403 protein-coding genes and 30 pseudogenes are annotated in these 437,504 nt (G+C 55.5%); 198 read left to right on the top strand and 235 right to left on the bottom strand.

Features of this window, described 5'->3' with window-relative positions; all coding sequences use genetic code 11:
* Window positions 1–376: 376 nt before the first annotated feature.
* From traI to RMR16_RS25375, 20 genes and pseudogenes are all read left to right on the top strand, one after another.
* Window positions 377–1,021: an acyl-homoserine-lactone synthase TraI gene (traI, locus tag RMR16_RS25470; RefSeq protein WP_320200755.1), complete on the top strand. Its 645-nt coding sequence runs from the start codon at window positions 377–379 to the stop codon at window positions 1,019–1,021.
* On the top strand, window positions 1,018–2,001 hold the full coding sequence (trbB, locus tag RMR16_RS25465; protein ID WP_320200754.1) for a P-type conjugative transfer ATPase TrbB: 984 nt from the start codon (window positions 1,018–1,020) through the stop codon (window positions 1,999–2,001). Before traI ends, trbB begins: the two co-directional genes overlap by 4 nt.
* Window positions 1,991–2,395 carry a conjugal transfer pilin TrbC gene (gene trbC / locus RMR16_RS25460; RefSeq protein ID WP_320200753.1) on the top strand — a complete coding sequence of 135 codons (405 nt, stop codon included), beginning with the start codon at window positions 1,991–1,993 and terminating at the stop codon, window positions 2,393–2,395. The genes trbB and trbC overlap by 11 nt, the downstream gene beginning before the upstream one ends.
* On the top strand, window positions 2,388–2,687 hold the full coding sequence (locus RMR16_RS25455; RefSeq protein ID WP_320200752.1) for a conjugal transfer protein TrbD: 300 nt from the start codon (window positions 2,388–2,390) through the stop codon (window positions 2,685–2,687). The genes trbC and RMR16_RS25455 overlap by 8 nt, the downstream gene beginning before the upstream one ends.
* 3 nt (window positions 2,688–2,690) lie before the next feature.
* The gene (locus tag RMR16_RS25450; RefSeq protein ID WP_320200751.1) at window positions 2,691–5,159 is read left to right on the top strand and encodes a conjugal transfer protein TrbE; all 2,469 of its coding nucleotides are present in this window, start codon (window positions 2,691–2,693) and stop codon (window positions 5,157–5,159) included.
* Entirely contained in the window at window positions 5,131–5,940 is an 810-nt protein-coding gene (gene trbJ, locus RMR16_RS25445; protein ID WP_320200750.1) for a P-type conjugative transfer protein TrbJ, read from the top strand. The genes RMR16_RS25450 and trbJ overlap by 29 nt, the downstream gene beginning before the upstream one ends.
* Window positions 5,937–6,164: an entry exclusion protein TrbK gene (gene trbK / locus RMR16_RS25440; RefSeq protein ID WP_320200749.1), complete on the top strand. Its 228-nt coding sequence runs from the start codon at window positions 5,937–5,939 to the stop codon at window positions 6,162–6,164. Before trbJ ends, trbK begins: the two co-directional genes overlap by 4 nt.
* Window positions 6,158–7,348 (top strand): P-type conjugative transfer protein TrbL, encoded by a 1,191-nt coding sequence (gene trbL, locus RMR16_RS25435; RefSeq protein ID WP_320200748.1) that lies wholly within the window; start codon window positions 6,158–6,160, stop codon window positions 7,346–7,348. The genes trbK and trbL overlap by 7 nt, the downstream gene beginning before the upstream one ends.
* 17 nt (window positions 7,349–7,365) lie before the next feature.
* On the top strand, window positions 7,366–8,043 hold the full coding sequence (locus tag RMR16_RS25430; RefSeq protein WP_320200747.1) for a conjugal transfer protein TrbF: 678 nt from the start codon (window positions 7,366–7,368) through the stop codon (window positions 8,041–8,043).
* A gap of 17 nt (window positions 8,044–8,060) precedes the next feature.
* Entirely contained in the window at window positions 8,061–8,912 is an 852-nt protein-coding gene (trbG, locus tag RMR16_RS25425) for a P-type conjugative transfer protein TrbG (protein WP_320200799.1), read from the top strand.
* Window positions 8,912–9,388: a conjugal transfer protein TrbH gene (gene trbH / locus RMR16_RS25420; RefSeq protein WP_320200746.1), complete on the top strand. Its 477-nt coding sequence runs from the start codon at window positions 8,912–8,914 to the stop codon at window positions 9,386–9,388. Before trbG ends, trbH (RMR16_RS25420) begins: the two co-directional genes overlap by 1 nt.
* Before the next feature lie 11 nt (window positions 9,389–9,399).
* Window positions 9,400–10,734: an IncP-type conjugal transfer protein TrbI gene (gene trbI, locus RMR16_RS25415; protein WP_320200745.1), complete on the top strand. Its 1,335-nt coding sequence runs from the start codon at window positions 9,400–9,402 to the stop codon at window positions 10,732–10,734.
* Between the two features lie 135 nt (window positions 10,735–10,869).
* Window positions 10,870–12,090, top strand: a pseudogene (locus RMR16_RS25410) (IS3 family transposase).
* A gap of 491 nt (window positions 12,091–12,581) precedes the next feature.
* Window positions 12,582–14,042, top strand: a complete 1,461-nt coding sequence (locus RMR16_RS25405) for an aldehyde dehydrogenase family protein (RefSeq protein WP_320200744.1) — start codon at window positions 12,582–12,584, stop codon at window positions 14,040–14,042.
* Between the two features lie 23 nt (window positions 14,043–14,065).
* Window positions 14,066–15,199 carry an ABC transporter substrate-binding protein gene (locus tag RMR16_RS25400; protein WP_320200743.1) on the top strand — a complete coding sequence of 378 codons (1,134 nt, stop codon included), beginning with the start codon at window positions 14,066–14,068 and terminating at the stop codon, window positions 15,197–15,199.
* A gap of 60 nt (window positions 15,200–15,259) precedes the next feature.
* Window positions 15,260–16,129, top strand: coding sequence for an ABC transporter permease (locus tag RMR16_RS25395; RefSeq protein WP_320200742.1), 870 nt, complete (start codon window positions 15,260–15,262; stop codon window positions 16,127–16,129).
* 10 nt (window positions 16,130–16,139) lie between these two features.
* Window positions 16,140–16,937 carry an ABC transporter permease gene (locus tag RMR16_RS25390; protein WP_320200741.1) on the top strand — a complete coding sequence of 266 codons (798 nt, stop codon included), beginning with the start codon at window positions 16,140–16,142 and terminating at the stop codon, window positions 16,935–16,937.
* Window positions 16,937–18,019, top strand: coding sequence for an ABC transporter ATP-binding protein (locus RMR16_RS25385; RefSeq protein ID WP_320200740.1), 1,083 nt, complete (start codon window positions 16,937–16,939; stop codon window positions 18,017–18,019). Before RMR16_RS25390 ends, RMR16_RS25385 begins: the two co-directional genes overlap by 1 nt.
* A gap of 36 nt (window positions 18,020–18,055) precedes the next feature.
* Window positions 18,056–19,084 (top strand): trans-3-hydroxy-L-proline dehydratase, encoded by a 1,029-nt coding sequence (locus RMR16_RS25380; protein ID WP_320200739.1) that lies wholly within the window; start codon window positions 18,056–18,058, stop codon window positions 19,082–19,084.
* A gap of 64 nt (window positions 19,085–19,148) precedes the next feature.
* On the top strand, window positions 19,149–19,334 hold the full coding sequence (locus tag RMR16_RS25375) for a tautomerase family protein (RefSeq protein ID WP_320200738.1): 186 nt from the start codon (window positions 19,149–19,151) through the stop codon (window positions 19,332–19,334).
* Between the two features lie 114 nt (window positions 19,335–19,448).
* On the opposite strand, the gene RMR16_RS25370 is transcribed toward RMR16_RS25375, so the two are convergent.
* Window positions 19,449–20,267: a response regulator transcription factor gene (locus tag RMR16_RS25370; protein ID WP_320200737.1), complete on the bottom strand. Its 819-nt coding sequence runs from the start codon at window positions 20,265–20,267 to the stop codon at window positions 19,449–19,451.
* Between the two features lie 311 nt (window positions 20,268–20,578).
* Between RMR16_RS25370 and RMR16_RS25365 the strand changes: the two genes are divergently transcribed.
* Window positions 20,579–22,210, top strand: coding sequence for a choline dehydrogenase (locus RMR16_RS25365; protein WP_320200736.1), 1,632 nt, complete (start codon window positions 20,579–20,581; stop codon window positions 22,208–22,210).
* Window positions 22,211–22,323: 113 nt separating this feature from the next.
* Here RMR16_RS25365 and panB read toward each other — a convergent pair whose 3' ends face one another.
* From panB to RMR16_RS25350, 3 genes are all read right to left on the bottom strand, one after another.
* Window positions 22,324–23,142, bottom strand: coding sequence for a 3-methyl-2-oxobutanoate hydroxymethyltransferase (panB, locus tag RMR16_RS25360; protein WP_320200735.1), 819 nt, complete (start codon window positions 23,140–23,142; stop codon window positions 22,324–22,326).
* Window positions 23,139–24,002 (bottom strand): pantoate--beta-alanine ligase, encoded by an 864-nt coding sequence (gene panC / locus RMR16_RS25355; RefSeq protein WP_320200734.1) that lies wholly within the window; start codon window positions 24,000–24,002, stop codon window positions 23,139–23,141. Before panC ends, panB begins: the two co-directional genes overlap by 4 nt.
* A gap of 383 nt (window positions 24,003–24,385) precedes the next feature.
* Window positions 24,386–24,979: a demethoxyubiquinone hydroxylase family protein gene (locus RMR16_RS25350; RefSeq protein WP_320200733.1), complete on the bottom strand. Its 594-nt coding sequence runs from the start codon at window positions 24,977–24,979 to the stop codon at window positions 24,386–24,388.
* A 1,207-nt stretch (window positions 24,980–26,186) separates the two neighbouring features.
* Here RMR16_RS25350 and RMR16_RS25345 point away from each other — a divergent pair.
* The 5 genes from RMR16_RS25345 (at window position 26,187) to RMR16_RS25325 (ending at window position 30,806) form a co-directional block, all read left to right on the top strand.
* Entirely contained in the window at window positions 26,187–26,936 is a 750-nt protein-coding gene (locus RMR16_RS25345) for a sulfite exporter TauE/SafE family protein (protein ID WP_320200732.1), read from the top strand.
* Between the two features lie 50 nt (window positions 26,937–26,986).
* A complete protein-coding gene (locus tag RMR16_RS25340; RefSeq protein ID WP_320200731.1) occupies window positions 26,987–27,601 on the top strand; it encodes a LysE/ArgO family amino acid transporter in 615 nt (204 codons plus the stop codon).
* Between the two features lie 231 nt (window positions 27,602–27,832).
* Window positions 27,833–28,765: a hypothetical protein gene (locus RMR16_RS25335; protein WP_320200730.1), complete on the top strand. Its 933-nt coding sequence runs from the start codon at window positions 27,833–27,835 to the stop codon at window positions 28,763–28,765.
* A gap of 545 nt (window positions 28,766–29,310) precedes the next feature.
* Complete coding sequence (pmtA, locus tag RMR16_RS25330; RefSeq protein WP_320200729.1) at window positions 29,311–29,904, top strand: phospholipid N-methyltransferase PmtA; 594 nt, start codon at window positions 29,311–29,313, stop codon at window positions 29,902–29,904.
* A 224-nt stretch (window positions 29,905–30,128) separates the two neighbouring features.
* Window positions 30,129–30,806 carry an alpha/beta fold hydrolase gene (locus RMR16_RS25325; protein ID WP_320200728.1) on the top strand — a complete coding sequence of 226 codons (678 nt, stop codon included), beginning with the start codon at window positions 30,129–30,131 and terminating at the stop codon, window positions 30,804–30,806.
* Between the two features lie 749 nt (window positions 30,807–31,555).
* Here RMR16_RS25325 and RMR16_RS25320 read toward each other — a convergent pair.
* Complete coding sequence (locus RMR16_RS25320) at window positions 31,556–32,578, bottom strand: helix-turn-helix domain-containing protein (RefSeq protein ID WP_320200727.1); 1,023 nt, start codon at window positions 32,576–32,578, stop codon at window positions 31,556–31,558.
* 292 nt (window positions 32,579–32,870) lie between these two features.
* On the opposite strand from RMR16_RS25320, the gene RMR16_RS25315 reads away from it, so the two are divergent.
* Both RMR16_RS25315 and RMR16_RS25310 read left to right on the top strand, forming a co-directional pair.
* A complete protein-coding gene (locus tag RMR16_RS25315; RefSeq protein WP_320200726.1) occupies window positions 32,871–36,056 on the top strand; it encodes a cadherin-like beta sandwich domain-containing protein in 3,186 nt (1,061 codons plus the stop codon).
* A gap of 878 nt (window positions 36,057–36,934) precedes the next feature.
* Entirely contained in the window at window positions 36,935–38,776 is a 1,842-nt protein-coding gene (locus tag RMR16_RS25310; protein WP_272548435.1) for a tyrosine-type recombinase/integrase, read from the top strand.
* Here the strand turns inward: RMR16_RS25310 and mobH are convergent.
* Complete coding sequence (mobH, locus tag RMR16_RS25305; RefSeq protein WP_320200725.1) at window positions 38,773–40,656, bottom strand: MobH family relaxase; 1,884 nt, start codon at window positions 40,654–40,656, stop codon at window positions 38,773–38,775. The genes RMR16_RS25310 and mobH overlap by 4 nt on opposite strands.
* Window positions 40,657–40,896: 240 nt before the next feature.
* On the opposite strand from mobH, the gene RMR16_RS25300 reads away from it, so the two are divergent.
* From RMR16_RS25300 to RMR16_RS25290, 3 genes are read left to right on the top strand one after another with little or no spacing between them, the layout of a single operon-like run.
* Window positions 40,897–41,145 carry a FitA-like ribbon-helix-helix domain-containing protein gene (locus RMR16_RS25300; RefSeq protein WP_272548433.1) on the top strand — a complete coding sequence of 83 codons (249 nt, stop codon included), beginning with the start codon at window positions 40,897–40,899 and terminating at the stop codon, window positions 41,143–41,145.
* Entirely contained in the window at window positions 41,142–41,561 is a 420-nt protein-coding gene (locus RMR16_RS25295; protein WP_284425027.1) for a type II toxin-antitoxin system VapC family toxin, read from the top strand. Before RMR16_RS25300 ends, RMR16_RS25295 begins: the two co-directional genes overlap by 4 nt.
* A 27-nt stretch (window positions 41,562–41,588) precedes the next feature.
* Window positions 41,589–41,951 (top strand): DUF3742 family protein, encoded by a 363-nt coding sequence (locus tag RMR16_RS25290; RefSeq protein WP_320200724.1) that lies wholly within the window; start codon window positions 41,589–41,591, stop codon window positions 41,949–41,951.
* 12 nt (window positions 41,952–41,963) lie between these two features.
* On the opposite strand, the gene RMR16_RS25285 is transcribed toward RMR16_RS25290, so the two are convergent.
* The 26 genes from RMR16_RS25285 to RMR16_RS25160 all read right to left on the bottom strand — a co-directional run bounded on the left by RMR16_RS25285 (window position 41,964) and on the right by RMR16_RS25160 (window position 70,670).
* Window positions 41,964–43,481 carry a conjugal transfer protein TraG N-terminal domain-containing protein gene (locus RMR16_RS25285; protein ID WP_320200723.1) on the bottom strand — a complete coding sequence of 506 codons (1,518 nt, stop codon included), beginning with the start codon at window positions 43,479–43,481 and terminating at the stop codon, window positions 41,964–41,966.
* Between the two features lie 18 nt (window positions 43,482–43,499).
* Window positions 43,500–43,850 carry a hypothetical protein gene (locus RMR16_RS25280; RefSeq protein ID WP_272548429.1) on the bottom strand — a complete coding sequence of 117 codons (351 nt, stop codon included), beginning with the start codon at window positions 43,848–43,850 and terminating at the stop codon, window positions 43,500–43,502.
* Window positions 43,847–45,256 (bottom strand): integrating conjugative element protein, encoded by a 1,410-nt coding sequence (locus tag RMR16_RS25275; RefSeq protein ID WP_413786020.1) that lies wholly within the window; start codon window positions 45,254–45,256, stop codon window positions 43,847–43,849. The genes RMR16_RS25280 and RMR16_RS25275 overlap by 4 nt, the downstream gene beginning before the upstream one ends.
* Complete coding sequence (locus RMR16_RS25270) at window positions 45,253–46,206, bottom strand: TIGR03756 family integrating conjugative element protein (RefSeq protein WP_320200722.1); 954 nt, start codon at window positions 46,204–46,206, stop codon at window positions 45,253–45,255. Before RMR16_RS25270 ends, RMR16_RS25275 begins: the two co-directional genes overlap by 4 nt.
* Entirely contained in the window at window positions 46,203–46,655 is a 453-nt protein-coding gene (locus tag RMR16_RS25265) for a TIGR03757 family integrating conjugative element protein (protein ID WP_320200721.1), read from the bottom strand. Before RMR16_RS25265 ends, RMR16_RS25270 begins: the two co-directional genes overlap by 4 nt.
* A gap of 44 nt (window positions 46,656–46,699) precedes the next feature.
* A complete protein-coding gene (locus RMR16_RS25260) occupies window positions 46,700–47,434 on the bottom strand; it encodes a DsbA family protein (protein WP_320200720.1) in 735 nt (244 codons plus the stop codon).
* Between the two features lie 121 nt (window positions 47,435–47,555).
* Window positions 47,556–48,422 (bottom strand): AP2/ERF family transcription factor, encoded by an 867-nt coding sequence (locus RMR16_RS25255; protein ID WP_320200719.1) that lies wholly within the window; start codon window positions 48,420–48,422, stop codon window positions 47,556–47,558.
* A 28-nt stretch (window positions 48,423–48,450) separates the two neighbouring features.
* Complete coding sequence (locus RMR16_RS25250; RefSeq protein WP_320200718.1) at window positions 48,451–49,449, bottom strand: Bug family tripartite tricarboxylate transporter substrate binding protein; 999 nt, start codon at window positions 49,447–49,449, stop codon at window positions 48,451–48,453.
* A 321-nt stretch (window positions 49,450–49,770) separates the two neighbouring features.
* The gene (locus tag RMR16_RS25245; RefSeq protein WP_320200717.1) at window positions 49,771–50,040 is read right to left on the bottom strand and encodes a hypothetical protein; all 270 of its coding nucleotides are present in this window, start codon (window positions 50,038–50,040) and stop codon (window positions 49,771–49,773) included.
* Between the two features lie 4 nt (window positions 50,041–50,044).
* Entirely contained in the window at window positions 50,045–54,700 is a 4,656-nt protein-coding gene (locus RMR16_RS25240) for an RHS repeat-associated core domain-containing protein (RefSeq protein WP_320200716.1), read from the bottom strand.
* A gap of 21 nt (window positions 54,701–54,721) precedes the next feature.
* The gene (locus RMR16_RS25235) at window positions 54,722–55,912 is read right to left on the bottom strand and encodes a hypothetical protein (RefSeq protein ID WP_320200715.1); all 1,191 of its coding nucleotides are present in this window, start codon (window positions 55,910–55,912) and stop codon (window positions 54,722–54,724) included.
* A gap of 9 nt (window positions 55,913–55,921) precedes the next feature.
* Window positions 55,922–57,049, bottom strand: a complete 1,128-nt coding sequence (locus RMR16_RS25230) for a DUF2169 family type VI secretion system accessory protein (RefSeq protein ID WP_320200714.1) — start codon at window positions 57,047–57,049, stop codon at window positions 55,922–55,924.
* Window positions 57,046–58,275: a hypothetical protein gene (locus RMR16_RS25225; protein ID WP_432355454.1), complete on the bottom strand. Its 1,230-nt coding sequence runs from the start codon at window positions 58,273–58,275 to the stop codon at window positions 57,046–57,048. The genes RMR16_RS25230 and RMR16_RS25225 overlap by 4 nt, the downstream gene beginning before the upstream one ends.
* 216 nt (window positions 58,276–58,491) lie before the next feature.
* Window positions 58,492–58,752 (bottom strand): hypothetical protein, encoded by a 261-nt coding sequence (locus RMR16_RS25220; protein ID WP_284406841.1) that lies wholly within the window; start codon window positions 58,750–58,752, stop codon window positions 58,492–58,494.
* 235 nt (window positions 58,753–58,987) lie between these two features.
* Window positions 58,988–61,321 (bottom strand): type VI secretion system Vgr family protein, encoded by a 2,334-nt coding sequence (locus RMR16_RS25215; protein ID WP_320200712.1) that lies wholly within the window; start codon window positions 61,319–61,321, stop codon window positions 58,988–58,990.
* A gap of 244 nt (window positions 61,322–61,565) precedes the next feature.
* On the bottom strand, window positions 61,566–64,445 hold the full coding sequence (locus RMR16_RS25210; RefSeq protein WP_320200711.1) for a conjugative transfer ATPase: 2,880 nt from the start codon (window positions 64,443–64,445) through the stop codon (window positions 61,566–61,568).
* Window positions 64,445–64,879 carry a TIGR03751 family conjugal transfer lipoprotein gene (locus RMR16_RS25205; RefSeq protein ID WP_320200710.1) on the bottom strand — a complete coding sequence of 145 codons (435 nt, stop codon included), beginning with the start codon at window positions 64,877–64,879 and terminating at the stop codon, window positions 64,445–64,447. The genes RMR16_RS25210 and RMR16_RS25205 overlap by 1 nt, the downstream gene beginning before the upstream one ends.
* Window positions 64,860–66,311 carry a TIGR03752 family integrating conjugative element protein gene (locus RMR16_RS25200; protein WP_320200709.1) on the bottom strand — a complete coding sequence of 484 codons (1,452 nt, stop codon included), beginning with the start codon at window positions 66,309–66,311 and terminating at the stop codon, window positions 64,860–64,862. Before RMR16_RS25200 ends, RMR16_RS25205 begins: the two co-directional genes overlap by 20 nt.
* A complete protein-coding gene (locus tag RMR16_RS25195) occupies window positions 66,301–67,209 on the bottom strand; it encodes a TIGR03749 family integrating conjugative element protein (RefSeq protein ID WP_320200708.1) in 909 nt (302 codons plus the stop codon). The genes RMR16_RS25200 and RMR16_RS25195 overlap by 11 nt, the downstream gene beginning before the upstream one ends.
* Window positions 67,206–67,898 (bottom strand): PFL_4703 family integrating conjugative element protein, encoded by a 693-nt coding sequence (locus RMR16_RS25190; RefSeq protein WP_272548409.1) that lies wholly within the window; start codon window positions 67,896–67,898, stop codon window positions 67,206–67,208. The genes RMR16_RS25195 and RMR16_RS25190 overlap by 4 nt, the downstream gene beginning before the upstream one ends.
* Window positions 67,895–68,290 (bottom strand): TIGR03750 family conjugal transfer protein, encoded by a 396-nt coding sequence (locus RMR16_RS25185; RefSeq protein WP_413786019.1) that lies wholly within the window; start codon window positions 68,288–68,290, stop codon window positions 67,895–67,897. Before RMR16_RS25185 ends, RMR16_RS25190 begins: the two co-directional genes overlap by 4 nt.
* Window positions 68,291–68,300: 10 nt before the next feature.
* Window positions 68,301–68,675 (bottom strand): TIGR03745 family integrating conjugative element membrane protein, encoded by a 375-nt coding sequence (locus RMR16_RS25180; protein WP_320200706.1) that lies wholly within the window; start codon window positions 68,673–68,675, stop codon window positions 68,301–68,303.
* A 17-nt stretch (window positions 68,676–68,692) separates the two neighbouring features.
* Window positions 68,693–68,926, bottom strand: a complete 234-nt coding sequence (locus RMR16_RS25175) for a TIGR03758 family integrating conjugative element protein (protein WP_320200705.1) — start codon at window positions 68,924–68,926, stop codon at window positions 68,693–68,695.
* The gene (locus tag RMR16_RS25170; protein WP_320200704.1) at window positions 68,923–69,285 is read right to left on the bottom strand and encodes an RAQPRD family integrative conjugative element protein; all 363 of its coding nucleotides are present in this window, start codon (window positions 69,283–69,285) and stop codon (window positions 68,923–68,925) included. The genes RMR16_RS25175 and RMR16_RS25170 overlap by 4 nt, the downstream gene beginning before the upstream one ends.
* Before the next feature lie 417 nt (window positions 69,286–69,702).
* Entirely contained in the window at window positions 69,703–70,071 is a 369-nt protein-coding gene (locus RMR16_RS25165; RefSeq protein WP_320200703.1) for a hypothetical protein, read from the bottom strand.
* On the bottom strand, window positions 70,068–70,670 hold the full coding sequence (locus tag RMR16_RS25160; RefSeq protein WP_320200702.1) for a transglycosylase SLT domain-containing protein: 603 nt from the start codon (window positions 70,668–70,670) through the stop codon (window positions 70,068–70,070). The genes RMR16_RS25165 and RMR16_RS25160 overlap by 4 nt, the downstream gene beginning before the upstream one ends.
* A 58-nt stretch (window positions 70,671–70,728) precedes the next feature.
* Here RMR16_RS25160 and tnpA point away from each other — a divergent pair, with 58 nt between their 5' ends.
* The 4 genes and pseudogenes from tnpA (at window position 70,729) to RMR16_RS25140 (ending at window position 71,649) form a co-directional block, all read left to right on the top strand.
* Complete coding sequence (tnpA, locus tag RMR16_RS25155) at window positions 70,729–71,151, top strand: IS66-like element accessory protein TnpA (protein ID WP_320200701.1); 423 nt, start codon at window positions 70,729–70,731, stop codon at window positions 71,149–71,151.
* Window positions 71,132–71,245, top strand: a pseudogene (tnpB, locus tag RMR16_RS25150) (IS66 family insertion sequence element accessory protein TnpB); the annotation flags it as partial. The gene tnpA and the pseudogene tnpB, both read left to right, overlap by 20 nt.
* A 59-nt stretch (window positions 71,246–71,304) precedes the next feature.
* Window positions 71,305–71,550 (top strand): annotated as a pseudogene (locus tag RMR16_RS25145) (IS66 family transposase zinc-finger binding domain-containing protein); the annotation flags it as partial.
* A 12-nt stretch (window positions 71,551–71,562) separates the two neighbouring features.
* Window positions 71,563–71,649, top strand: a complete 87-nt coding sequence (locus tag RMR16_RS25140) for a hypothetical protein (protein WP_432355562.1) — start codon at window positions 71,563–71,565, stop codon at window positions 71,647–71,649.
* Window positions 71,650–71,696: 47 nt separating this feature from the next.
* Here RMR16_RS25140 and RMR16_RS25135 read toward each other — a convergent pair whose 3' ends face one another.
* The 3 genes and pseudogenes from RMR16_RS25135 to RMR16_RS25125 all read right to left on the bottom strand — a co-directional run.
* The gene (locus tag RMR16_RS25135) at window positions 71,697–72,026 is read right to left on the bottom strand and encodes a hypothetical protein (RefSeq protein WP_320200700.1); all 330 of its coding nucleotides are present in this window, start codon (window positions 72,024–72,026) and stop codon (window positions 71,697–71,699) included.
* A gap of 466 nt (window positions 72,027–72,492) precedes the next feature.
* The gene (locus tag RMR16_RS25130; RefSeq protein ID WP_320200699.1) at window positions 72,493–72,978 is read right to left on the bottom strand and encodes a hypothetical protein; all 486 of its coding nucleotides are present in this window, start codon (window positions 72,976–72,978) and stop codon (window positions 72,493–72,495) included.
* Window positions 72,965–73,741, bottom strand: a pseudogene (locus RMR16_RS25125) (RHS repeat-associated core domain-containing protein); the annotation flags it as partial. The gene RMR16_RS25130 and the pseudogene RMR16_RS25125, both read right to left, overlap by 14 nt.
* 251 nt (window positions 73,742–73,992) lie before the next feature.
* Between RMR16_RS25125 and RMR16_RS25120 the strand changes: the two are divergent.
* A complete protein-coding gene (locus tag RMR16_RS25120) occupies window positions 73,993–74,271 on the top strand; it encodes a PAAR-like domain-containing protein (protein WP_320200697.1) in 279 nt (92 codons plus the stop codon).
* A gap of 71 nt (window positions 74,272–74,342) precedes the next feature.
* Here RMR16_RS25120 and RMR16_RS25115 read toward each other — a convergent pair whose 3' ends face one another.
* The 6 genes from RMR16_RS25115 to RMR16_RS25090 form a co-directional block, all read right to left on the bottom strand.
* The gene (locus tag RMR16_RS25115; RefSeq protein ID WP_320200696.1) at window positions 74,343–74,822 is read right to left on the bottom strand and encodes a GNAT family N-acetyltransferase; all 480 of its coding nucleotides are present in this window, start codon (window positions 74,820–74,822) and stop codon (window positions 74,343–74,345) included.
* Between the two features lie 103 nt (window positions 74,823–74,925).
* On the bottom strand, window positions 74,926–75,684 hold the full coding sequence (locus RMR16_RS25110) for an amino acid ABC transporter ATP-binding protein (RefSeq protein WP_432355446.1): 759 nt from the start codon (window positions 75,682–75,684) through the stop codon (window positions 74,926–74,928).
* Window positions 75,681–76,334: an amino acid ABC transporter permease gene (locus tag RMR16_RS25105; protein ID WP_320200695.1), complete on the bottom strand. Its 654-nt coding sequence runs from the start codon at window positions 76,332–76,334 to the stop codon at window positions 75,681–75,683. Before RMR16_RS25105 ends, RMR16_RS25110 begins: the two co-directional genes overlap by 4 nt.
* A gap of 7 nt (window positions 76,335–76,341) precedes the next feature.
* On the bottom strand, window positions 76,342–76,989 hold the full coding sequence (locus RMR16_RS25100; protein ID WP_413786018.1) for an amino acid ABC transporter permease: 648 nt from the start codon (window positions 76,987–76,989) through the stop codon (window positions 76,342–76,344).
* A gap of 65 nt (window positions 76,990–77,054) precedes the next feature.
* On the bottom strand, window positions 77,055–77,828 hold the full coding sequence (locus RMR16_RS25095) for an ABC transporter substrate-binding protein (protein ID WP_320200694.1): 774 nt from the start codon (window positions 77,826–77,828) through the stop codon (window positions 77,055–77,057).
* A gap of 332 nt (window positions 77,829–78,160) precedes the next feature.
* Window positions 78,161–79,087 (bottom strand): LysR family transcriptional regulator, encoded by a 927-nt coding sequence (locus RMR16_RS25090; RefSeq protein ID WP_432355442.1) that lies wholly within the window; start codon window positions 79,085–79,087, stop codon window positions 78,161–78,163.
* A gap of 168 nt (window positions 79,088–79,255) precedes the next feature.
* On the opposite strand from RMR16_RS25090, the gene RMR16_RS25085 reads away from it, so the two are divergent.
* The 4 genes from RMR16_RS25085 (at window position 79,256) to RMR16_RS25070 (ending at window position 83,223) form a co-directional block, all read left to right on the top strand.
* Window positions 79,256–80,353 carry a class II histone deacetylase gene (locus tag RMR16_RS25085; RefSeq protein ID WP_320200692.1) on the top strand — a complete coding sequence of 366 codons (1,098 nt, stop codon included), beginning with the start codon at window positions 79,256–79,258 and terminating at the stop codon, window positions 80,351–80,353.
* 153 nt (window positions 80,354–80,506) lie between these two features.
* Window positions 80,507–81,724 (top strand): pyridoxal-phosphate-dependent aminotransferase family protein, encoded by a 1,218-nt coding sequence (locus tag RMR16_RS25080; RefSeq protein WP_320200691.1) that lies wholly within the window; start codon window positions 80,507–80,509, stop codon window positions 81,722–81,724.
* Between the two features lie 138 nt (window positions 81,725–81,862).
* Complete coding sequence (locus RMR16_RS25075) at window positions 81,863–82,705, top strand: fumarylacetoacetate hydrolase family protein (protein ID WP_320200690.1); 843 nt, start codon at window positions 81,863–81,865, stop codon at window positions 82,703–82,705.
* A 107-nt stretch (window positions 82,706–82,812) separates the two neighbouring features.
* Complete coding sequence (locus tag RMR16_RS25070; RefSeq protein ID WP_320200689.1) at window positions 82,813–83,223, top strand: hypothetical protein; 411 nt, start codon at window positions 82,813–82,815, stop codon at window positions 83,221–83,223.
* Window positions 83,224–83,706: 483 nt separating this feature from the next.
* On the opposite strand, the gene RMR16_RS25065 is transcribed toward RMR16_RS25070, so the two are convergent.
* A complete protein-coding gene (locus RMR16_RS25065; RefSeq protein ID WP_320200688.1) occupies window positions 83,707–84,687 on the bottom strand; it encodes a type VI immunity family protein in 981 nt (326 codons plus the stop codon).
* Window positions 84,688–84,689: 2 nt separating this feature from the next.
* A complete protein-coding gene (locus RMR16_RS25060) occupies window positions 84,690–85,646 on the bottom strand; it encodes a hypothetical protein (RefSeq protein WP_432355439.1) in 957 nt (318 codons plus the stop codon).
* Between the two features lie 613 nt (window positions 85,647–86,259).
* Between RMR16_RS25060 and RMR16_RS25055 the strand changes: the two genes are divergently transcribed.
* From RMR16_RS25055 to RMR16_RS25045, 3 genes are all read left to right on the top strand, one after another.
* The gene (locus tag RMR16_RS25055) at window positions 86,260–86,520 is read left to right on the top strand and encodes a hypothetical protein (protein ID WP_320200687.1); all 261 of its coding nucleotides are present in this window, start codon (window positions 86,260–86,262) and stop codon (window positions 86,518–86,520) included.
* A gap of 201 nt (window positions 86,521–86,721) precedes the next feature.
* On the top strand, window positions 86,722–87,678 hold the full coding sequence (locus RMR16_RS25050) for a DUF3829 domain-containing protein (protein WP_320200686.1): 957 nt from the start codon (window positions 86,722–86,724) through the stop codon (window positions 87,676–87,678).
* 152 nt (window positions 87,679–87,830) lie between these two features.
* Entirely contained in the window at window positions 87,831–88,871 is a 1,041-nt protein-coding gene (locus tag RMR16_RS25045) for a hypothetical protein (protein WP_320200685.1), read from the top strand.
* 1,756 nt (window positions 88,872–90,627) lie between these two features.
* Here the strand turns inward: RMR16_RS25045 and RMR16_RS25040 are convergent.
* From RMR16_RS25040 to RMR16_RS25000, 9 genes are all read right to left on the bottom strand, one after another.
* On the bottom strand, window positions 90,628–90,909 hold the full coding sequence (locus tag RMR16_RS25040) for a DUF3144 domain-containing protein (RefSeq protein WP_320200684.1): 282 nt from the start codon (window positions 90,907–90,909) through the stop codon (window positions 90,628–90,630).
* Window positions 90,910–91,046: 137 nt separating this feature from the next.
* The gene (locus RMR16_RS25035) at window positions 91,047–91,922 is read right to left on the bottom strand and encodes an SMI1/KNR4 family protein (protein ID WP_320200683.1); all 876 of its coding nucleotides are present in this window, start codon (window positions 91,920–91,922) and stop codon (window positions 91,047–91,049) included.
* 100 nt (window positions 91,923–92,022) lie between these two features.
* Complete coding sequence (locus tag RMR16_RS25030) at window positions 92,023–92,724, bottom strand: hypothetical protein (RefSeq protein ID WP_320200682.1); 702 nt, start codon at window positions 92,722–92,724, stop codon at window positions 92,023–92,025.
* Window positions 92,725–92,786: 62 nt separating this feature from the next.
* Window positions 92,787–93,167, bottom strand: a complete 381-nt coding sequence (locus RMR16_RS25025; protein WP_320200681.1) for a hypothetical protein — start codon at window positions 93,165–93,167, stop codon at window positions 92,787–92,789.
* Window positions 93,168–93,216: 49 nt separating this feature from the next.
* Window positions 93,217–93,702 (bottom strand): hypothetical protein, encoded by a 486-nt coding sequence (locus RMR16_RS25020; protein ID WP_320200680.1) that lies wholly within the window; start codon window positions 93,700–93,702, stop codon window positions 93,217–93,219.
* A gap of 1 nt (window position 93,703) precedes the next feature.
* A complete protein-coding gene (locus RMR16_RS25015; RefSeq protein WP_320200679.1) occupies window positions 93,704–95,293 on the bottom strand; it encodes a hypothetical protein in 1,590 nt (529 codons plus the stop codon).
* The gene (locus RMR16_RS25010) at window positions 95,286–96,509 is read right to left on the bottom strand and encodes a hypothetical protein (protein WP_320200678.1); all 1,224 of its coding nucleotides are present in this window, start codon (window positions 96,507–96,509) and stop codon (window positions 95,286–95,288) included. The genes RMR16_RS25015 and RMR16_RS25010 overlap by 8 nt, the downstream gene beginning before the upstream one ends.
* Window positions 96,510–96,610: 101 nt before the next feature.
* Window positions 96,611–97,117, bottom strand: a complete 507-nt coding sequence (locus RMR16_RS25005; protein ID WP_320200677.1) for an ABZJ_00895 family protein — start codon at window positions 97,115–97,117, stop codon at window positions 96,611–96,613.
* A 381-nt stretch (window positions 97,118–97,498) separates the two neighbouring features.
* Window positions 97,499–97,999, bottom strand: coding sequence for a hypothetical protein (locus RMR16_RS25000; protein WP_320200676.1), 501 nt, complete (start codon window positions 97,997–97,999; stop codon window positions 97,499–97,501).
* Window positions 98,000–98,942: 943 nt separating this feature from the next.
* Between RMR16_RS25000 and RMR16_RS24995 the strand changes: the two genes are divergently transcribed.
* Window positions 98,943–99,320, top strand: coding sequence for a hypothetical protein (locus RMR16_RS24995; protein ID WP_320200675.1), 378 nt, complete (start codon window positions 98,943–98,945; stop codon window positions 99,318–99,320).
* 512 nt (window positions 99,321–99,832) lie between these two features.
* On the opposite strand, the pseudogene RMR16_RS24990 reads toward RMR16_RS24995, so the two are convergent.
* Window positions 99,833–100,612 (bottom strand): annotated as a pseudogene (locus tag RMR16_RS24990) (NAD(P)/FAD-dependent oxidoreductase); the annotation flags it as partial.
* Window positions 100,613–100,655: 43 nt separating this feature from the next.
* Entirely contained in the window at window positions 100,656–101,141 is a 486-nt protein-coding gene (locus tag RMR16_RS24985) for a hypothetical protein (protein WP_320200674.1), read from the bottom strand.
* Window positions 101,142–101,569: 428 nt separating this feature from the next.
* Here RMR16_RS24985 and RMR16_RS24980 point away from each other — a divergent pair, with 428 nt between their 5' ends.
* Window positions 101,570–102,517 carry a LysR family transcriptional regulator gene (locus tag RMR16_RS24980; RefSeq protein WP_432355433.1) on the top strand — a complete coding sequence of 316 codons (948 nt, stop codon included), beginning with the start codon at window positions 101,570–101,572 and terminating at the stop codon, window positions 102,515–102,517.
* 652 nt (window positions 102,518–103,169) lie between these two features.
* Here RMR16_RS24980 and RMR16_RS24975 read toward each other — a convergent pair.
* The 6 genes from RMR16_RS24975 to RMR16_RS24950 all read right to left on the bottom strand — a co-directional run bounded on the left by RMR16_RS24975 (window position 103,170) and on the right by RMR16_RS24950 (window position 112,120).
* Window positions 103,170–105,254, bottom strand: a complete 2,085-nt coding sequence (locus tag RMR16_RS24975; RefSeq protein ID WP_320200672.1) for a methyl-accepting chemotaxis protein — start codon at window positions 105,252–105,254, stop codon at window positions 103,170–103,172.
* Between the two features lie 599 nt (window positions 105,255–105,853).
* Complete coding sequence (locus RMR16_RS24970) at window positions 105,854–107,581, bottom strand: acetyl/propionyl/methylcrotonyl-CoA carboxylase subunit alpha (protein ID WP_320200671.1); 1,728 nt, start codon at window positions 107,579–107,581, stop codon at window positions 105,854–105,856.
* The gene (locus tag RMR16_RS24965) at window positions 107,578–109,197 is read right to left on the bottom strand and encodes a 5-oxoprolinase/urea amidolyase family protein (RefSeq protein WP_320200670.1); all 1,620 of its coding nucleotides are present in this window, start codon (window positions 109,195–109,197) and stop codon (window positions 107,578–107,580) included. The genes RMR16_RS24970 and RMR16_RS24965 overlap by 4 nt, the downstream gene beginning before the upstream one ends.
* A gap of 7 nt (window positions 109,198–109,204) precedes the next feature.
* Window positions 109,205–110,011 (bottom strand): putative hydro-lyase, encoded by an 807-nt coding sequence (locus RMR16_RS24960; RefSeq protein WP_320200669.1) that lies wholly within the window; start codon window positions 110,009–110,011, stop codon window positions 109,205–109,207.
* Between the two features lie 12 nt (window positions 110,012–110,023).
* A complete protein-coding gene (locus RMR16_RS24955) occupies window positions 110,024–110,791 on the bottom strand; it encodes a LamB/YcsF family protein (protein WP_320200668.1) in 768 nt (255 codons plus the stop codon).
* 72 nt (window positions 110,792–110,863) lie between these two features.
* Entirely contained in the window at window positions 110,864–112,120 is a 1,257-nt protein-coding gene (locus tag RMR16_RS24950; protein WP_320200667.1) for an NRAMP family divalent metal transporter, read from the bottom strand.
* 263 nt (window positions 112,121–112,383) lie between these two features.
* Between RMR16_RS24950 and RMR16_RS24945 the strand changes: the two genes are divergently transcribed.
* Window positions 112,384–113,040 carry a GntR family transcriptional regulator gene (locus RMR16_RS24945; RefSeq protein WP_320200666.1) on the top strand — a complete coding sequence of 219 codons (657 nt, stop codon included), beginning with the start codon at window positions 112,384–112,386 and terminating at the stop codon, window positions 113,038–113,040.
* 220 nt (window positions 113,041–113,260) lie between these two features.
* On the opposite strand, the gene RMR16_RS24940 is transcribed toward RMR16_RS24945, so the two are convergent.
* Both RMR16_RS24940 and RMR16_RS24935 read right to left on the bottom strand, forming a co-directional pair.
* Window positions 113,261–113,860, bottom strand: a complete 600-nt coding sequence (locus RMR16_RS24940; RefSeq protein WP_320200665.1) for an imm11 family protein — start codon at window positions 113,858–113,860, stop codon at window positions 113,261–113,263.
* Window positions 113,861–113,865: 5 nt separating this feature from the next.
* Window positions 113,866–114,534 (bottom strand): DUF2625 family protein, encoded by a 669-nt coding sequence (locus RMR16_RS24935; RefSeq protein WP_320200664.1) that lies wholly within the window; start codon window positions 114,532–114,534, stop codon window positions 113,866–113,868.
* A gap of 284 nt (window positions 114,535–114,818) precedes the next feature.
* Between RMR16_RS24935 and RMR16_RS24930 the strand changes: the two genes are divergently transcribed.
* Window positions 114,819–115,076, top strand: coding sequence for an SMI1/KNR4 family protein (locus RMR16_RS24930; RefSeq protein ID WP_413786017.1), 258 nt, complete (start codon window positions 114,819–114,821; stop codon window positions 115,074–115,076).
* A gap of 568 nt (window positions 115,077–115,644) precedes the next feature.
* A complete protein-coding gene (locus RMR16_RS24925) occupies window positions 115,645–116,166 on the top strand; it encodes a hypothetical protein (protein ID WP_320200663.1) in 522 nt (173 codons plus the stop codon).
* A gap of 119 nt (window positions 116,167–116,285) precedes the next feature.
* Here the strand turns inward: RMR16_RS24925 and RMR16_RS24920 are convergent, their stop codons facing one another.
* Both RMR16_RS24920 and RMR16_RS24915 read right to left on the bottom strand, forming a co-directional pair.
* The gene (locus RMR16_RS24920) at window positions 116,286–117,002 is read right to left on the bottom strand and encodes a hypothetical protein (RefSeq protein ID WP_320200662.1); all 717 of its coding nucleotides are present in this window, start codon (window positions 117,000–117,002) and stop codon (window positions 116,286–116,288) included.
* Window positions 117,003–117,099: 97 nt separating this feature from the next.
* Window positions 117,100–117,348 carry a helix-turn-helix transcriptional regulator gene (locus tag RMR16_RS24915; protein ID WP_320200795.1) on the bottom strand — a complete coding sequence of 83 codons (249 nt, stop codon included), beginning with the start codon at window positions 117,346–117,348 and terminating at the stop codon, window positions 117,100–117,102.
* Window positions 117,349–117,713: 365 nt separating this feature from the next.
* Between RMR16_RS24915 and RMR16_RS24910 the strand changes: the two genes are divergently transcribed.
* The 3 genes from RMR16_RS24910 to RMR16_RS24900 all read left to right on the top strand — a co-directional run bounded on the left by RMR16_RS24910 (window position 117,714) and on the right by RMR16_RS24900 (window position 120,144).
* Window positions 117,714–118,241 (top strand): hypothetical protein, encoded by a 528-nt coding sequence (locus RMR16_RS24910; protein WP_432355427.1) that lies wholly within the window; start codon window positions 117,714–117,716, stop codon window positions 118,239–118,241.
* 612 nt (window positions 118,242–118,853) lie between these two features.
* Window positions 118,854–119,525: a transcriptional regulator gene (locus tag RMR16_RS24905; protein ID WP_320200660.1), complete on the top strand. Its 672-nt coding sequence runs from the start codon at window positions 118,854–118,856 to the stop codon at window positions 119,523–119,525.
* A 115-nt stretch (window positions 119,526–119,640) separates the two neighbouring features.
* The gene (locus tag RMR16_RS24900) at window positions 119,641–120,144 is read left to right on the top strand and encodes a hypothetical protein (RefSeq protein WP_320200659.1); all 504 of its coding nucleotides are present in this window, start codon (window positions 119,641–119,643) and stop codon (window positions 120,142–120,144) included.
* Between the two features lie 383 nt (window positions 120,145–120,527).
* Here RMR16_RS24900 and RMR16_RS24895 read toward each other — a convergent pair whose 3' ends face one another.
* Together RMR16_RS24895 and RMR16_RS24890 are read right to left on the bottom strand one after the other, a co-directional pair.
* Window positions 120,528–121,442, bottom strand: a complete 915-nt coding sequence (locus tag RMR16_RS24895) for a hypothetical protein (protein WP_320200658.1) — start codon at window positions 121,440–121,442, stop codon at window positions 120,528–120,530.
* 340 nt (window positions 121,443–121,782) lie between these two features.
* Window positions 121,783–123,447, bottom strand: a complete 1,665-nt coding sequence (locus tag RMR16_RS24890) for a tetratricopeptide repeat protein (protein WP_320200657.1) — start codon at window positions 123,445–123,447, stop codon at window positions 121,783–121,785.
* A gap of 266 nt (window positions 123,448–123,713) precedes the next feature.
* Here RMR16_RS24890 and RMR16_RS24885 point away from each other — a divergent pair, with 266 nt between their 5' ends.
* Entirely contained in the window at window positions 123,714–123,992 is a 279-nt protein-coding gene (locus RMR16_RS24885) for a hypothetical protein (protein WP_320200656.1), read from the top strand.
* A gap of 218 nt (window positions 123,993–124,210) precedes the next feature.
* Here the strand turns inward: RMR16_RS24885 and RMR16_RS24880 are convergent, their stop codons facing one another.
* From RMR16_RS24880 to RMR16_RS24860, 5 genes are all read right to left on the bottom strand, one after another.
* Entirely contained in the window at window positions 124,211–124,450 is a 240-nt protein-coding gene (locus RMR16_RS24880; protein WP_320200655.1) for a hypothetical protein, read from the bottom strand.
* Between the two features lie 19 nt (window positions 124,451–124,469).
* On the bottom strand, window positions 124,470–124,694 hold the full coding sequence (locus tag RMR16_RS24875; protein WP_320200654.1) for a hypothetical protein: 225 nt from the start codon (window positions 124,692–124,694) through the stop codon (window positions 124,470–124,472).
* Window positions 124,695–124,842: 148 nt separating this feature from the next.
* Entirely contained in the window at window positions 124,843–125,292 is a 450-nt protein-coding gene (locus RMR16_RS24870) for a hypothetical protein (protein WP_320200653.1), read from the bottom strand.
* Window positions 125,293–125,343: 51 nt separating this feature from the next.
* Window positions 125,344–126,417 carry a DUF3829 domain-containing protein gene (locus RMR16_RS24865; RefSeq protein ID WP_320200652.1) on the bottom strand — a complete coding sequence of 358 codons (1,074 nt, stop codon included), beginning with the start codon at window positions 126,415–126,417 and terminating at the stop codon, window positions 125,344–125,346.
* A 310-nt stretch (window positions 126,418–126,727) separates the two neighbouring features.
* Window positions 126,728–127,231 carry a hypothetical protein gene (locus RMR16_RS24860; RefSeq protein ID WP_320200651.1) on the bottom strand — a complete coding sequence of 168 codons (504 nt, stop codon included), beginning with the start codon at window positions 127,229–127,231 and terminating at the stop codon, window positions 126,728–126,730.
* Window positions 127,232–127,702: 471 nt separating this feature from the next.
* On the opposite strand from RMR16_RS24860, the gene RMR16_RS24855 reads away from it, so the two are divergent.
* The 3 genes from RMR16_RS24855 to RMR16_RS24845 all read left to right on the top strand — a co-directional run bounded on the left by RMR16_RS24855 (window position 127,703) and on the right by RMR16_RS24845 (window position 129,836).
* Entirely contained in the window at window positions 127,703–128,029 is a 327-nt protein-coding gene (locus tag RMR16_RS24855) for a winged helix-turn-helix transcriptional regulator (protein WP_320200650.1), read from the top strand.
* 241 nt (window positions 128,030–128,270) lie between these two features.
* Entirely contained in the window at window positions 128,271–128,897 is a 627-nt protein-coding gene (locus RMR16_RS24850; RefSeq protein WP_320200649.1) for a LysE family translocator, read from the top strand.
* Window positions 128,898–129,425: 528 nt separating this feature from the next.
* Window positions 129,426–129,836 carry a hypothetical protein gene (locus RMR16_RS24845; protein WP_320200648.1) on the top strand — a complete coding sequence of 137 codons (411 nt, stop codon included), beginning with the start codon at window positions 129,426–129,428 and terminating at the stop codon, window positions 129,834–129,836.
* A 46-nt stretch (window positions 129,837–129,882) separates the two neighbouring features.
* Here the strand turns inward: RMR16_RS24845 and RMR16_RS24840 are convergent, their stop codons facing one another.
* From RMR16_RS24840 to RMR16_RS24780, 13 genes are all read right to left on the bottom strand, one after another.
* Entirely contained in the window at window positions 129,883–130,524 is a 642-nt protein-coding gene (locus tag RMR16_RS24840; protein ID WP_320200647.1) for a hypothetical protein, read from the bottom strand.
* 143 nt (window positions 130,525–130,667) lie between these two features.
* Window positions 130,668–131,087: a pseudoazurin gene (locus RMR16_RS24835; RefSeq protein WP_320200646.1), complete on the bottom strand. Its 420-nt coding sequence runs from the start codon at window positions 131,085–131,087 to the stop codon at window positions 130,668–130,670.
* A gap of 14 nt (window positions 131,088–131,101) precedes the next feature.
* Window positions 131,102–131,923, bottom strand: coding sequence for an ABC transporter ATP-binding protein (locus RMR16_RS24830; protein ID WP_320200645.1), 822 nt, complete (start codon window positions 131,921–131,923; stop codon window positions 131,102–131,104).
* Entirely contained in the window at window positions 131,920–132,972 is a 1,053-nt protein-coding gene (locus RMR16_RS24825) for a FecCD family ABC transporter permease (RefSeq protein ID WP_320200644.1), read from the bottom strand. The genes RMR16_RS24830 and RMR16_RS24825 overlap by 4 nt, the downstream gene beginning before the upstream one ends.
* Before the next feature lie 69 nt (window positions 132,973–133,041).
* Window positions 133,042–134,151 carry an ABC transporter substrate-binding protein gene (locus tag RMR16_RS24820; RefSeq protein WP_432355559.1) on the bottom strand — a complete coding sequence of 370 codons (1,110 nt, stop codon included), beginning with the start codon at window positions 134,149–134,151 and terminating at the stop codon, window positions 133,042–133,044.
* A 113-nt stretch (window positions 134,152–134,264) separates the two neighbouring features.
* A complete protein-coding gene (locus tag RMR16_RS24815; RefSeq protein ID WP_320200642.1) occupies window positions 134,265–135,791 on the bottom strand; it encodes a hypothetical protein in 1,527 nt (508 codons plus the stop codon).
* Between the two features lie 86 nt (window positions 135,792–135,877).
* Window positions 135,878–136,453 (bottom strand): 5' nucleotidase, NT5C type, encoded by a 576-nt coding sequence (locus tag RMR16_RS24810; RefSeq protein WP_320200641.1) that lies wholly within the window; start codon window positions 136,451–136,453, stop codon window positions 135,878–135,880.
* Between the two features lie 309 nt (window positions 136,454–136,762).
* The gene (locus RMR16_RS24805) at window positions 136,763–137,131 is read right to left on the bottom strand and encodes a hypothetical protein (protein WP_320200640.1); all 369 of its coding nucleotides are present in this window, start codon (window positions 137,129–137,131) and stop codon (window positions 136,763–136,765) included.
* A gap of 551 nt (window positions 137,132–137,682) precedes the next feature.
* Window positions 137,683–137,982 (bottom strand): hypothetical protein, encoded by a 300-nt coding sequence (locus RMR16_RS24800; protein WP_320200639.1) that lies wholly within the window; start codon window positions 137,980–137,982, stop codon window positions 137,683–137,685.
* A 446-nt stretch (window positions 137,983–138,428) separates the two neighbouring features.
* Window positions 138,429–138,860: an SUKH-3 domain-containing protein gene (locus RMR16_RS24795; protein WP_320200638.1), complete on the bottom strand. Its 432-nt coding sequence runs from the start codon at window positions 138,858–138,860 to the stop codon at window positions 138,429–138,431.
* 282 nt (window positions 138,861–139,142) lie between these two features.
* Window positions 139,143–140,102: a hypothetical protein gene (locus tag RMR16_RS24790; RefSeq protein ID WP_320200637.1), complete on the bottom strand. Its 960-nt coding sequence runs from the start codon at window positions 140,100–140,102 to the stop codon at window positions 139,143–139,145.
* Window positions 140,103–140,157: 55 nt separating this feature from the next.
* The gene (locus tag RMR16_RS24785; protein ID WP_320200636.1) at window positions 140,158–140,550 is read right to left on the bottom strand and encodes a hypothetical protein; all 393 of its coding nucleotides are present in this window, start codon (window positions 140,548–140,550) and stop codon (window positions 140,158–140,160) included.
* Between the two features lie 261 nt (window positions 140,551–140,811).
* A complete protein-coding gene (locus tag RMR16_RS24780) occupies window positions 140,812–142,845 on the bottom strand; it encodes a hypothetical protein (protein WP_320200635.1) in 2,034 nt (677 codons plus the stop codon).
* 763 nt (window positions 142,846–143,608) lie between these two features.
* Here RMR16_RS24780 and RMR16_RS24775 point away from each other — a divergent pair.
* Both RMR16_RS24775 and traR (RMR16_RS24770) read left to right on the top strand, forming a co-directional pair.
* On the top strand, window positions 143,609–143,959 hold the full coding sequence (locus RMR16_RS24775; RefSeq protein ID WP_432355418.1) for a DUF6678 family protein: 351 nt from the start codon (window positions 143,609–143,611) through the stop codon (window positions 143,957–143,959).
* 230 nt (window positions 143,960–144,189) lie between these two features.
* Window positions 144,190–144,894 carry an autoinducer-binding transcriptional regulator TraR gene (gene traR, locus RMR16_RS24770; protein ID WP_320200633.1) on the top strand — a complete coding sequence of 235 codons (705 nt, stop codon included), beginning with the start codon at window positions 144,190–144,192 and terminating at the stop codon, window positions 144,892–144,894.
* A gap of 3 nt (window positions 144,895–144,897) precedes the next feature.
* Here the strand turns inward: traR (RMR16_RS24770) and RMR16_RS24765 are convergent, their stop codons facing one another.
* From RMR16_RS24765 to RMR16_RS24730, 8 genes are all read right to left on the bottom strand, one after another.
* A complete protein-coding gene (locus RMR16_RS24765; protein ID WP_320200794.1) occupies window positions 144,898–145,206 on the bottom strand; it encodes a transcriptional repressor TraM in 309 nt (102 codons plus the stop codon).
* Window positions 145,207–145,235: 29 nt separating this feature from the next.
* Complete coding sequence (locus RMR16_RS24760; protein WP_320200632.1) at window positions 145,236–145,538, bottom strand: hypothetical protein; 303 nt, start codon at window positions 145,536–145,538, stop codon at window positions 145,236–145,238.
* 2 nt (window positions 145,539–145,540) lie between these two features.
* Complete coding sequence (gene pepT, locus RMR16_RS24755; RefSeq protein ID WP_320200631.1) at window positions 145,541–146,800, bottom strand: peptidase T; 1,260 nt, start codon at window positions 146,798–146,800, stop codon at window positions 145,541–145,543.
* Between the two features lie 71 nt (window positions 146,801–146,871).
* Window positions 146,872–148,107: a CapA family protein gene (locus RMR16_RS24750; protein WP_320200630.1), complete on the bottom strand. Its 1,236-nt coding sequence runs from the start codon at window positions 148,105–148,107 to the stop codon at window positions 146,872–146,874.
* Window positions 148,108–148,192: 85 nt separating this feature from the next.
* On the bottom strand, window positions 148,193–149,863 hold the full coding sequence (locus RMR16_RS24745; protein WP_320200629.1) for an ABC transporter ATP-binding protein: 1,671 nt from the start codon (window positions 149,861–149,863) through the stop codon (window positions 148,193–148,195).
* Window positions 149,860–150,747 carry an ABC transporter permease gene (locus RMR16_RS24740; RefSeq protein WP_320200628.1) on the bottom strand — a complete coding sequence of 296 codons (888 nt, stop codon included), beginning with the start codon at window positions 150,745–150,747 and terminating at the stop codon, window positions 149,860–149,862. The genes RMR16_RS24745 and RMR16_RS24740 overlap by 4 nt, the downstream gene beginning before the upstream one ends.
* A gap of 12 nt (window positions 150,748–150,759) precedes the next feature.
* Window positions 150,760–151,737, bottom strand: a complete 978-nt coding sequence (locus RMR16_RS24735; RefSeq protein WP_320200627.1) for an ABC transporter permease — start codon at window positions 151,735–151,737, stop codon at window positions 150,760–150,762.
* Between the two features lie 4 nt (window positions 151,738–151,741).
* Window positions 151,742–153,328: an ABC transporter substrate-binding protein gene (locus RMR16_RS24730; RefSeq protein ID WP_413786016.1), complete on the bottom strand. Its 1,587-nt coding sequence runs from the start codon at window positions 153,326–153,328 to the stop codon at window positions 151,742–151,744.
* Window positions 153,329–154,069: 741 nt separating this feature from the next.
* Between RMR16_RS24730 and RMR16_RS24725 the strand changes: the two genes are divergently transcribed.
* The 3 genes from RMR16_RS24725 (at window position 154,070) to RMR16_RS24715 (ending at window position 155,563) form a co-directional block, all read left to right on the top strand.
* Window positions 154,070–154,270, top strand: coding sequence for a helix-turn-helix transcriptional regulator (locus RMR16_RS24725; RefSeq protein WP_432355413.1), 201 nt, complete (start codon window positions 154,070–154,072; stop codon window positions 154,268–154,270).
* A 100-nt stretch (window positions 154,271–154,370) separates the two neighbouring features.
* Window positions 154,371–154,886, top strand: coding sequence for a hypothetical protein (locus RMR16_RS24720; protein ID WP_320200626.1), 516 nt, complete (start codon window positions 154,371–154,373; stop codon window positions 154,884–154,886).
* Between the two features lie 284 nt (window positions 154,887–155,170).
* The gene (locus RMR16_RS24715) at window positions 155,171–155,563 is read left to right on the top strand and encodes a DUF2750 domain-containing protein (RefSeq protein WP_320200625.1); all 393 of its coding nucleotides are present in this window, start codon (window positions 155,171–155,173) and stop codon (window positions 155,561–155,563) included.
* A 194-nt stretch (window positions 155,564–155,757) separates the two neighbouring features.
* Here RMR16_RS24715 and RMR16_RS24710 read toward each other — a convergent pair whose 3' ends face one another.
* Entirely contained in the window at window positions 155,758–156,195 is a 438-nt protein-coding gene (locus RMR16_RS24710; protein ID WP_320200624.1) for a hypothetical protein, read from the bottom strand.
* 197 nt (window positions 156,196–156,392) lie between these two features.
* Between RMR16_RS24710 and RMR16_RS24705 the strand changes: the two genes are divergently transcribed.
* Window positions 156,393–156,986, top strand: a complete 594-nt coding sequence (locus tag RMR16_RS24705) for a hypothetical protein (RefSeq protein ID WP_320200623.1) — start codon at window positions 156,393–156,395, stop codon at window positions 156,984–156,986.
* Window positions 156,987–158,235: 1,249 nt separating this feature from the next.
* Here the strand turns inward: RMR16_RS24705 and RMR16_RS24700 are convergent.
* The gene (locus RMR16_RS24700; protein WP_320200622.1) at window positions 158,236–158,547 is read right to left on the bottom strand and encodes a DUF4265 domain-containing protein; all 312 of its coding nucleotides are present in this window, start codon (window positions 158,545–158,547) and stop codon (window positions 158,236–158,238) included.
* A 669-nt stretch (window positions 158,548–159,216) separates the two neighbouring features.
* Here RMR16_RS24700 and RMR16_RS24695 point away from each other — a divergent pair.
* Together RMR16_RS24695 and RMR16_RS24690 are read left to right on the top strand one after the other, a co-directional pair.
* On the top strand, window positions 159,217–159,516 hold the full coding sequence (locus RMR16_RS24695) for an Imm32 family immunity protein (RefSeq protein ID WP_320200621.1): 300 nt from the start codon (window positions 159,217–159,219) through the stop codon (window positions 159,514–159,516).
* A gap of 315 nt (window positions 159,517–159,831) precedes the next feature.
* Window positions 159,832–160,464, top strand: coding sequence for a hypothetical protein (locus RMR16_RS24690; RefSeq protein WP_320200620.1), 633 nt, complete (start codon window positions 159,832–159,834; stop codon window positions 160,462–160,464).
* A 132-nt stretch (window positions 160,465–160,596) separates the two neighbouring features.
* Here the strand turns inward: RMR16_RS24690 and RMR16_RS24685 are convergent, their stop codons facing one another.
* The 11 genes and pseudogenes from RMR16_RS24685 to RMR16_RS24635 all read right to left on the bottom strand — a co-directional run bounded on the left by RMR16_RS24685 (window position 160,597) and on the right by RMR16_RS24635 (window position 169,993).
* Window positions 160,597–160,959, bottom strand: a complete 363-nt coding sequence (locus RMR16_RS24685) for an immunity protein Imm33 domain-containing protein (RefSeq protein WP_320200619.1) — start codon at window positions 160,957–160,959, stop codon at window positions 160,597–160,599.
* 220 nt (window positions 160,960–161,179) lie between these two features.
* Complete coding sequence (gene tenpIN / locus RMR16_RS24680) at window positions 161,180–161,590, bottom strand: type III toxin-antitoxin system TenpIN family toxin (RefSeq protein ID WP_320200618.1); 411 nt, start codon at window positions 161,588–161,590, stop codon at window positions 161,180–161,182.
* Between the two features lie 731 nt (window positions 161,591–162,321).
* Complete coding sequence (locus RMR16_RS24675) at window positions 162,322–163,311, bottom strand: beta-ketoacyl-ACP synthase III (protein WP_320200617.1); 990 nt, start codon at window positions 163,309–163,311, stop codon at window positions 162,322–162,324.
* The gene (locus tag RMR16_RS24670) at window positions 163,308–164,573 is read right to left on the bottom strand and encodes an adenosylmethionine--8-amino-7-oxononanoate transaminase (protein WP_320200616.1); all 1,266 of its coding nucleotides are present in this window, start codon (window positions 164,571–164,573) and stop codon (window positions 163,308–163,310) included. The genes RMR16_RS24675 and RMR16_RS24670 overlap by 4 nt, the downstream gene beginning before the upstream one ends.
* The gene (bioD, locus tag RMR16_RS24665) at window positions 164,570–165,205 is read right to left on the bottom strand and encodes a dethiobiotin synthase (protein WP_320200615.1); all 636 of its coding nucleotides are present in this window, start codon (window positions 165,203–165,205) and stop codon (window positions 164,570–164,572) included. The genes RMR16_RS24670 and bioD overlap by 4 nt, the downstream gene beginning before the upstream one ends.
* A complete protein-coding gene (locus tag RMR16_RS24660) occupies window positions 165,202–166,347 on the bottom strand; it encodes an 8-amino-7-oxononanoate synthase (protein ID WP_320200614.1) in 1,146 nt (381 codons plus the stop codon). Before RMR16_RS24660 ends, bioD begins: the two co-directional genes overlap by 4 nt.
* Entirely contained in the window at window positions 166,344–167,279 is a 936-nt protein-coding gene (gene bioB / locus RMR16_RS24655) for a biotin synthase BioB (RefSeq protein ID WP_320200791.1), read from the bottom strand. The genes RMR16_RS24660 and bioB overlap by 4 nt, the downstream gene beginning before the upstream one ends.
* Window positions 167,280–167,541: 262 nt before the next feature.
* Window positions 167,542–168,195, bottom strand: coding sequence for a GntR family transcriptional regulator (locus RMR16_RS24650; RefSeq protein ID WP_320200613.1), 654 nt, complete (start codon window positions 168,193–168,195; stop codon window positions 167,542–167,544).
* Window positions 168,196–168,313: 118 nt separating this feature from the next.
* Window positions 168,314–169,021 (bottom strand): annotated as a pseudogene (locus RMR16_RS24645) (IS5 family transposase).
* Window positions 169,022–169,140: 119 nt separating this feature from the next.
* Window positions 169,141–169,452 carry an immunity 53 family protein gene (locus RMR16_RS24640; protein ID WP_320200612.1) on the bottom strand — a complete coding sequence of 104 codons (312 nt, stop codon included), beginning with the start codon at window positions 169,450–169,452 and terminating at the stop codon, window positions 169,141–169,143.
* A gap of 154 nt (window positions 169,453–169,606) precedes the next feature.
* Window positions 169,607–169,993: a hypothetical protein gene (locus tag RMR16_RS24635; RefSeq protein ID WP_320200611.1), complete on the bottom strand. Its 387-nt coding sequence runs from the start codon at window positions 169,991–169,993 to the stop codon at window positions 169,607–169,609.
* 133 nt (window positions 169,994–170,126) lie between these two features.
* Between RMR16_RS24635 and RMR16_RS24630 the strand changes: the two genes are divergently transcribed.
* On the top strand, window positions 170,127–170,882 hold the full coding sequence (locus RMR16_RS24630; RefSeq protein ID WP_320200610.1) for a hypothetical protein: 756 nt from the start codon (window positions 170,127–170,129) through the stop codon (window positions 170,880–170,882).
* Window positions 170,883–171,166: 284 nt separating this feature from the next.
* On the opposite strand, the gene RMR16_RS24625 is transcribed toward RMR16_RS24630, so the two are convergent.
* The 14 genes and pseudogenes from RMR16_RS24625 to RMR16_RS24560 all read right to left on the bottom strand — a co-directional run bounded on the left by RMR16_RS24625 (window position 171,167) and on the right by RMR16_RS24560 (window position 185,688).
* A complete protein-coding gene (locus RMR16_RS24625) occupies window positions 171,167–171,796 on the bottom strand; it encodes a suppressor of fused domain protein (RefSeq protein WP_320200609.1) in 630 nt (209 codons plus the stop codon).
* A 55-nt stretch (window positions 171,797–171,851) separates the two neighbouring features.
* Window positions 171,852–172,105: pseudogene (locus RMR16_RS24620) on the bottom strand (GntR family transcriptional regulator); the annotation flags it as partial.
* Between the two features lie 44 nt (window positions 172,106–172,149).
* On the bottom strand, window positions 172,150–173,571 hold the full coding sequence (locus tag RMR16_RS24615) for a hypothetical protein (RefSeq protein ID WP_320200608.1): 1,422 nt from the start codon (window positions 173,569–173,571) through the stop codon (window positions 172,150–172,152).
* 87 nt (window positions 173,572–173,658) lie between these two features.
* A complete protein-coding gene (locus tag RMR16_RS24610; protein WP_320200607.1) occupies window positions 173,659–174,975 on the bottom strand; it encodes a type II toxin-antitoxin system HipA family toxin in 1,317 nt (438 codons plus the stop codon).
* The gene (locus tag RMR16_RS24605; RefSeq protein WP_320200606.1) at window positions 174,965–175,303 is read right to left on the bottom strand and encodes a helix-turn-helix transcriptional regulator; all 339 of its coding nucleotides are present in this window, start codon (window positions 175,301–175,303) and stop codon (window positions 174,965–174,967) included. Before RMR16_RS24605 ends, RMR16_RS24610 begins: the two co-directional genes overlap by 11 nt.
* A 223-nt stretch (window positions 175,304–175,526) precedes the next feature.
* On the bottom strand, window positions 175,527–176,033 hold the full coding sequence (locus tag RMR16_RS24600; protein WP_320200790.1) for a GNAT family N-acetyltransferase: 507 nt from the start codon (window positions 176,031–176,033) through the stop codon (window positions 175,527–175,529).
* A 119-nt stretch (window positions 176,034–176,152) separates the two neighbouring features.
* On the bottom strand, window positions 176,153–177,559 hold the full coding sequence (locus RMR16_RS24595; RefSeq protein ID WP_320200605.1) for a hypothetical protein: 1,407 nt from the start codon (window positions 177,557–177,559) through the stop codon (window positions 176,153–176,155).
* A 23-nt stretch (window positions 177,560–177,582) separates the two neighbouring features.
* Entirely contained in the window at window positions 177,583–178,638 is a 1,056-nt protein-coding gene (locus RMR16_RS24590) for a class I SAM-dependent methyltransferase (protein WP_320200604.1), read from the bottom strand.
* 230 nt (window positions 178,639–178,868) lie between these two features.
* Window positions 178,869–179,606 (bottom strand): LuxR family transcriptional regulator, encoded by a 738-nt coding sequence (locus RMR16_RS24585; RefSeq protein ID WP_320200603.1) that lies wholly within the window; start codon window positions 179,604–179,606, stop codon window positions 178,869–178,871.
* Between the two features lie 132 nt (window positions 179,607–179,738).
* Window positions 179,739–180,371, bottom strand: coding sequence for a TraH family protein (locus tag RMR16_RS24580; RefSeq protein WP_320200602.1), 633 nt, complete (start codon window positions 180,369–180,371; stop codon window positions 179,739–179,741).
* A 13-nt stretch (window positions 180,372–180,384) separates the two neighbouring features.
* Window positions 180,385–181,548 carry a conjugal transfer protein TraB gene (locus RMR16_RS24575; RefSeq protein WP_320200789.1) on the bottom strand — a complete coding sequence of 388 codons (1,164 nt, stop codon included), beginning with the start codon at window positions 181,546–181,548 and terminating at the stop codon, window positions 180,385–180,387.
* 16 nt (window positions 181,549–181,564) lie between these two features.
* Window positions 181,565–182,092 carry a conjugative transfer signal peptidase TraF gene (gene traF, locus RMR16_RS24570; protein WP_320200601.1) on the bottom strand — a complete coding sequence of 176 codons (528 nt, stop codon included), beginning with the start codon at window positions 182,090–182,092 and terminating at the stop codon, window positions 181,565–181,567.
* Window positions 182,089–185,391: a Ti-type conjugative transfer relaxase TraA gene (traA, locus tag RMR16_RS24565; RefSeq protein WP_432355401.1), complete on the bottom strand. Its 3,303-nt coding sequence runs from the start codon at window positions 185,389–185,391 to the stop codon at window positions 182,089–182,091. Before traA (RMR16_RS24565) ends, traF (RMR16_RS24570) begins: the two co-directional genes overlap by 4 nt.
* 3 nt (window positions 185,392–185,394) lie before the next feature.
* On the bottom strand, window positions 185,395–185,688 hold the full coding sequence (locus RMR16_RS24560; protein WP_432355399.1) for a hypothetical protein: 294 nt from the start codon (window positions 185,686–185,688) through the stop codon (window positions 185,395–185,397).
* Between RMR16_RS24560 and traC the strand changes: the two genes are divergently transcribed.
* From traC to RMR16_RS24530, 6 genes are all read left to right on the top strand, one after another.
* Window positions 185,673–185,969, top strand: a complete 297-nt coding sequence (gene traC, locus RMR16_RS24555; protein WP_320202132.1) for a conjugal transfer protein TraC — start codon at window positions 185,673–185,675, stop codon at window positions 185,967–185,969. The two genes, RMR16_RS24560 and traC, sit on opposite strands and share 16 nt — an antisense overlap.
* Window positions 185,970–185,973: 4 nt before the next feature.
* Entirely contained in the window at window positions 185,974–186,189 is a 216-nt protein-coding gene (gene traD, locus RMR16_RS24550; protein ID WP_320202131.1) for a type IV conjugative transfer system coupling protein TraD, read from the top strand.
* Window positions 186,176–188,098 (top strand): Ti-type conjugative transfer system protein TraG, encoded by a 1,923-nt coding sequence (gene traG, locus RMR16_RS24545; RefSeq protein ID WP_320202130.1) that lies wholly within the window; start codon window positions 186,176–186,178, stop codon window positions 188,096–188,098. Before traD ends, traG begins: the two co-directional genes overlap by 14 nt.
* Window positions 188,095–188,607, top strand: coding sequence for a thermonuclease family protein (locus RMR16_RS24540; protein WP_320202129.1), 513 nt, complete (start codon window positions 188,095–188,097; stop codon window positions 188,605–188,607). The genes traG and RMR16_RS24540 overlap by 4 nt, the downstream gene beginning before the upstream one ends.
* A gap of 221 nt (window positions 188,608–188,828) precedes the next feature.
* Window positions 188,829–189,086: a WGR domain-containing protein gene (locus tag RMR16_RS24535; RefSeq protein ID WP_320202128.1), complete on the top strand. Its 258-nt coding sequence runs from the start codon at window positions 188,829–188,831 to the stop codon at window positions 189,084–189,086.
* Window positions 189,087–189,224: 138 nt separating this feature from the next.
* Window positions 189,225–189,503 carry an HU family DNA-binding protein gene (locus tag RMR16_RS24530; RefSeq protein WP_320202127.1) on the top strand — a complete coding sequence of 93 codons (279 nt, stop codon included), beginning with the start codon at window positions 189,225–189,227 and terminating at the stop codon, window positions 189,501–189,503.
* Between the two features lie 40 nt (window positions 189,504–189,543).
* On the opposite strand, the gene RMR16_RS24525 is transcribed toward RMR16_RS24530, so the two are convergent.
* Together RMR16_RS24525 and RMR16_RS24520 are read right to left on the bottom strand one after the other, a co-directional pair.
* Window positions 189,544–189,708: a hypothetical protein gene (locus RMR16_RS24525; RefSeq protein ID WP_320202126.1), complete on the bottom strand. Its 165-nt coding sequence runs from the start codon at window positions 189,706–189,708 to the stop codon at window positions 189,544–189,546.
* A gap of 299 nt (window positions 189,709–190,007) precedes the next feature.
* The gene (locus RMR16_RS24520) at window positions 190,008–190,325 is read right to left on the bottom strand and encodes a DUF736 domain-containing protein (RefSeq protein ID WP_320202125.1); all 318 of its coding nucleotides are present in this window, start codon (window positions 190,323–190,325) and stop codon (window positions 190,008–190,010) included.
* Window positions 190,326–190,499: 174 nt separating this feature from the next.
* Between RMR16_RS24520 and RMR16_RS24515 the strand changes: the two genes are divergently transcribed.
* Window positions 190,500–190,745, top strand: a complete 246-nt coding sequence (locus RMR16_RS24515) for a hypothetical protein (RefSeq protein ID WP_320202124.1) — start codon at window positions 190,500–190,502, stop codon at window positions 190,743–190,745.
* Window positions 190,746–191,370: 625 nt separating this feature from the next.
* Window positions 191,371–192,108 (top strand): hypothetical protein, encoded by a 738-nt coding sequence (locus RMR16_RS24510; RefSeq protein ID WP_432355395.1) that lies wholly within the window; start codon window positions 191,371–191,373, stop codon window positions 192,106–192,108.
* A gap of 88 nt (window positions 192,109–192,196) precedes the next feature.
* Here RMR16_RS24510 and RMR16_RS24505 read toward each other — a convergent pair whose 3' ends face one another.
* The 5 genes from RMR16_RS24505 to RMR16_RS24485 form a co-directional block, all read right to left on the bottom strand.
* Window positions 192,197–193,123 (bottom strand): ArdC family protein, encoded by a 927-nt coding sequence (locus RMR16_RS24505; RefSeq protein WP_320202122.1) that lies wholly within the window; start codon window positions 193,121–193,123, stop codon window positions 192,197–192,199.
* A 312-nt stretch (window positions 193,124–193,435) separates the two neighbouring features.
* Window positions 193,436–194,035: a hypothetical protein gene (locus tag RMR16_RS24500; protein ID WP_320202121.1), complete on the bottom strand. Its 600-nt coding sequence runs from the start codon at window positions 194,033–194,035 to the stop codon at window positions 193,436–193,438.
* A gap of 459 nt (window positions 194,036–194,494) precedes the next feature.
* On the bottom strand, window positions 194,495–194,764 hold the full coding sequence (locus RMR16_RS24495) for a hypothetical protein (RefSeq protein ID WP_320202120.1): 270 nt from the start codon (window positions 194,762–194,764) through the stop codon (window positions 194,495–194,497).
* The gene (locus tag RMR16_RS24490; RefSeq protein WP_320202119.1) at window positions 194,761–195,231 is read right to left on the bottom strand and encodes a hypothetical protein; all 471 of its coding nucleotides are present in this window, start codon (window positions 195,229–195,231) and stop codon (window positions 194,761–194,763) included. The genes RMR16_RS24495 and RMR16_RS24490 overlap by 4 nt, the downstream gene beginning before the upstream one ends.
* Before the next feature lie 100 nt (window positions 195,232–195,331).
* Window positions 195,332–197,134, bottom strand: coding sequence for a ParB N-terminal domain-containing protein (locus RMR16_RS24485; protein WP_320202118.1), 1,803 nt, complete (start codon window positions 197,132–197,134; stop codon window positions 195,332–195,334).
* Window positions 197,135–197,526: 392 nt separating this feature from the next.
* Here RMR16_RS24485 and RMR16_RS24480 point away from each other — a divergent pair, with 392 nt between their 5' ends.
* Both RMR16_RS24480 and RMR16_RS24475 read left to right on the top strand, forming a co-directional pair.
* Window positions 197,527–198,468: a hypothetical protein gene (locus tag RMR16_RS24480; RefSeq protein ID WP_320202117.1), complete on the top strand. Its 942-nt coding sequence runs from the start codon at window positions 197,527–197,529 to the stop codon at window positions 198,466–198,468.
* A gap of 9 nt (window positions 198,469–198,477) precedes the next feature.
* Complete coding sequence (locus RMR16_RS24475) at window positions 198,478–200,049, top strand: trypsin-like serine peptidase (RefSeq protein ID WP_320202116.1); 1,572 nt, start codon at window positions 198,478–198,480, stop codon at window positions 200,047–200,049.
* Between the two features lie 14 nt (window positions 200,050–200,063).
* On the opposite strand, the gene RMR16_RS24470 is transcribed toward RMR16_RS24475, so the two are convergent.
* The 5 genes from RMR16_RS24470 to RMR16_RS24450 form a co-directional block, all read right to left on the bottom strand.
* Entirely contained in the window at window positions 200,064–205,160 is a 5,097-nt protein-coding gene (locus RMR16_RS24470) for a DEAD/DEAH box helicase family protein (protein ID WP_320202115.1), read from the bottom strand.
* A gap of 106 nt (window positions 205,161–205,266) precedes the next feature.
* Window positions 205,267–205,665: a DUF3085 domain-containing protein gene (locus tag RMR16_RS24465; protein WP_320202114.1), complete on the bottom strand. Its 399-nt coding sequence runs from the start codon at window positions 205,663–205,665 to the stop codon at window positions 205,267–205,269.
* Between the two features lie 11 nt (window positions 205,666–205,676).
* On the bottom strand, window positions 205,677–206,276 hold the full coding sequence (locus tag RMR16_RS24460) for a DUF1419 domain-containing protein (protein WP_320202113.1): 600 nt from the start codon (window positions 206,274–206,276) through the stop codon (window positions 205,677–205,679).
* Window positions 206,277–206,417: 141 nt separating this feature from the next.
* On the bottom strand, window positions 206,418–207,380 hold the full coding sequence (locus RMR16_RS24455; RefSeq protein ID WP_320202112.1) for a DUF3991 and toprim domain-containing protein: 963 nt from the start codon (window positions 207,378–207,380) through the stop codon (window positions 206,418–206,420).
* Window positions 207,381–207,591: 211 nt separating this feature from the next.
* Window positions 207,592–207,774 carry a hypothetical protein gene (locus RMR16_RS24450; RefSeq protein ID WP_320202111.1) on the bottom strand — a complete coding sequence of 61 codons (183 nt, stop codon included), beginning with the start codon at window positions 207,772–207,774 and terminating at the stop codon, window positions 207,592–207,594.
* A 611-nt stretch (window positions 207,775–208,385) separates the two neighbouring features.
* Here RMR16_RS24450 and RMR16_RS24445 point away from each other — a divergent pair.
* From RMR16_RS24445 to RMR16_RS24435, 3 genes are all read left to right on the top strand, one after another.
* Entirely contained in the window at window positions 208,386–208,982 is a 597-nt protein-coding gene (locus tag RMR16_RS24445; RefSeq protein ID WP_320202110.1) for a hypothetical protein, read from the top strand.
* 172 nt (window positions 208,983–209,154) lie between these two features.
* Complete coding sequence (locus RMR16_RS24440; protein WP_320202109.1) at window positions 209,155–209,508, top strand: helix-turn-helix transcriptional regulator; 354 nt, start codon at window positions 209,155–209,157, stop codon at window positions 209,506–209,508.
* A 3-nt stretch (window positions 209,509–209,511) separates the two neighbouring features.
* Complete coding sequence (locus RMR16_RS24435; RefSeq protein WP_320202108.1) at window positions 209,512–210,834, top strand: type II toxin-antitoxin system HipA family toxin; 1,323 nt, start codon at window positions 209,512–209,514, stop codon at window positions 210,832–210,834.
* Between the two features lie 142 nt (window positions 210,835–210,976).
* Here RMR16_RS24435 and RMR16_RS24430 read toward each other — a convergent pair whose 3' ends face one another.
* The 4 genes from RMR16_RS24430 to RMR16_RS24415 form a co-directional block, all read right to left on the bottom strand.
* The gene (locus tag RMR16_RS24430; RefSeq protein ID WP_320202107.1) at window positions 210,977–211,390 is read right to left on the bottom strand and encodes a hypothetical protein; all 414 of its coding nucleotides are present in this window, start codon (window positions 211,388–211,390) and stop codon (window positions 210,977–210,979) included.
* 142 nt (window positions 211,391–211,532) lie between these two features.
* Window positions 211,533–214,787, bottom strand: coding sequence for an error-prone DNA polymerase (locus RMR16_RS24425; protein ID WP_320202106.1), 3,255 nt, complete (start codon window positions 214,785–214,787; stop codon window positions 211,533–211,535).
* Window positions 214,784–216,295 (bottom strand): Y-family DNA polymerase, encoded by a 1,512-nt coding sequence (locus RMR16_RS24420; RefSeq protein ID WP_320202105.1) that lies wholly within the window; start codon window positions 216,293–216,295, stop codon window positions 214,784–214,786. The genes RMR16_RS24425 and RMR16_RS24420 overlap by 4 nt, the downstream gene beginning before the upstream one ends.
* Window positions 216,216–216,983, bottom strand: a complete 768-nt coding sequence (locus RMR16_RS24415) for an ImuA family protein (protein ID WP_320202104.1) — start codon at window positions 216,981–216,983, stop codon at window positions 216,216–216,218. The genes RMR16_RS24420 and RMR16_RS24415 overlap by 80 nt, the downstream gene beginning before the upstream one ends.
* A 271-nt stretch (window positions 216,984–217,254) precedes the next feature.
* Between RMR16_RS24415 and ligD the strand changes: the two genes are divergently transcribed.
* The 7 genes from ligD to RMR16_RS24380 all read left to right on the top strand — a co-directional run bounded on the left by ligD (window position 217,255) and on the right by RMR16_RS24380 (window position 225,007).
* Complete coding sequence (gene ligD, locus RMR16_RS24410; RefSeq protein WP_320202103.1) at window positions 217,255–218,307, top strand: non-homologous end-joining DNA ligase; 1,053 nt, start codon at window positions 217,255–217,257, stop codon at window positions 218,305–218,307.
* 609 nt (window positions 218,308–218,916) lie between these two features.
* A complete protein-coding gene (locus RMR16_RS24405; protein WP_320202102.1) occupies window positions 218,917–220,071 on the top strand; it encodes a hypothetical protein in 1,155 nt (384 codons plus the stop codon).
* Window positions 220,072–220,334: 263 nt separating this feature from the next.
* The gene (locus RMR16_RS24400; RefSeq protein WP_320202101.1) at window positions 220,335–221,201 is read left to right on the top strand and encodes a hypothetical protein; all 867 of its coding nucleotides are present in this window, start codon (window positions 220,335–220,337) and stop codon (window positions 221,199–221,201) included.
* 11 nt (window positions 221,202–221,212) lie between these two features.
* Window positions 221,213–221,845: a DUF2272 domain-containing protein gene (locus RMR16_RS24395; protein WP_320202100.1), complete on the top strand. Its 633-nt coding sequence runs from the start codon at window positions 221,213–221,215 to the stop codon at window positions 221,843–221,845.
* A gap of 458 nt (window positions 221,846–222,303) precedes the next feature.
* Window positions 222,304–223,131 (top strand): S1/P1 nuclease, encoded by an 828-nt coding sequence (locus tag RMR16_RS24390; RefSeq protein ID WP_320202099.1) that lies wholly within the window; start codon window positions 222,304–222,306, stop codon window positions 223,129–223,131.
* Window positions 223,132–223,140: 9 nt separating this feature from the next.
* A complete protein-coding gene (locus tag RMR16_RS24385; RefSeq protein ID WP_320202098.1) occupies window positions 223,141–224,298 on the top strand; it encodes a hypothetical protein in 1,158 nt (385 codons plus the stop codon).
* 193 nt (window positions 224,299–224,491) lie between these two features.
* Window positions 224,492–225,007, top strand: coding sequence for a hypothetical protein (locus RMR16_RS24380; RefSeq protein WP_320202097.1), 516 nt, complete (start codon window positions 224,492–224,494; stop codon window positions 225,005–225,007).
* A gap of 230 nt (window positions 225,008–225,237) precedes the next feature.
* Here the strand turns inward: RMR16_RS24380 and RMR16_RS24375 are convergent, their stop codons facing one another.
* Window positions 225,238–228,210, bottom strand: a complete 2,973-nt coding sequence (locus RMR16_RS24375; protein WP_320202251.1) for a Tn3 family transposase — start codon at window positions 228,208–228,210, stop codon at window positions 225,238–225,240.
* 280 nt (window positions 228,211–228,490) lie between these two features.
* On the opposite strand from RMR16_RS24375, the gene RMR16_RS24370 reads away from it, so the two are divergent.
* Window positions 228,491–228,928 (top strand): hypothetical protein, encoded by a 438-nt coding sequence (locus RMR16_RS24370; protein ID WP_320201859.1) that lies wholly within the window; start codon window positions 228,491–228,493, stop codon window positions 228,926–228,928.
* A 154-nt stretch (window positions 228,929–229,082) separates the two neighbouring features.
* On the opposite strand, the gene RMR16_RS24365 is transcribed toward RMR16_RS24370, so the two are convergent.
* From RMR16_RS24365 to RMR16_RS24355, 3 genes are read right to left on the bottom strand one after another with little or no spacing between them, the layout of a single operon-like run.
* Entirely contained in the window at window positions 229,083–230,393 is a 1,311-nt protein-coding gene (locus RMR16_RS24365) for an HlyD family type I secretion periplasmic adaptor subunit (protein WP_432355552.1), read from the bottom strand.
* Window positions 230,390–232,105 carry a type I secretion system permease/ATPase gene (locus RMR16_RS24360; RefSeq protein WP_320201857.1) on the bottom strand — a complete coding sequence of 572 codons (1,716 nt, stop codon included), beginning with the start codon at window positions 232,103–232,105 and terminating at the stop codon, window positions 230,390–230,392. The genes RMR16_RS24365 and RMR16_RS24360 overlap by 4 nt, the downstream gene beginning before the upstream one ends.
* Window positions 232,106–232,115: 10 nt before the next feature.
* Window positions 232,116–236,531: a calcium-binding protein gene (locus RMR16_RS24355; protein ID WP_432355550.1), complete on the bottom strand. Its 4,416-nt coding sequence runs from the start codon at window positions 236,529–236,531 to the stop codon at window positions 232,116–232,118.
* A gap of 252 nt (window positions 236,532–236,783) precedes the next feature.
* On the opposite strand from RMR16_RS24355, the gene RMR16_RS24350 reads away from it, so the two are divergent.
* On the top strand, window positions 236,784–237,251 hold the full coding sequence (locus RMR16_RS24350) for a hypothetical protein (protein WP_320201855.1): 468 nt from the start codon (window positions 236,784–236,786) through the stop codon (window positions 237,249–237,251).
* A 395-nt stretch (window positions 237,252–237,646) separates the two neighbouring features.
* Here RMR16_RS24350 and RMR16_RS24345 read toward each other — a convergent pair whose 3' ends face one another.
* From RMR16_RS24345 to RMR16_RS24335, 3 genes and pseudogenes are all read right to left on the bottom strand, one after another.
* Window positions 237,647–238,066 (bottom strand): type II toxin-antitoxin system VapC family toxin, encoded by a 420-nt coding sequence (locus tag RMR16_RS24345; RefSeq protein ID WP_320201854.1) that lies wholly within the window; start codon window positions 238,064–238,066, stop codon window positions 237,647–237,649.
* Window positions 238,063–238,317: a FitA-like ribbon-helix-helix domain-containing protein gene (locus tag RMR16_RS24340; RefSeq protein ID WP_077122470.1), complete on the bottom strand. Its 255-nt coding sequence runs from the start codon at window positions 238,315–238,317 to the stop codon at window positions 238,063–238,065. The genes RMR16_RS24345 and RMR16_RS24340 overlap by 4 nt, the downstream gene beginning before the upstream one ends.
* A 317-nt stretch (window positions 238,318–238,634) precedes the next feature.
* A pseudogene (locus RMR16_RS24335) lies at window positions 238,635–241,652 on the bottom strand (beta strand repeat-containing protein); the annotation flags it as partial.
* A 751-nt stretch (window positions 241,653–242,403) separates the two neighbouring features.
* Here RMR16_RS24335 and RMR16_RS24330 point away from each other — a divergent pair.
* The gene (locus tag RMR16_RS24330; RefSeq protein ID WP_413786047.1) at window positions 242,404–242,619 is read left to right on the top strand and encodes a DUF3800 domain-containing protein; all 216 of its coding nucleotides are present in this window, start codon (window positions 242,404–242,406) and stop codon (window positions 242,617–242,619) included.
* Here RMR16_RS24330 and RMR16_RS24325 read toward each other — a convergent pair.
* Window positions 242,616–243,527, bottom strand: a complete 912-nt coding sequence (locus tag RMR16_RS24325; protein WP_320201852.1) for an NADP-dependent oxidoreductase — start codon at window positions 243,525–243,527, stop codon at window positions 242,616–242,618. The genes RMR16_RS24330 and RMR16_RS24325 overlap by 4 nt on opposite strands.
* A 119-nt stretch (window positions 243,528–243,646) precedes the next feature.
* Window positions 243,647–244,393, bottom strand: coding sequence for a glucose 1-dehydrogenase (locus RMR16_RS24320; RefSeq protein ID WP_320201851.1), 747 nt, complete (start codon window positions 244,391–244,393; stop codon window positions 243,647–243,649).
* A gap of 118 nt (window positions 244,394–244,511) precedes the next feature.
* Here RMR16_RS24320 and RMR16_RS24315 point away from each other — a divergent pair, with 118 nt between their 5' ends.
* Complete coding sequence (locus tag RMR16_RS24315) at window positions 244,512–244,871, top strand: ArsR/SmtB family transcription factor (protein WP_280776595.1); 360 nt, start codon at window positions 244,512–244,514, stop codon at window positions 244,869–244,871.
* Window positions 244,872–244,968: 97 nt separating this feature from the next.
* Here the strand turns inward: RMR16_RS24315 and RMR16_RS24310 are convergent, their stop codons facing one another.
* On the bottom strand, window positions 244,969–245,373 hold the full coding sequence (locus RMR16_RS24310; RefSeq protein ID WP_413786049.1) for a winged helix-turn-helix transcriptional regulator: 405 nt from the start codon (window positions 245,371–245,373) through the stop codon (window positions 244,969–244,971).
* A gap of 149 nt (window positions 245,374–245,522) precedes the next feature.
* Here RMR16_RS24310 and RMR16_RS24305 point away from each other — a divergent pair, with 149 nt between their 5' ends.
* Together RMR16_RS24305 and RMR16_RS24300 are read left to right on the top strand one after the other, a co-directional pair.
* Window positions 245,523–245,930 carry a DoxX family protein gene (locus tag RMR16_RS24305; RefSeq protein WP_320201849.1) on the top strand — a complete coding sequence of 136 codons (408 nt, stop codon included), beginning with the start codon at window positions 245,523–245,525 and terminating at the stop codon, window positions 245,928–245,930.
* A gap of 133 nt (window positions 245,931–246,063) precedes the next feature.
* Window positions 246,064–246,804, top strand: coding sequence for an SDR family NAD(P)-dependent oxidoreductase (locus RMR16_RS24300; protein ID WP_320201848.1), 741 nt, complete (start codon window positions 246,064–246,066; stop codon window positions 246,802–246,804).
* Window positions 246,805–247,242: 438 nt separating this feature from the next.
* Here RMR16_RS24300 and RMR16_RS24295 read toward each other — a convergent pair whose 3' ends face one another.
* Window positions 247,243–247,524, bottom strand: a complete 282-nt coding sequence (locus RMR16_RS24295) for a DUF427 domain-containing protein (protein ID WP_103587914.1) — start codon at window positions 247,522–247,524, stop codon at window positions 247,243–247,245.
* Window positions 247,525–247,961: 437 nt separating this feature from the next.
* On the opposite strand from RMR16_RS24295, the gene RMR16_RS24290 reads away from it, so the two are divergent.
* The gene (locus RMR16_RS24290) at window positions 247,962–248,807 is read left to right on the top strand and encodes a type IV toxin-antitoxin system AbiEi family antitoxin domain-containing protein (RefSeq protein WP_103587937.1); all 846 of its coding nucleotides are present in this window, start codon (window positions 247,962–247,964) and stop codon (window positions 248,805–248,807) included.
* On the top strand, window positions 248,797–249,714 hold the full coding sequence (locus RMR16_RS24285; protein WP_320201847.1) for a nucleotidyl transferase AbiEii/AbiGii toxin family protein: 918 nt from the start codon (window positions 248,797–248,799) through the stop codon (window positions 249,712–249,714). The genes RMR16_RS24290 and RMR16_RS24285 overlap by 11 nt, the downstream gene beginning before the upstream one ends.
* A 214-nt stretch (window positions 249,715–249,928) precedes the next feature.
* On the opposite strand, the pseudogene RMR16_RS24280 reads toward RMR16_RS24285, so the two are convergent.
* The 5 genes and pseudogenes from RMR16_RS24280 to RMR16_RS24260 form a co-directional block, all read right to left on the bottom strand.
* Window positions 249,929–250,249, bottom strand: a pseudogene (locus RMR16_RS24280) (myo-inosose-2 dehydratase); the annotation flags it as partial.
* A 22-nt stretch (window positions 250,250–250,271) separates the two neighbouring features.
* On the bottom strand, window positions 250,272–251,243 hold the full coding sequence (locus RMR16_RS24275; RefSeq protein ID WP_320201846.1) for an SDR family NAD(P)-dependent oxidoreductase: 972 nt from the start codon (window positions 251,241–251,243) through the stop codon (window positions 250,272–250,274).
* 222 nt (window positions 251,244–251,465) lie between these two features.
* Window positions 251,466–251,852 carry a GFA family protein gene (locus tag RMR16_RS24270; protein ID WP_320201845.1) on the bottom strand — a complete coding sequence of 129 codons (387 nt, stop codon included), beginning with the start codon at window positions 251,850–251,852 and terminating at the stop codon, window positions 251,466–251,468.
* 53 nt (window positions 251,853–251,905) lie between these two features.
* On the bottom strand, window positions 251,906–252,070 hold the full coding sequence (locus tag RMR16_RS24265; RefSeq protein ID WP_320201844.1) for a hypothetical protein: 165 nt from the start codon (window positions 252,068–252,070) through the stop codon (window positions 251,906–251,908).
* A 144-nt stretch (window positions 252,071–252,214) separates the two neighbouring features.
* Window positions 252,215–252,859 carry a TetR/AcrR family transcriptional regulator gene (locus RMR16_RS24260; RefSeq protein WP_320201843.1) on the bottom strand — a complete coding sequence of 215 codons (645 nt, stop codon included), beginning with the start codon at window positions 252,857–252,859 and terminating at the stop codon, window positions 252,215–252,217.
* A 119-nt stretch (window positions 252,860–252,978) separates the two neighbouring features.
* Between RMR16_RS24260 and RMR16_RS24255 the strand changes: the two genes are divergently transcribed.
* On the top strand, window positions 252,979–253,854 hold the full coding sequence (locus RMR16_RS24255) for an SDR family oxidoreductase (RefSeq protein ID WP_320201842.1): 876 nt from the start codon (window positions 252,979–252,981) through the stop codon (window positions 253,852–253,854).
* Between the two features lie 90 nt (window positions 253,855–253,944).
* Window positions 253,945–254,679, top strand: coding sequence for an NADPH-dependent F420 reductase (locus RMR16_RS24250; RefSeq protein ID WP_432355542.1), 735 nt, complete (start codon window positions 253,945–253,947; stop codon window positions 254,677–254,679).
* A 350-nt stretch (window positions 254,680–255,029) separates the two neighbouring features.
* On the opposite strand, the gene RMR16_RS24245 is transcribed toward RMR16_RS24250, so the two are convergent.
* The 5 genes from RMR16_RS24245 to RMR16_RS24225 form a co-directional block, all read right to left on the bottom strand.
* A complete protein-coding gene (locus RMR16_RS24245) occupies window positions 255,030–256,193 on the bottom strand; it encodes a mandelate racemase/muconate lactonizing enzyme family protein (RefSeq protein ID WP_320201840.1) in 1,164 nt (387 codons plus the stop codon).
* A 307-nt stretch (window positions 256,194–256,500) separates the two neighbouring features.
* Entirely contained in the window at window positions 256,501–257,589 is a 1,089-nt protein-coding gene (locus RMR16_RS24240) for a tartrate dehydrogenase (RefSeq protein WP_320201839.1), read from the bottom strand.
* Window positions 257,590–257,601: 12 nt separating this feature from the next.
* Window positions 257,602–259,107, bottom strand: coding sequence for a tripartite tricarboxylate transporter permease (locus tag RMR16_RS24235; RefSeq protein WP_320201861.1), 1,506 nt, complete (start codon window positions 259,105–259,107; stop codon window positions 257,602–257,604).
* A 6-nt stretch (window positions 259,108–259,113) separates the two neighbouring features.
* Entirely contained in the window at window positions 259,114–259,566 is a 453-nt protein-coding gene (locus RMR16_RS24230) for a tripartite tricarboxylate transporter TctB family protein (RefSeq protein WP_320201838.1), read from the bottom strand.
* Between the two features lie 51 nt (window positions 259,567–259,617).
* Window positions 259,618–260,583 (bottom strand): tripartite tricarboxylate transporter substrate-binding protein, encoded by a 966-nt coding sequence (locus tag RMR16_RS24225; RefSeq protein ID WP_320201837.1) that lies wholly within the window; start codon window positions 260,581–260,583, stop codon window positions 259,618–259,620.
* A 125-nt stretch (window positions 260,584–260,708) separates the two neighbouring features.
* On the opposite strand from RMR16_RS24225, the gene RMR16_RS24220 reads away from it, so the two are divergent.
* Both RMR16_RS24220 and RMR16_RS24215 read left to right on the top strand, forming a co-directional pair.
* Window positions 260,709–261,620, top strand: coding sequence for a LysR substrate-binding domain-containing protein (locus tag RMR16_RS24220; RefSeq protein ID WP_320201836.1), 912 nt, complete (start codon window positions 260,709–260,711; stop codon window positions 261,618–261,620).
* Between the two features lie 281 nt (window positions 261,621–261,901).
* The gene (locus RMR16_RS24215) at window positions 261,902–262,942 is read left to right on the top strand and encodes an alpha/beta hydrolase fold domain-containing protein (RefSeq protein WP_432355539.1); all 1,041 of its coding nucleotides are present in this window, start codon (window positions 261,902–261,904) and stop codon (window positions 262,940–262,942) included.
* Window positions 262,943–263,174: 232 nt separating this feature from the next.
* On the opposite strand, the gene RMR16_RS24210 is transcribed toward RMR16_RS24215, so the two are convergent.
* The gene (locus RMR16_RS24210; protein WP_320201834.1) at window positions 263,175–263,753 is read right to left on the bottom strand and encodes a TetR/AcrR family transcriptional regulator; all 579 of its coding nucleotides are present in this window, start codon (window positions 263,751–263,753) and stop codon (window positions 263,175–263,177) included.
* Between the two features lie 128 nt (window positions 263,754–263,881).
* On the opposite strand from RMR16_RS24210, the gene RMR16_RS24205 reads away from it, so the two are divergent.
* The 5 genes from RMR16_RS24205 to RMR16_RS24185 all read left to right on the top strand — a co-directional run bounded on the left by RMR16_RS24205 (window position 263,882) and on the right by RMR16_RS24185 (window position 268,565).
* Complete coding sequence (locus tag RMR16_RS24205) at window positions 263,882–265,204, top strand: NtaA/DmoA family FMN-dependent monooxygenase (RefSeq protein WP_320201833.1); 1,323 nt, start codon at window positions 263,882–263,884, stop codon at window positions 265,202–265,204.
* 35 nt (window positions 265,205–265,239) lie between these two features.
* A complete protein-coding gene (locus RMR16_RS24200) occupies window positions 265,240–265,980 on the top strand; it encodes an NADPH-dependent F420 reductase (RefSeq protein ID WP_320201832.1) in 741 nt (246 codons plus the stop codon).
* A 69-nt stretch (window positions 265,981–266,049) separates the two neighbouring features.
* Complete coding sequence (locus tag RMR16_RS24195; RefSeq protein WP_432355536.1) at window positions 266,050–266,796, top strand: NADPH-dependent F420 reductase; 747 nt, start codon at window positions 266,050–266,052, stop codon at window positions 266,794–266,796.
* A gap of 89 nt (window positions 266,797–266,885) precedes the next feature.
* Window positions 266,886–267,635 carry an SDR family NAD(P)-dependent oxidoreductase gene (locus RMR16_RS24190; RefSeq protein ID WP_320201831.1) on the top strand — a complete coding sequence of 250 codons (750 nt, stop codon included), beginning with the start codon at window positions 266,886–266,888 and terminating at the stop codon, window positions 267,633–267,635.
* Window positions 267,636–267,779: 144 nt separating this feature from the next.
* Window positions 267,780–268,565, top strand: coding sequence for an NADPH-dependent F420 reductase (locus tag RMR16_RS24185; RefSeq protein ID WP_320201830.1), 786 nt, complete (start codon window positions 267,780–267,782; stop codon window positions 268,563–268,565).
* A gap of 26 nt (window positions 268,566–268,591) precedes the next feature.
* On the opposite strand, the gene RMR16_RS24180 is transcribed toward RMR16_RS24185, so the two are convergent.
* Window positions 268,592–269,467 carry an AraC family transcriptional regulator gene (locus tag RMR16_RS24180; RefSeq protein ID WP_320201829.1) on the bottom strand — a complete coding sequence of 292 codons (876 nt, stop codon included), beginning with the start codon at window positions 269,465–269,467 and terminating at the stop codon, window positions 268,592–268,594.
* Between the two features lie 48 nt (window positions 269,468–269,515).
* Here RMR16_RS24180 and RMR16_RS24175 point away from each other — a divergent pair, with 48 nt between their 5' ends.
* Window positions 269,516–270,517, top strand: a complete 1,002-nt coding sequence (locus RMR16_RS24175) for an amidohydrolase family protein (protein ID WP_320201828.1) — start codon at window positions 269,516–269,518, stop codon at window positions 270,515–270,517.
* A gap of 253 nt (window positions 270,518–270,770) precedes the next feature.
* Here RMR16_RS24175 and RMR16_RS24170 read toward each other — a convergent pair.
* The 9 genes and pseudogenes from RMR16_RS24170 to iolG all read right to left on the bottom strand — a co-directional run.
* Window positions 270,771–270,935 (bottom strand): annotated as a pseudogene (locus tag RMR16_RS24170) (DUF159 family protein); the annotation flags it as partial.
* 41 nt (window positions 270,936–270,976) lie between these two features.
* On the bottom strand, window positions 270,977–271,642 hold the full coding sequence (locus RMR16_RS24165) for an SOS response-associated peptidase family protein (RefSeq protein WP_320201827.1): 666 nt from the start codon (window positions 271,640–271,642) through the stop codon (window positions 270,977–270,979).
* A gap of 10 nt (window positions 271,643–271,652) precedes the next feature.
* Window positions 271,653–272,334 (bottom strand): annotated as a pseudogene (locus RMR16_RS24160) (hypothetical protein).
* 187 nt (window positions 272,335–272,521) lie between these two features.
* Window positions 272,522–273,319 carry a TIM barrel protein gene (locus RMR16_RS24155; RefSeq protein WP_320201826.1) on the bottom strand — a complete coding sequence of 266 codons (798 nt, stop codon included), beginning with the start codon at window positions 273,317–273,319 and terminating at the stop codon, window positions 272,522–272,524.
* A gap of 33 nt (window positions 273,320–273,352) precedes the next feature.
* Window positions 273,353–274,471 carry a Gfo/Idh/MocA family protein gene (locus tag RMR16_RS24150; protein WP_320201825.1) on the bottom strand — a complete coding sequence of 373 codons (1,119 nt, stop codon included), beginning with the start codon at window positions 274,469–274,471 and terminating at the stop codon, window positions 273,353–273,355.
* Window positions 274,472–274,481: 10 nt separating this feature from the next.
* On the bottom strand, window positions 274,482–275,261 hold the full coding sequence (locus tag RMR16_RS24145) for an ATP-binding cassette domain-containing protein (RefSeq protein WP_320201824.1): 780 nt from the start codon (window positions 275,259–275,261) through the stop codon (window positions 274,482–274,484).
* A gap of 2 nt (window positions 275,262–275,263) precedes the next feature.
* Entirely contained in the window at window positions 275,264–276,370 is a 1,107-nt protein-coding gene (locus RMR16_RS24140; protein ID WP_320201823.1) for an ABC transporter permease, read from the bottom strand.
* Window positions 276,371–276,431: 61 nt separating this feature from the next.
* Window positions 276,432–277,355: a sugar ABC transporter substrate-binding protein gene (locus RMR16_RS24135; protein WP_320201822.1), complete on the bottom strand. Its 924-nt coding sequence runs from the start codon at window positions 277,353–277,355 to the stop codon at window positions 276,432–276,434.
* A 130-nt stretch (window positions 277,356–277,485) separates the two neighbouring features.
* Window positions 277,486–278,478 (bottom strand): inositol 2-dehydrogenase, encoded by a 993-nt coding sequence (iolG, locus tag RMR16_RS24130; protein WP_320201821.1) that lies wholly within the window; start codon window positions 278,476–278,478, stop codon window positions 277,486–277,488.
* Window positions 278,479–278,539: 61 nt separating this feature from the next.
* On the opposite strand from iolG, the gene RMR16_RS24125 reads away from it, so the two are divergent.
* Entirely contained in the window at window positions 278,540–279,664 is a 1,125-nt protein-coding gene (locus tag RMR16_RS24125; protein WP_432355531.1) for a LacI family DNA-binding transcriptional regulator, read from the top strand.
* A 245-nt stretch (window positions 279,665–279,909) separates the two neighbouring features.
* On the opposite strand, the pseudogene RMR16_RS24120 reads toward RMR16_RS24125, so the two are convergent.
* Window positions 279,910–280,119: pseudogene (locus tag RMR16_RS24120) on the bottom strand (aldo/keto reductase); the annotation flags it as partial.
* 406 nt (window positions 280,120–280,525) lie between these two features.
* Here RMR16_RS24120 and RMR16_RS24115 point away from each other — a divergent pair.
* The gene (locus tag RMR16_RS24115; protein WP_320201818.1) at window positions 280,526–281,233 is read left to right on the top strand and encodes an SOS response-associated peptidase family protein; all 708 of its coding nucleotides are present in this window, start codon (window positions 280,526–280,528) and stop codon (window positions 281,231–281,233) included.
* A 62-nt stretch (window positions 281,234–281,295) separates the two neighbouring features.
* Here the strand turns inward: RMR16_RS24115 and RMR16_RS24110 are convergent, their stop codons facing one another.
* Window positions 281,296–281,613: a hypothetical protein gene (locus tag RMR16_RS24110; protein ID WP_320201817.1), complete on the bottom strand. Its 318-nt coding sequence runs from the start codon at window positions 281,611–281,613 to the stop codon at window positions 281,296–281,298.
* 404 nt (window positions 281,614–282,017) lie between these two features.
* Here RMR16_RS24110 and RMR16_RS24105 point away from each other — a divergent pair, with 404 nt between their 5' ends.
* Entirely contained in the window at window positions 282,018–284,576 is a 2,559-nt protein-coding gene (locus RMR16_RS24105) for an excinuclease ABC subunit UvrA (protein WP_320201816.1), read from the top strand.
* A gap of 130 nt (window positions 284,577–284,706) precedes the next feature.
* Here RMR16_RS24105 and RMR16_RS24100 read toward each other — a convergent pair whose 3' ends face one another.
* From RMR16_RS24100 to RMR16_RS24085, 4 genes and pseudogenes are all read right to left on the bottom strand, one after another.
* Window positions 284,707–285,012: a putative quinol monooxygenase gene (locus RMR16_RS24100; protein WP_112389548.1), complete on the bottom strand. Its 306-nt coding sequence runs from the start codon at window positions 285,010–285,012 to the stop codon at window positions 284,707–284,709.
* 766 nt (window positions 285,013–285,778) lie between these two features.
* A pseudogene (locus tag RMR16_RS24095) lies at window positions 285,779–286,012 on the bottom strand (endonuclease/exonuclease/phosphatase family protein); the annotation flags it as partial.
* Complete coding sequence (locus RMR16_RS24090) at window positions 286,009–286,188, bottom strand: hypothetical protein (protein WP_320201815.1); 180 nt, start codon at window positions 286,186–286,188, stop codon at window positions 286,009–286,011. The gene RMR16_RS24090 and the pseudogene RMR16_RS24095, both read right to left, overlap by 4 nt.
* A 314-nt stretch (window positions 286,189–286,502) precedes the next feature.
* Window positions 286,503–287,444 carry an NmrA family NAD(P)-binding protein gene (locus RMR16_RS24085; RefSeq protein WP_320201814.1) on the bottom strand — a complete coding sequence of 314 codons (942 nt, stop codon included), beginning with the start codon at window positions 287,442–287,444 and terminating at the stop codon, window positions 286,503–286,505.
* Between the two features lie 74 nt (window positions 287,445–287,518).
* Here RMR16_RS24085 and RMR16_RS24080 point away from each other — a divergent pair, with 74 nt between their 5' ends.
* Window positions 287,519–288,322, top strand: coding sequence for an AraC family transcriptional regulator (locus tag RMR16_RS24080; RefSeq protein WP_320201813.1), 804 nt, complete (start codon window positions 287,519–287,521; stop codon window positions 288,320–288,322).
* A 655-nt stretch (window positions 288,323–288,977) separates the two neighbouring features.
* The gene (locus RMR16_RS24075; protein ID WP_320201812.1) at window positions 288,978–289,121 is read left to right on the top strand and encodes a hypothetical protein; all 144 of its coding nucleotides are present in this window, start codon (window positions 288,978–288,980) and stop codon (window positions 289,119–289,121) included.
* Here the strand turns inward: RMR16_RS24075 and RMR16_RS24070 are convergent.
* Window positions 289,111–290,034 carry a LysR family transcriptional regulator gene (locus RMR16_RS24070; RefSeq protein ID WP_320201811.1) on the bottom strand — a complete coding sequence of 308 codons (924 nt, stop codon included), beginning with the start codon at window positions 290,032–290,034 and terminating at the stop codon, window positions 289,111–289,113. The genes RMR16_RS24075 and RMR16_RS24070 overlap by 11 nt on opposite strands.
* 124 nt (window positions 290,035–290,158) lie before the next feature.
* Between RMR16_RS24070 and RMR16_RS24065 the strand changes: the two genes are divergently transcribed.
* The 3 genes and pseudogenes from RMR16_RS24065 to RMR16_RS24055 all read left to right on the top strand — a co-directional run.
* On the top strand, window positions 290,159–291,094 hold the full coding sequence (locus RMR16_RS24065; protein WP_320201810.1) for an alpha/beta hydrolase: 936 nt from the start codon (window positions 290,159–290,161) through the stop codon (window positions 291,092–291,094).
* Between the two features lie 167 nt (window positions 291,095–291,261).
* Window positions 291,262–291,539 (top strand): annotated as a pseudogene (locus RMR16_RS24060) (mobile mystery protein B); the annotation flags it as partial.
* A pseudogene (locus tag RMR16_RS24055) lies at window positions 291,515–291,607 on the top strand (DUF5131 family protein); the annotation flags it as partial. The pseudogenes RMR16_RS24060 and RMR16_RS24055, both read left to right, overlap by 25 nt.
* A gap of 494 nt (window positions 291,608–292,101) precedes the next feature.
* Here RMR16_RS24055 and RMR16_RS24050 read toward each other — a convergent pair.
* The gene (locus tag RMR16_RS24050) at window positions 292,102–295,074 is read right to left on the bottom strand and encodes a Tn3 family transposase (protein WP_320202251.1); all 2,973 of its coding nucleotides are present in this window, start codon (window positions 295,072–295,074) and stop codon (window positions 292,102–292,104) included.
* A gap of 169 nt (window positions 295,075–295,243) precedes the next feature.
* A pseudogene (locus RMR16_RS24045) lies at window positions 295,244–295,510 on the bottom strand (type I restriction-modification system subunit M N-terminal domain-containing protein); the annotation flags it as partial.
* A gap of 754 nt (window positions 295,511–296,264) precedes the next feature.
* Here RMR16_RS24045 and RMR16_RS24040 point away from each other — a divergent pair.
* The 3 genes from RMR16_RS24040 to RMR16_RS24030 are packed head-to-tail and all read left to right on the top strand — an operon-like array spanning window position 296,265 to window position 299,330.
* A complete protein-coding gene (locus tag RMR16_RS24040) occupies window positions 296,265–297,839 on the top strand; it encodes an SIR2 family NAD-dependent protein deacylase (protein WP_320202169.1) in 1,575 nt (524 codons plus the stop codon).
* Window positions 297,836–298,795, top strand: a complete 960-nt coding sequence (locus RMR16_RS24035; protein ID WP_413786059.1) for a beta-ribofuranosylaminobenzene 5'-phosphate synthase family protein — start codon at window positions 297,836–297,838, stop codon at window positions 298,793–298,795. Before RMR16_RS24040 ends, RMR16_RS24035 begins: the two co-directional genes overlap by 4 nt.
* A 4-nt stretch (window positions 298,796–298,799) precedes the next feature.
* Entirely contained in the window at window positions 298,800–299,330 is a 531-nt protein-coding gene (locus RMR16_RS24030) for a hypothetical protein (RefSeq protein WP_320202170.1), read from the top strand.
* A gap of 189 nt (window positions 299,331–299,519) precedes the next feature.
* Here RMR16_RS24030 and RMR16_RS24025 read toward each other — a convergent pair whose 3' ends face one another.
* Window positions 299,520–300,113 carry a recombinase family protein gene (locus RMR16_RS24025; protein ID WP_320202171.1) on the bottom strand — a complete coding sequence of 198 codons (594 nt, stop codon included), beginning with the start codon at window positions 300,111–300,113 and terminating at the stop codon, window positions 299,520–299,522.
* A gap of 163 nt (window positions 300,114–300,276) precedes the next feature.
* On the opposite strand from RMR16_RS24025, the gene RMR16_RS24020 reads away from it, so the two are divergent.
* On the top strand, window positions 300,277–303,252 hold the full coding sequence (locus RMR16_RS24020) for a Tn3 family transposase (RefSeq protein ID WP_320202172.1): 2,976 nt from the start codon (window positions 300,277–300,279) through the stop codon (window positions 303,250–303,252).
* A 9-nt stretch (window positions 303,253–303,261) separates the two neighbouring features.
* Here RMR16_RS24020 and RMR16_RS24015 read toward each other — a convergent pair whose 3' ends face one another.
* The 3 genes from RMR16_RS24015 to RMR16_RS24005 all read right to left on the bottom strand — a co-directional run bounded on the left by RMR16_RS24015 (window position 303,262) and on the right by RMR16_RS24005 (window position 305,908).
* Window positions 303,262–304,251 (bottom strand): glycerophosphodiester phosphodiesterase family protein, encoded by a 990-nt coding sequence (locus RMR16_RS24015; RefSeq protein WP_320202173.1) that lies wholly within the window; start codon window positions 304,249–304,251, stop codon window positions 303,262–303,264.
* Window positions 304,252–304,330: 79 nt separating this feature from the next.
* On the bottom strand, window positions 304,331–304,648 hold the full coding sequence (locus tag RMR16_RS24010) for a substrate-binding domain-containing protein (RefSeq protein WP_432355523.1): 318 nt from the start codon (window positions 304,646–304,648) through the stop codon (window positions 304,331–304,333).
* A 450-nt stretch (window positions 304,649–305,098) separates the two neighbouring features.
* Window positions 305,099–305,908: a sugar phosphate isomerase/epimerase family protein gene (locus RMR16_RS24005; RefSeq protein ID WP_320202174.1), complete on the bottom strand. Its 810-nt coding sequence runs from the start codon at window positions 305,906–305,908 to the stop codon at window positions 305,099–305,101.
* A gap of 209 nt (window positions 305,909–306,117) precedes the next feature.
* Here RMR16_RS24005 and RMR16_RS24000 point away from each other — a divergent pair, with 209 nt between their 5' ends.
* The 14 genes from RMR16_RS24000 to traR (RMR16_RS23935) all read left to right on the top strand — a co-directional run bounded on the left by RMR16_RS24000 (window position 306,118) and on the right by traR (RMR16_RS23935) (window position 317,665).
* Entirely contained in the window at window positions 306,118–306,918 is an 801-nt protein-coding gene (locus RMR16_RS24000; protein WP_320202175.1) for an IclR family transcriptional regulator, read from the top strand.
* 182 nt (window positions 306,919–307,100) lie between these two features.
* Window positions 307,101–307,700 (top strand): nuclear transport factor 2 family protein, encoded by a 600-nt coding sequence (locus tag RMR16_RS23995; protein WP_320202176.1) that lies wholly within the window; start codon window positions 307,101–307,103, stop codon window positions 307,698–307,700.
* Between the two features lie 19 nt (window positions 307,701–307,719).
* Entirely contained in the window at window positions 307,720–308,583 is an 864-nt protein-coding gene (locus RMR16_RS23990; protein ID WP_320202177.1) for an intradiol ring-cleavage dioxygenase, read from the top strand.
* On the top strand, window positions 308,580–309,644 hold the full coding sequence (locus tag RMR16_RS23985; RefSeq protein ID WP_320202178.1) for a maleylacetate reductase: 1,065 nt from the start codon (window positions 308,580–308,582) through the stop codon (window positions 309,642–309,644). Before RMR16_RS23990 ends, RMR16_RS23985 begins: the two co-directional genes overlap by 4 nt.
* A 95-nt stretch (window positions 309,645–309,739) precedes the next feature.
* Window positions 309,740–310,408, top strand: coding sequence for an amino acid ABC transporter permease (locus tag RMR16_RS23980; RefSeq protein ID WP_320202179.1), 669 nt, complete (start codon window positions 309,740–309,742; stop codon window positions 310,406–310,408).
* A gap of 7 nt (window positions 310,409–310,415) precedes the next feature.
* Window positions 310,416–311,057 (top strand): amino acid ABC transporter permease, encoded by a 642-nt coding sequence (locus RMR16_RS23975; protein ID WP_320202180.1) that lies wholly within the window; start codon window positions 310,416–310,418, stop codon window positions 311,055–311,057.
* A gap of 46 nt (window positions 311,058–311,103) precedes the next feature.
* Entirely contained in the window at window positions 311,104–311,958 is an 855-nt protein-coding gene (locus tag RMR16_RS23970; RefSeq protein ID WP_320202181.1) for a transporter substrate-binding domain-containing protein, read from the top strand.
* A 55-nt stretch (window positions 311,959–312,013) separates the two neighbouring features.
* A complete protein-coding gene (locus tag RMR16_RS23965) occupies window positions 312,014–312,760 on the top strand; it encodes an amino acid ABC transporter ATP-binding protein (protein WP_320202182.1) in 747 nt (248 codons plus the stop codon).
* Window positions 312,761–312,807: 47 nt separating this feature from the next.
* Window positions 312,808–313,179 (top strand): hypothetical protein, encoded by a 372-nt coding sequence (locus RMR16_RS23960; RefSeq protein ID WP_320202183.1) that lies wholly within the window; start codon window positions 312,808–312,810, stop codon window positions 313,177–313,179.
* A gap of 103 nt (window positions 313,180–313,282) precedes the next feature.
* Window positions 313,283–314,023 carry an SDR family NAD(P)-dependent oxidoreductase gene (locus RMR16_RS23955; RefSeq protein WP_320202184.1) on the top strand — a complete coding sequence of 247 codons (741 nt, stop codon included), beginning with the start codon at window positions 313,283–313,285 and terminating at the stop codon, window positions 314,021–314,023.
* Window positions 314,024–314,356: 333 nt separating this feature from the next.
* The gene (locus tag RMR16_RS23950) at window positions 314,357–315,016 is read left to right on the top strand and encodes an HAD hydrolase-like protein (protein ID WP_320202185.1); all 660 of its coding nucleotides are present in this window, start codon (window positions 314,357–314,359) and stop codon (window positions 315,014–315,016) included.
* A 454-nt stretch (window positions 315,017–315,470) separates the two neighbouring features.
* Window positions 315,471–316,076: a TetR/AcrR family transcriptional regulator gene (locus RMR16_RS23945; RefSeq protein WP_320202186.1), complete on the top strand. Its 606-nt coding sequence runs from the start codon at window positions 315,471–315,473 to the stop codon at window positions 316,074–316,076.
* Window positions 316,077–316,087: 11 nt separating this feature from the next.
* A complete protein-coding gene (locus RMR16_RS23940; protein WP_320202187.1) occupies window positions 316,088–316,729 on the top strand; it encodes an NADPH-dependent F420 reductase in 642 nt (213 codons plus the stop codon).
* 231 nt (window positions 316,730–316,960) lie between these two features.
* The gene (gene traR, locus RMR16_RS23935) at window positions 316,961–317,665 is read left to right on the top strand and encodes an autoinducer-binding transcriptional regulator TraR (RefSeq protein WP_320202188.1); all 705 of its coding nucleotides are present in this window, start codon (window positions 316,961–316,963) and stop codon (window positions 317,663–317,665) included.
* A 7-nt stretch (window positions 317,666–317,672) separates the two neighbouring features.
* Here the strand turns inward: traR (RMR16_RS23935) and RMR16_RS23930 are convergent, their stop codons facing one another.
* The 5 genes and pseudogenes from RMR16_RS23930 to traA (RMR16_RS23910) form a co-directional block, all read right to left on the bottom strand.
* Entirely contained in the window at window positions 317,673–317,981 is a 309-nt protein-coding gene (locus RMR16_RS23930; protein ID WP_320202189.1) for a transcriptional repressor TraM, read from the bottom strand.
* A 312-nt stretch (window positions 317,982–318,293) separates the two neighbouring features.
* A complete protein-coding gene (locus RMR16_RS23925) occupies window positions 318,294–318,920 on the bottom strand; it encodes a TraH family protein (protein WP_320202190.1) in 627 nt (208 codons plus the stop codon).
* 12 nt (window positions 318,921–318,932) lie between these two features.
* Window positions 318,933–320,228 (bottom strand): conjugal transfer protein TraB, encoded by a 1,296-nt coding sequence (locus RMR16_RS23920; RefSeq protein WP_320202191.1) that lies wholly within the window; start codon window positions 320,226–320,228, stop codon window positions 318,933–318,935.
* Window positions 320,149–320,631 (bottom strand): conjugative transfer signal peptidase TraF, encoded by a 483-nt coding sequence (traF, locus tag RMR16_RS23915; RefSeq protein ID WP_413786060.1) that lies wholly within the window; start codon window positions 320,629–320,631, stop codon window positions 320,149–320,151. The genes RMR16_RS23920 and traF (RMR16_RS23915) overlap by 80 nt, the downstream gene beginning before the upstream one ends.
* 44 nt (window positions 320,632–320,675) lie before the next feature.
* Window positions 320,676–323,027 (bottom strand): annotated as a pseudogene (traA, locus tag RMR16_RS23910) (Ti-type conjugative transfer relaxase TraA); the annotation flags it as partial.
* A 157-nt stretch (window positions 323,028–323,184) separates the two neighbouring features.
* Here traA (RMR16_RS23910) and RMR16_RS23905 point away from each other — a divergent pair.
* From RMR16_RS23905 to RMR16_RS23875, 7 genes and pseudogenes are all read left to right on the top strand, one after another.
* On the top strand, window positions 323,185–323,778 hold the full coding sequence (locus tag RMR16_RS23905) for a hypothetical protein (RefSeq protein WP_320202193.1): 594 nt from the start codon (window positions 323,185–323,187) through the stop codon (window positions 323,776–323,778).
* 540 nt (window positions 323,779–324,318) lie between these two features.
* A complete protein-coding gene (locus RMR16_RS23900) occupies window positions 324,319–324,861 on the top strand; it encodes a Mu transposase C-terminal domain-containing protein (protein WP_320202194.1) in 543 nt (180 codons plus the stop codon).
* A pseudogene (locus RMR16_RS23895) lies at window positions 324,809–325,689 on the top strand (TniB family NTP-binding protein). Before RMR16_RS23900 ends, RMR16_RS23895 begins: the two are co-directional and overlap by 53 nt.
* The gene (locus RMR16_RS23890) at window positions 325,686–326,549 is read left to right on the top strand and encodes a TniQ family protein (RefSeq protein ID WP_320202195.1); all 864 of its coding nucleotides are present in this window, start codon (window positions 325,686–325,688) and stop codon (window positions 326,547–326,549) included. Before RMR16_RS23895 ends, RMR16_RS23890 begins: the two are co-directional and overlap by 4 nt.
* Before the next feature lie 681 nt (window positions 326,550–327,230).
* Window positions 327,231–328,778, top strand: a complete 1,548-nt coding sequence (locus RMR16_RS23885; RefSeq protein ID WP_432355514.1) for a methyl-accepting chemotaxis protein — start codon at window positions 327,231–327,233, stop codon at window positions 328,776–328,778.
* Window positions 328,779–329,005: 227 nt separating this feature from the next.
* Window positions 329,006–329,272 (top strand): type II toxin-antitoxin system ParD family antitoxin, encoded by a 267-nt coding sequence (locus RMR16_RS23880; RefSeq protein WP_320202244.1) that lies wholly within the window; start codon window positions 329,006–329,008, stop codon window positions 329,270–329,272.
* A complete protein-coding gene (locus tag RMR16_RS23875; RefSeq protein WP_320202245.1) occupies window positions 329,269–329,565 on the top strand; it encodes a type II toxin-antitoxin system RelE/ParE family toxin in 297 nt (98 codons plus the stop codon). Before RMR16_RS23880 ends, RMR16_RS23875 begins: the two co-directional genes overlap by 4 nt.
* A gap of 285 nt (window positions 329,566–329,850) precedes the next feature.
* On the opposite strand, the gene RMR16_RS23870 is transcribed toward RMR16_RS23875, so the two are convergent.
* Window positions 329,851–330,570 carry a Crp/Fnr family transcriptional regulator gene (locus tag RMR16_RS23870; protein ID WP_320202246.1) on the bottom strand — a complete coding sequence of 240 codons (720 nt, stop codon included), beginning with the start codon at window positions 330,568–330,570 and terminating at the stop codon, window positions 329,851–329,853.
* A 101-nt stretch (window positions 330,571–330,671) separates the two neighbouring features.
* Between RMR16_RS23870 and RMR16_RS23865 the strand changes: the two genes are divergently transcribed.
* From RMR16_RS23865 to RMR16_RS23850, 4 genes are all read left to right on the top strand, one after another.
* On the top strand, window positions 330,672–330,908 hold the full coding sequence (locus tag RMR16_RS23865; RefSeq protein ID WP_320202247.1) for a DUF6894 family protein: 237 nt from the start codon (window positions 330,672–330,674) through the stop codon (window positions 330,906–330,908).
* A 396-nt stretch (window positions 330,909–331,304) separates the two neighbouring features.
* Window positions 331,305–332,447 (top strand): Fic family protein, encoded by a 1,143-nt coding sequence (locus tag RMR16_RS23860; protein WP_320202248.1) that lies wholly within the window; start codon window positions 331,305–331,307, stop codon window positions 332,445–332,447.
* A 160-nt stretch (window positions 332,448–332,607) separates the two neighbouring features.
* A complete protein-coding gene (locus RMR16_RS23855; RefSeq protein WP_432355510.1) occupies window positions 332,608–334,923 on the top strand; it encodes a hypothetical protein in 2,316 nt (771 codons plus the stop codon).
* 308 nt (window positions 334,924–335,231) lie between these two features.
* Window positions 335,232–335,681, top strand: coding sequence for a hypothetical protein (locus RMR16_RS23850; protein WP_320202051.1), 450 nt, complete (start codon window positions 335,232–335,234; stop codon window positions 335,679–335,681).
* A gap of 428 nt (window positions 335,682–336,109) precedes the next feature.
* On the opposite strand, the gene RMR16_RS23845 is transcribed toward RMR16_RS23850, so the two are convergent.
* The gene (locus RMR16_RS23845; RefSeq protein WP_320202050.1) at window positions 336,110–336,979 is read right to left on the bottom strand and encodes a LysR family transcriptional regulator; all 870 of its coding nucleotides are present in this window, start codon (window positions 336,977–336,979) and stop codon (window positions 336,110–336,112) included.
* A 96-nt stretch (window positions 336,980–337,075) separates the two neighbouring features.
* Between RMR16_RS23845 and RMR16_RS23840 the strand changes: the two genes are divergently transcribed.
* From RMR16_RS23840 to RMR16_RS23830, 3 genes are all read left to right on the top strand, one after another.
* Window positions 337,076–338,173 carry an alkene reductase gene (locus tag RMR16_RS23840; protein WP_320202049.1) on the top strand — a complete coding sequence of 366 codons (1,098 nt, stop codon included), beginning with the start codon at window positions 337,076–337,078 and terminating at the stop codon, window positions 338,171–338,173.
* Complete coding sequence (locus RMR16_RS23835; protein ID WP_320202048.1) at window positions 338,170–339,123, top strand: SDR family oxidoreductase; 954 nt, start codon at window positions 338,170–338,172, stop codon at window positions 339,121–339,123. Before RMR16_RS23840 ends, RMR16_RS23835 begins: the two co-directional genes overlap by 4 nt.
* Window positions 339,124–339,234: 111 nt before the next feature.
* Window positions 339,235–340,212: an NADP-dependent oxidoreductase gene (locus RMR16_RS23830; protein ID WP_320202047.1), complete on the top strand. Its 978-nt coding sequence runs from the start codon at window positions 339,235–339,237 to the stop codon at window positions 340,210–340,212.
* A 578-nt stretch (window positions 340,213–340,790) separates the two neighbouring features.
* Here RMR16_RS23830 and RMR16_RS23825 read toward each other — a convergent pair.
* Window positions 340,791–341,675 carry a LysR family transcriptional regulator gene (locus RMR16_RS23825; protein ID WP_320202046.1) on the bottom strand — a complete coding sequence of 295 codons (885 nt, stop codon included), beginning with the start codon at window positions 341,673–341,675 and terminating at the stop codon, window positions 340,791–340,793.
* A 117-nt stretch (window positions 341,676–341,792) separates the two neighbouring features.
* Between RMR16_RS23825 and RMR16_RS23820 the strand changes: the two genes are divergently transcribed.
* Entirely contained in the window at window positions 341,793–342,254 is a 462-nt protein-coding gene (locus tag RMR16_RS23820; RefSeq protein WP_320202045.1) for a VOC family protein, read from the top strand.
* A gap of 85 nt (window positions 342,255–342,339) precedes the next feature.
* Window positions 342,340–343,176: an oxidoreductase gene (locus tag RMR16_RS23815; RefSeq protein ID WP_320202044.1), complete on the top strand. Its 837-nt coding sequence runs from the start codon at window positions 342,340–342,342 to the stop codon at window positions 343,174–343,176.
* A 111-nt stretch (window positions 343,177–343,287) separates the two neighbouring features.
* On the opposite strand, the pseudogene RMR16_RS23810 reads toward RMR16_RS23815, so the two are convergent.
* The 7 genes and pseudogenes from RMR16_RS23810 to RMR16_RS23780 form a co-directional block, all read right to left on the bottom strand.
* Window positions 343,288–343,579 (bottom strand): annotated as a pseudogene (locus tag RMR16_RS23810) (type II toxin-antitoxin system RelE/ParE family toxin).
* Entirely contained in the window at window positions 343,576–343,884 is a 309-nt protein-coding gene (locus RMR16_RS23805) for a type II toxin-antitoxin system RelB/DinJ family antitoxin (protein WP_320202053.1), read from the bottom strand. Before RMR16_RS23805 ends, RMR16_RS23810 begins: the two are co-directional and overlap by 4 nt.
* Before the next feature lie 194 nt (window positions 343,885–344,078).
* Window positions 344,079–344,366 (bottom strand): annotated as a pseudogene (locus RMR16_RS23800) (transposase domain-containing protein); the annotation flags it as partial.
* A 36-nt stretch (window positions 344,367–344,402) separates the two neighbouring features.
* Window positions 344,403–346,577 carry a putative bifunctional diguanylate cyclase/phosphodiesterase gene (locus tag RMR16_RS23795; RefSeq protein WP_320202043.1) on the bottom strand — a complete coding sequence of 725 codons (2,175 nt, stop codon included), beginning with the start codon at window positions 346,575–346,577 and terminating at the stop codon, window positions 344,403–344,405.
* A gap of 1,152 nt (window positions 346,578–347,729) precedes the next feature.
* Window positions 347,730–349,052, bottom strand: a complete 1,323-nt coding sequence (gene trbI, locus RMR16_RS23790; protein ID WP_320202042.1) for an IncP-type conjugal transfer protein TrbI — start codon at window positions 349,050–349,052, stop codon at window positions 347,730–347,732.
* A gap of 11 nt (window positions 349,053–349,063) precedes the next feature.
* On the bottom strand, window positions 349,064–349,504 hold the full coding sequence (gene trbH / locus RMR16_RS23785; protein ID WP_320202041.1) for a conjugal transfer protein TrbH: 441 nt from the start codon (window positions 349,502–349,504) through the stop codon (window positions 349,064–349,066).
* 92 nt (window positions 349,505–349,596) lie between these two features.
* Window positions 349,597–349,890 (bottom strand): annotated as a pseudogene (locus tag RMR16_RS23780) (alcohol dehydrogenase catalytic domain-containing protein); the annotation flags it as partial.
* A gap of 143 nt (window positions 349,891–350,033) precedes the next feature.
* Here RMR16_RS23780 and RMR16_RS23775 point away from each other — a divergent pair.
* A complete protein-coding gene (locus RMR16_RS23775) occupies window positions 350,034–351,002 on the top strand; it encodes an AraC family transcriptional regulator (protein WP_320202040.1) in 969 nt (322 codons plus the stop codon).
* A gap of 21 nt (window positions 351,003–351,023) precedes the next feature.
* Here the strand turns inward: RMR16_RS23775 and RMR16_RS23770 are convergent.
* Window positions 351,024–351,428 (bottom strand): annotated as a pseudogene (locus RMR16_RS23770) (pyruvate carboxylase); the annotation flags it as partial.
* Between the two features lie 177 nt (window positions 351,429–351,605).
* Entirely contained in the window at window positions 351,606–352,565 is a 960-nt protein-coding gene (locus tag RMR16_RS23765) for an AraC family transcriptional regulator (protein WP_320202039.1), read from the bottom strand.
* A gap of 188 nt (window positions 352,566–352,753) precedes the next feature.
* On the opposite strand from RMR16_RS23765, the gene RMR16_RS23760 reads away from it, so the two are divergent.
* The 3 genes from RMR16_RS23760 (at window position 352,754) to RMR16_RS23750 (ending at window position 356,081) form a co-directional block, all read left to right on the top strand.
* A complete protein-coding gene (locus RMR16_RS23760; protein WP_320202038.1) occupies window positions 352,754–353,497 on the top strand; it encodes an SDR family oxidoreductase in 744 nt (247 codons plus the stop codon).
* Window positions 353,498–353,634: 137 nt separating this feature from the next.
* The gene (locus tag RMR16_RS23755) at window positions 353,635–354,720 is read left to right on the top strand and encodes an alpha/beta hydrolase (RefSeq protein WP_320202037.1); all 1,086 of its coding nucleotides are present in this window, start codon (window positions 353,635–353,637) and stop codon (window positions 354,718–354,720) included.
* A gap of 86 nt (window positions 354,721–354,806) precedes the next feature.
* Window positions 354,807–356,081, top strand: coding sequence for an MFS transporter (locus RMR16_RS23750; RefSeq protein WP_320202036.1), 1,275 nt, complete (start codon window positions 354,807–354,809; stop codon window positions 356,079–356,081).
* Window positions 356,082–356,145: 64 nt separating this feature from the next.
* On the opposite strand, the gene RMR16_RS23745 is transcribed toward RMR16_RS23750, so the two are convergent.
* Complete coding sequence (locus tag RMR16_RS23745; RefSeq protein WP_320202035.1) at window positions 356,146–356,898, bottom strand: AraC family transcriptional regulator; 753 nt, start codon at window positions 356,896–356,898, stop codon at window positions 356,146–356,148.
* A 19-nt stretch (window positions 356,899–356,917) separates the two neighbouring features.
* Window positions 356,918–357,058 (bottom strand): hypothetical protein, encoded by a 141-nt coding sequence (locus tag RMR16_RS23740; RefSeq protein ID WP_413786054.1) that lies wholly within the window; start codon window positions 357,056–357,058, stop codon window positions 356,918–356,920.
* Between the two features lie 136 nt (window positions 357,059–357,194).
* Between RMR16_RS23740 and RMR16_RS23735 the strand changes: the two genes are divergently transcribed.
* The 3 genes from RMR16_RS23735 to RMR16_RS23725 all read left to right on the top strand — a co-directional run bounded on the left by RMR16_RS23735 (window position 357,195) and on the right by RMR16_RS23725 (window position 359,347).
* Window positions 357,195–358,190: a zinc-dependent alcohol dehydrogenase family protein gene (locus tag RMR16_RS23735; protein WP_320202034.1), complete on the top strand. Its 996-nt coding sequence runs from the start codon at window positions 357,195–357,197 to the stop codon at window positions 358,188–358,190.
* Between the two features lie 30 nt (window positions 358,191–358,220).
* The gene (locus tag RMR16_RS23730) at window positions 358,221–358,514 is read left to right on the top strand and encodes a DUF1330 domain-containing protein (protein ID WP_320202033.1); all 294 of its coding nucleotides are present in this window, start codon (window positions 358,221–358,223) and stop codon (window positions 358,512–358,514) included.
* A gap of 83 nt (window positions 358,515–358,597) precedes the next feature.
* Window positions 358,598–359,347: an NADPH-dependent F420 reductase gene (locus RMR16_RS23725; protein ID WP_320202032.1), complete on the top strand. Its 750-nt coding sequence runs from the start codon at window positions 358,598–358,600 to the stop codon at window positions 359,345–359,347.
* A gap of 309 nt (window positions 359,348–359,656) precedes the next feature.
* On the opposite strand, the gene RMR16_RS23720 is transcribed toward RMR16_RS23725, so the two are convergent.
* Window positions 359,657–360,505, bottom strand: coding sequence for an NAD(P)H-binding protein (locus RMR16_RS23720; RefSeq protein WP_320202031.1), 849 nt, complete (start codon window positions 360,503–360,505; stop codon window positions 359,657–359,659).
* A gap of 84 nt (window positions 360,506–360,589) precedes the next feature.
* On the opposite strand from RMR16_RS23720, the gene RMR16_RS23715 reads away from it, so the two are divergent.
* Window positions 360,590–360,970, top strand: coding sequence for a winged helix-turn-helix transcriptional regulator (locus tag RMR16_RS23715; protein WP_320202030.1), 381 nt, complete (start codon window positions 360,590–360,592; stop codon window positions 360,968–360,970).
* 258 nt (window positions 360,971–361,228) lie between these two features.
* Window positions 361,229–362,120 (top strand): annotated as a pseudogene (gene istB / locus RMR16_RS23710) (IS21-like element helper ATPase IstB).
* Between the two features lie 109 nt (window positions 362,121–362,229).
* Here istB and RMR16_RS23705 read toward each other — a convergent pair.
* On the bottom strand, window positions 362,230–362,610 hold the full coding sequence (locus tag RMR16_RS23705) for a winged helix-turn-helix transcriptional regulator (RefSeq protein WP_320202029.1): 381 nt from the start codon (window positions 362,608–362,610) through the stop codon (window positions 362,230–362,232).
* Window positions 362,611–362,763: 153 nt separating this feature from the next.
* Between RMR16_RS23705 and RMR16_RS23700 the strand changes: the two genes are divergently transcribed.
* The 4 genes from RMR16_RS23700 to RMR16_RS23685 all read left to right on the top strand — a co-directional run bounded on the left by RMR16_RS23700 (window position 362,764) and on the right by RMR16_RS23685 (window position 364,741).
* Window positions 362,764–363,180: a DoxX family protein gene (locus tag RMR16_RS23700; RefSeq protein WP_320202028.1), complete on the top strand. Its 417-nt coding sequence runs from the start codon at window positions 362,764–362,766 to the stop codon at window positions 363,178–363,180.
* Window positions 363,181–363,182: 2 nt separating this feature from the next.
* A complete protein-coding gene (locus RMR16_RS23695) occupies window positions 363,183–363,926 on the top strand; it encodes an SDR family NAD(P)-dependent oxidoreductase (RefSeq protein WP_320202027.1) in 744 nt (247 codons plus the stop codon).
* A 66-nt stretch (window positions 363,927–363,992) separates the two neighbouring features.
* Window positions 363,993–364,385, top strand: coding sequence for a VOC family protein (locus RMR16_RS23690; RefSeq protein ID WP_320202026.1), 393 nt, complete (start codon window positions 363,993–363,995; stop codon window positions 364,383–364,385).
* Window positions 364,386–364,441: 56 nt separating this feature from the next.
* A complete protein-coding gene (locus RMR16_RS23685; protein WP_320202052.1) occupies window positions 364,442–364,741 on the top strand; it encodes an ArsR/SmtB family transcription factor in 300 nt (99 codons plus the stop codon).
* A 127-nt stretch (window positions 364,742–364,868) separates the two neighbouring features.
* Here RMR16_RS23685 and RMR16_RS23680 read toward each other — a convergent pair.
* The 4 genes and pseudogenes from RMR16_RS23680 to RMR16_RS23665 form a co-directional block, all read right to left on the bottom strand.
* Window positions 364,869–365,126, bottom strand: a pseudogene (locus RMR16_RS23680) (MFS transporter); the annotation flags it as partial.
* A 270-nt stretch (window positions 365,127–365,396) separates the two neighbouring features.
* A pseudogene (locus tag RMR16_RS23675) lies at window positions 365,397–365,833 on the bottom strand (GFA family protein).
* A gap of 226 nt (window positions 365,834–366,059) precedes the next feature.
* Window positions 366,060–366,668, bottom strand: coding sequence for a class I SAM-dependent DNA methyltransferase (locus RMR16_RS23670; protein WP_320202025.1), 609 nt, complete (start codon window positions 366,666–366,668; stop codon window positions 366,060–366,062).
* Window positions 366,669–366,849: 181 nt separating this feature from the next.
* Window positions 366,850–368,967: a bifunctional diguanylate cyclase/phosphodiesterase gene (locus tag RMR16_RS23665; RefSeq protein ID WP_320202024.1), complete on the bottom strand. Its 2,118-nt coding sequence runs from the start codon at window positions 368,965–368,967 to the stop codon at window positions 366,850–366,852.
* 189 nt (window positions 368,968–369,156) lie between these two features.
* Between RMR16_RS23665 and RMR16_RS23660 the strand changes: the two genes are divergently transcribed.
* The 5 genes and pseudogenes from RMR16_RS23660 to RMR16_RS23640 all read left to right on the top strand — a co-directional run bounded on the left by RMR16_RS23660 (window position 369,157) and on the right by RMR16_RS23640 (window position 372,009).
* Window positions 369,157–369,849, top strand: a complete 693-nt coding sequence (locus RMR16_RS23660; protein WP_320202023.1) for a hypothetical protein — start codon at window positions 369,157–369,159, stop codon at window positions 369,847–369,849.
* A gap of 2 nt (window positions 369,850–369,851) precedes the next feature.
* Window positions 369,852–370,193: pseudogene (locus RMR16_RS23655) on the top strand (iron chelate uptake ABC transporter family permease subunit); the annotation flags it as partial.
* A 115-nt stretch (window positions 370,194–370,308) separates the two neighbouring features.
* Window positions 370,309–370,426 (top strand): annotated as a pseudogene (locus RMR16_RS23650) (helix-turn-helix domain-containing protein); the annotation flags it as partial.
* A 318-nt stretch (window positions 370,427–370,744) separates the two neighbouring features.
* A pseudogene (locus tag RMR16_RS23645) lies at window positions 370,745–371,149 on the top strand (TniB family NTP-binding protein); the annotation flags it as partial.
* Window positions 371,150–371,616: 467 nt separating this feature from the next.
* Window positions 371,617–372,009 carry a hypothetical protein gene (locus RMR16_RS23640; protein ID WP_320202022.1) on the top strand — a complete coding sequence of 131 codons (393 nt, stop codon included), beginning with the start codon at window positions 371,617–371,619 and terminating at the stop codon, window positions 372,007–372,009.
* 872 nt (window positions 372,010–372,881) lie between these two features.
* Here the strand turns inward: RMR16_RS23640 and RMR16_RS23635 are convergent.
* Both RMR16_RS23635 and RMR16_RS23630 read right to left on the bottom strand, forming a co-directional pair.
* Window positions 372,882–373,673 carry a COG4705 family protein gene (locus RMR16_RS23635; protein WP_320202021.1) on the bottom strand — a complete coding sequence of 264 codons (792 nt, stop codon included), beginning with the start codon at window positions 373,671–373,673 and terminating at the stop codon, window positions 372,882–372,884.
* Between the two features lie 27 nt (window positions 373,674–373,700).
* Window positions 373,701–373,961, bottom strand: a complete 261-nt coding sequence (locus tag RMR16_RS23630) for a hypothetical protein (RefSeq protein WP_320202020.1) — start codon at window positions 373,959–373,961, stop codon at window positions 373,701–373,703.
* A 234-nt stretch (window positions 373,962–374,195) separates the two neighbouring features.
* Here RMR16_RS23630 and RMR16_RS23625 point away from each other — a divergent pair, with 234 nt between their 5' ends.
* From RMR16_RS23625 to RMR16_RS23610, 4 genes are all read left to right on the top strand, one after another.
* The gene (locus RMR16_RS23625) at window positions 374,196–374,591 is read left to right on the top strand and encodes a hypothetical protein (RefSeq protein WP_320202019.1); all 396 of its coding nucleotides are present in this window, start codon (window positions 374,196–374,198) and stop codon (window positions 374,589–374,591) included.
* Between the two features lie 159 nt (window positions 374,592–374,750).
* Complete coding sequence (locus tag RMR16_RS23620) at window positions 374,751–375,428, top strand: winged helix-turn-helix domain-containing protein (RefSeq protein WP_112500370.1); 678 nt, start codon at window positions 374,751–374,753, stop codon at window positions 375,426–375,428.
* A gap of 130 nt (window positions 375,429–375,558) precedes the next feature.
* Window positions 375,559–376,788: a sensor histidine kinase gene (locus tag RMR16_RS23615; protein ID WP_432355497.1), complete on the top strand. Its 1,230-nt coding sequence runs from the start codon at window positions 375,559–375,561 to the stop codon at window positions 376,786–376,788.
* A 71-nt stretch (window positions 376,789–376,859) separates the two neighbouring features.
* Window positions 376,860–377,417: a dual specificity protein phosphatase family protein gene (locus RMR16_RS23610; RefSeq protein WP_320202017.1), complete on the top strand. Its 558-nt coding sequence runs from the start codon at window positions 376,860–376,862 to the stop codon at window positions 377,415–377,417.
* A gap of 81 nt (window positions 377,418–377,498) precedes the next feature.
* On the opposite strand, the gene RMR16_RS23605 is transcribed toward RMR16_RS23610, so the two are convergent.
* From RMR16_RS23605 to RMR16_RS23590, 4 genes are all read right to left on the bottom strand, one after another.
* Window positions 377,499–377,867 (bottom strand): PepSY domain-containing protein, encoded by a 369-nt coding sequence (locus tag RMR16_RS23605; RefSeq protein ID WP_320202016.1) that lies wholly within the window; start codon window positions 377,865–377,867, stop codon window positions 377,499–377,501.
* 100 nt (window positions 377,868–377,967) lie between these two features.
* Window positions 377,968–378,720 (bottom strand): phosphatase PAP2 family protein, encoded by a 753-nt coding sequence (locus RMR16_RS23600; RefSeq protein ID WP_320202015.1) that lies wholly within the window; start codon window positions 378,718–378,720, stop codon window positions 377,968–377,970.
* A 97-nt stretch (window positions 378,721–378,817) separates the two neighbouring features.
* Window positions 378,818–379,201 (bottom strand): diacylglycerol kinase, encoded by a 384-nt coding sequence (locus RMR16_RS23595; protein ID WP_112500367.1) that lies wholly within the window; start codon window positions 379,199–379,201, stop codon window positions 378,818–378,820.
* Window positions 379,198–380,853 (bottom strand): phosphoethanolamine transferase, encoded by a 1,656-nt coding sequence (locus tag RMR16_RS23590; RefSeq protein WP_320202014.1) that lies wholly within the window; start codon window positions 380,851–380,853, stop codon window positions 379,198–379,200. Before RMR16_RS23590 ends, RMR16_RS23595 begins: the two co-directional genes overlap by 4 nt.
* Window positions 380,854–381,041: 188 nt before the next feature.
* Here RMR16_RS23590 and RMR16_RS23585 point away from each other — a divergent pair, with 188 nt between their 5' ends.
* From RMR16_RS23585 to RMR16_RS23575, 3 genes are all read left to right on the top strand, one after another.
* Window positions 381,042–381,626, top strand: coding sequence for an ABC transporter ATP-binding protein (locus tag RMR16_RS23585; protein ID WP_320202013.1), 585 nt, complete (start codon window positions 381,042–381,044; stop codon window positions 381,624–381,626).
* Window positions 381,623–382,426 carry an ABC transporter permease gene (locus tag RMR16_RS23580; RefSeq protein ID WP_320202012.1) on the top strand — a complete coding sequence of 268 codons (804 nt, stop codon included), beginning with the start codon at window positions 381,623–381,625 and terminating at the stop codon, window positions 382,424–382,426. Before RMR16_RS23585 ends, RMR16_RS23580 begins: the two co-directional genes overlap by 4 nt.
* A 431-nt stretch (window positions 382,427–382,857) precedes the next feature.
* Window positions 382,858–384,690 (top strand): methyl-accepting chemotaxis protein, encoded by a 1,833-nt coding sequence (locus RMR16_RS23575; protein ID WP_432355493.1) that lies wholly within the window; start codon window positions 382,858–382,860, stop codon window positions 384,688–384,690.
* A 178-nt stretch (window positions 384,691–384,868) separates the two neighbouring features.
* Here RMR16_RS23575 and RMR16_RS23570 read toward each other — a convergent pair whose 3' ends face one another.
* The 3 genes from RMR16_RS23570 to RMR16_RS23560 form a co-directional block, all read right to left on the bottom strand.
* Window positions 384,869–385,162, bottom strand: coding sequence for a type II toxin-antitoxin system mRNA interferase toxin, RelE/StbE family (locus tag RMR16_RS23570; RefSeq protein ID WP_042618630.1), 294 nt, complete (start codon window positions 385,160–385,162; stop codon window positions 384,869–384,871).
* Complete coding sequence (locus RMR16_RS23565) at window positions 385,159–385,467, bottom strand: type II toxin-antitoxin system RelB/DinJ family antitoxin (RefSeq protein ID WP_042618631.1); 309 nt, start codon at window positions 385,465–385,467, stop codon at window positions 385,159–385,161. Before RMR16_RS23565 ends, RMR16_RS23570 begins: the two co-directional genes overlap by 4 nt.
* Window positions 385,468–385,538: 71 nt before the next feature.
* Complete coding sequence (locus RMR16_RS23560; RefSeq protein ID WP_042618632.1) at window positions 385,539–385,940, bottom strand: DUF2513 domain-containing protein; 402 nt, start codon at window positions 385,938–385,940, stop codon at window positions 385,539–385,541.
* A 247-nt stretch (window positions 385,941–386,187) separates the two neighbouring features.
* Between RMR16_RS23560 and RMR16_RS23555 the strand changes: the two genes are divergently transcribed.
* Window positions 386,188–388,446, top strand: a complete 2,259-nt coding sequence (locus RMR16_RS23555; RefSeq protein WP_432355490.1) for a hypothetical protein — start codon at window positions 386,188–386,190, stop codon at window positions 388,444–388,446.
* A gap of 252 nt (window positions 388,447–388,698) precedes the next feature.
* On the top strand, window positions 388,699–389,175 hold the full coding sequence (locus RMR16_RS23550) for a VOC family protein (RefSeq protein ID WP_042618634.1): 477 nt from the start codon (window positions 388,699–388,701) through the stop codon (window positions 389,173–389,175).
* A 313-nt stretch (window positions 389,176–389,488) separates the two neighbouring features.
* Here RMR16_RS23550 and RMR16_RS23545 read toward each other — a convergent pair whose 3' ends face one another.
* Both RMR16_RS23545 and RMR16_RS23540 read right to left on the bottom strand, forming a co-directional pair.
* Window positions 389,489–390,340 (bottom strand): NAD(P)H-binding protein, encoded by an 852-nt coding sequence (locus tag RMR16_RS23545; RefSeq protein WP_233137990.1) that lies wholly within the window; start codon window positions 390,338–390,340, stop codon window positions 389,489–389,491.
* The gene (locus RMR16_RS23540; protein ID WP_233137989.1) at window positions 390,337–390,780 is read right to left on the bottom strand and encodes a nuclear transport factor 2 family protein; all 444 of its coding nucleotides are present in this window, start codon (window positions 390,778–390,780) and stop codon (window positions 390,337–390,339) included. The genes RMR16_RS23545 and RMR16_RS23540 overlap by 4 nt, the downstream gene beginning before the upstream one ends.
* Between RMR16_RS23540 and RMR16_RS23535 the strand changes: the two genes are divergently transcribed.
* On the top strand, window positions 390,772–391,452 hold the full coding sequence (locus RMR16_RS23535) for a TetR/AcrR family transcriptional regulator (protein ID WP_320200788.1): 681 nt from the start codon (window positions 390,772–390,774) through the stop codon (window positions 391,450–391,452). The genes RMR16_RS23540 and RMR16_RS23535 overlap by 9 nt on opposite strands.
* Before the next feature lie 53 nt (window positions 391,453–391,505).
* On the opposite strand, the gene RMR16_RS23530 is transcribed toward RMR16_RS23535, so the two are convergent.
* A complete protein-coding gene (locus tag RMR16_RS23530) occupies window positions 391,506–393,560 on the bottom strand; it encodes a pyridoxamine 5'-phosphate oxidase family protein (protein WP_320200787.1) in 2,055 nt (684 codons plus the stop codon).
* 53 nt (window positions 393,561–393,613) lie between these two features.
* Window positions 393,614–394,225, bottom strand: coding sequence for a glutathione S-transferase family protein (locus tag RMR16_RS23525; RefSeq protein ID WP_320200786.1), 612 nt, complete (start codon window positions 394,223–394,225; stop codon window positions 393,614–393,616).
* A gap of 120 nt (window positions 394,226–394,345) precedes the next feature.
* Here RMR16_RS23525 and RMR16_RS23520 point away from each other — a divergent pair, with 120 nt between their 5' ends.
* Window positions 394,346–395,239: a LysR family transcriptional regulator gene (locus RMR16_RS23520; protein WP_320200785.1), complete on the top strand. Its 894-nt coding sequence runs from the start codon at window positions 394,346–394,348 to the stop codon at window positions 395,237–395,239.
* A 50-nt stretch (window positions 395,240–395,289) separates the two neighbouring features.
* Here RMR16_RS23520 and RMR16_RS23515 read toward each other — a convergent pair whose 3' ends face one another.
* Together RMR16_RS23515 and RMR16_RS23510 are read right to left on the bottom strand one after the other, a co-directional pair.
* Window positions 395,290–396,081, bottom strand: a complete 792-nt coding sequence (locus tag RMR16_RS23515) for an aldolase (RefSeq protein ID WP_320200784.1) — start codon at window positions 396,079–396,081, stop codon at window positions 395,290–395,292.
* Between the two features lie 21 nt (window positions 396,082–396,102).
* A complete protein-coding gene (locus RMR16_RS23510) occupies window positions 396,103–396,804 on the bottom strand; it encodes a haloacid dehalogenase type II (RefSeq protein WP_320200783.1) in 702 nt (233 codons plus the stop codon).
* Between the two features lie 84 nt (window positions 396,805–396,888).
* Here RMR16_RS23510 and RMR16_RS23505 point away from each other — a divergent pair, with 84 nt between their 5' ends.
* From RMR16_RS23505 to RMR16_RS23495, 3 genes are all read left to right on the top strand, one after another.
* Window positions 396,889–397,764, top strand: coding sequence for a LysR family transcriptional regulator (locus tag RMR16_RS23505; protein WP_320200782.1), 876 nt, complete (start codon window positions 396,889–396,891; stop codon window positions 397,762–397,764).
* A 272-nt stretch (window positions 397,765–398,036) separates the two neighbouring features.
* The gene (locus RMR16_RS23500; RefSeq protein ID WP_233125027.1) at window positions 398,037–398,501 is read left to right on the top strand and encodes a DUF1348 family protein; all 465 of its coding nucleotides are present in this window, start codon (window positions 398,037–398,039) and stop codon (window positions 398,499–398,501) included.
* 2 nt (window positions 398,502–398,503) lie between these two features.
* Window positions 398,504–399,070 carry a TetR/AcrR family transcriptional regulator gene (locus tag RMR16_RS23495; protein WP_233137250.1) on the top strand — a complete coding sequence of 189 codons (567 nt, stop codon included), beginning with the start codon at window positions 398,504–398,506 and terminating at the stop codon, window positions 399,068–399,070.
* A 27-nt stretch (window positions 399,071–399,097) separates the two neighbouring features.
* On the opposite strand, the gene RMR16_RS23490 is transcribed toward RMR16_RS23495, so the two are convergent.
* The gene (locus RMR16_RS23490; protein WP_320200781.1) at window positions 399,098–399,739 is read right to left on the bottom strand and encodes a TetR/AcrR family transcriptional regulator; all 642 of its coding nucleotides are present in this window, start codon (window positions 399,737–399,739) and stop codon (window positions 399,098–399,100) included.
* Window positions 399,740–399,799: 60 nt separating this feature from the next.
* Between RMR16_RS23490 and RMR16_RS23485 the strand changes: the two genes are divergently transcribed.
* The 4 genes from RMR16_RS23485 (at window position 399,800) to RMR16_RS23470 (ending at window position 403,194) form a co-directional block, all read left to right on the top strand.
* Window positions 399,800–400,852 (top strand): NAD(P)-dependent oxidoreductase, encoded by a 1,053-nt coding sequence (locus RMR16_RS23485; RefSeq protein WP_320200780.1) that lies wholly within the window; start codon window positions 399,800–399,802, stop codon window positions 400,850–400,852.
* A 13-nt stretch (window positions 400,853–400,865) separates the two neighbouring features.
* Window positions 400,866–401,876, top strand: a complete 1,011-nt coding sequence (locus RMR16_RS23480; RefSeq protein WP_320200779.1) for an alpha/beta fold hydrolase — start codon at window positions 400,866–400,868, stop codon at window positions 401,874–401,876.
* 21 nt (window positions 401,877–401,897) lie between these two features.
* Window positions 401,898–402,911, top strand: coding sequence for an ankyrin repeat domain-containing protein (locus tag RMR16_RS23475; protein ID WP_320200778.1), 1,014 nt, complete (start codon window positions 401,898–401,900; stop codon window positions 402,909–402,911).
* A gap of 112 nt (window positions 402,912–403,023) precedes the next feature.
* Window positions 403,024–403,194, top strand: coding sequence for a hypothetical protein (locus tag RMR16_RS23470; RefSeq protein WP_320200777.1), 171 nt, complete (start codon window positions 403,024–403,026; stop codon window positions 403,192–403,194).
* Window positions 403,195–403,694: 500 nt separating this feature from the next.
* On the opposite strand, the gene RMR16_RS23465 is transcribed toward RMR16_RS23470, so the two are convergent.
* The 4 genes from RMR16_RS23465 to RMR16_RS23450 form a co-directional block, all read right to left on the bottom strand.
* The gene (locus tag RMR16_RS23465; protein WP_320200776.1) at window positions 403,695–403,847 is read right to left on the bottom strand and encodes an SDR family NAD(P)-dependent oxidoreductase; all 153 of its coding nucleotides are present in this window, start codon (window positions 403,845–403,847) and stop codon (window positions 403,695–403,697) included.
* 11 nt (window positions 403,848–403,858) lie between these two features.
* Window positions 403,859–404,890: an LLM class flavin-dependent oxidoreductase gene (locus RMR16_RS23460; protein ID WP_320200775.1), complete on the bottom strand. Its 1,032-nt coding sequence runs from the start codon at window positions 404,888–404,890 to the stop codon at window positions 403,859–403,861.
* Window positions 404,890–406,074 (bottom strand): alpha/beta fold hydrolase, encoded by a 1,185-nt coding sequence (locus RMR16_RS23455; protein ID WP_320200774.1) that lies wholly within the window; start codon window positions 406,072–406,074, stop codon window positions 404,890–404,892. The genes RMR16_RS23460 and RMR16_RS23455 overlap by 1 nt, the downstream gene beginning before the upstream one ends.
* Before the next feature lie 98 nt (window positions 406,075–406,172).
* Window positions 406,173–407,378, bottom strand: a complete 1,206-nt coding sequence (locus tag RMR16_RS23450) for an MFS transporter (protein WP_320200773.1) — start codon at window positions 407,376–407,378, stop codon at window positions 406,173–406,175.
* A 70-nt stretch (window positions 407,379–407,448) separates the two neighbouring features.
* Here RMR16_RS23450 and RMR16_RS23445 point away from each other — a divergent pair, with 70 nt between their 5' ends.
* The 3 genes from RMR16_RS23445 (at window position 407,449) to RMR16_RS23435 (ending at window position 411,228) form a co-directional block, all read left to right on the top strand.
* A complete protein-coding gene (locus RMR16_RS23445; protein WP_320200772.1) occupies window positions 407,449–408,411 on the top strand; it encodes an AraC family transcriptional regulator in 963 nt (320 codons plus the stop codon).
* A gap of 1,072 nt (window positions 408,412–409,483) precedes the next feature.
* Complete coding sequence (locus RMR16_RS23440; protein ID WP_320200771.1) at window positions 409,484–410,623, top strand: hypothetical protein; 1,140 nt, start codon at window positions 409,484–409,486, stop codon at window positions 410,621–410,623.
* A 353-nt stretch (window positions 410,624–410,976) separates the two neighbouring features.
* On the top strand, window positions 410,977–411,228 hold the full coding sequence (locus tag RMR16_RS23435) for a hypothetical protein (protein WP_113221677.1): 252 nt from the start codon (window positions 410,977–410,979) through the stop codon (window positions 411,226–411,228).
* Between the two features lie 224 nt (window positions 411,229–411,452).
* On the opposite strand, the gene RMR16_RS23430 is transcribed toward RMR16_RS23435, so the two are convergent.
* Window positions 411,453–412,169, bottom strand: a complete 717-nt coding sequence (locus RMR16_RS23430; protein WP_320200770.1) for a hypothetical protein — start codon at window positions 412,167–412,169, stop codon at window positions 411,453–411,455.
* Between the two features lie 174 nt (window positions 412,170–412,343).
* Between RMR16_RS23430 and RMR16_RS23425 the strand changes: the two genes are divergently transcribed.
* Entirely contained in the window at window positions 412,344–412,646 is a 303-nt protein-coding gene (locus tag RMR16_RS23425) for a hypothetical protein (protein WP_113221675.1), read from the top strand.
* Window positions 412,643–413,539 (top strand): TIR domain-containing protein, encoded by an 897-nt coding sequence (locus tag RMR16_RS23420; RefSeq protein WP_113221674.1) that lies wholly within the window; start codon window positions 412,643–412,645, stop codon window positions 413,537–413,539. The genes RMR16_RS23425 and RMR16_RS23420 overlap by 4 nt, the downstream gene beginning before the upstream one ends.
* A 116-nt stretch (window positions 413,540–413,655) precedes the next feature.
* Here RMR16_RS23420 and RMR16_RS23415 read toward each other — a convergent pair whose 3' ends face one another.
* Complete coding sequence (locus tag RMR16_RS23415; protein WP_320200769.1) at window positions 413,656–414,309, bottom strand: hypothetical protein; 654 nt, start codon at window positions 414,307–414,309, stop codon at window positions 413,656–413,658.
* 313 nt (window positions 414,310–414,622) lie between these two features.
* Between RMR16_RS23415 and RMR16_RS23410 the strand changes: the two genes are divergently transcribed.
* From RMR16_RS23410 to RMR16_RS23375, 8 genes and pseudogenes are all read left to right on the top strand, one after another.
* Window positions 414,623–415,405, top strand: a complete 783-nt coding sequence (locus tag RMR16_RS23410) for a hypothetical protein (RefSeq protein ID WP_320200768.1) — start codon at window positions 414,623–414,625, stop codon at window positions 415,403–415,405.
* Entirely contained in the window at window positions 415,398–416,360 is a 963-nt protein-coding gene (locus RMR16_RS23405; protein WP_162739377.1) for a hypothetical protein, read from the top strand. Before RMR16_RS23410 ends, RMR16_RS23405 begins: the two co-directional genes overlap by 8 nt.
* 83 nt (window positions 416,361–416,443) lie before the next feature.
* Entirely contained in the window at window positions 416,444–417,973 is a 1,530-nt protein-coding gene (locus RMR16_RS23400) for an LA2681 family HEPN domain-containing protein (protein ID WP_113221671.1), read from the top strand.
* A gap of 307 nt (window positions 417,974–418,280) precedes the next feature.
* Window positions 418,281–418,820 (top strand): Pycsar system effector family protein, encoded by a 540-nt coding sequence (locus RMR16_RS23395; RefSeq protein ID WP_113221670.1) that lies wholly within the window; start codon window positions 418,281–418,283, stop codon window positions 418,818–418,820.
* Between the two features lies 1 nt (window position 418,821).
* Complete coding sequence (locus RMR16_RS23390) at window positions 418,822–419,526, top strand: adenylate/guanylate cyclase domain-containing protein (RefSeq protein WP_113221669.1); 705 nt, start codon at window positions 418,822–418,824, stop codon at window positions 419,524–419,526.
* 560 nt (window positions 419,527–420,086) lie between these two features.
* A pseudogene (locus RMR16_RS23385) lies at window positions 420,087–420,248 on the top strand (DUF4158 domain-containing protein); the annotation flags it as partial.
* 400 nt (window positions 420,249–420,648) lie between these two features.
* Complete coding sequence (locus RMR16_RS23380) at window positions 420,649–422,883, top strand: ComEC/Rec2 family competence protein (RefSeq protein WP_320200767.1); 2,235 nt, start codon at window positions 420,649–420,651, stop codon at window positions 422,881–422,883.
* 326 nt (window positions 422,884–423,209) lie between these two features.
* Window positions 423,210–423,857 carry a Shedu anti-phage system protein SduA domain-containing protein gene (locus RMR16_RS23375; RefSeq protein ID WP_113221666.1) on the top strand — a complete coding sequence of 216 codons (648 nt, stop codon included), beginning with the start codon at window positions 423,210–423,212 and terminating at the stop codon, window positions 423,855–423,857.
* A 155-nt stretch (window positions 423,858–424,012) separates the two neighbouring features.
* On the opposite strand, the gene RMR16_RS23370 is transcribed toward RMR16_RS23375, so the two are convergent.
* Window positions 424,013–425,179 (bottom strand): RHE_PE00001 family protein, encoded by a 1,167-nt coding sequence (locus RMR16_RS23370; RefSeq protein WP_320200766.1) that lies wholly within the window; start codon window positions 425,177–425,179, stop codon window positions 424,013–424,015.
* A gap of 188 nt (window positions 425,180–425,367) precedes the next feature.
* On the opposite strand from RMR16_RS23370, the gene RMR16_RS23365 reads away from it, so the two are divergent.
* The gene (locus RMR16_RS23365) at window positions 425,368–426,516 is read left to right on the top strand and encodes a site-specific integrase (protein ID WP_320200765.1); all 1,149 of its coding nucleotides are present in this window, start codon (window positions 425,368–425,370) and stop codon (window positions 426,514–426,516) included.
* 76 nt (window positions 426,517–426,592) lie between these two features.
* On the opposite strand, the pseudogene RMR16_RS23360 reads toward RMR16_RS23365, so the two are convergent.
* Window positions 426,593–427,005 (bottom strand): annotated as a pseudogene (locus tag RMR16_RS23360) (type II toxin-antitoxin system VapC family toxin).
* Window positions 427,002–427,250: a type II toxin-antitoxin system VapB family antitoxin gene (locus RMR16_RS23355; protein WP_320200764.1), complete on the bottom strand. Its 249-nt coding sequence runs from the start codon at window positions 427,248–427,250 to the stop codon at window positions 427,002–427,004. The pseudogene RMR16_RS23360 and the gene RMR16_RS23355 overlap by 4 nt, the downstream one beginning before the upstream one ends.
* 300 nt (window positions 427,251–427,550) lie before the next feature.
* Here RMR16_RS23355 and RMR16_RS23350 point away from each other — a divergent pair, with 300 nt between their 5' ends.
* Both RMR16_RS23350 and RMR16_RS23345 read left to right on the top strand, forming a co-directional pair.
* A complete protein-coding gene (locus RMR16_RS23350) occupies window positions 427,551–428,588 on the top strand; it encodes an alginate lyase family protein (protein ID WP_320200763.1) in 1,038 nt (345 codons plus the stop codon).
* A 127-nt stretch (window positions 428,589–428,715) separates the two neighbouring features.
* Window positions 428,716–428,949 (top strand): type II toxin-antitoxin system VapB family antitoxin, encoded by a 234-nt coding sequence (locus RMR16_RS23345; protein ID WP_320200762.1) that lies wholly within the window; start codon window positions 428,716–428,718, stop codon window positions 428,947–428,949.
* Between the two features lie 1,101 nt (window positions 428,950–430,050).
* Here the strand turns inward: RMR16_RS23345 and RMR16_RS23340 are convergent.
* Window positions 430,051–430,872 (bottom strand): DUF1206 domain-containing protein, encoded by an 822-nt coding sequence (locus tag RMR16_RS23340; protein ID WP_320200761.1) that lies wholly within the window; start codon window positions 430,870–430,872, stop codon window positions 430,051–430,053.
* A 785-nt stretch (window positions 430,873–431,657) separates the two neighbouring features.
* Entirely contained in the window at window positions 431,658–432,107 is a 450-nt protein-coding gene (locus RMR16_RS23335; protein ID WP_320200760.1) for an Rrf2 family transcriptional regulator, read from the bottom strand.
* Window positions 432,108–432,240: 133 nt separating this feature from the next.
* Between RMR16_RS23335 and RMR16_RS23330 the strand changes: the two genes are divergently transcribed.
* Together RMR16_RS23330 and RMR16_RS23325 are read left to right on the top strand one after the other, a co-directional pair.
* Entirely contained in the window at window positions 432,241–433,164 is a 924-nt protein-coding gene (locus RMR16_RS23330) for an NAD(P)/FAD-dependent oxidoreductase (protein ID WP_320200759.1), read from the top strand.
* The gene (locus RMR16_RS23325) at window positions 433,157–433,822 is read left to right on the top strand and encodes a class I SAM-dependent methyltransferase (protein WP_320200758.1); all 666 of its coding nucleotides are present in this window, start codon (window positions 433,157–433,159) and stop codon (window positions 433,820–433,822) included. The genes RMR16_RS23330 and RMR16_RS23325 overlap by 8 nt, the downstream gene beginning before the upstream one ends.
* 64 nt (window positions 433,823–433,886) lie before the next feature.
* Here the strand turns inward: RMR16_RS23325 and repC are convergent, their stop codons facing one another.
* From repC to repA, 3 genes are all read right to left on the bottom strand, one after another.
* Window positions 433,887–435,125, bottom strand: a complete 1,239-nt coding sequence (gene repC / locus RMR16_RS23320; RefSeq protein ID WP_320200757.1) for a plasmid replication protein RepC — start codon at window positions 435,123–435,125, stop codon at window positions 433,887–433,889.
* A gap of 151 nt (window positions 435,126–435,276) precedes the next feature.
* On the bottom strand, window positions 435,277–436,299 hold the full coding sequence (gene repB, locus RMR16_RS23315; protein WP_320200756.1) for a plasmid partitioning protein RepB: 1,023 nt from the start codon (window positions 436,297–436,299) through the stop codon (window positions 435,277–435,279).
* Complete coding sequence (repA, locus tag RMR16_RS23310) at window positions 436,296–437,504, bottom strand: plasmid partitioning protein RepA (RefSeq protein ID WP_320200800.1); 1,209 nt, start codon at window positions 437,502–437,504, stop codon at window positions 436,296–436,298. Before repA ends, repB begins: the two co-directional genes overlap by 4 nt.

The following is a 437,504-nucleotide window of genomic DNA, read 5'->3' as shown; positions in this document are numbered from 1 at the left end:
TCCAAAACCCATTTTCTGCCATCGGCGATATTTTACGCGAAACGAAAAAAGTTCCGCCATTCCCAGTTAGCTCCGATTCTGAGTCTTGAGCAAGGGCTTTTAGGTTAACCAAACGTTAACAACGAAAACGGGATGATTGTGGAACACGCTATATTTCCTTTTATAATCAGCTATGTAGAACAGGTATCGGCTCTTTTTGGGTATCACGCGCCTGCAAATTTGCACATCTTTTCACTGGGTAGAGATCGTTTCCCACGGCGCCCGGCGTTCAAATCGACGATACAAAGACAAGAATCGCTCGCTGCAAATCTGCACATAGGCAATTACGACCTAAGATGATCTTTCTCACGCATGTCCACATCATGCGGAGATCGAAATGCAGATTTTGGCCGTTCACCCCGATCAATACTTCGAGTGCTCAAATCTTCTGACACAGATGTATATCTTGCGCGCTGCGGTCTTCCGCGAACGTCTGAGTTGGGATGTCAAGATCACTGAGGCAGGAGAACAGGACGAATACGACGATCTCGAACCGACCTACCTACTTGCGGTTACTGATGACGAGAGGGTCGTCGGCTGCGCCCGTCTTCTGCCGGCAATTGGCCCAACCATGCTGGAGCGGACATTCCCTCAACTGCTGGCATCCGGTTCACTCACCGCGTCTGCCAGCGTGGTAGAGAGCTCACGCTTTTGCGTAGATACGTCATTGCCCGCAAGAAGGGGAAAGGAAGGGAGCCAGCTCCATCTCGCGACGCTCACCATGTTCGCCGGGATTATCGAGTGGTCGATGGCAAACGGCTACGACGAGATTGTCACGGCAACGGACCTGCGTTTTGAACGAATCCTGAACCGGGCCGGATGGCCGATGAAACGGCTTGGCGATCCCGTGGCTATCGGTAATACCGTGGCGGTCGCTGGAACGTTGCCAGCCGATCGGGAGAGTTTCGAACGCGTTTGCCCGCAGAGCTACCGCTCCATCGCCGGTGAAGGTCACAACTATGAGATCCGGAGCGCCTCGTGACCCAGTTCCGCTCCCATTCCCGCTCCCATCCCCGCCTAGTCCGCAAACTTCAGGACGCGCTTGGCGACCAACTGTGCACCGCCCTCGATGACGCAACCGTCGTCGAGATCATGCTCAATCCGGACGGCAGGCTGTTCATCGAACGGCTGGGGCACGGCGTGGCACCGGCTGGCGCAATGCTCACTGCCGCAGCCGAAGTTGTCATCGGCAGTGTTGCGCATGCACTTAAGTCTGAGGCCGACGACGAGCGGCCGATCATCTCTGGCGAACTGCCGATCGGCGGACACCGCTTCGAGGGCCTGTTGCCTCCGATCGTACAAGGTCCGGCATTCACCATCCGCCGGCGTGCCTCGCGTCTCATCCCGCTCACCGACTACGTGGAGTTCAAGGTGATGACGGAGGCACAGGCGTCGGCCATTCGCAGCGCCATCGATGCACGGATGAACATTGTCATTTCAGGGGGAACGGGATCGGGGAAGACCACTCTCGCCAATGCCATTATCGCCGAGGTCGTGGCGGGGGCCCCGGATGATCGAATGGTCATCCTCGAAGACACCGCCGAAATCCAGTGCGCGGCCGAAAACGCTGTTTTGCTCCACACCAGCGACACCATCGACATGGCTCGTCTGCTCAAGAGCACGATGCGCCTGCGTCCCGACCGCATCATCGTCGGCGAGGTCCGCGATGGCGCGGCACTGACGCTGCTCAAGGCCTGGAACACCGGCCATCCCGGCGGCGTCACCACGATCCATTCCAACACGGCGATGTCAGCATTACGCCGACTGGAGCAACTGACGGCGGAAGCCAGCCAGCAGCCGATGCAGGAGGTCATCGGCGAGGCCGTCGATCTGGTCGTCTCTATTGAGCGAACGGGAAAGGGGAGGCGGGTCCGTGAGGTGATCCACCTCGAAGGATACCGCAACGGCCGCTACCAGACCGAACATTACGCCCAGATCGATGAGGACAGCCATGTCGCGTAGAACCAATATTTTACTCACCTGCGCGGCGCTAGTCGCCGTCTCAGTCGGTCTTGCAGAACCGGCGCTGGCCTCATCGGGCGGCGGCGGTCTTCCCTGGGAATCGCCACTGCAACAGATCCAGCAATCAATCACCGGACCTGTCGCCGGGTTTATTGCGTTGGCCGCCGTCGCCATTGCCGGCGCCATGCTGATCTTCGGCGGCGAGCTGAATGATTTCGCGCGACGGCTTTGCTATGTCGCGCTGGTGGGCGGCGTACTCCTCGGAGCCACCCAGATCGTCGCTCTTTTCGGCGCCACCGGCGCATCGATCGGCGAGGCTCATGCACAGGCCGAGCAAAACACTCCCGAACCGACGATGACGCCGGCCACTGTGGGGGAGGGCGCTCATGGCTGACGCCGGTTCCTCTCTTGCACGCTCGCGGGTACACAGGGCGCTATCGCGCCCGAACCTGTTGATGGGCGCCGACCGCGAGCTCGTGCTGCTGACGGCGCTGGCCGCCATCATCCTGATCTTCGTTGTCCTGACCTGGTACGCGGCCCTGTTCGGCGTCGTGATCTGGCTGGTAGCCGTCGCGGCGCTGCGCATGATGGCCAAATCCGATCCGCTGATGCGCCGGGTCTATCTTCGCCACATCTCCTACAAGACGTCGTATCGCGCGACGTCGTCGCCGTGGCGCAAGTTCTAAGAGATGGTAGCGCTCAAATCATTCCGCCATTCCGGACCATCGTTGGCCGATCTCGTGCCTTATGCCGGTCTCGTCGATAACGGTGTCATCCTGCTGAAGGACGGCTCGCTGATGGCCGGCTGGTATTTCGCGGGGCCGGATAGCGAGAGCTCGACCGACGCCGAGCGCAACGAGGTGTCGCGTCAGATCAACGCCATCTTGTCGCGGCTGGGCTCCGGATGGATGATCCAGGTCGAGGCCATCAGGGTGCCGACCGGCGATTATCCGACTGAGGCTGAATCCCACTTTCCCGATCCCGTCACGCGCGCCATCGATGATGAACGTCGAGCGCACTTTCAGAAGGAGAAGGGGCATTTCGAGAGCCGGCACGCTCTGATCTTGACCTGGCGACCACCGGAGCCGCGGCGCTCCGGGTTGACCCGGTATATCTATTCGGATGCCGCAAGCCGTTCCGCCTCCTATGCCGACAAGGCGCTTGAGAGTTTTCTGACCTCGATCCGTGAGGTCGAACAGTATCTCGCCAATGTCGTGTCGATCCGGCGGATGATGACGCGAGAGACGTCAGAACGGGGCGGCTTCCGTGTGGCCCGATACGACGAACTGTTCCAGTTCATCCGTTTCTGCGTCACCGGAGAGAACCACCCTGTGCGCCTGCCAGACATCCCGATGTATCTCGACTGGCTGGTGACGGCCGAATTGCAGCATGGCTTGAGCCCAATGGTCGAGAACCGCTTTCTCGGTGTGGTGGCGATCGACGGCCTGCCGGCAGAAAGCTGGCCCGGCATTCTCAACACGCTCGACCGCATGCCGCTCACCTATCGCTGGTCGTCCCGCTTCGTCTTCCTCGACGCCGAGGAAGCACGGGCACGGCTCGAAAGGACCCGTAAGAAATGGCAGCAGAAGGTGCGGCCGTTCTTCGACCAGCTGTTCCAGACACAATCACGCTCGGTCGACCAGGACGCCATGCTGATGGTGGCGGAAACTGAAGACGCTATTGCCGAAGCCTCCTCGCAGCTCGTCGGTTATGGCTATTACACACCAGTCATCGTGATCTTTGAAGAAGACCCGAGCCGCCTCCAGGAAAAATGCGAGGCGATCCGCCGCCTGATCCAGGCCGAAGGTTTTGGCGCACGCATCGAGACGTTGAATGCCACGGACGCTTTCCTCGGCAGCCTGCCCGGGGTTTCTTACGCCAATATCCGCGAGCCGCTGATCAACACCCGCAATCTTGCCGACCTCATTCCGCTCAACTCCGTCTGGTCGGGCAGTCCAATAGCACCTTGCCCCTTCTACCCGCCGGCCTCGCCACCATTGATGCAGGTGGCCTCCGGATCGACGCCGTTCCGGCTGAACCTGCATGTCGATGATGTCGGACACACGCTGATCTTCGGGCCAACCGGCTCTGGCAAGTCGACGCTGCTGGCGCTGATCGCCGCGCAGTTCCGGCGTTACGCAGACGCCCAGGTGTTCGCCTTCGACAAGGGCGGCTCGATGCTGCCACTGACGCTGGGCCTCGATGGCGATCATTACCAGATCGGCGGCGATATCGGCCCGTCGACAATTGGTGAGATAAAAGCACCCGCATTCTGCCCGCTCGCCGAACTGTCGACCGACGGCGACCGCGCCTGGTCCTCCGAGTGGATCGAGATGCTGGTGGCGCTGCAAGGTGTGACCATCACCCCGGACTATCGCAACGCCATCTCCAGGCAGTTGTCGCTGATGGCGGAATCCCGTGGCCGATCGCTGTCGGACTTCGTATCCGGCGTGCAGATGCGCGAGATCAAGGACGCGCTGCATCATTACACCGTCGACGGCCCGATGGGCCAGTTGCTCGACGCCGAGCAGGACGGCCTGGCGCTCGGCGCGTTCCAGTGCTTTGAGATCGAGGAGCTGATGAACATGGGCGAGCGCAATCTCGTCCCCGTTCTCACCTACCTGTTTCGGCGCATCGAGAAACGCCTGACCGGCGCGCCTAGCCTGATCATTCTCGACGAGGCCTGGTTGATGCTCGGCCATCCGGTGTTTCGGGACAAGATCCGCGAATGGCTGAAGGTGCTGCGAAAGGCCAATTGTGCTGTCGTGCTCGCCACCCAGTCGATCTCCGACGCGGAGCGGTCCGGGATCATCGACGTGCTGAAGGAGAGCTGCCCGACAAAGATTTGCCTGCCGAACGGCGCGGCGCGCGAACCGGGCACGCGCGAGTTCTATGAGCGCATCGGCTTCAACGAACGGCAGATCGAAATCGTCGCAACCGCCATTCCCAAGCGTGAATATTACGTCGTCTCACCAGAGGGTCGGCGGCTGTTCAACATGGCGCTTGGTCCAGTGGCGCTTTCGTTCGTCGGTGCGACGGGCAAGGAAGATCTGAAGCAAATTCGCAGCCTGCATTCCAAACATGGGGCCGCGTGGCCTTGTCCTTGGCTCCAGCAAAGGGGGATAGCCCATGCCGAAACACTTTTCCCAACCTCTTGAGACCTATCGTGCGGTGGTCATCGTGGTGACCGGCCTCGCAATCGCAACGCCAATCCAGGTCCAGGCTGGTAGCGTGACAGGTCAGGCGACCGAATGGACACAGCTTGCCAACAATGCCGAACTGATCTCGCTGGTCGGCAAGTCGGCCGAACAGGTCAACAACCAGATTACCCAGATCTCGCAGCTTGCCGAGCAGATCCAGAACCAGATCAACATCTACAACAACATGCTGCAGAACACCGCGCAATTGCCAGACCACATCTGGGGTCAGGTCGAAAGCGACCTCAAGAACCTGCAAAACGTTGTCGCGCAGGGGCAGGGGGTCGCGTTCTCAATGGGCAACATCGACGACGTGCTCAAGCAGCGTTTCCAGAGCTTTGCCGAAATGAAGAGCAACCTGCCCGACGGGGCAGGCTTCTCGTCCACCTATCAGAACTGGTCCGACACCAACCGCGGCACGATCGCCGGTTCCCTGAAGGCTGCAAACCTGACGTCCGACCAGTTCTCAAGCGAGGAAAGCACGATGTCGTCGCTGCGATCGATGTCGGAATCGGCCGACGGGCAGATGAAGGCGTTGCAGGTCGGACATCAGATCGCCGCCCAGCAGGTCGCGCAGATGCAAAAGCTGCGCGGCCTCGTCTCCCAACAGATGACGATGATGGGCACATGGTTCCAGTCAGAGCAGGCACAAAAGGATCTCGCCCAGGCGCGCCGGGAACAGTTCTTCAGCGGAAGCGAACATGACATCCGCGGCGGGCAAACGATGGAGCCCCGCTGGTGAGCCCGCGCCTTGTCATCATCCTTGCTGTCGTGGCGATCATCGCGTCAGGCGTCGGCATCGTTAGGTGGATCGTCCTGCCGGGACCGACCCCCATGTCCGGAGCGGAAGAAGCATCGCCAGAGGCCGAATCCGACACCGACCGCCGTGCTCACCGGGGAAAGCTCTTTGGCGGCAACGCCGAGCACGACATTCGCGGCGGCCAGGAGATGAAGCCGAGATGGTGATCGTTCCCCGTTTCCGGAAGCTCGACCTTGCCTTTGTTACGATCGGCCTCGCCCTCATCGCGAGCACGCCGGCTCTGGCGCAGCAGGGTCAAGTGCTGACGACCCTGGAAAACTCCGTCGTCGCGGCCACCAAGGGCTGGGAGACGACGGTCATGGATGCGGCCCGGTCATTGTTCTGGATCCTCGCCGGCATCGAGGTCGGCATCGCCGCTGTATGGTTGGCGATCAATGCTGCTTCGCTCGACAGCTGGTTTGCCGAGCTTGTCAAGCGCATCATGTTCATCGGGCTGTTCGCCTTCATTCTCAATGAGGGGCCGGCCTTTGCCAAGGCGGCCGTCGACAGCCTCTATCAGATCGGAGCTGGCGGCGGCTCGGCCTCCCCCGCCAACATTTTCGACGCCGGTATTCGTGTCGCGACCAAGATGTCCGAACAGGCGAAATTTGGCCTCTTCGAAGATAATTCCCTGGCGATCGCCGCCGTCTTCGCCATGGTCGTGGTCGTCGTCTGCTTCTCGCTCGTTGCGGCCATCTTCGTCTCGGTCATGGTGGAGATGTATGTCGGCTTGCTCGCCGGCATGATCATGCTCGGCTTGGGCGGTACGTCCTATACCAAGGACTTCGCGATCAAATATCTGGTCTACGCCTTCTCCGTCGGCATGAAGCTGATGGCGCTGGTGATGATCGCCAAGATCGGCTCCGACATCCTGCTGGGCCTGGCGGAGGCACCGACAGCCACCTCCGAGCAGTTCATCACGACACTGGCGATCGCCGGCATCTCTGTCGTGGTCTTCGTTATGGCCATGTATGTGCCGCCAATCCTGCAAGGCGTGGTCCAGGGTGCGTCCGTTTCCGGTGGCATGGAATCCATCCGCCATGGGGGCCAGGCCGCATCTTTTGCGGCGGGCGCCGGCTTTCTGGCTACCGCAGCAGCCAGCAGAGGTTTTCAGGCTGCAAGTGCGGCAAGGGCAGGGGGAGCATCCCTTGGCAGTGCCGCCATGCGCGGCATGGAGTCAGGCATCGGTGGTCCGGCAGGTGCCGTCGGTTCGGCCGCCAAGGACAAGGCGGTCGGGTCACCCGGTGCCTATGCCGGATCTCTGCTCGGGCTCGCCAATGCCAAACTCGACCAGCAGCAGGGTCGTACCGCATCGCCGCCTCCACCGCCGCCCCTAAACGAGACCAAATAACTGGAGGCCGATCAGCCATGGCCGGACACAATCCGCTCGATAACCCCGACATTGCCAATCCGTATATCGCCGCCCGCAACGAATGGAACGAGCGCTATGGATCCTATGTCAGATCCGCCGCCGCGTGGCGCATCGTCGGCATCGCCGGCATGACCATGGCTGTGATCGGCTTTGGCTACGCGCTGTACCAGAGCACACAGGTCAAGCTCGTTCCCTATATCGTCGAAGTCGACAAGCTGGGTACCGCCGTTAATGCCGGCTTTCCGCAGCAGATTGAATACGCCGATCCGCGTGTGGTGCGCGCTACGCTTGGCAGTTTCGTCTCGAATTTTCGAAGTGTCACGCCGGATGCGGTCGTGCAGAAGCAATACATCGACAAAACCTATGGGCTGCTGAGGACTTCGGATCCCGCAACCGAGAAGGTCAATGCCTGGTTTCGCTCCAACTCACCGTTCGAGAAAGCCAAGAACTCGACGGTGGCCATCGAGGTAAACAACATCGTCGCGCTGTCGAACCAGAGCTACCAGGTGGACTGGACCGAATTCGAGCGCGACCGGCGCGGCAAGGAAACCGCCGTCCGCCGCTTCCGCGGCATTGCAACCGTGACCCTGACGCCGCCGCAGGACGAGGGCGTCATCCGCTTGAACCCCATCGGTCTCTATCTCCGCGACTTCGACTGGACAGCACAGCTTTGAAAGGCATGGCCCCGAACATGATCATCCCGCGCACAAGAACACGGGCCACGCTGACGGGCGCTCTCGCCTCGGCACTGTTAGCGTCTTCAGTGGTCGCTCCTCTGCATGCATATGCCGCCGATGGCGTCACAGCCAACGAAGCAAAGGGCATGGGTATCTCCACCCAGTGGCGCGGGTCTCGCGGCTTGGTGACCAAGGGTGCCGACGGAAAGGTGATCTTCCTTTATGGCGAGGTGCAGCCCTCCGTCGTCTGCTCGCCGCTGCAGGTTTGCGATATCGAACTGCAAGGCGGCGAGGTGGTCCGCGACGTTCTGGTCGGCGACACGGTGCGCTGGAAGGTCGAACCGGCGACCTCAGGTGCTGCCGGCGGTCAGGCCATCCATCTGATCGTCAAACCATCGGAGCCTGGTCTTTTGACCTCAATGGTAGTGACGACGTCCAGGCGGACCTATCACATTCAGCTCAAGTCGCATCCGACCCAGTATATGGCACGTGTCGGCTTTGAATATCCGGAGGACGTTTCGACAAAGCTTGCCGACATCAACGCGAGGCTGGAAGCGAGCACCATTCCGGGTGCAGGCGTCCCCGCCGAGCAGCTGAACTTTTCCTATTCGGTCTCGGGCAACGCCGGCTGGCGGCCGACGCGGGTCTATTCCGATGGGCTCAAGACCTACATTCAGTTTCCACGCTCGATCTCCGGTCAGGACGCGCCGGTTTTGTTCGTCACGTCAGGCGGGCAGAACCGGATCGTCAACTACCGGATGAGGGGCAACATGATGGTCGTCGATTACCATGTCGATCGCGCAGTGCTCGTGTCGGGGGTCGGCTGGAAACAGGAAAAGATCACCATCAAGCGGGGAGGGCGGTAATGAACATCCCTCTCTCCCATTCGCGCGCCTTACGACCTCTCCGCAACTTTGCCGCAGCCTGCGCCCTAGCCGCCCTTCTTTCCGGATGCCAGTCGACCGGAACAGAAGGGCTCGTTTCCAGCAGCGCGCCACCGGAAATCTCCGGTCCCGCCGCCAGCGCAATCGCCGGCGATATGGTGAGCCGCCTTGCCGAACAGCTCGGGCCGGGGAAGGCGACCGTTGCGCTCAAGACTGATACCTCGCCCTTCGGCCAGGCGTTGGAGGCGGCGCTGAAGGGATGGGGATATGCCGTCATCACCGACCAGAAGACGGATAGCGGCGCGACGGTGATCCCGCTCGCCTATGTGATCTTGGCTGTCGATGGTCAGGTGCTGGCCCGTCTATCGACAAACAGCGTCGAGCTCGGCCGCGCTTATTCCGTGACGGCAAACGGCGCGATGCCAGCGAGTGCCTTGTCGCTCATGCGGCGCGGGTGAGGGAGGATCATATGGTGCAATCTCTCAATCTCGGCGGTGCCCCAAACAGCCAGGCCCCCAACACTATCCGGCGGATTAACCGCCTGCCTATTGCCGTCATTGTCGTCTTGACGGTCACGTTTCTTGGCGTCATCTTTTATGGGCTCGCCTCGCGCGGATTGTATTTAGGCAAGGACAGCGGCGCGGAGACAAGTTCGGGAAGCCCCGCCTCGACGTTCGCCGACCAGATCAAACGCGGCGTCACCGATGGTATTATCGGCGAGCCGCAGCAGCAGACCATCTTCCAGCCGACGCCCGTCGAGACGAAACAAGTCGACGAAAAAGCCAGCAATCCCTTCACACCACAGCCAAGCCAACGCGAGGTGCAGCAGCGCGGTCAGGACCTCGAAGCGGAAGCGGTCTGGCGGGCTCGTCTTCAGCGAGGACAACAGGAACAGCTTCTGCGTGAGCAGCAGCGCCAGCGGATGGCCCGCCTGCAGGCGAACAACGCTGCCTATGATGCGCCGCTTGCCATAGACCGTGGCAAATTGGATGGGCGTGCTGAAACACATGATGCCACCGCAGACGCAGCAGCAAGAGCCGCAACGACTTCGACAAATACTGGAAGCACGCCTGATCTCTATGCCGCCGCGCTGCGTGCCGGGCTCGGTGGTCAGAACGTTGATCCCAATGCGCAAGGCGCCAAGGAGGACTTCTTCAATGCCGACTTGAAAGAGCTTGGCTACCTGCCGAACCGTGTCGTGCCCCAACAATCGCCCTTCGAGCTGAAGCGCGGCTCCGTCATTCCGGCGACACTGATCACCGGAATCAATTCCGATCTACCGGGCCGGATCACCGCCCAGGTGAGCCAGAGCGTTTATGATTCAGCAACGGGACATCGTCTCCTGATCCCACAGGGGACAAAGCTGTTTGGTCGTTATGACAGCAAGGTATCGTTCGGCCAGAGCCGCGTGCTAGTCGTCTGGACGGACATCATCTTCCCAAATGGTTCTACGCTGCAAATCGGCGGTATGGCCGGGACGGACGCGCAGGGTTATAGCGGTTTCCGCGACAAGGTCGATCGGAAGTGGCTTCAGACTTTCGGTTCGGCGATTCTGATCGGGGTGATCGGCACTGGCATCGACATGGCTGTTCCGCAGAGTTCGACGCTGGCAACGCAGGATACGGCTTCGGATGCGGCGAGGCGGAATTTTGCAGAGACGTTCGGGCGCGTCGCGGACCGGACCATTCAGAGAAACATGGATGTGCAGCCCACTCTTGAAATCCGTCCAGGTTACAAATTCAACGTGCTTGTAGATCAAGACATTGTTTTTCCAGGTGTCTACAAAGGAAGTTCACTGCCATAAGGTCGTGTTGATGGTTATAGCACAGAGATGATTGAAGCCCTTATCACTAACTTGCGCAGGGGATAGGTGTAATCGCCCCATAAATATCCGGACAGGATTTCCCACTTGATAAGTGTGCGAGGTAATGTGTCCGTTATAACCAGTCACAATCCAAAGATAGAAGTCCTGTCCGGGTCGGAGCGCCGTCATCGCTGGTCGACGGCAGAGAAGCTTGCTATCATCCAGAAGACCTGTGAGCCGGACGCCACGGTGAGCATTGTGGCTCGTCGCTATGGCATTCAGCCGAACCAGTTGTTTACCTAACGTAAGCTTGCCACCCAAGGGGCTCTGACAGTAACTGAGGCCCAGGAAGATGTCGTTCCGGCATCCGAATATCATGCCCTTCAGAGCCAGATCAAAGAACTGCAGCGCTTGTTCGGCAAGAAAACAATGGAAGGCGAGATTTTCAAAGAGGCGCTTGAGATCGCCACAGGCCAAAAGAAACACCTATTGCGCTCGCTGTCGTTGCCGAAGGGAAGTCCCCGATGACGGCCGTGTGCAAGACCTTCGGTATTGCCCGGTCAAACATGGCTGAGCGAGTGAAACAGCCTCCTTCCAAGGTCCGTGGTCGGCCACCGCTCGCGGATGATGATCTCATTGCTGAAATCAAAGCGATCATCTCCAAGGTGCCGACCTACGGATATCGCCGGGTTCACGCGCATTCTTACGCCGTAAAGCCCGCAACACAAGCCGCCCATGGCCGAACGCTAAACGCGTCTATTGGGAGATGAAGTTGCATGGCCTACTTCTCCAACGCCACACAGTGCCATTGATAGTCGTCGCCATGACGGCCTTGTTGCCGTGGAGTACTCGAACTTGCGCTGATGTTCTGACGACTTTGAAATTGGCTGCGACAACACAGAGAAAGTCGGCGTTACCTTTGCTCTTCACTGCTGTGATCGTGACGCCATCGCCCGTGTCGCAACCACCCAAGGCATCCAGAGCAAAGACGTTCAGGAGCTTGTCATCACCGATGTCGAGAAACGCTTCGGTCGCATCAACACCATTCCCAAGCCGATTGAATGGCTCACCGACAACGGCTCGTGCTTCATTGCAAAGGACACGAAATCGGTGCTGATGGACATCGGAATGGAGCCTTGCACGACGCCGGTCCGCAGCCCTCAGTCCAACGGAGTGGCAGAAGCCTTTATCAAAACATTCAAGCGCGACTATGTCTGGGTCAATTCCATCCCGGACGCCAAAAACGGTCACCGCCCAACTGCCATTGTGGTTCGAGCATTACAACACGCTTCACCCTCACGAGGCCTTGGGATCTCGATCTCCGCACGAGTTCTAAACAGTCGAACAGAAATCTAATCCTGCCTGGTTTTTATGGAGCAACTCCATAGTAAAAACGCGGCTCCATTCTAAGAACTTGGTCTTTCGCGGGGTTTTAGCGTTTAAGTCTAACTACAGGGTTGACCTAACCGGCGTCTCCTCACTCCTTATCGCGACGAGCGCTAACTAAGTCTTGAAAGCAACTCGGCGGGGCGTCCGATTTTCAGTTCCCTCGTGCCCTTAGGCGCTTAAGCGGAAGCCACTCGTAAACTCTGTTTTCATCTAACCCTTCAGATCCACAGCGCAAAGCCAAAAGCTCATCCACGTTCACGAGATGCTGGTGGTGTGCCTTTCCTTGTCTCACGAAATGGCTCGCCATTCCATATATCCAACGGGGTATACTTGTCATTCTTCGACTGTCTTATCCTACAGCAATACTGGGGAAATTTGATGCTTCAACAGCATTGTTACACGGCAGCTCATATCCAAAAACCATAACACTATTTTTGTAAGGTAACAGGTTCTGAACAATGGCAAGTCTTAGAAAATACGGTTTGTGGATTGAAGGCAAATGGGTTCAGCCCACGAGCGGCAGCACATTGGAAAGACAATCGCCTGCCACATCTGATCCCGTTGCTGTTTTCTCGCTTGGTGGACCGTCCGAGATTGAGGAGGCCGCCGCTGTCGCTCACTCCACATTCCTAAGAGGCGCGTGGCGAGATATTGGAGGAGGTGCTCGTGCAAAACTATTGACTAAGTGGGCTGATTTGATTGAGACCAACAAGGCTCGGCTTGCACGCATTGAGGCCGAAGAAGCCGGAAAGGTGATGTCATCAACTCTTGGGGAAATAGAGTGGGCAATTGAGCTTACCCGGTACGCCGCATCGCTTGCTTGGAACCTGCCAGGCCGGATGATCAGCCATGAAGGCCCGGACAAAATTGGCCTCGTAACATATGAGCCACACGCGGTCGTTGCTATGATAGTGCCGTGGAATTTCCCGATGGTGACTTTGTTTCAGAAGTTACCGTACGCTCTTGCTGCTGGCTGTTCCGTGGTCGTTAAGCCTTCAGAGCTCACATCTGGAACTGCTCTTGAGTGTGCGGTACTTGCTCAGCAGGCAGGCATTCCTGATGGAGTCATCAATGTGGTGCCCGCAATCGGTGAAGTTGTGGGTGACGCTATTTGCGACAGCCCTTTCATCGACATGGTTTCGTTCACAGGTTCAACGCGGGTTGGCAGCCTTCTGGCTTCCCGAGCATCTTCCAAAATAAAAAAGGTCACGCTTGAACTGGGTGGAAAAGGCGCAAATATTGTATTTGCTGACGCCGATTTAGAAGCTGCACTCGATGGAGCGTTGACGGGCTTTACAGCCAATCAAGGTGAAGAGTGCTGCTGCGGAAGCAGACTTTTCCTGGAAGCTCCAATCTACGAAGAATTTGTTGAGCGCCTAGCAGCAAAGGCTGCAAATTTAAAGATCGGCTCATATCAAGACCCTGATGCAGATGTCGGTGCCATGATCCACAAGGCGCATTTTGACAGAGTGATGGCCTACATATCTCGGGCGAAAGCTGATGGAGCGAAAGTTTTAGTCGGAGGCAAAGCGCCGACAGACGAAACCTTGAAGGGTGGTTTTTTCGTTGAGCCGACGATCCTACAGGGATGCACGCCCGAAATGGCAATCTCTCGTGAGGAGGTCTTCGGCCCTGTTGTCTGCGTTTACTCGTTTAAATCAGAAGACGAAGTCATCGAACTTGCAAATGACACACAATATGGTCTGGCAAACGGTGTTTGGACGAACGACCTTTTCCGGGCATTTTCCGTTTCAAGTCGGCTAAAGAGCGGGACTGTATACGTAAACGCATACCTTGAAACGCTACCGCAGCTGCCTTTTGGAGGCGTTAAAGAAAGCGGCCAAGGGCGCGAAAACGGTATCGAAGGAATTCTCGAGTTTATGGAGACCAAGGCTACTTACATAAAACTCAAATCATAGAAACACAAAAAAAGGGGAACACAATGTCTGTAAAAACAACAAAAAATGCTTTGCAGATCTCACGCCGTAATTTGCTGGGAGGCGTGGCAGCTGCGGCCGCCGGGGTGGTATCACTTCGGCTATTTTCTTACCCAGCATATGCAGCAGGCGAACTCAATATTTTAGCTTGGGAGGGCTATGATCTCAACACTGAGCTCGCTGACTGGCGAAAAGCCAATGGCGTCACTGCTCAATCGAGCTCGATGACCTCGCAAGATGATGTCCATACGCCTTTTCTAGCCGGAAACCCACCTGGCATCGACCTTGCCGAATATAATCATGCCTATTCGGACCTCTACATCCGAGAACTAAAGATCGTGAGACCAATCGACCGGTCGAAGGTGCCCAACTACAACTCAGAAAACCTGTTCGACGCTTTCTACGATAAGCCGACATGGTTTTCCGAAGGAAAGCTGTGGGGTGCACCGTATATTTGGGGCATGAACTCGATCGTTTACAATCCCAAACGCATGAAAAAACCAACCGCCTATACGGACCTGCTGACGCCGGAGCTTAAGGGGCGTATAGCAATTTGGGATGAACCGAACGTAATGTGGCCGATCGCTGCTCGCGTTTCGGGGCTTGGAGAGAAGTATCCAAAACTATCCCGTGACGAGGTTCAAACAGCATTTTCAGAATTGGGAAAATATCGAGAGCAAGCTCGATTGATAGCGATCAATATGGGGGAACTTATCAATTTCCTGGTTTCCGGAGAAATTGATGCTGTTGTGTGCGCAGATCCTGCGATCATAGTTCAAGCCCAACAACAAGGTGTCGAATTGGAGATCGCCTATCCCAAAGAAGGAGCTGTGCTTTGGGTTGATGCTTGGTTTCTCCCGATTTCTTGTGACAACGTTGAGACTGCGCAAGCGTATATAAATCAGGCGCTCGATCCGCAGATCCAGGCAAAAGTGGCAATGGCAATAAACCAGGCTCCTGTGTCGCGCAAAGCGACTGAATACCTTGATGATAAATCGAGAGCCCGTTTCAATTTTGGTGAGATTGACACGCTGTTGGCCGCAGGCCTGCCAGGAATTCCTCCAGCTACGGGCGACAATCAGACAGCAAGCTACGGTGATTGGCTCCAGGCTTGGCAGTCTTTCAAAGCTGGAAACTAAAATCGGTGCGATGAACCACCGGATCCAGTGTCCGGTGAGCTCGCGCTTAGGGATGTCACAATGAAATCACAGCGTTTTCTCGGCTGGCTTTTGTCAATGCCTGCCTTAACCTACATGGTCATATTATTTTTTCTGCCCGCCGGCTTTCTTCTGGTTTACAGCTTTTGGACAAGCACTGGCTTTCGCATCGTACCTTCTTTCTCGATGGTCAACTACGTCAGTTCGATATCGTCGAAATTGTTCATCGATGTGACTTTAAACGCCATTTTTATCGGGCTGGTGACTGCAATAGTGTCGGTCGCACTTTCAGTTCCTGTTGCTTATTATCTCACCTACGTTGCTCGATCGAAAGCTGTTTATTATGCCATACTCCTAACCTGGTTCTCGAGTTATCTCGTCAGAATATATGCGTGGAGGACGCTTCTTGGGACCAACGGCCTCATAAATACTTTGTTGGTGCAGATCGGGATCATAGACACACCGATTTCCGTCTTGTTGTTCAGCCGGTTGGCGGTTGGCATTGCGCTCGTTCATATTTACCTGCCGTTTTGCGTCCTTCTTGTGGTTTCGTCGTTCAGCGAAATAAAGAAAGAGCTTCTTGAGGCTGCACGGGACCTTGGAACAGGTGCGAGCGGTGCCTTTTGGAAAGTCATTGCACCCAATGCCGCGAATGGTCTGCTAGGCGCTTTCACGCTCACCTTTCTCTTGGCGTCGGGAGACTATGTTACCCCGCAAATGTTGGGTGGCACAACTGGCCAGACGACTGGTCTCTTGATTGCAGATTATTTTCGAAGAAGCGGCAACTGGCCACTTGGAGCTGCGCAAGCCTTCATCATGTTCGCAATATCGGTCGCGGTCTATGTCATCCTGTTGTTTGTCGGCCGGCTGACCGGGCTGGTTCCTAAGACAGTCACAAGTGTGAGGGGCTAGGAGAGTTGCCATGATTTTACGCGCAGTCGTTTACGCTGTTTTGGCGTTCCTTTTAATACCAATTGCCATCATCATCTTGTTCAGCTTTCACAGTTCACCAGCTCTATCTTTTCCGTTCGAAGGCTTTAGCCTGCGTTGGTATTCTGAACTTTTTGGGAATGCGCAGCTGTTGTCGGCGGTCGGAAGAAGTCTGACGGTAGCAGTCGCGACCGCCGTTGTTACCCTCGTCGTCGGAGCATTCGCGTCATTGGCTTGGCTCCGGCTATCGCGCAGGGGCAAAATTGTTCTTGAGTTCATTTGCATTGTTCCGATTGCTATGCCGGCCTTGTTTCTCGGCGTTGCACTGCTGGTTGGTTTTGCCCAGATACGTCTCCCACTTTCGATGATCACGGTCACATTGGGTCACGTCGTGCTCGCTCTTCCAATGCTGATGGTGGCCATGAGAGCCCGTCTTGCGCTGTTCGATCCCTCATTGGAAGACGCTGCACGCGACCTTGGCGCGGGAACGATCACTACATTTTTGAGGGTCACACTCCCATTGGCAATGCCTACTTTGATCGCAAGCACAATTTTGGCATTCGCCATGTCGTTTGATGAATTCGTCGTCACGTCCTTTGTCGCAGGTACCGAGACAACACTGCCACTTTTCATTTGGTCAATGATGCGAAGGACTGTGACGCCCTTGATCAACGCTGTTTCCACTCTCGCGCTCGTGTTTTCAGTGCTTTTGATGGTGTTGGCGGGAGTGATTACACATCTAAGGCGCGCAAAAGCCATTTCAGATGCGACAGACGGGAGACAGTTCTAGTGACAAGCAATATCGTTGAAATTCGTGACGTACACAAAAATTACGGCACATACACCGCTCTCGAAAATGTCAATTTATCTATCCGGCGAGGCGAGATTGTTACGCTTCTCGGGCCAAGTGGATGTGGCAAGAGCACACTTATGCGAATGGTTGCTGGATTTGAAGATCCAAGTAAGGGTGAAATTTTCATCGCAGGAAATTCGACGAACAGCGTTCCTCCAAACAAACGCCCCGTAAACATCGTTTTTCAGCGTTACGCGCTTTTCCCGCATCTCGACGTTTTTGATAATATTGCATTCGGCTTGAGGGTGAAGGGCTTGTCTGCAACTGACGTCAAAGAGCGGGTTCGCCGTATCATATCTGTAGTCCAGCTTGAACCCTTCATGCATCGTTACATTCACGGGCTAAGTGGCGGACAGTGCCAAAGAGTGGCACTTGCGCGAGCACTTGTGAACGAACCCGAAGTGTTGCTGCTTGACGAACCACTGGCTGCACTTGATCTGAAAATCCGCCAACATATGCTTTCTGAGATGAAGCGCATTCACGAAGCCACCGGGGCTGCGTTTCTGTACGTCACTCATGATCAAGACGAGGCACTGTTCCTCTCAGACCGGATTGTTCTGATGGAAAAGGGCAAGGTCTTGCAGATCGATAATCCTCAAGGAATGTATCGACGTCCACAATCACTTTTTGCCGCCAAATTCCTGGGCGAGACAAATCTGATCAGAGCGACGATCACTGAAAACACCGCTACTGGATATAAGCTCTTATCGTCTGATGGCATCGCGCTGTTCTCGCCCCAAAAAGGCACGTTGCGCGTGGGCCAACCGGTTACGATATCTATTCGTCCTGAGTCCATTTCGTTGGAGATGGAAGCGCTGTCTTCTGCCGATAGCAAGCAAACAGCAACAGCAAGATGTCTAGGCGCCACATTCATGGGCAGCCGAACCTTTCTTGATGTAGAAATCGGCTCCGGAACAATGTTGCGAATTCAAAGACCTGGTGGAGCTGATATCCCAACTGCCGGTTCAAATATTCCAATCTACTGGCGGTCTGAAGACATCGTTGTGCTTACCGATTAACGAACGCCCCTATATCGACAGCAGAGGAGAACACCCATGCGTTCAAGCAAGATAATCCACGTCGTCACGTGCCACGCGGAAGGCGAGGTTGGTGACGTCATCGTTGGTGGCGTATCCCCCCCCCCAGGAGATACCGTTTGGGAACAGGCAAGATGGATCGAAGACGACGGAACCCTTCGGAACTTCGTTCTAAACGAACCGAGAGGCGGTGTGTTTCGCCATGTTAATCTGCTGGTTCCTCCCAAGAACCCGTCGGCACAAATGGGGTGGATAATCATGGAGCCGGCTGACATTCCACCCATGTCTGGTTCGAATTCCATTTGTGTCGCGACCGTCTTGCTGGATACGGGCATCATCCCCATGCAAGAGCCGATAACCCGTTTGGTTCTGGAGCCACCGGGCGGCCTCATCGAAGTTGAGGCTGAGTGCAGGAATGGCAAAGCTGAGCGCATTCACGTTAGAAATGTAGCATCTTTTGCAGATAAGCTCAGTGTACCTTTGGAGATCGAGGGTTTCAAAACCATCTTTGTAGACACTGCATATGGCGGCGACAGTTTCGTGTTTGTCGACGCGGCGTCGCTTGGGATGCGCCTTGAACCGGAGTATGCGCGCGATCTTGCCGTCTTGGGTATGAAAATCACGAGAGCGGCAAACGAACAACTTGGGTTCCAGCATCCCACTCAAGACTGGAGCCACATCTCATTCTGCCAGTTTACAAATCCGGTTTACATGGAAGATGGTGTCATGAAGGGTAAGAATGCGGTCGCTATTCGCCCGGGAAAGATCGATCGATCTCCAACGGGTACAGGTTGCTCGGCAAGGATGGCGGTACTTCATGCGAAGGGCCAACTAAAGGTCGGAGAGAAATTTGTTGGAATTTCTCTCATAGACACTGAATTTCATTGCTCTATCGACAGCGAGGTCGATGTTGGCGGCAAAAGCGGTATCAGACCTGTCATCTCAGGTCGAGCTTGGGTCAGTGGAACTTCGCAATTGATGCTCGACCCAAGTGATCCCTTTCCTACTGGATACAAGCTATCCGATACATGGCCAATGGATCTCTAAAAATTGTCGAGGCGCGGTTTTAGATGCCGCGCCTTTTCGTATTTTCAACGTCGGGAGTACCCGCATGCCAATCGTAAAAATTGAACTTTTCTCTGGAAGAGATGAGAGCCTGAAGGCTGAAATTGCCGTAAAAATTGCTGCGCTTCTTGAAGAGAAGCTGAAGATATCGCAGAAGGACACAACAGTTATTTTTACTGACGTGCCGCGGGGCGACTGGTTTGTCGCGGGGCAATCAAACGCTCGCGAATAGAGAGCTGCAAGCCATGCCAATCGAGATGTGAGCCCGAAGCGACTTAAGGGCGACAGCGGCATTCGCGCACTGGCGGTCCTGCGGATACGTCATTCTGACGAAGTATCAACAGGGCTACTTGGTGTCTATGACATGCGAACAGAACATCAGAAACATTTCAGCCTGACTCGTAATCCGCAGCTTATCATATATATTTCTTCTATGAACCTTTGCTGTTCCCTCTGCGATATCGAGGTTGTGAGCCACCGAAAGCGTTGAATGTCCCCTTAATAAGAGGCTTACAATTGTTTGTTCTCGAGGTGACAGTTTTTCCTTAGCGAACGTTACAAAAGCCTTTTCCAGAGTAGACTCGGATTTGGGAAGATCTGGTTTGAGGAATTTCTCCGACTCTCCTCTCCAGTGTTCTACAGAAGTCTCTAATATCACAGGTTCAAGTAGCTTCAGATTTTCAAACTCGATCGAGTCGAATGCCTGCATCCCGTTTCTACGCATAAGTGAAATCACAAGATAAACATTATCTATCGGCTGAGCCATGTACACTATCTCTTCCGCAAGAGATCCGGCATCTTCTGAAACACAAGGGTGAAAATCCGACGAATTATAGAATTCGCTGGAAAAATAATTGTCCGGAGCAAGCTCAGAGAGCCTGTAGAGGCCTGGTAAAACTTTGGCGCAGCAAGCTGTGTACACAGCATCCAGAAGGTATGTCCCAGAAAGAAATTTATCAATAATCGCCTGAGAGACAAAGTCCTGAAGATTTCCATCGAGAAATATCGGAGGCCTATTGGACGAGAAAAGGGTTACTGTAAAAATTTCAAACGGCGCAATCGTTTGAAGTGAGCTGATGAGGGCTGACGGGAACATCGCCGTTCGCCTGGAACTATATAGATGCTTTGCAAACGCTATTCCGTGTTTTGCATCAAGTCTTTCCATTCCAGCTCCTGTTTCCCAAGATCACCTAATACCAGCACTCAAATATGGTCCAAGCGTATCACGTCGGCAAGTTTCATTCCTGTTCAGGCGCAACGCGCTCAATATGCCAAATGGGGTATACGGGATCACCGTCGATTGTCGTTATTAGGTCAAAGCTTAGCTCACGAAGCGGCCTTTGTCTGTCAGATTTTCAAACCGAGAATCTAGAGACGATTGTCTGGCAGAAGGGCACAGGGCGTTTTTCCATCCTCCCTTTTCGGGCTTGGCTCAGATCCCAAGTTCCGCTCAGACAAGTCATAAGAAGTGGGAACATGAATAGAAAGAAATACGATTACATTGTCATCGGATCGGGTGCTGCTGGTTCGATAGTTGCTAAGCGCCTTGGAGAAGAGCGTGAGAGCCGGATTTTAGTCCTGGAAGCTGGGCCATCAGACAATTCCATTTTCATACGTATGCCCGCCGCACTCTCTTACCCATTGACCGATAAGAAAAGGATATGGTCTTTCGAAACAGGTCCTGAACCAGAGTTAGGTCCTCGACACCTCACGCATGTCCGAGGCAAGATGTTTGGCGGGTCGGGCTCATTGAATGGTATGGTGTATGTGCGGGGCAATCCTAGAGATTATGATCGCTGGGCTTCGGACTACCAACTGCCGGATTGGAGCTTCGCCCATTGCCTTCCATACTTCAAGCGGTTGGAGACCTTTGACGGCGGTGCCAGCGAATACCGCGGCGGCAACGGTCCGATAGCAATCACGACTATGAAAGCTGAACTTGAGCCATTTCAAGCGTTTCTTGAGGCCGGCAAGCAAGCGGGTCATGCTCTTAATGACGACTATAATGGATATCGTCAGGAAGGCGTGCACGCCTATCAGGCAAACATCGATCACGGCGTTCGCGCGAGCGGTGGCCGTCAATACCTTCGTCCAGCGATGCGAAAAGGTAATGTCAAAGTGGAACTGAGCGCCCTCGTTCAGAAGATTATTTTTGATGGAAAGCGTGCTGTTGGCGTCCGATACGTACAGAATGGAGAAACGGTCAACGTTTTCGCAGAAAAAGAGGTTATCGTTTGTGGTGGAGCTTTCAACTCACCGCAAATACTTCTGCTATCTGGGATTGGGCCTGCCCGGGAATTGGCGGCCGTAGGTATCAACACGATTGTGGATTTGCCTGGCGTTGGAAAAGGCGTTCAAGATCATATTGCAGTGTCAGTGAAGTATCGGGCTTCGCGCCGGGGCGTCTCTCCCGGAGTAGACATGAGCAAGCTTAAGATGGCGGCCGTTGGTGCGCAGTGGTTATTTTTGAAGTCTGGTTTGGGTGCGACCAATCTTTGGGAAACTGGTTCATTTTTCAAAAGTAGCGACAGTGCGGAGTACGCGAATATCCAGCACGAGTTTCTTCCTGTTCTCGGTGAACTGTCACATGGGAGCGTTTCTGTCGAGGACGGCTTCGTTTATCAAACCTGCCTAGCGCTGCCTCGTAGTCGCGGCGAAGTGACCCTAAACTCTGCGGATCCAGTTGCACATCCTAAAATTGTTCTGAACTATCTTGCCGATCGAGATGATCAGAAAGACCTCATGGATGGAATACGCCATACAGACGAGATTGTGAACCAGCCGGCTTGGAACAAGCTCAGAGGCGCATCGATTGATCCGGGGCTCTACAAAATGCCAGATGCTGAGCTTTTAGCCTGGCTTAGGCTCAATGCGAACACTCAGTATCATCCATGCTCGAGTTGCCGTATGGGGGTCGACGATCTTGCAGTTGTCGACACTGACGGCCGGGTTTACGGAACAGAAGGCCTGCGCGTCGTTGATGCGTCCATCATGCCGCGAATTGTCAATGCCAACCTGCATTGCCCGACAATGATGGTCGCTGAAAAGATTTCGGATTCCTTGAGAGGCCGTCCTGCATTGGCACCGCAACACGTAGCGTTCGCCTGACACTCACATCAATATCTGATAGGCCGGTCTCGCCAAACACTCTCCGAGTGGACCGACCTATCGATATGTTGGCAAGAAGTTGAGCGTGCCGACCTTAGCATGGCAACACGCCATCAATCTTTCGGTTCATAGGTGTGCTCTAGGCCAGGAAAACTTCGATCTAAAACCGACGCCGCGTACTCGGCGATGGCCTTATCAACAGCATCCCCAATTGTTCCGAATTTTTTGACAAAACGCGGAACTTTGGGGTTGAATCCAAGCATATCTTCAAGAACAAGGATCTGCCCATCGCAGTGGCTTGATGCTCCAATTCCAATTGTAGGAGTTTTGAGCATGTTTGTGATCGCCCTTGCCAGAGGTTCAACAATCCCCTCAAGAACAATCGCAAATGCTCCGGAGTTTTCTATCGTGACTGCGTCTTGTTTAATGACTTCCCATGTTGAGCGGTCCCGCCCCTGTGTCTTGAAACCGCCCGTGCCCATCACAGATTGAGGCGTCAATCCAATGTGACCCATAACGGGCACTCCTCGAGATGTAAGGAACTCAACTGTGGGTGCCATAGCTGCTCCACCTTCAAGTTTCACCGCCGAGCATCCAGTCTGCGACAACACTCGGGACGCGCTGCGGTATGCATCCTGGGGGCTTGCTTCGTAAGAACCAAAAGGAAGATCAACGACGACAAGCGCTCGTTTTGACGCTCGCATAACACTTTGAGCGTGAAAGATCATAAGATCGAGCGTCGCACCCAGCGTCGTTTCCATTCCATGTTCAACCATAGCCAGGCTGTCGCCAACGAGAATGATATCCGCGTGCGGGTCGACGAACCGAGCAGTCAGTGCACTGTAGGCGGTTAATGAGACTATTGGTTGAACACCCTTTTTACCGCGGATATCTGGAACGGTAATGCGTCGGCTATGGGATTGGGCGCTCATTGCAAGGTTCCATCATTCGCTTCAACAACGATTTGGTCGATTAGCGAAACTTCGCCAAACTTCACAGCGATCAAGGCAACAACTGGATCGTGGCCAATCTTTGTAACAGCCTGAAGCGTTTTCACGTCACAAATATCAACAGATTGAACGACTGCGTTCGGAACGTTTTGAATCATCGTCTCGATTGCGTTTCGAATGATGCTAGTATCCCGCTCGCCGTTCGAGATCATAAGCTCGGCTAAGCGAAGCGCGTTCGGAACCACGATTGCAGACGATCTATCATCTGTCGTGAGTTTCACATTACGCGTTGAGCACGCAAGACCATCGTCGTCGCGGACAGTGGGAACTCCAACGACGTCGACCCGCGACGATAGATCGTTGACCATACGTCTGATGACTGCGAGTTGCTGGAAATCTTTCTCTCCGAAAAAAGCAACATCAGGCTCGACGATGTTGAACAGTTTGGTAACGACCGTTGCAACACCTTTGAAATGGCCTGGCCTGAGAACGCCGATCAGAATATTTGATAGCGGCTCAACGTCAACGATCGTGCCCATCGGCGCAGGATAGATTTCAGTAACCGATGGAGCAAAAACGATATCAACGCCGTGCTTTTCGCATAAGGCGATATCGCTTGGAAGATCACGAGGATAGGTGTCCAGATCTTCATTTTGGCCGAACTGAGTGGGGTTGACGAAGATACTCACAACAACGGAGCCACGTCTCTTTGCTTGTTTGACCAGCTCCATGTGACCCCGATGGAGACCACCCATCGTCGGCACGAGGCCAATCTTATTCGCTTTTCGCCGCATTGCATCTAGCACGAGGCGGAGTTCGGTTATTGTCTCTATGACTAACAAATGACGTCCTCAGTTCTATTAATTCGCACGACGCTGGAGCCAGTTATACGAGCGTGCATATTTCAGAAATCATGCGGATGTGAGCGTCTCCGCTCATGGGACCGATTTGGCGAGGCCGCCATCGATAGGCGACAGATGTCGCATTTTCATCAGTCCATGAAGGTTCGATCCATGCCATTTCCAGCGACCGCTCAGGGGCATCAGTTATTGTAACATGGAGGCTGGAACATCGCTGGAAACCTCCTTTTAAATCGACGGTTAGCAAATTCAGGAGAAAGCCGGCCAATTTTGACACGCCGATAGCGCTTTACAAATACGATGACATTCTCCGGTCGGCGACCCTTTGGAATTTCAGCGAAATTACAACAGCGCAACAATCTGTTCTACGCTGCATTGCTACGCGCGATCTCAGCACGCATCCAGCTTGAATCTCCCCACGTTGAAAGCCAGATCATAAGGTTTGTAAGACCGGAGATAAGGGGTAGAAACAATGAATGTGCTTGTCCTTTCTCCCGCTGATTTTCCGCCTCCCTAAGATGCGCCAATTCCTGATCTTGAATCGACTTTATCAAAGTGTGAAGCTCAGGATCACGATGTATGAGGAAAGTCAGTTGATCTTCCAAATGCCTATGGACAGTGCTTTCGACGGCCTCAGTGCAAATCCAAACCATGTTGCGCCCACATAGGGCCGTCAAAAGACCGAGAACATAACCACCAACGCTCCAAAAAGTCATAACGCGGCAGGGCCGAGCATTCCTTACAGGCATCGCCTGAAGAAAAAGGCGACAATGATCAATCTCGTCATCCCGCATTTTCTCGAGATCTGCGACGATCTCTGGAAAAAGGCGACGGGCCACGAAAATCTGCGCAGTATAGATGCGTATTGCACCAAACTCGCCAGCGTGATTGACCTTCAGAATTCGTTTGATGGTGATGGCAGAGGTGCGGGCATCTGCATGTCTCTTCTCATTGATCATTGCGTACGATGCTCATGGCTGTTGCAGGGCAACAAAAACGCCCTCCTGTCGCCGTTAAGGTTCGAAAGAAAGGCATGGATCTGGTGTGGAATTGAGCAGCAACATCACGGTATCCTGTCATTTTACTAAACTTCTAAACAACGCGCTTTCCAGTCCCGTGTAACGTGGGGGATGTTTCGAAAAAGCCACCTGTCACTAGCGTTCGCGTTATGACCTCCGAACTTGATCGCATTAAATGCATCCGAGCAAAATTCCCTGTTTCATCCCGTGTGGCCAACAGACAAGCTACCTAAGACATTATCGCATTTGGTGATCGAGACCTGAACATCTCGCCGTTCCGCGAACGCAATTCCTAAGCAATTACAGAGACACATGATCTTCACTATCTAGCCGATGTCCGCTCCAATACGGCTACGAACTATACATACTTTGATTATTGACGCTACTTATTTTGTAGCTTATTGCGGTGTGGATATTTTGAATGGCGCTACAGAACCTCCCACATAGGGCATCTACTGAATTGTGATCTTCGTCTGCTAGCACAGGTAGAGTGGCGCACAACCTAATGGGACCTAAAAAATGGATGGGTTGAACAATAACGTGGCTGAAGAGACGACGCATGATATTTACAGATCGCCAGTAAAATTGGCTGTTATGTCAATCATAATAATAGCATTTGGAGCCGTCCTCGGGTCTATCGCGATCGGTCAGTATGTCCAACGCACCAGAATCCCACTGGATCACACTTTCTACTGGATATTGGGGCTGGCCGCGTTTGCAATGCTCCTCTTTGCGGTCCGGGTTCTGCCAATGTGGCTTGCATTACGTCATCCAGCAATAACCATTTCAAGTGCTGGAATTCAATTTCGCAATAAACCTCTTTTGCTCTGGTACGAAATAAAACAGAATGATTGGAATAGCTTACACGTGGGGTTTCTCACAGCGGGAGCTACGTTGATCGTTAAGGCACCGCACATCAGCGTCAAATGTGAAGCACTTACACTCGCATGCAAATCAGATCAATATTTTGAGTTTTGCGAACGAGCCAAAGCGCAGCAGAGACCCGTACCGACTAAAGTTCAGAGGTAAGGCCCAAGAACCGGAAGCCGCCCAGAAATCGAAGTGCTTTTGATTACTGTTTCGCCTGACAAATAGAGTTGAAGGCGATGATAGGCTCGAGCCTCCAATCGAAAACCGAGAAGAGTTCATGGATCACATATATCTTGTTGTCATTCTCGGCGCAGTCGCAGCGGGGCTTGTGCAAGGCATATCGGGCTTCGCATTTGGCCTGGTTGCAATGTCATTTTGGGCCTGGGTTCTTGACCCACGCCTGGCGGCCACTCTCGCAGTATTTGGCGCACTTTTTGGTCAAATACTCGCAGTTGTAACTACGCGCCGCGGCTTCGACTTAAAGCTCTTAATCCCATTCATCCTTGGCGGACTGGCTGGAATACCCATCGGCGTTAAAATTTTGCCCCATCTCGATATTGACGCCTTCCGCGCGATTTTGGGCGGCCTTCTCGTCCTTTGGTGTCCGGCGATGCTGCTAGCAACGCGACTACCGAAACTTGAGTTTGGTGGAAGGTTTGGCGATGGCGTTGCTGGATTAGCCGGAGGCATTATGGGAGGCATTGGTGGCTTCACAGGCACTCTGCCGACATTGTGGTGTATTATCCGGGGTTTTCCTAAAGATATGCAAAGAGGCATTATTCAGAATTTCAATCTGTCGATGCTTCTTGTGACGATGGGGACATATCTCGCCACTGGTATTGTTACGTCTGAAATGTTGCCTTTCTTCGCTGTCGTCGCAACAGCGATGATTGTGCCCACGCTGCTGGGCGCCAAGCTATATGTCGGCATGACCGAAGCGCAATTCAGGCAAGTTGTTCTTGGCCTGCTCACGCTATCGGGCATTGCGTTGTTGGCATCAGCAATTCCGAATCTCGTTTGGGCTTAGATTGAAATCCACAGGCGCAATCACCTCCGGCACGAACAGAGAGAACCGTTATGAGCATCCCATTTATAGAGGGCCTCGGACTCGCGTTGGGATTGCTGATAGCTCTTGGCCCCAAAGACACTTACGTCATAAAAAATAGCATTCGCGCCGGAAACGCCTTGGCGCTTGTCCTGATATGTTCAATTTCCGACATTCTTTTGATACTTCTGGGTGTGTGGGGCCTTGGCGCGCTGATTACGGAAAACCCGTTGCTTTTGTTGGTAACGATGACGGGAAGCATTGCGTATTTGGTATTTTTCGGCTGCCAAGCTCTGATGGGAGCGATAAAGGGAGTAGAAATTGTTGCAGAACAGCCGCACTTCAATGCTGCACGCTCTGCGGTAATCAAAGGCGCTCTTTTTCACTCGCTACTGACGCCATATGCTTGGCTGGATACTGTTTTCGTCATTGGCACCATTAGCACGACGAAAGAAGGCATCGTTAAAGCAGCATTTGCAGGTGGTGCAATGTCCGCGTCATTTTTCTGGTTCTCCTTCCTTACCATAGGCTCCAGACTGGCCGCGCCGCTATTTAGAAATAAACAAATGTGGCGTGGCCTTGACGCAATTGTCGCGGTGTCAATGTTCTTGTTAGCCACGAAGCTGGCGGCGGGCATTCTATGGTAGTTTTTCCATGGCAAGAGCAGGTTAGGGTTACACTCGGGATCGGGGGGCAGAGTTTCTGATAGAGTATGCCAGTTGATAATTCGCAGCCCGACGACAACCCATGACCCGTCCACTCGCTCGGCAAATCATTGACGAAGACTCGGGAAGAGCGACTAGCAGTAAGGGATAACGTGTTCGGGAGTGGTGAACTTAGCGCGGCGGCGCGTACCCAGCCCTTGATTGGAGTTAGAAGTGAATGCAAACTCAGAAGTGAGCAAACTAACTAAGCTTGCTAAAAAAGACTGTCTGAATTGGAATGTTGACCCGCTCAACATCAAGCTGCACCTAAACCAGCCTAAGGAAAAATTAGAGCAGTATGCTGATGGACAAGCGGATTTTTCGTTGGTGGCGCTCAAGACAAATAGCTTACTAGTATGGCACTTCGCTCGTTATCGTGCCTCGTTGCTGAGCGGAGCGCGGGATATTGAGAATCTGGTCTTCGCAAGTAAATACGCTGTCTGGTCTTTCTTAATGGACGAGCCTCCTGCGACTGTAGGGCGGGCAGGACCTTTCCTTATGGATCAAGCGGCATTTTTATTAGGCTTGCAAATAATTTGTGGTTGGAAGCGAAGGGCGCTCGCTGTGGGTGATGCCTTGGTCAAAGGATTGGACACTCCATTGCTGGACTTGCGCAACAACGAACGCCACAACGCTGGTTCTCTCTATCCGCATTTTTGGTTTCTCATCCAGATGTTTCGTGCAGGGAAAGGCGAGCCATTCATCGACCTGACGCCATACTCACACCCTGAGAGGATGGCACCATACGATCAGGTGCTGACAGACTGGAAAACCACAGACCTGTCCAAGGTCAAACGGTGGGTGGAGGATATGGCTGAACATCACATTCAGTCGACAGATGACTCTGATCCAGATGCCCTCAATGAATTTGACAACCCAAAGTTCAAGCTCTTTCCCTACGAAATACTCGCATTCTTGCGCATTCGCGAATGGGCAGGCTTGTCCAATCCGCTCGAATTTGACCACCCGCTAATGAATCAGTCTTTGGCCTATAAGCCTCTCCTGGCTGAATTGCCGCTTCCTGATCCGGAAACACCGCTGCTTGACCGCGTGCTGGTGCGCTACCAAAGGGACTGGCCCGACCTGCGCATTCCCGACGGGCTGTGAACGTCGCAGTTGCTTTGAGTCTTCCCTCACAGCCCGACCGAAAACCGCAATGCCCATCGCACAACCCACCCCATCTTGGCGTTGTGCGAAAACGTGCCCCGCCCTCGACTTCGGCGCGGTGGTACTCGCCAGGCACATCGGCTGGAATTGCTTGCCTTAGGCGCGGCCCGCCAGTTCCTCGTCTAACAAATTGCCCGCTACCTGGAGCGGCCGCACTCCGCCGTTCTACAAAATAAGCGCAATTTTCGATGCGCCCTGACGGCTTATCCAAGAGTGATGGCGCACTGATAATAGGAATATCGCAAACTTGCTGACCGCCCAAACTCCATGCGCACTTTCCCGTTGTCTTAAAGGCGTGTTTCGTCGCCGCGAAGCTACCTTGTCGGTGTCGATTTATCAAACCAACGGCCTCGCAAGCCCACTACCAGAGGCACTTTCTACAGCGAATGGATAACGGCGTTCGATTAGGCTAGCTTTTCCAAGATGTTCTAGCTACATAAACCGTAGCGATAGGTATTGTGTTATTCAAAAGGAGGGGGGCCCAGATGGGACTGAGCTTGAAAGAGCGCTTCGGCAGACGATTTGAAGAAGAGCTTCGTTTTTTCAAAGGCATGGTGGACCAGCCCAAAAAGGTCGGTGCGATCGTACCAACGTCGGGCGTTACATCCCGCCGGATGGCTAGCATCATCGATCCCCAATCGGGCTTGCCCGTTCTGGAACTCGGGCCGGGCACTGGTTGCATCACCAAGGCGATCCTGGAGCGCGGCGTGAGGCCAGAAGCCGTAACGGCGATCGAATATTCCACGGACTTCTACCACCAACTTCTATGCAGCTATCCGGGCGTGAATTTCATTAATGGTGACGCTTTCGATCTAAATGTGACGCTAGGGGAACAAAAACATCAGATGTTTGACTGCGTCATCTCCGCAGTGCCAATGCTAAATTTTCCGATGGCTTCTCGCATCAACCTTTTGGACAATCTGCTGAACAGAATTCCAGCCGGACGGCCAGTTATTCAGATTTCCTACGGCCCTGTTTCGCCAATTGTTGCGCAGCCACACCTTTATAAAATTCGTCATTTTGACTTTGTTCTGCGCAACATCCCACCCGCACAGCTTTGGACCTACACACGCTACTGATTCAACTCCAAGATATTGAACGTCCTTCGCACCCTTTTCACCGAGCCCCTGCGAAGGATTCCTTCCCGAATCCTTCTTGCCCGATCGGACTCAAACGTTGCTTAAAGCGATTACTCTGCGTTAAATCTAGCCGCACATTAGTGTAATTACGAGGATTACGAAGGGGATGTTCCCACAATGCATTTGCACACGAACGATAGTGGCGTCGAGGCTAATCATCCGAGATGAAAATTTTTATTCTACCAGGGCTGGATGGAACTGGACTACTGCTATCGGAGCTAGAGAACCTTCTCTCAAAGGAAAATACCGTGTCAGTCATCCGGTATCCGTCAAACCTCTACCGATACGATGATCTCCAAATTTGGGTTAAAAACACACTCCCCGACGATGATTTTGTCATCGTCGCGGAATCCTTCTCCGGTCCACTCGCAATCGTGCTCGCATCGCAGAAACCGAAGGGTTTGAGAGGTATCGTATTTGTTGCGACTTTTGCGAGATCGCCTGTGCCTGTGCCTTTATGTTTCGCCCATATAGTCAAGATCGCACCAATCAGGTCCAAGTTTCTATTTTGGCTGGTACAACCGCTCTTTCTGGGGAAGTGGTCAGGTGAAGCCTTCGCAAAGAGTTTCAGACGTGCGTTGAACCGCATTCCCTCCGCCACCATTGCGGGGCGCCTTAGAGAGGTTCTAATGGTCGACACCCGTGAGCAACTTAGAAAGTTGTCTCTTCCTATGATTTATCTCCGGGCAACGGAGGATCGACTGGTGCCGTCGAAAATGTCGGCAGATTTCGATCTGGCTCCAGAGGCCATTTTTACGATCGAAGGGCCGCACTTTCTCCTGCAGTCGAGAGCGGAGCAAGCAGCCGAGTGCATATTGAAATTCACAGCCTCTCTGAAGTGATTGTCTTGCCTCGACAAAATAGTCAAATTTCACAGCCGTCCTGGTGTAGGTTCCGATAAACGAGACGTTGAGCAACGGGAACAAGCACTACGCAACAAGGAATTAAATCCGAGGTTCCAGCGCAACGTGCTACCTCACTCCATCCAATTAGATGGTCACGGTTGCAGCTATTTCATCGTGACCGAGCAAGTGACGCGCAAACCACTCCGCTCCTCGAATTATTTCGTTGGTGGCGAGCAATTTTGCCCTCGTATCGTCATATTGCGTGACTTCATTTAGTTGGGCGCGCGTTGAGCAAAGTGAGTAGAAGGTCACTGATTTTCACATTGAATACGCGGTTCTGAAAAAGGGTACCAGCGCGTTTCGTGTAGTTCGACCACACACGGGAATTCTAAAAGAGCTGCTTGATGAAAAAGGTGAGGGAACTGTCTGCTCACTTCAGACCCAACAAGGAAGTACATCAGCATCTAGAGTTGAGGGTTTTACATGACGGCTACCCATACGAAGATGTCATCAATATGGATGATGCGATCGGAAAAACTGCAGAATTTCATTTGAGCTTGCACTTTTCGGGCACCCCCAAGCGATTAACTACTTAAAAGCAGAACGTCCCGGGATCTGCGATTGAAGGGATTTGGCGAATAGCCGCGTCAGATATTTGCTCAGTTATTTTAACCGTTTATCGTATTCGACAGAAGACGCTTGGAGTACTTATTGCTTTACAGCATGTCGGATAAATTCATGCTGTATCATGTCCTGAATGGTTTTCTCTGTGCGCGGAACAAGGTTTCTGAAGGCAATTCGCCATAACGCTTTCTGTAGTATCGCGCGAAATCTCCTAGATTGGTGAAGTAAATAGACGCTATTGCTGAGAGAGAGGCCCCAGGCCGAGCAGCCAAAAGATTATCTCGAACTGCTTGCAGTCGTCGCTCAGTAACCCACTGCATCGGACTGTGACCCATCAGACTGCGGAACGTGTACTGCAGGTTTCTAGCAGAAAGACCGCTCAATCGCTCCAAATCCGTGAGCGTGATCTTTGTGGTTAGATTGGCATCGATGTATTCGCAGATCCTTGCTATCCTCACTTGAGACGCTGTTACCGGCTTTCGTTCGACACTAAAGAACATGTGCGGGACCAACAACATAATCGTAGATCGCAATATCATGTCAGAAAGTCCGGATTTTTCTATTCGGTCCGCATCAGAATCCATGGCATTGAGCAACGTCATGTAATGTTCAAAAACTCTTTGAAACTGGACTTCTCCAAAACTTAAATCAAGCGGACGAAACGTCTCCAGATTTAGTCCGCGGTTTCTATCGGAATGTTCGCCCAACATTACATCTGCCATTCTGCCAAGCCTTTCGGGGTCTATGTCTACCCCGGCGACGGATCTTAATCCACTTTCGCCGCTTGTCGTGCCTGGTGGGAGATAAACGGCATTGCGTCCTTCACCCCATTCAATTGATTTTCGATCCCTGGTCGCTATCGATTGGCCGTGCACTGGAAGTAGAACAATTCCGTAAGGCGAATCCGACGATGAGAAACGCATTGGCGTACTTGCGCTAGAAACAATACGAAGTCTCTCGGAAACAACCGCTGAGAACGAGAACTGAAAAGTGTCGCCACTTTTCGTGGGCCAGTATTCGATTTTGGTTGCACTGTCTCCTGTCAGACGTCCGGAAAGTCTGGCTGCATCATCAAATCGGACGGCACGTCGTTGCGCAAATGGGAGCTCTGGGAACTGACTTGCCTGTGCTTTTCTCACAACCATAAAATGAAAACTCTTCGCGCGTTAAGCGTAGTCAGCCCGGCTAAGGAACTGCATTCTCCTCAACCAGATAGTTATCGATTGTGTTCAGGTCAATTACAAGCGTGTCCCTATGTCACATAAGTGAAACAACAACAGATGAAACACGGCTTTGTGCGCAAGCTCGATATTGTTCTGCGCTTTCTCGGTTGCAGCCGAACGAACAACTCAGCCAATTTCAATGCACATGGGGATTTTCGGAATTGTTCAAATGGACGATTCGCAAGACGGGGTGCCTTTCAGGGGTAGGTAAAACATGGCGTTAGTAGTATCGTTTCTCTCAATTGCCGTTTTGGCCACATTGGTGGGAGGGTTGTTTCGGCGCATATCCACCGCGAAAGCAGCTTTGGCTCCGGTAGCGCAAAACTTCCTGGTCGGCGATTCTCAGGTTATCCTCAGCCATTTTTTGCTCCGTAGAGTGTTTACTTTCACCATTCTAAATTTCGTCTTTGCTATGACAACGGCGTGCGTCATCGGCTTTGCTTCGTCGGTTTCTGCGGCAACGATCAGCAACATAACCCCGAACTCTGGAACGACACTCGGGGGAGACTCTGTCACTATAACTGGGTCGGGCTTTACCGGTGCAACCGGAGTAAAAATCGGAAACGTTGCGGCAAGCAGTTTTAATGTGACCGATGACACGACAATCACGGCAGTTACACCTGAGACAATTTCGGGAACGCATGACGTTGTGGTGTCCGCGAGCAATGGCGACGTCACATTGATCGATGGCTTTACAGCGGATCCGTTGTCGTCACTTCCACTGATCAGTGGTGGTGTGACCCCAGATACCGGCCCCACCACGGGCGGTACGGTAGTCACGATCGTCGGATATGGCTTTAGCGAAGCGACTGGCGTGAATTTTGGAACCGTTCCGGCCAGTTTCACAATTGTTAGTGATCAGACGATCAGAGCGGTGTCGCCTGTTGTTCAGAGCACTGGCAAGGTTGACGTAGAAGTCACCTCTGCATTTAGCTCTACTGCGGTCGAGGAAGGGTTCGATTATGTGACGCCTTTATCGACCAATGCAGACCTTAATGGGCTGTCGTTATCGTCCGGGGCGCTCTCCCCAGCCTTTGCCCCTGGAACTACAAGCTACGCTGCAACAGTCGCAAACGGCACGTCGTCCATCACCTTCACGCCGATCGCGGCGGATGGCAACGCCACTGTCACCGTCAATGGCCAACCTGCGACGACGCCTGTCAGCCTGAATGTTGGTCCCAACACGATCTCAGTTGTTGTCACCGCAGAGGATGGCATCACCACAAATACCTATACTGTGAACATCACACGCCAGGCCCCGGCATCTACGGTTTCCGACTTGAGCGGGCTGTCGTTGTCGTCTGGCACGCTTTCACCGGCCTTTGCCTCTGGAACCACGAGCTACACTGCAACAGTTGCCAACGGCACGTCGTCAATCGCCGTCACGCCGATCGCGGCAGATGGCAACGCCACTGTCACCGTCAATGGCCAACCTGCGACAACGCCTGTCAGCCTGAATGTTGGTCCCAACACGATCTCAGTTGTTGTCATCGCAGAGGATGGCATCACCACAAATACCTATACTGTGAACATCACACGCCAGGCCCCAGTGGCAGTGGTGGTCAGTTTTTCTCCTCCTGCAGGAGCTCTTCCCGCAGCAACGGTAAATGTTGCGTATAGCCAGACAGTTACCGGATCCGGCGGAACTTCGCCCTATAACTACACGATCACAGCAGGTGCGCTTCCTTCGAACTTTAATCTTGATCCTTCAAGTGGATCGATCACAGGAACACCCGTGGCAGCAGGAATTTTCAGTTTCACGGTCACAGCGACCGACGCCGCTCTTCCAGCCAATACAGGTGACGTTTCCTATTCATTGACGGTTAATCCGGAAACTGCGCCAAGCTTCGTCTTCACTCCTTCGGCCGGGAACCTTCCAGACGCCATGGCTGGCGAAACTTACACCCAAGCTTTCAGCGCAGCAGGTGGGGCTGGACCGCTTTCCTACGCAGTCGTTGGAACACTTCCCAACGGCCTTTCGTTAAGTTCGGCGGGTGTCCTTTCTGGTACATTGGCGGATAACAGTGAGGGTACTTTCAGCTTCAGTATCAAGGTCACCGACGCAAACAATGCAACGGCGACAGGAAGCTATACGCTGTTGGTCAAAGAGCGTGGCGTTACGGTTGTAGACCAGACCATTGTGGTACCCGCGGGCTCATCCCCCCCCGATGTCCGTCTCGACAAAAATGCTACGGGTGGCCCCTTCGATAGTGCCAATCTGGTTTCGGTCCAGCCCGCCAATGCCGGAACAGCGACAATAACAATGGGTGATTACGCTCAAGTCGGCCCCGTCTCGCCAGTCGGCTGGTACCTGAAGTTTACGCCAGCATCAGGTTATTCCGGCACTGTTATCGTTACCTTCAGCCTTTCCAGTGGGATCGGGAGCAGCACGGGAACAGTGACTTACAGCCTTGGTTATGATCCGGCAGAGGTAGCAACGGACATTCATAATATGGTCCAAGGTTTCGTGAAAACGCGACAAAACATGATTGCATCGACGATCAGCGTCCCGGGGCTTTTGGAGCGCCGGAAGATGTCAGCTTCAAACGACCCGATCACGGCAAGAATGATGCCTTCCGAACAGGGGATGACACTCGGTTTTTCTACAAGCTTGGCACAGCTGCAGTCATCTCGCGACGGAGCGGCTACATCGCCCTTTAATATCTGGATCGATGGAAAATTCCTGATGCACAAGCGCGAGAGAGACGGTGAAGGCACCGGGAAATGGGGCAGCTTTGGATTGATGTCAGCCGGCACCGATTACCTGATCAACGAAAGAGCACTGATTGGTTTTAGCGTGCACTATGATAGAATGACAGACCCGACCAACGAGGACGCAGAGTTAACAGGAAACGGCTGGCTCGCAGGTCCATATGCGTCGGTGGAAATCGGCAAGGGTGTTTTTTGGGACACAAGCCTGCTTTATGGTGCCTCGGCTAATGATATCGATACAGAGTTTTGGGATGGATCATTCGACACAACGCGCTGGATGGCAGACACCTCCATCAAAGGTCAATGGTACATCGATGAGGTCACGACGTTGACGCCAAAGCTGAGAGCGGTCTATTTTACTGAAACAGTGGATACTTACTCTGTAACAAATGGCGCAGGTGATGAACTCACAATCGATGGGTTTTCATCGGAGCAGTTTCGCGTCAGCCTTGGAGCAGAAATCTCTCGTCAGTTCACTCTTGAAAATGAAGCAGTACTTGTTCCCAAACTGGGGATCACCGGAGGTTTTTCCGGCCTCGACGGGTCTGGAGCTTTCGGATCGCTCACGGCTGGCCTTAGTCTGGAAACCATGGACCAGTGGAGCATAGACCTTTCGCTTCTGTTCAATATTGAAGGCGAAGGGGAGAAATCAGCTGGTGCCAAGGCAGGGGTCAGCAAACGGTTTTAGAAGTAAACAGCAAACTTCAGCGACAAAACCGTTTCCTATCGCTGCACGGGGTGGCGTGCTATCGAGTCACCGCGTGCTTGGTCTCCAGACAAAATTCAACTGTCCAAGGATTAATGCGAGACAGCTTCTGCAATACTAACTTGGTCTAGGAGGCTTTGTTGTATCGGTTCATATACCTCGTGATTGCTGGTTTGCATTTATCCACAGCAGGGATTGGGACAAGAGAATATATGTACCTGGGATTTCCCGACGGGTATCTGACGCGATTTGAACGCGTGACAAGTGACGTTCGGCTAGGTGCCATACTGGTAAATATTACGTTCGGAATAATGTTCATAGCACTAGGGATTAAGAATACGAACCAGCGTAACGTGGCGAGCGCCTTCATACTCGGCGCAGTGTCGGTGTTTTGTGCGGTCCTTCCCAGTGTCTTGTTTACATATTGTCCAGAGATAGGCAGTTGCTCATTAATCTATGAAGCAGTTACGGGCTCGCCGATTGAGGAGGGGGCTGCTTATTAGCAAGTACGCCATTATCTACGGATTCCTTCTGGAATCGGCGATTCCGCGTTGCGGCTAGAGCGTCACGATTTTTGTATAGATCGCCGGCGTTGACTTCACCAGAATCGGAGTGTGAGTCTCTTTTCCCGCTCCAATTTATGATCTACAGACTTCCACTGACGTCTGTAAGTCGTTGAAAACAGGGGCTTTTGCCCCTTTTTTCATTCCAGTGACGTCCATTGAATTCCGCCTGCATCCAGGACTTTTAAGTCCATTTTTAAGTCCATCAATACGGACGCGGCGCAGACCGGATTGTTGCTGGAGGAGCGAGGCCAAAGAGACAAGCATGTAGCCCTGACGCGAAGCTCAGGAGATAGCATGGCACTCTCGGATATGGCCGTCCGCAACGCAAAGCCGAACGGCAAACCCTACACACTCAGCGATATCGACGGGCTTTGCCTCGCAGTCTCTCCGACCGGGGGCAAGGCATGGCACTACCGTTACTACTGGGTCGGCAAGCAAAAACGCATGTCGCTCGGAACCTACCCGGAAGTGGGGCTGCGAGAAGCCCGTGCATTGCGCGACGGAGCCCGTGCTCTGCTGGCCAAGGGGATCAATCCCCGCTCGGATCGAAAGCAAAAGCGGCAGGCCGTGCGCCTGGCGGACGAGAACACCTTCAAGGCTGTCTTCGACAAGTGGGTCATCCACCGTTCTCTGAGCCTCAAGGAAGGCCGTCAAACGACGCTCTCGCAGATCAAACGGGTTTTCGACAACGATGTTTTGCCCACCCTCGGAAAAACGCCCATCTACGAAATCCAGCGGCCTGACCTTTTGGAGGTCGTTGCCAAGATCGAGCGGCGCAAGGCCCTGAGCGTCGCCGAGAAAGTGCGCACATGGCTGCGCCAGTTGTTTCGCTACGCCCTGATCGTCGTGCCCGGACTGCAACAGAACCCGGCGTTCGATCTGGATGTCGTGGCCATGCCGCAGCCTCCGGTTCGCCATAACCCGTTCCTGCGCATGGCCGAGTTGCCCGCGATGCTGCAGCGTCTGCGCAGATACCACGGCAAACTGCAAACCCAGCTCGGACTGCGATTGCTGATGCTGACCGGGGTGCGGACGGGGGAGTTGCGCTTGGCGACCCCGGACCAGTTTCACCTCGATCAGGGCCTGTGGATCATCCCACCCGAGGTCGTGAAGCAATTGCAGTTGGAGATGCGCAAGGAGGGCAAGCGTCCCGCCGACATTCCCCCTTACATCGTGCCGTTGTCCGTCCAAGCCATGGAGATCGTCCGGCACATGCTGGCGAAGTTCAAGCCCGCGCAAAAGTACCTGTTCTGCCACTACAGCGACCTGAAAAAACGCATCAGCGAAAACACGCTGAATGCCGCACTCAAGCGCATGGGCTACACCGATCAACTGACCGGCCACGGTATCCGGGGAACCATGTCCACCGCACTGCACGAAATCGGTTACCCGAAGGTCTGGATCGATGCCCAGCTTTCCCACACCGACCCGGATCAGGTGAGCGCCGCCTACAACCATGCGGAATATGTGGAGCAACGTCGGCACATGATGCAGGACTGGGCGGACCGGCTCGATCTGTTCGAGCAGCATCAGGTCGAAGCGGGCAGCATGCGCCTGACCCTGCATCTGGAGGGCGTCCCGGAAGTTCTGCATGAACACTCGCACCACGATGCGCGCGGGGTGATCGCACCAACGCCGGTACGGCTGGTGAGCAGTACGCCTCAGACTGCGCCAACGGTGCCGGACACGGTGCGCCGCTTGTCGGCCATCGCGGGCCCGAGGGAGCAGTCCGTGTTGTCCGACGCCCAGCGCCAGCGCAACGAGATGGTGGACATCTTCAATGCGCCGAATGTCCTGTCCGCTGCGGAGTTCGCCAAAATGGCGGGCAAGTCCCGCCGCTGGATCAGCTACGAAATCAGCAACAAGAAGATCCTCGCGTTGAGCATGGGGAACCTGGGCCAGCGGGTTCCCGACTGGCATTTCGACCCACTCAAACACAGGCTCATCCAGGCGGTTCTCAAGCATGCCGGTGATGCCGACCCCTGGGAGATTTACCGGGTGCTTTCACAGCCGCACGACCTGTTGGATGGGCTGGCCCCCGTTCAGGCCGTGACACCGCAAAACTTCCATGAAGCCGTCATGGCCGTGTGCTTCACTTTGAAGGAGAAAGCGCCCAACGCGCAATGGTCGGCTTAGGTGACGGACTTTCCCGCCAATTCCTTCCGGGCGCTGCCATCCGGCGCCGCTTCGCTCACGGGATTGGACAGATAGGGGTTGTCGGGCGGCACGTCCTCGAATAACCGCTTCGGGTCCGTCAGCAGGTAGCCATGCAAGCGCCGGGACTTGCGTGGCCCCGTGACTTCGCAAGTCCAGATGTTCAGGCCGCTGTCCTGCTTGCGATGGAGCTGCAGTTTCTCGAAGCGTTTTTGCACCCACAGCCAATCGGCCACCTGGTCCTGCTTGGCCAGGACTGCGACGTGCGGGTGCTCCTGCGCATAGCGCTGGAAAACGCCCGGGCTGACAAGGTAAGCGGTCCCAGCGACCGTGTGCACCAAGGCCTTGGCATCATTGATGATGAGCGTGCGTCGCTCGATGTGCCGACGCAGCCAGCCCATGAAGTCCTCGCCCGATGGTGCCTGTACGGCTGTTCCTGTGCTGCGTGACGGCTCGGGGCTGCTGTCCGTGGGCGGGTTCCTTGGGGTCGGTTGCGACAGTGCTTTCGCCGCCTCGGTTGCAACGGGTTCGACTGTCGGGGTTTCCATCAAGGCCAGCAGCGCATCCACGCCGTCGCCTGGGGTTGGCAGCACAGGCGGGACTTTCGTCAGGGATGACGCTGCAGCGACTGACGGCGATGGGCCGGAGCCGGGAACTGTGTGCGAGTTTTCCGGTTCTGTGGTTGGCGTTTCCTGGCACGCTGCCGGTTCGTCCAGCACCACCTCTACCGAGCCCGCGAACGGCGCAGGTCGTTCGTGACCCTCCCAGATCAGCGCCGGCGCAAGCCGCAGGAGCGTGAAGGCATGAGACCACCCCGCGTCGCTGGTCACCGTCGCTTTCCAGATGGCTTTGCCATCCGGGGTGGGCTGCAGCATGCCGTGGTCCTGGAGGACGTTGAAGACGGCGGTGTTGTTGGCCGGAATGCCATCGATGCCCTGTGACAGCAAGTGCGCGCGCAGCTTGTCCGACACGGTTTTGCTGACGAGCCATAACGCCTCCTGCGTCAGCCACCCGTCCGAAGCCTGGGGCTGGTTCAGCCGGAGTTCTTCCTTGAGCAGGTAACGCAGGCCGTCCAGTAGCTTGCGCTGCAGGGCGTGTTTGGGTGCGGCCATCGCCTTGCCAGGATCGCCGCCCAGTTCCTGGGCGACCGAAGCGCGATCGGCTTGCGTCACGATTTCCCCCAGCACACCGGCATGCTCGTACTGGCCCGCCAGCACATACAGCAGCGCGGCCCAGAGGGTCGGATATCCGCTGAGCCAGTCAAGGATTTCGCGGTCCAGCAGCTGGCGATAGAGCAGGCCCGCCGCCGCGGTGTGCAGTCGGTATTCCCGGTCCTTGCGATACCGGAAGCGGTAGGGTTTGCGCAACGGACCATGCCAGGGATGCCAGGCGCTGCCGTCCGCATGCTCGACGTCCAGATCGACGGCGATCTTGCCGATGTCATGCAGCAGGGCCGCGTAGGCGGTGGCGGCCGTCCAGGCTTCGGCCTGTGCTGCCTGGTCCTCGGGTGTCGCACCCGCTGGCATCAGGTGCGACTGCCGCAGCTTGAGCGCGTAGGCGACGATCTCCAAGCCATGATCGAGCATGCCGCCGGGGTACGCGTGGTGATGGCTTTCCGACGCGGGGAACTGCTGGACCAGCTCGGCATAGCGCTCCAGGGGGGCTTGATACAGCGTGGTGAACTGCTTGCGTGAGAGCGAAGTGCGCTGCCAGATGTGTTCCAGCAGCTTTTGCCGGCGCGGGGTGGCGAGCAGCGACGCGGCGGGCTCGGGGCGGGTCAGCCCTTTTCCTTTTGGCGCAGCGTCCTGGTGCGGGGCCTGTGCGGGTGGCGGAGGGCGTTTTCGTTGAAACAGCGCGAACATGCGATCCCTTGAGTTCGGGGCGGGATGGGCCTTTTCCTTTTGCAGGTAGGGCCATTCCCCTTCGGCCCCATTCCCTTGCCTTTTGCCCTCATCCTTTTGGTATATCGCGTCGTCCCGTGCAAATCTTTGAAGAAAGCGGCGTGCAGTCAACCCACGAATTGGTCTCGAACACGTCAGCCGGTTGCGTTCATTTCAATCAACGACTAAATTGCAGTCATTGACTAACGAGGTGATGCAATGATGACAACGATGACCATTCGGAACATTGATGAGCAGCTCAAGGGACGGCTCCGTATCCAGGCCGCCATCCATGGCCGCTCCATGGAGGAAGAAGCCCGGGACATCCTGCGTGCCGCTCTGTCCAAGGAGCCGGAACGCGCGCCCTCGCTGGTGCAGGCCATCAGGGCACGTGTGGAGGGTCTCGGAGGTGTGGAAATAGAATTGCCAGCACGTGAAGCCATCCGCGTGCCGCCAGAGTTCGGCGCATGATCGTTCTCGATACCAACGTCCTGTCGGAGACTCTGCGAGCGGCTCCGGAAGATGTGCCTATGGCCTGGCTCGACCGGCAGCGCCGCTCTGCACTCTTCACGACCACCATATCGCGTGCAGAACTACTCTATGGTGTGCATGTATTGCCGGATGGGCAACGAAAGACGGCTTTGTTGGAGGCCGTCAAAGGAATTTTCGTCACGGACATGGCTGGGCAGATCCTCGGCTTCGACGACGATGCCGCTGATGCCTATGCGGAAATCTCCGCATCACGCAAGGCGGCAGGAAAGCCTATCAGCCAGTTTGACGCCATGATCGCGGCAATCACAAAATCGCGGGGAGCCAGTTTGGCGACACGCAACGTCAAGGACTTCCTGGACTGTGGCATCCAGGTGATCAATCCGTGGGGAAGCTGACGGTTCGGACGGCGAAGGAGGATGACCATGACCACGCAGTCACACACTTTTGGATGGACCTACCGGCTGGGCAGAGGTGCGTCTCATGCCTGGCGCAGCTATGCCCGCAAAGAGCATGGGGCAGCAATATGGTTGGTTGAACATGGCATTCCAGCCGGTGGCACCAGGGCGGTGGTTTGGATGCTGAGGTTACTGACGGTTGGCGGCATCGCCTACCTATCCTTCTGGCTCGCTTTGCTGCTTGGATGCCTCGTTGCGGTTGCTTGGAGTGCCGGAAGCTCTGACGACGAACAAAAAGCGCCAGAACTGCGCGATGGTATTTTTGGGTTCGGCCTCTATCATCGGGATGGATCACGAATTGATCCTTACGATCCAGACGATGATGGTTAGGCGCTTCCTCGTCTACAAGACCGTTTTCACCAAGGTATCGCCTGTTTTGCTCCCTGCTGCCTGTGCGTCTTTGGCTCCTGTCGCCAGGTACTGTGCCATACCACCGACGCGAACGCCCGCCCAAGTCAAAGCGGTGATCCAAACCCCCGGCAGCACGACGAACATCGTCGCCATCACGAAGTTCAGCAGCATGTCGCCGAACGCATTGTCCAGGCCCATCGCGAGATTGAAGTTCGTCATCGGGCGGTTCCACCCCCAGCCCCAGCCATAGAGTGCATCCAGGATCGTGCTGTCGATCCACCGTGCCAGCTGGAACCAGAAATCCACGAAGTACAGCGCGAAGAACACGCAACTGCTCGTCATCAGCACCTTGAGATCGTAGGTGCCGATCACCAGCACCATCGGGAGGCAGATCACCAGCGCCATCTTGAGCAGCGACAACACCATGGGCAGGGCCTGACGCAGCACATCCATCGCCGGGAAGAAGCCCGGCGCACCCAGGGCGACCCCCACGTGGCCCGCCCCGCGCGCCAGATCGTTGAAGAACGTCTTGTCGATCTGCCCGCCATAGTCCGTGTACACCTCCCCCTGGTTCAGCTTCTGCTGGCGCGGTGCCGCAATCGCCCGGATCACCGAATCGTCCAGTTCGCTGCGCGACACGAACCCCGCATAGTTGGCCAGCCGCGTGAGCAGGCTCGGGCTCACCTGAGCCAGGAGCCGCGCCCGCAGACCCGTCTCACTATCCGACCACCACTGGCGGCACGTCGGGTAGCCCCCGCCGCTGGCGACTTCGGCCAGGCCCGCATCCCGCTCGGCCTCATAGGGCCATCCCTCGCGCGGCGTGCGTGAACGGTAGCGGTCGTAATACCCCGCCGTGTCCACGAAGAACCGCGAACCGATCCAGGTCACCTCGTTGCCCTGCGCCTCGTCCAGATCGGGCCGCTGCATGAACAACCGCGCCCGGGCCGGCCCGTAGCAGTCCTTCGAGAAATCCGCCACCTCCTGGGCCAACACCGGATCATCGATGCGCGTGGCATCCACTTCCATCCGCATCTGCCGCAAATCCGTGCCGCAGGGAATCGCCGCCACCGCCGCGCCCGTCACCGCCTTGCTCATCGAATGCAGGAAGAACCACCACACCGGCACCTTCGCCGACTGGTCGTTCAGCGTCGTGAACGACTGGCTCCAGCCCGTCTGCGCGGGCGTGGGCACCGTCGTCTGGCACTGGGTGGAGCGCGACGCGTCGAAGCGGATCGTGGACAGATCCACATCGATGAACGGGATGCCACCGAACAGCACCACCACGATCGCCACGAACACCCGGTTCTCGATCCGCAGGGCGCTCAACACCCCCTTGTTGCCCTCGTCGGCCCCTTCGGAGCGTGCCTTGAGCCACTCCTGGATCACGATGGTCAGGAACGGGATCGCGAACACGCCGCTGGCGACCAGCACGTTCCAGATTCCGTTGTGGACCAGCCAGCCCACCAGCGTCAGGTAATACTCCAGATAGTCCGTCGTGTAGAGCGTCATTGGCCGATCCCTCCGGTGTCAGCGTGCCTGCAGCAGCAGGCTGCATTCCAGTGCCACCAGCGCCATGGCGGCGGCGATTTCGGCACGCAGGAACCGCTGGTGCGCGTTTCCGTCCGGCTCGCGTGCGCACAGACGCCTGCGCATCCACACCCATCCCCAGCCGGTCACCGCATACAGCGCCAGCCGCCATGCGAAAAACCACACCGCCTGCTCCTTGAGCCAGCGATCCCATTGGACGATGCTGCCGAGCATCCGGATGCCCACCAGATTGGCGACGACGGCGACCGCGATCACTGCCGCCGCCCACAGCAGCGCCACTGCGGCCCGCCGACCCGGCAGCCAGCGCAGTCGCAGCCAGGCGGGCATCATGGCGTGCCCCCACGCGGGGGTGGCTGTTGCAGTTGATCGAGCCGGTTGCGCGTTGGGTCGCCCTGATAGATGCCGCGCGATCCCGCCGCACGTGTGCTGTGCCGCTGGATAATGGCCATGGGCGCGTTGTTGGCGAGCTCGCGGCGCAACTCCAGTTCCGTCTTGAGATTGCGGATCTCGCGGTCCAAAAGGTCGCTGTCCTGGCCTACCGCCTGCTGGGCCAGTTCGTTGGCGGCCACGTTGGGCTCCATCCGCCCGGTCAGCAACGTGCGCTGGAGCAGCAACGCCTTCTCCAGCACGCTCGCCAAGGCCACTTCGGAGGCCAGTCGCCGGGCCAGAACGTCCTGGTCCGGTTCGTCGCGCAGCGCCTCGATCACCCCCCGCGTCATGGGCAGCGAGCCGCTGCTCGCGGCCTGCAGGTTCTCGAAGCTCGTCGGCTGGCGACCGGCAACCAAGTCCTGCAGCACCTGCAGCTTGGTGTCGTATTCCTCCTGAATGAGGGGCGTCAGGCCGACGCCGGGCACGGTCTGGGTCTTGGTGCAACTGTCGCAAGTGCGCTGTTCCTGCTCGCCCAGCACCCGCGTGGCCCATTCGACGGCCGCTTGCGGGGACGACCAGGTCTCGCAGGCCAGCCGGTTGCCACACCCGGCGGCATCGATGGGCGAGGTGTCCTCGACCCCGCGCCCGTTCACCAGGTTGTAGCCCGCGCGCGTCACGTCCGCGACCACCCGGATCGGAGCCTGGCCGGCACCGCCGGCATTGCGCCCGCCCACCCACGGCACGCCGTCCTTGCCCCGATGGCGTTCCGCCTCGTCGATGGCCGAAACCGCATCGGTGCTCGCCACGGCCTTCTTGAGGGCCATGCCTTCGGCCAGCTGGCCCCAGCCCAACTGGCCGCCCGCCATGTCCGCCATCCGGTTCGCGATCCCGCGGCACGTTGCCTTCGAGCGGTCGAAATCCAGCCGTGCCTGCAGCACCCCGTTGGTCAGCAGGTTGTACAGGCCCGGATCGGCGCGCTGGATGATCAGCGCCGGCAGCGACGCCACCGCGCTGCTGGCGTTCTGGATCACCGACGACATGATGGTCTGGAACCCGTTGGTGACCCCATTGAGCTGGTTCTGGATCGTGGTCGCGATGTTCATGTCGCCGCAAATGAGATTGCTGTTCCAGCCGACCCCCACACCGATCGAGCGCATCTGGGCGGCACTGGTCATGGACACGGCGCGCCCCCCGCCGATGCTGTAGAGCACATCGTCCCCGATCACGCTGCCCTGGCGCTGCAGGCCGTACTCGCCAGCCCTGTCGCTGGTCTGATCGGCGCTCTGGGCGTCCGCGCCGACATGGAGAGATGCCACCGCCATCGCCGTGACCAGGGCGAACGTGCGCGTCGAATGAGAAACCGTCATGGCCGCAAGCCTCCACCGTTGAAATCCACGCTGCCCAGGAACACCTGGCCCCGCCGCTGGCAGCAGCTGTAGGGGCGCCACAGCGCCCAGGCGTAGTCGCCACGCGGGGCCTGCACCCGGGTATTCGAGTGAGGGAACACCGCACAGGTGGGCGACAGGACAGGGGTCAGTTCCTGCCACTTGCCCGTGGAGGCATTCCCTTCGATGAGCTCACCGGCAGGCCAGTAGCCGGCGCGCGGCGTGGAGAGCATCGGCTGATAGACATGCGGCTGTCCGCGCCGCGTGACGACATCGCCGGCCCGCTGGGCCACCACGGCTCCGCTCTTGTGGTCATCCGTCTGGTGCAGGAAACCGCCCCGCGGATAGACCGCACCCCATAGATTGAGGGTGGTGCGAGCGCCGATCTCCCGCATGCCGGGGATCAGTGCTTCGGGATAGACCGCTTCGGGCACGTTGTAGCGCCAGGCCACGGTATCGAGCGTGCTGATCAGGTACGGCATGAAGGCCGTGCCCGCGCCCTCGCAGCTAACACCGGAGGCGCTGGCAAAGCGGCCGAACAGCGATCCGACCGGATGGCCGATCACATCGGCGTTCTTGAATCTGGAGAGATTGTTCTCGTTGCTCTGATTGGTCGTGCCGTCGCCGCCCGCGACTGCGGTGGGATTGGGCATGCCCATCGCACGCACCTCGAACCACGGGTTCTCGCCCGTGTTGGCATAGCTCGACACGACGGCATCCGGCACGTAGTGACGGACCTTCACCGAGGTGCGCACCGAGCAGCCCGACTTCGAGCAGCGCAGCCAGTAGCAGATGCCCACCACCCGGTACTCCAGGCAATCCGGTGACAGGGCGGACGAGGCGATGGTGGCGGTGTCCAGTGCCAAGGCGGTCGAAGCCATGCCCAGGAGGGCAGCAGCGATCCCGGCGCGCCATGGAGGTCGGTGTTTCATGGGTGGGCCTTTCGGTAGGCCGCGATGCGGGCGGACGCCTTCGCCACATCGGGCTCGCCATAGACGACGTAGCGCCGGTCCACGACCACGGCGGGCAGGGTGGTGATCCCCAGGCTCCAGGCATCGGCCACGCCCTGGTAGGCCGCTGCCAGTTCCCGCTGCAGGGACGCGCCACCTCGGTCCAGACGTTCCCGCGCAACCGCCTGCGCGCGTTGTGGATCGGCCGGCAGTTGGGCGCCGATGCGGGATTCGATCTGGCTGGCCGCATCAAGGTGGACAACGGCCACCTCCGGGGAAACGCCGATCAAAGGGATCGACTGCAGCGTGAAGACCTTCACCTCTGCGGCCTGGGCGAAGGTCGATGCGAACGCGCTGGCCAGAGCGATGGCCGCCGTGAGCAACGGAGCTCCCCGCAGGTTTGAACTTGGCCGAACAAAAACACTGGGCATGGTGAACTCCCGCACAACGGACGCCTGGGATGGCACCGTGCAGTTCACTCCGAATCGGCGGCGGGGTCAGCCAACAATCGGGAGTCCGAGGCAACCGGATTGCCGCTGCCGATCAAATCCAGGGCCGACAGCAGCGCGTCGCCCTCGACCTGTCCCTGCAGCAGCAAAGACTGCCCGCTGAGGGTGTCGGTCACCCGCACGGTCGGGGTGGCGACCACGCCCTCGCGCGCCCCTGCAGCCGCTTGCGCCTGAACGGCGGCGCGGCCCCGGCCGCTGTCCAGGCAGGCCTGAACGTCAGGCGTGGTGCCGGGATAGCGCAGGCCGTCCTCCAGACCCTGGCCGCCGCCACGGGTGTTGCGGTAAATCCAGGCCACGGCGTCCCAATAGCCGCTGTGGCCGTGGGCCTGTCCCACGCATTCCGCCAGCGCGGCCAGGTTCGATGTCGCCGGTTCGTGTGTCGGCAAAGGAAGATGGTGCCATTGAAGGCGGGTGTCGGGATGCCGGTCGATCCAGTCCTTCAGCGCCGGATAGTAGGTCTTGCAAAACGGGCATTCGAGATCCGCATAAAGGGTGAGCGCGAACCGCGCCTGCATGGGCCCATGCACCCAGGGGCTGCCGCTCTTCTCCAGCGGGGCGTCACTGTTCGCGTCTTCCGCAACCCGGCGCTCGTCTGAGCCGCCACGGTGAAGCCCGATGTAGAGCGTCAAGGATGCGAGCAGCGTCCCGACCAGAAGGGCGAGGGCAGGGCGCCGATAGCGAGCAAGGCGGGGGTGCGGCATGGTGCGTTCCGATCTTCCCGGCGCGGAGATCGCGCCCAGGAGAGCAGTCAAACACACCCGCTGCCCGCCGTGGACCAACAAAGCGGACTGCCTTGCGTCCCGATTGGCGGCCCCTGCGCTATCAGGTCCGGCTGGGTGGCGGGGGAGGGTTCAACACCCATTCCCGGCGTTGCTCCAGGGCAAGACGCCTGGCTTCTTCCTCGCCATGGCGTCCCACGGAAAAGCACTTGCGCCGAACCTTGCCGTCGGACGTCGAATACTCCGCGACCCAGTATTCGCCGGTCCACACTCCGCCGCGGCGCATCGTCCGCGTCCACCGATAGCGGTACACGCGGCGTTCGGGGGAATGTGTTGCCGGCAACCGCTCACTGCGGTCCTTGCGAAGGCGGGGAATGGCCGAACGATCCATGTCGGGGAGTTCATGACCTCGGCGGGGCTCACCGTCAGGATGGCGAACCATCCACCCATCCACGGTTTGGAGCATCTGGTGCCGTGCCTCGATCGCCAGCTCCCTGGCGCGCTCCTCGCCGAACTTCTTGACTGCAAAGGATCGGCGCTGTGATTTGCCGTTGGCCAGATACACCGTGGCCGACCAGCGAACCCCTCCAGGCTCAACACTCCGAGAGACGCCTGGTACTCCGGAGGTGTTGTTCTTGCGGACGATGGCGCTGAACTCTCGCCTGCTCAAGGGGCGGATGGTCCGCAGCAATTCATCGCGGTACGCAAGTGCTGCCGCCTTGGCGTCTTCCACGCCGCCGTGATCGGCGACCGCGAACTCGCCCTGAAAGCGCCGGCCCTGTCGCACCAGCATGACTGACCAGCGCACCAGCACACCCTTGTAGAACCTGGGCGTGAGGGCATAGACCTTTGGGTAAGCAGCTTGCGTCATGGGTGAGAAATCGCAGGAATCGCATGCGCTGACCCGCACGCGCGTCTTGGAGGATGGATGTTCTTCGACGGCGCTGGACAGGGCATCGCCGTGAACCATCCCAGGCCCACTGCGTGAACGCGGCACGTCACTCGCTGGCGATCCGCAGCGACTGGATCGTGCGTGACCAGAGGTCGTGATCGGCCTGCAGCACGTCGCGCACTTGCAGCGGCGACAGGGAGGCATGCACCATGCCCAGTCCCTTGAGCCGCTCGGCCACTTCCGGCAACGCGATGACGCGATGGATCTCCTGGTTGAGCAGGGCGCGGCGGCTGGCCTCCAGCCCGCGCGGTGCGAACGCGCCATACCAGTTGGTCACCTCGAACCCCTTGAGCGTTTCCGAAACGCTGGGGAGGTCCGGCAGCAGCTCCGAACGGGTCTTCTCGGTCACGGCGACGAGTCGCACCTTGCCCGCCTGGGCGTGGGGCAGCAGCAGCGAGGCCCCGCCTGCATACAGCTGGCATTCGTCCTGAACCAATGCCGCCACGGCAGGGCCACCGCCTTTGTAAGGCACATGAACGATGTCCAGACCGGCGGTCTTCGCCAGCAGCGCGACGGTGAGGTGGTTGTGGGTGCCAATGCCCCCGGTCGAATAGTTGACCTTGCCCGGATTGGCGCGGATGTAGGCCAGCAGTTCCGGGAAGGTGCGCACCGGCACGCTGGCCGAGACGGCCACCGCATTGATCGCATACGCCAGCAAGGCCACCGTGTCGAAATCGTTCATGGGATCGAACGACAGGTTCTTGTAGATGCTGCCGTTCATCGCATGCGTAGACATGGCACCGATTTCGAGGGTGTAGCCATCGGCGGGTGAGCGGGCGACCAGGGCCGCTCCCACATTACCGCCAGCGCCGGGCACATTCTCTACGACCAGGGCCTGCCCGCTGGCGGGAAACATGTGTTTGGAAAGCAGGCGCGCCAGAATATCGGTGGAGCCACCGGCCGGAAACGGGGAAATCAAACGAACCGGCTTGTTTGGGAATTCTTCCTTCGCGGTGGCTGCGAAGGGTAATCCGGTATTTGCAAGACAGAGCGCCAGCGCAACGCGGCGCGAAATGGCATGTGGCCTCGGAAAATTTCTCTCCATATCACCTCCCTAATTTTATTGAGAAAATCCCAATCAAATTTTAAAGGAGTGTGTTTTTGGAGAGTGTCAAAGATTCCGAAAAATTGTTGCAATTTGTGCGAAATTGCTTATTTGAGCCGCCCCAATACAGAAAGTATTCCTCGGATTCACGCGAGAAAGTGAGTCGATGACTGCTGGGCCGGCAAGCGCAAAGAAGCCCGCGGATAGCTTTGCCAATTTAAGCGGGCGCGATAGCTTGGAGCTTGGCCGCAGGTTGGTGTAGGAGGCCCGAGCTTGCAATTAAAAATTTTGGCGTTGCACTTCACTGTTCAATCCGCTCTCTTATTTCAAATCGGAAATAAATATCCATAAGCTGTTCTCAATTTCATTATGGCAGGACAGCCCAAAATCATTGACATTACTATCAAATTTAATGAGAACTCTTGGCCCGTTTGGATGTTTTGGCATTTTTGATTGATTTTCTAGTTTAACAATGCTGCCCATTTCTCCTATTAGTTTCCAATAATTATCCTGGGTTTTAACTTTATGTGGTGGATTAATTTCTCCTAGAAATTTTTTTAATGTCACTCGGTCATTTAAGGCAAAATTCATGAATTTACTCCTTGTTCGTCGGATATGTGGGGGTATGTGTCCCGTCCGGGTGCTGGCGATCCCAATGCGGCGCGTGCGTACCATTATGATCGGTCGGCTCCCACACGTCACCACCTTTGTCTTTCCAGCCTTTGCACTTACATTTTGGCCAATACTTATAATGACCACTTCCCGGTCCAGGCTTAAATTTCCCTCCGGTATTGTCTGGAGTAGGCCTTCCGGGTGCGGGGTATTTGCTGCCAGCTAACCCCAGATAGTCAATCCATTCAATTGGGTTGGGTGCATATGTATATATATTTACTCCACCCCTTAATCCAATTGGATCTTGGCTCACGAACCTGCCCACGGTCGGATCGTAATACCGGAAGCGGTTGTAATGCAGCCCGGTTTCCTCATCGAACTGCTGGCCCTGGAAGCGGAAGGGTTGCTCAATGTGCGGCGGTGCGGACGAACGGGCGCTGGCACCCTCGCTCCAGTCCATTCCCGGCCCGTTCCCCATGCGGCGGCGGGTGGGGCCGTCATCGGTCCCCGTTCTCGCCACGGGTCGCAGCGTGGCTTCCCCCCACACCTTGTAATCCGCCGCCCAGGCGATATGCCCTTGGGCATCCGTCAACTCCAGCGGTGCGCCGATCTGGTCGCACTGATACCAGTAGGTCTGCCGGTCGTCCTGCGTCCCTTGCACCGTCGCCAGCGGCACGAAGCTGTCGGGCTCGTACACGAACAGCGCCCCGTTGCCGCCCCGTTCCTTGAGCACCATCAGGTCACCGTCCCAAAGGAAGTGCGTGGTGCCGAAGGAGTCCGCCTTGGTCACCCGCCGCCCCAGCGCGTCATAGGCATATCGCGTGGTCTGAGTCACGCCATGGCGCGTGGTGCTGGCCTCCACCAGCTGATGATCGGCATTCCAGCGCAGTGCCGTCACGCTCGCGTTGCCGCCCTGTCGGTTGCCCCGCGTGCGCTTCGTCACATTGCCGTGCAAGTCGTACTCGAAGTGCAGGTCTTGATAGAAGCGCAGGCGGTTATCACCCACGACGCCCAGGCCGGCCCTGGCTTCGCTGCTGTTGTGCCGCCCGACCTGCGCCTCATTGCCATCCAGCAGATTGCCCGCCGGATCGAAGGCGAACAGCTCGCGCGGCTGGTGGCTGCCGGCACCCGGCAGGGCGGCCAGGATGCGGCCCGTGGGGTCGTAACGGAAGTCCTGGCGCCCGCGCAGGGTGTCGCCCCGCGCCACCAGTTGGCCCGTCAGATCGTAGGCATAGACCCGCTCCAGCACCGTCCCCGCCCGGCTGTTTTGCACATTGCCGCTGGGGCGGTGGCCGGCGCGGTGGTGGATCAGCCGGCCCGCAGGGTCGTACTCGTAGCGGCTGGAGACCGCCCCCTGGCTGCGCTCGACCTCGCGGTGCAAGGAATCGCGTTCCATGTCCGCGATGACCTGGTGCGCGCCTTCCTGTCCGGGCAGCGCGATGTTGATCTGGTGCAGATGGCCGGAGCCATAGAACAGCCAGTTCAGCGTGCGCCCATCGGGCAGCAGGGTCTGCGTGCGGTTGCCTAGCGGGTCGTATTGGTGGCGCAAGCTGCGCTGCATGTCCTGCCGGCCAATGGCTGGGGTGCGCCCCAGCCGCGCTGGCAGACCGGGACCGCCCTGGCCGATGAGCGTCTGCGTCTCGCTCAGGAGTTGTCCCACGGGGTCGTAGGCGAAGGCCAAGTGGACCGCGCCATTGTTCGCCTGCGTGAGTCGCCCGAGCGCGTCGTAGCGATAGATCGTTTCATCGACCGCCGCTGTGCCATCCGAGCCCGCCGATCGCTTGGCCAGCAGGCGGCCCAGCGCATCGCGCTCGAAGTGCGTCACCTTGCCCGGCCCGGCATCGGTTCCGCCGGCTTCGATCAGGTGGGTCAGTTCGCTCGCCGCGTTGTACACGTAGCGCTGCCAGCGGCCGTCGAATCCGATCTCGTCGGTGAGCTGGTCGCGCAGGTTGTAGCGGAAGGTGGTCTGTGCGCGGTTCTCGTTGTTCAAGGCGATCAGCCGGCCGGCGCGGTCGTAGTGGTAGGCGAGGGTGCGGCCGGCGGCGTCGGTGCGGGTCAGGGGCCGGCCCGCGCCGTCGTAGGTGTAGCGGGTGATGGCCCCCAGCGGATCGGCATAGGCCAGCAAGTGGCCTTCGCCGTTCCACTCGTATCGGTGGATCGCGGTCACGGGGGCGGCCCCCACGCCCGTGCCGGGCGCTGCCGCCTGGGCGGCCACGGGCTCCACCACGCGCACCAGCCGCCCCGCGCTGTCGTACTGGTAGTAGGTGCTGTGCCCCAGCGCGTCCGTGCGCAGCACCGGCAGGCCCCGCGCCTCGTAGCCGAAGCGTGTCGTGCGGCCCGAGCAATCGGTGTAGGCCACCAGATTGCCCGCCTCGTCCCAGCGCAGCACCTTCTTGCCGCCCTGGGCATCGGTCACCTCGACCGGCCGGCCCAGGTCGTCGTACCGATAGGCCGTGGTCTGCCCTAGCGGGTCGGTCATCCGCACCAGATTGCCCTGCGCGTCGTAGGTGCGCCGCCACTCGAAGCCCATGGCATCGCGCAGCGTGGTCACCCGGTCCATCGCGTCGTATTCCAGCGCCGTGGACTGCCCCAGCGCATTGACGAGTTGCACCACGTTGCCCCGTGCGTCGTGGCGCAGCGTGGTGCGCCGGCCCAGCGGGTCGGTGCTGCCCCGGGGCGTTCCGGTGGCATCGAACGGCGTTTCCTCCCTCAACTCCTCGGGCGTGCCCTCGGCGGTGACGGTGGCCACGATGTTGAAGCGCGCATCCCAGTGGTAGGCCGTCACGCGGCCCAGGCCGTCGGTGTGGCGGGTGATGCGTTCGTGGGGCAGGTAGGCGAAGCGGTCGTCGTCCTGGCCGGGGATGGGGGCATCGGCGCACCAGGAACGCAGCACGCGGCCGTGCGGGCCTTCCGCGTCGTACTGGGCGAAGTAGCGGTGGCCGCTGGCCTTGCGGTAGCCCACCAGCACGCCGGAGCGCCAGGCATATTGCCGGTACGGCTGGGTGCCGTGCTGCGTGGCGACCAACTGGCCCTGCGCGTCGTAGTCGTAGGACGCCAGCAACTGGCTGCCGGTGTGGCCCGGCACCTGCAACTCCACCGTGGACAGGCGCGCGCCGCGCAGGGGATCGTCGGGGGACGGTGCCCCGCTGGCCGGCGTCCAGGTCAGGCGCAACTGCCGCCCCGCCGAATCGGACAGGCCGACCAGGCGCGGCAGCGCGAAGGGCGAAGAGAACGCCCCTGCTCTGGCGGCACTGCCGCCACCATCAACCATGGCCTGCTCGCGGGCCTGCCGCGCGCTCCAAGTCAGCACCTCGCCCGGAGCGAGTTCGCTGTCACCCGCCACCCAGTGCAGCGCCACCGCATTGCCGTTCGCATCCTGCAGCCGGGCCAGGGGCAAGCGCCACTGCTCGGGGGCCTGCTGGCGGTAGTGGTGCTCCAGTCCGCCCTTGTGCGCGATGACCCACAGGCCCTCTTGCGGATGGCGCACGGTGAACTTCTCGTAAGGATCGAACCACTCGCCGCCCACGGCGACTTGGGGCAACTGCACATGGCGGCCCGCCTCGTCCAGCAACACCATGCCGTCGGCCGACAGGCGCAGCTCCTGCGCCATCGGATGGCTCCAGCCGCGGCCCCAGGGGCCGTCCTCGGCGAGACCCGAGCGGTAGCGCCGCCGCCAGACCAGGGCCAGCTCGGGGGAGGGGCCGGGCAGGGTGAAGTCGGTCTCGTCCATGAGCTTCTGGCCGCTGGACAGGATGACCGGCCCGCCCGTGGCGCAAAACTCGCACGGCCCCTTGCCGTTGGGATCCTGGCGGTTGCTGTGTTCCTTGGTCTCGTGCGTGTCGTTCTTGCCCTGGCTCTTGGTGCTGGTCTTGAACTTCTTGCCCGCCAGGGCGGCCAGCAGCTCGAGGCCCCCGTGCAGCAGCCATTTGGCAAACTGCTTGCGCGCCGCCTCCTTCTGCGGCTCGGTCATATGGGAACTCCAGGTGTCCATCATGGCCTTGAGTTCCTGCGCGGCGGCGACGCCCGCCTCGCCCATCGCGAGCGCCCGGTCAGCCACCACGGCGCCCCCCATCACCTGCCCGATCACGGGAATGCCCTGGGCCGCAGATGCCGCCATCGACAGGGCCAGTCCGGTGTAGGTGGACGGGTCCTGCAGCAACTCCATGGCCTGTTCGATCTCCTCCTTGGCGGCGTCCGTGAAGTGAGCCGCGGTCATGCCGCCCAGCACGTCGGTGGTGTTGTGAATCAATTGCTGGGTCTCGGGCGCCAGCTGGCTCAGGATGGAATTGGTGAGGGTGATCACGCCGTTGACCACCATCTCGCCGCCTTCGTGCACCACGGATTTGACGTAGGTGACGTGCTCGTTCACCCGGTCACGGACATTGGTGAACCAGCCCACGATGGTGCTGGCGGGATCGTGCTGGCCCTGGTCCATCGCGCCGTAGCGGTTGGACATGTCGGTGCCGTGTTCATGAATGGTGCCCAGCGGGATCTGGATGGCTTTGCTGTTGTTGCGGTGCCAGGCGGTGCCCTGCTTGCCGCTGGGCTTGAGCTTGACGTAGGTCCAAGGATCGAACGTCCAGCCGTCGGCCACTTGCGTGATCGCGCCTTCGCCGCCGCTGAAGATGTGCGTGCCCATGGTGTTTCCCTCCCTTGGCCGTCAGCCGTTTTTTTCGTTCTGGAGAAAGCGCGCGGAATAGGTCGTCGCCACCGCGGCTGTGTCATGGCCGTGCGCCGGGGGGCGCCGGTGTGGAGCTGCCACGGTGCCGATGGTGCGTTCCAGCGCGACGGCGGCAGCGGCGGTGCCTTCGTCCAGCGCCCACGACAGGATGGAGTTGGGCGGTCGTGCATCGTGGCGCAGGCGCTGTGCGGCAAGGGCCCAATGCACCGGGCCCGTGGCGGCACCGACCTGGCCGATCACGGCGGCGGGCTCCCAGTCGATGGGGTCCCACCCTTGCCCCATCCGGGCCCGGGTGGGAATCTGTGCCATCGCCCGCCAGGTGGACCCATCGAAATCCGAGACGGTGTAGCCCACGTTGTCTGCTTGCCAGCGCGCATGGGCCAGGGCAGAGCGCAGGGCGTGCTGTAGGGCCTCGGGCTCCGGGGCCTGCTGGGGAAGTCGATGCGCGGTGGCATTCGTTGCCAGCGCGGGCGGGTGCAGCACCAGCCCGCGGCCGGTGGCGTCCCGCGTGTCCGGAGCGGCCTGCAGCCAGAGGGCAGCGGCGGCTTCGCTGGCGATGCAGCCATCGGCATGGCGGTCCGTGAGCAACGCACTGCGGGCATGGGCCGCTTGCAGGGTCGCGGTATCGAGCAGGCTGTCCACGGCCATCAGCAGCGCCGTGCCGCATGCCGGATCGCAAGGGCCGAGGGCCTGCAGTGCGGCAAAACCTGCCGTGTGCCCGCCGCGAACGAAGCGGCACTGCACGGCACCGAGCGTTGCGCTGGCCGCAGGGCCGGCCCAACGCCCGAGTTCGGCCAGGGCCTGCTGCCAAAGATCGGTGCCTTCGCTGTCGCTCATGCGCTCGGGCAGGGCCAGCGCCATGCGGGCGGGAGCGGCCCACTCCGCATCGTGTCCCGGCTGTGCCATCGAAGACACCACGTCGGCCAAGGCGGCACCGAGCAGCCGGGCGAGGCGGGATATGCCCACTGCGCCCGATGTGATCTCCGGGCACGGTGCGGTCGTGATGGCATGCGGGCCGACGCCGGGGTGCGCTGCCTTCTGGAACCGTTTTTGCAGGCCCACCCAGGACGCGGCGGACTGCCAGGCACTGGTGCCGGCCGAGGTGACGGCTCCAGCGTGTGCGATGTGCCAAACGCCAGGCGCGGCGGCTGCGGTCGAAAGAGGTGGCATCTCGATGGATCAGGGCAAGGGGGATGGGTTGCGGGGGGCGCGGGCATGGGCCGCGACGTGCGCCAGGCCGATCCGCTCCAGTGCGGGCGGCACGATCACGGCGCGCCACAGCAGCGAGGCGCGCTGCGTTGCGGTGTCCACCAGCAGCGTGTCCCAACGCAGTTCCTGGGGCGGGAGCAACGTGCCGCCTGCGGTCTCTGCCTGCACAGTCAGGGCCAGTTGCGGCCACGTGAAATACAACGGGCCCGCTTCCGACATGCCATGCAGGGCTAGGGTGTGGCCCGGTCGCGGCACCTCGCGCAACTGCAGGGCATCGGGCGCAGCGTTGTGATGGCGCGGATCGAAGTCCTCGGGCAGTTCGGGCGCGCGGGTCGCTTGCCAGGTGTCGCCGAAGGTGCCCTGCAAGTCGCGGCGCGGGACGTGGTGGGGCGGTACATGGCCGAGGGCGATGGGTTCGAGGGTGTCGTCCCAGGCGGTGATGGCACGGTCCAGCGGTTCGATCCACGGCAGCGGTGCGCCTTTGGCAGCTGAGGCGCTGCGGTAGTAGCCCATCCCCTCCAGGTTGGGCTCGAAGGCATGCACCTGGCCGGTCTGCGGGTCTTTCTCCTGCCCGCCGAACGCAAAGGGGCGCAGGAGCGGGATGCGCAATGCGGTGGCCTCTCCCGAGGCCCGCAGCCTGCCGATCAATCCAAGTTCGGGCAGCCAGGTGCGTGGAGCGAACGCGCGCAGTTCGATCAGGCGCCGCGATCCACTGGTGCCGAGGTAGTCCACTGCGGCATCGATCCATGGTCGCGGGCAGCCGTCCGGCGCAACGGCCCAGCCATTCACGATCAGGTCGAAGCAGGGCTTGGGCGGCACGTACTCGGTCTCCAGGCAGGTCCAGAGTTCATGCTGGCGTGCTGCGATGGCAGCAGCCTGGGCCGCTTCCAGGGGCAGGCTGCCGAGCGTCTGGCGCATGCCCTCCCGAGAAATGGCGGCCTGGTCCTTTGCTGCCGCAAGTTGGGGCGGCAGGCCCGCCGCCTCAGCCAGTTGCCACGTTCCCTTGACGATCAGCAAAGCCGCGTTGCGCCGCTCGGCGTCCTGGTGCGGAAAGACCTGCGTGCGAAACGGCGTGTGGTTGAGGACCGAGCAGGTCATGGCGGTGGCGGATCGGCCTGCAGGCTGGCCACTAACTGCACGGTTTCCACCGCGGCCATCTGGCGGGCGGCGAGGTCTTCGTGGGACAGCGTAAACGGACGGTCGGTGACCGCGGCATGCTCAACGTAGAGCCAGCTGCGCAGCGCATGCCCGACGTCGAAGGCGTGCGTCAGGCGATGGGTCTGCGTGATCGGCTGGCCTGAGCGGATGCGGATGGCATCGAGCGCCCAGAGTCGATCCTTGAGTGCAGGATCTGTCCATCGGGTGATTTGGTCCGGCTCCAGCCCGGTACAGCCGTTGGCCGCGAACACCGTGCAGGCGAGGGCGCGCAAGGCGCGCTGGCGCTCGTCGGAGGTGCCCTGGGTGTTCACCAGCTCGCCCGGTACGTGGCCGAACACCAGCCGCAGCACGTCGCGCTCGCCCGGCTCCACGGGCCGCTCCTGCCGTTCGATGAAATCGAGTACCGGCAGCAGCCCTTCGATGCGTCCCGCAATGGCCGCGACCCGCAGCGCCGTGTCGTTGGGCACCCGGAGCCCTTGCAGGACGGCACCCAGCGCCGGTTCGGGTTCGCGCGCGGCCCACAGCGCCAGCGCGGCGTCGGCCGCGGCGGCCCAGCCGATGGGGTGCGATTGCTCGGTGGGGCCGTCTGCGGCGGTGATGCGCTCGATGTAGCGGCGCAGTTCCGGCTGCAGCCGGTGCCCGCCCATCACGCCCAGGGCCTGCAGCGTGGTGATCTGCCGGGCAAGGTCCTGGCCCTGCAGCACGGCTTTCCAGCGCTCTTCGGCTCGGGGCGGCACCTGTCCCATGCGCGCACAGGCCAAGAGGCAGGCGTCCTGGTCCGCTCCGCGCACCACTGCCGCATGGACCGCGGCGATGTGCTCCGGCAATGCGAGCCGCCCCGCCAGTTCCACGCCGCACGCAAGCAGTTGTGCGTCGTCCGACGCCAGAAGGTGGCCGCAGGTGTCCGGGGCGGCATAGAACCACAGGGCCTCCCGAACGGAGACGGGTTGCGCTGCATGCAGGCGGGCGATGAGGTCCAGGCGCGTCGCCACATCGGTTTGATGCTGCTCTGCCAGCGCAACGCGCACGAACGCGGCACCTGCGATTTCCTCGGGCTGGACCTTGCCGTCGAGAATCGCCGCCGCGTCCAAGCAGGCAGTGCCGTAGTAGCGGCCGACGGCGATGAGCGCGTCCAGGCGCTGATCGACGGCCTTCAGGGCGCGCAACGTGTGCCCACCGCGCAACATGCCCGGGCGCCGGCCGTAGGCTCGGACGGCGATCCCCATCTGCCGGTTCAGCATGCCGGGCAATGGCGGCGGTGTGGAAGGTCGAATGCGAGGAATCATGGGCCGGAAAGGAAGGGCGGTAGCGGTACTGCCACGCGATGACGGTCTGCCTCGCACCGCGAACGCAGTGGCGGCCACGACGCGGCGCAGAAAAGGTCAGTTCAACTCGATGGAGCCGCCCTCGACGCGATGGGTTTCGACCGCCGCCGATGTGATCTGGTGGCCCCGGATTTCGACCGATCCATCCTGCGAGAACTGCATGCGCGCATCGGCGCAGCGCAGCAGCACGCTGCTGACCGCGCTCAACTCGAGCTGGGTCACTTCCAGCGACAGCGCCCCGGTTGCCCGGTCGAATTGCCAGGGCGCAGCGGCAGGCGCGCCAGGGCAGGGCCAGGCCGCGACGATCAGCGCTGGCAAGGGCGCGTCTCCCGGTACCGTCGATTGAAGGTCCGCAGGCAGGGCCGCGAGTACGTATTGGCCTTCGATCACCCCTGGCATCTGGGATGCCAGTGCCGCACGATGTTCCTGCCCTCGGTACTGCAGGGTCACGGTCCCATCTGTCTCCTGTCGCAGGACTTGCGCTGGCAGGAAGGACCATGCGGAATCTGTGGGCGAGGCGACCAAGGATGAGGCATTTCGGAGCATGCGGGGATCAGTTTTCATGGATGCCCCCGGAAAGGGTGGTCACGTCGCTGGAGCCGATGAGGCGGATGCTGTTGCCGTTGGCGGTGATGGTGCCGTCGGCCTGGAGGGTGATCGAACTGGCACCGACTTTCAGCGTGATCGTCTCCGCATCCATGGTGATGCTGGAGCCGCCACCACCGCCACCTTCTCCACCGCCCGAGGAGGACGGTGCGGTCACGTTCTTGGTCAGGCCCGCGCCACCGCCCCCACTGGCATCTCCGCCGCCACCCCCTACGTTGAGGCTGTACTTGGTGCCCACTACCGTGCTTTGGTTGGTGCCCACCTTGACGTCCTGGTCGCTGCCCACCGTTGTGCTTTGGTTCTTGCCCACGATGGTGGCCATGATCGCGCCGACGTTCAGGTTATAGACCACGCCCACGTTTTCCATGCGGCCAATGCCCACGTTCTGCATGGAGGCGATGCCGATGGTTTCGGTCTTGAACTTGCCGACCTTGATCGACCAGTTGTTGCCGATCTTGTCCTTCTCATTGCGACCGATGGTCTTCGTCCGGTTCTTGCCGATGCTCACCGTTTCGTCGATACCGACATCCTCGCGGCGGTTGTCCCCGATGCTGATCCGCTCGTCGTGGTCCACCCGCTCGGTGCGGTTGTTGTGGACCGTGATGTCCTCATTCCGGTCCACTGTTTCCGTCCGGTCGCGGTGGATGACGTTGGTCTCGTCCCGGTCGATGGTCTTGCGGCGGTCCTGACCCACCCAGTGGTCTTCATCGTTCTCGACCTCGACGAGTTGGTCCTTCTGCGCATGCAGCCAAAGCTGCTCGGCCCCGGCCTTGTCCTCGAAGCGGATGGCGTTGGCATCGCCTGCGCCGTTCTTCAATCCGTCCCCGAACGCCCCACCCTTGCTGGATTTGGTCTTGATGCCCGACTGCGTGGCGTTGGCCGGCAGCGCCCACGGCGGCATGTTGTCGGCGTTGTAAACGCAGCCGGTGATGATGGGATAGTCCGGATCACCATTCAAAAAATCCACCACGACTTCTTGGTTGATCCGGGGAATGAAGACGGCCCCGAACCCGGAGCCTGCCCAACTGCTCGATACCCGCACCCAGCAACTGGAGTTCTCGTTCATCGCCCCGATGCGGTCCCAGTGGAACTGCACCTTCACGCGCCCGTACTGGTCGGGCCAGATCTCCTCGCCCGGGGGGCCGACGACCACGGCCGTCTGCGGGCCGGTGGTGCGCGGCTTGCGCGTGGTGCGCTCGGGCGTGTACGGCAGGCTGGTAGGCTGGGCCTGCAAGGTGAACTTCTGGAACGAGCCTTCTTCCTGCGGTGTGCCCTTGGGGCCGGGCGCGGCGGCGCTGACCTGGGGGTTTTCCTTGAAGTGGTATTCGATGCCGGTCAGCAGGTACTGCTGGTTCTGGTCTTCCCGCGGGTAGTTCTCCAGCGTGAAGGTGTAGCCGGGAGCCAGCGCCCGGTGGCGCGACTGGCCTTTGACGGTGCTTTGGCCGGTGAGGCTCGATTGCAGGCGCACGCGGGCATAGGCTTCGCCGTCGCCGAACTCGGTGTAGCCGCCCGGCCATTCGTAGATTTCGTGGCTGTCGTGCGCGTGGCCCGGCGGGGTCTGGCGCATGTTGGACAGGTCGGCACGGGGCTTCTGGAAGTCGTAGTCGTCGTTGTAGTGCCGCCCGGAGTGGATGGCCTGGTGCAGTTCCCAGGCATGGATGTTTTCCTTGTCAGCGACGGCGGCCTTCTCCGGGGGATAGAACGGGATGACCGCCGCCCCCGGCAGTGGGCTGTGTGAGGCGACGATGTCGTCGGCGAGGATCAGGGTGTGCTGGCCCGCGGCATGCTCGAAGTAGTAATACGCCCCTTCGTGCTCCAGCAACCGGGACACGAAGTCGCAATCGCTCTCGCCGTATTGCACGCAGTAGTCCCAGCTGCGGTAGCTGCGGGTGAGCTTCTTTTGCAGGGGGTAGCCGTATTTGCCCAGGACCTCTTCGACGATCTCCGGCGCGGTCTTGTTCTGGAATATTTTGAAATCGGTCTTGCGGGTGGCCAGCCACAGCCAGGGCTGCAAGCGCAGCCGGTAGGAATAGGAGCGGTGGTCTTCGCCCTGCATGCCGAAGCGGGTGACGATGCCGTCCAGGTAGCGCCGGCCGCCGCCTTGCGTTTCCACCACGACCGTGGCGTTCTTGCCCAGCAGCGCCTTCGGGTCGATGCTTTTGCTGTCACTCAACAAATCCAGGTCGAGGCAGAACAACTGGCTGATGGCTTCCTTGCCCTGCAACTGCCGGAACTGCAGTTGCTCTCCCAGGGGCGTTTGGATCGTGACTCGGCGGGTCATGTTTGGCAGGCCTGTGTATCGGGCCGTTACATTGAAATGGCCGCGATCATATCCCGACAGACGGAATATCGAGCCATTTCCCCCTTGCGCCAGACCTGTCTAAATGCGTCGAAGCGTAACTATTCCGCCAGTTTGATGCGTATTGTCACAATTGACCCGAGGTCGGTGGTCGATCGGGCGGGACGTTGAGTGCGGCGGTGCGCCTTGTCGGGGCGCTCTGCATGGGCTCTGCCATCCGCCAGTTTCAGTCCAGCGCATCGAACGCCAAAGGTTCGATTCCGCGCGCGCGGTCGATCTTCTCAGCCACTTTGAAGGCGGCCTCCAGTTCGCTGATACCGAACTCCTGCATCAGTTGGAAGCGTTCGGCTTTTTCCTCCGGCTCGGTCATCGCCAAGGCAAGGTACAGGCTGGGCGGCACGGCACGGAAGAGCAGTTCCATGGACTTTGACAGGATCACGCCCTCGGTGAACTTGCCCGCCTCCTTGCGTGCCGACAGCATCAGGGCCTTCTGGGAGGCGTTCAACTCCCGAAACCGTGCGATCTTCTCCACCTCGTCGGGCGGCATGGACAGGCAGATCCACCACTCGATCATGTTGAGCATCGGTTCCGCCGCCTTGGGCAGATCGTCCAGGTTTTGCGTCGCCAGCCAGTACCAGGCGCCGAGCTTGCGCCACATCTTGGTGATCTTCACCACATAGGGTGCCAGCAGCGGGTTCTTGGTGATGACGTGTCCCTCGTCGGTCACGTTGATGATCGGCCGGCCCAGGAACTGGTCGCGCTCGGCAATGTTGTTCACCGTGTTGATGAGCGAGATGTAGGCGATCGACAGCTGAGCGTTGTAGCCTTCGCGGGCGAAGGTGGCGAGGTCCACGATGGTGATGTCGGCCTCGGGCCACGGCGTGCCTGGCCGGTCGAACATTTCGCCATCCACGCCCTGACAGAACATGTCCATGGCATCGGCCATTTCGAGCAATCGCGTGCGTCGGCTTTCCGGCAAGGTGCTGTCACGGCTGCGCTCTCGCAGCGCATCGCGCACGTCGCGCGTCAGTACGTTGCGCCGCTCACTGGTACAGCGCTGCGCCGCATCCAGAATGCATTGGCGGATCAGGCTGCGGTCGGCGCGCGTCATGCGGGCCTCCTCCTTGTCCTCGCCCCCCGTGATCATCAGGCGGGCGGTGATCTCCAGTTCGCCCAGGACGTCGCGTTGTTCGTCGTGATCCGCGGCATGGCCCCGTTCTTCCCTGTCCTCGTCCAGTGCATCGGCGTCCAGGGTCTGCACCTGGCTGGGTGTATCGACCAGGCGCCAGGCATCGGCAAACGGAGCCAGGCTCACGCCCGAGCCCGGAGACAGCTTGACGCGATGCACCGTCAACCCGAGCCGCTTGGAAAAGTCGCCGAACAGGCCGAAGCTGTTGCCCGCTTCCACGATGAACAGCCGTGGCCGGTAGATCGCGGTGACCTGGTTGAGGATGTTGTTCAGCGTGGCGCTCTTGCCCGAGCCGGTCGGGCCGAACAGGAACAGGTGGGCGTTCATCTGCCGATCAAGGCGGTTCAGCGGGTCGAACGTCACGGTCCCGCCGCCGCGATTGAAGAAGGTGATGCCGGGGTGGCCCGTCCCCTGGCTGCGGCCCCACACGGGTGCCAGGTTCGCCGCATGCTGTGCGAACATCAGTTGCGTGTACCACTGACGCTGATCCTTGGCCGGGTCATAGACGCACGGCAGCCAGCGCAGATAGCTATTGAGCGGTGCCACCTCGTCCTCTTCGCGCACCGGCTGCAGGCCCGCGTTGAGCAGCACGTTGCCCAGGTGCACGCCGCGCGCGTCCAGCTCGACCACATCGTGTCCCCGAAGGTAAAACGCCATGGAGGCCCGGTAGAGCTTGTGCGAACTGCCGATCAGGCCGCGCGCCTGCCGCACGTCCTTGAGCGTCTGCTCCGACGCCAGCGTCTCGCCGACCGCCTTGCGGGCGATCTGGTTGAGATGGGATTCCAGAATGTCCTGCGGCGTCACGACCAGCGTGAGGCACATCACGGTGTCCTCGGGCATCTGGTCCATCAGCGCGTTGATGGCATCGCCGCCCTTGCGGGTCTCCCCGGTGACGTGGCCCGTGGCGGGCGGCAGGCGAAGCCGGTCCAGCACGATGGTCCGGTGCGGCATTGCGTCGAAATACCAAAGACCGTTGTCGGCATCCGATCGCGGCTGGCCGAAGAAGAGGCGTTGCGCGAAATCCGTGCCGCTCGCCATCTCGATCTCGCCGGGATCGGTGGATTCGGGATAGGCCGCAAGGCGGTAAAAGCGCTCGCGGTCCTCGGCGCTCGGACCCAACAAGGGCGGGCAAGGGTTGAACCAGCGCAGCAGCCATGCGTGGATGTCTGCAGCGGCCAGGCGGCGCGATTGCACGCCGGCATTGGCCAGGCCACCGACCAATCGCTCGCAGATCACGTTCAGCGCCTGCTCCGGTGACTGGCCCCTGCGGGCCGCGGTCTGGTGGACACGCCGATAGGCGACGAGGCGCACGCGGCGGGTCTGACCGCGCCAGGGCAGGCGCGTGACCGTGTGGTCCTCGAACAAGCCGCCCGGCTTGGCCACCGCCCGCAGATGATGGGCCAGGAACCGCAGGTAGAACGCGCTGAAGGCGGTCCCTTGCGCACGCGGCTGCACGTAGTTCTCCAACGTCTGCAGGTAGTGGTGCCAGTCCGCCTCGTCCTGCACGTAGAACTGCACCACCCACGGCGATTCATCGAGTTCATCGAAACTGTCCTGAAGCGCGTTTTCTACGGCATCGCGCGCCTGCATCAGCCAGTCGGCCTCGCGGCCTTCCGTGCCGATCGGCTGCAGCTCGAAGAACGCGGCCACCGAGGTGCCATCCTCCAGCAGCATGCATTGGGAGTCGGGCAGGTACTCGGCCCAGGGCAGCATGTCGGCAAACGATGGGGTCACGTCGTAGAGCGCCTGCTCGTCGGCGACCGTCGCAGGGCGCGTTGCCGCGCCGCGCGGCTTGCCCGGCCCGGCGATGCCTTGCGCCGCCAACGCAGCAACGTGGCGCTCCCAGGCATCGGGCGGCGGCGCGTCCGCGCCAGCGTCGGGTGCAGCGTTGCAGTGGCGCTGGAAGGGCCACCGCATCAGTAGTCCTCGGTCCGTTCTCCGGGCATCGCGTACTGCACCCGCTGGTACAGCGGGAACACGGTGGTGTAGCCCGGAATCGGCACGGGATCGGTGCCCGCCAGATGGGGGAACACGTACATCGCCAGGTCGGGATTGGGCAGGCGGTGGAACTGCCGATCGATCTCGTTGCGCGCCGTGCGGGTGTAACTCGCCTGGCTCGCGGGCGCTGCCTTCACGTCCGCCTCGGTGAGCGGGCGGCGCAGCGACTGCCGGGCGTCGAGCAACTGCCCGGCCTGTCGGCCTGCGCCCGCGCTGCCGCCGGTTTCCGCGTTCCAGACGTCGAGCATGGTCTGGTCGTCGTGGGGAAGGAGTTTTTCCTTGCTGGTCGAGCAGCCCGCCAGCGCGAGGGCGGCGAGCAGCGCCGCCATGCCGTTAATCCAGGTCCTGCGCATGCAAGGCTCCTCCGAGGCGATGATCGACCTTGCGGCCCTTCGGGTCGTAGTCGATGGTGAGGGGTTGTTCGAGGTGCACGGCCACCTTCGCGCCGGGCCGGACATAGACGGCGGCGAAAGCCTGGCCGTAGAGCTTGTTCACCCACTGCGACATGTCCTGCACGCCGCCGGCGAGGATGCGGCCCATCGCCTCGTTGCCGGAGATGCCGACCGTGCCCAGCGAGCCGTTGTTGTTGGCGACGACCGCGACACTGCCATTGTCGGATTTGATCAAGGAGGCGACACCGGCCCCCGCTGCGGTGATGAGCGATTGCGTCCCCAGATACTGCTGTGCATTGCTGCGCCGTTCGCCGCTGACGCAGGGGATGCCGTAGGGATCGCTGATCCAGCCCAGGCCTTCCCGCGCCCCATTGCTGTCGGCGTTGCCATTCCCTTCACCCGTGCCGCTCTGCTGCCCATTGCCCGACCCGCGCCCGCGATCCTGCGGCACGGTGCGGATGGTGCCATCGGCGAAGACGAAGGTGACCGAGCGGATCTGGCCGCGCACGCATGAAAGGGTCCAATCGCCGGAGGCCGTGCCGCTCACCACGGCCCCTGCGACGTCGGGAATGTCGATGCCGTTGGCCGTCAGGTTGTCCGGCCCGATCAGCACCTTGAAGGGATACGGGTCGTTGACGGTGCCATCCACCGGCACACGCCCGATCAACGCGGTCATCGCGATGGAGCCCATCAGGGTGGCGTTGGTCGGCACGGTATAGACCGGCTTCGCGGTGGAGACTTCTGGCGCCCGTCCGCTAACGTTCGTGGTGTTATCGGCGGAGGCCCCGTTTGCCTTGTCCATCCCGAACCGGGTAGGGAAACTGAAATTTTGATCGGACACGCCGCTCTTTTTGTCGCGGCGCGCATCGTCGGGCTCGATCCAGCGCATGCCTTGCGCGCCGGGGGCGCCTTTGGCATCCGGCTCCAGTCCGAGACCGACCGGCAGGTCGGCATCGCCGCTTTTTCCGGCCAGCCCCTCGATCTGGCGCTGCACCTCCTGCAGCAGGCCTTGCGCCCGCTGGCGCTCGCCCGCGACCTGATCGCGGTCGGTGCGCAACTGGTTGCGCTCGGCGTCCAGCGCGCTCTGGATGCGCCGGTCGATCGCGCCCTCGCGCTGGCGCAGCCGCTCGTTCTCGGCCTGCTGGGTCTTGTTGTCCGCCAGGGCACCCTGCAGTTCGGTGCGCAGTTGCTTGACCTGGCCGACCAGGGTCGCCACGGTGTCGCGCGGCGTGTCGGCATCGACACCCAGGGCCTTGGCCTCCTCGGCGGTCAGCCGGGTGCCGGGCGGGCGGGGCGACGACGCGCTGCCGCCGGAGAACAGCTGGATGCCCGCGAACACCAGCACCAGCGCCAGCGGGACCATCAACCACTTGAGCAGGCCATTACTTTTCATGGGAGGCTCCCTGCGGGCGCTGGGCCGGTTTCGGGAGGTTGGCGGCGGCATCGATCCGGCCGATGGCGGGCAGCAGCGATTGCGCAAGGCCATGCCCCTTCGTCACCAGATAGACGACCGAGGTGTCGTCCGGCTGGCCGGCAGGCCCCAGTGTCCCGTGCTGAAAGGTGGCCGTCACGAAGTCGCCCACCAAGTCCCGTGGGTCCAGGCTGAACGTGCGCGGGGAGCCATTGCTCAGTTGCACCGCCGTGACCCACAGGTCATCGAGCCGCCAGGCCGCCAGGGCCCGCGCCCGCACCGGGACGGTCGGCAAGAGGGTCTCCAGCGCCAGGTGGCGCGGGAGGTTCACGCGCGTGATACCGCTCAAGGGCTCGACGGTGCGCAAGGGGGCATAGAGATTCTGCGCGGCGTACCGGGTCAGAACGACGGGGATCGGCGTCTCGCGCGGCGTGCGGGGCGATGATCCCGGCCCTTCGCCGGCATCCTCGATGGTTGCCGCGGGTTTTGCATCGCCGTAGCGCACGGCGGCGGCATCGGCCTCGACGATGCGGACCGGCTCCAAGGCCGGCTGGCCAACCCCGGCCGTTTCGGCGGCGACATCCAGCAGGATGAGTGCGCCGGTATCGGCGTCCTGCAATTGCAGCCGGGTGGGTTCGATCGGTTCGCTGGCACGCAGATAGATCGCGCCGCCCGCGCTTTGCACCCGCAACCGTCCTTCCAGCGATGCCGGCACGCCCACGCGGATATTGCGGTCGATGAAGACGACACGCTCCTGATCGACATGCAGCGGCACCGCCAGGGGAAGCCGCTCCCAGCGCATGATTTCCAGCGCCTGCGCCGGGGTGGCCAGGTAGGCTGCGGACAGCAGCAGACCGATGGACCAACGGGTGTGTCTCATGGTGTCTCTCCCAAGGCGCCACCGAGCACGCCCGAGGGCCGGCCAGGGGCGGGCGCAGGTTCGGGCGTAGCGATGCGTTGTGGCGGTGTGCTGTAGCAATCCAGCGCGAGCCCGAACGGGTTGCGTTCGGGATCGATGTCCGAGCGCGCGACCTTGAGCGGGTAGCGCACCAGCGCGCGCTTGACCTGTTCCGCCCCGAAATACTCGTCGGCGGTCACATCCAGCGTGACGAGCCAGTCCCGTTCGGACACGGTTTTGACGCGCAACGCGGGATCGCTGCCATAGCCGCGCCCCGGAATCTCGTAGATGCCGCGCACGCGCTGGCGCAACTCGCCCGCCGCGCGGCGCAGTTCGTAGTCGTGCAAAAGGAAGTCCTGGCAGGCGGGCGTGAGGTAGGGCGACAGCGCACGGATGTTGCGCGCATAGTCTTCGTCGCCATTGGTCGGCCAGCGCTGGAGCTGCTGCCAGATGTAGAACGTGAACGCGTACACGCTCTCCGGTGGAACCTCCCACCATTTGCGGGTGCTGCCCGACCGGAGGTCCGGTGGCACATGGATGGTCAGGTTGCGCGGCGAGCTCCACCAGCCCGCGCCCATCACCAAGGCGATGAGCAGCAGCGCGCCAGCGCCCAGGCGCAGGGTCTGGATGTGCGCGCGCAGTTGCGTGATTTCGTTCTTGAACCGGCTCACGTCGTGGTCCTCCGGGTGCACCACCAGCCCGAGCGGATCACCAGGCCATCTCCCCCGAACAGCCAGGCCAGCTTCGGCTGGTGGCGTGCGATCCACCACTGCATCTGCCGGTACAGCCAGGTATCGGGCCGACCGCGCTTGTGACGACGCAGGACACCGCCGCCGACGAACACGCCGACCGCGATGCCCAGCACGATGGCAGTGGGCACGACGGCGATCGAGGCAGCGAGGATGGCCAGCGGCACCCCCATCGCAAACCCCGCCGCCCCCGACAGTCCGGCGCAGACCCATAGCTCGTCCGCCGTGAGGCCCCGGACCACCACAGGATGGCGGTTGAGCCGGTGCGGAAGGAATGCGACCGTGCCATCGTGCCGGATATCGTGCTCGGCCATGCCCATGCCCTCACAGAATCCCGGTGGCCTTGGTGAGCAGCCAGATGCCGACCACTAAAAGCACCGCACCGACCGCCACGCTCAATCCGAACTGGCCCCAGGTCTTGCGGCCGTTGTGGATCTCGGCGTAGGTGCCGTAGGCGTGGTAGCAGACACCGATGAACATGGAGGCGACGACGAGCAGCGCCACCAGCATCACGATGTCGTAGGCGTAGTTGCGCAGCGTTTCCATGATGCCGCTGCCCGCGCCGCGGGTAGGGTCCTCCAGCGTGGGCAACCCCTGGGCCTGCGCGAGTGAGGACAGCAGCAGCGCGGGAATACTGGCCCGCGCCGAAAGGCGCACGGACCAGCGGAGGAAGGAGCGATGGGAGGGGACCGGATGCATGGTGTCCTGCCTTTGCGTCAAGAGAGAAGGAAGAAAGTCAGCACGAGGTACATCGCGACGAAACGCATCGCGACACCGAGGAACTGACGCTGGGAAATTCGTTGCTCCGACCAACCGACATAGGCCGTGCGCAATGCCCACACGCCCCACAGCAGCAGGATGGCGAACACGGCCCCGACCAGCAGGCCGAGGGATGCGGAGGCGTCGAAGCCGCCATTGGCCTGGAATGCGGACAGTTGCAGGGCCGTCATCGCTCGCGCTCCTGCCCGGCGTCCTGGCGATAGTCGCCGGAGAGGGTGGCCGGGTCGCGCGGCTGGGCCCGCTGCGGACTGAGGTAATCGCGGATGCCGGCGCGCACGTGCTGCAGATCGGCGTTCAGGCGCGGGTAGTCGAAGTGGTATCGGGCAGGAACGCCGGGCGCGGCGGTGGAGGATTGCCCGACGAGGCGATCGATCAAGTCCAACTGGCGAACGATGGCGGCGAGGCGATCACGCTCGATCTCCGCGTCATCGGTTGCGGCGGCTTGGTGTGCCGCAGGCAGAAGGCTGACGAACAGGACCGCAGCGAAAGTGGGTCGCCATGCCAGTGTCGATCTGTGGGTTCGATCCATCGTGCCATCCCGTCTGATGCGAATGACTGGATGCTGCGGCGTGGCGGGCGAAAAGTCCGCGATCTATCGGAATTTTGGGACCACCACTTTGTTGAGCGACTATTCCTAAGGGCCGTTACCTCCTCGCATGACGCATTTGAAATGTGCTTGTTGAGGGATGGTTAAAAGCCACGGCTTAGAGCGGCTAACAAACCTCTCGACGAACCGCAAGCAGATGATGGAGCAGGCGAGCTTGTGTAAGGCCATACACGATGACGCTGCTCAGCCGTGCGAGTTCCCAGTTTTGTTAGCGACTCTTAAGGGGCAAGCCCATCGACATCGACCTGTGTCGGCATACGAATAAAGCCTGACAGGTTCCGTGCGGCGTTTCGTCCATCAAGTATCCTTCTCATTGAGATCAACAGCGCATGCGTGACGCTACGAACTGCCGCCTGTACTGCAGAAGCCAAGCCCAACCTTTCCGAATGCGATGGGCCTTGCCAGTTTGATCACTATTCCAACAACATGGTCCTGCTCGCGCCGCTTACCCTGGCTTAGGAAGCGAACAAGAGCAGGCATTCGGCGGAACAGTCCGGCGAGACTGGCTGCCATGAGGGAGGCGACATGACGAGATGGAAACGCGAGTTCGAGCAACACCCGTTCAAGCAAGTGTGGGCTGCCCGTGTCGGCGAACACGGCGCGAAACGCGCGGCCCGATTCGAGCGCCAGCAGGTAGGTGGCAGTGCTGTCCTTGCCACCCGAAACGTTGACCAGATGCTGGATGCGGGAGCCGTGGCGGCGGATCATCGGGGCGTCCTTTCCTGCCATCGCGCGCCGTGGTGCCAGCCCGCCAGGTCCGCTTGGGCTCGGGAGGGACCCAGGACGCGCGCCAGGTGCTTGCCGACGCTTCGGCGGTAGCGGGCGGCAGGCGCACCACCGGCCGGGCGGTGATAGCGACCCATCGCCATCAACCAGTCCTCGCCGGGGTCGTATTGCTCGCGCAGGATCTCGGCGGCGATCGCCAGATTGCGGTAGGGGTCGAGCAGATCGCAGGGCCGGTCGTAACGGTGCTTCTGGTAGCCGAGGTTGATCTGCCCCAGGCCCGCGTCCACGCGCGTGGACGGCACCTCACGCAGCGCCCTTTGAAGACCGGCGCAGGCGTCGCCGCGATTGTCGAACCGCCGGGCGTCGCCCGCCACGTTCAGGGTCCAGGGCCAGGGCACCACCCGTCCGCCGCGTTGCCACCCGCTTTCCTGCAACGCGACCGCGTACAGGACCGCGGAGGGAATGTCGGCGCGCCGGGCGGCGATCTGGTAGGCGGGAGGCGGCATCTCCTGCGCCTGCGCCGCAGCGCTGGCAGTCCCCCAGTTGGCGAGCAGGATCGCCATGGCAGCGAGCCGGTTCATTGGCGCTGCCATTGCTCTCAGGCATGAGGTGTCCACTAAAATAGGTGGACACCAAATCATGGATGAAGATGCTCCTAAACTGCAGGTGCGGCTTGTTGGTCGCGACGGCCGCCGTCGATATGACCTTGCTTCGCGTGATCGGCTCGTCGCAGCGTGTTTAGAACCTGGCGTTTCGGTCTCTCGACTTGCGCGGGAACACGGCGTGAATGCCAATCTCGTTCGCAAGTGGATAAAGAAGGCAATGGAGGAGCGTCCTCTGCTTTCGGTCTCGGCATTCGTTCCGGTTCAGATTGCTCCAGATATGCCTCCGACTTCTGGCGGCGATTTACTGACGAAGAGCGTGCCGTTGGGCAAGCCGTGTCAGGCGTCCAAGGTGAGTGCGCTCCTGCCAAACGGGATCAGCCTGACCGTTGAGTATGACGATGAGAATGGGTTGGCCGCAATCATAGGAGCGTTGGGTCATGTTCAGACTGGGCGCTGATCTGAAGGTCTACCTGCATCGGGAGCCGATCGACTTCAGGGCTGGCATCAACAGCCTTGCGGTCCTGGTCCAGGAGACGATGGCGCTGGACCCGTTTGCCCCTGCGGTGTTTGCCTTCTGCAATCGTCGGCGTGACCGGGTGACCGTAACGACGGCCTCGTCATCGATCTTCCGGATACAGGTCTGCCGGGGGTCGATAGCGCGGCGGGAAAGAAGCGTGGCCGCAGACCCTTGCCGGAAGACCTGCCGCGCGAGCGCGTCGAATACGATCTACCCGACGATCAAAAGACTTGCCCTTGCTGCGACAGTCAAATGCATCGCATGGGCGAGGCCGTTACCGAGCAGCTCCATATCGAGGTCAAAGCAAAGGTCCTGCAGAATGTTCGGTTCAAGTACGCCTGGCTGCGCCACGTGCTCACTGAGTTGCCTCAGCGCGAAAAAGCCGACGACATCGGCGACCTGCTGCCGTTCAACTTCTCCAAGACCTCCGCTGCCTGACAGACCCGGATATCGCTTCGCAAAAGTGGCTGGTTTAGAGATGCAGCCTACGTCAATGTGCATAGAAAATCGCGCTTACCGAAAACCACCGTGGGCCAGGCGGGCACCCGGTCGCGCACGCCGGTGAACCAGCCCACGATGGTGCTGGCGGGATCGTGCTGGCCCTGGTCCATCGCGCCGTAGCGGTTGGACATGTCGGTGCCGTGTTCCTTGATGGTGCCCAGCGGGATCTGGATGGCCTGGCTGTTGTTGCGGTGCCAGGCGGTGCCCTGCTTGCCACTGGTCTTGAGCTTGACGGGCGTGGCCGGATCGAACGTCCAGCCATTGGCCACCTGCGTGATCGCGCCTTCGCCGCCGCTGAAGATGTGCGTGCCCATGGACTGGAAGGTGGAGGGAAATGAAAAGGTGGTGGTAGGGAAAACAGCAGAAAGGCGGGTGAGGGTGTTTTAAGGCCGTTGCCTTAGTGGAATATGCCTTGAATGCTATCGATCTAGGAGCGAAAGCAGATTGACGGAATCACGCACACCGAAGAAAAGGGTGGAAAAGACCGGATGCCCTAGTGCTGATTGGCTTGGTTGCTATTGAATAAATAGCAGATGACGATGCCGTGACGTGTCGCATTTGCAATGCTCAAGGAACCTCTCAAAACCCCACCTCCGGTCGATTGATTTTCTATATAAATCAACGAGTTATGGTGTGAAAAAAATGGAATTTTTTGGAGGGGTGAGAGGTTTCCTGCTGCGTATTCAAGTCGCTGGAATATGCGCTGATTATATTGATGCACTACTCAAATTAGGAATTCGAGAGGTTCCCTTATGGGGAGTACTCTAGTTACATAATAATTCAGATTATATTTCTTACTATTATTGAGTGCTCTTCTGTTGAAATTGTCGATCCCCATCCGCTCCCCTTTGGTAGCAAATCTAAAGTGGTCGCATCAATTATGTTCTTCTCTGCAAGATCCGTGACACTCAATAATTTTAAGAGAAAAAATAGAGATTCTCTGTGATCGCTTGTGTAAAGGGAGCAAAGTCCAATTTCTGTTGAGTAATCAATCGCTTGGCTTGCAATACCGTTTAGTTTTTTATCTATTCCTTTGAAATCCTCGGGAACTGGATCGCCTCTGCCATTAATTGGCAGAGTTGCTCCCATGTTTTCCCATTCTAGTAAATTGTCTTTGATTAAAATTGATAACTGATGAAGGACTAAAATTTCAATGTCTTTATTGATATTGCCTTGTTTGCTGAAGAAGTGGTGAACAATTAGCCCCCCCAATGCTTGCATTGAGCGGATGGTTAAGGATTTTAAAAATTTTTCATTCAATAACATATTTTACTCCAAAGGCTTTTAGTAGTTCGCTGCACACATCGCAGGGGCATTTAGGTTTTCCATGCTTGCCACTGACACTTCCTTTGCCTCTAACATCTACCACTGTAATTACTGCGCCTTCAAGACTACGCCCTTTATTTCTTGCTCTTGCAATTGCATTAACTTCGGCGCACTCTCCGCTATAAGGATTCTGAGGTATATTCTTTAATTTATTCGACACTTCATCATTTGCTTGACCGCCTTGATTTCTCCCGGCTGTTATAGTGCCGTCTTTATGGCGAATCACTGCGACTGTATTTGGTCTTGATGATGCGGGAAGATTTTGAGCTCTATTGGCAAGGCTCCCGGCAGTTGCTGCTAGGCCTAGCGGATCAATCCATGCGGATGGATTATTGGAATAAATAAAGAGATTCTCGCCACCATTTAATCCAATAGGGTCTTGGCTAGCAAACCTTCCAATAGTCGGGTCGTAATACCGGAAGCGGTTGTAATGCAGCCCGGTTTCCTCATCGAACTGCTGCCCCTGAAATCGGAAGGGCTGCTCAATGGGCGGCGGCACGAATGAACGGCCGCTGGCACTATCGCCCTCATGCCGTCTTGGCCCATGTCCGATACGGCGCCGGTCGGGCGCGTCATCGGTCCCCGTCCTCGCCACCGCTCGCAGCGTGGCTTCTCCCCACACCTTGTAATCCGCCGCCCAGGCAATGCGCCCTTGGGCATCCGTCAACTCCAGCGGCGCGCCGATCTGGTCGCACTGATACCAGTAGGTGTGCCGGTTTTCTTCGGTGCCTTGGATGCTGGCCAGCGGCACAAAGCTGGCTGACTCATACACGAACAGGCTTTCCCTGCCGCCCCGTTGGCTGTGCACCATCAAATCCCCATCCCACAGGAAATGCGTAGTCCCGAAAGAGTCCGCCTTGGACAAGGATATTGCTCGTTTCGACGGCAAGCGGTGGGAGCGGATCGACCATCCGGACAATCCACCCATTCGGTAATCGAACAATTCTCAGTACCATGGCCAATGAAACCGCGACCGCCAAAGACGCACGGTTCGTGCTGGTGAACCTGGTGCCGGACGTGTGTCTGACACCCAGCAAGAAGGGCTATCCCGTTCCCTATGTGATTACCCACCAGATGGACCAGAGCGAGCAGTGTTCGCCCAATGTCTTCTTTCGTGGCAAGCCTGCCTATCTACATAATGAGAGTTATGTGGACAATGTGCGTGGAGATGGGCCAGGTGGAGGTAAAGGTGTCGTCAGTGATACCCATATGCAAAATCAGCCACAACATTGACAAGAACGCCAGCGTCTAGTCGCCACTCCTGCCTCGGTCCTGAAGAGCAACCGATGATGCGCACGTGGCGTTCATCCTGTCGCCAACGCCGCCAAGGCATTTCCTGCGAGTCGGTACCGAACCCACTCCTGCTGCCGCTCGGCGCCGATCGCCTCGTAGGCGAGAATTGCCGGCTTGTTCCAGTCTTGGACCGACCACTCGAAACGTCCGCATCCTTCTTCGACGGCTATCTGAGCCAACCGCCTTAGCAAGGCCTTGCCAGCTCCAACGCCCCTCGCAGCGGGTGCTACATATAGGTCCTCTAAGTATAGACCTTTGCGGGCCTGCCACGTAGAGAAATTATAGAACCAGATTGCCATACCGATGGGATTGGTACCCTGCTCGCAAATGAGTGCTCGGGTCACAGATCCTAAGCCAAAAATTGCATCTTCGAGGCTTTCTAAAGTGGCTGTGACTTCACGCTCCGCCCGCTCGTAGGCCGCTAGTTGCTCAATGAAATGGAGCAATGTTGCAGTATCCTCACGTCGAGCTACGCGTATATTGAGTTCCATCTGTACACCTTTCAGTTAGAATGAAGCGAAATGCAACAAACTTGCAGACTGACTGCAGGATGCTGAAAACGGTCGCTAGAGTTCTTTAGCTCAAGCAGATCGGTCAGCCGTTGAGATACTTTCGCAGGAAGCTGCGAGTGCGTTCATGTTTCGGCGCGCTGAATAATTGATTTGGAGAACCGTCTTCCACAACTATCCCGCCGTCCATGAACAAAACCCTATCGGCCACTTCGGCCGCGAACTTCATCTCATGCGTGACGATGAGCATCGTCATATGCTCGGCAGCCAGCTGTTTCATAACCATGTTTACTTCGTCAACAAGTTCTGGATCCAGTGCGGACGTTGCTTCGTCAAAGAGCATGACTTTAGGCCGCATGGCCAGAGCACGAGCGATTGCCACGCGCTGCTTTTGACCGCCGGAGAGCTGAGAGGGATAGCAATCACTTTTTGTCTGGAGCCCGACCTTGGCAAGCAAATCAAGCCCCAGCATCCGTGCTTGGTTTTCGCTCAAGCCCTTCAAAATACGCGGTGCGATCGTGACGTTTTTCAGAACTGTCATGTGTGGAAATAGGTTGAAATGCTGAAAGACCATTCCCATTTCTTGCCGCAAGGAATTCAGATGCCTTTCGAAAGCCCGGCCTGGCATTGGCTGGTTGACCAATCTGCCGTCCAGCCAGATTTTGCCATCGTTGACGGTTTCCAACATATTGAGGGATCTAAGCAGTGTGCTTTTTCCCGAACCTGAAGGGCCAATCAGAGCAATGATCTGTCCTTTGCGGACCGTCAGATCAATACCCTTAAGCACCTCAAGTGCACCAAAAGATTTTCTTATCCCTTGCACATCGAGCATGATCTCCGTCATCGTTGAAGCTCCAACTTACGTTCCAGCTGACGGAGGGTGAGCTCCAGAACCATATTGAGGGCGTAGTAAATAGCCCCCACCGCGAAATAGAATTCAAAGGGTTTGTATGTGGCGCTAATCCCTTGTTGAGCGGCATGAACCAGTTCGGTTATCCCAAGTATCGATACGAGGGATACGTCTTTGATCATTGCGAGAAGATTATTGGCGACTTGATTGAGCGAGTCTCGCAGCGCTTGTGGCACAATGACGTAGAGCAGCGTTTCAAACTTGCTAAAACCAAGTGATCGGGCGCCCTCCGTCTGCCCTTTGTCGATGGTCAGAATGGCTGTTTTGAAGACATCAGCATTGTATGCCGCAAAATGCAAACCGATCCCGATTATCCCTGTCCAAATGGCCGGGATACGAACACCGATCTGGCTCAGGCCGTAGTAGATAAGGAACAGTTGAAGCAGAAGGGGTGTGCCCATTAACGGCCAGTGTAAGGCCCTGACAGCAAGCCGCAGGCTTGTTGGCCCATAAAGGATACCGACCGCGAAGAAAACACCCGCGACGACCGAGATGATCGCGGAAGTAAGGAATATGCTGATCGTGACAAGTGCGCCATGCGCTAATTCTGGTAGATAGTCAGACAAGACGGCTAGTTCGAACATCGGGGCCTCAATTGAGTGAGAGACGCTGGTCAAGCTTTTCAACAGACCACGAAATCAAAAAAACGATGAGCATGTACATAGAGGCCGCAAGGGCAAAGACCTCGAAAGGCTTAAACGTGGATCCAATGAAGCGCTGAGATGTATATGTTAATTCAACAACGGATATTGCTGATACGATCGATGTCGTCTTCACGAGCATTATTGCATTGACGCCGATCGATCTTATCATTAGTCGGGCGCCTTGCGGTATCAACACGTACCACATCGTCTGGGATCGACTGAAGCCGATGGAGCGGGCCGCTTCGTTTTGACCGCGATCCACCGCAAGGATCGCCCCCCGCATCGCTTCCGACATATAGGCACCAAGGTTCAGGCTCAGCCCAGTCACGGCCGCAAGGAAGGGACTGAGGTCAGCACCAATCTGTGCGGCTCCGAAATAGATGATGAAGAGCTGCACGAGGCAGGGCGTACCCCGAAATATACTGACATATGTCCGTGCGGCCAATCGCAGAGTGATTGATGTCGATAGTCGACACATGGTCGCGATCGACCCAATCATAAGCGATATGAAGAAGGAGAGGGTAGCTAGCCCCACCGTAACGCACGCAGCATCTATGAAGTAGGGCGCTATTCGCCCCATGAGCATGTAGTCCATCGGTCACCTGCAATCGGGTATCGGGGCGAATGGCTTTTCGGCGATAGAAGGAAAAGAAGGGAGACTTAGCGGATATCCTCACCGATCCATTTCATAGAAATCTTCGCGTAGGTCCCGTCCGCCATCATATCATCTAGCGCCTTTTGAATGGCTTTGGATAGCGCAGGATTACCCTTTCGAATTGCGATTCCGATCTCGTCGGGAACCCCACTGTTGGCTACTTTGACTTCGTGAAGAGGCAGCTTTCGCTCTTTGATCACAACAACAGGAGCAATTCTGTCGGTGACGAAAGCGTCAATGCGTCCGGCATTGATTTCGAGTAGCAACTCGGGAAGGCCCTTGTAGGTCGTGATAGAGACGCCTTTCAGGGATTTTACCCACTCCGCGCCTGTCTCGCCGAGAATGACACCGACCAGCTTGCCCTTAAGGTCGTCAGGGTTTTGAATGGCAGAGCCCTCCGGCACGAATATTCCTGGTCCGGCGTGATAATAGGGGCCGACAAAATCGATCGTTTTCTTTCGTTCGGCGGTTATAGACATCGAACCGACGATCGCGTCAAACTTCCCCGCAAGAAGACCGGCGATAATGCCATCCCATGCCGTCGTGACGATTTCAACCTGTACACCTATGCGCTTTGCTATCTCTGAGCCGATCTCGACGTCAAAGCCGACGACCTCGTTGTGTTCATTGACAAAGCCAAATGGCGGATATTGCCCACTCATAGCGACACGCAGTTGGCCCGACTGTTTGATCGTATCGAGATCCTCCGCATGGAGGGTGGTTGCCGCAAGCACGAACGTTAGCAGCGAGAAGGCAATTTTACGAAGAAAAATGTCCATATATTTCACTCCCGGTTGATTAGTGAAACTTGCATGGTCAACGTTGCCGTTACGGGCGAGGCTTGCTCACTTGAGTTGATCGGCTCGCTCACTCTGCACTACGTGCCAAACGGTTCTCATTATTGGTCCCCTCCCTATTTAGCAGCGAGTGGCACCACATCACGAACCATTAGCGATATAAAATGTAAAATTTATGCAAGATGCTCTAAAATATGTACTTGCGCCACATTTCCCGTGCTCGCGTGGACGCGGAGATGTCGAGCCATCTCACTGGCGGAACGCCAACCTGTTTTGATGAATGGCAATAGATCGATAGGACCAAAATTGCGCGATCAAAAGCGTGGCCGCGGATAAAGTAAATCAGAAGAATGTTCCGGCAGCGAAACGGCGAATCCAGCCGGTCCGAGACCTTCAAAATATTCGTAAAGCGTGAGGATGAAGTCTCTCACGTGACGCGGCTTTCGATTGCCGTATGGGTCCGCGACAAGCAATGTCGGCTGTTGAAGCTTGTCTGAAATCGGCACCCTGCGGATGTCGGGTGTATCAGGGCTCGCCTTTGTTGGACGTATATTCAGGATCGACGTGCCATGCCCATGCGCCACTGAGGATCTTACGGTTTCATAGGATCGGGTCCTGAGCGCAATTTGTGGTCGCGTCGCGATGAGATCGAACAGTGCCAGCAGATAGGCTCGTGTTTCCGGAAGATCCAGTAAGACAAATGGCTTCTTTGCGATTTCCTTCATAGAGATTGAGCCGATCTCTACAAAAGGATCGTTCCAATGTAGCAATGCATGGGCAGGGAATTTACAGATCGGGGTGATCTCGCTCCCGAATTCTTCGCCAATGTCATAAGTAATTATCATGTCCACCTCGCTGGCTGAGAGCCAACTGCGAAGTTCAACCTGATCTCCTTCCTTTAAAATGATTTCTGTATGCCCATGTTCTTCGATGTATTGCTTGAGCACGGGGGGAATGATCAAGGCACCAAAAGGAGAAAAGCATCCAATCCGGATAACATCGGTCTCCTTTTCTGCAAACCCGTTGATTGACCGTTCGAATTCTTCACCGGCCGCGAGAAACCGTTGAGCTGAAATCATAAATTTTCGGCCTGCCGGGGTCAGTGTCATGCCGTGGCCTTTGCGCCGATGAAAAAGGCGAGTGGAGGCCGTGTCCTCCGCGACATCGATCGCCGCAAGAACCGAAGACTGCGAAATGGACAATACCTTGCACGCGGCTGCGATGCTTTCTTCGCGCGCCACAGCGCGAAGGTATTCTATTTGCCGATATGTCAAGCGCAAAAGGTTTGTCCATTCTATAGATGTTTATGCCCATAATATGCATTTTATAGCATAGCGCTGCGTACCTATGCTGGCAAGATATTACAACAGGTTGGCGGTCGGGCGACCGGCTCATGAGGAACGCATCCGATGGAACAGACTGCATTCATTTGGGACGAGAAGTGTTTCTGGCATTTCGGTGGCAATTATGCTTTGCTTGCGCCCGTCGGTGGACTTGTGCAGCCCTTGGTTGCGGGCGGTCTGCCCGAGGCGCCTGAGACGAAGCGACGCTTGAAAAATCTCATGGATGTGAGTGGTCTTTCAACGGAACTGCACATGAAAGGAGGCTCGCCCGCCACAAGGGAAGATTTGCTTCGTGTCCACCCTATTGGTTATCTGGAAGAGTTCAAACGCCTTTCAGACGCAGGCGGAGGCGAACTGGGACTACGGACGCCGTTCGGTCCAGGAGCATATGATATTGCAGCTTTGTCGGCGGGGCTTGTGATGGAGGCTGTCACAGGCGTTCTGACGGGCAAATTCAGGAACGCTTACGCATTGTCGCGCCCGCCCGGGCACCATTGCCTCCCCGATTGGCCGAACGGGTTTTGTCTCCTTGCGAATATCCCTATTGCCGTTGAAGCCGCTATCTCGGCCAAACTGGTGGAGCGGGTCGCAATTATCGACTGGGATGTTCACCACGGGAACGGAACGGAAGCGATCTATTACGATCGAGCGGATGTCCTGACGATCTCGGTTCATCAGGATCGGTGCTATCCGCACGATACAGGCTTCATCGAAGCTCGGGGTATCAATCAGGGCTTCGATGCAAACATGAACATACCCCTTCCTCCGGGGTGCGGGCATAACACATATCTCGAGGTCATGGATCGGCTGATCATCCCGAAGCTGAAACGTTTCTCGCCGGATCTCGTGATCGTTGCGAGTGGATATGATGCGTCAGGATTTGATCCGTTGTCGCGCATGATGTGCTCCGTAGAAACATATCGGCAACTCACCGAGCGCTTGATGGATTTCACAGGTGAGCGGCTTGTTGCTGCGCACGAAGGAGGCTACTCGGAACTCTATGTGCCATTCTGCGCCCATGCAATGATACAGACCATGGCGAAATCAGGCATCAATGCTGGTGACCCTCTGCTTGCGAGGATCAACGCCCAGCAACCAGACGTACGGATGGAGAAATTCTATTCCAGCATCATAACGGATATGGTGGATCTGCTGTTACCCTAACGCTGGCCTCAAATCTTCTTACGTTGCCGGGAAAGTCCATCAGATGAATTCCCAGGTACAAATTATATATTTTATGTATGTGATTTTTTGAGGCAGCCTATCTCCTGGATACCGCGCAAGCGGGTGTTAATTTGTAGCGCGGGGTAAATCAGCATGTTGCTCAACCAGGGACGAACCATACTTTCAATTCCCGGACCGTCAGTAATTCCTGATCGGGTCCTGTTAGCTGCGCACCGGGCCTCCCCCAACATATACGAAGGAGAGCTCGTCGATCTAGTCGACGGCATTCATCAGGACTTGAAGCATCTCGCGCAAACGACCGGCGATGTGGCGATTTATCCAACCAACGGGCATGGTGCATGGGAAGCCGCCTTGAGAAATACATTGGTTCCCGGCGACAAGATTGTCGTGATGGCCAACGGCTTTTTTGCAAAGAGATGGGGTGCCATTGCCGAAGCTGTTGGTTTGGAGGTGCTTTACATCACCCAGAGTATGGACGAGTGGGCCGATCCGCAGCGTCTTGCAGACGTCCTCTCCGAAGAAAAAAATAGATCCGTTAAGGCGGTCTTGATTGTTCATGCCGAGACATCGTCATCGGTGTGCAACGACGTTGCTGCGTTGCGCGCGGCGATTGACCGTTCCGGGCACGACGCGCTTTTCATGGTCGATTGCATCGCATCTCTGGGCTGCGACCGGTTCGAGATGGATAAGTGGAAAGTCGATGTCGCAATCTCGGCTTCCCAGAAAGGCCTGATGACGCCGATCGGCCTTTCTTTCGTGTTCTTCAACGGCAAAGCCTACGCATCGGGAAGGCGCGCTAATCCTGGACCTTTTTGGAACTGGGAGAAACGAGCGAGGTCCGACGGTTTTTACGACAGATTTCACGGGACGGCGTCGGCCCACCACCTTTTCTCTCTTCGGGAAGCACTGAACATGATCGTGCGCGAGGAAGGGATTGAAGCGGTGTGGAGGCGGCATAAAGTACTCGCCGAGGCGGTTTGGGCCGCGCTGGACGCATGGTCCGAAGGCGGAGATCTCCGTATGAATGTGTCCAACCCAGCCAGGCGTGCCACCGGCGTAACAACAGTGAACACGGCACCAGGTGTAGGCGCCAAGATACGTCGTTGGTGTGAAGCGGAGGCTGGCGTTACTCTTGGCAACTCTCTCGGCTTTCCAGCGGAGGAAGTGGGTGATCACTTTCGCATAGGCCATATGGGCCATCTAAATCTGCATATGATTCTGGGCGTACTAAGCTGCATGGAAGCGGCGATGGTTGCTCAAGGCATATCGCACGGGGACGGTGCCATCAATGCTGCTGCAAACGCTGTTGCCGACAATCTTCGCGCATTAAACACGATCCCTGTCTGCTGAACTCTGGGCTGACGGGCATATCGATGGCGCTGAAGCATTCATTCTTCAAGCCTTAGCAACCGGCCCCCCTATGGCGATTCCACGCATTCTTGCGAAGTAACTTCTTCTTGAAAAACATCCTAAATTTGGAACAAGAGCATGAAATATGTGTCGTTTGAATACTCTGACGGTGGCCGATCCTATGGCACCGTTGAAGGTGACTGCATCCTCGATGCAGGAACGCGATTGATGGAAAAATATCCGGAACTTCGCAGCGTGTTATCGGCTGGAGTTCTTCCTGAACTGAAGGGTGTCGGACCGGCATTGGATTTCAGCAGTGTAAAACTACTCCCCCCGATTCCGAGCCCAGATAAGATCCTCTGCATTGGCCTCAATTACCTCGACCACATTGAGGAGGTGGGAGCCGCGACACCCAAATATCCATCTGTATTCACCCGCTATCCCTCTTCCCTCGTTGGACACGGTACGCCGCTGGTCAGACCAGCGGCGAGTAAGGACTTTGATTTCGAAGGAGAGCTTGCCGTAGTTATCGGCAAGAAGGGGCGCCACATATCGAAAGCTGACGCTTTTGATCACGTTGCCGGCTACACCTGTTTCAATGACGCATCGCTTCGCGACTTCCAGGTGCACACAACTCAGTTCTGGCCCGGTAAGAACTTTCAATGCTCAGGTTCAATGGGGCCATGGCTCGTAACTTGCGACGAAGTCGGCAGCATCACCACTCAGATTTTGACAACGCGCATAAGTGGAAATGTCGAGCAAAGCGCGAGGATAGACAGCCTGACTTTCGGCATTGACGCTCTGATCGCTTACGTCTCCTCAGTTATCGAGCTGCTCCCTGGAGACGTTATCGCGACTGGTACACCGGGAGGCGTAGGCGGCTTCCGAAATCCCCCGCTGCATCTCGTTCCTGGCATGGAGGTCGAAATCGAGATAACGGGTGTGGGAACGTTAACAAACGGCATCGTCGATGAAATCTGATTGGGTGGCGATGTCGCTTTGTGTGGCAAATAATTGGCTTCGGTCTAAGAGGACAGCGAGGTCTCCACACGAAAACGGAATGACATTCACATGCGAGGTAGAAAATCTTGGGACAAGCATTAAGTCGCATTGAGGTTCTCGTCAGTGACTTGCCCGCTGCGATTTCTATAATGCAAGGCAAGTTTGCGTTCCTGGCCTCTGCGGTCGACGTGACGAAACAGGACGGGTTCCATGTGGAGTTCGTCACTGTTTCCAAAGGGTCAGATAGGCTCACACTTGTAAGACCAATTGCGGGTATTCTCAAACGGTTGCTTGACGAGAAAGGTGAAGGGACGACCTACAAACTAACATACGAAACCACAGGCCCAGAGAGTGTTGATGTCGAGGTCCTGAATGTTGGTGCATGGAGTTACGATATGCGCCATGATTTGTCCGTGGTCAGCGAGTCGCTGCGGGACGTGATTACAAAATTTTCTTCCGATTTGACAAACAGAAACCGAGCCCTGAGCAATTCCTGAATTGTATCGCCGTGCAATCAAATCTCGAACTCCAGTTGCTTGCCAATCACTGGAATGGTTTTTCGATTTTTACTGCCGTGTTGAGACGAAACCGATCAATCGAGAGGACTTCGTGTGGTCCATCTAGCGTGGCGGTGCCCGTGGCGATGAAAGCTGCTATTGCGGCAAAGCACAGATTGAAGCCGATGTCCGGAAAGCATATCCCAATTACGGAATGATAATCGCTCTATGAATGGAGCGGGTAAGCCATCCCAAAGTGATGCGAAGGCTCATCTGGAGGACGGCGGACAAAGTGATAGTGAACGTACACCCACCTGCTTCAAAAGCTCTCCTTCACTCTCCACGATACGGCGGTGAAAGTCAGGCAAAATTTTGATAAAAATAACTGGCATTGACATGGAAAAACCTGTGTGCTTGCTTCGATGCCGGATGGGGGGAATTAATGACCGTCACCGACCTACTCACCATTGACCGGCGATGCGATCAATCTATCCCCGGCTTCCAGTCGAAGCGGTTGAGCCAACGTTCCGCTCGTTCTTCGTCCCTGCTAAAAACGTAGTTCAAGATGCTGTTCATTTGCCTGTTGCGGTTTAGCAGCAACGGCTGAGTCAGGTTTGCCACTTCGCGTAGCGGCCCCAAGTCCAACGCCAACTCATTGCGGTCACCCAAAGGAGGCGCTTCACCAGCGACCAACATAGTGCCGTGGGACAGTGACTCCACTTCCACAGCATCAGACAAAACCGAACGCATGGCTTGGGCACCGCCAATTTTGGTGGTCATTTCTTGACCCAGCAGGGTGACCCAATTGACGTTGGGTAGTTCGTGGCGACAGTAGTACTCGAAGTCGTTCATCATTGGATGAATGGCGAAATAGCGAAGTGCCTTATCACCCATCCAGGCATGAATATCGCTGTCACCCGCCCGATGAAAGTACTTAAAGCTGTAGCCGCACATGCCGTGCTGAAAGGGTGCCAAGCCTGCAATCGTTTTAATAAATTCCAAGATCTTTGGGCGACCTACCCTCTCTAGCTCATGCATGGGTACTTCAAAGTAAGCGGCACAGACGTCGGTTTTGGCAAAAGAAGTATCAGTGGCGCTGCGTCCGATGATGCGTATACCGAATTCTCCAAAATACTGAAATGGGCCTTCGTCATCCAGCTTTGCCAATACCAGCTCTTGATCGCTGCGTGAGTACGCAGAAAAACAATTCAGTAGCCTAGAAAGCTGCTTAGGGGTGTAGTCAGTCCATTCATTGCGCACTTTGGCATCGAGTACCAAGGGGCTCATGTACTTTGAAAACTCTTCCACCATTTGACGGAACACTGCCACCATGTCTTCCATCCGCTGCGCGTACATGAAACTCAAGGTCAAGCCCGTGGTGGCGTAGTAGCAACCGTCTTCGTCTTCGATGCGCAAATCTTTGAGGATGGCTTCCGAGATAAAGCTGTTTGTGTCTTTGGTCATGGTCAACGTTTACCTTTCCTAGTTTTTTCTGGGCGGCGTGATTTATCAGATTTTTTGGACTCTCCGCCACCTCCTCCTCCTACACCGGGACAGTCTGAGGCGGTGTATTTTTTAACTTTGGTCTTTCCCTTGGACATACCTGCGTTGTCCATAGCTTCACCTACCTTTTCGTACTTATTTTCCTGCCCTATTCCCCAGCGCCCCACACTTTCCCCCTTAGACGGCGGCCCCAAAGTGCCATCCTCTGTGCGGTAGGTCGGATTGCCCTTCTCGCAAACAAATTTGTACTCAAACAGCTCTTCAATTTTGCCGTCTTCATTCATGATGCTGCCGTTAGGGTAGGTGTGTTCTGCATGCCGGGGCACGTTGTCGGCGTCTTTGACTGCATCGTCTGCGTTGAGCACTTCCTGCATGGCCTTGCTGTGGGCATCGCGTGCTTCGTCAGCCATTTTCTCGAAAGCCTCTTCTGCCTTGGCTTCACCCATGGCCTCGGTCGCGGCTTCAAGTCCACCAAACCCGCGTCCACCTCCGCCATCTTTTCGATAACGTTTGTAGCCTTGATGGGCATTGCGTGTGTTTCGTGCGCGGTGAGAGGCGTTGATCTCGGCGCGTCGGGCTTGATCTGCGCGCGTTGTGGCCTTGGCGGTATTGTCGGCTCGCCGTTTGGTGATGTCGTCGGTACGATCGATCTTGCCGTCTTTGAGCTTGTAGCCTTTTTCGTCACCGTGAGTGGGCTTTTTCCCTTTCTTATTGTCAGCGTCGTTTTGCTTTTTCTTCTTCTGCTCCATGCAGTCGTGCCGGTCCGTACCGATCTCGGGGCAGGTTTTCAGACTGCCGTCGTCTTTCTTGTTGCTGACTTCACTTTGGCACTCGCAAATCCAGTCTTGAATTTGTTTTTGCAAAGCGGCCAGATCGGCCTGCTTGAGCCCCGCCATGTTCACCGTGTTGCGGTGGTTCATCCACATCTTGTCGATCAGGCGGCAAGCGGGGCTGCCTTCTAGAAAGACGTCGAACGAGTGGGTGATGAAGTCGGCCTCCGCCAGGTGGGTTGGCGCGATTAACAGGCTGGACCCGGATCATGAACATGAAACCTTTTGCGCCAGATGGAGAAAATCCTCTCATGCAAGGTATGTACGGCATTTGCCGCAGTTACATCAAGCAACTGGGCCTGCCGGTGTGGATCGTGCGTTTTCGAAGCGACGACCGACAATCGTGCCGACCTGCTCTTCATTGCAGAGCGGGATAGGTAGTTGCAACAGGTGTCTGCGCGAAACCGGACCACAGCCCATGTTTGTGGCTCAACCCTGCCGCGTTCCCCTGTCCGTCATAGGTCTTGGGTGCCAATATCAGCAAATCCGCACTCGCAATACGACGATAGTACGTTGAACCGTCCATAGGCACTTGAATTGAATGGACTGCTACACTATCAGTAGCTATCATTCAACACAAAAGCGGCCAAACCACCGCATCACCACCAGTTATTCAGGTTCCGAAAAAAAGCCCGATATCTGGTACTACGACGAAGCATCACAGATTACCTAGAACCAATCTGTGAAGGTAAGACAAGGCAAAATGGCATTGATGGATAAGATACTGGTTATGGCTCTGGTTGTCGGTTCAAGCACGTTACCTGCCAACGCTCAACTCGCAGGCGGCAACCAAACATGCGGTGAATATCTTAAGACACCCGTTGGGATTAACGGAACGCCCAAATTTAATGATGTCAGTCTAGATAAGCAAACTGCCGAAAATGATGCGAAGCTCAAGAAAATTTGCGAGGCAAATCCAGAGATGAATGCGCTACAAGCGGCACGCAGAGCGCTTTCTGAGTGATCGAGAGATCATTTTACGGATCAACCCATTGGCAATCAATCCGCACTCCATCAATTCATGAAGGGGGTCCGTCTTTGTCAAAATGGAAGCGAGCAGTTTCACATAGAAGTACTGAGGAAGACCGATCCCATTTTATACCAGTTCTTTCGACACTGAACTCACCTGCATGCATCTTGCAGTTGGGATATCTCGGAAAACCAGATGGCACTGTCGAAAATTATGAAAATCAGGAACGATTCGATGAAGTTTACAATGAGACTGCTATGGGGCGTACTGCTCTCTTTCATGCTGAGCTTTCAGGCTCTGGCCCAAACCGACAATGACGGTAGCGATGAGGCCGCAATCAACAAGATGAACGCATATGTGGGCCTGATGAATCGAGCCATCAGAGCTTCTGATTCTCTTGAGAGATACGATAGTTGGGTTGATATGAAGAAAGGCCCAACGGGTAAAGAGCGCGTTATATACGGCCTCTATGCGCCTTATGATGTCAGAGAAGAAATTGCCGCGGCAAAGGAGGCGATCGCGTCAGACCCGAAAATGCCGACACTGGATGCTGCTATGCAGCACTTCATAGAAACCTATGAAAATCTCGCTCCGGTTCTCGATAAGGCTAGCAAATATTATGATCGTTCAGACTACAAGTCGGACAAGATGCAGGGTGGCAAGGACTTCCACGTAAAAATCGCCGAATACGCTCCGTTGTTCGGTGAGGCCCGTAAAGAAGCAGACAGACTTCTGACGGAGGAGAAGAAGGTTATGGACCAGGCACTCCTTGACGCGATTGAAAAATCGGAAGGCAAAAAAGCGCTTTGGCATGTCCGTAATGTGATGATCAAAGCCCAATCCGTCGTTGACATTCTACCGGATGCCGACAAGCCCGTCATCGATATGCAAAAGTTTGACACCGTTCTCAAGGACTACGCTGGAGCAGTGCGGCAAATGGATGATTACGCATCCGAACACCCAAACTCTTTCCACGTCTTTGAATCCAGCCCCGGATCGCTTCTTAGTAAACTGAGAGATTTTCAGGAAAAGCTTCAGAAGACTAAAGGCGACGCCAGAAAGGGTGGTGGCGACGACCTCCAATGGATTGTTCAGGAATACAACATGATGGTTACGACTTCGGAATCCGCAACAGAATTTGCAAATGATTGATCGCAATCTGGCGTCTGTCATCGACGTTTAGAATTTGACTGCCCGGCCAGCAACCAAGATTGGCCGGGCGAGTATTATCGGAAGCGGCAAACATACATGTGACAAAACCCCAGATTTGTTCGAGCAGAGACAAGCGCTCCCTTGGCATGTAATTGGCACTCCTGACCGCTTTGCGCCTGTATGCGAACTTCACAAGCAGTGCTTTTCGTCTGCACCTTCATATTGACGGATCTAGTATGGCAAAACGAGCTATCAACAGCACGCGACGAGTACAGTCGTTATTGAAATCACTGAGAAAAGACCTTGGCAGTTGGAATTCCGATCCACTCATGATTGAGCTTCATTTTGATGAGCCAAATAATGATTTGGAAAAATACGCAAGTGGCTCGCAAGAGTACGTCCCTGTAATTAATAGGGTAGACAGCCACCTGACATGGCATCTGACCTTGTATCAAGCGGCAGCATTGAACTCAGGTGAGTATGACTCGCGCCAATTGGCGCTTGCTTCAAAACACGCGCAATGGCGCATTTTGATGGAAGAGCCGCCAGCGCGAATTGGACGTGCTAAACCATTGCTAGAAGACAATGCTGCTTCTTTTTTTGCGTTACAAGTCATCTGTGGTTGGAAACGGCGAGCGCTCGCTGTGGGCGATGCTTTGATTGAGGGGCTTGACACGCGGCTGCTCGATTTGCGTAAAAACGACAGGCACAATTCAGGTTCTCTTTTTCCCCATTTTTGGTTTCTCATCCAGATATTTCGCGCTGGGAAAGGCGAGCCCTTCATCGATCTCGCGCCATATTCGCACCCTCAGACCATGGCACCCTATGATCAGGTGCTGGCGGACTGGAAAACCACCGACATTTCCAAGGTCAAACAGTGGGTGGAGGATATGGCAGAGCATCATGTCCAGCAGACGCACGATTCTGACCCGGATGGAAAGTCAGAGTTTGATTTTGATCGGGCAAAACTCTTTCCCTACGAAATCCTCGCATTCCTGCGCATTCGCGAATGGGCGGGTTTGTCCAATCCGACCGAATTCGACCATCCTCTGATGAAGCAGCCTTTGGCCTATATGCCGCCTCTGGCTGAATTGCCGCTTCCCGATCCGGAAACGCCGCTGCTTGACCGCGTGCTGGTGCGCTACCGTGAGAAATGGCCCGACCTAAGCATTACTGACGAGGAGTCGCTGTAAGCCCTTTATGGCTGCATCCGAGCGCCAAGTGAGAGATGGAAAGAAAATCTAACAGCTTCCGGAACGTTATTATTGGTGAGGTAAGCTAAGTTGGTGGAGAAAAACTTTGTCAATTTCCTACGTCGTGCGTCGATGGCAATTTTGGTTTTAGTTGTTGTCCTCTCATCGTCTATTTTCCTCGCCTACTCCATAACTTACACCACGACCTTAATCGAAACAGTATCGCAGATGGAGTTGTTGAGTTGGATTTTCATCATGTTTTTATTGTCCATATCACTTCGATTTCTTGATTTATTTCAAATTTTTCTTACAGCTATATTATTATTCCCCTCGTATTTAGTGTGCTATTTTTTGGTGGCATGTTCGATATTTCGAGATTGTATCTAATAATGGCGATTTGCCACAGCGCGATGACTTCAATGCGTCTGAGTTCTAATGCTGACGGACGTTTTCATCGATTCAGACTTTGGCGAACACAAACCACGAAAAAGGAAACAGAGTGACATCTATCGACATTTGGCTAATCATGGTACCGATCGTGATGTGTATGATAATTTCGCTGCTCGCATCGCTCGGAATCATCCGGAAAAAATATTACTGGTTGGTGATACTTTTTGCGATCATAGCGTCTGTATCTTTGCTGCTCACCGCGTAGTTCGCAACCTTGGTCGACAACCCAAGACCTCAGGAACAGTTGCGTCAACTTTGGTATAGCTCATCTTGCTGTCAAAACGCCACGGAATTGCAATGCGATCATTTATGATGACAATGGCGCTTTTCCTGTCAGGTTGTGACGCTGGCCTTTCGGCCTGCGAAGAGGCCATAAAAGCACAATTATCCAACCCAATGACCTACCGAATGATCGGCGTAGCAGAGGAGGAAAGCCAGAGCCCAGGAATGATATACTACGTCATTACCTATTCGGCACTTAAGAACGATCGGCACTTAATCCAAGGGAAAGTACACTGCTCGTATCAGCCCGACATTGGTGAGGCCGTCCCAAATACGATCAGTTTGACGCAAACGACCCAATGATGGCTAACCATCTCGGCCAGAAAAACGCAGAGGAACGCGGTCGTAAATTATCCCAGCGCGATCAAGGCAGAGTGTTCAAAGTTTTCGCGAGAGGCGCCACATGAGGGCCAGGGGGACAAGAAACATCCCGATGAAACCCGCAAACATGGCAGCCCATGCCCACCGATCACGCCATTCTATGAAGACAGCGACACCATTGTCTTCCCACCAAGGATCAAGGACGATGATAAAGAAACCCAAGACATAAGAAATCACGAGAGAATAAAAAACTATTCTGATCAGCTTGAAATCCTCTTGCACAATGGGACCGGGAAAAATTCGGAAATGTTTCCTAATTGACTGGAAGTCATTGATTCTTGCTCTGCCAGTAAAAATACGCGGGCTGTTTTTTTATATTGATCGAATTTCAAATGAACTCGACATCAGTCCGGTCAGCGGAGGGAAGCAGGGACAAATAAGCTGTACCCATGGCGACATCCGATTGCGCCTCATCGGTGATGTCGATTATCCATCCTAATACAATCATTGGAACAGTCCGCTCTTAATTTCAGACGTGGCCGGCCTCTCTCTAACCCTGGAATAGTGATCGTCAAATCTGTCTACGTTTGCTGATTAATTTCGGAACAATGGCAACCCATACGGACCGTTATCGACCAAATATGTATGCTTGAGAAAGCTCCTTTTTATAAAAACACCGAATCCTGAACAATAGCTCGTAATGTCACTTTCTAAGAAGCTCATCCTCGCCAGCGAGGTGATCATCAATGGCCTGCTCAAGCATTTCCGCAAACTGGTTTGTAAAAAACTTGATTGCATTGTGTTTCTCGGAGCCCATCTGCCGCTTGTCTTTACTCTTTAGCGCGATCTCATAGGCCGTGTAACGCGCTGCGGCAAAAAGAAGCGATCCAGAAGATAGAGCAGGGGATGATTGCAACGCTTGCTCATTCACAAGCGTAATTACCGCGTTCACCCTATTGAAAAATTCATCATCAATGCTCGCCATCAACGCCCTCGATATATGCTTTTCATACGAAGATTCTCTAACTCGATTGTATCAACAATAGCTACGGTTCGGCTCACTCTCAGCATCGTCCGAATGCCTTATAAGTACAAACCGCGATCGGCCTATTAGCCGAAAATTCAATCACTAGCTTGATTTCCGGCATCGATGATAAATTCGTCTACAGCTTTTTTTGCAACAATCAGGGTGCATTGAAATGTCTGTTGATAAGCGCGAATTGCTTGGAGCTTCGTGTTGGGATCCAACGCCTTTGAACGCCAGTCAGACCCGACCGCCGTTTTAGTGTTGATGGGTGCGAACTGAGATAATTCCCAGCGCGGAACGACAGGAAAAGGTTTAGGGGAGGGCGCTGGGAATTGAGCGGTGTGGAAATCCAGTTCCGACTGGGAAATCAAAGCGGGAACGGTTTGTGTGTGACCGTTTTTACCGTAACGGACCTCATGTGGCGATATCCGACGTTGACAGAACCCCCTCAAAAAGCCGCTTTTTTGTTCATCCATAAATCGGCTCACGGAATAGACGTCAGCTGAAATGATCTCCGAGATTTCATCTGGAAAATCATCAGAGAGGTGGCTTAGATCAGCAAATGTCTCAAGGTAGCGAATACACACAAAATCGTTGAACGATCGATAGTCGATTTGACTGCTTTCGTTGTACTGCCAAATCAGCGCAACGCCAGTTTGTCCGTCCTCCAAGGTCATCAGGCAGTAAATATCCCCCGCGCCAGATTGAGCGAAGGGAAGAAATGCTTTGCCATGTTGCGCTGCTGGATTAAGCCAAGTGGCTATCTCGTTCCTGCTTGTGGCAGCATCAATCCACTCATAGTCGTACCAGCTAAGAAAGGGCACCACGCGGTCAAGGCTTCGATCGCGCCAAAGTGAATACCAGCCTGGGAAATAATTGGTGTTTCCTGAGAAAATAAGGGAGCGAAGAAGTGGCGGCAACGCTATGCCGGTCTCAGTCGATAAATCTTCGAACTCTGAAATCAGATGCATTCCGGAAGTTCTCTTTGCGTTTGATCGTTACGTATATCGATTTAAACCTCCAAAAAACCTTTGGTTTCACAGCTAGTGCTGACGTGAACCATCGAATGGATCATTCGCAATTTTCAAGGTTTTGCTTGATGGAAATCTCTGTAATTTTCACGCCTCCTTCCACGAGTTTTTTCATATCAGAATCTTTCGCATCCAGGGCTTTGACGTAACTTTTGATTTGTCGCGCCATTGCGGTTGCCGTTAATCGACAAGCAATAGTGTGATCGTAATTTCTTGCTATCGCTTCTAGCAAGGTTTCCACTTCTTCAAGTCCGACGCGATCACGAGCCAGATATAAGGATTTCGATCCCTCACGCATAGTTTCCAATTGATGTCGAATCGAAACCTTCTTATCAACGTTTTGCTCGGCTCCGCTTGCATTTCTCGCCATTATTTTTCCGAGCGTGATCTGTTGCTTGTATTGATTGCAAACTTCAGAAACAGCAACGTCGTTTTCGGTAGCCAAATCGTCTATGGATTGCTCTTCTCCCTGGAGGTGTACAATCCCATCTCGCCCCCTATTTTCGTGGTAATCCGCTTCCAAATTTGAAGGCAAATCACCGTAGATTCCGTCAATTCCAGCTTTGAAAAACTGTTCGGAGTCTGGGGGGAGGAGACCCTTACTCGTGCAGTAGGCAACGAGGCCCAAATCATTGCGCTTTTCGAGATACGATGGATCGGAAGTAGGTTGCGCAATGGTGGAGGAGGCACCGGAACCAACAAGGAGACTCGAAACAAGCGGAAGTACGAACAGCTTTGACATGTTTTACCTTTATAGTTTTTTTGGAAATCACGGGCATCCCACGCCCGAACGGGGCGAACGTCTCAATTGGCAGAAAACGACTTGGCGTTTTCGTCGAAAGACTTGCAGTGCTCTTCCAGCGTCTGGTTCATGCCATCAGCAAGTTGTTCTACCGACATCTCACTGGCGCTGTCTAAGTAGTAGTAGATGCCCTGACGACCCTTGCTCTCAACGATTGAAACTAGGGTTCGATCGCCAGGCTCTGTCATCGTCGCCAGAAACTGCTCGTACTGCTTAGCGGCCCACTGCGACGGGAAACCTTTTTCTATGCAATATTCGATAATGCCAAGTTGATTTCGCATTTGAAGATAGAATGCGTCCTGTGAAGCATCAGCATGTACCTCTGCCAATCCGCAATTCGAAAAAAGTATAAGCGCAAGGGTGGTTTTGATATTGTTCTTCATCAAGTAATCCTTAAGTGTCCTAGGTGGCGTGCGACAGATACACAACGTGTCACAACGGACGATCACGGGTATTGTGAGGTAAGTAGATGGCTATCGCCCAGAACAACGCTCCAACAATAGACCCATGAGCTGTGAACAGAGCCAAGCCTGCGAATAATGAGGCGGGTGAATAAACGCCGATGCCGCCAGATACTAGAATTAGGAGCCCGCTGGATAAACCAAGTCCGCCGCTACCAGCCGTCACTGCTCCAAAACCGGTCATTTTAAAACGCCGAGCAAAAAGGAATGCCGGCACGCCCAGAACAAAAGCAAAAGAGTAACTAAAAAGGGCAGAAGCAAGTCCTGCTGTCGATCCCAGCGCAACTGCCTGAATGCCGCCGGTGACTAATGGTGCAATGATGAATCCGATGATCGCCCTTTTAAAAGATGGCGTTTGGACGGTCGGCTTAGCATTCATTGAACGGATCTCAGTTTGATCAAAAGCGTGAAATGGATGAGCGACCAGCAGAGGTCGTGCTATGGCAGGTTCGCGCAAACTATTTCTGGTTTAGAACACTTCGTTTCATAAGGTTGATCCCGATCTTGTATTGATCGCAAACCTCTTGCAGACCAACGCCCTTGGCGGCTGCATAGTCATTTACGAACTGCTCATAACCCTGAAGAAAGACGATACCCTCGCGTCCCTTTTGCTCATGGACATCGCCATCAGATGTATGAACGGGATCCCGAAATGTCTGTTGAACGATCATTCTGAAATAACGTTCAGCATCAGGAATCAGGAGGCCTTGGCCGCTGCAAAACGCAACGATACCTAGATCATTGCGCCGTTCCAGATAGGTGGAATTTCTGTCTCTATCATTAACGCTGAGTGAAACATTCAAGAGATCTATGATGGCTTTTGGTTCAGACTCAACCGTCTCCAGAATTTTGGAGAATGTCACAGGTTTTTGAGGTTCTGCCCATATTCTAATGTTGTTTGGTTCCTCGATGTATCGGGTCAGCGCACTGCCCGCTGCGGCGGCGAAATCTGTTGGCAACAGTGACTTGCTGAATTGCGAAAATGTCGCGTTTACTGCCATTTCAGCGACCTCTGTCGACGTTCCCTGATGAGTAGCGAAATAGTCGATGGCGCGGCGCGTGAGAGAGTTGTCTTGAAACTCCACACTGAAGCCGCTCAAGGTAAGCTGTGCAAGTAAGACAGAAACTGCACTGTCCATATCTTCCAGCGCGCCGTCAGGGTCAACGTGGGTTTCCTCCCATTGGGGGGTCAGGAATGACTTGATCCAAGCTTGTGTCAACCCAGCCATATCGAAAGCAACGCTAATCTTTCCGACATCTGGAATATCGATATGGTTCTCATTCAACCGAAAACGACCGGTGGGAAAATGCCAACTTCCAGAAAAGTTCTCGCTACTCCTGATCTCCGTCAATCCAAGTGCAATCAATAATCTTTCTGTTTCCGGGCGCTCGGTAGCCATGGAGTAAAGCAGATCGTTTTTCAGATACCCACTGAAGTTGAGACCCGCGGTCCCATCCATCCGTGTCAGATTGAACTCCAACCGATCAAAGGAGAACATATCGACCTGACCATCTTTGATCAAAACCGGTCCGGTCTGAAATCCTTCACAGAACATAAAATCGTCCGGCATCAACGCTCCAGACTTTTTGGGAACGTTGCAATTCAAGAGAATAACGTCATTTGTGACGATGGTCGTTAACGGGTCACGCAAGTCCAGATTAGGTAGCTGGATCCTGCCAATCGTATATCCACCAGTATCTGCCACTTTCACAGATTCAAGAGTAACGTCTCCAAGCGCGATAGTTTCGGCTGGCCCAGACTTTAAAGCAACTCGGTGTAGAAACACATCGATGCCGCTGCTATCCTGCCGGGGGACAGCGGTCGCGTCCGATGTAATGATAGACATACCAAGCGGCTCAACCACGGAATTGACCAGACTGACGATTTCAGTGGCATCCAGAGCTTTTGCTGGTAATGGCAAAACCCAAGCAAGCCCCAAAACCAAAAACATGAGGCGTTGCGAATTGCGCGTAACAAACTCTGGTCTTGCAGCTTTAGATACGCCGTTCGACGTTGGATCCAAAGGTATGCAAACCCGCTCATTCATTAGCCTTGACCTCAACTGCCAACAGTTCAATCAAAGTCTTAGGTTCTGACATTGCCGACGCGACAGCCATGAACGGGACAGTGTTAGTCGGCTTCGCTGCGACAATGAGGCTTTCTGGATCGTCAAGATAATCTCTGGCGGCGGCTTTGACACTCGTCGCAAATTCCGCACCGAGCCAAGGTTCAAATTGTGCGATTTGAGCCTCCATTGTAAACTTGAGGGCCTCGTTGAATTCGCTGACCGATGTGCCCCGTTCCTTGGCGAAGAACTCAACTAACTTCTCTGTCAGACCATCGTCTTCATAGCGAATGAAACTACTATTCAGGCTGACTTTTCCGGCCATGTCGAGTATTGCCTTCTCAATGCCAACAGCTGGATCGTGACCCTGCTCAACACCGTCACCCTTCGCTTTGACCAAAGCTGCGGTCTCATCCGCGAGAGCATAAATAGTTTCAAGTGTATAACCTGAGATGTCAAAGCCAAAATCAAGCGTGCCGATATCGTCAATCGTCAGGCGGCTTTCATCCAGCTTCATTCTTCCGTCGGCAAGCGTCCAACTTCCACTACTTGCGAAACCTGCCTTGACCTCCTCCAGACCAGCAGCCTTCAGGCTGGCATTGGTCATCGCGTCAGCTTTCGGGGCTTCTACAAAATTCACATAGATACCCTCAACTGCCGCCTCAAATCCCAGACCGGCACTGTCAGGCAACAGTGAAATCTCATAACCCATGCTCTCGATGGAAGCGAACTCCTTGTCGTAGTTTATAATCTTAACAGGGCCAGTTTCCACCGATCGGCAAAACGATAAAGTATCTACGGTTTGGCCCTTTGGAAGAGCAGCAATCTGGCAATTTCTAATCGATATGCCTTCTGCGACTACTTTGGTCCTTCCATCGACACGGGTAATATCCGGCACATCAATGCGGCCAATCATATATCCACCATCTTCTCTTTGCTCGACGTCTTGGAGAGTAATATTGCCCAATTCAACTTTTTGTCCCGGATATTCTACGGCAGCAGATGCGAGACCCTTCAGATGAATATCATCGCCGTCAACTTCGATTGAGCCCGCAGTAAAGGTAAGGCCATTCTGCGCAGTGTTCGCATTAACCTTCGCCAATAGATCCTGTCCGTCTAGAGCATAGGCTGCGCCACCCGTGTAAGCCACGATGGAGATGGCAAACAAAGCCGTTGATGTAAGGGATGCATATGACATTCGACTAATCCTGTTTGTGGTGGCAGTGTTTAGGAGTGGCATTGCACTGCTGCCTATAGTTGCATAGTAGGCGGTGGGAGGAATGTAACCTGCCATTGTGTTTATTTGTTTTTTCGAGCGGATTTCTCGGCTTGGTTTGCAAGAAATTTTCGTGCTGACTTGGCGCCGAGTGAGAAGCCGAAACGGGCAATAAGAAGATCAAGGACTAGCACAAAAACGCCGACTCCAACGATGAGCCAGACGTCACCGAACACGTCGCTGGGTATTGCCATATCTAAGAGGCTAAAACCGTTCAACGATGCAATAGCCGCCATAATGCCGACCGCAGTGATAGTAAGAGCTAGATTTACCACTAAAAACCAAACGGCTAACCGCCAGGACAAGGCATTACTCGGCATTTTACCATAATGTTTGAAGTATGCGTCACCGGTCACCATGGAAGACCCCATCACAGCAATAATGCTCGTGACGTGGCCAGGTATAGAGACGTCCGAAACCAAACTGGCAAGGAAATCGGCCACAACATACAAAACTGTAAAACCAAGCAACCACAATGCAAAAATGCTGATGAGCTTTTTTTCTGTTAGGGGAGCTGAAGTTTCGATCATGTCAATTCGTCCTGTTTGTTCTCTGGGTTTCGCAGACATCAGCCGGTTCAGCTAGGCCATTTGGCGAAAGCTACCTTGCGCCGACGTTTGGGGCTTGTTGTAACGGCGTCCAGTCTGGACAAAGGCGTTGCTCAACACCGTCGCTAAATGAACGAACAGTGCACCGTTCACACAACCCCTGAAAGGCATTTTGCAGTCACTATGTTTCGCGGAAATACGCTACTGTTTTGGTAGCGTCAATTACAAAATGGATTTTCAAAAGGGGTTTCCTGCGTTTTTTTCAACGAGCAGCCATCAGAAATCTTCAAAGTAAATCCGCTCATCGGCGGATGACCGTAAAGTCGAGGCTGATCTATTGTCAGGACGGTTGGTCAGTCGTCGCTATGACAGCGTCTTTTTCAGGCCTTTGGTAGAGATATCGGCGCTCGGGATATCGCAACTCATGCCTGTCCATGGAAGAATGACATCGCCTTTGAGACCGCCCCACTTCCCTTGAAAGACAGTATTGTTTTTACTGAGATTTATAACGAGCTTGCCTTGGCCATACCTGTCACTCCAAAGGAGAGACCGTCTTGTGCCGTTTGGCTTACCTTGCTCTGTAAGGCTGCCAGCAACTTCAGCATTTTTTTCGTAGAACGTGTAGTGTCCTGTAATGCGACCAAGCATATCGAATTGGAGAGTTGTTTCCACATACGAGGCTATGCCGCTGGAATAAAGCTGGCCGCAATATCGAATTTCCGTCGAACTGCCACCCGCCACGCTGCCAGCCAACATCGAATAGATAAACAATCCGAAAGTGCCGGACATTGCTAAATGGTTACGCTCAGGAGTCGAAGCATGTCGGCTTCTTCCTCTGGAACGACGAATAAAAAAAGCAATCATTGATAACAATTCTGCACCTGTGGCTGATGAAATCGACGTCGATACTCTGATGGTCAGATATAGTCCAATCTCGCCAATTAGCTACTTCTTTTGTAGCATTAACCACAGCCAAACAAAGGCGGTTCAGTTCAAGAGATGGCTGCACAGTTCAATTCCCATTGAGGCAGTTGTTCAAGTTCTCTGGTGAGAAATGGGTGTGCCCAATAGAGGAGTAGTGATGGCTACTTTATCAAGCTGGACGGAACCTTCATCAGTCGCTCATGGTCTTCCAAACCGAGTTGGTGTGGGCTCCCGACGCATAGGCAGTTCGCAGAAAAAGCAACACTATCGGACATATATTTACGTGATCGAACATAAAACTCAACAGAGTGACTTGACTATTTTTTGTTGAACAATACTGAATTATTGTCAGGCAATAATATTGATCTTTCGTTTGAGATTGTCGCTCGGATTATGGCGGATCGGGCAATTCTGGATGAATTCAGGCGCTGAAATCTCCAAGAGGGAATTCAAGCCTGGATACGATGTTCTAAACTAATCTGACGCAGCAGAGACTTTGATGAAAGAACGCATCGCCATCGAAATCTTAGCCACCATCACGGAAATGATCTTTGCTGGCGATAATCGTAGACTGGGCGACTTGAGGCCAAGTCCCGGCGGTCTTTGTCATATATCACGGAATAATCACATTGCCTTTTCCAGGCTCCGAATTTCATCGTCCTTGAACGATCCATTCGTTCTTCTCCGCCTGTTAAAACGAGTTTTCTACGACAAACCCACCCTTAAATCCTTTTTGCCGTCAGACTTTACGATCGAGCAATTTCGTAAGAACCGATGGACAATTGAAGCCCGGCGATCTTTTCCTCTCATGTTGGGACTAGCTCGACACGGCTGGGTCAGTTTGCGAATGCACGCTCTTTAATCAAGTCAAGAGGCAGCGATTTTGACAGACAATTTTAGCCGGGTTGAGATTCTTGTTAGTAGCCTACAGTCGGCTATCAACGTCGTGACAAAAGAACATGACTTTGTTGCATCGAAGGTCCAGTCCTGCGAGACGACAGGGTTTAACATCAAGTTCGTACTTTTATCCAAAGGAGATCAGCGATTAATGCTGGTCCAGCCGATTTCAGGCATTCTTAAACATCTTCTTGAAGAAAAAGGCGAGGGAACTTCTTACCGGCTTAGTTGTTTTGAAAGCGCGACAGAAAAATCCGATTTTGAGATTATTTCGGGCGGAATGTCGAATTCCGACGCTTGGGATCAACCACGCTTTATGGAGAGAGCCCTATCCAGAGCGCTATCAAGCCTGGATTTTAGCTGAGCGAATATCACGGTAAAGATGGTCCATCTACCGCTCAAAAGTCGCGGCTTTGTAATCTTTGTCTAAAAAGATGGTTCAAAAAAATGACTCTAGTTGGTTCCGTTTAGATGGAAATGCATCCAGGGCAGATTTTATCGTTTGGATGTTCGCGAGCGCGTTGTGTCGATGATGGGCGGCAGCCAGTCGCGACGGGCACCTTTGTGTCAACGAAAGCGCTGCGATCAAAATTCTGTGGCGTCGCGCGGTGACTGGCACGCCTGCACCGCTGCGGCAAAACCGTCCGTCTGGAAGCGACAAGCTTTCGGCCTATCTAACTTTTCTGATCGCTGAGGTCGAGCACAAGCATGGGATTACCATACCGGAAATAGGTCTTCAAAGACAGAAGCATCTAGTTGCTGCGCTTGCCGCCCTACCGCCCCGATGTCCATCCTTTTGTGGATGGCTCCCTGCGAGGCAAGTGTACAATCGGTTCCGGTGGCCTTGAAGTCCGTATTCGAGACGAACTTGCTCCATTAGAATCGCTGTGGTGAGAAAGCGGAAATGTCTATTGAAGGCTGCCTGTCTGTCAGCAAATCGGCAACGAGCCTTGCTGTTCCTGTGGACTGGGTGAGGCCAAGATGTCCGTGGCCGAACGCGTAGACTACGTTTTTCGTCGAACGTGCGTGCCCGATGGCTGGCAGACTGTCTGGAAGTGACGGCCGAAATCCCATCCACTGGGTTCCACCTTCGCGCTTTAGTCCGGGAAGAAACGCGCAAGCCTTTTCGAGCATAACGTCGCACCGGCGAAAATCAGGGGGTAGGTCAAGTCCGCCGAATTCGACAGATCCTCCGACCCTGATGCCGGTTGAGAGCAGAGTCACAACGAAGCCGTGGCCACTGAAAGTCACCTGTGTACGTAGATCGAATGCATCCAGTGGAAGAGTGGTGTTGTAGCCCCGCTCGGTCTCGAGTGGAATGGTTTCGCCTAGCGTTCGGGCTATGCGGTGCGAGAATGCTCCTGCGGCAAGAACGACTTTTGAAGCATGGCGCGTGCGGCCGTCCATCGTTGCGATTTCGACATCATGTTCGTTGGACTTGATGCCAGCGGCTTCTGCTCTCTCGATCGTTCCGCCCATAGAGCGGAAGTGGTTGGCGAGTGCCAAGGTATACAGTTTCGGGTCTGCAATAGAATACCAGCCCGGCGTGAACGTACCGCGTCTGAACTGCGGCGCAATTCCGGGTTGGATCGATGCCATGCCGTCGGCATCCAGATGACTGAATTCGATGCAGTGCTTATGGCGTGCTGCCCAACCTACTTTCCAAATTATGGAATGCACGGACGAAGGGTCCAAGTTCTCATAATTGGCCCCGACTATCTGACGAGGACCTCGCAACTGCGTTCATCGGGTCGAAACTAGCGGGCTGTGGTTGCCAGTCAGGGCAGGGAGCGTTGAACGAGCGTACATCTTCACTGAAAGACCTTGACGGTATTCTGTTGAGAAACAGCTTAACAGTTTCAACAACATCAAAGGAGGGACCACCTGCCAACACACCTTGTCGCACAACCTTGAATTCGACGCCTGCCACATCTGATGCCGACGTTAACCTGTAGCAAGTACCTTCACCTTTATCATCAAAAAGGTCCTTGAGAATTCCGCTTATCGGCTTCACAAGAGCGAGCCGAGCGTTTCCTTTAACGATCATGGCGAATTCTATATGGAAATCTCGCTCAACCAAGGTCTGAATTTCATTTACGATGAGTCCAGGTTTATCTTTAAGCAGTGAAACCGCTGCGGCTAGGTCGTTGACCAGAACCTCGGTGCGACTTTGAAAAGCTTTCAACTCGATTTACCCCCGGTCTTTCAAAAATATTGGCTTTCAAGAAGCACGATTTGTGACCCTCGCACACAGCGTGTCATAGAAACAAATTTTTTGTATTTATAGAAATGCATAGAAATATTTTATGTTATGGGTGCCAGACATCTCCTTACGGATTACCATGGAGGCCTGTTTTCAAATGTTTTCATAAGGCTCTTTGAATGCAAACGTGATTTTCCTTCGCACCTTGACATCACCGACATTGCGGGCGTCAATTGCTGACGAGTTTGTGACGTCCGTGACCGGCAGACGTTGGATAAGACATGGTAGACGCGCGACCGCGATTATGGTGGCCGCATAATTGAGGCAAACACTTACTCGGAAAAACATTGGAATTGTTTAGAGAAACCGAGCCAACTGTTCATCTTGGGACATTTTCTATTAGCTAAAGAGTGATCCGTAAAATAAACGTGTTACAAGAAGAGTGTAGTGGCATTGTGATCGACTTCAAAGGGCTAGAGGCTATTTACTGGACCATTAAGCTTGGGAGCATAACTGCTGCTGCCGAGAAGCTGAATACTACTCAGCCGGCCATGTCAGCGAGAGTGATACAAGTCGAAGCCGAGTTTGGTACCAAGCTTTTCGACCGTTCAAATAGAACCGTTATTCCGACAAGCGTAGGCCGCGACGTTGCGGCATATGCTGAGCGCATGCTGCAGATGCGTTCTGAAATGCTCTACAGCGTAGCCGATAAATTTCGTATTTCCGGGAATTTTCGCCTTGGCTTGGGTGAAACAATTGCACACACCTGGCTACCAGAGCTTGTCGACAAGATCAGCGACCACTATCCTAAATTGACGTTGGAAATCGACGTTGACACAGCCGCATACTTGAGAGAGCGTTTGCTGCATCAAAAACTGGATTTGGCATTCTTTATAGGGTCAACCGATAGCCAATCCGTCATCAAGCGTTCACTTTGTGACTTCTCTATTCGGTTCTTCGTTAGCCCTGGGCTCGCTGAGTCTTCCGGAAAGAATGTTTTCGATTATTTTTCAACATACCCAGTCATGACATATGCACGCATGACACAGCCTTACGCCAGCGTTTCGGCACTGCTATCTGATCCACTTTTTATATCGCCGACCTTGCATGCCAGTTCTTCGATAGCAGTTGTAATAAAAATGGCGATAGCAGGTATGGGGATAGCAGCAATTCCACGTGATCTGGTGCTCGACAAACTGGCAGACGGAAGCCTTGTTGAGCTTGATACTCCGTTCTCACTCCCAGCGCTTTCATTCAATGCATTTTGGCGTTCGGGGCCAGATGATCATCTTCCACGAAAAATCTTTGAGCTTGCATCAAGTGTGGTGGAAACAAGTGTCGCTTCACAGCATTTCTAATGTTGAAGCATCGAGGCTGCCTCGTCGTCCGCAATCCCGCTGCGCGCGAAAGAACGCACGGCGTTAAACCGCAAAATCAGTTGGCCATAGTCCCAATACCAACCTATGATTTATCGACAAAGTTGTTGCTCGCTCTGAAGACTCCTTCTCACGTCGGCATAGGCTCTTTCTTCTTCAAGATGGCAAACATCCTTCGGATGATCTTAAGTCGTCAACCTCAAAAGAGAGTTCGTTTAACTCTTGATCGTAATCTGACCAGAGTTTCCCGAAATCGCGTCCATGTCATACGGCCAGTAGACGGGGCAGGGCATGTCAAACTTTCCGACGACGCTTTGCAGGGTGTCTGCGTGGCATAGCGCACCCGCTTGCCGCATAGCGGCCAACACCACAACGGCAAACTCCCGGGTCGACGAAAAACTGATGGACACCACCATTCGCCATTTGTGTAATAAAAAGTTCGAGCAGCAATAGTTGTCTGTAGGTTTTTAACCAGGATTCAATCTTGCCACGAGCCTTGTCCCAACTGCTGACGGATACGTTGCCGTAGAAGCAAAGTGAGCCTCCGCTTGCCTGCCATATGCGGGTTAAACTTTTAGTTAAATCCCTATCTAAACGACGGCGCCGCGTTACTCCAACGGACGCCGTCGGTATATCATGCTGCTCTCGATTTAAGGTGAGGCTCTTCGTTTTCCAACTTGAATTGAGACAGCAACTCGTTGAGCGCCGAAGCTTCTGAAGCCAGACCATGGCTTGCAGCAGTCTGCTCTTCCACCATCGCCGCGTTCTGTTGTGTGCCTTGGTCGATGGTATTGATCGCGGTATTGATCTCTTGAAGTCCTGTTGATTGCTCGCGCGAGGCAAGAACGATAGCAGTGATGTGCGTATTGATTTCCTGCACCTCGTCGATGATCGTCTCCAGCGCCCTGCCAGCATCACCAACCAAAGTCACTCCAGCTCCCACTTGGGATGTAGAAGCGCTAATGAGCGTCTTAATTTCTTTTGCTGCGCTTGCCGATCGCTGTGCCAGTTCGCGAACCTCCTGCGCCACAACGGCAAATCCCTTGCCTGCCTCACCGGCGCGAGCGGCTTCGACGCCGGCATTAAGAGCAAGAAGATTAGTCTGAAATGCGATTTCGTCGATAACACCGATGATTTTGGATATCGCCGATGAGGAGTGTTCTATGCCTTGCATTGCCTTGACGGCATCTCCAACGACGACGCCAGATTTTTCAGCGTTGTTTCGAGCTCTATCCACCAGTTTCCCGACCTCTTCCGCACGCTTCGCTGAATCTTTGACGGTCGTCGTAATCTCCTCCAAGGCAGCAGCTGTTTGTTCCACAGATGCTGCCTGTTGTTCTGTCCGTTTTGCAAGGTCGTCGGCGGATTGGCGAATCTCACTCGCGCCCGCATCTATAGCTCGCGCGTTGTGCCCGACATTCGTGAGCGCTGAGTTGAGTTTGGAAATCGAAGTGTTGAAGTCTGCACGAAGGCGATCGACGCGAGCGACAAAGGGCGTATGGATTCGGTACTGAAGATCGCCATCCGACAGGTGGGAAAGTCCTTTGGCAAGAGCATCAACTGCGAACTGTATATCAGCGCTGTCCTTCGCAGTTTGTTTCTCACGCTCGTCCCTTTCTTGCTCAGATAAGTTTCGAGATTTTACAGCGTCATCCTCAAGACGAGATCGCTCAAGCGCGTTGGTGCGGAACACTGCTACAGCGGCGGACATCAACCCGATTTGATCTGATCGCTTTTGACCGGGAATTTGAGCATCGAGATTACCTGCCGCAAGCTGGTCCATCGCGTATGTCATCTGGGTCACCGGTCTGACGATCAAGCTATTCAAAAGAAAGGCAAGGAATGCAATCATGCCGGCAACCGCCAATACAGTCGCAACAATCGCGGCGATGCGGAATGAAGAAATTGAAGCATATGCCGCGTCACTATCTATGACGAAACCCAAATACCATTGAACTGAAGGGAGGCCGGCCATAGGAACAAAACTGGTGATTTTGTCTACGCCGTTCAGTTTAACTTCCGTAATTTTTTGATCGATAGCCGGCGTCCCCTCCGGAAAGAGATCGGTGATGGTCTTTGTGACCATAGCTTCATCAGGGTGAATAAGGATTTTACCATCTTTATTGACGAGGAATGCGTAGCCGTTTGGCCCGACATTGATCGATTTAATCATCTCGACCATGGTGTCTGGTGCAAAGTCGCTTGCCATGACTCCAGTGATACTTCCATCCCTCGAAATCGGGACGGCAACTGTGATATTGAGCTTTCCGGTCGTCACGTTCTTATAGGGCTCGGTCAGAACAGCGTTGTTTGCTTGCACGGCGGCCAAATACCAAGGTCGCTTACGAGGATCATAGCCATCTGGAAGTTTTTTCTTCGGCCACTGAACAAAGCCACCATCGGCAGAAAATCCCATGTAACTCGAGAGAAACTGACGTGTGAGGACGTCGTTCTGCATCAACTTGAGATTTGTATCCAGGTCTGGAGAAAGCTCAGCTGATTTTGCGATTGTTTCCGTAAGGACAACACGACCGTTCAGCCAGTTGGTGAGGCTCTGGGTAGCCTGCTGCCCCACTGTTTGGATACGTTCTTCTACGGTGGTCGTTGTATGTTGATATTGCAGACTGTCGATGTATGCGGAGAAAAGGCCGAAGGCCAAAACTACAACGCAAGATGCTGCGAGCACGATCTTAGTCATCATGTTGGATTTGGGGGTCATTTGGCTACCTAGAAGATGGAGAAAGCGTGCGATACGAGCACTAAAAGTTACGCAGGAGCAATCACGCGGGCGTCATGCCCACGGCATAGAACTTCCAACCAGTTTACAAAATAGATAATGCATTCAGATACTTGAGAAACTATTAAAATTGTAGCAGTTATGTTCTATAATTTTCCTAAGTTCGCTTTCGTTGGAGATCACGATGACTTTACGTTTCGATAGACTTCCTGAAGATTTTAGGGCCGGGAAATGTACTGAATTGTGAGCGATCTGCCATGCTGATCAGCAATATAACCAATCGCGGATGGTGGAACCCGACAGTATCCCTTATTACGCTTTGAAGATGTATTTCGAGCACAGACCTCAGATAACTTTTCAAGGATCATTGGGAATACCCTGAGCGAGGCCGTCGGCTTCAGGTTGACATCTCGCAGTCTAATGTCAACCTGCGAGATGTACCCAAACTTCAGCATTGTAATAAGCCCATACAAACGGGGTGACGAGCGCGAGGACCGTGTCTGTCTACCACGCAAACAACAGAGCCTTCAAACGCATGTCGAGTTCAATACAAGCTGACGTCGTCCTGTTTTACACGACACCTAGCTGTCGAAAACAATCACCACATCGCCCGCCTGAAGGTAATCACCTTCCTTGACGCGCAGGCGGATTGTGCCGGATTTGGGGGCGGTGACCTGAGTTTCCATTTTCATGGCTTCCATGACGGCGACCAGATCACCCTCCGATACCGTGTCACCGTCCTTGACTTTGAAGGATTGCAGTGTGCCAGAAACAGGTGCCAAAATACCGTCCACCGGTGGCTTGGTCGAAGCTGCCGGGGAAGCGGAAACCGTCCCGGCACCGCTAAAACCGGCCAACAGCAGGTGCGGCAGGCCGACGGATACGCGCTTGCCATCGATCTCCAGCCATGTGCGGGTGATGGAGGCGTCATCGGCTGGTGCGGGCCGCTCCATCGCATCGGGCATGTCGGCAAAATCGGTCTCGATCCAGCGGGTGTGAACCTTGAAACCATCGGTACCGATGAAGTCTTCGGTGTCGATTGCGGCGCGATGGAACGGCAGGACAGTGGCGATGCCTTCGATGCGGAATTCTTTCAGCGCACGGCGGGCACGGCGTAACACCTGATCACGATCCACGCCCGTAACGATGAGCTTTGCCATCAGCGAGTCGAAAACGCCAGGAATAGTGGAGCCGGACACAACGCCGCTATCCAAACGGATGCCGGGGCCGGATGGCGGATCGAAAAGCGTGATTGCGCCGGGCGTCGGCAGAAAGCCGCGACCTGGATCTTCGGCATTGATGCGGAATTCCATGGAGTGGCCGCGCGGCTCCGGCGTTTCCAGAATGCGCAGCGGCTGGCCTTCCGCAACGCGGAACTGCTCGATCACGAGATCGATACCCGTCGTCTCTTCGGTAACGGGGTGTTCCACCTGAAGGCGCGTGTTGACTTCAAGGAAGGAAATCGTGCCGTCGACACCTAAGAGAAACTCCACCGTACCCGCACCGGAGTAACCCGCCGCCGCACAGATTGCCTTGGCGGAATCATGGATTTTTTGACGTTGTTCAGGCGTCAGGAAAGGGGCTGGCGCTTCTTCGATGAGTTTCTGGTTTCGACGCTGCAACGAGCAGTCACGGGTGCCAAGGACAACGACATTGCCGTGCTTGTCTGCGATGACCTGCGCTTCGATGTGGCGCGGGCGATCTAGAAAACGTTCGAGAAAACATTCGCCACGTCCAAAAGCGGCTGTGGCTTCACGCACGGCGGATTCGTAGAGATCAGCAATCTCTTCCATTTTCCACGCAACCTTGATGCCACGCCCGCCACCGCCATGCGCCGCCTTGATGGCGACCGGCAGGCCGTGTTGTTCGGCAAAGGCAATGACCTCAGCCGATGTGGAAACCGGACCATCGCTGCCGGCAACAAGAGGCGCGCCGACGCTGGTAGCGATGCGCCGCGCTTCGACCTTGTCACCCAAGACCTTGATGACATCAGGATCAGGGCCGATCCAGATCAGTCCCGCATCGATAACGGCCTGCGCAAATTCGGCGCGCTCCGACAGGAAGCCATAACCGGGGTGAACCGCGTCTGCACCGGAACGCTTGGCAATGGCAATCAGCTTGTCGATATCGAGATAGGTTTCCGCAGGACGCACACCCTCCAGCCCATAGGCCTCATCGGCCAGACGCACGAAAAGCGCATCCTGATCCGGATCGGCATAGACGGCCACGGACCCGATATCATAGTCACGGCAGGCACGGATGATACGCACCGCGATCTCGCCGCGATTGGCGATCAGCACTTTCTTCATGGTTTATCTCCCGAAAATTCTGTGTTCTTGACCGCCGGAATCTCAGTGAAAGGCCCAAGCGGGCGAAACTGGATTTTGGCGTTGATCGGTATCTGGCCCGCAAGGTCAAGGTGATATTCCGCAACCGCGCCGATGACGGGGTACCCGCCCGTTAGCGGGTGATCTGCGAGAAACAGCACCGGTTGACCGCTGTGCGGTATCTGGATTGCGCCGGTCGCCGTGCCTTCGCTCGGCAGTTCTGCACTGTCCTTGCGTTCCACCGGCACCTCGCCCGCAAGCCGAATGCCGACGCGGCTGGACTGTGGCGTGACCTGCCAGAGCTGGCTCGTCAGCGTCTCAAGACCCTTTTGCGTGAACCAGTCCGTGCGCGGACCATAGACGATATCAAGCGTGACAACCTCCCCTGCCTTTGGCAGACCGAAGGCCGGAACCTCGTCGATGGAGACGCTGGAAAGACCGTTTTTCTCGTTGCGCAGATCGACCACCGAACCAGCAACGACATTCTCCGGCCCAACCACGGCCAGCGTATCGGTTGCAGCGCTGCCCAAAACCGGCGCAACGTCGAAACCGCCACGCACAGCGAGATAACAGCGCATGCCAGCGGAGGGATTGCCAAATGTCACGACATCACCGGGCTCCAGAGAGATCGGCGCGTAGGGGTTTGCCTCGAAGCTATATGCTTCGGACTTGATGGTGATAACGCAAGATGCGCCTGCCACTCCGATTACGGCTCGACTAGAACTCTTGAAGGAAAAGCCGCCCAGCGTGAGTTCCAGGCATGGGGTATTGGCCGGGTTGCCGACGATGCGGTTTGCGGTGTTGAAAGCCGAACGATCGAGAGCGCCGGATGCGGAAACGCCCTGCCCCGTTTGCCCGTATCGGCCAAGGTCTTGAAAAACGGCGGGCATAGGTGCTGCCAGCACTTCGAAATGAGCGGCATCTTTGTTTGTCACGGCCTTGGGGGCGGCAGGTTTTACTGCGGGCACATCGATACTGCGTTCCGACTTGTCCATATCAAAGAAGCGAACGCGATAACCGGGCTGGAACAGTGCGCCCGGGTCCCGTTCGATATCCCACATTTTCAAAGGCGTGGTGCCGAGGATTTGCCAGCCGCCGGGGCTGTTTTGCGGGTAGACGCCGCTGAAAGCACCGGCAAGCGCAACAGAGCCGATGGGAATGCGCGTACGCGGGCTTTGGCGCCGCGGGACATGCAGCGCCGGATCACCGCCCACCAGATAACCGAAGCCGGGGGCAAAACCACAAAAGGCGACGGTAAACTCACTGTCCGTATGACGACGAATGACCTCTTCGACACTCAGTCCTGTTAGTTCGGCAACGTCGGCCAGATCCTCACCATCATAACGAACCGGAATTTCCACCAGCTTGTCGGATGGCGCGATCTTGGCAGACAAATCGCGCGTGGCGATTTCAGCTGCCAGAGCCTCTGCCGTGATGCTTTCCGGGCGAAAACGGATCATCAGCGTGCGAGCCGCCGGAACCGTCTCCTCGATACCGTCGATAGGGTCGGCTTCGAGCGATGCGAAGAGTGCAAGCGTCTGATCGAGATCGGCGAGTTCAACCAAAATGGTCGTGAGGCTGACGGGTAAGAAGCGCATCTTGTCCTCACGCATGATAGGCAGAATCGGGAATGTCAGTGATGAACATATGGCCGGGAGAATGGGTGATCGCAAAGGGCACGCCCGATGCCATAACGGCCGCCTGCGGCGTCACTCCACAGGCCCAGAACACCGGTACTTCGCCGGGTTCAATCCGCACCGGATCACCGAAATCGGGTTTCGCGAGGTCGGCAATGCCGATTTCTGTCGGCGAACCCACGTGAACGGGCGACCCATGAACGGCGGGAAAGCGACCGGAAATCGTCGCCGCATCCGCTACCCTTGAGGCGGGGATGGGACGCATTGAAACGACCATATTGCCCTTCAACCGACCTGCCGGACGACAGGGCTGGTTGGTCAGATACATCGGCACATTGCACTTGTCCGTCATATGACGGATTTCGATGCCCGCTTCCACCATCGGTGTCTCGAAGGTGAAGCTGCAGCCGATAAGGAAGGCGACGAGATCATCGCGCTCCGCCCATGCGCTGGTCGCATCCGCGGTTTCCTCGACCAGCTTTCCATCCCGCCAGATGCGGTAGAGCGGCAGATCGGTGCGAAGATCGGCACCGGGGGCAAGCAAGGTGGTCGGCACGCCGGGATCGGACACATCGAGCACCGGGCAAGGCTTCGGGTTACGCTGCGCATAAAGCAGGAAATCGAAGGCCCAGTCACGCGGCAGCACAATCATATTGGCCTGCGTAAAACCGGGCGCGATGCCGGATGTCGGTGCGACAAGACCATTACGATAATCGTCACGCGCCTTGCGGGCGGCTGTCGCATCCGTGTGGTTCAAAAAGGATGTCGGGATCATCGTGAGCGCTCCTTAATTGCTGGAGACGAAAGAACGGATGTCGATGCCTTCGGCTTCGAACCGCTGACGGATCTGATGTGCGATGGCAACGGCGCCGGGGCTATCGCCATGCACGCAGATGGACTGCGCTTCGATCTTGACGATGCTGCCATCGATGGCTTCCAGCGTGCCTTCGCGGGCAAGCTGGACCATGCGGGCGGCGATTTTTTCCGCATCATGCAGCACGGCACCGGCCTCGCGACGGGATACGAGCTGACCTTGTGGGGTGTAGGCACGGTCCGCGAAGGCTTCCGCAACGACCGCAAGACCGGATTTGCGGGCCAGATCAAGGATCAGCGCATTGGCAAGGCCCATCAAGACGAGCGAGGCATCGACGGCCTTGATGCCATCGATCACCGCTTGGCCCTGCTTGGCGTCATTGGCGATGCGGTTGTAAAGCGCGCCATGCGGCTTGACGTAACGCACGGCCGTGCCAGCCGCGGCTGCAATGCCTTGCAGCGCACCGATCTGGTAGATGACATCGGCGATCAGTTCTTCCGACGTGACATCCATGTCGCGCCGACCAAAGCCGACGCGGTCTGGATAGGAGACATGGGCTCCAACGACGACACCGTTTTCAGCAGCAGCTTTGACCGTGCGGTAGATACCCGCCGGATCACCCGCATGGAAACCGCAGGCAATGTTGGCGCTGGAAACGACCGACAACATCGCGCTGTCATCTCCCATGCTCCATGCGCCGTAGCTTTCGCCAAGATCGCTGTTGAGGTCTATTTTGGCCATAAGATTCATCCTGATTTCTAAATGTTGCGGCCAGACCGAGGTACGGCCGCAAATGATATCGAGGGGAATTGATCAGAGGCTAAGGAGTGCGAAAATCGGTCCGACTGATCTATATGCCATGTACCATGTGAGGACGCAGGTGAGGGCACCGAGAGCCAGCAACCAGCGTGGATAGTGGTAACCATTCATCAGGTCGGAACGCTTCCACGCTGCAAACAGAAGGATGGACAAACCGATGGGCAGGACGAGACCGTTCAGACCACCGACGAAGACGAGCATGGCCGCAGGCGGTGTCGTGATGAGGATGTAGGCAATCAGCGAAATACCGATGAATACAACCGTTGAAAGGTTACGCTGGCGTTCGCTCATATCCGGCTTGAAGGCGGTAAGGAACGACACAGACGTGTAGGCAGCTCCGATGATGCTCGTCATGGCAGACGCCAGGAACACGGCACCGAACAAGCGATATCCGATATCACCAGATGCAGCGCGGAATGCTTGGCCCGCCGGATTTGCTCCCTTACCGGAGAGGTCGATGACAACACCTGATGCCACAACGCCAAGAATTGCTAAAAACAGAATGTAGCGAAGGACACCGGTAATCGCGATGCCGCTCAAGGCTGCGCGGTTGACGGCACCGATGTTTTCAACGCCGACCGTGCCCTTGTCCAGGAGGCGGTGTGCACCGGCGTAGGTGATGTAACCGCCGACCGTGCCGCCGACAATTGTCGTAATCGTAACAAAATCAATTGTATCTGGAAGGAAGGTTTGACGGAATGCCTCGGCCACAGGGGGCCCGGAAACAAATACCGCATAAAGGATAAGGGCGAGTTTGACGAAAGCTGCAACGTAAACGACGCGGTCCATAGCAACACCAGCGCGGCGCGACAGGAAGATGCCGATCGCTACCAGCGCGGCAATTGCTCCACCGATTTTTGGATCAAGGTCGATCATCGCGTTCAAGCCAAGGCCTGCACCGCCGATGTTTCCAATATTAAAAAACAACCCTCCGATGATAACAAGTATGGCAAGTAGGTAGCCGGAACCCGGGATGGCGGCATTGGCAATGGCCGGTGCGCGCATTCGGGTCACTGTTATAATGCGCCAGACGTTCGCCTGAACCACAAAATCAATAAGGATGGAAATAACAATGGCAAAAGCGAAGGCAGCGCCAAGCTTGACCGTGAAGTTCGCAGTCTGCGTTATAAAGCCGGGTCCGACCGCCGACATTGACATCAAAAACATGGCGGAAAGCAAAGCGTATCGTTGGTTCTTTTTTCGTTGTGACGCTGTACCCAAAGCATCGCCGGAGAGATCTTTCTGCTCCATGGAATAATCTTCCTCTTTTTTTTGCTATCCGCCCCTCGCGGATATTGCAAAACGAAGTCTTGCCACGAAGGCCGAAAAAGTCAATATTGTTCAACAACTTTTAAATAAGTCCCTACAAGAAATCTTTATATGCGTTTTTCGTTGAACAATAATATAGGGATCACTTGGCGATGGCGTCGTGAAATAGCAGATTGCACCAGCGACAAAGTAAACCTGATACGACCTTCACAAAATCAATCAATTGAACCAAAGAGAAAAACGCCATGGGCGAAAACGCAGAGTCACTCTCTCTCGCTGACCGGCTGGCGAAGCACATCCGTGAACTCCTGATCTCTGGTGAGCTATCACCCGGCCAGCACTTGTCCGAAACCGCATTCAGCGAGCGTTTTGAGGTTTCGCGCAACTCGCTCCGTGAGACCTTTCGGCTCTTAACCAAGGATGGACTATTAAAGCATGAAACGAACAGGGGGGTCACTGTCGCCGTACCAACGATCGCATCCATAATCGATATCTATCGCGTGCGTCGTCTGGTGGAATGTGGCGCATTACGCCAAGCCTGGCATCAGCATCAGTCGATAAAGAAGATGCGTGAGGCCGTAGAAATCGCACAAGCCCACCGTGCTGATGAAGACTGGCTAAAAGTGGGCAGCGCAAACATGCAGTTTCATAGTGCTGTGGTAGACCTTGCCGACAGTAGGCGAGTGAGCGAGTTTTACGAACGTGTATCCGCAGAGCTACGTCTTGGCTTTGGGTTGCTTGAAAACAGAGCCCAGCTACACGCACCGTTCGTTGATATGAATTACAGCATTTTGTTGCTGAGTGAGGGTGGAAAGGCAAAAGAGGCCGCCGACGAGATGGATCATTACCTGAACCTCTCAGAGAGGACAGTCCTCAAAGCATTGGAACGGGTCACAGATTAGTGCCGCCGAGTTCGATTGACGGCTGTTTCAATGAGAGATCGCAAGTTATAAAGTGGCCCTTATCACTCAACCAAAGACCCGCTGCGTAAGCAAATGGTGACTGCTAACAATACGAGCTACAGCGCTTAGACAGAACTCCAATGCATGAGAGCCTGCTTTTAAGGTTTTCACTCGCCATAAACCCGCCGGAAACAGGCACGGGAGAGGGGAGATCCCAGTGCTATTCACTGACACTGACGGGAGTAAATAAAGCTCCATGATTAGATTTGTACAGGCGTTCAGCGTTAGCTTTGAACTTTGCGCTGACAACTAGAGTGCCCAATGAATTATTAAGTCTAAAAAAATCATGCCCATTTACGGGCGATCTAAGTAGATGCAATTCTCTAATATGCTTGAAAATATTATTTTTTTTTGGATTTTTCCTTACTTGGTCATCATCGTATTTTTGCCCCTTGGTTTTCTCGTAATCAATTGCATCGATTGTTACCAGGGCGTTTGTTATTGTGTAATCCATTCTTTTATCGCCAACCGATGCACTGACGAATTGGATTTGATCATCGATATTCCGCATCAATTTCGAGAGGTCTTTTGTTGACACATGGAGTGCGTTAATACCGCCAAAGCTCAATGATTGTTTTTTCCCTTCACGTGCAATCGGTACATAGACAGGTGTTGGACCCTCATATGATTTGCCAACTTCAAATTCCCAGCCCCAAAATTCCATTTCTGCAGACTCGGCAATCCCAAGATACCATTGATCAGGAATTTCCATATTTTGGTGGACGGTAAAATACTCTTGGAATTGTTTTCTCGCTTCCACAGCCACTACACCTTTATCTCGAAACCGTTGAGTTCTACCCTCAAGCGAAGGTGTTCGTCGGCGTTAACTTCACGCACTGAAACACTTGCTCGTCGTCCCTCATCGTTCCAAGGAAACGGATAAGTGGCGAGTACCTGGTCCATCGCTGGCTTGCCGCTGAGTTCGATTTCCAGATTCTGCGTGTTTTTCCCATACAGCATCGTCAGGTCACCGCCTAAACACCATGCTGCAAAGTCTGAGTAGCCGACATCCAGACAACTCCACTGAGCTTCATCCGACGGCAAATGGAAAATGTCGCCGATATTGCATTTGCTGAAGAAACCTCCGTTAATTGCAAACAGTCCACCGTAAACGTCATCAGCGATCAGCAGAATCCCTGTAAGTTCACGATTGGCGGCAACGCTAGCGGCACGATTGGCTAGAAGAAGCGATCGCGAAGTACCAGACCCCCAAAGCCTAATCAAACCGCCAGCCACAGAGATCCCACCCGTCTCGAACACGATAGCTCCGAGAATAGAGCGTGTCGTGATGCCAAGACGCAGGAGGGTCATGCCCGCCAGACTTTGATCCGGCGGTAGGAACACACTGGAATTGGCGCTCGGCTGTCCAGCCCACTCAAGCAGCATGGTCAACCCGGGATCATCTACATCAATTAGATCTTCTAATTTAGCCATTCCTGCCGATAGCTTCCTGATAGGCACGCACCCGATACCATCGGCCGTATAGGGTTTTACTTAGATTCACAGCCCGTGGATTAAACGCGATCAGCACGACCGTCAGTGGGCCGCACCGTGAATCATCCTTTTACGTCAGTGGAAATTACACGATCGCTATCATATTCGTAGCATCAAGGCTATAAAAAAGCTGACATCAGCTTTTCGAAGCCGACCTTAGGCCTCTAAAGTCGAGGCGCAAACCGGTCTATCCCTAAAAGGAAAAAATAGGAGCGAACGACAAAGTGGCCTTTCCAGTTGATGAGACCCAAATTGCTGCTGCCGAGGGAGAAATTGGGTATTTACTTCCATTACAGCTCAGAGCCCGTCTGCTTCGCTCGAACGGAGGACTTGTGCAATCTGGCGAAGCTGGTTGGTGGCTGTTTCCAGTCTTCGACCCGACAGATCGAAAGCGTATCGGTCGGACAGCAAACCACATTGCGCGTGAGACAGCATCGTGGCGCCTTATGGAAGTTCCCTACCGAGGCCATCGCTATTGCTGAAAATGGCACCGGAGACGCCCTGTTTTTCAGAATTGGTTCACAACTGATCGAGCTGTGGCACCATGAGACATGTGAGGCTGAAGTCGTAGAGATCGAGTGGGACTAGTCGTGTGACGTGATCGGGTGTCATGGTCGTGATTTCTTCCACAGGCTTACAAACCAGTGCCGCGGTTACAACCGCTGGCGCAGTGCCAGAAACCCTTTTATCGTCAATACGAGTTTGTTAAGTAGGAGAAAGCATGACACTGAAGCAATTCCTTGACCTTGGCTTTATGTGGTCTGCAGGAATGATAGTGGCGTATTACTGGCTTGGTCGAAGTGAACTCAGTTTCTTGGAGAACGCGCGAAAGCTAGGAAGGAAAATTCCGATCGTAGGTGCGGCAGTCGGTCTATTTGTTTTCGTTTGTTCCGAATTTATTTTGACGTCCGCTTTTGATAGATAGCACAGCCATCCACTGAGACCCTTCCTGATGGAAAAGAGTTATTTTTTCAGCATCAGCATCAGCATCAGCATCGCAAATAGCCCTCCTTGTTTAAAAAACGCTTTTCGCTGAGGAACATTTGCAAAATGGACACTGAAAGATTCATAAACACGCTTGAGGAAACCTGGGCCGTGGAAAAAAGAAAGGGCCAACAAAACACGCCAAGCATTCTTGGATACAGCTTATTCAATATCGCTGACTTGCCAGAAAAGTATCTCGAGTTTTTAAGTGTATGTCAAAAGGTCCAAAGCCCGTCCGACAACGCATGGTTCCTGATGCTTGAGGATTTCGCTAGAGAAACCGATACCTGTTTTCGATGGAATGAATTTGAAATGCTGAGCCAAGAAGCCGCTCTTGACCTGCGCGATAGCGAGCGTATTAGAATGTTTTGGAACCAACACCTACCGATTTTGATGTCTGTGAAGGACGGGTACTCATTTATTGCGTTGAAGATATCTAAGGACTTTGATTATCATATAGTGGTTGGACGTGAGCCAGATTTCGAAGACACTTACGATCTTTGTCATTCAATAGAAAATTTCTTTTCCATATTTTCGGGCCACATTAAGGGACAGGATATAAATCCGCTGCTTGAGCCTATGATTTAAATAATGTGACGAGAGGGCAGTTCTTGTCGCCAGTTTCATCATTCTGGCGTCATCCAGCCCGCCTCAACAAAACTCGCGTCGAGAAAACCCAAGCGGCCGGAGGCTGTTCTGCACATTGTTTAAAGCTTTGCCACCGACAAGCCTTTAAAAAAATTTGAGGGTTTCGTTTTTAAATCGGTCCAGTCAAAATCGCTTTCTTTGAGTTTTAGTCTCTCCAACAATCCAGGAAAGACAAAAAATTTGAATTGATCAATATTTATATTCCGTTCTTTTTGCATCAAAAGTCTCTTCCTTACATTATTGTCTCCCCACATATTGGTCATTTCATAATTTATTATTTCATTTATGTTTTTCTCTATGTTTAGTTCTGGTTTTATAACTGGCGCATCGCATCCCGCAATTCGTGCGCCAGGTCCCAGATCAACTAAATTGCCAGCTTTTTGCCAAAACTCATTTCGTATTCTGTAGCCATCTGCGTTGCAGATTGGCTCAATGAACAACTGATCGCAGGGCAGTTTGCTCGGATTAACTTCGTTGATTGGAACTCGCCTCTGTCCCAGTCTTTGGATAACTACGTTTCCGATAAACACACTAAACAAAGGTTCAATCTTTCCAAGATCAGTGCCTTTCCATTCGTCAGTCTGATTAAATATCGTGAAAAATCGCATTTGTGCATTGTCATTTGCCATTTGCGCGAGGCTGTAGCAATCTTCATCTAACTTAATAGAGATGACGGCATCTTTTTTCCAGAACGATCTCATTTTAAAGCTCTCAGCAATTGGTTTTTTTCGGTTTTCCGCAAGGTCAGTTTTTTGATTTAAGCTCAAGAATTTCACTTTAGAGTTTTTCAGGGCTCTCTTGCTAAAGGATCGATGTCCACAGACGCCGAAAAGAGCCTAGCTGGGTGGCAATGTTGCTAAGACTGAAAACGAATTAATTATCCGCCCCCTCAATTGGTCGGTGCTTTCTGATATGAATTCCAAAGCTGTCGCCATCCCCCGAGATGAATTCGATGCCTGCAGATTCAAACACCTGTTTGATACCATCTCTAGTGCCAGCGCGCAGGTGCTCTCCTCTTTCCAAACGACTTATTGTTTGCGTAGACACACCCGCTGCGTGCGCGAGCTCCCGCACGCCCCAACCTAATGCCACACGAGCAAGCTTGCACTGAAGGGCATTCATTTCACAACACTGTAGTGATTTTTCTTGATCATTTTTTCCAGCAAAGATATCCTCCAGAGTCGTAAGCGGCTGGCCTTCGTGTTCGTAGCACTTGGGCCAGCCTAACCACAATCTAGCTATCAGGAGCTTGGATCATGGCTGATTCTGAGACTAGCAGAACTTTGCCTACAATTTCTCGCGGAAAACAAAGATCTTCGAGCGAAGCATCCAAGAAAATGCCGTACGTCATCAATCGCCGAAACCTTCTTCCCGTTGCAGCACGAGTTCTGGAGCAGCGCCTCGAGGAAATACCCAGGCGCACCGTGAGCGGTCCGACGCTAGTGTGCGAGCTTTGGCCGGACTGGTGGGGCCTCTATTAACAGCGGTTGCAGGCTATCAAGGTGCGTCAGAATCTCGAACAGCAATTGCTTGACGAAGTCGGAGGGCGTCCCTTTGTGGAGATCATGGTTGCTGGTGAGGGAGAGCCACGAATTGTTTCATCATTGAAAGATATCAGTGCTCTGACAAGTCACATCGGGAAGGAGGCGGTCGCGCAGGCGAGGGCGCTTTTGCGGCAACGCCAACGGGAATGGAAGAAAGCCGATCAACGGATCGGCTATAGCGCTGCCCTTTTGGCGGAAGAGGATATCAAGAAATCAGAAGGAATTTCGGGGAGGGTGCTGCTGGTTATGCAACCATATCATCTCATCGAAATCGCTGCCAAGCTACATTGTCTGTTCGTCATGAAAGACCCGGATCTGAAATTGGAGCAGGATCCTTGGCCGCAACTGCGCATGATGCTGAAGGAAATCATCCAGCCGCGTTTCACGCCTCCTGAGCTGCTCGCCATCATTCCCCACCACTTGTCCGCAGGCAGGTCGCCGTTTGGACAGCTTGGATCATCCACGGGATGATTGACCACAGGTTCAGGAAAACTGCCCTAGGCTAGCTTGTATCGTTCAGCAGTGAAGCTTCCCTCTGGCCAAACCCGCCTCGCGCAGATGAAGGTCGGTGAGCGACAGCCAACGCTAGCGGTCCGCCGACGTCCCATGGCCTCCGCGACCTGATTTTCAACGGTATAGTTCTGGTTTTGGACAGTGTGTATCCTCCAACCGTTGCACGGCGTTTCGGCGGGGACGTACGTGAAACGTAGGTCCCGATCGACGGCTAGGCGGTTGGTGGGCACTTCCTCCAGATCTTGGCTCACGCCCTGTGAGCTTTGCTAGCAGCCTCGTTGGGTTGAGCATGTTGCCAACCGTTTCGAGAGCCTTGCTTTCTTGGCTCACATGACGGCGCGAAGCGCTCCCAAGTTGCGCGTTGTCCGCAGCAGCGATCAGCCCCCCTAGCTCCCGCGAAACATCTCAAGTAAGAACTCTCACGGGTTTCTATGAATATTGGCGCTGGCCCGTTCAATCCGGAGTTCCATTACTGGGCTGGACTAATAGGGTGCCAGTATTTATTTCATGGTACTCATGCAGCGAGCCACGTCGGCTTGAAGCCTCCAAAAACACCCGGGACATGTTAGCTTGAAGAAAGTCCAACGCAGTTTTACTATCGAGTACAAATCTGGTCCACGAAAACCGGATGCAAAACCAAACTCGATATGGGGCAAGATGGATCTTAAATCCATCGCGAAAGATGTTGAAGACGAGGCATTGTCCTCCTATTCGCCAAGTTTGCAGCGTAGCAACTTAGGCAATGCCACGTCTTTGCGTGAAACAAAACAAGCAAAGCCGTCATTGACAGAGTTGCCTGAGCATCCGAGAACTGCATCAGACAAACCGGAGATAACCATGGCCGACGAAACCGATACGACAACGAATACCGACGCGGCGGCCATTGCCGAGGTGCCGGTTCAGGTTAAAAAACAACCTAAAGTCCGCACCAAAGAAGCGGCTGCTGAAAAAGCAACGGGTGAGGTTTCTCAAGAACGGGACGTTGCTTCGAGTGGCTCAACCGGGAAACTCAAGCGTGGACGCAAAGCAAAACCGTCGGACGGGGCTGTCGCAGTAAAGCGAGCACCTCTCAAGCGAGGACCGAAACCCAAACAAACGCCCCCTTCCGTTCATACCCCGGCTGTTGACGAGATAGCAGATCTCTTGCAGCTCGAAGAAGAAAATCAGAGACTGCGTAAGCTGTTGGGCGAAAAACTTCGTGCCGAAAACATCGATCTGCGAAAGCGGCTTAATCTTGATTAACCGACAACGGGCGGCCAAATCGACGTCTAATCCACTTACGCGAAAAAGTGTCTTGGCAGCTGCTGCCAGGTCTTCACTCGCAAATCTCATGTGGCGTATGCGCGAGGTCGAATAGATGCCCTCCATTTGGAAGATTATCACTGGGCTCGTGCCTTCCAGACGGGAGCACGAGCAAAAGGATAGCTCCGCCGCTGAAAAACCGCTCGTTATAGCGAGCGAAGAATCGACTGAAAAGTCTGCTCAAAATGGCGTACAAGAGGGCACCGACCTCGAAGGGGAAGTACCGCAGGCTACCGATCAGTCGGAGGAACGTTCGTCAGAGCCACCCGAAGAAACTGCGAATACAGTCACATCCGGTGACACACGTATCGTCTTGGCTGACCAAGGCGCTCCCAAACTCAAACGCACTACGAAGGCAGCATCACCAAAGCGGAAAGATGCCGGGAAGAAATCAAAGCCTGGCGTGAGCTCTGATTATGCATTTCCCAAGTCTCCCACCAATCGTCATGAGATGGTGGGGTTAGACGACGACATAAGGGAAACGCGTAAGCAGCTAGCTAGCAAGCTCGAACTTCAGAACACACAATTGAGGAAAATGTTGACGCGGTTCGAAATTTGACACCTTCTTGGAGTGAAGCCAACGGCTTGGACCAACGAGCCGCGTCGAACTAAGCCGCCTGCTGGCCGAGTTGAGTTTCAAATTCTGCTGGCGACCGTTAGCCAAGAGCGGAGAGCAGACGGTTTGCATTATATAAAACCCGCCGATGAATTTGGGCAATCGCTCGCCCGTGTCTGCGAAGGTGGCGTAGTATCGTCAATGATTTCAACGAAATGGGCATTGCATAGCCTGAAGGCTCTCGCCGTCGAACGGCAATAGTGTATTTACGCCTGGAATGTTGACCCCGCTTGCGGGGTGAATCTTCAGTGCTGATTGACAACCGCTTTCCTACAGGATGTCGCCTGAATAAATTGGCGGTGGCCCCAGGGTAAATTTCATGGAAATCATGGGACAGGTGCCGCTGCGTACATTGCCGCAAGTTCCGAAGGGAATATTTTGTGCAAATCTAATTCAAGCATTCGCCAGTTGTTGCCATCAAATATTTCAAATTTTTCTTGCTGCCCAAGTCCGAATAGCAATTCGCCGTCCGTGCTAAATCTTCCTGCTACAAGTGATTGTGAGATATGCTCGACCTTATCGCCAGCGAGTCGATATGATTTTGAATTCAATGATGCAATGTATGTATCACCTTTGTATCTGCACAACTCATTCACATGAAGACCAGGCTCCGTATCGTAGTGCCACCAGTCTGAACTACCGTCCCATCGAAATACGCCTCCATCGCCGGCCGATAAATACATTTCGTTTTCGCTGACGCAAATTACATCCACGAAATCACTCAGTGTAGGAACGTCTTCTACCCGCGACCATCCTTGCCCACGATTAACCATAAGGAGACCAGAGCTACCCACTAGAACTTTAAACTGCGAATGTAAGCCGTGTATGTGAGCTAGGCGTGGGAACTCGTTCAAAACATCCTCTTGTGTCAATTGTGGCATTATCGATACCACCCGGTCACCTCCACAATAACTTGCCCAGTCGTCAGATGCTCGCCATAGCCGTCCGCTGCGGAAAACTATGTCTTGTGGATGTTCAGCCAAAACACCGTTGTTCAACGTGTGATGCATAAACTCAGCACCCGTGATTACGAGATGATTTCCAGCACAATTTTGCGCCATAGAAATCCAAGGCCACGGGGTTAGTGGAACCTCTACGTCTATTAATAATTGATTCGACTCAAGATTAATTACGACAACGGCAGAGGCGCTAAAGTGATTTTTATCCGCTCCAAGAAGTGCCAAGTGATAAGAAGAGTTTTGAATTCTCTGAATATCGACAACTGTTGAAACCCAATTCATTTTATTTCCATCCTCAGTAAATTAAGGGCCCGGCCTCTGGTCGCATTGACGATATTCTTAGGGTGATCCCGGTCCCAGCCTAGGCCGTATTCGTTGCGAACCGTTCTGCGCCATCAACAGTCACGTAACCAAATGCCGGGCGAGTACTAGCAGATGGCTAAAAATCTACTGCCGAATTTTTTACCTGCTAATTTTCTGCTTTAGTTAATTTCAAATGGGAAAAGTAAAAATAAGCAAAACGCGTAACAAGCTAGCAAGCTTGCTCGAACTTATGAACGTAAAATTGAGGAAAATGTTGGCCCGGTTCGAAAATTGACACACCCCGCGCTTACTTTCTCACTCAAGAAAACAACCGGGACAGCAAACCCTTTTTCTTTGCGGCATGGTGTTTTGCCAACTCGTAGTTCTCGCGCACATCCACTCTATCGTGATGTTCAAGCGATCGCTCGTAAGCTTCTACGGCAGCGCCAAAATTGTTCGAATCAAAATAGCTATTGGCTTCCATCATGTAGAGCTGGGCTAATGACATTCTGTCGTCGACGACTAAGGATGGAGTGATCAAATGCTTCGCCTGTTGGCACGCGGAAATGGTTTCACGAGTTTTTTCCAGGAGATGTAGGCAATTCGCCTGGTAATAGAATGTGTAGAAATCCGCCTTTCCGAGGACTTCAATTGCTTTGAAATCTTTGAGAGCGGCTTTCGCGTTGTTTAAGGTGTAAAGATTCAGGTAGCCCCGGGCTTTGAGAGCGCCTTGCAGGACATGGTGATTTTCCTGCTTTTCTGCCTCTGCGACCAACACGACGTAAGATGCGAGAGCCAAATTATAGTCTGCTTTATCCGACAGTAAGCGAGCGCGCACAAGCAGAAGCTCAAGGTCATCAGGAAAGAGCCGAAGCGCTTCGTCTACCAACTCCATATCAATATCTGATTGCTGCAGTTCCCCCATCTGCGCCTTTGCAGAGACCTTGTGCGCATGAAGAACAACAAGGGCTTTGATAATGTATTTGTCGCGTTGATCCGACTCCGACAAACTCTCGAATTCTTCTTCACACGCATTCACAATTTCGAGGACCGTCTCGCTTTCTCTTATCCTGTTCAGGTAGCTGCACGCCGTTTGCGCGCAGTCGAAAAAGAGAATTGGTTCAGGGTCAAACTCCTCCAAAAGGGTGATCGATGCTTGAGCTGCTTCACGCTCAAGACCGAGTGAACGATAGGTTGTGCGCAAATTCTGGTGCAGCTCGGAAAACTCACTGTGGGTGAGACCGGTATTAAGAACAGAGAGTGCGTCTTCGTGACGTTTCTGAAAATTATATGTGATCCCGAGGTTGTTACAGCACATCGCAAATGTGTGTGTGTCAACAAATCGCGAAGTATCGGGGTCGGCCAATTTGCTTTGGAAGAGAGAAACACTTCGTTCGTACAGCGATAACTGCAACGCAGCGATACGGTCTGCCTCCGCCTTATTCGGTGATAGTCCCGTCCACTTCCCGACCTCTACACCGGCGATGTAGTAGTGGATAGGCTCAACGTCGCTGAAGTCCAACTCGAGTTGTGCAACGGTGCGGGTAGCAGCCTCATGCTGCAACCCAAATATGCGCACCTGCAGGTCCACTTGCGGAAGCAGAGCAACTGAATTCTCGTAGGATTGTAGTGCAGGAGCTGACTCTTCAAGCCAATAGTGCGCGCTTCCCAAAAATCGATGGGCAAATGCGTTCTGGGGAGCGACCCTTAAAGCATTCGTTGCCCAGTTCGCCACGTCTCTTAGAGACTTGGCTCTATTCGGTGTAAATTGCCAGCTGCAATCAAGGAATAATGAACATTTGAAGAGCAATGGCCATTCGGAATCAGTAAGTCTTATTGCGGCGTCACAGCTTTCATCAAACAAAGTTTTAATCGTTTGTTCGTTCAAATGGCTGAACACCGTGCTGCCCTGCCACAACTCAACAGCTCTCTTGTAATTTCCACTATCACAAGCTTCCAGACCGGCCTTGATCAACTCGTCCACGATTGCCTCCTATACATTGACGTCAGCAAACAGCATCCACCTAGGGAAGCCACCGCTTAGCGCAACCCACTGCCTCACCATGATTTCACAAAAGAAGCATATACCTCTCAAATAGCTCCACCTTTTGCTACCTATTTCGTAGCATTTTAGATAACTAATGGTATCTAGGAAAGCAATAGCCCAAACGCACCGAGCAAAAGCCCGGCGTCCACCGTGATTGTCACAGAAGCCAAACCCTTATGGAAATTCAATGCAGGGCTCAAAACGTGAAGACTAACAACCAACATCCTTACCTGAGGGCGATGATCATCGCCGCACTGACCTTTTGCGTCGCGTTGTGCGGACTCCTATACAAATTTGGCTTACCAGGTGAAAATGGTGTGGAGGCGATTACTCGGCTGTTTTGTACGGTTGCCTCACCGGCGCTGATTGTTGGATGGTTTGCTAATCGTGCGCCCGAAAAATGGTCATTTAAAAAGATGGTTGGCGCATATTTAGCAGCAGTAGCTGTAGTCGCCGTATTGCTGGCCATAAGGCCCAGCTAGACTGCGAAATGAAAATCGGCTGCTTTTATCGGACTATGCAGGTGTTCATAGTTTCGCTGTTTGCGGCAACAAATGTGTCTGCAAGTGCCGCTCTGGAGAGCGTATCCATGCTGAGCTTCACTGGGTGTCAGCCAAGTTTTTAAGTTTCCAAATCTAGAATAGAGAATTTCACGTTCGAATAGTTTTCTCGAGAAAGCGATCAAGAAAAACACGAAATTTCAGAACGTCTTCAACATTGAAAATCCGACCGGGCAGAATGATGGTTGAACAACACAAACAAGGAGCAATGGACCTACGCAAACTATCAACACAACGATCGAAAGCCGCCGGTAGACCAGGTTGTTTGAAAAGCCAAAGGAAAGCAATACAGCCGCACCAGCGACTGCAAATGCGAGTGGCCAACGAAATGCGACCGCCAGAACATAAAGTTCAAACCAATTGAGTTCGAAACCCATCATCGGAACAGCCCTCCACAATTCACGAGTTGAAAACAAACTTGCGACATGACATCACAAAGATACAAACCGTTAATAACGGACCGATGCTGACTAATACGGCAACGATCGAAAGAAAACGGTAGGGCTTGCTGTTTGAAAAGCCAAATGCAAGCAATAGAGCAACCGCCGCTACCGCCAATGCGAGTGGCCAATGGAATGCGACCGCCAAGATATGAAGTTCAAACCAATTGAGTTTGGAATCCATCGTCTCATAAGCTATCCGTAGCACACGCGCTGACAACTAAAGTGCGGAACGAAATTACGCAAATCCAGGACATTTAGCACCCGGATTTGGTGACGAGCATTATGGCGATCGGGAATACCGAACGTTTTCTGTCTGAAGAGATTAACGATCATTCGTTCTGATCTTGAAATTCGGTTAGAAAATGCTCTGCATTTCCTTGCGATGAGAGCTCATCATCATATCGGATTGACTTTGCTCTGCTAAGACCGGGCAAATACAGGTCTCCACTGCCATCGGTAACGACAAGCACGTTAAATGACCTATTCTCAAGCTGTATCCAATATTTTGTATCTGCCCCGGTCATCTGCGTTTTTGCAACCAGAATTTTTTTATCCAATGGGTGGTCAACATTAGTGATCTGTAGAAGGGCTTGATTAGCTTCGCGATGGCCGTATCGAAGCGTCCAGACTTTTACTCCGTCAGCTGTGACGAATGCTTTAACGTATTGTCCGACTTCAGGGCGAGTCGTAGCTTTTGCAGGACTCGCAAAATACGGCGTGGTGAAAAGTGCAGTAATATGCCACAAAACCGCACGCCTCTGAAATTTATGCGTAAACACTCGGAGCCTCTTATTCGTTCGTTTTAGTTCGCGGAATGAACCACGGCGCGCTTAACCACCGTTCTTCAAACGCTGGTTGTAGTCGCGTACCAGATCGTTAAATCGACCCGCTACTGAATCTAAATCTGTACTGATGTCGGTTTTTCCAGCAGACAGATTGCGACGCACTGTTTTGAACGCGGTTAAAACGTTCTCCACTTTTGACTCGATGTAAAACCACATCGGCTTGTTGCCGAGTGGGGTCTTGGCATTGCTATTTTTTTGTGCGTAGGCCTTTGCGTCATCGAAAGCGACTTGAAGCGCTTTCTCGATCGGCTCGAGGCTTTCAGAAGTGAGCGTGTTCGCGGTTACGAGCTTTTCCAGTTCGTTCAGCGCCAGCCTTGTTCGATACATATTATTTGTTTGATGCCATTGGAAATCTCGACCGCTCTCTTTTTCGATAGCCGTGAGGCTATTGGCTGTAAGCGCCAGATTGCGTGCTTCCACAGTTGACCTCATTTTGTCAGATGTCTCAAATAAGGTGCCGAAAAGGGGAACTAGTTGCGCGTGTAGATCTCTGCCTTTCGCCATAGCGTCATCTACGTAATTCTCCTGCCTATAATAGTTGTCTGCGTCGTTCATAATCGGGATCAGCTTCTCCAGAGTACCCGAGTAGATATCGGCGATCTCATCAAGTTGTGCATCGGCAGGTGCCGATTTGCGAATAGAAACAAGGTTTGCCGCACATTCTCGTGAAAACTGATTGTCTGTCTCGTAAACGGTAATCTTGAAAGTTGGATAGACGGACTGCTTCTTCTCAAGCAAGGCATCGTAAGACTTCCCGTACTTGTCATAAGCATCGCGGAGAGCCGTATCCACGCGATTAATACACCCTATGAATGGTTGGAGCTTATTTGAAAGCGCTTCGTCTTCGGATTTCGATGTATCACTGTGCTGAGTAGATACCGCTGGCGTCGGAGACGAAGTCTGACCGAGGCCAATATCACGTAACAGGGATTGCCAATCGCCGCCCTTTGCTGTGAACATTGCCCCCAAACAAAGCGCGCAGAACGCGCCGACCCCAACTTTCCTTAAAATCATCTTCAAATCCTCTTTATTACGACAGAACTGGCCGCCGCTGGCCAAAGCTCGTTCACAAGCTCAAAACTGAGCGAGACGGCTCGATATGGCCGGCCTGTTTTATGTTTTGATCGTCTTCAAACGGGAGCGAGGCAACTCAAGAGTTGTAGGCGCTAAAGTTTCTCGAGATTAGACCCCAGGTCTTCCGTGAAGGAAGCGCCCACTGTGAAAATAGCTGAGTGGCGGCTTCAGGCCATTGAAGGACTGATGGTCCGACCACTCCGGTCTAAAACTGGGATCAACGCCGCAGTTTTTTTTACGCGACGACCAGATCAAGACTTGAACAGAAGCAGTCCTCGCCACCGCTTAACGAGTGCTAGAGTTTGCTCTCAAGCGCTTTTGTCAATGCTTCGACGCGGGGATCGAATTCGTCTGCGTTTGAGAAGGGTTTCCAGTTTACGACAAGCAATCCGTTGTCAAATGTAAGACCACTCGAATAATTAGAGGATGGCGCGGTGGCCTCATCGAAGGTAATGCGAATACCTTTTAGTTTCTCTTTCAATGCCTGACGTCCGAGGTCGTCTGCCGCTACCACACCGAGTGCCTTGATAAGCGGTTTAACAATCGGTTTAAGAATGTAATCATCGCTGGAATAAGAGTCTGCGTATCCCGGCAAAGCCAGACTTTTTATGTCCAGCTCGATCGGCACAGGAAATCCGGCCGCAGTTTGAATATCCTTTTCAATGGCCGGCCATTTGTCTTTTTGGTAGGCGCTAATAGCTCGGCGCTCCGCGAGACCAGTTTCGCTTTGCGCAAAAGCCGCAATTGGCTGGGTTGTTAGGGCAGCCGTGAGGAATAGAGTAGCAATACGAACAAACATTGATAGTTGTCTCCTTACAGTCGTTGGTATTATTGTGAGCTTGAACTTTGTGTCGCTGGGACACGTCTTTGCATCAACAGAAGCAGAAACCAGACAGTCTTCAAATTTCTTGCCGCCTAACACGAGAGCCTGGCTTTCATGGTCGCAAAAAAGAGAAGCTTGCCAGGTTCGCAGCGTTCCGGGCGCTTGCCTTAGGATAATCCGAACAATATGACGCCCTGGATATATGCGTGGAAGCCATCATAAGCAGCCAAAATCGAGAACCTATGTTATATCCCAGCCATACAACTTGCTTATACGGCCATCATGAATGTTAGAAATGATCCCGGTGAGCAAAAGAATTTGAGGAAATCCTAATTGATCATCAATTTGCAGTCTGACAACCATACGCTTTTTCTCGAATCTCATATAAGTTAGCACTAGCGCCGCTTGCTACTCTATTCGTAGCGATAAAGAAAGTTTTTTATTTGCATGCCCAAGACCCCGCCTTCAAAAAAACCTGCAAAAGGATCTAACGCAGGTGCTCCAGTGACAGCCGCGTTCGACCTTCTGGGCCGGCGGTGGACGATGAGAATTCTATGGGAACTATCGCAACACGGACCTTGTACATTTCGTGACCTGCAGGAGCGGTGCGGTCAAATTTCTCCAACGAGCGTTAATACAAGACTCAAGGAAATGCGAAATGCGGGTATCGTAGAGCAGGAGGACGGCTCGGGCTATAGCCTGACAGCGCTTGGAAAAGAGCTAAATACATCACTTGAGCCTCTACGAGAATGGGCCAATCGGTGGAACAATTAGTGGCCGCGTAAAGGTGAGATCCCATACCATCGCTAAAAACAACAGTCATACGTCCTCCCGTTCAGGATAAATCTGATCCCGTCATATAACTCTGGTATCCAAGTTTCTGCATCGCGCATCATTGAGAAGCTGGCGCGAGTTTTAAACCATTGAACCGGGCCGCAGATTGAAGTATTCACTACATAATATGTAGCGATAATTTCAGAAAGTCGGTTTCTGAGGTCGATGTGTGGATAATCAGATGCCTATTAACGAGCTAATTTTCCTTGGTAGTATCGCGAGCTTGTATACGATGCTTGCAATCAGCCCCGGCCCGAACTTTCTGATCATTACGACGAAAGCGATAAGCCAGTCACGCCGACATGCAATTTTCACAGGTTTGGGCGTGTCTACCGCGAGCGTGATATGGTCCGGCCTTGCTGCACTTGGACTGGGGACGCTCATCGGCTATTTTGATTGGGCGCAAAGACTGCTCCAGATCGCAGGAGGTGCGTATCTTATTTACATCGGAATAAAGATGATCTGGAAATCCAAGCAGCCACTTCCCAGTCGCGCCGAGGTCGATCTGACATTGAGCGCTTGGCAGGGATATAGACAAGGTCTGGCGACAAATCTCACCAATCCTAAAACGCTGGTGTTCTTCAGCAGCGCATTTGCAACGCTTTTCACGCCTGATTTGGCGATCTGGGCGAAAATTTCAGCGGTTCTTTTGGTAGCATCGATTTCAGTGGTACTAAACGTCGCTATCGCAACTGCTTTTTCGGGTGCTGTTGCAAGGCGCAATTATACCTCGGCTAAGCCCGTAATTGACAGCATTGCTGGTGGGTTACTGGCATTTTTTGGAGGTAAGCTCATCCTCAGTCGATAGCGCTAGATACCGTCTTTTGAGACGCTCAGTGAAGCGATAGCCTTTTTGTGCGTTTTGGCTTTCAGGCCGTTAACCAAGGCTAGATTACAGCTTAGCAAAGCAACCCTAATAGCCCGCGAACAAAATTTGCGATCATTGGACGCATTTTATTCCTCTCGAAACTCCGCCAATTTGCATTTTAGGACATCAACAGTAATTTTTGCGCGATTTCGATATCGATTTGCGAATACTCGGTTGCGACCAAACGTTTGGCGCTCTTAAAGATCCGACGGTAGACTGAAAGCAATGCCTGCCAGTGGAGTATTTTCGTGCCGCGCAATGTAGCGCTAAAGTCGATCAAAATGGATGAGCCTTCAAGACTTTTGATATCAGGTTACTCCATCGTCATTCTCGCATCCTGGTTGAGAGCATTACGCCGAAGCAATATTCTTAGGAAGCTTGGCGTTATGAGGAATGGACGTCGGTCTTAGAAGAGGATGAAGTCTGAACATGAAAAGAGAATGATCTTAACATGCGAGGTAGAAAATCTTGGGACAAGCATTGAGTCGCATTGAGGTTCTGGTCAGTGACTTGCCCGCTGCGATTTCTATAATGCAAAGCGAGTTTGCATTCCTAGCCTCCGCGGTCGACGTGACGAAACAAGACGGCTTCCATGTGGAGTCCGTCACTGTTTCCAAAGGGTCAGACAGACTCACACTTGTACGACCAATTGCGGGTATTCTCAAACGGTTGCTTGACGAGAAAGGTGAGGGGACGACCTACAAACTAACATATGAGACCGCAGACCCGGAGAGCGTCGATGTCGAAGTCCTCAATGTTGGCGCATGGAGTGACGAAGTGCGACAGGATTTGTCCGTGGTCAGCGAGTCGCTGCGGGACGTGATTACAAAATTTTCTTCCGATTTGACAAACAGAAGCAGGGACCTGAGCAATTCCTGAATTGCATCGCCGTACAATCAAATCTCAACCCCAGCTGACCTGCCAATCACTGGATTGGTTTTTCGATTTTTACTGCCGTATTCAGACGAAACCGATCAATCGAGACCACTTTATGTGGTCCATCTGTCACCTCGATAATCCCGACCATTGGCAGGTGGGAAACAGGATCGAAAAGTGCTGTGACATGAGATTGTAAGACCCTTTGGTAGGGATGTGATCCATCATCCATCCCGTCTTCAAGGACCGCTTGTTGGTAGGTATAAGCCTTGTAGCTTTTCCCCTCGAAATCACGAATGCCTGGGCACGTGAGTTCTTTCGCGCCAATGGAATCAAAAAAACGCCCGCCAACGATGCGCTGCAAAGCGAAATTCACTTCTGTTCGGGACATCGCTTTCCATGATCCGTCAGCGCTCTGCGCCCAGCCATCGCCGCCAACGATCGTAAGGCCTCCAATTAATCCTTCGGAAACCGCAACCTGCGCTGAGTTCGCATTCTTAACCCTTATGGCGACCTTCGATCTATATTCCACTCTACCCGCGTCGGTCTCTGTAATATCAGTGTTGATTTCAAAAGGCGTGGCTGTACTGCGAAATTTGTTGATCGCGTCAAACTCGGCTTGGCAACTGCCCCAAGCGGAGCCGGAAAACACCAAAAAAATGCATGTCAATAATGGGAATGTTTGCAGCAAGTTCAAAACCTCGGAACGCAGGCAGGGCGTTAAAACTCAAATTGCCTCACTGGGGGATTAATCGGTCAGAGTGGAGGAGTTGCAAACTGGCTTTCCCGGTCCACAAACGGCTTACAGCCAGTTTTTCCTGCCACTCGCCTTTTCTATTTGACAATCCGCGAAAGATAGTTGTCCAACCGCTCGTTCTTCATAACAATCTTGGAGCGCAACTTCGCAGATTTCTCCGTTACAGCCTCGAGATTAATTGCTGTTCCGACCTGGACCACGCCAATCATCGACATCATCAAATGCGGCGGGCAGTAGTAAAGAAAGACCCCCTCCTTGTCGACAGTCACCGTAAATGGTTGATCGAGCTTGCTCTTCCAAGGTGTTGCCCCGTCCGGCACAGCATAGGATTGGACATAGTGGCTGCTGTTTTCAGGTACAAACGTGATGGTATCGCCTAGCTCCGCCTTCAAGAACCCTGGCTCGAACACCATGCTGCCATCCTTGCCATAATTTAGCATCAGGATCCTGTGTTCGGCGGACAGGGCAGGTCCCACAAAGAGCAGTGCGGTCAGCATCAGTAGTAAGAGCCTCATACAATCAATCCTGTCCGTTCGCTTTGAGTTACATGGTGGTGCAGCGCCAATGGCTGGATAAGCGGATTGCCTTGACGGTCATGCAGCACATCGACCTCAACACCGTAGGTTTCGCCGATCAACGAGGCGGTAACGATATCGAGCGGTCGACCCACAGCCTTCAGCACCCCATCCGCCACCACCAGAAGATTATCTGCGTACTGGCAGGCGAGGTTGAGATCGTGCAAGACGATGACAGTTACCCAGCCGTTACGGCGCGTTTCCTTGCGCACAAGATCGAGAAGTGCGATCTGGTGCTTGAGGTCAAGCGCACTGACCGGCTCATCAAGCAGCATAGCTTTCGGTTCACGCATCAGCACCTGGGCAAACAGCGCCATCTGACGCTGCCCGCCACTGAGCGAGGCGATATCGCGCCCTGCCAGATGGGCGATACCTGCATTGTCCAGCCGATTCATCGCCATATTCAGCGTCTCGTCATCGATATGCAGATCAAGCTTGCCGAGGCGACCCAGCACCACCACTTCAAGGACCGTCAGCGCAATATCGGCGGTGGAGTCCTGCGGCATATAGGCGAAGCCCTCGCGCCAAGCCTGCAAGGCCCGGTTGCCGGTCTTGCCAGCCGCAAGAGCACGTTCGCCCAGCGCAATCCGGCCTCTCTGCAACGGCAGATCACCGAATATCGCGCGCAGCAGCGTGGTTTTCCCGGTGCCATTGGGGCCGATGATCACATGAATCTTGCCCGCATCGAGGCTGGTATCGATATGGCTGATGACCTCTTGGCCGCCGCGATGGACGGAGATCTGGTCCAGCCGAATCATGCGCCCCGCCTCCGTGGCGCAAAAATCAGCCACAATAGAAACGGCACGCCGACAATGGCCGTAACGATGCCGACCGGGAACAATGCACCGGGAACAATCGATTTCGACAGCACGGATGCCGCGGACAGCATCAAAGCACCGCTGATCACCGACATTGGTAAATAGAACCGCTGGTCCTCACCCACTGTCATGCGGGCGATATGCGGCGCAACCAGACCGATGAAACCGATGACACCGACAAAACTGGTGGCAGTCGCCGTCATGATCGCCACGATCACCAGGATTTTCATGCGCAGCAACCGCACATTGACGCCAAGCGACGCCGCTCGCATCTCACCCATGCGCAATGCCGCCAGTTTCCACGAATCGGCCATCAGCATCAGGCAGCAGACAAAGGTTACACCTGCGGTCAGCGCAAGGGTTGGCCATGTGGCCTTGGTCAGGCTTCCGAATAGCCAGAAAAGGATTTGCTGCGACAGTTCCGGCGATGACAGGAACTGGATGAGCGACAGCAACGACTGGAAGAGAAACAGCAGCGCGATACCGCCGAGGATGATGGTTTCGGCACTCACCCGGCGCATCGAGGCCAGCATGAACAGAAACAGTGCTGCTAGCATCGAAAAGGCAAAAGCCCCAAGCGGCACGGCAATCATCGCATCAAGCCCAAAGCCGCCGAATGCGAGGCTAAGCGCCGCCCCGAAACCCGCAGCTGCCGCCATGCCGAGCGTGTAAGGGCTGGCCATGGGGTTATTGAGCAAAGTCTGCATCTGCGCGCCACCAGCACCCAGTGCGGCCCCCACCACCAGCGCCATCAGCGCCATAGGAAGGCGCAAATGCCGCACAATGGAATCGGTCATCGCCGCGCGTTCGCCAATGCCGGTCAGCGAACGAACTACCTCCAGTGGCGACAGCATAGATGGGCCGGTTGCCACATCGAAAATGAGACTCGCCAGCATGATGACCATAAAGTTGAAAACGTAACGCCGACGTTTGCGCTCACGCTTCCGATGCGCGGCAATCGCCCCGGCATTACGGGCAGCAATCGTCATGAAAATACCTGCTCAAATAAAAGAAGCGCCGGCAATAGAATGCGGCGCTTCCCTGAACGAAAATCCGGTTCAGTCCTTCAGACCGACGACGAAAGTGCCTTCAGGCATCACCGGAAGATACTTTTTGTAATAGCCTAGGTAGTTGGCAACTGGATCGACATCCTTGAACTGCTCGGGATAAAGCTGCTTTGCCATGAACTGAACCATGGCGAAATCCGACAGCGTTCGCGAAGCGCCCTGATAGACGCCGAACAGCTTGCCGTCTTTGATGGCAGGCAACTCTCTCCAGCCCTGACGAGTTTCGAACGCCTTGAGCTTTTCGCGGGCTTCAGCGGCTTTCACACCCTGGCCCATGGGCAGGGCCGTTTCATTCTTGTTGTTCTCGCGACCGGAAATAAAGATCGCATCCGGCTTCGAGGCCAGAACCTGTTCCGGGTTGATCGGACCCCACCACTCGACAAAGGGTGCGGCGATATTGTCGCCACCGGCCGTTGTAGACATCGCACCCCACATGTTCTTGCCGTAGGTGAAGGAGTATTCGGCGGGTCCTTTGTTACCAAATTCGACATAGACTTTTGGCTTCGGCTTGCCGGAAGCGGCAACACGGTCCGATACATCCTTGATCGAGCCAGCGTAGAAATCAGCGATCTCCTTTGCGCGAGCTTCTTGACCGGTCAGGGCACCAAGTACCAGAGTCGAAGCAACGTGACGTTCGACGGTCTGGGCGTTGTAATCGACCACCACAACCGGAATGCCTTCTTCTTCAAGACGATCGGCATCGATGCCCAGTGCCTTGTACTGCCAGTCGGCCAGAACGACGAGGTCTGGGTTGAGACTGAGGACTTTTTCGACCGAGAAACTCTGTGCCTCGACCTCGCCGACGTCGGTGATGTCGTTGAGCGACGGGCGATGTGCAGTATGCCTCTTCCAGTTTGCCGGAACCCATCCTTCCCACGCCTCACGCGAGATGCCTACGACGGAATCATAGGCCTTTTCGCCACCTACAGCCATATAGTCTTCGAAATAGAAGCCGACGATAACACGTTTCGCGGGCAGGTCGACCTTCACCTCGCGGCCGATGACATCGGTAATTGTTTTTGTGTCTGCGAATGCTGAACATGCGAAAAACAAGGCTGAAAATGACAGTGCGCTTGCAAGAGCGCTTTTGCGGAACCTCATAGTGATCATGGATGACTGCCCGTTGTTGAAACTGGCGCTACCAATATTAAAGCGACAAACTGAGTCAAGTTTTATTCTTCATTTGTAGGCCCTATTTGGATTAAGAATTTTGGTCAGTCTTTGGCGGCCCATTCGGCAAAACGCGTCTGGATCAGAGGGGCGATGAGATCGTAATTCTCCCATGTGTCCTGTGTCATAGGACCATCGTCATTCTGAAAATGATTAGAGATGCCGAACGCCGTTTTGATGTCGCTGACCCAGCGTTTCTCATAAGGGAGGCCAAAACCATTATAATAATGCCGCATGAAGTCTACGAACTCGGGCTTTAGATCACCGCTCCAGAGCAGCCTTTCGTAATGAATATGCAGGAATGAAAGAGGTGAAAGCTGTCGATTTATCAACGCATTAAAGACCGCCAATGGAAACCTGTCCGGATGTAGCAAACCGTTCAACGCGCACCATGCTGCAAAGAAGGCGTCTTCGACATAAACTAAAGGCTTAATCCGCTCATAATCGTCTGAGGCGGTTATGAATTCAGATTCCGTTACGAGCTGCAACCAAAGGCGTTCGATCGCCAGATCATCTCGAGTGGAGGCTTCAAGTTGGACCCCTGGCCGTGGCGATGGAAATACCCACGTCGGGATGGAGTACGGGCCGACATGAACAAGCGTGGCCGAGGCTCTTATTTCTTCCTTGGTCATATCCCACCGGACACCATAGGGAAGCGGATGGGGGTAGGGGCGCTCGATCACAACTTGCTTGATGTAGGTCAGATATTTGCGATCTTCTCTGCGTGGCGGCCAGTACGCGCGGTGTATGGGATTGCAGGTCGCAGAGACCTCGATTCCAAGGCGCTTCGATGTTGTGTACGTGGATTCGTTCATTGGGTTAGTAGATTTCAGCGGCTTGGTGCCAATCGCTTCGATCAATGTGTTGGCGACAGGGCTGTCGATACGCTGCCCGATTGAAGCAACCATCAATTCCCATATACTTTGATCATTGGGAACAGCGCCAAAGAATGGCGTTCTTTCATCCTTGGCGGTTTCACCCTGCACATTCTTTGAGTTTTCCAGCAGCGTCCCATCAACGGCCTCGTCGCACCAGCCAGAAAATTCGCCGTATCGGGTTTCCGCTGATGATACGATGCCGGCGCCGGTCTCAGGAACACTAAGACCACGCGCTTGCACCCAATTTTGGAAATCTACGTTGACGCTACCTTGATCTTCATTAGCCACGTCCGCGGGTTCATCCCAGTTTCCCGGTCCCAGGTTTTCATAACCAATAGCCAGCAACCGAAGAAATTCATCAAAATCTGTGGCTAATGGTGCGTGTTCCCCTTCTGAACCTAGAAAGACAACCGGTCTCCCGCCATCCGGGGCATCCCATATCGCAAAAGCGGAACCGTCCGGGTTTTTTCCAAAGACTGCAAGCTTTAGGGAAGCGAAATCTGAAGATGGCGTCGAGGGCTGAGCGAACCAACTGGTCGTGCTGCCATAATCTTCAAAAGAAACTGAAAATGAGCCACTTAGATACTCTCCATCAAGCTCACCAGCATTGATCGAAGTTACAAGCATCTGAAGCTTGGGTGGAATCGAAATATCACCACCAAATGCATTCCTGAGATCGGTGTGCTCGTTCATCTTGAAGGCGCTTTCGTATTTTTTCTCTCTCCGTCCGGGAGAGGGACTCAGTTAGCCGAGGTGGCGACGTAAAATCGGCGCGCGCCCTAGGAACGCGGCTGTGCGTAGGCGCCCGGCGTGTGCGAGGCGAGATCGCTCAGTAACGACTGCGCATCGTTCCAGTTTTCCAATCTGGGAAATTGGGTCTCAAGCAAATTGTGATGCGACGAAAACACTATCCCCTGACCTGCAAACCGGTCGAAATGGCGTACGTTATCGTCAATCAGAAAGTCAGCTCTGATAATACTTTTGTCTCCGCAGAACACAAAATTCAGAGGGTTCAGGAAACTGAAATTTTCTGCGAGCCAGGCCCACTTGTGTGGCAGTGATGCGGGATATTCCATCGCCGCTGTTGTGATGAAGACATCGTAATGCTTTGCCATTTCCCGAAGGGCAGTTTGACTTCCCTCAATGGGTTGCAGGTTGCCGAAGAAAGCGCCTTTGTGAAGATATTTCTCCAATGCCAATGCATGCTCGGACGAGACCAAGTCTTTCAAGCGAACTCCAACGAGTTCATCATCATTCCATTCATATCCGAACTCAGACGACAGCCAATTACGCTCTGCTTGCAGTGCGTCTGCAATTACTTCGTCCATATCCACCGCAACTCGTGGCTTTTTCACTAGCTAGTCCTCTTCACACGGCAATCTTAGATCTCGTTCTACCGGCTTATGCTACACAAAGGGTAGCGTCAAGCTTGGTTTCTTCTAGCTCATGTGTGGCGGGATTAACTTCAGAAAATTGGCACCCCCGTTTTCAATGAATACGTGTACGTGGCGACTTCGAGCGCGAATTTCGATAGAGTGCCAAAAGGGACAAATTGTTGCGGCTCGCGTTTTCGGGTAGGAGATCTTCTTAGTCTAAAATTACTAGCCTCTTGCTCTCACGGAGCACTGCTGTACAATATCAGATTGCCTATCGGCCAATTGAAATCAAAGTACGCTTACATCATAGAGTGACACTACAGAACATTTCTTATTCTGGTTCACTTTTATTCTAAATATAGCCGTTAAATCCGATTGCACGCCATCCGTCCAAAGATCAATATCAACCAAAACGTCGAGTTCAGCCCAGCCACGACGAGTCTCCGCATTCTCTATATCAGCGTCGGGTGGCATGGTGTAAATTGTTGCGGAAGTGTTTTGATTGCCTAGGTATTCATTGAGTGCCCACTGAATTTCTGGCGATGGACCAACGCCCACATGACGCTCCAGTCCGGGAGCTATTACATAGTGATTGCAAATAAGTTTCAGTATTGATTTTATTTGAGAAGCTGCATCGGAGATGTCTTTAACTTGCATATAAGTTCCTTGTTATGGTGCGGTGTTGCGGCGGGTTAGCTCAAACTATAGGCGTGACGGATAATGAGCTTTTGCTGTATAATGAAAACGGTGGCGTTGCGCCCTATAATGCGGACAGCGCACAAAAAGGGCAGCCCTTCGCAATCTATTTGCGCAAACTACACAAGACATATTAAATCGGAATATTTTTATGGAAGTCGGACGGCTTTAAAACGCTGAAGTCTGGATATTCTACTTCAGACTCATCAATTCCAACTATTTCTGCCAAATAAGAAATTCAATATCTCAAGAGGTTCAATATTTCAGCAAACGTTTTTTGTGGCTCCGAAGAGTTCGCTCCGCATCTTCTTGTGTCGGCAGTGGTCTTTCAAAACGGAGTTTGTGAAAAGCACCGCAACTTTCGTCCGAACACCCGCATGGAACTACGTCAACGTGGTACTTCACTCCTGCGGCGCGATTTTGCGCAGCATTCGTGCGCTCTTCACCCTTGATGGTACTAATGATTGCGTCTCGTCGTAGAAATTTCCCTGACATGAAGCCGCTCCCGTAGGTCATTCAGGCAATGTCCGAAGATAGACTTGCTTTCCAACCAGTTCTTCAAGCTTTGCCTTGCGTTGATCCAGATCCCTTGATGTGAGGTCTTCAGATTTCATGAAAAGAATTTCGGCATTTTCTCCAATTTTATCAGCGCGGAATTTGGCTGTTGGAAGCAGGTCCAGCACAGCCTGCATTGAGACCCTCGGATCGGAGCGTGACTTTACCACGTAATCTCTCGTGTCGAGAACGAGTAGGACTGGCTGGCCGAGGAAGTCTTCAGCCTTTCTCTTGCGCTCTGCGGTATCACGCTGCATGACAGTCCTCTAGTCCAACATGGATGACCGCTTGCGAGCGATCAGGAATACTCACGGAACGAAGAGATGGAAAGATATCCTTCAAGGGCGGGCTCTCTGAGCGCACGAGCAACTCCACGTGTTCTCCTTGAGCCTCGAACATGCCTATGCATTCATCGGCGTGACTTGGGCATGCCCAGATTAGCAGAGCAGAACCGAATAATATGAGCCGCATCATTTTCACCAAACATCTTTTAACACATTTTTCGACGCAGTTACGTTACGTCAGCGTAAAGTTCCGCAGCATCATACGGACTACCATATCGCGTGAAAACTGAGAAACTCCCATCGATTGCGTTGCTTTAGGAGTCAGGAAGATACTTCTGTAACTCTATCACGAGCGGCGAAATTCCAAGGTTCATCAGCCATACGCCTGCACCTTCTCTGCAAGCACCTCACGGAGCACTTTAAACCCTCTCAATTGTTTTACCCAAGCCCCAACCGAGAAGCACCCGCGCGGCCATATCGCCAAAAACATAGCTACCATAAAGACGTGCATCTGGTACTGTGTAAATATAAAATAATCCCGATTCTGACATCAATATTATCATATGAGCATGATGTGCATCAGCAATTGCCGTCAAGCCACCCGTAACGTCGCGCCAAGGGTCGGCCGCTTCAGATGCCTCTTCATCTGGCTCGGCATAGAATTCAATATCGCCGGTCGCGTTGTCACGGCCGGGCCCACAGACGCCCACGACCAGACCCCCAAACTCTGACAGAAACTCGAATGCTGAGGCGTTGTAACCTGACTTCGCAAAAAAATCGGTCGTACGGCCTGGGTACCAGCCGGAATCGCGAAAGAGCGATATTAATAAACAAGGAATTTCAAAAGTCATGGCAAATTCCTTATGATAGTTCCTCAGCTCCATTGTTTGCTTAGAGGATGCCGAGAAGGGCCCAGATGGGCTCATACCATTACAAACCACTTCACCTAGCCAAATAGCGCGAATAGACCCTTTCAAAACCTTTAGCGACCGCCACTCACGATCTCTGACGTTCTACGCACTGAATCACGTCGCTCTTCTATCAGTCAGCAATTCGGATACGGCAGAGATGTAAAACCCGTTAGCCTAACACCTAGCGCGTGGGGGTAAGACCAGAGTGAAAATGGGCACGCTCTAATTATCGGGATGCGACAATTCTGCCGCAACCCCGGATTGGAGCAGATGGATACTCTTTGACCCGACGCAAAGCAAAACCTCACCAGCCGTCGATAAATCATCACAGACGGGTACACTTGGGACTTTTTCCAGCACGGTTGTCCCTTCCTTCAAGCGTTGGCGGAGCAAACCTTGATTTGATGCAAAATATAACTTCCCTTTAAAGAGAGTAACTTTCGTCAAATGTGTTTCGGCGCGATCATGCTGAACGGCTGAGAAGCCATTGGATGTATTTCCACAAAGAATCAAGCCATTAAACCCACACGCCCAAACGAATCCATCCGGCGCACACGTGATGGCCATTATGATCTCATTAAAGGGAAGCCCGCAGCGTTTCCACTGATCTCCGTCATAGTGATAGATACCTCTACCGACTGCGGCATACATGTCGGTGGGTGAGTAACCGTCTATATCAGCGACATCGTCACCGATTGTCACAGGGTTAAGTACGATGTTCGGAAGCGGCGGCAGTGCCTCCCTGCGCAAAGGCCCGGCAATATCCTCCCAGCCATCATCACTACGTCGATAAATTTGACCGCCACCACCACATGCGTAAAGAGTACCATCAACCTCCTTGAGCTTGTTGAGGTATCCGTACACGGGGCCGTCACTCTTCAAACCAGCGCCGATAACTTTCTCGCCGAATTGCTCTCCTGGCGAGTAATAGATAATCTCACCTTCTCGAGACAGCACCGCATATCGGCGCTGTTTTCCGATGGCGTTGTCCACCACACATACGTCTGCAATAGTAAAATCGGATATATCAACGTAACGCCATCCGTCAGGCAATGTTGCATCGAAGAAAAAGAGCCGAGCTAACTCCTGATCTGCGTCAAGTACATCTGGCTTGGCCGAAATGAGATAGTAATCATCTTCGATAGCCACGCAGGTGCCGAATGTGATAGGAACCGCTTCCATTTTCAGTCTCGTGGTAGCTGCGAACGTTGTCCTTTAAACTGTGTTCTGCGTTGAATTACTGCCACGAATATTTTGAAATTAGATCGTCCAAATCACGAGGAAAGTTTTTCATGGTTGAGCCTATCGAGGCCAACACCGAGAGCTCTTCAGTGAAGCTACGTTCAGATGAAATCGGATCAAGGTTGTAAGATGGCACGATCATTTTGAATTCCTCAATTGAACCCGCTACGAATTCCGCGCAGTTCCAAGATATTTCAATGACATCAGAAATGCTTTTTGCCTGCCTGAGAGTGACGTAATCAAGCAGTGTGAGTAGGGAGGTAATGGCATCTAGCCCCAGCGATGGAAGCAATTCGGAGTTGAAGTGGTCCATGTCCGGTACCAGCATCTCCAGCGCCGGAGTAAACGTCACCGCGACAGTCGCCAATTCCTGCTCGTCGTCGATCACTGTGACGAATCTTTTCAGGCATTCTTGATACGTACTTTCGCGATGAAGGTGGTATGTGGATGAAAAACTCTCGTAAAGTGGCGCAAGGCGAAGACAAACACCGTACGCGTAACGACAATTTTCCAGAAAACTGAATTCCTCAAAATTCATAATGACAAGCCCAGAGGATTGGCATCGAGGTTCAAATGGAAATCGTGGATCATTCCCATTTGAACAACACGTTATGCTCTCAGCAGTCGTGAGCGCATTGAGGAAAACGGCTCAATGTGCCTTAGCTTCGATATCGACCTTATCCAGAAGTGCAGCTGGATTTTCAGAAGCGGCGATAAAGTCAAAAACACCTACACCCGCTTCGGATTTGGATTTGGCCGTGACGTTGAGGGATCCGGGCGTTTGGAAAAACTGCAGCACTGCGTCAACAGCAGGCTGAAGGTTTGGCTGAGCGGATACAAATTGTTGGAGCGCAACTGTTGCAGATATCGTAAGCATGCCACGCATCTGCTCCTCCGTCATATCGTTTTCCTCAGCAGCGACTTTTACTATTTTTGACATCACGCCCTCATCCTTCACGCTGAGCTTCAACTCACGCGCGGTGAGACCGAAAAGGGCCAGCTGAGCTAAATCATTATCAAGGGAGAAAAATTCCTTGGTGAATCCTCCCACTGTTCCTGTTAGGGAAACGCTACCAAGACCCTTGCTGCCGAGCGATATCTCTTTAATCAACAGGCTATTATTGGGCTCGTCCCATGCGAGAGCAACGTTATAGGAGAGGCTGACGTTTTCTACGCCCATTCTACGCATCGTGACATACATTTCCTCCGTCGATTCAGTTGGAACTTGAATCGTCAAATCCTCCTGTTGGAACCGGATATCTGTGGGTATGCCATTGTAAGGTTTGGTTAATGCGAGCTCAAAGCTCTTAAGCGCGAAGCGTAACCGTTCGGTTGCGATAGCTGAAGCCTCGTCTGGTTCCTGCTCTGTTTCTTCGGTTGCTATACTTCCCGGCTTCGAGGTGTCGACATCAACACCCGCTATGCGCAATGTGCCGAACTCTGGTATGAGGAGTGTCCGCGGGAAGGCTGCACGTTCCTGCTCGGTGAGCCCGAGCAACTTTGTGAAACCTTCAAGACTTGAACTCCAGGAGAAACCGGTGACACTGGCTTCGGCTACCTTGATGGTGTCACTGCCTTCGTTCACTGCCAAGCCGTACAAGCCCATGTCAAGCTTGCGGTTGCCAAAATCGAAAGCCACTCGATCTACGGCGACTTTGACTTTTGTTGATGGATCCTGGTTTTGCCTACTTGGCCCGTCGACCTTTACGCCAAGGAACTGAACATCACCTTTTTCGATGATGTCCATAAAGGAAATGGCAGGCGCGAAAATCGCTGTAATCTCCTCCGGGGAAAGGTCTTCGTAATTTGTGGTAGAGTTTATTTTTTTCAGCGTTTCGACAATCGGTTCGGCTGGCATTCTCATGCTGAACCCGTTAGTGCGGACTTCGTCGTAACTGAAGTTTTTGTCGCCGTCCGAAAACCTAATGTTTTTTACGGACGCGGGACCATAGAGCGGCTTTGCCTCCTTATCATCAGGGCCAGCTTTTTGCGTGTAAAACCTCAACATATAAAGTACGTCCAGATCTTGACCGGTGAGTTCACCACTATTGCCTTTGATCTGCTTTGTCTGCACTCCGTCTTCAAATGGAGAGTCTGAGGCTAGCTGAAAATCCAAACTCTCGATCGCGTATCGGGACACGCGGCCGCTACCGAACTCGTTGAACACAAGATTTTTATACACCGCTCGCTGTTGAGAGCTTTCGATGGACTGCGTAAAGGTAACCTCGGGGGCAGAGATTTTCTTCGCAGTGAAGCTTTTGAGGCGTTCCATTGCGGTTAGATCATTTTTGCCGAGGAAAATCTCCGCGAGCGCACCGGCATGGATTTCGGCATCCTCAATGGTCGCTTGCGCTACCGTAACCTTCCCCATCCGTGTATCGACTTCAACGCCGCTGATATCGAGCATGCCATTCAGAAAAAGGAATTTAGGTCTTCCGTCGACCGCAGAGATGCGTACAGTGGTGCCGTCTGGGACTGGCAATGTCACATTGCGAAGGTGAATGTTCCCAAAGAAATCAAATTTGGCAGACTCTGCTGTTCCGCCACTGCGGGTGATTGCATCGCTGACCTTCTGTTCAATCAAAATCTTAACGCCAGCGGCGCCGATCCCTACCATAATGACGACAATTGCCGCCCAAATTATCCAGCGGCTCTTGCCATCTCTCTGCTTTGTCTTTTCCAAGACGTTAATCCTCTCACGGTATGGAATTGATCATACGCGCCGTTTAGGCGCTGCGTTTAGTGAGTAAGTTGATTGGCAATTCTACCTATCCTGCATCCTCGAACGCTATCTCGGGCATAGTTTAGATACCTTCGTCCCCAGAGAGAACAGATCCCGAAAGCGTTTAAGCTCTCTGGTCGATGCTTTAGCGACGCGCACCTCCACCAGTGGAAACCCTCTGGAACACAAACTCAAACGGCCCTATAGCGCTACTTTTTTGATAGCGCAACAGCTACAATTATTATAATTTCGACGGATTGGAATAAATTGCGCCGAGATCTGCCTGCCAACACAAAGGCTGAAGAGCGCATCCAGCCCAATTGAGGATAAGCGGATTCTCATGACGCCACAGGCCAATTTCGAGATTGCGATCATAAATTATTCGCAACGAGTTAAATCAATTTTGCCACAGACGGGCACAATTCAAGCGTTGACGGGTACTACTCAACGTTTGCGCTCCTCGTGGCAAAGATTGAATATTTTTGGGCGCATAGAGAAGTCGCGCAATGGTCGATCCATGCGGATCCACCAAAGAGGGACAAAAATATGATTACACTTGAGTGCGCCGCAGTGACAAGAAACTAATTGCGTTGAAAACGGAGCAATCCAATAAACACAGGCCCGATGACTGGTTGAACTACAGAAGATGTCGCGCAGCAATCGAACCCTCAGTTATGAAGATGAACTCCGAGAGATTCTGAGCCAGCGTGGTCTTGGATCTTTTATGAACGATACAAAATGGCGAAAACTCTGTGCGGGCATCGCGGATCTGCCATTTCCACCCGGGTATCAGGTAAAAATCCTGAACACGTCACCATACCCGTCGGAATTCGAATACTCGCCCGCATATTTCGGCGATTGGGGAGGTACGCCCGAAGCCAGGATGGGACTTCATATTGAATGGATCAAGATCGCCCCGAGATTTGAGCGTCACATCGGCGCACTTATAAGTCCGGCAATAGATGACTGCGCCGACGAATTGCGTGCATTGCTGCGCCGGGTTCGCTGCCAGTTTGTCGAACGGGATGGTTACTTCACTGTGTACGGCCACGCTACTGGCATCTCTTTTGACTGAAGGAGACATAGTCTGCAGCGTTGGATGTCAAACAGTTCCGGTTCGCCACAGGATAATGAAAATAGGATCTCAGGCCAAAATGGGTCGCGGAGTTTGTGGGTGCCGCGACGTACCAACACACTGAGAGAAGGAAGAGAGTTCCATAATTATGGTTATGCGATCTTTAGAGACAACAATTTGTATCATGATTTCAATGTCTTCACTCACCTCTCAAAGAAAGGATTCCCCGCATGCAACACTGGCTAGACAAACTGACCGACCTTACCGTCCTCAAAGGGGGACTTGAAACCTTTGAGCTGGCTCTGGCAGACTTCGCTCGCCGGAATGGATTTGTTGGTTACGCATACCTCAATCTCGAGCCAAACCATACTTATTCAGTTTCCAGCTATCGAGAGGAATGGAAAGCGAAATACTCTGAAAAAAAGTTTCTCACGCTTGATCCGGTCGTAAAGCGTGCGAAATCCTTGAAACGGCTTTTTGTCTGGTCAGGACAGCAGGATATCACTCGGCTTTCGAAAGCCGAGCGTTCGTTTTATGCACAAGCAGATGATTTTGGCCTCCGATCTGGTATCACGATACCTGTGAAGACGGCATACGGTTCGATGGCGATGTTCACTCTTGCCTCGGATACACGCACGATCGATTTAGAGCGTGAAATCGACCCGGTGTTTGCGGGAACAGCAGTCGCACAGTTGCATACGCGCATCGCTTCATTGCCAATGCCTCCAAGCGCGGAAGATCATGCTTATCTCGAACCCAGTGAAGCGACCTATCTTCGATGGATTGCCATCGGTAAATCTCCGGAAGACGTTGCAGCGTTAGAAGGTGTCAAATACAACAGTGTCCGAGTGAAGCTGGCCTCAACCAAAAAGCGTTTCAACGTGCATACCATAGCACATCTGATGGCCGTGGTGGTCCGACTGAAGCTGATTTGAAAATCAGTTTATTGACACCCTTGGAACGTAGCCGAGAACTGCAACCAATGTAGCCACGATGGTCATTTGCGCGTGCATCTCAATGGCGGCTTCGATGTAGCGGACGTGCTGGTCACCGCCGGTCATTTTTCCGCATTTGTAATTTTCAGGTAGGGCTTGGAAGAGATTATCGGCCTCTTCGACCAACGTCCTATGTCTATGGATAGCGGCGCTTGTCATAGCTTCGAGCTCTGCCAACGGCAGTCCCTTTGTTAGTCCAACGACAGCTCTTAGCTCTACGGGTTCATTCGAGGTTGACGAGTCGAGTTTCATTTCAGTTCCAACCTTGTATTCGTGCATTCTCATTCCGGTAATGACAACTGACATTGCCTGCCTTGGAATCCCGCATCATGTAGTTTCCTCGACGCGGCAGAGTTGAGATCCATCACACTGTAATGTAACAATCGATGATCAAACCGCCTTATTGCGACATTATCTGGAATAGCGCCCCCTCGTTTCTTGCCGTAATGGGAGCTATAAAGCGCTGCTTCGCTTATACCACTATTGCCAGCGAAAAGATGAATCTCATACCTCGTTCCTGGGACCATCTTTGCATTTACCAGATTAGCGACATCAGCCTTAAGAAGAAAGTTGATGTGCAACATCCCTACCTCCTGCCCTGTTCCGCTGCGAGCACACATATCATGAGCGCGGTTTCGTAAGACTTCTTGAACGAAGGAACCGGTAGAAACTCAAAACGAGAATGGAAATTGTAGGCCCCTGTGAAGAAATTAGGGGTCGGCAAGCCGCGCGCCGATAGGACTGCCCCATCCGTTCCGCCACGCATCGGTATAACCTTTTTTTCGATACCCAGCTTTTCGAGCGCAACGAACAGCAGTTCCTGCGAGCGGTTGTCAGTTTGAAGATAGTCCCCAATATTGTGATAGGTATCGGTCACTGTGTATTGGATCGAGCCAGTTGGGTATTTTGCTCTTATGATGTCTGCAACTTCACCGATCCGTTGTTTGCGTTTTTCGAATTCTGTCTTTTCAAAATCTCGGATCATGACGGTGAGACGAGCTTCACTGTCATTGGCCACAAGACCCTTGAACCAGAAATAACCTTCTTTCTTTTCGGTGCACTCTGGTGTCTGGCTGCGGTCAAAATGCGTGATAAAATCGAGAGCCATCAGCAGCGGGTTGACCAGCACACCCTTTGAAGACATTGGGTGAGCGCTGACACCTGTGAGGACGATCTCGCCGGACGCGGCATTAAAATTCTCAACAACGACCTCACCGAGTTCGCAGCAATCAATCGTATAGGCGAAATCGGATGGAAACCGGCTAAGATCGAGGGCCTTCGCACCACGCAGACCTATCTCTTCATCCGGCACAAATGCAACGACGACATCACCATGGGCATCAATCGGACCTAACCGCGCGACCAATGTCATGATGACCGATATGGCGGCCTTGTTATCGGCACCAAGCACACTCGTTCCGTCGCTGACGATAATATCCTGATCCTGCCAGGCGAGAATTTCTGGATGCTCGTCGATCCGTAGCCAGATGTCATCTTTGTGATTGAGGCATAGATCCTTACCATCGAACCGTTTGATCTGCGGCCTGATGACTGGAGAGAGGCCAACATCGACTGTGTCGAGATGGGCGATGAAGCCGACGCGCGGTGCGTTCGCAACGTTGCCACGTTTTACGCCCGTCACGATGCCCTGCCCGTCGACCGCGACATTATCCACGCCCAATTCGCGCAGTTCCTCGGCAAGCAAATGAGCGAGTTGCAATTGGCCAGATGTCGATGGCAAACTGGTCGAAGCAGCGTCGCTCTGGCTTTCTATCGCAACGTAACGGAAAAACCGCTCGATGAGTTCATCGCGGATACCTTCGTCGCCGTGTTCCAAAGAGTACATGAGCATCTTCCGATATTAATAGCGTAGCCTGGAGCTTGGCCAGCTATGGATGCGTGGATCGATAGAACTGCCTAAACACGCAACAGCCCTACTCCGTCTACCAGTTCGATTTCAGCGCCAAGTCTAGCCGACTGCGCCTTGAACCTGATTAAAATCTTCTGCGCACTTTCTCCGGTGACGAGGTGAGGTACTAATCGACTTTCAAGTGACTTTTCCTTCAGTGCATCTTCGCCGCCGATGAGCACAGGGTAGAATTTAATGTCCGTCAGATTGTTGTCGCTTCCATAAGTGCAAATACCGACAACGCTTTCCCAAACCTCACGCGCGTGCCATGTCGATTTTTCAGACCGGACATGGAAAATGAAGTTACCGAGGCTGTAGAAAATCGGGCGGCGGCGATAGATTTCTACAGGTTGCAAAACAGGAGCGCCGTGACTGACAAACATCGCAGCACCCGCGTCGATGCATTGTCTTGCAACAGCGCCAACCCAATCTGGCACCTCATACCAATCGGAGGCCCAGTGGTGGTGGTGAAGATAAGCCACGACAAGGCAACCGTCATGGGAGGCGGCTGCAATTGCTCTTAGGTTTTTCTCGATGTCGTTTCCATCGACCGTAACATTCCTGCCGAAGCTTTCAGATTTTTTGAATATCGCCCGTCCGATCGCCAACTCGTCATATGCATCCACTAACCTCGGATCATCCGGCTGGCTGTCGTTGGTAAGATCTATAGATGTGTAACCCACCCTGTCCCTGATAGAACGCAGCGCCTCAAAGGCAGACTGATCTACCTTAATCACTTGTGATAGTTTGAGGCGGTTGACGCCTGGTCGTGCTGGCCGGTGTTCATGCGCGTCGGCGGCGTACATAAAGTCGGGGCCGGGGCCGCCATCCATTGCAACCAGAGCTAAACGCTTCTGCTTGAAAATCCCACGAGAAGCTTGTGATGCCTCGCAATCATCGCGTCCCAGACCAGCATGCAGAAATCCACGCTTTTCGACCTCTTCAATGGTTGAAAGAACGCCAGAAGGACCAAGATCAAATGCGTGATTATTAGAAAGCGACAATGCCCCAAACCCGGTATCGCGAAGAGCATCTAGAACGAATGGCTCGCTGCAACCGAAAAAAGAGCCTTTAAGAGGCCATCCTCCGTGGCTTCCGATGATCGTTCCCTCAAAATTCGTGAACGACATATCAGCATTCCGAAGTAGCGTCTGAATAGCCTTAAAAGCTGGTATGTCGATGTTGCGAGTGTCGTACTTGATAAGCGATTGGCCCGTAACGGCCAAAGTAAATCTGTCAGTCATAAGTCACCTGTTGTCGCGGACGACGCCGCCAATATCTGAAACGCTGTTTTTCAACGCCAACCCGCTACCGCGGACCGATCCGCCCTCAACTCGCGAAGCGGGCGGGACGAGCGTCTATCAATGTGCGGGTGTACGGATTAGATGAGTGCGAGAAGACGGCATCGCACGGTCCAGCGTCTTCTACCTGTCCGTCCTTGAAGATCATGACGGAACTGCAGAGCTGCTGGACAACGGCAAGATCATGAGAAATAAAAACCATAGTTATTCCCTCCTCTGTGATCGTCCTTTTCAACAGCTTGACAATGTCTGCCTGTACCGACACGTCGAGTGCCGATGTCGGCTCGTCGGCGACAACAATTTGAGGCTTTGCCAACAGCGCCCGGGCAATACACACGCGTTGCTTCTGGCCGCCGGACAACTGGTGGGGATAACGGGACAGAACCGCCGTCGGCAGCCCAAGCCGCTCCATCATAGTTGCTATTTCAATTGACGCTGCATTAGTGGGCGTACTCGCGCTAAAACGAATGCTCTCTTTTAGAGTTTCACCGATGCGAATTCTTGGATTAAGTGATGCCGCGGGATCCTGAAAGATCATTTGGACACGACCAAGCAGTCCGCTTTTGGATCCCGTCTTTGTCGCGTTGAACTGTTTGCCATCTAGGGTGATGGTCCCTGCCGATGCCGTTTCCAAGCCAGCAAGGATACGGCCGATCGTCGTCTTGCCGCTACCGCTCTCACCAACAATGCCGGTGATCTCACCGCGCGGTAATTTCAGGCTGACATTGTGAAGCGCATACTTCGACGCGGCCTGCCCTCGCCGCAACGGCCACGGAAGTCTTCCCGAAAAAAAGGATTTCGTAATGCCATCTGCAACGAGATACGTGGTTTTCTCACGGATTTTTCCAACAGGGCCACAAGCACCGTCATCCAGGTTTGTATCCACACTCGACACACGCAACCTTGGAACCGCGGCGAGTAGGCTGCGGGTATAGTCATGTTTCGGCGCATCGAGAATAATTGCAGTGTCATCCTGCTCCACGACCTGCCCTTTTCGCATCACTAGAACGCGGTCGGTGACTTCGGACACCACGCCCATGTCGTGGGTGACAAGGATGATTGAGACGCCTGTCTCATCAACGAGTGTTCTAAGGAGCTTGAGAATCTGCTTCTGAACTGTCGCATCCAGAGCAGATGTCGGCTCGTCAGCAACGATGATGTCGGGAGACCCTGCCAAGGCAATCGCGATCACAGCTCGCTGCCGTTGCCCACCGGAAAATTGATGGGGATAATGATTGTACCTTCGATCCGACTCGGGGATTCCAACTCTGTCCAGAAGTTCTATTGCGCGGGCGCGCGCATCACGTCGGGATATGGATTTATCGTGGGCGAGAATTGTCTCTTCAACCTGGCCACCCACACACATTAGTGGATCAAGCGAGGCGGTATGATCCTGAAAGATGGCCGATATCCTGTGCCCTCGACTGGATTGATCTCCCGTTCTGTCGGCGGAAATGAGCATGCCATCAAGCTGCATCGTTCCCGACACCTGTCGCATTCCACGGGATAGAAAACCGAGTACGGCGTTGCCCAGCGTGGACTTCCCCGCACCCGACTCTCCAATGACCCCAAGGATTTCGCCGCGCCTTAGCTCAAAGGTTACGGCATTAAGTATCGTAGTTGACCCAGCGGCGGACTGATGGTCCAAGCCAAGATTCTGCACCTGAAGCAACGGAGGTGTTTCAGATTTGATTGTCATATTGCGTTGCTCCCGGGATCGAGACGACGGCGAACATCCTCACCGACAAAGTTGATGCTGGCGATTAGCCCGAAAAGGGCAACACCTGGAAAGAGACTGATCCAATACTGACCGGTCAGGAGATACTGAAAGCCGTTGGCCACTGTTGAACCAAGGGATGGACGGTCGATCGGCACGCCCAGACCAAGGAATGACAGCGTCGCTTCAAGCGCGACGGCGTGGCCGATCTCCATCGGTACTAGTGTCACGGCCGGCGCAATGCAGTTGGGCAAGAGATGCCGAAAGATAACTCTCAATGTCGGCAGTCGCATCAGGCGCGTCGCGTCCATGTACGGCTTGTTCGTCTCGGTGAGTGCCACACTACGGACCAGCCGCGCATAAGTCGCCCACTGCGCGATCACCAGCGCCAGAATGATGCGGTCGACACCGGGACCGAGCGTGACAATCGCAATCAGAGCGACCAGGATTGTCGGTAGGCTGAGTTGGAGGTCGACGAGCCGCATGATTGCGACGTCGACCCACCTGCCAAAATAGGCTGCACTGACGCCCGCAGTCAGCCCGATGAATGCGGCGATTGCAGAACTGGAGATAGAGACGAGCAGGCTAATGCGTAAGCCATAAAGGATTGTGCTAACGAGGTCCCGGCCAAGACCGTCTGTTCCCATCCAATAGGTGTATCCACCGCTCCCGACGGTTCCAGGTGGCGACGACGCATCCCATCCATAGATCTGTAGGGGATCATAAGGGTTCTGCGACGCGATTAACGGTGCAGCAACGGCTGCGAGAATAAAGGTTACAAGCAGGATTTTTGACATTGTCACACCCTGCCCCAAGGCGCGGGTGTTGAAACGCCTGTTCAGCGCCTGAAAAATGTGAGTTTTCATTTCGATGTACCTTCATGAAGACAAACGCACGCGCGGATCGAGCACGGCGTAGTAGAGATCGACGAGGGCATTGAGAGCGACGAAGGCAACCGCAATGAAGGTCAGTGTCGCCATGACCACAGGCCGGTCGAGTAACTGGATGGAGTCAATCAGCAACTTGCCGACACCAGGCCAGGAGAAGATCGATTCCACCACCACAGCAAAAGCCAGCATACCCCCGAACTGCAATCCGATGATCGTAACGACCGGCACACTGATGTTGGGTAGCGTGTGCCGCAGAAGTATTCTGCGTTGCGACAGTCCCTTGGCCCGGCAAAAGCGTGTAAAATCTTGAGTCTCCACCTCAATCGTGCCTGATCGGGTCAGACGTGCGATCAACGCAATGTTGGGGATAGCAAGTGCAAGCACGGGGAGCACCATGTGCCAAAGACCGTCTTTGGTCAGCGAACTCCACTCGAGCCCGAATGCGGCTGTGGTCGCCCCTCGCCCGCCGGCAGGAAACCAACCCGTCAGGATGGCACCGATCAGGATCAACATCATGCTGAGCCAGAAAGACGGAATGCTCAGCGCAAAAACGCTGCCTTGTAGGACAGTCCTATCGAGCGCAGTTCCAGTGCTGCGTCCAGAAACCAGGCCCATACCCACGCCGCCGATAGTCGCGATCAGCATGGAAACACATGCCAATTCCAGCGTTGCAGGAAGTCGGCTCATAACAAGTTCAAAAGCTGGTAGATGGTAAATGTAGGAGGTCCCGAAATTGCCGCGCAGCACGTTTCCAATGAAGACTCCGTACTGGTGCCAAATTGGCTGGTCCAGTCCGAGCGCAATCGTCGCACGTCTGATATCGTCAGGCGTTGCCGTTTCGATATTGACGATGTTGAACACCGGGTTGCCGACACTGTGAAGCCCGATAAAACCAATTAGCGACATGGCGAAAAGCAAAAGCAAAGCCTGTGATAGCCTCGCAGATATGACGGAAATCATCCCCATGATCCTACTCCGTCGCTGGCAGCGTTTGCATCGCCGTCGTCCAACCACGCGGGTGCATCTGGTATGAGGCAACATGCGGGCCATAACCGACGATGTGATGGAAGTGATAAAGCGGAATGATCGGTTGATCCGGCATTACCAACTCAGTCGCTTCGGCAAGCGCCTTGTTACGCTCCGGTCCCTCTTCGATGCTTTCGGCCTTGCCGAGCATCTCGTCAAACGCTGGATTACGATAATGACCGAAGTTAAGCGCGCCGGTTCCTGTATCCTTATTCGGCGACGCAAGAAGCGCACGTAGAATGACATCTACCGCCTCACCCGACGTGCCGCCGTACCAGAGCGCATAATCACCGGCCGCTCGCTTGGTATTGAAGACTGAGAACGGCGAAGCGGTTGGCTGAACGATCACTCCGATACGCGCCCAACTCTGGGCGATGGCCTGGAGGCTCTCGGCATCGCCAGGATAGCGACCGGCTGGCCCCGCAAGAACGACGTTGAAGCCGTCAGGGAAACCAGCTTTAACCAGAAGTGCTTTTGCCGTATCGTAGTCCGGTGCTGCCGGCAATAAATTTGCAGACGTCCCAGGCAATCCGTTGGGAAAAATCTGAGAGGCGGCGGTGCCGTAGCCGGCTAGAATTTTTTCGACAATGACGCCACGATCCGTTGCCATGCCAAGAGCGCGCCGCACCAGTGGGTTTCTGAACGGGTTTGATATTGGTGCGCCGGACTTGTCGGTTACGCCCGGCAGGGTCTCCTTTTCCGTGTCAAACTGCAGGAAATTAATGCGGGCGGCACCAACGCTAGCGATTTTCGGCCCACGTTTCGTCAGCGACGCCACGTCTCGTGCCGGTACGGCATCGGCGACATCAACATCGCCTGTGGTGAGCGCCGCAACCCTTGCCGCTGGACTTTCCATGACCCGGAACGACACCGTTGGCCACGCGGGTTTTTCACCCCAGTAATCATCATTTTTTACGAGACGCAGCGTTTCGCCGGAACTCCAGCTATCAAACTTGTAAGGGCCTGTGCCAACTGAAGCCCTCGCAGCATTGAGTTCCTCAGTTGTCTGAAACCCCTCTGCGGGCTTGTTCATGACGAAAATTGAAGAAAGCAACAGGGGCAAATTTGGTACTCGCCCGTTGGTTTCGAACACCACTGTCATCGGATCGGGAGCAGAAATTGCATTTATGCCTTTGACGTATGTACGAAATCCACCGCTCGGCGATTGAAGAAAATCACGGATCCTTTCGATCGAATAGATCACGTCTTCTGCCGTGAATGGCGAGCCATCATGAAAGCGGACATTCTCGCGAAGCCGGAATTGCCACTGATTGTCTGACGTCATAGTCCATGACAGAGCAAGGCCTGGCGCTAACGCAAGATGTTCATCCTGATAGACCAACCGCTCATAGATATGAGACAGTAAAGAGGTGTTCTCATTGAGGTTTGCATAATGGGGATCAAGCGTCATCAGCTTGTAAGATGTCGCGATGCGGAGCGAGTCTTGCGCCTGCGCTGACGCGGTACAGGCAAGCGTGATCGAGGTCATCAAAGCGGAAAAGACGAGCGTACGAATGCGAGTTCTTGGCATCAAGAGTTCCCTTTTTTGGATCATTCGCAGCCCAAGAGAGCGCAGTGGACAGACACCACCACGTGAATCCACCCAGAGATGGTGGCTACGAACATCAGGTTTGCGTTCAAGAAAGGTCAGCGATACAAGGAGGATCGCGTGGCCAGAGATATTCGAGCCCGGTTGGGGCGTTCTGTAACCTGCCGAACATGAGAGGAGCCTTGGCCATCATGCCGCTGAACGGACCCTCCTCGGATGCCCAGAACGTTGGCAAGAAACAGCAATTCCCTGTCATGTCACTTCGGAAACTTTGGTTTCCTAAGCGAGGCCGATTATTCGCCATAAATTCAGGAGGCTCAAATCGGATAGGCCACGAATGGACACTACGTAAAGGCAGAGCTTTGATCTGAGGCCGGCGTTCGTTCAGCTTTGCGAAACGACCTTCCCTCGTCCATTGCGAGCAACAATCGGCTCTGCGCAGCGGGTTAAAGATGGACGCCAAAAGCATACGCGACGCTGCAAAAGTCCAGACCGTCAAGAAATGGATTTCTCCCCCAGTGACGGTAGACAAAGTTCTGCTATTATCGGAATCAGCCATGATCCGAGCTCCTAACAGCTTGGCAGTGGTTAGATCGGTCAGGTGTTGACGCACCTCACCGATCGTTAGCGTGTTTATTTCCTACATAATGATAGATGTCAATCAGAAAGTTTGCCTTGATTAACGAGAATCTTACAATCGAGCAGTGCCGTGGGGCACGCGCAATGCTGGGCTGGAGCCAAGCTCAACTTGCCGCGGAGGCAAACCTCTCTCGTCAGACAGTCGCTGACTTCGAAAGAGGGGCGCACGTTCCGATAAGCAACAATATCGCGAGTATTACTGCGGCTTTTCAAAAAGCCGGAATTGAGCTCATCCCGGAAAACGGCGGTGGCGCAGGAATTCGGTTTAAAAAATCTACAGGTTAGTCCGCCGGGCAGCGTGGCCAGTACCAAAGCGCCCTGATGGTGTTTGCATTTTAGAATGCAAAACAGAAGCTGAGCGCTCATTGTTGGTGCGGGATTTGTGGTGCTTAGACAAAAGAATAAGTCGCCCGTTAGAAAGATTGGCTTTTTCCTTTTGACGCCCATCGGAGTTCTGGCCACCATGTTGCCAGAACTTCGCTCGCCATGTATCAAGCTGGCCATGATTTGCAAAAATCAAAAGGTAGCTTTCATCACGGGAATACCCGGAGGAAATTTCAAAAACGCGGCATCAGAATTCATACGCAGGAAATCAATCGAAATCGATGAAAGCCAAAGTGAAACATCAGCATGCATCGAATTGGCGACGTTGGAGTTCCAAGAAAAAACCACATCAGACGCGAGAAAGACAACAGTCGGTTTCGCTGAAGCAATAGAAGAATTGAGCAAAGCTGAAAATGACTCCATGGTCGAGTGTCGCGCTGTAAAGTCCAAGTTCTACAAAGGGCGGATCATTGTAGATAAAGATAGCCAATCAATCGTTGGTATGGTTCTCATAAAAAACGAACAGGGGGAACCGTGGGTAACTCCACCGAAGTGGGGACGGGTCATGAAATGCTGAGACAATTCAACGGCTGCCGTTCATAGACTAACCTGTCCCAGAGCAGCATTTCCGATGTCTTTTTTCTCTCATGGGCTAGACTAGAAAGCAACGATCCAGTGCCAAGCACATACCACGCCCGTATTGGTAGGTCAAAAAATTGAAAGACAGCCTGAAAAAGGCGCCGTAAAAATGAACAAGAACTGAGGTCCAAAAACATCAATCCACGCCAGCGGATTTGATGCATGTGAGTAGGAATGGTGCGCTAGACACCTACAGCTTAATAACACCGGAACTTGTTTATTATGCATGTTAGTCAAATAGCCAACATAAATAAAATGCGCCCATCTCAGCGCTATTGGTATTTTATAAGGAAAATTGTAGACTTTGAAGAAGTCTGGACGTTGAAAGGCGATAGTGGTTGGCTGACTGTGAGAGATCTCACTAGTGGTGGGTTAGGCGCTCCGTTTTGGCCGGAACTGGATTTTGCATTAGAATGCGCGGAGGGAGAGTGGGAAGGTGCAACTCCTGAGAGAATTGCTTTGGGGACTTTCAAAGAGAAATGGATCCCAAGACTAAAAAACGATGGAATTTTTATTTCTGTATTCCCCATCCAATCAGGGAAAACCATAAACCGATGCCCTCAAAAATTGCTGTTGGACGTTAAATCAGAAATCCGACGTTATGAATATCGTTAGGCTGGCTTTTCGCTAAAATAGCTCTTTCGACAACAAGTCTTCAATAATTGATAGAGACATTCGACGAGGATCTGCGACTTTTAATGCAAATCAGCGTCGATAAATTTTCTGCATTCACGCGGTTGACTATATAGAAGCGAATGGAAGCACTCCAACAAAATAGCCATCGAATCCCCTCAACTGCGCAAAATTCCTTATGGCGTTAGCATTTTTTTAGCTCTGTCTGGAAACTCATTATTGAGAAATGCAAACAATAGCGCTGAGAAACTGTCACTAACAGTACATACTTCGCCTAAGCAAAAATCTCCAAACGGAAAAACGACCCAATGACTTTTTTGCTCAGAAAAATCGAAAGCGACGAAAGCATCGTCCGTAGTTCCTACCACGATTAGCTTATCGTGCATGTGATTATGAAACCCATAGCCTATGTTAAGGTCATCTAAGTTATCCAGTTGCCAGATTGTGAGGTATACTTTTCCAATTTTCCCTTCACCGCCGTTAGCATACTTGAAAAACTCAAGGCAATCACCTGGCAGTTTTTGAAACAGACCTTCTGCCGGTCCAAACCTCAGTGGCGGCCTGAGATGCCAATTGGCTGGCATGCTCTCAAGCAACTCTCTCATTCTATACATTTATAGCTCACGGTCTTTTCAAGAGTATTTGTTTGCCGGTATCTGCCCAAGACCCAAGCCAGTCATTTCTGACAGATTGTGTCTTGATATTCGGGGCTCGCAATCTACTTTTCTATTCCTCAATTGAAGTTCGTGTGTTTGTACCATCAAACGCTGCAGATATTGACCTGCGCGTCTCGACTAGGAGGGATCAAAATATGCGCCATGAAATCGATAACAAACACTTGGATTATTTCAAGAAATTAATAGAGGGCAATGGAGTTCCGTCGTTCCAGATCTATTTCAAGAAAAATCAAGACGCTCTTCGCGAGCAACTGCCACGAGCTCAATTTCTAAGATTGAAGTTTAATTCGATCGATGAAATTCAGCGAATCCTGCTTGCTGCCGGTATACAATACCAACCCAACATAATAGCGGTGAAAACGGAAAATTATCTGATGAATTTCCACCCTGACGTATTGGATGAAAATGGGAAAATAAAGCCGTCCCATCGACATACCATCCTCAACGGCGCGGTAAAACATTTTGGTACGGACAACCAAGCTGCTGAGCGGGCCCTGCGAGAGTTCATTGGACATCCAGATAATTACAACACAGAAAAATCAATCGCTCGAATGGAGGATGTCGAGAGTTTGGCCGAGTTAGAGTTGAAATATGGATCCGAAGAATTAGGCGTATTTTTATTGCGTAATCTTGCCACAATCAAGCGTCAGTTCTCGGAAACCGATCACGTCGTAATCAGGGCGAGAGAGATTTTGGCTCGACATACTCAATCCCAAGAAAACTCCTGAAAAACAAACAAATCTCAACCTGACTTAAAAAGGAAGCCAGCGCGCAGCCTACCTTCGACTAAACGGCCCGATCAATTCTGCCGACGGTAAACCATAATCTGGCAGAAAAAGAATTTATACTAATGCAATACATACACAGATAATGTGTGAACGTTCAAAAGGAAATGAACGCTAATAATATTGTGTGCACAACTTTGTTGCCACAATTAAAAAATGTGCACCGGAATCACAGAGAAGCTACACTTTTACTATATCGAGCTATGTCGCGAATCAATATGGAAGAATGCATTTGTCCATATCTTTGATCGATGCGGACCTTAAGAATAAATTCCTTGCCTTTTCGTAGTCCACCGGTTGCAATGAACGCTTCCAAGCATATAAAATATTAAAAAGACCGCATGCTGGCTTTAACTTCAACGCTATTGTTTCTATAAATAGGAGATCATATTCTAGATCGACCATGCGAGTTATATTTTCATCCCATTCGTCCACCGGTTCGGTTGAGCTGCCTATAATAGCTTCGCACACAGAAAATGAGGGGCCATACCTTCTTTCTTTTTCAGTTTCGCGTAACGTTTGTATCAGTTCATCGTTTAAGGTGATTTGCACATGCCTTTGTAAAGATTCTATCCATACTTTTATTCTTTCAACGTCGTGACCTCCGTCGGTTTCAAATGAATGCCCCTTTTCAAGTCTACTGATATATCTTTGAGGAATATCTGTGTTGATTCTGTGAGTTTTTGAAAAATTTCAAACCTAAATTTCCGCTCATTGATTGTAGTTTTTGAGCAATTTTCAAAAACTTTTTGAGCTTTGTTGTGTGATATCAGTATCCTTCGCGCCTTTGTGATAAGGCTATTTTGTTCTGTTACTGTAATGTTCGGGAGTAATGCGCTAATGGTGCATTTTAAACTGAGTAAAACTGTCAGATCAAAAACGTTTCCAGACATCTCACGCTCCAGATTCGATGAGGTGTCCTTACAGTATATGTTTATCGCGACAAAAAGAACCTGCAGAAGGGCACAACAGTATTGTGCAAACGATTTATGAAAATATCCTCCTCAAGTCTCCAATTTCTCTGCCCAATCGACTAACGTCTCGTCATCTGGATTTCCTAGATTTTTGTAGACATTTGAGTAGTAATACTCTGACCCCACGATCAATCGGATTTCGTCAAAAGTGGCATTGGTTTTTTTGAAACCATTGCTGATGGGTAGGGAGAATGCAATCACGCCTCCCCCAGTGCCATCTATTGTCCCAGAAAGTTTCCTATCGACGATTTCTGCAATCCTGGAAATTTTCTCTGCGCCCGGGTTTTCCAGATACCCGGGTTTTCCAGATAGATGTGAATGCAGAAATTGCCACCATGCGTCAATAATCGAGCCTCACCTTCTCTGTTCAGAGAAATGAGATCATTTTTTGCGAGCCCTAAGGCCAATCCGGGTGACGCGAGCAACCGATAAGCTCCATCATCTAGCCGTCTTGCTGGTAGTTCCTCATGAACCGGGCCATTGGCGTTATGACCCGCAAGAACTTGAATGATTGAAAACTTCTCTTCCATATGACGCTCCGCAACTCCCTATTTCTACGCATGATGCGCCACTGTTTGATGACGGCTATTTTCTATCGCTCCCACGCCAAAAAAATTCGAGCTGCGCCGACGCAAATCGAGAAAAGTCTTGGCCTCGAGCCTCCAACTTGATGGATCATCCTCGTCATGCTATGCAATCAGTAGCGATCAAATTGATAGTTTTTCGGTATTTTTGTCCATTTAGCGCCTTAAGTTTATCGGCGATTTTGTTGGGATAAGTTAGAAATCGCCGAGTAAATCAAGGTGCCGTCGACAAAAAAATCGCATCAAACGGATGATAATCGTGGGCCCTAAATAAACAATCGAATCCTATTTGAGCAGAATGCACGAGTGGGAAAAAGGCCGCTATGCAAAAACTAAGCATATCAATTACAGAAGCGGTGAAATTGAATTCAGGGAAGCAGTAGACCTCCATTCCAGAAACGAATTAGAAAACATATTGCAGATAAGGCGGACGTGATTTGCGAATCGAGGAATGGCGCTCCACTCGGCTCTTCAATAAAGTACACATTAATTGCGGAGGAACAGCTTTGGAAGATTCATACCGTTTCTTCAAGTCTAGACAAAAAAATATGGAGAAAAAATCACGGCCTTTGAGCGGCATCTGATCAGTGCGAGCGGTAGGCTCCTTTCCATGACATGTCGGAGGCAGCATACGAGCCAAAAGGAGAGAATTTAGCAACTATGATTAAATTGCCTTCATTCGCCGCCACCGCGACCCAAGTTGATTGTGATGAGTCCATCACCCTTGACGAGCTTACGCTTTTTGCCACGCCTGAAACATTTCGCGCCTTAGGACTGTTTTTCATCAATGCGGCGCTGGATCTGGATTTGCACAGTAAGGACCACATCCATTTGCAAGACAGTATTGAGAACTTTTCAACGGATGAACACTGCGACATAATCTTGGTCAACAAGAAAATCGTTACGGCAAACTGACGGAAAGAAGGGTTTCCGGCCGCGCCCGATATCCAAATAATAAGGCGTTGCTGCATTTTTGTAAAATGGTGCATGCATGTGTTGAGCACTGGTATGCAGCGGCTATTGACGCGCGGGCCAATTTAGGATTGTGGAAGAGATCACTTCACATGCCGTTCGCTCTAGAGATACAACATGTCAATTAAGGCCGCAGTTGAGAAAATAATACCAGAGGGTGCTCGGTGGCTTTTCCGAGACCGAACGTTCTCAAACTGTATGGCCGTAGGAGCTCTACTTCTAAGCCCGAGCATATGGGAAAAGGCTTTAGAATTTATCATGTGGACAGTCGGCAAAAATCAGCCCGCATCGATCACGGGAGCAACGAATTCTTCCGACCTTGCAGGTTATGTGGGCTTCATGGTGATACTTTTTGCAATAGGCTATCGCATTTGGATGAATCAAAAGACGGCCGACCAGAAAATATCCAATTTACAAAGGCTGCTTTTGAAGAATCCGCCGCGGAGTGAGGGCGCTCTTCAACACGATACAATGGAAGCATTCGGAGCGATTGCTTCAGCGACGGCAATCCGGGCGCTGTTGAGGCATCGGGATGATCGGAGGGGGCTTTTGCTAGATTATAGCAAGGGTGCCGTTCATCTTGAATGGAACGGAGTTTGGTTTCAGATGAAGAACCGTTATTTTTCTATGCAAAAGAAAGGTTATTGGGGCCTTATTATCTTCAATGCCCTCATGATACCTGCGTGTTTGACCTTCTTCCTTATCGCTCTCTATCAGTACATTAATAATCTGGTCGGAATTTTAGGGCCGCTAATGTGGGGTTCCCTCGCTGGTATGCTACTTTGGGCGGTCCGGGCATATGTACTGGACGTTGCTGGCTACTACGCTGCTGAGCGTGTCGCGCAACGCGGCCCAACTCCCGGATCACAGCGAATCTCAAGACAGCCTTAAGCAATCAAACCCTATTAAATTCGACGCAGCTTTTCTTCGCCTTCCTTTTTTTGGTTTACGGAGGTTGGTCAGATTTTAGCGGGTAGCGGTTACTTAGGTCCTTGTAGCCATATGTGACCATGAGTCCATATCTCACGGCTTTTGGCCAGCGCGCGCAAATGACGAAGTGTCATACCAGACATCCTCGTAGCCTTCATCATCCAAAATGAATTTATACCCAGGGGGCAAAGCAAGATACTTACCCAATTCCGGCAATCGTTCTAAGACGTGAAAGCCATGCACAGAGTAGAAGAAGCCATCATCATCGGAATACTCCCCTCCCCAAAAATACCATCCTGACGTATCATCGGTTGGTCGGACTCGAACGCCATAGATTGGCTGATGGCTCAAGGAGTCAAGATTGACCCCGACATGCATAGCCGGGTCAAATGCCAACGGGCTGCAATTGTGCTTTTTGCAAATCTCAGATTGCTCATCATCGATAGTATTTCTCACAGCAGTACTCATTCAAAATTGAAAAATAACCAAATTCAATTACTTGCCAGCGCAGACTACATAAAAAATCCCTTTTTCATGTGGTTCCACCTTTCCGGGCGAATGGAAATCCTTGTTCTTTGCAAACAGTGAAAGTTTCTCGAAGTGCGGGTGCATTGCCGTCGACAGATGATGGCCGTTTTTGATATAGCCTGAATGACTATTCAGGAAATAGATATCGCTAGACGCCTAGCTGTGAGTGGTAGTTTTGAAGAGTTGAGAAGCGGTACTCTTTGAGGATAAATTTATCACCCTTAACAACTGCTTTTACGTATTTATCGACATACTTCTTGAAATCTTTGATTATCTTGTGCTCGTGCTCGTTGATGAGCTTGAACTCTTCTGCGGAGTCGAGTTTGATGTCTCTGCTGATGTCTTTATCTTCGAAAATGAGGAGGCACTTGGAGTAATCAAGGCCGCAGTCGTTGATCGTAGGAAAGCCTTGCTTGTGCCGTAGGTGCGTCCTGAGCGGTATCGCAAAGCGTAAACCATTGACCTCGATAACAACGATCGCGTGGGGGCGACTCTTGTCCATCGCCTCGATCGTGGGGTGCTCTGTTAGATAATCATAACGCAGCAGGACAAAACGCATATCGAACTCGTTAGGGCATGAAAAAAGGGGCCTGAGCCCCTTCCTTCATCTTCACTTTGGGTCTTCAGTTTTTTACGTGGGGCGAACCCTACCACCACATCTTCACTTTGGGTCTTCAGTTTTTTACGTGGGGCGAACCCTACCACCACATCACGGACCTATATCTATGTCTCGGTGCCCCGCATGTCAAGGCCGGCAATTTTGGAAGTCCGTGCGAGCGAGCATGGAGACAATGTAGCCAACTTTTGCACTAAAATCCACAGCTAAGACGTGAACACCTCACACACTCGCGGCTACGAAATGAGACGTGTTAACCACCGATACTCAGGTACCCAAGGCTTAAAGCGCAACGATCAGCTTCATGAAGACAGTGAGGAAAGAGGCGATAGTTTGTGGGGCGTCTTATCAAATTTCTGATCGAAATTTATTGATAACCCGCGGCCCCAAGTCCGCTGAATTCATCTCGACGGTCTTCGGAATCTACCAGTCTCGTTTAACAAATGGCTCACTGGATTACTGCGGCCCTTAAACACTTCGAGAGAACAGTAACCCTCAGTTTTGCAGGGCATGGAATTAGCCCGATAGCTTCCAAAAGCTATAGTGGACACATCAAAACCAGCAGATTGACCCGATATGCTCGCGCATGGCCAAACCAATCCAATGAATCAGCAATGCTTTAAGATTGCTGAGCGGTATGCCATTTTCTGTTTCGCAAAACGCAGTTTACAAGCTTACATTCCAATGACGCATGCCCCTCCCGTCAACCCGGCGCCTGCGGCAGTCAGCAGCAGTTTCTCTCCGGCGATAAAGGGGGAGACCTGGTGAGCAAGCGATAGGGAGAGGGGAATCGTCGCAGAGGAGGAGTTTCCATAGGCCTCGATTGTGCGGACAGTTTTTTCGGGTGCAAGGCCGAGGTTACTGGAAACAGCATCAAAGATCCGGGCATTGGCCTGATGCGGAATGAACCGGTGCACATCCATAATGTCTACATCCCCATGGTTCAGCGCCCGGCGGGCACAATCACTCATTAACCGGACCGCCTGTGTGAACATTTCACGCCCGTCGCGCATCGTCATCAGGCAATCATCTACGACCATATCAGCGGTAAAGGGACGAGTGCTGCCGCCTGCAGGGATTGTGATCAAATTGTAACGGCTGCCGTCTGAGGCAAGATCAACGCCCAGCAATCCCGTGTCATCATCGAGAGATGGCATGAGGACAACCGCTCCGGCCGCGTCGGCGAACAGGACAGAGCTTGACCGCTCGGCGGGGTTGATCCGGCGGCTGAGAATATTGGCAGCAACCACCAGTACGGGCCGCCCCTGCGTGCGCACGAAACCATCGGCGAGCGTCAAGGCATAAAGGAAGCCGGAACAGGCCCCGGCGAGATCGACCGCACCGGAATTGGCCAATCCAAGATGATGGGCTAGCAGCGGCGCAGACGGTGGAAGCAGATGATCTGGTGTCGAGGTGGCAAGCAGCGTCAGTGCTATATCGGCATGGGCGACCCCAGCATTACCGATCGCCGCCTCCCCCGCCTTTGCCGCAAGCGCAGACAGCGTATCGTCGGGCCCGGCCCAATAGCGCCGCCTGATGCCGGTCCGGCGTTCGATCCAGCCTGGCTCAAGCGCCAGCCTCGCCTCAATCTCGGCATTTTCGACACATCGCCCCGGCACGCTATGGCCAAAACCTGCAAGGTGCGAGGAACGGACGCGCCTCATAGTCGTCCAGCCATGAAACAAGCTGCAGCGTCGTCCATCGCATCGTAGGCGCAATCGAGCTCTGCTGCTGTTACGCAATACGGCGGCATCATATAGATGATATTTCCGAGCGGCCGGATCAGCAGTTGTCTCTCGCGGAAGAATGCCCTGAGCTTCGGTCCGACGTCCGCCAGATATCCGGCCCCCGGGACCGTGAGATCGAGGGCAGTAATCGTGCCGATCTGGCGAACATTGCGAAATCGAGGATCAGCCTGAAAGCGAGCCAGCCTCCTCTTTTGCATGGACCCGAGCTCACGAATGCGTTCGCGCACCGGTTCGTTCTCCCAAACAGCCAGATTGGCGACGGCGGCGGCGCAGGCAATCGGATTGGCAGTGTAGGAACTGGAGTGGAAAAACGTCTTGCGGCGATCGCTCGACAGATGCGCCTGAAATATTTCGGCCGTACATAAGGTGGCAGCGAGCGGCAGCGCACCTCCCGTTAGACCTTTAGACGTGCACAGGATATCAGGTGACACGCCTGCCTGTTCGCAAGCAAATACGCTGCCGGTGCGGCCCCAGCCGGTCATCACCTCATCGGCAATGAGCAGGCTACCATACCTTTCGGCGATACGTTTCAGCTCGGACAGGACTTGCTGTGAATAGATGAGCATGCCGCCCGCCCCTAGGATCAACGGCTCGATCAGCAGCGCCGCGACATCGCCGGATGCGCAAAACCGCTCGAAGGCATCCAGCGTGTCCTGCTCATGGCCAGCTTGCGGAAACGGCAGGCGGTCGACGCCGAACAACATCGGCTCATAGGCTGCGTTGAAGACGCCACGTTCGCCGGCCGACATCGTTCCGATCGTGTCGCCGTGATAGCTGTGTTCCAGAACGCAGATCCGCTGGCGCGGGGTGCCGCAATTGTGGAAGAAGCCGAGCGCCATCTTCAGGGCGACTTCGACGCAGGTCGATCCGCTGTCGGAATAAAACACATGCGCAAGCCCCGGCGGGGCAATCCGCAAAAGGCCGTGCGCCAGTTCCTCTGCCGGTTCGTGGGTATACTCAGCAAAAATGATCTGATCGTAGCGGTCGCATGCGGCCTGAATGGCCGCAATGATCGCTGGATGGCGGTGGCCATGCGTGATCACCCACCAGGATGAGATGGCATCGAAAATGCGCGCGCCGCCGTCATCGATCAGGCAGGCGCCGTCGGTCTCCACGATCCGCCGCATCGCCGGCTCCAGTGCATGCTGGGTGAAGGGGTGCCAGACGGGTGAGTTCATAGCGTGCTCTCGGTGAACAAGGATAGCGGAAAGTTTTCATGGAAGGCGTGGCCCAGGCTTTCCGGCGTCAACGGATCGAGCCGCGGCAGGCGGCCGAGGATGCGCACCTGCCCCATCGCCGCGATGATCCGTTGGGTTTCTGTCTGCTCATCACCGATGAATGCCACTCCGAAAACCGCAATGGCACGGTGGCGCAGCATTTCGAGCGACAGCAGCGTGTGGTTGATGGTGCCGAGCCCGGTGCGGGCGCAGAGGATTACCGGGAACTGCCAGCGTGCGAAGACATCGGCAAATACCTCTGTTTCCGTAAGCGGCACCAGCAAGCCGCCAGCACCCTCGATCACGAGCGGCGCGTCCGTGGACGGCGGCGTCAATTGCTCGGTATCGATCGTTACATGATCGATCCGGGCAGCTAGATGCGGCGAAGCGGGCGTCCGCAAACGGTAGGTCTCGGGAAGGATCCGATGCGGCGGCAGTCGGCCGAGTCGGTGGACGGCTTGGCTGTCGGTTTCCCCATCCAACCCCGATTGCACGGGTTTCCAGTAATATCCGCCAAGCGCAGCGGCGAGGGCAGCGGAAAAGATCGTTTTTCCAATGCCGGTATCTGTGCCCGTTACCACGAAGCGTATCATGGTTTTTCCTCAGTGATAATGGTGGCCAACCGGGTGAACATGCGGGATATCGTTGACCGATCGACATTCAGCGTGATGGCGATCCGCAACCTTGCAGTGCCTTTCGGCACCGTCGGCGGCCGGATGGCGCGGATATCGAAGCCTTCGGCACGCATGCGCGCGGCAATCCGCACGGCTCGGCCATTATCTCCGATCAGCACCGGCAGGATCTGTGATCCGCTGCCTGTGACGCCGAGCTTTGCCGTCAGTTCACTATTGGCAAAGCCGCACAACACATCGAAATCGCTACGGCGCTGCGGCTCGTCGACCAGCATCGCTACGGCTTGGCGAACGGCTGCCGCCATCAAGGGTGATGGCGCGGTCGAATAGATGAAGCCGCGTGCCCGGTTGACGAGAAAGTCGCAAAGTACTGCACTGGCGCCAAGCAGCGCTCCAGAAACTCCCAACGCCTTGCCGCAGGTATGCAGTACGATGACGTTGGTACGGTTTTTCAGTTCCGCTGCAAAACCGCGGCCATCCTGACCGAACACGCCGGTCGCATGCGCCTCGTCGATCACCAGAAAACCGTCATGCATTTCGGCCACTGCAGCAAGATCCGTCAGTGGCGCGCGGTCCCCATCCATAGAATAGAGACTTTCAACGGCAATCCAGGGATGACCCGTTCCACCATCCGCCCGCCACTTCCGGATCGCCTCCTCAACGGATGAGGCATCGTTATGTGCGGCGGCCACCGCCTTAGCCTTGCCGGCGTTAATGCCCTCATGCGCACTGGCATGCACCAGTGCATCATAGACGATGAGATCCCCCCGTTGCGGCAGGGTGGAGAACAGGGCAGCGTTGGCGGCGTAACCACTGCCGAAATAGAGCACGCGCTCGGCTGCAAAGAACGCGGCTGCCTCCGCCTCCAGCGCCTCGTGCTCCGGATGATTGCCGCGCAGAAGCCGGGAGCCGCCGGCACCGGCCGGTACGCCGCGCTGAACGGCGGATGAAATCGCTGCCGCAAGCCGCGCCGATCCGGCCAGCGCCAGATAATCGTTGGAACTGAAATCGGCACCGGCCCGGTCGATCAGGATACGCCGCCTACCCTTTCGCTCAAGGCCCGCCAGCGTGGCTTCGTAGCGAGCAAGACCTGGAGCCATCATTGCGACAGGTCCATCGGTTTCAGCCCAAGGCGGCGGAACAGGGCGGTGTCATGGTCCTCGCCCGGATTATCCGCGGTCAACAGCGTATCGCCGGAAAAGATCGAATTGGCGCCGGCGAAGAAACAGAGCGCCTGCATTTCGTCGCTCATCTGAGTGCGGCCGGCCGAAAGCCGCACATGCGCGCGGGGCATCAAGATGCGAGCAAGCGCAATGGTCCTGACAAATTCGATCGGATCGACCGGTTCGGCATTGGCAAGCCGTGATCCCGGGATCGGGATGAGCATGTTGATCGGCACGCTTTCAGGCGGCTCCGGCAGATTGGCGAGGGTGACCAGCATGGAGATGCGATCATCCTTCGTTTCCCCCATGCCTAGAATGCCGCCGGCGCAGACCTTCATTCCGGCATCGCGGACGTTAGCGAGGGTATCCAGACGGTCGGCAAAGGTACGGGTGGTGATGACCTGCGGATAGAATTCCTCCGACGTATCGATGTTGTGATTGTAATAATCGAGCCCGGCCTCGGCCAACGTTCCGGCCTGCTGCGGCGTCAGCATGCCAAGCGTCATGCAGGTTTCCAGTCCGAGCGCCTTGACGCCTGCCACCATGTCCACCAGCGTGCCCATGTCGCGATCCTTGGGGCTGCGCCAGGCGGCCCCCATGCAATAGCGACTGGCCCCGTCGGCCTTGGCCTTGCGGGCCTCGGCCAGCACCTTTTCAACCATCATCAGTCTAGAAGCCTTAAGCCCCGTCGGCGAGCGCGCCGACTGGCTGCAATAGCCACAGTCCTCTGCACATCCGCCCGTCTTGATCGACAAAAGCCGGCTGATCTGGACAGCATTAGGATCGAAATTTTCGCGGTGAACCGACTGCGCCTGATATAGCAGATCATTGAATGGAGAATTATAGATTTTGTTCGCATCTTCAATTGACATGCGGGCCGCGTAGGCGGCGATTTCGTATCGTATTTCACTGTCCACATATGAATTCTCTCCGAAATCATTCACATTTTCGATTCTCGACATCCGCTCTCCATTTGATAGATTACTTATACTTATTATCTATAATTCCTTGAAGCGCAGAAAATCGCAAGTGCCTTTTCAAAATTTTGGCGGATAAATTGGAGCTTTGCGCGATTTGACGCTTTCGCAATATGATCACGAAAACAGAATTTGGAGACAATCAGCCGACGAACGCTCAGGCGTTGGAGATCGCGCCAGACGCACTGCGGAAGGTTTTTTGGTCGACCCACCGCACGTGGCGCTCTAGGACGGGAGCAGCGTTTTCAATATTTCCTTGCCGCAGAAATGCCAGGATGGTGCGATGATCATGATCGGTGCGCACTTCCCATTCCGAACGCCAGCTAGCGAAGAGAAAACGCGCGCTGGCCGCATGCAAATCGCCGATGGTGGCCAAAAGTCGCGGCATACCACATGGCGTGAGAAGCAGAGTGTGAAAGCGCCGATTGGCTTCCTCCCAAGAGCGGACATCCTTCGAATTGTCGCCTGCGATCGTGGCCTCCTCAGCCTGATCGAGGATGGAAGCCGTTAGATGCGGTGCCGCATGGCGAAGGGCAAGGACCTCAAGTGCGGCCCTCATCTGCGCCACTTCGCGCACCTCCTGGAAATCGAAGGAGGCGACCCGAACGCCACGACGCGGCTCGCTGACCGCTAGGCCTTGCGCCTCGAGTCGGCGAAAGGCTTCCCGCACTGGGACATGGCTGGTTCCAAACTCCTCAGCAATATGATCTTGCCGCAACCTTGCTCCGGCATCCAATTGCCCAGTCACGATCCTGTCCGCAAGGATGCGGCTGATGCGGCTGGCAATTGTATCGTCAGTAGCTGAGGTCATGTTTGATAGATAATTTGCTGGAGCGGCCCTGTCGAGGGCGAGATTGCATTCATTGTATTGCTGTCTACCTTCGGTTCCGATTAGGGAAGAAAGCAGAAGATTTTACTGGGGTGTCTACTCATAATGACCTAATCCAGATACGCAGGACGATGAGTTTCACCGCCGCTAGAAAATTTTGTGGGTCCTTGTCATGGCGGGTCGCAATTCCTCTGAACTGCTGAGCCTGTTGGAGAACAGCTCTTTAAAGTTACGCTGGCGATAGACTCAGGAACTGAAAAAGCTTTCCTTGCGGTTTCGCTTTGCTGGAATCTGGCCCAGGCTTGTTTTTCATTTCCGAAGTCTCGAAGAGTTTTCATATCATAAGACCTCTCCGCCACCAGAATGGTACCTTTTCCGATATCCTCAGAATCGGCTCCACCATGTTTCTGTCGTGTGCTTGTCTTGGGGGCAGGTCGACACCAATTGGAGTGCCTTCTGCATCGACGAGTGCGCGGTTCTTCGTGGTGACGCCGCCACGCGAACGTCCCATGCAGCCATAGTATTGATCCCTTTTTCCCGTGACCGCATGCTGATGACACGGACACAGGAGCTGTCGATCATGACCATTTCGCCGTCGAAGGCCCTTGAGACGTCTTCCAGCACATGGTCTCACACACCAGCTTTTCGCAAACGGGCAAAACGATTGTAGCAGGTTGTGTGGGGCCGTAGCGTCCAGGGACATCAGCCCAGGGCGAGCCTGTGCCAGATCTCCACAAGAAGACGTTGATCATCCGTGGGTCGTAAACACGGGGACGCCGCGAGGCTTGTTGAGAAGAAGTGGCTGGATAGTTCTTCATTCGAAATCAGTCACGTCAAACCGAAGACTGGTCATCTGAAGCCTCCAAATTGATGCCTCAGTGAATCAAAGTCGCACCCTTATGTGACCCCCGTTTCTGAGTGTACGGCCTATTCCGGCAGGGGTGGCGAGACGATCGTCGCCCAGTCTTGAAATACCTCAAGAATCGATCGAAGGTGAAGAGGACCTCCAACGCCGTGGAAAACGTTATCCTGCGTCCAGCACGTCCACCAGTCAGCTTCATGTTCGTATTTGTGCGTGAGCCTTTCGAGCGTCCGCCCATCACAATCGGTCCCGGCCAGATCGATCTTCACCGACCACCCAGGAGTATCGACCGTGCTGATCGACGGCCCGAAGCCGTGTTCCCAATCCCCGTCACACTGCGCTTTATACCAGCGCGAAAACCAGTCTAAAACATCCATTTGAACAGGCTACCTTAATCGCATTCGACTGGAAAGAAGCTGCAACAACTGCCAGCTTAAGATCCCATGTTTATGACTTCACAACCTATGAATCATGACGTCCGCCCAAATCGCCTAGATTACCAAACAGAAAATTGTGATTTAGCCAGAGTCGTTAGAAATTATCGTTTCTCACAAAAAACACGTTAATTCTCTTTTTCGAAATATTCGTATCGAAACTATAATATTCTGGAGGGGAAAAATCCCCTTCCTCCAAGAATTTTTCAATTTTAAACAGTGCGTGTTCAATTGCATCTTTCGATAAATTGATATCAATACAACTTCCTCGAAAATTCAGAACATCATTATTCTCGGACGAATGCGATAAATCTATCCACGCCTGCGATGAATTTATTCTAAATGTTCTAATTGCCTCCAACTTTCTTTTAACATTGCATCGTTGGATTTCTTTTAAATTTTCAGCGAAATGTAATGCACTATCTATTCCAAACGCGATGGATAATTCTTGTTTACTAAATGGGCCCAACCAAAAGTTTATCATTTACACCTCATCGGCAGCACTATTATTTAAATCCCGACAAACCGACCGCAACCTTTTAGATAAAGTAACGAAGCAATCCTAGAAATATTTATGCAATTGTGCCGGAGATATCAGCACACGAAAGACGTCCAGAATGACAAAAATAGCAAATTTTTTCGTCTGTCACAATGTGAAGGCCGTTCTTGGAGTGTTGTCGGTCCGCGCTGCTTTCGTGGAGTTGTTCACCGACAGAAAATTCGAGATCAATATGATGTCCGGAAGATCAGGAAAAATTAAAGCTGTGAAGTCCATCACATCAAAACAGACCTCATTCGAGGGTAGTTTTTCGTTACTATTCGTCGAACCCCATCACCAAGAAAATCCCTCCGAAAAATGGGATTTCCTTTGTTTTCATGATGACGCTGAAGGAACCGTATGCATCGGAGACGCAAGTTCCAAAGACAAAGATCTCGCAAAATGGTCTGCAGATATACTGAAAAAACTAGGTCGCAACGGCGTAGCGTCCGATTACGCGTACGCATACCGCGAAACAATCCCGTTTGGACAAGCTTATTCTGTCGGGGTATTCGCTGAGGATGATTTGCATCCTATCACGGATTTCGCAACAGCAGAGGAGATTAGCTTATGGCTAAAAAACGGTCGTTTTGATGCTCAACACAAAAAAATTAGGGACGTATTTAGAATCAATATGTTCTCGGATTCACTTTACAAAAATATTGCAGAATTTTGCGGAAACACATCAATTTACGTCACCAAATCAGAAGACCTAATTCATCCCATGCATATCATGGAATGTTCACTACTAGAGAGAAACGAGGTGAGAATGATTCTAAAATCAAAGGGAGTTTTAATCGCCGCGCCATCTGTTTTACCCAGCAGTCAAATATGAAGGTATGCAATCAAATGCCAAGTTGAAGCAAGCCAAACACAAGTTTTCGAACTGCGGACAATGAAAGTTCGCGGCCAAGATGATCAACCAGAAACTGCTCTACAGAAATTGTCTTGAGCGTCGGACAAAAATGCCACCAACATTTCAATCCGGCTTGCAAGAGATCACTACTTCGAGCGACATTTATTATTAAGACGTATGAGACGCTATTTTCGGTCAACGGCAAAGCAAAATGGTCAAATCTGCCATTGACCACAACGCCAAACAAATCAGCGCCTTACGACTCAGACAAAATACGAAGCCCTGCGCGGATCGACTATTGAATAGCTTGCTTTTTCTATGAGTTCGTCAAACTTCTCTAATCCTTGATTATCAATAACATCGACCTCGTCACCGGTGATCGGAATTACCCAAAGAACAGGAACAGGTTCGTCGCCTACCTTGATATTCTCAAGAATTTCATTTTCACCCCGCAACTCGTCAATAAGCAGACCTTTTGCTTTCCATTCGCTTGGTGCAATCTTGCTTTCTGGCATCACAAGTGGGGCTGTGGTGGTTTCCGAATTCTTCATATGGTGAGCAATCAGATCGACCATATAGTTCAGAACCCTGTCGCGAGACGACCCACCCAAATCAGGTGTAAGTGCAAGCATCCATTCAGCCCCTACCGTCTCACCGGACGACCGACGTGCGACTGACAATCCTATTGTCGAAAATCTTGAGACGTTAAAATTATTTCCCGCCGGAAAATAGTAAACCTCTACGTACGTATTATTTTTCGAGTTCGAGGCTATCAATCGATATTCAGGCATGCCCCACTCATGCATATAGAATCCCAAAATGATGCTTCGCCTAACATCAAATGAGAACTTTTCATCTCTTGAGGACCATTCAAGGTTGGCTTCAGCGTTCATCTTTGCGCCTAGATTAGTTGATTGAGATTCAGGCTCTATATCCCTTCTGCGCGCCGATAGCAGCCAAAAGCCGCAGCATACCACATGGGGTGAGAGCGCCGATTGGCTCCCTCGCAAGAGCGGACATCCTTCGAATTGTCGCCCGCGACTGTGGGTTCCAACGCTTGATCGAAAATGAAAGCAGTCAGTTACGCTGCCGCATGGCGAAGGGGTAAGGCCCTCATCTGCGCCACCTCGCGCACGTCCTAGAGATCGAAGGACGCCACCACGCAATTCGATGACCGCGAAGCCCTGCGCCTCGAGCCGGCGACAAGATGCATTTTTCTTCAGAACAACATCCTGCTGTTTGACAGCTACCATCGTATTGGCTTGCTTAGCGTTTCCCAAAAAATCCAGCGGAATAGCTCACGCCTCGGGTGATAACCGCGCTCACGACCGGGTTCGGCTTCAGTAAACGGGTCTAGCACATGCAGCACACCTGATGCACTGGCTACCGCAACACGCCCGCTGACAGGATCAAAATCAAAGCCGCGCAGTGCCGAGCCCAAAAGGTGGGTAAATACCGGCTTGCCGCCACTGAGTGGTGCGGCATGCAACCACCCGGCTCCGCCAATCATAGCCACTGCTTCGTTAAGACCAAAATTTGAGCCTGGTAGTTGCGTCATGCCATAGGCACGCAGGTAATCATCACAGACGGCGGGCTCCTCCTGATCGGGAAGCGCGTCCAAGTTACAGCAGACGGTGACACCGCTTGAACCGTAACGCGAGTTTGACAACACCTTACCGGAATCATCTGTGAAGCGGATGTAGTAAGGGTAATCGCTGCGTGCCACGATACGACCCACCGGCTCTATGGTCGTTTCAGTTACCCGATCCACATAATGCCCCGGCCACGCATCCTGCCACCCATAGGCCACATGTCGCCCATCTGGCGACAGAGCCACGTGGCTGGCATCAATTCCAAGAGGCCCCCCGAATTTCGCTTTCATCTCAGCAAAGCTACCAAAGTAGACTGGACAATCTTCTGTCCCGACGTTGTGCACACCATCGCCGGTGATTTCCTCGCTGCCGTCATCTTCCTCATCTCCATCATCCGCGTCGCGGCGTGGTGCCAACAATGTCCATGCACCATCGCGTATGAACCAGATGCCAAACTCGTCGCTAGCCAGAACAATGCTGCAGCCATCATCCGCGATTTCAAGGCTGCGCACGGTCGCCGGATCGACAACAATGTCTTCCGGCCACGGAATAACCTGAGGTGAGGTCGTATCGAAGCCAGCTGAGATGGCGAGCCCCTTGTCGGTGGCCATGGCGAACCACCGCCGATTACGAGAGATGCTGAACATAAACGCACCGACGATTGGCGTAGCCTGGTCGCCATCGATGTGCAAAACTTCGTTACCACAACGCACGAGGAAGCTCTCTGGCGCAAGAATGACGACCGCATGAAGGCCAACATCGCCCATATGCGACACGAAAGGTTGATGAGCAGGATCATACCGCACACGTGCCTGCTGCCAGTCACCTACCTCGTTCAACGCAACAATCTCCTCGAGGACAGCGTCCGCAAACTCTTCAGTTCGCTCATCGTCGGAAAAGTCATCGTCCACATCCTCGCCGCGGTCGATAATCGACTCTAATGCAGCACAGACGCTCTCGGCCTTACTGCGGCCAATGTGATTCCATTCATCGTCGCTGAAACTAGCTCCGCGCCCCACGGCGGCTGCGGGCCCGGTGTGAAACAGACTTGTCATGATATTGCGCAGGAATCTCAATTATGCCCTCGTTAAAAAAGTGACCTGAACAACCGCTGATATTCTTACCCAACTTGCCCGCTCCGCTGCGCAGCAGAAGCAATGCTCTTAGCCATTGTTATCTCTCAACGCGTTAGCAACGTCGGTCAAAGTCGCGGCCTCGCCCCCGAGACCATAGAATGCATAGGGATTGAGAAACTGACGTCCCCAAAAATATGCCCGTTCAATTTCGCCCATATCGACCTCGCTGCACACGGATCGCCATTCGGAACCGATCCTGCGCAACTGGTGCCCAACAATTTCGATTGCAGTGCTCTTGTCAAGATGAAAATGATGTGCCGCGTCAAGGCAGACGGCGATCTGGCTGCTCCGCCACTGTCCTGATATTAGCATGGCCTGGCTTGCTTCCTGGCCTGTTCTACCTTGCGGGCATATGTCGTAGGCGGGCGTCAGCGCTAGTTCGGAGCCGTCCCAGAAAGCAGCATGGTTTCGGGCATGGTCATCGATATTGCCGACCAGAATATTGAAGACAAGCCGGGAAAACAATTCGCGCAGGGTGTTCGTGACATTAGAGAAGCGAAGTCTGATTTTCTCGGCCAAGTCTTCATAACTTGCATAGCGCGCCTGCATCTCGTCAAGCTCGAGGATTGTTAGTGCTGAAACCATGGAATGTCTCAGCCAGCCGCCATCGAGCGCGGTACGGTCAAACCTTGAGACCAGAAGGACATCTTTTCCGGACGATCTGACCATCTTCACCGGCGCGACGTTTATGCCACATAGTGCCGCGAGCCGCATTGCAACATATTCGCCCTTCACGATGTTGAAGGTATCCCCGCTACTGGAGAATTTTGCGATGAACTTTTGCTCTCCATCCTCAATAAGCGCCTTTGGCCGCGCCCCACCGATGGAACTGCCGTGATGGAGGGCTTGATCGAGTTCAGGGCTGAGAGGAAGGTTCTTCTCCACGCGCTCAGCAGCGGCGATGAGATGTTCGAGCGGCGCGGCTTTCGCATTGCGGGCTCTGTATGTCGCAGCGGATGCCTGGAAATCGAGTGCGCCAATGCGGTCGGAACCTGATTGCAACAGAAAGGTCAATTCGTCGAGGTCCTGTCCATCGAGCTTGTCGCCTTTCAATCCGAACGTACGGTTCAGAATGACCCGTCGCCCCCAAGCATCTGGAGATGCATCGCGGATAGAACTCGACATGACCAAACTATTGAGTGGCCTTTGCTCATTTGAGTTTAAAGGCAACTCTGGAAGATAGATCGGGATAGCTTTGTCGTTGTTTAAGTAAGAGCGACCGTAGACGAACCGATATTCCGCATCATTCGCAAAAAGGCGCCCAGCCACAATGGGTGCCGTTTGTCCTGGAAGCCAAATCCATACATAAGCTTCCGTGGCAGGTTTTTCTTTTCTAGAAATCATTGTCTACGGCCTTGGGTTGCGACGGCCGAGCGTATTTCGGAAGAAGAGCCAGCCGCTTGCGTGCCTCGTCATCACGAAAGGTAATCCCTCGCAGATCATCGTCAAAAAGGCGAATGCCCAGGATCGTGCATGCCTCAAACGCTACACCGAGTTCTACTTTGGGATCACCCTGCTCCATCCGATGAAGTGTTCCGCGCGTTATCCCGATCCGTTCGGCTAGATCCGCGGCAGTCATCTTTCTTGTTTTGCGTTCAAGATGGATGAGGTTGCCGACCAGCTGGGCAGCAGCAAGGGTGTAGCGCGCGTAACTTCTTTTCTTACTAGTCATTATGATTGCTCCATCGGACATATAATATCAATATGATCTCTGCATCGGTCATAATCAAGCACAGAACACATTTCAGCTATAAGTACAAAAGAATACTAAATGCGCGATGGATAAATCATATCATCCCTATGTGAGTTTTTCACTGAACATATAATCGATTCGGCGAATATCGGTTCTTTCTCTGCGAAAACACAATTCGTCGCTCCACAGAGAGCGGCCTGTTTCAGCAATCAAGTCTTCTCATCATGATCATTTCCTCAACCGTTATCGTATTTTCCAAGAACCCATTGGGGATACGCGCGATTTCTGAAAAGCCCTGATTCCGGTAGAACCGTATCGCAACCGAATTGGCCGCACTGACGGAAAGTTCGATTTGCGTGACCCCCTGCTGGCGCGCATGGTCGAAGACCGAGCGCAATAGCTTTTTTGCGACACCAGTCCCGCGAGAACTTTCACGAACATAGACCATCACAAGGGTGGCTCGGTGCGCCATTTTCGCCGGGCGAAACCGTAACATTCCCATCAGACCGACAGGCTCCGCGTTGTTGAAGGCGACAAAAACGGGATCGCTTAGCCTTTGCCGCCAATCTTCATCGGCCAATGTTTCCCAGTCTTCAGATTTGCTGGCGAATGAGGCTGGCTCGCACCGCAATGCTTCCAGCCGGATAAGCTTGAACACCTCGATTTCCTCAGGGGAGATACATCTGATCGACAGTTGCCCAGCTTCCATGATGGCTCCAAATATAATTGGCTTTCTTCGCGTTACCCTATTTCGAAGTGTCCAACACTTTTCCGAGAACCATCTTTTCGCGTGGCCCACAGTGGCTCTTCACAGTACATCTGCGGGAACTAGGCCCACTGCCATTCTGCGGTTCCTCTGTGAATCGTCCCGTTCTTGATATGAGCAGACATATGCGCCCAGATCGGATCAGAGGTGAAGCTGCTTAAGTCACCGGCGCATTGCATCAGGAATGCGTCACCATAATTGGCTGCTGCATTCGCAAGCGATCCATTGTTCTCGAGTTCCAGAAATGGTTGGCTATCCTTCGGACGCAAGACGCGATGGCCCCACATCCCCGGCAATTGATCGGCCCGCATTGCTTGTAAGAGTTCGAAATCGCCTGAAGCTTCAAGTGCGCCTGCAACGAGATGGCGCATGAGCGGATAATATACAGCCTGACGACATCCACCAAGAACGCGAACGCCTGGGAGAATCGAGATCACCAAAAATGTCATAAGAAGGTTTGGCACCAGTTTGCGTTGGCGCAAACAGGCTGCGATGTTTTCAGGATCGAACCGGGCATCAAAGTTTAATGAGGGACCTCCTTTAAGAGAGCCCTCATCCAACCGAAGCGGAAAAATCCTGCCGTCTTGAAGGCCCCAGAAGAAGTCTGTCGTCTGCCTTATCCATCCAGCCCACGGTCCACTGTTCAATTTGTCCATCGCGTGAAGGATACTTTGCGGAAACAATCCGCATCCGGTGAAGTGAGACGACAGCCACGATGCCGGGTCTTCAAAATGATCGGCCACGAGATCGGCAACATCAATGTCGTCGAATTGCAAAAGTCGCTGAGCCGGACACGAAAATCGCTGCCACAATATCTGATTGGCAGCCTTGATCGCTTCGGCTGCAGACGAAAACGACGTGTCGGGCAGCATACCTTTTAATCGCGCCACCTTCGGAGTGATGGATTTATCGCTCTTGGGGATCGACAATTCAAACCGAACGGATCCATTGAAACCACAAATGCTAGAAGGATCCATGCGGCTTCGTGACAGACCGAAAACATTGACGACGTCGTCGCCCAGCTTAAGCCATCCCGGACCCTTCTTCGACTTCTCGGTAAATTTCACCGTCGAACAGCTGTAACAAATATTCCAACGGAGAGAGTGGGCTGTCAGTCCAAGAACGCTGAAAAGGTGCGTATAAAAAGCATCCGGCTCGACCAGCAAATGACAGTGCGGGCCGGTCTGTAGGACCGGCGCGCCGGCAATTTGCTGGCTGGCTTGTCTCGCGTCTTCCTCACTGGCTCCCATCGTAAGCACATTGCGTGCGATAAATTGCTGGAGCCGATACATCGCGTCTTCTCGCGTGGAACATCGCCCTTTGACAAAGCCGCGGTAGACGGCATATGCGTAGTCGGTCAGGGGTCGTTCCCAAAAAACGGCAAGGTCCGGCATAAGGAAGGATAGCGTCTGCCTCACTTCCTCAGCACTCAGATGACCATGACTCGAACGCGCCAGGTTCTCACTCATTCTCGCCACTCCTGCTGACCGACTTAAGGTCCAGCTTTCACGGCGGCCGACTTGGGAGCACGCCACGTCCAGTCTGAAGGCAACGGACTGTGCTCGTCGTCGAGCAGGACGTACGGAAGCAGTTCGTAGCAAAACTCCGGGGCTATCGCTGGCTTTATCATCGTCGTGATGAGATCACAGATGGCCTGATGAGAGTTGGATGAGACTATGGTGTAAAAATTGCCACTATTCCAAGTGACGACGCTGTACCTGAAATAAGACCGAAGGGCAGATCGCGACGTTTCGAGGTCCACCTGGAAGTCCACCATCGTATCCAGAACCTCGCGCTTCTTCTCGATGATCTGGTTTGCAGAGAAATACTTCGCCTTGAATGCCCCGTCCTTCTGGATCTCGCGCTTCAAATACGTGCCTGCGTCTGGGTGCCGGAGCTTTTGAACCTGTATCAGAACCCCATTTTCTCTAATCCGGGGCGCGATAAACCCTGTTTGATTTTCTCTATCACGCCCGTACATCTGAAACGTTGTGTCTTCAAGCAGCACATCGTATCCATCACGGAAAGGCTGAAGGGTTTTATCCGTCTCATAGCGCAGGTCGTCCAGTTCGAAAAACGGCCCGAGATAGAAGCTGGCATGCGGACTCCCCTGATTGGCAAAAAAGGAGACGCGATTGCCATTTGTGGGACTGCAATTGATCGATTTTACAAGCCCATCACCAAGTGCCGCCAGCGTTCTTGCAAGCGTGCCTGCGCCAGCACCCAAGGTGTAGATCGTCGCGATGCGACCGTTTCTGGTCCAAGCTTTTTGAGCAAATGAGAAAATTGCGCTTCCAAGACGGCATTCTTCTTCAAGCCTGTACGGAATGCTCGCAAAATAATGGGCGTCGAAATGTCCCCAAAGGGTTTGTTGGGTTCCCCAAAATGTCATGCAGTCGAGATCATGTGATAGAAGATCGAAATCCGGCACTGGCTTACCCAGATCCGGCATGCCGCCCAACCCACTGGCAGTGGTTTCAAAGAAGCTTGCGAACAAATTGACACGCGGCGCTTTTTTCCAAGCCTCTACGATTGCGCTATCTACCATTTTGCGATCCTCGTCATCATCCAAATCAAGCGCGGCCAGCCCAGACAAATTGCTCGGGACGGTTTCACTGCGAACCCTGTTACGGTTTGCAAAGGCGAGTTTTCTGCGAGTTGATTTGCATAGGAGTGATCTACACCAGGATTGGATGCAATCTATCGATATCAACAGATTGACTTGCAACCAAAGGTTAACGCTACGACCGAGTTCAAGTGAATGCCGATGGTCGTGGCTCACGTCTGAATTTTTTCGTGAAAACTTGCTTTGGCTATCGCTTCATAAATTGTCGCGGCTTGGAGTTTGCGCCGAGCTAAACCGAGGTATAGGCGCACCGCGCTTTCAGACACCTCCAAATTCGAGGCTATTTGCTTGGGCACGAGGCCTGTAGCAACTAGCTGGAGACACTCCTGTTCGCGCTTGGAAAGTGTGCGGTGCGCGCCATGTTTTCTCAAACCCGACACCGCGGCGACTTTCTCGTGCAGATAGAGGGATAGGATCTGGAGGTCGTGGTCGCTTGACGCGCGAAGTTTTCGCCACTCATGCCTTGAGGAATTTGCGGTCGCTGATAGAAGACTGCGCTCACCGTTTGGGCCTCTGACAGGGACGGTGACACCATGTCGACCGACACCAAAACGACTTGCTTCGCGCAACAATTCCCGGGTTGCTATCGATTTCCAATCGAGGTCTGACCAATCAACTGGAAGGAACCCGGTTCGCCAGATCGGCAAAACAGGATCGATCTCCACATAGTTGTTCTCAACATAAAGATCAGTCCACTCTCGTGGGTATGTTGTCCAATAGAGCGGGGAAATCTCCGGCGGGCTCGGGGGGCGGACGACTAGAAACACGAGATGCGCGAACTTATACCGCTCCCGTATGTCGGCAATCGCCGACGGCAAATCAGCGTCACTCTCTACGGCGTCTAAGGTCGACAACGATGATGATAGGCTGGACGCTAAACGGTTTTTCATTCTTGTCCCTTAGTGGCATGTCGCGCCGTCGACGCAAGCTTTCTCGACAACTCCGGCCGCTCATTATCTCGTATATTTGGGCTTGTTGCAGCGATCGCGCTGCCCGACATCAGTTCTGACGTGAGATACGCTTCACCTACCAATTCCAGAGAGATCGACACGTATTCCAGCCCGGTTGGCATTCGTCTCGATATCCGGGTTCGTTCGTGAGCCATCGACCGCTCCCTCACTGTCGGGACGTCTGTCGGCATCATCGAAAGGTTGGCCCGCTTGACGCTCTCGCGACGCCTCAGTCAATTTCACCCCTGCCGGATCTGCCGCAGAGAACACCGCCGTGCCTTCAAAATATCCCGTCTGCCAGGCGATGATTGCATCGTCGAACACTTGCGGCAGGACTTGCCTCTCGGTCGGGTTGCCATACCATTTTGTGACGATCCGATAGACTTTGGCGAACAGTGCCGTGCCCATGCGAATGTTTTTGCAAGCATCGACCAGGTCCGGCTTCAACTCGCCCGCCTCCACGATGCCGAGCCCGGCGGGATATTGTGTAATCCCGACGCGAACGGTATTGCGACCGAGGTTGTCCCGGATAAGCGCTAACGCCTCCTCGGCTGTCTTCGGCCTGGGCACGAGCACTACCCGGTTTCCGGAGCGGACGGTGACTGCGAGCGGGTCCGGTGCCCCTACCCGCTCGATGAACTGTTCGACGGTCGCCGGCTTGAGGCCGGGATCGCTACATTCCTTAATGAGGGCGGCATCGACCATCGCGAACATCTCCTTATGTATTGAACGCCGTAACGACGGGCAGTCCGAACAGTTTTGCCCAAGCGATCACGCTCGCGGTCTGAATGGCGGCGATCGACGTTCCCGCCGTCCACCATCCATTGCCCGGGGCAACGATTGCAGTGGGGGAATGCAGCATCGACTGCAGGACCGGCCAAAGGAGGAGCTGTTCGTAGCAGATCAGCACGGCGACCATCTGGCCGTCGCTTTGCACAACAGGATTGTCGAAGAGGTTGGCGCTGACTCCACCGCCCTGCCCGGTCCATGCTCGCCATGGCCGCCACATGGACACCGGGACCGGCATGCGTTGGCGATAGAGAATGCGTGCTTCGTCAGCCGAAATCGTCACCATGACATTGTCGTAGCCGCCCGGATCGATAGCGGCCGCGCCGGCGATCACAGTGAGCTCCGAGCCTCGCATACCTTGGCTCCAGACCCGCGCGACGGTCGGAGTCCAGAAGCCCAATGCACTTTCGGGAAGAACGATGAACCGGTTTTTCTCTCCCGCAGCCGCGCGCACCGTTGCGATAAGGTCACGGTGATAGTCGAGCGAGCCGTCTCGTCCGAGGCTCGGGCCCTGTTCGAGGTCGACGCCCTTCCATCCCTCGGGTAGGTCAGGTGACGTCCACGTAGCGGCGGACCAGAGCCAGAATCCTCCCAGGACGATGGCGACAGCCGGCCAATATCGCGATGTCATCATCGCGAGGCCGGCTGTCATCGCGACCAGCCCCCACCATCCCCATCCCGGAAAGAGCACGCCAGTAGCGGTCAGCGGATGTGCCCAGCCAGTGATACCGAGAGGCGGCAGTCCCATGAGAAGCGCCGCCACCAGATAGCGTGGCGCCATTTCCGTTCGACCTTCTCCCTGAGACTTGCCTTCGGGTCGCGCCTTCCAGAGCGCCGCATGCACGCTGGCAAAGGAGAGCGAAGCAGCTGTCCAGAGCAGAAGCCCGGGCCAGAGATCGGCGGCATAGAAATTGGCGACGCCCTGCGGCAACCCGCGCGAGGCAGCCAGAATATATCCGGCCGACACGAGCACCGCCGTCAGCCGCGACGGCGACATCGCCCAGAGCGTCGGGAACAACCCAGCGACCGGAAGGGTCAGGACATGACCGCTCCAGGCAGTCCAACCGCAAGCCACGGATACTGCGATGAGCAGGCAGGTTAGCTGCCAGTTACGGTTCGAAAGTGAGGACCGGCCGCGCCAGGCCGAGAAGGCCCGTATCGGGAACCGGTCCAAAATACCGACTATCATAGGAGCTCGCAAACGATGAGTGAAGGAACAGATTTTTTGGCGGAACGACGCCGGTCTCGAACGGTGTGATCAGCCTGCCTTCTCCATCGCTCGCGCGAACGATCGATGAGGCAAGAGGCGTGCGATCGACAGTGATATTCCCGCCGATTTCGACATGCTGTCCGGGAAGTGCCACCACTGTCTTGATCAGTGGCGCATAGCCACCAGGGCAGAGGCCACGCCTGACATAGCCGCGGCGCCGTGCCTCCTCGAATGAGGCGGTCGCCGGTGGGCAGATGAACACGAGATCGCCGGCCTCGACCCGACGCTGCAGGGTCACGATACGCCAGAGCCCAAGCGGCTCGCTCGGCGTCAGGTTCAACCGAAAGCCGCCGAAGTATGCGATTGCCGCCAGAGCGGCGATCATCCCGCCCAAGCCGGCCGGGAATAGGAGAACGCGCCGCCTCATTGTTTCATCACCGGAGTCTGGCGCCGGGCGAGATGCAAATCTTCGGCCTGCCGCAAGGTCTGGACGGTGCGCTCGTGAGCACTAAGCTGCTGAGCCGTGCGCATAACCGGCCAGGCTTCTTTCAGCCGCTCCTTCAGGTCTGCCTGCATTCCGTCGGAGAGTTTGTCGAAGAGTTTTCCGGACGGTTCACGCGCGGCATTGGTGAGCAGTGTGCGTTCCCCGAACCGCTCAGTGACGGCCTGGTTGAACCCGTCGATCTCAGTCTTGGTTTCGCGATTACTGAGTGCATAGGCCATGGCCGCCGGCAGATCGTTGCGGTCGATCGCATCACGCACACGCTCCAGCACCAGATGTGCTGCCGGCGACAATGCTGGGATGTCGATCGACACGCGCTGACGCAATACCTGCTCGTCAGCCCGCAGCCGCTGCGCGGCGGTCTCGCGCATCCTCAGATACTGCTCAAGATCGCGCTTCAAGGCCGGAACATTGAGGTCTGCGACACGGCGGTCCTCGCGCTCAGTCTTGCTGGCAAGAATGCCGGTCTTGCCCCTTAGCGGTCCGATCGACGCCGGGGCGGTCGTCAGCGTCTGAAGCGTCAGTTTGGCCGTTTCCTTATCCACTAGCACCGCATCGAAGTTCATCGCCCGGAAGGCGGCCTCGGGATCGGCAAAGACGTAGGCAAAACGGGTCGAGACCTCTTCCCATTGTTGTCTGAGGGCTGGATCGGTGTCGAGCTTGTTCTCCACCGTGTCGGCAACGGAACCGGAAAATGTCTTGATGCCTGCGACCATGGGCGCGGCCTCCTTCATTGTTTGAGTTTTCGGGGAATGGTGCAGGCCGAGACGCTCGGCAAAGACAGCAAGGCGCTGGCCGAGATCGACCAGTTTCGTCTTCTGGCGCAGTGTCCAGTCGAGTTGGTCGCGTAACAGCGTACGCGCTACCTGGACAATGTTAAGGCCACGGTTTTCTGCGTAACGCAGCGCTTCGCGGTAAAGCTTTCCGCGCTCGTAATCGAGCGTGGTCTCCTTGGCATTTTTTCGGGAGAGGACTTTGGCCAGGCCACCATTGAAGGCGAATGACCGGTGGCCGTAATAAAGCTGCAAATCCTCGCGATGGCGGGTCATCGCCACATAGGTCAGATGCCGGTCCAGCGAGAGGCTTGCCAACACCTTTACGCGGTCGACGGTAGCGCCTTGGCTTTTATGGATCGTGGTGGCGTAACCATGATCGAGATTGCTGTAGAAGCGTTGCTCGACGACGACCTGCCGGCGCTGATCACCCTCTCCGAAGACAGCAACTATCCTGTTCGGTGCGGCCTCAACGACATGTGCAAGCATGCCGTTCTTTACGCCGAGCGAGGTCTCGTTCTTCAGAAAGACGATCTGGTCGCCCGCGTCAAACTGGCGAATGCCGTCAGCCGTTTTGAAGACATGGCCCTCACCGACAATGCCGCGTTCGACGAGTTTTTCGCGGGCCATAATGTTCAGCATGCGCACGTCACGACGCAGATGCGCGAGGATCAAAGTTGTTCTCGTCTGATCGTAATCGTGGTTCCAGTCACCGATCAGCCGCTCGACCGCCTCGGCCTTGAGGCGCGTTCCCGTGATCCTGACGTTGGCATCATAGGCGGCCAGCGCCTTTTCCACATTGCCCCGGGCCAGATCGAGCGACGCCTTGCGCATCCAGTCCTCGCGCTGGCGATAGATCGTTTCCAGCTCGGCGTATCCGACCCGATCGACAATGGCGCGGAAGGCGGCCCCCGCCTCGATCGGCTGGAGCTGTTCGGGATCGCCGACCAGCACGATCTTTGCACCCGCCCTAACGACGGCATCGACAAAGCCGGCCATCTGTTTTGAGGCGACCATGCCCGCCTCGTCCATGACGAAGACGGTTTTGTCATCGAGAACGTCACGGCCCCGATTCCAGCGCAACTCCCATGATGCCAGCGTGCGGCTTTGGATCCCGGCTTCCTTTTCCAGCCCCTCCGCCGCCTTGCCGGCAAGCGCTCCGCCGACGACACGATATCCGGCCAGTTCCCACGCCTCGCGGGCAGCCTTCATCATCGTGGTCTTGCCCGCGCCAGCGCGTCCGACCACGGCCGCGATCCGGGAGGGACCGGCGATCCGCTCGATCGCCGCTTTCTGCTCCTGCGACAACCGCTCATGCCGCCGGAACGTTGCGTCCAGAGCAGCTTCAGAGACACTATGACCGTCCCGGTTCGACAGCCATAACGCCTGCCGCACCATCGTCGCTTCCAGCCGGATCATCGCCCGGGTCGAATAACGGGCAGGCACCTTTTCTCCGGTCGCGAACTCGATCGTGTCGCGCTGCAGCCGGAGAACCTCGGGGTCCAGTATGATGCGTAACATCAGCTGCTGGAAGACAGCCGGGTCATCGACATAGCGATGCAGAACCCTGGCGACATCGCGTTCATCGAAAACGCTCTTTTCCCGCGTGATCAAGTCGAGCACGATGGCTGGACTGTTTAGAATGCGGCGGGTGTTTTCAGACCGACGCTGCTCGTTCAGTTCGATCCGTTCGAGCTCTGGCCGAACACCCTGTTCTTCCGCCTTGCGTACGATGGCTTTCGCCCCGACGCCGATATGAATCGTGGCTTCAAGCTCGATACCTTGTTTCGCATAGGAACGTCCGTCGATCTTGAGATCGATGCCGCCAAGCGCCAAGTGATGGTTCAGCCGCTCGAACCATCCATCGCGTAAGGAATTGAAGTCACCCGTCGAACCCGCCCAGAGCTCATAGAGGATTTTCCCGGACTGCGTGCGGACGGGCTGGCCAGCCTTGGCCGTGACCGCAACCTTCTTCGAGCCGAACCCCTCCTCGGTCAGCGGGCGTAATGTGGTCATCAGGTGGATATGCGGATTGCCGGGATTGTCGTGGTAGACCCAATCGGCCACCATGCCCTTGGCGAGGATGTGTTTTGTCACGAAGTCGCGAACTAACTCGATGTTCTGCTCCGGGGTGAGCTCCAGCGGAAGAGCGATTGTCAGGTCCCTGGCAAGCTGCGCATCGGAGCGCTTTTCGAAAGCCTCGACCTTGTTCCAGAAGGCTTCCGAAGCTCCGGCAACAGAGCGGTCAGCAATCAACGCGCGGACCCATTTCGGGGCATCGGCAGGCAAGACGAACTCCTCGTGTAGGAGCCCCTGTTTGCGGGTGTAGTCGATGGTGCGGGCCTCGCGCTCGTATTCCATCTTCGCGCAGTGCCGGTAGGCCGCAGACAGCACCACGCTGCGGCCGCCGCCGCGGCTGACGATGCTGGCTGAGAAATGGGCGATGGCCACGGCTTAAAATACTCCCGGTTCGAACCTCGCTCCCAAAGAGCAGCCAAGGTTGAGCGGCAACCCTACGACGGCCCTCTTGACCCCCTTGGCAGGGCCGTGAGCAACACGTCGCATCAGCGACGTATAATTGCGCCCTTGGAACCGCTCCTTCGGAACGGCGGGATGATGCTCCAAAGCATCGGCGTTGCCGATGTGCAAATCTGCACATTCCTTTTCATCGCATCCGGAGGGATTCTGGCGTCGCGAATGCAACGCCAGAATCTCAAGGAGAACCAACCGGAATGAAAAAACCGTCATCGAAAATCCGTGAAGAAATTGCCCGGTTGCAGGATCAGCTGAAACAGGCCGAGACACGTGAGGCCGAACGTATCGGCCGGATCGCGCTGAAGGCCGGGATTGGTGAGATCGAGATTGACGAGGCCCAGCTTCAGGCGGACTTCGAGGAAATCGCCGAAACGTTTCGAGCAGCAAAGAAAAGAGCGGCCGGAAAGAAAAGTGCTGGCGAGACCGGAACCGACGGCGAACCGTCCGCGACGCAGTCGACTGGCGAGGCTGCGGGCGGTGCTGGCGAGGTTTGAGCGCATGTCGAAAGCGATGACATCAAATGCGCGCAAAAAGGACACGCGCGAAAAGATTGAGCTCGGCGGCCTGATCGTCAAGGCAGGCCTGCGATACGAGAAGCGGGCGCTGCTGCTCGGCTTGCTGATCGACGCCGGAAGGCGGATCAAGGGCGACGAGACGGAAAAATCCCGGCTGGCGGCAATCGGCGCGGAGGCCTTTGGTCATGACGGCGAATAGGCTGCTGCTATCGGTCCTGCCGGCGGCGATCATGATCGCAACGATGGTTCTGACATCAGGCATGGAACATCGACTGGCGGCACTCGCCACGAATGTGCAGGCAAAGCTGATGCTGGGACGCGCCGGGCTCGCCCTTCCCTATATGGCAGCGGTCGCGATCGGCGTGATCGCGTTGTTCGCAACGAATGGATCGGCGAATGTCAAGTCGGCCGGCGTGAGCGTGCTGGCGGGAAGTGCTGCTGTCATCATTGTCGCCATCGCACGCGAGACAGTCCGCCTGAACGGCATCGCCAGCCGCGTGCCATCAGGACAATCTGTTCTTGCCTATGCCGATCCCGCGACTGCGATCGGCGCGGGCATTACGTTCCTTGGTGGCGTCTTCGCGCTTCGCGTCGCGATCAGGGGCAACGCTGCCTTCGTGACCTTAGCGCCAACGCGGATCGGCGGGAAGCGCGCCGTGCATGGCGAGGCCGACTGGATGAAACTGCCGGAAGCAACAAAGCTGTTTCCCGACGCCGGCGGCATCGTCATCGGCGAGCGCTATCGTGTCGATCGCGATAGTGTTGCCACTATCTCGTTTCGAGCCGATGAGAAACAAAGCTGGGGCGCGGGCGGCAAGTCGCCGCTGCTATGCTTCGACGGCTCATTTGGCTCGTCGCATGGCATCGTCTTCGCCGGTTCCGGTGGCTTCAAGACGACATCTGTGACGATCCCGACTGCGCTTAAATGGGGTGGCGGACTTGTGGTTCTGGACCCGTCAAGCGAGGTCGCGCCGATGGTCAGCGAGCATCGGCGTCAGGCAGGCCGCAAGGTCATCGTTCTCGATCCGACTACCGGTGGTGTCGGTTACAATGCCCTCGACTGGATCGGCCGTCACGGCAATACCAAGGAAGAGGATATCGTCGCCGTCACGACCTGGATCATGACCGACAATCCTCGATCGGCGTCGGCCCGTGATGACTTCTTCCGCGCCTCCGCCATGCAGCTTTTGACAGCGCTAATTGCCGACGTCTGCCTGTCAGGGCATACGGATGAGAAAGATCAGACGTTGCGACAGGTCCGCACCAATTTGTCGGAGCCGGAGCCGCAGTTGCGGGCGCGTCTGACGAAGATCTACGAAGGGTCTGAGTCCGACTTCGTCAAGGAAAACGTTTCCGTCTTCGTCAACATGACGCCGGAGACGTTTTCCGGTGTCTACGCCAATGCAGTGAAAGAGACGCACTGGCTGTCCTATCCGAACTATGCCGGTCTCGTCTCGGGCAGCAGTTTCTCCACCGACGATCTCGCCGACGGTCGAACCGACATCTTCATCGCGCTCGATCTCAAGGTTCTTGAAGCCCATCCAGGACTGGCCCGCGTCGTTATTGGCTCGCTGCTCAACGCGATCTATAGCCGCAACGGTAACGTGAAGGGTCGCACCCTCTTCCTGCTCGATGAGGTGGCGCGTCTCGGCTTCCTGCGCATTCTCGAAACCGCCCGCGACGCTGGCCGCAAGTACGGCATCACGCTCGCCATGATCTTCCAGTCGCTCGGGCAGATGCGCGAGGCCTATGGCGGCCGCGACGCGACCAGCAAATGGTTCGAGAGCGCCTCGTGGATTTCGTTTGCGGCAATCAACGATCCCGATACAGCCGACTACATTTCCAAACGCTGCGGCGATACCACGGTCGAGGTGGATCAGACCAATCGTTCGAGCGGAATGAAAGGATCGTCGCGGTCAAGGTCGAAGCAGCTCAGCCGCCGCCCGCTCATACTGCCGCATGAAGTACTGCGTATGCGCAGCGACGAGCAGATCGTGTTCACCTCCGGCAATCCGCCGCTACGTTGCGGCCGCGCCATCTGGTTCCGGCGTGACGATATGAGTGCCTGTGTCGGCGAGAACAGGTTTCAGCCGGAGAAAAAAGCGTGACCTTGCCACGCACGCTTCTCATCATCTTGGCCACGGCGTTCGTCGTCGTTCTGGTGATTGGCCGCTTGCCGTACAGGCCAGGGGAGCCAGAGATATCGCACGGCTTCCTGACAAGTTCCTACCCGTCGTTTCAGCCGACAATGGCAGATGCGTTAGCTGAACGGTTTGCTCTTTGCGATGAAACGAGCCGCGTTGATTGTGTTGTCGATGGCGATACGATCTGGTTTCGGAGTGAAAAGATCAGGATCGCCGATATCGATGCGCCGGAAATCTTCTCCCCTCACTGCCGCGACGAAAGGTCTATCGGCGAAGCCTCCCGCGACAGATTGCTGGAACTGCTGAATGGGGGAAGCTTCACGCTCGTTGCCGGGTGGCGCGATACGGATCGCTTTGGTCGAAAACTCAGGACAGTGACGCGGCATGGAAGATCGCTGGGTGAAATGCTTGTAGAAGAGGGATTGGCCCGTCGCTGGAATGCGCCACGGCGCAACTGGTGCGCGCCTTATTGATGATGAAACCGGAAAATGCCAGCCGAGTTGGCCCGCGGGAGGATCGTAACCGGGATCGGACGAAACCGCGTCGCGGGTTCGGTGCGCCCGCGCATAGAGCCGTGCGGCGAAGCCGCCTCGCCCAGTCCCGGTCTGAACCCATCACCGCGATGAATCGGTGACACCAGATCGATTCAAATAACTCGTTGGACGCGGCTTACTGGTACAGCGACAATGGGAACATGGAAGACAAGGAGACATGCTCAGTTCATCTTCACCGCATTGATGCGTCGCAGAACATGCGGCGCTACTACAGGATTGTGATTCAGCCGACGCTGTTCGGCGGGGCTTCGGTCATCCGCAACTGGGGCCGGATCGGATCGGGCGGCCAGACGATGATGGAGACCTTCGATCATCCGAACGATGCGGACACAGCGCTCTTCCTTATCGAACGAACGAAGAGACGACGCGGTTATCGGGGCGCGGGCAGCGCTGAATAGCCTGTCTCAATCGACCGAACTCCTGAATTTCCTGTGGTTTTCGCGTCAACGTGGGATTTCCTGCCCTCCTGTACCTTTCTTCGCCACATCTTCATTGTCAAAGCTGCAGGACCGAAAACCGAATGAGGCCCTTCCGATATGACCACAACCAACGAAATCGCCGACAAGATCGCAGCCGAACAGAATCTGACCAAGGCGCAGGCCAAGATGATCGTCGAAAGCGTCTTCAAGCAGATAACCGACGCGGCGCTTGCGGGCGCAGAAACGTCGATCCCCTCGTTCGGAAAGTTCAAGCTAAAGGACACGCCGGAGCGTGAAGGCCGTAACCCGGCAACAGGCGCAACGATCAAGATCGCCGCGTCGAAAAAGCTGACGTTCACGCCTGGCAAGGCGGTCAAGGACGCACTGAACGGCTGAGGTGAATATGCCGCCGCAACCGGCGGCATGATGGAGCCTCCTATAAAGGAGGCTCCGCACTGATGAGGCCGTTGTTTTCGGCCTCGATGACTGCAAGTTCGGCCTGTGCCAGTTCCAATTCCGCTACGATCCACTTGCGCTCGTCGTTATAGACGGCGTTCCGCAACTCGGCCCGCAGTTCCTCGATGTGTTGTTCGATCAGCATCGTCATCTCCTGTTGTTTGAAAAAGATGACGCCGGCAACCGGTGAGACGGGGAAGGGTCAAGGAGCGCGGAACGCGACCGCCGGAGGCGGCGAGTGGGGGAGCCGAAATGCGCCAGCATTTTGGGGGAACCGCTCGTCCTTGAGGCTACCCCGGCTCGACGGTATGATTGGTCGGTCTGAGCAGACCCCACGCTTCCGTATGCCACCAGAAAAGCCAAAGGCGGGCTCGATGCCCGTCTCTGGCTTCACATTGAGAACGGGAAAAGAGCCCCGCCTTGCGGCGGAGCTCGTTGCGATGATCAGGCCTCCCGCTTCGGGCGGTTCCAGATGAGGGCGTATTCGCCTTCCTTCTCGCTCGGCCAAAGGGCTGCGGTGATCGGGGCGTTGAAGCTCGGGTCGTCCAGCTTGACCGAGATGTATTCCTCGCCGTCGTTGGAGACCGCCTTCCAGCCGGCGCCGACCTCGACGCCGTTGCCGGCGGTGATGCGGAAGTCCGGGGCGTCGCGCGAGACGCGCTCGATCGGGTTCAGGCGGGCCTTCATGGTGACGGTGAGGGTGCGCACGTTGCCGATGATGGAGTTGTTGCCGTTGGTGGTGAATTCGCCGATGACTGCCATTGTCGTGTTCCTTTTCCGGTTTTTTCGGGCCGCGCCCACCGCGGCCTCGATGACGGTGTTAAGACCGACGGCGATCGACGCCGCACCCCGACGGGGCCGGAACGAAGTGGAGGATGGCCGGGAGCGGCTTTCTTGGCCCGCGAGGAATGCGAACCTGTTCGCAGGGGAAGAAAGTTGCGTAGGGCCGTTGCGGCCAAGGCGATCGAGACGAAGGCGTCCTTCGGTCACACCAGATCCATCGAGGTCTGCGTGGGTGTCGCCAGTCCGAACCGGATGGATCACGACTGGCCTGCATGGTTATCGACGATCTTCCACCGACGCACCACTGAAAGCATCTTTTCGGCACTATGCTTTTACGTCGTCACGCCTGTGGTGCTGCCCGCCCCTTCGACGCCTCCGCCTGCCGCCACTATCGAGTAGCCATCGCACCATGGCCGAACCTGCGCCCGCCGGAAGGCGACCTCGTCAACCGGCGAGGCTCTCGGGCTTGCATGCGCTCCGACGCCCCTCACCACGGCCACATCCCATACCGGCCGCGTGAGACGGAAGGGGTCTCGCTCCCCAGGGAAATGACCGAAACCGGGTCTGCCCTACCAAGAATTCCGACAGATGGCGGTGCTCTTATTCCGTGAACCGCCGTGCAGGACACAAAGGCTACGGACCATCGTTTTCGTCACCACATAGGCGGTACTATAAGACGTGCCCACGATGACCAATGCGGATGAATGACCGATGCCACCCCCTGAACACTGCGCATGCCTTCACGCTCGTAGATCCAGCTAGCCAAGATTTGCGACAGTAAAAAGATTGGTATCGTCGAGAGGCCTCCATGGGCGGATGCCGTGACAAAGCGTATCAGAGACTTACTTAAACCACGGATTTGACCTGTAATTCAATCATAGGCTATTACGGCATCATGGATACACTTTACATCGGTTTTTGGCTTACAAACCTTATCATTCCAGGCGACCCGGACAGCGTGACAATCACCACGTCCGCCGGAACGTGGGAACTGCGAAAGAATGATCGGTTTGATGAGTTCAAGTTGGCCGTCAGCGATAATGGACAATGCGCTGAAACCTATTCAGCGGAAGGAACGACGACCTACACCGGAAGCCGGTCCGCTGCATTGGACGCCCTTTTCGATGAACTCCTTCCGCTTTGCCTTGGCGCCAGTTACCTGACCGGCTTAAGCGTTAGCCCAACTCGATCACTGCCTGCCTCTGAAATTAGCTTTGTGCAAGTGGGAGATCATTTCCCCCGGCAAAGGGCGATGGGATCGGGGTTTCCAATCCCCACGTCGACCACGGACTTTAAGGGTCTGCTGGAACGTTTCGTGGGAAGCTATGGTGGAGCCGGCACGGTAGAGAAGGCGCGGCTTCTTTGTCATCATTGGCTGGATGCAATTGCATTCTGGTCACTGGAAGATCTGGTTCTCAGCACCGGAACAGTTCTTGAAGTGATCGCCGCCACTGCAGAAACGGTTGCTCCTGCCGGCGCTGACGTCGGCACGTTTAACAAAAACCTGGCCTATGCTGCACAGCGCTTCAACCTCCCTGCGTTGCCACCGGACTTTCGCCGGATGCGCAATGACCTGGTACACGAGGGTGTTCTGTCCGGGTCAAACTTTCCGGCCAAGAACCTAGTTGCCTGTGGAGCAGCGGCCGCAGAAGCACTCGACTGGATCGACCGATACATCTTTGCTGCGTTACGGCTCGGTCAGGCTCCAATCGCGCGGTTTTCGCCAGGGGGATTTCGCGGCGCCAACAGCTTTTCGCTGTGATAGACCATCCGTGATGGACGAATGTACATGCCAACATCCGAAAGGCGGAAGGGTTTGCCCTCCGCCGGGACTCTTGGAGTGTGGAAAATCAGGCCGCCTCCTGACCGGAAGCCGCCTGCGGCTGTAGATCATGGAGATAGGCAACGGCGCGCTGTGCATGCGCGGCCGCATTGAAAATCGCTCGCTTGTCGGAACCGAGGATTTCGGCCCAACTCTGGATATAGGCGGCATGATCCGGCCGGGGCTCCAGTTCCGGCACAATGCCCAGATCCGCGCAAAGCATCGCAGCTCCGAGCTCCACAAGCATCTCCTCGAACGCCCTCTCGCGGCGATCCTTGTGGTAGCGGCTGAGATCCCTGTTCAGCCGGGTTGGCCCTCCAGCCCAATGCAGGGTTTCGTGCGCACGGATAGCAACGAAGGATGCCGTGTCCCGGAATTGTTCGGGTCGTGGCAGCTGGATATGGTCGGTCGAGGGAGAATAAAAAGCCTTATCACCGCCATAGCGAACAACAGCGCCCGTGTTGTCAAAGAAGCGATCGGCATGATCGATACGCTCCAGCGGTTTCGCGATCGGCTCAGAGCAACGATAATAGTGATCCGCGAGACCGTCGATCTGATCGCAGTTGAAAACGGTGTAGGCTTTCAGGAAGGGAATATCGCGTTCAACCTCACCGCCACCCGCATCCGTTTCGGTTTTCGTGAAGCGACTGGCATAGACGACAGTTGCGCCGCTCTCGCCCATGCGCACATAGGCACCGAGTTCGTTTGCCTGGCGCAAAGTCATCCACGTCGACGACGTAAAACCACTGGCGACGCTCTCCGACCAGAGAAGGAGAACGTTGAGGCCCGTGTAAGGCTGGCCGTTATGGCGAAGCGGCCGGCTCACCCGGCCGGATAGATTGGCCGCACTCCACGGCCGCACCCATGGGCGCACGCCCTTTTCCAGGTCAGCGACGATCCTGTCCGTGATGCGTGCGTAGATATCGGTACGCGTTTTTTCTGATTTCCTTGTCATTTCCAAACCTCCGTTTCAGGAGGCCGCGCCATTGCGGCCCCGTCGCGGAGGGCCGAAAGCAGGGGCGATCGGTGGGAAGATGCACCGGAACGGCCGGAACGAAGAGAAGGACGGCGAAGCCGTTGCCACTTGCCACCGGCTCCTGCAGGTCCGACGAACGGGATGGGGCTGCGATGCCGCGCTCTGCTCTTTCTTGGTCTTCCTTTTCTATCCCCGTGAGCTCCGCTCCGGCATTGACAAAAAAATGGCCGCCTCATGTTGAGGCGGCCTCGTCACGAAAAAGGCGGAGCCAGATGCTCCGCCGGACACGTCTCAGCCGAGAGCGTCCATCTGTGCCTCAGCCGCCTTGCGGTCGAGCGTCTGGCCAGAATTCTCAACCGGGCGGTCGAATGGTTTCCATGCTTCGCCGACAATCTGTTCGTAGGCCGCGACGGCGCCTTCAGCGGCCACGCGCAGCGCATGGGCCTGAATGCCCATGTCGGCTGCGAACTCACGCTTGCGCTGGGCCGCGCTGTCGTATCCGACCGGACCGTCAAGATCCTCGTCGCGAGTATCCGATGCACCCTTGGCGGTCGCATCGCGTGCTTCGGTGACCGCCTTACTGTAGAACTGGCCGGCGCCATGCGCCGATCCGACATAGGCTCCGACGATGCGCTGGAGATGGATCTGCATCGCGCGTTCGCCGAGACCATCGGAGAGGCCGGTTGCGGTCTCGACGATCAGGCGCTCGTGCATATCGCGGATGCCATCGCTGTCGAGGATGGCGGTTCCGAAGCTTTCGGCGATCCGCAGCGCCTGCGCTTCATCGGGGCATGTCAGGCGGACCATTTCGATGGTGGCACCCTTGCGGAGTTGCACTACACGGGCGGCGGGGCGATAGGCTTGGCGGGGAGAGGTTGCGGGCTTGGCCATGATGGCTTCCTTTACGGTTTGTCCGAAGCGTTCGGCCCCTTGGCCGTTCTGTCCTTCGGTGCGGTCGAAAGGAACCGGCGCAAGCCGGGCGGTTCAGGGTCCGGGCAAGCCAGATCGAGAAAAGCCGGTGCGCGGGCAAGCGGGGCCAAAGCCCTGCGAGGCTGGCGTACCTGTTTTGCGACAAGCGGCTTGACCGGCCGCCCCGCGGCGCGATAGCGGCCTTGAAGCGGACGGGCGACGGTTCAGACCGCCACGAAACCGAAGGACAGAACGGCCAAGGGGCTGATCCGGATGTCGAGGCCGGAAAAGAATTCATGGAGCTAAGCGAGCCGATCCCGTCGATCCGCCCGCCCCGCTCCACAATCAGGATCTCCAATCGATTCCGCCCACCTGCAGTTCGTCTCGATCACAGCCGCAGGGTAGAGGCGCGTGGGCTCGCAATGCTGCGATTGCCGCCTCCTAACGCGCGAGTTTACGTGATAACGCGTCGATCTCCGGCTGACGCTCTGCAGTGATCGCGGCTAGATTCGAACGATAGCGGGCCAGGAAGGCCTTCGACTCGCGCGGCCTGCCGCGACGATAGCCGGATCTGCGCTGCACAAGTCGCGGGATAATTGCGGTCATCCTGGCGGTAATCTGACGCTCGATCATCGCGAGCTGATGCCGCGTTTTCCGCAGCGCGCCTTCCATTCGGCGCAATTCCGCTTGTCGATTGGGGGGAGAATTCATGCCGCGGCCCTCCCTTCCACGACATCTGCGGCGATTTCACCGGCCGTGACGTCCTCCAGAACTGCCGACGGATAGCCGTGAGTGGTCAACCATTGCTCTGCCGCCAGCCGGCTTACAGCGAGGTGAACAAGCTCGGCATAGTCGCCTGGACGGTCGAAGACACGGCAACTTCCGACGGGCGGGCGTTCGACGAGGGTGAACATCAGTCTGGTGTCCAGCGAGAACGTGCGGTGGACGCGGATGGCGATCACACCGCCGCCGTAGTCGCCTTCATGCAGCGTGAAGCTCGGTGGCAGGATGATATTGCCAGCGCCACGCTCATCGTGCTTGCGGATCAACCGGCCGCTGCTGTTGTTGGTCTGCCAGGCTGACAGTTTCTTGCGATGGCGCTCCTGTGGGCGTGGCTGACCGTCAGACCAGGATAGATTGAAGCCGATCGGAGCCATAAATGCGAGATGGACGGACATGCAAAGTCTCCGTTAATTTCGAGGGATTCGGAAACGAAACCGCCGCCGGTGGAGACCACTGGCGGCAGATGTTCATTCGGGAGAAAGGGGAGAGACGCAGCTACTCGGCCGCGATCCCGTACGCGTCCTGCTCTTCATTGGCGTCGACGGCCTCCAGCGCCTGATCTGAAGTGTTCGAAAGGTCCGCCTCGTCTCCCAGGGCGGCGAGATCTTCATCTCCGTCGAGCGTCGGCTCATCAACTGCTGTGTCTTCGGCGCCAGCATCTTCACCGCCGGCACCATCTGTGTTGCCGGCAGTGTCATCATCGCCAAAGACCTCGCCGCTCTTGATCAGATCCACGATGTCCTGCGGATCGGGCGCGAAAAGTGCGGCGGTGTGAACGAAGCGTTCTGCCTTGAAATGGTCGACAAGAGCAGCGCGTGTCTCCCGCACCTTTTGACGGGGAAGGACGTTGGCTTCCTTCGCAGCCGCCTCCATCGCCTGGCGCGACAAGCACAGCAGGAAGTCTTCCGAACCCATGTTCGGAAGGAAGCCGTCGGCGCCGATGGCGTCACCCGCGATCCGCGAAACAACCCCACTATTCGACATGCCCCGCCGGCACGACAGCACGTCGATCAGCATCGAGCGTGCGGCCACGCGCAGCGTTTCCTGATCAAAAGCAAGTTTGCCATCTTCGCCGATGAGGCGGGCTGCATGACGCTTGAAGCGCTTCGATCCGAATACGGTGTCGTTGGCACCGGAGTCGACTCGGACGTTCAGACCAGCGAAGGCCAGCACCAGCAACGCTATCAGCGTGTCGTCTTCAATCGGTGCGCGGCCGAGCGCTTCGTGCAGGGCATCGGTGCGGAAGTCGCCGATCATGTCCTGGCCCTTCTGGGTGACGTCCGGGCGGGACTTCGGCGCATCGACGATCGCGTCATTGTCTAGGTCCTCAGCTGCGCCCGTCGTGGGCGAACCGGCCTTTGTTTTCTTCTTTTCCTCGGGCATCCGGTAAGCGACCGACTGCACCTTGCCGTCACGGTCGAGATACATACCGACATGGTCTGACTTCGACGGCCTGCCATAAACGCGCTCCGCCTTCTTCGGCAATTCCGGCTGACCCCAATTGTTGACCTCGATGATGGCACCCTTCTTTGGAAGGTTGTTCGTCATCCATTCCTGCTGCGCCCCAAGGAAGGCTTCGACATTGGTCGTGTAGCGGCTGTCCTGATCGGCGGGCGCGAACAGATCCTCGACCCATTCGATGCCGTAGGCAGCGGCGAGATCTTCGCCGAAGCTCGCATCCTTGGCGAACATCCGGGTCTTGGACAGTGCGCGAGAGATATTGTACCAGTCGGCCCGCTCGGACTTCTTCGGCTTGTGCGCCTTCCAGACTTCCTTCTGCTCGTCGAGCGAGGCGGCAGCGATGGTGCGGAGCTGCTGCTCGTTGGGCATGTCGCCGAGCGCCATATGGTCGAGCGCGGCTGGGAGAACATTCGCCAGAAGCCGAAGCTTCCTGATCTGGCGGACCGGCAGTGCCAGCGCCACGCCGATCGCTTCCTCGGTCCAGCCGAGAGCGACGAGGCGCTCGATGCCGCGCCATTGGTCGACGGGATTGAGCGGTTCACGCGCGATATTCTCCACCATCGAACGCATGGCGCCATTGTCGTTCGCCGCTTCGACGACGAGGACGGTGATTTCCTCCAGTCCAGCGGCGATTGCCTGCTTCACGCGGCGGTGGCCCGCCTGGATGATGTAGCCATTGCCGCCATCGACTTCCGGGGAGATGACCGGTGGCTGGATGATGCCAACCGCCTTCACTGTCGCAAGCAGCAGCGCGTCGGATTGTGGCGAGGATTTCGAGCGACGCGTGTCGTCAGGATTATCCTTGAGCGCGCGCGGGTCAAGTTTGAGGATCTGCATGAGATTGGCTCCTTCCAGGATTGCCGAGCCGGCCCTATGCCAGCTCTTATCCGTCTTCAGTTCTTTCCGAAGACACTTCCCGGAGCGCGGAGCGGACGGGCCGGTGCAACTGCGCCCGAGCGGCCTTGGCCGTCAGGGCGAGCGGGGCGGAGCCTTGCGAGAACGACGGGCAGGGTTGCGGAGGGAGCGGTTGAGCGCAGCGACACCGGTGCGGTCGATCTGCGAGAAGGTTTCCTTCTTCCAATTCACAATCCTTCTCATATCCGTCTGAACGTGACGATGATGAGAAGATTCACGCGAAATTCTGACGCCGACTACGACTCACACTTGCAAACCGAAATGCAAAGTGAAAATCTCTGCAGAGTTGAGCGATAGGGAGGGGAAGTTCAATTATGACCCACGTCACCTTTATTCATGGCATCGGCAATAAACCAGCCGCCGACGAACTCCACAATATTTGGCTTCGTAGTCTCGCCGCCGGCCTGGACGGCATCAATCTCGGCGCAGAGGGTATTACGTCGTCAATGGTCTATTGGGCTGACGTGCTTTACCCGGAGCCGGATGCAAACGTCGCCGCGTACGAGAGCCTCGAAGAAAATACCGCGAAAGAAATCGATGCCGACGCCCACACAAGGCCTCCAGTGCCGGCGACGATCGATGAAGCCTCGTTCATCAGTGGGCTGGCATTCAAGATTGGGGGCACATTGGCTGCAGCCGAAGCGGTGGAAGCGATGCCGACCAATCGCCAACTCGAGGGTCTCCCCTACGAACGGATTCCACTTCCATGGCCGCTGAAGAAGGCTTTCATGGAAACATTTTTGCGCGATGTGCATCATTATTTGTTCAATGTCGAATTCTCCCCTCGTCCCGGTGTCAAGTATAAGGTTCAGGACGAAATCCGAAACCGGTTCGTGAAGGCAATCGCCAAGGGTGCTGCCGAGGGCGGCAAACATATCGTCGTGAGCCATAGCATGGGTACCGTCATTGCCTATGATTGCCTCAAGCGGGTGGCCAAGACGAAGGGTGTCGACGCGTTCATGACGATCGGAAGCCCGCTCGGCCTCGATGAAATTCAGGACAAATTACGACCGGAATGGACACGGGCCGATGGCTATCCGTCCAATAAGGTCAAAGGCGATTGGGTCAATGTTTTCGACAGACTCGATCCAGTCGCTGGTTTCGATCCCTTCTTCAGCAATGATTTCCAGTTTGGCGGCAAGGCTCGCGTCGAGGATGTCGAGGTTGTCAACGAGGGGGCGTGGCGGCATGCCATCGTCAAGTATCTGAAAGCTTCCGAACTTCGCGGCGGTTTTCGGCGGCTTTTGAAGATCTGAGGACGACCGATGACGCCACGCAAGCCAAAATCACCTCCGACAGGCGACATCCAGACATTCAACGCTTCCGAGATCGTTTCCGCCGCAGATCGTCTGGCCGATCTGAAGGCGCCTCAAATGCTTGGCGCCGTGTTCGATTTCATCAAGGACAAGAAGATCGGGGAACTCATTCCAGACAGATTCCAGGTCGAGAAGCTGCTCGATGACGGGCTGAGCGGCGGCGCGGCCGCCCTGGTGAACCTGGCACGGCAGCACGATCCCGATAGCAAGATTATGGGCGCGCTCCAAGCGCGCGCGTGGAAGGAACTTGCTTACTATGCCTCGGATATCGGAGTCGGGGAGGCCAGGGACGCTGTTGTGAATGCGATGGCGGGCTACAAAGAACAATATGAAACCAATCCTGAGTCGCGAATTCGTTCCAGTATCAACTTGATCGGACTTGCCACCTTGGCACAGCAACTCGATATCCCGGTTGCGGAGGATATCAACAGGGTGCAATTGGCTACCTCTGTGCTCGCTGAACTTAACCAAACACCACACTCAGCCAGAGGTCCGCAGTTTCATGCTTCCCGGGCCGAAGCCTTCGTCGCATTGAACGACATGGATCGTGCCCAGTCAGAACTTGGCAAGATCGTGCAAGATCCCAGAACCTCAGCCGAGACGTTAGGTGCCGTCACGCGACAGCTACGGCATCTTTGGAAGATTGGCGAGCAGAGTGAACAGGGCGCGGGCATTATTCGGTCCCTGGGAGCCGCAATTCTCACCCGTGACTTCGACATCGCCCATCTGCCCGCCGACGACGTACGCGCACTGGCCGAAAAGCCGGATCCCTCCGAGGCGCAGCTCGAAGCGATCTTTGGAAAGGACGGACCACTTTCCTACCGTTGGGTGAAGCTGGGAATGGAGCGCGCGCAGTCTGTCGGCGTCATTCGCAATGCGGTGCACCGCTTTGGAACAGGTTTTATTGTCAGAGGAGGCGATATACTTCCTGACCTTGGTGATGAACCATGTGTGCTGACGAACGCCCATGTCGTGAGCACACACCCGAGTGACGGCGGTCAGTCTCCAGACAGCACAGAAATCCTTTTCGAAGCAGCGGACAAGGAAATCCCCTACAATTTCAAGGAGATTCTTTTCTCCGGACAAAAGGAAGGTCTGGATGCCACACTGCTTCGGTTCGATGGTCAGGTCCCGAACCTGAAGCCCTTGCCTTTTGCTCCAAACCTGCCGCTGGCAAATGGCACGCAACATGTCTACGTCATTGGCTATCCGAGCGGCGGGGAGCTCTCTTTTTCGCTGCAGAACAACGAACTCCTCGATCATGAGGGACCGGATAAAGGCACTCCCCCGGATCCCTCGGTTCGCCGAGTGCACTACAAGGCCCCCACGGAAAAGGGGAGTTCCGGTAGCCCGGTGTTCAATGAGCAGGACTGGAGGGTAATAGCACTTCATCATGCTGGAGACCTCAACGGCATCAGGCGGCTGAACGGCCGTCAAGATAGTTGGCCTGCGAATGAAGGGATATGGATACAATCCATCTGTGCTGCTGGGCGAAGCCAGAATACCAAAGCCGATGGTTAGAATGAGCAGACGGGTCAGGCTTCGATCGCATCCTCCTGCATCGACCTCGTAAGAGCTTCATCTACTTGGTGCAGTAATCTGCGCTTTTCGACGAGTTCATCCGCGAAGGCGAAAGAGCCACCCTGCCGCGACTGGTAGGAGTTTAGCCGTCGCTGATAGTCGTCCAGTCGCCGGCGATAACGCTCCCGCTCGGCCTCAAATCCGTCGAGCGCATGTTCGAGGCGAGAGACGGCGCCGAGCGGGGTGACAGTCACGGGAAGCTCGATCTCATAATCGGCGCCGATGCGCTGCAGCAGCGTCTGGTAATGATAATTGTCGCGTCCGAACTTCTCGCCCTTATAGACGAGGTCAAAGCCGCCGATGCTGGCAATATGAATCTCTCCCTCCTTCTGTAGCTGCAGCAGCGTGAGGATTTCCTTCATCAGCGCGCGGCCGGCGTCCTTGCGTTCCGAGTAACGCTTACCGGTCATAGTGATCGCGAAGGCGTCACCTGAGGTCGGAACCAGCCGCTCGATGTCCTGGCCGATCTGGCCGATCCGTCGTGTAGCCGTTTCGATCTCACGCGCGGCGTCGCTGACCTGCCGGCGCACGGCGAAGAGATCGTCTTCATGGGCAGCACGCAGCCGTTCCAGTCGGGCGATATCAGCTTCCAACCCAGCCTTTTGCATCAGGCGCTCGTCACCGCTGGCGATGGCCTTGGCCATGGCGAACTGGTTGGCTCGACCTTCATTAAGATCTTCAAGCCTTCGAATAGAGGTATCGCCCGACAAGGCAGCGGCTATGAAGCGAGCCTTGCGCTCGTTCTGCTGCCACATGGTGGCATCGAGGGAGCCTTGCGTGGCATAAGCAAAGATAGCGACCTCGTCGTGCTGGTTGCCCTGACGGACAATGCGTCCCTCCCGCTGTTCTATCTGCGAGGGAAGCCATGGAACGTCGAGATGGTGCAGCGCCTTCAGACGAAGCTGAGCATTGACGCCCGTGCCCATCATCTCGGAACTGCCGATCAGGAAGCGCACCTTGCCGGCACGGACGTCACCGAACAAGCGTTGCTTGGCCTCGGTCTTCTTGAAGTCCTGCATGAAGGCAATTTCTGGCGCCGGTACGCCCATGCGGATCAACTCTTCACGGATCCAGCGATAGGCAGAGAAACTGCGCGTCTTCTCGACGCTGATTGTCCCGAGATCGGAAAAGATCATCTGCGCCGCACCTTGTAGCTCGAATGGCTTGCCATCCGGACGTAGATACCTGTTCTGAGACGTTTCCTTCCAGATGCGATGGGCATTGCGGACCAGCAGATTGAGCTTGTTGTCCGGCTCGTCGTCCATTGTCGGCATGACCAGGCGCAGATCGATCGCCGCATGGCGGCCGTCGGTGATGACGGAGAGGAGAATGTCGTCGCCGGGCTGGGCCGGTCCCTCGCGTTGCTCGATCGCCTTGATCCGGGTTTCGAGGATGCGCTGAAAGGTGTTGAACGCCGGCGTCGGCGCGGCCGTCAGGATCTGACGCTTGCCGGTGGCGATCTCCGGCACCTTCACAAATTGCCGCAGGTCCTCCGGCATCACCACGTCGGCAAAGGCGCGGAACATGGCGATCAGTTCGGGCACGTTCACGAAACTTGCGAACCGTGACACCGGCTTGTATTTGCCGGACGGCTGCAGCTCCAGCTCCGTCTTCTCGTCTCCGAAGTTCGAGGCCCAGGCGTCGAACTCGTGCAGACCGCGCTCGTGAAGTGCCGCGTGGCCGAGCAAGCGCTGAATCGAGAACATTTCTCCAAGAGTATTGGTGATCGGCGTACCCGATGCCAGAACCAGAGCACGGCCCGGATTCTTCGTTTCGATATAGCGGCTCTTCACATACAGATCCCATGCCTTCTGCGAGCCGTTCGGGTCGATCCCCTTCAGCGTCGACATATTGGTCGCGAAGCTAAGTTTTCTGAACTCTTGCGCTTCGTCGACGACAACCTGGTCGACACCAATCTCGGAGATCGTCAACAGATCGTCCTTGCGGGTGGACAGCGCTTCGAGCCGCTCCTGCAACGCCTCCTTCAATCGCTCCAGCCGCTTGCGCGACACACGGTCTTCATCATCGACCTTGACCAGCAGATCCTCATAGAGCTGCAGCTCATCCTGGATCATCTGTTGCTCGAAGGCCGAGGGTACGCCGATGAACTTGAACGCCGAATGGGTGATGATGATCGCATCCCAGACAGCGGTTGCCGCACGGCTGAGGAAGCGGGCGCGCTTGTCCTTGGTAAAATTCGTCTCGTCGGCAACCAGGATATTGGCCGACGGATAAAGCGCCAGAAACTCACGCGCAGTCTGTGCCAGGCAATGACCGGGAACCACCAGCATCGCCTTGGCGATCAATCCTAGCCGCTTCTGCTCCATGATCGCAGCCGCCATGGTCATCGTCTTGCCGGCACCAACGGCATGGGCAAGATAGGTGGAGCCAGCGGAGATGATCCGCCAGATGCCGCGTCTCTGGTGGCCATAAAGAGTAAAGGCGCCTGAGGCGCCCGGTAGTTGCAGATGGCTGCCGTCGAATTTTCGAGGCGCGATATTGTTGAACCTGTCATTATAGACCCGGGCCAGCCGGTCGGTTCGATTGGGATCGGTCCAAATCCAGTTCTGGAAAGCGGTCTTGAGCTTCTGCAGCTTGTCGCGGGCAGCTTCGGTGTCGACCACGTTCAGAACTCGGCGCACGCCATCGGCGTCCTTGAAGGTATCGAAAATCTGCGGGACACGGCTGTTTAAGGCATCGGCCAGCAGTTCACCCGCATGCCGGCGATCCGTCCCCCATTCCGACGTTCCGGCCGCGATATAGCCGAGCTGGCGCGCTTCTACCGTCCACGATCCGATTTCCGCCATGTGGTGGATCTTAATCTCGGCACCCATCGTCTCGTGCACGAAGGCGACCACATCAGAGGCCGGGATCCACGGTGCACCGAGTCGGGCAGTGATGTCGGACGGCCGAAGATCGGCGGGCTGGACTTGCCTCAAGGCCGTGACGTTCCGCTTGAACAACGGATTGAGGTCGGCGGCCGCAACTGCTGCCGCAAGCTTTGTGCGCACGGGACCGGAGAGATAGGCGTCTGACGTCTGCCAGGCGCCATCGGCCGGGTTCCGAAAGATGGCATCGCCAAGGTCGGCAATGACTATATCGGGATCGCGATGCAGCAGTTCGGCAATGTGGTCGATATCGACGCGACCGCGCTCGTTGAGGACAACGGCCAGTCCATCGGCTGGACTAGCGATAACAGGTGGAGCCGGTGGCGAGATCACCCGTTCGGAGAAGATCGGACCGGGGCGAGCGGTGTCGGTCTCGAGATCGTAATCCTCGATCGAGGCCACCAGCCAGCAATCGGGGTCATCAAGGAATGGCTGGAGGTTCGGGCGGCGGTGGGTTTCCTTGACCTCACCAGCCTCCAAATCCTCCGAGATCGAAACCGTCGTATGGTTGATCGGACCGAAGTCGCGAACGAACGACGACCAGGCGATACGCAGCCGCACCTGCAGATCACGCCATGGCCGATCCTGCTCTTGGGCCTTCAGCACGTTGCGGACGGCGTCGCGAACCGGGATCAGCTTGGCTATGATCCGGACATGTTTTTCCGGAACGCCGTCGGTGGAGCGGCCCTTGCGCACGGTGATCGCCACGGGCGCACCGTCAATCATCTGCATCATGCCGTGTCTAGTGTCGATGAAGAAGCTGCCTTCGCGAACTTTCGAGCCATCAGGGCGAAGATCGACGATGTCACCGAGTTCATCCTCCAGATCGATGTCGATGGCGGTCGGTTCGCCATCATAACGATCTTCCGGAAGAAGGGAGATGGCGGCGTTCAAGCCAGTCTCGAGATCGACGCCGGGCCGCGGACGGCATGTGTAGGTTTCGCCGAACGGGCCAGAGGTCAGAGCATGGTCGCCGAGCACGAAATCCGGATGACGAGCGAACCAGCGATTGATGCGGATGGCGCCCTCACCCTCAGTGGCCGGGCGGACCTCGTCAACATCGAGCCAGCTCTGCTCGCCCTCCGGCTCACCGGCCTTACGCTTGCGGAAGAACAGGATGTCGACCACGACGTCCGTGCCGGCATCACGCCGAAAACTGCCCTCGGGCAGCCGGAATGCCGCAATCAAGTCGGCGGATTTGGCGATGTGCTCGCGAGCGGTGATATCAGCCTTGTCCATCGTTCCGGAACTGGTAACGAAGGCCGCGAACGCACCGGGCTTGAGCAAGTCGATGGACCGGGCGATGAAATAGTCGTGCAGCCGTAGGCCGAGCGCGCGATACTGCCGGTCCGAACGCACGGATCGATCGGAAAAGGGTGGGTTGCCGATCGCGAGATCGTAGATCGCCGACAACTCGGTGCGGGCGAAATCGCCGGTGATAATCCGGGCCTTCGGCTGCAGCAGCCGGACAATACGCGCGGTGACAGGATCAAGTTCGACGCCGGTGATATAAGACGTATCGCGATACTCTTCCGGCATCAGCGCCGGAAACAGGCCTGTGCCGATGCCCGGTTCCAGCACCCGGCCGCCGTGCCAACCCATCCGCTGCAGTCCTGACCAGATCGCCCGAATGATGAATTCCGGCGTGAAATGGGCATACTGCGTGCAGCGCGAGAGGCTGGAATAGTCGCTCTCGGAAACGGCGGTCTCGAGCAAGTCGCCGAGATCGTCCCAGCCATCCCGGAAATCCATCTCGCCCGGACGGCGGAAGATGCCGTTGGCGAGCTCACCCGCGCCGAAGCCGGTAAACCGGATCAGGCGCTTCTGCTGCTCGCGGGTTGCCGGAATGGCAAGCCTCTCAAGTTCATGCGCGGACAAGATGGCGGCAACATTCAATCTTGCCCGCTCCTTCCAGCTTGCCGCCAGACCGCGATCTTCTCCTTCTTCGAAATAGAAGTTCGATCGGTCACCTTGTTTGCGAGGAGCAGTTGCGGTGATGCTGGAAAGCCGCACAGCGGGAGCCGGCGCTGGCGGCGTTGGATCGGGATCGTCATCACTGGCAGCCTCGGGTGCGAAACCCCCGAAGGCTGGTACACCGAGGCCAAGGCTGGAGGAAAGCGCGGTGCTGCCGAACATGTCGAGCGTGAAGGGATCGTTGCTCATGGAAATATCTCCCTGAAAATGAGTGAGCGCCATCACCTGCCTAGTGGCAGTTCCACAGAACGGGTGATGGTCGCGGGTTGTGTGAAGGATGGCGCAGTGGCCGGTATCAGCGCCGGTTCAGATTGATGGACATGGAGGTGTCGTCCATCGTCATCCGCAGATGTGTCGCGCCGGGCGCGGCCGCGATCAGCTGTTCGAATTCAACGGCATCGAGAAATTCGACGCCATCATCGCCCCCGAAATACCGCCGCTTGTCGTGCCATTGGTCCGGGTCTGTCGTCGGGTCGCATTCTTCGGCGTAAACGACGAGAGGGCGCTGCCCCTCGGCGAGTTTTCCCGACGACATCATGTAGACGCCTTCGTCGCCGACCAGCCAGAGACCCGGTCGGGCTTCGGCCTCCGGGGATATTCCCTGATAGGGGACGCGATATCCGCCATTGGCTGCGGCGTCGGCGCGACCGCGTTCGAGAATTGCAAAAAGATCGGTGATGGAGAACGTGAACATCCCAGCCTACCTCACGCTGCAATGGCGTCGGGCAGGTGACGCAGATGGACCGGCAGTTTCGCGGATATCTCCGCGTCGGTCAGATCCGCCAGGAGCTTGACGTTGACCGCCCCGGTTCCAAACATCCGGATTTTACGCCTGCCACGCTTTGAGGCCGGAAAATGGAAATCGGCATAACCGCGATAGTCGTCGGCGGTGCTCGACCAGATATGTTCCAGCCTTTCCTCACGCGTCATCGCCCGGACGGGGCGTGTTTCCCGCTGGATAATCACAATGCGCATCTGCTGGGCCGACGACGTATCTGCAAGGTCGCAATAGCCGTGAAAATAACGGATCCTGCCGTCAATCCTGAGGGTGAAGAAAACGGAAGTAATTGAGCCCGTCAAGAATTCCCGCATAGCGAACATATCACCACGCATCCACAGCGGCGGAAGAATCTCGAACATATAGTCGTGCTCGCGCTCACCGAGCTCGAACCACTCTCCGTTGTAGAGGGTGCTGTCGTCGCCATCCCAACGGTTCGGGCGTTGCGCGTGACGGTCGAACATACGGAACATCTGATGGCGGCCGGCGATGCCCTGAAACACTTTGCGGATGGGAGAGAGGGTCATGATCGGCTCCTTCAGCCTTGTCGGGGCGCAAGCGCAGCGGATCCTCATGGTCGCCATCGTCTCTTCAGCCCTTCCTGACCCCTCCCCTCAAGCCGCCTCTCCGTCCGGGCGGGTCAAGGGCCGGCGCAGCCGGGCGAAGCTTTACCCTTGACGCGGCCGGCGGGCATGCGGCAGGCATCCCTCTTTTTCCATTCTTCTCTCTTTCCTCTCTTGCTCGCGAGCGCGTAGCGCATCATTCCAGTCCTCGGCAGGCGGCTTCAGCCGTAACCAGTCGCAGCCCGCTTCATCGGCAATGTCGCGAAGGCGGCCAGCAAAACTCTCACCCTGGCTGTTTGCATCGGTAGCCGCGACCAGAACAGCACCGGGACGTCCGGCAAGCTGGCGAAGCGCGACCTCCGTCGTCGGCGACCAGCCTCCGCCGGTGCTGAGATAGAGGCTTCCCTCTCGCAGCCCTTCGAAAGCGGCAAGGCTCATGGCGTCGATCGCTGCTTCGGTGACGCACAGGCGCAGGGCGTCTTTGGCACCGAGCCGGAACAGCACTTTCGATCCGCCCGTCGAAAATCCCCGCCAGTCCGGGCCGCGCTCTTCCCAGCCGGTCACGGTACCAGCGTCGTCGACATGGGCCGCCCACATGCTGCCGTATGGACCTTCCCGCAGGACATTGGTCTCAATAGCCACACGGATGATCCTGTCCGGTACGTAGCGATCGGTTGCAAGGTAGCGCCATGTCATAGACCCGCGCCATGGCCTTCGCCGGCTGTCCCATCGCTCCCAGATGGATGCTGCAGGAGCCGTGCCGCGCACTGAGCGTCGCCACTCTGGCTTCTGCAAGTCGACCCCAACCAGCGACGCGACACGATTCAGAGCATCAACAAAGGAGAAGCTCTCTACATGCTGAACGAGGCTGAAGACATCGCCTTTGGCCTCGGAGAGCGGGTCGAACCATCCCCTCCCGCCGTGTATGACGATGACAATCTCCCCGCCGCGCCGGTATTTGATTGCCCGCCGTGTGCTTTCCTTAAGATCGAGCGCGAACCCCGCCTGCTCCAGCACGACAGCGCACGGGACACGATCCCGTAGGTCTTCCAGTTTCTGTTTCTCCATCCTTCTGCCGGCGCTCTTGGCGCCGCCCTTCTTGCCCGTTTCATTTCTCCCGCAATTGCGGGACCGTTTCCGACGGTCCGCGAAGAGCAAAGGAGGCAAGGGCGCGACTGGCAACCTGCAGATCTGCACCCTCTACACCAGACGGTTCGTGCCAGCCGCGGCGAAGCTTCCCTTGCCGCCTGCCGCTCGCAAGCGGCAAGGAAATGCCGGCTCAATGAGCCGGCCCGTAAGCGAAGGGATCGAACTCCGCGATGGTCTCGACCTCGCCGTCATCGAGTTCGTCGCTCGGAAGGACGCCGAACTCGTCGCCGGACCGGAAAAGCGTGACCGTGACCATCAGGGTGCGGGAAAGCTGGAAAGCGTGGTTCTGTGCGAGATTGAGATCTGTGTTCATCGGAGGGCTCCATCTTGGAGCGGGCCGTTCCCGCTCGATGGCTACCGACAGTGTCCGGAACCGGTCGCGATCACCGCGAAGGCAAAGCCGAGCGGCCGCACGCTTGCGTAGCGGACCCCGCAGCGGGTTGATCGACGGAGATCCGGGGCTGGACCAGGAACCCATCCATCAAGAGCGGGAATGAAACGCCTCCATTAGCCTCGAGTTTCAAAGATCTCGCTGATGCAGAACTCATCACCGCACACCACATTCTGGTGGTCCCTCCACACCGTCTGGGAGTAGCTCGCCGTCAATGCAGGCGTACGATGGAGAAGGAGCTGCACGCAGCAAGTAACCGCAAATTCGAGGGTGTTAGTTAAGCCATCGCATTTTGCATAGGTGCGTTGCACAATTCTTATTTGCGCATCGCACAATATCTAGGCAGTATGCCTATAGCTGATGCACACGATGGCTTCCTCCCAGGTCCATCGTATCAGCTGTTCCCCTCTGGAGGTTTTTGACCTTCACAATTAAAGGGCCTCGGTATTCCGATGGCCCTATTTTTTTGCTATCGTGATGCATTCGGCCATGTATTGGCGCTATATTCGGCGATCGCTCAGGGGTCGAAATCGATGAATCACAACACATTGTATCTCTTGCAGAAACATCAGAAGACGGCACTGGTCTTCCTTGCGATCTCTTTTATCATCGCGTCGATTATTTGGTTCATAGTCGAGCTTTTCGATTGGGGTTTTCCCATGGAGCCGATCGTAGTTTTACTCGGTGGCTTTGCGACGCTGTTTGCGGTGTTTTGGCCATGGAAGCCAACCTACGCGGATCGTAGGCTTCGTGGACGCGAACGCTTTGACTACTCAAGCAACAGCCACAGGTTTATTATTGGCTCAGGTAAGCAGCAGTTTACCTTGCAATTCAGCAAGGGCTCGGACGTGATGATCCGCATGTACAACGATCCGGCTGATATCGACGTAATCGCGCTCGCCGGTGATGCAGGGCGTTTCAAAGACGTTCGAGATGCAAGCGCTTTTGCTTTCTCAAGCAGGGACGTCGCAGTTGAAGAAGGGCACATCGCCGTGTTGCGAAACGTCCATGGAAATTACGCCATGGTTCAAGTCCACGACATTCGCGATGGGACTAGAACCGGCGATGCCTGCGACGAGGTTACCTTCTCCTATGTCATAAATCCGGACGGCAAGACGGATTTTGCCTGAGTTCGAGATCGCCGGTCTGGCGCCTTCGCCATAAAAGGGCATATATGTCCGCTTAGTTATTGATTCATCGTTTAACAGGGCGTATATGTCCTCTAGCAACACTTAAACTCATTTTCCTTAAACGGCCTTATGAGTCCGGTAAAGCCTCTAATTTTGGGATTCGAGGTCATATATGGCCGCTTCAGATAGCAGTAGAAGATCACCAGAAGTGATGGCGAAAGATATCGGGGGAAGGCTTGAACGCCTCCGCCTTTCTAAAAATATCACTCAAAGCCAGTTGGCGCTCGAGGCTGGCATATCGGAACGAACGCTTAGAAGGCTTGAGGCTGGTGACAACCCTACACTCGATACCCTTATTCGAGTGCTGACCGTCCTTAAAATTCACGACAATCTGGACCTACTTGTTCCCGACTCCCGAATACGGCCGATAGAGCGTGTGCGCACTCAGGGAATGGAGCGCCAGCGGTCACGCTCTGAAAATAAACCAAAGGCGAACAAGAAATGGGAATGGGGAACGAAGGGATAACAAATGGCTGAGCCATCCACTGACGCTTCTGTGGTGCTTTGGGGCCGGGAAGTCGCCGCAGTCTCGTGGCTTGCGGACCGCGGATACGCAGTTTTCCAGTACGATCCTGAATTTGCGGGCTCGGGGATCGAACTTTCGCCGCTCGTCATGCCGCTTAGCCCTGATCCCTATTCATTTGCGCCTCTTCCCAAAACGACATTCAAGGGCTTGCCGGGTATGCTGGCAGACGCGCTTCCAGACAAGTACGGCGATAGATTGATCGATGCGTGGCTCGCCGAGCAGGGTCGAACGGCGGGGAGCTTCAATCCCGTAGAGAGGCTTTGTTACGTCGGTACCCGCGGAATGGGCGCGCTAGAATTCAAACCTTCGCTGGCGGGATCCAACCGCAAGGCGCGAACCGTTGAAGTGTCAAACCTTGTGCGACTGGCCAATCTCGTTCTGAACGAGAAGGCGAGCTTGAAAGGTGTCTTGGCCGGAACAAATGATCTCTCCGCTATCGATGACATTCTTCGCGTTGGCACGTCCGCCGGCGGGGCACGCGCCAAGGCGATTTTGGCGTGGAACGAGAAAACCGGCGAGTTTCGGCATGGCCAGATCGATGTTGGCCAAGGTTTTGAACACTGGTTGATGAAATTTGATGGCATCGACAGCAACCGCGACAAGGAGGAGCCGGATCCTCAAGGATTTGGCTTGATAGAATACGCCTACTACATGATGGCAATAGAAGCCGGGATCGAAATGATGCCGTGCCGGTTGCACAGGGAGGGTGGCCGAAGTCATTTCATGACCCGGCGATTTGACAGGCCTGTCGACGGAAACGGCGTGACGCACAAACTGCATATGCAATCCTTATGCGCATTGCAGCACTTTGATTTCAATGACCCGCGAGGATACTCATACGAGCAGGCAATCCTCACTGTACGCCAGCTGGGCCTAGGGGCACCGGCGCTTGAACAGCAGTACCTTCGTGCCGTCTTCAATGTCGTTGCGAGGAACCAGGACGATCACGTGAAGAATATCGCGTTTCTGATGGACCAGTCTGGCGACTGGAAGCTCTCTCCCGCGTTTGACGTCAACTATTCATATAACCCAAGTGGCGAGTGGACCGGCCAACATCAGATGAGTTTGAACGGCAAGCGTGATGCTTTTGACCTCAACGACCTTTTCGCATTCGCAGAATCCGCGTCAATCAAGCCGGCCAGGGCTAGATCTTTGATCACCAATGTTCGCGACGTCGTGTCGAATTGGTCCCAATTTGCGAACTCAGCCGAAATCGACGAGAAGACAACTCGAAGAATTGGCAAAACGCACCGTTTGGTTGCCTGATCCAATGCAACAAATTGGGCGCAGCTTCGGCTGCGACAAAGCGTGACCATGCGAAGGACGGGAAATGGAAGATGTGCCCGAATACGACGCGCCATGCCAATGGGCTCGTCGGTGAAGTGTCACTCAGTTAGAGGGTAGCTAGTCAGCCCTTGGGTTTGTCGTCGCCACAGTTCACCCAATCTGCGATCGAGTCATGTAGCATCCAAGGTGAGGGCGCGCTGAGGGTAACCTCAGCGCTGTCGGTTGCGGTGAAATGACAACACTCCTCGTCATCTGAAGCCCATTCGCCGATGATCTCGCCGTCGACAAGCAACACATCACCGCTGAAAGCTCGGTTGTGATAACCCAGCATAATGACGCCATGACGCACCATGCCTCCTTCATCGGTCATTCCACAGATTACTCGAAACTGAGCACGCACAGCCGCCGCGCCGGGACCAGAAATAAGACCGATCTCAAAGATTTTATATCGCAAAGTGCCGAGGTAGTGGTCCCTCTCGTCATTGGATTCAATTTGGCAAGACATTTCACCATGGGTTTCAGTTTCGATGTGCATGATCCAGAAAGACCTCGTTCGTATTTCCGCGATTAAGACTGACGGGGATTAACTCCTTAAATTGCACGCGGTAGCACCGCAAATTTAGCAATGCCTTGCTTCAGCACGATGCGAAACAACCATACCGCCCAGTGAACGAAATTTAGTGAAAATTCCGACTTTTCACCTTCAGCGTATCGATATGCAGGTCTGGCGTGAACATGTCGCGCGGGACGATCGGCTTCGGCCTATCCCTAGAATCCGGCCCGCCACCATGAGCGAACTCGTCTCCTCGTCCGGTCGGCAGCTTGAAGTCGGTATCACGGTCAGCAAGCCCGGAAAGATCGGCGGACAGGTCGAACAGTTGCTGCGCTACAAGGTGGACCACCTCCCCTTCCCGCTGGATCCGGCCGTTGATCGCCATCATAGAGGAGCCAAGCACAACCCGACGGCGTTTCTCGAACAGCGACGGCCAGACAACAATATTGGCCGGTCCTGTTTCATCCTCAATGGTGATGAACATAACGCCTTTGGCAGAACCCGGCTTCTGGCGAACGAGAACCAGGCCCGACGTATAGACCCATCTGCCGTCACGCGCCGTCATCGCCTCGTTGCAGGTGATGATGTTTCTGTCGTGAAGCTCTTTGCGCAGAAAGGCCATCGGGTGCTGTCGCAACGTCAGACCTGTGTGGCCATAGTCTTCGATGACATTGTGGCCCTCTGTCATTTGCCTGAGCGCAACGTCCGGCTCCTGCTGCTCGGCGATCGTCGCCATCTCACGTTCGGCCGCTGCTGCAAAGAGGGGCAAAGGTTCATCGCGCAGAGCCTTGATGGCCCAGAGTGCATCACGGCGCTCAAGCTTCAGGCTCGGATTATAGGCATCGGCCTGGGCAATTTGGACGAGCGCTTCGGTTGGCACACGGGAGCGGCGCCACATATCGTCGACTGACACGAAGTCGCTGTTCATCCGTGCGGCGACGATGCGCGCCGCGTCAGCAATCGCCAGTCCTTTTACCTGCCGAAACCCCAGACGGATGGCATGCCGACCCCTGTTGCCGATCGGCTCAAGTGTACAGTCCCACCGGGAGCGGTTGATGCAAACTGGTCGAACTTCGACACCATGCGCACGCGCATCGCCGACAATCTGGGCTGGCGCATAAAAGCCCATCGGTTGGGAGTTGATCAGTGCCGCGCAGAAGACGTCCGGATAGTGGCACTTGATGAAGTTGGAAGCATAAGCGATCAGCGCGAACGACGCTGCATGGCTTTCGGGAAATCCATAAGAGCCAAAACCTTCGAGCTGGCTGAATGTCTTTTCTGCAAATTCCGACGTGTAGCCGTTCTTCACCATGCCGGAGACCAGCTTGTCCTTGAACCTGCTGACGCCGCCCGTGAACTTGAATGTCGCCATGCTCTTTCTGAGTTGGTCGGCCTCACCGCCTGTAAAGCCGGCACAGACCATAGCGACGCGCATGGCGCTTTCCTGAAACAGCGGTACGCCAAGCGTCTTGCCAAGGACCGCCTCCAGTTCGGGCGTCGGGTAATCGACGGGCTCCTTGCCCTCACGCCGGCGCAGATAGGGATGCACCATATCCCCCTGGATCGGGCCGGGGCGGACGATAGCGACCTGAACAACGAGATCGTAGAAAGTGCGGGGTTTCAGGCGCGGCAACATGGCCATTTGCGCTCTGGACTCGATCTGGAACGTGCCGAGCGTGTCGGCCTTGCGGATCATCGCATAGGTGGCGGCATCCTCCTGCTCGATTTTGGACAGGTCGAGATCGCGGTCCTTGTGCTCGCGGATAAGCTCGAAGGCCTTGGCCATGCAGGTCAGCATACCGAGCGCCAGCACATCAACCTTCATGAATTTGAGCGCTTCGACGTCATCCTTGTCCCATTCGATGATCTGACGATCCTTCATCGTCGCCGGTTCGATCGGGACAAGATCATCGAGTCGATCATGGGTCAGCACAAATCCGCCGGGATGCTGACCAAGATGCCGGGGGGCACCCATCAACTGCTGCGCAAGCTTTAATGTCAGGACGAGCCGACGGTCTTCGGGATTGAGATTGAGCTCGCGTATGTTGCGGTCAGGGACTTCCTCCGACCAGGACCACATGCCCGATGACAGCGCCTTGATCACGTCCTCCGGGAGACCAAGCGCCTTGCCGACATCGCGGATCGCGCCTTTTGCCCTGTAACGGGTGACGGTAGCACAGAGTGCTGCCTTCTCTCGTGTATAGGTCTTGTAGATCCATTGGATGACCTCCTCGCGCCGTTCGTGCTCGAAATCCACGTCGATATCTGGCGGTTCATCGCGCTCCTGGCTGATGAAACGCTCAAACAGCAGATCATTGGTGGATGGATCGATGCTGGTCACACCGAGAATATAACAGACGGCGCTATTCGCGGCCGATCCCCTACCCTGACACAGGATTCCTTCAGATCGTGCAAAGCGCACGATCGAAAACACCGTTAGGAAATATGGCGCGTATTTCATGGTGCGGATGAGATCGAGTTCGCGGCGGACGGTTTTCAGCACATTTGGTGGCAGACCTTCCGGATATCGCGATGGCACACATTCCCAGACATAGTGTTCCAGCGACGCCTGAGCGTCCTTGCCGGGCACGATCGCTTCTTCTGGATATTGATAGGTCAGCTCCTCGAGCGAGAACTTGCACTGATGGACAATTTCCATGGTCCTCGCCAAGGCTTCTGGATAACGGGGAAATAGCCGCTCCATCTCGTCGGGTGGTTTCAGGTAGCGGTCGGCATGGCGCTCGCGCTCGAAACCGACGTCGTCAATGGTCGTTCCGGTTCGAATACAGGTGACAATATCCTGCAACTGCCGCCTCCCCGGTTCATGAAACATCACATCGTTGGTAACGACCGTCTTCACCTTGAACCGTGTTGCCAGATTGGAAATCTCATGAAGCCGCATCTGGTCATTCGGCCGGCGGCGCAGGCATAGCGAAACATAAGCACGGTCGGCAAATATATCGGCCATTTTTCGCAGGCGCATCGCGCAGATATCGTCTGCCAGATCGGGCACCAGTATGCCGATCATGCCTTCGCTATAGGCAATCACATCATCCCAGTGCAGGACGCAATTGTTCTTGCCGCCGCGCGACTTGCCGAGTGTGATCAGCCGGGTCAGCCGGGAGTAAGCGGTGCGGTCAGTGGGATAGACCAGTACGGACATGCCATCGGCGAGATCCAGACGGCAGCCGACAACCAGCCTCACCCCTGTCCCGCGCGACGCCTCCAGCGCTCGAACGATGCCCGCCAGACTGTTGCGATCAACGACTCCAACAGCATCGATACCAAGGATTTTGGCGGTTTCGAACAGTTCCTGCGCCGAGCTTGCCCCGCGTAGAAAGGAGAATTGTGTCGTGACCTGAAGCTCTGCATATCTCATGCGAATATTCCATGCACGAACCACCGGTGGTTTCCGGTCTCTGGATCGACGCCATCGCCGGACCGGAACACCCACAGGCGCTCGCCGCTCTCGTCTTCGACAACGAAGTAATCGCGCACCGCGTCCATTTCGCTGTCGCGCTGCCACCATTCGCCGAATATGCGCTCAGGCCCGTCTGCCCGTTTCACCTTGCGGCGCTTGCCGCGCCAGGTGACCGACACGGGCGGATGGTCCGGCATAAGGGCGATCACCTCGATCAGTTCCGGTCGCACAAGCAACCTGACCGGCCGTCGCCAGTGATCGACCCACGACACTGCGACCGGATCGGCAGCCGCGCTGATACGCTGGACCGAACGCTCGGGGACATCGGAGGCCACCGGAGCCACCCGGAAAACCCTGTGGCCGCGGTTGCCGTAGATATCGATCAGCGGTGAGACGTCGGTGACCTCTTCTTTCACCAGACCCGACGTTTTCTGCATCTCTTCAAGCGGCTCGGCCATCACGGCGACCAGTGTCAGTTTCTCGATGCCGAACCCCGGTTCAATCTTTTCCGTTCGATCACGGAACAGCTTGGTCAGCCAGGCGACATCGCGAGCCGGTTTGACCGTGCCGGCGCGGATCGCCTGCCGGGTGCCATCGACCTTGTCGACGATCAAGTCGGCGCGTCTTACACCAAGCCCCTTTTTCTGAAGCTCGTCGATCAATTGGATAACGAGGCGAGCGACATATTTGTCAATCGTCTCGGCAGCACCGATCGGTTCGGCAAACGTGCGGCTGACCTCGATCAGATCGACGGTCCGGATCGGATCGATCGGTTCGGAGGCCCGTCCGAACATCTGATCAAGGCGGCGGCCGATTTCCGGACCAAAGCGCAGGGTCAATGGCGCGCGGGCTGTGTTGGCCAACTCTCCAATGGACTGGAACCCAAGTGTGTGAAGGTCACTGACGATCTTCGGCGGCAGACGTAAGAGCGAAATCGGCAGTTTTTCAACGGCTCGCACGGTCTCTCCGATCGGCACGATAACGGTTTCCCGGCTGATGGCACGCGCGCAGGCATGGGCAGCACCCCAAGTATCGGCAACCGCCACACGGGCTGTCAGCTTTTTTGCCATGAACTGGTTTGCAATCTTCGTGACCATCGGCAGTTCACCACCCTGCAGGTGATCGGCACCCTCGGTATCCATGACAATCCCATCCAATCCGTCGACAGCAACGATCGGGGAATAGAGTGTCAAAGCCCAAAGCGTGATCCGCTCCAGCGCAGCGGCATCCTTACTCAAGTCTGCGTCGACCATCATCAGGCCGCGAAACAACGCTTGCGCTTTGGCCGCCGGCATACCGACATGTACGCCTGCTGTTCTTGCAGCCAAATCGGCCGCCGAAACCCATCGTTTCGATCCGCTTCTGGCAATTACGGCAATCGCCTGTTCAGGCGGAATGGACGGATCGTCGCGGCGAATGCGATCGGTCGGCAGATCGGGTAGATAGATCGAGACAACCCTTGTCATCACACGCCCTCACGAGAAACTCAGCACACTCACCCGCTTTCACGCGTATCAACTCCACAAACCAACGCGGCCTTCCAACGCCGGGGACCGGAAGATCATCCGACGGTATCACGCTCACCCTCCACCGGGTGGTCGAGGCTGTCGGCTGCCCGAAATCATTGGCTTCGGTCTGCCGCCTCCAACGGCGAACAGCCAGTGCCATCGTGCCTGTGCGCTCGGCTGCAAGCTGCAGCCGGCGCGAGCCGACCATGGGTAAGCGGACGAGCTCACCGACGACGGCGCCGAGACCTCCGAAAGAAAGCCCCTCCTCCATATTGGCAAGCACGTCCTCTTCCCTGTCGGACTCGACGAAGATTACCCGGTCGGCGTGCAGGCCTACCTGCGCCAGCGCCGGAAAAAACAGATCCGGTCGTGTCAGACACCAGATGATCGGTCCCTTCGTGCGTGCGGCGATGCCAGCCACGAAAAGGGCTGCGGCCGCACCATCGACAGTACCAGGTCCCCCTCCGGCAAACTCATGAAGCGCGCCGTGGGCGAGACCCCCGCCTGGTAGAGCGGCATCCATTTCGGGCACGCCGAAAGACAGACACCCGGCTTTTTTCAGTGTGGTGGTTTCGAGCGAGGCGATACGCTCACGCAGATCAGCAATCACGCCGTCTGACACCCTTGGGGCGCGGGCAGCAGTCATCGTTCACGGCTCCCTTCAAGGTCGTGTTGGCAGGCCGACATCATGTCGTGCAAATGTAGATGTTCTGTTTTTGTTCCTGCGCGAGAAAAGAGTCAAGGCAGCGAATTTGTTCGAAGACTATTCCGAACTTTAGAAATTTGAGAATCTGCATGAGAATCAGTTGCGTAGCGGCAACAAAGAAATTTTGACCCTTTGGCGCTGCCCGGTGGATAGCGGGGACAATATGCGGATCGTCATAATGTCCTTAAGCTTTTTCTGTTGAACTGAGAATATGACTAAGCCTCCGAGATCCAAACCGCTCCTTCGTGATACCGAAGCAAAGATCCGCTCAAAGCCTCGCCGCAAGCGCAATCCGGCTCAGCCACAGCTGCTGTTCGATCCCATGCCGGAGCGTGTTGAGCCAACGCTTGCTCAGCTGAAGGCACATCCGCCACAAGGGCCCGAGTGGTCCTGGGAGGTGAAATGGGATGGATACCGCCTTGCTGTCCATATCGAGCCGCAGCGCGTGAGAATTCTGACCCGTGGCGGCCATGACTGGACACACCGGTTTCCTGCGATCAAAGAAGCGGCACGCGCGCTTGGGCCAGCGACGATGATCATCGATGGTGAGGCCGTTGTCCTCGATCAAGAAGGGCGATCAGATTTCGGGCTGCTGCAGCAGTCTCTTGGCGCGTCGGGCAAAAAGCCCGGCACGCGCGCCTCCGATGCCATCCTCTATGCGTTCGACCTGCTTTACCTCGATGGCCATGATCTGCGGGGCGTCGAATACCGAACACGCCGGCATCTGCTTGAGGACACGGTGAAGGAGCAGGAAGGTGCCATCCGGCTATCGGAAACCCTCGACGCCGATCCCACGGTCCTGCTCGAACATGCCTGCCGCCTTGGGCTGGAAGGGATCGTCGGCAAACACCGCGACCAGCCGTATCGCTCAGGTCGGACGGGCGACTGGGTAAAGGTCAAGTGCGTTGCAAGCGAGGCGTTCTTCATCGTCGGCTACGAGCCATCGAGCGCGTCGCCGACCGGCTTTGGCTCACTGCTGCTGGGCGCTTATCGCGACGGCACGATCGTCGATGTTGGCAGCGTCGGGACAGGGTTCAGCCAAACTGAGGCCACCAGGCTGCGCAAGATGCTGGACAAACTGCGCTGGAAGCAGAAGCAGCCGCCGGTGGCCTATGTCGGAGAGGCCGATATCGTCTGGGTGCATCCGACCCTCATTGCCGAGATAGAGTTTCGTGCTTGGACGGGCGACGGCAAACTTCGCCATGCGGCATATAAGGGGCTACGCGAGCGGCAAGACAATGCCGACGTGTTTTGCCTCGGCTGACAGCATCCTCTTGAGACACTTCAGTTTCGCAAGATACCAAGACCAGCCATTAAGGCAGCGCGAATAATTCTATCAGCAGGCAAAGTATCCACACGGACAAAAAGCTAACATGTAAAATCTCCGTGGCTAACATATTCCATATCACAAGACAGAAACACGCCGAGATACGACTGAGCGCAGGGCTTAGACAGTTGAGATGGCATCCGCGTCATCTATAAAACGGGAATTGACGTCAAAATCAGCACGCTCATCATACACACACCGCGTCGCCTGATGATCCAGATCGACCAAAAGACATTCCGAGCTCAGCCGCGCCGCCAGTGCTTCGTTTGGAAGAAGAGTGAACGCGACTTTGATCTCGTGACTTAGGTAGGTGAGTTGGTAATGCCCTCTGTAATCGGCGTGCGTTTGCAAATCGTTGGGTTTGAGTACGGCTCGACTTGACGGTCATCTCCATACTTGGCATAAAAAGGGTGGCCCTATACGCGGGCCGGTGTGCCCGCCACGCAAAGCTAGTTCAGCGTTTTATCACATAAGTGTCATTCCTTGCCAAATGGCATGGTCTGGCCATCAGCGGGCACATGGTCGGATCATTTTCAGGATATGGATATGACCGATAAAAAACTTAGCAGCATCAAGCATCTTGCAAAACGATACGCCCGGGCCACAGGGCTCACACAAGTCCAGGCCTTAGATTTAGTCGCGGGAAAACTGGGTTTTGCCAATTGGACAAAACTCGTCTCCGCGAGCAAGAATGATTGGACACCCGATCCCGAACAAATAGCAAGTGTCGAAGAATTCGTTCGACAAGCCTTTCCGCTGGAAGATTTTCAGACTGGAAACGCTGAAGCGATGGCCCGCCGCTTCGAATTCCTCGGACAGGCCAAACATGGTGTAATTGGAGGTCATTCATACCGCCTTCAAGTGGTTTCCCACGACGTCATCATGGCAGGAGACGGGTGGAGCATCAAGGTTCCCGAAAACCCTGGCGCCGCACCGATCGTCCAGACATCGCCTGAAAATGACAGGCATTGCCCAGTCTTTGATCCGGAATTTCTGCAAAAGGCGCTTGGTCTGGCGAATGATCTTGCTGTCCAGGTTCGAGGGGAAATTTCGACAGATTGGCCCCGCCGGTCCACAAAACCTGACTCAAACGGCATCGTCCGCCATCCGCTGTGGGGCGACGAGTCAGATCTGTGGTTTTGCATGCATTGCGACGGGAAAATCACCGGCACCCAAATCGCCAAAAATCTTTGGCATTGCCCGGGGTGCGGGGCATCGCCTCTCGACATATTCGAGACAGCGTTCTGGTGTGAAGATGATGGGACGTCTCTCCCGCCGGTGAAAGTTGACGGCGGCGTGGACAGGGGCGAGCCGGATTTTCGTGTGGTCGATGACAGACCCAAAATCGAACTGAATAGCGAAAAGATCACTCTTCTACTCCGAAGCGCTCTGCTTGACGACGCCACAAATATCACTGAGAGACTCGGCGCTCTTCAGGCGCTGATTAGTGTCGATGATGAAAATGACGTCTGCATAGCGCTCGAGGAAGATTTGTGGCCGGAGGGCAAAGAGCCGGTTCAGGCTTTGATTGTAGCAGCGCAACTGGGAATCGAGATTGAACTTGTATCGATGTGGTCCACGATACCTTTTCACTGGCCGGGTATTGGCGAGACAACCTCGAGCACGAGCGACTATACGCAAATGATGCTGGACGCGTATGCGCAGTACGATGGGTCGCCAGACAGGAAAACAGATGAATAGTAGGCGTTAGCGACCAATCGCCTGCAAGTAAGCCATTTTCAAGTTTAGGAATTGGTCATGACCGTTCTCCACTTGTCACTGAAATGAGTGCCGCTAGCGACGAAAACCCACCCAAACAGTTCAGACAAACCCAGCGACCTCGGTGAGAAAGACTGCCGCAGTAGGGCAACAGTAAAAATTTCCGATAAAAGGTTGCGTTCTTACTTGACTCCCTGAATAGTTGAAATAATTTCCCTAAAAATGCTTTCTATTGGAGGGGTGCCGTGTCTATCGATTTCACGATCATAAGAGAGGGCCGCGAGTTTTATTGTAAAGCTAATGGAGGAACAAAGTTCTACGTAGGCCGTCAGGTGTCCTACCAAGGCAGGGTCGGCCTCAAAAACGACCACGATGCCAGTATAACAAAAGTCAAATACGACCCTACAAATTATCCAGAATTCGGATTCTGGGCGCAGTTCCTGGCTCCAACAGCGCAAGCGGAATCTCGCTCCAGCTTCATCGTACTGAACACTTACGACCGCGCCGCATTCACTTTTGGTGCATTTCAGTTCGCGGCTCATGTTCCAAATGGTGACTTTGTAAAATTCCTCAGGTCGATGCTGGAGCGAGCAGAAGCGGAGGAATACTTTCCCAATCTGGTTGTTGAGAACCGACGTATCTGCTCGGTCGAGCTCATGACTGAAGTACAGCTTGAGGACGACAATTCGACTCAGAAATTGCAGAAGTATTTGAACCAGGCAGATGAGATTGTCGACGACCGGGAAATTATCGCGGCGGCCAAGCTAATTCATTGGACCACACACCACATAGAGGTCAGGCAACTGCAGGTGCACCACTGCGTTAGCGTCGCCCAACAATATATGGATCGTCTCGACAGGCGCTTGAACCTTGACAACAGGACCGCAGGAGAATGCTGCGTAGCGTTCGATATCTTGCATCACGGACGCGGCGGCAGCAACACCTTTCCGACCCTGCAACGCGCTCTGGCGAGCACGAAACCGCTCGATAAACTACTGGAAATCGGGGAAGAGCAGTACGCCGAGCGGATCAGAACTTTGAGGGCAGGTCTCAAGGCTGAACCGGGATTTGCCTCCAAAAAGTGGTCAACTGAACATCGTGATTTTCAGTAAGCGAGGGCACCATGACACCGTTTGTAACAGAGCTAGTGAATCACGCCCTCAGCGAATGGGCTTATTTCGGTTACTCGACCAGAGCACTGAACGACAACTGGAAGATTGGCGCTGAGGAATACGAGGCTGGCTTTCGATCCCGAGTGACAGAATACTGGAAAGTCGTAGGGCATCCGACCTGGGATGGACTGACGAAGCAGCCGTGGTCTGGCGCATTCATAAGCTGGTGCTTCGAGGAAGCAAATGCAGGCGGACACTTCCAGCCGTCTGCCAAGCACTCCGTCTACATCAACTGGATTCGCAAACAGAAGTCTTCCAATGCCGGGCTTCAGTTAACTGACCCAGCCGCGAGTGGCGTTGCGGTTGGGGACCTCATATGGAACTCTCGCCGGGATTCAAGTGTCTCGTCCGTTCCAAAGACGTACGCGGAAGCGGTATCTGCATTGACGAAGGGGGTCATGTTCAATTCCCATGTTGACATCGTCGTCGAAATTGGAAGCGGACAATGTGACTCAATCGGCGGCAACGTTAGCAACAACGACCCTGGCGGATCCGTAACCCGATCAACTTGGAAATTAGACACGAACGGTAAACTAATCGACTCTAGAAAGTCCTGGATTGGCGTCGTGAAAAACAGCTTGTGAGGGGACCAGGTCTCCAGGGGGATGCGGACTAAAACTTGGACCACCAAGAGGTAGTTCCTTTATTCCTATGCAGACAGAGTTCGCACGGTCGAGTTGCATACCAAGCTTGGTGAGCGGGTTAAGGCGCCGAGCCACTCTTTGTCCTCTTGTGTTCAGCGCCGACGGCGCTCTTCGGATGTGACAACCTCGATGGGATGTTTCATCATATGATTGCTTCTAGTGTTACCACTAGGACTGCCGGCCGGCAGCCCGTCATTGCAAGTCGGCGCTCGCCAGTGGACGTAGAGGCGATGGTGGGGTCACAACGCCCTAGTTCCTCATCAAAATATATCAACAAACCATTTTAAGATGGCCCAGTAATCGGGTAGTCTAGTCACTAGACAATGGCACAACTTGAGGTTATCGGAGTCATGACGGAGAATTTCTTTCAGGAGTAAGGCTGTGAAGGTTTTTTTCGCATGCTTGCGGTTGCCGCGCTCACCGCATCCGCCACACCGGCGACGGCTACGTGGGACCTTGGTCACATGACGGTCGCGGCCTGTGCGTATCAGCGCTTGGATCCCGCCGTGCGGTCGAAGATCGATCACATGACGATACCTAATCCGGCATACGGCCAATGGAACGCAGGCATTGCCGACGACATCAAGCGCGATCCGGCCTATACGCAAGATAAGATCACCGGCCAGGACACCGGCTACAGCGACAAGCTGGTGCATGACTACTGGCATCATGTCGGCATTCCGTTCATCGCCGATGAAACACCGGTCCGCGCGCCGAATGCACTGACGCAATTGCGGCAGTTCACGGAAACTTTGTCCTCTGCAGCGGACGATGACGTGAAATCCTACGATCTGGTGTGGATGCTGCATATTATCGGTTATCTGCTCCATACGCTGCATGCCAAAGCGCGCTTTTCAAGAGAACTTGACGACGACCGTGGTGGCAACGACAAGGATGTGGTCACCGTGTTAGGCAGCGGGACTAAACTTCGCCTGCACTGGAATGCGCTTCTCGGTTCTGACGGCACTCTTTATAATGCGAACCTCGCTGAGGCCGCCCTGCCCTCGCCCAATACGACGAAAGCCGGCTTCTTTGATCCGAATCTCTGCCTGACCGAGAGTTTTTCGCTGGCACAAAACACCGTCTATACGCCGCTGATTGGCAACGGCGCTGGTCGCTATCAGCTTGACAGCGCCTATGAGGATCAGACGCTGATTCTCGCCCGATCGCAGGCTACCCTGCTCGGTGCGCGGCGGACGTCAGCGATCAACACGGCGTTGAAATGAGGACATCGGATGCCCAACAACGATCTGGTTCAGCCGCCGCCCGTCAATCCACCCCAGCCTCCTGCTGATCCGCCAGCGGCGGCGAAGCCGGATACCTTACTTGAAGATATCCTCGCGATGGTTCCAGTGGTCGATCGCGCCGCCCTATTTCGTTGGACGCCGACGATCGCCGCGATCGTGGTGGCGGTGGCAGCTTATTGGCTGATCGACCCTTTTCGCAGTCCTGAAGAGAATGAAACCGATCAGGTCGCACGGGCTTGGAACCGCACGATCGGCCGTCTGGGCATTGAGGCGGTTTATCCGCCGCAGGAGGACATGTTCGTCGGTGACATTTATCTTTCCCTCAAGCTCACCGAAACAGGTCAGAAACACGGGCCGGTCCCCAACAGCGTGGTCTTTGCAGGGCGTGGGATAAAGATCGGGCGCGCCAGCGGTGATACATTGGCGGCAAGCTACGAAAAAAGGCCGTATGAGTTTCGCGATGCGGCGCGCCAGACCAATCCGCCGCCACCTGACCCGAAGGTACTGGTACCCGTTCTGACCGAGACCATCGTGATGGCGGCCCCAGCCGGAGGTGAGATCGAGCCTTATCTGACCGCCTTCCCTGGCTTGAGCATCAAGCATTTCGTCGAGACTGAGGCAGCATGGTGGCAGGTCGCGCTCGGCCGAAAGGCGGGCGAGACGGAGGAAATATCCATTCCCTCGCCTGAAACCTATTCGATCCAAGCCCAGGCAGGCCTCGAATTGCTTTTGGCATTCTGCCGGGAAAGTCCGAAGAAGCTTTGCCGGGAGACCACCGCCCGCGCCCTGCTGGCGGTTTCGTTCGGCGAAGAGGTCAACGAGACGAAAAACGGCACGTACATCTACGAGCCTTACGTCAGTCTGATCAGACAGGTGTTTGTGACGCGAAAGATCGAGATCAACCGCTACAGGGGCGACAGCCTTAAGGTCGACCTCTCCACGCAAGAGACTGAAGGCGAAAACACACCGAGTCAGGGGAATGCCGCGCCGTCGCCCGGCGGCGCAAATAACCAGGTCAGCCATGACGAGCGCTTCTCTACGCGCATGAAGATGGATCAGGTTTTTGCGCGGCCGGTGGCCTTCGGGTTCAGGCGGGTCGCCCTGACAGCCAAAGATCCTCCACAGCCAGCGAGGCCAAGCAAATGATCCGGATCACATTTCTGAGCCTTGGGTTCCTTTCGATGACTGGCAGTTTTACATTCGTCGCGGCCGAGATGGATTGTAAGGATGCTTCGGACCCACTCGTTTGCGAAATGCAGCGCGAAGGCCAAGGGCCGGTGAAAGGCGGCACCCAGGATCTCACGCCGAGCAACAAGCCTCCGGAGAAAGCCCTAACGGAATGATCAAAGCACTCCTGACCAGCCTTGTTTTGTTGTCTCCCGGAATCGCCGACGCCCAGTGGAAGCCGTTGGTGGCGGAAACATGCACGCAGACCGATACGACATGCTGCCATCCCGAAGACCCTCAATGGCTGTGCGAATTGAAGCTTTCCGGACTGGGGCCAATTGACGGCAACGGCAATGGCAGTGGTGGCATTGGCAGCGGTCAATGGGAACTGCGCAGACAGTATGAGCTGTATCTTCGCAGCCTGGCGGAAGCGACAAAGCACAATAACCCGCCCCTTCAGCCGAGCCTGACGTTGCGGGAGCCTCCGCTTACCCGTCCACAATCCTTACAACCCGTTCCCGACGCAATGGACCTGCTCCGGACAATAGAGCGCGATAATGCGAAACGAAACACTGCGGTCGTGCCCGGGAGACGGGCGGCTTCGCCGCGAGAGTATTGGCGTAATCCGGCTATTCAACTAAGGCTGAACAGATCTAGTGTCGATGCACTCCATAATATGGGCCGATAGGCCGCCGCAATCTCGCGGTTAATTGCCAAAAGACACCAATTCGCCTTTTCGCCACACTGGTGGAACACATCAAAGTCGAGAGTTTGTGATTTTTCTGCTTGCAAGCAGAATCTCATTCAACCGTTCGCTGTTTGCCACTTGGCCGATCGATGGCATCGCGAATGCGCTCGAGATGGGGTCGGAACAAGAGCAGTGCAAAATCGTACGCTAAGGGCGAACGGAATGAGAACTTATGCGACCCGCCGTAGCCCGACTGGCAGACGGAGCGGTCGAAATCCGTTGGACATCTGATGTTCGGCATCCCAGGTGTAGATGCCTGTAAGGTTGATATGTTCCCAACTCAGCGGCGAGATGTGCTTCAACAGAGTATCAGGAATGTCTCGTCCCGCTCGTTTCAGCTGTGTGACCGCGCGATCAAGATAGACCGTATTCCAGTGCACGATTGCACTGACGACGAGGTTAAGACCAGAGGCGCGGAATGCTTGGCTCTCGAACGACCGGTCGCGGATCTCGCCCCGCTCGTGGAAGAACACAGCCCGTTTCATCTTATGGGCGGCCTCACCCTTGTTGAGACCGGCTTGGCATCTCCGCCGTAGTGCCGGACTTGAGTACCATTCGATCATGAAGAGCGACCTTTCGATACGGCCGAGCTCGCGGAGCGCCCTCGCAAGATGGCTTTGCTTAGGCGACGCAGACAGCCTCTTGAGTATCGTAGACGGCACCACGGACCGCGTCGTGATCGACGCCGCGAGATGGAGTAGATCGTCCCAATGATCGAGGATCAGACTGGTATTGATCGGCGCACCGATGTGGTTCGACAGCGCCGGATATGCACCGCTCTTTTCTAGCGTGTGGAACTTCCGGTCTTTGAGATTGCGCAGTCGCGGTGAGAACCGCTTTCCGATCAAGGCGAAGAGCCCGAAGATATGATCACTCGCGCCGCCTGTGTCGGTAAAGTGTTCATGGATATCGAGGACAGTGTCCTGATCGAATAGCCCATCGAGCACATACGCCGCCTCGCTCTCGGTGGGACTGAGCAAAATGCTGAAGTAGCCGAATTGATCTGACAGATGGCTATAGAATTTCGATCCGGGCTCGCTACCGTAATGCAAATTGATGTCGCCGCGCTTTGCAGCCCGGTCGCTCGCACGGAAGAATTGGCCATCGGACGATGACGTCGTGCCATTGCCCCAAAGGCGCGAATGCGGATGCTGGGTGTGGGCATCGGTGATGCACGCTTGAGCCGTGCGGTATGTCTCCGATCGGGCGTGGAATGTGCGCATCCACCCAATCTGGTGAGCGCTAATGCCCTTAGAGGCGCCCGCCATTCGTTTAGGGCCAAGGTTTGTAGCATCGGCCAGTACACCAGCGAGCATTGCAGAAACATTTTTTGGGACGTCGCCGGTCCGAACATGCGTGAAGTGATCCGCAAAGCCGGTCCATTCATGCACTTCCCTTAACAGGTCGGGAACCTCGACCAACGGATACATATCGCTGATCTCGGCATTCAGTGCCTCAGCGGCCACAGGGATTTCGCTGGCAGTTGGTGTGATTATCAAGGTTCCGGCCTCAAGACGAACTCCTTCGAGCTTTCCGGATCGTGCCCTGTGCGCCAGACGCTGCAGGTTGACCTCGAGCATCTGACTCGCTTCGGCAAGCCACTGCGCGCCGTCGCTCTGGACCCCCAAACCGAGACGATCTTCGTCCTTCATCGTGATGAATGTTGTTCGCGGCATCAGATGCTCATCAATGGGCCGGAAAGATCGGCTGCCATCGACCCAGATTTCCGCAGATCGAAGCCGGTCTCGCAAAGAAGCGAGCGTTGCGATCTCGTAGAGACGGCGATCGGGTTTTTCCTGTTCGAAGATGAGCCGTCGATCAGTTTGGCTGAGGTGGGTGAGCGGGACGCGATCGGGGAGTGGCCGCCGCTTTTCGGCATAAAGCCGTTTAAGCAGTCCAATTGCCGCTAAAAGTGGATCGTGGCGACGCGCCGAGCGGAACGTGAAGGCCTGAAGAAACGCACCAGTGTATTTGTGGACGGCCGCATATTGTTCGGCTGCTACGGTCAACGCAGGTGCTTCGTTGTAATCGACCATCGACTCAAGTTCAGGCTTCATCCGAAGCAGTCGGTCCCAGCCGACTCTTTGGTCGAGAACAGCCAATGCATTCCGACCATCGTCGTTGGCGGACTGCAGCGCGGAGATGGTATCGAGGAACATGCGCAGCGCTTTGGCGGTGTTCGCTCTGCAGTCCATCTGTCGCTGCTTCCTTCGGTTGTTGGCTTGCGAGAACAACTTACCCATCAGCTTGATAAACATCGTCACCGCATCGTCCGTGAGCTTCTGGCTAAGCTTGATGATTTGAGCCACGATCAAAGCGTGGCGACGGCTGGCATTGAAGTCGTTGGCAAGCCAGGCTGGGGTTGCGTTACCCTCCCGGATCATCTGGTCCCACCGTTCCGCGGCTATGCGCGCTTGCAACGTCGGATCGATCTCCAGCCGCCGCAAAAAGGCTATCCGCTCGGTCAACGCGACCAGATTCGATGCACCAGGCGCTTCTGGCGCCGAGCGTAGCCAGTGAAAGCGCGTCTGGCCGATAGACGGGTCAACTTCTAACAGCCTATCCAACGATCGGAGCGTATCGTGCGGAACGTCTTTAATCAGAGTTGTCTCTGCCCGTCGGCGAGCTATCGCACGGCCGGCAAGGCCAATCCGTTCGATCGTGTCGATCGCCGGGAGAAGAGTTCCGCGTTCACGAAACGCGGCGACAATTGAACTGACTATCGCAGCACCGTCGTCGGACGTGGTCGACGCATGAATTGCCGCCAACAACGCGGCGCGGCGATCTTGTAGCGTCGCGCTTCTAGTATCCAGATACATCATCGAGCGTGCTGTGTGATCGCGCCGGGTTTCTTCACGACGTGCGTAGAGCGCAAATGCTTCCGGGGCGACGCCGATCTGATCAGCAACAAATCTCAGCATGGCGCGTGGCGGAATTTCTTCTGCCCCCAGCACTCGACCCGGGTATCGCATCAGACATAGCTGAATGGCAAAGCCGAGCCGGTTGTGATTACGTCTCCGCAGTTCGATCTCCAAGCGATCCGCCAATGACAACGAATAGTGTCGGATCAGGCTGGCCTCGTCGACTGGTATGTCGATAAGCTTTCGACGATCTTGATCTTTGAGAAGCTTGCGCTTTGCCATTGCCTGACTCCATCCATGACCAACCTGCGCTGAGCGTCGTCGAGTCGGGCGGAACAGCGAAATCAAAACTGGCGCATGTCGATGGCAATCCACAGAGATCGAACGCCCCAAATCCGAGCTATGGCATTGTTCATGCTTCGTTCGGCCTTAGCGTACGATTTCGGACTGCTCTTGTTTTGACCCCTACCCGGAGAAGCGGCCGGACCGGCATGCTGATCCCAGTGAAGCTGCCCGTCTCTGGACGGAGTGGAATGCAAAACGATGGTCCGACGCTGTCGCGATGGAGGCGGCCGAAGCTCTTGCCGTTTGCGACACAGATCCACTGAAACTGCATTTCTCGTGGGCGCTGTGGCAGATTGGCGAAGCGCCCGAGGCCGAATGGCTTGCCCAATTGGCGTTTACCCGCGAAGCGATCCGCAATCGACGGCTGGGGTTTGCAGATCGCTACCTATTCAAGAGGATAGATCCTCTGGTAGCCCAAAAGCAGCGGGATGGTGACACCGCCAGGCCGCGGCCGAATTTCGGGCTGCATCTTCGGCTGCACAGCTCACTGGTGCGGTGGTATGAGACGATCGCGGAGGTGATGCCGGAGAGGTTGGTCTGGGATTTGCCGCAAACGCTTCCGCCGATCGCGACGAAGGACGACCCACATCGCTATGATCTGGCGCTGTTCGATAGGTTCATTGGCCAGTTGCCCCGCGGCGAGTCGAGACCGTAGGCCATCCCTACACCGGTGCATCACCGACCGGTCTGTATATGATTGTCATTTATCACACATAGGTCAATAGCTTAATCCGTGACGCTCGATGGGATTTCGCATCGATTGCAGCGCAGAGCGCGATAAGGAAAACTTTAGGACGCTGCTTTTATTTTCAGTCTTCTCTCATTGCCTTGTTGATCTGGTCAGCGAGCGGCTTGGTCAAATAAGACAACGCAGTTCTTTCGGTGGTTTTTATAAATGCTTCTACCGGCATCCCTGCCAGAAGGTTTAGAGTCCCCAGCTTCGACATCTCTTCAGGCTCAATTTGGATGCGTGCCGTGTACCAGCTTTCACCGGTTTGCGGATTGTGAACGAGGTCAGCTCCAACCGTCTTGATCTGCCCCGCTATCTCCGGCGTTGTGCGCTGATTGAAGGCCGAAAACCGAAGCACCGCCTGCTGCCCCACGTGCAACTGATCGATGTCGGCGGACTGAATACGCGCTTCGACGACCAGGCGGTCATTGACGGGCACGATCTGCATGACCGTTTCTCCGGGTGCAATGACGCCACCAAGCGTGTGCACTGCAAGTTCATGCACAATTCCATCTTGCGGCGAGCGTATATCGACCCGTTTTAGCTGGTCTTGTGCGGTGACTTTCTGCTCATCAAGTTCAGCCAGTTTGTTGTCGACATCACGTAGTTCCGTGAGAACCTCGGCCAGACGGTCCTGATCGAGCTGAAGGATTTGTAGCTCCGTTTCGGTCACCCGTGCAGCCGTTCGGGCAATTTCCGATATCAACTGGCCCCGCTCCCCATCGAGCTGCGCTCGTACCCGTTCCAGTTCTGCCAGTCGGTTGAACTGTATCAGTTGTTGATCGGATAAACTCCTGACGCGGACAAGCTCTTGGCCGATCCACGACAGCTCTTCTTCCTTGGCATTCTTTCGGACCAGTAGGCCTCCGTTCTCTTGCCTAATCTGATCGATGCGTTGCCGCAGCTGCGCCTTTTGGCCATCGATTGTTCGTTTCCGAGCCGTAAACAGGGCCTTCTCGGCGTCGATATAAACATCTGTTATCGCATCTTCTTGCTGTCCAGCCTGCTGATCGGTGAGCGTCATTTCAGATGCATCGTTGCTTTCTGAGACAAGCCGAAGTCTACGCGCGCTCAACTGATTGATCTGCTTGGACACCATCGCGAGATTAGCCCGCGTGACGGTTTCATCCAGTCGGATCAGCAGATCGCCAGCCTTCACCAAGGCGCCATTGCGAACAAGGATGTCTCCGACGATGCCGCCCTCGCGATGCTGGATACGTTTGACGTTGCCATCGACTACGACAGTGCCGGTTCCGATAACCGCACCAGACAAATTGGCTGTGGCCGCCCAGCCGCCAACCCCTGCGACCATCACTGCAAGCGTCACAACTCCTGCCAACGTGTAAAGCCGAATAGATCGACTGGCTGCGGTCGTGTTGGTGGAATTCATGCTTTTTCCGATACTGCACGCATTGTCGTCTTACGAAGCACTTCGTCACGAGGCCCGAATGCCATCATGGCGCCTTGAGAAAGGACAAGCACATGGTCGACCGCTGAAAGAGCGTTTGGTCTGTGGGCCACGATGACGACGATAGCGCCTCTTTGTCTTGCCGCTATAATCGCATTGTTCAGCGCCATCTCGCCTTCGGCATCAAGATTGGCATTGGGCTCATCTAGGACGATCAAAAACGGGTAGCCGTAAAGTGCTCGCGCAAGCCCGATACGTTGGCGCTGGCCTGCTGAGAGAGCAGCGCCACTATTGCCAATGCGTGTGTCGTATCCATCCGGCATAGACAGGATTAGTTCATGGACGTCTGCCTGCAATGCGGCTTCGATGATATCGCTCGGGTTGGGCGACGCCGCAAACCGACTGATGTTTTCAGCAATCGTGCCGTCGAACAACTCGACACCTTGCGGCAGGTAACCGATCGATGTGCCAAGGGCTTCTGGATGCCACTGATCCAGTTCAGCTCCGTCCAGCCTCACAGTGCCGCGTGCCGGTGGCCATATGCCCACCAGAGCACGAACCAGCGTCGATTTTCCACAACCGCTTGGACCAATGATACCAACACCCTGACCAGCCATCAGTGAAAAGGTCACATCACGAACCGTAGCATTCTGATTGCCGGGTGCGACGACTGAAACATTCGACACTGAAATCGCCTTTGACGGCGCGGGCAACGACATCTTGTCCTGGTCGACAGACGTCTTCTCCAGCAATTGGGTCAGTCGCCCTTTCGCCTGCCTGAAGTTGATGAAGCTGCGCCATTGTCCAATAGCCTGTTCGATGGGTGCAAGCGCTCGAGACGTCAATATCGATGACGCGATCATCGCCCCCGGAGATGCGAGTTGGCGGATAGCAAGCCAAGCACCAAGGGCTAAAACAGCCGACTGAAGCGCCAAACGGAATATCTTCGAAAACGTTGAAAAGCTGCCCGTTGCATCGCTCGCCCGTCGCTGTTCTTCAAGATAGGGCCCATTCGTGTCGTACCATTTGCGCGTATAGGCGGTTTTCATACCCATCGAATGCAGGGCTTCGGCGTTACGTCGCCCGGCTTCAACAAACTCTGCACGAGCAGACGCCAGTTGCGATACGCGCCGGGTCGGATCACGCAGCACAACCTCGCTGAGGAGCGTCAGTGCAATCAGTACAATGGCGCCCGCAATGGCCAGCCAGCCCAGATATGCGTGAAACAGAAACAAGATGCCGATGTAGAGTGGCAACCATGGCATGTCGCACATCGCGACGGGGCCTGGACCGCCCATAAACTGCCGCATCTGCTCAAGATCTCTGATCGGCTGCGAGACGGCCTCTTTTTTTGACATTCTCAACGGCAGAAGCATGACCGCATCGAAGGTCGGGCCACCCAACTGTTCTTCTATCCGCTCGCCGATGCGTGAGAGAATTCGCGCGCGGATCAATTCAAGAATGCCAAGAAAGGCGTATAGGGTAATCGCCAGAACCGACAGCGCAACAAGTGTCGGCACGCTCCGGCTGGACAGGACCCTGTCATAGACCTGCATCATGAATAGCGGGCCGGTCAGCATAAGGATATTGGTGAAGGCGCTGAGGACTGCCACTGATGTGAACGCGCTACGTGTCGTCCTTAAAGCAGCGGCGACCAAAGGTCGCCGCGCTTCATTCGGTATTGTTTTCGACAAGGCTCAATCCTTAGGCGATGAAACGAACGTCATCGTGATGCAAGCTGGTCAGAGCAACATTCTTCAATGTCACGGTGTTGGCGGCATCATAGGTGATGACCGTATCGTTTCCGACCTGAGCGGCGGCAGCCAAGACATCCTCGAAATTGGAGAACAGGCCATTGTCGAACTCAAGCACATCCGCTGAACCAGCACCCGCCTGAAAATCGGTCACAGTGTCCAGACCAAAGTTCGGCTTGAAGATGATGATGTCGTCGCCAGCGCCGGTCGTGATAGTGTCATTTCCAGTGTCGCCGAACAACGTGTCATTTCCACTGGTGCCTGTCAGGGTATCATTGCCACTCGAACCCCTCAGCCAAGCCGCTTCTTTAATCTGGGCACGATCCCAGACCGTGCCATCGGCAAACTCGACCTTTTCGATACCCCAGTTCGTCGTGTCGGAATAGAACTGCTCGTCCAGGATGATGACATGACCGGTGCTGTTGACCATGATCTTTGCATGGGAACCAGTCCGGCTGAAGGTCAGATCGCCAACATTCAGATCCGTCAGCTTTAGCACATCAACATCAGTGGTGGAGCCTGACTCATCATCAATGTAGTCATTTCCATCACCGGAAGCGTAGATGTAGGTGTCGCTACCGGCTCCGCTGTTGAAGCGATCATCACCGAGCCCGCCATTGAAGACATCGTTCAGCGCTGTTCCAGCTAACGTGTCGTTGCCATTCGTCCCGTTAATTCGAGACACCGCCGCAGCTTTAATTTGAGACCGATCCCAAACCGTGCCGTCGGCAAACTCGACCTTTTCGATACCCCAGTTCGTCGTGTCGGAATAGAACTGCTCGTCCAGGATGATGACATGACCGGTGCTGTTGACCGTGATCTTTGCATGGGAACCAGTCCGGCTGAAGGTCAGATCGCCAACATTCAGATCCGCCAGCTTCAGCACATCAACATCAGTGGTGGAGCCTGACTCATCATCAATGTAGTCATTTCCATCACCGGAAGCGTAGATGTAGGTGTCGCTACCGGCTCCGCTGTTGAAGCGATCATCACCGAGCCCGCCGTTGAAGACATCGTTGGCGCTGGTCCCAGCGAGGGTTTCATTTCCGCTGGTGCCATAAATGACAACCTTGCTCTGCAGGTATGTGTCGAGGTTCCCGCTCAGAACCGTGCCATCAGCGAAAGTCACGCGCTCGATCCCGCCCGCCTGGTTGAACTGGTTCTTGAGGGTGATGGTCTCACCGTTCTGCAGGACACGGATGACAACATCGGTCGTGTTGCCGCTTGGACGCTCGAACCGGATGTCCGCAAGGTTCAGATCCGCGAAGAAAAGCGTATCGACGTCGGTCCCGGAGGTGATCTCGGTGATGACGTCGTTGCCGTCTCCCAAACGGTAGACATAGGTGTCGCTACCGGCCAGTCCATTGAGGGCATCGTTTCCAAGGCCCGCACGGATTTGGCTGTCTGACCCTGCCGAGCCGGTGATGATGTCGTTGCCATCCGTACCGGCAATGTAGGCGACATTGGCATTCATATCCGCGCGCGACCAGGTCGTGCCGTTCGCAAAGACGACCTTCTCGATGCCACGCTGCAGATCGTCGTTCAGTGTGTTCTTGATCAGAACCGAGCCTGCATCACCAGCGCCAGGTGCGCTCTCGGCAATCACGATGGTCAGGTCATTGCCATTGCGCACCAGCGTCACATCAGCCGGATTGATGTTCGTGAAGACCAACTGGTCATTGGTGCCGTTCCAGGCATCCTCGACAATCGTGTCGTTGCCATCCCCACGAGCATAGACGTAGATATCGTCGCTAGCACCGCCGTTGAGCGTGTCGTTGCCAAGGCCGCCTGTCAGGATGTCGATCGTGTTGAAGCCGTCGATGGTATCGTTGCCCGTGGTCGCTGCCTGATCGAGCAGCATCACTCTGATCTGTGCCCTCGTCCAAACCGTGCCATCGGCAAAGACGACCTTCTCGATGCCACGCTGCAGATCGTCGTTCAGAGTATTCTTGATCAGCACGGACCCCGCATCTCCAGCGCCAGGTGCGCTCTCGGCAATCACGATGGTCAGGTCGTTGCCATTGCGCACCAGCGTCACGTCGGACGGATTGATGTTCGTGAACACCAACTGGTCATTGGTGCCGTTCCACGCATCCTCGACAATCGTGTCGTTGCCATCCCCACGAGCATAGACGTAGCTATCGTCGCTAGCACCGCCGTTGAGCGTGTCGTTGCCAAGGCCGCCTGTCAGGATGTCGATCGTGTTGAAGCCGTCGATGGTGTCGTTACCCGTGGTCGCTGCCTGATCGAGCAGCATCACTCTGATCTGTGCCCTCGTCCAAACCGTGCCATCGGCAAAGACGACCTTCTCGATGCCACGCTGCAGATCGTCGTTCAGTGTGTTCTTGATCAGAACCGAGCCTGCATCACCAGCGCCAGGTGCGCTCTCGGCAATCACGATGGTCAGGTCGTTGCCATTGCGCACCAGCGTCACGTCGGACGGATTGATGTTCGTGAACACCAACTGGTCATTGGTGCCGTTCCAGGCATCCTCGACAATCGTGTCGTTGCCATCCCCACGGGTGTAAAAGTAGGTGTCGTCACCCGATCCGCCGTGGACAACGTCGTTGCCAAGGCCGCCGGTGATGATGTCGTTGCCTCCACCGGCATTAATGGTATCGTCCCCCGTACCCGTCTCAATGACGTTAGCAACGCCATCACCAAGAACTTGATCATCGCCCGCCGATCCCTCGATGGCAGTGGCGCCTTCAAAGAAGCCAACCAAAATCGTTTTCGCACGCAGATCACTGAGTCCTTCGGCAAGACCAGTAATTACTTCGGTAAATTCTCCATTTTCGCTCGCACCCCTCAATCCGTCTAAAAGCGAAATGACATCAGCAACTCGTACTAGCCCTGACGGCAGTTCAGCGAGCACCATCCTGCTTAAAAGACTGAGAATCTCTTCATAGTTGATCGAGATCGTATCACTCACCAGATCCAGTTCGATCGAGGCGAATATCACGTCTTCAACCGTGATATTGTTGAATTCTTCGACAGGATCAGTCGCCAAGGCGATCCGCGCTCCGCCAGCTTGGGCGAGAAAACGCACGAGCCACCCATCAAGTATGACATCAAACGTTTGATGGAAGAACGAAGCGTCGCTCGCCGATGGCGTCAACCCCGCAAGATTCTGGTCGTAGACTTTTTCCAGGACCGCCAGTTCGCGAGCATCGATATTGGGTCCACGTGCGCCTGCATCGATCTCGTCAACGTCTGCCCATTGGAATAGCAATGTCTTGAACTGCGTTCTGAGGTCTTCAGCACTAAGGTTCCAGGCATTCCGAACAAGATCAATTGCGAGGGTTAGAGTGGCAGAATCCTGAGCCGCTGCGACCTGCAAATCCGGAATGTTCCCATAACCAAACAGAAGCGGAATGAGCGTCGCATTACCCGTCACTACAACATCTTCAGGGATTTCATAGCGGCTGAGAAGTTGGTTGGACGAAAACCAAGCCGCTACTACCTCGCGAGTATTCCCTTCGGAATCACGGACCACGGATTCATGTGAGACCAGTACGTCGCCGTCCAGCCGGTTCACGTGTTCGGCGTCAAGATGGATTTCTTTGATACCATAATATCCCAAACTTTGAATTTCGTCCGCCGAACTCAACCCATCGGAATTAAGATCCCGCCAGATTTTCAGTTCACTGAAAATTGCATCGTTCTGGTCGATAATGCCATCGCCATTATCGTGGTCCCGAAGAACTGAAAAACCGTCTTTTTCCGCACTTCCGATCAATTCGCTGAGGTCATTGATCACGCCATCGTTGTTTAGGTCGCGAGCAAGGAAGCCGTCTTCTGGACTAATCCAGCTAACAGTTTCCCTGAAACCGTCGTTATCGATGTCAAACTGCGTGATGGAGTTTTCCAGGGCGCTGAAATGAACTCCGTCCCCATTGAGGTCGATAACCAGAGGATCGCGAGGCGGAGACGGAGGAATACCTGGCGCAGGACCCGGGCCACCGCCGCCGCCGCCGCCACCGCCACCGCCGCCACCGCCGCCGCCACCGCCACCGCCGCCGCCACCGCCGCCACCGCCACCACCGCCACCGCCACCACCGCCACCGCCATCACCACCACCGTCGCCGCCACCGCCGCCACCGCCACCACCGCCACCGCCACCACCGCCACCGCCATCACCACCACCGTCGCCGCCCGGGGTCGGCTGGTTGGCATATGGGTTTTCCGGGAGTTTCTCATTTATGACTTCAATGACCGTTTCTGGAAAATCAGCATAGGGAACCCGTCCTGTCCCACCCAAGATCTTCCAGACGTTCTTCTGGTTCTCCCACCAGGTGCCATCCTTTGCGAATGTGTCTGCAATATCACGACCGAATTGATCATCCGGCTGATTTTCGCCTGCCATTTCATCCCCCTAAAAATATCACCACGTATTACGTCATTGTAGAACGGGTGCACGTCGGTGTCTTAAGCCGTAAGTTGTAACATTATGAGAAGCGACATTCGGGTTCCCTGTCAATCAAGAATTGCAGCTTCTGGTAGATAACATTTTCGTGATATGCGAACGCGGGAGAATGCTCAGAATTGAAGCTTTTCATTAATAACTCTTTGTTGAGTTTATCTTAGGTTGCAAGAGGAACCAGACCGGGGATATCTGATGCGTTTTGCCCTCATCGTTGCCGTGTTGTTTGTAGTCGGAGGCGCGGGTGCATATTTTACGTCCAAAGAGACTTCGCCTGCCTTCTCGTCTCACTATATCGCAATGATGAAGACGCATCCTGCTGTCGTCAGCAAGCACGTCGGAGAGACTTGGCAGAGCTGTTTGCCATCCAATGATCAGGTAGATTCGGTAACTCAGCCCGTCAAATCGCTGGTGGCTGACACTATTGCTCGATCGATGTTATTCATGGCGCAAGAAAAAACATCAGAGGAAGCATCGCGCGAGTTGGTTCCTTGGATTTTGGAGCGATCCAAGCCGTTATCCTCAGCTGAAAAGGACAGCTTTTTGGCACTGGCTCGGAAAGTTAATAACGTGGATGTCCAAGTGTGCGTCATGTCTTCTCTTCAAAGTTCAACGGACTTCAGGTTGAATTCCTCCATTGCTGAGTGGGAACTACGGCGATAAGCGATGACTGGTATGAAGTGCATCGCAGAGTATCTGCAATCGGTCGGCTTACGTTCGGGAGCGCCTCTGCCCGTCTGTTCGTCAGCGCTAGCATGAACGAAGATGAATTAGAGGAGTTCGCATGATCGTTTTGCTGCCCTACCGGCGATTTCTGCGTTCATAAGTGTTTATTTGGAGATTTCTTTCTTTTATTTAGAATTCTTATCCAAAACAGCTTCACGTCTTTTGACCGAAAGCCATCTTCCCTAAAGTTCTATGGAGAGGCTGGGGGGGGGCAATGTGACTATGCGCGGCCTTTTTTATTCAATTTAAGGTTCAGTCGACCGGATGTGTCACGATATCACGAATGTCAGCTCTTGATGAGACTTGAACCAGCGACCTGTAATTCTAAAGACTTAGGCGGACCAGGGATTGATAACTATCAATCCGGCTGCTTCAAATGGGCTTGTATCTCGCGTTGCGACCGCGAGATGGTTTTCTGCAGCCGTAGCAGCAATGTATCCATCAGCCTTCCCGATCGCCTTTCCGGATGTTCGGCCGGTGGCCATCAGGTCCGCGTAGAATTGGGAGGTACCTACATTAAAGGGCAGAATGCGCCCGTCGAAAATTGGTAGAACTTCACCTTCAAGGCGATCGTGGAGGATTGTCTGACGCTTCCCCGATGGCATTGAGGCAATCCCGAAACGAAGTTCGGCAATTGAAATCGCGGAAATGAATAGCGTTTCGATGGCCTGTGCATCCAGCCAAGTCTGCACAGCAGTATCAGGAGCCGGCTTCCAAGGCTCAGATATTACATTAGTGTCTAGCAAGATCATTCGAAAGTCATCGGTACTGCCGGGGTGCTGTCGCGCTGTTGTTGCAGCGCTTCGACGTCACTGTTTGACATTTCGGCGTCACGGCCAATGGCCGCGAGAAGCGAGCCGAGTTTCACGCGTCCAGATGGACGAACAGCGGCTTCGAGAATGTCACGAATTTCGGCCTCGGTACTACGACCGTGGTAAGCTGCTCTTGCGCGTAACGCCCGATGCGTTTCATCAGAGAGGTTTCGTATGGTCACCGCCGCCATTTATCCGATCCTATCTATATTTTCGTTGTGATATCAATACCACGGAAATGATAGCATTTTCAAGTCGTGCTATGAGAAGGAAACGGGTAATTGTGCGCGTTCTTTCACCTTGAAGGGATATGAACCGCCGACCCTGTTAGTCGCCAATCATCAAACCATTAAGTAGGCAATGAAAATTGGGAGAGGGAATTTGGAGGACGGTCTACCAAAATCTCGCGAGCTCAAGGTTTGTGATACACGCAGCATTTTCCCGAATGCTGCTTAATGTCACCGACAGTCTGTGGTCTGGCGCCCCCAATTGGGGACGCCAGAAGCTATCAAACGAATCTAAAGTCATTGGCTTGCAGCGTATTCACCGTCACATTTTTTAGCGTAATCGAGTTGTCTGCATCGGCTCGGATGATGGTATCCGAACCTGACTGAGACGAGGCCGACAACAAGGCGGCCCAGTCGGCGAAGATGGTCTTATCCATCTGAATAACGTCGTGCGCAGTGCCCGTGGCGATAAAGTTCGTTATGGTGTCTTGCCCAAAGCCAGGCGTGTAGATGAATGTATCCGCAGAACTTCCGCCGGTAAGAATGTCGTTACCGGACCCACCAGTCAGAATGTTCGCACCGGCTCCCCCGACTATGATGTTATCAAGCGCATTACCGGTGCCAGTAAAAGCCGCTGTTGTTCCCGTATATGTCAGGTTCTCGACATTAGCGCCAAGCGTGTAACCTGCCAGTGCCGTCTGGACCGTATCGGTCCCCTCACCTGCATTCTCGACAACAACATCACCAGCATTGTCGATCACATAAGTGTCGTTGCCAGCACCACCAACAAGCGTATCCGCGCCCGCTCCGCCATCAAGCGTGTCGTTGCCAGAGCCGCTCTTGAGCGTGTTGGCAGATGCGTTGCCCGTGCCGGTAAATGCCGCCGCACCCGTGTAGGTCAGGTTCTCGACATTCGCCAGTGATGCCAGCGAATAGGTCGAAAGCACAGTGCGGATCTCATCGGTTCCGGCACTGGCAGCTTCCGTGACGATGTCACCCGCAACATCCACCACATAGATGTCGTTGCCCGCACCGCCCACAAGCGTATCGATGCCTGCGCCACCATCGAGAAGATCATTGCCAGCACCACCCGTCAGAACGTTGGCGAGCGCATTGCCCGTTCCGGTAAAGTCACCGGTCCCTGTAAAGGTCAGGTTCTCGACGTTGGCAATTGAGGAAAGAGAATAGGTTTTCAGCACAGTTTTGATCGTATCTGTGCCACCACTCACGTCCTCAATTACAACATCGCCAAGGCTGTCAACGATATATGTGTCGTTAGCGATCCCACCCCATAGCGTGTCATCTCCGGCACCCCCATCCAGCGTGTTGGACTCCATGAACACCCCGAACAAGACGTTATTTTTGTCGTTACCTGTGCCTGTGAATGCAACGGTGCCTGTGTAGGTCAGGTTCTCGACATTGGCTAGCCCTGCCAGCGAGTAGGTTGCAAGCGAGGTCTGGACTGTGTCAGTGCCCTCGCCAGCATTTTCGGTCACGATGTCACCGGCATTGTCGACAATAAAGATGTCGTCGCCCGTGCCACCAATCAAGGTATCGGCGCCTGCACCGCCGTTCAGCGTGTCGTCCCCTGCTCCACCGTTCAGCGTATCCGCCCCCGACCCGCCGATGATGACATTGGCAAGGCCGTTGCCTGTTGCCGCGAACGCAACTGTTGTGCCCGTATAGGTGAGGTTTTCGACATTGGCTGCCAGAGTATAGCTTGTCAGGGCAGTCTGGACCGTATCGATGCCTTCGTTGACACCTTCCACAATCGTGTCACCAGCGACATCAACGATATAGACATCATTGCCAAGGCCACCGATCAAAGTATCGGCACCTGCTCCACCATCCAGCGTGTCGTTTCCGGAGCCGCCCTGTATCGTGTTGGCAGACGCATTGCCTGTGCCGGTAAAGGCTGCAGCACCCGTATAAGTCAGGTTCTCGACATTGACACGTGATGCAAGCGAATAGCTCGCAAGCGATGTGCGGATCTCGTCCGTCCCTTCATTGGCATTCTCGGTCACCACATCGCTGGCATTGTCCACCACGTAGATGTCGTTCCCGGTTCCACCAACCAGGGTGTCGGCGCCCACACCGCCATCGAGCGTGTCATTGCCTGCACCACCCGTCAGGGTATCTGCACCCGCACCACCTGTCAGGACGTTATCCAGTGCATTGCCCGTTCCAGAGAAGTTTCCACTGCCCGTAAACGTCAGGTTCTCGACATTGGTACCAAGCGTATAACTGGCAAGTGCCGTCTGGACCGTGTCTGTCCCCTCGCCTGCATTCTCAACGACGATATCACCTGTGCCAACGATATAGGTATCGTTGCCTGCACCACCCGTCAGTGTGTCAGCACCCGCCCCACCTGTCAGGACGTTATCCAGGGCATTGCCCGTTCCGGCAAAAGCGCCGGTTCCAGTAAATGTCAGGTTCTCGACATTGGCAGTAAGCGTATAGCTTGAAAGAGCCGTCTGGACCGTGTCGGTTCCTTCACCGGCGTTCTCGACAACAACATCACCTGCGCCAATGACATAGGTATCGTTGCCAGCAGCACCCGTCAGGGTGTCTGCACCTGCACCACCTGTCAGAACGTTATCGAGCGCATTGCCTGTTCCGGCAAAAGCACCGGTACTGGTAAACGTCAGGTTCTCGACATTGGCAGCGAGCGTATAGCTTGAAAGAGCCGTCTGGACCGTGTCTGTCCCTTCGCCGGCATTTTCCGTGATCACGTCACCTGCGCTATCGACAACATAAATGTCATTGCCAAGGCCACCAACCAAGGTATCGGCACCTGCCCCACCATCTAGCGTGTCGTTGCCTGAACCACCGCGGATCACGTTGCCCAGGCTGTTGCCCGTTCCTGCAAATGCCCCGGTCCCCGTAAAGGTCAGGTTCTCGACATTGGCAAGCGTTGCAAGGGAGTAGGTCGCAAGGGCGGTCTGGACCGTATCGGTCCCTTCATTGGCATTCTCGACAATCACATCGCCCGCCACATCAACGACAAAGATATCGTCGCCTGTGCCGCCGATCATTCGGTCGATACCGGCGCCCCCGATCAGCGTATCGTTGCCCGCACCACCATCCAGCGTGTCGGCACCTGCACCACCACGGATCTCGTTGTTCAGCCCATTGCCTGTACCGCTAAATGCCGCCGTGCTCGTATAGGTCAGGTTCTCGACATTGGCACCAAGCGTGTAGCTCGCAAGCGCTGTCTGCACCAAGTCGGTGCCCTCACCAACATTCTCGACGACAACATCACCAGCATTGTCGATCACGTAGGTGTCATTACCAGAGCCGCTGTCGTTTTGCATTTAATCGTGAGACTCACCTGCAACAATTTCAACAAGATAGCCCGGCAGTTAATTTGAGACTTGGCATTTAATTCGAGATTCTGACTTCGTTTTTGGCACTTAATATGAGATTCGCCGTCGGGGCAACGATGGGTGCCTACGGCCAATCTTCCATCCACAAATGCGTTATATTACAGAAGGTTATTTCCGAACCCGAAGGTGTCCAGCAAGGAAAATCGCACCGAATAATCTCAAATTAGGTGCCATCACCAACCGGATCGGGCGCATTCTTACAATTAAATGCCAAACGACAGGGGTCGGCGCCCACGACTGGTGGAGACGGGTTCCATGAGACGTGAAACCGCGAACTTCCGGGCGCTCGATTATCCCGTCGCTCTGCGCGTAGGTGCATTGCACAATTTTTGTTTGCGCATCGCTTATATTCTAGGCATAAAGCCCATAGCTGATGCACGCGACGGCCTCCTCCCAGTGCCATCGCATCAGCTGTTCCCCTCTGGAGGTTTTAACCTTCACACTTCAAGGGCCTCGGTTTTCCGATGGCCCTATTTTTTTGGCGCCTTAGAATGACGGCTGACTGGACGATATATCTGGTTCTTTGTCAGGCTCTCTCGCATGCCGAGCCGCCCCATTGAAAAGCGAGCACGCAGCAGATATATATTGCTCATAGTCGAGAGCGCTGACCCGTCGGTGCGTTGAACGGTTGTTTCACTCGGCTTACCGAATTCGAGCGGACCGCATGCGGTCCGCTTTTTCGTTTCTGGAGGATTCGTTGCATCTACTGTATCTCGACGAGTCGGGTCACTCTCATGATCTTAGCTCCGACTTCTTCGTCCTTGCCGGATTCAGCATCTTCGAACGTCAAACCCACTTCGCCCGCACACCGTGGAACTGGGCCGCTCTATCGCGTCCATTACAGCCAAGTGGTATCCCGAACTGGCAGCGGCGTGCTTAGGGAACAGCCACAACGATCTTGCCGGCGACCCTCCCGCTGGCGCTACGCCGCTGCGCATCCGCAACCTGATCAAGGGAAAAAACTTGCTCGATCGCGAGGTCGAACGCGCCCTTGAAATAGAGCTCGGTTACATGCCTGAGGGCGATTTCGGGGTGGTCGTCTTGGGACGTCGTGACTTGCGCACCGTGCTTGGGTGCGTCGATATCCGCGATCGACAGAACACGGGCAGGATCGCCCACGATCTCGATGAGATCGGGGATGACGCCCGCCCCGGCCAGGTCAAGTGCCGCATCGACCCCCTGCGGTGCAAGCTCGCGGACGCGGGCTGGCAGTCCGGGTCCATATGTCGTCGGAACGGCGCCGAGCTTGCGAAGATAGTCGTGTTTTGCTTCGCTTGCCGCGCCGATCACGTTGACGCCACGATGGCGCGCCACCTGGACGACCGCGCTGCCTACTCCACCCGAGGCGCCGACCACCACCAACGTCTCTCCGGCTTTGCTAGCGACCAGATCAAGGATGCGCGTCGCAGTCTCGCTGACGATCGCAAGGCCGCCTGCCACTTCGAACGACATGCCGTCCGGAATGTGTGCCCAACTGGTCAGCACCGCATGTTCGGCCATAGCCGTCCTGCGAACTGTGAGGCCGAATACACGATCACCGACCGCGACATTTGACACGCCGTCGCCCACTTCGTCGACGATGCCGGCCGCCTCGGCGCCGACGCCGCTGGGGAGATCTATCGGCATGAAATCACGGTAGAGTCCCGACCTTAACTTCCAGTCCAGAGGGTTGACCCCGGCAGCCCGAACCGCGATGCGGATCTGGCCGGCGCCGGCGTGCGGCGCGGCGATGTCGACGATTTGCAGAACGTCGGGTTCGCCATAGCTTTCGTATTGAACGGCTCTCATGGATTTCTCCTTTGCAAATTTAGTGAGGTGCATAGCTATTGAGGTCTCGCCGCCTGCGTTTCATCAGCGCGGCGCTGGGCAGCCGGCCTATCACCGGCCAGCCGCCCAGCGCCGACGCATCAACGCAAGCCACCGCTGGCCAGAATGTTCTCGCCGGTCACAAAGCGCGCATCGTCGGATGCGAGGAACGCAACGACGCGGGCGATATCGTCCGGCTCTCCGGCGCGGCCGAGCGGCGTTTGCGAGACGATGCCGGCCTCCATCTCTGACCCGGCGATGCCGGCGGTCTTTGTTCCTTCAGTCACGACAAAGCCAGGGCTGACGACATTGACACGGATTTTCCGCGGCGCGAGTTCCTTGACCAACACCTCCGAGATCGCGTTTACCGCTGCCTTGCTCGCGGTGTAGAGCGACGTGCCGGGCGAGCGCAGAGTCGTGATCGACGACGAGATGTTGATGACGCTGCCGCCTTCCTGAAGGTGCTTGATAGCGGCCCGTGTCGTCAGCAGCACGCCAAGCACGTTGACGTCGAACACGTGCCGATACTGATCCTCGGTGAACAGTTCGACCGGCCCGGCCTCCCAGACGCCAGAATTGTTGACCAGAATATCGAGCCGACCGAACTCGGAAACGGCCGCCTCGATCAGCGCCTGTGCTTCAGTGGCGATGGAGACGTCGCCCTGGACGGCAACGGCCTTGCCTCCGGATGCCTTGATGGCGTCGACGACGGCGTCTGCACCTTCCCTACTGGAAGCGTAGTTGACGACGACAGCCGCGCCGTCCTTCGCCAAAGCCTTGGCGATGCCCGCGCCGATGCCTTTCGACGCCCCGGTTACGACGGCGACCTTGCCTTCAAGTCTGTTCATTTGCGTTACCTTTTTTGCTAAGCGAAATTCAGCCACCATCGGATTGAGGCACGTCAGTTCAACAGTTCGGAAATATAGAACTGTTGAACTGTGTGTCAAGCTGCGATATGGAAAGGCCATGAGACCTATAGTTCACCCAGCAATCGAGAATGTTCAGCCGGAAATGATCCTTCATGCCCTGTCGGATCCCGACCGGGCGGCAATTCTCGTCAACATCATGGAAGAGGGCGGCATCAAGGCCTGCTCAACAGTCTCGGCGCTGGGTGACAGGGTCATCCCGAAATCGTCGCTCTCCAATCATTTCAAGATCTTGCGGGAGGCCGGGTTGATCCGGAGCGAGCGCCAAGGCAAGCAGATGAGAAACCACCTGCGTCTTGCCGAGGTGAACGCACGTTTTCCGGGCTTGCTGGGGGCGATCATGAATGCCTATGCGTCCAGTAATTCCGGCGACGAGACGTCGGGCGTGGGCGCCGGATGACCGGCGCATCTCGAGGCGGGTTCAGCGCGGATCCAACGGCCTGTTCGGCCGCGCAGGCGCGGTAAGGCGAGGCTGCTCGGTTTACACCGCTTGACGCCTAACGGGCAGTTTTCCGGGTGGTGTTGACGCTCTTTGCCTTGCGGCCACGCGTTGCCGGCTTGGCTGGAAGGTCGGTCCCATATTCCCGCCACCAGGCAGCCAAGGCCTCCATCGTCGGCTGGAGACCGCGGGCCTTGGCCGTTATCTCATAATCCACACGCGGCGGAACCTCGGCAAATATCGTGCGAGAGACCAGCCCGTCGGCTTCCAGCTCACGAAGTTGCGCCGTCAGCATATGCTGTGTGATCCCCGGGATCGCCTTTCGCAGTTCACCGAAGCGATAGACCCGCTGGTTGAGCAGCCACATGATCTCGAGCTTCCACTTGCCCGAGAGCAGCGTGAACGCCCGGCGCATTTCATCCTGCATTGTCGCGACAGGGTCGCCATTGGTCTGGTTTTCCATACTTACCACCATGAATTCATCCTACTTGCACTTCTCGCTCATAGGCTACATTTTCGATACACGCTCCACCGCATCATGGAAATGCGCCAGCGCCCAAAGAAGCCATTTTATCGAGGACCTCACCGGGCCACTGGTGGGCAGGAATCCCTATGACCGAAACCAATCTATACTGGATGGCGACAGCGCTGCTGTCGTTACTCTACCTCTCATCCGCTCTGCTTTATCTGACGAGAAGCGAGCAAGTCCGGCAGATCATCGTCAAGCTGGGCTATCCCGGCTACCTTGTCCACGTCCTGATCATCATCAAGCTTCTCGCCGTGGCGGCGATCCTTTCGCGCATCAGCGTGGGGCTCAGCGATCTCGCCTATGCCGGAATGTTCTATCACTTGGCCCTCGCCGTTCTCGCACATCTGGCCGTCCGCGATATCAAGGCCGCACTACCGTCGGCCGTCGGTCTTGTGCTGATCGCCGGATCATTTTTCACCCAGAATACCGCGCGCGAGATGCCTTCGCCCTACGCTCCCTTCGGATCCGAAACGATTGGTGATGCGCGATGAGGGCGCGGCCCCTTGGAGCAACCAGCTTAAATCACTGACCGGCGCTGGATCCGCCACGTGCCAGTCATCAGCAACGGCTGACACTGGATGGTGCAGCCAGGTTCCTCAAACTCAATAATGACAGGAGACAAACATGGGTCGACTCAACGGAAAAATCGCAATTGTCACAGGCGCGGGTCGAGGTATCGGACGGGCGACCGCCAAGTTATTCGCAGCGGAAGGCGCGAAGGTCGCGGTGCTCTCACTCACACCCGCCAATGTGGAAGCGGTCGTCGCGGACATCGAGGCCGCCGGCGGGATGGCGCTCGGGGTAGCATGCGATGTCAGCAGCGCCGATCAGATCACGGCGGCTGTGGACAAGGTGGTCGCAGCCTATGGCGGGGTCGATATTCTGGTGAACAACGCCTTCGATCCCTCGGCTGTCATGTCGTCAATCATGGAGTTGTCGGTCGAGCAGTTGCAGCGCAACTTTGATACGGGTCCGATCGCGACCCTGCGCACGATGCAAGCCTGCTATCCTTATCTCAAGGCGTGCGGAGAAGGCCGCGTTATCAACTTCGGTTCGCCTGCAGCGCTTCTTGGGATGCTGCCCTATGCACCCTACAACATGGCCAAGGAGGCGACCCGTGCCTTAACGCGAACCGCCGCGCGAGAGTGGGGTCCTGACAAGATCACCGTGAACAACATTCAACCGGTGGCCGAGACCTGGGGCGATGTTGAGGTGCCGCCGGCAAACAACGCGTTGCAACGCTATGGCTCGCCGGAAAACGACATTGCGCCTGTCCTTCTGTTCCTGGCGAGCAAGGATGCACAGTTCTTGACCGGCTACACCCTCTCGCCGGATGGCGGCATGGTCATCGACGGCGCGCGCTGACGCGCGCTTCGCCAGATCGCTGCGGGTACCCAGGCCCCGCAGTTACCCGGACTGCAAAGTCGAGCTCAATCTGAGCGACAAGTCGGTCGATCTTATTGCCGACAACATGCATCTGCCATTCGCATTGGCTGGCAGGCAGATTCGAGCCTGCATGCCCGCCGGAGTAGTGAGTGATTTCAACCCGGTCGCCTACGGCTACAATCTATCGCCTTGACAGGATCTGAACTCACGACAACCGACAAAATGAAGATATTATCCAGCGAAATCAACTTATTGGAGCAACCATTAAACCATCGGACGAATGACTGTGCAATTGGCCAGTTTCCTTCGAAAAGATCCTGCAATCGCTATCCGCCTATCAAGCATTTGGATGGGGTAATCGGTGGCGACAAGCGGATGCAGACAGTAATAACATTTGTCGCGATTGATGAATCGCGGTCAATATCCGACCTGCACACCTTTCCAGAAAGCCACCCGGTCTTTGATCTCATTGGCGGCCGGTTTGGGTTCGGCATAGAACCAGGCTGCGTCCGCGTTTTTCTGGCCGTCGACCTCCAGCGTATAGTAGCTGGCTTGCCCTTTCCACGGACAGCTCGACTTGGTCTGGCTCGACCTCAAATATTCATTTTTGACAGAACCAATCGGAAAATAGTGGTTGCCCTCAACGATGACCGTATCGTCGCTCTCAGCAATTATCGCCCCGTTCCATGTCGCTTTCATAACCGAAATCTCCTCTTTGTGGGTCCAAATATAGGAACGTACCAAAATCGTAGCCGCCTCCGACAGTCAAGGTGCCAGAGTTTGTATTGATCTGAACTGCGATCAGCAGAAAACGATTGGTGTTCGATCTAGACGCACGGACCTTCGTCCGTATCAGCCTAAATGATTTAAAAATGGGGAACTGCTTCGTCTTCCAATGCGAGACATCGGCAAAGGCACAGCGCTCGATGTGTCGGCCAGATGGTCATCGATTGCATCAGATGCGACGCGCGGACTAATTTTGGGGCGGACTTTTATGCCGCCACGACCAAGGCGCTGCGAACTGGCTCGGCACGGGACTTCGAGGCTCCCTGCACTTGTCAATTCTAGATTGACAAGTGCAACAGATTTTAAAGTAAAGTTGACATTCACTTTGAACTTGTACCATAATGTCCATTATGAATGAACAGCCGGCGCCCAAGCTAAAGTACCTTATCCAATCGGTTCCGCCGGGGTTTCTTGTCGATTCGGCTTGGACGGCACGCCATGCGATCTCACGGCAATCCGTATCGGGGTATATCAAACAGGGTTGGCTCGAGCGGATCGCGACAGGTGTCTACCGACGCCCATTTTCGGCGAGAGAAACGTCGGAAGCCGTCACTGGCTGGAAAATTCCCTTGTTATCCGCGCAATGGATCATGGGACATGCTTTCCACGTCGGAGGCTGGACCGCACTTGGATTGCGCGGCCATTCTCATTACCTGCAGCTTGGCGGTGATACACGCGTGTACCTCTACGGCTCCGACATCCCAGACTGGCTTATGACATTGACAACCGATGCCAGGTTCGTCCGGCGAGGTCATGGACTGTTCTCCGACGAGAACAACGGCGTCGAGGACAGCGAATTCAGCCTCTCCGATACTCCAGATGAGGAACTGGCCATGAGCCCGTGGCGCTGGCCTATCAAAATGTCGTCTGCAGAGCGGGCGATACTGGAGATTCTCGATGAACTTCCGAAGAACGAGAGCTTTCACAACATCGACATGGTGTTTGAGGGAATGGTCAACCTGCGCCCGAAACTACTGACGACGCTGTTGACCCGGTGCCGCAGTGTAAAGGTGAAACGCCTTTTCTTCGTCTATGCCGACAAGCACGCGCATGCGTGGCTCAAGCATATCGACAAATCGCAAATCGATATGGGACGCGGCGATCGGGCACTTGTCCCAGGCGGCCGGCTTCACCCCATTTATCGCGTAACGGTCCCTGCACACCTGTTGCCCAAGGAGATTATCGATGGCGCGTGATCGCTATATGCGGCAAGTCGAGCTGCTCGTTCGGACGTTGCCCTATATCGCCCGGCAGGATGTCTTCGCTCTCAAGGGGGGAACAGCCATCAACCTGTTCTACAGGGATATGCCTCGCTTGTCGGTCGATATCGACCTCACCTACCTTCCCGTCGAGGATAGGGACACCACGCTCAGCGGTATCGACGCCGCGCTTGACCGCATTCGCGACGACCTGCTGAAGAACCTCCGCGGCGTCGACGTCCAGCGTATCGCCGGTGGCGGCAACAATGACACGCGGGTGCTCGTCCGGCAGGGGACCACCGAAATTAAAATCGAGACCTCGCCGGTCGCGCGAGGAACGGTGCACCCGCCGGAACTGCGAGCGGTCACAGATGGCGTGGCCGAGGCGTTCGGCTTTGCCGAAATGCAGGTCGTGTCCTTCGAGGATCTGTTCGGCGGCAAGCTTCATGCCGCCGTGGACCGCCAGCACCCGCGCGATCTCTTCGACGTGAAGCTGCTCTATGATAATGAAGGCCTCACCGATGCGTTGTTTCGGACCTTCCTCATCTACGTCGCAAGCTCGGGCCGCCCGCCACATGAGTTGATCAGGCCGTCATTGTCCAAACTCGAGGAAGCCTTCGTGAAAGAATTCGAAGGCATGACCATCGAACCCGTCAGCCTGATCGAACTGAAAGACGCACGGGCTCGGCTGACGGATGACCTTCGAACCCGCCTCGATGATAAAGCGATGCGGTTCCTGCTTACTCTCCATGATACGGAGCCGGATTTCGACGCCATCGGGATGCCGCAGGCAGCAGCACTACCGGCAGTACGGTGGAAGTTGCTCAATCTAGCAAAGCTGAAGCAGCAGAACCCCGATAAACACGCCATGCAGCGTGGGGAAATTGAGAATATGTTTGCTTAAGCTTCCGCAGGCACGTGCGGCCGGCAGTCAATTTGCCGAACGTGAGATACAACGGTTAGGCGCTTCCTTGAAGCGTAGAAGCGGAACGGAACGCTTGAAGCGCGGGGATTGCATCGCCTTTCGCAAAGGCTTCCAATCCCACAGGTCCGCTATAACCCAACGATTTCCGAAGGACGATGGAGAAGCCTGGACATGATGAACTCCAACTGTTTTATCAGACGAGACCAACCCTGACGGCGGCGGCTTTCAACGCATCTAGGCCGAGCGACTGGTACTGGAAGGAATTGCGAACGGCTGGATCCTGCTCGGCTTCGATGACGATCCAGCCGTCGTAGCCGGCATCTTTCAGGATTTTTAGCAGCGGTTCGAACTCCACCCCGCCCTCCTCGTCTCGCGGTACGGTGAACACGCCGGCCCGAACGCCGTCCATGAAGCTCATCGCATCGTCGCGCACCCGCTGCATCACGACAGGGCGAACGTTCTTTGCATGGAAATGGCCGACACGATCAATATGGCGGGTGAGCACCGGGGCCGGACAAGGCCGTTCTTTAATACTGTTATTCGAAGTGCTCCCCGATCATTTCTTCGCTCTTGATCCAGAGGGCCTTGGCCCGCTCGGCATCGAGCGCATAGGCGCAGACATCTTCGCTGATGCGGCTTGCCGGGTTCTCCGTTACGGTCGCGACACGGCAATTGTGGCAATAGAGGCCACCGACCTCGTCAGCAGCGGCAACAAAGCCAGCCCATAACGAGGTGGCGGCTCCCTGCGGGATCGACTTCAATTCGAAAGGCGACTTACCTTGGGCGGCGAGTTCCTTGTTGACCTTGTCGATCATCGCCTCAAACGCTCCGTCTCCCAAGTGACGGGTGAGCTCCGTGCGGATACCGCCTGGATGTACCGAAGTTGCGCGAACCTCGCGCGCCTTGTGCCGTCGGTCGAATTCGACAGCGAACAGAATATTGGCAGTCTTGGAGCGCCCGTAAGCAATCCAGGGATCGTAAGCCGTGTGTTCAAAATTTGGATCTTCAAGATCGACATCGGCGTAGCGGTGGCCGGACGATGCCAGGTTAACCAACCGCCCGCCGGGTGCAATCAGGGACGCGATGCGATTGACGAAGGTGAAATGGCCGAGATGGTTGGTGCCAAACTGCGTCTCGAACCCATCGGCCGTATGACCGAAGGGAGCCGCCATGACACCGGCATTGGCAATGACGACATCGAAGGTACGACCATCCTTGAGCAGAGCGTCCGCGCAGGCGCGCACGCTTGCCAGCGATGCCAGATCGAGCTGGATCAGATCGAGGCTACCACCATTGGCAGTCTCGGCGCGAACGGGCGTCATTGCGCCTTCCGCCTTTGTCAGGTCACGGGCAGCACCGACGACATCGGCCCCGTGGGCCACCAGCGCCCGCGCTGTTTCGACGCCAAGGCCTGCGGACACGCCGGTGACGAGCACGCGTTTGTCGCTGAGGTCGATCCCGGAAAGCACCTCTTCGGTGGTGGATTTCGATCCAAACACGTTTGTCATCAAATAATCTCCTTGTGCTTTGCACATATAGTCAGTGGTGCTGGCAAGACCCGCTGATCAAGTTACGGGACCGTTGGCGCGCTTGCGCGGGTGCGGATGGGTGTCGGAAAACTCACAATGCGGCGGCGGCGTACAGCCAGCCGACATGTCGGGGCTTGTTGTGCAATATGAGGGATCACCAATGTTTTTAGTGCGCTCCCGCCTGCCAGCATCGTGCTGGCGCTACGCGAACTGTGGCAACTCGTCGTGTATCTCGTACCACTCGGCTTTCGAGGCGACGAAATAATGTGCTGTCGGCGACGTCGGCAGTGGCGTATCGAGCGTCCCCAGCCGCAAGCGAACAACATCCGGCATGGTATCGCGGCGACTTATGATCGCCGAACCGCAGTTGGAACAGAAGAAGCGATGAACACCTGGCGAGGAATTGAATGCCTTCAGCGCAGCCTCGCCCTCGATGATCACGAAGTCGCTGGCCACGACGGATGCATTGGTCGAAAACGCGGTTGCAGTTGCTTTGCGACAACGTGAACAGTGGCAATAGATTGCTTTACCAAGCTCGCCGCGGACTTCGTATTTCACCGTGCTGCAGAGGCAACTGCCTTTATACATTTTAGCTCCTATGGCCGAGATAGCGCTTTGCGCATATTTGGCGGGACGGAAGTTCATTGCGTTGCGATTGGGGGGGGCGCGATGAGTTCGCCGCGGAGTTGCCTGTTATGTCTGCCGACGTCGCGCATCGTCGCGACGACATTATGTCGAGGCCGGGCAAGTTCCAGCTTCGTGAGCTTCCCGTTCGCGCCGGCCGCGACCGCCACCTTGTTGCTCATGCGTCTTCCCGTCACTGTTGGATAATCGAGTCTGGACATATATGTCTGTCTATATATTGGACTTTTTATACATTCGGTGGATGGGCATGGGAAAGCATGGCACGCAGCCATTGTCCAATCTTCAGGATGTTCGGCTTGACTGTCTCAGTCTCTTTCCGATGTCGACGCCACAGTAATCTCGTTCTCGAGCAACAACCGAGCGGCATCGCGGTTGGCTTCGACAATTCCCTCGCTTGGCATGGATTGAGCGACGACGAAAGATCCCTGAACCAGCGATAGGACTTGGATAACGGCTCGCTCAGGGTTCTTCAAACCCAGCGGCTCAATGAGCCGCGTAACTAATTCATGTAATTCTTTGTAATAGTCGGCAATGGTCGCCTGTACTTCTGGTGTGTTTGCCTCAGGTCCAAATTCTGCCAGCCCTCTTGAAAACGAACAACCGCGGAATGTAGGCGCACGGAGAGGTTCATCAATTGCGTCGAAGATTGTAAGGACGCGCTCGATGGCTGACAGGCCAGGCTTTTCCGCCGCCGCTGCAAACATCTCAAAACCAATGGTTTTTTTATCACGGAGATACGTCGCGATCAGGGAGGCCTTTGACGGGAAGTGCTTGTAAAAAGTCATCTTCGCCACGTCGCTCTCTGCTATGATGCGATCTATCCCGACTGAGTGAACGCTGAGCCGATAAAACAGATCGGAGGCAGTCTTCAATATCCGCTCTCTTGGGGAAAGGCCCTCGAGCGACTGGCGCTCCAACTCCACGATTTCAGGCATGCTGCCCTTCTGCATTTGGCATCTCCTATTCATCATCTCAAGGTGGACAGACTATTCTGTATTTTTCCCTATTGCAAGTACATACAGGTCTGTATATTGAAGGGACGTCATTTTTCAAAAAAGAGAGTTTTGCGATGAGCGGAAAAGTTGTGGTTGTGACGGGTGCGAGCAGCGGCTTCGGGAACCTTACGGTGCTCGAGTTGGCGAGACGGGGGCATACGGTGGTTGCGACCATGCGAGACGTCGAGGGGCGAAACGCTCGGGTGCGCAAGGATCTCATTGACGCTGCGACAACTGAAGGACATGTGCTGCACGTTCTGGAGATGGATGTTGCCGACGAGGTTTCCGTTAATTCAACGGTCGATAAGGTCGTAAGAGAGCACGGAAAGATCGATGTCCTCGTCAACAATGCCGGATTGATGCCTGTCGGGATCACGGAAGCCTACACGGTTGCTGACATCGAACGGCTGTTTGCGGTCAATTTCTTTGGCGCTGTACGTGCGGACCGGGCCGTTCTTCCTCATATGCGCGCTGCTGGCAGCGGGCTCCTTGTCCACGTCACATCCCTGATGGGCCGGGTGGTGTTCCCCTTTTTCGGAACCTACTCAGCAAGCAAGTTCGCGCTGGAGGCACTTGCCGAGGCATATCGTTACGAGCTGAAGGGCTTTGGTATTGACTCCGTCATTGTCGAGCCCGGGCCATTCCCGAGCAACCTCATCTCGGCGAGCCCTGAGCCATCGGACCATGCTGTTATTGCATCCTACGGTGAGATCGCGGCAATCCCAGGCCAAATCAAGGCGCACGCTAACGACGGAGACGATGCCAACCCACCCCGTCCTCAGCGCGTTGCCGTTTCCATCGCAGAGTTGATCGAAGCGACTGAGCGACGCCCGTTGCGAACCGTCGTTATGCCTGAAGGCTTAGACTTTGGTATCCATCAACTGAATGAGGCGGTCCGCCCCATTCAGAACGGTATGCTCACCTCGTTCGGCATGTCGGACATGCTCTGACCACGGTGGCCGATGCGGCTCTCGCCGCCCTTCGGAACACCCTTCAAAAATTTCGCAAATCCCGCGAATGAACAGGAACAAGGAAAAATCATGAAAATCGGAATTATCGGAGCAGGAATGGTCGGCGCAAATCTGGCACGGATCTTGGCAAAGGCCGGCCATGACGTGAAGCTGGCCAACTCGAAGGGACCGGAAACCCTCAAGGACATCGTTGACGGCATGGCAATTGCTGCTGTCACGCGTGACGAAGCGGTCAAGGATGTGGAGGTAATTATCCTTTCCGTACCATTTGATCGAAATCCGGAACTCGCACCTGTGCTTGCCGCTGTTCCCGCAGGCGTCATCGTCGTCGATACGTCCAACTACTATCCAATGCGGGACGGCATGATTAAAGAGGTACAAGAAGGAAAACTGGAAACCGTCTGGGCCAGCGAGCAGATCGGAAAGCCTCTCGTGAAAGCCTGGAACGCGCTCCTGTCTTTCACTCTCGCCGACTGCGGCGCGAAACGTGGCGCGGCTTCCAGATTGGCCATACCGATCGCTGGAGATGATGCCGCTGCTAAAGCTGTGGTATCGGGTCTCGTTAATGACACTGGCTTCGATGTCGTGGATGCCGGCCCGCTATCGGATTCCTGGCGTTTCCAGCCGGGAAGCCCCGCCTATTGCACGGAACTCGATGCAGCCGGTCTGACGAAAGCACTTTCGTCTGTCGACAAGACCCGCCTTCCTCACAACCTTGAACTCATCACGCAAGGGATTGTCGATGGAAGCGTTGCATTCGAACGCGAAGCCATGGTCGCCAGCATTCGCAAAATCACAAGCTGAACGTAAGCCATAGAACCGAGCGTTCTATAACGGCAAACAACATATAAGACCGCAGAGGCGGCAGAGTGTTTCCGCCTCTGCTTAGGCGCCATACGAGAGGTAGGTCGCAAACATGGGGTCGCATGTTAACGGTCGTTTCATGACACCCATTTCGTCGCTGACTACATCCCATTCTCGGCAGGCAGCTGTCGATCAACTTGATGAGGCGGCAATACAATTGTGGGTCGCCTCATGATGTCGCACATGGACGTGGTGCTCAGCCAATCCTCACGTATGCCGCATGTCATCGGTAATTGTTTGCGGCGCCGATTGTTAATGCGGGAGTCGCGTGCCACTCCCCAGAGACTTCATTACTCGGCGAGTTCGCGCATGACCTTGATCAGGTCGGATTTGCCTTCGAAGCCGATGCCCGGCAGTTCCGGCATTGTGATGTGGCCGTCGATAACCTTGACGCCGTCCGGGAAGCCGCCATAGGGCTGGAAGAGATCCGGATAGCTCTCGTTACCGCCCAGCCCAAGGCCGGCGGCAATATTGAGCGACATCTGGTGGCCGCCGTGAGGGATACAACGCGACGGTGACCAACCGAACTGGCGCAGCACGTCCAGCGTGCGCAGGTACTCGACGAGACCGTAGGACAGGGCGCAGTCAAACTGCAGGAAGTCGCGGTCAGAACGCATGCCGCCGTAGCGCAGCAGGTTACGGGCATCCTGATGGGAGAAGAGGTTCTCTCCGGTCGCCATCGGGGCATCGTAGAATTCCGAGATCGCCGCCTGCAGAGCATAGTCGAGGGGATCGCCGATTTCCTCGTACCAGAACAGAGGGTAATCGCGTAGCATCTTGGCGTAGGCGATCCCGTTCTCCAGATCGAAGCGACCGTTGGCGTCGACGGCCAGACGTGCCTCAGAACCGATCTCTTCCAGCACGGACTCGATACGGCCCCGGTCTTCGTCAATCGAGGCTCCCCCGATCTTCATCTTGACTACATTGTAGCCTCGGTCGAGATAGCTTCGCATCTCCTTGCGCAGCGCGCTATTGTCCTTGCCGGGATAATAGTAGCCGCCTGCGGCGTAAACGAAGACCTTCGGGTTCGCTTCACGGCCCTTCATATCGGCCAACATGCGGAACAGAGGTTTGCCTTCAATCTTCGCGACCGCATCCCAGATCGCCATGTCGAGCGTTCCGACGGCGACCGAGCGCTCTCCATGGCCGCCGGGCTTTTCATTCATCATCATAGTCGACCAGATCTTGTGCGGATCGAGGTTGGTGCCCTCATCGTTGATCAGGCTGTTCGGGTCTGCCTGCAGGATGCGGTCCTTGAACCGCTCGCGGATCAAGCCGCCCTGGCCATAACGGCCGTTCGAGTTGAAACCATAGCCAACGACCCGACGGCCGTCCTTCACAACATCGGTGACAACGGCGACGAGGCTCGCCGTCATCTTCGAGAAGTCGATATAGGCGTTGCGGATGGGCGAAGCGATTGGTTTGGTGACTTCGCAGACGTCGATGATACGCATTTTAACCTCTGTTTTAGTTTAAAATAGATAGCGAATGGTGGCGTTCCGCCGCAACTTCATAGCGATCGGACGACCGGACTGTTGCCTCCTTGGTAGCCAGGCGGGGCTGCAAATTCCAATGCTCTGACGATTTATATTGGTGCCATTTCGGCATTGCCATTCGCAACGAGGCGGCCGAAGACTTTGCTGAGAACTACAGATTACTCGAGGTTAATGGCTTTGTTCACCTTCACGGAATCGCATATTCCAATGCAAATTCAGCTTCATGGATCTGTTGCTGGCACATTCACTGCTACAGAAATGCATATTACCCGAGACTGTCCGCAACGGCCTTTCCGCACGTTACGGTGTCCGCCTTGCCGCCCAGGTCGCGTGTCCGCGGCCTCTCATCGGCGAGAACCGTTTCGATGCCTGCCATGACGGCCGCGCTTGCTTCATGCTCTCCGAGATGATCCAGCATCATCGCTGCCGACCATATCTGTCCGATCGGATTTGCAATGCCCTGCCCCGCGATGTCCGGCGCCGTCCCGTGGACGGGTTCGAATAGGGAGGGGAATTTCCGCTCAGGGTTGATGTTCCCCGAGGGGGCGATTCCGATCGTGCCCGTGCAGGCCGGACCGAGATCAGACAGGATATCGCCGAACAGGTTCGATGCCACAACCACGTCGAAACGATCCGGGTTGAGCACGAAATGGGCGCAGAGAATGTCGATATGATATTTGTCCCAGGCGATATCCGGATAGGACTTCGCCATCTCTTCGACCCTCTCATCCCAATAGGGCATAGAGATGGAGATGCCGTTCGATTTGGTTGCTGACGTCAGCCGCTTGCGAGGCCGGGTCTGGGCAAGATCGAAGGCGAACTTGAGGATCCGATCGACGCCGATGCGCGTCATGACCGTTTCCTGCAGCACCGTTTCACGCTCGGTTCCGGGAAAAATGCGCCCGCCGACCGAGGAGTATTCGCCTTCGGTGTTCTCGCGCACGACGTAGAAGTCAATATCGCCGGGTCCTCTGCCGGCGAGCGGCGAGGTCACGCCCGGCATCAGCCGCACGGGCCGCAGGCTCACATACTGGTCGAACTCGCGCCGGAACTGAATGAGCGAGCCCCAGAGCGAGATATGATCGGGAACGACGTCCGGCCAGCCAACCGCACCGAAGAAGATCGCGTCATGGTTGCCGATCTGCGCCTTCCAGTCATCAGGCATCATCTGCCCGTGCTTGACGTAGTAGTCGCAGGAGGCAAAGTCGAATGTGTCGATCCGGAGTTCGAAGCCGAATTTCTTCGATGCCGCTTCAAGAACCCGCAGGCCTTCCGGCACGACTTCCTTGCCGATGCCGTCTCCCGCAATAGAAGCGATTTTGTGGATGCGGTTGGTTCTTTTTTCCAAAGTCATGCTCCAATTCGATCAGTCTTCCTCGACGAAGACCTGGTTGCGACGTCTCGCGATGTTAGGAAGAAAGGCTACAATCAGCACGATGAGGGCAACCGTCAGAAGTCCTGCGCTGATCGGCCGGGTAAAGAAGACGGAAACGTCACCGTGCGAAATCGTCATCGCTCGTCGCAGATGTTCTTCCAGCAGGGGGCCAAGGACGAAGCCCAACAGCATGGGCGCAGGCTCGAAATCCAGTTTGGACAACGCGTAACCGAACACCCCGAACGCGGCCATCACATAGAGATCGAACGTGTTGGAGTTCACGCTGTAGACGCCAATCGAGGCGAAGGCGAGGATCGCCGGAAACAGCACCGTGTAGGGAACCGTCAGAAGCTTCACCCACAGGCCGATCAACGGCAGATTGAGGATGACGAGAAGCAGGTTGCCGATCCACATCGAGGCGATGAGGCCCCAGAACAGAACCGGTTGCTCGGTCGCGACTTGCGGTCCAGGCACGATACCCTGGATGATCATCGCGCCGATCATCAGCGCCATGACGGGATTGGCGGGCACGCCAAGGGTTAGCATCGGTATGAACGACGTCTGTGCCCCTGCATTGTTTGCAGCCTCTGGTCCCGCCACACCCTCGATCGCGCCATTGCCGAAGCGCTCCGGCGTCTTGGAAATTTTCTTCTCCAGAGCATAGGATGCGAAGGACGCCAGGATGGCGCCGCCTCCCGGAAGAACGCCAAGCGCAGATCCCAACAGCGTGCCGCGGCATGCCGGCCCGATCATCGCCTTGAAATCTGCACGGCTCGGCCAGAGGCCTGCAACGCGGCTGACGACGGCGGTTCGCTCGATCGTCGTTTCGAGATTGCGCAGGATTTCGGCAATCCCAAAGAGACCAACGGCGACGGCGACGAAGTTCAGACCGTCCGCCAGTTCCGGTCGGCCAAGCGTGAAACGCATCGCCCCCGTATTAATGTCCGTTCCGACAAGCCCAAAAACGAGGCCTATTGAGACCATTGCGATCGTCTTCAGCACCGATCCGCGCGCCAGAACGATGGAGGCAGCGAGCCCGAGCACCATCAGACCGAAATATTCCGGCGACCCGAACTTCAGCGCGATCGTTGTCAAGGGCGGCGCAAGAGCGGCCACGACGACGGTCGCGATGGTGCCGGCAAAGAAGGAACTGAGAGCCGCAGCTGCAAGCGCCGGCCCTGCCCTGCCCTGCCGGGCCATCTGGTATCCATCTAGAGCTGTCACGGCCGACGAGGATTCGCCCGGCAGATTGATCAGGATCGCGGTCGTCGAGCCGCCATACTGCGCGCCGTAATATATGCCAGCAAGCATGATCAGGGATGTCTCGGGCGAAAGAGACAAGGTGATCGGCAGCAGCATGGCAATCGTCGCCGTTGGGCCGATTCCCGGGAGAACACCGACCAGCGTTCCGAGTAGTGTGCCAACGAAACAGAAGAGAATATTGTAAGGCGTCAGAGCCGCGCTTAGGCCCATCCCTAGATTTCCGATAAGGTCCATCATAGCTTAAGCTCCCAACCAAGGGCCGATAAGACGGACGGGAAGCCCGAGGCCATAATAGAACACAGCCAGACAGAAGACGGTGATGCCGAGCGTGATGGCGAGAACGACGAGCGGTCTCTGCCCGGTCGCCGCGGTTGCCGCAGACAATGAAGTGAGCGCCACTGCCGGCACAAACCCCATTCCTCTAACAGTCAGGCCGAACAGGATAGGCGCAACGATAATGGCGACGACGGCCCGCAAGGGTGCGATCTGCGGGTGAAAGGCTTCAGTGTCCCTCAGAGCCTTGATTCCGATAACGACGCCGATCACGGTAATGACGATCGACAGGATCAGAGGGAAATAGCCGGGGCCCATTCTGAGCGCGGATCCGACATCCATTGTAAATATGGATGAAATGCCGAACCCGATCCCGACAGCCAGCAGCGTGCCGGAGGCGGCAATATTCTTGATATCCATAGAAGCCCTCCGTTCGACTGCGGGCTTTACCCCGTAGCCGAACCATCATCGTTAATCTGCGAAATGTCCGGCAGCTTTGATGATGGGATCCCATCGCTTGATTTCGCTATCGAGCTTGGTACGGAGCGCCTCCTGGGTCGCCTGGTCCTTCGTCGCAGGCATAGTAGCGATCTGCGCGAAGCGTTCCTTCAGGACGGCGTCGTCCATTGCGGCCTGGAGTGCCGACGTCAGCTTGTCAAGGACGTCCTTCGGAGTGCCCTTGGGTGCATACACGCCATGCCAGACGCCGACTTTAAATTCGGGCAATCCGGCCTCTGTGGTCGTTGGCACATCTGGCAGCGTTTCAGCGCGTGCGTCACTGGTGATCGCATATGCCTTCACCTGCTTCTGCGTGATCGGACCGACCGTGTTCGTCGCCTGGTCACAGGTCATATCGATCTGGCCGCCGAGCAAATCCGTCATGATCGGGCCGTTTCCCTTGTACGGAACGGTCGTCATCTGGGTTCCGATGGTTGACATGAACAACGTGCCGCAGAGGTGGGACGCAGCTCCGATCCCGGCATGGGCATAGGTTACCTTGTTACCGTTCTGTTTGATGTAGGCGACGAGTTCCTGAAACGTCGAAGCCGGGAACTCGTTGCGCGCAATCACAGTCATTGCAGCATCGCTGACGAGACCGATCGGCTCGAAAGCTTCTGTCGGTTTGTAGGGTAGCTGTCTGTAGAGTGCGGGAGCGGTCGCCATACCGATATGATGAACGAGGATCGTATAGCCGTCCGGATCCGCGTCTGCCACACGCCGGGCACCAATCGTTCCACCTGCACCCGCAACGTTCTCAACGACGATCTGCTTGCCGAGCGACTTTGACATCGCGTCTGCGGTAAGCCGGGCGATGGTATCGGTCGGTCCGCCCGCTGCGTATGGGACCACCATGAATATATTGCGTTCGGGGTAGTCTGCAGCAAAAACCGGGGTGACGGATAGTGTAAATACAGCTATGATCGAAAGTAACTTCATTGTCTTCCTCCCATTTGCCGTCGTCTCCAACAACGGCACTCCTCAATGCAACACAGTCGCGAACAAGCGATTGACGGTCCAATGCCGTTTCGGCTTCAATTGATGCCGTAAGTGATGAGGATGAGATGGATACTGCCTGGCTTTTAGATCTGCGAGCACTCGCCGACACCCTCAATTTCTCAAGGGCAGCGGAGGTGCGCAACATTACCCAGCCCGCTTTTGGTAGACGGATAAAGGCCCTTGAAGATTGGAGCGGATCGGTTCTGGTCGACCGTTCGACGCACCGCATCAGGATTACGCCCGCGGGTGAAATCATGCTGGTTGCCGCGAAAGATATTCTCCAAAGGATCGAGAGGGCAACCCAGGACCTGAACCAGGAACGGTCCGCCACTGCGACCCTGACATTTGCGGCGACGCACGCTTTGTCGTTCACCTTTTTTCCCAGTTGGGTCCAGAGTCTGGGTTCTTCGGTGGCGACTGTCCCGATCCGGCTCCTTTCGGATAATATGAACGAGTGTGAAAGGATGATGGCGGAAGGCCGAGCGCAGTTTCTCCTTTGCCATTTCCATCCAAACAGCGAAATCCGCTTGCATGAATCGGATTTCAAGCACGTGGAACTCGCCACGGACGTTCTTCTTCCAGTCGCGAGCAAAGGTGAGGATGGCTTGCCGATCCATAGATTACCCGGCACGTCTGAGGCTCCCGTTCCTCACGTGTCATTCGACGAGAAGTCAGGCATGGGTCGGATACTTGCCGCCAACCTGCCACACACCGAATTGCATCTCGTTCGCGTGTTCACATCTCATTTGGCCATGGTCTTGAAAGCGCTGGCACTCGAAGGGAAAGGCGTTGCCTGGATACCACGCAGCCTCGCGAATTTCGAGCTGGAGCATGAAGGAAAGCTTGCAATCGCCGGCGACGAGAAATGGATGGTTCCGGTCAAGATCGTGCTGATCCGACCCAGGAACCGGATGACTGAATTGGCCGAGAAATTCTGGACAACGGTCGAAAGCGCGTCGAAACGAAAGCCAGTTTGATGAAGGACGCTCGAAGTTGGGACGATCCGCAAGTCTTTGGGCGAGTACGACGATCTGGAGACTCGAAGCCCTTTCGAAAATTCCGACGTGGTCAAATTACACATCGTTAATTTTACGCTTTACCGAGATTCAGTTAGGAGAGGAACGATTAGATCTGAGCTCTCTATATCCCAAACAGCGAGCGCCGCAATACGCGGCTTCGCGCCGCAGGATCAAGTGCCTCGTCCCTTCCAGTGTTTTGAACTTTGAAAAATCCAGCACTTATTTAAGGAGAAATTGACATGAAGCCTGTCCCCCTACTCATTGGCACATTAATGTTAGGAGTATCGATGCTGACGACCACCCTTGCCCAAGCTGATGATAAAACGTCGCTTCCCGGCTACGCGGAAGGTGCGCAGGTCGTTCGCGTGGAAAAGACGCAAGGCCAAATCGATCAGATCAGCGGTGTCGTTTATACGCAAATCAAGCAGGTTCGAGCCGTTACCCAGCTAGAGATGTCGCTGCTCGTGCCGCGGAACAACGATCTGAAGCCGGCGATCGTTTATTTTCCGGGCGGCGGTTTTATCTCGGCGGATCATGAGAAATTCATCGAACTGCGCATGGCGCTTGCCCAGGCGGGGTTCGTGGTCGCAGCCGCGCAATACCGCACGGTTCCCAACAAATATCCGGCACTTGTCGAGGATGGCAAGGCGGCTATCCGCTATCTGCGCGAACACGCCAGCGAGTACGGTATCGATCCTGCCCGCATCGGCGTGCTCGGGGATTCCGCTGGTGGATATGTATCGCAGATGATGGGCATGACGAATGGCGAGAAGGCCTTCGACAAGGGGCAGTTTCTCGATAAATCCTCCGACGTTCAGGCAGCTGTGACAATGTACGGCATCTCCAATCTGCTTGAAATCGGCGACGGGTTTCCGGAAGCGATCGCCAAGGTGCATACGTCTCCTGCTGTGACTGAAGCGCTGCTAGTGAACGGCACGGCTTTTGCGGATTTTCCCGGCGCATCGATCGGTAGCAATCCCGAAAAGGCGTTGCAAGCAAGCCCCATGGGTCATGTTGCCGGCAACAAGCCACCGTTCCTCATCATGCATGGAAGCGCCGATACGCTCGTGTCGCCTCGTCAAAGCGTGCAGCTCTACGAAACATTGAAGAGCAAGGGCGACAAGGTCGAATATGTTCTCGTCGAAGGCGCCGGTCATGGTGATCTGACCTGGTATCAGCCGCAGATCATCGATCGGGTGGTCGAGTGGTTCACGGCAACTTTGGGTGGTCCTATCAAGAGCAGTAAAAGCGAACCGGCTTCCAACGCTGGCAATCTTTAAAGGCCTCACCACACCGGCCTTAAGTTTGCGGTCGCGCATGGACAGCCTTTGATCAGCCGTTGATCCAGCATTTACGGCGCGTGCGCGACGCGAGCAATCATCCGACATTTTAAGCCGACATGGAGCACCCGGCGTCATGTCGACCCCGTGACGCAGCGCTTGAAGCGTCATGTCAGGTTCTCAACGGCCGCTTCGGCCAACGCGAATAGAAAGTTGCTCCAAACTGCCAGTGCTACTTTGGTTGTAGCCAGCCGTCTCGCAGGACGTCGCGAAGCACGTGTCGTGTATCCGCCTTCGCGACCATAGACCCGCTTGCCCAGGCAATTGCCAATGCGCCCAGAAAGACATCCCTGCCGGTGACTGTTCTTCGTGCTGATCCCGCTTGCTGTGCAGCACTCAGTATTCGTTCCGTCGTCGCAATGACCGTGTCGCAAGTCGGGGTAAGGGGCGAGTCTTTACTGCAAGCAGCCCGGAGTGGCTCGGCCAAGCCTTCATAAGCCATCATCCAGTCTCCCAATGCATCAATCCAGCGCTCCAATACGCGCGCTGGGTTCGACTCATGTTCTTCGATCTCGATGCGACGAATGTCCAGTGCCTCATAGTGATCGACGAGCAGCGCGGCCAGTAAAGCGTCCTTGTTGGGAAAGTGGCGATAAAGCGTGCCCGGTCCCACCCCTGCCAGCTTCGCCACAGCATCCATGGAAACATCAACACCATCGCTTCTGAAGGCTTGTCGCGCCACATCGAGAATATGCGCTCTGTTCTGTTGGACGTCTCTCCCGCGCCGCGGCGGTTTTGGCAAATCTTGCATTCTGACTTTCGACCCTTGAACATCGGAGAGTCTCTCCGTATATGCAGATCATATCGGAGACACTCTCCACATATATGTTCTGTCGGGCCCCTTTAACAGATGGTTCCCGTCAGGGAAAAGAGAATACGATGAGCAAACAGATGATAATTGGCATGCATCTGGGCAATGGATACGGGAACCTGCCGGGAGCCTGGCGTGCCTCGACGGTCGATCCCAGGAGTTACACCAGTTTCGATGCGAAGGTACGGCACGCCCAGGCGGCCGAACGCGGAAAGCTTCAGTTCCTCTTCCTGCCGGATGGTCCGACACATGTCGGCGACATCGAGAACGAGCCACCCAATTTCAATCTCGACGTCATGGTCGCCTTGGCGGCTGTCGCGTGCGCGACCGACCGGATCGGCCTTGTCGCAACGGGATCGACCACGTTTAATGAACCCTTCAACCTCGCCCGCCAGTTCAAGGCGCTGGACGTCTTGAGCCATGGACGAACGGGTTGGAACGCCGTCACGTCAAGTGGAGAAGATGTCGCAGCGAATTACGGCCGTCGCCTGCCGTCCAGCAAAGACCGGTACGGAAGGGCGCATGAGACAGTGCAGCTCGTCCAGGCACTCTGGGGCAGCTGGGGTCAGGATGCTTGGTTACACGATCAGGCAACCGGACGTTTCGCAAACGCCGAACAGATTGCTCCCATCAACATGGGCGGCTCGTTCGCCGCCTCGCGTGGGCCCTTGTACATCCCCCCGTCCGAACAGGGGCAACCCGTCATCTTCCACGCTGGCGGCAGTCCAAACGCCCTTGAACTCGCCGGTCGTTATGCCAACGGCGTCATTGGTGCCACATTCACAATTGGAGACGCACGTCGGCAGCGCACAGCGTTTCGTGACGCGGCTGAACGTGCTGGGCGCAGCCCGGACGAGATCAAATTTTTTGCCGGCCTTATGACGACGATCGCCAGCGATCGACGGGAAGGGCTAGATCGCCGGATTGCGTTAAGCGAGAGGACTTTTCCTCAACGCGCGGCATATCTCGGGCAGATGCTTGGCCTGCGCCTCGATCCTTCCCGGCTCGACGTGCCGTTATCGCTGGACCAACTGGCCAAAGCTCGCCCATCGCCGGGTGATCCGCGCTCAGAGCACGCGCTTAAAATCGCACGCGAAGGCTGGACCCTTCGCGACGTGCTTGCCCACGGCGTGATCGATTATCACCCTGTTATTGTCGGCCCCGCAGTTGAGGCTGCCGACCACATGCAAGAATGGTTCGAGGCAGACGCCGTCGATGGCTTCTGGGTGTCGCCGGACATCTACGAGGACGGAATCGACGCTTTCGTTGACGGCGTCGTGCCTATCCTCCAGGAGCGCGGGCTGTTTCACCGGGACTATGGAGGTTCCACGCTTCGCGATCATCTGGGCGCTCCCGCTCAGTACGGGATTGATCCACGCGTAATTCAATAACCCCAATCCACAAACAACAACTGAAAGGAAACAACATGAAAATCGGTATCATCGGCGCAGGAAACATTGGCGCCACGATCGCACGAAAGCTGGCAGCAGCTGGACATACCGTCAAGCTGGCGGGTTCGAAGGGTCCTGACGACATCCGCGACAAGGCGGGCGAAGTGGGCGCTGTCCCGGTCGCCGCACCGGATGCGGTCAAGGATGTCGAGGCGATCATACTCTCGATCCCGTTTGCGGAGATCCCCAAGGTAGCCGGCATCTTCGCGGACGTGCCGTCGGACGTGGTCGTGATCGACACTGGCAACTACTATCCCTTCCGCGACGGGAACATCGCGGAGGTCGATGGCGGCAAGCCGGAAAGCGTCTGGTCGAGCGAGCAACTGGGCCGACCTGTGGTCAAGGCGTTCAATGCGCTTCTCGCCGAAACGCTGGCGAATGGCGGCACTGCGGCGGGCACGACAGGCCGGATTGCGATCCCCGTCGCGGGCGACGATCTGCATGCCAAGGCGATCGCGCGGCAACTGGTCGACGAGACCGGTTTCGACACGCTGGATGCCGGCGGTCTCGCTGACTCCTGGCGTCAGCAGCCGGGCACGCCGGCCTACTGCACGGAACTGACGTTGCCCGAACTCAGAGACGCACTGTCCAAAGCCGACAAGGCGCGTGCACCGAAGAACCGTGACGCGCTCATCAAGAGCTTCATGGCGGAGACCTCACCCCTCAGCCACCAGCAGATCGTGACCCGCAATCGCGAAGTCACTGCTCCAAAGTAATCCTCAACGCGGATCGGGGTGCAGCGAGCACTGCTGCCTCCCGATTGTGTTCAAAAGGAAGGAAGAGACATGAAAATCGGAATTCTAGGCTCCGGCCACATCGGCAGAACTCTCGCTCGAAAGCTGGCCGCAGCCGGCCATGAGGTAAAAGTCGCCAACTCGCGCGGACCCGACACGATCGATTCAGATGCGCTCTCCACAGGCGCCCAGGCGGTCACCAGGGAGGAGGCCATCATCGGCGTCGAGGTCTTAATCCTCTCTATCCCCTTCATCGGCATTCCCGCGATCGCGCCGCTGGTCGCCGACCTTCCCGCCGAAACGGTTGTGATCGACACGTCGAACTATATCCCAGCGCGCGACGACAGGATCGCTGAGATCGAGAACGGGATGGCCGACAGCGTCTGGGTGACGGCACAACTCGGCCGTCCGATCGCCAAGGCGTGGAACTCAATCTATTCGGTTACGCTGGCGGAAAAGGGCAGGCCCGCCGGCGACCCCGACCGGATCGCGGCCCCGGTCGCGGCCGATCGCCCCCGCGACCGTGACGTGACGATGGCGCTGGTCGAGGACACCGGCTTCGACGGCTATGATGCCGGGCCGATCGCGGAATCGTGGCGGCAGCAAACCGGCTCGCCATCCTATTGCACCGAGGTCACGCTCGCCGAACTGTCGCAGGCTTTGGCATCGGCTGATCTCGCCCGATCGCGTAGGCGGTCGGACCTGGCCTCCAAGGTTTACCTCGAGCGCTTCGAAGCCGGTCACAATCCCGCCGGGGACTTCATCGTCCAGCTCTCGCGGCTTCTTTACGCGGTTTGAATAGCTCCGGGACGCACGGCAGGACGATGGGATGAACACTGCGACGACGATGCCGCACCCTCACGCGTGATCGAAAAGGAGAAAGACGAATGAACGGAATTATGGAAGGTAAGGTCGCCCTTATCACGGGCGCAGGCTCCGGGATCGCTGCGGCAGCGGCAAGGCTCTTTCACAAGGAAGGAGCACGTGTCGTGCTTGCGGATGTCAGCGGAAAAGAGGCCGATCTCGCCGCCGAACTTGGTGAGCGCGCGGTGGCTTGCTCGGCCGACGTCAGCAAAAGTAACGATGTCCAGGCGATGATCGACATGGCCATCACCGAGTTCGGGCAACTGGACATTCTGTGTAACGTCGCAGGTATTACAGGCCCACAGGGTTCGCTGGAAGATGCGCGCGAGGAAGACTTCGACAAAGTCATTGCGGTCAACATCCGCGGCTTGCTGCTTTCCATGAAATACGCACTTCCCCATCTCGTTGCGGGGAATGGCGGTGTCATCGTCAACATCTCGTCAGCCACGGCGCTCGTTGGAATGCCGGGCCTTGCCGTCTATTCAGCGACGAAGGGCGCTATTATCGCCACAACCCGCGTCATTGCCGCCGAATATGCGAGCAAGGGCGTTCGCGCCAATGTAATCTGCCCAGGTGGGATTGAAACTCCGATCTATCTGGAGCATCTGGCCAAGGATCCGGCGTCGGTGTACAAGACCGTAAGCCTCATCCCGGCGGGACGTGTCGGGAAGCCCGAGGAAATCGCACAGGCCATGCTGTTCCTCGCGTCAGACGCATCCTCCTACATGACCGGTGCAGTCGTTCCCGTTGATGGCGGCCAGACGGCCGTCTGAACACCGGGCCAATCTGACGCCTGCCCATACATCTCGTGTTTACCGAGACGCCCCGCCGAGACCGCTCGCTCCCAGTGCGAGCGTTCTCGGATGCTGGAACATGCAGAATTACGAATCACCACTCTCGAAGGAAAGGAAAGATTTATGAAAATCGCCATCATCGGAACTGGATTGATCGGAGCCAATCTCGCAAAGAAATGGGTGGCCGCAGGTCACTCTATCCGGATCTCCAACGACTTCGATCCCAGTGCTCTTGACAATCTGGCCAGCGAGACCGGCGCGCAGGCCGTGCCAGTAGCGGACGCCGTCAAGGACGTCGAGGTGATCGTCACCACGATCCCGCTCCATGCCATACCATCGCTGCCCGACGGCCTGTTCGACGCCGTTCCCGACGATGTCATTCTCGTCGATACCTCGAATTATTTCCCGGGGCGTGACCAAACGATCCCCGCCATCGAGGAAGGCATGGTGGAAAGCCAGTGGGTTGAGCAGCAGATCGGGCGTCCGGTCATTAAGGCGTTTAACAATCAGCTGGCCTACACCCAGGCGCACGAGGGAAAGCCGGCGGGCACAGCCGGCCGGATCGCCATGTCGGTTTACGGCGACGATAAGACAGCTAAAACGAAGGTCGTCGGCTTGATCAACGATCTGGGCTTCGACGGGATTGACGCTGGTCCGTTGGCGCAATCCTGGCGGCAGCAGCCAGGCACGCCTGCTTACTGCACCGAACTGACGGCACCAGAATTGGAGGCGGCGCTAGGCAGGGCTGTCAAGAGCAGATCACCCAAACTGCGAGATCTCTCGCTTAAGCATCTTGAGGCCTTTGGCGATGGGTTTCTAGCATCCCTTGGAAAGGGCGAATATACTCTCGGGTATACAAGCAAAGACATCGTTGAGATGTATCGCAGGCTCGAGTCGCAAGACATCTGAAATAGGATTTGGAAGTGGCACCGTTTCTATGCCTTAGCAGAGTCGGCGACTTTACGGTCGAAGTAGCGCGACGGCGTCGTTCCCAGGGCCTTCCGGAACATTGTAATAAAAGAGGTCGCAGACTCGTAGCCAAGCGCATCGGAGACTTGCTGTACGGGCACTCCGTCTGACAGCTTGGACAGCGCGACAAGCAAATGAAGCTGCTGCCGCCATCGGCCGAACGTCATCCCCGTTTCCCGGAAGACCAAGCGGGCCAGGGTTCGCTCGCTGGTCGCGGTGCGGCCGGACCATTCGGCAAGCGTGGTGCGGTCGCCCGGATGCGCCATCAGCGCCTCCTGTATCACCACCATCCTCGGATGGGACGAAACCGGGAGCTTCAGTCCGCCTGTCGGCATTCCCTCCAGTTCCTTCAACAGGACCTTCATCAGAAGAAGTTCGTGCTCGTCGGTGTCATTGCCTACGGTCGTGCCAACCAAGCGCAGCACTATCTCCCTCACCAATGGGGTGATCTCGAGGGTGCAACAATGATCGGGCAGGCAGGCGGCATCCTGCTTGACGAACAGGATGCATATGCGCGAGTGCGGCGATGCCGGGCTGCGGTGCCGAAGGCCGGCCGGAACCCACACGGCGCACCCGGTCGGTACGATCCATATCGAGCCGGGAACATGGCACATTACTGCACCGCTCAGCGCGATGATGAGTTGCCCACTCGCGTGCTGGTGCAGCGGCAGCTCAACCCAATCCTCGTCGTACCCGACAAGTAACGCCATCGCAGGTGTCGCGAATGCGACGTCCCACGCGGCTGCCGTCGGCGCCCGAACGGGTGCGATTGGCAGATTTTCGATATCGATTGTCATTTCGAAGCGTATCACGCCATTAATGGACGCGATACCAACAATCATGGCGGCGTACTTAGACTTTTCCCGCCGCCGGATGGAGAAAACGAGATCATGCGTATCATTGCGTTAGAGGAGCATGTCACGCTCCCTGAAATGAGCCAAAGAATTCCAGTTTCGGTTGCCGTAGAAGCCGGCTGGGTGCCAACGAGCGGTCATTGGGGTCCGGGACCTCTCAACGAGGCGCTAAGCGATATACAGCAGGGGCGCATCGATGCGATGAACCAGGCTGAACTCACCCTGCAAGTGCTGTCGGTCATAGGTCCGGGCGCCGAATTGCTGGCTGGAGAAGAAGGCATCGGCTTTGCGCGTGATTATAATGATCGACTTGCTGTTGCAGTCGAAAGGCATCCCGATCGTTTCGCGGCATTCGCCCACTTGCCCATGAAAGAGCCTGCTGCGGCGGCAGACGAACTGGAGCGCTGTGTGAAAAGGCTCGGTTTTCGCGGGGCCTCCATCAATGGCACCACGGATGGACTGTTCCTGGACGACCCGCGGTTCGCTCCTATTCTGGCGCGTGCCGAGGCGCTCGGGTCTCCGCTTTATATTCATCCCGGGCCGCCGCCACGTGCGGTGCGGGATGCTTATTATAGCGGACTTCCGGGCGAGATTTCATCGTATCTGCTGTCCAACGCCGGCTTCGGCTGGCATTCTGAAACCGCGATTCACATTCTTCGCCTCGTTCTGTCCGGCACGCTAGATCGGAACCCGGGCCTGAAGCTCATCATCGGTCACTTGGGTGAGTTGCTCCCAATCCTGCTCAAACGCGTTGATGAGACCTTCGGGACGGGAACGGAAGCGGGACGGCAGCGCACCGTATCGCAAACTATTCTGGATCAAGTTTGGATCACGACCAGTGGCTTCTTCGACACGTCCGCATTTCTCGCCGCTCTGACTGCCTTCGGTGCGGATCGCATCCTGTTCTCGGTCGACTATCCCTACGCCACGAATAGCGCCGGCGTAGCGTTTCTCAAAAGCCTGCCTGTTTCCCCCGCGGACAGGGCGCGCATCGCCCACCGAAATGCCGACACGCTTCTTGGTCTATCAACAGCTTGATCAACTCCACCCGGTCCCAGAGCCATCGTCGTGACCGAAGTTCAGGGACGGCGACGGGCTGTCACCGACGCAAAATCTTCCATGCCCGAACACAGGTCTCGACGCCGACGAGCACTAACAACGCCTAATAAGTAGACTGGAGCGGGAACCGACGGGCGACTGAGGCTTCTGGTTTTGCAGCATCACAAGCTGGTGGCGTTCCGGGAGGCGCTGATGGAGCAGCCCGGCGCATCACAATTCCGGTCAACTCCACCCACACCATCGAGCGAAGCTCGCGAACGCCTTCATTCTCCGTTACCACCATCCCGGGCGTTCCGGGATAGACTTCCTCGGGAGCGTTCGATTGCATCGGGTTCGGCACACGAAAGTGCGCGGCCACTTCCGCAGCGGAAAGACGGACGGTGTACAAGTTGCACATATGGCAGACCTTTCAACACGAAACCCCAACGCCAACCCTTGCTACATAAGCATGTTGTCCCGACGGGGTGAAGCCTTGGAGGGTGCAACGCCGCTTTGCCAGCGGTCGCGGCTATGCAGGATTTCGAAGTCGTCGGAAGACGGCGGATCGCGAAACTGCAAGGCGATGACTTCTTCGATCGAACCGTGAAGCCAGCGCTCATATTCTTCCGACTTTAGCAAAACGGGCATTCGGTCGTTGAAGGGCCTGATCTTCTCGTTTGCGGTCATGGTCATGCCGGCGAACACCGGGCCGAAGTCTGGAGTGTTCTTGCAGAACCCCGCCCAGGCCATCAAAGACTGCCGGCTCTTCGAGAACCATGATCTGGTTTTCTCCCCTTTGACACCGTCGGGGTTTGCAAAATGCGTGAGCGGGATCAGGCAGCGGTATTTTGGATCAACGACGATCTGGTCCCAGACCGGATTGGTAAGATCCGCAACGAGGCCGATGCGGCTCGGTGGCTCGCCTTCACGCCTCATGTTGCGTGTCTGTCGCGGAAAACCCCATGGGACCGACTTCAACAGCCGCAATCCGTCCTTCTCAAGGACGATCAGTCCTGGGGTGCCTTCGATGGTTTCGCTCGGCACCTCAAGCGCCGGCGCGATGTCGACCGCGAAATGGGCGACAATCTCCTCCAGGCTTTTGGTGACTGCAAACAGACGCGACACACCGGCCTCCTCAGTGGAAGTTTCTGGATTTGATCTTCAAATTATCAATATGAAGGTCAGGAATATAGATATCGCGCGCCTGCACCGCAGGCTTTGGGATGCTCCCGTGGATCTGGCCCTCCGCCATGCTTGACCTGGTCGCCGCGGCCATGCGAAAGCGGGAAGTCCCCAAGACCGCCGTCCCTATCGCCAATGCTCGCCAAGTCTGACGAAAAGCCGAACAGGCGCTGGGCAACGAGGTGGACGACCTCGCCCTCTCGCTGGATACGGCAATTGATGGCCATCATGTTGGTTTGCATGCGGAGTCCGATGACCCCCGCTTGCCGGACCTCCTTGGAATAGCCAGGGTGCCAAGATCGACCAACCATTGATGCTCGCGTCTCCGGAAAGGCCTCGCGGACCCATGCGGTGAGAGTTCCTCGACCAGGGTAGCCAAGTGCCCTCATCGTCACAGAGATGCAACGATCATGGGTGCGGTAATGCTCAAGTGCCGCCTGCTTCTGACTCTCGGAATACTTCGGCGCTCGAGCTACCGGCAGAATACGCAGGTCGAGATGTTGTACGTATTCGCGGTACCAGCCCCTTAGCGCATTCTTTGTGGGATAACCCAACTGGCGAATGGTCCCGTTAAGTCGCTTGCCAAGCCTGATGTAAAGCTCAACGGCTCGAAGTCTGTCTGCGTAGGAATACATGAACTACCTCCTGGTGGTCCAAGTTTTCGTCCGCATCCCCTTATCTGCCTAACCGGCTCAGTTCTGCGTGGAAACCAACAGCCCGGTCACAGGATCCGTGAGACGTGATCTTGATGCCGCTGATATGGACGTCGAAAAGCCCTGAGATCGACTTTATGGCTTTCGCGGGCTCTCCGAGTTACATCCATCATCTGGGTGTTTCGTCGAGCGTAAATGCTTTGCGAAAAGCTTCAAGCGCTACAATTGGATCGCCTTTGGCAAAGGCTTCAAGTCCAACGGGTCCGCGGTAACCCAGATCAAATAATGCCTTGGCAATCCCGTTGTAATTAATTTCACCTGTCCCAGGTTCATATCGTCCCGGCACGTCGGCAACCTGTATTTCACCGATCCACGGCAAGCAGGCTTTGCATGTTTCGATGAGGTTCCCCTCGCCGATCTGTACATGATAGAGATCGAGATTGAGCCTCAGGCGCGGATGATTGACGCTCTGAACCAGCGTCAAGGTGTCTTCGGCTCGACCAAACGGTGTTCCCGGATGATCGACCGGCAGGTTGAGGTTTTCCAGAGTGAAGACAACGCCCTCCTCTTCTGCCATGTCGGCAATACGCGCGAGTGTATCACGTGCTTTGAGCCACATCCGTCCGGTCACGACCTCGGTCGGAACGACTGGAAGCCCTCCTTCGCCAAGCCCCGTGCCGTGAAGATTGAGACGTGCAACTCCTAACCTTTTGCCGACTTGCGCCGTTTCGCGCGCGGACCGCAGCAACTCTTCGGCCCCCTCATCGTCCGCCAGTCTGCCCGTAAGATAACCGTTCATAATCGAGAAGGTCGCCCCCGACCTTTCCAGCGCCAACAGATCATGCTCCGGCCAGTTCCATAGACCCACCTCGAAGCCAAGGTCCTTGAGTTGCGCGCAGCGCCATTCGATCGGTTTGTCACGCCAAAGCATTTCGGCGCAGGCCGCAAGGGTAAATGGTTGATCCATCGTTTTCTCCGGGTTTTAAAAAACAGTCCTGCCTTAGAAGCGGACTGGAACTCCATTCGAGGCGGCCATGGCATGGATAACCTTCTCGATCTCCACCCCTTGCGCAAAATCGGGTCCGACATTCGTCCCACCGGCGATGGCGACAAGCAGATCTCGTGCCTCAACCACTTTCTGTTCGTTGAAACCAAAGTTGTGGCCAGGCGCAGGGCAAAAGGCGGCAAAGTCGGGTTGATCTGGACCCGTCAGATGCCGCACAAAGCCGGAATCGCCGGTGCGGTGAACCCACAGTTCGTTCATGTTCTCCTGGTCGAAAACGATCGTGCCGCTCTCGCCGTGTATTTCCCATTGCAGCCGGCATTTGCGTCCTCGCGCCACCCGTGAGGTGGCGAATGATCCCTGCGCGCCGGAGGTGAAACGCAAGAGTGCGAGAGCGCTATCCTCGTTCTCGACCCGCTTCGGCCCGTCGGGAGACGGACGCATTGGAATTGCGACCTGGGTCTGGGCGATCACCTCAGTCACAGGCCCCATGAGCTCCAGCATATGGCTCACGAGGTGGCAGCCCAGGTCGCCAAGTGCGCCGAGGCCACCACCTTCGTGAGTCATCCGCCAAGACCACGGGAGGAGTGGGTCGGCGGAGTAATCCTCGTCATAGACCCCACGGAATGCAAGCGGTCGGCCTATCGCGCCGTCTCCGATCAGTTGTCGTGCGGCCTGAAAAGCAGGACTTCTCAAATAGTTGTAGCCGAGCATCGTCGCCTGATCGGGATATCTGGCGGCTGTCGCTGCCATCGCCTCGGCATCGTTGAGTGTCAATGCCATCGGCTTTTCGAGCCAGACGTGCTTGCCGGCCTCCAGAGCAGCTTCGGCCATCGGACGGTGCATGCCATTTGGAGCCGTAATCGAGACGACATCGACGTTGGGATCGGCCACCGCTTCCTGCCAGCGTGCCGTAGATCGGGAAAAGCCGAACTGGCGGGCAAAACTTTCAGCCCTTTCCGGCGTGGCATCGCCGAGAATTTCCAGACGATGATGTGCGCCACCGAAGACTGCAGCGACATTTCGCCAAGCCATGGCATGGCACTTGCCCATAAAGCCCGTGCCAATCAGCGCGATGCCAAGCGGTCGGTCGGGAAGGATGGATGGTATTACCATGATAGAATCCTCAGATCGTTCCGCCAAGCGAGCCTTCGAGCGTCGCCATTTCCTGACCTCCAGCCATCATGTCCTGCAGTTGCGACGCTGTGATTTCCCCACGCGTGGCGGTGCCAAGCGTTTGGCCACGGTTGAGAACGGTAAACCGATCGCCAACTGCCATGGCATGGCGGACATTATGCGAGATGAACACCACACCAATGCCTTGTTCGCGTACGCGCTTTATCGTGGCGAGCACGTTCGAGGTCTGTCGAACACCCAGCGCCGACGTTGGCTCGTCGAGAATAAGCACTTTTGCGCCGAAATAAACGGCCCGAGCGATTGCCACGGTTTGCCGCTCGCCGCCTGAAAGTGTGCCGACAGCCTGGTCTGGACCGCGTAGGTTGATGCCCATTTTGCGCATTTCGGCCATGGTGACCTCATTCGCGTGCTCGATATCAAATCGTTTGAACAATCCACGACCTTTGGTCGGCTCGCGGCCCATGAAGAAGTTGCGGGTTACCGACATCAACGGGATCATCGCAAGATCCTGAAACACAGTCGCGATGCCAGCTTCCATCGCATCGCGGGGGCTGTTGAAAGATAGTGGTTTGCCTTCAAAGGTAATCGAGCCTTCGGTGGGTTTATGAACGCCGGACATGGTCTTGATGAAGGTCGACTTACCAGCCCCGTTGTCTCCGAGCAGGCAATGGCATTCGCCCGCTCTGAGGTCGAAGGTCACTCCATTGAGCGCAATTACATTGCCGTAGTGTTTCTTGATGTTTTCCATATGGATGATCGGTGCGGACATTCTCAGTGCTCCCCGGTCACACGTCGGCGAATGACGTTGTTAAAGATGACGGCAAGCAGCAGCATTGCGCCGAGAAAGACCTGGAACCAGTCCTGATCAAAGCGGGTGTAGGTCAGGCCGATCGTGACCATCCCAAAGATAATCGCACCGAAGAACGCGCCGATCGCAGATCCATACCCTCCTGTGAGTAGGCAACCGCCAATAACGGCCGCGATAATCGCCTCGAACTCTTTCATGAAGCCCCGACGCGCATCGGTCGAACCGGCATCAATGACTGTGATAATCGCCACGAGCGCCGCAGCGACAGCCGTGAGCATGAAGAGGGAGATTCTGACACCGCGCACAGGGACACCTGAGTTCTGTGCAGCGACGGAATCGCCACCGGTTGCGAAAATCCAGTTGCCAACCGGGGTACGCAGAAGGATGTAGGTTGCGATCATCGCAAATGCGATGAACCATATGATCTCGACCGGGATGCCAGGCACCTTCGGGACGCCCGACTTGAAACTGTCAACGATACCCGCTTCAGCCAGCCATCTCATGACAAAGCCGAAGGCGTCCCCTGAGAACAGCGGAGCTAAGAAGTCACCCTCGACCGCTTCGCGAATTCCACGCAATTGCGTGGAACCGCCTGTAAAAATCTTAAGGCCTACCAAGGACGCACCCCGAAGAACAAACAGGCCAGCTAGCGTGACGATGAAGGACGGCAAACCTGTACGCAGGACGATCAGCCCGTTGGCAGCCCCGAGAGCCGCAGCAAGTCCCAGGGTCAGAGGGATAGCAATGATCAATGGCATGCCGACATTCACGACGAATACGCCAAACATCATACCGGCAAACGCCACCATCGAGCCGATCGACAAGTCGAATTCGCCGCCTATCATCAGCAAGGCAGCGGCAATTCCGAGGATTCCGAGCTGGGCCGCCGGCGTCATAAAATTCATAATGCCTGACAGGGTGAACATTGTGCTGTCGGCGGTGATCATGAAAAAAGCCGTGACGAGAATTACACCGCCGATTGCGCCTAATTCCGGTCGTTTCATGAGTTTCGTGGCAACGGACTCCGACTTGATCCGCTCGTCCGCATGTCCGACTGAGTCTATCGACATTCGTTTGTCTCCTGATCGATGTCCGGACCGCGAAAGACTATGCGGCCCGGTAACAATGTGATTAGCGAATGCCCTTGGCGGAGAGGTCGATGACCTGGGCAGCAGTGTCCTTGGTGACAAGGTTCGGGCCAGATGGTACGTCGCCACCCGGCATCAGGCCGTATTGTGCATTCAAAGCAAGGAATGCGACTGGCAGATAACCCTGCAAGTACTGCTGCTGATCGATCGCAAATGCGGCCTTGCCATCCGCAACATCCTTGAGGAAGCCAGCGGATAGGTCGAAGGTCGCGATCAGCACGTCGTCGCGGCCAAGCGCCTGCGCGGCCTTGACAGTCGGCTCTCCGACCAGAGATGCGTTGAGGCCCAGTACAACATTGACCTCCTTGTCGGAATCGAGTGCCGCCCGGACCTTGGACTCGACTTCAGTCGGGTCATTGTTTGTTGGAAGTACACTAACCTCCTTGCCGAAGCCCTCCTTGAAACCGGCACAACGCAGGTCAAGCGAGACGTTTCCGACTTCCTGATTGACGCAGATGGCTTTTTTGCCACCGAGTTCAGCAAGTTTTTGACCCGCAACTTTGCCGGCATCGAACTCGGATTGGCCGACATGCAGTTTTGCGCCAAGCTTGTGCGCAACATCTGAGCCGGAGTTCATGGAGATAACGGGGATGCCTGCGTCGACGGCTCGTTTGATTGACGGTCCGAGTGCGTCGGCATCCGGGATCGATACGACAATTCCGTCGGGATCCTGATTGACCGCAGCGTCTATCAACTGAGCCATCGCGACCATGTCAAAGGTTTCTGGCGAACGGAAATCGACGTTGACGCCGGTATCCTTGCCGGCCTTTTCGGCACCGTTCTTGACGACCGACCAGAACGGATCATTCGCCTGTCCGTGTGCGACGACAATAATATCTGTTGCAAATACCGGAGTGGCGGCGGCGACAAGTGCCGCTGTTGCCACGGCTGCGAGCAATTTCTTCATAACATCCTCCCAATTAAGTTTCAAAGCGTCACTCCCACGACGCTTAGTCCATTCCGGTCGCACGGGGCCGGCACCGAAAGCCCGCGACAACGCAAAACGCGTCACGGCAATTTCTTGAGCGATGGGCGCGCTACAGAGCCAGCGCCACGGCCTCACCTGATTTCGCGGACTGCGTTGCCGCTTCGGCCATAGCAAGTGCTGCAACGCCATCTTTGAGTGTCACCGGGATGGTAGCGCCGTCCAGAACAGCGTTGACGAAGGCATCCCACTCTGCCGCGTAGGATCGCATGTAGCGCTCCAGGAAGAAGAATTCCGGTTTTGCGCTGGTGACACCCTGCTGCGTCGCTTTTGAGACCGTGTTCTCGAGCACGTTTCCGGCCGACAGAAGCCCCTCGGAACCTAGGAGTTCTACGCGCTGGTCATAACCGTACACAGCACGTCGGCTGTTTTTGATCACGGCGATGCGACCGTCAGCATAGGTGAGCGTCACCACCGCGGTATCGACGTCACCAGCTTTTCCGATTTCGTGATCAACTATGGATGTGCCAACCGCATGGACCGTCGTCGGCGTGTCCCCCATCAGGAAGTTCGCCATATCGAAATCGTGGATCATCATATCGCGAAACAGGCCGCCCGACACTTTGATGTAAGTCAGCGGCGGCGGCGCGGGGTCGAACGAGGTGATCGACAGCAGTTCCGGTTTACCCACCTCTCCAGCGGTAACGGACGCCTTGATCGCCGAGAAATTGGGGTCGAAACGGCGATTGAAGCCGATCATTACTGGAACACCGGTGTTCGACACAGCGTCAAGGCAGGCCTGAGCACGTTGAAGCGAAAGGTCGACGGGCTTTTCGCACAGCACGGCTTTGCCGGCAGCGGCGGCTTTTTCGATCAGATCGGAATGGGTATCGGTTGAAGTCGCTATCAGCACCGCGTCGATCGAGGCATCGTTCAGGATGGCGTCAGACGTGGTGGGCCTGGCACCATAAAGATCCGCCAGCGATTGCGCGGCCCCCGCATTTACGTCTGAAACAGCGACAAGCTGGCTGCGGGCATGTCCCGCAATATTAATGGCATGCACCCGACCTATACGGCCGGCACCGAGCAATCCGACTCTCAACACGTTAATTCTCCCATGAGGCCAACTCCCCTGACCGGAGAGGAACATTGCAGGTTTTGCTCCCGTGAGCAACAAAGATTTGCTCGCGAGAGCAAATTTTGTTTTAGCGGAATTCAGAAACGCCTGTAAAGAAGAGAGGAACCGGTGCAACGAGGTCTTAGAGCTTGAAATGACTGACGATAAAACGGCTATGTTTGCCCATGTGACCGCCGATGATGTGGCCGAGGAAGCGGGTGTTTCGCGTTGGACCGTCAACAGAGCATTCCGCAAAGACGCGTCCATCTCTGCGAAGAGTTTGGAAAAGGTGCGCGCTGCCGCCGACCGGCTTGGCTATGTTCCCGATCTGCGAGCTGCGAGCCTGGCGTCAGATCGCTCAAATCTTGTTGCTCTCCTGATCGACGATTTTGCAAACCCCCACAAGCTGGTGATGATGGAGCGGCTGACCAGAATTCTTCGGCGTGAAGGATGGGATATCCTGCTGGTCAACACACTAAACCGGGAAGACGCTGGGCAGGCGCTTTTGAATGCCAGCCAGCGACGCGTGGATGCCGTTATTCTGATCGGATTGCAGTTTGATGACGAAATGCTGGAGACTGCCCTCCACGCCCGCCGGTTCCGCAAGCTCATCATCTTTGCCCGTACGTCGCGCAATCCCAACACGATCTCGATCGCCGTCGATGATGTGGAGGCAATGAAAAAAATTGCAAATTACGTTAGTGATCAAGGCTACCGCCGACCGATGTTTCTCGCCGGACCGCGTTCTTCGTCGGCGCATCTGCTTCGCCACGAGACGTTCATGGAATATTGGCGTGAGCACTTTGGGCACGAACCCGAAACTGTTGAAGTCGCGGCCTACGATCCGGCCCTCGCCTCCCACGTCGTTGAAACTGCTTTGTCCGGTCGCGATGCGGCGATGATACCAGACATTCTGGTCTGCGAGAATGATGCGCTGGCGATCGGTGCCGCTGACGTTATCCGTTACAAGCTGGGTTTGCGCATTCCAGAAGACATAGCAATTACGGGTTTCGACGACGTGCCCCAGGCAGATAATCCAAACTATAACCTCACGACTTACCGGCAACCGCTAACTGAAATGGTTGAATATCTCGCAGAGGTTCTCGCGAACCCGCACCAGACCGATCGGGACCGTTTGTTTGCAGGCGCGTTGATCAGGCGTACCAGCGCCTGAGACCGGCGACTGAATTGACCGATGAAAAATCCTTCCAGTCGCCTGCGTACACTCGGTCCCAGGCGGTCAGTGCGCGTTGAAACAACTTTAGGCCAGACTCACCAAGCTTGACATGATCTTCGAGGTTTCGAAACCTCTGCTAGGATGTCCGTTCCGCACAGTGATCGCCCTCTCTCAGAAGGTAGGTAGCAGCAGTGATGTTTTCCTAACCCACCGAGATAGCGTCAGAGCAAGAGTCAAGCCCGCTACGCCGGCACGGGTGCGTCAGGCAGGATCAGCTTACGCTCGCGCAACTCCTCCCAGAACGCGGCGGGGATGCTGACTTTCATGGACTGGATGTTGGCTTCCACCTGGCCCGGCGCACGAGAACCGGGCACAATCGCCGACACGATCGCTGGGGCAGCCGCGAACTGAAGGGCGGCCGTCCGAATGTCGATGCCATGACGCTTCGCCACGTCGGCAGTGCAGCCCTGAATTTCAGTGGTATGCAACAAGGCTCATGTTCTTCACGTTGTGGCGATAGTGCGTGAAGATCTCTTTCCGGATCCGGCCCGAAGCGGCAACCCGACAGCACGTGTCGCGACGTGCGTTGATCAGTCGAGCCTTCTCGAAAACACCATGCATGGATCGAGCGCGCTCTGCGTGATCCGTATCGGCTCTTTGGCTGCGCCGGAAGAACCGTCCGATGTGTTGGGCCGACCCCAGGGTATCGGCTGTCCTGGATCGATTGTCAGCATGCGGAGGAGCAGCGTCGCCTGCTGACGGCGGACGTCGAGGTTGCCAAGCACGACTGAGCGTCAGCACAGTTTTACCCGATTCTCACGGAGATACTCCGTGAAGAATTCCAAATGATCAGGTTTGATGATGTGCAGCGAATACGAACAACGCATCTGCTACGCCGAATACAGCAATGTGATGCTAGATCTGGCGCTTGGGATCCCGACACAACAGTCGGAACTGGATTTGGCACCCCATGCCTTAATTAAGATTGGCGATATGGCTCCCGTAATACGCTCTGTGGGCGACAATACTGTCGAGCTAGCACAGATGAAGTTCGGCTTTCCGCCGGCCAGAAAGCGCGGTCCGGTATTTAACGTTCGATCGCAAGGAAAAAGTTTTAGCGATGGTCACCGGTGTCTCGTTCCGGCTAGCGCATTCTTGGAGTCTACCGGAAGTAAGCATTCAAAGGCCAAATATCGGTTTGAGCTCGTTGACGCGCCGTTTTTGGCCATAGCCGCGATCTGGCGGCGCGGGCTGAAAAATCAGCCTTCCGCGTTCGCGATGTTGACGACATACCCTGGGTTTGACGTGAAGTCTTTCCATAATCGACAAGTCGTCGTCCTGCGACCGAGTGATTGGAAGGCATGGCTTGATCTTGAAAGGTCCCCGGCTGAGTTATTGCAACCGCTGCCGCGGGGCTCGCTTAAAGTTGAGGAAACCATGCCGTCCGAGTTTGGGGCGGGACCGAGCGGGCTGCTAACGGGTCAAGCGATAGCCGATGCCCCGGATCGTCTGCTAGCGTCGCAACTTGCGACGTCCAGTTTGGAAGCTTGCCGTGTAACCGGCTGAGTGTCAGCTCGGAAATGGAGGCACTTCAAACCGGGAATTCCGCGTTCGTACAAACCGTTCCATCAGGGAGGGCATATTGCCATCCAGTGGACCGTGCATGCCCACTGATTGTAAGTAACTACTCCTTGGACGATGGCACTCATGGCCACCAATGCGGCCGCCGTTATCCCGACCAACGCGTACATCTTTTGCCCGAAAGTTAAGACTACATGTTTGACGTTGACTTGCTTTCCTTGCCAATAAAACCCGCCGTGCTTGTCAATCCCCAGACAATCCAGTTCATCCATCCCGATTTTTCGGACGCCCTTAGGCCAATCGTTGACGTCCGGCCGTTGCCGGGGCACTTCTTCCATTCCGTGTCGTTTGTCCTCGTCCGCCATGAAGCTTCCTCCACCTCAGAAATCGCGACAGAAGACTAGACGAACCAAATTGCGGTCGGCGGCCTCATACATCACTGCGGGGCAAGATGTGCAGAGTGTGCCCCAAAGTTGATGCCCGCGTTTGACGAGTCCCTCGGAATGCGAGGGATGGCATCACCGACTTCGGAACGGATCGAACCTTCAGCCCAGGGTGCCATTTTTTGTGACCGTCATCTCAAGGTCCATGCCAACAAGTTGTTCCTGTACGCATTCGTGAGCAACAATAGGGTGTTTGACGGTCGTCGTAGTTGACGACCGTCAATTTGTGTCCAAAGTCCCGGGACTATCCTTGCGGCGCGACGCTCTCCGCTAAGTGCAGGGTCTCATGAACAATCTCCGTCCGACGTGCAACTGCGGGAAATCCAATGCCGAAACGACCTATCGACGATGCGGTGGAGGCGACCGAAAAGCTTCAAGGCATCGTTCGCGTCCGAGGTGCACGGGAACATAACCTTAAAAACGTCGACGTCGACATTCCACGCGATGCACTCGTCGTCTTCACCGGCGTCTCCGGATCCGGAAAATCGTCGCTCGCATTCAGCACGCTCTATGCCGAGGCCCAGCGCCGCTACCTGGAATCCGTGTCTCCATACGCGCGCCGCCTCTTTACGCAGATGAGCGTGCCTGACGTCGACCAGATTGAAGGCCTCCCGCCCGCTGTTGCCCTGCAGCAGCAACGTGGCTCGCCGACGGCACGTTCCTCGGTTGGAAGCGTGACGACGATCTCGAACCTCCTTCGGATGCTCTATTCCCGCACGGGCACCTACCCACCGGGTCAACCACATCTGGAAGCAGAATCGTTTTCCCCAAACACGCCGGAGGGCGCTTGCCCGCAATGCCACGGTCTTGGTCGCGTCCACGAGGTAACTGAGGCCTCCATGGTGCCGGATCCCTCGCTGACCATTCGCGAGCGAGCAGTGGCGGCATGGCCGTTGGCGTGGGGCGGGCAGAACCTTAGAGACATTCTCATCACGCTCGGCATCGATGTCGACAGGCCGTGGCAGGAGCTTCCGGAGAAGACCCGCCAATGGATCCTGTTCACGGACGAGCAGCCCGTCGTTCCGGTCTATCCGGATCTCACGCACGATCAGGTGAAGCGTGCCATGGCACGGAAGGACGAGCCCTCTTACATGGGGACGTTTTCGAGCGCCCGACGACATGTCACGCACAGCTTCGCGACGACGCAGAGTGCGATGATGAAGAAGCGCGCGGCCCGCTACATGATCAGCAGCGCCTGCCCGCTGTGCGAGGGGAAGCGGCTGCGCAAGGAGTCGCTCTCGGTGAAATTCGAAGGCCTCGACTATGCCGAAATGAGCAGACTGCCGATGGCGCGGTTCTCCGACATCTTCGCGCCTTACGCGGATGCCGATGCCAGGAAGCTCAAGACCATGCGGAAAGAGCATCCGGAAAAGGCAATGGTCGTCCAGCGGATCGCTGCAGACCTCTGCCGACGGATGGATGTCCTTCTCGATCTCGGCCTCGGCTACCTCACGCTTGAGCGGAGCACGCCGACCCTGTCTCCGGGCGAGCTCCAGCGGCTTCGCCTGGCGACACAGGTCGTCTCGAACCTCTTCGGCGTCGTCTATGTCATGGATGAGCCCTCTGCAGGCTTGCACCCGGCCGATACCGAAGCGCTGTTGCGGGCGCTCGACGGGCTGAAGGCGGTCGGAAATTCACTGTTCATCGTGGAGCACGAGCTCGACGTCGTCCGCCACGCGGACTGGATCGTCGACGTAGGTCCGGCGGCCGGCGAGCTGGGCGGTGAGGTCCTCTATAGCGGCCCACCGGAAGGCCTGCGGCAGGTCGAACGATCCGAAACTGCCAGGCATCTGTTTGCAGAAGCTGGGAAGTCCTCTCGCACTCGCAGAGAACCAGATGGATGGCTTCGCCTGTCCGGCCTCACCCGAAACAACCTCCGTGACGTCGATTGCGCCTTCCCGCTCGGCGTGATGACGACGGTGACTGGTATCTCCGGGTCAGGCAAGTCGAGCCTGGTCAGCCAAGCGCTCGTCGAGCTTGTCGGTGAAGCGCTTGGCGCTCCGGTTCGCGCGGAAAACGATGCGGAAGACGACGCCCGCCTGGAGGTAGAGCCGGGCTCGCCGACGCAGGGCAAGATCGAAGGTGGGTTGGACAACATCCGACGCCTCATCGAGGTCGACCAGAAGCCGATCGGCCGGACGCCCCGCTCCAACCTCGCGACTTACACCGGCCTCTTCGATCATGTTCGCTCGCTGTTTGCCGCCACTCCAGAGGCAAAGAAGCGCCGCTACGACGCCGGGCGGTTCTCCTTCAATGTTGCCAAAGGCCGCTGCCCCCGCTGCGAAGGCGAAGGCTTTGTCATGGTCGAGCTGCTGTTCCTGCCGAGCGTCTACGCCCCCTGCCCGACTTGCCATGGCACCCGTTACAACCCGCAGATCTTGGAGATCAGGTACCGAGGCAAGACGATCTCGCAGGTGCTTGGACTGACCGTCGCGGACGCATGGGATTTTTTTGACAACGCCCCGACTGTCCGATCGTCATTGAAGGTCCTAAGGGAAGTCGGATTGAGTTATCTGCGGCTCGGTCAGCCTGCGACCGAGTTTTCTGGAGGTGAAGCGCAGCGCATCAAGCTGGCGACGGAGCTGCAGCGCGCCCAGAAGGGTGGCGCGCTCTATGTGCTGGATGAGCCCACGACAGGCTTGCATCCGTCGGATGTCGAGCGGCTGATCGCACAGCTTAATGCGTTGGTAGACTCCGGCAACACGGTGATTGTCGTCGATCACGACATGACCCTCGCTGCAGCGAGCGACTGGGTCATCGACATCGGGCCAGGGGCCGGCGATGAAGGCGGCCGGATAGTTGCAAGCGGACCACCGGAACAGGTTGCCCTTGCAGGAAATAGCCGGACAGCACCTTATCTTAAGCGAGTTCTCCCGCCCAACTGAGAAAAGTCAATGGAACAATCAGCACAAAGGTCGTTGATCGCAGATAGCGAGCGTCGGCAACATCGAAGCCGCGCACTTGGCCGACTGAGAGCTACGGCTCATTTTCGTCAGTACTTTGAGGTTCTGGCGCTCATGGCCGCTTGTCGGCGAGGATAGCCAACTTATGGATCTGTGGCGGCTTGGCAAACAGGTCTCCTGCCTCTGCCTTGGCCATCAAGGCTGCAGCGACTTGGCCATTTAAGTGAGCATCTCTTCCATCCTCGTCGTCAAAAGTATCAAAGATCGCAAAAGAACTCGGACCTTCCTGGATCGCATACCAGGAAATCGTGCCTGGCTCCGCGTTGACGAGAGGTATGGCTGATCTCAGGAAATCGGCGACCTCCTGTTCCTTGCCGGGTTTTGCTTCAAGCGGAACGTAGAGCGCGAATTTGGTCATGACCGTCTCCATGGGCACCTGATCGTGCCTCAAGCTGCTATACCACGTTTAGCCGCCGGATGTTTCGAGATCGGGCAAATAAAGAAGTCCATAGGCTCGGGTTGATCTAGGATGGCGAACCCCTCGGAATGGTTGGAAAATAAAGGTCGTGGATCAAAGCTCTTGAAAGGATTTGAAACAGCGACCCCATTAGTTGAACGGCGCTAGAGTGCAGAGATGCAGCGGCGGAGATGATGTCGGCGATGACAGCGAAATGCTCGCAGAGCATGCGTGAACGGTGATCGATGAGGCTCGACCGCTCCCATCAACGTCCGTCCGCGTGCCATCGGCCACCTAATTTACAAGCTTGAAAGCAAATCGACGCCGCGGGCTGCAATTTCCAATCTGCGACGCCGCCGACACATCTACTAACGATTAGACCTGCGCCAGACCTCCATCAACGAAGACTTCGCCGCCGGTCATGTCGTTTTGCATTTAATCGTGAGATTCCAGTCCTAACAGTTTCAACAGGATAGCCCGGCACTTAATTTGCGACTTGGCATTTAATTTGAGATTCTGGCTTCGCGTTTGGCACTTAATGTGAGATTCGCCGCCGGGGAAAGATGACTGCTTACGGCCGCGCTTCCATGAGAAAAAGGACTATCTTACAGATGGTTATTGCCGAACCAGAAGGCGTTTGGTACGGACAATCACACCGACTAATCTCAAATTAGGTGCCAACGCCAGTCTGAACGGGCGCATTCTTACAGTTAAATGCCAAACGACAGCGCGTCAGGTGCGGCTCCTGACCTCGCGCCAGGATGGCGACGCCATTCCAGGATTTCTGGCCATGCCAAACAGCGCCATAGCCGGCAGCCTCGATGGCCTTCGCTGGAAACTTCGCATCCGGCGCCTTCAGCTCCTGTAGGACGACAACATCCGGATTCGCCTCGTCCAGCCAACGAAGCAGGACCTCGAGACGACCGTTTACACCATTGACATTGTAGGTTGCGATTTTCACTTGGACTTGTGGTCGCCCTTGTCGCCCTCCCCGGGCTTGGCATCGCTCTTCGCCTGGTGGCGCTTGTCAGCCGAGAGGGATCGGCCGACATCGACGAATTCCTTGAACTTACCGTCTTCGTCGCGACGGACGCAGCGTTTGTCGGTTCCGGTATCGATGAGTTCGCGCTTCGACATGATGATCTCCCAAAGTTTGCGCAGCGGAAACCACTAGACGTCGAAAAGTTTCAGATCGATGTCGACGGGCCTTGAACCAGTCTCGGCCGATTCTATTACATTAGGAATGGAGTACATTTCCGGTCCGAGAACCATTTCCGAGGATCCCGATCACTTTCTGAACTGTCAGGAAGCAATTGCCGACGCATTCAGACAGTTGGCCAAGCAAGCGGTGATGGCGCATGCCGTAGGGCTACCGCAAATGTCAATTTGCGGTAGCATCCTTTAAGAACTCGAGATTGCTGGGGGGGCAAAAAATCTAGCCTGACAACCAGCTAGTCCCTGGCGGTCCACATGGAAAATGTCTCGCGTTCGTCTCCCGCTCTGACCGCCTCCAGGTAACGCGGTTTCCAAACATCACCAATAAACGCCTCCATCATCGTGGGCAATTTCGGACGATCCTCGTGCTCCCCTTGGAACCCCACTATGCCACTGTTCATAGCGTCGGCACTCTGGGTGTCGTCCTGCCATTTCTCCAGCGTCCCGAACCGCGCCAGAAATTCAGCTTCCACGTCTTTGCGGGTCGTTTCGATGTATCGGTACTCCACCGGCCTGCCGATCTTCTTGCCAATGATCGCGGCCAACTCGTTCATCGAAACATCTTCAGAGCCCACTTCGCGATAGACGCGGTGTCTGCCCGTCGGATTGGTCAGTTCCTTCGCTGCCAGCCATGCGATGTCATCGGTCGCCACCCAGGGCATCTTCAGATCAGGTTTACAAAACCAGGCAATTCGACCGTATTTGGCAACCGGCCCCGTCCACGCCGCCACATTTTCCATGAACCACGCGGCGCGCAGGTGGACCAGATCGATATTGCCGAGTTCGTTGAGCTTTTCGTCCAGACGGTGGAAGGACTCGAAATGACCCGTTGTCCCCTTCACGTCCGAACCCATGGCCGTTAGGCTTACGGCCAGTTTGACGGGGGATTTCTCGAGCGCATCGACAAAGCGCTGGGCAACAGCGGGGTAGTGTCCCTCGATGTTGTTCCAATCGGTCTTCACCATCAGGAACGCAGCATCGGCACCCTGGAAAAATTGGTCAAGGTCTCCTGCTCCTGTGTCGAAGCTTCCCAGAAATGGCTCTGCTCCGAGCGCGACCAGTGCGTCCAACGCTGGGCCACCTCTCGACAACGCTCTGACCTGATGCCCGGCGCTCAGCAAGGTCCGGGTCAGCTTGGCGCCAATTCGTCCCGTTGCGCCGACGACAGAAATTCGCATGACAGTCTCCATTCGATTGTTGATCGCCCGATGGTAGACTATTGCACACGGCACGAATTTGGAGATAATGCCAAATGATCTCCAAATTGGGCCAATCCGCAAACCTGCTGCGTTCCTGCTTCGACGACATTGATCTCGAGCGGTCGGATCGTCCGGCCGTCGCCGTCCGCCTCGACTTCAGTGACTATGAAGCGGAAGTGCACCAGCATCAGCACAAGGAAGGGCAGCTCATCTTGGCCCTCCACGGGGCAGTGACCTGCAAAACGGAAAACGGCCTCTGGATTGTCCCACCGGACTGCGGGGTCTGGATACCCGGTGGCGTGTCCCACAGCAATCAGGTCACGCCCAACGCGCGCCTGTCCTATCTGTTCGTTCAACCAGGCGCCGCGACGCTGCCGCAGCACTGCTGCACTTTGTCCGTGTCGCCGATGATCCGCGAGATGATCCTCCGGTTGGCAGATGTGCCGGCCAATTCTGCGCAGGAGGATCATGTCGGCCGTATGGTGCGGGTCTTGCTGGATGAACTCGCGCAAATGCCGATACAAGGGCTGGACTTACCCGCGTCCAGCCATCCCAAGATCGCCGCGATTACCGCGGCCCTGATGGCGGAGCCGAGCGACCGTCGCACCCTTGTCGATTGGGCGGCACACGTTGCCATGAGCGAGCGATCCCTAAAGCGGCTGATGGTCCAGGAAACGGGACTGACCTTCGGCCGATGGCGGCGGCAACTGCACCTGGTCATCGCATTGCGGGAACTGGCCAGCGGGGCGACGGTTCAGAGGGTGTCGAGCGACTTGGGATACGAATCCCCTACCGCCTTTATCGTCATGTTCAAGAAGGCATTGGGAACAACACCGACCCGCTACTTCGCGAGTTAATTTTCAGAATGGCCGTATTTAGCAAGACTGGTCGGCCTTTGCGGCACGTGCCGTAACTGCAATGGGCCGATTACGGACGATGATCTTGCTTCCTCCCGCTCCGGAAAAAGCTTGAAAGAGCTTGACCTCCCCCCGCCAATCAGAGAAGCGCCGGGATCTACAGCATCGCATAGGGCAAGAGGGTGATGTCTGCTTCAGCACGCCGTTCGAAGTTAGAACGGCAAGCCTTACGAAAGGGAAGCTAGTGGCTCTCTCGCGCATGAATTCCACAGGCTCCTCAGTGTCAAACCAGATTAGATCCGTGTCCGGGCTGAGTTGCTTCACAACGCTCATGTCGAACAATTCGACCGGCTCCAAAGGGACGCGGTCGCCGTCACGCTTTGCTTCCAAAGCTGAAACGTCCACTCCAACGGATTGAGCAAAGAAGAAAAGCGGAAGCCAGAGTTCTTTCCAGTGCGTCGAAAGGACAACGCACCTCACCATTTCGGGCGGCAACCGATCGCGCTTAACAAGAAGAGTGATGTATTTGCTGAGTTCGTTGAGTGCTGACCGTGCACTGCATCGCTTCGCATAATCTCGATACAGGCGATCTGCCCCAAAACGTCTTGAGCCAGGATATCTACCTGCCTCCTGATCCTTCACGATTTTCAAAAACATGCTCTTTATTGAGAAGCGTCAGACCTCGCTCGACAAGATCGAGGTTTTTTTGAGAAAGTCGCGCAAGCCCGCCTCGTCGCTGCTGCTGTTGTGCCCGAAGCTGACATTCGTGCTTCGCAACGAGACTATAGCTAATCTTTGACATCACCTGACGCGATCCGCGTATAAGCCCATTCATCCGCCATCAGGTCGATAAAACGTCGAACTTTCGCCGACAGGTAGCGCTTGCTTGGATAGACGACGATAATCGGGATCGTTTGCGTTTCGAACGCTGTCAGTATCGGCTCAAGGCGTCTGTCAGCGATTGCTTCTTTGACCAGAAAGCTAGGGAGATAGGCCACTCCCATTCCGGCAATCGCGGCATCGCGTATCGCTTCGCCGCTATCGAGGCGGAGTCGGCCGCGTCCGCCAACCGTGGACCAAGTGCCATCAATCTCTCGCAACCGCCATGGCTGTTTGCTTGACCCGCTTTTGAAAGACAGGCAGTCGTGCGAAGCCAGGTCGTCAGGAATTTCTGCCCGGCCGCGCCTATCGAGATAGGCAGGTGACGCACATATGATGCTCTTGTGCTCGGCGACGACCCGAGAAATCAGCCGCGTGTCCGTTCCGCTGGTCCCGATCCGAACGGCCAGATCAAAACCGTCTTCCACCATATCAGCAATACGGTCGCTGAAGTTTACGTCGACCTGCAGATCTGGCCACTCTTCCATGTACCGCTGCAGCGAGGGAAGGACGTGCGTGCGGCCGAAACCTTCCGGCACTGTCAGCCGTAACAGGCCCGTGGGTATTGCGCTTTTCTGCCCGACGCTGGCTTCTGTTTCTTCCAGAAGGCTGACGACTCGCGAGCAGTGCTCGTAAAACACACGGCCATCGTCCGTGACGCTCATCTTGCGTGTCGTTCGATAGAGAAGACGGACCCCGAGGCGGGTTTCCAGCCGCGTGACTGCCTTGCCGACTGCCGACCGCGTCAAGCCAATCGCCTGCCCACCGCCGCTGAAGCTTCCGGCATCGACGACGGCGATGAATGCAAATATCTCGTCCAGATTTGTACGCATAGCTCTGACTGCCGCTGTTGCCCGTCACCAGAGACGGGAAATCCATTCCCTAATTATGTAGCTATGGTGAACTCTATTCCCGCGTCAAGTCGATGCCGGACATCCACCATGAATGAGGTCCACAATGCCAATTACACCCGCCGTCCAGCAGCGCATCGACGCCTGGAACGCAGCGTCCTCGTCTTTCGGTCCCCTGTTGATGGGGCAGCCGGGGGACTGGGCCGTCGAGAGAGAAAAATATAACGCGGTGCTCGCCGAGCACCCGACTCCGGACGGCGTGTCTATCCGCCAGATCGATATGGGCGGGGTCGCAGCCACGGTGGTCACGCCCGAGGATGCAGAAGAAGGCAGAGTTTTGCTTTACATCCATGGCGGCGGTTACATCGGGGGAAGTCCTGCGGCCTACCATGGTCTCGCCGGACATTACGCGAAGCTTTTGAAAGCCGTGGTCTACATGCCGGACTATCGTCTTGCGCCGGAACATCCTTTTCCAGCGGCAATCGATGATACACTGGCATCCTACAAATGGCTGCTCGACAATGGGCATAACTCCAAATCGATTGCATTCTCCGGAGATTCAGCCGGTGGCGCAATGGTCGTGTCGGTGATGGTGGCTGCCCGCAATGCCGGACTTGCGCTTCCGGCGGCTGGCGTTGCCATCTCTCCCTGGGCCAATCTCGAGCATTCAGGGTCTTCTATGAAGACGCGCGACGGGATCGATCCCACTGTCAGTCTTGCCGGACTCGACCTGATGGCAAAGGTCTTTCTCAACGGCGCTCTAAAAAACAACCCGGATGCGTCACCCGTGTTTGCGGATGTGCGCGGACTGCCGCCGATCCTAGTCCAGATCGGTGAGAGTGAGGTGATGCTCAGTGATGCAATCCGGCTCGCCACACATCTCGCCGAAAACCGCGTCCGCGTTTCTCTGGAAGTTTGGCCTGGCATGTTTCATGTCTGGCATATGTTCGCAGCCATTCTGCCGGAGGGAATGCAGGCCCTGCAAGGTGCGGCGGCCTTTCTTGAAGGCGCACTGAGCGCAGACGCTGCGCAAACGCGTTAAAATTGGAAGGGGCACGGGCTGGAGTTTTGGCTCCAGCCCGTGCCATGCGGATGAGTGATGACCAGAATGTCGCCTTTGGGCGGCGCAATCCGGCCCTCAATTTTACTGCATTATTTTCGGAACGGTGTATCGCGCTTTGTCAATGTGCGAGGAAGACAGCGCTTACGCACAAGCGGATGTTCGGAGTTGTCTGGGAGTGGCCGGCACATTCCGAATGACGGAGCGCAACATCGGCGTCGGGGCTTACCTTATCGGAGTGGAGCTTGCAGGCTTGTTGAGCGACATCCGTTACTGGATCGAGCACGAGACAATTCCGCCGGATGAGATTACTATAAGGTTCCACCATCGCCTGGTCGCGATCCAGCCGTTTCCGAATGGAAATGGCCGCCACGCTCGCCTGGCGGCCGACCTTCTGATCGAACGTCTTGGCGGCGCGCCATTGTCAACGGTCACAAGCAGACCCGGATCGATGAGCTGTTGCCGTGGAATTATCCGGGACGAGCAAACGGCTGAAGTCTGCTGTTGGCCCGAAGCCGTCATCGATATGTCGTCTGCGGATGAAAGAAGTGCAGCAACTCAACGCGGCAACAATACAATGCTAACACTTCTGGCACTTCATGGCTCAGGCCGAGACGAAACCGATCTGGTAGAGTTCTGTTGTCAGCTTGTACCTCAAGCGCACCTAATCACTCCTCGTGGACCGTTTGTACAGGCGGAGGGGTTCACCTTCTTCAGACGTCGCTCTGATGGCAGCATTGCGGCTGCCGAAGTGGTGGAACTGGCGAGGAGGTGGCTTTCGCAAGAGATCGAGGCGAATCTCCCGGCATCAGGTGAGGTCATCGTGGTGGGATATTCCAGCGGCGCAATATTTGCTGAAGCTTTACTCTCGGTCGTTCCCGAGAGGTTCGCAGGGGCCGTTCTCCTGCGCCCAGAACCGCTTTCTCCGAGCTTGGGGTTGGAACAAGAGCAGTGCAAAATCGTACGCTAAGGGCGAACGGAATGAGAACTTATGCGACCCGCCGTAGCCCGACTGGCAGACGGAGCGGTCGAAATCCGTTGGACATCTGATGTTCGGCATCCCAGGTGTAGATGCCTGTAAGGTTGATATGTTCCCAACTCAGCGGCGAGATGTGCTTCAACAGAGTATCAGGAATGTCTCGTCCCGCTCGTTTCAGCTGTGTGACCGCGCGATCAAGATAGACCGTATTCCAGTGCACGATTGCACTGACGACGAGGTTAAGACCAGAGGCGCGGAATGCTTGGCTCTCGAACGACCGGTCGCGGATCTCGCCCCGCTCGTGGAAGAACACAGCCCGTTTCATCTTATGGGCGGCCTCACCCTTGTTGAGACCGGCTTGGCATCTCCGCCGTAGTGCCGGACTTGAGTACCATTCGATCATGAAGAGCGACCTTTCGATACGGCCGAGCTCGCGGAGCGCCCTCGCAAGATGGCTTTGCTTAGGCGACGCAGACAGCCTCTTGAGTATCGTAGACGGCACCACGGACCGCGTCGTGATCGACGCCGCGAGATGGAGTAGATCGTCCCAATGATCGAGGATCAGACTGGTATTGATCGGCGCACCGATGTGGTTCGACAGCGCCGGATATGCACCGCTCTTTTCTAGCGTGTGGAACTTCCGGTCTTTGAGATTGCGCAGTCGCGGTGAGAACCGCTTTCCGATCAAGGCGAAGAGCCCGAAGATATGATCACTCGCGCCGCCTGTGTCGGTAAAGTGTTCATGGATATCGAGGACAGTGTCCTGATCGAATAGCCCATCGAGCACATACGCCGCCTCGCTCTCGGTGGGACTGAGCAAAATGCTGAAGTAGCCGAATTGATCTGACAGATGGCTATAGAATTTCGATCCGGGCTCGCTACCGTAATGCAAATTGATGTCGCCGCGCTTTGCAGCCCGGTCGCTCGCACGGAAGAATTGGCCATCGGACGATGACGTCGTGCCATTGCCCCAAAGGCGCGAATGCGGATGCTGGGTGTGGGCATCGGTGATGCACGCTTGAGCCGTGCGGTATGTCTCCGATCGGGCGTGGAATGTGCGCATCCACCCAATCTGGTGAGCGCTAATGCCCTTAGAGGCGCCCGCCATTCGTTTAGGGCCAAGGTTTGTAGCATCGGCCAGTACACCAGCGAGCATTGCAGAAACATTTTTTGGGACGTCGCCGGTCCGAACATGCGTGAAGTGATCCGCAAAGCCGGTCCATTCATGCACTTCCCTTAACAGGTCGGGAACCTCGACCAACGGATACATATCGCTGATCTCGGCATTCAGTGCCTCAGCGGCCACAGGGATTTCGCTGGCAGTTGGTGTGATTATCAAGGTTCCGGCCTCAAGACGAACTCCTTCGAGCTTTCCGGATCGTGCCCTGTGCGCCAGACGCTGCAGGTTGACCTCGAGCATCTGACTCGCTTCGGCAAGCCACTGCGCGCCGTCGCTCTGGACCCCCAAACCGAGACGATCTTCGTCCTTCATCGTGATGAATGTTGTTCGCGGCATCAGATGCTCATCAATGGGCCGGAAAGATCGGCTGCCATCGACCCAGATTTCCGCAGATCGAAGCCGGTCTCGCAAAGAAGCGAGCGTTGCGATCTCGTAGAGACGGCGATCGGGTTTTTCCTGTTCGAAGATGAGCCGTCGATCAGTTTGGCTGAGGTGGGTGAGCGGGACGCGATCGGGGAGTGGCCGCCGCTTTTCGGCATAAAGCCGTTTAAGCAGTCCAATTGCCGCTAAAAGTGGATCGTGGCGACGCGCCGAGCGGAACGTGAAGGCCTGAAGAAACGCACCAGTGTATTTGTGGACGGCCGCATATTGTTCGGCTGCTACGGTCAACGCAGGTGCTTCGTTGTAATCGACCATCGACTCAAGTTCAGGCTTCATCCGAAGCAGTCGGTCCCAGCCGACTCTTTGGTCGAGAACAGCCAATGCATTCCGACCATCGTCGTTGGCGGACTGCAGCGCGGAGATGGTATCGAGGAACATGCGCAGCGCTTTGGCGGTGTTCGCTCTGCAGTCCATCTGTCGCTGCTTCCTTCGGTTGTTGGCTTGCGAGAACAACTTACCCATCAGCTTGATAAACATCGTCACCGCATCGTCCGTGAGCTTCTGGCTAAGCTTGATGATTTGAGCCACGATCAAAGCGTGGCGACGGCTGGCATTGAAGTCGTTGGCAAGCCAGGCTGGGGTTGCGTTACCCTCCCGGATCATCTGGTCCCACCGTTCCGCGGCTATGCGCGCTTGCAACGTCGGATCGATCTCCAGCCGCCGCAAAAAGGCTATCCGCTCGGTCAACGCGACCAGATTCGATGCACCAGGCGCTTCTGGCGCCGAGCGTAGCCAGTGAAAGCGCGTCTGGCCGATAGACGGGTCAACTTCTAACAGCCTATCCAACGATCGGAGCGTATCGTGCGGAACGTCTTTAATCAGAGTTGTCTCTGCCCGTCGGCGAGCTATCGCACGGCCGGCAAGGCCAATCCGTTCGATCGTGTCGATCGCCGGGAGAAGAGTTCCGCGTTCACGAAACGCGGCGACAATTGAACTGACTATCGCAGCACCGTCGTCGGACGTGGTCGACGCATGAATTGCCGCCAACAACGCGGCGCGGCGATCTTGTAGCGTCGCGCTTCTAGTATCCAGATACATCATCGAGCGTGCTGTGTGATCGCGCCGGGTTTCTTCACGACGTGCGTAGAGCGCAAATGCTTCCGGGGCGACGCCGATCTGATCAGCAACAAATCTCAGCATGGCGCGTGGCGGAATTTCTTCTGCCCCCAGCACTCGACCCGGGTATCGCATCAGACATAGCTGAATGGCAAAGCCGAGCCGGTTGTGATTACGTCTCCGCAGTTCGATCTCCAAGCGATCCGCCAATGACAACGAATAGTGTCGGATCAGGCTGGCCTCGTCGACTGGTATGTCGATAAGCTTTCGACGATCTTGATCTTTGAGAAGCTTGCGCTTTGCCATTGCCTGACTCCATCCATGACCAACCTGCGCTGAGCGTCGTCGAGTCGGGCGGAACAGCGAAATCAAAACTGGCGCATGTCGATGGCAATCCACAGAGATCGAACGCCCCAAATCCGAGCTATGGCATTGTTCATGCTTCGTTCGGCCTTAGCGTACGATTTCGGACTGCTCTTGTTTTGACCCCTACCCAGAATGCCCCTGTCTTTCCGTACCAGACCTTGTTCTCGGCATCCTGTGTCGCTTGCTCTTCAGATACTCCATTCTCCATGCGCTTCTTGATCACGTCGTTTCGCGCGTGATCGAATACGTCAGAGCATCTTTTCAGGAACAGCATTCCGAATATGTATTCCTTGAATTCCGATGCATCCATCTTTCCGCGAAGAATGTCGGCTGCGCCGAATAGGTGGCGCTCTAGCTGTGCAAGTGTCAAAGGCATTCAAATTTTCTCGTCAGGTTTACTTTCAACTTGCGATATTTCAGCTTCGAGGGCAACGCGCAAGTAGAGCTTGTCCGTAGACACACGCTGTTTCGACCTCCTGTCACTTAAGCGACAACTCATACTGTGAGTGCTAGGCGCCTAGTTCATGCACAAGTCACGCAAGCCTGGGAGTAGGCTTCGAGCACCCCTTTTCGCGTTGCGGACGCGGAGGTCCGCTTCTGGCGCTGAATTGGCGTTCCTGGTCCGCGCAGCAGAAGTTAACTTCCTGCCCTTACGGCCATTTGCCAGCGCCTCAGCGAACGACAGTTTTCTGGATCAACCGAAATCTAGTAAACGTCGAATTGGAGGCGCAGAGCTGCCATTTCGCCTTGATTGGATGTGAACCTCTGATCCGCAAATTTGTCTGGGGGCCATCAACCCGTTCAAATCAACTTTCCTGCTAATGTCTAGCGTGCCTCAGCCTCACGCAATGAAAGGAGGAATCACAGCAAGGATGCTAATCGCTGGGGCAGAGTCATATGGACGAGCGCTCGCTTTCAGCCATTGGAGCTGCCTGTGTCAATCGGGCTTTGGCTGACGGTCAAACTGGATCGCCGATCTATCAATTGTGTGGGGAGACTTGAGGAGCATAGGGCAAGTTTTTAGAAATTCTAGTTAGTTGAGAAAATATGCTTGCAACACCAGTCCGTGCAATTAGAACTTCAACATAGTTATTCACGCAGTATCGCACTTTGCCAGAGTTTCAAAACCTATGCATATCCCACGTGGCCTGAAAGAGGCTATTCAAAATCGGCGTATCGTTCCCTTTGTAGGTGCTGGCTTCGCCCGCGCCATTAAGAAGAAAGACCGTAGCGCCCCGTTGTTTCCAAGCTGGAAAGAACTACTGCTGGATGCCGCGATACATTTGCGCGACGACGGTCGCGCAACGCAAGCAGATTCCGCAAATATCATTGAGGCAATGGTTAGGAGGAACGATCTTGTTCAAGCTGCAAGAATCGCAGCCCAAGATATGGGTAGACGAGATTGGATCGAATTCTTAAAGCACAAGTTCGATGTTAGTTACGATGAGGCTGACGCGGCGACACTGAACCTACTGCGAAAGGTTTGGGGGCTAGGGAGCAACTTAATTGTGACAACCAACTATGATCGCTCCCTTCAATGGGCATGTCCAAATCTTCAGGATCTTGCACACTGGGATATAGTCGCCAAAGCAGAACAAATTACTACGCAACGCGATGGGAACACAAAGCGGCCTACGGTCTGGCATTTGCACGGTAGAATAGATAACGCTAATAATATCATCGTCACCCCAGACGGGTATGCCGATCTGTATGGAACCTCCAATGATACAGCAGGTAACAGAGCTTTTATCGCTGCACTGGATACCTTGCATACTTTGATTAGAACCCAAAGTCTGCTCTTCTTAGGATTTAGCCTGCAAGACAAAGATTTTATAAAGCAACTGTTGGCAGTGAGACAAATCTACGATGGTGCCGGAGTACGCCACTTTGCTCTCCTCCCAGAGAAGGAAAACCGAGATAAAACCTTGGACGAAATGGGCATCACTGCGGTGACTTATAGCGATCATAGTGAAATTCCCGAAATACTCGAGCAGTTATCGCTGTTTGTACCTGAGGCGTCTCCCGTGTTTGTTAGGGCAAATGACTACGTTGTTGACCGAGAAGAGGGGCTTCACGTTTTTGGAGGACGCGGGGATGGTTTCTTCAAGCTCTATGACGAAGCGATTACTGGGCTGAACACACGCCTTGACATATTTTCGCTTAAACTACGGCGTTTCCGCAGAGAACACACAGAAACAATCTTAGGAGCAGCCAAACGATCCAAAATAAGAATTGCGCTGATCGATCCCAAGTTCCCTCTCCCTGAAGACCATGTGAGCCTTGCCTCACTTAGAGAAAGAGAAGAGCGCTCAGCTATTGGATCGGTCCGCGAGGATGTCGCAGCGTGGAAGTCCGTTCACGATGCGTATCGGAGTCGTGTTGAGGCAGGGGAAATCGTCGAGTCAGAAACGACAGGGCTGGAAATTCGCCTTTACAACATTCTTCCTACGGTGAACCTCTTCTGCGCAGATGACAGCCTGTTTGTCGGCCCTTATCTCCTTGATGTTGAAGACAGGAACACTCCAACGTTTCTGCTAAGGGGACCGCGAAAAGGATCAGATTCTATAAGCAATGATATGTTTATGGCCTATAATCAGCATTTTGAGGCCGTCTGGAATGACAAGGGCACTAGACCGATCGCAATTGTTGCTCCCGAGGAAATAGCCGCTTGGAGAGCTGGCAAGTACTATTCTGCGGCGATATGATTGAAATTAAAGTACCCGCGCGTGTTCATGGGACCTTAATAGGCCTGTCGGCGGACGGATATCGGATTAATGGGGGAGTAGGATGGGCTGTTGATCACCCATCCTTAGTCGTGAAGGTGCGCCCTGCCACAGAGTGCAGGATAGTCGACTTGCGTGCATGCCCTCTTGGTGAAGAGGAAAACCGAAATCTAGTCATTTTCCTGTCTAAGACAGCAGCAGATACTAAGTTGACTAGAGGATTTCGTGTTGAGTTGGCCGGCGAGCTCCCCGCGCACAAAGGTCTAGGTGGTGGGACAGCAGTACGTCTTGCTATTCTTGAGGCCCTTTTTCTCCTAAATGATAGACCGTACACTCCTGAACAGCTAATTAATTTGTCGCGCAGAGGTGGAACGTCTGGCGTCGGCATCCGCACATACTTTCAGGGTGGTTTCCATCTCGATCTAGGTCACAAAACCAATGAGCCGGCACGGCCATCCAATCAATGGGTTAAACCACATAGCCCGCTATCACTTTTCGCCGCTGAGATGCCTGCATGGCAGATTGGTATCTTTGTTCCATCATGGATCCCATCGGTAACTCACGCTATGGAGAGAAGGCTGTTTTCGGAGAAATTACCTATTACTTCGATAGAGGTGTGGGAGACTCTATATCATGCAACCTATGGCTTGGCGGCCTCCATTTCAGAAGTTGACGCGACAACTTTTTGTACCGCCGTTGACGCATTGCAGGCGACGGCTTGGAAGAGAGCTGAGTGGCAGTTGCATGGCGCACCATTGGAAGACGCCACACGAATTCTACGGTTGGCGGGAGCTGAGGGAATTGGACTAACTAGCATAGGCCCATCCCTCTATTTTTATGCAGAATCGTTCGATGCTCGTCTCGTTCCAAAGGCATTTAGGGAAGCAATCTACCTAACGACACCGTCGGTGGGCGGACGGCAAGTTTTAAGGAGGTAGAATAGTGATTGAAGCGACTATTCTTTGCGGTCTTTCCTGCGCAGGAAAATCGGTCGGCGGTGAATTTTTGAGCCACCTGCACGACGCACAGCACATCGAGGCCAGCACGTTCATGAGAGAATTCTGGTCGATTCACCACTGCACAGATGAAGGGCCTGATGAGTTTGCGGCCCGATACCTACGTGAAAAACCTAACGCTGTGCCGATGGCTATTTTGGAGCATGGCCTGAAGTTAGGGCTAAAAAAAGCGATCATCACAGGACTGCGGTCTATCGCAGAAATTGAGTATTCTGTTGGAGCTTTCTCTAGCGTGCAGTTACTACTCGTAACAGCCCAGCCAAGTATAAGATATAGTCGGTCCAATATTCGAGGACGAAGTGGGGCGCCGAAGACCCAGAAAGAGTTTGAGTTACTTGACTCGATGCAATTGGAAATGGGTGTGGCAGACATGATTGACGCGCCGGGCTGGGAAATTGTTGAGAACAACAGCTCGATGGCCGCTTATCAACGGAAACTCAGTGAATTAACTGTGTAATACAGAGAATAAGAATACTTAGGTCTGTCGGTTTCTAAGTGGTTGAATTAGGATATTTTCTTTCGCTTCATGCTAGCAATATACTACCGCCATTTTGTTGGTCAGAAGTCGGAGAAACTGCTACTTCAAGTATCTGCTCTATGCGATACCCTGCATGGGTTCGGAACAAGATCTGTTCCTGGCGACACGCTAAGATCGAACGGACCGTGAACCCTCATCGCGAACCCGCATAACCGTCTGTCGACTGGTCGTAAATTTTCGCGCGATAGCTGAAACGCTCATTCCCTTTGCGAGATCATCGCGTACATCCTTCTTCTGCTCATCGCTGAGCGTGGATGGCCGACCGAGTGTCTTGCCTTCTGACTTTGCACGCTTGAGGCCGGATTGGGTTCGTTCGATCAGCAAGTCCCGCTCGAACTGCGCGACAGCATTGAGCACCTGCATGGTCATCGTGCCGGACGAACTGGTCAGGTCCGCGCCGCCAAGTGCAAGGCAGTAAACGCGCACGCCCATCTCGGCGAGAGCCTTCACAGTGGTGCTGACATCAATCGCATCACGGCCGAGGCGATCGAGTTTGGTCACTATGAGAATATCGCCGGACTCGAGCTTGTCCATTAGCCTTGAAAAGCCGCGGCGCTGTGCGATGGCGGTGCTGCCGGAGATCGTCTCTGTGACGATCCTGCGGGGTTCGACCTGAAAGCCCGCTGCTTCAATTTCGTGAACTTGGTTTTCGGTGGTTTGGCCGGTTGTCGAGACGCGGACATAGGCGTAGGTGCGTGGCATGGGTTCAATTTCGTCCGAATAGGCTGTCCGAAATATTTCCTGTGTTCGAAATTATGTCAAGATAATTTGTGGACAGGGCGTTTTACCCCTGTACGCAATCGCTCGTTTTCGGACAGTAGACATGACTGGTTGTTTGAACGAGCTAGCGCATCGGAGTAAGTGAGTGGGTCGAAGGAAACTGATCAGCGCAGCAGAAGCGCAAAACCTTCTGGGCCTGGCGACGGACGAAGACGGTCTCATCCGCCACTACACGCTGGATGCCAGCGATCGTCTCGAATGCGAATTGCGCCGACGGGCTCACAACAAGCTTGGTTTCGCCATCCAGCTTTGTGTCATCCGACAAACTGGAAGACTTCTTCGCGAGGATGAGCATCCGCCTTCAGCTATTGTCGATCATATCGCTGCTCAGCTCGGCGTCGAGCCACGCGCCTATCCCATCTACGCCCGCCGTACCCAGACCCATTTTGACCATAGCCGACACCTTACGGATTATCTCGGCCTTCACACGGCAAACCGCGATGATCGTCGTGCAGCGTTGTTGGCTGCGACCGAAGCGGCTGCGACAGGAGACAAGGGACTGCCGATTGCCACTGCGGTCGTGAACGCTTTTCGAGGGCAGAAAGCATTGCTCCCTTCCCAACATTCCATTGAGAAAATAGGCATTGCAGCTCGTGCGCTTGCCCGTCGTCGCGCGGAGAGTGCTTTACTCTCGGATATCGACCCGCAAAAGCTGGAGACCCTTGATGCACTATTGGACGTCGATCCGGCGATCGGACAGACGCGTTTCCACTGGCTGCGGTCAGCTCCCGACGCACCGGGTGCGGTCAACCTGGTCGGATTGACGGAGCGCATCGCGTTCCTGCGCTCGGTCGGGATCGATCCTCGTTTGCAGGCCCGCATTCCTTCCGGACGATGGGACCAGATGGTTCGGGAAGGAGACGCGGTGCCAGCATGGCTTGCCGGAGACTTCGGCGCAAGCCGTCGGCGCGCGACGATCGTGGCACAGGTCATCAAGCTTGGCCAGAAGCTCACCGACGATGCCGTGATGATGTTCATCAAGTTGATGGGCCGGCTGTTCTCCCAGGCTAACAACCGGAAAAAGCAGCGGCACATGAACGCGCGCATTGAAACATCCAAAGCTCTGCGGTTGTTCCTCGACACGATCGTCGCCCTGCAGGCCGCCAATGATGCCGATGAAGATGCGCTTGCGACGATCAATCGACAAGTCGGCTGGCATCGACTGCTTCAGATCAAACCCGGACTTGAAGCGATTGTGGGAAGCGCCGACGCTGCGCCGCTGGTGCTAGCGGCCGAACAGCATGGGAATATCCGAAAGTTCGCCGGTGTTTTCCTTCAAACATTCATGTTCAATTCGCGCCGCCGGCACGATCCGCTGCTTTCTGCGGTCGCGACGTTGAAAGCGCTTTATGTAGAAGGGCGTCGTGTTCTGCCGGATCGTGTGCCCATAGACCATCTTGGCGCAACCGAGAAGAAACTGGTTTTTGAGGATGGAAAGCCGGATCGGCGGCTTTACGAGATTGCTACGCTCGCGCATTTGCGTGACCGGCTGCGTTCAGGCGATATCTGGGTCGAAGGCAGCCGTTCATTCCGGCCGATTGACGAACATCTTATGCCAAAGCCAGCTTTTGTCGCCCTCAAGGAGCAGGATCAGCTCGAACTCGGTGTTCAGGCTGACTGCGCTGCCTGGCTTACTGAGGTCCGGCAGATGATGGACGCCAATCTCAAACAACTGGCCTGGCGCGCCCGTTTCGGGAAACTTGATGGCGTCAGGATGGAGAACGGCACGCTGATCGTGACGCCGCTTGCTAGCGATGTACCGGCCGCGGCCGAAGTCATCAATGCCGAAATCACGGACATGTATCCTCTGGTCGAGGTCCCCGATCTCCTGCGGGAAGTGCATGAATGGACAGGATTCGCCGACCAGTTCACTCATGTCCGAACTGGAGATGTACCGCAAAACATTCCCGCCATGCTGGCCGGCGTGCTTGCCGATGGCACAAATCTGGGTCCGAAACGCATGGCGGGAGCATCCAAGGGGATCAGCGCTCACCAAATCGGCTGGATGCGCAGCTTCCAAGCCCGCTCAGAAACCTACCGGGCTGCGCAGGCGGCCGTAACCGATGCGCACACCCGCCATCCTCATTCGCAAATCTGGGGTAATGGAACGAAAGCGTCATCCGACGGGCAGTTCTTCCGTGCCAGCGACCGAGCCGCCAGACGCGGCGATATCAATCTTCACTATGGCAGCGAGCCGGGCACGAAATTCTACAGCGGCCTTTCCGACCAGTACGGCTACTACAGCATCCTGCCGATCAGCCCGACCGAGAGTGAGGCCGTCTATGTGCTCGACGGCCTGTTTGATCACGAGACCATTTTGGAGATCGAGGAGCTGTTCACGGATACCGGCGGTGCCAGCGACCATGTCTTTGCGCTCTTCTGCCTGATCGGCAAGCGCTTCGCGCCCCGCCTCCGCAACATAAAGGACCGAAAATTCCACACCTTCGAGAAGGCCGGCGCCTATCCCTCACTGGCAAATCATATCGGGGCACCGATCAACACCGCGCTCATCATGGAATATTGGGACGAACTCCAGCGCCTTGCCGCCTCGATCACCACACGCACCGTAGCGCCGTCGGCGATTCTCAAGCGGTTGTCCGCCTCGCCGAAATCCGGCGAGTTGGCCAGAGCACTCCGCGAAGTCGGGCGCATCGAGCGTACGTTGTTCATGATCGAATGGTATTCAACGCTGGCACTCCGCCGACGTTGTCAGGCCGGTCTCAACAAGGGCGAGGCTGCCCACAAGCTCAAGCGCGCCGTCTTTTTCCACGAGCGCGGAGAAATCCGTGACCGCTCCTTTGACAGCCAGGCATTCCGTGCTTCGGGCCTCAACCTGGTCGTCAGCGCCATCGTGCACTGGAACACAGTCTATCTTAGCCGGGCCACAATACACATGCGACAGCAGGGACGGCATGTCCCTGACGAGTTGTTAAAGCACGTTTCGCCGCTCAGTTGGGAGCATATCAATCTCACCGGCATCTATTCATGGGACGCTGAGCACCAGATGCCCGAAGGCTTCAGACCCTTGCGGCTGCCCGGTCGACTTCTTCGTGCGGCTTGATCGAAGCCGCTATTTGCGTCCCATGGCTGGTGCGAGCAACTCCAGTTCATTTGTCATGAGCCCGCCAGACCAGTCATCAGGAAGCGATTTGAGGTCGGCAATTGTATCGACGCCATTAGAATAGTTTCCGCCATGGTAGGGTCCGATAATGAAGACCTCGCTGCCGGCCCCTCTAAACCGGTCAAGCAGGCGATAGGGCCAGCCCCACATGTCAGGCGCCATATTGATCGGAATGTAGACGACGCCGTTCCTGCAGGGCGATGGCACTATGCTGGCCCATCCCCATTGCGCATACTCCTTCAGGCAAGCCATTGCTGACACTCTGGTCGTTGTCTTCAAATCCGGCATCAATGCCTTAAGCTTTGCAATCGGGCGTTCTCCGCCATAGACGAAAAGCTTGCTGGTTACCTCCTGAGGAAATGCCTTAAGATAGGAAGCAAATAGGTCCCCTTCCTTCGGATCATTGCTCTTGATGTTCACGAGAAAGCGTTTTCCTGGAAAGGCCTCCAGCACCTCTTTCAGCGTTGGCATCAGGCCTATTCCCTTACCTCTGAACGGAAACGCCTCTCCGCCATCCGCAGTGTAGCCATATCCAACATCGAGCTTCCGTAGGTCTGTCATCGAATGCTCGCGGGTGACACCATGACCGTCAGTTCGGCAGTCGAGGGTCCAATCGTGAAATACCGCAAATTCTCCGTCCGTCGTCGGGTGAATGTCAAACTCAACGGCATCCGCACCGGCCTCGAAACTGGCTTTCATGGAAGCGATTGTATTCTCGATGAAAACGTTACCTGAAGGCAGCATTCGCGTTGCAGTGCACGTGTCAGATTTGACGTTCGTCATATCGTATCGAGGTGCAATCCCGCGATGTGCAAGGAGGATAGGTTCACCTTCCGACCGCGCGGCGAGAAGATTGGTGTTGAGAAGGAATATCGTCGATGAAACGACGGCAGCCAGAACTAACAAACTGATCGAAATCTTCTTCAATGCTTTCGACATAACGGTTCGGTCCCCAAAACACCGAAGCTCATTACCGATCATGACCTATTTACGGCGAGAGTTCCCCATTGGGACGATGTTAGTGGGAAATTTCCGCCGGTCGGTGATGCACGTTCATGCTTCGTGCCGCCTTAGCGTGCCTGTGGGAACAGGCCTTGTTCCGACCCCTGATTGGCTGGTTATTCACGTAAACCATAGGAATACCAGCATCGCTGGCCAGTTTGGAAATCTGGAGCCCAAGATCGCCGTCGGCTGGCCCGATGATGATCGCATCCACTTTGTCAGCGACGAACGTCTTAAGTTGATCAATTTGGGTTGCAGGGTCGCCTTTAGCGTCTGACACCTTGATGACAACTCCTGGCGTCCCAGCAGCCGAACTTGTGATACCCTTAAGCAAGCTTCCTTGAAATTTATCCCCAGCTCACGCCATTGCTACGCCGATCGTCTTTGCGTCGGCTGCACTTGTCAGCAGGGTTACTGCAAGCGCCGATGTAGTTACGGTGCCCATTATAATTCCCCAATGTACGGTAGGGATTATATTTATGTCATCAGGGTAAATATTTGTTGAATGAAATGATTGGTGTGCAGACTTGTTTCACTAACGAAACATTTCTTCGTGCAAAAAGACTCCATTCTTTAACAAACATACGCCATCTCGCGATATTCTGCAGAGCTCTCTATTGACAGGCTCTGACAGATGTCTGCAAAGCCCTACGGCCAGTAAACGTTTGAGATCATAGAAGTATTCTTCCGCTGCCACTTCAATCGAGACACGGTGTTTCTCAAAAGGCTGATCATCGAAGCGTGCTAATGACACGACCGCCGCCTTCCCGTTGGTCGAGCGCGATCAGCGGCCAACAGAATTAAGAAAGGCGTGCATCTTCGCGCCGGCAATCGTACCGACTTCAAAATGCGATGCTCCCTTGAGCGTCTGGGTCGGAGCTTCGAGGCTCATCGGGATATAAGGCGGCAATGCGGCCATGAGTTCGCGGATTGGAAGCTCACCGTCACCCGGCAGCAGCCGGTCCTCGCGCGCTTCGAACCGCTTTTCGTCTATCGTTGCAGGTGCCTCGAGCCTAGCATCGCAAATTTGCGCATAAAGGACACGCGCCGCAATCTCAGGCGTCAGATCGGACGGTGTCATCCCGGAGCGGAAGAACTGCAGAGAATCGATTATAAGGCCGGCATTGGACCTTCCAGACTTTACAACGACATCGGCAGCCTTCTGGAGGGAATTGATCTGGCAATAACTGATAAATTCAAGCCCGACCTTGAGGTCGTATAATTCTGCCGCTTCGCACAGCGCCTGGAAATTTTCATGCTGGCGGTTCGGCTCGGGATCGTTACCCACGGCAAGAAGGTAGCGCGCCCCGAGCCTCTGACCTGCTTCGAAGGCCGGGTACAGATCGGCGACATTGGTGGTCTCGCTGAGCCAGACCGCCTCGATATCGAGAAGTCCGATCCCAAGCGACGTCAAACGGTCGCCGAGCGCTACGATACCCCCCGGCTCTTTGAGGATATCGATCAGCGGATCGCCAGCCCGTGGCGCTACCAGCCGGATACCACAGTGGGAGAAACCGCCCGCCGCTGCCGCTTCAGCGATCTGAACCGGATGCTTGTTTATCATCGTCAGGTGATGAAGTGAACGTTCTGCCATTCGTGTCTCCTCGCCGGAACCGAGCCTTCTGCTTCAGCAGCTATCAAAATAGGTCTAGCCCGTCCATTGAAAATTGAATTTAAATGAGAACTTCTTCTCATTTATAAACCGCCTGATGGTCTTTGAGAACAGATTGTGCTATTATAGGTGAAACAAGCTTTGCCACCGATGCTCTGGTTGTTAAAAGCATATAAAAAGGGATGCTTTCAATGAACAGTCATAACGCAAACATCGGACGCGATCCCTCGCAGGATACCGGTCCCGGCAGCGTCAAGTCTGCGACGCGCGTTCTCGATCTTTTCGAGTTTCTCGGACGCTGGGATGCAGAAAAGACGCATGCGGAAATTGCCGAAGAGCTCAACATCCCGAAAAGCAGCCTCACGCAATTGCTGAAAACGCTTCTGCAGCGCGGCTATCTGGCCTATTCGGCGACTTCGAAGGGCTACCGCCTCGGGCCCTCGATTGCTTCGCTTGCAACAAAGGTTCATGGCAATACGGACATTATTGCTGCCGCAGGCCCTGTCCTGACCTGGATGGCAAGCGAAACGCAGGAGACCTGCGCAATCAACCTCATAAAGGGCGATCAATCGGAGGTCATGGCATCGGCCATAGGTCCGCATCGCCTGAACTTCACAATGCGGCAGGGTGACGTGGCACCACTTTACGCCACGTCGGGAGGAAAAGCGCTGTTGGCCCATCTTCCCAGCAATATGCTTGAGGAATATTTGGGTCGAGTCACGTTCGAGAAATTCGCGTCTAACACGATCGATTCAGTTGAACGGTTGCGTGAGGAGCTTGAGCAAGTGAGAAAGACCGGCTTCGCCTATGTGCGGGAGGAGTTCACGCAAGGAATTATGGGCGTGTCCACCGCGGTTCTGAGCGCCTCCGGCTATCCACTCGCCTCCCTCAACATAGCAACGCCCGTCTCTCGCTTCGATCTGGCAAAACAAAAACTGTGCGAGGAGACTCTCGCTCGCGCAGCCACAACGCTGCACCGCAAGGTCGCCTGACCCCCGTAAAGATAGCCGAGGCACGACGGCCTTCATCATGAAATCGCGTCGGCGGCTTTCGCGCCCGATCGCTTTGCCGTGTGTGCGTTTTCTCATCGATCAAAACAAAAAAAACACATAATCAGTTTACATATAGAACATGTTCATATACAGGAACATATGACGATATTGGAGACGCGCTTATGAGCACCCGAGAAGACACTTTTCAAATTCGCGAGCTACTGGAGAACTGGGCCGTGTGGAGAGATGCCTGTGACTGGGAGCAGTTCCGCACTTGCTGGCATCCGGATGGGAAGATGATGGCGACCTGGTTTCAAGGCACGCCAGACGAGTTCATTGCGATCAGCAAAGAAGGCTTCGAAAAGGGTGTTCGTATCCTTCACTTTCTCGGCGGCACGTCTGTTGAGATAAATGGCAACCGGGCGATTTCGCAGACCAAGATGACGATCAACCAGCGTGCCGAAGTCGAGGGCGTCCCCTGTGACGTGGTTTGCACGGGCCGTTTCTACGACTTCATCGAGCGGCGCGACGGAAAATGGGCGATCTTCGTGCGCCAGCCGATCTACGAAAAGGATCGCATCGATCCCGTCGACCCGGCCCGCGTACCGAAACTTGACAAGGCGCGGCTTGCGTCATTCCCGGAAGGCTATCGCCATCTCGCTTATTTGCAGAGCACGATCGGCTACAAGGTGAAGCCGGATATGCCGGGGCTGGTCGGCCCGAACGTCGACGCACTTTACGCGAAGGGCAAGGAGTGGCTTGAAGGCAAGCCCCTTCTCTAAATGCTTTCGGGAGGAACGCATGCGAGATTTAAATGAGATAACGATCACGGACGAAGTTGTCGGGGCGGTTGCGGGCGGTTCGAACGATCGCATCCGCCGGATCAGCCAGGCGCTGATCCGTCATCTGCATAACTTCGTCCGCGAGGTCGAGCCTTCCCAGAAGGAATGGGAACAAGGGATCGATTTCCTGACGCAAACGGGGCAGATGTGCAGCGATGTCCGACAGGAGTTCATTCTTCTGTCCGACGCACTTGGTGTTTCAATGCTCGTAGACACTATCAATCACCGCCACCCCGACGGCGCAACGGAAACGACGGTATTCGGGCCTTTCTTCGTTGAAGACAGGCAGGAGTTCGCCCTCGGCGCGAATATTTCCGAAGGCGTTCCCGGCGTTCCCCTCTTCGTATCCGGTACAGTGAAAGACATCGCGGGTAGCCCTATCGAGGGCGCGACCGTCGATTCCTGGCACTCGGACGACGAAGGCTTCTACGACGTCCAAAAAGGACATGACCTCGCCATGCGGGGCAGGTTTAACACGGATGCTGGCGGGCGCTTCTGGTTCTGGACGGTGCGGCCAAAATTCTATCCGATCCCAAATGACGGCCCAGTCGGAAAGATGCTCGAAGCGCAAGGACGCCACCCCTTCCGGCCAGAACACGTCCATTTCATGATTGCCGCGCCCGATCAGGAAACGCTTGTCACACATGTGTTCATTGATGGCGACCCTTATCTCGATACGGATGTGGTTTTCGGCGTGAAGAATTCGCTCGTCACTGGATATCGCAGCTGTACGCCTGGCATTGCTCCAGACGGCAAGAACGTGGACCTCCCCTATTTGGTTCTCGATTATGACTTCGTTCTCAGCCCGGAGAAGATACCATGAGCGCCCGCGACTTTGTATTTCAAGCCCAACCAAACAGGATCGTCTTTGGTTCCGGGACTATTAAAGCCGTGCGCGAGGAAGCCGCGCGCCTTGGGATGAGCCGGGTTGTGGTCCTCAGCACACCGCACCAGCGAGACAGCGCCGAAATCGTGCTCGGACATCTGGCCGATCTTGGTGTCGGAACCCTGGACCGAGCGGTGATGCACACGCCGACCCATGTGACGGCGGAGGCTGCTAGGGAGCTTGAAGCCTTCGGTGCCAATGGCGTTGTCTCGATCGGCGGCGGCTCGGCCATCGGGCTCGGCAAGGCGCTTTCGGTCCGTACCGGCCTTGCGCATCTTGCGATCCCGACGACCTATGCCGGTTCCGAAATGACGTCGATCCTCGGCGAAACCGAAAACGGGATCAAGACGACGCGGCGCGACCCGGCCATATTACCGGCGACTACCATCTACGACGTAGATCTGACGATTGCCCTCCCCGCTGGCCTCAGCGCGACGAGCGGCATGAACGCAATCGCCCACGCCGTCGAGGCGCTCTATGCACCGGACGGAAACCCGATCATCTCGTTGATGGCGGAAGATGCGATCAGCAGTTTTGCGAAGGCCCTGCCCATTCTGAAAGAAGATCTCCAGAACCTTGAGGCAAGACAGGCCGCGCTCTACGGCGCCTGGCTGGCTGGAACTTGCCTCGGCTCTGTCAGCATGTCCATTCACCACAAGCTCTGTCACACGCTTGGCGGAACATTTGACCTGCCGCATGCGGAAACCCATTCGGTGATTTTGCCCTACGCTACGAGCTATGTCTCCGCTTCTGCGCCCGAGGCGATGAAGGCGATCAGCAGGGCTTGCGGCTCAAACAAGCCTGCCGCAATCGCTCTTCAGGAACTGGGAATGTCGGCCGGCGCGCCAACGGCTCTCAAGGACATCGGAATGCCGAAAAACGGCCTCGATAGGGCCGCAGATCTAGCCACAGCGAACCCTTACTGGTCGCCTAGACCGCTCGTCCGCGACGACATCAGGGATTTGTTGGAAAGGGCCTTCACCGGCTCGACACCCTGATCCATCAATATACGTAGGATTGTCGGGTCGCTTTGTCGGCGACGACAAAGGAACCCTTCCCCGACCCTCGATCGGTCGCACTGGAAACACGTGACATGAACGTCAATCTCGATTTTTGGGTGGTTTTCGCTCGATGGCCGGAGCTCCTGTCCGGTCTCGCCTATACCATCATTCTCGCTTTTGCAGGGATGGCCCTGTCGCTCGTCATCGGCATTCTCGGCGTCGCCATCCGGCGCGCCAACGAACGGATTTCGAGCGTCATCGTCTCGGCCTTCATCGAAGTTATCCGGAACACGCCGTTTCTGGTGCAGATCTTTTTTCTTTATTTCGCGTTGCCTTTCCTCGGCATCAAGCTCAGCCAGACCTTTACCGCGATCCTGGCGCTAGGGCTCAACGGTGGCGCTTATGCGATCGAGATCATACGCGGCGGTGTCGATTCCGTACCGAGGGGCCAATGGGAAGCGGGATACGCACTAGGCTTGAAATCGCGGGATATCTTCAGAATGGTGATCATCAAGCCGGCGCTGCGGGCGATCTACCCGTCGCTTGCCAGCCAGTTCATCCTGCTGACGCTCAACACTGCGATCTGTACCTCGATTTCGGCCTTCGAACTGACCTCCGTAGGACAGCGCATCGAAGATGCAACGTTCAGGAGCTTCGAAGTTTACTTCACACTGACCGGAATCTATCTGCTGCTTTCGCTTTGCGTGATGTCGCTGCTCGGATTTATCGGTCGGAGTGCTTTCAACTATCCCACTCGGTGAGGCGACAATGACCTTTGCAGACTTCACCTTTCTGCTCAATGGCCTGAAATGGACCGTTCTTCTGACGGCGATAGGCTTCATCGGCGGTATTCCGTTCGGTCTCGCGGTGGCGCTTGCCCGTCATTCGTCGAACAGAGTCATCTGTAGCATAGCGCGGGCCTGGATCGGGCTCTTCCAGGGCACGCCGCTGCTCATGCAGCTCTTTGTCGTCTATTTCGGCCTGCCGATCCTGGGTCTCGAAGTGGCACCTTGGCTCGCGGTGGGCATGGCCTTCACGGCACATGCCTCCGCCTTCCTCGGCGACATCTGGCGCGGCGCGATAGAGGCAGTCCCTCGCGGTCAGACGGAAGCCTGCCATGCGCTGGGCCTGAACTACAGAACGACGATGAAGGAAATCATACTGCCTCAGGCCTTCAGGCTCTCGCTTCCGGCAACGATCGGCTTTCTGGTCCAGCTCGTGAAGGGAACGTCGCTCTCGGCCATCGTCGGATTCGTTGAGCTCAGCCGCTCGGGACAGATGCTGTCCAACCTGATCTACAAGCCGCTGCTCGTCTTCGGCGTGGTCGGCATACTTTATTTCATTATCTGCTGGCCCGTATCGCTCATCGGTCGGCATCTCGAAAAGCAGTTGCCGGCATCGAGCCGCTGACAGCCCACACCGGCAACTTCATCTCACTAAGGAGGAGAGACTGACGATGAATACCAGGACCAATAGCGCTCGACGCCTCAAACCGGTCGCAAACACCACACTCTTATCGCTGTTCACGGCTGCTTTGATTTTCGCTTCGCTCCCGGGCTTCGCCCAAGCGCGCGACCTAGAAACTGCCAAGAAGGCCGGCAAGATCATTATCGGCATTTCCGGCGACAATCCGCCCTATGGCTTCATGGATACTGCTGGCAAGCAGCAGGGCTTCGACGCCGAGATCGCGACAGCCTTCGCCAAGAGCCTCGGCGTCGAACTGCAATTCGCCCAGCTTTCGCTAGCAGCGCGCATACCCTCCCTCGCCAGCCAGAAAGTGGACATGCTGATCGCAAGCCTCGGTATGACGCCGGAACGCGCCCAGTCGGTTCAGTTCAGCGCGCCCTATCTCGAAGTCAGGAATTACATCATCAGCGAAAAGACGGCGACCGTCACGAAGCCGGACGATCTCAAGGCGCTGATCGTCGGCACTCCGCGGTCCTCGACGATCGATACGCTTCTGACGGCGATGGCTCCGACCGGAACGGACATTCGCCGTTTCGACGACGATTCAGCAACGATTCAGTCCCTGCTGTCAGGACAGGTCAACGCGATCGCCGCAAACCAGTTTGCCATAGGCAAGCTGGATGGCTTGAAGCCGGGAACCTACGAGGGCAAGCTCGTCATAGGAAACATCTGGTTCGCCGCTGCTTCGCGCCCTGGCGAGAAGGACTGGAACCAAGCCTTCAACGACTTCATCACGAAGTATCGCCAGACCGATGAGTTCAAGCAGTCCTACGCCAAATGGATCAAGGTCGATGTGCCGAAGTTTCCGGAAAGCGTCGAAAACGTCCCGTTTGTCGTGAAATGAGTTTGACTGGGTCGGCTGCCGGCAGTGACGGCCGACCCGTTTTCCGGAGGCAGAAATGACATTGCAATCCCCTCTCATTCGCATGATGGATGTGAACAAGTACTACGGTGCTTTTCATGCCCTCAAATCCGTCAGCATATCCGTTCGCCGCGGCGAGAAGATCGTCCTGTGCGGGCCATCGGGCTCGGGCAAATCGACCCTTATCCGCTGCATCAACCACCTTGAAGCGATCCAGTCGGGCACGATCGAGGTCGACGGCACCAAGCTGGAAGGAACGACCGCCATCGACACGATCCGCCGCGAGGTGGGCATGGTGTTCCAATCGTTCAACCTCTTCCCGCACAAAACGGTGCTGGAGAACTGCATCATTGCCCCGATGCGGGTTCGCGGCGTGTCGCGAATGGACGCCGAGACAACCGCCATGAGATTGCTCGAGCGCGTCAAGATTGCCAATCAGGCCCAGAAATATCCTGCGCAATTGTCCGGCGGCCAACAGCAGCGCGTTGCGATCGCCCGCGCGCTTTGTATGGAACCGGTTGCCATGCTGTTCGACGAACCGACCTCCGCGCTCGATCCAGAAATGGTCAAAGAAGTGCTCGACACAATGATTTCCCTCGCCAATGACGGCATGACGATGATCTGCGTTACCCATGAAATGGGTTTCGCCCGTCAGGTTGCCGATCGTGTCATATTTATGAGCGACGGCGAGATCGTCGAGGAAAACTCGCCAAAAGACTTCTTCTCGGCGCCACAACACAAGCGAACACGAGCGTTTCTCGGCGAAATACTGGCTCATCACTGAACACCGCCAGGTGTTCGTTCACGTCCACGCACCAGAAGGGATGCGAAATGCCCCATATCCTGATTCAGGCCACTCCCAAACTGTCAGGGCGCATCGACGTTCTAGGAGGGGCACTCCATGAGGCAGCACTTGCATGCGGTCATTTTCCCGACGGCGGCGTTCGCACGATTGCCCAGTCCGCGGATTTCGGCCTGTGCGGCCCGCGGGCCTGGGGTGCGGATTATGTGCAGGTCTTAATCCGCATCGCGCCGGGAAGATCCGTCGAACTCGTCGACGAGATCGCCGACACCCTGTTCGCGGCGATGAAACAGGTGGTCGAGGCATGGCGGGGCGAGGGCTTGCATATCGGCTACCAGATGGAGGTGACCGAGTTCGACAAGACCAAGGTCAGGAGCGGCGGGGTTCTCAGCGCCCCCTGACGCTCCAACTCTTCAGCATGACTTGACGGGAGACGGACAGCGAGCCGCCTCCCCGCACCGTTCACGGCCGCGGCCGCGCTCGCAACCTTCAAAGGACATCGGTATGACTTCTAAATTCCAAGGACAGACGGCAATAGTAACGGGTGGCGCGCGGGGGATCGGATTGGGCATCGCCCAGCGGCTTGCTTCCGAAGGCGCCAATGTCGCGATATGGGATGTCGGTTTTGATCAGTTCGATGATGCCACGGCGAATTTCACGCCGATCCTTAAACAGGTGGTCGATGTCTCAAACCTAGAAGCCGTGGAAGCCGCCGTTGCGGCGCTAGAAGCAAAGACCGGTCGCATCGACGTGCTGGTGAACAATGCCGGCATCAATGGTCCAATCTTCGATGTGGCGGACTATCCCATTGACGCATGGCACAAGGTCATCAGCGTTGATTTAACCGGGGTGTTTTTCTGCTGCCGGGCAGTGCTGCCGATCATGACCGAGGCGGGCTACGGCCGTATTGTCAATATCTCTTCGATTGCTGGCAAGGAAGGCAATCCACGTATCTCTGCTTATGCCGCGGCCAAGGCGGGAGTTATTGGCTTCACCAAATCGTTGGCGCGCGAGGTCGCCGACAAGGGCGTTCTCGCGAATTGTGTGGCCCCCGTCATCACGGAGACTGACCTGTTCAAGGAAATGACGCCAGAGCATATTGCTGCCAGCAAGAGCAAGATCCCGATGAACCGCTTTTTGACCATCCCTGAAATCGCTGCAACGGTCGCCTTTGCTGCAAGCTCAGAATGCACGTTCACCACCGGCTTCACATTTGACCTGTCAGGTGGACGTGCGACCTACTGACGAAAGTTCCAATCGGTTTGGTCTTGTTTCGGCACATTTCGATACGATTTGAGCTACTAGAGACACGTGTGAACGGAAAGTTGCCGGCGTCTCCGATTTCAAAGTCGGCGGTTGGTGCCGAAATATCGGTTTCAATCACGTGAAATATTTTTGGGTGCTATGGATCTATACCAGCGGATATCGATAGGCAGAAACCTACTGGTTTATTCCGCCGGACTTGGTCTACCCAGAGTTATCAGCGGATCATTCAGAGAACCCTGAAACCAAGCACGGTCGAGGCCACGCCACCAGAGACGTCTTTTTAAGTGCCGCAATCCGAACTAGAGGTGTCCAATGTTGAAAGACAAAAGATTCGTACTTTTTGACATCGATGGGACTTTGATCGATTCCCGCCTCGAAATCATCGCCTGTATTCGGGCAGCCTTGGCAGGTCTTGGTCATAAACTAGATACCGATCAAAACTTGGATTTCTGTCTGGGACCACCAATGTCTTCCTCGATGCGGAAGGTCCTGGAACACTATGGCGACGATCGCGTTGCCGAGGCGCTCACCCTGTTTTACGCCCACCAGGCTCAACTCCCGATCTCAAATGTCTTGGTTTATAGCGGCATAATAGAGCTGCTTGATACGATCCGAGCAACGGATCGCCAAATGTTCATTGCGACTTCCAAAATGGAAGATATTGCAGGGAGACTGCTTAGTCGCCTCGGTCTTCATGGTTACTTTCGTGCAGTTCATGGAGCCCTGCCGGGCGATGGTCAAAAATCCAAAGAAGAAATTATCCAGTTTATTATCGAAACTTTTAATTTGCCACGTTCGTCAGTTATAATGATCGGCGACAGATCTTTTGACATGATCGGGGCTACTGCAAACCAAGTAACTGGTGCAGGAGCGCTTTGGGGTTACGGTTCCGCCGAGGAATTAGTGGCAAGCGGTGCACAGATACTCTGGGATACCCCCACGGAAGTTGTCCAGGCGTTTCAACAGTCATGATGGCGAATCAGGTAAGGTTGCCGTCCAGACTGCGGGTTACAAATACGAACCGGCCCGGGTCGGAATATGGGTGAAAATTGACGCGTCCTGAACGGCATTCATGTGGTCAATGCTAAAACATTTCAGCCAGTTGTGCTGACGGGCCGCGCCAGCGGCTGAGGGCGATTAATCGCCCTCTGGATTATATTCAGAATAATATACCCGCGGACTGGTGCCAATTCATAGAACAAGCTTGACGACTGACGATGTTTTGTTATGGTATGACCATAACAAAACATCGTCAGTCGTCAGTGTACGCGAAATCTAAGCATTCATAAGGAATCGCGATGACGGCTTCTGTCTGGGTCGCCAAATCTAAAGATCGGCAATTGGAGCGATTAGATGAACGATCAGCGCGAGGGTGCTTGCGATTTTTTTGAAGGAAACATGGCCAAAAAGAATAGCGGAGGCTGAGATGGTTCGTCCTCGTACATTTAACGAGCATCAGGTATTAGATCATGCCCTCAAGCTTTTCTGGGAGAAGGGCTTCGAGGCCACATCGTTTGACGATATTGTCAAGGCGACTGGTCTGGGGCGAGGCAGTCTTCAGGCCGCGTTTGGCAGCAAAGAACTTCTCTTTACACGTGTGCTTGATCACTACATCGCTGAGAGAACCCGGCAAGTCCTTGCAATTAAGAGCGTCGGCGGGCCGAAAAACAGGCTTGGTCGGTTAATGCACAGCTGGGCTTGTATGACCACCTCGGAGACATGGCCATCTGGATGCTTTCTTTCATTGTTGGGCGCATCTGGCGATGCGCCGCCGACCGCGCGAAAAACGCTGATTGAATCTCAAAATATCGTGCACTCAATGATTGTTGACATCATTAAGGAAGGTCAGGAAAAAGGCGATTTTTGCGCCGGGGAATCGTCAGATCGACTCGCGGCTTTCTGTATCGTCGTACTACAAGGCATCGCTGCAGCAGCCCGTACCGGCTGGCAAGCCGAGGAACTTCACAACGTGGTTAAGTGCGCGTTGGAGCGCGTTTCCCTTCAGTCAACACCCTCATCGCAAATTAAGTAAAGGAAAAGCGTATGAAAATCGGAATTATAGGTTCGGGCCATGTCGGGCGCGGCGTTGCGGCCCTCGCTCTCAGCGCGGGTCACGACGTTATGATTAGCAACTCCCGAACTCCACGATCACTCTTTACTACTGTGGGTCTGCTACAGTTGCAAACCCGCAACGGTGGTTCGGTGGCTGCAGGGACTGCCGCCGAAGCTGCCTCGTTTGGTGAAATCGTTTTGGTAGCCGTTCCCCTTTATGCCTTGAATGATATTCCCGTCAGCCCCATGACTGGCAAGATTGTGATCGATGCCAACAATTATTATCCGGATCGCGACGGACAGATTCCCGCGCTTGACCGCGGCGATACTACGGCCGGCGAATTGCTCGCGCACCGTCTGCCACAATCTCGGATAGTCAAGGCGTTCAGCGCGATCCCGGCATTCGACCTTGATAAAGGATTACCCTCTGGCACGCTCAACCGACGTGCTCAACCGATCGCCGGCGACGATATTGAGGCTAAAGCTGTCGTTGCGAAATTGCTAGACCAGTTTGGTTTTGACGCTGTCGATGCCGGTCCGCTTAAGGAGGGTCGTCTGTTTCAGCCCGATACCCCGGCCTATTGTATCCCGTTGAATACTAAGCAGCTTCAAGAAACACTTGGTATTGCGTAGAAACAAAATCCAACTAGAAATGATCTCTTGGGAGCGTCGATTATTAGACGTTCCCAATTCTGCAAATCTAATCTCGGCGCTGTATCTGCAGCCTGCTCTCTCGGGAGGCGTGGCTGGCCGCATTGAGAGTGCCATTCAATGAATGCAATCTTCGTTGGAGCTTCAAAATAGATGTCGGCTAATGAGGACCGCCTCGTGACCTGTCCCACCTGACAATTTACGGAGCAAAATATGCAACACTGGCTGGACAAGCTAATCGATCTTGCTGCGCTTCGGGGCGACGAAGATGTTCTCAAGGATGCTCTGACCCACCTCGCCCATCAAGCGGGATTCTGCGGCTACGCCTATCTATACATCCGACCGGGTCACACGATCGCCTCATCAAATTACCCTGCCGAATGGCGATCGATCTATTTCAAGCGAAAATTCGAGGCCATAGATCCGATCGTAAACCGCGCAAAGTCGCTGAAGCGGGTGTTTACGTGGAGTGGAGAGGTAGAAAGGCGACATCTTGCGAAGGAGAAGCGGGCGTTCTTTGACCGGGCGGCGGATTTCGGGATCCGCTCTGGAATCACCATCCCCATTAAAGCTGCCAACGGATCGACTTCCATGTTCACGCTTGCCTCCAATAAATCCGCGATTGACCTCCAACGCGATATTGATCCTGTCGCGGCAGCCGCCGCTGTCGGACAGCTTCACACCCGCATGTCCTTGCTGCCCCTCACGCCGATTGCACAGCACCCGACCTGGCTCGACCCAAAGGAGGCCGCCTATCTTAACTGGATCGCAGTCGGAAAGACGATGGAGGAAGCTGCTGATCTGGAAGGGGTCAAATACAATTCGGTGAAAAGCAAGCTCGAGGAGACCCGCAAGCGGTTAGAGATCCATACAATGCCACATCTCGTCGCAACTGCCATCCGGGCAGGGCTCATCTGAGCAAGCGTCAGTTGACGGAAACCTTCGGAACATACCCGAGAATACCGACCAGCGTGTTGACCGCGCTCATCTGCGCGTGCATCTCAATCATCGCTTCGATGTATTTGAGATGCTGCGCGCCCCCGGTGGCTGTTCCGGTCTTTAAGTCGTCCGGTAACACTTGGAAGAGTTGATCCGCCTTTTCGACTAGCTGCCTGTGCAGTCGAATGGCATTCACCGTCAAAGTCTCGATGTCCGCGCTTGAAAGTCCGCGCGTCAGCCCCATCACCGGGCGCAGTTCACATTTGTCCGACACTGAGGAATCTTTCAAATTCATTTGTGATCCAACCATAAGATATTGTCTGCGGTGCGCCCCCGCAAACGTTAATCTCTGATCCCAAGCCGGGGGTTGGAAACTGTACTCGGACAGTCCTGCGACCTTTAGCACCGGAGCACCTGGACATACGTCGCAGGCCCACCGGCCAATGGCCAGAGGATTCTGATGTCGTATCGGCCGACACCAACCGCCGAGTAAGGGTTTCCACACCCCCAGGCAGCGCGTACTGCCCTGCCCGTCTTATAAAAGCACCAGACTGTTTCCGCTAGGGCATTGGAAGAACAATCGCTTTGCAGATCTGCAGAGTTTCTTTCACGGTCTCGCACCAACCCCCGAGAGGTCGATCCTGATGCCTGCCTTGTTCGGATCAGATGCTGCCATGTCGGTAGCGATTGCCGGCGCGGCGTTATCTTTACTAGGGTCAGTGCCATTTTGAGTTTCTTCGGAATCTTCCGTGGCGGGGCGAATGATTTTCTCCTGGCCCGGATCCTCCGCCCGAAACACCGCTACCCCTTCGAAATATCCCGTCTGCCAGGCGATGAACGCATCATCCATGACCTGTGGCAGGACTTCCTTCGCCGTCGGATTGCCATACCATTTCGAAACGATGCGAAAGACCTTGGCAAACAACGCCGTCCCCATGCGGATATTCTCACAAGGCTCGACCATACCCGGCTTCAACTGACCGGCTTCGACAATGCCGAGGCCTGCCGGATATTGGGTGACACCAACGCGAACGGTGTTGCGACCGAGATTGTCGCGGATCAGAGCCAGAGCCTCTTCCGGCGTTGTCGGTTTCGGCACCAGCACCACGCGGTTGCCGGCGCGCACGGTGACAGCCAGCGGATCCTGCGATCCGGCCTTCGCGATGAACTGCTCGACGATCGCAGGCTTCAAGGAAGGATCGGAGCATTGTTGGATAAGGACGGCATCAAGCATCCCGGGTATTCCTTATATGTTGAAGGCCATAATGACGGGCAGGCCAAAGAGCCTTGCCCAGGCTGCGACGCTCGCTTTCTGGATGGCGACGATCGAAGTGTTTTTGGTCCACCAGCCGTTGCCAACGGCAATGATCACCTGAGGCGCGTGCAGCATCGATTGCAGGACCGGCCAGAGAATGAGCTGCTCGTAGCAGATCAGCGGCGCGATCCTCACTCCTTCGACCTCAACCACCGTATTGCCGAAGAAGTCGGCCCGCGCGCCACCGACCTGCCCGGTCCATGGCAACCATGGCTGCCACATTGAGCCGGGAACCGGCATGCGCTCGCGATAAAGGACCTTTGCCGCGTCGGCTGAGATCGCTACCATCACGTTGTCATAGCCCTTGGGATCGACGACGGCAGCGCCAGCGATGACGGTGAGGTCCGAGCCACGGAGACCTTGCTGCCAGACCCGCGCGACGGTCGGTGTCCAGAAGCCGAGCGCGCTTTCAGGCAGCACCACGACATCTGTGTCCGGATGCGCAGCAATTCTCCGTCGCATCGTTGCGATCAGGGCACGGTGGTACGTAAGCGATCCGTCGCGGCCGAGGTTGTGGGCTTGTTCTAGGTCGACGCCCACCCAAGCATCTGGTAGTCTCGGTCCCGTCCACGATGCGGCGGACCAGAGCCACAATCCTCCCAGGATGATGGCGGCGGCCGGCCAAAACCTTGTCGTCATGACGGTGAGGCCGGTCGCCATCGCGAACAGCCCCCACCATCCCCAGGCGGGAAACAAGACGCCAGCCGCTGTCAGGGGATGTGCCCAACCGGTGATGCCGAAAGGCGGCAACGCCATAAGCACCATCACCATAAGACAGCGTACCACTCTCGCCGCGTCCGTCCCTATTCTCCCGGAAGCGTCTTCGTTACGATTTTTCGTCCAAAACACTGCATGGACAATCACGAAGGATGCGGAAGCCATCACCCAAAGCGCCAGACCGGGGCAAAGATCGGCGGCGTAGAAGTTCGCCACGCCCTGCGGCAATCCGCGGGAGGCCGCCAGGAAATACCCGGCCGCTACAAGCGCAGCGTTGTAGCGTGACGGTGCCATTGCCCAGAGCAACGGAAAGATCATGGCGACTGGAAGGAGAGACACCTCGCCGCTCCAGCCGATCCTCCCACAGGCAATCGAGGCGATGATCAGAAGGATGGGTTTCCAGCGGTCGTTCCTCTGGTCGTCACTGCGATCATAGATCGAAGGTGAAGACTGGCCGCGCCAGGCCGAGCAGACCGGAATCCGGAACCGGGCCAAAATATCGACTATCATAGGAGCTCGCAAAGGGTGAGTGAAGGAACAGATGATGCGGCGGTACGACGCCGCCGGGATCAGACGTAAGCGCCCTGCCCTCGCCGTCCGTGCGCCACACAGACGACGCGGGGACCGAAAGGCCGTCGATGAAGACGTGATCGGTGATTTTTACGCGCTGTCCGGGCAGTGCTGCGACCGTCTTGATCAGCGGCGCGAACCCGCCGGCGCAAAGCCCTCGCCGCAAGTATCCGCGCCGCCTCGCCTCGCCAAAAACAGCTGTCATGGGCGGGCAAAAAAACACCAGATCGCCGATAGCGACCGGACGTCGAAGCTCCTCGATACGCCAGAGTCCGAGCGGCTCGCTTGGGGTCAGGTTCAGGCGATAGCCGCCCGTGAACGCAGTCGCCGCCAGCACGGACATGACGACGGCGGCGGCCGCCAGAAACAAAAGAATGCCGCTCCGCCTCATAGCTTCTGTACCGGCGTCTGGAGCTGTGCACGACGCTGTTCCTCGGCTTGTCTTAGCGACTGGACGGTGCGCTCGTGGGCCGCGAGCTGTTGCGCCGTCCGCATCACTGGCCAGGCTTGTTTCAGCTGTTCCTTCTGCTCCGGCTTCATGCCGTCGGAGAGCTTTTCGTACAGCGTTCCTGACGGCTCGCGCGCGGCGTTGCTCAACAGCGTCCGTTCGCCGAACCGCTCAGCAATAGCCTTGTTGAAGCCGTCGATTTCAAGCTTCGTCTCGCGATTGCTGAGCGCGTAGGCCATCGCGGCTGGTAGGTGGTTCCGATCGATCGCATCACGCACCCGCTCCAGCACCACGCGCGCCGCCGGAGACAGGGCCGGAATGTCGATCGAGAACCGCTGGCGCAACGCCTGTTCATCAGCCGCCATGTGTTGAGCCGCCGTCTCGCGCATACGTAGATACTTCTCGAGGTCGCGCTTCAGGGCCGGAACATTGATCTGTGCGATGCGGCGCGCCTCACGCTCCGCCTTGCTGGCAAGAATACCAGACTTGCCATTGAGCGTGCCGATCGATGCGGTGTTCGTCTCCAGGGTTTCGAGCGATTGACGCGCAGCGACCTTGTCGCCGATCACGACATCGAAATTCATAGCCCGGAAGGCTGTTTCAGGATCGGCGAAGACATAAGCGAAGCGCGCCGAGACTTCTTCCCATTGCCGTTTCAGGCCGGGATCCTCGCCAAGCTTGTCACCGACCGTATCGGCAACCGAGCCGGAAAATGTCTTGATGCCTGCGACCATGGGTGTGGCCTCCTTCATCGTTTGGGTCTTCGGGGTTTGAGTGAAGCCAAGGCGCGCGGCGAAGGCGCTAAGGCGCTGGCCGAGATCGGCTAGCTTAGCCTTCTGGCGCAATGTCCAGTCGAGCCGGTCGCGTACCAGCGTGCGAGCGACCTGCACGATGTGCAGGCCACGGTTCTCGGCAAAGCGTAGCGCCTCTCGATAGAGCTGACCGCGCTCGTAATCGAGTGTCGTCTCCTTAGCATTCTTTCGGGATAGAACCTTGGCCAGGCCACCATTGAAGGAGAAGGACCTCATCCCGTAGTAAAGCTGCAGATCGTCGCGATGGCGGGTCATCGCCACATAGGTCAGATGACGATCCAGAGATAGCGAGGCCAGTACCTTCACGCGATCAACCGTCGCGCCCTGGCTCTTATGGATCGTCGTGGCATAGCCATGATCGAGATTGTTGTAGAACCGCTGTTCAACGATCACCTGGCGCCGATGATCCCCCTCGCCGACCACGGCCACGATGCGGTTCGGTTGGGCCTCAACGACGTGGCCGATCATGCCATTCTTGACGCCGAGCGATCCCTCATTCTTCAGGAAGACGATCTGGTCGCCGGCATCGAAACGGCGCTCGCCATCGGCCGTCTTGAATACCTTGCCCTCACCGACAACGCCGCGCTCGACGAGTTTCTCGCGAGCCATGACATTGAGGACGCGAACGTCGCGGCGCAGATGGGCGAGGATCAGTGTCGTCTCGGACTGATCGTAATCCTGGTTCCAGTCGGCGATCAACCTCTCTACGGCTTCGGCCTTCAGACGCTCGCCCGTAATCCTGACATTGGCACCATAGGCGCTCAACGCCTTTTCGACATTGCCGCGCGCGAGATCGAACGAAGCCTTGCGCATCCAATCCTCGCGCTGGCGATAGATGGTCTCGAGTTCGGCATAGCCGATGCGATCGACAATGGCGCGGAAGGCAGCGCCCGCCTCGATCGGCTGAAGCTGCTCGGGATCGCCGACCAGCACGATCTTCGCGCCCGCCCGAACCACCATATCAACGAACCCAGCCATCTGTTTCGAGGCCACCATGCCGGCCTCGTCCATGACGAAGATCGTCTTGTCGTCCAGCGCGTCACGGCCACGGTTCCAGCGCAGCTCCCAGGACGCAAGCGTCCGGCTCTCGATACCTGCTTCCTTCTCAAGACCCTCGGCCGCTTTGCCCGCAAGCGCGCCACCGACAACGCGATATCCGGCCGATTGCCAGGCTTCACGGGCCGCCTTCATCATCGTGGTCTTGCCCGCACCTGCGCGACCGACGACGGCAGCGATGCGGGCAGGTCCGGCAATGCGCTCGATCGCCGCTTTCTGCTCGTCGGACAGCCGTTCATGTCGCCTGAAGGTCGCATCCAATACAGCCTCGGGAACGGCATGCATATCCTTGGCTGACAGCCATGTAGCCTGCCGCGCCATGGTGGCTTCCAGCCGGATCATCGCTCGCGTCGAATACCGCGCCGGCATTTTCTCGCCGGTAGCAAAATCGATGGTGTCGCGCTGCAGCCGGAGCACGTCCGGTGTCGTTTTGCATTTAACCGTAAGATTCCGCCCCGAACAGTTTCAACAAGTTAGCCTGGCACTTAATTTGAGACTTGGCACTTAACCTGAGATTCCATCTTGGAATTTGGCACTTAATGTGAGATTCATTCGTCGACGCAATCGACGGTGTTTCTGCATGACTGATCCATTCCCTGATGAGGTTGACGAAGCGCTTTGGGATGAGGCATGTCGACGAGCCGAGGCCATCCGAGGATTTCTGATACGTCGATCAGGCAAGGTTTCAGCCGGGGATATGACGCTTCTGGCTGCCGAACTTGAAGTCAGTCGGGCAACTGCATTCCGTCTTACCAAGCTATTTCGAGCTGGAGGAACGGTAATGTCGCTCGTGGAGCGCAAACCCGGCCGGCCTGACGGCCGCAGGATGCTCGACGGCAAGCGAGAGGAAATCATCCGCACCACGATAAATCGGTATTATCTGACAAAAAACCGTCCAGGCATCTCTCAACTGGTTCGAGATATCCGAACGAACTGCGTCTCGGCTGGGCTAAAACCGCCCCATCGCCGGACGATCAAAACTCGTCTCGAGGACATCGACCTTCACAAACGCGCGAAACGACGAGGCGAAGCCGAAATCGTGAAGCGGACAACGGCCGTGCGGGGAGGGCTCACAGCCTCGCGTCCACTTCAGATCGTCCAAGTCGACCATACGAAAGCAGATATCTTTGTCGTCGACGAGGAGACGCGTCTACCCATCGGGAGGCCTGGCTAACTCTGGCAATGGATGTCTGCAGTCGGATGGTAACAGGGTTCTACCTCACGATGGACGCCCCCTCCCGACTTTCGACCAGTTTGTGCTTACTACACTCCGTTTTTGACAAATCGCCTTGGTTACGAGAGCGCCGAGATAATTAAGCCGTGGCCGGTCGCCGGCCTCCCTGAGACACTACATGTCGAGAACGGCAGCGACTGTAGGAGCCGCGCTTTTAAGAGGGGATGCGATGATGCTGGCGTAGCGATCGACTGGCGACCGCCGGGCGAACCGAGCTTCGGCGGGCATATCGAGCGGCTGATTGGCACCCAAATGGGAAGTCTCCACTTGCTACCCGGCACTACTTTCAGCAATGCACAGAAGCTTGGCGAATACGATTGAAGCGGCATTCGGCGCTGACTCTGCGCGAGCTCAAGCGATACATCGCCCTCGATATTGTAGGTAACTACCATCACTCAATCCACCGCACTTTGGGCCGCCCGCCCATCGCGGTATGGCGCGAGCACGAGGGTGAAATTCCACTGCGTGCCGCAAGACCGCATGCATTTTTGGCTGACATTCCCGCCAGAGCAAGAGCGCGCACTGCAGCCAACTGGGATCCATCTCTTTGGACTGCGCTACTGGTCGGCAGCGCTAAGCGCCGACGTAGGAAGGACGAATAGCCGACTGCTCATCAAATACGACCCAAGGGATATATATGTCTCGCGTGTTCGTGCGGCGACCATCGGCAACTTCGTGGAAGCCCGTTACGCCAATCTTACCTTGGCCTCAGTAACTCTTCACGAAGCACTGGCTGCGAGGCGTACTCTGCTGGCGAAAGGGCGGAGAGAGATCAACACCCTTACGATTGTTGGTACAGCGATTGAGCAATGCAAACTGGTGGATGCAGCAATGAAGGCGACAGCGACAGTACGACGAGGCCGCACTGCCAGCTCAAAAACGAAAGTGGATGACAGCGGTTGGGGCTCGCTTCGGGGGGATCGACTCCAGCAAACCTGTGGCTTTCGACGAGGACATGGAGTGAGCTGGCATGAACACAGAAATCTCCCACCTGACTGTAACCGCAGCGGCACTGCTCGGTGAAGCGGACAACCAGCGCATCCGCGCCGTAAGATCACGTCGCTGGCTGGTTTATCCTCGTGCCAAACAGGTGCTTGATCGCCTTAACCTCTTGGTCGATCATCCACGCGGAACGCGAATGCCTTCGATCGCGATATACGGTGATAGCGGAATGGGCAAAACAATGATCATGGAGCGTTTCCGTGACCAACACTCACCAAGTTTCAATTCGCTTACGGGCAGATTGAAGACACCGGTCCTCGCCATGGGGATGACCAGCCGACCTGGCGAGAGACGGTTTTATGCGGAACTTCTGACCCTCCTCGGCGCACCGCAGCGGCCGCGTGCGGACATCGCCCAAATGGAGCAAGCGGCGTTGCGCATCATGAAAGCAATCGGCGTGCAAGTGCCGGTAATTGACGAGCTGCACAACATTCTCGCCGGAACATATCGCGAGCAACGCATCGTCCTTAATACATTGCGCTTCCTTGCAACCGCCTCAATATCTCGCTCGTCTGCTTCGGGGTCAATGACGCCCGTGAAACCATTGGTGGCGATGTACAATTGGCGCGGCGTTTCGAACTGTTCACACTGAGCCGCTGGGCTGCAAATGAGCAATTCGAAATGTTGGTCGCCTTGATATTGCGCAATACTCCATTGCGGCATCCATCGGTGCTAACCGCGAAATCTCTGCGGCGAATACTGCAAGTGACCGAAGGCATCACCGCCAACATCTTCCACATTGTCAACTCACTGGCCGTCGAGGCAATCGAAAGCGGAAGAGAGCGGATTACTGACGAAGCCATTGAGAAATGGGAGCCAGAATTCGACGCCGACGCAGCGTTCGCATGAAGACGAACGTATACGAACGGCGATTACCGATAAGGCTGGCGCCGTGCGCGGATGAGCTTTTGTCGTCGTGGATTGCCCGACATGCGGCATTCTATGCAACTTCTCCCTTGGCCATGCTTCAGCATTGCCTCCCCGATTTGCGATCATTACGAGCCGCCGATCTGAACCTCACAGAAGATCAGGTCGTCCGCATTGCCCACATATTCTCGATCGAGCCTGATACGGTCCGCGGCATGACGTTCTCAGATATTCCGCAGTCATCACGGCGAATGATCGCAAGCGAACCTCGACAGTCATGCTCTTGCTGCCGCCGAGCGGCAGACGGAATGCCCGTTATACTTCGAAGCCAGTTCTTTGGCTGGCGGATTACCTGCCCGCTTTGTGGAGGCACACTACGGACAATTGGCGGGCGTGACGGCCCCGCTCTCTTCGGCGGCTATCACGATGCAGCGCTGATGGGGGAAGAAATGCTCGACAACGAGGCTGAGCATGGTATCCAAAACTGGGTATCACCGAGTGAGATTGCCCGTCTCCTGCTGATGCGGCGCGTTCCAACGTCGCTTCCCGCTTACGAACCTTCGGGCTATAGGGTGCTAGGTGTGATCATTCCTGATCTCGACGAAGTTATGCAGACGGAAGTCAGCAAACTTCCGAGCCCAGCAAGCCCGATCTTGCCCATGTGTTTGCGCCCTGCCCTCTTGGCAGGTGTCGCCATTGTACAGCATGCCGGGCCCGAAATGCTTCGCATGCTGAGTGGCCACATGATGGGTGAGAACAAAGCCCGCTTCGACAGCGCCATAGAAGATATCCTAGACTGTTCACATCAGTCGCTTGGATCGTCACAGTTGCACTTAATTTGAGGTTCTAGGCCGGTAGAATCTCAAATTAAGTGCCAAATGGGTAAACAACCGCCGCAATCTCACGGTTAACTGCCAAACGACAGCAGGCTTCTTCGATACCTTTCTCGCGTTCATCGATCATATGGTGGAAACGAAATTCCTGCCGCTGGCTCACCGCCACTCGGTGTCCGTCGATGAGACTGCATCGCTGTTGATCGGAAAACTGCGCGATTATCAGCGTGTCGATGTTCCGAAGTGGATGTGAATCTGGAAGATCAGTAGGTTCGCCTTGATAGGAATCGAACGCGGCTCAATCCAGACCTACCCCAAATACCCCCAGCTCGATCCCGAGATATAGCCAAGGCTCATACTTCTGGGACTCGGCCCCGCGGTGATCCGGGCCTGAGAAGAACTCAATTCAGACCGCTTCTAACGCACTGCACCGCTACAGAGGAATATGACGCTAAAGCCAACTACCTAGTCGGATATAGCAGAAAACGTTTATTTAGAGTTGTTTTAAATGCCACCGGGAACTGTCATTTCAACCCAAAATAAGCTTAACAACACTTTAATGTTTTGAGCGAATATTATCTCACATAATCTTGGGGTAGAGGCGCGAACGGCAGAAGCCGCTCTAAAACGCGGACGATGATGTTCACCCCTTTTTGTACGTCTCCGACCTCTGTCCATGGAAGTGTCATCATGTCACTCATGCAAAACCTCCGGATCAGGACGAAAGTCCTGTCTCTGGTCCTTCCCACATGCCTGATCGGCATCGGAGGGGCTCTCTATGTCTCCAGCAACTTTAAATCCGCCGACACCGAGTACACCGACTTCATCTCCAGTGACGGCAACGCGGAGATCGATATGGCGATCGCCAGCCAGCGCCTGGTTGCAATCGTCTATGATGCGTATCAAGTCTTCCTTTACGACGCTGGCACGGCAGGAATGAAGAGAGCGACGGATGACTACGCTGCAAGCAAGACCAGACTTCACGAACTGATCGATAATGCCGAAAAGCTGCTTCCAGAAGAAAGCCAGACGCTTGGCAGCCTCCAGTCTCAGGCTGAATCGATCATCGAGATCACCGACAAGGCGGTAGCGGCAGGCTCGGCCAATCGCGATGCGGAAGCGAAAGCGCTGCTCGTTCAGGCTGACGAGAAAGCTGCCAAGACGATCGGTGAGATGAGAACCTGGATCAATGGCGCCAGCGATGGCATCAAGACCAGGTCCGCAGAACTCTCCGAAAAGACGAGCGACACCATCCTTTACACCCTTCTCACCCTCGCCGGGGTATTTTCGCTTACGCTTTTCTTGGCCGTGTTTGTTACGAAACGCGAAATCACGTCTCCGATCGAGCGTCTGCGTTCACGGATGATGTCGCTTGCTTCTGGAAAGGTCGATGAGGTCGTTCCAGGTGCCGATCGACGTGATGAGCTCGGCAGCATGGCGTCGGCAGTCGCGGTCTTCCGTGACAATGCAATCGAAAAGGATCGTCTCGAAAAACAGACAGATGCTGACCGTGCCTTGTCTGAAAGCGAAAGACTGGAGCGGGAAAAGAAGAAAGCAGAAGATGCAGCGAATACAAAGTTTGCAGTCGACGCGCTCCGCGGGGGTCTGGAAGCTCTGGCAAATGGGAACGTCTCTCACCGGCTCCGGACCCCTTTCACTGGCACGCTTGACGAACTTCGCTCTAACTTCAACGGATCTGTCGAAAAACTCCACTCGGTTTTGAAATCCGTTGGACAGAATGCGGCTGGCATCGATGCTGGTGCAAATGAAATCAGATCCGCCGCTGACGATCTGTCGAGACGCACGGAACAGCAGGCTGCATCTGTCGAGGAAACCGCTGCAGCGCTGGAACAGATCACCACGACCGTAAGGGATTCAGCCAAACGCGCTGACGACGCAGGCAAGCTGGTTGAGAAAGCGCGAAGCGGCGTCGAACGTTCGGGCGAATTGATGCAGGACGCCGTACAGGCCATGATGGCCATAGAGAAATCCGCAGGTGAAATGGGCAACATCATCTCTGTTATTGATGAGATCGCGTTCCAGACCAACCTGCTGGCCTTGAATGCCGGTGTTGAAGCTGCTCGCGCAGGTGAAGCCGGAAAAGGGTTTGCTGTCGTTGCCCAGGAAGTTCGCGAACTCGCGCAACGTTCGGCGACAGCCGCAAAGGAGATCAAGACCCTGATCGCTGCTTCCGGTTCGCAGGTCCAGACTGGGGTCAGCTTGGTGAAGCAGATGTGAATCGAACCGATGACACATTGGTTAAACTCTAGGTATGTCGTAGCGCAAAGGACAGTGCGACCACGGCGTTGTCGAATTTCTTGTCAGCAGGATCCTCTGGCGATACCGCCGATCGTGGAGGCACGAATGGTCACAGCCGAGCCGTACAGAAAGAACAAATATGCCTCTCCTTGATAATAGTTGATAAACGCGTATATTGCTGTCGCCACAACATGATGGAGGACAGCATGATCAGCGCCGATCTGGGAAAGCAGCTAGAAAGCTACATTCAGCAGCTCGTTAACACAGGTCGCTACGGATCGAAAAGCGAAGTCCTGCGTGAAGGTGTTCGACTGGTTCAAGACCGCGAGACCCGGCTAGTTGCGCTGGATGCATCCATAATGCGCGGCATCGCTGATGCGGACGCTGGTCGGACTAAGCCGGCAAGCGAAGTCTTCAGTCGTCTCGACACGAAATATCGTGCGATGGCTGACAAGGCCGAAAAATCGGCATGATCCTCGAGTTTTCGGATGAGGCCGAGAACGATCTTGAGCAAATCGTCGATTATATTGCTGAGCGCAATCCACGGCGCGCCCTCTCATTCATCCGGGAACTACGGGGCAAATGTGAAGAACTCGCCGATAACCCCAGCGGCTTCTCCCTCGTCCCGCGCTATGAACGTCACAGAATTCGTCGACGATTTCACGGCGACTACCTGATCTTCTACCGCGTTGACAATGAAAAGGTAGTCATCATTCATATTCTGCATGGTGCCATGGACTATGGCACCATCCTCTTCGGCGATTGATTAGAATGTGTCACGCTCGGCGACCCCTCGCGCTGTAGCCAAGAGGAGCTGCTGCGGCTTACCTCTGAGCGTCAAAACCCAGACCCTATGGCCGCGCTCTGCATTTCATAGGCATCTAACGTACGATCAAGAATTTTCAAGTCGACTCGCCTTGAGTGGATTCGAACCATCGACGATAAACGTCAGTGTACGACTGATTGATGTACGAGGAACTGTCTCAATATCAGTTGCGTGGGCGGGTCGGGCGGAGGGAAAGGGCTTTCCTCGGCAAAAGGTGAGAAGCTGTTATCTTGGCTCAACTGTCAGGCTCAGATAGGTCGCATCAAATTCAGCTAGTTGCGCAAGTTCCTCCCACCTTAGAATCTCCACTGTCTTGTTCTCCCATCGAATAACCCCGTCCTGGCGCAAGAGTTGCAAGGTCTTGTTCAAATGAACAAGCGACAGTCCGAGCACATCTGCTATCTCACCTTGGGACAGCGGAAGCCGAAAACTCCACCCTTCGACAAGGCCAACGACCTGCAGACGGAGATAAAGCTCGCAGATCAGATGCGCGAGATGAGATTTCTTTGAACGTCGCCCCATTGCGACGATCCATTCGCGATGAATTGCGCCGTCAACGATGGTGTCCAACCAAAGCAGCCGCGTCAAATGGGGCTGGGTTTCGGTAATTTTTTGTAGATCGCTGTGCTCAGCAAAAGCCACTTTGCACACCGACATAGCGACGATTCCATGATCCATCGTTTTCAAGGTGAACGCGTGCAGGTCGACGAAGTCTCCTGGAACATGCAATGCCGTGATCTGCCTGCTGCCATCTTCAAGGATTTTATAGCGAGCCGAAAAGCCATCCAGAAGCAGAGTGCTATGGCGAGGCCTGCTTCCTTGAGCGACGATGTCATCGCCAGTCTGGAACAAAGCGGTTCTGGTAATCACCTCAAAGAGTGCTGCCTCTTCGTCCACCGTTACGACGTCGTGGCTTCTCAGATTTAAAAGCAGTTTTTCGATCAATAGCGTCTCCTAAAACTTCCTGACATTGGCGTTCTCGTCCGCGATGCGATGGAACATCTCTCACCCGCAAATCTTTACGATGCAATCTCGTGGAGTCCAACATGTCTCGATATTTCTTTGACCTACACAATGGCGACGGGCCGACGACCGACCACGAAGGTTTGGACCTGAGTTCGCGCGATGCGGTGAAGCGTGAGGTCACTCGTATCCTTGTTGATCTGGCACGGGATGAAATGCCGATTGAACAACGCGCCATCATTTCGGTGAAAGTGCGTAATGCAACGGGAAAAGTGGTCTCCGTTTCCAGCCTAACGTTCCATAATGAGTGGCTCGAATAATACCACATCAATCAACGTTAACTGGAGTTTGGCGCTCACGGCTGTCAGTATAAGTTCATTTCAAATCCACCGCCAAGTCACGGCATCGAATAGTGAGATATGGCTCTTGATGGCATATGAACCGTTGGCCTAAGAGAGATCAGCTAACCTCTGATATATTATACTGGTAACTAGCATTCCATTGTTGCCTCAAAATCGGCCTACAGCGGATCCGCGACGCTCCAACCCGGGCACATTTGAGGAACAAGATTGACTGTCACTGAACGGTGTTGTTGCTGCAGGGCGCACCAGTAAGCTCGGGAATTGAAGCGCCGTGCGGAGATTAAGTACGATAAAATCCGCATAATTGCGGAGATTAAGCTTGCTATTCTCCGCATCCGGAGCGTACTCTGAACTATGGTGTATATCTGGCAAGCCTCTCAATGGCCGAAGTTCCGATGGAAGCTCGAGCGCTTGGCATCGAGGATTTCAGCCGTACGCCTCGATCAGGGGCGCCTCATCGGCCGCGTTGAGAGCCTCGGGTTTCGCACACGCGAGGCAACGTTCCTGCAGGCGCTGACGGACGACGTCGTCAAATCGTCGGCGATCGAAGGGGAGCGCTTGGATGAACAGCAGGTCCGATCATCGTTAGCCCGACGGCTCGGTATCGACATCGATGGCTTCGTGACGCCGAACCGCTCTGTTGAGGGCATTGTCCATATCACTCTCGACGCCACGATCAATTGCTCACACCCACTGACGGCAGAGCGGCTATTTCAATGGCATGCAGCACTGTTTCCGACCGGACGAAACGAATGGGGTCACAAGCTGCGTGTCGGAGATTGGCGTGACGACTCAGGCGGTCGTATGGAAATCGTGTCAGGCGCATTCGGATACGAGAAAGTTCACTATGTCGCGCCGCCGGCAGATCGCTTAGAGCGTGAGATGTCGACCTTCCTCGAATGGTTCAACGAAACGCATGATCTCGATCCTCTCGTAAAAGCGGCTGTCGCCCACCTTTGGTTCGTTGCCATCCATCCTTTCGGGGATGGCAACGGTCGCATTACCCGTGCAATCGCCGACATGACACTTGCACGGAGTGGTGGTGGGGCACAGAGACTTTACTCTATGTCCGCCGCTATCGAGAGGTCGCGCACTGGCTATTACGAAGCCCTGCAATTAATCACCAGCAATGAATCTCTCGACATAACGAGCTGGGTTGACTGGTTCTTGGATCGTTTGGGCAACGCTGTTGAAGGTGCGCTAGCAACTCTTGACAACGTCATGCTGAAGAATGACTTTTGGCAAAAGCATGCTGCGCATGATCTTAACCCGCGACAAGCCAAGGTCCTCAACAGGTTGCTAGAGGGCAACTTCGAAGGCAAGCTCACATCGACGAAGTGGGCGAAGCTGACGAACGCATCTCAAGATACGGCGTCCCGCGACATTGCAGACCTGTTGGAGAAAGGCATCCTACGAAAAGGAGAAGCTGGAGGCCGCAGCACAGCATATGAGCTGATTGTGGGTCTTCCGGTGAACCAATTGTCCAGAGGAGCTTAATCAGGAGGTGTTAGAATTCGCGATGTCGCTTCCTCCGGAAAGCAAAACACACCTCTTCGGCTTAGTCGCGTCAACTCAATCAGCGTATTAATGCCTCGTTAACCTCATTCCCTTAGGAAGCCGCCCCCGGGCTGGGCTGTAATCTGCAAGGGAAACCTGAATGAGCATAGATCAATCGGCAATCGTCTTTCGGCGCAAGATATCCAGCTTCTGCGAAATGAAGTTGGCACCGCTCGCACACGCAAGACAACTTCGCGCACTTTCGGAATACATGATCGGTCTCATTGACGACCGGATGCCTCCTCCAATGCTCGGCAGGCATATCAACTGGGAAGAAATCTCGCTTGCGAGTGGTCTTGAGCAAACATCAGCAGAACTCAGGAGAGTTGCGCAGTACGGTTTCGACGCCATCTCACGCTGGCTCGCTGAAACAGGGCCAAGCGATAAAAAGCCCTCGATCACCCGCAAGGCAACAAAGACACACAGCCCCGCAAAAAATCTCCCAAATCAACGCACCCCTACAACGGCAAAAGCCAGCCATCGCCTTAAACCTGGCCCGAAACCTAAACCCATCGAAGAGTTCCCGGGACCGCTTTTCGAGACCTACGACGAACCGGTGTCTTTTCAGGCTGCTCTCCAATTCCATATCGACCGTTTCGGTGAGACCTATTACCATTTGCATCGCGCCATATTCCGAGACGGTGACGCTCTTGAAGCAACGACATTGTTGAGCTGGTTGAAGGGAACGAAGGTGCCGCGCAGTGTGGCAAACCTGGAAATTCTCAATCGAATAGAGCGGCGGTACCGACTGCCACTCGGTTACTTCAAGGAGAAGCTTCCGCATCAGTCTCGCGCAGGCGTCGGATATGACGTCGGTGACGATGTGTCGCCCGCAGAGCGTCGACGTCTGGCATGGCATCTGCCGGATGATTTCAACTTATTGCCGCAGGAAAAACGTGCGGAAATCCTCGAATGGGTCAGGCGCGTTATCTTGACCGGTGCGACGGACTACCGTCGTTATCAGGCGCTGGCGACGAAGCAACGTTATGCGATCCGCTTCCCTGGTGTGACGTATGGCGGCTCGCACAGGCCGATGACATCGCCCCGCAAAGTGGTCGAAGTATCTGAAGACGAACTGGGAGACCCAGATATGCTTTCCGGGGTAATCGACGCCCCTGCACACTTGAGGCTTGAAATGGCCAATCTGATGTCTTTCAAGACCGCAACGTTGACGGCAGTCGGCTTCAAACGCAATGGAGTATGGGGTGAAGAGACGGCATCTCAGAAGCTCGAACATCTTGGGTTGATGTTTGGCGCTCTCGCTGCGTCACCAGAAGGCGAAGTCGCTGGCAGAGGCGTGCCGCTGAGCGCGTTGACCTTCGGCCTCCTCGTTTTTCCAGGTGTCTGGGATTGGTATCTACAATGGCGTGAGCGGCGACGCGGCTTTTACACGGCATGGGAAGCGGACATGCTCAGCATCTCACTGTCGCTCACCAGGGAGGAAACCGGATGGATAAGGCAACATCCCGAACTCATCGAGCGCGTAGTACCGGTGAATGGCTTGGTTACGAAAGAGGAGATTACCTTCGCCCGGCGCGATTGGCATGCCTGTTGCGATGCGTTTCATTCCCACGCACGGAACCGCATCAGGGAAATCCAGCGAGTGATGCGGGTTCACCGAGACCCGTTCGAGCCGATCATGTGCGTGCTGGAGGCACCGAGCCCTCTGGCAGAATATCGCAAGATTACGGACGAAATCCTTCTCCGTATGCCTGATAGAGACCGATACCCAAGAACTGCTGCAGAATCCGTACGCTCGTTTCTGATGTTGAGGCTAGGACTTCATCTAGGCTTGCGACAAAAGAATCTGCGACAACTGCTGTTTTGCCCACGCGGCCATTTCCCCACGTCCGAAAGGCGTCTGGAAGAAATGCGGCGCGGAGAAATTCGATGGAGTGAGAGAGAGAATGGCTGGGAGGTGCTGATCCCATCGGTCGCATTTAAAAATGCCAACTCGTCGTTCTTCGGATCGAAGCCATTCAGGCTGATCCTGCCTGACCTGCTGGATCTCTATTACTACATCAATGCCTACATCGAGCGTCATCGAAAGGTTCTGCTCGGCAATGCAGATGATCCGGGTACGTTCTTCGTCAAGACAGTCAAGCTATCGAGCGCTGACGCGGCCTATAATCAGACAACGTTCTATGAAGCTTGGCGTCTCATCATCCAACGCTACGGCATCTATAACCCGTATACGGGTCGCGGAGCGATCAGTGGCTTGCTGCCGCACGGACCTCATAATGTTCGGGACGTATTGGCAACGCACATTCTGAAACTCACCGGCTCATATGAGCAGGCGAGCTACGCCATTCAGGATACGCCGGAGATGGTTCAGCAGCATTACGGACGTTTCCTTCCACAGGACAAGGCAGCACTTGCAGCCAAAATACTGAACCAAGTATGGGAAGCGGCTTGAAGACAAGTAGGCTGGCGATGGTGTGACCTCGCCAGCGTCTCATCGCACATCGACTTATACAGGGGGCTTGCTCCCCCTTGTCGCCTACGTAGCGTGTTATGGTGGGAGCAGAAAATCAATCAACAGAGCCAAGGCGATCTCGCCTGAGAACAGGATCAAGCTGGCGTTCAGGCGATGCGTAACGTTTTCAAATAGTGCAGCCTCAAGATTGTGCTACCGATAAAGTTCTTCAGTTTGTTTGTCGGGCGCGTCCTTGCGTTGACGCGCTTCGTTCCCCAATCATGAATCAGAACGAGCGGGAAAAGTTGATGCGAACTCTATTGATTATTTGCGGAATCGCGCTTGCCATCGCTGGTTTCTTTTGGCTGTCTCAGCAGGTTAGCGTTCCAAGCTCGCATTTGTGCGTTCCCAACGAGGCATGCATCAGAGAATGGATAGCGGCCACGAGCGGCTGGGCCGCCGTCATCGCGGCGTTTCTAACGATATTCTATTTATCGAAACAAATCAGCGATGCCGACAGGCACCAAAGAACTGCTTTTGCGATCAATCTCCGGCAACAAAGGATCCTAGCGATCCGGACAGCGCAGATTGCCGGTATCGTACTGGGTGAGATAAGCAAGCAAGAAAAGGAACACGCGGACGCCGATATCCGCTCTTGGGACAGAGAGACGGCCGAAGGCATCATCCATCATTTGCGCGACACGACAATCTCGACCTTTCAGAGCGAAATTGCTCATCCTAACTCCCTCAATGCCTGAGCCACTTCACTCATCGTAGAAAGGGCATACTCTGGCATAGAACCACAGCTGCAAACAGCTACCGAATTCACTCGCAAGTTTTTCGAAAATCTAGCCAAGCAGGCGGAGGAGTTTCTTGCCGACATCGACGTGATTACCGGTCACAAACCTAGCCCACAATCCGAATATTAACAGAAAAGGAAGGCGAACGGTCGCGATATTGTTTTTAGCGTTCACATTTGCCTTGAAAGGATACGAACCCGCGACCCGCAGATCTCCCAAACGCTCATCGCGCTAAATATCCATGATAATGTCCTTATCGTTGATATAGGTAATTGAGGTCCTTATCGGTCCACCATGATCTTGATCGTCGCGGTTATGGCCGCGATGTCATCCTGTTTTGGGGGAAGACACCACCGCTTGCTTTGGTACGAATTTCTCAAGCCAAGTCACGTAAGCTTTGATGTCAGAAACTCTATGAATCGCTGCGTCTTTGCCGGAATCAGTCGCGTTTCGGTGACAGCGTAAATGCTGACCGGGGAACCCTGCCATTCCGGGAGAACACGCTGGAGCCGCCCGGAATCAAGATGATCGGCAACAATCATCTTCGGAAGCAGGGCGATTCCCTGATGGTTCACCGCAAGCGCGTTGATCATCCCGACGTTGTTCAGCGTGAATCGGCCATGCACGTCGACATCAACGGTCTCCGTGCCACGTTGCAGTTTCCAGTTCGGGCTACGCGACATGCAGATACATTTGTGCTCCGTCAAATCGGCCGGCGTGGTGGGTTCGCCCGACGCTTCAATATAGTCGGGGGACGCATAGAGGTGACGGGAATGCTTCCCGATCAGGCGAGCGATCAAACCGGAATCCTCCAGCTTTCCAATGCGGATAGCGACATCGAACGGCTCCGTCACTAGATCGACCCGGCGCGGGGTCAAGTCGAACTCAAATGTGATGCCGGGATAGTGTTGGGCAAAATCAGCGATGATCGGCGTGAGGTAAATAGCTCCGAGATCAACTGGCAACGAAACGCGGAGGACACCAGTTGGCTGCTCCAGCATATCGCCGAGTTGCTCGTGGGCCAGCCTTGCTTCGTCAACGATCCGCTTACACCGGGCGTAGTAAAGTTGGCCCGCCTCCGTAAGCTCGATCTTGCGTGTCGTGCGATGCAGTAGCCTTAGACCAATCGCCTTCTCCAGCTCACTGATCCTGCGTGACAGCGTGGAGTTCGGAATACCTGCAGCCTCCGCCGCCTTACGGAAGCTTTTGGCTTTGGCGACTTCTACGAACAGAGCCATGTCGTTCAGATAGTTCATCTGACTGCCCCATAAATGGAATTATGATTTCAATTATGAAGGATTTATCCCGAAATCAGAACGGCAGATAGTGGTATCAACAAACGGAGATGCCAGATGACCCCACTATTCACACCCGTCCAAATCGGTCGCAACACACTTTCCAACCGCCTTGTTATGGCACCAATGACCCGAAGCCGTGCCGCCTTTGACGGCACACCCGGAGAGTTGGCAACAGAGTATTATGCCCAGCGCACCAGCCTTGGCCTGATCGTTACCGAAGGCACCCAGCCCTCAGATGACGGCCAAGGCTATCTGATGACGCCGGGCATTTATAGGCCCACTCATATTGCCGGCTGGCAGAAGATTACGTCGGTCGTCCATGACAAGGGCGGCAAGATCTTTATCCAGCTCATGCATGCCGGACGCATGAACCACCCCGACAACACACCGCATCATCGCCAGGGCGTCGCGCCTTCTGCGATTGCGCCAGGAACGGGGATGTTCACTATGACCGGGATGAAGGACATCCCGACGCCACGGGCGCTGACCACAGAAGAGGTGCGCCAGACCGTCGCCGATTTCCGCAAAGCTGCCCGCGCTGCTATTGACGCGGGTGCTGATGGTATCGAAATCCACGGCGCGAACGCCTATCTCGTCCAGCAGTTCTTCGCGCCGAGCGCCAACACACGCACGGATGAGTACGGCGGCTCCATTGAGAACCGCGCTCGCTTTGCCATCGAGGTGGCCTCGGCGATCGCCGAGGAAATCGGCGCAGACCGTACGGCGATCCGCCTGTCTCCGGGCGCAACGATATGGGGCATCAACGAAGGTCCGGAAGGCCCGGATCTCTACCGCTACCTCGCTGCCGAACTCGACAAGCTCGGCCTTGCCTACCTGCACATCATGCATCTGGGCAACGAGGAGCTGGCAGCTAATATCCGTAAGCTCTGGCATCAGTCCCTGATCATCAACCGTCCGGGTCGTCCGCGCGATCAGATTGGCACTGACGTCGCCTCGGGGCTGGCCGATCTCGAAGCCTATGGTCAGCTGGTGCTGGCCAATCCTGACTTCGTCGAACGGTTGAAGGTGAATGCCCCGATGAACGCAGGAGATCCCAAGACCTATTATGGCGGGGGCGCAGAGGGCTACACGGATTACCCTGCGCTCGAAACCTCAGCCAGCGCCAGCCTGTTGACGGGAGCTTCGCTATGACCCAGTCACAGACACCAACAAGCTTTGGGAACGCATCGGACGGCTCGAGCGCAGAAACGAACCTTAAAGTCTTCGTCGTAGGCGCGACCGGCTTTCTCGGAGCGAAGATCCTGCGCAATCTGGCGCAGGACGAGAATGCCACGGTCCTTGCCATGTCGCGCAAGGGCGCTCCTTCCGGCAACGTTGCCCGGGTCGAATGGGTGCGCGGCGATATGATGGACCCGGCGTCGCTGGATCGTGCCCTGCAGGGCGTCGACGTCGTGGTCAGCTCGGCTAACAGCTATATGAAGGGCAGCCTCGACACCGACTTCCAGGGCAACAAGAACCTCATTGAGGCAGCGGCCCGCGCAAAGGTGTCCAGATTTGTCTTCCTCAGCATTGTGAGCTGCGAAGCCGCTTCGAAAGTTCCCCACTTCCACGCCAAGAAGGTGGCCGAAGATCTGATCAAGACGTCCAGCGTTCCCTATGTCTTTGTTCGAGCGCCGTCGTTCCTCGACCAGAGCACGGACTACATCGCGAAAGCCGTTAAAGGTGGCAAGTTCCAGGGCATGGGCGACAAGACCACCCGATGGTCCTATGTGCTGACGGATGACCTTGCCGTCTATCTTGCGAAGGCCGCAACATATCGAGGTAGCGAGATCGTCAACCAGACCATCGATGTCGGCTGGAGCGATGGGCCGAAGAACCAGCAGGAACTGGCGGACATCATCTCCAGCGTCATTAACAAGCGGCTGAAGGTCCAGATCATCCCCTGGTGGGTTCTTCGGGTGGCGGCGCGACCTGTCAAGCTGTTCTCCGAGCTCGGCTACGATCTGATCCAGATGTTCCTGTTCTTCAAGACGGGGCTGTACGTCTCCAACACCGCCAAGCAGGAACGCTTCGTCGGACCGGCTCCAACGGCTCTTGACGCGATCACGCGGTGGGCACGCGACCAGCAGCTCATTCCCTGAGACGCAACCAAGGCAATTCGGCGATGGCGCGATGCCGCGCCATTTTCGAGAAAAACAATACGCGATGGCGATGCAGCCACTGCTGCGGCGCCTCGCCAAAAGGATACGGTTATGAACCAGACTGCAACGCCCGAGAGTGGCAATCCCAACGAAGCAACGCCCCGTAGCCGAGCCTTGCGGCTACAGGCCTATGGCGGACCCGAAACCCTTACGGTTGATCAGCTATCAGCGGCCGAGCCCGGTCCGGGCGAGGTTTTGGTATCTGTGAAGGCAGCCGCGGTAAACGGCATCGACTGGAAAATCCGTGAGGGTTATATGCGCGAGCGCTTCAAGCTGATCCTTCCGGCGACGCTTGGCATCGAAATGGCTGGCGTCGTGATTCAGCCGGGCCCGGGCATCACAGGCTTCAAGGCCGGAGATCGGGTGATGGCTGCCCTCGGTGGTGTGGGAGCCTACGCCGACGTTCTGGTCATCAATGCCGAGAAGCTAGTCTTGACCCCGGAGGGACTTTCCGACGTCGAAGCAGCCGCTATCCCTGTCGCTGCGATGACGGCCTGGCATGTTGTTCAGGCTGCGGACTTCGACCTGTCCGGACGCCGCGTGCTGATCCAGGGCGCTGCCGGCGGCGTCGGCGGTTTTGCCCTTCAGTTTGCCAAGGCTGCTGGAGCATTCGTCTATGGCACGGCATCGACCACAAGCCTGCAATATGTGCGGGATCTGGGCGCAGACGAGGTTATCGATTACCGTACTCAAACCCTGGAGCACCTCACCGGCCAAATCGACCTGGTTGTCGACACGGTCGGCGGCAAGGCCTTGGACCAGTGCTGGTCGCTTCTTTCCCCTGATGGTCTCTTGCTGAGCATTGCCGCTCCAGACGTGGTGTCTCGTGCGCCGGAAGGGCGCCGGGGTGTCTTTTTATCAAACAAGCCGGACCCGGCTCGCCTGGCCGCGATTGCTCGACAGGTGGCAGATGGCGAACTGAAATCAACCGTTGCTGAAGTCGTCGGTTTCGAAGGGCTTTCCTTGGCAATCGAGCGAAATCGTACGGGTCATCCGCCCGGCAAGATCGTGGCAGACCTGACCCGTTAACAATTTGCGATGCGGTATCTCCCCCTGGACAGGCCTTCCCGCAGCTGGGGTTGTGGAGTGATGTCCAACTGCCGAGCTCCCATTTGCATACTGTGGTCGGGTTCGGCGGATTTGGAGGAGGCACGTGTGACCGCACGGCCGCGCGCAGGCTGCTCCGAAAACATATCGAATTGTTCTGCCATTCCTGTTGTCAAAGCACCGCCGCCAATTTGCTTACTTCACAACACGGCACGATCGGCAGATCGACCTTGTTGGTGGGGTTCGATTTCAGGCAACCCGGCGAGCAAGGTTTACAATCGCGCAGTTTGACGCAGTGACAGCTCTCGGGAAGTTGCGCAGAAGCACCCAAACTGGAAATGGGCATACCAGCTGTAGCGAGCAGCGCGAAAGCCGTTCGCCTCCCGCAAGACCGGTTAAAAGGGTTGCCGCAGGAGGTTTAGCGTCGCGACGGCAACGCTGGAAACCGGGATCGACAGCCCCCGGCGCGCGGGTCCGCTTAAAGAGGTCGCCGTACCGATCGATGTTCACAGATATTCTATTGGCGCTGTGAAGAACGAACGTTCGATGCGCCCCTCCTTTCATACGCGCAGCGCATCGATGACGGCGCGCAGGCCGGCCGACAGGTATTTCCGCGTCGGGTAATAGAGATACAGCCAGTCCTCAGGCGCACTCCACGATGCCAGGCATTCGACCAGTCTGCCATCGTGGATGTAGGGACGCGCCCGTTCCTCCCACACATAAGCCAGCCCCACGCCCGAAAGCGCTGCCTCGACCATCAGTTCATGGTCATCGAGCGACAGTGACCCGGTCGGCTCGAATTCGATGATCTTGCCTGCTCGGCTGAATTCCCAGGCATAGGGCTTGCCGCTTGGATATATATTGCGGATGCAGACATGGTGACGCAGATCATCCGGTGTTTTGGGAAGCGGATGATGCTCAAAATAGCGTGTTGAGCCCACGACGGCAAACCGCAATCGTGGCTTGATCTTCACAGCCGTCATGCCATCGAGCAGACTTTCGCCGAGACGGATGCCAGCATCGAACCCCTCCTCCACAATGTCGACAAGGCGGTCGGTGGCGACGATTTCCAACTGGAGACCCGGATTTGTTGCGATCAGCGGACCAATGACCGATCGGAACACGAACGGTGCGACTGAATTGGGCACATTGATGCGAACCTTGCCGAACGGCGTATCGCGAAACTGGTTGAGGGCATCGAGTGCCGAGCCGATTTCCCCGAAGGCCGACGACAGTTGCGCAAGCAACATCGCGCCGGCATCGGTCAGGGCCACGCTGCGGGTCGTCCGGTTGAGCAGGCGAATGCCGACGCGTGCCTCGAGATTGCCCACCGCATGGCTGATCGCCGAAGCGGTCACCCCGCGTTCTTCGCCGGCCCGGCGGAAGTTGCGGTGACGGGCAACCGCATCGAAGGCCGCCAGTTCCGAGAGATCCGTGCTGCGCATTGTCAAATCTCACTCATCATTGAGAGGAAGATTATCCATCTAATCCTCTTTGTCAAAAAGGTCCAGATTTCTCCTCGCAAACCGGCGTTGGTGCCGGACCACACAGGAGACAAGACAATGGCCGACTTCATTCCTCCCGCCCATAACACGGCATCGCCCTTCGCCGACATGCGAGGTCATCACGTTGCGGTCCGCACCCCGGACCTCGAAACCGCCAAGCGTTGGTATGTCGAGAAGCTCGACTTTCGTGTCGTTGCCGAATGGGACTATGCCGACGAGCAACTCGCCTATCTCGCACCTGCCACCGACGACCATTTCTATGTGGAAATTCTTGGTGGTGGCGATCCGTCGCCCGCAGACGTCCGCCCCTACACCGATCTCGGCGATAGCCTCAAATATGCCGGCTACCACCATTTCTGCCTGAATGTCGCAAGTGTCGATGCCACCGTTGAGGAACTGCGGGCACGCGGCGTGACCATCGTCACCGAGCCGTTCGAGCTTTTGGCGATCAGCAGGCGCCTCGCCTTCTTCTGCGATCCCTTCGGCAATCTGATTGAGCTGGCAGAAGTTTTGCCGTGAGCCTATTCCGCCCGGCTGGCCATCCCGACATCGTGGTGGCCAGACGCCCCTTCCCTCATCTCGTCGAAAATCAAGGAACATCCTCATGAAAATCTGGTTCATCACCGGCGCCTCGCGCGGCTTTGGCGCCCTCATCACTACGCGTGCTCTTGCACAGGGCGACGGTGTGGTCGCCACCGCTCGTAATCCAAAGGCGATCACCGAGCGGTTCGGCGAACATCCCAACCTGCTTCCGGTCGCCCTTGATGTGACCGACGACGGACAGGCGACCGCAGCCGTGAAAGCCGCGATCGAGCGCTTCGGCCGCATTGATATCCTGCTCAACAATGCCGGGTTCGGATTGATGGGTGCCGTCGAAGAAGCAACCGTGGCTGAGATCGAGGCTGTGTATCGCACCAACGTCTTTGGTCTCATCAACGTGACCCGCGCCGTCCTGCCCTTCATGCGGCAGGCGCGTTCCGGCCGCATCCTGAATATCTCATCGATCGGCGGCTATCGTGGCGCCGCGGGTTTCGGCGTCTACTCCTCGACGAAATTTGCCGTCGAGGGGCTAAGCGAAGCCCTGCATGACGAACTCGCACCCCTTGGCATTCACGTCACGGTCATCGAGCCGGGTTATTTCCGCACAGACTTTCTGGATGCGGCATCACTTTCAGTCAGCGGCAACATCATCGGCGATTATGCAGAAACCGTCGGCAAGGTGCGCACGATAGCAGCCGGTCTCAGCCATAACCAACCCGGCGACCCTCAAAAGCTGGCAGATGCGCTCATCGCCTTTACTGATGCCCCCAATCCGCCGGTCCGCCTGCCGCTCGGTAGCGACACGGTCGCCGCGATCGAGAAAAAGCACGCACAAGACGCTGCCATTCTCTCCGAACGGCGCACCGTCTCGTTCTCGACCGACTTCGCCGTTGACGAATGACGGCGCTCGTCTGGCTAAACTTCGTAAGATGGGAGGCCGCTTTCGGGGCCTCCCATCGCGTCGAATGGAATCGAACCGCAAATACCTTGATCCGAAAGCTATAAGACCAGACTAGCTGATTGAAAAAGCTTCAAGCCATTCCTGAGCCCCGTGCAAGACGCGCAGTACTCGAACCGTAGCTTCTGTGATTGTGTACGCTCGACGTAAGGCGTTCCGCTGATTACAAGCTCATGTGTCCCAGCAATTCTCCCGACTCTGCCACTTGCTGGAAAATCGATCAGGCGACGGACTGCAACGACGATGCGTTCATCGACCAAATGGCGGCGGCCGGGTTCTCCAACTCAATAAAAGTAAAAATTGCATCGCGATCCGATAAGGCAAACGCAGACCAGGTTCGTCTCAAGATGTTATACCCGCCGCCTTATTGCGCGCAGCCTGCCGGCGCTTTTCGAAATGAGCCTCGACCTCATCGTCGGAAATATCCGGCCTTGTATCATTTAGCGCCTCAAGCACCTTGGCACGAAACCAAGTATCGTGAGCCTCGCTGCCTGAAAAAAGTTCAAGCGGCAACACGCCCTCGTTGGCGGTTCTCGTAAGCAATATGCGAACCGCGTCTGACACCGTAAGTCCCATACCTTCAAGAACGAGGGACGCCCGGTCACGAACGTCAGCATCGATACGAGTTTGGACGAGCGCATTGGCAGCCATCGCTATCTCCAGATTGATATCTATTAGTAATGCAATTGAATTACAAAATCTGGCGTTCGTCTTTTCGCCCATCGACTTTTTAAGTGCGATACCAAACTGCAACGATAGCTGCTCAGAAGTAAGCGCCATTTTCCATGCGCGTTGACGGCTGCGTTATAGGTAGGTTGTCTACATTGAGAGCGACATGCGGCTAATCAGGCGGCTGCGTTTTTGGAGAGGTCGAACGGCAGCAGGTCGCCAATGTCGGCGGCTTCATCCTGCTGCAGTAACTCAGTGAGGGTGTGACGGAGCCAGGCGAGTGGATCGACGCCGCAAGCGCGGCAGGTCAGCATGAGACTATAGACCACGGCGCTGGCCTTGGCTCCGTCGACGGTAACGCTGAACAGCCACGATTTCCTCCCGGTGGCAAAATCTCTGACCTCGCGTTCCAGAATGTTGTGATCGATCGGCATCCTGCCGTCGCTGGCGTGAAGCGTCAGGTACTACCGCGTTCGATGACGCTGGACCCATCCAACGGATCAGCTTTGCTTGGTGTTAAGGCAGGGTATCAGCAGAAGCGCCGTAACTTCTGCTCGGGCTATCGGGCGCGACATCAGAAATCCTTGAATGTTATCGCAGCCCAACGATTTCAGTGCATCTCTCTGCTGGTTGGTTTCCACCCCTTCAGCCGTTGTCTGTAGCCCGTTGGCACGCGCCATCTTGATGATCGCTTCGACAATCGCGCTGTTCCGGCCCTCGCCCATCCCGGCGATAAACGACTTGTCGATCTTGAGCCTGTCGACAGTCACGTTCTGAACCCTTGAGAACGAAGAGTACCCGGTGCCAAAATCGTCGATTGCAAACTTTACCCCTGCCGCTCTCAGCATCGCGATGTTTCGCTCGGTCTCTTCCTCACTATTGATGGCCAGGCTCTCGGTTATCTCGATTTCCAATCGAGCCGGTTCGATCTCCCATTTGGCCAGGGTAGAAAGAACCCGCAGTGGGTAGCCAGCGGAAGCGAGTTCGGAGGCGGATGCATTTACGGCGACACTGATTGAAGGCAACCCGGCGATCAGGCTGCAGGCGCTCTCCAGGACATGAGCGCCAATCTTGTTGATCACGCCTATCTCCTCTGCAAGCGGGATAAATATATCCGGAGCGATAGAGCCTAGCTCTGGGTGTTTCCACCGCGCCAGTGCCTCGACCGAGCAAGGTTGCGAGCTGTCAGCACAGTAGACCGGCTGGTAAACAACCTCAATCTGCGTCCCCGTTGACAACGCCTCGCGAAGGTCGTGCTCCAGTTTTCGGCGGGTGCGGAGAAGTTCGTCCATATGATCGCCAAATAACGCGTATGTATTCCGCCCCGCAGCTTTTGCATGATAGAGCGCGATATCCGCCTGCCTCGTCAGCTCGACAGGATCTGCGTCCACACCTGTTGCGATTGCCGCACCGACGCTCGCACCAATGGAGCCATATACCCCGCCGATCTCAAAGGGCTCGCGCAGGCACGTGACAATTTTGTCTGCGACGGCAGCGACCTCGTCGGCGTTCGTCCTCTCGAGCAACACGGTGAACTCGTCGCCTCCGATCCGTCCGATCAAAGCGTCCGGGAGAATTTCCCTCATTCTCGCAGCAACGAGAGAAATCAGCCCGTCACCGGTTGGATGTCCGTATGTGTCGTTGACCGCTTTGAACCGGTCGAGGTCAATGAAGAGCACGCTGCACACGTCTCCAGGCAATGCTCGCCTCAACCGCCCCGCGAGCTCACTATTAAAATGAGCCCTGTTTGCGAGGCCCGTCAAAGTGTCGCGAAGCGCCAAATGTTGAAGTTCCCGGCGATTGGAATTGAGTTTCATCGAGCGTCGCCAGATTCCATGCCCGGCCAGGCTGGCGGCGATGAATATGCCAATGACGGAAAGTCCTATGACCGGGAGGGTTGCCTGCAAAACGCTCCTGCCCGGTTCAAATGGATGCCAGTTAAAGTACCCTATCACCTTTCCGGACTTCGAGGTGAGAGCAATATGGGAGTGGCGCTTGTCGCGTGGCATCTCCGTTGTGAATTGCATCTCGGCGAACTGGTATTCGTTACCTATTTCAGACGGGAAGTCTCGATCCAGAAACCGTACCGCGACATGCTGGTTTTCCTCGCCCGGGTGCTGCTCGATCTCGCCTGTGTCAGACAGAATAGGTTTGACACTGACCACAGCAGGTCGTTCTCCCACATAGGTCAGATCACTCTCGCCGATTGACAGGACCTTATCCGAAATGCCCTCATGGTCTCCTGCGGCCAGCCTTTCACGCAGCCGTTTTGCCAGCGGACTATAGGCCAGGCGAAGGTCTTCTCGCGACGCCTCGCTGGCTGATTTTGAAATATATTGGTAGATGGGCAGCCCATTGGCAGAAAGCACGACGGCGGCATCATGGCTGAAGTAGGTGTTCATCCACTGCCCAAGGTTCACGTCAAGCCAATCCTGATCACGGTCCTTCGTTCTGATGACGGCGTCGTCCCACACGGTGGCACTCTCTTGATCGTGAGCGACCGAAGACTGGATTTTTGAAACGATGAGGGTGGCTAGACCCTTCTGCCGTTCCGCGGCGACCTCGTCAATTTCGGCGGCAGACCAGTAAAGGGTGCCGAGTAGCATCGCTCCGACCAAAGCGGACACGCTTGCCGGAAGGCCCCATTTCGCGAACCATTGTGACTGCCTAATCATGCGCCATCTGCCTTTTCGTTGGACAAACCCTACAGCATCTGGGTTAAGCCTGAGGGAATGGACAGAGTTAACGATCCTCTTTTCCTTCGCTCCAAATCACCAGGTTCCCTAGCGTGCAATGACCGTCGTAATCGAGGTGCTGTCCACGTTTGTAGTTGAGGGTCAATGCGGCTCGAAACATCCTTCACCCCATGGAGATAGCGTCAAACGGGAAGATGAGTACAGGCGCCTTGCGCTATGATCTGCCAAATCCGAACCAATCCACTGGCGTAGCCAACCGGTTTGAACTCGACCCGAGGTCCGGCTCCCAGGGATTGATCATTTGTGCGACGACCCGATATCCGATCTGCAGGTCAGCAATTCCTGCATTGTCGGCCTGTCCCAACCTGAACTTCTGGTCGTTTACAGTCCCGCCCCAATCTGGGGGGCCAATTTGAGAGGTAGAAAATGCCGGAACTCATCTTAAAAGAAGATGCACTACTGTGTGCCAGTATCCTCAAGGAGGTCGCCCGTGCGCAAGGTCTCGTTCGAGAGTCGTCCGCAATTGGGAGGCTAACGGTATCAGTGGCCAAGCTCTACAATAAAGGCCTGCGAGATCGCGACCAGCTTCTTGCTGCGGCATTGCTTCTACCGAAGTGATGAAAAGTTCAAGGAGGAAACCCATCGATGGTATTCTCAGTCCTTTCCAGTTAACGTAGGGGTTGCCGGGTCTTAACGCGGATCACGTATTCTGTAGAGTGTCCGCTGCCCGCAGCAGCTACGGAAGCCGCGTTGGACGGTTATCCGTCAGTCTGAGAAAGACCTATGTTCAGTATTGTCTATCTTATAGTTGTAACTGTCGCTTTGATCGTAGCGATGGCTTCAGGTGCCGTGATCAGTCTCCTGCTGGCTCTTGCAGCCTCTGTGGCGGGAGCCATATTTGCTGCGTGTCTGCAATGGCCAGAGCCGATGATTTGGTTAGCGCAGCTGGCCGCCCCCGTCCTTCTGCTGATTGGGTTGACGGCGGCGCGGTTCTTCGACCGGCTAGGCAGAGAAGCCAACTTTCGCCACCACCGACGGTCAGCGGAGGATTTCTGGCCAGACGCGTAATCAATTTGAGCAAGATACGAAGTAGCGTCGCCTTGAATAGAATCGAACCGGAGAGATCGTGAGTTAGTCTCGATAAGAACTAGGAAAAACAATGTCCTGATCAACCAAGACATTGAACTTGTAACCCTGACGGATCTCAAGTGTCGGCTGCACATCCATGTTGCGCTGAATTGTCCGATCAGCAACCCGCCCGAACGTTTCTGCGAAATTCCGCCGTGTCGCATCCGAGGCAGTGTCCTGGGTCGTCAGCGTCGAGCTTTCCGGAACGGCCATGTCGATCCCCGTTCCGATCAGGGCAATCAGCACCGCCGAGCCGAACGTTTGCAAATAATGGTTGTTCACCTTGTCGCTGAAACCACTATGCCCTTGCGCATCCGTCCCCGACATTCCGCCGATTTGCAAAGTCGAGCCGTTCGGGAAGATGATATCGGTCCACACGACGAGAACGCGTTTCTGACCAAAAGACACCTTGCTGTCATAGCGACCGAACAGTTTCGTGCCTTGTGGAATGAGCAAACGATGGCCTGTCGCGCTGTCGTAAACGCTCTGACTCACCTGGGCGGTGATCCGGCCCGGTAGATCGGAATTGATCCCCGTGATCAGTGTTGCCGGAATGACCGAGCCTCGCTTCAGCTCGAATGGCGATTGTTGAGGCACGACACGATTCGATAGGTAGCCAAGCTCTTTCAGATCGGCGTTGAAGAAGTCCTCCTTGGCGCCTTGGGCATTGGGATCAACGTTTTGACCACCGAGCCCGGCGCGGAGCGCTGCTCCATAGAGATCGGGGGAGCTTCCGTTGTTTGTCGGAACTGTCGCGGCTCTTGCTGTCGTGTCTGTGGTCGCATCATGCGATTCAGCACGCCCGTCCAGTTTGCCGCGATCGATGGCAAGCGGCGCATCATAAGCGGCGTTGTTCGCCTGCAGGCGGGCCATGCGCTGGCGCTGCTGCTCCCGCAAAACCTGTTCCTGTTGCTCTCGCTGAAGACGAGCCCGCCAGACGGCTTCCGCTTCGAGGTCCTGGCCGCGCTGCTGCACCTCGCGTTGGCCTAGCTGTGGTGTGAAGGGATTGCTGTCTTTTTCTTCGACTTGTTTCGTCTCGACGGGCGTCGGCTGGAAGATGGTCTGCTGCTGTGGTTCGCCGATAATACCGTCGGTGACTCCGCGTTTGATCTGGTCGGCATAGGTTGAGGCCGGGTTGCCCGAACTGGTCTCCGGGCCGGTGTCCTTGCCGAAGTACAGTCCGCGCGAGGAGAGCCCGTAAAAGATGACACCAAGGAAAGCGAGCGCAAGGACGATGATGATGGCAATCGGCAGACGGTTGATCCGCCGGATAGTGGACGGGGCCTGGCTGTTTGGGGCGCCGCCGAGATTGAGAGATTGCACCATATGATCCTCCCTCACCCGCGCCGCATGAGCGACAAGGCGCTCGCTGGCGTCGCGCCACTTGCCGTGACGAAATAAGCACGGCCGAGGTCGACGCTATTTGTCGATAGACGGGCCAGCACCTGACCATCTACGGTCAAGATCACATAGGCGAGCGGGATGACCGTTGCGCCGCTATCTGTCTTCTGGTCGGTGACGACGGCATAGCCCCATCCTTTCAGCGCCGCCTCCAGCGCTTGGCCGAAGGGCGAGGTATCAGTTTTCAGCGCAACGGTCGCCTTGCCCGGCCCAATCTGTTCGGCAAGGTGGCTCACCATATCGCCGGCGATTGCGCTGGCGGCGGGACCGGAGATTTCCGGCGGCGCGGTGCTGGAATCGAGCCCTTCTGTTCCGGTCGACTGGCATCCGGAAACAAGGGCGGCGAGACTGCCGACCAGGCAGTCAGTGCCGCGCAAGGGAGCGCAGCGGTTTCTTCGAAGGTGAGATGATCGGGAACCGTGGTCAAAGCCTCTGCATCAATCAGAACGTACTCCGTCAGCCAACCATCCTGTTCCATCTGGTACTGCTCGCGATGGGCAGGAATCCGGCCTCCGAACCAGTTCGGAAAGAAGCTGCTCATGACGCGATCACCGACAGAAAACCGACGGACGCCGGGGCCGATAGCTTCGATGAAGCCCGCACCATCCGAAAGAGGTACATGGTTCTCCACGATACCGAAGGGATAGTGACCCTGCGCGATGATGATATCGCGGTAGTTCAGAGAACTGGCCTGAACACGAACCAGCACCTGACCGGAGCCAACCTCTGGAAGCGCTTCTTCCCTGGCGTTAAGGGTGCTCATGTCGCCCGACTGGGTATGGCGGTAAACTTTCATCTTTCAACTCCTTGCTTGCTTGACTGTAGTGCCAAACTAGCATTGATAGATCGGATGAATAATGCCGTGCGGTCAGCAATTTATGTCTGATCGTCTAATCTGGAGCCGTCATGAACCCGTTCGATGAAATCATCCACCAGATGCAGGTCGAAACCTCCCTCTACGCCCGTCTCCATCTTGGGGTCCCGTGGGGCATCCGGTTCCACACCGGCGAGCATGCCCGAATAGTCGTGATATCGGGAAACGACTGCTGGTTGCGATGGGAGGGCATGACCGACCCGGTCAGGCTGGTATCCGGCACCTGCATGATCGTCCAGCAACAGGTTACTTTCGATCTGTCGGATGTACCCGATCAGAGCGTGATCGCCTGTGAAACACTGATGGTGCCGGAAAAGGATGGCGCGGTAACATTTGGCGGAAGTGGCTTGCAAACCGAGATTGTCACGGCTCGCTTTTCGTTTGACGCGGTCGCGGCAGAGCCTTTGTTTCGCTCAATACCGGCTCTGGTTCATTTCCCGCTCAACGAAACCCATTCCGCTTTGATCAAGGCGACCCTCGATCTCATTGGATTGGAGACCAATGCTCGCGAGCATGGTTCAGGGTTTGTGGTCGATCGCCTGGTTAACACACTGTTCGTGCAGGCACTGCGTGCGCTGTGCAGCAACGACACCGGCAAGACAAGCTGTTGGCTTGCAGGCCTCGGCGACCGACGGCTGGCGCGCACGATCCATGCTGTGCACTCTGATCTCGCCCGCCGCTGGACCGTAGAAGACATGGCACAGGAGGCCGGGCTTTCGCGTTCGAGCTTTGCTGCATTGTTCAAATCGGTGGTCGGTGAAGCGCCGCTGGATTACCTGACTGGCTGGCGCGTCTACCGTGTCAAGATGCTGCTGACAGGAACGGACGAAAGCCTCCTGCGCATCGCCAACCTCGTCGGCTACGACAATGATTTGTCGCTGAGCCGGGTGTTCAAACGGAGAACAGGCATTGCTCCTGGAAGATGGCGGCAGATGATGAAACAAAAAACCACAGGGCGGCGCGCGCTCACTCCTGTTGAGCCCGAATCCGACGCGGCGTGATTTTTTCTGCCTTGGAGTGGTTGAGGCACCTGCGATCTTCAGCGAGTAATTCGTCAGTTCCTGGCGACGTTCGTCGGAGAGGTAAGGCGCTGGTGCGCGTTTCGACAAGCTTCTGGTTACGGCGTTGGATGGAGCAGTCACGCTCGAACAAATGCACGACATTGCCATGCGTATCGCCCAAGATTTGGCTTTTGACGTGGCGGGCGCGCTCCAGAAGTTTTTCCAGATAGACTTCGTCCTTGCCGAACGCAGCCTTCGCCTCGCGCTTGGCTCCGTCACCTCGCGGGCAAGATCTTCCTTTTTACGGATGGCACGCATACCCCGACCGCCACCACCCCAGGAGGCCTTGAGCATCACCGGGTAGCCGATCTCCTCAGCCATCCGCTCCACTTCCGCCATATCGTCGGGCAGCGGTTCGGTTGCCGGGCCGAGAACGACGAAACGGAGAACTACGTCTACGCTATAGCCCTATAATGTTGGCCGGTGGTGGGAAGTGGTGTCGGCTTTAGGTGGTCAGGCAGGCATAGCGGACTTTTATGGCTACACCGCAGTTGCGCAACCAGTCTCGAACCGAATGTCGCGTAGTTACGCCAACCTGGCCACCTAAGCGTTCGCGGTGACTCGCCCGCCAGCGCTGCCCGCGCGTTCACGCAACGTGCCGATGTCCCGTTTGGGCGGCGCACCAAAAAGGCGGCTATACTCGCGGCTGAACTGCGATGGGCTTTCGTAGCCCACATTGAAGGCGGCGGCCGCCGCATCCTGATTTTCGTTCAGCATCAGGCGGCGAGCCTCGTTGAGACGCATCCATTTCTGGTACTGTAGCGGACTCATGGCAGTGAGCTGGCGGAAATGGTGGTGCAGGCTGGAGGCGCTCATCTGCACGTAATTTGCCAGTTCTTCGATGCTCAACTGCCGGGCGTAGTTCACCTTCATCCAGTCGATTGCCCTGGCAATACGGTGGCCTTGGCTGCCGACCGACGCGATCTGCAACAAACGGCCCGCCACATCGCTCTTGAGAAGGCGGAAGTGGATTTCGCGCTCGATCAGTGGTGCCAGCACCTCTATCTCGTCCGGTTGGTCCAGCAGAGCTAACAACCGGGCAAAGGGCACCATCAGCGCTGGCGTGATGGTGCCGAGGGCCGCGCTACTGTCGCACACCCGCTCGCGAGGCGCCGGTAGCCGCACATGTGCAACGAGTTCTGAAATAACTCGAAGGTCGAGGCGCAGTGCTAATCCGAGGCAAGGCTTTTCCGGGCTGCCTTCCAACACCTGGGAGCTGCCCGGCAGGTCGAGGGATGCAATCAGGAAGCGCTCGGTATCATAGGTGTAGGCCTGTTCGCCGATCAGCAACTGTTTGGCACCTTGGGCGACAAACACGATGCTGGGCTCAATGAGACAGGGGGTGGGCCCGGCCTGCTTCTCGCGCCGGAAGAAGGTCAAGTTGGCTATGGCCGTCCCACGGTCGTCCTCGCCCGCTGTCCTTTTCTCAATGGTTTCGGCCAACTGATTTTGAAGCGCGCCGTGCGCGTCGGCGCGGGACTCTGTACGGTCGCCAGAAAGCATGTCGGTCTCCATGTTGCGCATGAGGCATCAATATACCGGGTCCGCTTCGCTGTCGCTTTGAATCTGAGGAGTTTGGCGTATCAGGCAAGAATTTTGCCGGATTGTTCTACCGTCACGCTGATTGACTATGAAATGGTGCAATCAATGGTCAGCGATTGCCTGACGAAGAACATAGAAAGAAGTCCGACATGATCAAAGACAAGGTCGTCATTATCACTGGTGCGTCGTCTGGTATTGGCGAGGCGACGGCACGGTTGCTGGCAAGCCGCGGCGCCAAGGTTGTCCTCGGCGCGCGCCGAGTCGACAAGCTCAAGACAATCGCCGACGCCATCGTCCAGAACGGCGGCGAAGCGGTCTATCAGGAACTCGACGTCACGAAGCAGGCCGACAACGACGCCATCGTGGCGCTCGCCAAGGAAAAGTTTGACCGGGTCGACGTCATCTTCCTCAATGCCGGCATCATGCCGAACTCGTCGCTGTCAGCCCTCAAGACAAATGAGTGGCACCAGATGGTCGAGGTCAACATCACTGGCGTCCTCAACGGTCTCGCAGCGGTGCTGCCGACATTTGTGGCGCAAAAATCTGGTCAGGTGATCGCCACGTCCTCGGTCGCCGGTCTCAAGGCTTATCCGGGCGGGGCGGTGTATGGCGGCACCAAGTGGTTCCTGCGCAACTTCCTAGAAGTCCTGCGCATGGAATCGGCGATGGAAGGCACCAATATCCGCACCACCAACATCTATCCGGCCGCCATCAGCACGGAGTTGCTCGGCACCGTCAGCGAAGCGAGCACTTCGGAGATGTTGCACAAGATGTACGAGCAGTACGGCATTTCGCCGGACCGCATCGCCAGCGTCGTCGAATATGCCGTGGATGCCCCCGAGGACACCACGATCAACGAGTTCACCGTGGGACCGGCCAACCAGCCCTGGTAACGCCAACCGCGCCGGCGCGCCTTTAGGTCGGATAACGATCAACGAACTGAGCCTTCCAGCGGGATTCAGCGCTGCTGTTCAAGCAGCGCCGGTCTCGGCGGGACACTCATGTCTGCAAAACAATAAAGGAAATTCACATGACCGACAAAACTCAAACCTCGACTGAATTCACTCCGACGCGTCGCTCTGTCCTACAGACGGGCGGCGCAATGTTTGCTGCTCTCGGAATGGTGCCGTTGGTGGCCGGGACCAACCCGGCACTCGCGCAGGACGCTGAGTGGGACAAGACGTTCCCGAAAAGCCAAACTGTTGAACATGAGAAGGTCACTTTCCTGAACCGCTACGGCATCACCCTCACCGGCGATCTGTATCTGCCGCAGGACCGGTCGGGTCAGCTACCGGCGATTGCCGTCGCCGGCCCATTCGGTGCCGTCAAGGAGCAGTCGTCCGGCCTCTATGCGCAGATCATGGCCGAACGCGGCTATGTCACGCTTGCCTTTGATCCGTCCTACACCGGCGAAAGCGGCGGCCAGCCCCGCAATGTCGCTTCTCCGGACATCAATACCGAAGATTTCAGTGCGGCAGTGGACTACCTTGGCCTGCATTCTTCCGTTGATCGCGAGCGCATCGGCATTATCGGCATCTGCGGTTTTGCAGGCATGGCCCTGAACGCAGTCGCCGCCGACAAGCGCGTCAAAGCGGTTGCGACCACCAGCATGTACGACATGACCCGAGTCATGTCTCGCGGTTACAATGACAGCACCACCCCGGAGCAACGGGCAGAGGCTCTGGAAAAGATGAGCCTCCAGCGGTGGGTTGATGCCGAAAATGGTACTCCAGCAATGGCTGGCGGGCTCCCCGACAGCCTCGAAGGCGTCGATGCGCCGTTCATGAGAAGGTATTTCGAGTACTATAAAACCCCGCGTGGCTTCCATAAGAACTCGGTGAATTCAACGACAGGATGGACCGCCACCACACCCTTGTCGTTCATGAACATGCCGATCCTGCAGTACATCAAGGAAATCTCGCCACGCCCAACGCTGATCATCGCTGGTGAGAACGCACATTCAAGGTACTTCAGCGAGGATGCCTACAAGGCCGCGGCGGAACCGAAGGAACTCCTGATCATTTCCGGAGCCGACCATGTCGATCTGTATGACCAGGTGAACGTGATCCCGTTCGACAAGCTCGAAAGCTTCTTTGGCGATAACCTCAAAGCCTGAGTGACGCGCGACGTCGGCATATCCTGCCGGCGTCGCCCCTTGGCCTGGCCGCTATGCTGCGAGCGGACCACCTCATCCGAGTAACCTTGATCCTCGCGCGAACGGTCGATTACCCGGTCGAACCCATCGCTGTCTATTTGGAGCACCTCATCGTGACATCGCAAAGCCCTTCTCAGGGATCCGCCGGCAAAGCCGTTTTTTTTATCGCGATTGGCATGTTCGGCCTTTATGCGATCGAATTCGGCGTCGTCGGCATTCTTTCCTCCATCATGGACAGATATCAGGTCAGTATCATTGAAGCTGGCTGGCTCGTCGGCTTTTTCGCGCTTGTTATCGCGATTTGCGGCCCCTTCATGGTGATCGGGCTGGCCCGTTACGATAGGCGCAAGGTGCTGGTGGCCGCGCTCGCCGTCTTTGCGATCTGTAGCGCACTGTCCGCCTTTGCCCCATCATTCCTCGCTCTGATAGCAATCCGTATTCCCGCCGCGCTCCTGCATGCCGTGTTCTTCTCCGTGGCGTTCACGTCCGTTCGGGCCATGTATCCGCCGGAGCGCGCAGCGCACGCTATTGCCCTGGTGTTTGTCGGCACAAGTGTCGGTCTCGTTCTGGGGGTGCCTATAACTGCTTGGATTGAAGCTCGGATCTCGTACGAGGGAGCGTTCTTTTTCATTGCGCTAGCAAACCTCGTGGCCGCGATCGGCGTGTGGTTCATGGTGCCCAGCAGTCCAGCCAAATCCAAGGCAGATAGTAAGTTACCCTTTGGGGTATTGCGACAGCGTCCACTGTTGCTCGCAATTGCTCAGGGGATTTGCGTTTTTGGCGCCATGTTCTCCGTGTATAGCTTTGCTGCCGAATACTTGCGGCTGGAAGGTAGCTTCGACGGAGAAGCAATCAGTGCTCTTCTTGTTGTTTTTGGTATAGGAGGCATCTTAGGCAATCTGTTTGCGGGTCGCATGCTTGGCAGAAACTTATTCAAGACCGTTCTTTTCTATCCGATCGTCCTCTCCCTATCATATCTGGTGCTCGTTGCGTTTGGCGGCGCGGATTTTGCAATCATGTTGGGTATCTGTTTCGTTTGGGGTGCAGCTCACACCGCCGGAATGGTTGTCAGCCAGGTCTGGACGACGTCGTCTGTGTCAGACTCGCCAGAATTCGTCACCAGTCTCTTCGTATCGGCGGGCAATTTGGGCGTGATGATTGGGTCCGCTGTCGGCGGCGTATTCATCACCTGGTTCGGGGTGAGTGGCGCTATTTGGAGCGGATGGATCTTCGCCGTGGCCGCCTCTGGCCTCGCCGTCCTGTCACGCACTGGCAGAGAGACTGACGCTCAGCGGAGCGGCCGCACTGCGTCTGCGCACTAAACGAAAGTCAAAAGAGGCCGCAATGAATGATGCGGCCGCAAGATTTCTGAAGCTCGAATTGCCATCATGCGACGTCCTGTTTAGGCTGAACCGATCCTCTCTGTTTCATCATTTGCCGCCATCTCCCCGGCGCAATACCTGTTCTCCGCGTGAACACCCGGCTCAGCGACAAGTCATTGTCGTAGCCGACGAGGTTGGCGATGCGCAGCAAGCTTTCGTCCGTTCCGGTTAGCAGCATCTTGACACGGTAGACGCGCCAGCCAGTGAGGTAATCCAGCGGCGCGTCACCGACCACCGATTTGAACATGGCCGCAAAGCTTGAACGCGAAAGACCGGCCTCCTGCGCCATAGCTTCGACGGTCCAGCGGCGGGCGAGATCAGAGTGTACAGCGTGGATCGTGCGCGCCAGCCGCCGGTCGCCTAGGCCTGCAAGCCAGCAGCTTGTCTTGCCCGTGTCGTTGCTGCACAGCGCACGAAGCGCCTGCACGAACAATGTGTTGACCAGGCGATTGACTACAAACCCTGAACCATGCTCACCGGCACTGGTCTCCATGCCGATGAGATCAAGGGTCGCCCTGATCAAAGCAGTATGTGTTTGGTTCAGAGGGAAATGAACCGGAGCCGGTATGGACCGAAACAGAGGCTCGGCAGCAACCGCATCGAAGGAAAAGCGAGCTGAGACGATCTCGGTTTGCGCACCGCTTCCGCCGTAAGCCGCCGCGCCGTCCGTTTCCGACGTCACCAGTGTTTCGCACGCGGTTACGCTCTGATCGGGCACGTCCGACAAGTCGAAAGTGACTCGGGGCTGTACAATCATGCAAGTGCCCGATGCCAGCCTAACCAGATTGCTGATCCCATCGCAGCCAGCAGTCACTCCCGGATATCATCACCAGTCTCGCATGCGGACCTGTGTGAAACCGGACGCCCCACGGCGCGCCCAAACAGAGACGGGCGTAAAGCGATGTTTCGACCTGCATCTGATGGATGATCTCATCGAACGGGTTCATGACAGCCCCGAATTGGACGATCGGATATAAATAGCGGACTGCACGGCATTATTCATCCGAACTACCAATGCTAGATTGACGTCACAGTCAAGGATGGAGTTGAAAGTTGAAAGTTTACCGTCATTCACAGTTGGGCAACATGGGGACCCTTAAGGTCCGTCAAGAAACTCTCCCCGAGGTGGGGGAAGGCCAGGTGCTGGTTCTTGTCCAGGCCAGATCTCTGAACTTCCGCGACATTATCGTTGCTCAGGGCCATTACCCCTTCGGCATTGTTGAAAATCATGTGCCCCTGTCGGACGGCGCAGGTGTCATCCAGGCTGTGGGCTCCGGCGTCCGGCGGTTTGCGGTCGGTGACCGGGTCATGAGCACTTTTTTCCCCAACTGGTTTGGTGGACGTATCCCCGACCATCGCGAACAGTATCAGAACGAGCACGACGGCTGGCTGAGGGAAAATCTGGTAATCAGCGCAGAAGCTTTAGCGGTCGTGCCCGACCACCTGACCTTCGAGGAAGCTTCGACACTGCCTTGTGCTGCGCTGACCGCGTGGTCGGCGGTATCGGGGGTCGCCCCTGGCGACACCGTCCTAACGCTGGGTACCGGCGGCGTGTCACTCTTTGCGGTCCAGTTCGCCAAGGCGCTCGGCGCCCGGGTGATCTCCACCACATCCTCGAATGACAAGTTCGATAAGCTCACAGCGCTCGGCGCGGATGGACTCATCAACTACCGCGAGACACCGGAGTGGCACAAAGCGGTGCGCGAACTGACGGGGGGCCTGGGGGCCGACCGTATCGTTGAAGTAGGCGGCCCCGCGACCATTGCTGAGTCCGTCCGCTCGATCCGCGAAGGCGGTCAGGTCTCAATCGTCGGCGCGTTGGGACTGAACGGCGAAGCGATCGATATCATGAAGCTGTTCTTCAGCCAGGCGACCTACAAGGTCATCAGCGTCGGCAGCCGCAGCGATCTGGAAGACATGAACCGTGCGGTATTGGCCCACAAGATCCGCCCAGTGATCGACAGCGTTTTTGCGTTCGACGATGCCCTTTCGGCCTACGACCGCTTAGCGAGCCGAGACGTCTTCGGCAAGGTCGTCATTCGCAACTGACCGGTACTCGAACTCAAGGAGATTTTAGCGATGACCGCTTACGCAATTTTCATCCGCGAGCGCAGCCGCAATCCGAGCGAAATGCAAAGCTACGCCGAGCTGGCGGCGCCTCTGCTTGGGACCTCTGGAGCAACGGTACTCGCCGCTTACGGCTCGCTCGACGTGCTTGAGGGCGCTGCTCCTGAGGGCGCAGTGATGCTCAGCTTTCCCACAACGGGGGACGCTCGTGCCTTCTATGATAGTCCTGAATACCAGGCCGCCGTTCGTCACCGCTTCCTGGGCGCGGACTATCGGTCCTTCATCATCCAGGGCGTCGACGCCTGAGGCCGGCCTGTCGCGCTGATCCGGCGGGACGGTTCCGCCCTGAGGCTTTCAGTTTAAACACAGACACAGAGAATGGAGTAATCATGAATATCGGAATCATAGGCGCAGGCGCCATCGGATCGACCTTGGCCGGCAAACTCGTCAAGGCCGGACATACGGTGAAGATCGCAAACTCGCGCGGCCCCGACACGCTCGGCGACGTCGCGGCGAAGACGGGCGCGACGGCGGTCGCGATCGCTGATGCGGTCAAGGACGTGCAGGTCGTCGTTATCGCGATCCCGCTGAAGAACGTCGCAACCCTGCCGGCCGACCTATTCGCCGGTGTTCCCGAGGACGTCATCGTCATCGATCCCAACAACTACGACGCCAACCGCGACGGCCAGATCGCCGCGATCGACGCGGGCCAGCCGCAAAGCCGCTGGGTCTCGGACCGGCTCGGCCGCGCGGTCGTGAAAGTGTTCAACAACACGCTGTTCCAGGTCATCGCGATCGCCGGAACGTCTGACGACACCACGGGCGGGATCGCGATCCCCGTTGCTGGCGACGATGCGCGCCAGAAAGCAGTCGTCATCGATCTGGTCAAGGAAATCGGGTTCCAGGGCGTCGACGCGGGCAGCATCGACGATTCGTGGCACCAGCAACCAGGTGCGCCAGTCTATCTGACGGACTACGACGCTAATGGCGTTCGCGCAGCACTTGCCCGCGCTGACAAGGCCCTTATCCCTGTGAATCGCGACAAGGGCTTCGTTCAGTTTGGGCAGCAGCTCAAGGCTGATACTACGCAGGCCGACTTTATCGCCATCGTCCGCAAAATCAGCCGCACAACATTCTGACAGGTGACCAGAGCATGCGGCGCTATACGTTCCGCATGCCACACCTTTAAAAGAGGGAGCGCATGGGTATGATCGGGTGGGTTTTCTTGTAAAGCCAACCTGAAAGCGGCGGACAAGTTGAAATGCTCACAGAGAGCCGCAGCATCACTCTGCCTGGTGACCGGGGAGTATCAGTCCAGGCATACTGGCGTTACCACTTCATCCTGGCCGGGTGAAAGTGAAATACGACTGGAGCGCCGTGCCGTTCCAGTCGAAAGACGGTGAATTACCTGGCGCACTTCCATTGAAAACGGGAGCGTCTGAAAAGCTTTATCGGAAGATTCGCGCCAGCCATTGTTCAGTCGTCAAAGGATTGATCCCGAGAAGCTTCTGCGCGCTGGTTTCGTCAGCTATCTCCTGCTTTTCCGTCCTGGCCGTTTCCTCGTAAAGGTGGACAATCGCCGGAGTTGCGGGGCCGGTGAGCGGCTCCAGGATATTGCCAAAGGCTTCCGGTGAAAGGGCCTCGAATTGCACGGATCGACCGAAAAAACGGGAAAATGATACGGCCAGATCAACCCCGGTAGGACCGGGCAACTGCCCTACACCGACCATACCTGTGACAGTCTTGTCGAGGAGGAGTCGCTCTGAAACTTCCGCTACATCGAAATGCGAACTCCACGATACGGCAAAATCAGCGCGGAAGGCGTACCTGAGATTGCCGTCGGTTTTCACAGGCTCGATCACCATGGGCAACAGGAGATTCTCAAGATAGAATTTGGGTGCCACAACCGCGAGGGAGACGCCGCTTTCCTCGATACCGCGGACCAGAATGCCGATTGCAGTTTTCGGGAGGCAGTTCGTGTCACCAGTATCCAGAATATTCCCGCTGGTCGAGACGACCACACGACCGGGTTTAGTATGACGGATCGCTTCCACGATGTTGCGCGCCTGCTGAACGCGGACCGGCTCAGGGCCCATCGGAAGATGCACAAAAATTCCCTCTGCACTGCTATAGGCGGTGACGAGGGACTTCAGACCCATGTCTGTCGCGACTGCGGGTTTGCCATTCAGTCTGGATGGGTCACGAACCGCGGCGATGGCGCTTCTCCCGCTCTCCAATAGGCGATTATAAAGCGGCTCGCCTTGCGCGCCGGTTGCCCCGTGAATGATGTAAGACATTTGGATGCTCCTGCTGAATATGCTAATTGGGCTTTGGTGCAGCAACTGCATCGGTTACGTCAAATGCACTAATGGGAGATTTTGATGCGGCAGAAAGAAATTCCCGACTGCGGTGTTGAAAGGTTCCTGTTGCTGCTTGATGGACCGTGGGCGACCCTGATCATACGTGAGCTGCTCCATGGACCGCAGCGATTTACCGAACTCAAGAAGGGCTTGAAGGGCATCAGCGCGCACACGCTTACTCATCGCCTGAAACGCTTCGAGGATAGTGGCCTAGTCACCCGGACCGCATATGCCGAGATACCACCGCGTGTGGTCTACGAACTGACACCTCTCGGAAGATCGCTTGAACAAATTTTGCTTAAGATGAATAGCTGGGGACTGGGGCTGCTGGAGGCAAACCTGGTAACCGCTGTGCCAGATGTTTTTGTCGAGGCCGAGAGTTCGGCTGTTGTTGTAGCTTGATGTTTTCTGGCCTCTACCGAGACCCTCCTCTAATCCTGATATCAGTAGTCGGCATGTTAACCCCAGGAAGCCGTCCGAAGGCATATCGAAGTCCGCTAGCTCTTTGTCATCCCCGGTTCGGTCCATTCATGGTGATGGACCAGGCCAACCTTGATCCGGGTACCTTGGTCTCGATGAACGAGCACAAAACGATGAAATCCTGAGCTAAATGTGAAAAGGCTCCGGTTATGAGGCCTTGATCGGGACGGGAGAAGCCGCATGAAGAACGCCCACGTCATTGATGAAGCACGGCTCGCCATGATGCTCAACGAACTTCGGCTACCGACCATCAAAACGCTGTGGCCGCAATTTGCCGAGCAGGCGGACCAGGAGGGATGGCCAGCCGCTCGCTTCCTGTCGGCTATTGCCGAGCACGAGCTGGCAGGCGTGCCAATCGCCGAATTGAAAGGCATCTCGCCGAGGCGAACCTGCCGTCCGGAAAGACCTTGGACAGCTTCGCCTTTGACGCTGTACCCATGATCTCGAAGGCGCAGGTTATGGCAATGACCGCCGGCGACAGTTGGCTCGCCAAAGGAGCTAACATCCTCATGTTCGGTCCCCCCGGCGGAGGAAAGAGCCATCTCGCCGCCGCTATCGGCTTTGCTCTGATCGAGAACGGATGGCGGGTCCTGTTCACCCGGACAACCGATCTTGTGCAGAAGCTCCAGGTCGCCCGCCGGGAACTGCAGCTCGAATCCGCCATCGACGAACTCAACAAGTACGACCTGCTCATCCTCGATGATCTCGCCTACGTCACCAAGGACCAGGCGGAAACGAGCGTGCTCTTCGAATTGATCTCGGCACGATACGAGCATCGATCGATCCTGATCACGGCAAACCAACCTTTGGAGAATGGAACCGGGTCTTTCCCGATCCCGCCATGACACTCGCAGCGGTCGACCGGCTCGTACATCATGCCACGATCTTCGAGATGAATGTCGAAAGTTACCGGCGCAGAGCGGCCTTTGAGGAGAAACGACAACGCGGGCGGCCGCCCTCGTTGGCGACAATCAGGACCTCAGTCTTGCCTGTCGCGGAGCGGCAATCAGAAAACGACAAAGATCTTGTCAGCGGCAATCAGCATGATAACTTCATCCCGACTGCGACCTAAGAATCTCATCCAGATTGTCGCAAGCGTCTCATCCTGATCGCCGCGCTATATTTGCAGGCGTTCCACAGATGTGAGTTGAGAAATTGTTACTCTCACAAACCGATGTAGATCAGACTTTGCGCCTTCGTCCGCTCCCGACTGACCGTTTTACGGGCACGGTAGAGCCATATTTGGTCCACCAAGCAGCCAGCGCTTCCATGGTTGGACCCAGCCCGCGCGCCTTATCAGTCATCTCATAATCAACTCGGGGCGGAACCTCCGCGAATATTGTTCGCGACACCAGTCCGTCTTCCTCCAGTTCACGAAGCTGAGCGGTCAGCATATGCTGCGTGATACCCGGGATAGCCTTGCGCAGCTCGCCGAAGCGGTAAATCCGCTGGTTGAGCAGCCACATGATTTCGAGCTTCCACTTGCCCGACAATAACGAGAATGCGCGGCGCATTTCCTCATGCATATTAACTACTTCATGGTCACTGGTATGTTTTTCCATACTAACCCCAAGTTATTCATCCTACTTGTCATCGGCGATGTTACACTACATCTTCCCGGTATGCAGTAGGCTGCGCCGATAAATCTTTATCTCCGGCCGATAAACATCAACACCACCAGTGTTGTCGCGACAGCGGCAGCAGTCGGAGAAGCTATGCTTACGATCTACATCTACTGGATCAGCACGGGTCTGTTGTCCCTGCTCTATCTGTTTTCGGCATTCACCTATGTCACGAAGCCGGTCTGGGTTCGCGGCGTCCTCACGGATCTCGGCTATCCCAGCTACCTGCTGCAGTTCATGATCATCGTGAAGGTCCTTGGCGCCGCAGTCATTTTGTCGCGCTTCAACGTTGCGCTGAGCGATCTCGCTTACGCCGGTATTTTCTACCATCTGATCCTGTCCGGCATGGCGCACCTCGGCGTGAAGAAACCCCAGGGCGCCCTCCCCGCCGTAATCGGAATGATCCTGCTCATCGCGTCCTTCACCACCCAGAATGCTGCGCGGGAAACCCCTTCGGCATACGCGCATCTCGCATCAACTCACTCATCAACAAACATCGAAAGGCTCTGAACATGAACCGTCTTACCGGAAAAGTCGCCGTGGTAACCGGCGGCAGCCGTGGCATCGGCCGCGCGACCGCCAAATTATTTGCAGAGGAAGGCGCAAAAGTTGCGGTCGTGTCGCGAACCCGTGCCAACATCGACGCGGTCGTAGCCGAGATCGAGGCTGCGGGCGGCACGGCAATTGGCGTCGTTTGTGACGTCAGCGACGGCGACCAGATCAAGGTTGCTATCGAACAGGTCGTCGTAGCCTTCGGAGGGATCGACATCCTCGTCAATAACGCATTCGACCCATCCGCGCCTAACTCGTCGATCCTTGATCTGTCAGTCGAACAGCTTCAACGCAATTTCGAGATGGGTCCGATTTCTTATCTGAGGCTGATGCAGGCAGCACATCCACATTTGAAGGCAAGTGGTGAGGGACGTATCATTAACTTCGGCTCGATGGCGGGCGTCATGGGCCTGGCGGGCTACGGTCCCTACAACATGGCGAAGGAAGCGGTTCGGGCGTTGACCCGGACGGCTGCGCGCGAATGGGCCGCCGACAAGATCACCGTCAACAACCTTCTGCCCCTCGCTCTGACATGGGGAGAAGACGCGGGCGTGCCCGAGCCGACTAATCCACTTGGCCGCTACGGCGACCCTGAACACGATGTTGCGCCGGTCGTCCTTTTCCTTGCCAGCAAGGACTCGCAATACATGACGGGATACAGCCTCACCCCGGATGGCGGCTCCCTTATAGACAGCGCACGCTGATCAATCAGCCGCCAACGGTGTTGCCGTTGGCGGCATTGCTCAAACTCCCAACAGAAAGAACATTTCATGATCGATCATCTCAGCTTCGGCGTAACCGACTTCGAAAGATCCGCAATTTTCTACGACCGAGCATTGGCGCCGCTGGGTGTCAGCCGCTTGTTTCACGTCACTTCGGGGCCGGTCGAGAAAGCTGCCTATGGCAATGCATATCCGAATCTGTGGATTGCCGCCGATCCTGCTGCTGTTGGCAAGCTCCACCTCGCTTTCACAGCATCAGACAAAGACGCAGTGGACGCATTTTACCGCGAAGCGTTGGCTTCCGGAGGAACGGACAATGGCGCACCAGGCTTCAGGCCCGAATACCACTCAGGCTATTATGGTGCCTACGTTATCGATCCCGACGGCCACAATATCGAGGCGGTGTTCCACGATAAGACGGCGCTTATCGGCGTTTCCTAAATTGTAGAGCGACCCAAGCAGGACCGGGAGGGAGACCAGTGGCTAGAACATGTCTGATGGATCACGCGAAGGCAGCATCAGAGATACTGTCAGCGGTTGGAAATGCGAAACGGCTGATTATTCTGTGCCATCTCCTCGATGGCGAGCTTGCGGTTGGTGTGCTCGCCAAGGCGGTCGGCCTTAGTCAATCCGCTCTATCGCAGCATCTGGCAAAGCTACGCTCAAGTGGTGTCGTGTCGAGACGTCGCGATGCCCAGACGGGCTATTATTCGTCTTCAAGTGTAGCGGTTCTGGCGATTTTCGAGGCGTTGAAGAGAATATTCGATGCAGACCATCTTTCGACTGTAAAAGCCTAGCACTCGGATCACGGTCGCGCGTTCCAAGCGTTCCTAGTGTCGGACATAGTTGCACCACCTATGTCAGTGATACCAAGTCGCGCGCCTGTGCCAAGCCGCCGACGGTACAGCCGTCGGCGGTGATGAATTACTTGGAACATGACTTGCGAGCGAGGCGCCGGGTTAATTCAGCCATCACAGCTGCCGCGGCCAGGAGGCCAGCACTCAAACTAAAGGTCAGCGGATATCCACTGGTGTCATAGATGAGTCCACCGATTGTGGCACCAATCGTGATCGCAAGCTGGACGACAGCGACCATCAGGCCGCCACCTGCTTCCGCCGCGTCTGGCGCTGTCTTGGCCAACCACGTCCACCACCCGACCGGCGCCGATGTTGCGAGCAGTCCCTAGGCAGCAAGCGCACATGCTAGACTGGGCTGCTGCATCTCCCGACGCTAAACTACATCGACTGTCGCCGGATAGATGAGCAGGTGATTGTTTAACGACGACTGAGCCAGACGCCTTGAACGGATACGAACCCAAGCCGCTGGAGCGATGTCTTTAAACTCTTGCTTACATTGATATTTCCCCTTGATCTTGAATATCTCTTGTTGCACCGTCCAACTTAGCCAAGGCTCTGTATTTGCGAGAATAACGCTGGACGATGACCTATGATTTTAGAACGCTCTCGCATCCAGATTTCGAGGATCTTGTCCGCGACTTGGTAGGGAAACACTTCGGCGTAACGTTCGAGGCGTTTTCTGCCGGCCCAGACCAGGGAATTGATGGTCGGCATTCGAAGGCCGACGTAACGACCGTAGCAAAAGAACCACCGCCACTCCTATCCAAAACGGCGAGTTATCGGGTTTCCAATAGACTGTCGAACCGCAAGTAGGACAAAAATACATGCGGACCCTGCGACCACTATCGCCGCTACGAGCGAATTCTGTCGCTTTTCCAGATATTTCGACACACTTAACGGAGTAAAGGCAATGGCGCTGAACGGCGCACCAGTTCTTCGCTGACAAGCCAAACAGTGACAAAGCGCAGTCAATTGTGGTGGCTCGCTAACCGTGAGTCTGAGGGCGCCGCAGGCGCATTGGGCGGTAGCCATGGAAACTCCTTCCGCTAGTGCGGTGAGATTATGTTGATGTTGGGAGAGTGAGGCGGCCGGCTTGAAGCGCAATTCGTTGCGAAGTGCTATGCCTCGAGGCTGAAACCAGATGCAATTTTCAGGTCTGCCGTAGCATCAAGGTAGGTCCCACGAACGTTGAAGTCCAGAGGGAAGGAAATAGGCGGTCGACTTTTCCGCGCTGCAAAATAGGATTTCCGCGACGCTCTTACGGCTGCCGCTGACGCGCCAGCCAGACCGTGTGCCCGCTACAGTCAGGGTCTTCCGCAGTATGGGTCACCACATCAAAGCCATTCCGGTCTAGCAGTAGGCGGTACTCGTTGGGGTCGAGGCTGGCATGATAAAGGGGTTCCCCTTCCAACGTGCCTAAAACTTCGCCAAAGGCGGGGCCGCTGGTGAACAGCAATGGGGCCTCCGGTTCGGCATGGTCGCGGAAGAGAGGGAACATCATACGCTGATCGTGCGGCGCAAGGTGAAAGAAACTGTCCCAAGCAATCAACCCGCCATATCTCCGATCCAGTTTCAGCGAGCGCATATCCGCCACTCTTCCCGTCTCGCCGGGCAGGTTCGCCCGGAACAGGGCGATCATCTCGGGCGAACCGTCCACGCCGCTAACCGGATGACCTCTGCCGGCGAGGTAACGGGCGATAGGCTCTCCTGATCCGCATCCAATGTCGAGCACCGCCGTCCCTCGGGATAGCATGTCGGCAAATCGCTCGATCCACGCGCGCTCCGGCATGACCGTGCCGCGCGCGGTTGTCCATGCACCAGCATGGCGACGATAAAGATCTATGATGCGGTCGGCGGCGTCGATCACGGTCTTATTGGTGACTTCCTGTTTCCGGCTGGTGCTACGACCCCAAGATACTGAGGGCTCGAATATACAAAATCTCTAACTGAATCCGACGGCGGCCGCGCCGAACAGCACCACTTTGAGGCTTCGTGGTAGCCCTGTAGGACAACCCGTTTAGAGACGCCTCTTAGATGAAGCTATGATATCAGGCTGCAGACTTGAAGAATGTTTCTTCAACCTGTTCACCGCCCATCGGCCTTCCGACCAGGTAGCCTTGCAGTTGGTCACAGCCGGACTCTGCCAAGGCGTTTGCCTGAGCTTGTGTCTCAACCCCTTCGGCGGTCACCGGAATGTCCAGAGCTCTGGCCAGCGAGAGCGTCGCATTAAGGATGCCCGCGCCCCTGTGATCGTCCAGCGCAATAACGAGCGATCGATCGATCTTCATACGGTCGAACCCAAACTCGCGCAGCGCGCCAATGCTGGCATAACCACACCCGAAGTCGTCGAGCGCAAACTTTACGCCAATCGCTTTCAAGCGGGCAAGCGTTCGCTTTGCCTGCTCAGGATTCGACATCAGGACACCTTCGGTAATCTCCAGCGTCAGGCGCTTTGGATCGAAGGCTCTCGTCTGCAGCACCTCTTCGACGAGGGCGGCAAAGTCGGGGTTGCGCAATTGCACCGGGGAGACATTCACCGACAGGCCGATACCGTTCCAGGAGGATGCCGTTTCAACAGAAATTTCAAGAATGTGTCGACCCAACTCATCGATAAGGCCGGCCTTTTCAGCGACGCCTATGAAGACTTCTGGACTGACCGGCCCCGTCTCCGGCGTCCATCGCGCAAGCGCCTCCACGCCACGCAGGGAACCCGTCTTCGCGTCGACCAATGGCTGAAACACAGGACGCACTTCCTTTCTCTCGATCGCCTGGCGAAGCTTTTCTTCCATCTCCGATCGTTCGTGGCGCCGCTCGTCCAGGATAGTCGAAAAATTCACAACCCGTCCTCGGCCACTCTCCTTCGCCTCGTAAAGGGCCATGTCAGCCCGTCGCAGAAGTTCGTAACCATCGGAAACGTCGGTACCGAGTGGTGCGGTGCCGATGCTCGCACCGACCTCGATCGTTCTGCCGCCAATCCTGAACGGTTCCTGTAAGGCGCTGATCAAGCTTGCTGCCGTGTCGCCAATGGTTTCAGCTTTGCAGAGGAAGGCAAACTCGTCGCCGCCGAGACGCGATACTGCTTGCGCGTGTGGAATGGTCTCTTTCAAGCGCTCACCGACCAGACCGATCAACCGGTCGCCGATGGCATGACCCCAGGCGTCGTTGACTTCCTTGAAGCCGTCGAGATCCACCAGCGCCAGTGCCACTCCGTGATCCGAAATTGCCGTCGCCTCTTCAACCAGTTCGAAGAGCCCGGCTCGGTTGAGGAGCCCCGTCAGACTATCGTGGTGAGCCTTGAGGCGCGCCGCGGCCGTGTCGCGCTGTAAACTGCGTATCGTTGCAACGGCAGTGGCGATGATCGCGAGGAAGAACGCAACGAGAAAAATTCCAGCAAGCGCCAGATAAGTCCGAACCCCTTCGTAGGTCACGCTACCCGGCATGCGGCTTGGCCATTGCAGATAGCCAACGGCACGACCGGTTTCGCCCACAAGCGCCATGCTAAGTTCACCCGGACGCGGGGCGGAGACCAGTTTCAGGCCATCAATGTCAAATGTCGTCTCCAGCTGGGCAATGACATCGTTCGTCAGAAGCTTTGCAAACAAAAGCGTGCTCACCGTGTCGCCCGGGGGGCTGTCGTTAAACGGTTGTATCGCGCCGGCTGCGACAAGATAGATACCTGTCTTGGTCGGGACGAAGGCCGTCACAGGCTTCTTTCCAGACTTGGCGGCTTTGTCCGCCAGCTGGCCAAGGGAATTCCCAAAGAAAGAAGCGGGTTCGAACGGTTCGCCCTTCTTATACGCGCTAAGAGCGCTTCGATCGGGCTTGAGGACGATGGCGACGTCGTAGAGCGGGTAATCCTCGGTTGTCTTACCCCAGTTTTCGAAGGCCCAGCTGGCTGCGTCCGGTGACCCTATATGTGCGTAGGCGTCATCCCAAATGGCGTTGTCGCGAACGGTCGAACCGAGTCGTGCCTGAAACGAGCGGATGGCAGCCGTGGCCGCCTGTGTTGCGCGGGCGTCGTCGATCACGTCAGCCTTATCTCGCATTTGCATCACCGCCGTGATGACAAGGGCCGCGATCAGAAAGATGACGCCGGTGAAAATAACGGTGAGAAGAGCGACGCGCTGCGTCCGGGAGGGAGCGCGCTTTTTTGAGAATAGTGCCATTTCGATCGACCTGCTGTGCATTACAGCCACACAATGCGTCAATTTCACCAATGACTAATTAAAGAAGGTTGGCAAAATCCTGCAACCGCGTGCGCCGGTGCTCAGCCGCTGAGCGCAACTGAAAATAGGCTTAACGGCGTATTATCCTGCATATGCAAGATTTTGCAGGAACTCAATCGGGGTCACGCCATGTCCTTCGTCCCGAACTTCAAGATCCGCACCAAGATCCTCTGCCTGCTCATTCCTACCTGCGCCGTCGGTATCGGGGGTGTGCTCTACGTCTCCAACAGCTATCGTAGCGCCGACCAGGAATATTCGGAATTCATCGGGGGTGACGGACACGCCGAGATCAATATGGCGATTGCCAGCCAGAGACTGGTGGCTGTCACCTACGACGCCTATCAAGTCTACCCACACCAGTCGGGTTCTCCCGAGTTGGCCCGAGCCGCCGAAGACTATAAGGCAAGCAAAGATCGCCTTTTACAGTTTATGGCCTCGGCGCGGCAGGCTTTGCCGGATCGAGCGGAAAAAATCTTGAGCTTCGAACAGGGTGCGAAAGCCGTCGTATCGATAACGGATGAGGCGCTTGCTGCCGGAAGCAGAGACGATGACGAAACGGCAAAAGCAGCGCTCATCAAGGCCGACGATCTGAATGCCAAGCTTCTGCCCGAGATCCGCGACTGGATCAACGGCATGAGCACCATGATCGACACCAAAAGCGATGCCCTAACGGACAAGACTAATGCGACGATCAGCAGCGCGTTGATGGGCGTCACTCACACTGTAGCTGCGGGTCCTTATAAGGATGAGATACTTCGCTCCGGACAAGCTGCCGGCGAGCAGCTTGTGACGCTGCTGAAGGGTGCCACACCCAATCCATGATCATGGACAACGCACAACCAGACCGCAGCCACTGGAAGCTGATAATACTCGGTATTGCTGGGTTGTCGGTTTTGGCTATCGCATCTATTGCCACTGGCAAGTATTGGGTTCCACCAGCGAACATTCTGCGGGTCCTGCTGGCGGGCCTGACGGGTGGCCAGGCGGACGTCGATCCCATACAACAGACAGTGATCTGGAATGTACGCCTGCCCCGTGTTGCAGCTGGCCTGTTGATCGGGTCAGCACTCGCAGCCGCCGGTGCCACCTACCAGGGACTGTTTCGCAATCCGCTCGTATCACCGGATGTCCTGGGGGTTTCCGCCGGTGCCAGCCTCGGCTGTGTTTAAGCATGGAATGTTGACCCCTTTGGTGGGGTGATACTTATTCAATTTTGACCCCCTCTGGATTTCATCCGACCATCCGGCTTTTGGCAGCGGATGGAGTAGGGAGTTGAAGAGAATGGATACGATTGCCCGTGTCCGACGAGCCTTCCATGTTCAGGGCTGGTCGGTAAAGAAGATCACCAGAGAACTGAATGTTTCTCGCAATACTGTGCGCAAAATTCTGCGGTCCGATGCGACTGAGTTTGCCTACAAGCGTGGGCATCAACCCTTGCCCCTGATGGGAGCTTAACGAAGGCAAAGTATCGCGCGAACGGTTGACGCTGATCCGGATTTACGAGGAGGTCCGGTCACTCGGTTATGATGGCAGTTACGACACCGTTCGCCGATATGCCAAGGCTTGGGCCAAGAGCCGTGGTGCGGTAACGACCGAAGCTTATGTCCCGCTATACTATGCGCCCGGCGAGGCCTACCAGTTTGACTTGAGCTACGAGATCATTCTGATTAACGGGGTGACGACGACCGTGAAGGTGGCACATGTCCGGCTTTGCCACTATCGCGAGCAGCGCATCGTGTTAAATACGTTGCGCTTTCTCAGCAACCGCCTCCAGATCTCCCTCGTCTGTTTCGGCGTGAACGACGCCCGTGAGGCCATTGGTGGCGATGTCCAGTTGGCGCGTCGCTTCGACCAGTTCACGCTGAGCCGGTGGGCCGCAAATGAGCAGTTCGAAATGTTGGTCGCCTTGATACTGCGCAATACTCCATTGCAGCACCCATCAGTGCTAACCGCGAAATCACTGCGGCGAATACTGCAAGTCACAGAGGACATTACCGCCAATATCTTCCACATAATCAACTCTCTGGCTATCGAGGCAATTCAAAGCGGAAGAGAGCGAATTACCGATGAAGCTATTGAGAAATGGGAGCCGGAATTCGACGCCGACGCAGCGTTCGCATGAAAACGAACTTATGCGAACGGCGATTGCCGGTAAGGCTGGTGCCGTGCGCCGATGAGCTTTTATCGTCGTAGATTGCCCGGCATGCCGCATTCTACGCGATCTCTCCCTCGGGCATGCTTCAGCATTGCCTCCCCGAATTGCCATCATTGCGCGCCGCCGATTTGAATCTCACCGAAGATCAGCTCGACTGTATTTCCCACAAATTCTCGATCGAGCGCTCTACGGTCCGCCGCATGACGTTCTCGAACATCCCGCAATCATCCCGGCGAATGATCGCAAGCGAGCCACGACAATTATGCTCTACTTGCCCCCGAACGGCCGACGGATTGCCAGTCATTCTCCGGAGCCAGTTCTTAGGTTGGCGGATCACCTGCCCGCTTTGCGGAGGTCTACTGCAGACAGTTGGCGGGAGTGACGGCTCCCTTCCCTTCCGCGGCTATCACCATGCAGCGCTGATAGGAGAAGAAATGCTCGACAACGAGGCTGAGCATGGTATCCAAAACTGGGTATCGTCGAGTGAGATTGCCCGTCTCCTGCTAATGCGGCGCGTCCCAAAGTTGCTGCCAGGTTACGAACCGTCGGGCTATAGGGTCCTCGGTGTCATCATTCCTGATCTCGACGAAGTTATGCAGACGGAAATCAGCAAACTTCCGAGCCCAGCAAGCCCGATCTTGCCCATGTGTTTGCGCCCTGCCCTCTTGGCAGGTGTCGCCATTGTCCAGCATGCCGGGCCCGAAATGCTTCGCATGCTGAGTGGCCACATGATGGGTGAGAACAAAGCCCGCTTCGACAGCGCCATAGAAGACATCCTAGACTGTTCACATCAGTCGCTTGGATCGTCACAGTTGCACTTAATTTGAGATTCTAGGCCGGTAGAACCTCAAATTAAGTGCCAAATGGGAAAACAACCGCCGCAATCTCACGGTTAGCTGCCAAACGACACATTCATTATCGACTACTGGCGACATTTTTGAGCCGCTGCTGTTGAGTGTCAGCAAGATCTAACCCGTTTTTCTATTTCGCGTTAGCCTGCCAGATCCGCTACATTGAATTGCCCGCAAAAAAATCATTCAGCGTGGGTGGAACATGGTGAAACCGAAAATGGCTTAAAGTCACGCGAGCACGCATTGAACTAACGCGCCTGGCAGAGTTGCGACAGTTGCGATCGCGTCCAGTGCCTCGCCAGTTCGCTGGCATCAACCATACCAGGCAAAAGACTTCCCAATTCGCCACCGATCTGAATCTGAGCATCCGTAATTGCACATGCTCTTTCGTTGACTGAAACGATCACGGCAATCTCCGACTGCATCGGAGGCATCTCGAAAAGCGCATCAGGCGGGCTTTCGCAGGTAACGACAGCGGAAGCTCTCAGGGTCGAGTTTTGATCCGCGTTACGGCACAGTTCTGCGGACTGGACGCGAAAACTGCGCGTATGGTTGGGTCCGGCTGGAAGTTGTTCACAGACCTGCGATGACGACAATGCCCTCATGATCGGAGGCCATCCAGGCGTGCCGACCAGAGAAAAGCAATTTGCTAAAACAGGCCCGGCTGAAGCTAGGATCGATGCGACAGCAACAAAAAGCGCTGCAATAGAGTGTCTCATGACGCCAAGCGCTCCCCACACGTCGTTTTGACATTCATAAGCTCGGATTGCGGCTTTTTCGCTTTGGATGCGGCAAGATTTGTCTCATGCGATATTGTCCGTGATCGAAGGGACACGAAGAGCTGTCGATCAAAAAATTTGGTGCGTGCCTTTCAAACCCGGCGCAGAAGTTTTGGCTGACACGCTCATATAGATCACCAGGCCCGCGATTGCCGCCAGAAACAACAGACTGGTGATAATCGTGCCAAAGCCCAGACCACCATATTCCATCGGCTGCGATAACAAGTCGCCGAAGGACGCGCCGAGCGGCCGGGTGAGAATATAGGCGAGCCAGAAGGCGAGGATGGCGTTCATTTTCAAGATGTAGAAACAAAGCGCGATGGCACCGATGATTGCTCCAAAAATGATCCCGGTCGTGAGGTAACCCAGCGCGAACACCTCTGCGACAAGATCGCCGACGGCGGTTCCAAGCGCGAAGGTGAAGAGAATGGCGAGCCAGTAGAACGCTTCACGACGCGTCGTATAAATCGAATGTATGGAGAGCGTCTTTTCCGAAGCGTACCAAACCGCAAACGTCATGGCCAAAAGGGCGGTGAAAGCGATCGCCGTCGTTTCCAGCGCAACGCCGAAGTTGTCGACGAGGTTGTCCGTGACCAATGTGCCGACGATGCTGATCAGAACAACGGCAGTCCAGTAGACGTGCGGCACGTACCGCTTCTGGGCAAATTGCCAAAAGAGAGCGCCAATCAGGATGGCGCTCATGATCAGCGACGTCGCGGTCAAACCCATCCCCAGATTGACGGCCAGATAATCCGCCGCTGTCTCGCCCATGGTCACTGCCATGAGCTTGATCAGCCAGAATTCGACGGTTACTTCCGGAACGCGGTTGGCTTGCACCCGCGCCATGACAAGTTGGCTCATGGTATTTCTCCTGTCTGCGTGGGTTGATTATTTGCCCATAATTTTCATGGCATCCGTCAGGAACTGATCCGAGCGGACATCATCATCCGCGTTGCAACGCTCGACAGCCTTGGTTTCCAGTTCATTGACCTTGGCCATATCTGCGTCGCTCAATTTCGCAGTGGTTTTTGCCGCACGCATGTCTTTCAGCATTTCCTCGCACGGAACGTTAGCGGCATTTGCGTAAGTGGAGACGACACCGGCACCGATAATTGCGGTGAGGATAGTTGCTGCGATAAGCTTGTTCATGACGTCTTCCTTTGAGATGCAGCCCTGAGGCTGCCGATGACCATGAGCTTCCGCTCCGGTGATCCCTTTTAGAAAGCTGCGCATACGACCGCCTTGCCGTAAGGATACAGTTTCGTAAGGTTGCGCATTTCCTCAGCTTACAAATCGGTATGGTGTCGGCGAGGTCACGGTAAAATGGCGGGCGCAGGTTGTGGGCAAGCGTGATCGCCGATCCGCTTTCACCGGAAAAGACATATGAAGACTGCACTTGCCATACCTTTCATTGCGTTGCAGTTGCTCGCCGCCGCAGCGACGGGACCAGCACTTCTGGTCATGTGCACTGCTCCAGCCATGGCCGAGACCCCAGGGCTTGGAGATTTGACAATGTTCGAGACGATCGCATCAGACACCCTGGCGCTGGTAGACAAGGGTGACCTCTCGGCTGCGAAAAAACGCATCACCGATTTCGAGACCGCCTGGGACAAGGCACAGTCCCGCCTCTACCATCTCGATAAGGCCGAATGGGGCGTTATCGATGATGCTGCCGATAAAGCCATTTCGTCACTGCGGGCGTCTAAGCCAAACGCCGATGCAGCCAAAACAAATGTTTCGGGATTGATTGCCGCCCTTAAACATCCCTCAAGGCCATGACCAGAAAGCAGCCGAGGCCTATTGTTTCGGTGGTATTCACTTGTGCGAGCAAGGAACTGCTTTACAAAACCGTAACGTTTAAGGCAGCTTTACGCCAATTGACCACACTAGACGTGTGGCCGTCATATCTTAACCCAACTGGCCCACCGGAGCATTCGCATGCGCATCCTCGTCGTCGAGGACGATCGAAAAACGTCGGAATATATCGTCAAGGGGTTTGCGGAAGCCGGCCATGTCTGCGACGTGATAGCCGATGGCCGCGATGCGCTGTTTCAGGCAATGCGTGAACCCTACGATGTGATGATTGTCGACAGAATGTTGCCCGGTCTTGATGGCCTGTCGCTGATGAAGGCTGTCCGCGCTGCCCGCGTCAAAATTCCGGCGATCTTCCTGACCTCCATTGGGGGAGTAGACGACCGGGTTGAAGGACTGGAGGCCGGAGGTGATGATTACCTTGTCAAGCCCTTCGCATTCTCCGAACTTCTGGCAAGGGTCAACGCGTTAGGGCGTCGCCCCCCGGCTCAGGAGCAGGCCACAATCTTGCGGGTCGCTGATCTGGAACTGGATCTGGTAAAACGACAGGCGCGTCGCGGCGGCACATTGATCGAGCTTCAACCGCGCGAGTTTACGTTGCTGGAAGTTCTGATGCGCGGTGAAGGCCGCGTTTTGACCCGCACAATGTTGCTGGAGCGCGTTTGGGATTTCCATTTCGATCCAAAAACCAGCGTGGTGGAAACCCATATCAGCCGTCTGCGCGCCAAAATCGACAAACCCTTCGATCTACCTTTGGTCCACACAGTCCGTAACACTGGCTATAGCATTCATGCAGCGCGCTAGGCTCCACCGGAGCACACCCTTTCGACTGGCGGTCACTTTCGGGCTCCTTTTCATTGCGGCCTTTGTCGTTGCCAGCTTCATTTCCTACCAGCTCTTGAAACGCGAGCTTGGGCAAGCGCTTGATACCGCTGTGAACGAAATCTACTCCGTCACCGCTTCCACCTACGGCCCAGATGACGTCGAGGATCTGGTCTCTACCATCAATGCCTATGCTGCACTAAAAACCTCCGAAGACAGGATTTTTTCTCTGAAGGACAGTGCCGGGAACAGAATTGCCGGGAATGTAAACAGCCCTCCTCTTCCCGACGGATTGGCCAGCCTGCACGCCAGCGATATCAATCTTGCAAGTAACACGATGTACCGTGTTCACGCGGGGTCGGTCGGTGGCTACAGACTTGTCGTCGGGCAAAGCTTTGCAGAGACCGACGACCTTGAAGATATCGCCCTCATCAGTTTCGGATGGGCGCTGGTGATCATTGTTTTCATCGCCATTGCTGGAGGAGCATTTCTGGCATCGCGCGCGCAAAAACGCCTTGATGGTATTGTCAGCACGATGGTGGATATATCCAACGGACAGATGCATGCGCGTATTCCGTTGCGTGGTAGCAAGGACGACATCGACACGGTATCCAACCAGATAAACGACGCACTCGATCGTCTGGCAGGGCTAGTGGAGGGCATGCGACAGGTCAGCGCAGACATTGCGCACGAGCTGAAAACGCCACTCAACCGCCTCAAAATGACCATCGAAGAGGCAGCGAACCGCAGTGAAAAAGGGCTTGCCGTCGATGATCAGTTGGCCGAGGCTCTCGCCGAAAGCGACCAGATCAACGGAACGTTCGAAGCATTGCTGCGCATTTCTCAGATTGAAGCTGGAGCACGCAAAACCCGTTTTGCTCCGGTTGATCTGGCGGGTGTTATGATCTCTGTCGCTGAAATATACGCAGAAGTCGCGGAAGACAGCGGACACCACCTGAAACTTGCGGCGATGACACCTCAACCGGCGATAATTTCAGGTGACCGTGAACTTCTAACGCAGCTTTTCGTCAACTTGGTCGAAAATGCGATCAATCACTGCCCAGCCGGAACCTGTATCGGCCTTTCGCTCTCATGGAGCAATGGGCTGTTCGTCAGCGCAGTCAGCGATAATGGACCCGGTATACCCCATGATGAGCGCGAGAAGGTCTTTCGCCGATTGTACCGTCTGGACAAGAGCCGAACGACGCCTGGTAGTGGATTGGGACTAAGCCTCGTCAGAGCTGTTTCTGAACTGCACTCAGGCCATCTGGAGGTGATTGATAATGGCCCCGGACTGACGATCTCCCTTACATTTCCAGAACTTCCCCATAAGCACGTCTGATCAGACATCAAACGTTCAGGTCGGTGTCAGAAGCGTCCGCGATTATCCCCAAGAAAAGGGATATCAATGAGATGCAGAAGATGATCAACCGTTTCGCACTGGCATTCACCACTGCTGTAATCGCTGCGGGTGTGTATCTGGGCGGCATCCAACTTACAGGCAACTTCCATGAGGTTATGCCCGGTCAGCTTTATCGTTCCAATCAGCCGAGCGCCAGCCAGATTGCGCGGTACAGCGGTGAATACGGTATCAAGACCATCATCAATCTGCGTGGTGTGGGTGAAACCGATGAATGGTACCAAGAGGAAAAAACGGCCGCTGACCACCTCGGTCTTGTCCATATCGACTTCCCCATGTCGGCATCAAAACAACTGACAATGGCGGAGAGCAATAAACTGATCGAGATCATGCGCGACGCTCCGAAACCCATTCTCATCCACTGCAGGTCAGGTTCAGACCGCACGGGGCTTGCTTCCGTCATCTATCTCAACCGGATTGCCGGAGTGGATGAAGACGTTGCGGAAAATCAGCTTTCGATACGTTTCGGTCACATCGGCATCCCCTACCTCTCCCGAACATATGCGATGGATGAGACCTGGGAGAAGCTAGAAACGGCGTTTGGAATTTAGGGTCCATTCCCGACCGGCGAAACAGAAAGAGGCCGACCTTTAATTGGCCGACCTCTTCTTCGCAATCTAGGCCATTCAGGACTAATCGTTACCCTCGCCGTCGCCTTGGGCATCGTCAGCGATTGGTTTCACAACACCGGAACGGCCATCGACGGACACCGTCTTTGAACCGTCTGCAGTCATCACTTCGACCTCGAAAGCTGCGGTGTCATGCTCTCCCTCAAGCCATGCATTGACCGCTTTGCCGCCGCCATCTCTCTCTGCTGCTTGAATGGCATCCCCAAGCGTCAGTTTCGCAGATTTGATCCTGCTGAATTCGGCGGCGTCGTCTTGTCCATCTTTCTGTTTCTTCATTTCGACAGACGCCGAAGGTTGCGCCAACGCAGCCCCGGCTGCGCCGGTCGCCAGTAAAACCGCCATGGCGGCAGACATGGATTTGTACTTGTTCATGTTCTCACTCCATTTGCGCGGCCCGGCCTTGGGACGCACACGGAGTATCGGCGGTCAACGTCTCAAGCACCTTGGCTAATCCATACGAATTTGTATGCCGTCAAGCGTCACTCGATCCGGATCGTGGCCAGAGAAACCTGCGCGCAAGTATCCAGCAGAGCATTGCCCAACTAGCCCCTGCGCACCAACCGCCAAGAACATCCGTCGGATAATGAACGCCAAGATAGATGCGGCTGAAGCCAATGATGATACTCAGGAAAATAGCGACTGCGATGAAATAGATTCGTGACGCTTTTGTGGTCTGAACGCGCGACAGCAACGCCCCTAACGTCAGGTACGTGACAGTGGAGAGCATGGCGTGACCACTCGGGAAGCTTAGGTCATTGACGGATATCAGATGGGGGACAATCTCTGGTCGGGGCCGGGCAATCCCGATCTTGAGGCTCGTACTGATGGCCCAACCGCCCAAAACAGACAGAGCGACGAATACGCCCGTCGATCTCTGACGCATGATGAGAAGATAGACGACCGTCAGCACCGTGATGAGGCAAAGTACCGTCGTGCCGCCCAGGCTCGTGATGTCATCGACAACATGCGTCAACCAACCTGGACCGATCGGTACGGAAAGATCGTCAGGACGTCGCAAAGACAAAAGGATGGATTCGTCAAAGGCGCGCGTCTCACCTTCCAGCATTTCACTGGTCAGTCCAAGAAACAGAAGTGTCCCGCCAAATACCGTTAAAAACATTGCGATGACAATAGGATGAACGTCCTTGAGAAGGGTTAGTACTCTAGCTTTTCCCGTCGGCACCTGCTGATCGGGCTTGTGGGCACCTGACGAAACATCCTGCATCACGGCTCTCCTGTATTCGGTTTCCATAAGCCATGAGGCACTCGTAGTTGATGACAGATACGACCAGCCATCGGTCCGGACCGTCTAAGGGCAGTCATCAGATCAGATATTTTAAGAGAAGGCTGTACCCGAGGAGCAGACCATTGAGCGCAAGCAGACAGAAGACGGCGAACGATCCCAGGTCTTTTGCATGGCGCGCAGTTGTCGAAAACTCCGGCGATATTCGATCAACGATCTCCTCGATTGCTGTGTTCAGCGCTTCCACGGCAATCGTCAGCAAGAAAAGCCCGGTGGCAATTCCGAATATCTCAAGCGGTGCTTCCAGAATAAAATAGATTACGAGAAGGACGACGAACGCCAGGACTTCATGGCGAAACGCGGCCTCCTCCCAGGCGCGTTTCGCACCACCAGCAGAATAGCGAGCGGCAGCGAAGAAATGCTCGAACCCGGTCAGCTTTCGAAATTCGGGCGCTATGCTCATGATGTCCTCACAGTCTTGCATGAGCCAAAGACATCAAGGTTGGTGTCGTAGACGGACGTCGCGATGTTCATCATTCCGAGGATGCTGTGAAAGAAATTGTCGTGAGAATACGCTCGTAAACCCGCCTCTTTGACCAGGCAGCTCTTGTCCAAACCCATCGATCTGGAAAAGTCTTCGTCGAACCATACGAGGAATGGAACGTGGGTCTGCTCCGCAGGCGCAAGAACATAGGGTGCTCCATGCAGGTAGATACCGTTTTCTCCCAAGGATTCGCCATGATCCGATGCATAGATCAAGCCGGTTGCAAGCTTCCCTGATCGGCCCTTTAATTTGTCGATCAGCGTTGCGAGAAAATGGTCGGTATAAAGCACTGTATTGTCGTAGGCGTTCACGATTTCGCTGTCCTTGCATTTGCCAAGTTCCGATGTCTGGCAATCCGGAACGAACTTTCTGAATTCCTCGGTGTAACGCATGTGATAGGTCGGTCCGTGGCTACCCATCTGGTGGATAACCACAACGCTGTCCTTGGTGATCGTGTCGAGCCAGGTATCGACCTTGTCGAGGAAAATCGCGTCCAGACACTCGCCTTCCCTGCAGAATTTCGGATCATTGGTTTCGACCAGATCTTCGAACGGCACACGGGTGGCCACGCCTTTGCTCCCGGTATTATTGTCCCACCAGGCAACGTCGACGCCTGCATGTGACAGCACGTCGAGGACGTTCTCGTTTGCTAAGCCTTTCTTGTGCGAATAATCCTCACGGGTAAATTGTGAGAACATGCATGGGATGGAGGTCGCAGTCGCTGTTCCGCAGCTCGTCGTGTTCGGGAAATAGACGATGTCCCGTTTTCTAAGTTCCGGATTGGTGTCCCGATCGTAACCGTTCAGCGAGAAGTTGGCAGCGCGTGCCGTTTCCCCGGCAATGATGATGGTCACACGGGGTTTTTTGACACCAGCCAGGGCCGGGGTGATTTTTGCGTCAAGGCCCAGCGGTGCGACGACGAGCTGAGCTTCTGCCCCCGCTTGTGTGAAAAAGTGCACAGCACCTGCAATCGGATTGACCGGATTAAGGCTTTTGACGAGGTCCTTATGTTGCCGGATTGCTGTCGTGTAGGTCTTGGAGTTGGCGAATGCAGCAAGTCCGAACACGATAAAATAGCTTGTGATTGCCACTGTGTTCCACAACAGCTTTTGCGGAAATGAACGATGTTTTACACGCACCCGGCATATGAAAAGAATGGGAAACAGCGCAAAAATGACCATGTGCCAGATGAACCCTTCGGTGATGAGGTTTCCGGCTTCGGCAGGTGTAGTCTGGAAGGCGTTGCGCACCATGTCGCTATCGATGATGACACCGAAGCTGTCCATGAACCATGATGCGGCAGCAGCTACGACAATCAGAAAGGCGAGGAACGGTTTGAAAATGTATTTCACCGAGACAAAGCTGATCAATGCGATGAAGATGGCACTGATGCCAACATAAAGTCCGGCGATGGCGAATGGCGACTCGGAGAGATACGCATGAACTTTTGCCCAAAATGTAAAATTGGCGAATATAATCAAGTAAAGGCCGACGATCGCACTGAGGGTCAGGCTACCAACTTCAAGGCGACGACGCCTGGATTTTTCAATTTCAACTGCAATCTTCGTCAATATAAGGGCCACCCGATCAACAACAATCATCCAATGCGGCCGACCCGGCCGATATCTGATGGGTGATGTGGATCGAAGCTGACATAAACCTGAACGGGTAAAAAATTAAAGTTTAGCTGTCGTCGTTGATAATCAGTAGAGTATACGCCTATTCCAGCATCACTTTCGTTGTCTGACCCGGAGAACATATGCCTTCCACTCTCTCGGCGAAGAACCTGCAGTATCTTAATGCAGGTCCGTTTGACCTGGATCTGCAAACGGGTACGTGTCTTGCCATTACCGGTCCGTCTGGCATCGGGAAATCCGTACTGCTCCGGATGCTTGCAGACCTGATCCCGCATTCCGGATCAGTCAGTCTCGATGGCGTGAATTGCAGCGACATGCCAGGTCCAGCGTGGCGTCGCGCAGTCCGCTATCATGCCTCCGAGCCTGGATGGTGGGAGCGCACGGTTGACTCACATTTCTCGACAGACGCCAGCAGAGAAACCGCAAAGGCACTCGGGCTTCGAGGAGGAGTTTTCGACGAACCAGTGGACAACCTTTCGACGGGAGAGAGGCAACGCCTTGCCTTTCTGAGATCGATCGAGGATACCCCTCGCTTTCTCTTGCTTGACGAGCCAACCTCTGCACTAGACCAAACGTCAACCCTTCAGGTTGAGGGCATCATAAAAACGCTGCTTCAAAGAGATGTCGGCGTGATCATAGTATCTCACGATCTCGAGCAGGTCGCCAGGGTAAGTCATTCCGTCTTCAAGATAGGCAAGCGTCAATGACCGGCATGACGTTCGGAATGGTAGAGCTTGCAATTGCGGGCATACTTGTTTTGTCGTGTGCGGCAATGTCACTGGCGATGTCCCTTGGGCTTCACCGCCAGATTTTGGTTTCCGCGACCAGAATGGTTCTACAGCTCTGGTTGATCGGTCTGGTTTTGCGGACGCTTTTTCAAAGTTCAAACCCCGTCTTTACTGCGGCACTTCTTGCCGCAATGGTGGGCGCCGCAACCTATGAAGTTGGTGCCCGTCAGAAGCGACGGGTTCAGGGAATTTGGCATGTCCTGATCAGCGGTGCCGCTGTGAGTATATCGACCATTTTTATCGCAGCTTTTGCCTTGGCAACGCTGGCGACCACCGAGGACTGGACCTCGCAGCGCGTTATCATTCCGATCACTGGCATCATTTTGGGTACATCCATGAATTCGGCAAGCATCGCCCTCAACACCCTGCTGAGCACTATTTCTAATGAGCGGGCGGCGATCGAAGCACAATTGGCACTCGGCTACAGCAAGAGAAAAGCCGTCACGCCTATTATGCGCCGCGCAATCCACGCTGGCGCGATACCCATCATCAATCAAATGGCGGGTGCCGGGATCATCACGCTGCCCGGCATCATGAGTGGTCAGATCCTGGCTGGCCAAGATCCCATGTCGGCCGCTCGGTCTCAGATATTCTTGATGTTCCTTCTGTGCGGAGCATCTGTTGCGAGCATCTTCATCGCGGCGGTTTTGGGGCTCAACCGCCTAACGGATGAAAGACATCGTCTGCGGCTTGACCGCCTAGATCCGCGTAACGGCTGATTTCTGATGTATCGCCTTGATAGGAATCGAGCCGCGGCTCAATCCAGACCCACCCTAAATACGCCCCAGCTCGATCCCGAGATAAAGCCAAGGCTCATACTTCTGGGACTCGGCCCCGCGGTGATCCGGGCCTGAGAAGAACTCAATTCAGACCGCTTCTAACGCACTGAACCGCTACAGAGGAATATGACGCTAAAGCCAACTACCTAGTCGGATATAGAAGAAAACGTTTATTTAGAGTTGTTTTAAATGCCACCGGGAACTGTCATTTCAACCCAAAATAAGCTTAACAACACTTTAATGTTTTGAGCGAATATTATCTCACATAATCTTGGGGTAGAGGCGCGAACGGCAGAAGCCGCTCTAAAACGCGGACGATGATGTTCACCCCTTTTTGTACGTCTCCGACCTCTGTCCTTGGAAGTGTCATCATGTCACTCATGCAAAACCTCCGGATCAGGACGAAAGTCCTGTCTCTGGTCCTTCCCACATGCCTGATCGGCATCGGAGGGGCTCTCTATGTCTCCAGCAACTTTAAATCCGCCGACACCGAGTACACCGACTTCATCTCCAGTGACGGCAACGCGGAGATCGATATGGCGATCGCCAGCCAGCGCCTGGTTGCAATCGTCTATGATGCGTATCAAGTCTTTCTTTACGACACTGGTACCGCAGGAATGAAGAGAGCGACGGATGACTACGCTGCAAGCAAGACCAGACTTCACGAACTGATCGATAATGCCGAAAAACTGTTGCCAGAAGAAAGCCAGACGCTTGGCGCTCTGCAGTCTCAGGCTGAATCCATTATCGAGATTACCGACAAGGCGGTAGCGGCAGGATCGGCCAATCGCGATGAAGAGGCTAAAGCGCTACTTGTTCAGGCTGACGAGAAGGCTGCCAAGACGATCGGTGAGATGAGAGCGTGGATCAATGGCACCAGCGATGGCATCAAGACCAGGTCAGCAGAACTCTCCGAAAAGACCAGCGACACTATCCTTTACACCCTTCTCACCCTCGCCGGGGTGTTTTCGCTTACGCTTTTCTTGGCCGTGTTTGTTACGAAACGCGAAATCACGTCTCCGATCGAGCGCTTGCGTTCACGGATGATGTCACTCGCTTCTGGAAAGGTCGATGAGGTCATTCCAGGTGCAGATCGACGTGACGAGCTCGGCAGTATGGCGTCGGCAGTCGCGGTCTTCCGTGACAATGCAATCGAAAAAGACCGTCTTGAAAAACAGACCGATGCTGACCGTGCCTTGTCTGAAAGCGAGAGACTGGAACGGGAAAGACAGAAGGCGGAAGATGCAGCGAATACAAAGTTCGCGGTCGACGCGCTTCGCGGGGGACTGGAAGCTCTGGCAAATGGGAACGTATCTCACCGGCTTCGCACCCCATTCACGGGCACGCTCGACGAACTTCGCTCTAACTTCAACGGATCGGTCGAAAAACTCCATTCGGTTCTGAAATCCGTTGGACAGAATGCTTCTGGCATCGATGCTGGTGCAAATGAAATCAGGTCTGCCGCTGACGACCTGTCGAGACGCACAGAACAGCAGGCTGCATCTGTCGAGGAAACGGCTGCGGCGCTGGAACAGATCACCACCACCGTAAGGGACTCAGCCAAACGCGCTGACGATGCAGGCAAGCTGGTTGAGAAAGCGCGAAGCGGCGTCGAACGCTCGGGCGAGTTGATGCAGGACGCCGTACAGGCCATGATGGCTATAGAGAAATCCGCAGGTGAAATGGGCAACATCATCTCGGTTATTGATGAGATCGCGTTCCAGACCAACCTGCTGGCCTTGAATGCTGGTGTTGAAGCTGCTCGTGCCGGTGAAGCCGGGAAAGGGTTTGCAGTCGTTGCGCAGGAAGTTCGCGAACTCGCGCAACGTTCAGCGACAGCCGCAAAGGAGATCAAGACACTGATCGCTGCTTCCGGTTCGCAAGTTCAGACTGGGGTCAGCCTGGTGAAGCAGACAGGCAACTCGCTTGACACCATTGTCGACGAGGTCCGGGAAATAAGCCGCCATGTCAAAGCGATCGTGGAATCATCCCGCGAACAGTCCACCGGACTGCAGGAAATCAACACTGCAGTTAACGTGATGGATCAGGGAACTCAGCAGAATGCAGCCATGGTCGAGCAGTCCACAGCGGCGAGCCACAGCCTTGCTCGAGAAGCCGCTGCGCTCAACCAGTTGTTGGCACAGTTCGACTTGCGTGGTGGACAAGGCTCCGACAGCGTTCTGCGGGGTCAGTGGGCCGCCTAAATACCGCAGCAATTGACGTCGAGAGTGGTGCCAGAACGCCATGATGGCACCACTCTCCTGATCAAGAATGATGCATTCTGGTTAAGTCGGAAGCGGGATATTCCTTGAAGTATGTCAATCCCCGCTCTTGAATGGAATCGAACCGCAAACACCTTGATCCGAAAACTATCAGACTAGGCTAACTGGTTGAAAAGGCTTCAGGCCATTCCTGAGCCCCGTGCAAGACACGCAGTACTCGAACCGTAGCTTCTGTGATTGTGTACGCTGCGACGTAAGGCGTTCCGCTGATTACAAGCTCACGTGTCCCAGCGATTCTCCCGACTCTGCCACTTGCCGGAAAATCAATCAGGCGACGGACTGCAACGACGATGCGTTCGTCGACCAAAATGGCGGCGGCCGGGTTCTCCAACTCGATAAAAGTAAAAATTGCATCGCGATCCGATAAGGCAAACGCAGACCAGGTTAGTCTCAAGACGTTATACCCGCCGCGTTATTGCGCGCAGTCTGCCGACGCTTTTCGAAATGAGCCTCGACTTCATCGTCGGAAATATCCGGCCTTGTATCATTCAGCGCCTCAAGCACCTTGGCACGAAACCACGTATCGTGAGTCTCGCTGCCTGAAAAAAGTTCAAGCGGCAATACGCCCTCGTTGGCGGTTCTCGTCAGCAATATGCGAACCGCGTCTGACACCGTAAGTCCCATACCTTCAAGAACTAGGGACGCCCGGTCACGAACGTCAGCATCGATACGAGTTTGGACGAGCGCATTTGCAGCCATAGCTATCTCCAGATTGATATCTAATAGTAATGCAATTGAATTACAAAATCTAGCGTTCGTCTTTGGCCAATCTACTTTTTAAGTGCGATACCAAACTGCGATGATAGCTGCTCAGAAATATAAGCGACAGCAACCGCCTTCGCGATCTCGAAGGTGCCTCCTCCCGCCTTTTTCAAAATAGCGTTGGTATGGTCCCAAACGTCTTTGCGTCGGACACTGTCTAGGAACTCGTGGCCGCTCCAACTCAGTCCACGAAAGGTTACTGAAATCGAAGGCTGCTTTTTGATCCTCAACGGCATAAGGAAACCGGCATCATCCAGCAGGTGTAGATGATAATGGATAACGTCATCACGGTACCCCTCAACGGCAACCTCAGGACTACTCCCCGTTAATAATAGACCTCCGGGGCCATCAATTTCTGTGGTTTCTAACCTAAGCAAAAGCTCTCGGACCAGCGCCATATCGCGCGTCATGATTTCTTATCTCCTGCCCACAATGTTGAAGCTAGCACATCCGAAAATCTACTTAAACGGAAGTGCCTTCGATCAAAATTGCGCCCCCCATATATTCTGTGGAGCAATCTTAGGCTGTTGAGATCTCATTAACCTCATTCCCTTAGCAAGCCGCCCCTGGGCTGGACTGTAATCTGCAAGGGAAACCTGAATGAGCATAGATCAATCGGCAATCGTCTTTCGGCGCAAGATATCCAGCTTCTGCGACATGAAGTTGGCACCGCTCACAGACGCAAGACAATTTCGCGCACTTTCAGAATACATGACCCGTCTCATTGACGACCGGATGCCTCCTCCAATGCTCGGCAGGCACGTCAATTGGGAAGAGATCTCGTTCGCGTGCCGTTGTGGGCAAGCATCGGCAGAACTTAGGAGAATTGCCCAGTACGGCTTCGATGCCATTTCTCGTTGGCTCGCTGAAACGGGGCCAGGCCGTGGAAAGCCCTCGATCAACTCCAAAGGAGCAAAAACACGCAGCCGCGCAAAAAGTCTTTCAACCAAGCGCACTTCCGAGGCGGGCAAAACCTGTCATCGATCAAAACCTGGCCCGAAGCCCAAACCCATTGAAGAATTCCCAGAGCCGTTCTTCGATACTTATGAGGAACCGGTGTCTTTTCAGGCAGCTCTCCAATTCCATATCGACCGCTTCGGGGAGAGCTATTACCATTTGCATCGCGCCATATTCCGGGACGGCGATGCTCTTGAAGCCACGACATTGCTGAGCTGGCTGAAGGGAACGAAAGTGCCACGTAGTGTGGCAAACTTGGAAATCCTCAATCGAATAGAAAGCCGTTACCGATTGCCACTCGGTTATTTCAAGGAAAAGCTTCCGTATCAGTCTCGCGCCGGGGTCGGATATGACGTTGGTGACGATGTCTCGCCCGCAGAGCGTCGACGTCTGGCGTGGCATTTGCCGGATGATTTCAACTCCTTGCCGGAAGAAAAACGTGCGGAAATCCTCGAATGGGTCAGGCGCGTTATCTTGACCGGTGCGACGGACTACCGTCGTTATCAGGCGCTGGCGACGAAGCAACGTTATGCGATCCGCTTCCCCGGCGTAACCTATGGCGGCTCTCACCGGCCTATGGCATCGCCCCGCAAAGTGGTCGAAGAATGTAAACACGAACTGGAAGACCCAGATATGCTTTCCGGGGTAATCGACGCCCCTACCCACTTGGCGCTTGAAATGGCCAATCTGATGTCGTTCAAGACCGCGACCCTGACTGAGGTCGGATACAAGCGGAATGGAGTGTGGGGTGAAGAGACGGCATCGCAGAAGCTCGAACATCTTGGCTTGATGTTCGGTGCCCTCGCCGCTTCACCTCAAGGCGAAGTCGCTGGCAGAGGCGTGCCCCTGAGCGCGTTGACCTTCGGCCTCCTGGTTTTTCCAGGTGTATGGGATTGGTATCTACAATGGCGTGAGCGGCGACGCGGCTTCTACACGGCCTGGGAAGCGGACATGCTGAGCATCTCACTGTCGCTGACCCGTGAGGAAACAGGTTGGATCAGGCAACATCCCGAACTCATCGAGCGCGTAGTACCGGTGAATGGCTTGGTTACGAAAGAGGAGATTACCTTCGCCCGGCGCGATTGGCATGCCTGTTGCGATGCGTTTCATTCCCACGCACAGAACCGCATCAGGGAAATCCAGCGAGTGATGCGGGTTCACCGAGACCCGTTCGAGCCGATCATGTGCGTGCTGGAGGCACCGAGCCCTCTGGCAGAATATCGCAAGATTACGGACGAAATCCTTCTCCGTATGCCTGATAGAGACCGATACCCAAGAACTGCTGCAGAATCCGTACGCTCGTTTCTGATGTTGAGGCTAGGACTTCATCTAGGCTTGCGACAAAAGAATCTGCGACAACTGCTGTTTTGCCCACGCGGCCATTTCCCCACGTCCGAAAGGCGTCTGGAAGAAATGCGGCGCGGAGAAATTCGATGGAGTGAGAGAGAGAATGGCTGGGAGGTGCTGATCCCATCGGTCGCATTTAAAAATGCCAACTCGTCGTTCTTCGGATCGAAGCCATTCAGGCTGATCCTGCCTGACCTGCTGGATCTCTATTACTACATCAATGCCTACATCGAGCGTCATCGAAAGGTTCTGCTCGGCAATGCAGATGATCCGGGTACGTTCTTCGTCAAGACAGTCAAGCTATCGAGCGCTGACGCGGCCTATAATCAGACAACGTTCTATGAAGCTTGGCGTCTCATCATCCAACGCTACGGCATCTATAACCCGTATACGGGTCGCGGAGCGATCAGTGGCTTGCTGCCGCACGGACCTCATAATGTTCGGGACGTATTGGCAACGCACATTCTGAAACTCACCGGCTCATATGAGCAGGCGAGCTACGCCATTCAGGATACGCCGGAGATGGTTCAGCAGCATTACGGACGTTTCCTTCCACAGGACAAGGCAGCACTTGCAGCCAAAATACTGAACCAAGTATGGGAAGCGGCTTGAAGACAAGTAGGCTGGCGATGCTGCAAACATCGCCAGCGTTTCAGTGATTAGATCCAATGATCCAGCGAAAACTGTTTTGCCGTTGATTGCACTGCGAGCTGTGGATTCGAAAGAGGCATGTGCGGGGGTCAGCTTTTGAGGGGAATCGAACCCGAGCTATAAAATGGCTAAAGGGATTACAAGTGCTGTGACTTGTTTGGCGAATGGCTTACTGTAGCGGGACGCAACTGTTCGATATGAGAGGATTAAAAAATGGCCGAAGATGCGGGCGTGATAGCTGTGGACCATACGGGGTTCTCGGTCGCCTCGTTGGAGGAGGCGATCCAGTTCTGGACTGAGGCGATGGGTTTCGACCTTACTCGGCGAGGAGAGATGGGTGGGGAGTTCCTACGGGAGGCCACGGGGGTTGACGATCCGCGTTGCCGAATGGCGCTGGTGACGGCTCCAAATGGCTACCCTATCGAGCTTCTCGAGTATTCGACAGGCCGTACGTTGGGCCAGACACCTCGTAGCGCGGGTGCGATCGGCGCCGCGCACATCGCCTTCACGGTTACGGATATCCGCACGGCCATCGCGCGGGTTGAGACGGCGGGGTGGGCAGTGAAGGGTTCGCCGCAGCCGATACCAGCCGGCCCCCGATGCGGAACAATGGTCGCGTACATCTCCGGCCCGGATGGTATCACCATAGAGCTGATGCAGCCGCCTGTTGAACATTCCCGCGTCGTGTAACGCGACTTCGGTCAGGGAAAGCTGAACCTTGTGAGGGTTTTCCGTTCCATTGTTAGGAGCCCTCTACGCCTACTGGGTTTTTCGCAGCAAGATCGATCCTGACGAAGGATATCACGAATGGTGCCCTTGCGTTCAAAGCGACTATTACGGTTCGTCAGCATCTGGCTGGCGAACTTGTTTTTTCTCATTCGCGATCAGAGTAACGATCTCGGAAGAAGGCGTTATACAAACGCCTTGAGAGGATTCGAACCATCGGGCCGCGCTTCTTTCTTACCATGCACGCGCTCTGTGGGTGGCGGTGTGGAGGTCGACTTCATGATAGCCAGCGCTGGTGGTTTTCCCGAATAAATACGTCCGCTGATTTCGGTGCCTGTCTCGTTAGCACAAACACACAGTCGGTGACGCGGTCTTCATTCCCGTCCTCTATCCACTTATCCATTGAAGCGAGCGTCTGCGCATAATCCTTATCCAGACCACCCGCGTGATATCGCTCGGCAAGTTGATCGACGTCGAGATTCACATGTCGGATGTTACGGCCAAGAATGCTGCTCAGCTTGGACGCAACATCCGCGTAGGACAACGTTTCGTGGCCCGTCAGAATGAAATACCTGTTCCAGGATTTGTCTTCAAGCAGAGTGCTGACAGCCGCTCTGGCGATATCGGTTGCGTCAATGAAGCCAACCCGGCCCGATCCAGTTGCCGAGTAAATGGCATTCTCTTGCCGGATGGTGATCTGGTGCTGTTGGTGAGAAAAGTTCTGTAGGAACCAGGTGGGGCGCAAAACTGTCCACTCTGGAACGTTGTCGGTAAGATAAGCGTGGATCTGCCCCATCATCGGCCCACCGGCTTCCAACGATGACGCGCTGAGCAGGACAAAGCGCCGGACACCGCAGGAGCGCGCAATATCGAGGACGGGCGGGACGACTGCACCATGGTCGCTCGTATTTGTCGGAGCGACAATGTACACCGCATCTACCCCATCAAAAGCTCTCCGCGCAGTTTCCGGCTGCTGCCAGTCAAACAGAACCTCGCTTTCGCGAGACGGAGTGCGCGTGCCTATCTCTGGAATGATCCCCCGCTCTCTCAAGCCCTCCACAACCAATCGTCCGGTGGTTCCGGTTCCGCCTGTCACAAGGATTTTCGCTGACTTATCTTTCTCCATCATTGAGCCTCCGTCGTGACAGGTGAAGGTTTCGTTGCCGAGAGAAGGATAAGCGGGTTCCAGTAATCGCGGTAGCGCGTAATGAGCCCGCCCTTCAAATCGACCACCGAGACATAGATTTGATCGTAGCGTGCGCCTGTCTCGTTGGAATATCCCTTGCAGCTAAATTCGATCGTGGCTGCCTCAGAACCGGTGGCGACGATAACCCGATTTAGGTTCATCGATTCAATTGTCAGCAAATCGGCCACAGTTGGAAGATAGGCCTCAAGGGCTGGTTTGCCGACAAGACGCTCGGTAAATCCCTCAGGCGCGTAGGGAAACTCAAAAACGATATTGTCATCGCACATATCGAGAAACGAGATCGCTTCAGACGAAACTAGATCGCCCAGAGCCTGCCTCAAAAGAGACGACAGACTTGGGAACAGGTCAGCGTTATGGGTCATAGTGCTTTACTCCTGATGAATGGAACGCTATCGTTCCATCCAGTATATGGAGCACCTTGGATGGAACGCAAGAGTATCGACGAAGAGATTCGACGTAAGCCCAGCGGTGCTGCGGTCATGCGCACTGATCTGACAAAAGCCTTGGTTCGGGCCTTCTTTGAAGATTGGGCCCTCTACGGCTATGGCGGAATAAGCCTTGAGCGGGTCGCAACGCGGGCAGGTGCCGGCAAAGCCGCAATCTACCGTCGCTGGCCATCGAAGCTTGCAATGGCTTCAGAAGCGATAGAGGAGCTTGGTCTGAAGCTGACTGATGTTTCTGCTAGAGGCAGTCTCATCGAAGAGCTTGAAGCATACCTGATGATGATGAGACGCGCGCTTCGTCATCGGCTCGTCCGCAGAATATTGCCTGATATTTACGCGGAAGCCGCTCGTGAAAGCGAACTCGTTGTCGCATTGACGAGGCTTGCGCAGGCTCGTCGAGCTGCGGGAACTGCCCTGATCGAGCGTGCTATCGCACGCGGCGAGATCAATGCAAACATCGACGTCGAAATGGCGCTGGATATGATTCCATCGGCGCTCTATTGGCGCATGATTGTGACGAACCGCTCGATGAGCAAAGCTCAAATCGAGCGACAAGCGAAAGCCCTCAACGCTGCGATGAAATGTCTTTGACGTTGCACGAGGTGAGAGGGCCATAAAGTCGTCTGACAGTGAATTCGCAGCACTCACAGTTCGAGTTGCAAAGCCTCCTCCCCTTGTGCAGGAACCGAACAGCAAATCAGCGCCTCGCCATCTGCGACCGCATAGCCAGGCTCTGAGAGATAACTAACGTCACCCTTGACGATCTTCGTTCGGCAATCCCCGCAATTGCCAGCTCGGCAGCCATAAGGTGGGTTGAGGCCACTTTGCTCTGCAAGTTCCAGCAACGACCCGCCGTCCGGCTTCCATTGCGCCTGTTTTGAAGATTGCGTGAAGACGACAGGCGTCGGGACCGAAGCGGCAGGCTTGCGCGGTTTCGCCGATACGTCAACGGCGTGGTCGCGCTTAAGGCCGGAGGGGCCGAACGCCTCCGCATGGATGCGACCGTCTGCGATGTTCAGCCCGCGGAGCCCGTCATACGTCGACTGCATGAAGGACGACGGTCCGCAGATGTAGAAGTCATAGTCGCCGAACGGCAACTGTGCCTTTAACAGCGTCATGTCGATGCGGCCGACTGCATCAAAAAGGCCGTCGCTCTCGACATCGGGCGCACCGAGCACCTTGATGTCCCGAACGGTTCCTTCGCTGCGCGCAACCAATTCGCCGATTTCGCGGTCGAATGCTCTTTCGGCAGAGGTGCGCGACGACCTGAACAACCATACCTGACGGCGATAGCGCGTTCTGTCACCTGTATGGACGACATGACGCAGCATCGACAGCAAGGGCGTAATGCCGATGCCAGCGGCAAGGAGCACGGCCGGACGAGTGCGTTCTGTTGCATCGATTGTGAACGCTCCAGAAGGCGATAGAGCCTCGATCTCGTCGCCTTCGCGCATTTTATGCAGGATTGTGGATGCCCGGCCTTCGCGCTTCACACTCAGCCTGTAGAAGCCGTCCGATGGAGCACTCGATATTGTATAGCTGCGGCGGATTGCGTCCGTCCCATCCATGATGCTGATCGGCAAATGCTGGCCAGCCAGATGCGGGATGACAGCCTCGTCATCGACCGGCGCAAGGTGCAGCGAACGGATCGTCGAGCTTTCCGCGATGGTTCGCTCAACGCGGAAACGCCTCCAGGTTTTTGCCTGGGCCGCGACCTTCAAGCGGCTTGCGGCCTCGCGCCAGTCTCCCGTCATCAAGCTGCTTGGCGACATGCCATCTTGGAGAAAGCTCCAGCGCAGCGGCAGTGCATCTTTGCGCAGCACCACCTTTTCCGGCATGACGCGCCAAAGACGCTCGGCGCCCTCGAAGGCAGCGATCTCGGGCGAATTCAGTATGATCTCGACGCTGCCAGCGATCTGCAACATGTCACCCGTCTCATGATCGACGAACAGTAGCCCGGCGCGCGGATTGACGGCGAAATTGCCAAGCGTGTTGAAGAACAGGTTGCCGTTGAAATCGGGCACAGTCAGGCCACCATCGGCATCGACACGAACGAAACCGCGTCGGCCACCACGATGGGAGACATCCACCTGCCGTCCTTCACCCTCTAGGTCCACATAGGACGCCACGAAGAAAGTGTCGGCGGCTTCGATAATGCCACGCTGATGTGCGTCGAGCCGATCTGAAACAATCACTTCGGAAGACTGTCGCGTTGCTGGATCGCGCACGAAGCTGAACTGACGATGCTGGATGTAGCGCGGACAGTTGCCGAAGCTCTGTCCGACGGCAACGGAAAAACTGTCGCTGCTGCTGCGCACGACCGTACCGTTCATTCGGTTGCGTCGACGCGTGATGAGATCGACGCCGACCAGACCGATCGGGTCGCCGTCGTTCATCCCGGCTTCGGCGGGATCAGCGGGATCGCTGGCGGCATCGATACGGAGTGTCTGGGCATCGGGAGCCTGCACAAAGCCCGGTCGTCCGCTACGGATCGTCGCCCATGGAATGCCATCGCCATCGACCGTTCCGATGACGATGAACGGCAGCATCGGATAGAACTCCCGATGCTGATCAAGCATGAACGTGCGCAAGACCTTACGCCCGACGGGGTCCATTTGTTCCAGGACACCGGCGTGGCGCTGTATCTGTAGTTCACCTGCATGCCAAGGTGACGATGGTGAGAGTTCTTCAACAGGCATTCGAACCTCCTATGGGAACGACGGCCGGGCCAGCACCCGGCCGCAAGGCGATGTCAGACTGCGAGGCCGATGGCCGTTTTCGGAAGAGCGACGAAACCGGGCAAAGCTTCGATCCGCGCCAGCCAGTGACGAACCTCTGGATACGGCGCCAGATCGACATTGCCCTCCGGCGCGCCAGCGATGTAACTGTAGAGCGCGACATCCGCGACGGTCGGTGTATTGCCGATGATGAAACGGTGATTTTCGAGTTCAGCATTGATGAGGCCGAGAATCCGGTGAGCGCGGGCAATCACTTCCTCGGCGCGGAAGTCTGCTCCGAATACCGTGATCAGGCGGGCCGCGCACGGGCCGTATGAAATTTCTCCAGCGGCCACGGAAAGCCACTTCTGTATCTTCGCGACAGAGGCGAGATCGTCGGGCAGCCAGTCCTTGCGGCCAAGCTTCGTGGCGACATAGACCAGGATAGCATTGGAATCGTTGACGACGATATCCTCATCGACAAGCACAGGCACTTGGCCGAACGGGTTGAGCTTCAGGAATTCCGGCGTCTTGTGCTCGCCATTCGCCAGATCGAGGTCGATGATCTCAGCCTTCACGTTCAGCAAAGAAAGGAAGAGACAAGCGCGATGCGCATGGCCCGAAAGCGGGAAGTGATAGAGTTTCATGGTTTTCTCCCTTGAGGTCCGGACACCTTCATCCGGTAACGTGAGAAACCTAGCGGGAACCATATTTTTAGAGTAGACGGTTATTTAGGTAACCACCCTCTCGTTTTATGGAAGGCAAAGATGGACCGTCTCGACGCCATGGGTGTTCTCTTGTCAGTGGTGGAACATGGTAGCCTTTCCGCTGCTTCGCGCGCATTGCACTCGCCACTACCGACGGTCAGCCGCAAGATCTCCGAGTTGGAGAGCTTTCTCGGCATTCGCCTGTTCACCCGCACCAGCCGCCGAATCCTGCTCACGGAGGCCGGAGAGAGTTATGTCGTTGCGGCTCGTGAAATTCTGGGGCGGGTGGAGGAAGCCGAACGCCGCGCTACCGGAGAATACGTCGCACCGAAGGGAGATCTGACGATGACGGTGCCAATCGTCTTTGGCCGCCTGCATGTCCTGCCAGTCGTCACGGATTTTCTGAAAGCCTTTCCGGACATCAACATCAAACTGATCATGAGCGACCGGCCGATCAGTCTCGCCGACGAACATATCGACGTCGCGCTGCGCATCAGCCGCCTTTCGGATAGCAGCCTGATCGCTATCCGCCTCGGCTTCACGCGCACCACCGTCTATGCCAATCCCGACTATCTGAAGCGGCATTCCCATCCGTCCCATCCAGACGAACTCAAGCAACATGATTGCATCGCGTTCGAAGGCGTGCTCTCGACACGGTTCTGGACGTTCCACGACGGCGCAAAAGATATCGCGGTGCCGATCCGGACGCGCCTTTCCGTCAACACGGCGGAAGCTGCGGTCGATGCTGCAGCGTCTGGTCTCGGCATGACGCGGGTCATGGCCTATCAAGCAAAGCGCGCAGTCGATGCCGGCTTGCTGGTGCCGCTACTGGAAGATTTCGAACAAGAGGCATCGCCTGTTCAACTCGTCCATCTATCGGACGGCTTGATGCCGCTTAAACTCAGGACGTTTCTGGACTTTGCGACGCCACGGTTAAGGGCATTGTTGAAATAGATAAAAGCCATGTTATTGCGTCCCGGGGTACATTCCGGGACGCAATAAGATCAGGCGCTATAACCAGGGTCCAGCCTATCTAGAACACGGCGCAGGCTTTCCAGATGCAGTCTGGCGCTTTCGGGGTCGCCTTCCCGCATTTGCCTTGCCGTTTCCGCTGCGATTTCGAGCGAGACTGGCAGCAATATTCGACCTGTACTCATTGCCTTTAGCTGAACTTCGGCCGCACGCTCCAGATAGTAAAGATCGTCCCAAGCCTCGGCAATGTTCGGTGCGCAGACCATCACGCCGTGGTTTTTCATGAACAGGATATCCTTGTCGACGAGCACGGAGGCAATCCTGTCTCCTTCGCTTTCATCCAGGGCAAGACCATTGTAATGCTCATCGATTGCCACGCGGCCATAGAATTTGAGCGCGGTCTGGCCAGCCCAGACCAGTGGCTCGCCTTCCAGCATACTGAGGGCAGTCGCATTCGGCATGTGCGTATGAAAAGCGGCCCCCACGCGCGGCGCCATTTTGTGCACACGCGCATGGATGAAGAACGCGGTCGCCTCCGGCACGCCGTCACCGGAAATCACATTGCCCTCGAAATCGCAGATCAGCAGCGAGGACGCCGTCGCTTCCTGAAAGGCCCAGCCCAGACGGTTGACGATGAAGAGATCCGGATGTCCAGGCACGACAGCCGAAAAATGATTGCAAATGCCTTCCTCGAGACCGAGGCGCGCCGCTGTTCGAAGGCAGGCGGCAAGATCGACCCTTGCCCGCCATATCTCGTCCGTTTCCAGAGAAATATTGCGCCGTGGCGCAAGCTGGGCTTTGGGAATATTCAGTTCATGTGCCATATGGGCTTCCTCAGCAATCCGTCACATCCAGCCTGCGGCAGAAAGCACCGCTGGCACCTTATCGAGTGTTGGTACAATAGCATTCGGTCGGTAGTCCTCCAGCGGCTTGCGACCCGTTCCTCGATCGACCCAGACGGTACGAAAGCCAAGTTCGCGCGCGGCCACGAGGTCGAGATGCGGGCTGGCGCAGATATGCACCAGATCCTCCATGCCGATATCAAGGCTTTCCCAGGCATGATGGAAAGTCTGCCGTGACGGTTTGTAAGCTCCAGCCTGCTCGGCGGTGATAACGCGATCAATATGGCCGCCAAGCTGGGAAACGTTTCCGGCAATGATCGCATCGTCGGTGTTCGAGATGATCGCCAAGAGGAAACCCGCGGCCTTCAGCTCTCCAAGTGTTTGGACAACCTCCGGAAAAGGCGGCATCTTGCCGATCGAGGACGTGAGAATCTCGGCGTCGGCGGTCTCGAACGGCAACCCGAAATCACCCATAGCGCGCTCCAGCGCAAGGGCGCTGACCGCAGCAAAACGACGATGAGGCGGCTCCGCCTCCAAGGCATGTTCATGTTGGTCATAGACTGAGATAAAGGCCTTCTGGTCAACACCAGTGCCTTTTGTCGTAAGTATCCGGTCCATTGCCGCGAGCAGTCCCTCGTCCCACTGGATCAAGGTTCCGTAGCAATCGAAAGTCAGCCATGTCGGCTTTTGTCCGCTCAATGTCATGTGTTATCTCCTTTTTCCTCAGATTGACAAACTCCCACAACATTGCACAATTAAATGTGGTGATATCGTTCAGTGGAAAATCAAATGAGCTTTGGTTTCGATCTCGATCTTTTGAAAACTTACGCTGCGGTGATCGATAGTGGCGGCTTCACGAAAGCCGCTGAACGTGTGCACCTGACGCAATCAACGGTCAGCCAGCAGATAAAAAAGCTGGAGGGTAATCTTGGCACGTTGCTTTTGCGGCGCGACAAGTCCACAGGCACGATCGAGACAACGGAAGCTGGTGAATTGCTTCTGAGCTATGCGCGCAGGCTGCTCGCAACGGCAGAAGAGGCCGCTGAGGTGATGCGAAAGCCTTCGGCACCGCGCACGGTTCGCCTTGGTGTGCCGGAAGACTTTGCGGGGCGGCGCCTGATTGACCTTCTGACTGGGTTTTCTGCCGCATCCCCACATATTCGACTGGATACTGTCAGCGGCTGGAGCGCGGAACTTCGTCGCCTGCTGGACGCGCGCGAGATCGATCTGGCGCTGATCAAACGCGAGCCGGGCGATGGGCCTTGTATTGCAAGCTGGACAGAAGACCTTATCTGGGTGGAAAGTGCCACTCACGCCGCCAAGACCGACCCTGTGCCACTTGCCGTTTTTCCTGTCGGCTGCATCTATCGCGATCGCGCCATTCGCGCCATCGAGCGCAATGGCCGCCGCTGGCGGATCGCCTACACCAGCCAGGGGCTCATGGGCGTGCAAGCGGCCGTTGCCTCGGGCCTGGGCATAAGCCTCTTGCCATCCGACGCAGTTCTACCGGAGCATCGAAAGCTAAATTCGTCCGAAGGTTTTGACGATCAACCGGCGTCCGAAATCGCGCTGATCAAAGGACGGGGACCGCTCTCGCCAGAAGTGAAATCCCTCGGGCAATTTTTACGTCACAGTCTCGATAAGCAACTCAGCTCAAGTAGGTGAATGACGACTCGCTAAAGTGATGAATGCTCCAAATCCGCCGATTGACGCATTCATGTGCTGCTCAGGGGTTCACATTATGAGCCACGTAAGGCTTTGACGGTGCGCAGGTTGCGGGTTGTGACGTGATCGATGATTGCGCAAGGGAGTCCCTGCCGCTCGTCGTCGGTATATAGCTTCCCGGTCTTCGCATGCTTGACAGGTACGACGTCAGAGCACATTGTACTAATCGGTAAAATTCGTACCAATCAGTACAAGTTTAAAAAGGATCCAACATGTCACGCCCTCCACTCCCGCCCTTCACCCTGGGAAGTGCAGTAGAAAAGGTTCGCCTGGCCGAAGACGGCTGGAACACACGCGATGCTGCCAGGGTCGCTCAGGCCTATACGCTCGACACGCGTTGGCGTAATCGCGTCGAGTTCTGCACCACTCGCGACGAGGCCCAGGCATTTCTGACACGCAAGTGGAACAAGGAGCACGACTACCGCCTCATCAAGGAGCTTTGGGCTTTTGCCGGTAACCGCATTGCAGTGCGGTACGCTTATGAATATCATGACGATAGCGGTCGCTGGTTCCGCGCTTACGGCAATGAGAACTGGGAATTTGCCGAGGACGGGCTGATGGCGCATAGACATGCCAGCATCAATGAAATGCCGATCTCCGAAAGCGAGCGCCTGTTCCAATGGCCGCTCGGCCGTCGGCCGGATGACCACCCTGGCCTCAGCGATTTGGGTCTCTAGTCATGGCCCGCATGGTTGCCGAAAGATCTGACACCATAGCTCCCCTCGCCGAAGTGTTCCGTGAACACGGCTATGAAGGGGCAAGCCTTGCTTTGATTGGCAAGGCTACTGGCCTCGGCAAGGGCAGCCTCTACAACTTTTTTCCTGGTGGGAAAGAAGAGATGGTGCGGGCTGTCCTCACAGAAATCGAACAGTGGTTCGAAACTGCGATATATGCCCCCTTGCGGAACGGGAGCGATGCCAATGCTGCTATCAATGCGATGCTTGATGCCATCACGGATTACTTCAAATCTGGCAGGCGTGTATGCCTGGTTGGCGCCTTGGCCGTCTCCAATACACGAGACCGCTTCTCCCAGGCCGTTCGGGGTTATTTCGCAAGCTGGGTAGACGCGTTGCAAGCAGCGCTCGTTCGGCAGGGCCAGCACGATGAACGAGCGCGTATCCTCTCGGAAGATGCCGTGCTTTCCATACAGGGCGCAATAGTGTTGTCGCGCGCGCTGGACAACCCGGCCGTGTTTCAACGCGCCATGGACCAGCTCCGGAGGCGACTACTGGTTGTTGAAATATGACCGCTCTGCTCAGTTACTGTTGAAAAACTAAGAGTTGTTGGCGCCCGGCATCAATTCTCGAACTTCACCTGGGGCCACAGCTCCAATGAGAACCGAAAACACCTCCTCTGCCTCAGCAGCAGAGCAATTCCCGCGCGTAACGGCGGTTGTTAACGCGTCTCCTGCTGCAACCAAAGCTGCGGAAGCCAACGCCAACGATTCCGGCCGTAAGCTTGAGTGAGGCCGTAGAACTTCCACGAACATTTCGATCACAGCGTCGACTAACTCCTGGTAAACGCCTGCTTTCTCTTCGCTTCCTGCAAGCGCCGCGCCGACAGCATGAAATTCGTCACCCTGGTCGGTTCCGCAAGCCAGATAGGTTTTAGCCAAAGCCGCAACAGTCTCTCTCGCCGGTCGTTTATCCTGAGCCATAAGCGTGCGAAACGCGGTGATCCGTTCGGTGTCTATCCAACGATAGAGTTCAATTAACAGACCCGTTCTGGTCTCGAAATGCTCGTAAGTCACAGGCTTGGAGACGCCCGCACGGACTGCCAGATGGCCTAACGTCAGCCGATCAGCACCTTCCTCCCGAACGATTAAGCGCGCCGTCTCCAGGAGTTGCTGACGCCGCTCGGGCTTTGAAAGACGGCCCGCCGTCCTGTTGTCGACAGCGACTTTTGGTTTTTCCACTTGCGTACCTACTTGTAGTAACCTACCATATGTAGGTATTAGTAAAACATAGGTGTCGCAATGTTACAAGCTTGTGAAAGTCTTCACGACCCAATCCTGATTATCGGCGGCGCTGGTGAGGTCGGGCGCTGGGCTACACGCTTCTTGCGTGACCAACATCCTGATGTACCAATCCTCATTGGCGGTCGCGACGAACAACGGGCGATACGAGCAGCAGCAGCTGTCGACGGCGCGTCTGCGGTGGTCGTGGACCTCACTGCGTCCGACTTGGGTTTAGGCGAGCGGCGTGTCTCGGCAGTCGCAACGCTTTTTACCGATGAGACCGGGGCAGCTCTCCGCTGGGCCCAGCAAAAAGGTGCCGGGTATATCAACATCTCGCCAAGCATCAGCGAACTCGGTTTGGAAACTGCGACATTCATGCAAAACCCTGCCGCCGCGCCCGTCGTTTTGGGTACAGAGTGGCTGGTTGGTGCGACAAGCGTACCGTCGCTCTTGTTCGCCCGAGAATTTGGTCGTCTGGAAAACTTTCACATCGAGGCGGTGCTCGATGAGCAAGATGCGTTTGGACCTGCGGCAAATGCAGACCTTGAGCGCCAGATGTATGCTGGTGCTGCTGCTCTTATAAGAACGGCTGGCGCGTGGCGGTGGTGCCATGGCGACGAAACCAAGTCAAAGGTTCGCGCAATCGACGGTACCGAGTTGAACGCGAACCTGTTTTCGCCGAACGATGTCTTGTTGCTGGGAAACGCAATCGGCGCACCTGATATTCGGTTCGACTTGGCCATTGGAGTGAGCTCCGCCCGCCGAAATGGCGGACCGGTCTCGACTGAAATCATAATCAACCTTTCGGGCCTGGATCACGCCGGTCAGCCGCTTCGGAAACGTCACGCGATCATTCACCCCGGTGGGCAGATGCCGCTCACGGGTTTGGGTGTCGCGCTCGTTCTTGAACGCCTTGCTGGTCTCCAAGGCGATGCGCCTCGACCGGGTCTCTACTTCCCGGCCCAACTCATAGAGCACGCCACATACCTTGAAAGGCTTCGCGCTTCAGGTGGTGAAGTCATGGAATTGGAGCCGATCCAACACACGCCGCAAGGCTCGGATCAAGCATAAATTGGAGCATAAAATGAGCCATCCTAGTGTACTATCAGCCGCCACGGATCATCCCGTACTTCATTCGCAAATCGAGGCCAACGGTGCCTCTTTCCATGTCGTTGAACAAGGCCGTGGTCCAGTCGTGCTTTTCTTGCACGGATTTCCAGACACTGTGGAAACGTGGCGTAGCCAGATGCAAGTTGTTGCAGAAAACGGGTACCGCGCGATTGCGCTGGACATGAGGGGTTTTGGCGACAGCTATTCCCCGGACGATCCCGCACTTTACAGTGGGGCCCTAATTGTTGGGGACCTGATTGGCATTCTTGATGCTTTGCAGGTGCCTACCGCAACGATCGTATCGCATGACTGGGGTGCCGACCACGGGCAACGGGCGATGGTCATGCGACCAGATCGTTTCAACGGGATCATAACGCTCGGCATCCCGTTCCTGCCACGGGGCGAGTTGAGTACATGGGACTTGCTACGCAATCGCGGTCTCGGCGATCTCTATTACGCTTTCGACATGATGAAGCCGGAGACGGATGACCGGATCCGCGATGCCAGCAAGACTATTCCGAGTGCACTTTATTGGCTCTCGGGCGAGCCCGTCGAAGGAACCGGCTGGGACCCCATCGATGCAAAGCGGAATATGTTCCGACCTTCACCTGACGTGCTGCCGAGCTGGGCCGATCCAGCCTATGTGAAACACAACATCGAAACGTTCCAGCGAACGGGCTTCAGAGGGGGGCTGAACCAGTACCGTGGCGTGCAGGCGACGTTTGAGCATCTCGCTGCCTACAAGGATGTGCTGATCAAGCAGCCATCGCTTTATATTTGGGGCGATGCAGACGGGTTGTGCCGACTGTTCCACCCGGTCCCACCGACAGTGGAAGAAATGCGCGAGACAGCGCCTGGGCTCGTCGATGTCGTGCGCCTGGAAGGTGTCGGTCACTGGCCTCATCATGAGGCCCGCGAACGCGTGAATGCCGAAATCATCAAATTCCTGAACGGCCTGAATACTACCGTTTCAGCAACTGCCTAACCAATCAAGGACCATAAGACCATGACACTTTCTCACGCACTTCGTACAGGCGATCTTGCTTCGGTTAAACAAGCTATTGACGCCGGGGCCGACGTCAATGCTCGAGGCCCCGATGGTCTCACGCCGTTGATGATCGCGTCTGCGCTTGGGCAGGCACAAGCTGTTGCTTTGCTCCTCACTGCCGGAGCGGACGTGCTGGCGGCGGAACCTCGTATGGGAGCAACGGCAATCCATAAAGCGGCACAGTCCGGCAGCGCCGACGTGATCAGTGTCCTCCTCGACCATGGAGCCTTCATAGATCAGCAATCGCCCGTTCTCGGTAACACCGCCTTGATGGACGCCGTGCTTCACAAGCACGAATCTGTCGTGCGGGCTTTGCTGTCGCGCCGCGCGCGGACCACCATACGCAATTACTGGCAACAGACCGCGATCGACATCGCCAAGTATGACGACCTGCAAGCAATCTCAGCGTTGATTGAGGAACGAGATGAGGCAGATGAAAAGCACATCGCGGGCATGTTAATCGTCTCATCAGTCAAGGCCGGAAATATTGAGGAGGTGAAGCGGCTGATCGCAGATGGCGTGGATTTTGAGGTTCGGGTGCCAATAACCGGGACGTTCGATGACGACTACACGCCTCTCGGTCTTGCAGTTCGCGAAGGCCATGCCGAAATAGTACGTGTATTGCTGGATGCTGGAGCAGATCCTCGCCGTACGATCGGTCTCATGCGTGGTTCGCCACTTCACGATGCTGCCTATTTCGGAAAGGCGGATCATATCGATATTCTGACCTCATCAACAAAGCAGGGGCCCACACAGGTTGAGCTCGATGCGCAGGGACCTTACAATGGTCTAACCGCTTTGCACGATGCTGTGTGGCATGGATACGCCGATGCCGTAGCGTCTCTGGTGTCAGCCGGTGCTCGCCGTGATTTGAAAACTCACTCGGGCCTGACACCACTGAGCCTCGCTACTCTCTACGGCTATGACCGAATCGTTGAAATCCTCAGCAGCGACAGTCAGCAGGCTGCCTGATCACGCCACATCGGAAATTGCGTTTGTCGCAGCAAGTGCTGCGGCGACGCATGAGGGGTTGCGATGAGCCTAAGCCCGACGTCGCAACCGCGTTGCAAGCGCTGATGTCGCAATGGCAGGAAGCGACAAAGCAAGCAAAAAGGGGAGACCGATCATTATTGAAGTGTCGTTGTTTGCAACGACCAACGCAGGCAACTGCGCGAAGGTGATGATCGCTCCTGCGTACCACATTTTTCCGGAAAACCACGCGATTACACCAGATATGATTACTGATAAAGGATAGGCAGCGTACCAGTATGCGGTGGCATCCCAAGGTTCATTGACGTCGCCTAGATGACACACGACCTGCCAGAAAAATATGCCAAAGATCAATGTTACGACCGGTGCTGTCCATCGTGGGTTCATCATCATCGGATCAAAGGCACCTTGCAGCTATTACACGGGCCCATCACAGCTCGTGACGTTTAGGTCTACCGACTTAAGCACGACCGGCGTTGATGGTATTTGCAATTTAGTTAGAGGGGTCGCAAAAGCAAATACCGATCAAAGTCCCAACTGAATCAGGACTTCTGATGAGGACGACATAGGCTAGTTGCGGACCGATCACAACCGCCAACCCGTGCTCAAATATTGGAGACAAGACTTTAGGGGCGCCGACTCGGTTTGAGGAGACTCAACACCTAACGTTTCGATGGATGGGGTTTTGACCGGACCTTGACTGAGCACATCCAGCGGATTCCGCGGTAGTTTCCTCGCCCAATAGCGCGGCTTTCGATAGCATTTTCAACGAGGCCCGTCAGCGCGTTGTCGATCGTTTTGGCGGCGACCGGTAATAATCACTCGCGCTCCCTCAGCGATAAATTGACGGGCAGTCGCGGGACCAACTCCACGGCTTCCGCCTGTGACGGCAGCCGTTTTTCCGTCGAGCTTTCTCATCGTTCTTGCCTCTAGCTTTGAGTTGGTGTGGGTGGGGTAAGATCATTGCGACCAGTGGTCTCGAGACCTGCCGCCTCGGCGACCAGTTCGAGGGAATGCAATCGCGTCGCGTGTTCGTATACATCCGAAACGACCAACAACTCGTTGGCACCCGTCGTCTTGACCAGTGCCTCAAGCCCGGTTCGAACCGTCTCGACGGACCCAATGATCGAGCAGGACAGCATTTGCAGCACGCGCATCTTCTCACTTGGCGACCAGAAATTCTCCATGTCGTCGATGGCAGGACGCGTAAGCAGGCGTGCGCCGCGAATGATATCGACAAACGACATCTGCTGCGTCGTGGCGAGCGATTGCGCTTTTTCGTCCGTCTCAGCAGCGATGATGTTGACGCCGATCATGGCGTAGGGTTCAGCAAGTTGTTCACTGGGTTTGAAGCGCTCGCGATAGATATTGAGCGCCGAGATCATGTGCTCGGGCGCAAAATGCGATGCAAACGCGTAAGGCAACCCGAGTTCCGCCGCGAGCATTGCTCCGAAATGGCTGGAGCCGAGAATCCACAATGGTACGTTCGTTCCGGCCGCGGGAACCGCCACGATTTGCTGGCTATCTCCCGGTGATGCCAGGAAAGCCTGTAGCTCAAGGACATCCTGCGGGAAATTGTCGGCGTCTTGCGGCGAACGACGCAGCGCTCTGAGCGTGCGCTGATCGGTACCCGGTGCTCGGCCCAGCCCAAGGTCTATACGATCCGGGAAAAGCCGCGCCAGCGTTCCGAACTGCTCGGCGATAATATATGGCGCGTGATTAGGCAGCATGATGCCGCCAGCACCGACCCGGATCTGGGATGTCGCTCCTGCAAGATGGGCGACAACGATCGATGTCGCAGCGCTGGCAATGCCGGGCATATTGTGGTGCTCAGCAATCCAGATGCGTTTGTAACCCAGCATTTCGGCATGGACAGCAATGCCGCGAGCGTTGGCAAGCGTTTCGCTGGCATCAGATCCCTCGCTTATACGGGCGAGTTCCAGAATCGACAGCGGTATCATTATTCGATACCCTTTTTGGACAGCCATTCGTGCATGGCGAGATTCACTTCCTCTTTTCTTTCGACCATGAAGAAGTGACCGCCTTGAACCCTTACCTCGCTGAGGTCCGCACAATCGTCGCGCATCGGTTCCGCAAGCCGGCTATTCACTGTTTCGCAGACGACATCGAAGTCTCCATGCAAGAACAGAACCGGCATATCGAGATGGCCGAAATTTTGAGCTTCAGTTGCATATTCAATGTTGGCTGCGTCATTGAGATACCAGGCGTTTACGCCGGCGAACCCGGTTTCCGAAAAGGCGGAAACAAAGAGTTCATAATCGGCCTCGGGGATCATCCCGAAGTCGGGCGCCACTGCCGGAGCACGATGGCTTGGGCCAAACCATCCCTGATCCTGGCGTAGAGTCGCGGTAAACGCGGGCTTGCCGACCGCTTCTTGAGGACCAGGCCGGTATAGGGCCGCGATCGTTGCCGGAACATCTATCTCGAAATCCCGGTTGGCGGTTTCAAATTGTTCTCTGTAATAGAGCCAGTAGTCCCACTGGCCGACCGGATATTTCTCGACTGGATAAAGATCGCGGTCGACCAAAGCGACAAGATGAGGCAAAGCGAAACCACGCGCCATATAGGGTACGGACATATTGATGACTGCGCGGCACCTTTCGGGATGATGAGAAGCCATAGCCCATGCGATCGGAGCACCCCAGTCATGCCCGACCCAGACCGCTGCCGTGGCGCCGAGAGCGTCGTGTAGTTCTATCATGTCGGTGACGATTTCCTGCACGGCATAGCTGCTAACCTCAGCATGGACGGAGGAGCCGCCGTAACCGCGCATGTCAGGCGCGACGCATCTCCACCCGGCAGCTGCAAAATGCTCCATCTGCGCGCGCCACATGACACCCAGCTCGGGATGACCGTGCACAAAAATCATCAGCGGGCCCGTTCTAGGACCAGCCTCAATATAGGAAGTCCGGTGCCTGGAGGTGGTCACCTCACCAACGGAGAAGCCGGAGATATTTTTGATGTAATCCGACGATTTCCCTATGAGCCTGCTCGCGGCAAGCACCGCGTTTCCTGCAAGCGCAAAGCCCGCAAAGGAGGCTGCACCAAGAAGAAAATTCCTTCGTTGCACAGCATGAATTGCTGCATGTCCAAGACTGCCAAATTCTAACATTTTGCTTTCCATATTTTTCGTTCCCGCCTGAAATTGGAGGTAATTTCCGATGCGAGAGGGTTTCGGTGGGAGCGCCAACTGCGCTGGCGCGGCGATACCGGTGTGGGTGATTATTTTCGCGAAAGAAGAAGCATTACGGAGCTTCCCGCGATTGCCGTCAGGCAGAAGTAGATCATGACGCTCTCTATACCCAGATTGTCGACGAGCATGCCTCCCGCCACGGCGCCGATGGCAATTGCCCCTTGCGTGGTGGTGACGAGGAGGGCGCCTGCGCTTTCGGCATGGTCCGCACCTTCTTGCGTCGTCCATGTCTGGGTGCCGACGGGTAGCGCACCAAATGCAAAGCCCCATGTCGTCACCGCGAAAATGGCTGTCACCGTGCTGTGTCCAAAGACCAACAGCGTGAATGCAGCAAAAGCCAACAGAACCGATGCCACGCCGATCTCCAGCCTGACGCTTCTTTCAGCGAGGAAGCCACCGGCAAAGTTTCCGAAGAGACCTCCGCCTCCGAAGGCGAGCAGGGCCAGAGAGATCGTGTGCACGTCGAGATGCGGCACCTGCTCGAGAAACGGCCGGATATAGGTGTACCCTGCGAAATGTCCGGAGAAGGCAAGAAGCACCGTCACAAATCCGATCCGGATGCTGCGCCGCCGTAGAAGAATCGCGAAGGTACCAAGGCGGGGCGGGGTTTGGGGAGATAGGCTCGGCAGCGTGATCAGTTGCATCAACAAAGCGAATGCAGCCAGACCGGCCGCCACAGTGAAAGTGACGCGCCATCCCCAGAGATCGCCGAGAAAGGCTCCGAGCGCAGGAGCACACACGGTCGCAGCCGCGATGCCGCCGAAGATGACGGCGGTCGCCCTTGGCAGCATATGCCGGGGGACCAGGCGAAGCGCAAGAGCGGCGGCCAGCGCCCAGACCCCGCCCAGCGCGATTCCGACGCCAATACGAGCAAGGATCAGCACCCAGATGTTCCACGCCACACCCGCAAGGAGATTGGACAGCACGAGCAGGAGCGACAGGCCCCAGATCACGAGGCGGCGATCGAGCCTCGCCGTTCCAAGGACAACGACAGGTGCCGCGACGGCCGCGACGAGCGCCGTTGCGGTTACCGCCTGCCCAGCGGTTCCAGCGGTGACGCCGAGATCATTGGCCATGGGTGTCAAAAGGCTGGCTGGCAGAAACTCCGCTGTGACCATGGCGAAGACACCAACGGCCAGCGATGCGACCGCACCCCAGGCAGCCTTTGTCGGTCCGACATCGGGGGAAAGATCGCTATAGGATATCGCATCATTGTCACAGGACGTATGGGACACAGGCAGGCTCCGGTTTGTTTCCAGAGTCGTACCGTGGACGAATTGGCGTTTCCATGTTATAGAATCTGATATGCTTAGCAATTCCTCTAATTCACCGCCAGTTGATCATCTCACCGGCATGCTGCAAAGTTTACGGCTCGACGGCATCGAGTATGGGCGGCGTCATCTTGACGGCTCCTGGGCATTCTCTTTTCCGCAAAAACAGAACGCATATTTCCATTTCGTCGGAGGCAGAGCCTGCTGGCTCCTGACGCCGGGAGGAGAATGGTTGGAGCTACTAGCCGGCGATGCTGTTTTACTGCCGCGCGGAGGAGCCCACGCACTTGCCAGTGAGCCAGGCGCCATACGGCAACCTTTCCCCCAATGGCAGTGTCGCCCTCTCGGCGAAGATGTCTACGATCCGAGCACTATGGCGACCGGCAGCAACTGCCTGGTGTTCTATGGGTCCATGCGCTTCAATTTGGACAGCCTGCATCCCCTGCTCGGAATGATGCCGGACGTCATGCAAGCCAAGGAGCTCATGCGTCACGAACCCGCCACGCTTCAACTGCTTGATGCAATGGCTTGCGAGATGGCGGCAAACCGCGTCGGCGCGTGTGGGATTGTAGCGCGGCTCGCGGACGTCCTTGCGGCGCAGATCATCCGCTCCTGGGTGGAATACGGATGCGTCGGCGCCAGTGGATGGATCGCAGCGGTTCGCCATCCGCAGATCGGACGTGCCCTAGCTGCAATTCACTCCCACACAAAGTATGATTGGACCGTCGAGAAACTTGCTGATCTGATAGGCGTATCGCGATCAGGCTTTGCTGCCAAGTTTGCCAACGTGGTTGGCGAAACACCGGCGCAGTATATCGCACAGGTGCGTATGCATCAGGCCCGACACTGGATCGTTCGCGACAACGCGCGAATTTCCGATGTATCACAACGCCTTGGCTATGAGTCGGAAGCTTCTTTTAGCCGGGCCTTCAAACGGGTGATGGGTGCGCCTCCAAGTCACTATCGATCAGCAAATATTGAAAGTGCAGCACACTAAATGCCGGCATGTAGCAAGCGCCATTGGGAATGTTCCTGCCAGGCCGCTGTACGAGAGCAGTGAGCTCTGATCTCGCAAAAACGAGTGCGTCGTTTCCGGATCGTTTTATCGATCATTTGGATTGTCGGCCTGGAAGCTTTTGAGAGGGTGCACGTGACTTCCGAGTGCGTGCCCCCTCAGACGCCAACACCACGCCTTGAGGGGAATCGAACCATCGAATCTTGGCCAGAATAGATAAGTCACTAATTTAGAAGAGATTTCCCGTCTGAAGAGCGAATGCCCCTCTCCGTGACCATTTACGTTCAGGCGCGATCGTCGGAGTTTTGCCGATGCGGTCTTGATGATAACGAAGACCTCCAGGCTGTCTTCATCGGTGACGGAGGATTACCCGTCGTGTGCAATGTTCGTCGACTTCATCACGACGACGCTCCTATCAATTTTCATCGGCCTTCGAAGCTCAGCAACGTTTCGTTGCCGAGTTTCGAAGACAGCCCTCAGATTGTTTCGGAAGCGCTCTCCACCGCTGTATGGAAAGAAAATTACTGGCCGCCAACATTAATAAATGGCGCTAACGCTAAAAGGAATATGTTTATCAGCATAATAGGCATTTTCTAAATTGTTTATTTTTGCATAACCTCTGCGTTGACTAGCTTTTTCGAATGTAGTAATAGTTAGTTATTTAGTACCGAGCGAGTGTGGAAGATGGCTGTTGGAGACCGGGTACGACAAGAGCTCGACGCCCTCGAGCTTGAATTCCTAGCGATTGAAGAATTCAGGGGATTGGCCAAAACTCCTGGCGGACGCTTGACCGATTTTGGACGGGCATTTTTGGATTTTGCGCATGAGAACGACGTGAGGCAGATACTTGTAGCAAGACTTCTCGGAATTTCACCGGGGGCTGTGTCGCAACACCATCGTCGTTGAGCGAGCCTGCGGTATCTCGGGTGGAGCACCTAGGCATGCAGGGTGGAACGAGATCACAAAAAATAAAGCCCCAAGACCGGCGGACCTGTCTCAGGGCTGGGTCGCAAGGCGCTCGCCTCGCTGCTCTGATGAAAGAAATATGTGACCTATGGCGGAAAGTCAAGAAATCTTCTCGTACTCGACGGAGGCGCTCGCGAACCTTGAGCGGAACATCTCCGCAGCCAGACTTGCTCCCTACCTAGTTCATGCCGGAAACGACCGTGTCATGGCTATGAAAAGATATCTTTGGAATGCTCGGCTAGCGAAGTCGTTCCTATATCCGTTGCAGATGACGGAAATCACAATTCGGAACTCGATGCACGGTGCATTTCGGCAGCAATATCGAACTGCGTCGTGGATTTTCTCTCCAACTTTTCAGATGACGACGGAGAGCGAAGCTTCCCGCAAAGCGGCACATGGCCGCCTGGTGAGACGCAAGCCCCACCCCAGCGCGGACGACCTAGTTGCGTCATTGTCGTTCGATTTCTGGTCCAATCTTTTTCGCGACGACTATGAACAACTTTGGCTCACGCCCGGTCTACTGAAAGCCGCTTTCCCGCTTTTGCCTGACCATATCGATCGACCGCGTATCAAGTACCTCGTCGCCAAGATAAACAGACTGCGCAACAGGATCGCGCATCACGAGCCCATCCATTCGATGAACCTTCCTGAATATCTCAAGGATATACAGGAACTCCTTTCCTACCTCTGCCTGACCACTGCAGCTTGGGTCGATACCAACAGCACGGTGATGCGCGCCTGGCATACCCCACCAGTGCAGGCATCTGAATTTGCCGGGACACCTCTAACGCTCGCCAAATACAGAGCACCGCAACAGATCCTGGAGACCGATACACTTGCAAAAGCAATGGTGGCAGTAGATGCCGGCCGACCACGTGCGGCTTTGGTTTCCAATCCGGGCCTGACACCGCCTTATGAAGTGCTCACACCCTCAATTATATCAGCGTTCATCATGCAGGAAGCGACAAAACCCGAGTCAGGCGACATGATCGATCTGAACGCTCACACTGTTCGGGAAGTCCTCGATTCGGGAGAGAAGGTCACGCTATCATCTATTGAAATCGGACTGACAACCGGAGATCTGAAGTCTCTGTTTTACCCGATTGTAACCAAGGTTCAAAAGAAGAGCGGCACCGCGCCGCGCCCACCAGCAGCAGTTTTGATGATGAACAGCGGGGTGTCCGGCATCCCGATCGGCATCGTGTTCAGACCGGACATCAAGCTTTAGGCGCGGCCAACTGGTAGAACTGGCGACAGGGGGCGATATGCACGCCCACTCAGTGTTCCGCGCGTGACCTGAGCCCCAATCTCCCTCCAGCCTTAGAGAGCAGCCTGAACGCCCATGCTCTGGGACCAAACCTTGGACCGCCGGGAACTAGAGTTTTCCGGCTCACCACCTGCTCGGACCGGGGGACATCGCACGCCACAGCCAGAGCATCCCCAGCTCGCCTGCCAGTACGTCGATGCGGTCTTTGCAGCTGGACGGGCCCCAGGTAGGTAAATTTTGACCTTTTGGTTTATCAATCTAATGCCGTTTTAGCGCTACTTGTGTCGCACGAGACAGCCACAAGGAACATCGCAATGGCAAACGACATCACTACACTGCAGTTCAACGAAAATGGCTTCAATACGCTGAAAGCCGAGGTGCAAGCACTCGTCGAACTCGTGGGTCATATTTCAGATGAGTTGACGCCTGCGCAAAGGGCTAATGTCATCAAGAAGCAGGAGGCGGAGATCAAAACACCCAAACAGATTGCATTAATTTCTCAAACCCGTGGTTTTGATCTGATCGCCGGCGAGAACGCGGTGCGGATCAAACGCAAGCTTACCTAGCGCTAGGTAGGTATTCGACGAGACCGCTTATGATGGCTTTGTTACATACATCGTAAACCAAAATCTAAAAGACGAGACCTGCCGCATCCGGTCAATTTGCGGTCTTGTTGGCTGCATCAGCTCGGAACGGTTCAAGATCAATCTATCGGAATATATAACGCCGGACACTGCTGTCTAGTTGGCTTAATGCATATTCCATACAAAGTAATCGGACATGGTTTGGGCTAGGTGGTATCGAAAGGGTAGGTTTCTCCAGGGTAGAGGAAATGATCCTTGTTGCAAGAGTCGAGCCCTTGTAAGTGAATAAGCTGTTCGACTTTCGATAGGCGTCTTCTCTTGCCGCTTGTGTTCAGCTCCGGCTGAAAGTGATAGATCAACTGCATCTCCAGGTTGGCAAGCAGGTTTTCGACCGCGGCGAGCGGCTGGATCATTTCAAGCGGTACGTATTCAGTCGCTTTGTCCATGAAGGTCACGCACCCCAGATAGAGACGTTTTTCGGCGGAGCTGAATTTGGGATGATGCAATTTCGATATTGCGGTATGTCCACCGGAAAACCGCTTGGACCTCGATGAAGTCTTTCCAATGTAGACTATGGTCTCCGGACCTTCGTCAGTTTTGGTGGTTATAAAATAGAGCGGATAGGATTGCAAAGGCAGGGGGCCGCACCGACCGAGAATCATTTCTTGCTCTTCCCGGTCTATGGGAAGCGGCTTATCAGCCCCTATGACCTCGCATGCTTTGGTCACATATTCCCTCACCTCGCGCCAGCTGCTTTGAAGGCTTTGTGCCTTTACCGTATGCGCGACATGTAATGGAACCCAATCATCAAGAATGGCGCCGCAACCGACATCACTATCGAGATCAATACTAGAAATGTTGCGAAACGGCGGTTTCGGAGCTTTTCGCTCAATCCACGGGCTGAGTGCTGAAAATAACTTCAAGATGCATTACCAAAATGTGTTGCGTCACGAGAAAGGACAGCAAGAGCCCGAAATTACTACGACTCCATGCGCACCTCAATTTAAGGTTTTGTTTAACCTGTGGATACCCGTCCCTGGCACTTCTAACTTCTCGGGCCACCCTGCCATACTGCCAAGCAGGCAAGGAGGGTGAATATGTTGAAGATTAAGGGCTTGGATAAGCTCACCAAAGACCTAAACCGCCTCCAGAAGGTTTTTTCGGAGATGGACGGTGAGCTTGGAAGCGTGAAATTTGATCCGGAAGATCCCGGCAGTATCGAGACCGCTATCGCGCAAGCCGAGCAGATGATCGATGAGCGATTGGAGACACATTCTTCCAATTCTCTCGTGGCCTCGGTGATAGAGCAAATGAAAGAACACGCTCGCGAGGCAATTATTAGGCGAGCTGCTAAGGCTCGCCTTAACAGCGGTGATGACACTGAAGGAAAAACCGAATGACTCCAACTGCGCCTGATCTTTTCAAGCAGATCGACAATGCCGTGCTTGATCTTCAAGGATCGCAGCTGCAAACATATGAACGGCCGCTCAAGACCCTCGCTCGCCTCCTATTAAACCCGGATTTGGAAGCGAGCAACGCCGAGCTCACTAGCGGCTTGGACTTGGACGCATTTCTTGATTCCCAAGACAAACACGGCGGGATGGGTGCGGAGACCCTCAGGTGGCCTGACGATCCTGAAAAGACGATGGGCTTTACGTTATTGCTAATTCGCAGGTTCGCAGAAAAGCCGGACTGGATGACTGATTTCGGACATGAATTTTACTCGACAAGCAGTAAAATCATTTCAACGGTTCACAACATCACACGCCACATGATCATCCCCTTCGTGCGGGATTACAAAACCTATGTGCTTAGCCATGGTAAGACCGAAGCAAAGCTGGTGCGACCTTTGACGAACAAAATTTTTATCGTGCACGGGCATGACGGCGAAGCCCGTGAAACCGTAGCCAGATTCCTTACGAAGATTGGTTTCGACCCGATCATCCTGCACGAGCAGGCCAATCGCGGGAAAACCGTTATCGAGAAGGTGGAAGCCAATAGCGACGTAAGTTTCGCTATCGTGCTTTTGACGCCGGATGACGAAGGCTGCGCAAAAGGCGGCGTACCGGAGCCACGGGTACGACAGAACGTAATGCTGGAGCTTGGATATTTCATCGCGCTTCTTGGTCGTGCCAACGTGTGTGCGCTTAAACGAGGAACAGTTGAAATTCCGAGTGACTTCGCAGGCATCCTATGGGAGCCGATGGACGATAACGGCGGTTGGAAAACCAAATTGGCCCGGGAACTCAATGCTGCGGGTCATTCGATCGACTGGAACAAGGTGATGGTTTAACCCTGACCGCGTATCCGATGCACTGACTGTTCCATCTGCTCGTCGAGCTGTCGTTGGTGCTTAGCCTCTTTCATTGCGGTGCAAGCGCTGCCGTAGTTTTATGCCTTAACAACGACTTATCGGCTCAAGAGTCTTTCGATAGCGGCGACCGCTAATGCTCCGCTGATATATGAGCCGAACGCTTGGATTTTGCTGTCCTTTGTTCCATCGGCGAAGTCCACCACGGATTTAATTACTAGCCAGTGTGGTTGGGGCTCCAATGCTTCATGACACGCCCAAGCGACCGCAAACGCCTCCATGTCTACGCCGAGCATTTTTCTTTGTTGCGTAACAACTCCAGAGAAAAATTCTTTATGATTTTGAACTGCGGCACCTGAAGCAAGCGGTGCTACATGAAACGTCGGAACTGCCTCCGGCCGATAGCCGGGGCTCTTTCTATAGAGTTCATCTAACAAAGCTTTGTCGTTTGAAAGTTCTGTCAAAACGCCGACGACCCGAGCTGATGCAGCAGCGTGAAATGGCGCCGGCTCGAAAACGACTTCACCCTCGACCTCGGTAAACTTCCCGCTGCCGTAATCCCAGCTCAGGTTCGCACCAATCGCGTCGCCTAGTTTGCAATCACCCCGACGACCAGCGCAGACGCCAGTCATGACCACTAGCTTAGGCTTGAACAATGTAATTGCTTTCGCGGCTGTCACGCCTGCAGACACCAATCCCATCTGCGGCAGACACATACAAATGGCCGACACCGTTTTATCCCCGAATGGCATCTGGGCAGACCAATAAATCGCAGGATCTCCAGGGAAAGTCACAACTTCCCATTTGCAGCCTGACACAGCATGCTGATGAGAGGATCAAAATATTTCAAAACGCTAAGTGATTTCAGGGGGAAATACTGTGGACGTTAATCCTACAGAGTGGCTCAACGCTGCAGAGCAAATCTTCAATAAGCGGCCTTAACGTTGAGCGAAAGCTATATAAATTCTTGCTTTGCGACTCTTTGGCGTATTGGATAACGAGGGCCTCAAGGATAGAGGCCCGTAGAACTCAATTATATTCCTGTAACTCTAAAGGGGCCGAGTATTGGAGCGAAAAATTCGAGATATCCTGTTCGGTAATCGATCCAGCAGGGCCGGAACACTCCCGCTTGTACACACAGCGCCCGCATATTTCGTCCAAAAGATGTTGGAATCTAAAGAAATAAAGCCGAGGGAGTGCGACGTATTTCTCAAAGAAAAGTTGGCCTATTTCTTCGTCGGGCGCCCGGCGTACAAATCCGTGGGACACGATGTTTCACATTGGGAAATGCCTTCCTGCGTAATTGTTGATTTTCAAACGAACGCATCAAGGCGGATGTTCCCCTTTGATAGCGGAGCGTTTGCTCGGGGACTGGTACCCAAATACGCGACAATGATTGACCGTGACGACTATGCGCTCGCGCCAGACGCCGATGTGGTCGAACGATACATCGGTACATTCTTCGGAAGCAGCCGCGCCTATTTCATGGGAGAGGCTATCGATCGAAAAGAATTTTTGAAAAATCACGGAATTTTGCCTACCGAAGCATCGCTCCACGCCCTCATTTCACTACTAAACGGGGAACGTATCGGGAAGGCACTTGATGAACGTCGATCGTCAATCGAGATACAGTTCGACAAAGCCATCCACCTTGATGCAGGAGCAATAAGGGCCGTCATTCTACCGGAGATTTACCTGCAGGATAAAAATTTCGTAAAAGGGATCGAGCTGTTGGGAGCGCAGGTTATTACCTATCCCATGATACCTTTAAATACTGACCACTTCTACTACGCAATCTATGAGAGATGCCTATCATACTACGAACAGAATGGCTATTTCGATGTATAGATTAGTCGGCGCATCATTTCTTTATAACAATAAAGAGTCTGAGATTGGTTTCGCGCTGTTTTCTAAACAAGGCGCGAATATGCAATTTATTGCAGAGACGGACAATTATTTTAAGATACTACGGTTTGTGCCTTTTATCGATACAGACGGTTTTGCTTTTTACCCGATTGAAAACGGGGAGCTTTATATCATAGGGCAACCGGTTCCGATCCCCTCAAGGACTGCCGCTTTCGGCTTTCGAACCGAAGAGGCAAACTTTTACATCGAGCGCGTAGACGAGCTCTTATTAGAAGTTGACCCAATTTTTAAGCTTTCGCTCGCGGCGGTGGTTGGTCTTAATTTTGAGGATGTTATTCCTATCCTCAAATCGGCTTCAACAACTTCATTTACAGATCGGGCTGCACAAGAACTGTGGCTTCAAATAGAAATGGAGTCGCGACCAGCCAGTGAGATATACTGGACAAGCCTAGACCATACACCAGCTTTGGAATTTCAGGCTGAATTAGATGCTATTGACGTTCACGACACGCGCGATGCTCTCAGGTGGCTGCGCATTGAGAGAAATTTCCGAAGCGTACTGTGGACGAAAGTCTGGCTGTACGCGCGTTCGTTGCTCCCATTTAGCAAAGAACTGCGGGACATATCCGCCGTATGGCTGAATGTCATTTTCTCCGATTTTACTGCCGGAGAGGCATTACAAGATGTTGGCTATTTGTCAGTTCTTACCTTTGTTTGCGAGCTGTCTACCACTATCGATGAGTTTGATGAACTTTACGATGTCGTAGAAGAGCTCCACATGGAGCGTCCCGACGTTATGCAGTTGCTTGTCAACTCCAAGGTGTCGTATCGCAACATTGCCAGCAGTTTTATTGACCATGGGAACTTGAAAGCTGTTGAATCTGCTGACTATTGGGCTCGCCTTAAAGGGTTCCCCAAGAGCAATTCAAGTTCGTAACCTGCTTAAAATGTGACCCGCAACGCGTTGTCCTTAAAACTACAATAGTTCCACGAAATTCCAACAAAGATGTGCGAGACCTATTGGCCAAATCTAGTTTTCTGAGTTCACTCGACAAAGCGGGTAAGTACATCGACAAAGGTTTCGACCGGAGTGATCCGCAACTCACTGACCGGGCGTTCGCGGCTCTCGACAAGCTCGCCGCACGCGAGACCATCCGTGATGAAGACGCAGTTCTTCTACATTACTTTCGAGCCAATGCATTCAACAACCGGCAACACGAGGCCGGACAGGCGCGTTCCTGGCAATGGGAAATAGAGCATCTCCAAAGCGAGTTGCTCGAACTGCGGAAGGCTGTCAGGCATAAGGGTTTCGAAAAACTTGATCCGATCCGCTGCTGTCAGATTATGACCAATCTTGGCAGCAAGCTTAATCTGGTCGGTCGTCCAGTTGAAGCCTTGTATTATTGGGACAAAGCGCTCGCGATTGACAGACGCTTTGCCATGGCGCTCTTCAATAAAGGGTTGGGACTACTCAGCTATGCCGATTCAGTCAGTGATCTCGGACATTCCCAACTCATTGCAGCGCAAGCTCACAATAACTTCGTGGCAGGAACAGCTACTGATGCTGTACACGAAAGCGCACAGAACGCAGCGCTTGTTCCTCATTTTACCGAAAGAGCCAAACACATCTCGGATCGGCTTAATGTCGCATCTGCCAATGAAAATTTGGCAGAGAAACACAGTCTAGGCCGTACAAACGCAGAGAAGGCATACCGTCGTTGGTGCCTTGAGAAGCGGCTCTTTCTCAATCCCATGAATGACCTCGGCACATATTCGATTGCCGCAACAGACAGCTTGGTCCTGCCGTCAATTGCCCTTCCCCTCGACAAAACAGGAGCTATGCCGCCAGCCGTCTTTGGACTTTTCAATCAGCTCAAACAGGAATTTACTACGGCCAGATTATTCCTTTTTGAGGGAATGACGGCTGATACGGCGCACTTCGCGGACAAAGGCGTGAAGCTCGCGAATACGCTCGACTATCCGAGTTATGGGGTGAACGTCGAGAAGGCGCGACAGGCCTATCGAATGACGTATGCCGTGTTTGACAAGATTGCTTTCTTCCTAAACCAATACTTCGAACTCGGTATCCCCGAGAACAAGGTCTTCTTCCGCTCGATCTGGTATGAGACGAAAGGAACTCCAAAGTCGCTCCGATCGTCCTTTTCGGATCGGGAGAATTGGCCGCTCCGGGGCTTGTTCTGGCTATCGAAAGACCTTCATGATCCAGAGTTTCGGGCAACCACGGAACCGGATGCGGAAGCCTTGGCCGATCTGCGCCATCATCTGGAACACAAATACTGTCAAATTCATGAACAATGGGCCGGAACCTTTGATAATTTAGACGATACAGAAACCGCACGGATCGGACTCCATATTGGGAGGCATGATTTCGAGGCAAAGGCGCTGAGGCTAATGGGACTCGCACGAGCCGCGACAATCTACCTGTGCCTGGCCGTCCATCGAGAAGAGAGCCTCAAGAAGGATGGAAGCGACGAGGCAATATCGATGCCCATGCTTGTCGACACATGGCAAGACAAATGGAAAGTTTAGGCGCAGGTGAGCATTGGTTTCGCCTGGACTATGACATTGCGGATAGGCACGAGAATCCTGAATTTTCCCCGTAATCACTCGTGATAAGCCGGGCTTCCCGAAGGCGGACCGCGGGCGAAGAACCAAGCGATTATCGTACCGTCTTACTAAAGCATGGCTTCGGACAAAGTGGTAAAATCCAGTGCAGCAAGGATCTGGCTGAAATTGGATGGAAGGACGGAATTCCGGGCAGTAAATTCTGTGGTTAACGCCGCACGGCTCTTGTTTCTACTAGGCGTCGGATGCTCTTATTCAGGCGGGGGGCTAAATGGGACAGATATCTGATCTACAGGATCAACTTAACCGCTTGCTAGACCTTGCGCATCACCAAGTGCATTTTGCGGAGGCAAAGAACGGCGCTTTGCTCACTCTAAACTTTGCGCTTGTGATGGGTATGGTTGCGATTTCTGGCGAAGAATTGGCTTGGCAATGGCGCTTGTACATGTTGAGCGTTGGATCTGCCTTGGGCTTAAGTGGCTTAGTAGCGATGACATCCTTCTTGCCTCGCATGACTTCAATAAAAGACGAGAGGCGCAAGGCCCTAGGTAACGTGGCTTTTACTGGAGACATTGCGTTGATGGGCTCGGAATCCTTGTTGAGGACCTTAGCATTAAAGATGGGTGTATCGGAGGAGCCAACGCATTATTGTTCGGATCTGGCCGATCAGACATACGTTAATGCACGTATCGCAGAGAGGAAATTCCGTAGGTTTCGTCTTGCTGCATGGATGACTTTAAGCGGAATCATCGCCCCGACGATATGGGTCACCTACCAGATGGCAGCGGGCGTGCTGCCCCTTTGGAGTTGAAATGAGCTGGAAAGAAGATCTAGAAACCTGGGTTGACGGTCATCTGGACACCGCGTTCGAGGTCCGAGACGGTACAGTAGTTCCATCAACGGACAGCGTGACTAACAAGCAGGCTGTCAAGCTCGATGCCGCATTTTTGTATGCCGATCTAGCGGGATCCTCCGACTTAGCACGTCACTGCCCATGGGATACCACGGCAAAAATAATACGAGCGTTCCTAGACGTATCATCTCGCTTGATTAGGGCATACAAGGGCGAAATCCGCAGCTTTGATGGGGATCGAGTAATGGGCGTGTTTGTGGGAGACACCCCGCGCCGGAACGCAACGAAATGCGCACGTGAGATTTTCTATACTGTGGAGAACATTCTTGCCCCGAAGGCTACCAAGAAATTCAAATCCATTTCTGACAATAATATAAAGTTGAAATGCGGTATCGGAGTAGACCACGGCACTAGCAGAGCTGTCCGTGCCGGCATTCGCAATAGTAATGATCTGATCTGGATAGGTCGACCGCCAAACATGGCAGCTAAGCTATCAGACATACGAGAGTATCCTTACTCAGTCATGATCCACAAGGATGTCTACAGCGTTCTCGAGGATGCTGACAAATATGTAAATGGTGTCGACATTTGGGAAAGCCGCACCTATACTTTGTCTGGCGTCGTTCATTCCATTTACCGTACCAAATTTACCAAACTCCCCTAGTCCTAACGAATTACGCCCCGACGAGGACGCGCCGAGGTGTGCGTTCCATGACGAGCAGGCGACAAAATTTTCGAGCAAAAAGTAGCTTAGTTAGCCGAGGACCGATTGCGGTTTAACTCCGGTGCCGTCGGCGAGAGTGCTCGGGAAGAAAATTCGCTACAGCTACTTTAAAAAGCCGATCATATAGGCCGTTGACTGCAAATGGCGTCGAGCTAGCCTGAATATGCCTCGGCCTCGATGAGGTCAACAATCGTCTCCCGCTCCCCTGATTTCGCTTCAGCTTTGGCAATCATTTTCAGCTCACATTTTCGAAACAGCGCTTGTCTGCGATAAAATGCGGTTTAAACCGCTGCTGCAATAAGCCCCGATTCTCATCGGGGTCAGAACAAGAGCAGTCCGAAATCGTACGCTAAGGCCGAACGAAGCATGAACAATGCCATAGCTCGGATTTGGGGCGTTCGATCTCTGTGGATTACCGTCGACATGCGCAAGTTTTGATTTCTCTGTTCCGCCCGACTCGACAACGCTCAGTGCAGATTGGTGATGGACGGAGTCAGGCAATGGCAAAGCGAAAGCTTCTCAAAGATCAAGATCGACGGAAGCTTGTCGACATACCAGTCGACGAGGACAGCCTGATCCGACACTATTCGTTGTCATTGGCGGATCGCCTCGAGATCGAACTGCGGAGACGTAATCACAACCGGCTCGGCTTTGCCATTCAGGAACGTTTCTCGCCGCGAAGGCTCTTGTTGAGCGAATAAAGTTCTCTAAAGTCGAAAAGAGAGGGAAGGTTAGCCGCGCCCTCGCGTAATGTTTGAAAGAGTTGCGAAAATCGGCGCAAACTCTTGAAGATATGTCCGAGCAGTTTTACTCCAGCGCGATTACGAGGCTGATCGAAGACATCGAAAACATATAGGCAGCATCTTCACTAGTCGTGAGTTGCATTGACAGCCGGGCACCAATTGAGGCGCTCAATGTCGTCCTGGTCGTCACTTCCGATTGGAATTCGATCTCAAACTGTTCGCTATTTCTTACGTGTCCACCTTGAAAAATGATTGATAGCCTGCAACTTATCCGCGCCACATATTGGCAGGAAACCGAAGGGCGCGGGTAAAAAACTACATGGCCAAAAGCAAAGAAGCAGAGCTGAAGCTCGAATTGATAAACGTTGGCCACGGCGATGCTCTTGTCCTGCACTGGCTTCCAAAGACAGGCAAGCCGTCGACGATCCTGATCGACGGCGGACCCGCCGGTGGCGCCGCACGCGTGAAGGACACCATGGATAAATTGAAAGCGACGTCAATCGACCTAGCTGTGCTGACCCACTGCGACGCTGACCATGTCGACGGGCTCCTCGCTTATGTGCGCGGGAAAGACGCCCTGCCCATCGAACGCTACTGGGGGCCTTGCGTCCCTGCCTTCCGGCGCCACGCATGGCTTTTTCCGCCTCGCGTGGCGAGCGGTATCGATAAGGCGGTCGAACTACAAGAGGCGTTACCCGCCGAATGCGCCGTCTCGTGGCCAGTCGAGGGTGCGACCTGGACTAGCCCAGATGGTGACTTGTCCCTTAAGGTCATCTCCCCAGCAGGGCGACTAATCGAGCGGCTGCTTCTGGGCAACGACGCCTTAAACCTGTTTCTGCAGGAGCCAATGCCGCTGGGTTGGTTGCTGGAAAGCGCCGAGGATGAGCCCGATGACGAGGATCCCTACGCTGACCTGCGCTTTGCGATCTCGACCACGGAAATCACGCCGGACAGAGTACCGAGCCTACCCACCTCTGAGCAGCCCGCTTCAGTCGGCGACATCGCTCGCGAAGCGCAATCCAATGGAATTGAGCCGGAATTCTTCGGTAACTCGGTCCTGAACAACACCTCGATCGTGCTGTTGGTCGAGGCTCGCACCGGCGGGAGGACACAGCGCTTACTGCTGACAGGCGATCTTGAAAACTTCGCTTATCTCATGGCTCGCTATCCGATGGGCCTCGGCTGCGAGATCGTCAAGGTTCCTCACCACGGCTCCTACAGCTATGTCGAGAGCGACTTGGCTTATGACGAGGTGTGGCAATGGATGCGACCAAGGGCGGCGCTCGTTAGCGCGAACGGCAAACACGGCCTACCTCGTCGCGAATTTCGTGATGCGGCACTGCGTTATGGGACGACGTTGTTCTGCACGTCCCGTCGCACACGCGAAATCGTCACCGGTCCGCTGACCCAAAGCTGCTGCAAGATCCAGTACGCGTGTGATCATCAGGCACCTGTCTCCTTGAAAATCTCCACGCAGGGCGTTCAATCAGAGGGAATTGCTTGCGCCCGCGGGAATCTAACTGGGGCAATGCCAGTCATCGAGGTTCGCCAACATATCGTTGATCCGAGCCCGATCCTCTCAAAAATGGCCGAGACCGAGATCCGCAAGCACGTGGACTGGGCGATCAACTGGTTACGAGCCACGTTGAATGAACGTCAGAACCGACCCGCCGATGCTGGTCTGTCACCCCTTTCGGTCAAAACACTCTCAAAGGCTGCGAGTGCCGCAGGTAGGGTAGGGGCGGCAACGCAGATGGAGCTCATTCTCGAGCGAGCTGCGCGATTGGGCAAGGTATGGCTCTCTCCGGGGAGCAGACACCGGCGGGATGACAACAGAAACGTCTGGACCCTGCCGAACAAGGAGGAAACCAAGGCGTTTACGGATTGGCTCGATAGCTTCAGTGTCATTCACCTGACAGTCACGGACCGACACGCCGGCTCGGCACGAGAAGAGCTACTTTATGCCGCCGACACGACCTGGTTCGCGAACCGCTTCGCCGAATTATTCTCGTTCCCGGTGGCCATGTTCGAAGATGCAATTTGGCCGATACTGGTTGCTCATCTACTAAAGGCCCACTCGATCGGAATGCGCACCGTTGGCAATTCCGGGTATCGATCATCTGGCGAATCGATAGCCCTGATCCTTTTCAAGGAGATTGATGCCGAGACCGCGTTTAGGAAACTTGTTGAGAGGCTCGAGGCGGTCGTTAGTGATGACCTCGCCGACTACCTCACGGCAATTGCCAGATTCGCGTACAGTAGCTCTGGGCCGCCTCCAAAATGGCCCCCTGCGGTTGACCTAGCTGTTACCCTCTCGCGGCCTGAAACTCCCGTGATTCCAAGCGGACTGGTCAAAAACAGGTATGACGAGGCGTTCGAATTGCTCGGCTTATCGACAAACGCGGCGCAGGTCAGAGATTGGATAGGACACGTTCCGTATTACATGGGTCCTTTGCCAGAGGCCCTTTTACGGCCGGTATTCGCCAGCCTCATTCTTTCAGGGTTCGAATTCCTCAAGCGGTATAAGCAGCCTCACCCGTCCCGACAAAAATAGAGCCATCTGACGTTTGCCGAGTCGAAAACATCATCGTCGCTCGTAGTAATGGCTATTGAAATTGTGATAACCAAAGTGTGAACTCACATCTCTTAATCATGACTCTATACCGACAGATTGAGATCCTGTGGAGCTGGTTGTGCCGCTTGACGCAAAATGGTCGTGGAATGCTGTGAAGAATACTCCAATTCCCATCATCGCCTATCTCTTTCGACGGGGCAGCCTGCAACACTGGCGCGCAGGGCCTTGGCGGACCGCTCGCGAAACCGTCTGTTTACCTGACTACTCTATCCGTCCGAGAACAGAATCGACGCCCAGGAACCACCATGCAAACTTACAAACAGGCTTTCACTGAGTTGCTCAGCGGGCTAGATGGGATTGAACCACGGCTTCGAGAGCCTCGTGTTCAGACCTTCTTGGAGCGCAATGTACAGCTCATTTGCCCAGAACATTACATTGCCCCTAGGATGGTTATCTCTAAGTTGAGAGTTGGCGCCGACTTTGCCTGCGATTTCGCCTACTTCGCTCCTGTGTCAGGTGCGAACTATCTCAATCTTGTCGAGATCAAAGATCCGACGCACAGTGTATTCACTACTAAGAACAACATGAACTCCTTCTTTCGAGATGCCGTTGAACAAGTCCGCGCCAATCTCAGATGGGCGTCGCAGCACCGATCTCAGATCGAATCCCTGAGAGCTGAACTTGAAGCCCAATTTCCCGGCACGGAGACTGGCATGGTTTTCGCGAAGGGTGTCCTCTACTGTGGTCGCCGCAGCGAAATCGAAAGTCATCCTGAGCGGCGAACTGTTTGGCAAGAGTTTGTTTCAGAGGCCAAAAAGGATCTGGAAATCCGAACATTTGATGGTCTGATGCAGGAAAACACCTTTGCCTTCAGTCAAACCATCGATCTGGCTGGCGACATACAGTGTTACGCGCGCCGCCGCCGCCGCTATATCCCGAAGCATCCGGGGTAGCCCTTGCTGCTCTTTCGCTCCGGCCAATGGCCAGATCGAGATCAAACCCTTTAGCTCTCGCCTGTTTTGCCTGTCGAAGTATCGACCTCGCGGTTGGGGTATCCGCCTCTCCAACCGCTTATGATGCTCATGGTGTCAAAAGCTTCTAATAGTTGTCAGATTACACCCCAGGCCCGAAACCTTCCCCTGCCCGTCATCTCGCGCAGGCCTAACTCCTCGACGATCCGCAACGCCGCGCGCGGCGTGACACCGAGCTCCTTGGCGATCATCCCGGCCGACACCAATGGTTTTGCCATGACCAGCTCAATCAGCTCCGGCAGCTTTGACGACGTTCGTCGTCCAATCAGTTTGCGCTCCATCATGGTTCGCGCCAGCGCCAACCGGTCATGATCTTTCAGCCCAAGCTCTGCCGCCGCCAAAAGACCATGCGCGATGGCCAGCAGCCGGGTTTCCCGGTCGCGATGCCGACGCCGGTCGACGGGAATGGTTCTCAGGCCGAGATTGATAGCGGCTAGATGAGTGCCGGTGGTAATGCCAGCCTGGCGCAGGACTGTTGCGCACAACAGCCGACCGAGCCAGGGCGCATGCTGGAGCACCGCCAATTCATTCCAGGCATCGAGCGCGATGATCGCCTGCAGCACCGGCGGCAGATCTTGCGCCTGCCGTACCACGCCGCGCCATTCTTCCAGCCGCCCCTCCTCGTCCCAGTCGAGATCATATATCATCGGATTTTTTTCGGCAGCACGCCCGGCCGCTGACTGGCCGGGCCGCTGTGCTCGCTCGATTGCGGCGTCAGAACGGGCGAGCAGAGCGTCGATGGCAGCGAATTCGTCGTCAAGCGCACTTGCACCCTCGTCATCGCTGCCCTCCCCTGCTCCGATCGCAATGTCGGGTATCGCGTCGTCATCAGCCACGACGGATATATCATCACCCAAAGATGCTGCAGGCAACACCTGCCCTGGCCATGCCGGAGCCTGCCGGAGGCTGCGCAGCCCGTCGGTTGACAGCGCCCAGCCGGGCGGGTGGGCGACTAGTCGCCGGCGCGTGCGCAACACGTCACTGGCAATGGTGAGCTCGTGGGTCGGGGTGCGAATGTCTTTGGTGGCGTCGTGGAGAACAAGATCTTCAAGATGGACGAGTTCGCCGTCGATCCACAGCGAGGCGCAGGCGTCGGTGAAGTGAGAGCGTTCGACAAAGCCCTCGCCGACCGGGGAACGGGCGATGCGTTCGTCGAGACGGGACAAGGCGGAAGCTACGTCCGAACTCGGTCGCAGTAACGTCGAAATGGGCAATTTTGCAAGATCGTAAACCATTGAAATCATGGTAAATGATTTGTTAAACAGACACCAATGATTAGTTTGTGTCCGTCACATGGTATTGTCTAGAGTTCTGTTTCTAACCATCGATAAGTACTCCTTATCGATGGTTGTTGATCTGGAGCCCCAAATCAGACAGAATCGCTGCCAAGCAGGGCCATCACGGCCGCAAAAACAGCCATTCTGGAGTGTTCGTGGCCAAACCGAGAAAAGCACAGACCCCCGTCGAGAGGCGCGCCGAAGAACTCGACACCATTGCGTCCGTCCTGCCGCTCGATCGTCGCGACGAACTTGCAGAGCTTCTGACCGATCAGGACATCGAAACGCTGCGCCACCTGGTCAATACCGGTATGGGCGCCAACACGTTGCGGGCACTCACGTCCGATCTTTCCTATCTGCAGGCCTGGTCGATTGCCGCCACACGCGCCTCCTTGCCATGGCCGGCCCCCGAAGCCTTGCTGCTGAAATTCGTCGCGCATCATTTGTGGGATCCGGAGAAGCGCGAAAATGATCCTGATCACGGCATGCCGCACACGGTCGACCAAATCCTGCGCAGTCAGGGTTTCCTCAAGTCCGCTGGACCGCATGCGCCCGATACCGTGCGCCGAAGGCTGGCCAGTTGGTCGACACTCACCAAATGGCGCGGCTTTTCCGGTGCCTTCACCTCCCCTGCCCTCAAGCAGGCGATCCGGCTGGCGGTGCGTGCAGTCCCAAGGCCTCGCAAGCGAAAAAGCGCCAAAGCGGTGACCGGTGACATTTTGGCCAGGCTGCTGGTGACCTGCGGATCGGAAAGTCTACGCGATGTGCGGGACCGCGCGATCCTGATGGTCGCCTTTGCCTCTGGCGGTCGCCGCCGCAGCGAAATCGCAGGCCTTCGCCTGGAACAGCTGACAGTGGAAGCTCCGATTGAGATGGAAAGCGGCCCTCCCCTCCCCTCGCTCGCCATTCATCTCGGCCGGACCAAGACCACGAACGGCGAAGACGACGATGTCGTCTATCTGACCGGTCGCCCGGTCGAGGCGCTGAATGCCTGGATAACGGCCGCGAAGATCGGCAAGGGTAGCGTGTTTCGCGGGATCGGGCGTTGGGGCACCGTTTCAAAGCGGGCACTCGATCCGCAGTCGGTCAATGCTATTCTCAAGCGGCGGGCGGAGATGGCCGGGTTGGACAGTGGGGAGTTTTCCGCTCATGGGCTAAGGTCCGGATATATGACCGAAGCCGCGAACCGGGGCATTCCCCTCCCCGAAGCGATGGAACAGTCCAGACATAGGTCGGTGCAGCAGGCTTCAAGCTATTATAACAATGCCACGCGGCGCAGTGGCCGAGCGGCAAGAATGCTGTAACCTGCTTTTCCGCCACACTTGTTTTGCAAACAAAATCCACGTAGAGCATCCTGCAATAAATTAGCCCTTGAACGCGCTAAAAATCCCAAGGATTAAAAAGTTCGAGATCTGTCGTCTCAAAATCCTTGAGGTTTCGCGTGGCCAAACGGCCACCGTTCACGCGCGCTATTGCTGCGATCATCCCATCAGGCGCTGTCATTGCGCGTCCCCGACGTGCCGCCTGTCCCATGATTTCGCCGTATGCTAATGCGGCTTCATCAGTGAGACTAAATATTCGATCGAAAACCGACGACGCCATTCTGTCAGACCCTGCTCCAAACGCTCCGCCCGCTGATCCGGTCTGATCTTTTGGATACCGAAAGCGATCTCCGCGATTGTCACAGTTGGCAAAGCCAATTCGGAATCGAACCGAACTAGCCAAGCGATGACGGCTTCGTTTGGATCCTTTCGCAACGTCTCGGAGAGGACGTTTGTGTCGAGGAAAATCAAAGCTCTAAACTTTGGTGTAGTTGGCGGTTTTCGCGAATAACCTGATCGAGATCAATCTCCGTGGCGGTCTGTGTGTTGACGCGCCGGTAGAAATTTGCAGCTGGTTCCCGACCGGTCTCGCGTGTCTCGTAGGCTTCAAGCGCGCGCTCGACTACCTCCGCAATCGAACGATTTTCACGGCGGGCCAGTCTATGAGCTAGATCTTTTGCTTTGGAACTCCGGACAGAGAGTTGTGGTGCAGCCATCGCGGTCTCCTTTGGCGTCAACATATGCCATTAACCTCCTGCCATCAAGATGGCAGCTACTGGCTTGCCAGCAATCATTTATCATTAAGCTTACGGAGATCATCACGTCGACGTGAGATATAACAACGCGTTATTCTGCGTCGGTACCCCTCCCCATCTACAATGACCCTCATACGATAGCCGACGATGTAGCTCAGACAGCCAAGGCGACAGACAGTGCCGTACGTCCTGGCCGGAGACCGGGCGCGGGAAGCTGAACCGGAGACACCAATGAACACATCCATCTCTGGCATCGTGGCGATGGCTCTCGCCATCCTCGCGCTGCCTTCGCTCGCATCTGCTGAGATTATCGCACCATTTCCGCAACGCGCTCCCAGCGATGCTGCAATGTCATTGGATTGCACTACGCCACCAGAAGCGATTGTCAGTCTTATGATCACCTCCAAGTACGGCAGCGATGGACCACAGCGAGATACGATCGATCCAGAGGCCAATCGCACCTTCAAAAAGCAGATGAAGCCTATTAGAGCGTTTTCCCAGCAGGTCATCAAAATGGCGAACCGCTATACGTTGCGAGGTGGAATTGCCGATGCGCAATGCACGCTGTCATGGCTGAATGCATGGGCGCAGGGCAAAGCGCTCTCTCAGATGGATAATCCCAACGCGGAGTTTGAGCGCGCCCAAACACTCGCCGGGCTGAGCATTGCGCTGTTGCAGGTCGCACCTGCCGTACGAAATGACGCGCGCTTCGCGATCGTCGTTCGCTGGATGACCGACTTGGCCACATCAACCAACGCGTTTTTTGATGCCACGCGCGATCGGCTCAAAGGGTCGCGAAATAACCATGCCTACTGGGCCGCCCTCGCTTCAGCAAGTGTGGCAGCTTTGGCTGATGACAAAGCCCTGCTTGACTGGTCTGTGCAAACGTACCAGCGCGGTGTCTGCGGCGCGACCGCTCAAGGCGCATTGCCGCTGGAACTTGAGCGCGGAAAGAAAGCTCTCAAATACCATCTGTTTGCGCTGAACGCGCTGGTGCCTGTAGCGGCGTTTGCCGAGGCCAATGCCATTCCGGCTTACGATTTGTGCGACGGCGCCCTGCACAAAATCGTCAATTTCACGCTGAAGTCGATCGGCGACCCGGCAGCGATGGCCTTAGCCGCTGGCAAAACGCAGGAGCCTTTTGTGAACAAGATGCCCTCAGCCCAAGATTTGGCGTTTCTTGAAATCTACCATCGGGCCTTTCCGGGGGCGGCTCCTATGGAAAGCGAGCTCTTAAAGTTGCGCCCTCTCATCGCCACCCCTCTGGGCGGAAGTCAGACCTTATTATACCGCCACTAGCGATATTTTTGAAGGTTCGAGCAAGTCAGGTCTCAAATAGTTCGGGCGCCCTTTCGGAGGGCCGAACATGACGGATTGGGGTTCATAGTTTTCGTACTTTTTCAGCTGTTTCTCGACAAGCTAGAACTTGCAGCGGCAAGCGCGTGATCTTGCCCACGCGCTTGCCTGTCGTACGGGGCAGCCCCTCATTCGTTTGGTCGAGCTGGCGCTAGAACACTACGAACGGGAATTGTGCCAAAAACCATCTCAGACTCCGGCCCAAGTTCTATGGGACCTGATGGCTGAGGGTCGGCGAAGAGTTTTGCACGGCACGACGTCCGCTCATGACGATGTTTATGACGAAAACGGCTTGCCAATATGATTGTCACAGATACAGCGGTGATCGTGGCAATATTGGTGCTGGACTCGGTGCCACCGATCTTCTCAAACAGTCGAACGAGCGCTAGCTGGCCGCATCGCCCGCCGCAAAATGGAGACTGCCCACGGATTGATGGTGCAGCAGACGCGCTCAATATGCCTCGGCGGCGAGGGGGCTTCAACGGCAGTTAATTCGCTTCAAGCGACCGAGCCAGCATGCGCTAGAGACAGACAGTGTTCGCACCTATCGTAAGTGAGATATTCGAATTCTGGGGCTGCGCATTTCCCCCCAAGACGCTTAGAAGATTTTAGTTCATGCTGGCTCACACCACGGCGGGGCCCCTTAGCGCAGCCGAGTTCATCCGTTCTCTGCGGGCGATGGCAAAACAATGCTTCCTATCTCGATCTTTTTCTTCGGATAGCTTCTCGCCCGCCGCGTAGAACCATGCCAAAGTAGGGAATCAGCCGGTATGTCACCAAGAGTCTATGTGAGGGGCAGCGGCATTGCCGACGAGCTTCACGGACTTGGAGTTGCCGAACAGATGCTCGGATATCCAATTGTCGACTCCAGTTGCAGGGCTTCGTGATCGGAATGCTGGCCGCTACATCGCCTAAACGAACTGCCGCCAACTTTATCGTATCGCGGTTGACGCCGAAATCGACCTCCCAATTACACCTCAGGCAGAAAACCTTGACAGTTGAGATAAAGCGAAGTCTGTAGCCAAAACTTGGACAAGGATTTAACCTCGGTCGCGGGAATCCACGGTTCCAAAAGCGTTTCGTTATTGTCCGGCCGAAATACTTTCCACTTCCCAACGGAGTGACCTCGATGTCCCTCGCAGCCGCCTCCTTGATCAAGAAGCAATACAAACTTTGGCAGGAAACATAAATCTCCAGTACGTCAGAAAGCCTATTATCCTAGGCGCCGGCCAATCTGACTTCGAACTACTAATTGTGGCAACGATCGACCTATGTTTTTAGCTGATCACGCTGCGAAAAAGCGTCCAAAGTCAACGCCGCAAAATAATTAGATGACACAACACAGAAAACGAACGGCGCAAAGTCAGCTAAAGCCCAGCACATGAGCTGAGATTAGATCGCGTACTTAGTCGAAGGGGCTACGGACCACGCGCTTTAAATTCGCCATCGATGGGCCACTAACCGTCCGATAACGCGCTGCTACGAGATTATAAACTCCGAATGCAGCGAGACCCGTCCCCATGACAACGAAAATGACCGAGCCACCCGGCAACTGACGCATCCACTCCAACGCATCGGCCATCCCGCCGGCTCGATCCGGGTCTACTTGAATGCCTGTATAGGCAAACAACACGCCAACGACAGCGAATACAACTCCACGGGCCGCTAGACCGTAGACACAGACATAGGTGAGCCACGATGGGCTGTCGGGGATTCTGATGTATTTCTCGAATTTGCGGGTCAGACCTTTGAGGATGGTAACGATGCCACCGACGAACAAGGCGACACCAATGGTGATGGCGAGATAAGAACCAAAGGGTTGAGAAATTATCCATGCCGCGAGGCCTTTCTCACCTGCTCCCTCTCCCCCACCATCCGCTAAGATCGAATGCCCCAAAGCGTAGCTTCCAAGTCCCATATAGGTCACTGCGCTACCGAATAGGCTTCCCCTGACAATCAATCCTTTTACGTCACTGCCATGACCATCACTGTCTGCCAAAGCCTGTGCCAAACGCCAAGCGACGAAGCAGATGAGGCCAGCGCCGATCATGCCAACCCATATCTTTCCGAATGGTTGATCAAGCACTGACGATATCGCCGATTTACTCTCGGGTCGTCGACCGCCGACGCTTGAGAACAGTGCCAACGTCGCGACGAGAAAGAACACGGCACCCCGGGCGGCATATCCAAACTTTGCGAGCATCTCGAAACGAAATTCTTGTAGCAATTGCTTCTCCCCAACTCTGTATCTGACGAGGAAACGCGAAAGGTGCAAAAAGGTTGTCTGACGATAAGAATGAAGACGACCCTCCAGATCGTGTTTCCGACATTCTTAGCGTCCGACGCTGCTTCCTGTTGCGCGCCGTTCTGCTTAAGCTGCGATGTATACGAATATGGCCATGCCCTGAACTGGATAACTGCGACTTGCGGTTAAAGAGCTTATCGAGCGAGATTGAAAAACTGCAATATCGGAAGCAGGAGACAAGAGATAATCGTCGTGGTCAGCTGACCACATGGATAAGTATCTGTTTTAATAGCATTTTTAGAACTGATCCGCAGTGAGAGTTTTTGACCTGGCTGGAGACAAAATCGCGTCCTACGTCATTCATTCAATGACCATGCGTGGCATCAACTCATGGCCGCGTGGCAGCAGGCTACAGATAGCTTTAGCAGCGCAGATAACAAATACGGCTGGTCAAAGTTTCTGCGCGGAGGGAAGGGGGGAGGGATGAGAAAAGTTGTGATAACTCTATTCTAACGAAATCGACCTAAGTGAGCGGGATGATGTCGTCATTTGGCCGAGGATTATTTCGGTTCGGTCGAACCAGTTTGCGGACCAATGATGCAGGCCTGCTGGATCAATTTTAGGGTGGTCGACTTTCTGGATCTGCTTGAAACGACTAAACGGCAATTTTGGATGTGTCGATAAGGCTATCAGTTTCCATGTCTTAGGCATCTAATGTCGACCTATGCTCCGCGCTGGGTCCAGACGGCATCTCAGGTACAAGCAACTTAAGGCCCGCAGTGCGCGCTGCCATTGTGCTCGCTAATCTTCGTGAAACTCTTAGCTACGTCAGCAAGTGTCATTTCCGCAAACCTCTTCCGCAGAAGCTTATCTGCCTCGCAGAAGACCTCCTTCAATGTCCCATTGACCGCCTGCTCGATGGGGCATCCAGGCATGTCGTAGGCGGGGCCAACCGCAAATATGGAAGGTTCTCCCACGGCACGGTAAATGTCGAGGAGCGTAAGCTCCTCAAGTGGACGTGCCAAAGTCCAGCCGCCGCCATGGCCTTTTACTGAGCTGACATATCCCTCGTCGCGCAGCCCTGCCATTGTGCGACGGATTACAACAGGATTGGCGTCCAGCATCTGCGCGATCACGTCGGACGTCATAGCTCCATCATGGCGTCCCATGTGGATCAAGACGTGGAGCATGCGAGAAAGTCGACTGTCTTGCCTCATGTCTTTTCCTCCTTTCCATGATTTGCCCGCCAACAATAGCACGAAGCACTATTACGATACAATCGGAGTGTCATGAGTGTTGACATGCCCCTATCATGGTACTTATGTTGTTACATGAAGCGAGGGAAGGTTTATGACCGACACCATTCACGACGTCATCATCATTGGCGGGAGTTACGCAGGACTGTCGGCCGCGATGCAGCTTGGTCGCGCTCGGCGCAAGGTACTGATCATAGATGAAGGCCTCAGACGCACCCGTTTCGCTTCGCATTCTCACGGCTTCATCACTCAAGACGGTACCGATCCGGCTATATTAGCTGCAGAAGCTCGTGCTCAGGTAATGAGGTACAGCACTGTAGAATGGCTGGCTGGTCGTGCAGATGCTGTACAACAAAAAGGGGACGCGGGTTCGCAAGACCTCTCATTTGAAGTCATGGTTGGAGAAACCCGTCACATTTCGCGCCTCCTGATCCTGGCTCTTGGCGTGAAAGACAATCTTCCCGAAATCGATGGCTTGGCGGAGCGCTGGGGTAGAAGTGTGTTCCACTGCCCGTACTGCCATGGATACGAATTGAACCAGGGCAAGATTGGCGTTATCGCTGGCACTGAGCTTTCCATGCACCATGCGTTGATGCTTCCTGATTGGGGTCCGACAACTCTACTCCTTAACGACGCCTTCGAGCCCAACCCGGAACAGCTTGCAGGTCTCGCGGCCCGCGACGTCATCGTTGAGCGCGTCGGTGTTAAGTCGATCAAAGGTCACGCCGACGTCCTGCTTGCCGACGGTCGGACCATTTCCTTTTCCGGCTTGTTCGCTCTTTCTCCCTTTGAAGTCGCTACACCAATCCTACAGCAGCTTGGCCTCGACATGGAGCGGCAACCTCTTGGCTCTACTATCAAGACTGATGCAATGAAGCAGACCTCCATTCCGGGTGTCTTTGCCTGTGGAGACGCCGCACGTCCTGTGGCTTCTCTTGCTTTGGCTGTGGGAGATGGGAGTTTGGCAGGCGTCAATGCACACAGGTCGTTGATGTTCGGTGCAATCTCCCATGGCTAAGTTCGACGGACAACATGAAAGATATATTGAAGGTGCAATGCGTAATGTGCATGGTCTGGACGGTCTCCATCGAATGACGGGGCAGCTTCTGGCGGAACGTGTTCCAGCAGATGGACGGGTGCTTGTTGTCGGGGCAGGTGGAGGCATTGAACTGAAAGCACTGGCTGAACAACACCGTGGATGGTCATTTGATGGCATCGATCCCTTAACTGATATGCTCATGTTGGCAAAAGAGACAACAGCCTGCGCTGCAGGGCGGATCAGATTCCACCAGTGCGACATCTCGTCTGCCCCCGATGGTCCCTTCAATGGGGCGGTCTGCCTTCTGGTATTCCATCACCTCTCATTTGAGGAGCGGGCAGCAGCGCTTCATGGTATCAGCCGACGTCTGCATCCAGGATCACCCTTTGTGCTCGCTCATATCAGCATCCCTCAGCGCGAGCCGGACCGCTCGCTTTGGACAGACCGACACGTCGGATTCGGCGCGAAGGCAGAAATAGATAGGGACAAGCTGGATGCTGCAAGAATTGCGATGAAAGAGCGTCTCTTCATTTCCTCTCCTGAACAAGAAGAAGCCAATCTACGACAAGCCGGGTTCACGGGAATTGTGCAGTTCTATCAGGCATTCAGCTTCCGAGGTTGGGTCGCCTACGCATGATTGGCTGCCCAAAATCGGAAGCGACGAGGCGGTTAAGGAATACCAGCCGTAGTATGTTATATGGTCAAGCAGTTTGAAGACCACCTTCACCATTCGCCTTCAGCAATGCGATCACCATTGGCCCAAGTGAAAACTCACCATGCTCGGTCCGCTTCGTCAGATCACGAAGATATCCACCTGGTGAATTAATGAAATTCGCCCGCTCCAGAATACACGACATCGCCACCGCAGCATTTTCCGGCCCCATTGCCGCACACGCCTGTTCGTAGGCCGATGGGCTTACCCCCAGCATTGATCGGACAACGATACCAGCCGTCATCAACTCCCGCCAGTTGGATATTTTCCCACCCGGCCCATAGTCGTTTATCGTCGGGCAGGCCCGCAGAACCATAGACAGGGGGAACGCCTTTAGCTGTTCTCTATTCCGATTCGCCTTCGGCACATTTTTCGTTTCAGATCCAGCATCCAGCTTTTCGGCCTGCTCTTTTTCGGAGCAAGGTTCAAGTTCATTAAGGGATTTGGTATTTGAACTCTGTATGTGACGCTCGATTTGAGCATCATTGGCGCTCCTATTTTGTGTATTTTCGTTATATTCCATATGTTTGACCACTCGGGCATGCAGTGCCTTCATCTCTTCAAGCAATTGTGTCAGGTTTTCTCGCGTAGCTTTTCGCGGAATCCGGGCAACAAGGGCGACATACAGGTCCTCTATCGCTTGCCAGTCTCCTTCAACGTCTTCCTCAATCGCGACAGAAATCAATTTGCGAACATCTCGGCGGCACACAGTCAGGGCTTCTTTTGCGTTTTTGAACGCCGCTCGCTCATCAATCACTGTCTGGGCTAACACTGCGAGCTCTTCGGAACGCGCTAGCAAGGGCGACAAATCAAAGCCGTAAGCAGTATCAATCTCCCCGTTGCTGTCCTTCCGCGCAAAGCGCTTGCCATTCGCACTGTCTTTGCGAGTAATAAGGCCCGCTTGGACCAAGACAGCAATGTGCCGACGCAATGTAGCGCCAGCCATGCCATGTGCTCGAAGACCTAACTGAAGGTTTGAAGGAAAGACAATCAGACTGGCATCTTGCCGCAGTTCTGTTTCGGGATAGAAACTCAACAGCGCATCAAGGACGGAGAGACTATTTGACTGCACACCCAACAAACTCATTGCTGCTGAGGCATCTCTCAAAATTTTCCACTTATCCGCTGCTTTGCCCGGCTTTATATTGGCCGTGGCCGACTGTCTCTGCACGAGGGCAAGCGTCATCGGCCGCCGCCCAAAGGGCGTCGTTATATTCCCACTCTGCATCATCTCTCACCTTTCAAAAGGCAAAAGAAATCAGCTCACCAAATCGGTGCCAAAAACTCTTGACGTGGATTCGTGGAAATGCGATTCTCTAGTTGCTTAGACATCGAGAAGGGCTTCCACGGGCAACCGTTGGGGCCTTTTTCTTTACCGCTTAGTCTCCGTGTTTCGTTTTCGCTTCAGCACGATATTCTTGGAAAAGTCTCGGCAATTGTTCGAGCACAAAGTCCGCAAATTCCGGCGTCGTCTTCCTGTCGATAATGATTTCCAGCTTGCTCTTGCTTTTGCTTACCTGAGCTAGCCTGTCTCCATCAGGCGTCGCCAGGACCTCTGGAATTCCGCGTGCGGTGCGAGCGGGCTTCAGTTTTGCCACCACCGCTTTGAACCGGTCGGCAGATGGAAGAGATTGGACTTCCCTAGAGACCGCATAATCGATGACACCTTTCGGCGACGGTATTTTCTGAAACAGCTCCGCGAACTGCTGCCAGCTCGGGCGACCAATCCCTGGGGCAGCCCCGATTGCATCAACAATCTCAGGGGGCAAGGCATCAATTAGCAGAATCATTTTCGACAGATTGCTTCTATCTATCGACAGAGCAGCAATGACCACATCGCGAGAGAACTGGCTGTTTAACTTATGCGCAAAGCGTGCCTTCTCGATGAAGGTTAGATCTTCACGTTCGTTGTTTTCCTGACCCTGAGCGACAACCAGTTGTTCATCTGTCAGGTCACGCACGACAGCCTTTACCGGCAGTCCCAATTCCGAAAGCGCTCTCAATCTGCGATGGCCGAAAGCGACCTGATAACGATCGGAGTGGTCAGGATGAGGGCGGACCAAAATTGGAACTTGCTGGCCTTGCTCCTTGATCGATGAAATCAACCCATCAATTTCACCCTGCATCCGGTCTTGAACGAAGGATGGTTCAACGGCATCCGTACCAAGCTCGACAACGGCCTGACCTTCAGCAAGTCGACGTTCTATGTCTTCGGCACGGGTCAGCCGTTCGTTTTGTTCGCGTAGGGCGTTTCCGATACTCGCCGTTAGTTTCTTTGAGGGATCTCGTTCTTTACGGGCTACACCCAAAAGCGGCATTGGGCGGTTCTTCGACGTCCGCGCTTCAGACGACTGGCTATCATTGCCTTCTGTTGTAACGCCAAGGATCTGCTTCCGGCTCATGTTCTACCCCATGCAGTCTTTATCAAGGCTTCAATTTCACCATTGACCGCATTCATGGATTCCAGCGCGCGATCATAGGTCGACCGGGTGAACTGGCTGCGCTCAACTTCAAAAAGTGTCTGGTTGGTCAAACCGGCATCTGAGACCGCTGTTGTCTTGAGCATAGGAAAATTGAGGACGTTCTCTCCAAAGATCGACCGCAAGTATCCGACCATCTGGTTCTGTGGCCCGTCACTCGGCTCAAAGCGCGTGATCAGATATCGCATCCAGTTAAACTTGAATTCGGCACCGGCGCTCTCGATTTCCCGCAGAAGATTGGATGTCATTGCCAGAAACTGGTTCATTGACATGACGTCGAGCATCTGTGGATGCACGGTGACAAGGATTGATGTGGCCGCAGTCAGTGCCGACAATGTGAGGTATCCCAGTTGTGGTGGGCAGTCGATCACCACAACATCATAATTGTCAGCTATATCTTCGATGACTTGGCTGATGCGGCTGTAGAAAAGCGTATCGCCCTCTTTCCGTTTCATCAGAGCGCGAGGCGTGTCATGCTCAAACTCCATGAGTTCGAGATTACCTGGAATGAGATGAAGGTCGGGAATGTATGTACCCCGTACAACCTGCTCGATCGGCACCTGCTCCTCGTCATATCGGATTGCGCCGTAGAGGGTTTCGTTCGGCCCGACGTCAGTTTCCGGCTGGCTCCCGAACAGGGCTGATAGGCTTGCCTGCGGATCAAGATCAATCGCAAGTACTCTGTAGCCACGCATGGCGAGATACTGAGCAAGGTGTGCAGCAGTGGTCGTCTTGCCAGAACCTCCCTTGAAGTTCATGACGGAGACAACCTGAAGCTGTTCGCCATCTCGGCGATGCGGAAGATAGCGCCGACTTCCGCGGCCCTGATCCATATGCTTGCGTATCGCGTGAATATCTTCGATCGAAAAAATGCGCCGGCCACCTGGACTCGTTCCTACATTGAGCTCTGGCATCTCAGACGCTGTTTGCCGTAGATAGGATTCACCAACACCAAGGAGCTTGGCAGCTTCCGAAGGTGCAAATGTCCGTATGCCCTTTTCGGCAGTAGGAGGAAAGATCTTGAGGTGATGTGCCTGCAGTTGAGTTGATAAAGCATCGGCATGACGCTCCATCAAGGAAGTCAGGCCTTCAACTACGGACGGTGCCTTTGAGGCGGTCTTCACCAT

Origin of the sequence: Agrobacterium sp. rho-13.3 (genome assembly GCF_033957765.2) — a bacterium.
In the GTDB taxonomy this organism is placed as follows: Bacteria; Pseudomonadota; Alphaproteobacteria; order Rhizobiales; family Rhizobiaceae; genus Agrobacterium.
The sequence above is the reverse complement of the archived record's forward strand: the minus strand, read 5'-3'. Positions and strand labels throughout refer to the sequence as shown.

Excerpts from the sequence above, each read along its gene's own strand:
- RMR16_RS25380 (WP_320200739.1), top strand. The coding sequence starts at position 18,056 with ATGCGTTCAAGCAAGATAATCCACGTCGTCACGTGCCACGCGGAAGGC.
- RMR16_RS23765 (WP_320202039.1), bottom strand. The coding sequence starts at position 352,565 with ATGCTTTCTGGCGACCGTACAGAGTCCCGCGCCGACGCGCACGGCGCG.
- RMR16_RS24830 (WP_320200645.1), bottom strand. The coding sequence starts at position 131,923 with ATGATTCGGCTGGACCAGATCTCCGTCCATCGCGGCGGCCAAGAGGTC.
- RMR16_RS23535 (WP_320200788.1), top strand. The coding sequence starts at position 390,772 with ATGGGTCATAGTGCTTTACTCCTGATGAATGGAACGCTATCGTTCCAT.
- RMR16_RS24710 (WP_320200624.1), bottom strand. The coding sequence starts at position 156,195 with ATGTATAGAATGAGAGAGTTGCTTGAGAGCATGCCAGCCAATTGGCAT.
- RMR16_RS23495 (WP_233137250.1), top strand. The coding sequence starts at position 398,504 with ATGGCCCGCATGGTTGCCGAAAGATCTGACACCATAGCTCCCCTCGCC.
- RMR16_RS24175 (WP_320201828.1), top strand. The coding sequence starts at position 269,516 with ATGCGTATCATTGCGTTAGAGGAGCATGTCACGCTCCCTGAAATGAGC.
- RMR16_RS24970 (WP_320200671.1), bottom strand. The coding sequence starts at position 107,581 with ATGAAGAAAGTGCTGATCGCCAATCGCGGCGAGATCGCGGTGCGTATC.
- RMR16_RS25035 (WP_320200683.1), bottom strand. The coding sequence starts at position 91,922 with ATGCATCTGATTTCAGAGTTCGAAGATTTATCGACTGAGACCGGCATA.
- RMR16_RS23945 (WP_320202186.1), top strand. The coding sequence starts at position 315,471 with ATGGTTCGTCCTCGTACATTTAACGAGCATCAGGTATTAGATCATGCC.
- RMR16_RS24500 (WP_320202121.1), bottom strand. The coding sequence starts at position 194,035 with ATGGCCAAGCCCGCAACCTCTCCCCGCCAAGCCTATCGCCCCGCCGCC.
- RMR16_RS24560 (WP_432355399.1), bottom strand. The coding sequence starts at position 185,688 with ATGACGGTTTTTTCATTCCGGTTGGTTCTCCTTGAGATTCTGGCGTTG.
- RMR16_RS23925 (WP_320202190.1), bottom strand. The coding sequence starts at position 318,920 with ATGCTTGATGCCGTCCTTATCCAACAATGCTCCGATCCTTCCTTGAAG.
- RMR16_RS25350 (WP_320200733.1), bottom strand. The coding sequence starts at position 24,979 with ATGATCAATGAGAAGAGACATGCAGATGCCCGCACCTCTGCCATCACC.
- RMR16_RS23775 (WP_320202040.1), top strand. The coding sequence starts at position 350,034 with ATGAACCCGTTCGATGAAATCATCCACCAGATGCAGGTCGAAACCTCC.
- RMR16_RS23965 (WP_320202182.1), top strand. The coding sequence starts at position 312,014 with ATGACATTGCAATCCCCTCTCATTCGCATGATGGATGTGAACAAGTAC.
- RMR16_RS24075 (WP_320201812.1), top strand. The coding sequence starts at position 288,978 with ATGCTCTTTATTGAGAAGCGTCAGACCTCGCTCGACAAGATCGAGGTT.
- RMR16_RS23890 (WP_320202195.1), top strand. The coding sequence starts at position 325,686 with ATGAAGACGAACGTATACGAACGGCGATTACCGATAAGGCTGGCGCCG.
- RMR16_RS24190 (WP_320201831.1), top strand. The coding sequence starts at position 266,886 with ATGAACGGAATTATGGAAGGTAAGGTCGCCCTTATCACGGGCGCAGGC.
- RMR16_RS24835 (WP_320200646.1), bottom strand. The coding sequence starts at position 131,087 with ATGCTGACCGCACTGCTCTTTGTGGGACCTGCCCTGTCCGCCGAACAC.
- RMR16_RS23940 (WP_320202187.1), top strand. The coding sequence starts at position 316,088 with ATGAAAATCGGAATTATAGGTTCGGGCCATGTCGGGCGCGGCGTTGCG.
- RMR16_RS24480 (WP_320202117.1), top strand. The coding sequence starts at position 197,527 with ATGACCCACGTCACCTTTATTCATGGCATCGGCAATAAACCAGCCGCC.
- RMR16_RS25235 (WP_320200715.1), bottom strand. The coding sequence starts at position 55,912 with ATGCCACCTCTTTCGACCGCAGCCGCCGCGCCTGGCGTTTGGCACATC.
- RMR16_RS23390 (WP_113221669.1), top strand. The coding sequence starts at position 418,822 with ATGAGCTGGAAAGAAGATCTAGAAACCTGGGTTGACGGTCATCTGGAC.
- RMR16_RS23995 (WP_320202176.1), top strand. The coding sequence starts at position 307,101 with ATGAGCACCCGAGAAGACACTTTTCAAATTCGCGAGCTACTGGAGAAC.
- RMR16_RS25290 (WP_320200724.1), top strand. The coding sequence starts at position 41,589 with ATGACCACGCAGTCACACACTTTTGGATGGACCTACCGGCTGGGCAGA.
- RMR16_RS24915 (WP_320200795.1), bottom strand. The coding sequence starts at position 117,348 with ATGAATGCCCTTCAGTGCAAGCTTGCTCGTGTGGCATTAGGTTGGGGC.
- RMR16_RS23745 (WP_320202035.1), bottom strand. The coding sequence starts at position 356,898 with ATGATTGTACAGCCCCGAGTCACTTTCGACTTGTCGGACGTGCCCGAT.
- RMR16_RS24695 (WP_320200621.1), top strand. The coding sequence starts at position 159,217 with ATGTCGGAGGCAGCATACGAGCCAAAAGGAGAGAATTTAGCAACTATG.
- RMR16_RS24730 (WP_413786016.1), bottom strand. The coding sequence starts at position 153,328 with ATGCCAAGAACTCGCATTCGTACGCTCGTCTTTTCCGCTTTGATGACC.
- RMR16_RS23690 (WP_320202026.1), top strand. The coding sequence starts at position 363,993 with ATGATCGATCATCTCAGCTTCGGCGTAACCGACTTCGAAAGATCCGCA.
- RMR16_RS25095 (WP_320200694.1), bottom strand. The coding sequence starts at position 77,828 with ATGGACATTTTTCTTCGTAAAATTGCCTTCTCGCTGCTAACGTTCGTG.
- RMR16_RS23880 (WP_320202244.1), top strand. The coding sequence starts at position 329,006 with ATGATCAGCGCCGATCTGGGAAAGCAGCTAGAAAGCTACATTCAGCAG.
- RMR16_RS23335 (WP_320200760.1), bottom strand. The coding sequence starts at position 432,107 with ATGAGGCAAGACAGTCGACTTTCTCGCATGCTCCACGTCTTGATCCAC.
- trbL (WP_320200748.1), top strand. The coding sequence starts at position 6,158 with ATGGTGATCGTTCCCCGTTTCCGGAAGCTCGACCTTGCCTTTGTTACG.
- RMR16_RS23640 (WP_320202022.1), top strand. The coding sequence starts at position 371,617 with ATGCTCGACAACGAGGCTGAGCATGGTATCCAAAACTGGGTATCGTCG.
- RMR16_RS24195 (WP_432355536.1), top strand. The coding sequence starts at position 266,050 with ATGAAAATCGGAATTCTAGGCTCCGGCCACATCGGCAGAACTCTCGCT.
- RMR16_RS24320 (WP_320201851.1), bottom strand. The coding sequence starts at position 244,393 with ATGAACAGACTTGAAGGCAAGGTCGCCGTCGTAACCGGGGCGTCGAAA.
- RMR16_RS24580 (WP_320200602.1), bottom strand. The coding sequence starts at position 180,371 with ATGGTCGATGCCGCCCTCATTAAGGAATGTAGCGATCCCGGCCTCAAG.
- RMR16_RS23555 (WP_432355490.1), top strand. The coding sequence starts at position 386,188 with ATGAAGTTGGCACCGCTCACAGACGCAAGACAATTTCGCGCACTTTCA.
- RMR16_RS23850 (WP_320202051.1), top strand. The coding sequence starts at position 335,232 with ATGCGAACTCTATTGATTATTTGCGGAATCGCGCTTGCCATCGCTGGT.
- RMR16_RS23905 (WP_320202193.1), top strand. The coding sequence starts at position 323,185 with ATGACTGATCCATTCCCTGATGAGGTTGACGAAGCGCTTTGGGATGAG.
- RMR16_RS23515 (WP_320200784.1), bottom strand. The coding sequence starts at position 396,081 with ATGGCACATGAACTGAATATTCCCAAAGCCCAGCTTGCGCCACGGCGC.
- RMR16_RS24355 (WP_432355550.1), bottom strand. The coding sequence starts at position 236,531 with ATGGCAGGCGAAAATCAGCCGGATGATCAATTCGGTCGTGATATTGCA.
- RMR16_RS24290 (WP_103587937.1), top strand. The coding sequence starts at position 247,962 with ATGAATGAACAGCCGGCGCCCAAGCTAAAGTACCTTATCCAATCGGTT.
- RMR16_RS23825 (WP_320202046.1), bottom strand. The coding sequence starts at position 341,675 with ATGCGCAGCACGGATCTCTCGGAACTGGCGGCCTTCGATGCGGTTGCC.
- RMR16_RS24375 (WP_320202251.1), bottom strand. The coding sequence starts at position 228,210 with ATGGCAAAGCGCAAGCTTCTCAAAGATCAAGATCGTCGAAAGCTTATC.
- RMR16_RS23695 (WP_320202027.1), top strand. The coding sequence starts at position 363,183 with ATGAACCGTCTTACCGGAAAAGTCGCCGTGGTAACCGGCGGCAGCCGT.
- RMR16_RS24635 (WP_320200611.1), bottom strand. The coding sequence starts at position 169,993 with ATGATAAACTTTTGGTTGGGCCCATTTAGTAAACAAGAATTATCCATC.
- RMR16_RS25210 (WP_320200711.1), bottom strand. The coding sequence starts at position 64,445 with ATGCGGTGGCCCTTCCAGCGCCACTGCAACGCTGCACCCGACGCTGGC.
- RMR16_RS24825 (WP_320200644.1), bottom strand. The coding sequence starts at position 132,972 with ATGACGATTGCTGCCCGTAATGCCGGGGCGATTGCCGCGCATCGGAAG.
- RMR16_RS23465 (WP_320200776.1), bottom strand. The coding sequence starts at position 403,847 with ATGAGAAAGCTCGACGGAAAAACGGCTGCCGTCACAGGCGGAAGCCGT.
- RMR16_RS23665 (WP_320202024.1), bottom strand. The coding sequence starts at position 368,967 with ATGGCACTATTCTCAAAAAAGCGCGCTCCCTCCCGGACGCAGCGCGTC.
- RMR16_RS24080 (WP_320201813.1), top strand. The coding sequence starts at position 287,519 with ATGATCTCCAAATTGGGCCAATCCGCAAACCTGCTGCGTTCCTGCTTC.
- RMR16_RS23350 (WP_320200763.1), top strand. The coding sequence starts at position 427,551 with ATGGCTCTCGCCATCCTCGCGCTGCCTTCGCTCGCATCTGCTGAGATT.
- RMR16_RS24070 (WP_320201811.1), bottom strand. The coding sequence starts at position 290,034 with ATGCGTACAAATCTGGACGAGATATTTGCATTCATCGCCGTCGTCGAT.
- RMR16_RS25110 (WP_432355446.1), bottom strand. The coding sequence starts at position 75,684 with ATGACGGAGATCATGCTCGATGTGCAAGGGATAAGAAAATCTTTTGGT.
- RMR16_RS25250 (WP_320200718.1), bottom strand. The coding sequence starts at position 49,449 with ATGGAGAGAAATTTTCCGAGGCCACATGCCATTTCGCGCCGCGTTGCG.
- tenpIN (WP_320200618.1), bottom strand. The coding sequence starts at position 161,590 with ATGCGTTTTGTCCTGCTGCGTTATGATTATCTAACAGAGCACCCCACG.
- RMR16_RS24085 (WP_320201814.1), bottom strand. The coding sequence starts at position 287,444 with ATGCGAATTTCTGTCGTCGGCGCAACGGGACGAATTGGCGCCAAGCTG.
- RMR16_RS24330 (WP_413786047.1), top strand. The coding sequence starts at position 242,404 with ATGCGGTCCGCTTTTTCGTTTCTGGAGGATTCGTTGCATCTACTGTAT.
- repC (WP_320200757.1), bottom strand. The coding sequence starts at position 435,125 with ATGCAGAGTGGGAATATAACGACGCCCTTTGGGCGGCGGCCGATGACG.
- RMR16_RS23370 (WP_320200766.1), bottom strand. The coding sequence starts at position 425,179 with ATGATTTCAATGGTTTACGATCTTGCAAAATTGCCCATTTCGACGTTA.
- RMR16_RS23415 (WP_320200769.1), bottom strand. The coding sequence starts at position 414,309 with ATGCCATTCGGGGATAAAACGGTGTCGGCCATTTGTATGTGTCTGCCG.
- RMR16_RS23325 (WP_320200758.1), top strand. The coding sequence starts at position 433,157 with ATGGCTAAGTTCGACGGACAACATGAAAGATATATTGAAGGTGCAATG.
- RMR16_RS25135 (WP_320200700.1), bottom strand. The coding sequence starts at position 72,026 with ATGGGCACGCACATCTTCAGCGGCGGCGAAGGCGCGATCACGCAGGTG.
- RMR16_RS24005 (WP_320202174.1), bottom strand. The coding sequence starts at position 305,908 with ATGGCAGAACGTTCACTTCATCACCTGACGATGATAAACAAGCATCCG.
- RMR16_RS23960 (WP_320202183.1), top strand. The coding sequence starts at position 312,808 with ATGCCCCATATCCTGATTCAGGCCACTCCCAAACTGTCAGGGCGCATC.
- RMR16_RS23485 (WP_320200780.1), top strand. The coding sequence starts at position 399,800 with ATGTTACAAGCTTGTGAAAGTCTTCACGACCCAATCCTGATTATCGGC.
- RMR16_RS23900 (WP_320202194.1), top strand. The coding sequence starts at position 324,319 with ATGCATTTTTGGCTGACATTCCCGCCAGAGCAAGAGCGCGCACTGCAG.
- RMR16_RS25100 (WP_413786018.1), bottom strand. The coding sequence starts at position 76,989 with ATGGACTACATGCTCATGGGGCGAATAGCGCCCTACTTCATAGATGCT.
- RMR16_RS24765 (WP_320200794.1), bottom strand. The coding sequence starts at position 145,206 with ATGAAACTCGACTCGTCAACCTCGAATGAACCCGTAGAGCTAAGAGCT.
- RMR16_RS23720 (WP_320202031.1), bottom strand. The coding sequence starts at position 360,505 with ATGTCTTACATCATTCACGGGGCAACCGGCGCGCAAGGCGAGCCGCTT.
- RMR16_RS24425 (WP_320202106.1), bottom strand. The coding sequence starts at position 214,787 with ATGAGATATGCAGAGCTTCAGGTCACGACACAATTCTCCTTTCTACGC.
- RMR16_RS25245 (WP_320200717.1), bottom strand. The coding sequence starts at position 50,040 with ATGAATTTTGCCTTAAATGACCGAGTGACATTAAAAAAATTTCTAGGA.
- RMR16_RS24395 (WP_320202100.1), top strand. The coding sequence starts at position 221,213 with ATGACACCGTTTGTAACAGAGCTAGTGAATCACGCCCTCAGCGAATGG.
- RMR16_RS23660 (WP_320202023.1), top strand. The coding sequence starts at position 369,157 with ATGTCCTTCGTCCCGAACTTCAAGATCCGCACCAAGATCCTCTGCCTG.
- RMR16_RS25455 (WP_320200752.1), top strand. The coding sequence starts at position 2,388 with ATGGCTGACGCCGGTTCCTCTCTTGCACGCTCGCGGGTACACAGGGCG.
- RMR16_RS25395 (WP_320200742.1), top strand. The coding sequence starts at position 15,260 with ATGAAATCACAGCGTTTTCTCGGCTGGCTTTTGTCAATGCCTGCCTTA.
- RMR16_RS24745 (WP_320200629.1), bottom strand. The coding sequence starts at position 149,863 with ATGACAATCAAATCTGAAACACCTCCGTTGCTTCAGGTGCAGAATCTT.
- RMR16_RS24445 (WP_320202110.1), top strand. The coding sequence starts at position 208,386 with ATGAATCACAACACATTGTATCTCTTGCAGAAACATCAGAAGACGGCA.
- RMR16_RS24875 (WP_320200654.1), bottom strand. The coding sequence starts at position 124,694 with ATGGATTCCAAACTCAATTGGTTTGAACTTCATATCTTGGCGGTCGCA.
- RMR16_RS23830 (WP_320202047.1), top strand. The coding sequence starts at position 339,235 with ATGAACCAGACTGCAACGCCCGAGAGTGGCAATCCCAACGAAGCAACG.
- RMR16_RS23550 (WP_042618634.1), top strand. The coding sequence starts at position 388,699 with ATGGCCGAAGATGCGGGCGTGATAGCTGTGGACCATACGGGGTTCTCG.
- RMR16_RS24815 (WP_320200642.1), bottom strand. The coding sequence starts at position 135,791 with ATGAACGAGCACACCGATCTCAGGAATGCATTTGGTGGTGATATTTCG.
- RMR16_RS24270 (WP_320201845.1), bottom strand. The coding sequence starts at position 251,852 with ATGTATAAAGGCAGTTGCCTCTGCAGCACGGTGAAATACGAAGTCCGC.
- traG (WP_320202130.1), top strand. The coding sequence starts at position 186,176 with ATGACGGCGAATAGGCTGCTGCTATCGGTCCTGCCGGCGGCGATCATG.
- RMR16_RS25195 (WP_320200708.1), bottom strand. The coding sequence starts at position 67,209 with ATGAGACACACCCGTTGGTCCATCGGTCTGCTGCTGTCCGCAGCCTAC.
- RMR16_RS24630 (WP_320200610.1), top strand. The coding sequence starts at position 170,127 with ATGACAAAAATAGCAAATTTTTTCGTCTGTCACAATGTGAAGGCCGTT.
- RMR16_RS23395 (WP_113221670.1), top strand. The coding sequence starts at position 418,281 with ATGGGACAGATATCTGATCTACAGGATCAACTTAACCGCTTGCTAGAC.
- RMR16_RS24900 (WP_320200659.1), top strand. The coding sequence starts at position 119,641 with ATGCCCTCCATTTGGAAGATTATCACTGGGCTCGTGCCTTCCAGACGG.
- RMR16_RS25345 (WP_320200732.1), top strand. The coding sequence starts at position 26,187 with ATGGATCACATATATCTTGTTGTCATTCTCGGCGCAGTCGCAGCGGGG.
- pmtA (WP_320200729.1), top strand. The coding sequence starts at position 29,311 with ATGGGACTGAGCTTGAAAGAGCGCTTCGGCAGACGATTTGAAGAAGAG.
- RMR16_RS25340 (WP_320200731.1), top strand. The coding sequence starts at position 26,987 with ATGAGCATCCCATTTATAGAGGGCCTCGGACTCGCGTTGGGATTGCTG.
- RMR16_RS23740 (WP_413786054.1), bottom strand. The coding sequence starts at position 357,058 with ATGCAGGTCGAAACATCGCTTTACGCCCGTCTCTGTTTGGGCGCGCCG.
- RMR16_RS24385 (WP_320202098.1), top strand. The coding sequence starts at position 223,141 with ATGCCCAACAACGATCTGGTTCAGCCGCCGCCCGTCAATCCACCCCAG.
- RMR16_RS25170 (WP_320200704.1), bottom strand. The coding sequence starts at position 69,285 with ATGGATCGAACCCACAGATCGACACTGGCATGGCGACCCACTTTCGCT.
- trbC (WP_320200753.1), top strand. The coding sequence starts at position 1,991 with ATGTCGCGTAGAACCAATATTTTACTCACCTGCGCGGCGCTAGTCGCC.
- RMR16_RS24345 (WP_320201854.1), bottom strand. The coding sequence starts at position 238,066 with ATGATCTTGCTAGACACTAATGTAATATCTGAGCCTTGGAAGCCGGCT.
- RMR16_RS24805 (WP_320200640.1), bottom strand. The coding sequence starts at position 137,131 with ATGCAAGTTAAAGACATCTCCGATGCAGCTTCTCAAATAAAATCAATA.
- RMR16_RS23575 (WP_432355493.1), top strand. The coding sequence starts at position 382,858 with ATGTCACTCATGCAAAACCTCCGGATCAGGACGAAAGTCCTGTCTCTG.
- RMR16_RS23795 (WP_320202043.1), bottom strand. The coding sequence starts at position 346,577 with ATGATTAGGCAGTCACAATGGTTCGCGAAATGGGGCCTTCCGGCAAGC.
- RMR16_RS24600 (WP_320200790.1), bottom strand. The coding sequence starts at position 176,033 with ATGGAAGCTGGGCAACTGTCGATCAGATGTATCTCCCCTGAGGAAATC.
- RMR16_RS24135 (WP_320201822.1), bottom strand. The coding sequence starts at position 277,355 with ATGAAGAAATTGCTCGCAGCCGTGGCAACAGCGGCACTTGTCGCCGCC.
- RMR16_RS23380 (WP_320200767.1), top strand. The coding sequence starts at position 420,649 with ATGGCCAAAAGCAAAGAAGCAGAGCTGAAGCTCGAATTGATAAACGTT.
- RMR16_RS23730 (WP_320202033.1), top strand. The coding sequence starts at position 358,221 with ATGACCGCTTACGCAATTTTCATCCGCGAGCGCAGCCGCAATCCGAGC.
- RMR16_RS23985 (WP_320202178.1), top strand. The coding sequence starts at position 308,580 with ATGAGCGCCCGCGACTTTGTATTTCAAGCCCAACCAAACAGGATCGTC.
- RMR16_RS24960 (WP_320200669.1), bottom strand. The coding sequence starts at position 110,011 with ATGATCCCGACATCCTTTTTGAACCACACGGATGCGACAGCCGCCCGC.
- RMR16_RS25230 (WP_320200714.1), bottom strand. The coding sequence starts at position 57,049 with ATGACCTGCTCGGTCCTCAACCACACGCCGTTTCGCACGCAGGTCTTT.
- RMR16_RS24740 (WP_320200628.1), bottom strand. The coding sequence starts at position 150,747 with ATGAAAACTCACATTTTTCAGGCGCTGAACAGGCGTTTCAACACCCGC.
- bioB (WP_320200791.1), bottom strand. The coding sequence starts at position 167,279 with ATGTCAATTGAAGATGCGAACAAAATCTATAATTCTCCATTCAATGAT.
- RMR16_RS23970 (WP_320202181.1), top strand. The coding sequence starts at position 311,104 with ATGAATACCAGGACCAATAGCGCTCGACGCCTCAAACCGGTCGCAAAC.
- RMR16_RS24295 (WP_103587914.1), bottom strand. The coding sequence starts at position 247,524 with ATGAAAGCGACATGGAACGGGGCGATAATTGCTGAGAGCGACGATACG.
- RMR16_RS25160 (WP_320200702.1), bottom strand. The coding sequence starts at position 70,670 with ATGAACCGGCTCGCTGCCATGGCGATCCTGCTCGCCAACTGGGGGACT.
- RMR16_RS24585 (WP_320200603.1), bottom strand. The coding sequence starts at position 179,606 with ATGAAAAACCGTTTAGCGTCCAGCCTATCATCATCGTTGTCGACCTTA.
- RMR16_RS23760 (WP_320202038.1), top strand. The coding sequence starts at position 352,754 with ATGATCAAAGACAAGGTCGTCATTATCACTGGTGCGTCGTCTGGTATT.
- RMR16_RS23610 (WP_320202017.1), top strand. The coding sequence starts at position 376,860 with ATGCAGAAGATGATCAACCGTTTCGCACTGGCATTCACCACTGCTGTA.
- RMR16_RS25405 (WP_320200744.1), top strand. The coding sequence starts at position 12,582 with ATGGCAAGTCTTAGAAAATACGGTTTGTGGATTGAAGGCAAATGGGTT.
- trbI (WP_320202042.1), bottom strand. The coding sequence starts at position 349,052 with ATGGTGCAATCTCTCAATCTCGGCGGCGCCCCAAACAGCCAGGCCCCG.
- traC (WP_320202132.1), top strand. The coding sequence starts at position 185,673 with ATGAAAAAACCGTCATCGAAAATCCGTGAAGAAATTGCCCGGTTGCAG.
- RMR16_RS25065 (WP_320200688.1), bottom strand. The coding sequence starts at position 84,687 with ATGACCAAAGACACAAACAGCTTTATCTCGGAAGCCATCCTCAAAGAT.
- RMR16_RS24250 (WP_432355542.1), top strand. The coding sequence starts at position 253,945 with ATGAAAATCGGAATTATCGGAGCAGGAATGGTCGGCGCAAATCTGGCA.
- RMR16_RS25040 (WP_320200684.1), bottom strand. The coding sequence starts at position 90,909 with ATGGCGAGCATTGATGATGAATTTTTCAATAGGGTGAACGCGGTAATT.
- RMR16_RS24350 (WP_320201855.1), top strand. The coding sequence starts at position 236,784 with ATGCGTTTTGCCCTCATCGTTGCCGTGTTGTTTGTAGTCGGAGGCGCG.
- RMR16_RS23435 (WP_113221677.1), top strand. The coding sequence starts at position 410,977 with ATGGCAAACGACATCACTACACTGCAGTTCAACGAAAATGGCTTCAAT.
- RMR16_RS25370 (WP_320200737.1), bottom strand. The coding sequence starts at position 20,267 with ATGGAAAGACTTGATGCAAAACACGGAATAGCGTTTGCAAAGCATCTA.
- RMR16_RS25080 (WP_320200691.1), top strand. The coding sequence starts at position 80,507 with ATGTTGCTCAACCAGGGACGAACCATACTTTCAATTCCCGGACCGTCA.
- RMR16_RS24760 (WP_320200632.1), bottom strand. The coding sequence starts at position 145,538 with ATGTTGCACATCAACTTTCTTCTTAAGGCTGATGTCGCTAATCTGGTA.
- RMR16_RS25265 (WP_320200721.1), bottom strand. The coding sequence starts at position 46,655 with ATGCCCAGTGTTTTTGTTCGGCCAAGTTCAAACCTGCGGGGAGCTCCG.
- RMR16_RS23980 (WP_320202179.1), top strand. The coding sequence starts at position 309,740 with ATGAACGTCAATCTCGATTTTTGGGTGGTTTTCGCTCGATGGCCGGAG.
- RMR16_RS24595 (WP_320200605.1), bottom strand. The coding sequence starts at position 177,559 with ATGAGTGAGAACCTGGCGCGTTCGAGTCATGGTCATCTGAGTGCTGAG.
- pepT (WP_320200631.1), bottom strand. The coding sequence starts at position 146,800 with ATGTACTCTTTGGAACACGGCGACGAAGGTATCCGCGATGAACTCATC.
- RMR16_RS24700 (WP_320200622.1), bottom strand. The coding sequence starts at position 158,547 with ATGGAAGAGAAGTTTTCAATCATTCAAGTTCTTGCGGGTCATAACGCC.
- traR (WP_320200633.1), top strand. The coding sequence starts at position 144,190 with ATGCAACACTGGCTAGACAAACTGACCGACCTTACCGTCCTCAAAGGG.
- RMR16_RS24935 (WP_320200664.1), bottom strand. The coding sequence starts at position 114,534 with ATGGCTAAATTAGAAGATCTAATTGATGTAGATGATCCCGGGTTGACC.
- RMR16_RS23500 (WP_233125027.1), top strand. The coding sequence starts at position 398,037 with ATGTCACGCCCTCCACTCCCGCCCTTCACCCTGGGAAGTGCAGTAGAA.
- RMR16_RS24455 (WP_320202112.1), bottom strand. The coding sequence starts at position 207,380 with ATGGAGAAACAGAAACTGGAAGACCTACGGGATCGTGTCCCGTGCGCT.
- RMR16_RS23855 (WP_432355510.1), top strand. The coding sequence starts at position 332,608 with ATGAGCATAGATCAATCGGCAATCGTCTTTCGGCGCAAGATATCCAGC.
- tnpA (WP_320200701.1), top strand. The coding sequence starts at position 70,729 with ATGGATGAAGATGCTCCTAAACTGCAGGTGCGGCTTGTTGGTCGCGAC.
- RMR16_RS24855 (WP_320200650.1), top strand. The coding sequence starts at position 127,703 with ATGCCCAAGACCCCGCCTTCAAAAAAACCTGCAAAAGGATCTAACGCA.
- RMR16_RS24880 (WP_320200655.1), bottom strand. The coding sequence starts at position 124,450 with ATGATGGGTTTCGAACTCAATTGGTTTGAACTTTATGTTCTGGCGGTC.
- RMR16_RS23520 (WP_320200785.1), top strand. The coding sequence starts at position 394,346 with ATGGACCGTCTCGACGCCATGGGTGTTCTCTTGTCAGTGGTGGAACAT.
- RMR16_RS24100 (WP_112389548.1), bottom strand. The coding sequence starts at position 285,012 with ATGACCAAATTCGCGCTCTACGTTCCGCTTGAAGCAAAACCCGGCAAG.
- RMR16_RS24705 (WP_320200623.1), top strand. The coding sequence starts at position 156,393 with ATGCGCCATGAAATCGATAACAAACACTTGGATTATTTCAAGAAATTA.
- RMR16_RS23355 (WP_320200764.1), bottom strand. The coding sequence starts at position 427,250 with ATGGCTGCACCACAACTCTCTGTCCGGAGTTCCAAAGCAAAAGATCTA.
- RMR16_RS23565 (WP_042618631.1), bottom strand. The coding sequence starts at position 385,467 with ATGGCTGCAAATGCGCTCGTCCAAACTCGTATCGATGCTGACGTTCGT.
- RMR16_RS24790 (WP_320200637.1), bottom strand. The coding sequence starts at position 140,102 with ATGGAAGCGGTTCCTATCACATTCGGCACCTGCGTGGCTATCGAAGAT.
- RMR16_RS24115 (WP_320201818.1), top strand. The coding sequence starts at position 280,526 with ATGATGTGCAGCGAATACGAACAACGCATCTGCTACGCCGAATACAGC.
- RMR16_RS24265 (WP_320201844.1), bottom strand. The coding sequence starts at position 252,070 with ATGAGCAACAAGGTGGCGGTCGCGGCCGGCGCGAACGGGAAGCTCACG.
- RMR16_RS24895 (WP_320200658.1), bottom strand. The coding sequence starts at position 121,442 with ATGAATTGGGTTTCAACAGTTGTCGATATTCAGAGAATTCAAAACTCT.
- RMR16_RS24025 (WP_320202171.1), bottom strand. The coding sequence starts at position 300,113 with ATGCCACGCACCTACGCCTATGTCCGCGTCTCGACAACCGGCCAAACC.
- RMR16_RS24325 (WP_320201852.1), bottom strand. The coding sequence starts at position 243,527 with ATGAGAGCCGTTCAATACGAAAGCTATGGCGAACCCGACGTTCTGCAA.
- RMR16_RS25175 (WP_320200705.1), bottom strand. The coding sequence starts at position 68,926 with ATGACGGCCCTGCAACTGTCCGCATTCCAGGCCAATGGCGGCTTCGAC.
- RMR16_RS23625 (WP_320202019.1), top strand. The coding sequence starts at position 374,196 with ATGAAGACTGCACTTGCCATACCTTTCATTGCGTTGCAGTTGCTCGCC.
- RMR16_RS24230 (WP_320201838.1), bottom strand. The coding sequence starts at position 259,566 with ATGGATATCAAGAATATTGCCGCCTCCGGCACGCTGCTGGCTGTCGGG.
- RMR16_RS23560 (WP_042618632.1), bottom strand. The coding sequence starts at position 385,940 with ATGACGCGCGATATGGCGCTGGTCCGAGAGCTTTTGCTTAGGTTAGAA.
- RMR16_RS24315 (WP_280776595.1), top strand. The coding sequence starts at position 244,512 with ATGAGACCTATAGTTCACCCAGCAATCGAGAATGTTCAGCCGGAAATG.
- RMR16_RS25185 (WP_413786019.1), bottom strand. The coding sequence starts at position 68,290 with ATGGCCGAGCACGATATCCGGCACGATGGCACGGTCGCATTCCTTCCG.
- RMR16_RS24820 (WP_432355559.1), bottom strand. The coding sequence starts at position 134,151 with ATGAGGTTCCGCAAAAGCGCTCTTGCAAGCGCACTGTCATTTTCAGCC.
- RMR16_RS23475 (WP_320200778.1), top strand. The coding sequence starts at position 401,898 with ATGACACTTTCTCACGCACTTCGTACAGGCGATCTTGCTTCGGTTAAA.
- RMR16_RS24405 (WP_320202102.1), top strand. The coding sequence starts at position 218,917 with ATGACCGATAAAAAACTTAGCAGCATCAAGCATCTTGCAAAACGATAC.
- RMR16_RS24525 (WP_320202126.1), bottom strand. The coding sequence starts at position 189,708 with ATGCTGATCGAACAACACATCGAGGAACTGCGGGCCGAGTTGCGGAAC.
- RMR16_RS23525 (WP_320200786.1), bottom strand. The coding sequence starts at position 394,225 with ATGAAACTCTATCACTTCCCGCTTTCGGGCCATGCGCATCGCGCTTGT.
- RMR16_RS25285 (WP_320200723.1), bottom strand. The coding sequence starts at position 43,481 with ATGACGCTCTACACGACGGACTATCTGGAGTATTACCTGACGCTGGTG.
- RMR16_RS24220 (WP_320201836.1), top strand. The coding sequence starts at position 260,709 with ATGGATACTGCCTGGCTTTTAGATCTGCGAGCACTCGCCGACACCCTC.
- RMR16_RS25060 (WP_432355439.1), bottom strand. The coding sequence starts at position 85,646 with ATGAACCACCGCAACACGGTGAACATGGCGGGGCTCAAGCAGGCCGAT.
- RMR16_RS25300 (WP_272548433.1), top strand. The coding sequence starts at position 40,897 with ATGACAACGATGACCATTCGGAACATTGATGAGCAGCTCAAGGGACGG.
- RMR16_RS25240 (WP_320200716.1), bottom strand. The coding sequence starts at position 54,700 with ATGGGCACGCACATCTTCAGCGGCGGCGAAGGCGCGATCACGCAAGTG.
- RMR16_RS25215 (WP_320200712.1), bottom strand. The coding sequence starts at position 61,321 with ATGACCCGCCGAGTCACGATCCAAACGCCCCTGGGAGAGCAACTGCAG.
- RMR16_RS24105 (WP_320201816.1), top strand. The coding sequence starts at position 282,018 with ATGCCGAAACGACCTATCGACGATGCGGTGGAGGCGACCGAAAAGCTT.
- RMR16_RS24675 (WP_320200617.1), bottom strand. The coding sequence starts at position 163,311 with ATGAGGCGCGTCCGTTCCTCGCACCTTGCAGGTTTTGGCCATAGCGTG.
- RMR16_RS24000 (WP_320202175.1), top strand. The coding sequence starts at position 306,118 with ATGAACAGTCATAACGCAAACATCGGACGCGATCCCTCGCAGGATACC.
- RMR16_RS24180 (WP_320201829.1), bottom strand. The coding sequence starts at position 269,467 with ATGATTGTTGGTATCGCGTCCATTAATGGCGTGATACGCTTCGAAATG.
- RMR16_RS24435 (WP_320202108.1), top strand. The coding sequence starts at position 209,512 with ATGGCTGAGCCATCCACTGACGCTTCTGTGGTGCTTTGGGGCCGGGAA.
- RMR16_RS23700 (WP_320202028.1), top strand. The coding sequence starts at position 362,764 with ATGCTTACGATCTACATCTACTGGATCAGCACGGGTCTGTTGTCCCTG.
- RMR16_RS24535 (WP_320202128.1), top strand. The coding sequence starts at position 188,829 with ATGGAAGACAAGGAGACATGCTCAGTTCATCTTCACCGCATTGATGCG.
- RMR16_RS25260 (WP_320200720.1), bottom strand. The coding sequence starts at position 47,434 with ATGCCGCACCCCCGCCTTGCTCGCTATCGGCGCCCTGCCCTCGCCCTT.
- RMR16_RS25105 (WP_320200695.1), bottom strand. The coding sequence starts at position 76,334 with ATGTTCGAACTAGCCGTCTTGTCTGACTATCTACCAGAATTAGCGCAT.
- RMR16_RS25365 (WP_320200736.1), top strand. The coding sequence starts at position 20,579 with ATGAATAGAAAGAAATACGATTACATTGTCATCGGATCGGGTGCTGCT.
- RMR16_RS24145 (WP_320201824.1), bottom strand. The coding sequence starts at position 275,261 with ATGTCCGCACCGATCATCCATATGGAAAACATCAAGAAACACTACGGC.
- RMR16_RS24390 (WP_320202099.1), top strand. The coding sequence starts at position 222,304 with ATGCTTGCGGTTGCCGCGCTCACCGCATCCGCCACACCGGCGACGGCT.
- RMR16_RS24235 (WP_320201861.1), bottom strand. The coding sequence starts at position 259,107 with ATGGACCTTATCGGAAATCTAGGGATGGGCCTAAGCGCGGCTCTGACG.
- RMR16_RS24310 (WP_413786049.1), bottom strand. The coding sequence starts at position 245,373 with ATGGAAAACCAGACCAATGGCGACCCTGTCGCGACAATGCAGGATGAA.
- RMR16_RS25450 (WP_320200751.1), top strand. The coding sequence starts at position 2,691 with ATGGTAGCGCTCAAATCATTCCGCCATTCCGGACCATCGTTGGCCGAT.
- RMR16_RS24690 (WP_320200620.1), top strand. The coding sequence starts at position 159,832 with ATGTGGACAGTCGGCAAAAATCAGCCCGCATCGATCACGGGAGCAACG.
- RMR16_RS24065 (WP_320201810.1), top strand. The coding sequence starts at position 290,159 with ATGCCAATTACACCCGCCGTCCAGCAGCGCATCGACGCCTGGAACGCA.
- RMR16_RS25255 (WP_320200719.1), bottom strand. The coding sequence starts at position 48,422 with ATGGTTCACGGCGATGCCCTGTCCAGCGCCGTCGAAGAACATCCATCC.
- RMR16_RS24530 (WP_320202127.1), top strand. The coding sequence starts at position 189,225 with ATGACCACAACCAACGAAATCGCCGACAAGATCGCAGCCGAACAGAAT.
- RMR16_RS24925 (WP_320200663.1), top strand. The coding sequence starts at position 115,645 with ATGGACACTGAAAGATTCATAAACACGCTTGAGGAAACCTGGGCCGTG.
- RMR16_RS23445 (WP_320200772.1), top strand. The coding sequence starts at position 407,449 with ATGCTTAGCAATTCCTCTAATTCACCGCCAGTTGATCATCTCACCGGC.
- RMR16_RS24640 (WP_320200612.1), bottom strand. The coding sequence starts at position 169,452 with ATGGATGTTTTAGACTGGTTTTCGCGCTGGTATAAAGCGCAGTGTGAC.
- RMR16_RS24050 (WP_320202251.1), bottom strand. The coding sequence starts at position 295,074 with ATGGCAAAGCGCAAGCTTCTCAAAGATCAAGATCGTCGAAAGCTTATC.
- RMR16_RS25280 (WP_272548429.1), bottom strand. The coding sequence starts at position 43,850 with ATGATGCCCGCCTGGCTGCGACTGCGCTGGCTGCCGGGTCGGCGGGCC.
- RMR16_RS25130 (WP_320200699.1), bottom strand. The coding sequence starts at position 72,978 with ATGTTATTGAATGAAAAATTTTTAAAATCCTTAACCATCCGCTCAATG.
- RMR16_RS24380 (WP_320202097.1), top strand. The coding sequence starts at position 224,492 with ATGATCAAAGCACTCCTGACCAGCCTTGTTTTGTTGTCTCCCGGAATC.
- RMR16_RS24735 (WP_320200627.1), bottom strand. The coding sequence starts at position 151,737 with ATGGGGATGATTTCCGTCATATCTGCGAGGCTATCACAGGCTTTGCTT.
- RMR16_RS24110 (WP_320201817.1), bottom strand. The coding sequence starts at position 281,613 with ATGGCGGACGAGGACAAACGACACGGAATGGAAGAAGTGCCCCGGCAA.
- RMR16_RS24370 (WP_320201859.1), top strand. The coding sequence starts at position 228,491 with ATGGAGGCGGCCGAAGCTCTTGCCGTTTGCGACACAGATCCACTGAAA.
- traI (WP_320200755.1), top strand. The coding sequence starts at position 377 with ATGCAGATTTTGGCCGTTCACCCCGATCAATACTTCGAGTGCTCAAAT.
- RMR16_RS24470 (WP_320202115.1), bottom strand. The coding sequence starts at position 205,160 with ATGAGCAACGATCCCTTCACGCTCGACATGTTCGGCAGCACCGCGCTT.
- RMR16_RS25120 (WP_320200697.1), top strand. The coding sequence starts at position 73,993 with ATGGCCAATGAAACCGCGACCGCCAAAGACGCACGGTTCGTGCTGGTG.
- RMR16_RS23875 (WP_320202245.1), top strand. The coding sequence starts at position 329,269 with ATGATCCTCGAGTTTTCGGATGAGGCCGAGAACGATCTTGAGCAAATC.
- RMR16_RS25165 (WP_320200703.1), bottom strand. The coding sequence starts at position 70,071 with ATGATCCGCCGCCACGGCTCCCGCATCCAGCATCTGGTCAACGTTTCG.
- RMR16_RS25315 (WP_320200726.1), top strand. The coding sequence starts at position 32,871 with ATGGCGTTAGTAGTATCGTTTCTCTCAATTGCCGTTTTGGCCACATTG.
- RMR16_RS23585 (WP_320202013.1), top strand. The coding sequence starts at position 381,042 with ATGCCTTCCACTCTCTCGGCGAAGAACCTGCAGTATCTTAATGCAGGT.
- RMR16_RS23505 (WP_320200782.1), top strand. The coding sequence starts at position 396,889 with ATGAGCTTTGGTTTCGATCTCGATCTTTTGAAAACTTACGCTGCGGTG.
- RMR16_RS24305 (WP_320201849.1), top strand. The coding sequence starts at position 245,523 with ATGACCGAAACCAATCTATACTGGATGGCGACAGCGCTGCTGTCGTTA.
- RMR16_RS23950 (WP_320202185.1), top strand. The coding sequence starts at position 314,357 with ATGTTGAAAGACAAAAGATTCGTACTTTTTGACATCGATGGGACTTTG.
- RMR16_RS24945 (WP_320200666.1), top strand. The coding sequence starts at position 112,384 with ATGGGCGAAAACGCAGAGTCACTCTCTCTCGCTGACCGGCTGGCGAAG.
- RMR16_RS23510 (WP_320200783.1), bottom strand. The coding sequence starts at position 396,804 with ATGACATTGAGCGGACAAAAGCCGACATGGCTGACTTTCGATTGCTAC.
- RMR16_RS23460 (WP_320200775.1), bottom strand. The coding sequence starts at position 404,890 with ATGATACCGCTGTCGATTCTGGAACTCGCCCGTATAAGCGAGGGATCT.
- RMR16_RS25015 (WP_320200679.1), bottom strand. The coding sequence starts at position 95,293 with ATGAATGAGCGGGTTTGCATACCTTTGGATCCAACGTCGAACGGCGTA.
- traF (WP_320200601.1), bottom strand. The coding sequence starts at position 182,092 with ATGAGGCGGCGCGTTCTCCTATTCCCGGCCGGCTTGGGCGGGATGATC.
- RMR16_RS25400 (WP_320200743.1), top strand. The coding sequence starts at position 14,066 with ATGTCTGTAAAAACAACAAAAAATGCTTTGCAGATCTCACGCCGTAAT.
- RMR16_RS24660 (WP_320200614.1), bottom strand. The coding sequence starts at position 166,347 with ATGATGGCTCCAGGTCTTGCTCGCTACGAAGCCACGCTGGCGGGCCTT.
- RMR16_RS24225 (WP_320201837.1), bottom strand. The coding sequence starts at position 260,583 with ATGAAGTTACTTTCGATCATAGCTGTATTTACACTATCCGTCACCCCG.
- RMR16_RS23600 (WP_320202015.1), bottom strand. The coding sequence starts at position 378,720 with ATGCAGGATGTTTCGTCAGGTGCCCACAAGCCCGATCAGCAGGTGCCG.
- RMR16_RS23715 (WP_320202030.1), top strand. The coding sequence starts at position 360,590 with ATGCGGCAGAAAGAAATTCCCGACTGCGGTGTTGAAAGGTTCCTGTTG.
- RMR16_RS23455 (WP_320200774.1), bottom strand. The coding sequence starts at position 406,074 with ATGGAAAGCAAAATGTTAGAATTTGGCAGTCTTGGACATGCAGCAATT.
- RMR16_RS24590 (WP_320200604.1), bottom strand. The coding sequence starts at position 178,638 with ATGGTAGATAGCGCAATCGTAGAGGCTTGGAAAAAAGCGCCGCGTGTC.
- RMR16_RS23840 (WP_320202049.1), top strand. The coding sequence starts at position 337,076 with ATGACCCCACTATTCACACCCGTCCAAATCGGTCGCAACACACTTTCC.
- RMR16_RS24775 (WP_432355418.1), top strand. The coding sequence starts at position 143,609 with ATGAACGATACAAAATGGCGAAAACTCTGTGCGGGCATCGCGGATCTG.
- RMR16_RS23865 (WP_320202247.1), top strand. The coding sequence starts at position 330,672 with ATGTCTCGATATTTCTTTGACCTACACAATGGCGACGGGCCGACGACC.
- RMR16_RS25275 (WP_413786020.1), bottom strand. The coding sequence starts at position 45,256 with ATGACGGTTTCTCATTCGACGCGCACGTTCGCCCTGGTCACGGCGATG.
- RMR16_RS25005 (WP_320200677.1), bottom strand. The coding sequence starts at position 97,117 with ATGATCGAAACTTCAGCTCCCCTAACAGAAAAAAAGCTCATCAGCATT.
- RMR16_RS23685 (WP_320202052.1), top strand. The coding sequence starts at position 364,442 with ATGGATCACGCGAAGGCAGCATCAGAGATACTGTCAGCGGTTGGAAAT.
- RMR16_RS24605 (WP_320200606.1), bottom strand. The coding sequence starts at position 175,303 with ATGACTAGTAAGAAAAGAAGTTACGCGCGCTACACCCTTGCTGCTGCC.
- RMR16_RS23540 (WP_233137989.1), bottom strand. The coding sequence starts at position 390,780 with ATGACCCATAACGCTGACCTGTTCCCAAGTCTGTCGTCTCTTTTGAGG.
- RMR16_RS24975 (WP_320200672.1), bottom strand. The coding sequence starts at position 105,254 with ATGACCCCCAAATCCAACATGATGACTAAGATCGTGCTCGCAGCATCT.
- RMR16_RS24465 (WP_320202114.1), bottom strand. The coding sequence starts at position 205,665 with ATGTTCACGTTCTCCATCACCGATCTTTTTGCAATTCTCGAACGCGGT.
- RMR16_RS23975 (WP_320202180.1), top strand. The coding sequence starts at position 310,416 with ATGACCTTTGCAGACTTCACCTTTCTGCTCAATGGCCTGAAATGGACC.
- RMR16_RS23545 (WP_233137990.1), bottom strand. The coding sequence starts at position 390,340 with ATGATGGAGAAAGATAAGTCAGCGAAAATCCTTGTGACAGGCGGAACC.
- RMR16_RS24860 (WP_320200651.1), bottom strand. The coding sequence starts at position 127,231 with ATGTTTGTTCGTATTGCTACTCTATTCCTCACGGCTGCCCTAACAACC.
- RMR16_RS23805 (WP_320202053.1), bottom strand. The coding sequence starts at position 343,884 with ATGGCTGCCAATGCGCTCGTCCAAACTCGTATCGATGCTGACGTTCGT.
- RMR16_RS24015 (WP_320202173.1), bottom strand. The coding sequence starts at position 304,251 with ATGTCGAAAGCATTGAAGAAGATTTCGATCAGTTTGTTAGTTCTGGCT.
- RMR16_RS25050 (WP_320200686.1), top strand. The coding sequence starts at position 86,722 with ATGGCACTGTCGAAAATTATGAAAATCAGGAACGATTCGATGAAGTTT.
- RMR16_RS25085 (WP_320200692.1), top strand. The coding sequence starts at position 79,256 with ATGGAACAGACTGCATTCATTTGGGACGAGAAGTGTTTCTGGCATTTC.
- RMR16_RS24715 (WP_320200625.1), top strand. The coding sequence starts at position 155,171 with ATGCATGTTAGTCAAATAGCCAACATAAATAAAATGCGCCCATCTCAG.
- mobH (WP_320200725.1), bottom strand. The coding sequence starts at position 40,656 with ATGTTCGCGCTGTTTCAACGAAAACGCCCTCCGCCACCCGCACAGGCC.
- RMR16_RS23635 (WP_320202021.1), bottom strand. The coding sequence starts at position 373,673 with ATGAGCCAACTTGTCATGGCGCGGGTGCAAGCCAACCGCGTTCCGGAA.
- RMR16_RS23480 (WP_320200779.1), top strand. The coding sequence starts at position 400,866 with ATGAGCCATCCTAGTGTACTATCAGCCGCCACGGATCATCCCGTACTT.
- RMR16_RS24440 (WP_320202109.1), top strand. The coding sequence starts at position 209,155 with ATGGCCGCTTCAGATAGCAGTAGAAGATCACCAGAAGTGATGGCGAAA.
- RMR16_RS24285 (WP_320201847.1), top strand. The coding sequence starts at position 248,797 with ATGGCGCGTGATCGCTATATGCGGCAAGTCGAGCTGCTCGTTCGGACG.
- RMR16_RS24485 (WP_320202118.1), bottom strand. The coding sequence starts at position 197,134 with ATGCAGATCCTCAAACTTGACCCGCGCGCGCTCAAGGATAATCCTGAC.
- RMR16_RS23630 (WP_320202020.1), bottom strand. The coding sequence starts at position 373,961 with ATGAACAAGCTTATCGCAGCAACTATCCTCACCGCAATTATCGGTGCC.
- RMR16_RS24520 (WP_320202125.1), bottom strand. The coding sequence starts at position 190,325 with ATGGCAGTCATCGGCGAATTCACCACCAACGGCAACAACTCCATCATC.
- ligD (WP_320202103.1), top strand. The coding sequence starts at position 217,255 with ATGACTAAGCCTCCGAGATCCAAACCGCTCCTTCGTGATACCGAAGCA.
- RMR16_RS24040 (WP_320202169.1), top strand. The coding sequence starts at position 296,265 with ATGCATATCCCACGTGGCCTGAAAGAGGCTATTCAAAATCGGCGTATC.
- RMR16_RS25200 (WP_320200709.1), bottom strand. The coding sequence starts at position 66,311 with ATGAAAAGTAATGGCCTGCTCAAGTGGTTGATGGTCCCGCTGGCGCTG.
- RMR16_RS23920 (WP_320202191.1), bottom strand. The coding sequence starts at position 320,228 with ATGATAGTCGATATTTTGGCCCGGTTCCGGATTCCGGTCTGCTCGGCC.
- RMR16_RS25320 (WP_320200727.1), bottom strand. The coding sequence starts at position 32,578 with ATGGTTGTGAGAAAAGCACAGGCAAGTCAGTTCCCAGAGCTCCCATTT.
- RMR16_RS24035 (WP_413786059.1), top strand. The coding sequence starts at position 297,836 with ATGATTGAAATTAAAGTACCCGCGCGTGTTCATGGGACCTTAATAGGC.
- RMR16_RS23930 (WP_320202189.1), bottom strand. The coding sequence starts at position 317,981 with ATGAATTTGAAAGATTCCTCAGTGTCGGACAAATGTGAACTGCGCCCG.
- RMR16_RS24155 (WP_320201826.1), bottom strand. The coding sequence starts at position 273,319 with ATGGATCAACCATTTACCCTTGCGGCCTGCGCCGAAATGCTTTGGCGT.
- RMR16_RS24090 (WP_320201815.1), bottom strand. The coding sequence starts at position 286,188 with ATGTCGAAGCGCGAACTCATCGATACCGGAACCGACAAACGCTGCGTC.
- RMR16_RS24490 (WP_320202119.1), bottom strand. The coding sequence starts at position 195,231 with ATGTCCGTCCATCTCGCATTTATGGCTCCGATCGGCTTCAATCTATCC.
- RMR16_RS24430 (WP_320202107.1), bottom strand. The coding sequence starts at position 211,390 with ATGCACATCGAAACTGAAACCCATGGTGAAATGTCTTGCCAAATTGAA.
- RMR16_RS24205 (WP_320201833.1), top strand. The coding sequence starts at position 263,882 with ATGAGCAAACAGATGATAATTGGCATGCATCTGGGCAATGGATACGGG.
- trbH (WP_320200746.1), top strand. The coding sequence starts at position 8,912 with ATGAACATCCCTCTCTCCCATTCGCGCGCCTTACGACCTCTCCGCAAC.
- RMR16_RS24625 (WP_320200609.1), bottom strand. The coding sequence starts at position 171,796 with ATGAACGCTGAAGCCAACCTTGAATGGTCCTCAAGAGATGAAAAGTTC.
- RMR16_RS25075 (WP_320200690.1), top strand. The coding sequence starts at position 81,863 with ATGAAATATGTGTCGTTTGAATACTCTGACGGTGGCCGATCCTATGGC.
- RMR16_RS24950 (WP_320200667.1), bottom strand. The coding sequence starts at position 112,120 with ATGGAGCAGAAAGATCTCTCCGGCGATGCTTTGGGTACAGCGTCACAA.
- RMR16_RS23425 (WP_113221675.1), top strand. The coding sequence starts at position 412,344 with ATGTTGAAGATTAAGGGCTTGGATAAGCTCACCAAAGACCTAAACCGC.
- RMR16_RS23605 (WP_320202016.1), bottom strand. The coding sequence starts at position 377,867 with ATGAACAAGTACAAATCCATGTCTGCCGCCATGGCGGTTTTACTGGCG.
- RMR16_RS25375 (WP_320200738.1), top strand. The coding sequence starts at position 19,149 with ATGCCAATCGTAAAAATTGAACTTTTCTCTGGAAGAGATGAGAGCCTG.
- RMR16_RS23955 (WP_320202184.1), top strand. The coding sequence starts at position 313,283 with ATGACTTCTAAATTCCAAGGACAGACGGCAATAGTAACGGGTGGCGCG.
- RMR16_RS24340 (WP_077122470.1), bottom strand. The coding sequence starts at position 238,317 with ATGGCGGCGGTGACCATACGAAACCTCTCTGATGAAACGCATCGGGCG.
- RMR16_RS23530 (WP_320200787.1), bottom strand. The coding sequence starts at position 393,560 with ATGCCTGTTGAAGAACTCTCACCATCGTCACCTTGGCATGCAGGTGAA.
- panB (WP_320200735.1), bottom strand. The coding sequence starts at position 23,142 with ATGAGCGCCCAATCCCATAGCCGACGCATTACCGTTCCAGATATCCGC.
- RMR16_RS23815 (WP_320202044.1), top strand. The coding sequence starts at position 342,340 with ATGAAAATCTGGTTCATCACCGGCGCCTCGCGCGGCTTTGGCGCCCTC.
- RMR16_RS25310 (WP_272548435.1), top strand. The coding sequence starts at position 36,935 with ATGGCACTCTCGGATATGGCCGTCCGCAACGCAAAGCCGAACGGCAAA.
- RMR16_RS24505 (WP_320202122.1), bottom strand. The coding sequence starts at position 193,123 with ATGACAAGGAAATCAGAAAAAACGCGTACCGATATCTACGCACGCATC.
- RMR16_RS24610 (WP_320200607.1), bottom strand. The coding sequence starts at position 174,975 with ATGATTTCTAGAAAAGAAAAACCTGCCACGGAAGCTTATGTATGGATT.
- RMR16_RS23440 (WP_320200771.1), top strand. The coding sequence starts at position 409,484 with ATGGCGGAAAGTCAAGAAATCTTCTCGTACTCGACGGAGGCGCTCGCG.
- RMR16_RS23330 (WP_320200759.1), top strand. The coding sequence starts at position 432,241 with ATGACCGACACCATTCACGACGTCATCATCATTGGCGGGAGTTACGCA.
- RMR16_RS24650 (WP_320200613.1), bottom strand. The coding sequence starts at position 168,195 with ATGACCTCAGCTACTGACGATACAATTGCCAGCCGCATCAGCCGCATC.
- RMR16_RS24210 (WP_320201834.1), bottom strand. The coding sequence starts at position 263,753 with ATGCAAGATTTGCCAAAACCGCCGCGGCGCGGGAGAGACGTCCAACAG.
- RMR16_RS25030 (WP_320200682.1), bottom strand. The coding sequence starts at position 92,724 with ATGTCAAAGCTGTTCGTACTTCCGCTTGTTTCGAGTCTCCTTGTTGGT.
- RMR16_RS23620 (WP_112500370.1), top strand. The coding sequence starts at position 374,751 with ATGCGCATCCTCGTCGTCGAGGACGATCGAAAAACGTCGGAATATATC.
- RMR16_RS24725 (WP_432355413.1), top strand. The coding sequence starts at position 154,070 with ATGCTGGGCTGGAGCCAAGCTCAACTTGCCGCGGAGGCAAACCTCTCT.
- traD (WP_320202131.1), top strand. The coding sequence starts at position 185,974 with ATGTCGAAAGCGATGACATCAAATGCGCGCAAAAAGGACACGCGCGAA.
- RMR16_RS24460 (WP_320202113.1), bottom strand. The coding sequence starts at position 206,276 with ATGACCCTCTCTCCCATCCGCAAAGTGTTTCAGGGCATCGCCGGCCGC.
- RMR16_RS25325 (WP_320200728.1), top strand. The coding sequence starts at position 30,129 with ATGAAAATTTTTATTCTACCAGGGCTGGATGGAACTGGACTACTGCTA.
- RMR16_RS23860 (WP_320202248.1), top strand. The coding sequence starts at position 331,305 with ATGGTGTATATCTGGCAAGCCTCTCAATGGCCGAAGTTCCGATGGAAG.
- trbJ (WP_320200750.1), top strand. The coding sequence starts at position 5,131 with ATGCCGAAACACTTTTCCCAACCTCTTGAGACCTATCGTGCGGTGGTC.
- RMR16_RS25390 (WP_320200741.1), top strand. The coding sequence starts at position 16,140 with ATGATTTTACGCGCAGTCGTTTACGCTGTTTTGGCGTTCCTTTTAATA.
- RMR16_RS25295 (WP_284425027.1), top strand. The coding sequence starts at position 41,142 with ATGATCGTTCTCGATACCAACGTCCTGTCGGAGACTCTGCGAGCGGCT.
- RMR16_RS23820 (WP_320202045.1), top strand. The coding sequence starts at position 341,793 with ATGGCCGACTTCATTCCTCCCGCCCATAACACGGCATCGCCCTTCGCC.
- RMR16_RS24955 (WP_320200668.1), bottom strand. The coding sequence starts at position 110,791 with ATGGCCAAAATAGACCTCAACAGCGATCTTGGCGAAAGCTACGGCGCA.
- RMR16_RS24260 (WP_320201843.1), bottom strand. The coding sequence starts at position 252,859 with ATGCAGAAGGGCAGCATGCCTGAAATCGTGGAGTTGGAGCGCCAGTCG.
- RMR16_RS25000 (WP_320200676.1), bottom strand. The coding sequence starts at position 97,999 with ATGATTGCTTTTTTTATTCGTCGTTCCAGAGGAAGAAGCCGACATGCT.
- RMR16_RS24420 (WP_320202105.1), bottom strand. The coding sequence starts at position 216,295 with ATGACAAGGGTTGTCTCGATCTATCTACCCGATCTGCCGACCGATCGC.
- RMR16_RS23885 (WP_432355514.1), top strand. The coding sequence starts at position 327,231 with ATGTCACTCATGCAAAACCTCCGGATCAGGACGAAAGTCCTGTCTCTG.
- RMR16_RS24255 (WP_320201842.1), top strand. The coding sequence starts at position 252,979 with ATGAGCGGAAAAGTTGTGGTTGTGACGGGTGCGAGCAGCGGCTTCGGG.
- RMR16_RS23470 (WP_320200777.1), top strand. The coding sequence starts at position 403,024 with ATGGCAGGAAGCGACAAAGCAAGCAAAAAGGGGAGACCGATCATTATT.
- traR (WP_320202188.1), top strand. The coding sequence starts at position 316,961 with ATGCAACACTGGCTGGACAAGCTAATCGATCTTGCTGCGCTTCGGGGC.
- repB (WP_320200756.1), bottom strand. The coding sequence starts at position 436,299 with ATGAGCCGGAAGCAGATCCTTGGCGTTACAACAGAAGGCAATGATAGC.
- RMR16_RS24850 (WP_320200649.1), top strand. The coding sequence starts at position 128,271 with ATGCCTATTAACGAGCTAATTTTCCTTGGTAGTATCGCGAGCTTGTAT.
- RMR16_RS23420 (WP_113221674.1), top strand. The coding sequence starts at position 412,643 with ATGACTCCAACTGCGCCTGATCTTTTCAAGCAGATCGACAATGCCGTG.
- RMR16_RS23990 (WP_320202177.1), top strand. The coding sequence starts at position 307,720 with ATGCGAGATTTAAATGAGATAACGATCACGGACGAAGTTGTCGGGGCG.
- bioD (WP_320200615.1), bottom strand. The coding sequence starts at position 165,205 with ATGATACGCTTCGTGGTAACGGGCACAGATACCGGCATTGGAAAAACG.
- RMR16_RS24750 (WP_320200630.1), bottom strand. The coding sequence starts at position 148,107 with ATGACTGACAGATTTACTTTGGCCGTTACGGGCCAATCGCTTATCAAG.
- RMR16_RS24150 (WP_320201825.1), bottom strand. The coding sequence starts at position 274,471 with ATGGTAATACCATCCATCCTTCCCGACCGACCGCTTGGCATCGCGCTG.
- RMR16_RS24245 (WP_320201840.1), bottom strand. The coding sequence starts at position 256,193 with ATGCGTATCATCGACGTCTGCGAAGTCACCAAACCAATCGCTTCGCCC.
- RMR16_RS24475 (WP_320202116.1), top strand. The coding sequence starts at position 198,478 with ATGACGCCACGCAAGCCAAAATCACCTCCGACAGGCGACATCCAGACA.
- trbG (WP_320200799.1), top strand. The coding sequence starts at position 8,061 with ATGATCATCCCGCGCACAAGAACACGGGCCACGCTGACGGGCGCTCTC.
- RMR16_RS24965 (WP_320200670.1), bottom strand. The coding sequence starts at position 109,197 with ATGCGCTTCTTACCCGTCAGCCTCACGACCATTTTGGTTGAACTCGCC.
- RMR16_RS23595 (WP_112500367.1), bottom strand. The coding sequence starts at position 379,201 with ATGAGCATAGCGCCCGAATTTCGAAAGCTGACCGGGTTCGAGCATTTC.
- RMR16_RS24185 (WP_320201830.1), top strand. The coding sequence starts at position 267,780 with ATGAAAATCGCCATCATCGGAACTGGATTGATCGGAGCCAATCTCGCA.
- RMR16_RS25115 (WP_320200696.1), bottom strand. The coding sequence starts at position 74,822 with ATGGAACTCAATATACGCGTAGCTCGACGTGAGGATACTGCAACATTG.
- RMR16_RS23405 (WP_162739377.1), top strand. The coding sequence starts at position 415,398 with ATGTATAGATTAGTCGGCGCATCATTTCTTTATAACAATAAAGAGTCT.
- traF (WP_413786060.1), bottom strand. The coding sequence starts at position 320,631 with ATGTCCGTGCTGGCGGCGACTGCGTTCACGGGCGGCTATCGCCTGAAC.
- RMR16_RS23580 (WP_320202012.1), top strand. The coding sequence starts at position 381,623 with ATGACCGGCATGACGTTCGGAATGGTAGAGCTTGCAATTGCGGGCATA.
- RMR16_RS23835 (WP_320202048.1), top strand. The coding sequence starts at position 338,170 with ATGACCCAGTCACAGACACCAACAAGCTTTGGGAACGCATCGGACGGC.
- RMR16_RS24495 (WP_320202120.1), bottom strand. The coding sequence starts at position 194,764 with ATGAATTCTCCCCCCAATCGACAAGCGGAATTGCGCCGAATGGAAGGC.
- RMR16_RS25270 (WP_320200722.1), bottom strand. The coding sequence starts at position 46,206 with ATGAAACACCGACCTCCATGGCGCGCCGGGATCGCTGCTGCCCTCCTG.
- RMR16_RS25205 (WP_320200710.1), bottom strand. The coding sequence starts at position 64,879 with ATGCGCAGGACCTGGATTAACGGCATGGCGGCGCTGCTCGCCGCCCTC.
- RMR16_RS25055 (WP_320200687.1), top strand. The coding sequence starts at position 86,260 with ATGGCATTGATGGATAAGATACTGGTTATGGCTCTGGTTGTCGGTTCA.
- RMR16_RS24140 (WP_320201823.1), bottom strand. The coding sequence starts at position 276,370 with ATGTCGATAGACTCAGTCGGACATGCGGACGAGCGGATCAAGTCGGAG.
- RMR16_RS25430 (WP_320200747.1), top strand. The coding sequence starts at position 7,366 with ATGGCCGGACACAATCCGCTCGATAACCCCGACATTGCCAATCCGTAT.
- RMR16_RS25010 (WP_320200678.1), bottom strand. The coding sequence starts at position 96,509 with ATGTCATATGCATCCCTTACATCAACGGCTTTGTTTGCCATCTCCATC.
- RMR16_RS24450 (WP_320202111.1), bottom strand. The coding sequence starts at position 207,774 with ATGAACACAGATCTCAATCTCGCACAGAACCACGCTTTCCAGCTTTCC.
- RMR16_RS23845 (WP_320202050.1), bottom strand. The coding sequence starts at position 336,979 with ATGAACTATCTGAACGACATGGCTCTGTTCGTAGAAGTCGCCAAAGCC.
- RMR16_RS24300 (WP_320201848.1), top strand. The coding sequence starts at position 246,064 with ATGGGTCGACTCAACGGAAAAATCGCAATTGTCACAGGCGCGGGTCGA.
- RMR16_RS23755 (WP_320202037.1), top strand. The coding sequence starts at position 353,635 with ATGACCGACAAAACTCAAACCTCGACTGAATTCACTCCGACGCGTCGC.
- RMR16_RS23705 (WP_320202029.1), bottom strand. The coding sequence starts at position 362,610 with ATGGAAAAACATACCAGTGACCATGAAGTAGTTAATATGCATGAGGAA.
- RMR16_RS24200 (WP_320201832.1), top strand. The coding sequence starts at position 265,240 with ATGAAAATCGGTATCATCGGCGCAGGAAACATTGGCGCCACGATCGCA.
- RMR16_RS24415 (WP_320202104.1), bottom strand. The coding sequence starts at position 216,983 with ATGACTGCTGCCCGCGCCCCAAGGGTGTCAGACGGCGTGATTGCTGAT.
- RMR16_RS24275 (WP_320201846.1), bottom strand. The coding sequence starts at position 251,243 with ATGACAAACGTGTTTGGATCGAAATCCACCACCGAAGAGGTGCTTTCC.
- RMR16_RS23375 (WP_113221666.1), top strand. The coding sequence starts at position 423,210 with ATGCAAACTTACAAACAGGCTTTCACTGAGTTGCTCAGCGGGCTAGAT.
- RMR16_RS25180 (WP_320200706.1), bottom strand. The coding sequence starts at position 68,675 with ATGCATCCGGTCCCCTCCCATCGCTCCTTCCTCCGCTGGTCCGTGCGC.
- RMR16_RS23725 (WP_320202032.1), top strand. The coding sequence starts at position 358,598 with ATGAATATCGGAATCATAGGCGCAGGCGCCATCGGATCGACCTTGGCC.
- RMR16_RS24240 (WP_320201839.1), bottom strand. The coding sequence starts at position 257,589 with ATGACTTTGGAAAAAAGAACCAACCGCATCCACAAAATCGCTTCTATT.
- RMR16_RS24365 (WP_432355552.1), bottom strand. The coding sequence starts at position 230,393 with ATGAATTCCACCAACACGACCGCAGCCAGTCGATCTATTCGGCTTTAC.
- RMR16_RS24800 (WP_320200639.1), bottom strand. The coding sequence starts at position 137,982 with ATGCAGCGTGATACCGCAGAGCGCAAGAGAAAGGCTGAAGACTTCCTC.
- repA (WP_320200800.1), bottom strand. The coding sequence starts at position 437,504 with ATGGTGAAGACCGCCTCAAAGGCACCGTCCGTAGTTGAAGGCCTGACT.
- RMR16_RS24795 (WP_320200638.1), bottom strand. The coding sequence starts at position 138,860 with ATGACTTTTGAAATTCCTTGTTTATTAATATCGCTCTTTCGCGATTCC.
- RMR16_RS24670 (WP_320200616.1), bottom strand. The coding sequence starts at position 164,573 with ATGAACTCACCCGTCTGGCACCCCTTCACCCAGCATGCACTGGAGCCG.
- RMR16_RS25025 (WP_320200681.1), bottom strand. The coding sequence starts at position 93,167 with ATGAAGAACAATATCAAAACCACCCTTGCGCTTATACTTTTTTCGAAT.
- trbI (WP_320200745.1), top strand. The coding sequence starts at position 9,400 with ATGGTGCAATCTCTCAATCTCGGCGGTGCCCCAAACAGCCAGGCCCCC.
- RMR16_RS24215 (WP_432355539.1), top strand. The coding sequence starts at position 261,902 with ATGAAGCCTGTCCCCCTACTCATTGGCACATTAATGTTAGGAGTATCG.